At 42.2% G+C, this 461373-nt stretch carries 362 protein-coding genes, 5 tRNA genes, 2 pseudogenes and 2 riboswitches (1 of these 371 only partly in view); of the genes and pseudogenes, 141 read left to right on the top strand and 228 right to left on the bottom strand.

What is annotated here, in order from left to right:
* The 7 genes from I5907_RS13890 to I5907_RS13860 all read right to left on the bottom strand — a co-directional run.
* Nucleotides 1–882: the 5' portion of a pyridoxal phosphate-dependent aminotransferase gene (locus I5907_RS13890; RefSeq protein WP_196991414.1), read on the bottom strand. Its footprint begins 309 nt before the window's first position; only the first 882 of its 1191 coding nucleotides appear in the window; it begins with the start codon at nucleotides 880–882; the stop codon falls past the left edge of the window.
* 133 nt (nucleotides 883–1015) lie between these two features.
* Nucleotides 1016–1708 (bottom strand): DUF4397 domain-containing protein, encoded by a 693-nt coding sequence (locus I5907_RS13885; protein WP_196991413.1) that lies wholly within the window; start codon nucleotides 1706–1708, stop codon nucleotides 1016–1018.
* Between the two features lie 258 nt (nucleotides 1709–1966).
* Nucleotides 1967–2392 carry a single-stranded DNA-binding protein gene (locus I5907_RS13880; RefSeq protein ID WP_196991412.1) on the bottom strand — a complete coding sequence of 142 codons (426 nt, stop codon included), beginning with the start codon at nucleotides 2390–2392 and terminating at the stop codon, nucleotides 1967–1969.
* 117 nt (nucleotides 2393–2509) lie between these two features.
* The gene (locus I5907_RS13875) at nucleotides 2510–3340 is read right to left on the bottom strand and encodes a DUF2911 domain-containing protein (RefSeq protein WP_196991411.1); all 831 of its coding nucleotides are present in this window, start codon (nucleotides 3338–3340) and stop codon (nucleotides 2510–2512) included.
* Nucleotides 3341–3476: 136 nt separating this feature from the next.
* Complete coding sequence (locus I5907_RS13870; RefSeq protein ID WP_196991410.1) at nucleotides 3477–4616, bottom strand: efflux RND transporter periplasmic adaptor subunit; 1140 nt, start codon at nucleotides 4614–4616, stop codon at nucleotides 3477–3479.
* Between the two features lies 1 nt (nucleotide 4617).
* Nucleotides 4618–8976: a CusA/CzcA family heavy metal efflux RND transporter gene (locus tag I5907_RS13865; RefSeq protein ID WP_196991409.1), complete on the bottom strand. Its 4359-nt coding sequence runs from the start codon at nucleotides 8974–8976 to the stop codon at nucleotides 4618–4620.
* A 480-nt stretch (nucleotides 8977–9456) separates the two neighbouring features.
* Nucleotides 9457–9846, bottom strand: coding sequence for a hypothetical protein (locus I5907_RS13860; protein WP_196991408.1), 390 nt, complete (start codon nucleotides 9844–9846; stop codon nucleotides 9457–9459).
* A gap of 78 nt (nucleotides 9847–9924) precedes the next feature.
* Between I5907_RS13860 and I5907_RS13855 the strand changes: the two genes are divergently transcribed.
* Nucleotides 9925–10254, top strand: a complete 330-nt coding sequence (locus I5907_RS13855; protein WP_196991407.1) for a tRNA-binding protein — start codon at nucleotides 9925–9927, stop codon at nucleotides 10252–10254.
* 33 nt (nucleotides 10255–10287) lie between these two features.
* Here the strand turns inward: I5907_RS13855 and hisB are convergent, their stop codons facing one another.
* From hisB to I5907_RS13820, 7 genes are all read right to left on the bottom strand, one after another.
* A complete protein-coding gene (hisB, locus tag I5907_RS13850) occupies nucleotides 10288–11460 on the bottom strand; it encodes a bifunctional histidinol-phosphatase/imidazoleglycerol-phosphate dehydratase HisB (RefSeq protein ID WP_196991406.1) in 1173 nt (390 codons plus the stop codon).
* 153 nt (nucleotides 11461–11613) lie between these two features.
* Entirely contained in the window at nucleotides 11614–12024 is a 411-nt protein-coding gene (locus I5907_RS13845; protein ID WP_196991405.1) for a c-type cytochrome, read from the bottom strand.
* Between the two features lie 2 nt (nucleotides 12025–12026).
* A complete protein-coding gene (locus tag I5907_RS13840; RefSeq protein WP_196991404.1) occupies nucleotides 12027–13295 on the bottom strand; it encodes a PQQ-dependent sugar dehydrogenase in 1269 nt (422 codons plus the stop codon).
* Between the two features lie 9 nt (nucleotides 13296–13304).
* Nucleotides 13305–14366, bottom strand: coding sequence for a histidinol-phosphate transaminase (hisC, locus tag I5907_RS13835; RefSeq protein WP_196991403.1), 1062 nt, complete (start codon nucleotides 14364–14366; stop codon nucleotides 13305–13307).
* A gap of 272 nt (nucleotides 14367–14638) precedes the next feature.
* Nucleotides 14639–15925 (bottom strand): histidinol dehydrogenase, encoded by a 1287-nt coding sequence (hisD, locus tag I5907_RS13830; RefSeq protein ID WP_196991402.1) that lies wholly within the window; start codon nucleotides 15923–15925, stop codon nucleotides 14639–14641.
* Between the two features lie 10 nt (nucleotides 15926–15935).
* On the bottom strand, nucleotides 15936–16826 hold the full coding sequence (hisG, locus tag I5907_RS13825; RefSeq protein WP_196991401.1) for an ATP phosphoribosyltransferase: 891 nt from the start codon (nucleotides 16824–16826) through the stop codon (nucleotides 15936–15938).
* Nucleotides 16827–17113: 287 nt separating this feature from the next.
* On the bottom strand, nucleotides 17114–17872 hold the full coding sequence (locus tag I5907_RS13820) for a menaquinone biosynthetic enzyme MqnA/MqnD family protein (protein ID WP_231402110.1): 759 nt from the start codon (nucleotides 17870–17872) through the stop codon (nucleotides 17114–17116).
* Nucleotides 17873–18204: 332 nt separating this feature from the next.
* Between I5907_RS13820 and purB the strand changes: the two genes are divergently transcribed.
* Nucleotides 18205–19551, top strand: a complete 1347-nt coding sequence (gene purB, locus I5907_RS13815) for an adenylosuccinate lyase (RefSeq protein ID WP_196991400.1) — start codon at nucleotides 18205–18207, stop codon at nucleotides 19549–19551.
* 98 nt (nucleotides 19552–19649) lie between these two features.
* On the opposite strand, the gene I5907_RS13810 is transcribed toward purB, so the two are convergent.
* Nucleotides 19650–21236: a peptide chain release factor 3 gene (locus tag I5907_RS13810; protein ID WP_196991399.1), complete on the bottom strand. Its 1587-nt coding sequence runs from the start codon at nucleotides 21234–21236 to the stop codon at nucleotides 19650–19652.
* A 492-nt stretch (nucleotides 21237–21728) separates the two neighbouring features.
* Between I5907_RS13810 and I5907_RS13805 the strand changes: the two genes are divergently transcribed.
* Nucleotides 21729–22784 (top strand): hypothetical protein, encoded by a 1056-nt coding sequence (locus I5907_RS13805; RefSeq protein ID WP_196991398.1) that lies wholly within the window; start codon nucleotides 21729–21731, stop codon nucleotides 22782–22784.
* A 154-nt stretch (nucleotides 22785–22938) separates the two neighbouring features.
* Nucleotides 22939–23790 (top strand): HAD-IIA family hydrolase, encoded by an 852-nt coding sequence (locus I5907_RS13800; RefSeq protein ID WP_231402109.1) that lies wholly within the window; start codon nucleotides 22939–22941, stop codon nucleotides 23788–23790.
* Between the two features lie 4 nt (nucleotides 23791–23794).
* On the opposite strand, the gene I5907_RS13795 is transcribed toward I5907_RS13800, so the two are convergent.
* Nucleotides 23795–26374 carry a phosphoenolpyruvate carboxylase gene (locus tag I5907_RS13795; RefSeq protein WP_196991397.1) on the bottom strand — a complete coding sequence of 860 codons (2580 nt, stop codon included), beginning with the start codon at nucleotides 26372–26374 and terminating at the stop codon, nucleotides 23795–23797.
* A gap of 318 nt (nucleotides 26375–26692) precedes the next feature.
* Between I5907_RS13795 and I5907_RS13790 the strand changes: the two genes are divergently transcribed.
* Together I5907_RS13790 and trmD are read left to right on the top strand one after the other, a co-directional pair.
* Complete coding sequence (locus tag I5907_RS13790) at nucleotides 26693–27085, top strand: RNA-binding S4 domain-containing protein (protein ID WP_196991396.1); 393 nt, start codon at nucleotides 26693–26695, stop codon at nucleotides 27083–27085.
* A gap of 6 nt (nucleotides 27086–27091) precedes the next feature.
* The gene (trmD, locus tag I5907_RS13785) at nucleotides 27092–27766 is read left to right on the top strand and encodes a tRNA (guanosine(37)-N1)-methyltransferase TrmD (RefSeq protein ID WP_196991395.1); all 675 of its coding nucleotides are present in this window, start codon (nucleotides 27092–27094) and stop codon (nucleotides 27764–27766) included.
* A 299-nt stretch (nucleotides 27767–28065) separates the two neighbouring features.
* Here trmD and I5907_RS13780 read toward each other — a convergent pair whose 3' ends face one another.
* Nucleotides 28066–29106 (bottom strand): PorP/SprF family type IX secretion system membrane protein, encoded by a 1041-nt coding sequence (locus I5907_RS13780; protein ID WP_196991394.1) that lies wholly within the window; start codon nucleotides 29104–29106, stop codon nucleotides 28066–28068.
* A gap of 223 nt (nucleotides 29107–29329) precedes the next feature.
* The gene (locus tag I5907_RS13775; protein WP_196991393.1) at nucleotides 29330–29938 is read right to left on the bottom strand and encodes a WbqC family protein; all 609 of its coding nucleotides are present in this window, start codon (nucleotides 29936–29938) and stop codon (nucleotides 29330–29332) included.
* A gap of 284 nt (nucleotides 29939–30222) precedes the next feature.
* Between I5907_RS13775 and I5907_RS13770 the strand changes: the two genes are divergently transcribed.
* Both I5907_RS13770 and I5907_RS13765 read left to right on the top strand, forming a co-directional pair.
* Nucleotides 30223–30669 carry an LEA/WHy family protein gene (locus I5907_RS13770; protein WP_196991392.1) on the top strand — a complete coding sequence of 149 codons (447 nt, stop codon included), beginning with the start codon at nucleotides 30223–30225 and terminating at the stop codon, nucleotides 30667–30669.
* A gap of 255 nt (nucleotides 30670–30924) precedes the next feature.
* Nucleotides 30925–33786 (top strand): S8 family peptidase, encoded by a 2862-nt coding sequence (locus I5907_RS13765; RefSeq protein ID WP_196991391.1) that lies wholly within the window; start codon nucleotides 30925–30927, stop codon nucleotides 33784–33786.
* On the opposite strand, the gene I5907_RS13760 is transcribed toward I5907_RS13765, so the two are convergent.
* Nucleotides 33783–34073: a YciI family protein gene (locus tag I5907_RS13760; protein WP_196991390.1), complete on the bottom strand. Its 291-nt coding sequence runs from the start codon at nucleotides 34071–34073 to the stop codon at nucleotides 33783–33785. The genes I5907_RS13765 and I5907_RS13760 overlap by 4 nt on opposite strands.
* A 71-nt stretch (nucleotides 34074–34144) precedes the next feature.
* Nucleotides 34145–34366, bottom strand: a complete 222-nt coding sequence (locus I5907_RS13755; RefSeq protein ID WP_196991389.1) for a hypothetical protein — start codon at nucleotides 34364–34366, stop codon at nucleotides 34145–34147.
* Between the two features lie 251 nt (nucleotides 34367–34617).
* Between I5907_RS13755 and I5907_RS13750 the strand changes: the two genes are divergently transcribed.
* From I5907_RS13750 to I5907_RS13740, 3 genes are all read left to right on the top strand, one after another.
* Entirely contained in the window at nucleotides 34618–35886 is a 1269-nt protein-coding gene (locus I5907_RS13750; RefSeq protein ID WP_196991388.1) for a cation:proton antiporter, read from the top strand.
* Between the two features lie 189 nt (nucleotides 35887–36075).
* On the top strand, nucleotides 36076–37176 hold the full coding sequence (locus I5907_RS13745; protein WP_196991387.1) for a Gfo/Idh/MocA family protein: 1101 nt from the start codon (nucleotides 36076–36078) through the stop codon (nucleotides 37174–37176).
* A 78-nt stretch (nucleotides 37177–37254) separates the two neighbouring features.
* Entirely contained in the window at nucleotides 37255–38232 is a 978-nt protein-coding gene (locus I5907_RS13740; protein ID WP_196991386.1) for a glycoside hydrolase family 43 protein, read from the top strand.
* Nucleotides 38233–38236: 4 nt separating this feature from the next.
* On the opposite strand, the gene I5907_RS13735 is transcribed toward I5907_RS13740, so the two are convergent.
* The gene (locus tag I5907_RS13735; RefSeq protein ID WP_196991385.1) at nucleotides 38237–38668 is read right to left on the bottom strand and encodes a thioredoxin fold domain-containing protein; all 432 of its coding nucleotides are present in this window, start codon (nucleotides 38666–38668) and stop codon (nucleotides 38237–38239) included.
* Between the two features lie 94 nt (nucleotides 38669–38762).
* Here I5907_RS13735 and I5907_RS13730 point away from each other — a divergent pair, with 94 nt between their 5' ends.
* Nucleotides 38763–39992 carry a carboxypeptidase-like regulatory domain-containing protein gene (locus tag I5907_RS13730; protein WP_196991384.1) on the top strand — a complete coding sequence of 410 codons (1230 nt, stop codon included), beginning with the start codon at nucleotides 38763–38765 and terminating at the stop codon, nucleotides 39990–39992.
* A 130-nt stretch (nucleotides 39993–40122) separates the two neighbouring features.
* Here I5907_RS13730 and I5907_RS13725 read toward each other — a convergent pair whose 3' ends face one another.
* The 3 genes from I5907_RS13725 to I5907_RS13715 all read right to left on the bottom strand — a co-directional run bounded on the left by I5907_RS13725 (nucleotide 40123) and on the right by I5907_RS13715 (nucleotide 41732).
* Nucleotides 40123–40506 (bottom strand): DUF3037 domain-containing protein, encoded by a 384-nt coding sequence (locus I5907_RS13725; protein WP_196991383.1) that lies wholly within the window; start codon nucleotides 40504–40506, stop codon nucleotides 40123–40125.
* Nucleotides 40484–41275, bottom strand: a complete 792-nt coding sequence (locus tag I5907_RS13720) for a HipA family kinase (protein ID WP_196991382.1) — start codon at nucleotides 41273–41275, stop codon at nucleotides 40484–40486. The genes I5907_RS13725 and I5907_RS13720 overlap by 23 nt, the downstream gene beginning before the upstream one ends.
* Nucleotides 41276–41531: 256 nt before the next feature.
* On the bottom strand, nucleotides 41532–41732 hold the full coding sequence (locus I5907_RS13715) for a hypothetical protein (protein ID WP_196991381.1): 201 nt from the start codon (nucleotides 41730–41732) through the stop codon (nucleotides 41532–41534).
* A 93-nt stretch (nucleotides 41733–41825) separates the two neighbouring features.
* Here I5907_RS13715 and I5907_RS13710 point away from each other — a divergent pair, with 93 nt between their 5' ends.
* The 3 genes from I5907_RS13710 to I5907_RS13700 all read left to right on the top strand — a co-directional run bounded on the left by I5907_RS13710 (nucleotide 41826) and on the right by I5907_RS13700 (nucleotide 44788).
* The gene (locus I5907_RS13710; RefSeq protein ID WP_196991380.1) at nucleotides 41826–42509 is read left to right on the top strand and encodes a class I SAM-dependent methyltransferase; all 684 of its coding nucleotides are present in this window, start codon (nucleotides 41826–41828) and stop codon (nucleotides 42507–42509) included.
* A gap of 229 nt (nucleotides 42510–42738) precedes the next feature.
* A complete protein-coding gene (locus I5907_RS13705) occupies nucleotides 42739–43188 on the top strand; it encodes a hypothetical protein (protein ID WP_196991379.1) in 450 nt (149 codons plus the stop codon).
* A gap of 112 nt (nucleotides 43189–43300) precedes the next feature.
* Entirely contained in the window at nucleotides 43301–44788 is a 1488-nt protein-coding gene (locus tag I5907_RS13700) for a malate:quinone oxidoreductase (protein ID WP_196991378.1), read from the top strand.
* A gap of 59 nt (nucleotides 44789–44847) precedes the next feature.
* Here I5907_RS13700 and I5907_RS13695 read toward each other — a convergent pair whose 3' ends face one another.
* The 4 genes from I5907_RS13695 to I5907_RS13680 form a co-directional block, all read right to left on the bottom strand.
* Nucleotides 44848–45381, bottom strand: coding sequence for a DinB family protein (locus I5907_RS13695; protein WP_196991377.1), 534 nt, complete (start codon nucleotides 45379–45381; stop codon nucleotides 44848–44850).
* Nucleotides 45382–45572: 191 nt separating this feature from the next.
* On the bottom strand, nucleotides 45573–46463 hold the full coding sequence (locus I5907_RS13690) for a hypothetical protein (RefSeq protein ID WP_196991376.1): 891 nt from the start codon (nucleotides 46461–46463) through the stop codon (nucleotides 45573–45575).
* Nucleotides 46464–46721: 258 nt separating this feature from the next.
* Entirely contained in the window at nucleotides 46722–47888 is a 1167-nt protein-coding gene (locus I5907_RS13685) for a BON domain-containing protein (protein WP_196991375.1), read from the bottom strand.
* Nucleotides 47889–48320: 432 nt separating this feature from the next.
* The gene (locus I5907_RS13680; protein ID WP_196991374.1) at nucleotides 48321–48635 is read right to left on the bottom strand and encodes a hypothetical protein; all 315 of its coding nucleotides are present in this window, start codon (nucleotides 48633–48635) and stop codon (nucleotides 48321–48323) included.
* A 192-nt stretch (nucleotides 48636–48827) separates the two neighbouring features.
* On the opposite strand from I5907_RS13680, the gene I5907_RS13675 reads away from it, so the two are divergent.
* The gene (locus I5907_RS13675) at nucleotides 48828–49175 is read left to right on the top strand and encodes a DUF1801 domain-containing protein (protein WP_196991373.1); all 348 of its coding nucleotides are present in this window, start codon (nucleotides 48828–48830) and stop codon (nucleotides 49173–49175) included.
* A gap of 11 nt (nucleotides 49176–49186) precedes the next feature.
* Here I5907_RS13675 and I5907_RS13670 read toward each other — a convergent pair whose 3' ends face one another.
* Complete coding sequence (locus I5907_RS13670) at nucleotides 49187–49855, bottom strand: ferredoxin reductase domain-containing protein (protein ID WP_196991372.1); 669 nt, start codon at nucleotides 49853–49855, stop codon at nucleotides 49187–49189.
* A gap of 101 nt (nucleotides 49856–49956) precedes the next feature.
* On the opposite strand from I5907_RS13670, the gene I5907_RS13665 reads away from it, so the two are divergent.
* Nucleotides 49957–50406 (top strand): PepSY-like domain-containing protein, encoded by a 450-nt coding sequence (locus tag I5907_RS13665; RefSeq protein ID WP_196991371.1) that lies wholly within the window; start codon nucleotides 49957–49959, stop codon nucleotides 50404–50406.
* A 225-nt stretch (nucleotides 50407–50631) separates the two neighbouring features.
* On the opposite strand, the gene I5907_RS13660 is transcribed toward I5907_RS13665, so the two are convergent.
* Entirely contained in the window at nucleotides 50632–53046 is a 2415-nt protein-coding gene (locus tag I5907_RS13660) for a TonB-dependent siderophore receptor (protein ID WP_196991370.1), read from the bottom strand.
* A 433-nt stretch (nucleotides 53047–53479) separates the two neighbouring features.
* Between I5907_RS13660 and I5907_RS13655 the strand changes: the two genes are divergently transcribed.
* The 4 genes from I5907_RS13655 (at nucleotide 53480) to I5907_RS13640 (ending at nucleotide 56904) form a co-directional block, all read left to right on the top strand.
* The gene (locus I5907_RS13655; protein ID WP_196991369.1) at nucleotides 53480–53992 is read left to right on the top strand and encodes a PH domain-containing protein; all 513 of its coding nucleotides are present in this window, start codon (nucleotides 53480–53482) and stop codon (nucleotides 53990–53992) included.
* 331 nt (nucleotides 53993–54323) lie between these two features.
* The gene (locus tag I5907_RS13650) at nucleotides 54324–54767 is read left to right on the top strand and encodes a DUF3592 domain-containing protein (RefSeq protein WP_196991368.1); all 444 of its coding nucleotides are present in this window, start codon (nucleotides 54324–54326) and stop codon (nucleotides 54765–54767) included.
* Between the two features lie 221 nt (nucleotides 54768–54988).
* Nucleotides 54989–55714 (top strand): DUF6000 family protein, encoded by a 726-nt coding sequence (locus I5907_RS13645; RefSeq protein ID WP_196991367.1) that lies wholly within the window; start codon nucleotides 54989–54991, stop codon nucleotides 55712–55714.
* 308 nt (nucleotides 55715–56022) lie between these two features.
* Entirely contained in the window at nucleotides 56023–56904 is an 882-nt protein-coding gene (locus tag I5907_RS13640) for an acyl-CoA thioester hydrolase/BAAT C-terminal domain-containing protein (protein ID WP_196991366.1), read from the top strand.
* 75 nt (nucleotides 56905–56979) lie between these two features.
* On the opposite strand, the gene I5907_RS21805 is transcribed toward I5907_RS13640, so the two are convergent.
* The 3 genes from I5907_RS21805 to I5907_RS13625 form a co-directional block, all read right to left on the bottom strand.
* The gene (locus I5907_RS21805; RefSeq protein ID WP_283016295.1) at nucleotides 56980–57369 is read right to left on the bottom strand and encodes a transposase; all 390 of its coding nucleotides are present in this window, start codon (nucleotides 57367–57369) and stop codon (nucleotides 56980–56982) included.
* Nucleotides 57370–57404: 35 nt separating this feature from the next.
* Nucleotides 57405–57824 (bottom strand): hypothetical protein, encoded by a 420-nt coding sequence (locus tag I5907_RS13630; RefSeq protein WP_196991365.1) that lies wholly within the window; start codon nucleotides 57822–57824, stop codon nucleotides 57405–57407.
* Between the two features lie 95 nt (nucleotides 57825–57919).
* The gene (locus I5907_RS13625) at nucleotides 57920–58960 is read right to left on the bottom strand and encodes an endonuclease/exonuclease/phosphatase family protein (RefSeq protein ID WP_196991364.1); all 1041 of its coding nucleotides are present in this window, start codon (nucleotides 58958–58960) and stop codon (nucleotides 57920–57922) included.
* Between the two features lie 128 nt (nucleotides 58961–59088).
* Here I5907_RS13625 and I5907_RS13620 point away from each other — a divergent pair, with 128 nt between their 5' ends.
* The 17 genes from I5907_RS13620 to I5907_RS13540 all read left to right on the top strand — a co-directional run bounded on the left by I5907_RS13620 (nucleotide 59089) and on the right by I5907_RS13540 (nucleotide 81874).
* Nucleotides 59089–61659, top strand: coding sequence for a TonB-dependent receptor (locus I5907_RS13620; protein WP_196991363.1), 2571 nt, complete (start codon nucleotides 59089–59091; stop codon nucleotides 61657–61659).
* Between the two features lie 23 nt (nucleotides 61660–61682).
* On the top strand, nucleotides 61683–63647 hold the full coding sequence (locus tag I5907_RS13615; protein WP_196991362.1) for a DUF5689 domain-containing protein: 1965 nt from the start codon (nucleotides 61683–61685) through the stop codon (nucleotides 63645–63647).
* Between the two features lie 369 nt (nucleotides 63648–64016).
* Nucleotides 64017–65357 (top strand): sigma-54-dependent transcriptional regulator, encoded by a 1341-nt coding sequence (locus I5907_RS13610; protein WP_196991361.1) that lies wholly within the window; start codon nucleotides 64017–64019, stop codon nucleotides 65355–65357.
* Between the two features lie 400 nt (nucleotides 65358–65757).
* On the top strand, nucleotides 65758–65838 hold the full coding sequence (kdpF, locus tag I5907_RS22005) for a K(+)-transporting ATPase subunit F (protein ID WP_196992443.1): 81 nt from the start codon (nucleotides 65758–65760) through the stop codon (nucleotides 65836–65838).
* Between the two features lie 58 nt (nucleotides 65839–65896).
* Nucleotides 65897–67612, top strand: a complete 1716-nt coding sequence (gene kdpA, locus I5907_RS13600; RefSeq protein ID WP_196991360.1) for a potassium-transporting ATPase subunit KdpA — start codon at nucleotides 65897–65899, stop codon at nucleotides 67610–67612.
* Nucleotides 67613–67795: 183 nt separating this feature from the next.
* On the top strand, nucleotides 67796–69850 hold the full coding sequence (kdpB, locus tag I5907_RS13595; RefSeq protein WP_196991359.1) for a potassium-transporting ATPase subunit KdpB: 2055 nt from the start codon (nucleotides 67796–67798) through the stop codon (nucleotides 69848–69850).
* Between the two features lie 168 nt (nucleotides 69851–70018).
* Nucleotides 70019–70582, top strand: a complete 564-nt coding sequence (locus I5907_RS13590) for a K(+)-transporting ATPase subunit C (protein ID WP_196991358.1) — start codon at nucleotides 70019–70021, stop codon at nucleotides 70580–70582.
* A 77-nt stretch (nucleotides 70583–70659) separates the two neighbouring features.
* On the top strand, nucleotides 70660–71742 hold the full coding sequence (locus I5907_RS13585) for a porin (RefSeq protein ID WP_196991357.1): 1083 nt from the start codon (nucleotides 70660–70662) through the stop codon (nucleotides 71740–71742).
* A gap of 197 nt (nucleotides 71743–71939) precedes the next feature.
* Nucleotides 71940–73067: a sensor protein KdpD gene (locus tag I5907_RS13580; RefSeq protein WP_196991356.1), complete on the top strand. Its 1128-nt coding sequence runs from the start codon at nucleotides 71940–71942 to the stop codon at nucleotides 73065–73067.
* 31 nt (nucleotides 73068–73098) lie between these two features.
* A complete protein-coding gene (locus tag I5907_RS13575) occupies nucleotides 73099–74829 on the top strand; it encodes a HAMP domain-containing sensor histidine kinase (protein ID WP_196991355.1) in 1731 nt (576 codons plus the stop codon).
* A 383-nt stretch (nucleotides 74830–75212) separates the two neighbouring features.
* A complete protein-coding gene (locus I5907_RS13570; RefSeq protein WP_231402107.1) occupies nucleotides 75213–77099 on the top strand; it encodes a BamA/TamA family outer membrane protein in 1887 nt (628 codons plus the stop codon).
* Nucleotides 77100–77162: 63 nt separating this feature from the next.
* Nucleotides 77163–77789, top strand: coding sequence for a class I SAM-dependent methyltransferase (locus I5907_RS13565; RefSeq protein ID WP_196991354.1), 627 nt, complete (start codon nucleotides 77163–77165; stop codon nucleotides 77787–77789).
* Nucleotides 77790–77809: 20 nt separating this feature from the next.
* Nucleotides 77810–78304, top strand: coding sequence for a DinB family protein (locus I5907_RS13560; protein WP_196991353.1), 495 nt, complete (start codon nucleotides 77810–77812; stop codon nucleotides 78302–78304).
* Between the two features lie 12 nt (nucleotides 78305–78316).
* The gene (locus tag I5907_RS13555; RefSeq protein ID WP_196991352.1) at nucleotides 78317–78883 is read left to right on the top strand and encodes a pentapeptide repeat-containing protein; all 567 of its coding nucleotides are present in this window, start codon (nucleotides 78317–78319) and stop codon (nucleotides 78881–78883) included.
* 481 nt (nucleotides 78884–79364) lie between these two features.
* A complete protein-coding gene (locus I5907_RS13550) occupies nucleotides 79365–79763 on the top strand; it encodes a hypothetical protein (protein WP_196991351.1) in 399 nt (132 codons plus the stop codon).
* Nucleotides 79764–80201: 438 nt separating this feature from the next.
* A complete protein-coding gene (locus I5907_RS13545) occupies nucleotides 80202–80618 on the top strand; it encodes a pyridoxamine 5'-phosphate oxidase family protein (protein WP_196991350.1) in 417 nt (138 codons plus the stop codon).
* 101 nt (nucleotides 80619–80719) lie between these two features.
* The gene (locus I5907_RS13540; protein ID WP_196991349.1) at nucleotides 80720–81874 is read left to right on the top strand and encodes an FG-GAP repeat domain-containing protein; all 1155 of its coding nucleotides are present in this window, start codon (nucleotides 80720–80722) and stop codon (nucleotides 81872–81874) included.
* Between the two features lie 43 nt (nucleotides 81875–81917).
* On the opposite strand, the gene I5907_RS13535 is transcribed toward I5907_RS13540, so the two are convergent.
* The 6 genes from I5907_RS13535 to I5907_RS13510 form a co-directional block, all read right to left on the bottom strand.
* On the bottom strand, nucleotides 81918–82478 hold the full coding sequence (locus I5907_RS13535) for an NUDIX hydrolase (protein ID WP_196991348.1): 561 nt from the start codon (nucleotides 82476–82478) through the stop codon (nucleotides 81918–81920).
* A 105-nt stretch (nucleotides 82479–82583) separates the two neighbouring features.
* Nucleotides 82584–83117, bottom strand: a complete 534-nt coding sequence (locus tag I5907_RS13530) for a YfiT family bacillithiol transferase (protein ID WP_231402106.1) — start codon at nucleotides 83115–83117, stop codon at nucleotides 82584–82586.
* A 147-nt stretch (nucleotides 83118–83264) separates the two neighbouring features.
* Entirely contained in the window at nucleotides 83265–84026 is a 762-nt protein-coding gene (locus tag I5907_RS13525) for an ABC transporter ATP-binding protein (protein WP_196991347.1), read from the bottom strand.
* Between the two features lie 14 nt (nucleotides 84027–84040).
* A complete protein-coding gene (locus I5907_RS13520; RefSeq protein ID WP_196991346.1) occupies nucleotides 84041–84496 on the bottom strand; it encodes a GNAT family N-acetyltransferase in 456 nt (151 codons plus the stop codon).
* Between the two features lie 53 nt (nucleotides 84497–84549).
* Complete coding sequence (locus I5907_RS13515; RefSeq protein WP_196991345.1) at nucleotides 84550–85062, bottom strand: CAP domain-containing protein; 513 nt, start codon at nucleotides 85060–85062, stop codon at nucleotides 84550–84552.
* A gap of 201 nt (nucleotides 85063–85263) precedes the next feature.
* Nucleotides 85264–86313 carry a 3-oxoacyl-ACP synthase III family protein gene (locus tag I5907_RS13510; RefSeq protein WP_196991344.1) on the bottom strand — a complete coding sequence of 350 codons (1050 nt, stop codon included), beginning with the start codon at nucleotides 86311–86313 and terminating at the stop codon, nucleotides 85264–85266.
* A gap of 57 nt (nucleotides 86314–86370) precedes the next feature.
* On the opposite strand from I5907_RS13510, the gene I5907_RS13505 reads away from it, so the two are divergent.
* Nucleotides 86371–86835 carry a nuclear transport factor 2 family protein gene (locus I5907_RS13505; RefSeq protein WP_196991343.1) on the top strand — a complete coding sequence of 155 codons (465 nt, stop codon included), beginning with the start codon at nucleotides 86371–86373 and terminating at the stop codon, nucleotides 86833–86835.
* A 135-nt stretch (nucleotides 86836–86970) separates the two neighbouring features.
* Complete coding sequence (locus I5907_RS13500; RefSeq protein ID WP_196991342.1) at nucleotides 86971–88584, top strand: acyl-CoA carboxylase subunit beta; 1614 nt, start codon at nucleotides 86971–86973, stop codon at nucleotides 88582–88584.
* A 63-nt stretch (nucleotides 88585–88647) separates the two neighbouring features.
* Here I5907_RS13500 and I5907_RS13495 read toward each other — a convergent pair whose 3' ends face one another.
* From I5907_RS13495 to I5907_RS13465, 7 genes are all read right to left on the bottom strand, one after another.
* Nucleotides 88648–89670: a hypothetical protein gene (locus I5907_RS13495; RefSeq protein ID WP_196991341.1), complete on the bottom strand. Its 1023-nt coding sequence runs from the start codon at nucleotides 89668–89670 to the stop codon at nucleotides 88648–88650.
* Between the two features lie 262 nt (nucleotides 89671–89932).
* On the bottom strand, nucleotides 89933–90961 hold the full coding sequence (locus I5907_RS13490; RefSeq protein ID WP_196991340.1) for a hypothetical protein: 1029 nt from the start codon (nucleotides 90959–90961) through the stop codon (nucleotides 89933–89935).
* A gap of 431 nt (nucleotides 90962–91392) precedes the next feature.
* Nucleotides 91393–92433, bottom strand: a complete 1041-nt coding sequence (locus tag I5907_RS13485) for a response regulator (RefSeq protein ID WP_196991339.1) — start codon at nucleotides 92431–92433, stop codon at nucleotides 91393–91395.
* Entirely contained in the window at nucleotides 92433–92807 is a 375-nt protein-coding gene (locus I5907_RS13480) for a response regulator (RefSeq protein ID WP_196991338.1), read from the bottom strand. Before I5907_RS13480 ends, I5907_RS13485 begins: the two co-directional genes overlap by 1 nt.
* Before the next feature lie 96 nt (nucleotides 92808–92903).
* A complete protein-coding gene (locus tag I5907_RS13475) occupies nucleotides 92904–94295 on the bottom strand; it encodes a sensor histidine kinase (RefSeq protein ID WP_231402105.1) in 1392 nt (463 codons plus the stop codon).
* A gap of 55 nt (nucleotides 94296–94350) precedes the next feature.
* A complete protein-coding gene (locus tag I5907_RS13470; protein ID WP_196991337.1) occupies nucleotides 94351–96414 on the bottom strand; it encodes a tetratricopeptide repeat protein in 2064 nt (687 codons plus the stop codon).
* 396 nt (nucleotides 96415–96810) lie between these two features.
* Nucleotides 96811–97413: a hypothetical protein gene (locus tag I5907_RS13465; RefSeq protein ID WP_196991336.1), complete on the bottom strand. Its 603-nt coding sequence runs from the start codon at nucleotides 97411–97413 to the stop codon at nucleotides 96811–96813.
* A gap of 289 nt (nucleotides 97414–97702) precedes the next feature.
* Between I5907_RS13465 and I5907_RS13460 the strand changes: the two genes are divergently transcribed.
* Complete coding sequence (locus tag I5907_RS13460; protein ID WP_231402104.1) at nucleotides 97703–98203, top strand: BON domain-containing protein; 501 nt, start codon at nucleotides 97703–97705, stop codon at nucleotides 98201–98203.
* Between the two features lie 11 nt (nucleotides 98204–98214).
* A complete protein-coding gene (locus I5907_RS13455) occupies nucleotides 98215–98637 on the top strand; it encodes an SH3 domain-containing protein (protein WP_196991335.1) in 423 nt (140 codons plus the stop codon).
* 76 nt (nucleotides 98638–98713) lie between these two features.
* Here the strand turns inward: I5907_RS13455 and I5907_RS13450 are convergent, their stop codons facing one another.
* The 9 genes from I5907_RS13450 to I5907_RS13410 all read right to left on the bottom strand — a co-directional run bounded on the left by I5907_RS13450 (nucleotide 98714) and on the right by I5907_RS13410 (nucleotide 112920).
* Nucleotides 98714–99361, bottom strand: coding sequence for a M15 family metallopeptidase (locus tag I5907_RS13450; protein ID WP_196991334.1), 648 nt, complete (start codon nucleotides 99359–99361; stop codon nucleotides 98714–98716).
* Nucleotides 99362–99671: 310 nt separating this feature from the next.
* Nucleotides 99672–102251 (bottom strand): T9SS type A sorting domain-containing protein, encoded by a 2580-nt coding sequence (locus I5907_RS13445; protein ID WP_196991333.1) that lies wholly within the window; start codon nucleotides 102249–102251, stop codon nucleotides 99672–99674.
* Between the two features lie 145 nt (nucleotides 102252–102396).
* Complete coding sequence (locus I5907_RS13440; RefSeq protein WP_196991332.1) at nucleotides 102397–105309, bottom strand: hypothetical protein; 2913 nt, start codon at nucleotides 105307–105309, stop codon at nucleotides 102397–102399.
* Nucleotides 105310–105675: 366 nt separating this feature from the next.
* Nucleotides 105676–108657, bottom strand: coding sequence for a T9SS type A sorting domain-containing protein (locus I5907_RS13435; RefSeq protein ID WP_196991331.1), 2982 nt, complete (start codon nucleotides 108655–108657; stop codon nucleotides 105676–105678).
* A 189-nt stretch (nucleotides 108658–108846) separates the two neighbouring features.
* Nucleotides 108847–109371, bottom strand: a complete 525-nt coding sequence (locus tag I5907_RS13430) for a hypothetical protein (protein ID WP_196991330.1) — start codon at nucleotides 109369–109371, stop codon at nucleotides 108847–108849.
* A gap of 156 nt (nucleotides 109372–109527) precedes the next feature.
* On the bottom strand, nucleotides 109528–109905 hold the full coding sequence (locus I5907_RS13425; protein WP_196991329.1) for a hypothetical protein: 378 nt from the start codon (nucleotides 109903–109905) through the stop codon (nucleotides 109528–109530).
* Between the two features lie 271 nt (nucleotides 109906–110176).
* The gene (locus I5907_RS13420) at nucleotides 110177–111115 is read right to left on the bottom strand and encodes a magnesium transporter CorA family protein (protein WP_196991328.1); all 939 of its coding nucleotides are present in this window, start codon (nucleotides 111113–111115) and stop codon (nucleotides 110177–110179) included.
* Nucleotides 111116–111201: 86 nt separating this feature from the next.
* On the bottom strand, nucleotides 111202–111981 hold the full coding sequence (gene dapF, locus I5907_RS13415; protein WP_196991327.1) for a diaminopimelate epimerase: 780 nt from the start codon (nucleotides 111979–111981) through the stop codon (nucleotides 111202–111204).
* Nucleotides 111982–112044: 63 nt separating this feature from the next.
* The gene (locus I5907_RS13410) at nucleotides 112045–112920 is read right to left on the bottom strand and encodes a nucleoside phosphorylase (RefSeq protein WP_196991326.1); all 876 of its coding nucleotides are present in this window, start codon (nucleotides 112918–112920) and stop codon (nucleotides 112045–112047) included.
* A 236-nt stretch (nucleotides 112921–113156) separates the two neighbouring features.
* On the opposite strand from I5907_RS13410, the gene I5907_RS13405 reads away from it, so the two are divergent.
* Nucleotides 113157–113227 (top strand) — tRNA-Cys (locus I5907_RS13405).
* Nucleotides 113228–113269: 42 nt separating this feature from the next.
* Nucleotides 113270–113665 carry a hypothetical protein gene (locus tag I5907_RS13400; protein WP_196991325.1) on the top strand — a complete coding sequence of 132 codons (396 nt, stop codon included), beginning with the start codon at nucleotides 113270–113272 and terminating at the stop codon, nucleotides 113663–113665.
* Nucleotides 113666–113699: 34 nt separating this feature from the next.
* On the opposite strand, the gene smpB is transcribed toward I5907_RS13400, so the two are convergent.
* The 3 genes from smpB to accD form a co-directional block, all read right to left on the bottom strand.
* Nucleotides 113700–114140 (bottom strand): SsrA-binding protein SmpB, encoded by a 441-nt coding sequence (smpB, locus tag I5907_RS13395; protein ID WP_196991324.1) that lies wholly within the window; start codon nucleotides 114138–114140, stop codon nucleotides 113700–113702.
* A gap of 162 nt (nucleotides 114141–114302) precedes the next feature.
* Nucleotides 114303–115019 (bottom strand): hypothetical protein, encoded by a 717-nt coding sequence (locus I5907_RS13390; RefSeq protein ID WP_196991323.1) that lies wholly within the window; start codon nucleotides 115017–115019, stop codon nucleotides 114303–114305.
* A 429-nt stretch (nucleotides 115020–115448) separates the two neighbouring features.
* The gene (gene accD, locus I5907_RS13385) at nucleotides 115449–116381 is read right to left on the bottom strand and encodes an acetyl-CoA carboxylase, carboxyltransferase subunit beta (RefSeq protein WP_196991322.1); all 933 of its coding nucleotides are present in this window, start codon (nucleotides 116379–116381) and stop codon (nucleotides 115449–115451) included.
* A 528-nt stretch (nucleotides 116382–116909) separates the two neighbouring features.
* Here accD and secDF point away from each other — a divergent pair.
* A complete protein-coding gene (gene secDF / locus I5907_RS13380; protein ID WP_196991321.1) occupies nucleotides 116910–120059 on the top strand; it encodes a protein translocase subunit SecDF in 3150 nt (1049 codons plus the stop codon).
* A 183-nt stretch (nucleotides 120060–120242) separates the two neighbouring features.
* Here the strand turns inward: secDF and I5907_RS13375 are convergent, their stop codons facing one another.
* From I5907_RS13375 to I5907_RS13345, 7 genes are all read right to left on the bottom strand, one after another.
* A complete protein-coding gene (locus I5907_RS13375; RefSeq protein ID WP_231402103.1) occupies nucleotides 120243–121439 on the bottom strand; it encodes a formylglycine-generating enzyme family protein in 1197 nt (398 codons plus the stop codon).
* Nucleotides 121440–121728: 289 nt separating this feature from the next.
* On the bottom strand, nucleotides 121729–122796 hold the full coding sequence (locus tag I5907_RS13370) for a fatty acid desaturase family protein (RefSeq protein WP_196991320.1): 1068 nt from the start codon (nucleotides 122794–122796) through the stop codon (nucleotides 121729–121731).
* A gap of 108 nt (nucleotides 122797–122904) precedes the next feature.
* Nucleotides 122905–123633 carry a bacillithiol biosynthesis deacetylase BshB1 gene (gene bshB1 / locus I5907_RS13365; RefSeq protein WP_196991319.1) on the bottom strand — a complete coding sequence of 243 codons (729 nt, stop codon included), beginning with the start codon at nucleotides 123631–123633 and terminating at the stop codon, nucleotides 122905–122907.
* Between the two features lie 102 nt (nucleotides 123634–123735).
* Nucleotides 123736–124362, bottom strand: a complete 627-nt coding sequence (locus I5907_RS13360; protein WP_196991318.1) for a DUF4294 domain-containing protein — start codon at nucleotides 124360–124362, stop codon at nucleotides 123736–123738.
* 270 nt (nucleotides 124363–124632) lie between these two features.
* On the bottom strand, nucleotides 124633–125010 hold the full coding sequence (locus I5907_RS13355) for an iron chaperone (protein WP_196991317.1): 378 nt from the start codon (nucleotides 125008–125010) through the stop codon (nucleotides 124633–124635).
* A 173-nt stretch (nucleotides 125011–125183) separates the two neighbouring features.
* Nucleotides 125184–126512 (bottom strand): ABC transporter permease, encoded by a 1329-nt coding sequence (locus I5907_RS13350; protein ID WP_196991316.1) that lies wholly within the window; start codon nucleotides 126510–126512, stop codon nucleotides 125184–125186.
* A gap of 37 nt (nucleotides 126513–126549) precedes the next feature.
* Nucleotides 126550–127485 carry an ABC transporter ATP-binding protein gene (locus I5907_RS13345; protein ID WP_196991315.1) on the bottom strand — a complete coding sequence of 312 codons (936 nt, stop codon included), beginning with the start codon at nucleotides 127483–127485 and terminating at the stop codon, nucleotides 126550–126552.
* Nucleotides 127486–127789: 304 nt separating this feature from the next.
* Between I5907_RS13345 and I5907_RS13340 the strand changes: the two genes are divergently transcribed.
* Nucleotides 127790–128791, top strand: a complete 1002-nt coding sequence (locus I5907_RS13340; protein WP_196991314.1) for a zinc dependent phospholipase C family protein — start codon at nucleotides 127790–127792, stop codon at nucleotides 128789–128791.
* Between the two features lie 26 nt (nucleotides 128792–128817).
* On the opposite strand, the gene I5907_RS13335 is transcribed toward I5907_RS13340, so the two are convergent.
* The 3 genes from I5907_RS13335 to I5907_RS13325 form a co-directional block, all read right to left on the bottom strand.
* The gene (locus tag I5907_RS13335) at nucleotides 128818–130413 is read right to left on the bottom strand and encodes an NAD(P)/FAD-dependent oxidoreductase (protein ID WP_196991313.1); all 1596 of its coding nucleotides are present in this window, start codon (nucleotides 130411–130413) and stop codon (nucleotides 128818–128820) included.
* 97 nt (nucleotides 130414–130510) lie between these two features.
* The gene (locus I5907_RS13330) at nucleotides 130511–131080 is read right to left on the bottom strand and encodes an outer membrane beta-barrel protein (RefSeq protein WP_196991312.1); all 570 of its coding nucleotides are present in this window, start codon (nucleotides 131078–131080) and stop codon (nucleotides 130511–130513) included.
* Between the two features lie 77 nt (nucleotides 131081–131157).
* Entirely contained in the window at nucleotides 131158–131535 is a 378-nt protein-coding gene (locus I5907_RS13325; protein WP_196991311.1) for a DUF3127 domain-containing protein, read from the bottom strand.
* Nucleotides 131536–132225: 690 nt separating this feature from the next.
* Between I5907_RS13325 and dnaA the strand changes: the two genes are divergently transcribed.
* The 4 genes from dnaA to I5907_RS13305 all read left to right on the top strand — a co-directional run bounded on the left by dnaA (nucleotide 132226) and on the right by I5907_RS13305 (nucleotide 135160).
* Nucleotides 132226–133656, top strand: coding sequence for a chromosomal replication initiator protein DnaA (gene dnaA, locus I5907_RS13320; protein ID WP_196991310.1), 1431 nt, complete (start codon nucleotides 132226–132228; stop codon nucleotides 133654–133656).
* A 291-nt stretch (nucleotides 133657–133947) separates the two neighbouring features.
* Nucleotides 133948–134036: transfer RNA gene (locus I5907_RS13315), tRNA-Ser, on the top strand.
* 37 nt (nucleotides 134037–134073) lie between these two features.
* A tRNA-Pro gene (locus I5907_RS13310) sits at nucleotides 134074–134147 on the top strand.
* Nucleotides 134148–134413: 266 nt separating this feature from the next.
* Nucleotides 134414–135160, top strand: coding sequence for a fatty acid desaturase family protein (locus tag I5907_RS13305; protein ID WP_196991309.1), 747 nt, complete (start codon nucleotides 134414–134416; stop codon nucleotides 135158–135160).
* Nucleotides 135161–135209: 49 nt separating this feature from the next.
* On the opposite strand, the gene I5907_RS13300 is transcribed toward I5907_RS13305, so the two are convergent.
* The 13 genes from I5907_RS13300 to I5907_RS13240 form a co-directional block, all read right to left on the bottom strand.
* A complete protein-coding gene (locus I5907_RS13300) occupies nucleotides 135210–135635 on the bottom strand; it encodes a cupin domain-containing protein (protein WP_196991308.1) in 426 nt (141 codons plus the stop codon).
* Nucleotides 135636–135717: 82 nt separating this feature from the next.
* Nucleotides 135718–136209 carry a helix-turn-helix domain-containing protein gene (locus tag I5907_RS13295; protein WP_231402102.1) on the bottom strand — a complete coding sequence of 164 codons (492 nt, stop codon included), beginning with the start codon at nucleotides 136207–136209 and terminating at the stop codon, nucleotides 135718–135720.
* Between the two features lie 360 nt (nucleotides 136210–136569).
* On the bottom strand, nucleotides 136570–137757 hold the full coding sequence (locus tag I5907_RS13290) for an amine oxidase (protein WP_196991307.1): 1188 nt from the start codon (nucleotides 137755–137757) through the stop codon (nucleotides 136570–136572).
* A gap of 38 nt (nucleotides 137758–137795) precedes the next feature.
* Complete coding sequence (gene glf, locus I5907_RS13285; RefSeq protein WP_196991306.1) at nucleotides 137796–138947, bottom strand: UDP-galactopyranose mutase; 1152 nt, start codon at nucleotides 138945–138947, stop codon at nucleotides 137796–137798.
* Nucleotides 138940–140076, bottom strand: a complete 1137-nt coding sequence (locus tag I5907_RS13280; protein ID WP_196991305.1) for a glycosyltransferase — start codon at nucleotides 140074–140076, stop codon at nucleotides 138940–138942. The genes glf and I5907_RS13280 overlap by 8 nt, the downstream gene beginning before the upstream one ends.
* A gap of 998 nt (nucleotides 140077–141074) precedes the next feature.
* Nucleotides 141075–143000, bottom strand: a complete 1926-nt coding sequence (locus I5907_RS13275; RefSeq protein ID WP_196991304.1) for a sialate O-acetylesterase — start codon at nucleotides 142998–143000, stop codon at nucleotides 141075–141077.
* Nucleotides 143001–143056: 56 nt separating this feature from the next.
* Nucleotides 143057–144109, bottom strand: a complete 1053-nt coding sequence (locus I5907_RS13270; protein ID WP_196991303.1) for a glycoside hydrolase family 43 protein — start codon at nucleotides 144107–144109, stop codon at nucleotides 143057–143059.
* Nucleotides 144110–144251: 142 nt separating this feature from the next.
* Complete coding sequence (locus I5907_RS13265) at nucleotides 144252–145709, bottom strand: MFS transporter (RefSeq protein ID WP_196991302.1); 1458 nt, start codon at nucleotides 145707–145709, stop codon at nucleotides 144252–144254.
* 20 nt (nucleotides 145710–145729) lie between these two features.
* Nucleotides 145730–146833: an endo-1,4-beta-xylanase gene (locus I5907_RS13260; RefSeq protein ID WP_196991301.1), complete on the bottom strand. Its 1104-nt coding sequence runs from the start codon at nucleotides 146831–146833 to the stop codon at nucleotides 145730–145732.
* A 45-nt stretch (nucleotides 146834–146878) separates the two neighbouring features.
* Nucleotides 146879–147622 carry an SDR family NAD(P)-dependent oxidoreductase gene (locus tag I5907_RS13255; protein WP_196991300.1) on the bottom strand — a complete coding sequence of 248 codons (744 nt, stop codon included), beginning with the start codon at nucleotides 147620–147622 and terminating at the stop codon, nucleotides 146879–146881.
* Between the two features lie 152 nt (nucleotides 147623–147774).
* Complete coding sequence (locus tag I5907_RS13250; protein ID WP_231402101.1) at nucleotides 147775–150075, bottom strand: FG-GAP-like repeat-containing protein; 2301 nt, start codon at nucleotides 150073–150075, stop codon at nucleotides 147775–147777.
* A gap of 273 nt (nucleotides 150076–150348) precedes the next feature.
* Nucleotides 150349–151866 carry a RagB/SusD family nutrient uptake outer membrane protein gene (locus tag I5907_RS13245; protein WP_196991299.1) on the bottom strand — a complete coding sequence of 506 codons (1518 nt, stop codon included), beginning with the start codon at nucleotides 151864–151866 and terminating at the stop codon, nucleotides 150349–150351.
* A 36-nt stretch (nucleotides 151867–151902) separates the two neighbouring features.
* Nucleotides 151903–155049, bottom strand: coding sequence for a SusC/RagA family TonB-linked outer membrane protein (locus I5907_RS13240; RefSeq protein ID WP_196991298.1), 3147 nt, complete (start codon nucleotides 155047–155049; stop codon nucleotides 151903–151905).
* 364 nt (nucleotides 155050–155413) lie between these two features.
* Here I5907_RS13240 and I5907_RS13235 point away from each other — a divergent pair, with 364 nt between their 5' ends.
* Nucleotides 155414–156448: a substrate-binding domain-containing protein gene (locus tag I5907_RS13235; protein ID WP_196991297.1), complete on the top strand. Its 1035-nt coding sequence runs from the start codon at nucleotides 155414–155416 to the stop codon at nucleotides 156446–156448.
* 292 nt (nucleotides 156449–156740) lie between these two features.
* Here I5907_RS13235 and I5907_RS13230 read toward each other — a convergent pair whose 3' ends face one another.
* The 10 genes from I5907_RS13230 to I5907_RS13185 form a co-directional block, all read right to left on the bottom strand.
* The gene (locus I5907_RS13230; protein WP_196991296.1) at nucleotides 156741–160088 is read right to left on the bottom strand and encodes a VCBS repeat-containing protein; all 3348 of its coding nucleotides are present in this window, start codon (nucleotides 160086–160088) and stop codon (nucleotides 156741–156743) included.
* 307 nt (nucleotides 160089–160395) lie between these two features.
* A complete protein-coding gene (locus I5907_RS13225; RefSeq protein WP_196991295.1) occupies nucleotides 160396–160800 on the bottom strand; it encodes a hypothetical protein in 405 nt (134 codons plus the stop codon).
* Nucleotides 160801–160986: a DUF3606 domain-containing protein gene (locus I5907_RS13220; protein ID WP_196991294.1), complete on the bottom strand. Its 186-nt coding sequence runs from the start codon at nucleotides 160984–160986 to the stop codon at nucleotides 160801–160803.
* Nucleotides 160987–161039: 53 nt separating this feature from the next.
* Nucleotides 161040–162329 (bottom strand): MFS transporter, encoded by a 1290-nt coding sequence (locus I5907_RS13215; protein WP_196991293.1) that lies wholly within the window; start codon nucleotides 162327–162329, stop codon nucleotides 161040–161042.
* A gap of 175 nt (nucleotides 162330–162504) precedes the next feature.
* Nucleotides 162505–163596, bottom strand: a complete 1092-nt coding sequence (locus I5907_RS13210; protein WP_196991292.1) for a hypothetical protein — start codon at nucleotides 163594–163596, stop codon at nucleotides 162505–162507.
* A gap of 70 nt (nucleotides 163597–163666) precedes the next feature.
* Nucleotides 163667–165109, bottom strand: coding sequence for a restriction endonuclease FokI C-terminal domain-containing protein (locus I5907_RS21930; protein WP_346266786.1), 1443 nt, complete (start codon nucleotides 165107–165109; stop codon nucleotides 163667–163669).
* 165 nt (nucleotides 165110–165274) lie between these two features.
* Nucleotides 165275–168382 (bottom strand): HsdR family type I site-specific deoxyribonuclease, encoded by a 3108-nt coding sequence (locus tag I5907_RS13200; protein WP_196991290.1) that lies wholly within the window; start codon nucleotides 168380–168382, stop codon nucleotides 165275–165277.
* A gap of 16 nt (nucleotides 168383–168398) precedes the next feature.
* Nucleotides 168399–169580, bottom strand: a complete 1182-nt coding sequence (locus I5907_RS13195) for a hypothetical protein (protein ID WP_196991289.1) — start codon at nucleotides 169578–169580, stop codon at nucleotides 168399–168401.
* Between the two features lies 1 nt (nucleotide 169581).
* The gene (locus tag I5907_RS13190; RefSeq protein WP_196991288.1) at nucleotides 169582–170838 is read right to left on the bottom strand and encodes a restriction endonuclease subunit S; all 1257 of its coding nucleotides are present in this window, start codon (nucleotides 170836–170838) and stop codon (nucleotides 169582–169584) included.
* Nucleotides 170835–172394, bottom strand: a complete 1560-nt coding sequence (locus tag I5907_RS13185) for a type I restriction-modification system subunit M (RefSeq protein WP_196991287.1) — start codon at nucleotides 172392–172394, stop codon at nucleotides 170835–170837. The genes I5907_RS13190 and I5907_RS13185 overlap by 4 nt, the downstream gene beginning before the upstream one ends.
* Before the next feature lie 740 nt (nucleotides 172395–173134).
* Here I5907_RS13185 and I5907_RS13180 point away from each other — a divergent pair.
* Genes I5907_RS13180 through I5907_RS13165 form a run of 4 tightly spaced genes read left to right on the top strand, consistent with a single transcriptional unit; the run spans nucleotide 173135 to nucleotide 175605 of the window.
* Nucleotides 173135–173785 (top strand): hypothetical protein, encoded by a 651-nt coding sequence (locus I5907_RS13180; RefSeq protein ID WP_196991286.1) that lies wholly within the window; start codon nucleotides 173135–173137, stop codon nucleotides 173783–173785.
* Nucleotides 173766–174314 (top strand): hypothetical protein, encoded by a 549-nt coding sequence (locus I5907_RS13175; protein WP_196991285.1) that lies wholly within the window; start codon nucleotides 173766–173768, stop codon nucleotides 174312–174314. The genes I5907_RS13180 and I5907_RS13175 overlap by 20 nt, the downstream gene beginning before the upstream one ends.
* Before the next feature lie 54 nt (nucleotides 174315–174368).
* On the top strand, nucleotides 174369–174833 hold the full coding sequence (locus tag I5907_RS13170) for an HNH endonuclease (RefSeq protein WP_196991284.1): 465 nt from the start codon (nucleotides 174369–174371) through the stop codon (nucleotides 174831–174833).
* 52 nt (nucleotides 174834–174885) lie between these two features.
* The gene (locus I5907_RS13165; protein ID WP_196991283.1) at nucleotides 174886–175605 is read left to right on the top strand and encodes a hypothetical protein; all 720 of its coding nucleotides are present in this window, start codon (nucleotides 174886–174888) and stop codon (nucleotides 175603–175605) included.
* 117 nt (nucleotides 175606–175722) lie between these two features.
* Here the strand turns inward: I5907_RS13165 and I5907_RS13160 are convergent, their stop codons facing one another.
* The 3 genes from I5907_RS13160 to I5907_RS13150 all read right to left on the bottom strand — a co-directional run bounded on the left by I5907_RS13160 (nucleotide 175723) and on the right by I5907_RS13150 (nucleotide 179803).
* The gene (locus I5907_RS13160) at nucleotides 175723–176286 is read right to left on the bottom strand and encodes a hypothetical protein (protein ID WP_196991282.1); all 564 of its coding nucleotides are present in this window, start codon (nucleotides 176284–176286) and stop codon (nucleotides 175723–175725) included.
* A 3-nt stretch (nucleotides 176287–176289) separates the two neighbouring features.
* Nucleotides 176290–177936 carry a patatin-like phospholipase family protein gene (locus tag I5907_RS13155; protein WP_196991281.1) on the bottom strand — a complete coding sequence of 549 codons (1647 nt, stop codon included), beginning with the start codon at nucleotides 177934–177936 and terminating at the stop codon, nucleotides 176290–176292.
* 331 nt (nucleotides 177937–178267) lie between these two features.
* A complete protein-coding gene (locus I5907_RS13150) occupies nucleotides 178268–179803 on the bottom strand; it encodes a hypothetical protein (protein WP_196991280.1) in 1536 nt (511 codons plus the stop codon).
* A gap of 214 nt (nucleotides 179804–180017) precedes the next feature.
* On the opposite strand from I5907_RS13150, the gene I5907_RS13145 reads away from it, so the two are divergent.
* The 3 genes from I5907_RS13145 (at nucleotide 180018) to I5907_RS13135 (ending at nucleotide 182939) form a co-directional block, all read left to right on the top strand.
* On the top strand, nucleotides 180018–180854 hold the full coding sequence (locus I5907_RS13145; RefSeq protein ID WP_196991279.1) for a hypothetical protein: 837 nt from the start codon (nucleotides 180018–180020) through the stop codon (nucleotides 180852–180854).
* 764 nt (nucleotides 180855–181618) lie between these two features.
* The gene (locus tag I5907_RS13140) at nucleotides 181619–182311 is read left to right on the top strand and encodes a sensor histidine kinase (protein WP_196991278.1); all 693 of its coding nucleotides are present in this window, start codon (nucleotides 181619–181621) and stop codon (nucleotides 182309–182311) included.
* Nucleotides 182268–182939, top strand: coding sequence for a response regulator (locus tag I5907_RS13135; protein ID WP_196991277.1), 672 nt, complete (start codon nucleotides 182268–182270; stop codon nucleotides 182937–182939). Before I5907_RS13140 ends, I5907_RS13135 begins: the two co-directional genes overlap by 44 nt.
* A 231-nt stretch (nucleotides 182940–183170) precedes the next feature.
* On the opposite strand, the gene I5907_RS13130 is transcribed toward I5907_RS13135, so the two are convergent.
* The 10 genes from I5907_RS13130 to I5907_RS13085 form a co-directional block, all read right to left on the bottom strand.
* Complete coding sequence (locus I5907_RS13130; protein ID WP_196991276.1) at nucleotides 183171–184307, bottom strand: SusF/SusE family carbohydrate-binding protein; 1137 nt, start codon at nucleotides 184305–184307, stop codon at nucleotides 183171–183173.
* Between the two features lie 18 nt (nucleotides 184308–184325).
* Entirely contained in the window at nucleotides 184326–186032 is a 1707-nt protein-coding gene (locus tag I5907_RS13125) for a RagB/SusD family nutrient uptake outer membrane protein (RefSeq protein WP_196991275.1), read from the bottom strand.
* A 20-nt stretch (nucleotides 186033–186052) separates the two neighbouring features.
* Entirely contained in the window at nucleotides 186053–189037 is a 2985-nt protein-coding gene (locus tag I5907_RS13120; RefSeq protein ID WP_196991274.1) for a SusC/RagA family TonB-linked outer membrane protein, read from the bottom strand.
* A 621-nt stretch (nucleotides 189038–189658) separates the two neighbouring features.
* Nucleotides 189659–193639 carry a hybrid sensor histidine kinase/response regulator transcription factor gene (locus tag I5907_RS13115; protein WP_196991273.1) on the bottom strand — a complete coding sequence of 1327 codons (3981 nt, stop codon included), beginning with the start codon at nucleotides 193637–193639 and terminating at the stop codon, nucleotides 189659–189661.
* Nucleotides 193640–194166: 527 nt separating this feature from the next.
* Complete coding sequence (locus I5907_RS13110; protein WP_196991272.1) at nucleotides 194167–195474, bottom strand: MFS transporter; 1308 nt, start codon at nucleotides 195472–195474, stop codon at nucleotides 194167–194169.
* Nucleotides 195475–195661: 187 nt separating this feature from the next.
* Entirely contained in the window at nucleotides 195662–196321 is a 660-nt protein-coding gene (locus tag I5907_RS13105) for a beta/alpha barrel domain-containing protein (RefSeq protein ID WP_196991271.1), read from the bottom strand.
* Nucleotides 196314–197327, bottom strand: a complete 1014-nt coding sequence (locus tag I5907_RS13100) for a PfkB family carbohydrate kinase (RefSeq protein ID WP_196991270.1) — start codon at nucleotides 197325–197327, stop codon at nucleotides 196314–196316. The genes I5907_RS13105 and I5907_RS13100 overlap by 8 nt, the downstream gene beginning before the upstream one ends.
* Nucleotides 197328–197548: 221 nt before the next feature.
* On the bottom strand, nucleotides 197549–198544 hold the full coding sequence (locus tag I5907_RS13095) for a GRP family sugar transporter (RefSeq protein ID WP_196991269.1): 996 nt from the start codon (nucleotides 198542–198544) through the stop codon (nucleotides 197549–197551).
* Nucleotides 198545–198619: 75 nt separating this feature from the next.
* Complete coding sequence (locus I5907_RS13090) at nucleotides 198620–199612, bottom strand: type I glyceraldehyde-3-phosphate dehydrogenase (protein WP_196991268.1); 993 nt, start codon at nucleotides 199610–199612, stop codon at nucleotides 198620–198622.
* Nucleotides 199613–199880: 268 nt separating this feature from the next.
* Complete coding sequence (locus I5907_RS13085; RefSeq protein ID WP_196991267.1) at nucleotides 199881–200516, bottom strand: nucleotidyltransferase family protein; 636 nt, start codon at nucleotides 200514–200516, stop codon at nucleotides 199881–199883.
* Between the two features lie 42 nt (nucleotides 200517–200558).
* Here I5907_RS13085 and moaD point away from each other — a divergent pair, with 42 nt between their 5' ends.
* Together moaD and I5907_RS13075 are read left to right on the top strand one after the other, a co-directional pair.
* Nucleotides 200559–200798: a molybdopterin converting factor subunit 1 gene (moaD, locus tag I5907_RS13080; RefSeq protein ID WP_196991266.1), complete on the top strand. Its 240-nt coding sequence runs from the start codon at nucleotides 200559–200561 to the stop codon at nucleotides 200796–200798.
* Between the two features lie 15 nt (nucleotides 200799–200813).
* Nucleotides 200814–201233, top strand: a complete 420-nt coding sequence (locus I5907_RS13075) for a molybdenum cofactor biosynthesis protein MoaE (RefSeq protein ID WP_196991265.1) — start codon at nucleotides 200814–200816, stop codon at nucleotides 201231–201233.
* Nucleotides 201234–201235: 2 nt separating this feature from the next.
* On the opposite strand, the gene I5907_RS13070 is transcribed toward I5907_RS13075, so the two are convergent.
* Nucleotides 201236–201670, bottom strand: coding sequence for a type I restriction enzyme HsdR N-terminal domain-containing protein (locus tag I5907_RS13070; protein ID WP_196991264.1), 435 nt, complete (start codon nucleotides 201668–201670; stop codon nucleotides 201236–201238).
* 214 nt (nucleotides 201671–201884) lie between these two features.
* Here I5907_RS13070 and I5907_RS13065 point away from each other — a divergent pair, with 214 nt between their 5' ends.
* Nucleotides 201885–202655 carry an AMP nucleosidase gene (locus I5907_RS13065; protein ID WP_196991263.1) on the top strand — a complete coding sequence of 257 codons (771 nt, stop codon included), beginning with the start codon at nucleotides 201885–201887 and terminating at the stop codon, nucleotides 202653–202655.
* 8 nt (nucleotides 202656–202663) lie between these two features.
* Nucleotides 202664–204364: an ABC transporter ATP-binding protein gene (locus I5907_RS13060; RefSeq protein ID WP_196991262.1), complete on the top strand. Its 1701-nt coding sequence runs from the start codon at nucleotides 202664–202666 to the stop codon at nucleotides 204362–204364.
* A gap of 154 nt (nucleotides 204365–204518) precedes the next feature.
* On the opposite strand, the gene I5907_RS13055 is transcribed toward I5907_RS13060, so the two are convergent.
* From I5907_RS13055 to I5907_RS13020, 8 genes are all read right to left on the bottom strand, one after another.
* Complete coding sequence (locus tag I5907_RS13055; protein WP_196991261.1) at nucleotides 204519–205265, bottom strand: tyrosine-protein phosphatase; 747 nt, start codon at nucleotides 205263–205265, stop codon at nucleotides 204519–204521.
* Nucleotides 205266–205286: 21 nt separating this feature from the next.
* Entirely contained in the window at nucleotides 205287–207257 is a 1971-nt protein-coding gene (locus I5907_RS13050) for a polysaccharide biosynthesis protein (protein ID WP_196991260.1), read from the bottom strand.
* A 63-nt stretch (nucleotides 207258–207320) separates the two neighbouring features.
* Nucleotides 207321–207911, bottom strand: a complete 591-nt coding sequence (locus I5907_RS13045; RefSeq protein WP_196991259.1) for a sugar transferase — start codon at nucleotides 207909–207911, stop codon at nucleotides 207321–207323.
* 177 nt (nucleotides 207912–208088) lie between these two features.
* Nucleotides 208089–209303: a DegT/DnrJ/EryC1/StrS family aminotransferase gene (locus I5907_RS13040; RefSeq protein ID WP_196991258.1), complete on the bottom strand. Its 1215-nt coding sequence runs from the start codon at nucleotides 209301–209303 to the stop codon at nucleotides 208089–208091.
* Between the two features lie 172 nt (nucleotides 209304–209475).
* Nucleotides 209476–210522, bottom strand: a complete 1047-nt coding sequence (locus I5907_RS13035; RefSeq protein ID WP_196991257.1) for a glycosyltransferase family 4 protein — start codon at nucleotides 210520–210522, stop codon at nucleotides 209476–209478.
* A complete protein-coding gene (locus I5907_RS13030; RefSeq protein WP_196991256.1) occupies nucleotides 210515–211159 on the bottom strand; it encodes a GNAT family N-acetyltransferase in 645 nt (214 codons plus the stop codon). The genes I5907_RS13035 and I5907_RS13030 overlap by 8 nt, the downstream gene beginning before the upstream one ends.
* Nucleotides 211119–212444, bottom strand: coding sequence for an O-antigen ligase family protein (locus I5907_RS21925; protein ID WP_196991255.1), 1326 nt, complete (start codon nucleotides 212442–212444; stop codon nucleotides 211119–211121). The genes I5907_RS13030 and I5907_RS21925 overlap by 41 nt, the downstream gene beginning before the upstream one ends.
* Nucleotides 212445–212450: 6 nt before the next feature.
* A complete protein-coding gene (locus I5907_RS13020; protein ID WP_196991254.1) occupies nucleotides 212451–213614 on the bottom strand; it encodes a glycosyltransferase in 1164 nt (387 codons plus the stop codon).
* A gap of 15 nt (nucleotides 213615–213629) precedes the next feature.
* Between I5907_RS13020 and I5907_RS13015 the strand changes: the two genes are divergently transcribed.
* Nucleotides 213630–213791, top strand: coding sequence for a hypothetical protein (locus tag I5907_RS13015; RefSeq protein ID WP_196991253.1), 162 nt, complete (start codon nucleotides 213630–213632; stop codon nucleotides 213789–213791).
* 69 nt (nucleotides 213792–213860) lie between these two features.
* Here I5907_RS13015 and I5907_RS13010 read toward each other — a convergent pair whose 3' ends face one another.
* The 30 genes from I5907_RS13010 to metK all read right to left on the bottom strand — a co-directional run bounded on the left by I5907_RS13010 (nucleotide 213861) and on the right by metK (nucleotide 249365).
* Nucleotides 213861–215198: a glycosyltransferase family 2 protein gene (locus I5907_RS13010; protein WP_196991252.1), complete on the bottom strand. Its 1338-nt coding sequence runs from the start codon at nucleotides 215196–215198 to the stop codon at nucleotides 213861–213863.
* A 9-nt stretch (nucleotides 215199–215207) separates the two neighbouring features.
* Nucleotides 215208–217634 carry a glycosyltransferase family 4 protein gene (locus tag I5907_RS13005; RefSeq protein WP_196991251.1) on the bottom strand — a complete coding sequence of 809 codons (2427 nt, stop codon included), beginning with the start codon at nucleotides 217632–217634 and terminating at the stop codon, nucleotides 215208–215210.
* A gap of 155 nt (nucleotides 217635–217789) precedes the next feature.
* The gene (asnB, locus tag I5907_RS13000; protein WP_196991250.1) at nucleotides 217790–219628 is read right to left on the bottom strand and encodes an asparagine synthase (glutamine-hydrolyzing); all 1839 of its coding nucleotides are present in this window, start codon (nucleotides 219626–219628) and stop codon (nucleotides 217790–217792) included.
* A 6-nt stretch (nucleotides 219629–219634) separates the two neighbouring features.
* A complete protein-coding gene (locus I5907_RS12995) occupies nucleotides 219635–220843 on the bottom strand; it encodes a glycosyltransferase family 4 protein (RefSeq protein WP_346266796.1) in 1209 nt (402 codons plus the stop codon).
* A 159-nt stretch (nucleotides 220844–221002) separates the two neighbouring features.
* A complete protein-coding gene (locus I5907_RS12990; RefSeq protein ID WP_196991248.1) occupies nucleotides 221003–222397 on the bottom strand; it encodes a hypothetical protein in 1395 nt (464 codons plus the stop codon).
* A complete protein-coding gene (locus I5907_RS12985; RefSeq protein WP_196991247.1) occupies nucleotides 222390–223328 on the bottom strand; it encodes a glycosyltransferase family 2 protein in 939 nt (312 codons plus the stop codon). Before I5907_RS12985 ends, I5907_RS12990 begins: the two co-directional genes overlap by 8 nt.
* A gap of 213 nt (nucleotides 223329–223541) precedes the next feature.
* The gene (locus I5907_RS12980; protein WP_196991246.1) at nucleotides 223542–224510 is read right to left on the bottom strand and encodes an alpha-1,2-fucosyltransferase; all 969 of its coding nucleotides are present in this window, start codon (nucleotides 224508–224510) and stop codon (nucleotides 223542–223544) included.
* Nucleotides 224444–225259, bottom strand: coding sequence for a glycosyltransferase family 2 protein (locus I5907_RS12975; RefSeq protein ID WP_196991245.1), 816 nt, complete (start codon nucleotides 225257–225259; stop codon nucleotides 224444–224446). Before I5907_RS12975 ends, I5907_RS12980 begins: the two co-directional genes overlap by 67 nt.
* Nucleotides 225260–225261: 2 nt before the next feature.
* A complete protein-coding gene (locus I5907_RS12970; RefSeq protein WP_196991244.1) occupies nucleotides 225262–226200 on the bottom strand; it encodes a glycosyltransferase family 2 protein in 939 nt (312 codons plus the stop codon).
* A 119-nt stretch (nucleotides 226201–226319) separates the two neighbouring features.
* Nucleotides 226320–227432: a glycosyltransferase WbsX family protein gene (locus tag I5907_RS12965; protein WP_196991243.1), complete on the bottom strand. Its 1113-nt coding sequence runs from the start codon at nucleotides 227430–227432 to the stop codon at nucleotides 226320–226322.
* A 42-nt stretch (nucleotides 227433–227474) separates the two neighbouring features.
* Nucleotides 227475–228674: a glycosyltransferase WbsX family protein gene (locus tag I5907_RS12960; RefSeq protein WP_196991242.1), complete on the bottom strand. Its 1200-nt coding sequence runs from the start codon at nucleotides 228672–228674 to the stop codon at nucleotides 227475–227477.
* Between the two features lie 6 nt (nucleotides 228675–228680).
* A complete protein-coding gene (locus I5907_RS12955; protein WP_196991241.1) occupies nucleotides 228681–229520 on the bottom strand; it encodes a sulfotransferase in 840 nt (279 codons plus the stop codon).
* A complete protein-coding gene (locus tag I5907_RS12950) occupies nucleotides 229517–230797 on the bottom strand; it encodes an ABC transporter ATP-binding protein (RefSeq protein WP_196991240.1) in 1281 nt (426 codons plus the stop codon). The genes I5907_RS12955 and I5907_RS12950 overlap by 4 nt, the downstream gene beginning before the upstream one ends.
* 170 nt (nucleotides 230798–230967) lie before the next feature.
* Nucleotides 230968–231831 carry an ABC transporter permease gene (locus tag I5907_RS12945; protein ID WP_196991239.1) on the bottom strand — a complete coding sequence of 288 codons (864 nt, stop codon included), beginning with the start codon at nucleotides 231829–231831 and terminating at the stop codon, nucleotides 230968–230970.
* Nucleotides 231832–231837: 6 nt separating this feature from the next.
* Nucleotides 231838–232734: an FkbM family methyltransferase gene (locus I5907_RS12940; RefSeq protein WP_196991238.1), complete on the bottom strand. Its 897-nt coding sequence runs from the start codon at nucleotides 232732–232734 to the stop codon at nucleotides 231838–231840.
* 28 nt (nucleotides 232735–232762) lie between these two features.
* Complete coding sequence (locus I5907_RS12935) at nucleotides 232763–233833, bottom strand: glycosyltransferase family 4 protein (protein WP_196991237.1); 1071 nt, start codon at nucleotides 233831–233833, stop codon at nucleotides 232763–232765.
* Nucleotides 233834–233840: 7 nt separating this feature from the next.
* Nucleotides 233841–235037 carry a glycosyltransferase family 4 protein gene (locus I5907_RS12930; RefSeq protein ID WP_196991236.1) on the bottom strand — a complete coding sequence of 399 codons (1197 nt, stop codon included), beginning with the start codon at nucleotides 235035–235037 and terminating at the stop codon, nucleotides 233841–233843.
* Nucleotides 235038–235859, bottom strand: coding sequence for a glycosyltransferase family 2 protein (locus tag I5907_RS12925; RefSeq protein ID WP_196991235.1), 822 nt, complete (start codon nucleotides 235857–235859; stop codon nucleotides 235038–235040).
* Between the two features lie 208 nt (nucleotides 235860–236067).
* Nucleotides 236068–237186, bottom strand: a complete 1119-nt coding sequence (neuC, locus tag I5907_RS12920) for a UDP-N-acetylglucosamine 2-epimerase (protein WP_196991234.1) — start codon at nucleotides 237184–237186, stop codon at nucleotides 236068–236070.
* 4 nt (nucleotides 237187–237190) lie between these two features.
* Nucleotides 237191–238087 (bottom strand): FkbM family methyltransferase, encoded by an 897-nt coding sequence (locus I5907_RS12915; protein WP_196991233.1) that lies wholly within the window; start codon nucleotides 238085–238087, stop codon nucleotides 237191–237193.
* 24 nt (nucleotides 238088–238111) lie between these two features.
* Nucleotides 238112–239155: an N-acetylneuraminate synthase family protein gene (locus I5907_RS12910; RefSeq protein ID WP_196991232.1), complete on the bottom strand. Its 1044-nt coding sequence runs from the start codon at nucleotides 239153–239155 to the stop codon at nucleotides 238112–238114.
* The gene (locus I5907_RS12905; protein WP_196991231.1) at nucleotides 239136–240158 is read right to left on the bottom strand and encodes a glycosyltransferase family 17 protein; all 1023 of its coding nucleotides are present in this window, start codon (nucleotides 240156–240158) and stop codon (nucleotides 239136–239138) included. The genes I5907_RS12910 and I5907_RS12905 overlap by 20 nt, the downstream gene beginning before the upstream one ends.
* Nucleotides 240159–240163: 5 nt before the next feature.
* The gene (locus tag I5907_RS21690) at nucleotides 240164–240808 is read right to left on the bottom strand and encodes an acyltransferase (RefSeq protein WP_231402099.1); all 645 of its coding nucleotides are present in this window, start codon (nucleotides 240806–240808) and stop codon (nucleotides 240164–240166) included.
* Nucleotides 240809–240949: 141 nt separating this feature from the next.
* Complete coding sequence (locus I5907_RS12895) at nucleotides 240950–241747, bottom strand: SDR family oxidoreductase (protein WP_196991230.1); 798 nt, start codon at nucleotides 241745–241747, stop codon at nucleotides 240950–240952.
* A complete protein-coding gene (locus tag I5907_RS12890; protein ID WP_196991229.1) occupies nucleotides 241740–242444 on the bottom strand; it encodes an acylneuraminate cytidylyltransferase family protein in 705 nt (234 codons plus the stop codon). The genes I5907_RS12895 and I5907_RS12890 overlap by 8 nt, the downstream gene beginning before the upstream one ends.
* A 34-nt stretch (nucleotides 242445–242478) precedes the next feature.
* Complete coding sequence (locus I5907_RS12885) at nucleotides 242479–243486, bottom strand: Gfo/Idh/MocA family protein (RefSeq protein ID WP_196991228.1); 1008 nt, start codon at nucleotides 243484–243486, stop codon at nucleotides 242479–242481.
* A gap of 97 nt (nucleotides 243487–243583) precedes the next feature.
* The gene (locus I5907_RS12880) at nucleotides 243584–244102 is read right to left on the bottom strand and encodes a UpxY family transcription antiterminator (RefSeq protein ID WP_196991227.1); all 519 of its coding nucleotides are present in this window, start codon (nucleotides 244100–244102) and stop codon (nucleotides 243584–243586) included.
* Nucleotides 244103–244172: 70 nt separating this feature from the next.
* Complete coding sequence (locus tag I5907_RS12875) at nucleotides 244173–246590, bottom strand: GumC family protein (protein ID WP_196991226.1); 2418 nt, start codon at nucleotides 246588–246590, stop codon at nucleotides 244173–244175.
* A 1-nt stretch (nucleotide 246591) separates the two neighbouring features.
* The gene (locus I5907_RS12870) at nucleotides 246592–247218 is read right to left on the bottom strand and encodes a polysaccharide biosynthesis/export family protein (RefSeq protein ID WP_196991225.1); all 627 of its coding nucleotides are present in this window, start codon (nucleotides 247216–247218) and stop codon (nucleotides 246592–246594) included.
* Nucleotides 247219–248111: 893 nt separating this feature from the next.
* Nucleotides 248112–249365, bottom strand: a complete 1254-nt coding sequence (gene metK, locus I5907_RS12865; RefSeq protein WP_196991224.1) for a methionine adenosyltransferase — start codon at nucleotides 249363–249365, stop codon at nucleotides 248112–248114.
* 262 nt (nucleotides 249366–249627) lie between these two features.
* Between metK and I5907_RS12860 the strand changes: the two genes are divergently transcribed.
* The 4 genes from I5907_RS12860 to I5907_RS12845 all read left to right on the top strand — a co-directional run bounded on the left by I5907_RS12860 (nucleotide 249628) and on the right by I5907_RS12845 (nucleotide 253640).
* Nucleotides 249628–251883, top strand: coding sequence for an FUSC family protein (locus tag I5907_RS12860; protein WP_196991223.1), 2256 nt, complete (start codon nucleotides 249628–249630; stop codon nucleotides 251881–251883).
* 169 nt (nucleotides 251884–252052) lie between these two features.
* The gene (locus I5907_RS12855; RefSeq protein WP_196991222.1) at nucleotides 252053–252901 is read left to right on the top strand and encodes a methylated-DNA--[protein]-cysteine S-methyltransferase; all 849 of its coding nucleotides are present in this window, start codon (nucleotides 252053–252055) and stop codon (nucleotides 252899–252901) included.
* Nucleotides 252901–253149: an Ada metal-binding domain-containing protein gene (locus tag I5907_RS21800; protein WP_196991221.1), complete on the top strand. Its 249-nt coding sequence runs from the start codon at nucleotides 252901–252903 to the stop codon at nucleotides 253147–253149. Before I5907_RS12855 ends, I5907_RS21800 begins: the two co-directional genes overlap by 1 nt.
* A gap of 11 nt (nucleotides 253150–253160) precedes the next feature.
* Nucleotides 253161–253640 (top strand): OsmC family protein, encoded by a 480-nt coding sequence (locus I5907_RS12845; RefSeq protein ID WP_196991220.1) that lies wholly within the window; start codon nucleotides 253161–253163, stop codon nucleotides 253638–253640.
* A 136-nt stretch (nucleotides 253641–253776) separates the two neighbouring features.
* Here the strand turns inward: I5907_RS12845 and I5907_RS12840 are convergent, their stop codons facing one another.
* Nucleotides 253777–254301, bottom strand: a complete 525-nt coding sequence (locus tag I5907_RS12840) for a hypothetical protein (RefSeq protein WP_196991219.1) — start codon at nucleotides 254299–254301, stop codon at nucleotides 253777–253779.
* A 256-nt stretch (nucleotides 254302–254557) separates the two neighbouring features.
* Between I5907_RS12840 and I5907_RS12835 the strand changes: the two genes are divergently transcribed.
* From I5907_RS12835 to I5907_RS12820, 4 genes are all read left to right on the top strand, one after another.
* Complete coding sequence (locus I5907_RS12835; RefSeq protein WP_196991218.1) at nucleotides 254558–256216, top strand: ArnT family glycosyltransferase; 1659 nt, start codon at nucleotides 254558–254560, stop codon at nucleotides 256214–256216.
* Between the two features lie 44 nt (nucleotides 256217–256260).
* A complete protein-coding gene (locus I5907_RS12830) occupies nucleotides 256261–256650 on the top strand; it encodes a GtrA family protein (RefSeq protein ID WP_196991217.1) in 390 nt (129 codons plus the stop codon).
* A 187-nt stretch (nucleotides 256651–256837) separates the two neighbouring features.
* Nucleotides 256838–256975: a hypothetical protein gene (locus I5907_RS12825; RefSeq protein WP_196991216.1), complete on the top strand. Its 138-nt coding sequence runs from the start codon at nucleotides 256838–256840 to the stop codon at nucleotides 256973–256975.
* A gap of 532 nt (nucleotides 256976–257507) precedes the next feature.
* On the top strand, nucleotides 257508–262829 hold the full coding sequence (locus I5907_RS12820; protein ID WP_196991215.1) for a CHAT domain-containing protein: 5322 nt from the start codon (nucleotides 257508–257510) through the stop codon (nucleotides 262827–262829).
* A 2-nt stretch (nucleotides 262830–262831) separates the two neighbouring features.
* On the opposite strand, the gene I5907_RS12815 is transcribed toward I5907_RS12820, so the two are convergent.
* Together I5907_RS12815 and I5907_RS12810 are read right to left on the bottom strand one after the other, a co-directional pair.
* Nucleotides 262832–263668, bottom strand: a complete 837-nt coding sequence (locus I5907_RS12815) for an MBL fold metallo-hydrolase (protein WP_196991214.1) — start codon at nucleotides 263666–263668, stop codon at nucleotides 262832–262834.
* A 210-nt stretch (nucleotides 263669–263878) separates the two neighbouring features.
* Entirely contained in the window at nucleotides 263879–264847 is a 969-nt protein-coding gene (locus I5907_RS12810; RefSeq protein WP_196991213.1) for a hypothetical protein, read from the bottom strand.
* Nucleotides 264848–264926: 79 nt separating this feature from the next.
* Here I5907_RS12810 and I5907_RS21920 point away from each other — a divergent pair, with 79 nt between their 5' ends.
* The 4 genes from I5907_RS21920 to I5907_RS12790 all read left to right on the top strand — a co-directional run bounded on the left by I5907_RS21920 (nucleotide 264927) and on the right by I5907_RS12790 (nucleotide 268349).
* Nucleotides 264927–265595, top strand: a complete 669-nt coding sequence (locus I5907_RS21920; protein WP_196991212.1) for an iron dependent repressor, metal binding and dimerization domain protein — start codon at nucleotides 264927–264929, stop codon at nucleotides 265593–265595.
* A 38-nt stretch (nucleotides 265596–265633) separates the two neighbouring features.
* Complete coding sequence (locus tag I5907_RS12800; RefSeq protein ID WP_196991211.1) at nucleotides 265634–267523, top strand: Nramp family divalent metal transporter; 1890 nt, start codon at nucleotides 265634–265636, stop codon at nucleotides 267521–267523.
* A gap of 11 nt (nucleotides 267524–267534) precedes the next feature.
* Nucleotides 267535–268017: a GNAT family N-acetyltransferase gene (locus I5907_RS12795; protein ID WP_196991210.1), complete on the top strand. Its 483-nt coding sequence runs from the start codon at nucleotides 267535–267537 to the stop codon at nucleotides 268015–268017.
* A gap of 155 nt (nucleotides 268018–268172) precedes the next feature.
* Nucleotides 268173–268349, top strand: a complete 177-nt coding sequence (locus I5907_RS12790; protein ID WP_196991209.1) for a hypothetical protein — start codon at nucleotides 268173–268175, stop codon at nucleotides 268347–268349.
* A gap of 123 nt (nucleotides 268350–268472) precedes the next feature.
* On the opposite strand, the gene I5907_RS12785 is transcribed toward I5907_RS12790, so the two are convergent.
* The gene (locus I5907_RS12785; RefSeq protein WP_196991208.1) at nucleotides 268473–270032 is read right to left on the bottom strand and encodes a hypothetical protein; all 1560 of its coding nucleotides are present in this window, start codon (nucleotides 270030–270032) and stop codon (nucleotides 268473–268475) included.
* A 198-nt stretch (nucleotides 270033–270230) separates the two neighbouring features.
* Here I5907_RS12785 and I5907_RS12780 point away from each other — a divergent pair, with 198 nt between their 5' ends.
* From I5907_RS12780 to I5907_RS12725, 13 genes are all read left to right on the top strand, one after another.
* The gene (locus I5907_RS12780) at nucleotides 270231–271400 is read left to right on the top strand and encodes a 2-isopropylmalate synthase (protein ID WP_196991207.1); all 1170 of its coding nucleotides are present in this window, start codon (nucleotides 270231–270233) and stop codon (nucleotides 271398–271400) included.
* A gap of 137 nt (nucleotides 271401–271537) precedes the next feature.
* Nucleotides 271538–272221, top strand: coding sequence for a class I SAM-dependent methyltransferase (locus I5907_RS12775; protein WP_196991206.1), 684 nt, complete (start codon nucleotides 271538–271540; stop codon nucleotides 272219–272221).
* Nucleotides 272221–273678: an ATP-binding cassette domain-containing protein gene (locus I5907_RS12770; protein ID WP_196991205.1), complete on the top strand. Its 1458-nt coding sequence runs from the start codon at nucleotides 272221–272223 to the stop codon at nucleotides 273676–273678. The genes I5907_RS12775 and I5907_RS12770 overlap by 1 nt, the downstream gene beginning before the upstream one ends.
* A 40-nt stretch (nucleotides 273679–273718) precedes the next feature.
* Nucleotides 273719–274834: a 3-isopropylmalate dehydrogenase gene (gene leuB / locus I5907_RS12765; protein WP_196991204.1), complete on the top strand. Its 1116-nt coding sequence runs from the start codon at nucleotides 273719–273721 to the stop codon at nucleotides 274832–274834.
* A gap of 353 nt (nucleotides 274835–275187) precedes the next feature.
* Nucleotides 275188–276081 carry a branched-chain amino acid transaminase gene (locus I5907_RS12760; RefSeq protein WP_196991203.1) on the top strand — a complete coding sequence of 298 codons (894 nt, stop codon included), beginning with the start codon at nucleotides 275188–275190 and terminating at the stop codon, nucleotides 276079–276081.
* A gap of 88 nt (nucleotides 276082–276169) precedes the next feature.
* The gene (gene ilvD, locus I5907_RS12755; protein WP_196991202.1) at nucleotides 276170–277858 is read left to right on the top strand and encodes a dihydroxy-acid dehydratase; all 1689 of its coding nucleotides are present in this window, start codon (nucleotides 276170–276172) and stop codon (nucleotides 277856–277858) included.
* 204 nt (nucleotides 277859–278062) lie between these two features.
* Nucleotides 278063–278236 (top strand): ORF6N domain-containing protein, encoded by a 174-nt coding sequence (locus I5907_RS21915; RefSeq protein WP_346266785.1) that lies wholly within the window; start codon nucleotides 278063–278065, stop codon nucleotides 278234–278236.
* 13 nt (nucleotides 278237–278249) lie between these two features.
* Nucleotides 278250–278462, top strand: a complete 213-nt coding sequence (locus I5907_RS21675; protein WP_231402096.1) for a hypothetical protein — start codon at nucleotides 278250–278252, stop codon at nucleotides 278460–278462.
* A gap of 3 nt (nucleotides 278463–278465) precedes the next feature.
* On the top strand, nucleotides 278466–278951 hold the full coding sequence (locus tag I5907_RS12745) for a DinB family protein (protein ID WP_196991201.1): 486 nt from the start codon (nucleotides 278466–278468) through the stop codon (nucleotides 278949–278951).
* 75 nt (nucleotides 278952–279026) lie between these two features.
* Nucleotides 279027–280763: a biosynthetic-type acetolactate synthase large subunit gene (gene ilvB, locus I5907_RS12740; RefSeq protein WP_196991200.1), complete on the top strand. Its 1737-nt coding sequence runs from the start codon at nucleotides 279027–279029 to the stop codon at nucleotides 280761–280763.
* A 165-nt stretch (nucleotides 280764–280928) separates the two neighbouring features.
* Nucleotides 280929–281516 (top strand): acetolactate synthase small subunit, encoded by a 588-nt coding sequence (ilvN, locus tag I5907_RS12735; RefSeq protein WP_196991199.1) that lies wholly within the window; start codon nucleotides 280929–280931, stop codon nucleotides 281514–281516.
* A gap of 160 nt (nucleotides 281517–281676) precedes the next feature.
* Nucleotides 281677–282726, top strand: coding sequence for a ketol-acid reductoisomerase (ilvC, locus tag I5907_RS12730; protein WP_196991198.1), 1050 nt, complete (start codon nucleotides 281677–281679; stop codon nucleotides 282724–282726).
* Between the two features lie 194 nt (nucleotides 282727–282920).
* Nucleotides 282921–283511 carry an O-methyltransferase gene (locus tag I5907_RS12725; protein ID WP_196991197.1) on the top strand — a complete coding sequence of 197 codons (591 nt, stop codon included), beginning with the start codon at nucleotides 282921–282923 and terminating at the stop codon, nucleotides 283509–283511.
* Here the strand turns inward: I5907_RS12725 and I5907_RS12720 are convergent.
* From I5907_RS12720 to proS, 5 genes are all read right to left on the bottom strand, one after another.
* Nucleotides 283506–284219 carry a LytR/AlgR family response regulator transcription factor gene (locus tag I5907_RS12720; protein WP_196991196.1) on the bottom strand — a complete coding sequence of 238 codons (714 nt, stop codon included), beginning with the start codon at nucleotides 284217–284219 and terminating at the stop codon, nucleotides 283506–283508. The two genes, I5907_RS12725 and I5907_RS12720, sit on opposite strands and share 6 nt — an antisense overlap.
* Nucleotides 284219–285253, bottom strand: coding sequence for a sensor histidine kinase (locus I5907_RS12715; protein ID WP_196991195.1), 1035 nt, complete (start codon nucleotides 285251–285253; stop codon nucleotides 284219–284221). Before I5907_RS12715 ends, I5907_RS12720 begins: the two co-directional genes overlap by 1 nt.
* A gap of 263 nt (nucleotides 285254–285516) precedes the next feature.
* Complete coding sequence (locus I5907_RS22000) at nucleotides 285517–285810, bottom strand: DUF2752 domain-containing protein (protein WP_428842563.1); 294 nt, start codon at nucleotides 285808–285810, stop codon at nucleotides 285517–285519.
* 116 nt (nucleotides 285811–285926) lie between these two features.
* On the bottom strand, nucleotides 285927–286235 hold the full coding sequence (locus I5907_RS12705) for a CD225/dispanin family protein (RefSeq protein WP_196991193.1): 309 nt from the start codon (nucleotides 286233–286235) through the stop codon (nucleotides 285927–285929).
* 96 nt (nucleotides 286236–286331) lie between these two features.
* Entirely contained in the window at nucleotides 286332–287960 is a 1629-nt protein-coding gene (gene proS / locus I5907_RS12700) for a proline--tRNA ligase (RefSeq protein WP_428842560.1), read from the bottom strand.
* Between the two features lie 219 nt (nucleotides 287961–288179).
* Between proS and I5907_RS12695 the strand changes: the two genes are divergently transcribed.
* Both I5907_RS12695 and I5907_RS12690 read left to right on the top strand, forming a co-directional pair.
* The gene (locus tag I5907_RS12695) at nucleotides 288180–288836 is read left to right on the top strand and encodes a hypothetical protein (RefSeq protein ID WP_196991192.1); all 657 of its coding nucleotides are present in this window, start codon (nucleotides 288180–288182) and stop codon (nucleotides 288834–288836) included.
* A 78-nt stretch (nucleotides 288837–288914) separates the two neighbouring features.
* A complete protein-coding gene (locus I5907_RS12690; protein ID WP_196991191.1) occupies nucleotides 288915–290456 on the top strand; it encodes an OmpP1/FadL family transporter in 1542 nt (513 codons plus the stop codon).
* Between the two features lie 172 nt (nucleotides 290457–290628).
* Here the strand turns inward: I5907_RS12690 and I5907_RS12685 are convergent, their stop codons facing one another.
* From I5907_RS12685 to I5907_RS12675, 3 genes are all read right to left on the bottom strand, one after another.
* Nucleotides 290629–291588 (bottom strand): electron transfer flavoprotein subunit alpha/FixB family protein, encoded by a 960-nt coding sequence (locus I5907_RS12685; RefSeq protein ID WP_196991190.1) that lies wholly within the window; start codon nucleotides 291586–291588, stop codon nucleotides 290629–290631.
* A gap of 100 nt (nucleotides 291589–291688) precedes the next feature.
* Nucleotides 291689–292432: an electron transfer flavoprotein subunit beta/FixA family protein gene (locus tag I5907_RS12680; protein ID WP_196991189.1), complete on the bottom strand. Its 744-nt coding sequence runs from the start codon at nucleotides 292430–292432 to the stop codon at nucleotides 291689–291691.
* A gap of 190 nt (nucleotides 292433–292622) precedes the next feature.
* Nucleotides 292623–294623: a choice-of-anchor X domain-containing protein gene (locus tag I5907_RS12675; RefSeq protein WP_196991188.1), complete on the bottom strand. Its 2001-nt coding sequence runs from the start codon at nucleotides 294621–294623 to the stop codon at nucleotides 292623–292625.
* Nucleotides 294624–295055: 432 nt separating this feature from the next.
* Between I5907_RS12675 and I5907_RS12670 the strand changes: the two genes are divergently transcribed.
* Nucleotides 295056–295751 carry an alpha/beta hydrolase gene (locus I5907_RS12670; protein WP_196991187.1) on the top strand — a complete coding sequence of 232 codons (696 nt, stop codon included), beginning with the start codon at nucleotides 295056–295058 and terminating at the stop codon, nucleotides 295749–295751.
* Here the strand turns inward: I5907_RS12670 and I5907_RS12665 are convergent.
* Both I5907_RS12665 and I5907_RS12660 read right to left on the bottom strand, forming a co-directional pair.
* Nucleotides 295687–296250, bottom strand: a complete 564-nt coding sequence (locus tag I5907_RS12665) for a GNAT family N-acetyltransferase (protein ID WP_196991186.1) — start codon at nucleotides 296248–296250, stop codon at nucleotides 295687–295689. The genes I5907_RS12670 and I5907_RS12665 overlap by 65 nt on opposite strands.
* Nucleotides 296223–296636 carry a hypothetical protein gene (locus I5907_RS12660; RefSeq protein ID WP_196991185.1) on the bottom strand — a complete coding sequence of 138 codons (414 nt, stop codon included), beginning with the start codon at nucleotides 296634–296636 and terminating at the stop codon, nucleotides 296223–296225. The genes I5907_RS12665 and I5907_RS12660 overlap by 28 nt, the downstream gene beginning before the upstream one ends.
* Nucleotides 296637–296857: 221 nt before the next feature.
* Here I5907_RS12660 and I5907_RS12655 point away from each other — a divergent pair, with 221 nt between their 5' ends.
* The gene (locus I5907_RS12655; RefSeq protein WP_196991184.1) at nucleotides 296858–297073 is read left to right on the top strand and encodes a hypothetical protein; all 216 of its coding nucleotides are present in this window, start codon (nucleotides 296858–296860) and stop codon (nucleotides 297071–297073) included.
* 90 nt (nucleotides 297074–297163) lie between these two features.
* On the opposite strand, the gene I5907_RS12650 is transcribed toward I5907_RS12655, so the two are convergent.
* Nucleotides 297164–297469 carry a YtxH domain-containing protein gene (locus tag I5907_RS12650; RefSeq protein ID WP_196991183.1) on the bottom strand — a complete coding sequence of 102 codons (306 nt, stop codon included), beginning with the start codon at nucleotides 297467–297469 and terminating at the stop codon, nucleotides 297164–297166.
* A 224-nt stretch (nucleotides 297470–297693) separates the two neighbouring features.
* Between I5907_RS12650 and I5907_RS12645 the strand changes: the two genes are divergently transcribed.
* Nucleotides 297694–297981 carry a YXWGXW repeat-containing protein gene (locus I5907_RS12645; RefSeq protein ID WP_196991182.1) on the top strand — a complete coding sequence of 96 codons (288 nt, stop codon included), beginning with the start codon at nucleotides 297694–297696 and terminating at the stop codon, nucleotides 297979–297981.
* A 29-nt stretch (nucleotides 297982–298010) separates the two neighbouring features.
* Here I5907_RS12645 and I5907_RS12640 read toward each other — a convergent pair whose 3' ends face one another.
* The 6 genes from I5907_RS12640 to I5907_RS12615 form a co-directional block, all read right to left on the bottom strand.
* Nucleotides 298011–298430, bottom strand: a complete 420-nt coding sequence (locus I5907_RS12640) for a ribosomal maturation YjgA family protein (RefSeq protein ID WP_196991181.1) — start codon at nucleotides 298428–298430, stop codon at nucleotides 298011–298013.
* A gap of 196 nt (nucleotides 298431–298626) precedes the next feature.
* Nucleotides 298627–299964: an acetyl-CoA carboxylase biotin carboxylase subunit gene (gene accC, locus I5907_RS12635; protein WP_196991180.1), complete on the bottom strand. Its 1338-nt coding sequence runs from the start codon at nucleotides 299962–299964 to the stop codon at nucleotides 298627–298629.
* A gap of 115 nt (nucleotides 299965–300079) precedes the next feature.
* Complete coding sequence (gene accB, locus I5907_RS12630; RefSeq protein WP_196991179.1) at nucleotides 300080–300565, bottom strand: acetyl-CoA carboxylase biotin carboxyl carrier protein; 486 nt, start codon at nucleotides 300563–300565, stop codon at nucleotides 300080–300082.
* Nucleotides 300566–300748: 183 nt separating this feature from the next.
* Nucleotides 300749–301315, bottom strand: coding sequence for an elongation factor P (gene efp / locus I5907_RS12625; RefSeq protein WP_196991178.1), 567 nt, complete (start codon nucleotides 301313–301315; stop codon nucleotides 300749–300751).
* A 464-nt stretch (nucleotides 301316–301779) separates the two neighbouring features.
* Entirely contained in the window at nucleotides 301780–307140 is a 5361-nt protein-coding gene (locus I5907_RS12620; RefSeq protein ID WP_196991177.1) for a fibronectin type III domain-containing protein, read from the bottom strand.
* 411 nt (nucleotides 307141–307551) lie between these two features.
* Nucleotides 307552–309372, bottom strand: a complete 1821-nt coding sequence (locus I5907_RS12615; protein WP_196991176.1) for an ABC transporter ATP-binding protein — start codon at nucleotides 309370–309372, stop codon at nucleotides 307552–307554.
* A 231-nt stretch (nucleotides 309373–309603) separates the two neighbouring features.
* Here I5907_RS12615 and I5907_RS12610 point away from each other — a divergent pair.
* From I5907_RS12610 to I5907_RS12540, 15 genes are all read left to right on the top strand, one after another.
* A tRNA-Ser gene (locus tag I5907_RS12610) sits at nucleotides 309604–309691 on the top strand.
* A 731-nt stretch (nucleotides 309692–310422) separates the two neighbouring features.
* Nucleotides 310423–311214, top strand: a complete 792-nt coding sequence (locus tag I5907_RS12605; protein ID WP_196991175.1) for a polysaccharide biosynthesis/export family protein — start codon at nucleotides 310423–310425, stop codon at nucleotides 311212–311214.
* A gap of 19 nt (nucleotides 311215–311233) precedes the next feature.
* A complete protein-coding gene (locus I5907_RS12600) occupies nucleotides 311234–313687 on the top strand; it encodes a GumC family protein (RefSeq protein ID WP_196991174.1) in 2454 nt (817 codons plus the stop codon).
* 183 nt (nucleotides 313688–313870) lie between these two features.
* A complete protein-coding gene (locus I5907_RS12595; RefSeq protein WP_196991173.1) occupies nucleotides 313871–315169 on the top strand; it encodes a lipopolysaccharide biosynthesis protein in 1299 nt (432 codons plus the stop codon).
* Nucleotides 315153–316214, top strand: a complete 1062-nt coding sequence (locus tag I5907_RS12590; RefSeq protein WP_196991172.1) for a polysaccharide pyruvyl transferase family protein — start codon at nucleotides 315153–315155, stop codon at nucleotides 316212–316214. The genes I5907_RS12595 and I5907_RS12590 overlap by 17 nt, the downstream gene beginning before the upstream one ends.
* Before the next feature lie 107 nt (nucleotides 316215–316321).
* A complete protein-coding gene (locus tag I5907_RS12585) occupies nucleotides 316322–317446 on the top strand; it encodes a glycosyltransferase family protein (RefSeq protein ID WP_196991171.1) in 1125 nt (374 codons plus the stop codon).
* 1 nt (nucleotide 317447) lies between these two features.
* Entirely contained in the window at nucleotides 317448–318041 is a 594-nt protein-coding gene (locus tag I5907_RS12580; RefSeq protein WP_196991170.1) for an acyltransferase, read from the top strand.
* A gap of 161 nt (nucleotides 318042–318202) precedes the next feature.
* Entirely contained in the window at nucleotides 318203–319483 is a 1281-nt protein-coding gene (locus I5907_RS12575; RefSeq protein WP_196991169.1) for a glycosyltransferase family 4 protein, read from the top strand.
* Entirely contained in the window at nucleotides 319470–320822 is a 1353-nt protein-coding gene (locus I5907_RS12570) for an O-antigen ligase family protein (protein ID WP_196991168.1), read from the top strand. Before I5907_RS12575 ends, I5907_RS12570 begins: the two co-directional genes overlap by 14 nt.
* A gap of 202 nt (nucleotides 320823–321024) precedes the next feature.
* On the top strand, nucleotides 321025–322254 hold the full coding sequence (locus tag I5907_RS12565) for a glycosyltransferase family 4 protein (protein ID WP_196991167.1): 1230 nt from the start codon (nucleotides 321025–321027) through the stop codon (nucleotides 322252–322254).
* A gap of 47 nt (nucleotides 322255–322301) precedes the next feature.
* Entirely contained in the window at nucleotides 322302–323498 is a 1197-nt protein-coding gene (locus I5907_RS12560) for a glycosyltransferase (RefSeq protein WP_196991166.1), read from the top strand.
* 19 nt (nucleotides 323499–323517) lie between these two features.
* Nucleotides 323518–324129 (top strand): WcaF family extracellular polysaccharide biosynthesis acetyltransferase, encoded by a 612-nt coding sequence (locus I5907_RS12555; RefSeq protein WP_196991165.1) that lies wholly within the window; start codon nucleotides 323518–323520, stop codon nucleotides 324127–324129.
* Nucleotides 324130–324216: 87 nt separating this feature from the next.
* On the top strand, nucleotides 324217–327606 hold the full coding sequence (locus I5907_RS12550) for a PA14 domain-containing protein (RefSeq protein ID WP_196991164.1): 3390 nt from the start codon (nucleotides 324217–324219) through the stop codon (nucleotides 327604–327606).
* A 260-nt stretch (nucleotides 327607–327866) separates the two neighbouring features.
* Entirely contained in the window at nucleotides 327867–328739 is an 873-nt protein-coding gene (locus I5907_RS12545) for a glycosyltransferase family 2 protein (protein WP_196991163.1), read from the top strand.
* 60 nt (nucleotides 328740–328799) lie between these two features.
* Nucleotides 328800–330137, top strand: coding sequence for an exopolysaccharide biosynthesis polyprenyl glycosylphosphotransferase (locus I5907_RS12540; protein WP_196991162.1), 1338 nt, complete (start codon nucleotides 328800–328802; stop codon nucleotides 330135–330137).
* Between the two features lie 244 nt (nucleotides 330138–330381).
* Here the strand turns inward: I5907_RS12540 and I5907_RS12535 are convergent, their stop codons facing one another.
* From I5907_RS12535 to I5907_RS12515, 5 genes are read right to left on the bottom strand one after another with little or no spacing between them, the layout of a single operon-like run.
* Nucleotides 330382–331563, bottom strand: a complete 1182-nt coding sequence (locus tag I5907_RS12535; RefSeq protein ID WP_196991161.1) for a sensor histidine kinase — start codon at nucleotides 331561–331563, stop codon at nucleotides 330382–330384.
* A gap of 1 nt (nucleotide 331564) precedes the next feature.
* Entirely contained in the window at nucleotides 331565–332581 is a 1017-nt protein-coding gene (locus tag I5907_RS12530; protein WP_196991160.1) for an ATP-binding protein, read from the bottom strand.
* A complete protein-coding gene (locus I5907_RS12525) occupies nucleotides 332574–333005 on the bottom strand; it encodes an anti-sigma regulatory factor (protein WP_196991159.1) in 432 nt (143 codons plus the stop codon). Before I5907_RS12525 ends, I5907_RS12530 begins: the two co-directional genes overlap by 8 nt.
* Complete coding sequence (locus I5907_RS12520; RefSeq protein ID WP_196991158.1) at nucleotides 332968–333384, bottom strand: STAS domain-containing protein; 417 nt, start codon at nucleotides 333382–333384, stop codon at nucleotides 332968–332970. Before I5907_RS12520 ends, I5907_RS12525 begins: the two co-directional genes overlap by 38 nt.
* 10 nt (nucleotides 333385–333394) lie before the next feature.
* Nucleotides 333395–334255 carry an STAS domain-containing protein gene (locus I5907_RS12515; protein ID WP_196991157.1) on the bottom strand — a complete coding sequence of 287 codons (861 nt, stop codon included), beginning with the start codon at nucleotides 334253–334255 and terminating at the stop codon, nucleotides 333395–333397.
* Nucleotides 334256–334792: 537 nt separating this feature from the next.
* Here I5907_RS12515 and I5907_RS12510 point away from each other — a divergent pair.
* From I5907_RS12510 to I5907_RS12495, 4 genes are all read left to right on the top strand, one after another.
* Nucleotides 334793–335827, top strand: a complete 1035-nt coding sequence (locus I5907_RS12510) for an RHS repeat-associated core domain-containing protein (protein ID WP_196991156.1) — start codon at nucleotides 334793–334795, stop codon at nucleotides 335825–335827.
* Nucleotides 335811–336197 carry a hypothetical protein gene (locus I5907_RS12505; RefSeq protein WP_196991155.1) on the top strand — a complete coding sequence of 129 codons (387 nt, stop codon included), beginning with the start codon at nucleotides 335811–335813 and terminating at the stop codon, nucleotides 336195–336197. Before I5907_RS12510 ends, I5907_RS12505 begins: the two co-directional genes overlap by 17 nt.
* 62 nt (nucleotides 336198–336259) lie before the next feature.
* Nucleotides 336260–337345, top strand: coding sequence for an RHS repeat domain-containing protein (locus tag I5907_RS12500; protein WP_196991154.1), 1086 nt, complete (start codon nucleotides 336260–336262; stop codon nucleotides 337343–337345).
* A 7-nt stretch (nucleotides 337346–337352) separates the two neighbouring features.
* Nucleotides 337353–337889 carry a hypothetical protein gene (locus I5907_RS12495; RefSeq protein WP_196991153.1) on the top strand — a complete coding sequence of 179 codons (537 nt, stop codon included), beginning with the start codon at nucleotides 337353–337355 and terminating at the stop codon, nucleotides 337887–337889.
* Between the two features lie 266 nt (nucleotides 337890–338155).
* Here I5907_RS12495 and I5907_RS12490 read toward each other — a convergent pair.
* The 3 genes and pseudogenes from I5907_RS12490 to I5907_RS12480 all read right to left on the bottom strand — a co-directional run.
* A pseudogene (locus I5907_RS12490) lies at nucleotides 338156–339216 on the bottom strand (IS3 family transposase); the annotation flags it as partial.
* Nucleotides 339217–339254: 38 nt separating this feature from the next.
* Nucleotides 339255–339620, bottom strand: coding sequence for a hypothetical protein (locus I5907_RS12485; protein ID WP_196991152.1), 366 nt, complete (start codon nucleotides 339618–339620; stop codon nucleotides 339255–339257).
* 9 nt (nucleotides 339621–339629) lie between these two features.
* Nucleotides 339630–339818 (bottom strand): hypothetical protein, encoded by a 189-nt coding sequence (locus I5907_RS12480; protein ID WP_196991151.1) that lies wholly within the window; start codon nucleotides 339816–339818, stop codon nucleotides 339630–339632.
* Nucleotides 339819–339841: 23 nt separating this feature from the next.
* On the opposite strand from I5907_RS12480, the gene I5907_RS12475 reads away from it, so the two are divergent.
* Both I5907_RS12475 and I5907_RS12470 read left to right on the top strand, forming a co-directional pair.
* Complete coding sequence (locus tag I5907_RS12475) at nucleotides 339842–340063, top strand: hypothetical protein (RefSeq protein WP_196991150.1); 222 nt, start codon at nucleotides 339842–339844, stop codon at nucleotides 340061–340063.
* Nucleotides 340056–340214 carry a hypothetical protein gene (locus I5907_RS12470; RefSeq protein ID WP_196991149.1) on the top strand — a complete coding sequence of 53 codons (159 nt, stop codon included), beginning with the start codon at nucleotides 340056–340058 and terminating at the stop codon, nucleotides 340212–340214. Before I5907_RS12475 ends, I5907_RS12470 begins: the two co-directional genes overlap by 8 nt.
* A gap of 295 nt (nucleotides 340215–340509) precedes the next feature.
* Here I5907_RS12470 and I5907_RS12465 read toward each other — a convergent pair whose 3' ends face one another.
* From I5907_RS12465 to I5907_RS12430, 8 genes are all read right to left on the bottom strand, one after another.
* Nucleotides 340510–342360: an RHS repeat domain-containing protein gene (locus I5907_RS12465; protein WP_196991148.1), complete on the bottom strand. Its 1851-nt coding sequence runs from the start codon at nucleotides 342358–342360 to the stop codon at nucleotides 340510–340512.
* Between the two features lie 363 nt (nucleotides 342361–342723).
* Nucleotides 342724–343956, bottom strand: a complete 1233-nt coding sequence (ltrA, locus tag I5907_RS12460) for a group II intron reverse transcriptase/maturase (protein WP_231402095.1) — start codon at nucleotides 343954–343956, stop codon at nucleotides 342724–342726.
* 822 nt (nucleotides 343957–344778) lie between these two features.
* The gene (locus tag I5907_RS12455) at nucleotides 344779–345339 is read right to left on the bottom strand and encodes a hypothetical protein (RefSeq protein ID WP_196991147.1); all 561 of its coding nucleotides are present in this window, start codon (nucleotides 345337–345339) and stop codon (nucleotides 344779–344781) included.
* A 1-nt stretch (nucleotide 345340) separates the two neighbouring features.
* Complete coding sequence (locus tag I5907_RS12450) at nucleotides 345341–353839, bottom strand: RHS repeat-associated core domain-containing protein (RefSeq protein WP_196991146.1); 8499 nt, start codon at nucleotides 353837–353839, stop codon at nucleotides 345341–345343.
* Between the two features lie 9 nt (nucleotides 353840–353848).
* The gene (locus I5907_RS12445; RefSeq protein WP_196991145.1) at nucleotides 353849–354598 is read right to left on the bottom strand and encodes a LolA3 family protein; all 750 of its coding nucleotides are present in this window, start codon (nucleotides 354596–354598) and stop codon (nucleotides 353849–353851) included.
* A 43-nt stretch (nucleotides 354599–354641) separates the two neighbouring features.
* Nucleotides 354642–362300 carry a hypothetical protein gene (locus I5907_RS12440; protein WP_196991144.1) on the bottom strand — a complete coding sequence of 2553 codons (7659 nt, stop codon included), beginning with the start codon at nucleotides 362298–362300 and terminating at the stop codon, nucleotides 354642–354644.
* A 45-nt stretch (nucleotides 362301–362345) separates the two neighbouring features.
* A complete protein-coding gene (locus I5907_RS12435) occupies nucleotides 362346–363452 on the bottom strand; it encodes a hypothetical protein (RefSeq protein WP_196991143.1) in 1107 nt (368 codons plus the stop codon).
* Between the two features lie 9 nt (nucleotides 363453–363461).
* On the bottom strand, nucleotides 363462–365828 hold the full coding sequence (locus I5907_RS12430; protein WP_196991142.1) for a coiled-coil domain-containing protein: 2367 nt from the start codon (nucleotides 365826–365828) through the stop codon (nucleotides 363462–363464).
* Nucleotides 365829–366596: 768 nt separating this feature from the next.
* Between I5907_RS12430 and I5907_RS12425 the strand changes: the two genes are divergently transcribed.
* Nucleotides 366597–366887, top strand: coding sequence for a hypothetical protein (locus I5907_RS12425; RefSeq protein WP_196991141.1), 291 nt, complete (start codon nucleotides 366597–366599; stop codon nucleotides 366885–366887).
* A gap of 374 nt (nucleotides 366888–367261) precedes the next feature.
* On the opposite strand, the gene I5907_RS12420 is transcribed toward I5907_RS12425, so the two are convergent.
* From I5907_RS12420 to I5907_RS12355, 14 genes are all read right to left on the bottom strand, one after another.
* The gene (locus tag I5907_RS12420; RefSeq protein ID WP_196991140.1) at nucleotides 367262–368827 is read right to left on the bottom strand and encodes a glycoside hydrolase family 43 protein; all 1566 of its coding nucleotides are present in this window, start codon (nucleotides 368825–368827) and stop codon (nucleotides 367262–367264) included.
* 10 nt (nucleotides 368828–368837) lie between these two features.
* The gene (locus I5907_RS12415; RefSeq protein ID WP_196991139.1) at nucleotides 368838–370820 is read right to left on the bottom strand and encodes an alpha-L-arabinofuranosidase C-terminal domain-containing protein; all 1983 of its coding nucleotides are present in this window, start codon (nucleotides 370818–370820) and stop codon (nucleotides 368838–368840) included.
* A gap of 22 nt (nucleotides 370821–370842) precedes the next feature.
* On the bottom strand, nucleotides 370843–372477 hold the full coding sequence (locus I5907_RS12410; protein WP_196991138.1) for an alpha-L-fucosidase: 1635 nt from the start codon (nucleotides 372475–372477) through the stop codon (nucleotides 370843–370845).
* A gap of 290 nt (nucleotides 372478–372767) precedes the next feature.
* Nucleotides 372768–374855 (bottom strand): alpha-L-fucosidase, encoded by a 2088-nt coding sequence (locus tag I5907_RS12405; protein WP_196991137.1) that lies wholly within the window; start codon nucleotides 374853–374855, stop codon nucleotides 372768–372770.
* Nucleotides 374856–374894: 39 nt separating this feature from the next.
* A complete protein-coding gene (locus I5907_RS12400; protein WP_196991136.1) occupies nucleotides 374895–376823 on the bottom strand; it encodes an alpha/beta hydrolase-fold protein in 1929 nt (642 codons plus the stop codon).
* A 140-nt stretch (nucleotides 376824–376963) separates the two neighbouring features.
* Nucleotides 376964–379426 carry a glycoside hydrolase family 95 protein gene (locus I5907_RS12395; RefSeq protein ID WP_231402094.1) on the bottom strand — a complete coding sequence of 821 codons (2463 nt, stop codon included), beginning with the start codon at nucleotides 379424–379426 and terminating at the stop codon, nucleotides 376964–376966.
* A 521-nt stretch (nucleotides 379427–379947) separates the two neighbouring features.
* Nucleotides 379948–381009, bottom strand: a complete 1062-nt coding sequence (locus tag I5907_RS12390; RefSeq protein ID WP_196991134.1) for an ATP-grasp domain-containing protein — start codon at nucleotides 381007–381009, stop codon at nucleotides 379948–379950.
* The gene (locus tag I5907_RS12385; protein ID WP_196991133.1) at nucleotides 381006–381737 is read right to left on the bottom strand and encodes an NRDE family protein; all 732 of its coding nucleotides are present in this window, start codon (nucleotides 381735–381737) and stop codon (nucleotides 381006–381008) included. Before I5907_RS12385 ends, I5907_RS12390 begins: the two co-directional genes overlap by 4 nt.
* Nucleotides 381725–382225, bottom strand: a complete 501-nt coding sequence (locus tag I5907_RS12380; protein WP_196991132.1) for a hypothetical protein — start codon at nucleotides 382223–382225, stop codon at nucleotides 381725–381727. Before I5907_RS12380 ends, I5907_RS12385 begins: the two co-directional genes overlap by 13 nt.
* 175 nt (nucleotides 382226–382400) lie before the next feature.
* Nucleotides 382401–382835 carry a DM13 domain-containing protein gene (locus I5907_RS12375; protein WP_196991131.1) on the bottom strand — a complete coding sequence of 145 codons (435 nt, stop codon included), beginning with the start codon at nucleotides 382833–382835 and terminating at the stop codon, nucleotides 382401–382403.
* A 38-nt stretch (nucleotides 382836–382873) separates the two neighbouring features.
* Nucleotides 382874–383602: a hypothetical protein gene (locus tag I5907_RS12370; RefSeq protein WP_196991130.1), complete on the bottom strand. Its 729-nt coding sequence runs from the start codon at nucleotides 383600–383602 to the stop codon at nucleotides 382874–382876.
* A gap of 10 nt (nucleotides 383603–383612) precedes the next feature.
* Entirely contained in the window at nucleotides 383613–384011 is a 399-nt protein-coding gene (locus I5907_RS12365) for a DoxX family protein (RefSeq protein WP_196991129.1), read from the bottom strand.
* Nucleotides 384012–384037: 26 nt separating this feature from the next.
* Nucleotides 384038–384505 (bottom strand): YHS domain-containing (seleno)protein, encoded by a 468-nt coding sequence (locus I5907_RS12360; protein ID WP_196991128.1) that lies wholly within the window; start codon nucleotides 384503–384505, stop codon nucleotides 384038–384040.
* Between the two features lie 205 nt (nucleotides 384506–384710).
* Nucleotides 384711–385799: an anhydro-N-acetylmuramic acid kinase gene (locus I5907_RS12355; RefSeq protein WP_196991127.1), complete on the bottom strand. Its 1089-nt coding sequence runs from the start codon at nucleotides 385797–385799 to the stop codon at nucleotides 384711–384713.
* Between the two features lie 95 nt (nucleotides 385800–385894).
* Here I5907_RS12355 and upp point away from each other — a divergent pair, with 95 nt between their 5' ends.
* The gene (upp, locus tag I5907_RS12350; RefSeq protein WP_196991126.1) at nucleotides 385895–386548 is read left to right on the top strand and encodes a uracil phosphoribosyltransferase; all 654 of its coding nucleotides are present in this window, start codon (nucleotides 385895–385897) and stop codon (nucleotides 386546–386548) included.
* Nucleotides 386549–386619: 71 nt separating this feature from the next.
* A complete protein-coding gene (locus I5907_RS12345) occupies nucleotides 386620–387645 on the top strand; it encodes a PorP/SprF family type IX secretion system membrane protein (RefSeq protein WP_196991125.1) in 1026 nt (341 codons plus the stop codon).
* Nucleotides 387646–388201: 556 nt separating this feature from the next.
* Here the strand turns inward: I5907_RS12345 and I5907_RS12340 are convergent.
* Together I5907_RS12340 and smc are read right to left on the bottom strand one after the other, a co-directional pair.
* A complete protein-coding gene (locus tag I5907_RS12340; protein ID WP_196991124.1) occupies nucleotides 388202–388639 on the bottom strand; it encodes a DUF3592 domain-containing protein in 438 nt (145 codons plus the stop codon).
* 57 nt (nucleotides 388640–388696) lie between these two features.
* The gene (gene smc, locus I5907_RS12335) at nucleotides 388697–392218 is read right to left on the bottom strand and encodes a chromosome segregation protein SMC (protein ID WP_196991123.1); all 3522 of its coding nucleotides are present in this window, start codon (nucleotides 392216–392218) and stop codon (nucleotides 388697–388699) included.
* 645 nt (nucleotides 392219–392863) lie between these two features.
* Between smc and I5907_RS21785 the strand changes: the two genes are divergently transcribed.
* Nucleotides 392864–393508, top strand: coding sequence for a DnaJ domain-containing protein (locus tag I5907_RS21785; RefSeq protein WP_196991122.1), 645 nt, complete (start codon nucleotides 392864–392866; stop codon nucleotides 393506–393508).
* On the opposite strand, the gene I5907_RS12325 is transcribed toward I5907_RS21785, so the two are convergent.
* Nucleotides 393503–394429 (bottom strand): alpha/beta hydrolase, encoded by a 927-nt coding sequence (locus I5907_RS12325; RefSeq protein ID WP_196991121.1) that lies wholly within the window; start codon nucleotides 394427–394429, stop codon nucleotides 393503–393505. The genes I5907_RS21785 and I5907_RS12325 overlap by 6 nt on opposite strands.
* Nucleotides 394430–394525: 96 nt before the next feature.
* Here I5907_RS12325 and I5907_RS12320 point away from each other — a divergent pair, with 96 nt between their 5' ends.
* On the top strand, nucleotides 394526–395191 hold the full coding sequence (locus I5907_RS12320) for a DUF3291 domain-containing protein (protein WP_196991120.1): 666 nt from the start codon (nucleotides 394526–394528) through the stop codon (nucleotides 395189–395191).
* A 146-nt stretch (nucleotides 395192–395337) separates the two neighbouring features.
* Here I5907_RS12320 and I5907_RS12315 read toward each other — a convergent pair whose 3' ends face one another.
* The 6 genes from I5907_RS12315 to I5907_RS12290 all read right to left on the bottom strand — a co-directional run bounded on the left by I5907_RS12315 (nucleotide 395338) and on the right by I5907_RS12290 (nucleotide 405521).
* Nucleotides 395338–398466 carry a T9SS type A sorting domain-containing protein gene (locus I5907_RS12315; RefSeq protein WP_196991119.1) on the bottom strand — a complete coding sequence of 1043 codons (3129 nt, stop codon included), beginning with the start codon at nucleotides 398464–398466 and terminating at the stop codon, nucleotides 395338–395340.
* A 423-nt stretch (nucleotides 398467–398889) separates the two neighbouring features.
* The gene (gene uxaC / locus I5907_RS12310) at nucleotides 398890–400287 is read right to left on the bottom strand and encodes a glucuronate isomerase (protein ID WP_196991118.1); all 1398 of its coding nucleotides are present in this window, start codon (nucleotides 400285–400287) and stop codon (nucleotides 398890–398892) included.
* A 115-nt stretch (nucleotides 400288–400402) separates the two neighbouring features.
* A complete protein-coding gene (locus I5907_RS12305) occupies nucleotides 400403–400786 on the bottom strand; it encodes a response regulator (RefSeq protein ID WP_196991117.1) in 384 nt (127 codons plus the stop codon).
* A gap of 487 nt (nucleotides 400787–401273) precedes the next feature.
* Nucleotides 401274–401642 (bottom strand): response regulator transcription factor, encoded by a 369-nt coding sequence (locus I5907_RS12300; RefSeq protein WP_196991116.1) that lies wholly within the window; start codon nucleotides 401640–401642, stop codon nucleotides 401274–401276.
* 237 nt (nucleotides 401643–401879) lie between these two features.
* Complete coding sequence (locus I5907_RS12295; RefSeq protein WP_231402093.1) at nucleotides 401880–402509, bottom strand: response regulator; 630 nt, start codon at nucleotides 402507–402509, stop codon at nucleotides 401880–401882.
* Between the two features lie 6 nt (nucleotides 402510–402515).
* On the bottom strand, nucleotides 402516–405521 hold the full coding sequence (locus tag I5907_RS12290) for a sensor histidine kinase (protein ID WP_196991115.1): 3006 nt from the start codon (nucleotides 405519–405521) through the stop codon (nucleotides 402516–402518).
* Between the two features lie 225 nt (nucleotides 405522–405746).
* Here I5907_RS12290 and I5907_RS12285 point away from each other — a divergent pair, with 225 nt between their 5' ends.
* Nucleotides 405747–406667, top strand: a complete 921-nt coding sequence (locus tag I5907_RS12285) for a 1-phosphofructokinase family hexose kinase (protein ID WP_196991114.1) — start codon at nucleotides 405747–405749, stop codon at nucleotides 406665–406667.
* 131 nt (nucleotides 406668–406798) lie between these two features.
* Nucleotides 406799–407251: a NanQ anomerase/TabA/YiaL family protein gene (locus I5907_RS12280; protein ID WP_196991113.1), complete on the top strand. Its 453-nt coding sequence runs from the start codon at nucleotides 406799–406801 to the stop codon at nucleotides 407249–407251.
* 83 nt (nucleotides 407252–407334) lie between these two features.
* On the opposite strand, the gene I5907_RS12275 is transcribed toward I5907_RS12280, so the two are convergent.
* Together I5907_RS12275 and I5907_RS12270 are read right to left on the bottom strand one after the other, a co-directional pair.
* Nucleotides 407335–408513: an acetyl-CoA C-acyltransferase gene (locus I5907_RS12275; RefSeq protein ID WP_196991112.1), complete on the bottom strand. Its 1179-nt coding sequence runs from the start codon at nucleotides 408511–408513 to the stop codon at nucleotides 407335–407337.
* Nucleotides 408514–408802: 289 nt separating this feature from the next.
* Nucleotides 408803–409198, bottom strand: coding sequence for a T9SS type A sorting domain-containing protein (locus tag I5907_RS12270; protein ID WP_196991111.1), 396 nt, complete (start codon nucleotides 409196–409198; stop codon nucleotides 408803–408805).
* Nucleotides 409199–409387: 189 nt separating this feature from the next.
* Nucleotides 409388–409501, top strand: a riboswitch (SAM riboswitch).
* Between the two features lie 181 nt (nucleotides 409502–409682).
* Between I5907_RS12270 and I5907_RS12265 the strand changes: the two genes are divergently transcribed.
* From I5907_RS12265 to I5907_RS12255, 3 genes are all read left to right on the top strand, one after another.
* Nucleotides 409683–411008 (top strand): O-acetylhomoserine aminocarboxypropyltransferase/cysteine synthase family protein, encoded by a 1326-nt coding sequence (locus I5907_RS12265; RefSeq protein ID WP_196991110.1) that lies wholly within the window; start codon nucleotides 409683–409685, stop codon nucleotides 411006–411008.
* A gap of 290 nt (nucleotides 411009–411298) precedes the next feature.
* Nucleotides 411299–412363 (top strand): homoserine O-acetyltransferase family protein, encoded by a 1065-nt coding sequence (locus tag I5907_RS12260; RefSeq protein ID WP_231402092.1) that lies wholly within the window; start codon nucleotides 411299–411301, stop codon nucleotides 412361–412363.
* An 11-nt stretch (nucleotides 412364–412374) separates the two neighbouring features.
* On the top strand, nucleotides 412375–413631 hold the full coding sequence (locus tag I5907_RS12255) for a homoserine dehydrogenase (RefSeq protein ID WP_196991109.1): 1257 nt from the start codon (nucleotides 412375–412377) through the stop codon (nucleotides 413629–413631).
* A gap of 72 nt (nucleotides 413632–413703) precedes the next feature.
* Here I5907_RS12255 and I5907_RS12250 read toward each other — a convergent pair whose 3' ends face one another.
* Nucleotides 413704–414693 carry a DUF2167 domain-containing protein gene (locus I5907_RS12250; protein ID WP_196991108.1) on the bottom strand — a complete coding sequence of 330 codons (990 nt, stop codon included), beginning with the start codon at nucleotides 414691–414693 and terminating at the stop codon, nucleotides 413704–413706.
* A gap of 257 nt (nucleotides 414694–414950) precedes the next feature.
* Nucleotides 414951–417476 carry an outer membrane beta-barrel protein gene (locus I5907_RS12245; protein WP_196991107.1) on the bottom strand — a complete coding sequence of 842 codons (2526 nt, stop codon included), beginning with the start codon at nucleotides 417474–417476 and terminating at the stop codon, nucleotides 414951–414953.
* Between the two features lie 496 nt (nucleotides 417477–417972).
* Between I5907_RS12245 and I5907_RS12240 the strand changes: the two genes are divergently transcribed.
* Entirely contained in the window at nucleotides 417973–418917 is a 945-nt protein-coding gene (locus I5907_RS12240; protein WP_196991106.1) for a glycosyltransferase family 2 protein, read from the top strand.
* Between the two features lie 15 nt (nucleotides 418918–418932).
* Nucleotides 418933–419808 carry a lysylphosphatidylglycerol synthase transmembrane domain-containing protein gene (locus I5907_RS12235; RefSeq protein WP_196991105.1) on the top strand — a complete coding sequence of 292 codons (876 nt, stop codon included), beginning with the start codon at nucleotides 418933–418935 and terminating at the stop codon, nucleotides 419806–419808.
* 272 nt (nucleotides 419809–420080) lie between these two features.
* Here the strand turns inward: I5907_RS12235 and I5907_RS12230 are convergent, their stop codons facing one another.
* The 3 genes from I5907_RS12230 to I5907_RS12220 form a co-directional block, all read right to left on the bottom strand.
* Nucleotides 420081–421163, bottom strand: a complete 1083-nt coding sequence (locus I5907_RS12230) for a WD40/YVTN/BNR-like repeat-containing protein (protein ID WP_196991104.1) — start codon at nucleotides 421161–421163, stop codon at nucleotides 420081–420083.
* A gap of 25 nt (nucleotides 421164–421188) precedes the next feature.
* Nucleotides 421189–421461 carry a MoaD/ThiS family protein gene (locus I5907_RS12225; protein ID WP_196991103.1) on the bottom strand — a complete coding sequence of 91 codons (273 nt, stop codon included), beginning with the start codon at nucleotides 421459–421461 and terminating at the stop codon, nucleotides 421189–421191.
* A gap of 461 nt (nucleotides 421462–421922) precedes the next feature.
* A complete protein-coding gene (locus I5907_RS12220; RefSeq protein ID WP_196991102.1) occupies nucleotides 421923–423773 on the bottom strand; it encodes a hypothetical protein in 1851 nt (616 codons plus the stop codon).
* Between the two features lie 127 nt (nucleotides 423774–423900).
* Here I5907_RS12220 and I5907_RS12215 point away from each other — a divergent pair, with 127 nt between their 5' ends.
* Together I5907_RS12215 and I5907_RS12210 are read left to right on the top strand one after the other, a co-directional pair.
* On the top strand, nucleotides 423901–425469 hold the full coding sequence (locus tag I5907_RS12215; protein WP_196991101.1) for an ArnT family glycosyltransferase: 1569 nt from the start codon (nucleotides 423901–423903) through the stop codon (nucleotides 425467–425469).
* On the top strand, nucleotides 425453–426094 hold the full coding sequence (locus I5907_RS12210; protein WP_196991100.1) for a phosphatase PAP2 family protein: 642 nt from the start codon (nucleotides 425453–425455) through the stop codon (nucleotides 426092–426094). The genes I5907_RS12215 and I5907_RS12210 overlap by 17 nt, the downstream gene beginning before the upstream one ends.
* A gap of 142 nt (nucleotides 426095–426236) precedes the next feature.
* Here the strand turns inward: I5907_RS12210 and I5907_RS12205 are convergent, their stop codons facing one another.
* Nucleotides 426237–427049 carry a TerC family protein gene (locus tag I5907_RS12205; protein WP_196991099.1) on the bottom strand — a complete coding sequence of 271 codons (813 nt, stop codon included), beginning with the start codon at nucleotides 427047–427049 and terminating at the stop codon, nucleotides 426237–426239.
* Between the two features lie 30 nt (nucleotides 427050–427079).
* Entirely contained in the window at nucleotides 427080–428126 is a 1047-nt protein-coding gene (locus I5907_RS12200; RefSeq protein ID WP_196991098.1) for a quinone-dependent dihydroorotate dehydrogenase, read from the bottom strand.
* Between the two features lie 329 nt (nucleotides 428127–428455).
* Here I5907_RS12200 and rpsU point away from each other — a divergent pair, with 329 nt between their 5' ends.
* The 4 genes from rpsU to I5907_RS12180 all read left to right on the top strand — a co-directional run bounded on the left by rpsU (nucleotide 428456) and on the right by I5907_RS12180 (nucleotide 430429).
* Nucleotides 428456–428653, top strand: coding sequence for a 30S ribosomal protein S21 (gene rpsU / locus I5907_RS12195; RefSeq protein ID WP_196991097.1), 198 nt, complete (start codon nucleotides 428456–428458; stop codon nucleotides 428651–428653).
* Between the two features lie 62 nt (nucleotides 428654–428715).
* Entirely contained in the window at nucleotides 428716–429621 is a 906-nt protein-coding gene (locus tag I5907_RS12190; protein ID WP_196991096.1) for a tyrosine-type recombinase/integrase, read from the top strand.
* A gap of 173 nt (nucleotides 429622–429794) precedes the next feature.
* On the top strand, nucleotides 429795–430094 hold the full coding sequence (locus tag I5907_RS12185; protein ID WP_196991095.1) for an HPF/RaiA family ribosome-associated protein: 300 nt from the start codon (nucleotides 429795–429797) through the stop codon (nucleotides 430092–430094).
* Between the two features lie 56 nt (nucleotides 430095–430150).
* Nucleotides 430151–430429: a hypothetical protein gene (locus I5907_RS12180; protein ID WP_196991094.1), complete on the top strand. Its 279-nt coding sequence runs from the start codon at nucleotides 430151–430153 to the stop codon at nucleotides 430427–430429.
* A gap of 33 nt (nucleotides 430430–430462) precedes the next feature.
* On the opposite strand, the gene I5907_RS12175 is transcribed toward I5907_RS12180, so the two are convergent.
* From I5907_RS12175 to I5907_RS12145, 7 genes are all read right to left on the bottom strand, one after another.
* Entirely contained in the window at nucleotides 430463–431980 is a 1518-nt protein-coding gene (locus I5907_RS12175; protein ID WP_196991093.1) for a T9SS type A sorting domain-containing protein, read from the bottom strand.
* A gap of 384 nt (nucleotides 431981–432364) precedes the next feature.
* A complete protein-coding gene (locus tag I5907_RS12170) occupies nucleotides 432365–432742 on the bottom strand; it encodes an RDD family protein (RefSeq protein WP_196991092.1) in 378 nt (125 codons plus the stop codon).
* 10 nt (nucleotides 432743–432752) lie between these two features.
* Nucleotides 432753–437897 carry a putative type IX secretion system sortase PorU2 gene (porU2, locus tag I5907_RS12165; RefSeq protein WP_196991091.1) on the bottom strand — a complete coding sequence of 1715 codons (5145 nt, stop codon included), beginning with the start codon at nucleotides 437895–437897 and terminating at the stop codon, nucleotides 432753–432755.
* Nucleotides 437898–438099: 202 nt separating this feature from the next.
* Nucleotides 438100–439290 (bottom strand): putative type IX sorting system protein PorV2, encoded by a 1191-nt coding sequence (locus I5907_RS12160; protein ID WP_196991090.1) that lies wholly within the window; start codon nucleotides 439288–439290, stop codon nucleotides 438100–438102.
* 291 nt (nucleotides 439291–439581) lie between these two features.
* Nucleotides 439582–439908 (bottom strand): peptidase associated/transthyretin-like domain-containing protein, encoded by a 327-nt coding sequence (locus I5907_RS12155; RefSeq protein WP_196991089.1) that lies wholly within the window; start codon nucleotides 439906–439908, stop codon nucleotides 439582–439584.
* A 211-nt stretch (nucleotides 439909–440119) separates the two neighbouring features.
* Entirely contained in the window at nucleotides 440120–443569 is a 3450-nt protein-coding gene (locus I5907_RS21665) for a glycosyltransferase family 117 protein (protein WP_231402091.1), read from the bottom strand.
* A 191-nt stretch (nucleotides 443570–443760) separates the two neighbouring features.
* On the bottom strand, nucleotides 443761–444180 hold the full coding sequence (locus I5907_RS12145; RefSeq protein ID WP_196991088.1) for a DUF4258 domain-containing protein: 420 nt from the start codon (nucleotides 444178–444180) through the stop codon (nucleotides 443761–443763).
* Nucleotides 444181–444386: 206 nt separating this feature from the next.
* Between I5907_RS12145 and mtaB the strand changes: the two genes are divergently transcribed.
* The 3 genes from mtaB to I5907_RS12130 all read left to right on the top strand — a co-directional run bounded on the left by mtaB (nucleotide 444387) and on the right by I5907_RS12130 (nucleotide 446782).
* Nucleotides 444387–445676 (top strand): tRNA (N(6)-L-threonylcarbamoyladenosine(37)-C(2))-methylthiotransferase MtaB, encoded by a 1290-nt coding sequence (gene mtaB / locus I5907_RS12140; protein WP_196991087.1) that lies wholly within the window; start codon nucleotides 444387–444389, stop codon nucleotides 445674–445676.
* A 36-nt stretch (nucleotides 445677–445712) separates the two neighbouring features.
* Nucleotides 445713–446003, top strand: coding sequence for a hypothetical protein (locus I5907_RS12135; protein ID WP_196991086.1), 291 nt, complete (start codon nucleotides 445713–445715; stop codon nucleotides 446001–446003).
* A gap of 263 nt (nucleotides 446004–446266) precedes the next feature.
* Nucleotides 446267–446782, top strand: a complete 516-nt coding sequence (locus I5907_RS12130) for a hypothetical protein (protein ID WP_196991085.1) — start codon at nucleotides 446267–446269, stop codon at nucleotides 446780–446782.
* A gap of 56 nt (nucleotides 446783–446838) precedes the next feature.
* Here I5907_RS12130 and I5907_RS12125 read toward each other — a convergent pair whose 3' ends face one another.
* Entirely contained in the window at nucleotides 446839–449220 is a 2382-nt protein-coding gene (locus I5907_RS12125; protein ID WP_196991084.1) for a TonB-dependent receptor, read from the bottom strand.
* A gap of 60 nt (nucleotides 449221–449280) precedes the next feature.
* Nucleotides 449281–449379: riboswitch (TPP riboswitch) on the bottom strand.
* A 241-nt stretch (nucleotides 449380–449620) separates the two neighbouring features.
* Between I5907_RS12125 and I5907_RS12120 the strand changes: the two genes are divergently transcribed.
* The 4 genes from I5907_RS12120 (at nucleotide 449621) to I5907_RS12105 (ending at nucleotide 451830) form a co-directional block, all read left to right on the top strand.
* Nucleotides 449621–450331: a head GIN domain-containing protein gene (locus I5907_RS12120; protein ID WP_196991083.1), complete on the top strand. Its 711-nt coding sequence runs from the start codon at nucleotides 449621–449623 to the stop codon at nucleotides 450329–450331.
* 80 nt (nucleotides 450332–450411) lie between these two features.
* A tRNA-Met gene (locus tag I5907_RS12115) sits at nucleotides 450412–450483 on the top strand.
* An 88-nt stretch (nucleotides 450484–450571) separates the two neighbouring features.
* Nucleotides 450572–451174 (top strand): hypothetical protein, encoded by a 603-nt coding sequence (locus I5907_RS12110; protein ID WP_196991082.1) that lies wholly within the window; start codon nucleotides 450572–450574, stop codon nucleotides 451172–451174.
* Between the two features lie 14 nt (nucleotides 451175–451188).
* Nucleotides 451189–451830 carry a tyrosine-type recombinase/integrase gene (locus I5907_RS12105; protein WP_196991081.1) on the top strand — a complete coding sequence of 214 codons (642 nt, stop codon included), beginning with the start codon at nucleotides 451189–451191 and terminating at the stop codon, nucleotides 451828–451830.
* 990 nt (nucleotides 451831–452820) lie between these two features.
* On the opposite strand, the gene I5907_RS12100 is transcribed toward I5907_RS12105, so the two are convergent.
* From I5907_RS12100 to I5907_RS12090, 3 genes are all read right to left on the bottom strand, one after another.
* Complete coding sequence (locus I5907_RS12100; protein WP_196991080.1) at nucleotides 452821–453126, bottom strand: hypothetical protein; 306 nt, start codon at nucleotides 453124–453126, stop codon at nucleotides 452821–452823.
* 18 nt (nucleotides 453127–453144) lie between these two features.
* On the bottom strand, nucleotides 453145–453468 hold the full coding sequence (locus tag I5907_RS12095; protein ID WP_346266795.1) for a DUF932 domain-containing protein: 324 nt from the start codon (nucleotides 453466–453468) through the stop codon (nucleotides 453145–453147).
* Between the two features lie 108 nt (nucleotides 453469–453576).
* A complete protein-coding gene (locus I5907_RS12090; protein ID WP_196991078.1) occupies nucleotides 453577–454251 on the bottom strand; it encodes a hypothetical protein in 675 nt (224 codons plus the stop codon).
* 90 nt (nucleotides 454252–454341) lie between these two features.
* On the opposite strand from I5907_RS12090, the gene I5907_RS12085 reads away from it, so the two are divergent.
* Entirely contained in the window at nucleotides 454342–454764 is a 423-nt protein-coding gene (locus I5907_RS12085) for a TIGR03067 domain-containing protein (RefSeq protein WP_196991077.1), read from the top strand.
* A 239-nt stretch (nucleotides 454765–455003) separates the two neighbouring features.
* Here I5907_RS12085 and I5907_RS12080 read toward each other — a convergent pair whose 3' ends face one another.
* Together I5907_RS12080 and I5907_RS12075 are read right to left on the bottom strand one after the other, a co-directional pair.
* Entirely contained in the window at nucleotides 455004–455294 is a 291-nt protein-coding gene (locus I5907_RS12080; RefSeq protein WP_196991076.1) for an RNA polymerase alpha subunit C-terminal domain-containing protein, read from the bottom strand.
* Nucleotides 455295–455500: 206 nt separating this feature from the next.
* Complete coding sequence (locus I5907_RS12075; RefSeq protein ID WP_196991075.1) at nucleotides 455501–456928, bottom strand: amidohydrolase family protein; 1428 nt, start codon at nucleotides 456926–456928, stop codon at nucleotides 455501–455503.
* A gap of 482 nt (nucleotides 456929–457410) precedes the next feature.
* Here I5907_RS12075 and I5907_RS12070 point away from each other — a divergent pair.
* A pseudogene (locus I5907_RS12070) lies at nucleotides 457411–458313 on the top strand (IS110 family RNA-guided transposase); the annotation flags it as partial.
* A 95-nt stretch (nucleotides 458314–458408) separates the two neighbouring features.
* Here I5907_RS12070 and I5907_RS12065 read toward each other — a convergent pair.
* The 3 genes from I5907_RS12065 to I5907_RS12055 form a co-directional block, all read right to left on the bottom strand.
* Nucleotides 458409–459185 (bottom strand): PIG-L family deacetylase, encoded by a 777-nt coding sequence (locus tag I5907_RS12065; protein WP_196991073.1) that lies wholly within the window; start codon nucleotides 459183–459185, stop codon nucleotides 458409–458411.
* A gap of 242 nt (nucleotides 459186–459427) precedes the next feature.
* The gene (locus I5907_RS12060) at nucleotides 459428–459961 is read right to left on the bottom strand and encodes a hypothetical protein (RefSeq protein WP_196991072.1); all 534 of its coding nucleotides are present in this window, start codon (nucleotides 459959–459961) and stop codon (nucleotides 459428–459430) included.
* Between the two features lie 217 nt (nucleotides 459962–460178).
* Nucleotides 460179–461108 (bottom strand): ATP-grasp domain-containing protein, encoded by a 930-nt coding sequence (locus I5907_RS12055; protein ID WP_196991071.1) that lies wholly within the window; start codon nucleotides 461106–461108, stop codon nucleotides 460179–460181.
* Between the last annotated feature and the right edge of the window lie 265 nt (nucleotides 461109–461373).

Below are 461373 nucleotides of genomic sequence, written 5' to 3'. Positions count from 1 at the left end.
CTCTTCAGCCATTTCCATAGACGGCTTTAAATCGGCTGTGAGTGCTACAACTGCAGCCTTTTGTGTAATGGAGCATGTACCGCTGGTAAACTGCCCCTGCAATTTTTCCATTGCTTTGGCAACAGGCACGCTGGATGCAGTATAGCCAAGACGCCAGCCTGTCATTGCGAAACCTTTACTTAAGCCATTGATAAGAATGATACGATCTTTCAGGTCTTCAAACTGTGCAATGCTTTCGTGTTTACCAACAAAGTTGATGTACTCGTAAATCTCATCTGAGATAATGTATACATCAGGATATTTCCTGAACACATCTGCGAGTGCAGACAATTCTTCTTTACTGTAAACAGCACCGGAAGGATTACAGGGCGATGAAAACATTACAAGTTTTGTTTTACCTGTAATAAAAGACTCGAGTTGTGCCGGCGTTACTTTAAAACCGCTTTCCAGCGTAGTATGCGCCTCTACTACTTTACCACGGGCAATCTTTACCAGTTCTGAATAGGTAACCCAGTACGGTGTTGGAATAATCACCTCGTCACCATCATCTACCAACGCCAGTATTGCATTGGCAAGGCTTTGCTTGGCACCCGTTGATGTTACGATCTGCTCCGGTTTGTAATCAAGATTGTTGTCGCGTTTTAGTTTATCGCATACAGCCTGGCGCAGATCCGGAAAACCTGCTACCGGTGTGTAGTGGCTCCAGTTATCAGCTATTGCCTTTACTGCAGCATCTTTAATATGTTGTGGTGTGTCGAAATCGGGCTCACCAAGACTCAGATCAATTACATCAATGCCTTTGGCACGTAACTCACGGCCGAGCTTAGCCATTTTGAGCGTTTCAGGTTCTGCAAACCTGTCGAGTAGAGAAGATAGTTTCATTGTCAGTTGCTTCGTTTTTTGGATGGCAAAGGTAAGGGTAATACAAAAATGGCACGGATGCTTTTTAAGCAGGCATGTGCATAAAAGTGGCTTGTAAAGGCCTGCTTATTTTATTGAGCGTTTACAGCACATATCAGTTGTGTTCGATAACTCCTTTGTCTAAAGGTGTGGCAGTGTTTTGATAAAAGCCTTTGAGGTAAACGGTGTAAAACTTTCCTGCTGCAAAAGACATGCTGCCAAGTTTTTGTATGGGTAATGTATCCCTGGTGTACAAATCGAGGTTGTAACTACCAGCGGGCACCGAACTGAAACGCCTGAATGTAACAGAAGCCGCCTGGTCGTTGAATTTCCTGTTCTTGTACTTGAGTGAGTCAGTCGTGGCGGTGTTATAAAATATTACATAAACAGAGTCCGGACTATTGGGTGACAGGTTAAAAAAACGAACGCCGGCTTTTTGAACGGAATCAATCGACAAATCATCTTCGAAAAAAAGCAATTGCCTTTGAGCAAAAGAATCTACCAGGAAAAGACTGTAATACTTACCGGCGCCAAAACTTACAAAGTTATCGACAAACACTGTAGCGGTGTTACTTTGCGAAACTTTAAGCGGGTAAGTACCCGGGTAAGTTAAAAAGTAACCGCTGTCTTTTCCATAACCAAAGGTGTTTGCGATTACGTTGTTATTGAGCGATACATCTATTGCAGGTGCATCGGGCGATGCATTAACCACATAGATACCGGCAGCAGGAGCCGTTGTTTCGCCACCTGTTAAACCGCAGACACTTAAAAGTACACATATGAGCAAAAAGCCGGTAAGTCTGATCATTTGATTTTGTTAGGCAGTGCAAAATAAGCGAATAGCCATAAAAATATTGTTATAGCTGGGAAAGGTTGGAAAAGCCGTGCAGAAAACTGCATAATACGAAGATTGTAACTGGCTTTTGAAAACTGTGACCCTTGCTGCATAACGGGATGCAGTACAAGTGAGTGACACAACCAAAGCTTAATAGTAGCAATGCCGACGGTAACAATAAAAAAAGAGCAGTATTAAACTGCTCTTTCGGAAAAATTTGCGGCCTGATCGTTAGAAAGGAAGATCATCTGCTATTTCAGCCATATCGTTTGCCGGCGCCGGCTGATTGCTGTAACCTGCGGCAGGCGCGTTGTAATTGTTGGCTGATTGCCCATCTGCATTGCGTGAACCGAGCAATTGTACGGTTGAAATACGGAGGCTTAATGCTGCGCCCTGGCGGCCATCATTGGTCTGGTAAGTGCGAACATCGGGCGTACCTTCTACATAAACCTGGTTGCCCTTTTTAAGATAAGGTGCCACGGCTGTTTTGTCTGTCCAGTAAGCACATTCTACCCAGGTAGTTCTTTCTTTCTGGTTGCCCTGTGCGTCACGATATTTTTCTGTGTGGGCAACATTGAAATTAATAACGTTCTTACCGTTTACGTTGTTGACAATTGCATCTTTACCGAGATTACCAATCACTTGTAGTTTAATCATAACACTGAATTTAGTTTAACAATGCGGCCAAGTTACAAAAATTTTATATATGTGCTAATTTTTTTATCAAAAAAAAATGCCGCCCTGGTGGGCGGCAGGCATTGATTATTGAACAACTTATTTGAGTTCTTTTTGCAACTTTTCGTTGAGCGCAACATAATCATCATTCTTTGCTTTTTTTGCCAGCTCCACAGATTTATTGGAGGCGGCCAGCGCGTCAGCCTTTTTACCCAGTTTTGCCAGGGCACGTGCTTTTTGATATTGCATCCAGAAAGCATCAGGGTTTGCCGCGATAGCTTTGTCGAGCCAGGTTACAGCCTGCTCAAGATTCTTCCCGCTTTCAATGTAGTAATACGCTGCCTGGAAATAGGGTTTATTATCACCTTCCATGATCTGCCTGATCTGTGCATTGATCTTTGTATCTATATCAGTTGTTACAGGGAGCGTAACATACACATTATCCCATAACAATTCCAGGTTTACGCTGGATGGTTTTACATCGCTGAACATAATGGTGAAAGACTCGATGGAAAAGGGCATTGTTTCAGGTTTTACTTTTACTCTTACCACATCCTGATCCTGCTTGTATGCTGCGGGACTTGTAACATCTGTTTGTTTTGTGATGATGATGGTCCATTCATTTGCTTCAGGAATGGTGAGCAAGCCATATTTGCCGGCAGGTATTTTGGTACCGCCGATGGTAACTTCATCGCCAAAAGTGAGCGTGGTGGCGCCATTGGCACCGGTGCGCCATACTTTGCCATAGGGTACCAGGTCTCCAAATACTTTGCGCCCTTTCATGGAAGGGCGTGAGTATGACAATTCGATGTTTGACAACCCGAACTCCTGTTTGACCTGCTGGGTTGGTGATGGTTGTGGAACCACGAGGTTCTGGGCATTAACCGAGGCAGCGAAAAGCAACGCTGCAGCAAAAAAAATTCTTTTCATAAAAAAACAGTTTAATTGGTGTATCAGCTTATATGGACAGCTTTCAAAATGGCGGTAAAGATATAGTTAAGCAACCTGTAAAGCAATAAAGGTTTTGCATTTCTCGCCACGTAATCTTTTTACTTAACGAATGACACTATTCATCTTCCATTTTGTTTTTCAATACACCCAGGAGTGTATAGGCACCTTTGTTTACGATGTTTGTTCTGATCCAATCTGTTTGCGGTGATTGCAGCAATTCTACAAAACCATTTTCTGTAACGCCGGTTTGAACTTCGGTTAATAAAAACCTGTTGAAATCTTCAGCGATAAAGACATATTGTTTACCCATATAGCGCACCACTGCTTCTTCAGGAACAACGGTTGCGGCTTTGCCATCTATTTCAAAAACACCGGTTAAAAACATGCCGGGCAACAAATCGTGCCGTGGATTTTCAAAATGGCAATGCACCAGGCCGGCACGTGATTCATCTATGTTTTTAGTAACGAGGATGACCTCTACATCGAACCATTCACCCGGTTTATCGGTAAGGGCAACTTTGCCCTGCATGCCTTTGCGGAATACGGTAATATCCTTTTCAAAAACAGTGATGGCCGCATGTATATCGTCAGGATTTACCAGCTCAAACATTACATCTGAAGGATTGACATACTTGCCAATGTTTACATTCACTTGTGTGACATAGCCATTGATGGGTGAATACACTGGTACCATTCTCGACATACTGTTAACAGTAAGTGTTTGCGGGTTGATATTGATGATGCGCAACTTCTCTTCCAATGACCTGATAATAGCCTGCTGCGTTTTAAAATCGCTTGCTACAAGCTGGTAATTCTTCCTGCTGGTAGCGTCTGCATCGCTTAACTCTTTTTGTCTCTCCACATCTGCAGACAGGTACTCCATCCTGGCTTTGGCTGTAAGATAATCCTGTTGTAATTGTACATAAGACTGGTCTTCCATAGTAGCTATAACCTGGCCTTTATGCACCGGGTAACCGGGAAGTAAGGATGTAGCTTTCAGGTAGCCGCCCAATGGAAAACTTACAGATACAAGGCTTTGGGGTGGTACATCTACTGTACCATTTACCCTGATGGTATTGTGTATATCCTGCACCTGTGGCTGACCAGTGACAATGCCGGCATTTTTAAGCTGAATGCTGTCCAGTACAACAAGGTTGTCATTTATTGTATCTGCCTTGTTTTCCTTTACATCAGGCGTGGCGGTGCACGAAGCAAACCATGCAACTATAGCTGCGTATAATAGAAGCTTATTCATTTTATTCATTTGGTTGTAATAAATATTCAAGTTCTGTGCGGGCAATATTTAGCGATTGCAGTGCATCGAGGTACTGCGTTTGCACATTGATTGCGTTGCTGATGAGTGTTCCCCATTCGATATAGTTGATCTCACCATTTTTGTAGTTGAGGTTTGCTGTTTTAATAATTACCTGTGCCTGCGATAATGCGCTGGTTTTGTAATACAGGATAACCTGCTGGTATTTTACATATTCGTTCCATTGCCTTTGCAGGTTCAGCTCAAGCTGCTGCCTGGCCAGTTCTGTGGATGCCTGTGAAACGATTTCATTTTGCTGTGCTGCTTTTATCCTTGCCCTTTGCGCTTTGGAAAAAATAGGAATACCTAACCCCAGTTGTACGGTTGAAAATCTTTTACCACCATCGTAATAAGTTTCCGTTCTGTCTTTGTTCATCTGGTAACCGATGATGGATTGATTGGTATACCCAAGCAACCATTCCGGCTGTAATTTTGCTTTTTCCAACTGTGTTTGGGCGCCGGCAATCTTCTGTTGTTGCTCGTAATAATAAAGAAAAGGATGTTTGGCAATGAGGGAGCTGTCAAACAATACAAATGTTTCGTTTAAAACATCTGCCGGTTCAATCACTATTGATGAATCAAGCAGTACAGCCATTTCTGCCTGTGCAGTTTTTTTGTCGGCCTGTATCATCTGCATTTGCATGTGCAGTTGTTGCACGTGGTTATCGAGCGTTGTTTTCTCCAGCAGATTGGTCTCTCCTTTTTCAAAACGTAGTTTGGCAATTTGCTGGTAGCGGGATAGAATACTGTCGGTTTGTTGCAGCAGCTTTGCTCTTTCATCTGCCAGTTGTAACTGCAGGTACACCTGCTTTACCATTTTAATGATTTCTGTCTGACGTATCATCGTCTGCAACTGAGCCCCGCGGAACTGCTGTTCCAGTACACCATGCTGCCGGTTGTACAATGCAGGCATCGCAAAACCCTGCAACAGGGTAAACCTGTTGTCAAGGTTTTTACTGTTCACCTGGCCGACTTCTGCGTTGAATTGCGTTTTTGGTACATCTATACCAGCAGATGTAAGCGCCGCGTAATATTGCTCAGTGAGTTTACTTACTTCTATTTGCCGGTTTTGTACTTTGGCTATCTTAATGACTTCCCCAAGACCAAGTACTTTGGTTTGTGTACGGCCTGTAAATGGTATTAAAAAAACGATGACAAACACTGTACTGTTGAGTATTGCTTTTTTGTTGAAACCTTTTTCAAATAACTTGTATAACGATGGCAACACGAAAAGCGTAAGCAATGTCGCTGTTACCAGGCCACCGATTACAACGGTTGCCAAAGGTCTTTGCACTTCTGCACCTGCCCCGTTACTTAATGCCATTGGCAGGAAGCCCAGCGATGCTACAGCCGCAGTCATCAGTACAGGTCTCAACCTGTTTTTAGTTGCTTGCATGATAATGTTGTTTATATCGGTTAAACCTTCTTCTTTAATCCGATTCATTTCGCTGATTAGTACAATGCCATTCAATACTGCTACACCAAAGAGTGCTATAAAACCAATGCCTGCAGAAATACTGAAGGGCATATCCCTTATCCACAAAGCAAACACGCCACCTATTGCAGAAAGTGGTATGGCAGAAAATATCAGCAGGCAGTATTTAAGCCTGTGGAAGGCAAAAAAGAGCATCAGGAATATTAGTAACAATGCTACAGGCGTAGCAATGCTTAACCGTTGAGTGGCGTGTTGCAGGTTCTCATACTGCCCTCCATAGGTAATGTAGTAACCAACAGGAAAATTAATTTTTGCGGTAACTTTTTCCTGCAGCTCTGTAACAATACTTTGAACATCTCTGCCGCGTACATTAAAGCCAACCGTGATTCTCCTTCTTGCATCTTCTCTCTGAATCTGGTAGGGGCCGTCTTTCATGGTAACATCCGCGAGCAGGTTCAGTGGCACCTGTGTTCCATTGGGCAAACCAACCAGCAGGTTACCTATTTCACCTGCATTCTTTTTTTGTTCTTCATTCATCCGTATCACCAGGTCGTATCTTTTATCTGCCTCGAATACAAGACCTGCAACAGCACCGGCGTAGGCAGATTGTATTGTATTGTTGATATCTGCTATACCGGCGCCATACCTTGCTATAGCTTCCCTGTCGTAAGAAATAACCATTTGCGGAATACCTGTTACGGTTTCTTTATAAAGGTCTTTTGCTCCTTCTACAGAGTTGATCACTTTTGCCAGTTGCTCAGCATAATGGGCCAGCGTATCAAGATCGTCACCAAAAATTTTACAGACAACATCCTGCCTCGCGCCTGTCATCAGTTCATTAAACCGCATCTGCACAGGAAACTGAAAGCCGGTTGCAACGCCGGGCACTTCCTGTAATGCCTCACTCATTTTATTGGCCAGTTCAGGAAAACTTTCGGCACTTGTCCAATCCTTTTTGTCTTTGAGAATGACCATCATGTCGGCGGCTTCCAATGGCATGGGATCAGTTGGTATTTCTCCGGAACCGATCTTGCTTACAATCTTTTCCACTTCCGGAAACTTGTCCAGCAGCACTTTTGCGGTTTGTTGTGTGGTGTTGATGGTATGGGAAAGCGAGGAGCCGGTCAACAGCCTGGTATCAACTGCAAAATCACCTTCTTCCAGTTGCGGTATAAATTCACCCCCTAATGTAGTTACTACAAAAACGGCCGCTGCAAACATAGTGAAGGCAATGGCAACAACAATTGCCGGTATACGCAATGCACGTTGTAGAACAGGCTGATACCAACTCTGAATTTTGTTGATCATTTTGTCAGCAAACGTGTCTTTATGGTTAAGCTTTTTACTGATAAACACCGTGCTGATCATGGGTACGTAAGTAAGAGACAGGATAAACGCGCCGATGATAGCAAAAGACACTGTTTCTGCCATTGGTTTAAACATCTTCCCCTCAATGCCCTGCAGTGTAAGTATGGGCAGGTACACGATCAAAATAATGATCTGCCCAAAAACGGCACTGTTCATCATGGTGCCTGCAGAAGTTTCCACTTCGCCGTCCATTTTCTCCTGCGTTATCCTTACTGTTTGCGCATACATTTTACTGTGGCTCAACCTGTGCATTACAGCTTCCACGATAATTACAGCGCCGTCTACAAGCAACCCAAAGTCAATAGCACCAAGGCTCATCAGGTTACCGCTTACACCAAAGAGATTCATCATTATTATGGCAAACAGCATAGACAGCGGAATAACAGAGGCAACAATTAAACCTGCCCGAAGATTTCCCAGGAACATTACCAATACAAAGATCACGATCAATGCGCCTTCCAGCAGGTTTTGCTCTACGGTAGAGATAGCGTTATTTACCATTTTTGTCCGGTCAAGAAAAGGTTCTATTGCCACTCCTTCCGGAAGCGTCTTTTCAATATCGGCAATCTTCGTTTTAATGCTTTTTATCACTTCATTGCTGTTGGCTCCTTTAAGCATCATTACCACGGCGCCTGCAACTTCTCCTTCATCGTTAAACACTGTGGCACCGTACCTGATAGCACTCCCGATTTTTACTTCTGCAACATCCCTCACCAGTACGGGTACGCTGCTGCGCACCTGCTTTACCACTATGCTTCCAATATCTTCCAGGTTGGTAACCAAACCCTCGCTGCGTATGTATAAAACATTCGGGCCTTTTTCTATATATGCACCACCCGTATTCTGGTTATTAGCCTGCAGCGACTCAAATACATCACTAATTGTTAATGCAAAATTCTTCAGCTTATCCGGGTTAATGGCCACTTCATATTGCTTTACCTGGCCACCAAAACTGCTTACATCTGCCACGCCGGGCGTACCAAGCAGTTGCCTTCTTACAATCCAGTCCTGTATGTCTCTCAGCGCGGTAAGGTCATATTTTCCTTCATAGCCAGGCCTGGTCTTTACCACGTATTGAAATATTTCCCCCAGCCCCGTGGTTACCGGCCCCAGTTCGGGTTCGCCCATGCCTGCCGGTATCTGTTGCCGCACCTGTGTAAGCCTTTCACTTACCTGTTGCCTTGCCCAGTAAACATCTACATCATCTTCAAATACAATGGTTACCAGGCTAAGGCCAAACCGGGAAAAACTTCGTTGCTCAATAATGCCGGGTACATTGCGGGTGGCCTGCTCCACAGGAACGGTAATAAACCTTTCCACATCCGGTGCACCAAGGCTTGGTGCCGATGTTATGACCAGTACCTGGTTGTTGGTTATATCGGGCACTGCATCAATCGGGAGTTTTGTAACCGAGTAAATACCCCAGCCGATTAAACCCAATACCAGCAAACCAATAATGAGTTTGTTCTTTATTGAAAAGCGGATAATCGCGTGTAGCATTGTTGTAAATTAAATACGCTGATGAATGAGCAATGAAAGACATGATGTACCGGGCTATTGTACTTGTGGCATCGCCTGTTGCGTCGCACTCTTGTACTGTATAGCATGACTGAGCAGGGAAGCGATGCAGGTGATGGAGGACGGTCAATGGTGAATGGCCAATGGTGAAAGGTAGATCGTGAAAAGTGAGACGGTAGACGTGAGACGGTAAACGTGAGAAGGGGGAGTTCTAACTATTACCAGCTACTTTCCACTTACCACCGATAACTTATCACTTACTACTTACCACTTACCATAAAACTTATCACTTACAACTTACTACTCACCACTTACTACTCACCACTTACTACTTACCACTTACTACTTACCAATTACCACTTATTCACTCATCGCCATGCCCAATAAAGTTCCGGACGTACAAGTGAGTGACACAACAAAAGCATCATAGCAGTACATAAGCCCGTAAAAAAAGGAAAAATTTTAAGCCACTTTGGGAGGTTGAAAAACAGAAGGTGCGGCGTGCAACAAAGGCACATCATCGTTGAATAAGATGTGCACTACAGTTACCTGCTCAGGTGCGTTGATCTTAACTTCTATAGGTGCCGGAACAATGGTTGCAATAGACATGGCCACACAGCAATCGCTGTTGTGCGTTTTAAAAGGCAGTTGCATGTCTTGCTGAAAATCTGCATCTATGACAAGTTGATCCTGGTAGTGGATCTGTATAAAATCTGCCAGGCTTAGATTGGGGTTTTCGTGCCTGTGCTCTACATAATGTTGTACAAACTTTGGCAGCTTCAGCAGTTGGTAAGCATCGGTAGCACCGAAGACATACAAACAAAGCAGGAGTATGGCCGCCATTTTTTTCATTGGTGCAAAGATAACACTGCCCTGAAAATATTTGCGATTGATTTTTGAAACAACATGACATATGTTTGAAACAAAAAGATGATCACCTGGGAGGACTTTGAAAAAGTAGAAATGCGTACGGGAACCATTATTGCAGTAAATGACTTTCCAAAAGCAAGGAAACCTGCATACCAGTTAACGATCGATTTTGGAACCCTTGGCACAAAGCGGTCATCTGCACAAATAACCCATCATTATACTAAAGAAGCTTTACTCAACAGGCAGGTGATTGCAGTGGTAAATTTTCCACCAAAACAGATTGCCAATTTTATAAGCGAATGTCTTGTGCTGGGTGTATATGATGAAGACAATAACGTGGTACTGCTACAACCGACAAAAAGCACCGGTAACGGACTGAAGATAGGATAACATGCAAAAGCCACGCGGGGCGTGGCTTTTGCTTTATAGAACACCTTTTGTACTTGGCAGATAATTAGACAGTGGATCCCGCTTTACCGCCATTTTTATAGCCTTTGCGAAGGCTTTGAATATTGCTTCGATCTTATGATGTTCATTGTCTCCATTGCACGCTATATTGAGGTTACACTTTGCTGCGTCGCTGAAGGACTTGAAGAAATGAAAGAACATTTCTGTAGGCATCTCCCCTATTTTTTCTCTTTTGAATTCAGCATTCCAAACAATCCAGTTTCTGCCCCCGAAATCGATCAGCACTTTTGCTTCGGCCTCATCCATTGGTAAGGCAAAACCATAGCGCTCCATTCCTTTTTTGTCAACCAAAGCTTTTGCAAATGCTTCACCCAATGCAATACCGGTATCTTCTATGGTATGATGTTCATCTATATGCAGATCACCTTTGGTAATAACGGTGAGATCCATTTTACCATGCCGCGCAATCTGGTCGAGCATATGATCGAAGAAACCCAGGCCGGTATCAACAGTTGCTTTTCCACTACCGTCCAGGTTGAGTTCAATATGGATTTTTGTTTCGTTCGTGTTTCTTTCGTGTGTTACTTTTCTGAGGCCCAGTTTAAGGAACTCGTAGATATCTTTCCAGTGTATGCTTTCCAGCGCAATAACTTCTGCCAGTGATTTTACAGAATCACTTATTTCTGCACCGCCAAGATGGGGATCGTTGTTTAACCAGATTGCTTTGCATCCCAGATTTTTGGCCAGTTGTACATCGGTAATTCGATCACCTATTACAAAAGAACCGGCAATATCATACGCCGGGTTATCGATGTAAGCAGTAAGCATACCCGTGTTGGGTTTGCGTGTTGGTGCATTTTCTGCTGCAAATGTTTTATCGAAAAAGAACGCAGCAAAATGTACGCCTTCGTTTTCGAAAGTCTTTTGTACAAAGTCCTGCAAAGGCCAGAAAGTATTTTCAGGAAAGCTTTCTGTACCAAGACCATCCTGGTTGCTGACCATTACCAACTCATACTCCAGTTCCGCAGCAATACGGCTCATGTATTTAAAAGCATCAGGATAAAACTCCAGCTTATCCCAGCTATCTATCTGGTACGTGGGTGGTGCTTCTTTGATCAGTGTTCCGTCCCTGTCGATAAATAATACACGCTTACCGCTGCCCTGTGTTGAATCAGCAATCTGGCTCATTACAATGGTTGTTTATTAATGTTTGATCGTTTAAAAAAGTTGTGGCTGAAAAACAATACGGCAACAGACCCGGAACTGTTGCATAAAGAGATGCCGTACAAGTGTGCGACGCAACGGACGCCCAATGCTTATGCAACAGCCCGGCCCATAAATTTACTTTATTGTTGCACGCACTGCTTTTACTTCTGCAGGTGTAACCGCGGATGACTTGTTTCCAAAACTGCTTCGAACGTATGTAAGTACATCTGCTATTTCTTCGTCTTTCAGGTAATCCTGCGGAGGCATGTTGTTATCGTACGTTACACCATCAATCGGCACTTTATCTGTACTGCCGCTTAACACCCATTTGATCAGTTTTTTCTTGTCGCCGTTTACCCATGTGGTTTTTGATAATGGCGGGTTAAGTTTTGGTACGCCGCTGCCATCGTCCTGGTGACAGGTAAGGCAGTAAGTTTCGTACAATGCTTTACCGCGTGTTTTGGAATCCTGTGGTGGCGCGGGTTTCGTGAAACTGAACAATGTTATTGCTGTTAGAACAAAAATGGTCGTTGTTACTTTTTTCATGCTTATTGCTTATACGTGATCTTGTAAATTACACCTCCTTTATCATCTGATACATACAAGGCTCCATCAGGACCCTGTGCCAAACCTGTAGGACGGTGTTTTGCTTTACCGGGCGATACAAATTCGGGGCCGCCGGCAAAATTGTCTGCAAAGATTTCCCAATCGCCATTTGGCTTTCCATCTTTAAATGGCACAAAGGCAACAAAATATCCTTTCTGAGGTTCGGGTGCCCGGTTCCACGATCCGTGAAAAGCGATGAAGGCTCCATTCTTATATTTTTCAGGAAACATATTGCCCGTGTAAAACAGTAAACCGTTAGGTGCCATGTGCCCCGGAAATGCTACAACAGGATTGATGATAGTCGCATCGCCTTCTTTCTTACCATCGCCGCCATACTCGGGTGCAAGTATTTTTTTATGCTGCAACTGATCATAGTAAATATAAGGCCAGCCTGCATTATCGCCTTTGTTCAACTGGTACATGCATTCTGCAGGTAATTCTGCACTTTGTTTGGTGTCGTACATATCAGGAAAGAGGTCGTGCAAACCATCCCTGCCATGCTGCATTACAAAAAGGCCGTTGGTACTGTTGTTCCAGTCGAGCCCCACTACATTGCGCAAACCGGTGGCGTAACGTACACCATCTTTATACGTCTGGTTTGTTTTTGCTGCATTAAACTGCCATATACCGCCTGCGGAATCGAGTATGGGGCAAGGTTGCATACCCTTTGCACCTCTTGCGCGGTCTTTTTCCTGGCAGGAATTGGAGTAGGCGCCAATGTTTACGTAAATGTTACCGGCATTATCCAGCACAATCGATTTGGATGAGTGCTGGCGCCTGTCTATAAGGCCGGTAATAATCGTCTCCGGCCTTACATCGTTTGCTATGTTTCCTTTATCATCCAGCTTGTAACGAAACACCTCTGTGTCTGATGATGCATAGAGAAAGCCATCTTTTATAAACATACCTGTACCGGTATACGCACCAAAACCAGTCTGTTTATCGTATTTGCCATCTTTGTTTTCATCCTGCAACAACAGGTTTCCTTTACCGTCCATAAGGTTGCCGAGTTTAACGAACATACTGCCGTTTGCATTTACTGCAATATGCCTTGGTTCTTTTAAACCGGTAGCCACTTCGCTTATTATAAATCCCTGAGGCAGTTTGATGGCTGTTTCATCTGCTGCTTGTTTCGTGGTGTCTTTCTCATTGCTGGCAAAAGCAACAATACCTGCTGCAATACCAATAATGCATAACAATGTTCTTTTCATATGTATAATTTATTTATCCTGTTTCAAAAGCCAGTCCTGTATTGCATCAACGAGTGCGGTGTTTTCCTCTTCCGTTCCAATGGTAATGCGTAAACAATCATCGCATAGTTTTACATTGCTCCTGTCTCTTACCACAATGCCTTTCGTAAGCAGAAACGCGTACACTTTTCGTGCGTTTTGTATTTTCACCAGGATAAAGTTTGCATCTGAAGGGTACACCTTTTCTACGGTGGGCATTTGCTCAAACACTTCGCTAAGTGCATTGCGCATGTCTACCAGCAGGTGAATCATATCGTTTACCTGGCCCACTTCTTCCAGCGCTTTTAATGCGAGTTCCTGGGTAGCCTGGTTGATATTGTAAGGTGGTTTTACTTTATTTAAAATGTTGATGATCTCAGTTGACGCAAAAGCCATGCCCAGCCTTAATGCGGCAAGGCCCCAGGCTTTGCTGAAAGTCTGCATCACCACAAGATTCGGGTATTCTGCCAGCTCCTGTATAAACGATTTTTGTTTGGAAAAGTTAATGTATGCCTCGTCTACTACAACCAGTCCGTCGAAATTGTTGAGCAGCATCTCAATATCGTTCCTGTTGAGCGAGTTGCCGGTAGGGTTGTTAGGTGAGCATATCCATACCAGTTTTGTTTTTTCGTCAATCAGGTTTTCGAGATGAACAAGATCCAGTTGAAAGTCTTCGGTGAGTAAAGCTTTTCTCACTTCTATGTCGTTGATGTTGGCACTTACCTCGTACATGCCGTAAGTAGGTGGACAAATAACGACATTGTCTGTACTGGGATTACAAAAACAACGGTACAATAAATCAATGCATTCATCACTGCCATTGCCCAGGAAAATGTGCTCAGGCGCTATGCCCTTTACTGTTGAAATGGCATCTTTTACTTTATGCTGGTGTGGATCGGGGTAGCGGTTGTACCATTTGGATAACGGTGAACCAAGACTGTTTTCGTTTGCATCTAAAAAAACTTTTGCTTCGCCGCTAAATTCGTCGCGTGCAGAGGAATAAGGAACCAGCTTCTGAATGTTTGCTCTTACCAGGTTATTTAAATCGAACATGTTATTATAATTGTGTTATCAGCTTTAGTATTACTATGAGGCTTCTGTTGTGTCACTCACTTGTACGTTCAGCACTTTATTGAGCACGGGATCAGCGGTTAAGTAGTAAGTGGTGAGTAGTACGTTGTAAGTGATAAGTTTTAAGTGATAAGTTTTAAGTAATAAGTTTTAAGAGATAAGTAATCGTTGGTTAGTGGAAAGTAGCTGGTAATGGTTATAACTCCCCCTTCTCACGTCTACCGTCTCACGTTTCACGATCTACCCTTCACCATTCACCCCTCACCTTTCCCCAGCCTCACTTTCACCGCATTGGCATGTGCATCCAGGCCCTCTGCTTCGGCCATAGCAATCACCGTTGGCGCGATATGCTGCAAGCCCTGCCAGCTAAGTTTTTGAAAAGTGATCTTTTTTACAAAACTGTCAACGCTTACACCACTGTAAGCACGGGCAAAACCGTTTGTTGGCAACGTATGATTGGTACCGCTGGCATAATCGCCCACACTCTCCGGTGAATAGTTACCCAAAAACACCGAACCTGCGTTGGTAATGTTTTCTGCAAGCTGTGTGTCGTTGGCGCAGGAAATGATCAGGTGTTCCGGCGCATAACGGTTAATGAGCTCTATTGCATCTCCCGTATTGTCAAGTACAATGATCTTGCTGTTTGCAAGAGCTTTCACGGCAAACTGCTGCCTGGGAAGTATTTTTAGCTGCTCCTCCATTGCCGCAATAACATTATTCGCAATGGCAGCTTTGTTGCAAACAAGCAATACCTGGCTGTCTGCACCGTGCTCTGCCTGCGACAAAAGATCTGCGGCAACAAATGCGGCATCGGCAGTATCATCAGCCCACACACACACTTCGCTGGGGCCTGCAGGCATATCAATGGCAATGCCTTCTTGCTGCACCAGTTGTTTGGCACAGGTTACATACTGGTTGCCCGGGCCAAAAATCTTGTATACCTGCGGCACTGTTTCCGTGCCGTAAGCCATCGCAGCAATAGCCTGCACCCCGCCAATTTTAAAAACTTTGGTAACGCCGGTAATGTGCGCTGCATAAAGAATAGCTGCAGGCAGCCTGCCATCTTTTGCAGGCGGCGTGCACAACACAATTTCCTTACAACCTGCAATGTGAGCAGGTATCGCCAGCATTAATATTGTAGAGAACAGCGGGGCCGTGCCACCGGGTATATACAGCCCCACTTTTTCTATACCTGTGCTTTTGCGCCAGCAATGAATACCCGGCATCGTTTCAATCATTTCAGGTTCGGTTACCTGCCTGCTATGAAAAGCCTGTATATTGGCGGCAGCCTGTCTCATGGCTTCTTTGAGTGCAGGTGTTAAATTATCTGCAGCTTCTTCAATTTCTTCTGTAGTAACCGCAAAGTGGTTCAGCATTACCTTATCGAAATCGATGGTGTATTTTTTTACCGCACGGTTACCATTTGCTTTTACATCTTCCAAAACAGCCTGTACTTTTTCCATCAGTTCGCTGTTGTCTATCGCCGGTCTTTGTAAAATGTCTGCCCATGTTTCCCGGTGAGGATTGATAATTACCTGCATAAATGTGTAATTAGATGATCATTTTTTCTATTGGCACCACAAGAATACCCTGTGCGCCTGCATCGCGCAGTTTTTCAATAATATCCCAAAACTCATTTTCACTTATTACACTGTGTACACTACTCCAGCCTTCTTCAGCCAATGGCAATACCGTTGGGCTTTTCATACCTGGTAAAAGTGAAATGATCTGCTGTAAATTGTCGTTCGGTGCATTCAACAAAACATATTTATTGTTCCGGGCCTTTTTTACAGATTGTATCCTGAACAAAAGCTTGTTCAGCAGTAACTGCTTTGCAGGCGCAAGCGTCTTGCTTTTTATCAATACAGCCTGCGACTGCAGAATGGTCTCACTTTCCTTTAAACCATTCATAAACAAAGTAGAGCCACTGCTTACAAGATCGCATATAGCATCTGCCAAACCTATACCCGGCGCTATTTCTACGCTGCCGCTTATCTCATGAATTTCTGCGGTGATGTTGTTGCTGTCAAGAAATTTTTTTACCAGTACCGGGTAGCTGGTGGCAATACGTTTTCCATTGAGCGAGGCAACTTTATCATAAGCTTCCTCCCTCCTTACTGCAATAGATAACCTACATTTTCCAAAGCCAAGTTTTTCCACCACATCCACAGCTTTCTCTTTTTCATACACAACATTCTCCCCCACAAAACCAATGTCGGCCACCGCATCTTCCACGTATTGCGGAATGTCATCATCGCGGAGAAAATATACTTCCAGCGGAAAATTACTTGCCTCGCTTTTTAGTTTGTTTACGCCATTGCTTACATCTATGCCACACTCTTTCAGCAGCCTCATAGAATCATCGTGCAGCCTGCCTGATTTTTGAATTGCTATCTTAAGCCTGTCGCCGGTTTCCAAAGAAAAGTTGCTAGTTGATTTCATATAAACCTGTTGTAAATCGTACCTGTTTTGTTTAGTTACCACCTGAGCAAAGAGCATAAAAAAAGGCTTACCGTTTAGTAAGCCCTTCCTGTTTTATCATGTGTACACACAAACAACACCGGCTTACCGCGCTGGCAAGGTATGATGATGATGTATGTGCAGATATAATCTCATTGTTTCAAATGTTGCGCAAAAATAAGCCTGTATTTTAATTGAACAAATTTTATTAAATATTAAATAATTGTTGACAAAATCTAAGCATAACCAACAATGACTAAACAATATCATTACACAAGCGCGGCACTGGCTGTACGCAGGTAATCGAGAAACCTGTTCATACCTTCTATTTTTTGCGCAGTAAGTGTGTAGCTGATGTTAGCAGTATAATAAGTGTGCAGATCGTAGGCTGTATAAGGGTTTTCAGCAATCACTTCATCCAGGTGCTGTAAACCCAGCGCATTGGCTTCATTAAAGAGCGTAATAAAATCCTGCGGCAATTGGCTGTTAGCAATCCATGCTGCAAATACAAAAGGCAGGCCGGTCATATTTTTCCAGGCACCCGCAAGATCGTAGATATATGCAGAATTTGCACGTTGTTTCAACGCCCTGTCTCCTATTACAACGCCGGCAGTGGTGCCCTTTATGGCATTAATGTAATGCTCCTTCGCTTCCTCCTGTACAGGGTTTATATGCCAGTAATGTTTGAGCAATATTTTGCAGAGGTTGACAGATGTTCTGCTCTGGTAATCGAGTAATACTTTTTCTATTTTATCAACCGCTACATCACTAAAAAGACAAACACTGGCAACGTCATTTTCTGCGCTGATACAATAATCGCTTACAATATGCCATTCGTTCAGTTTAGGAATAACGGCCACCGGCGCTAACCCTATATCTATTGTTCCTGCTGCCAGCCTTGCCGCAATGTTTGCCGGGTAATCTTCAATAAGGTCTATCATCTGCATTAACGCAGGGCTGCGTTTTATGCCATATAATAAAGGTTTTGTATTCAAATAACTTACCGCACCTACTTTAATCTTCTTCAATTCAATTATTTTTGCCGCAAAATAAAGGGATTTTTATGAACCCGGCTTTTGTGTGGAATGGCATCGTCCCTTGCGTCGCACTCTTGTACTGTTGAATATAAATGAACAATAAACAGCCAGCAATGCATAGTAATGCCTGTACCCTTTGCGTGCTGCTTTGTTGATTCTTCTTCCGAATGTACAAGTGAGTGACACAACAGGCGATGACCAAAGAACAGAAAGCCTGCAACATAATTAAATCAGCATTACAAAAATGTAACCACACCGGTTACCAGTTACCAGTTACTGCAAACGGGCAAGCGAAACCCCGCAACTGGAAACAACAAACTTCAATGGAGCTTACAAACCTTACTGCCATTTCTCCTGTCGATGGTCGCTACCGCAAACAGGTTGCACACCTCGGCGAATATTTTTCAGAATACGCTTTAATGAAATACCGTGTAATTGTAGAAATTGAATACTTTCTTTTTCTTGCCGATAAGAAATTTTTCAGGCTCAATGTAAAAGCACGCCAGCATTTGCGTAAAGTGGCAGCAGAATTTTCCATTGATGATGCTCAGCAGATAAAAGACATTGAACGTGTAACCAACCACGATGTAAAAGCCGTTGAATACTTTCTGAAAGAACAGCTTGATAAAGCGCAGGCTGCAGAGGCCAAAGAGTGGATACATTTCGGCCTTACATCTCAGGACATCAACAATACTTCTATACCTCTCAGCTGGAAAAACTGCATGGAGCATGATTACCTGCCCATGCTAATAAACCTGCAATCGAATTTACTTACGCTTGCAAAGCAATGGAAAGACGTTTCTATGCTTGCCAGAACACACGGCCAGCCTGCATCGCCAACCAAACTGGGCAAAGAGTTGATGGTTTTTGTAGAGCGGCTGGAAAACCAGGTACAGCTTTTTTCTTATATACCATATGCCGCAAAATTTGGCGGTGCCACCGGCAACTTTAATGCCCATAAAATTGCATACCCTAAGAAAGACTGGGTAGCACTCGGTAATGAATTTGTAGAAAATGTATTGGGGTTGCAACGCATGCAGTTTACCACGCAGATTGAGCACTACGATAACCTGGCTGCACATTTCGATGCACTTAAACGCATCAACAATATACTGGTTGATCTTTGCCGCGATATATGGACATACATCAGCATGGACTATTTCAAGCAAAAAGTAAAAAAAGGAGAAGTTGGCTCAAGCGCTATGCCGCACAAGGTTAACCCGATAGATTTCGAAAATGCGGAAGGCAACCTGGGTATGGCAAATGCACTGCTGGAGCATCTTTCGGCCAAACTACCTGTCTCAAGGCTGCAGCGGGATCTTACCGATTCAACTGTACTTAGAAATCTTGGCGTACCTGTGGCACATACGGTAATTGCAATAAAATCTCTTGAAAAAGGTCTAAGCAAACTGGTATTACATGAAGCAAAACTGAAAGATGACCTTGAAAATAACTGGGCGGTTGTTGCAGAAGCCATACAAACCATTCTTCGCAGGGAGCAATACCCGAACCCTTACGAGGCGCTGAAAGAACTTACAAGAGGGAAGTCCGCCATCACCAAACAGGATATTCATAGTTTCATTTCTTCACTTAAAGTAAGTACAGCAATAAAGCAGGAACTGAAAGCTATTACACCACACAATTATACCGGTGTGAACCCGGGGTATTAAAATAAAAAGGCGAAGGTTGCTAGTCCGCTGCGAATAAGCCCAACTTATAATCCCTGGCACTAAACTGTAAGGTTCGGAAGGGTTGTCACAGGTTCTGGTTACTTATGTATCTCACTGGTAAAGTGAAACTGAATATCAGGATTATTCTGTATTTCCGTATTCAAAAACCATTCACTTTGCGCCAGGTAAACCGGGTGACCATCTTTGTCCTCACCGGAATTTGTTTGTTTGAAACGCAGAAAATCATCCAGCTTTTTTTGATCATTGCTGGTAAGCCAGCAGGCTTTATAAAAAGGTAATGCCCTGAATTCGCAGGCTGCACTATACTCATGTAATAAACGGTATTGTATTACTTCAAACTGTAACTCTCCTACACAACCAATTATTTTCTTCGTTCCGCCAAACTGCGTAAACAACTGCGCAACGCCTTCATCTGTCAGCTGGCGTATTCCTTTCTCCAGTTGTTTGGTCTTCATCGGGTCTTTGTTCACCAGTTCTTTAAATATTTCCGGTGAGAAAGATGGAATACCCGTAAAATAAAAATCTTCGCCTTCCGTAAGTGTGTCACCAATTTTAAAGTTGCCCGTATCAAATAAACCTACCACATCTCCGGGAAAGGCATCTTCAATCACATCCTTACTGCGTGCCATAAACGTATATGGATTACTGAAACGAAAATCTTTATCCAGCCGTACATGGTGGTAATACCTGTTGCGTTCAAATTTGCCGCTGCACACACGCAGAAAAGCAATCCTATCGCGGTGCTTGGGGTCTAAGTTGGCGTGTATTTTAAAAACAAAGCCGCTGAATTTGTCTTCACCCGCAGCAATTTCACGCCTGGTTGTTTCCCTGTCGCGTGGCGTTGGTGCAATACGAATAAATGTATCAAGCATTTCTTTTACGCCAAAGTTGTTAACAGCACTGCCAAAAAATACGGGTGCTATTTTACCATCCAGGTAATCGGCTGAGTTCAGTTGGCCGTAAACGCCATCAATCAGTTCAACATCTTCGCGCAGTTGTGCTGCATCGCGGTCGCCTATTCTGGCATCCAGTGTAGCATCAGCAAGATCGCTGATGGCAATTACATCTTCGTCATCTGCCTTTGTATTGGCCGTGAAAAGTCGCAGGCTTTTATCGTCAAGATTATATACGCCTTTAAAATCTTTACCGCTGTTGATGGGCCATGTCATCGGGTGCAGCGATATCTTCAGTTCTTTTTCAATTTCCTCCAACAGGTCAAAACGGTTCTTACCATCACGGTCCATCTTATTAATAAAGACAATTACCGGCGTATCTCTCATACGGCAAACTTCCATCAGCCGGCGTGTCTGGGCCTCTACCCCGTTTACACTGTCTACCACCAGCACTACACTGTCAACTGCGGTCAACGTTCTGTAGGTATCTTCCGCAAAGTCTTTGTGGCCGGGCGTATCAAGCAAATTGATCAGGAAATCTTTGTATTCAAAGGTCATAACACTCGTAGCAACAGAGATGCCGCGCTGCCTTTCAATATCCATAAAGTCGCTGGTTGCATGCTTCTTTATTTTATTGCTCTTTACTGCACCCGCAGTTTGAATAGCGCCCCCAAACAAGAGGAACTTTTCTGTAAGCGTGGTTTTACCGGCATCCGGGTGAGAAATAATTGCAAAAGTTTTGCGGCGGCTGATCTCTTTTTCGTACTTCATAATCGGGCGCAAAAGTAAGGATTTGGAACTTATAAGGGTGGCAACAGGTACAGATGCCCTGAAAGCTTAATCTGTTATCTATTTTGTATAAGGCAGTCTTTAGCTGCATTAACGTTTCGTGGTTGTTTGTTTCAAGGCCGCATTTCTGCGCTACACCTGGCATGAATGATTATTCGGGCACCGGTTTTTTATGGCATCGCCGGTTGTGTCACTCACTTGTGCGTTCCGTTTTTTATGGCAGCTGTGGCGTTGTGTTTCTGCAACCGGCCTCCAACCATCGTTGCACAAAATCAAAAAGGCCGCTGCACATATGCATTCGTTTTTTGCGCATGTACAAATAAAAGTTGCCGGTTTTACGTTTACCTGCCTTACAAACGTAAACGGTTACCAGCAGTTGTGTTAACCAGTCATTAACATCGTTACCATGACACAAATCATAGATGTTTAATGATTACATTTGCACCCGCTTAAGCCATACATGAATTAAATCATATGATAGACCACTCAAGGATAATAAAAAAAGCCTGGGAAGGCTACGATCCTACCAAAAAGATCAGCAAGATTGAAGATATAAGTGCAAGGGTTTCTACCAATCACGTATTTCGTATAACATTTGAAGATGAAGATATCATTATAGCCAAATTTTCCTACTTCGGCAAATACGAGCATTTTAAAGAAGATCACCGCATCATTCATGCACTCTCTAATAACCTGCTTTATCCGTTTGAAAATTTACTGGCCAAGTCATTATTGAAAAATAACCGTGTGTACACCTACCATTACAAACATGGTAAGAATGACGCCTGGGTGATCTTTTATAACCCTGTGCGGGTAATGCAACGGTTGCCAAGAAGGCTGGAAGAATCGCACATCAGGAAGTTTGGTCAGCAGATCGGCAAATTTCATAAAGCCTGCTCCAAAGTAAAAAATGTGCTGCCAAAATCTTCCAAAACATTGCGTACAGATATTTACACCCTGCTGGAACGCGTGGAAGAAGATGAAAGCAGGTTTGGTACAAGGGCACAGGCAGATATGATCAAATACCATTGCAACCTTTTTTTGAAAAACAGGTTGAAGACAAATGCCGCCGCATTTGAAACAATACCTGTATTTATAGACTGGAACATAGGTAACTTCTCTGTAAGCAACAAGCAGGAACTTTATTCCCGCTGGGATTATGACTGGTTTCGCATGAGCAGCCGCATGATGGATTTTTATTTTTTCAGCCGTGTTGTTTCAAATGTTGGTGACAAGACTGTTTTCAGTTATATCATAAACCCTATGATGGAAGACAGGTTCATCATGTTCCTGGAAGCATACCATGAAGTAAATCCACTGACTGCAGATGAACTGAGATTTTTGAAAGAAGGTTATCGCTTCTTTATATTAAATTACGTGATCAAGGACGGATCTTATTTCTTCAGCGATCAGTATGCGAAAAAATTAAGGGCAGAAGCGTATGATATTTATCTTCCTTCTGTTGACAGAGATTTTGATGCTGAAAAACTGATCAGTGCGCTTAAAATAAAAGAAACAAAAAAGAAATAGTTGTGCAATGTGTTTTGTCGATCAGTATTTTCCTTTATTTATGCTGCGTTGCAAGCTATGCAGTATCATGTTGCCCAATGTGATGTAGTACAAGAGTGCGACGCAACAAAAGCTTAATCATTGTTATAAAGCCGGGTTCATAAAAAATAACAACATGTTGCAGGTACAGGATTTTAAATCTGTTGTAGATAAATACAGGATCGTTTTTTTTGACGCCTTTGGTGTACTCAAAAGTTACAATGGTCTTTTGCCGGGTATTGAAAAAACTTTTGCATACCTGGCAGACCAGGGCAAAGAATATTATATTGTAACCAACGATGCCTCGCGCAGCCCTAAGCAACTGGCAGAATCTTACCACAAAATGGGTTTATATGCCATAGACCAGGATCGTATTGTTTCGTCTGGTATGCTGGCGAAAGAATACCTTGACCTGAAGGTTAATGAAGGTATTGTTGCTTACCTCGGCACGCAAAATTCAGCGCATTACATTGATAGTTCAGGATTGCATACGCTGCCGGTTAGCGCCATTAACCAGCAAAATATGCATAACGTAAGCGCACTTGTGCTGCTTGATGATGAAGGCTATAACTGGTTTGATGACCTGAACAAAACAGTAAACATTCTGCGCAAAAAAACCATTCCTGCAATTGTGGCAAATACAGATAACATCTATCCGCTGAGCGGCAGCAATGAAGTGTCTATTGCCATTGGTGGTATTGCCACAATGATTGAAAGCATTGTGGGTAAGCGTTTCCTGCGTTTTGGCAAACCAGATTCGCAGATCTTTATGTTTGCTTACGACCTTATACGTGAACGTATGAGCGTAAGCAAGCGTGAAATATTAATGGTGGGCGATACACTGCATACAGATATTATCGGTGGTAATAAATTTGGACTCGACACCGTGCTTGTATTATCGGGCAACACATTGCCTGACGATGCTGAAACCAGGATACGATCTACTGGTATATTGCCAACTTATGTATGTGAAAGCGCAGTGGTGTAACTGACTAGGCTGAGTTACGGCCTGCATTGATTATACCGAACGAGCAACGCATTGCCAGCTTTCCATAAGTATCTTTTACAGGTGTTTGAATTAACTGTTCTTCCATATTGCGTACTTTAGACAGCGCATATTGCTGAATGGTAACAAGCGGCAGTACAATTCTCTCCCGCATACTGATAGACATTTGATCAACCGGGTAATCGGCCATGAGCTCGCTGTTGCCGGATAATTTAAGTACATAGCGTACAGTTAGTTCATATTCTTCATATGTTTTCCGCCATATCTCACCATATTTGGGATGCGACGAAAGATATTCTGTGAGCGGGAAATAAGATTTTTTCATTGCCATCTCACAGTTATCGATCAGGGTTTTAAAGAACAACGATTCTTTGTAAAGCTTTTGCACCTGCTTCCATTTGCCGGCTTCTTCTATTTTTTTCAATGCAGTGCCTACGCCATAATAACCTGTAACGTTTTGTTTTAGCTGGCTCCACGAACCTACATAAGGAATAGCCCTTAAATCTTTCAGGGAGAGTTTTGCTGAACCGCCGCGTTTTGCAGGCCGGCTGCCAATATTTGTTTCTGCATAGAAGCGCAGCGGGCTTACCTGCGCCAGGTATTCTACAAAATATGGATGTTCTTTCAGCTCGATATAAGCTTTGTAGCTGTCATCTGCCAGCGTTTGTATCAACGCTTCTTCTTCCTGTTTAAGCGTTATTTGTTTTGTGGAGAAAATTTCGTTTGAGATGCCGGCATGTATTAATTGCTCTATGTTAAACTGTGCTGCTTCTACCGTTCCAAAGTTTGAGCTGACAGTCTGGCCCTGCACCGTTAGTTGTATTTCTTTATTGGCAATGTCTTTACCCATAGAAGCATAAAACTTATGAGTTTTACCGCCACCTCTTGCCGGAGGGCCGCCGCGGCCATCGAAGAATACAACATCTATATCATACTCTTTTGAAATGCGGGTTAGTTCCTGCTTGGCTTTGTAAATGCCCCAGTTTGCCATCAGGTATCCGCCATCTTTTGTACCATCTGAAAAACCGAGCATGATGGTTTGGGTATTGTGCCTCCTGTTAAGGTGCTGTTTGTATACACTGTTTTCATAAAGCGAACGCATTACGCCTGGCGCATTTTCGAGATCGCCGATGGTCTCAAAAAGCGGCACAATATCCATACATAGCTTTTCTGCTTCCCAGCCGGACAGCATGAAAAGGCCGTAAACTTCCATTACGTTTAATGCACTGTTGCACTGGCTTATGATATAGCGGTTGCAACCTTCTTCTCCATTCGTTTTCTGGATAGACTTTGCTGCCTGCATACTCAACAATGTGTCTTTGTACAATTCATCTTCCAGGCCTTCTATTGGAAATGCAAGGTGAACATCCTGCAAAACGCCGATCTTCTCATCGTTGGTCATCTCGCTATAGCCGGGTGGTAAAATGTTGCTCACTGTTGCAATAGCATCAAGGGCTTTGCCGTGTACGGTGCTATCCTGCCTTAAATCCAGCGAGGCAAAGAACAACCCGAATATTTCTACTTTACAAATAACGTTATCAAGCAGGTGAAGGAACAACCCATTGTGTTGCTCTATCAAAATCCTTCTGGCTTCATTGAGGGTTTGCAGTATTTCTTTTTGTGTGATGTTGGCCTTGTGACCGGGTACAAAAAGATTATCGTACAGTTTCTTTTCCAGTTCAATGCACCGTTCCTCAACGCCTTTAAAAGTAAGCCTGCGCTTGAGCCTTCTTACAGAGAAATAATAAGACCGCAGAATGCCGTTGCGTAATGCGTCTGCAACTTTTAGAGTAGTGTCGGCTTTTACAAAGGGGTTACCATCCCTGTCTCCGCCGGGCCAGAAGCCCATTCTTATGATTGGATTTTTCGATTGTATAAAATCTCCATACTGATCTTTTAATTTCATCAGTATACCCCCTGCTGCCTGGTAAAATACGTTTTCCAAAAACCAGAGCAGGCTTACTGCCTCATCATAAGGTGTGGGCTTTTGCTTTTTCAGAAATGGCGTTTTACCGAGCTGCTGCAGGTACATGTTGATCATGGCCGCATTTTCTTCTGCCAGCGCCGCAGAAAGATCGTTGATGATACCCAATACCTCGCCGGGATAAAACTGTGTGGGATGTGCCGTAAGCACCAGCCTTACCGAGAAGTCCTTCAGCTTTTCGGCAAGTTCGGGCCTTGACTGGTTTTGGATAACTTCAGACTCCAGGTGTTTGAGCGTACCTGTTCCGTTTAGATCATTTACGTTTTTAAACGCGGCATCTTCGAGTGCATCAAAAAGTACTACCTGCCTTTCTGAATATTGTATAAAACGAAACAAAAGGTCTATAAACTCCTGTTCTTTTTTATAAGATGTATACTGGGAGAGAAAACTGTCCACTATCTCTACCGGGCTCTGCTTTTTGAGAAAGCCTTCTTCACAATGAAGCAGGAACAATGACAACAATACACCGGTTTTCTCAATACGGTGAAAGGGCAACGAAGTAAATAAGCTATTGTAAAGCTGGAAACGGATACCTACAAGGTTCCTGAATTGCTGCAATGCGCTATTTGAATACACGTCCATATTCTAAACATTTTCATACTTTATACAGGCAATCGTAGCAAGGTTGTGAAGATAATATAAAATCGTAATAACAATTGTAAGCATCAATAACAGATGTTTTTTATTGCTGGTGAATGATCAATGGTGAATGGTGAATTTACCGCGCTATATCAATATCGATCTCTTATCACTTATTACATAGCACTTACAACTTATCACTTTTACTTACTACTAACCACTTACCACCCACTACTTACTACTTACCACTTACTACTTACCACTTATTACTTATTACTTATTACTCTTTACGCTGTAACCGGTTATTTATAATTTTGGTGTATGACAGAACAGAAAGAAAAGCTGCGGATTGATAAATACCTGTGGTCTATACGACTGTTTAAAACACGCAGCCAGGCGGCAGATGCATGCGACAAAGGCAAAGTAAAGTGGCTGGGCAATACTGCGAAAGCTTCCAAAACGGTGAATGTTGGCGAAGAATACGAAGTAAAAACAGAAGCGCGTAAATGGGTTATTCGTGTTACTGCTTTGTTACATAACCGGGTTGCTTATACAGAAGCCATCAAATTTTATGTTGATATTACACCGGCAGAAGAACTGGAACGACTAAACTTCCAGGCTGCAACTTTTCATACAGGTAAGAGGCTTAGTAAAATTGGTCGTCCTACGAAAAAACAGCGCAGGGACCTGGGCGATTTCCTCGAAAACGAATAACACAATATGAGAATAGATATAATAACTGTATTGCCGGAATTACTGGAAAGCCCGCTAGACCACAGCATCATGAAAAGGGCAAAGGAGAAAGGTTTACTGGAGGTCTGCCTGCATAATTTACGCCAATGGGCTGTCAATGCTTACGGGCAGGTTGACGACTACCAGTATGGTGGCGGCGCCGGTATGGTAATGATGTGTGAGCCACTTGCAAAAGCGATTGAACAACTGAAAAGTGAGCGCTCTTACGATGAGATCATTTATGTAACGCCGGACGGCACTACGCTAAACCAGGGCATCGCCAACCAGCTATCGCTCAAAGACAATCTCATTATTATATGCGGGCATTATAAAGGAATCGACCAGCGTATCAGGGATCATTATGTTACAAAGGAATTGTCCATTGGTGATTACGTGCTCAGTGGCGGAGAACTTGCAGCAGCCGTAATCGTTGACAGCATAGGACGGCTGCTTCCCGGTGTGTTGAATGATGAAACCTCTGCTTTGTTTGATTCTTTCCAGGATAATATGCTTGCGCCGCCCGTTTACACAAGACCGGAAGACTTCCGGGGCTGGAAAGTGCCGCCTGTATTACTTTCGGGTAATCCTAAACTCATCGATGACTGGCGCTACGAAGAGGCATACAGGTTAACCAGCACCAAACGTCCGGATCTGCTTAAATAGATTAAAAAATCACCTATCTATTAAAAATGTCCAAAAAAGGCATGCCGTGTCCATTAAGGATATCAGTTAGTCTTTTCTTGTTATGTGTGAAAAATACATTTATCTACATTTACATTGTGATTTGATTAACATTATTTGTTTTCAAAATCCACCGTTTTAATATCCAATTTATCCAAAAGAACCACAGTTTTTCTCCCTCGTAAAAATTTTTTAGATTGTTAACCTAATCTAAAAATCCTGCCCTGCAGGATTTTTTGTTTTATACACTCACCTGGACTTTCAGTTTTCGGAAATTGTTATTACCAGACATTTCTAGGGCACCAGTCACCATATTTATTGCCCAGCAGGAAGCCTACTACAATTTCATGTGTTCCTTTGCTAACCGTATTAAGCAGCGTTGTTGTATAATCGTAAGAATAACCAATATTAATGCTGCTGTTTAAGTTTACACCCAACATGCCTGCGAAGCCATCATCCGGCCTTGCTGAAACGCCAGCCCAGATAAGATCGCGGTATTGCAGTTTTATATTGATGTCAAAACTTAGTGGTACAGGATTTACATATTTGGCTGTTATGGAAGGCAATAAGCTAAAATCTTCGCCCAGCAGTATACGGTAGCCTGCCTGTAAAAATAGGTGCGGTACAAGCTTGTTATTCAGCAATGTTACACTGTCACCAGTAAGTTTACCATCATTGAAACTAATTCTCGATGGTACCACCTGCTGCACACCAAGCCCTGCAAACCATTTTGCGCTATAGGCCATAATACCGAGGCTGATATCCGGTCTGATGTTGTTGATATATGCACTGCCGGCAACAACAGGATCTACCGTGTAAGCTTCGCCAAAATCCAATTCGTTGGTTCTTAGCGTAACATTCTGTATACCGAGCGATAAACCTCCACCGAGGCTTATACGATCATTCAACGGTATATGATATGCGTAAGTGCCTTGTAAAGAAAAACGGTTGATGGGCCCGGTCCTGTCATTAAGCACGGTCAGCCCAACGCCATGATGCGGGTCTGTCGACTGGTACTCTTCCATAAAAACATGGCCACGGGGGTTTTCCCCGGGTGTGCGCACGGTTGTGGCTGTTTGCCGGCCCGAACTATTGCGCGAAAGCGGCCCCTGCAGGGTAAAATATGTTGTAACAGGTGCGCCGTTTATACCCACCCACTGGTGACGGTGGCTGGCTTTTATATCCCAGTAATTTTCAATACCTGCAACGGCGGGGTTAAGTATATAATTATTAAGTACGTATTGGGTGTAATACGGGCGCTGCTGCGCACCGGCAAAACAACACGTGGCAATCAGCAATACAGTTAAAGCGGTTCGGACCATGGTACGCTAAAATTACAATTTCATGTTATTCAAAAACATAGATATATTTTTTGGGGAAAGATATTTTGAACCCGGCTGCAACAATGCTATTAAGCTGCTGTTGCGTCGCACTCTTCAACTGCAACAAACCGATTGAGCAAATGCGAAGACCTTAGCGTAGCTTTTAAAAATACCAGCTTCGCGCATAGTTTGCCCGCTGTATGCAGACGAACATTTTAAACCGTTACCGCAATAATTTTCCTGCTGCCGGACCGGTATTAAACAGCAAATCCATGATACTAACGTTTGTTTGAAAACCGATCCGGTCTTCAAAAACCTGGGTATATGTTACCAATGGACCCAGGGCCTGGAAGTTTTTAGGCAACCAATTATTTGTCATATTGTCAGCATCCGGGTTTTCAACAAAGTTTTCCTCCACCTGAATTTGTGCGGGCAACTGAAGCATTTTATTGAGCCAACCTATAATCTCGAGGTTCATGTCAAAAAGAAATGCATAACGCCTGGAAAAAAGCTTCTCCATGTCGCTGCGGTAAAATTCGAAAAACGGGGATTTGCCATAGCAGGACACAATTCCCCTCCAATGATTCATTTGCCAGTTATCCCGGTAACTGATCCTCACTTCCCCAAAAGGCAACTTCTGATCCCGTCCTTGCTCTACAGGCACAGAGAGGTTGATCAATCCATTCGCGCCACAAATCACCGTTCTGTTGCGAAAAGTCATTTTTTGAAAGCGTTCGCATCTGGAAAGAATTATATATTGCCTGGAAAACGAAGCTTTATACCAATTAACCGTTGGAAAATATTGATTTTCAATAATTAAAAACTTTTTCAAATTCGAAATTTTATGCATGTTTAAAACTTTTACTACAAGCCAAATTCTTCCTCAACAACAAAATTTAAATCCGTTTAAATATGTAATAAACCACTATAATAAATTGAAAATAAATGTTTTAGATTAATATTTTATATACTAAAAAAATTAGGCTATGTTTTTTGACCGGCATTTTTTGCTTTCCTAAATTTTGTAGCAAAAAAAACGCGCATAAAACTAAGTTAATAACCATTTGTTTTTCACCGCTTTTAATCTTTCTGATTATTTTGCACGTAAATCGTTGCATGAAAATTTTTGCCCCCATCCTATTGTTGCTCCTGGCATTTGCCAGTTGTAAAAAGCCACAAAGCTTTGAATACCGCGACCTGCGAAATTTTAAGATTGACAGCCTGGGTTTTCAGAACTCCTCCATTAGTATGGACCTGGTTTACTTCAACCCCAACAACTTTGGCGTTGACCTGAAGCATATAGATTGCGATGTATACGTGGAGCACAATTACCTGGGCAAGTACATTCTCGACACCACCATGCACATTGCCAAAAAGTCAGAGTTTGTGGTGCCTTCTAAAATGAATGTGAACATGAAAAACCTTTTCAAAAACACGCTTACCTCACTTTTTACCAAGGAGTTACTACTGGAAGTAAAAGGCACTACAAAAGTTGGTAAAGGAGGTATTTACATAACAGTACCCTTCTCATATTCAGGCAGGCACGAGTTTAGTATTTTTTAGCCCAGCCCCATTTTTATTGCACCTTTCCACAAAAACAAAAAGTAAGCATACTGCACATTCTGCCAAGCTCATAAATTTTGCGCGGGTAAAAAACGGAACGCTGCAGCCGCCATGAAAATGGAACCCTGAAGTGAGTGACACAACAGGTGATGCCACAAAGCCCAAAAGCCGGCCACATAAAAAATAAACCCTTGTAAAGCAAAGAATTGATACTTTTAATCTACCCAACCAGGTTACAATAATCAAATAAACCAGATGAAACGCCTGCTTTTTTTTCTTTTGATCTGCTGCACATTTAAAGGATTTTCACAGGAAACGACAGATTCCACAGATAATGCCATCCGGTTGAGTTTTTCCGGCAAAATGGCTTCAAACGGCAAACAACCGGAAGCATTTAAGTACTTGCTGGTAAAAATAAAAGCCGGCTACGCAGGAGCTTTTAAAAAACGCTATGCCGCTGTTTTTAAAAGACAACTTTCGAAACAATGGTTTATAATTGACCACCAGACGGCTTCCCTGCTTACCCGCAACAGCCCATTGATGGTGGAACATGTAGAAGCAGCAAACAACGACTGGAAACTTTCGCCGGCATTGCTGCAAAAGAAAAAGGCGTTGCAGAAGGGCAGCTACAATTTTCTTATCAGCGCATCTGACCCGGGATCTTTTGAGTCGCTGATAGCAGCAAACAACAGCCGGGCAACCATTATTCGTACCATAGAAAAATACCATCTCTTCCTGGTAAAGACCAGCATTGATTTCATAGAGCAAACCTTGCTTGAAAATGAATATGTGCAATCTGTAGATATGCGGCTGAATAGCGCAAAAGAAGAAACCGTTATCAATGATTACGATAACAGCGCCAATAGCACCAACCTCCTCTTTGCGGCTTACCCGGGTATAAATGGTACAAATCTTACCGCATCGGTAAAAGAGAACCGGTTTGATTACAGCGATATAGACTTTAAAAACCGAATAAAAACAAGTGGGCTGGAAAGTGCAACCACTTCTTCCCACGCAACAACAATGGCAACATTGATCGGCGGCGCCGGTAACTCCTTTTTTACCGGCCGTGGTGTAACCAATGCATGTACACTTACTTCATCTGATTTTGCCATTTTATTGCCAGACGGGCAGAACTACGCCACAAATAATATAAGTGTGCAAAACCACTCTTATGGCGTGGGCATTGAAAACTTTTATGCGGCAGATGCAGCTGCCTATGACCAGAGTATGGTTGATAACCCTGCATTGCTGCACGTGTTTTCTGCGGGTAACATTGGCACCAGTAAAGACAGCCTTGCAGGCAGCCCATATGAAAATATTACAGGGTTTGCCAACATCAGCGGTAGTTTTAAAATGGCCAAAAATATACTTACTGTTGGCTCAATAGACTCATTCTTTACAATATCTGACCTTAGTTCAAAAGGGCCTGCATACGACGGGCGCATAAAGCCGGATCTTGCAGCCTATGGCAATGATGGCAGCTCTGGCGCTGCAGCCATAACATCTGGCGTAGTGCTGGCCGTGCAATCGGCATATGCTCAGCAACACCAGGATTCCCTGCCGGAGAATGCGCTTACAAAAGCTTTCATCATTAACAGTGCGGATGATATTAACAGAAGGGGCCCTGATTATTTTTCCGGCTACGGTAACGTAAATGCTTACCGCGCCGTAGAAGACACCAGGTCTGGCAAGTACTTTACAGGCGCGGTGGCAGATGGGCAAACACAAACTTTTACGATAACAGTGCCCGCCAATGCCCGCAACCTGAAGGTAACACTTACGTGGACAGACCCGGCTGCTCAGGCAAATGCATTTACGGCGCTGGTAAATGACCTCGATCTGCAACTACAGTCCAAACAAAACGTCATTCTTCCGTGGGTGCTGAACAGTGCTGCTTCGGCAGACTCGCTGCGCAAAGCAGCCACAAAAGGACGGGACAGCCTGAATGTAGTAGAACAGGTTACGGTAGATAACCCGGCAAACGGCACTTTGACGATCCGCGTCAATGGCTACAATATACCCCGTGGCCCGCAGAAATTTTATGTTGTTTACCGGTGGGATGAGCAAAACGATTTTTACTTTATCTCTCCGGCTGCCAATGACCATTTTACGAGTGGTGAAAACAGTATTTTCAGGTGGCAAAGCAGTTATGCCAGCAGTACTACCGGCGTGCTTGACTACAGTACCGATAAAGGCAACACCTGGAAAAATATTGCGTCTGCCGTAAACCTCAGCGACCGTTATTTAAAATGGACCACACCTGCGCAGTTTACCACAGCCATTGCACGCATGACGATTGGCAGCGACCAATACTATTCCGATACATTCAATTTTTCGAAGCAGCTTACAACAGATGTAGGCTTTAATTGCGCAGATTCTGTGCTGATAACCTGGAATAAAGCGCCAAACGTAAATGGTTATAAGGTCTACCTGCTCGGTGATAAGTATCTCGAACCATTTACAACTACTACAGACACCAGTATTGTGCTGCATGCTACACAATCACCATATATAGCCATCACAACATTGTTACAGGATGGCTACGAAGGTGTAAGAAGTTACGCTTTTGATTACACCACCCAGGGTACCGGCTGCTACATCAATAACTTCCTGGCAGATCTTACTACCAACAATACCGCGCAGTTGCAGCTTTCGCTGGGCACTACCTATAATGTAAGCAGTATTGCTTTTCAGCAGTTCAGCACTACCGGATGGCAAACCATAGAAACCATTTCACCGGTTCGGGTTGTTGCAAACACTTACGAGGCAAACACGCTCCATACCGGAACAAACATTTTCCGCGCTGTAGTTACGCTTACAAATGGGCAGACGATTACCACTACTGAGGCGACGATCTATTTTGCCGGTGGCAACAACAAATTTGTGTTTTACCCGAACCCGGTGCCCAGAAATGGCTCATTTACCATTGTAACGGATAATTTCTACACCAATACGCTGATGCTTTTTGATGCAACGGGAAGGAAGGTTTTACAACAAAACTTTAATACTACCAGGACAGATATACCGGTAAGCAGGCTTGCACGGGGCGTGTACATGGCCATTATTTATACAGAGGGTGTAAAGACCTATAGTGGTAAGATCCTGGTTAATTAAACAGCGGCAGTTTTAAATGGAAGTATTTCCACAGACTCCCAAACTTTTCCCTTAATGTAAGGGTCCTCTTCAATCCATTGTTCAACTGTGGAGATATCTGGCAACGCTATAACAAGCATAGAACCGCACATATTACCCGATGCGTTCAACCTTGCGCCGCCAAAGATAAAAACAGCCTTTTCTTTTTCCGTCCGCATACGGGCCAGGTGTACTTCTCTTACCTGTAACCTTCTTGTTAAGGCTTGTTCATCTTTATAGTCGGTAGCAAGTATCAGGAACTGCGGCATATCAAGTCTTTGGCATAAAAATAAAAAAGCGCATCGTAAGATGCGCTCTTTTTAAAAATTAAATGATGTGCTTAATATGCAGGCTCTTTAGAAAGTTCTCTTTCAACAATCTCTGCAATTTCTTCCGGAGTTTCACTAACACCAAAACGTTCTCCACCTACCATCATAACCATTGTTTGTAAAACATCATTGTATGTTATTCTTTTGATAGTAGAGATGTTACCAGCATTTACTGTTACGGTGTTATCCAGTGTGTCTTCCAGGCAATTTAACTTAATAAAACATGCTTTCATAGCTAACATCTTTGGTGAGCTTATATTAGTTACAAAACCATGCCAAAAAACTTGCCGATACAGGCGCGACTGTTAAAAAAGCATGGAAAGAAAATGTTGTTTGCCAGCCAGGAATAAGCAGCATCTCCGGTTGTGTCACTCACTTGTACTGCAACAAGTTTTGCAGCTTCAGCCTGCGGGTATAAGCACCGCACATATTATCAAAACAGGTATATATAACAGGCAACATATTTGAGTATATTTAGAGCCGTATGAATCTGTTTAATGTCATCGCTGTATTTATTGTTATTGCTACTGTATTTGCTTACATCAACCGCCGCTTCTTAAAGCTTCCCAATAATATTGGTGTAATGATCATCGCCATTGTTGTATCTATATTATTGTTGCTCACAAGCCGTTTATTCCCTACAATCTCTGCCGATTCAGTAAAGCTGATCAGCTCAGTGGATTTTACGGATGTAATCATTGGTGTGGTACTGAATTTCCTGTTGTTTGCCGGCACAATCCAGATAAAGATTAAAGACCTGCGTGCACAGCAACTGCCCGTGGTTTTGTTTTCAACAATAGGGGTCGTTATATCAACTTTTATTGTTGGCGGTATGCTGTTTGGCGTAATGCAGTTGCTCAAAAGCCCGGTAAGCATTGAGCAATGCCTGTTGTTTGGTGCCTTGATCTCTCCTACTGATCCCGTCTCTGTCCTTGGTGTAATAAAAGATACCGGTGTACCAAAATCGCTGGAAACGAAGATTGCCGGCGAATCTATCTTTAATGATGGGGTTGCGCTCGTAATATTTGTTACCATCCTTCATGCAATACATAACCCCGGCGAAGGCGTATCACTAAAAGAAGTATCACACATTTTTCTGCGGGAAGCAGTAGGTGCACTTGTGCTGGGCGTTGCTTTGGGCTTTGTAAGTTCCGGCGCTTTAAGAACAATTGATGACTACAAAGTAGAGGTGATGATAACGATTGCAGTGGTGATGGGCGGTTATATACTGGCTAAATCGCTCTCGGTATCTGCGCCGCTGACCATGGTCTCGGCAGGCATTTTTATTGGCAACTATGGGAAGAAATATGCAATGAGTGATGTGTCGAAAGAATACATAGACAAGTTCTGGGAACTGATAGATGAAATACTTAATATCATTCTTTTCGTGTTGATAGGCCTGGAACTGCTGCTGATCAAAAATTTTGATAACTACTGGCTTATTGGCATTATAACAATACCGGTTGTGTTGTTTGCAAGATTTATTTCTATCCTGCTGCCCTCGCTGATTGTAAGGCTGCAGCAAAAAATGACCATGAAGACAATCGTATTTCTTACATGGGGTGGTTTACGTGGCGGCGTATCTGTAGCACTTGCTTTAAGCCTTGGTGCAGGCATGCACAAAAATCTTTTTATATTTATTACCTATTGCGTGGTTGTATTTTCTATTATTGTTCAGGGGTTGACGATTGAAAAAATTGTCAATAAGAAATTTAAAAGACAAGCTATTGAAAATGCAGACAAAAGTTTATAAAGATCATAACGGGTTTTATCGCAGACTGCCTTGTAAAAAACATATGACGATATAGCCGGAGTGTTGAAAAAAGTACTGCAGTACAAGTGTGCGACGCAACAGGCGCTTAATGCATGATATGCAGCCCGGCCCATCATAAAAAACTTTCGGACAGTAACGACGCTCAACAATCATACAAATAACATTATTATGAAATCACGCAGGATATTTATCAAACATTCATTGGGCAGTATAGCTGCAGCAGCAGTAGCCAACAGTGCTTTCGCATCTGTATTGCTGCCACGCAAAAAAGAAAAGCTTGGAGTGGCGCTGGTTGGGCTGGGTTACTACAGCACAGATCTGCTTGCGCCTGCATTGCAGCTTACAAAACATTGCGAGTTAAAAGGCATTGTAACCGGCACACCGGAGAAAGCAAAGAAATGGCAGGCGCAATACAGGATTGCCGATAAGAACATTTATGATTACAAAAGCTTTGACCAGCTGGCCAATAACCCCGACATTGATGTGGTATACATTGTACTGCCACCATCTATGCATGCAGCATACGCCATACGGGCCGCCAGGGCTGGCAAACATGTGTGGTGCGAAAAACCGATGGCCATGACCGTGGCAGAATGTAAATCTATGATTGATGCGTGCAACAGTAACAAAGTAAAACTCAGTATTGGTTACCGGTTGCATCATGAACCGGTGACACAGCAGATCATACAGTTTGGTAAGGAGAAAAGATATGGTGCTATACGGAAAGTAACTGCTTTTGCGGGCTATGTTGATAACCGGACCAACCACTGGAAACAAACCAAAAGCCTTGGCGGAGGTTGTATGTACGACATGGGCGTATACCCGCTGAATGCAGCACGGTATATTACCGGTGAAGAGCCTGTAGCAGTAACGGCAAAGCAGTCAACGACCAGGCCGGAGATTTACAAAGATGTGGACGAGACCATTCATTTTAACCTGGAGTTTCCATCGGGTGCACTGGCAGAATGCGAAGCCAGTTTTGGCAAAGACATGAACCATATGAAAACCGAATGCACGAAAGGCTGGTACAAACTGGAGCCGTTCTCTGCCTACAACGGCGTGCAGGGCACTGCCAGCGATGGACTGGTGATTAAACCCGCTATTACTGAAATACCCTATGAGCAGGTAAAACAGATGGATGAGGACGCACTGGCCATTATGCAAAACAAAACGGTACTGGTACCGGGCGAAGAAGGCTTAAGAGACATAAGAGTAGTAGAAGCTATTTATAGCGCTGTGCGGCAAAACACCCGTATAGCAATTGCGTAAGGTTTATAAATCTCTTGTGCAGGTTTTGCAAAAAAGATTTGCCATTTTAAAATGTATGAAAGCGTTATTTTCGGGTTTATGAAAATACTCAGAACCGGCTTTATAAGTGTGCTAACCACCATTGCTCTTGGAACTTTTGCCCAACAAAACGAGGCCTCCAAAAACCCCATTATTGAAGGGTGGTATGCAGACCCTGAAGGTGTTATCCTTGGCAACAAATATTGGATCTACCCTACTTATTCTGACAAATACGAAAAACAGGTTTTTTTTGATGCTTTCTCCTCCCCGGATCTTGTACACTGGACCAAACATAACAAAGTACTCGATACCGCCAATGTAAAGTGGGCCAAAAGAGCTGTATGGGCGCCGGCTATTGTTGAAAAAGATAAAAAGTACTACCTGTTCTTTGGCGCCAATGATATACAAAACAATGATGAATATGGAGGCATAGGTGTAGCCGTTTCAGATAAACCAGAAGGCCCTTTTAAAGACCTGCCGGGCAAACCGCTGATCGATAAGTTTTATAACGGTGCACAACCAATAGACCAGTTTGTGTTTCATGATAAAGATGGCCAATATTACATCATCTACGGTGGCTGGCGCCACTGCAATATTGCCAGGCTCAACAAAGATTTTACCGGGCTTATATCTTTTGAAGATGGTACCACGTTCAAAGAAATTACACCAGACAATTACGTGGAAGGCCCGATGATGTTTATCAAAGACAACAAATATTATTTTATGTGGAGTGAAGGGGGCTGGACTGGTCCTGATTACTCTGTAGCATATGCCATTGCAGATTCTCCTTTTGGCCCTTTTAAAAGAGTGGGTAAAATACTGCAGCAGGATTCAACGATTGCTACCGGTGCGGGGCATCATTCAGTAATACACAATACACAAAAAGACAAATGGTATATTGTCTACCACAGGAGACCTTTGGGCGAAACAGCAGCCAACCACCGCGTTACCTGTATACAGGAAATGTATTTTGATGAAAAAGGTTTTATAAAGCCGGTTAAGCTAAGCAACACTGCAGTAGCCGCACAACCTCTGTAATAATTTATTTAACTACCTTTTTGGCTTCTTCGAGCAAGGCTGCAGCTGTTAACCTTGCTTCTGTAAGCGTGACCTGGTAAATTATTTTCACATCAGCATTATAAAATAATAGCGTAGGCGTAGTACTTACATATACCTTTTGCTTTTGCAAAAATGCCTGCGTCTCCACTTTATACATATCCATTTTATAGCTGGTAAAGTGCTCATTATAAAACTTTGCCACCTTTGCATCTTTAAAAGCAGCTTCCAGTTGCAGGCAGTGACTGCAGTCCGGCGCATACACTTCGAGGAAAACCAATTTCTTTTCAGCTTTGGCATTTTCAAATACCGTACGCAGGTTTCCGTTGGCAAGAAAAGTTACACCCGACTGCGCATTTGCTATGATCGATGCCAGGATCATCAACACAAATAACGAGGTAGCCTTTAACTGTTGCATAAAAATTTATTGTTTCAAATATAGCTTTTCCACCAGTAATTTCTTTCCGGTATTCTTTGACTAATTTTTTAGTTATAAGTTTCTATATTGCAGCATGGCTAAAACATTATTGATTGTTTGCCTGGCAATATTGCTACCATGCTGTATCTATAGCCAGGTATACACAATTAAAGGCAAGGTTGTAAATGCAGACAACGGTGCACCCGTGGCAGGTGCCAGTGTTTTTTTGAGCAACACCTCTTATGGTACTGTAAGTAACAACAACGGGTATTTTGAACTTGGTAACATCAGGCAGGGCAAGTACGATCTTATCGTTTCTTTCATTGGTTTTGAAACATATAACAACAGCCTGACGCTAAATGCTTCTATTGACAACCTCGATATAAAAATAACAGAAAAAGCAAAGGAACTGGAAGGCGTTACGGTGCGGCAATACATGAAAAACGGCTGGGAGCAATGGGGCACATTCTTTATACAAAGCTTTATAGGCACGTCTGCGCTGGGTTTGCAATGCAAACTGCAAAACCCGGATGCAGTAAAATTCAGCTATATGAAAAAAGACGGCCTGCTATATGTTGATGCCATGGAGCCACTGGTAATAGAAAACAAGGCGCTCGGTTATACCATCAGGTACCAGATGGAAAGTTTTGTCTACAACTTCAACACGAAAGCGTTATTCTATGCCGGTTACCCGCTGTTTACAGAAATGGAAGGCAGTAAGAGTAAACAAAACAAATGGGAAAAAGCCAGGGCCAATGCTTACGGATTTTCGTCGCTTCGTTTTTTACGCGCCGTTTACAGGAACCACCTGGTACAGGATGGATACGAGATTTTCAGGATGGACAGGCTTCCTAATACAGAAAAACGCCTTTGGCTTGCGCGTGAAAAAAACTATTACGATACTGTTTCGAAAACCCGTACTATCAAAAACTTTGCCGCTACATTGGCTGCAGACAGCGTTCCTTACTACGAAAAAATCATTCGCCAGAAAGACCCGATTGAAGTGGTACACCCCGGCAAGGTTACCGGCGATGATATTGCATACGGAGCAGACAGTTTTACTGCGGCGCTGGATTTTCAGCAATGCCTCATTGTGCGTATACCGGCGCTCATGAACCCACAGGAATATGTAGAATCATTCCGAGATGCATCCAGCAGTCAGCCGGTAACTTCCGTTGTTACACTGCCCAATCAAAAACCCATTCTTATCACATCAAACGGTTATTTCTACGAGCCCGAAGACCTTATGCTGGAAGGTTTCTGGGGCTGGTGGGAAAAAATGTCGGCTATGCTCCCGTTCGATTACCGGCCAAAAGAAGAATAGTTTTATAATGAAGCCGGCAGCAGTAATACTATGCAGCTTCGTTGCGTCGCACTACGTTCATCGTTCTGTTATTAATTGGGCTGTAGTCCGCGGCTTCGTCACCCCGCTAAACGCCACCGGCGTACAATGCTTACAGCACCAGTTGTGCGTATAGTTTCTGCAGCGTTTCTTCAGCATTTATGCAAAGACCCGGATGTACAGCCGATGTTTGTACAATTGTGCTGCGCACAGCCGTAAGCCACCGGAACCTTGATGCAATTGGTAATGTGGCAATCGGTCCGCCGTGCTTTAAACCTGCTGCTATATCCCGGAAGGCATGGAGTCGCTTTTCAATTTCTGTAATGTCAATATCAGTACACAGGGCATGAACACGTGCATGATTGAGCGCAATAACTGCTTTCAAAAAATGCTGCGAAGCACAATACAGCACCACACCGGCGTTGATAAATTCCTCACGCTCTACGCAAGGCACCACGCGTATAACTGCGTACTCAAATAATTGCTTCTCTTGCATGCTTTGCTTCATTAATAAACTGATCAGATACAGATAACCTTGATAATAAAAACTGCACATAGCCCTCACGTTTTTCTGCAGCGGTCATCGTTTCATCGGGCAGCCATTCATCGGGCACCAGTGAAACGACAGACCTGAGTAAAGCGGGCGTTATAATCCTGTGTGCCGCTTCATTGGCTTCATCAAGTTTAGCAGCAAAAGGTAAGAGTACATGATCCCTGATGGGCAGAAAAGGTTTCCTGGCCTGCGCTGCAGGATCGCTCCATGCATGATGAAAATACAATGATGCACCGTGATCTATAAGCCAGAGTTCATTGTGCCAGGTAAGCATATTTGTGTTACGTGCAGTTCTGTCAACATTCATCACAAACGCATCGAGCCAGACAATAGCAGATGCAAGTGTTTCATTGATTGTGGTAACTACAGGATCGAAAGTATATGAGCCGGACAGGTAGTGCAGCGCAAGGTTTAAGCCAACGCTTGCTTTTAAAAGGTCCTGTATCTCTTCATCCGGTTCTGTACGGCCAAAGGCTTCATCAAGATTGGCAAAAACAATCTCAGGCACTTTAAAACCCAGCGCACGCGCTATCTCCCCTGAAATAAGTTCTGCTATCAATGCATTAGCCCCCTGCCCTGCACCGCGGAATTTAAGCACGTACATAAAACCATCATCTGCCTCTGCTATCGCGGGCAATGACCCCCCTTCACGCAAGGGCGTAACATAGCGGGTTACGTTTACAGATCTTAATGTGGGTTTGGAAGTACTCATACGAAGAATGCCAGTTTATGGCCGTAAAAATAACGTTTGCATTTAACATGAAGCGGGTTTGTGCTGCATAGTGATATGCAGTACAAGAGTGCGACGCAACGAAAGCCTCATTGGTAAACCAAAGCCGGGTACATCATTTTTGCTTTGCATTTTGCAGCAGTACTCCAGGTAACATTGGGTAAAGCGCTCATGCCGTGGTTGTAAACAACAAAAAAGCCAGGCATAATGCCTGGCTTTAAAAAGATTTATCGGCCGGTTAATACACTGCAACATTTGTTGCTGGTTGCTCCTGCTGCGTATGGGTGTTAATGTGTTGTTCTGTACCCGCTTTACCCACAACTATTACACGCTTTGGTTTAGGCCGCGGATGCCTTGCACGATACTCCACGGAGCAGGATGAGGTGGTAAACAATGCGCCCAGCACAATCATGATAAGGGCAGACTTCTTTGTTTTCATGTTATTGATTTTACGGTCAATATTGCAAAAGCAGTGCCTTTGAGGAATATGCATCTTTTACAATTATGATACTTAAACAAAACTGTTTTGGGTGTGGAAATAAAACCACAACCGGCCAATATATTTGTGCTTATTACTTTTGCGCAAATGAACTACCCGTTACAGCGCACCAGCTTCAGCTATAAACGTACAGGCATCAAGATATTTGTTCCGGAAGAAAGTTTTGTAAAGCAACAATATAAAGCGAATGCAGGCATGTTTCCATACTGGTCGAAGATATGGCCGGCAGCCTATGCTATGGCGGAGTTTATCATTGATAACCCGGTGTACATTCAGCATAAACGTGTGCTGGAAATAGCTGCAGGACTTGCACTACCATCACTGGTTGCTGCAACACTTGCCGATACCGTTTGTTTTAGCGACAAGGCCGCGGAGGCAGTACAGATTGCAGCGCTAAGCGCCAAAGAAAATGCCTTGCAAAACACCGCCGGTATAATACTGGACTGGAACGCATTGCAGTCTATACCTGCCGCGGATGTAATACTGCTGAGTGATGTAAACTATGAGCCTGGGCAGTTTGACAGGCTGTACTCGATGTGCTCCACGCTGCTTGATAAAGATGTCACCATTTTGCTTACAACACCACAACGGCTGATGGCCAGGCCATTTATAGAAAGGTTGTTACCCTTTACTGTAATACACGCGGTAAAGCTCATAGAAACAGGAAACATAACCACGCAGGTTTCAACGATGGTACTGCAGAAAAAAAAGCTGTAACAAGCTGCATGGCAGGTGATTCAAAGAAAACCGGGTTACCTTTTCTCTTTCATGGTATTAATAGCAAACAATGAAAACTGAGCTTTCTGTTACAAATTAATGAAAGCGACCATTCAACCCGGTTAAGTATTATAATCTTAGTGTTGCAACTCCACTGATTATCGTTACCGTTTATTGATCGATTGGTTTCCCATAGGATAGGTATGTATTTGAAACAAAGGAGGAAAAGATGAAAAAAAGATCCATTGGGCTGGCAGTCGTTTTATTGATCGGCGCATCAGCCTTTTATGAACCATTGAAACAAACGATACAGGAAAAGCCTGTAGAGCAAAACATTTCGCTCAGCATCTATAAGGGTGCGAATTATAACGCAAAAGTGTACGATTGTACCTATGCGCAGGTGCAGGTTTTTATTCAGAAAGTGAATGGAAACAACCGCACCATTGTATGGCAGAAAACATTCGATGAGCAATTGCTGAAGCAATACCCATCGGTTGAAAATGCGATAAGAGAAGAAGTAAGGATATCCGGCATTAAAGAAAGAAAAGAACACCTTGAAGTTGTGTACGTATTGGTATATAATTCCAAAGGTGCCGAGTTGCAAATGCAGGGTGGCAGCGTAATTGAGAAAAACATTACAGCAACTGCATCACCAGATACTTTATCACTCGTATTGTAATACGCACAAACAAGTTTGTTTAAAGAGCAGTAATACTGCTCTTTTTTATTTTGGTTTATCCAATCTTTTTACCTGCAGTGCACAACAATAAATGGCTGCCTATCTTTGCTGCATGTTTACCAGAAAAGAAGAAAAACACGCCGACGTAATTCTTATTGGGGCAGGAATAATGAGTGCCACACTTGGTTTACTGCTTAAAGAACTAGAACCATCCATCACCATCGAAATTTTTGAAAGGCTGGATATTGCAGCAGCCGAAAGTTCTGATGCCTGGAACAATGCAGGTACAGGCCACTCTGCATTTTGCGAACTGAACTATACGCCTGAACATGAAGATGGAACCATTGATATAAGCAAAGCCGTAAAGATTGCCGCATCGTTTGAAGTAAGCAAGCAGTTCTGGGCATACCTGACGGAAAGAAATATTCTTACCAATCCAAATGCTTTCATAGAATCTATTCCACACATGAGTTTTGTATGGGATGATAACGTGGATTACCTCAAAAAACGCTACGATGCATTGCAGACCTGTCATTTGTTCAGGGGTATGCAATACAGTGAAGACCCGGCACAGTTGCAGGAATGGATGCCGCTCGTGATGGAAGGGCGTGATGCCGCACAACGTGTAGCCGCTACAAAAATGAATCTTGGTACCGATGTAAATTTTGGTACACTTACAAGGAACATGTTCACCCACCTCGAAAAGTTTCCTGGAGTTGCCATTCACTTTAACCACGAAGTGGAAGACATTGACAGGGATGATCATGGACCATGGCGCCTGAAAGTGCGTGACGATGTATTTGGTGAAACACGCAAACTAAACGCAAAGTTTGTATTCATTGGAGCAGGTGGTGGCTCTTTGCCTTTACTGCTGCGTTCGGGTATTCCGGAAAGCAAGGGTTACGGAGGTTTTCCCGTAAGTGGTCAGTGGCTTAAGTGCGTTAATGAAACGGTTATCGCAAAACATCATGCAAAAGTGTACGGTAAGGCAGCAGTGGGTTCGCCACCTATGTCTGTACCACACCTGGATACACGCATGATCCGCGGCAAACAGGAATTGTTGTTTGGACCTTATGCAGGCTTTAGTACAAGATTTTTAAAGCAGGGTTCTCTGATGGACCTCCCGAAATCTCTACGCTTCAGCAACATTGCACCAATGGTAATGGCGGGTATTCACAACATACCACTTACTAAATACCTGATCGAACAGGTAAGGCAAACACCTGAAGAAAGGCTTGCTGCGCTAAAAGAATACATGCCAAATGCGGTAATGGAAGACTGGGAACTGGAAACAGCAGGCCAGCGTGTACAGGTAATAAAGAAAGATGATGAAGAAGGCGGGGTACTGGAGTTTGGTACCGAAGTGGTAAGCGCTGCGGATGGTAGTATTGCTGCATTGCTTGGCGCATCGCCCGGCGCATCTACAGCCGTAAGTATTATGCTGGATCTTTTACAACGATGTTTTCCTGAGAAATTTGCCGGCACTGTATGGCAAAACAAATTAAAAGAAATGATTCCGTCTTTCGGCAGGCACATTGATAAAGATGAAACATTGTGTAACGAGACGAGGGCATGGACACATAGGGTATTACAGTTGTAAATGCGGGTCGGATTAAGCATCCGGTTTTTATACTTTGCTATCTTTAACATCAACCTTAACTATACACCCATTCCTTTTATATCACCAGCCCTGAAAGACCATTCCAGGTGTTGATTTTTATCCTGCCTCCATAAAAGGTTAAGCTGTGCAACATGGTGCTGGGTATGCCTCATGTTATACAGGATTATTTCGTGCAAAGAATAATCCATATCATGCGCTTCATTCCCTTCGGTAAAGCGCAGGTTTGCAGTTTCACCTGCCAGCAATGCCACAAGCGTACGGCATTTGTTCCGCGTATTTTTTAAATAAGCAACTATTTCATGGCTACTGTAAAACTTATCCGGTATAAGGTCATCAATTGCTTCCGCAGGTCTTACAGATGTTTCCGCCGGTGTGAAAGAAAGTTGTGGTACAAAATCCCGGGGAGGTATGGTAGCATAGTAATCCAGGAAGATTGCACTATGAAAAAGTATATAATAGAAACGCCTGTTTGCTGAAAAGTAGTCGTCGTTACAGTTCATGGCAATATTAATCAGCATATCAATGCTTGCACCAAATTGATTCCAGATAATGTCTGCAGAAGCCTTATCCATGATAGTAATTGTTGAGGTGGTTTTGACTGTTGCCGGTGTTAATATAAGGAGTAATTTTCATGTAGTGCACTGTATTGCTACTATTGAGCTTTGGTTGTGTCACTCACTTGTACGGTTTGTTCTTTATTGGGCAGGTGTATAGTCTGCATTTGTTTTTACAGGCCGTTATTAAAACGAAATATTCATTCTTACTAATCCTGGTCGTTTTTTTGCTTTTTCCTATTTCTTTTTTCCTGATCGCTGTTTATCTTTTTCATTACATCCATTGTAATCACCGTCAGTTGGTCAGATTTGCAATTCCAGATGTTCAGGTATTTCTCGGATACAACATTGTATGTTTCCCATTTTGCAAATTTTTCGTACAGCATTAAAGTGCAGATGTCCGTTGCTGTAATGAAATAACCTGTTTGCGGCAGGTGACTATGCATTGCACCAACTGCTTGCCTGCCGGCTTCTTTAGCTTCATCGCCGTAGTAAACAGGAATGATGTTTTGGTGAAGTTGCTTTTTGTCGACCAACTTATTACCTGCATCAAACGTTAGCAGGTAATCATTGCCGAAAATAACAACGCCACTATTTTTTGGACCAGTAAGTACGTAAACCTTTTTTGTTGCTCCCTGTACAAGCGGTATAAGGTTTAAACTGGTATTGTCATAGGTTTTAAAAAGCGTATCTGAATTGATTATTTCTAATGCTGCCTTTCTTATTTCATACAAATCAATCTCCCTGCCTGTAAAATCCCTTTCCACTAAGTTTACGTTCGCTGCAGCCGCCTTGTATGTGCTGTCAAATGAAATGGTGCCAATAATCTTTGGTACTTCATCTTTTGAAAAGAAAATACATTTCGCGGTATCATTTTCTGTATATGAAAAGTAACCACCGATATTCGCCCTGTCTTTGTAGTTCTCTAAAAAAAGGTCTGTTCCATACCACGAAGCCATTTCAGATTTGTACAATAATTTGCCTTCTTTTACTATTGGTTGAGCTGCATCTGTAAGATCATTTTGCGCAAAGAGGTTAAACCTAAGCAATACGAATAGAAACAAAAATGCGTTTCTCGTTGTAAGGGTCTTGTGTAACATGTTTAAATATGGGTTTAATGTATTTGATTCATGTTGGGTTCCGTACTTACTTGCAAGATAGATCATTCATATTACAGATACGCCTGGTTTTTCTACTGGCAAATACTTCGCGCTGCTGCGCAAAGGTCCCCAGTACAAGTGAGTGACACAACAGGCGATGCCACATGTACTGCAGCTAAGTACATCATTGTTTTAATAACATAAAAAACCGCAGCGTGTGTGCTGCGGTTTTCATTGTTGCAAGCATTCGTTAAATACCTAATTATGGTGCACTTTTTCGCGCTCGCCTTTTACTGCCGAGCTTGTGGTAGCAGACTGTTTGCCTGCAGCATCATTGCTTTGACCATTGCTTTGTTTAGATGAATCTTTTGTGCGGCCACTCTCCTGCTGAGAAGATTGCACACGCAGGTTATTTTGTACATTTTTTACGCCCGACATAGATTCTATCATGTCTTCAATGCGGCGTTTTGTTTGTTTGTCACTAACGGTGCCTGTAAGTGTTACTTCGCCGGCCTTTACGGTAATGTCAATCTCTGACGCGTCTATATCATCATCATCCATTAAACGATCGCTGATGTCTTCTTTGATACGCTGTTCTGACCTTTCATAACCTTTTGGGCCTTTACCGCGGTGACCACCATACATACCGCCTGTGCCTTGCTGGCTGTTGTTACCATAGCTGTTTCCATATGGCGAACCCTGGTTAAAGCGGCTACCCTGCGATGGTTGCCCGGCATTTCCATAACGATTATTGTACCCGTCACCGCTTGTGCCATAGTTGCTGCCATAATAATCGGGCACATTGCTACCATAGCGTGAACCCTGTTCCCAATCTCCACGGTCTTGACTACCGCTGCCGTAGTTGCTTTCTGAATTATAGCCACCATTGTAACGGTCTGAGCCTCCTGCATTGCTTCTGCCGGATTGGTTACCCCGGTTTGGCGAATTGCTCATATTGCCTGCATTACCCCAGTTTGATGAGCGATCAAAATTACTGCGGCCCAGGCCATAATTTTGGCGGCTCATGTTGTTACCAGAGCGCTGGTCGTTATAATCATTATAGCTTTCGTCTTCATTCCAGCGGTTCGTGTTGCCATAGGCACTTTCATTATCGCTCCTGCCCCCACGGCCCTGCTGCCAGTTGCGGCTATAATCATCCTGTTGCGCACTGCGCTGGCCACCCTGTTGGTTCCAGTCATTACCCTGCCTGCCGTAATCCTGGCCACCACGCCCGCCGTATTCTGAGCTTCTGCGGTTCCACTCATTATCGTTCCACTGGTCGTTGTCATAACTACCACGGTTGAATTGCCTTCCGGTATCGCCTTCATAGTCATGTACCTGGTTGGCATCTGAAGTACGGCGGCGATCACGATCCTGGTTCCAGTTATTTTCATCCTGGTTTCTTCTGTTACGATCCTGTTCCATAAAAAGGTGTTTTTAGATTAACAATACTGAAATGAATAAAAAGATTATGCCTGAATATGCGTCTATCATTGCGCTAAGGCAAAATGATTTTTTGATAGCCCGGAAGGCCTTTTTATTTATATCAAACATTTTGTGCATGACCTCGCCATACCATCTTTTATGATTGATGGCTTATCACAAATGTTATAGGGTTATATATAATTCCGATTTCAAAATTATCTGGGTGCAGTAACGCGAAAACGTTATATAATAAAAAATACAATATTATCTAAGATTGGCAAATGACCCCGATAATCAGGAGAGGGCATGCACGGTATTTATTTTGTAAGTGAGGCGCGAATGCCCCAAATGCAGGAAAGGAATTTCAACATAAAAAACCGGCGTTGTGCGCCGGTTTTTAAACCATGAATGACTAATTCGAAAACTGCCAGCTTATTTATTCGGTACTACTTTTTTATCTTTTTGATCAACGTCCTTAACGGCCTGCTTGTCTTTATGTACTGCCACTTTATCTTTTACCACATTTTTTCCATCGTGTTTCATTGTTGTGGCCGATGCGCCACTTTTTTGATCTCTATGAAACTGTGATTGATCATCCTTCAGCTGTTTAGTGTCTTTGTGTTTTTGCCTGCGATCTGCCACCTGCACTTTTGCCTGTTTCTTTATATGTTGACTGCTGTATGGTGCGGCATATGTGGATGCGCCAAGTATAAGGCTGCATGCGGCGATTAAAATTGATTTTTTCATTGTTGTAAATTTTATAAATATACAGAACCGGTTTCATTGTGTTGGTTTAACACAATGAATCGCTTTAACAAAGTGTTGAGGTTATGTTTGCAAAAAAAACACCGGTTAAAGTTGTGTTGCACTGTAATTGTGTAAGTTTATTACAGGTTTACATAGTCCATTATAACTCCCGTTGTTCTAATACCTTTATATATGCTACGCACTATAGACCAATATTTTTTACAGCAGGCTGAACCAAATAAAAGCTGCCTGCTCTTTTTAAGAGCACATATACAAGCGCTGGATGTGCATATAAAAGAAGTGTGGAAATATGGAATGCCATGCTACTGTTATAACAACAAAATGTGTTGCTACCTATGGGTACATAAAAAACTTATGCAACCATATATAGGCATTGTGGAAGGAAACAAAATAAATCATCCATTGCTTATCAGCGAAAAACGGGCACGCATGAAAATACTACTGGTTGACCCGGAAAAGGATATCCCGCTGAAACTGATCAACGGGATATTAAATGATGCATTTGCACTATGCCAGTAAATAGGATTGTATTATTTCTCAAACACCAGGCTTTCTGCATTTGCGCCAAGTGACTTTAATGTCCCCAGAATGTGTGCAGTAAAAGCATCCGGGCCACATACATAAAAAGGCTGATCGAAATTGGCAATATTCTGTTCCAAAAATGTTTTGTCGATCTTGCCGTGATGATATGCTTCTGTAAACTCCTGCGTTATAATGTTGATGAAGTTTGTGCCCAGTATGTGTTCAAACTCTTCTCTGAGTAGAATATCCTGTAAAGTTTTGTTGGAAAATATCAGTTGATTATTGCCGATCTTTTGCTGCGCATGCAGTGAACGCAGGATGGCAATAAAAGGCGTTACACCGGCGCCGCCGGCTATAAAAATACCTTCTCCTTTGTACGTTATAGTGCCCCACGCATCACCAATTTCAAGTACATCTCCAGATACAGCTTTTGCGAGCTGGTTGGTAACTCCATCGTGATCTGTATAGCATTTGATGGTAAACTCAAGATGATCGGCACCCGGTAATGATGTAAAGGTGAAAGGTCTTTTCTCCGTTTCCCAGCCGGGTTTTAATATTGACAATTCAGTTGCCTGTCCTGGCGTGTATACATAGCCATCCGGCTTTTCGAGTTTGAATGATCTTACGTTGTGCGTTACCTGATCAACCGCCAATATTTTCACTTTTATATTTTCCATAACCTGGTTTTTAGCGTTAAACAAATGTAGCCCGTATTTGTTTTTTAAAGTCTGCATGATGTTTGCATAACCTGATCATTATTCACAAATAGCTAATCAAAATGAAAAAGATCGCATTATTGTTTTTAAGTGTGGCAATTTTTACCTCGGTACAGCTTTCTGCACAAATAAGAAAGGTACCCGCAGAAGTTACGGAGGCGTTTAAACAAAAATTTCCTAACGCAGATAAAGTAGAATGGAAAGACAAACTGACCAACTTCCAGGCTAGTTTTAACAGCGGCGGCGCAGCGTACACGGCCGAGTTTACGACCAAAGGCGAATGGAAAGAAACGATGAAAAAAATAGACAGTTATGATGCTTTACCAAAAGCGGTAAAGGACGGTTTTGAAAAGAGTAAATACACAGACTGGACAAAAGGTTCCGTGTACTGGATAGAAAACGACGACAACAAAAATGTTTACCGTATTTATATAGAAAAAAGTGCGGTGCAAAAACTGTTTCTGTTCTTTACGAAAGATGGTCAACTGGAAAAAGAAACACCGGGTGTTTAAACCTGATAAAAAAATCCTGCTTTTATTCAGCAGGATTTTTTTTGTGTATTACATACAGCACACAAGAGGGATGTATATGCTGAAAGAAAGTTGCACCATGCCGAATAAAGATCCATTCGTACAAGTGTGCGACGCAACAGAAGCTTAATAGTAGTAATGCCGCCGGGTACATAAAAAAAGCCAATGCTGTAAACGCATTGGCTTTTATATAAAGTGATGCCGGTCTTAGAACCTGTAAGTAATACCCAATCTCCAGTTGCGGCCGGGTTCTGCCTGCCAGTAGTAATAGTCGGCATAAGCTGCACCTGAGTACAGGTAAGTATCTGCAAGGTTATACACATTCAATGCTACACGAAACTTATCTTTTTCCCAGAAAATTCCTGCATCAAATTTTGTGTAGTCAGGCAATTGTGCGCTCTTAACAGCACCTGCCCACGACCATGTACTGCGCTCGCCAAGAAAGGTAAAACCACCTGAAATACCAAGGCCTTTTAACGCGCCATTATTGATCCTGTAGTTCAGCCACGCATTGGCAGTATGTTTTGCATAGCCCGGCACTTTATTGCCAATATTTAATTGCGATGCGGCGGCGGTATCTGCCTTGGTAATTTGATTGTCTGTTAATGCATAATTGGCTGTTGCCGTTAAGCCGGGAAAGAGCTCTCCACGTATATCAAACTCAACACCCTGTGCCCTTGTTTGACCAAGCTGCACCACAAACCTGCCCGAAGGATCGGCGGGGTCTGTTGAATTTTCATTGTTTTTAAGAATGCGGTATACGGCAAGACTGGTACTAACCTTTCCACCCAGCCAGTCTCTTTTTATACCCACTTCCATATTGTTGCCGGTAAGCGGTTTTATGGTGCTGCCATCTCTCTTAACGCCCGACTGTGGCACAAAAGCCTGGTCGTACAACGCATACACTGCGGTCTGGCGATCTATAGAAACACTTGCACCAACACGTGGGGTAATTTTTTCTGCACTGGAAACAGTACCATAGTTGGTATTTTTCACATTGCTGTAGCGGCCGGCAAGCGTTACACGAAGCACATTATTGAAAAAGCCCAGTTCGTCCTGCACATATAAGCCGGTATAAGACTGTGCCACGTGGCCGTAAACACCTGCGCGTTGGGTAAGACTTTTAGACCTGTCCCAAACAGGATAACCGTTGGAAGGAAAACCATATACAGGATTATTGAAGCTAAACTTGGAATCGTCTGTATCCAGCGCGTGGTATTGGTTCCAGTCGGCAAAATATTCTTTGTCGTTTGCGTCGAGGCCAACAAGAATGCGGTGTTTCACGGCCCCTGTTTCTACCGAACCATTTACAAATAACTGCCCTATTTTAGCCGTGGCTGCTGCATCCCATATGCTGATGCCGCGTATCATGCTGTCTGCACCCACATAGCCCGGCCATGAGCTTGAGCCCTGTGCCGCATAATCAAAGTAAGCTGCCTGCGCTGTTACTTTCCAGTTATCGCTAAAGCGGTGCTGCAGGTTTACGGTAATGCTCTGGTCTGTAATGTAGGTGGGTTCCAAACCCGGATCGAGCGTGGTAAAGTTGCGTGGCAGTACTGCATAACCTTTCGTTGAAAAAACATAGTAGCTGCCTACATTGGATGTCTTTACCTTTTGCAGGTTATACTCTGCGGTAAGTGTTGTTTTATCATCAAGCTTATATGTAATGACCGGCGCAATAGCATAGCGGTTGTTGTACTCGTAAGGGCGGAAAGAATTTTGTGTTTGTCCGGCCATATTAAAGCGGTACAACAGTTTGCCCTCTTTATCAAATTTGCCATCCAAATCCAGCGATGCGCGGTAAAGATCGTAGCTGCCCATTGTAACGTTCACCTCTCCTTTGTTAACGCCGGTAGGCTTCTTGGTAACCACGTTAAAAATGCCGGACGGTTCACCCACAGACATCATAAAACCTGCAGGGCCTTTTACAAACTCTATGTGATCTACAAAACTCATATCCTGTGTAAGCGGGCTCCAGTAAGAAGTAATAATGTTCATACCGTTCCTGAATTCAGAAGCCCTGGAGCCGCGCATGTTAATGTTGGTGTACATATCGCCCCAGTGTTCCAGTCGCATGGCGCCGCTTACATTGCGTATTACGCCATCGCTCATGCTGAGTATCTGCTGATCTTTCAGTACCCTGTTGGTAATAACCTGTATATTTTGTGGTACTTCAATAAGCGGTGTTTGCAGGCGCAGTGTAGAAGAGGCTACATTTGACTTGTAACCAACAGCACCGCTGCTTACAATTACTTCCTGCAACTGCTTCTCAGACACCTTTAGTTGTATGGCAACCGCGCTGGTCTTGTTTGCTTCAATGGTTATGCCCGCGGTTACAGTCTCATAGCCAACCAGCGATAGTTCCAGCTCATAATTACCAGGCTGTACATTGCGTATTATGAAGGCGCCATCATCGCCGGTAAGCGTACTTTTTTTAGTGCCGTTAATACTTACCGTTACCATTGCTGCGGGTTTGTTATCGGTAGTGGTCACCTTTCCCTTTACGCCGCCAAGACCATCTTCATTCTCATTATCACCGGCCACAACCTGGAGAAATGATAATACAAACAATAAAACAAAAAAGAAATATTTACATCTAAACTGTGGGTACATACTGCTCATCTTATTTAAAATATTTCCGCGAAATTGCTTTTGTCTCAACACATTACGTGTAGCAATCGGGAAATCGTCTTACGCAATCGGGAAACTTACATTTTCATGACAGTTACTGATAAAAAAAATAAGGCATCAGGTAGCCGGCAGCAGTTTTGCATGGCATCACCTGTTGTGTCACTCACTTGTACGTTCCGTTTTTATGGCGGCTGTGGCGTTGCGGGTTAGCTTGCTTGCCACTGATCACGCACATGTGCTTGTTATTGGCTGCTTGCTTAAAAAGATAATGACAACTTAAACAGTGGGTTAAAGCAACTCTGTAATACCAAAACGGCGGATCGACAGTGATAGCATTTAATGATATATGATTTTTTAAAATGCTGACATATTGCTATTATATTTGTGTTGGTAGCAATTGCAAAATCAAACACCCTAAAAATTTATGGCTTCAACAAACGACAAAGATTTACTACCAGAATTTGAAAGCATTAAAGATGACAAAGAAGAAATTCTTTGGACAGGGAAACCTAAATTTATTCCATTCATTTTTACAGGGGTCTTAGGCGGAATAATTACAATTGGATTTGCAATAGCTTGGCTTTTGACAGCGAGAAATTTCGGTTCAAACGGCGACAATAACTCACTATCCTTTTTTTGGCTATTTGGACTTATTCCTTTGGTTGCAGGGCTGTTCACTTTCTTGAAAAAGCTATTTTCTTTTTCAAACATGGCTTACTCATATACTGACAAAAGAATTATGATGCGTTCTGGTTTTATTGGAACTGACTTCAAAACAATAGACTATGATAAAATTTCTGACATGGAAATTACTGTAAGTGTTGTAGAGAAAATGTACAATGTTGGGACTATACGATTTTTTAGCGGCAGGACACAAACAGACGAAGGAAACACCACAAAATTATATGACAGTTGGAGTGCAATTGAAAACCCCTAGGAAGTTTTCAAAATGGTTAAGCAGACATCTTTAAATATAAAGACAGATTTTAATTATCCAAACGCCTTGCGACCGGACATAAACCCAGGCTATAAAACGAAGTATGAGCCCAAAGAATGACTGCTATCAACATAAGGTTTAGTTGGGCATGACCAGCAAACATCAGCCAATTACAAATCCGGGCTGTGGTTCGGGCTGGACAAACAACTTTCAACTTTAGTTCTTAAATTCAGCTTTATATTTTCAATCGGCAGCGGTTGTGGGCGGACGAATAACAATTCCCAACCTGCATAAAGCCCTGCTCGTTGCCTGCAAGCCTAGATAAATCTATATGCAAGATTTCGATTTTAAACAATTTGAACCGTTTCTTTTCCTAATCATAGGACTTGTCGCTGTAATAATATCGACAATTAAAAGGAATCGGTCAATAAGTCTCAAAGACACAGGCGAACGAGTCGAGGGAATTATCTATAAGTTAGAGCAGAGTGGAAACCGCAATTCAGATTTAGAAAGCTCTTCATCAACCATGGATAAAATCACCGTAAGATTCGTGACAAAAAAACAAGAATGGATTACGTCGGAAATTAAACAGCCATTTGCTTTATTTTTTACAGGACAATACAAGCCGGGTGACAAAGTTGAGGTTTACTATGATCCGACGGATCCGGCAAATTTTTATGTTGATACCAAACAATCTGAGCTAGTTGCAAGAATTGTAATTACCGTTGTAGGTTTAATTTTTTGCTTGATAGGCCTCTACAAATTATGTTCCTAATAAAATTTGACCGGCCAGCAGGCAACAAGGGGTTTGGCGTCATGGCGGCTTTACGAATAAGTCCTGATCGATATAACATTGCTCAGCGACATATCAATCTGACGAATAAATCCCAGCTTTAGAATATATTTTCGTCTTCATATCTTTGATCAGCACCAGTCCAAGCTGACGTAACACGGAATATCGCCACGTCGCCAAGCCTGGCCGCTAGCGGCTATATTATGGACGACCTAAACGAAATGCCAGGACTTCATTCAGCAGGTGCAACTGTTAGGCACCTTTCCCCGTTTGACAGTTCGCCGACACATAAAAATGACAAAGACTTATCAGCTGACTTTATAAAAAAGTGGGTTGTTCCTTATTATATGGAAATTGGCTGTTATGACAACTTAAACTGGATTGAACATGTTAAAGAAATAAAGCCTGAAATTACACAAGACGTTTGCCTTAATTTACTGGGAGACTTCAATTGGCGAACACGTTTGGTAGGTTCTTATTTTGCAGCAGTAAAAAATTACAAAGAACTCATCAACATTATTGGGACACATCTTTTGAAAAGTGAAGTCTGCTGTGTAGGACACATTTACGCTTTGACACTTGCTTTCTTTAATGACGAAAAGTGTATCGGCTATTTAAATAAATATTTAGAGTATTACTTAGCAAAATCTTCGTTGTATTTTGACCAGAAGATTGTCATAGAAGCAGTATTGTATTTAGATAGGAAAAATCAAACAGATTATTTTAACCAGCATCTTGACAACTGGAAAAAGCTAACGGTGGACAGGAAAAAGCAAGAAGAATATCAAAGACAGGAGTTAGCAAAATTATATCCAGAACTAAACAAAGAAACTAATTCAGCCAGTGAAAAACACTTAGAAAAGTTCTCGACAGATTTTTTTGAAGAACAAATATATATTCTCACTGACTTGAACCAATACAGCCGCTAACGGGACATTGGCAATATGGCGGGCGACGAATATATTCTCACTTTTTGTTCGCTATTGGGCTTCGGCAGACGAATAACGCCGGGCAATAGAATAAACAATGAACTGTTATTTATAAATTTAACAGCGGTTACGGGCTGACGATTTTCAGATACCACCACATCGCCAAGCCGTAGCCGTTGGCTGCAATTTACTCAACGTTCAGAATAGACTTGAAACTTAAGTTCCTAAAAAAAAGTTTCAAAACTTGTAACATTTTTGAACTACGATCGTCTCCGTCTAAATGCTATTAAACAAGTATTACGAAAATCATGCGTATAATTTTTATTACTTCTGTAGCCGCTATTTTTTGCTTTATTAAAGCCATTGCTCAAAACGACACAATTCCAGACTCAAAATATTATCCCGCGAAAGGAAACATTCAAAATGTAGCGTTGATACTTTTAGGTGGTTCAGAAGGAGGACTTCCCAACTATTATGATATAGAAAAGCTTACTAGTTTAGGCTATTCCTGTTTGACCTTAGGATACTTTCAAACAAAAAATACTCCGGACAGATTAGAAATGATTCCAGTCGAGTATTTTGAAAAGGCAATAGTGGATCTGAAATCCAAGCCTGAACTCAAAAACAAAAAAATAGTGGTTTGGGGAGGTTCAAAAGGAGGTGAACTTGCTCTTCTTCTTGCCTCAAAGTATAAACAAATCAATGGAGTTATAGCAGCGGTTCCCAGTTCTGTTGTCTTTCAGGGTTTAGGTGGTAACCCTGTTTCAAGCTGGTCCGAAAATGGTAAATCAATTCCTTTCGTACCCTTTGCCCCTTTCGATTACAGTAAAATTGTCAATAATCAATATGTTGAAGTATATAAACTTTCATTGGAGCAAACTGAATATGTGAGCAAAGCCGAAATAGAAGTTGAAAACATTAATGGACCTGTTTTACTATTGGCAGGCAAAGCTGATAGTATGTGGACTTCTGATCAGATGTCCCAAATGGTAATGAAAAGATTGGATAGCAACAAATTTCCTCATTGGCATAAGCTATTTTCTTATGATAATGCAGGACACACACTTAATGACTCATATATGATTGGAGGTACTAAAGAAGGAAATAAAAATGCCCGAATTGACTCGGAAAAAAGAACTCTTGATTTCCTTAGAATGCTATCCGAAATCAATGCATCCCAAAAAAATTAAACTGCAGCCAACATTGGTATTGCTAATAGTTTTCTATGATTTATTTGAGCCATTTTATTATTAATTTTTTCGTGGTTATGCACAGGGGCGTACATAGTTATCCTCATAACGCCTATTGTCTCTAATTACTGCAAACACACGATGAATGAGTTTGTTCCTGATGGCATTGATGATGCTCATTTTGTTTTTTCCTTCTAACAATTTTCTTTCAAAATAGGCTTTCATTTCCGAGTCATTTTGCAGGGCCGACATGGCACAGAGGTGTAACAGTTTTTTTAATTTCATATTTGCAAAAGGACTTACTGATGGCTTGTATTTTACGCTGCTGCCAGAGGTTTTATTAAAAGGCACTACACCACAATAACAGGCTAGCTCCTTGGCATTGTTAAAAGCCGTAAAGCCTTTGGTGTACACCAGCAGAGCTGTGGCTGTTACTTTACCAATGCCATTTACTGACTGTAACAGTTCTACAGTATGATTTAGTTGTTCATCCTGCTTTATTATTTTTTGTTGATAACAGATTCAATTTGCAGTTTTGTTTTTTGCAATGTTTTAATAACGGGTTGCTGCAGTTTGAGTACCATATTACCTTCTTCAATGCAACCGCAATCAATTAGTTCCTGTGCAGGAACAGTAAGAAGCTTAAGCGTATTAACGACCCTTTCCCGCTGGACAATAAGATGCTTTATCTTCTCAATGCTTGTGTCTGCTGGCTTCCAGAGCTTTGCCTGGTCATGATAACGCAGCGCATACCACGCAATTTTGCAGGAAGCAGATCTGTCATCCCTGCCTCTTTCCAATCCACCAGCCTTTTTTATGCGAAGTGGCATTTCTATCCAGATGGCAGCAGAGTGATGAACTAAAAAGTTAACCAGGCCCGTGTTGTAAATGCCGGTATCTGGAGATTCCCTGTTGCTCATATGATCCGCAGCCTGCAGCTGCCCATTGATATACAGATGAACGGAATGCGACGCAACGATGCTGCCACAAAGAACTGCTGCTGGTACCCACACTTTTATTGTGCTTTTTTAACCATTACGAGATAGGTAGGAAAATGATCGCTGTAGCCGCCGCGATAGGTGTTGCCATCCCACGTGCGCATGGGGTAGCCACGGTATTTCCCGGCATTTTCGATGAGGAATTGTTTGTTGAAAATGTGCTGGTGCAAATAAAAGAACCCAGGTTGATTTTTACTGAGCCAAGCCGCGCTTATAATGATCTGGTCAAATAAACCCCATGCATCCTGGTAGGCCAGTGTGCCATATCCTTTTTTATACATTTCCACCCATGGATTGAATAAACCGTTCTCTTTCACTTCTTCCTTTCTTCCCTTTGCGTTGAGTACCTTGGTAAGGCTTGCATTGACGGGATCATCGTTCAGGTCTCCCATAATGATGATCTTTGCGTTTGGCGCTGCTTTCTGCAGTGAATCAGCAAAATGTTTACAGACCATGGCAGCGGCTGCACGGCCGGGTGCACTGCGCTCCTCTCCGCCCAGGCGGCTTGGCCAGTGATTTACAAAAACGTGGATGGTTTCTCCATCGAGCCTGCCTTTTACCCACAATACATCGCGTGTAAAAATGTTTTCTTTTGCACCTGCCGGCAGGCGAACAAACAACTTCCTGCTGTCTTCTACGGTGAAGTATTTTGGATTGTACAGAAATGCAACATCAACCCCGCGCAGATCCCTGGAATCGTAATGAACGATGTTGTATTTGCGGCTGCTGATCAGCGGATCTTTTACCAGGTCATTCAATACTGTATCGTTTTCAATCTCTGCCACACCAAGTATTGCTGGCCCGTCGGGGTTCATTTCTGTGCCGATCTGCGCTATAACGGTTGCGAGATGGTGGACTTTGCTTTGATAGATAGCAGTATTGTAATTTTTATCTCCGCCGGGCGTAAAATCATTATCGTTAACGGCGGGATTATCGGTGGTATCGTAAAAATTTTCGAGGTTGTAAAAGGCTACAATCGCTGTTTTATAATCCTGCTTTTGAGCGAAGGCTGTTGTACAGCCAAACAATGCTACAAGCAGGTTAACTAAGTGTTTCATTTTAAGCGTAATTAAGTTTAAGGCTTACAGGAATGGACAGAGCAAACACATTAAGAAAATATTATAAATGTAATTATGATCAAATATAATATTTTACATGTATAGATTTGTTGTTATACCAATACAACATGAGAGAAAGAATCCTTATCCTTTTGTGCTGCTTTAGTATAAATGCGGCCGCGCAGCATGATGGGCCTGCTGAAAGGAAAGACACTACTTCTGTAACAGATAGTGCGTTGTATGAACTAAAAGACAATGCACTGGACAACCTGCCTGTGGTGTCTTTAGACGATAATGATTTCTCTGACTCAGGCCCGCAAAACGTATCCTCTGTTTTAAATGCCGGTCGCAACCCCTTTTTCTCTGCGGCTGCTTATAGCTTCAGCCCGCTTCGTTTTAAGATCAGGGGCTATGATGCAGACCTCAATGAGACATACCTTAATGGCATTCCTGTGACCAATCTGGATAACGGCTTTACGCCTTACAATCTCTGGGGCGGACTGAACGATGTAACAAGAAACCGTGACCTTGCCATTGGCCTGAGGCCAAGCACATTTGCGTATGGGGATATTGCAACTACAACCAGCATAGATGCAAGGGCGGGTAAACAACGTAAACAAACAAGTTTCAGTTATGCAATCTCCAACCGCACATACAATCACCGCTGGATGCTTACACATGGTACTGGCATGAGTAAAAAAGGCTGGGCATTTGTATTTTCTGCCAGCAGGCGATGGGCCGGTGAAGGCTATGTACCCGGCACCTATTACAACGGCTGGAGTTGGTTTACAGGCATTGATAAAAGAATTGACCAGCGGCACCTGCTATCTTTTGTTGCATTTGCAGCACCAACAGAAAATGGCCGGCAGACGGCATCAGTGCTGGAAATGCAGGAACTGGCAGGCACACATTACTACAATCCCTACTGGGGCTACCAGGATGGCAAAAAGCGAAATGCCAGCGTTGGCCGCACTAACCAGCCTGTATTTATTCTTACACATGAATTCCGGGTAAACGATCATACATCACTTACCACTGCGGCAGGTTTTTCGTTTGGCAAAAGAAGTATTAGTGGTATTGACTGGTACAATGCGCCCGACCCAAGACCTGATTATTACCGGTACCTGCCCGGTTACCAAACCGATCCCGCCATAAAAGAACTGGTAACAAACGAGTTGAAAAACAATGAGGCAGCGAGGCAGATTAACTGGCAGCATTTATACGATGTGAACCGTGACAATGTGCAAACTGTATATAACGCAAATGGCATAACGGGCAATCACATTACAGGCCACCGGGCACTCTATATACTTGCCAAGAGGGTTACCGATACAAAGAAATTCAACTTCAATACGGTACTCAATACAAGCACGGGTAGTCATATTGATCTTACATCAGGGCTTACCGTACAGGCGCAAAAAAATCACTACTACCAGGAGATAGCAGATATGCTGGGTGGCGAATTTTATGTTGACCTTAACCAGTTTGCAGAAAGGGCCTTCCCCGGTAATAGCCTGGCTGCACAAAATGATATTGACCGGCCCAACAGGCTGGTGAAAACAGGTGAGCAATATGGTTATGACTATGATATTGATGTAGTGCGCACAGCGGTATGGGCACAACTGGTATTGAAATATAACAGGCTTGATTTTTTTATTGCTGGGGAAGCCTCTCAAAATGTATTCTGGCGAAAAGGCAATGTAAGAAACGGACTTTTTCCTGCTAACTCATACGGAAATTCTAACAACAACTATTTTGTGAATTATGCTTTTAAGGGCGGGGTGACTTACAAAATGAACGGCAGGAATTACTTTTTTATGAACGCTGCTTATTCAACAAGGGCACCGTTTTTTGAAAACGCATACATCGCTCCGCGAACAAGGAATATTACACAGGACAACCTTATTTCAGAAAATATTCAGGCTGCTGAAGCAGGCTATACCTTAAACGCGCCAAAAATAAAAATAAGACTAAACGGTTATTATACTTCTTTCAGGCATGGTTTCAATGTGCTTACATTTTACCACGAGACCTATCAAAACTTTGTGAACTATGCATTGAGTAATATCGGTAAAATACACTTTGGCGGAGAGTTTGGCTTAGAGGCAACCATAGCAAAAAATGTTTCCATCAATGCAGCTGCCGCTGTAGGCCGGTATTATTATAACAGCCGGCAGCATGCCATTGTAACACTCGACAATACGGCGGAAATACTTTCAGACGAAACGGTGTATTCACAAAACTACCGGGTTGCCGGCACACCACAGGAGGCATATAGCCTTGGCATCTCTTACCGGTCACCAAAATTCTGGTTTATCAGCCTTACGGGAAATTTCTTCGACCAGATGTGGCTTGACTTTAACCCTATACGCCGCACCGATGCAGCAGTAGAGAACGTAGATCCCAAAAGTGATGCATGGCACAGCATCATCGGCCAGACCAGATTGAGCCCTGCCTTTACAGCCGATTTCTTTGGTGGTTATTCTTACAGGATAAACCGAACCAGCCGTGGCAAGAAACCGATGTTCCTTGTCTTCAATGCCGGCATCAACAACCTGTTGAACAATAAACATATTATCTCCGGCGGTTACGAGCAACTGCGGTTTGATTTTGACACCAAAGATCCAAACCAGTTTCCACCCAAATATTATTATGCATTTGGCCTTAATTACTTTACCAGTGTTGCACTAAGATTGTAGCAAACGCTTTCTAAACCTTTTATATGAAATATTACAGATCATCTTTTTCACTTGCAACTTCACTGCTTGCAGCAATCTGTATCATCACTTTTGCGTGTAATAAAAAGTTTGATGAACCACCTGTTTATAAAGCACCAGACATTACACCCGATCTTACGATAAGCGAGCTAAAAGCAATGCATTCCTATGGCCGTTTTGAACAGATAACCGAAGACAAAACAATTGGCGGTATCGTAATAGCTGATGACAGGAGCGGCCAGTTCTACAAAACAATCGTGATACAGGATGAAACAGCCGGCATCAGCATTAAACTGGATGCATACGACCTTTATACAAGCTACCCGGTTGGCAGAAAGGTGTATATAAAAGTGAAAGGTCTTTTCCTGGGCGACAATAATAAACTCATTGAATTGGGCGGTGGAATAGACAACTCCGGCTTTTCGCCAAGGCTCGATGATATTCCCTCCGCATTAATTGATGAGCATCTTATAAAAGGCACCGTAGACAACGTAGTTACGCCAAAGCTTATACAGGTGGAAGAGCTGGATAATTACGCAGACCAGAACACATTGATACAGTTAGACAACTATGAATTTGCAGGTACAGATACCGCAAAAACATTTGCTAAACCAGACCTCAGTTCAAGCGCTGTTAATTTCACTTTACAAAGCTGCTCCGGCAAACCTATTGTCTTACGCAACAGCAGCTACGCAGATTTTGCAGGGTACAACGTGCCCAACGGAAACGGCACCATTACCGCGGTATTTACTGTTTTTGGCTCTACACAACAACTGTATGTACGTGATTCTGCTGACGTTAAATTTTATAACAACCGTTGCGGCGCCGGCGGCACGGGAGAAGTAATCGACCTCAAAACTTTGAAAAGTTTTTACAACGGTACCAGCCTTACCCTGGGCGCCTATAAAATCAGCGGCGTGGTAATTTCTGATCCAACTTCGAAAAATATAGCAGCCGGCAATATTGTGGTACAGGATAAAGATGCCGGCATCAAACTATACTTTGGCAGCAGTGCCACCACGTCAAAATTTAATACCGGGGACTCACTTGTAATTGATGTTGCCGGCGGCGTACTACAGGAATACAATGGCGCCATGGAAATTTCATTGTCAGCGTCAGACTTACCTGCTGCTGCACTGGCCACAGGCAAAACCGTGCTGCCAAAAGAACTTACAGTTCAACAGGTAAAAGAGCAATTGCCCGGCATAGAATATACACTCGTTACCGTGAAAGATGCAACGTCAGAGCCCGGTACTTTCAGCGGTAATAAAAAGTTGACAGATGCAACAGGCTCACTCACCTTATACACCCTCACAGGCGCATCTTTTGCAGGCAATGCCACGCCTGCTGAAGCAAAAACATATACCGGCTATTGCCTCATGTTTAACAGTACTGCGGAAATGATCATCAGGAACATAAACGATGTTACGGATGGCAGTGTAGTTACACCATCTGACGATAACATCATCATTTCAGAATATGTGGAAGGTTCATCGGGCAACAAATATCTTGAGCTGTACAATGCCGGTACAAACGCCGCAGACCTGTCAAAATACACACTGAAACTTTATACAAACGGCAGCAGTTCAGCGTCTTCCACTGCAGTGCTCAATGTAGTTACCGGCTTGCCTGCATTGCCTGCCAAAAGCATTGTTGTATTAAAATACTCGGGTGCATCGTTAACACTGCCCGCCGGCATAAACGCATACAATTCGGCTGTTTGCAACTTTAATGGCAACGATGCTGTTACACTCGAAAAAAATGGTATTATTACAGATGTATTTGGATCTGCAGGAACTGATCCGGGAACCAGCTGGACAATCTCAGGCGATATAAGCGCAGCAAAAGATAAAACGGTAAGACGAAAATCAACTTATAATGTGGGTAACCCTGACTGGTCATCATCGGCTGTTTCAGAGTGGGATGTTGTGCTGGCAACTGATGACGTAACCAATCTCGGTACACGCTAAAGAGCGTTAATTCGACCAGCAAACCTCGGGCTTCATTACGGAAGTAATGGGGCCTTTTTTATGCATGTACTTAGCTGCATTACTACTATTAAGCTTTTGTTGTGTCACTCACTTGTACGGCATATCATGATGCGTCAAGGGTGCAACGTTGTATTGTTTTACAGTAAATGACTGTATGGTAAGTTAACCGCAGCGTTGCGAAAAAATACCGGCTTTTATGCGCGGCAGCCGCCGCCATAACAACCGAACGCACAAGTGAGTGACACAACAGGCGATGCCATATAAAACCACAGCTGGCTAGCTGATTTACAAAAACTGCATTATCAACGACGTACAAATGCTGTAGTTTTGTCTTACTAAAAGAACGTCATGAGCCTGGTATTGATCATAGATGATGAAGAAAAAATAAGAACGCTGCTGGCAAGAATTATAAGCCTGGAAGGTTTTGAAGTATTACAGGCAGCAGACGCCAGGACAGGTTTAAAAAAACTGGAACAAAGTGCGGCAGATGTAGTGTTGTGCGATGTAAAACTGCCCGATGAAAACGGTGTGGAGCTGGTAAAAAAAATAAAAGACAAAAGCCCTTTCTCAGAAGTAATTCTGCTTACTGCTTATGGTAATATTGCAGATGGCGTGCAGGCTATAAAAAACGGTGCATTTGATTACATTACCAAAGGAGACGATAACAATAAAATTATTCCGCTGCTGCACAACGCCATGCAGAAAGCAGCACTTACCAAACGCGTGGCGCAACTGGAAGCGCAACTGGGCAGGAAATATTCATTTGGCAATATACTTGGAAAATCAAAGCTGGTAAAAGCGGCTATTGATGCCGCAGAAAAAGTAGCGGCCACAGATGCAGCCGTTTTGCTTACGGGTGAAACGGGTACAGGCAAAGAGGTTTTTGCGCAGGCCATTCATAATGCTGGTAACAGGAGCAAACAAAACTTTATTGCCATTAACTGCGCAGCATTTACAAAAGACCTGCTCGAAAACGAATTGTTTGGCCATAAGGCCGGCGCTTTTACCGGCGCACTCAAAGATGCAAAAGGCATTTTTGAAGAAGCCAACAAGGGTACTGTTTTCCTTGATGAAATTGGTGAGATGCCACTGGAATTACAGGCAAAATTATTACGCGTACTGGAAAGCGGCGAATACCTGAAAATTGGCGACAGCAAACCGGTGAAAACAGATGTGCGGATTATTGCTGCCACCAACCGCGACCTGCTGAGAGAAATAGAATCGGGCAATTTCAGGCAGGATCTCTACTACAGGATTGCGGTGTTTACCATCGCGCTGCCGGCACTGAGAGAACGTGTAACAGATATAGAAGAACTGGCAAATTATTTCCTGAAGCTTTTTACTGCCAAAGCCAATAAAAAAGCATTGACTTTTTCAAAAGCTTACATTGATGCATTAAAACAACACCACTGGAACGGTAACATACGCGAATTGAAAAACGTAGTGGAAAGAAGCGTTATACTGGCCACATCTGCCGAAATAGAAAGTAACACGCTGCCGCCGGAGTTTAAGCAGTTCAACACCACAACGGGCAAAACATTGTCTGCCTTTGATCTTGCAAGTGCCGAAAAACTGCACATACAAAAAGTACTCAATTATACCAATGGCAATAAAACAGAAACAGCCCGGTTGCTGAACATTGCACTTACCACCCTGTACCGCAAGCTGGACGAATACAAGATCAGTTAGGCTTTCAAAACGATAGTATTGACCCTTTCAAAATGAAAGGGTTTTCTTTTTTGCAAAATTTAACTACGCATGTAAAAAAGACACATAACCCTTACTGTACATGCATTTCAACACCGTGCACTCCCCTGCTATCTCTGCGCGGCACTGGTTTTGGCATTAAGCTGCAAATACATTTTATGACAAAGTTTGCAACAATCATCCGCAGGAAACTGAAACCTCCGCAACTGGTACATGGTCTTTTTATGCTAATGGCGTTGGCCGGTATTTTATTCAGGTTAATCAACTAATCAAACACCATGTTAACAATTATCCTTCTTGCAGCGCTTATCGTCTGCTTTATCATTTTTTTCAGATCTATTGATTTTTTTGAGAAGATATAAGCATTTTAAACTTACACATTATGATCTCTGTGCTTTTTATTTTATCCATTGCTGTGTTTATATACCTTCTGTATGTGCTGATAAAACCAGAAAAATTCTAACCACCGTCACTGCATACATGGTACAATCCTATATAACACATCTTACATTTTTATATTTATGAATACTGAATTAACAGGAGTCATTGTCACCTTTCTCATTACCGTGTTGCTGGCTTTTCCGCTGGGGAAATACATGGCCAAAATGTTCAGCGGAGAAAAAACGCTCCTGGACTTTATATCGCCCGCCGAACGTTTTATTTTTCGCTTTTGTGGTATAAACCCCAACGAAAGCATGGACTGGAAACAGTTTCTGAAAGCCATGCTTACCATCAATATGCTCTGGGTTGTTTATGCATTTTTCATGTTATTGTTTCAATCACATTTGCCGTTAAATCCCGATGGCAATCCTGATCAGACACCTGACCTCGCATTCAATACGGCCATCAGTTTTATGGTTAACTGTAACCTGCAACACTATTCCGGTGAGAGTGGCCTTACCTATTTTACGCAATTGTTTGTAATAACATTCCTGCAGTTTGTGAGTGCCGCAACAGGCATAGCGTGTGCAGTGGCCGTATTTAACGGCATAAGGGAGAAAACGACCAATAACCTTGGCAACTTCTGGAGCATCTTTACAAAGTCTATTACGCGGCTTTTATTACCGCTGTCGTTTGTGGTGGCAATACTACTGGCCTTCAACGGCACGCCTGCAAGCTATGACGGCAAAGACACCATCACCACACTTCAGGGCGATACAGTAAACGTATCACGTGGCCCTGCAGCAGGCATGATTGCCATCAAACACCTTGGTACAAATGGTGGCGGCTGGTTTGGTGCAAACGCTGCGCACCCGCTGGAAAACCCCAATTACTTTACCAACATGCTGGAGATGGTTGTACAGGTGTTAATCCCCATGGCCATGATCTTCGCGCTGGGCTTTTACATCAAACGAAAAAAGCTGGCATATGTAATTTTTGGAGTAATGACTGTTGGTATGCTTATACTCGTGGTGCCAACTATCAACTGGGAAATACAGGGCAGCCCGGCAATTGCACACCTTGGTGTTGCACAGCCAACCGGCGCAATGGAAGGTAAGGAAGTAAGGTTTGGCCCTGCAGCTTCGGGCTACTGGAGTATTGTTACCACCATCATTTCAACAGGCTCGGTTAACTCTATGCACGACAGCGCTATGCCGCTCTCCGGTATGATGCAGATGCTCGGTATGCTCATCAATGCATTTTATGGTGGTTGTGGTGTAGGTATTCTCAACTATTATATCTACATCATTATAGCGGTATTTATTGCCGGGCTTATGGTAGGCCGCACACCCGAATTTATGGGTCATAAAGTTGAAGCAAGGGAAGTAAAGATTGCGGCACTGGTAACGCTACTGTCTGCTTTTCTTATCAAAGGCGGAACGGCATTGGCAGCCTACATTTTTACACAGCATGGCAGTGCTGATTGGGCCGTACAACCTGCTAACTGGCTGAATAACCCGGGCTATCACGGCTTTTCAGAAATGCTCTACGAGTACACTTCTTCAAATGCCAATAACGGCAGCGGTTTTGAAGGTCTTGGAGACAACAATATATGGTGGAATGTAAGCACCGGCATCGTAATGATTCTGGGTCGCTTTCTGCCAATTATTGGCCCCATCGCTATTGCAGGCCTGCTGGCCAGGAAGAAATACATACCGGAGTCTTCGGGCACATTGAAAGTTGATTCGCTCACATTCGGTTTAATGACGTTTGCGGTAGTGATCATCCTGACAGCGTTGTCTTATTTCCCGCCGCTGGTATTAGGCCCAATAGCAGAATATTTTAGTATGCAATAAAAGCATTATGAACCCGGCAACAGCACTGCTATGAGGCTTCCGTTGCGTCGCACTCTTCAGCGCCTGAAGCTTTATTGAACTGGTGCGATGACCGCCCCTTGCTGAATAAAGTTCTGAACGTACAAGTGAGTGACACAACAGCAGCCGATAGTAGTAATACAGTTGAACAATAAAAAAATTATCATGTCTTCTCATAACAAAACAATGAAATTGTTTGAAGCATCTCTTGTAAAAGATGCGTTGAAAGAATCTTTTATCAAACTAAAACCGGGCACCATGGTCAAAAACCCGGTGATGTTTACCGTATACGTGGGCACTATTGTAATGCTGGCGGTGTGTGTATGGATTATTACCGGTGAGCAATCGCAGGGTAGCCTTGCGTACAACCTGGTGGTGTTTGCCATTCTGTTCTTAACAGTGCTCTTTGCCAATTTTGCGGAAGCAATTGCCGAAGCAAGGGGTAAAGCGCAGGCAGACAGCCTGCGTAAGACAAGGGAAGATACACCCGCAAAAAAAGTATTCGTGGTGGGGGAAATGTTTACCAACGAGATCAAAGAAGTGCCCTCTTCGCAATTAAAGAAAGGAGATTATTTTGTGTGCGATGCCGGCGATACAATACCGATGGATGGTGAAATCGTGGAAGGACTTGCTACCATTGATGAAAGTGCCATCACCGGAGAAAGTGCACCCGTGATAAGAGAAGCAGGTGGCGACAAAAGCTCTGTGACCGGTGGCACCAAAGTATTGAGCGATCATATTAAAGTGCGTGTTACAACAGAACCCGGCGAAAGTTTTCTCGATAAAATGATCGCGCTGGTAGAAGGTGCATCCAGGCAGAAAACGCCTAATGAAATTGCGCTCACTATACTGCTGGCAAGCTTTACATTGATCTTCCTGATCGTGTGTGTTACCCTTAAACCATTTGCCGACTATGCCAATACACCTATTACCATCGCGGCCTTTGTGTCTTTGTATGTGTGCCTGATTCCTACGACCATTGGCGGTTTGCTGAGTGCAATAGGTATTGCGGGTATGGACAGGGCATTGCGGGCAAACGTTATTACCAAAAGTGGTAAAGCAGTAGAAACTGCCGGTGACATAGACACCCTGCTGCTTGATAAAACCGGCACCATAACCATCGGCAACAGGAAGGCTACCAACTTCTGGCCGGCATCCGGCACAAACACTAAAGCGTTTATAGAAGCCTGCGTACTTTCATCGCTGGCAGATGAAACACCCGAAGGCAAATCAATTATTGAACTGGCAGAACAACAGGGTTTTAAAAAACCTGCCCTGCAGGAGCATAAAGTACACTTTATACCCTTTACTGCCGAAACAAGAAGCAGCGGTGTAGACATTGCGGGCGTACAGGTACGTAAAGGCGCATACGATGCTATCAGGAACAAAGTAGAAAAAGCAGGCAACAACTTTCCTGCAGAAATACTCAGTAAGACAAATGACATTGCAGAGAACGGCGGCACCCCGCTGGTGGTAAGCAGCAATAACCACGCTCTTGGTGTTATTGAATTGCAGGATATCATCAAACCCGGCATACAGGAGCGTTTTGAACGCTTGCGCAAGATGGGTGTAAAAACCGTCATGGTTACCGGAGACAATCCATTGACCGCAAAATTTATTGCCGGCAAAGCCGGTGTGGATGACTTTATTGCAGAAGCCAGGCCTGAAGATAAAATGAACTATATTAAACAGGAGCAGCATAGCGGCAAACTGGTGGCTATGATGGGTGATGGCACCAACGATGCACCTGCACTGGCACAGGCTGATGTTGGCGTAGCCATGAATAGCGGCACACAGGCTGCCAAAGAAGCGGGCAACATGGTAGACCTTGATAACGATCCCACAAAACTGATCGAAGTGGTTGAGATCGGTAAGCAGTTATTAATGACACGCGGTACGCTCACCACATTCTCCATCGCCAATGATGTGGCAAAATATTTTGCTATCGTTCCGGCATTGTTCATTACATCCATACCGGCGTTGCAGGCGCTCAACATCATGCATCTGAAAAGCCCTGAAAGCGCCATCTTATCTGCGGTCATCTTTAACGCCATCATCATCCCGATACTGATTCCGCTGGCATTGAAAGGTGTGCGCTATAAACCAATCGGCGCAAGCGCTTTACTCAGAAGAAATTTATTGATCTACGGTGTTGGCGGCGTTATCGTTCCGTTTATCGGCATAAAACTGATAGATATGCTGCTCGCACTGGTAATGTAATTTTATAGGTGTGGCCAAGGCGCCAGTGGTACTATTGGGCTGTGGTTGTGTCACTCACTTGTACGCCTGTCTCCTTATTCAACAACGATACTGCATATGCGGCAAAACGCTTAAACACGGTCTTCATCACCTTGCTGCAATGCATTCAACATTTAAAAAAATAGAACCATGAAAAAATATATAATGCAATCACTCAAGCTTACTTTAGTAATGATTGTGTTGTGTGCTGCTGTTTACCCGCTGGTCATTGCAGGCATTGCAAAATTCGCACCCGGTGGTGGCAAAGGTGAAACCGTTACAGTGAACGGGAAGATAGTTGGCTACGCTAATATTGGCCAGCGCTTTACCGCGGACAAATATTTCCGGAGCAGGCCTTCTGCTGTAGATTACAATGCTGCAGGTTCAGCAGGTTCCAACAAAGGGCCGGGCAACCCCGATTACCTTCAAACTGTACACGAAAGAATAGATACATTCCTGGCACATAATCCCGGTGTACAAAAAGAACAGATACCCGCAGAGCTTGTTACTGCTTCGGGCAGCGGGCTCGATCCTGACCTTTCGCCTGCTGCGGCCAGAATACAGGCAAAACGAATCGCGGCAACAAGAAAGATAGATGAACAGAAAATCATCCGGCTCATCGATCAGCAAACCCAAGAACCATTGTTAGGATTATTCGGCCCATCTAAAGTAAATGTGCTTAAACTAAACGCGGCATTGGATCAGTTACAATAAAACTACATGTAAACATTATGATGCTTACTGCGCACCAGATCATGTTGTATAGCTAACACAAAGAATCGATCAAAATCATGAAATCACTACTCATTACCGCAGTCACCACTGCCATCTCAGCATCAGTATTTGCACAGGACAGCACAAAAACAAACCCGCTTACCATAAGCGGTTATACAGAAGTTTACTACAGTTATGACTTTAATAAACCGGTCAACAATACCGGGGCAGGCTTTCTATACAGTTACAACAGGAACAATGAAATAAACCTGAATATAGGTTTCATAAAAGCCGCGTATAATACCGAAAGCGTGCGTGCAAATCTTGCCCTGGCTGCCGGAACATATGTAAATGCCAATTATGCAGCAGAACAGGGTGTACTCAAAAACATTTATGAAGCCAATGCAGGTATTAAGTTGTCAAAGAAAAGCGAGCTCTGGTTAGATGCAGGCATCTTCAGTTCCCATATTGGCTTTGAGAGCGCCGTTGGCAAAGACTGCCCAACACTAACCCGGAGCCTGCTGGCAGAAAACTCTCCATATTTTGAAACGGGTGCAAAGCTTGGCTATACATCACCAGACAGTAAATGGTTTCTGAGTGCTTTGTTGCTGAACGGCTGGCAACGCATTCAGCGCGTAGATGGTAATACAACGCCGGCTTTTGGCACACAGGTTACTTACAAGCCTTCTGAAAAAGTAACACTCAATTACAGCACATTTGCCGGCAACGACAAGCCGGATAGTGTAAAACAAATGCGCTATTTCCAGAACTTTTATGGCATCTTCCGGCTATCAGGTAAAATAGGCATAACAGCAGGTTTCGATTATGGCATGGAGCAACAAGCAAAAGGCACTTCAGAAATGAACCATTGGTATTCGCCTGTAATTATTGTGAGCATTGTACCAAATGAAAAAAATGCCATCGCACTAAGAGGAGAATATTACCGCGATGTAAACGGCGTAATCGTGCCAAGCAATACGCCCAACGGCTTCCGGACTTTCGGGTGGAGCATTAACTACGACCGAAAGCTATTGGAAAATGCATTATGGCGTATTGAATTGCGCAGCCTGCATGGCAAAGACAACTATTTCATTAAACAAAACAACGAGGTTACAAACAACAGCTTGTTCTTAACAACAAGCCTTTGCGTTGGTTTTTAACTGCGTAAAAATTTTGGTTTGAAACTACTACTGCGTATTCATTTCCATGAAAGGGCAGTTTTATTATATGATGCAAATTCGGAGAAGATTACCGGTCAATCTTCACTTCGGTTTTCGCATTTGTTGAGTATGGTTCCTGCAGTTGAAGAGTGCGACGCAACAACCGCTTAACAGTACCACTAAAGCCTGGTAACAAAATGACAAACGACAAAGAAAACAACGTGCAGCATTTTCTTGAGCTGATAAAAAAATCAAGAAAAGGCAAATTTAAAATCTACATAGGCATGAGTGCAGGTGTAGGTAAAACCTACCGCATGCTGCAGGAAGCACATGCATTGCTGCGCAATGGCATAGATGTAAAGATCGGGTACATAGAAACACACAACAGGAAAGAAACACATTCATTGCTCGATGGGCTGCCCCTGATACCCCGCAGGAAATTATTTTACAAAGGCAAAGAACTGGAGGAACTGGATGTACAGGCCGTAATTAGTTTACGGCCTGAAGTGGTTATTGTAGATGAACTGGCACATACCAATATTGAAGGCAGTAAAAATGAAAAGCGCTGGCAGGATGTGCTGGACATTCTTGAAGCAGGCATCAATGTAATCAGTGCCGTAAATATACAACACATCGAAAGCCTGAATGATGAAGTAAAAGACATCACCGGCATAGAAGTAAAAGAACGCATACCAGACAGTGTGGTGGCCCAGGCAGACGAAGTGGTGAACATTGATCTTACCGCCGATGAACTGATCACCCGGCTGAAGGAAGGAAAGATCTACGAAGCCGGCAAGATTGCCGCTGCACTCAGCAACTTTTTTAAAAGTGAACACATACTCCAATTAAGAGAACTGGCACTTAAAGAAGTGGCGGGCCATGTGGAGCGAAAGGTTGAAACTGAGATTACAAAAAATTATGCTGTAAAACACGAGCGTTTCCTGGCCTGCATCAGCAGCAATGAAACGACTGCAAAAACAGTCATCCGTAAAACAGCGCGACTGGCTAATTACTATAACAGCAAATGGTACGTGCTGTATGTACAAACGCCTGCTGAAAGTGTAAACAGGATTGCACTGGATAAACAGCGGTACCTCATCAATAATTTTAAACTGGCCACAGAACTTGGCGCAGAAATTATTAAAGTAGAAAACCCCAATGTGGCAAGGGCCATTATTGAACAGGCAGAAGAGCGAAACATCACCACCATTTCTATTGGCAAACCGCACCTGAACCTGCTGAAAGTGATCTTAGCCACCAATGTATTCAATGAACTATTGAGAAAGCTTTCTTTGACAGATATTGACCTTGTAATACTTAGTTAACAGAACTTTGTTGCAGCCACAACGCAGAAATATGAAGATCAAAATAAAACTTTTCCTCGGCCTGGGCATATTGTTTACCATGATAACGTTGCTTACCATACTAAGTACCATTTTCGTAAACAGGTTGTCTGCTGATACCAAAAATATTCTTGTTGCCAATTACAACACCATAGACTACTCCCGCAAAATGCTGATTGCGCTCAACAACGATCTTACCGATCCGGCAAATGCAGCCACCTTCTATGAAAACCTTGCAAAACAACAGGCCAACGTAACAGAACCGGGCGAGCAGGAACTAACCATGCAGCTAACGCAACACTACAAACAACTGCTGCAAAACTTTGCTGATGGCGGCCTGCAAAAAGCATTGCACAAAGATGTTACAGATATTATGTTGCTGAACATGGAAGCCATTCAGCGTAAAAGTAACGTGGCAGAAAAAACAGTTGACAATGCCTTTGTATGGATCGGCATTACGGGCGGCATTTGTTTTTTAATAGCGTTTACACTGCTCATTAACCTGCCTGGTAATGTTGCAGACCCCATTAAAGAACTGACTGAAAGCATACAGGAAATAGCTGCGCAGAATTATTCCCGCCGGGTGCATTTCGATAAGCAAAACGAGTTTGGAGATCTTGCCCGTGCCTTCAACACCATGGCCAAAAAACTGGAAGAATACAAAGCCAGCAACCTGGAAAAGCTGATGATCGAAAAGAAACGGATTGAAACACTGATCAACAATATGACGGACCCCGTAATTGGGCTCGATGAACAAAAGAATATTCTTTTTATGAACAATGTTGCCCTGCAGATTACCGGTTTACAAAATACCGACACCCTGGGCAAACCTGCGCAGGACATAGCCGTGCGCAACGACCTGGTGAGATCACTGATCCAGGACCTTTTTAGCAGTGAGCAACTGCCACACACTGCGCCGGTAAAGATTTTCGCCGATAATAAAGAAAGTTATTTTGAAAAAGAGATTATTCCCATCAACATTGTACCTACCGGCGAAACGGCAGAAAAACTGATCGGCAATGTAATAATGCTCCGCAATGTAACGCCTTATAAAGAACTGGATTTTGCCAAAACAAATTTTATTGCAACCGTATCGCACGAATTAAAAACACCAATCTCTGCTATAAAAATGAGTGTGCAGTTGCTCGAAAATAAACAGGTTGGTTTGCTAAACGAAGAACAGCAAAGCCTGCTGGAAAGCATAAAAGATGATGCCAGCCGTTTGCTAAAAATAACAGGTGAACTGCTAAACATGACACAGGTAGAAAGCGGCAGCATACAATTGTCTGTGATGCCGGGCGAACCTGCCGAGATCATCGGCTATGCAGTAAATGCCAACAAAACAGCCGCCGATGCAAAGCATATAAAGCTCGATGTATCCGTACCGGCTGACGCAAAAAAGGTATTGGCCGATACAGAAAAAACCGCGTGGGTGCTGAATAACCTTATCTCCAATGCCATTCGCTACTCGTACGAATATGCCACGATTTTTATAAATGTAACACAGGAAGGCAGCACCACAAAGTTTGTTGTAAAAGACAGCGGCCAGGGCATTCCGCCTCAGTATGTACACAAAATCTTTGACCGCTACTTTAAAGTGCCGGGAAGCAAAAAAGAAGGCACCGGCCTTGGCCTCAGTATCAGCAAAGAATTTATAGAAGCACAGGGCGGGCACCTGGCGGTAGAAAGCGATCTTGGTTCAGGCAGCACCTTTACGATCGTTTTGCAAAATGTAACGGCGTAGCAAGGCCGGTAAATGCATTTGTTTGCCGGCAATTATTCATTGGGCATCGCCTGTTGTGTCACTCACTTCAGGGTTCCGTTTTTATGGCAACTGCAGGGCTGCACTTTTACAATCGTCTTATAAATGCGTGTCTCACGCTTGTTGCAATCTTCCCTGTACATTGCACAGTGGCTGTAGCAATATTTACACATCCAGTAAAAAAAAGCGGCACGAATAACCAGCCCGGGTACCATGCAGCCGGGCAGCACCCTTGCTGCATAAAGATTCTGCCGTACAAGAGTGCGACGCAACAGGTGTATAATAGTAGTAATACAGCCGGGTACATCATTGCCTTTGTAATTTGGCTTTTCTATTGCATATAGTTTTCATGAACTTTACACCACATGAAGACAGCAGGTTGCTACGGTAGCTTTGGTTTAAGACAAATGTTGCACACATGGTTTGTGTTGTTTGCTGTTTTATTGTGTTGTGAAAGCGGTTTTGCGCAGGACAAAGACAATGATGACGATGATAGTACCCAACCGAGGAGCTCGAACATTTTAAGGCTTGCATTGAATGCCGTAAAAAAATCATCGCCGGATTCTGCAAAAGAAAGCAATGTATTAAATGCCCGTAGTGAGTTGCAGTTTTTACCGTACCAGGGCAAGATCATCAGGAACATTTACATCAATACATACGGGTTTGAAAGAAATTTCGCCGACACCTCGAAGCCGGTTGACTACTACGGCACCCGCCTGCTCAACCGCCTGCACCACGATACAAGAGACTGGGTAATACGCAACAATCTTTTTATAAAAGAATCTACCGCAATAGACCCCTACCGCATGGCAGACAATGAACGCCACCTGCGTTCGCTGGAATTTATACAGGACGTGCGCATTTTTGTGCGGCGTATACCACACCAAAAAGATTCTGTGGATGTTTACGTGATCACCAAAGATTTTTTTAGTCTTACCGGCGAGCTGAATGACCTGAGCACCGGTAAAGTTAAAGCTCGTATTGCAGACGCAAATGTTGCGGGTATGGGCCAGCGTGTGCAGTTTACGGCCCTATGGTCTAAAGACCGCCGGCCGGGCTTTGGTTATGAAGTACTGTACAGGAAAAATAATATTGCCAATACGTTTATCAATGCCACGGCCATACTGAGTAAGATAAAACCAGATCTCAGCCAGGGGCTTGAATCGGAAAATGCGTGGCTGTTTAATATCGAAAGACCATTGGTATCGCAGTATTCGCACATGGCAGGCGCCGTAACGGTGGGGCATAACCAGAGCGAAAACGCTTACCAGCGCCCGGACAGCTCTTTTTATGGCTATACCTATAACGTATACGATGCATGGCTTGGTTACAACCTTGGCATAAAAACATACCCAAAAAACAAAGCCTATACAAACCGGTTCTTTTTAAGTGGCAGGTATTTCAATTACAACTTCGACCAGAGGCCACTGCCCGTGTGGCAGAAATATAATTTCAGGTACGATAACAGGCAGGCAATGCTGGCCCAGTTTACATTCTTCAGGCAGAACTTTTACAAGGCGAACTACATATTTGGCTTTGGTACCACAGAAGACATACCTTATGGTTACAACATTGCTTTTACTGCGGGCTGGTATAAACAAAATGATCTTACAAGGCCATATGTTGGTATAGATGCCAACCGGTATATAGCAAGTGACCGCGGATTTTTTACGCAGTACTTCCTGCGTACGGGTGGCTTTTTAAATGGCGGCCGTATGCAGGATGCAAGCGTTCTTGCCGGTGGCAGTATGTTCAGCCCGCTTTTCAACTTCAGGCACATGAAGATAAGGCAGTATGTAAGGCTAAGCTATACCAAACAAATCAACCGCGTGGGGCTTGACCCGCTTACGATCAATAACCCTTTTGGCCTGCGTTATTTTGGCTCCGATTCTGCAAGGGGTGACCAGCGCATCAGCTTTCACTCAGAAACCTTTTTCTTTCTTAACACAAAGATCTTCGGCTTTAAGCTTTCCCCTTTTGCATTTGCAGATGCTGCAGCCCTTACACCCGAAAAACAAAATTTTGCAAAAACAGACCTGTATTACGGCCTGGGATCGGGCATGCGCATACGTAACGAGAACCTCGTGTTTAACACTGTGGAGTTCAGGCTGGCCTATTTTCCCAGAAAGATTAATGAAGAAGCATTCAGGATAACGATTGCGGCAAACATCAGGTTTCGTTATAACAACAGCTATGTAAAAGCGCCCGATATTATACAGCTGAACAATGATGACATCAACAATATTTTCTGATCTCCGTTTTCATGATTCTTTGTGTAGATTACTTCAATAAATTGCGCTGGTAAAAACAATGTTATGAATGTTCAGGATGCTTATGATCATTGGGCTTCGCAATACGACAGCAATGACAATAAAACCCGGGACCTCGAAGCTGTTTCCCTGCGCGAAACACTTGGCGGCATTGCATTTGAGCGCTGCCTGGAAATTGGCTGCGGTACGGGAAAAAATACAGCATGGCTGGTTACAAAAGCTTCTGAAATAGTTGCCGCAGACCTTTCAGCAGCCATGTTGCTGAAGGCAAAGGAAAAGATCAGCAGCAGCAACGTAACTTTTATACAGGCTGATATTACCAAACCGTGGACCTTTACCAATAAACAGTTTGACCTTATTGGGTTTAGCCTTATACTCGAGCATATTGAAGAGCTGGGCCATATTTTTAAAGAAGTACGGAGGCATTTGAAACACGGCGGGCATCTTTACATCAGCGAGTTGCACCCGTTTAAACAATATACAGGCAGCAAGGCAAGGTTTGAAACAGCCGATGGTGTGCAGGTAGTAAACTGTTATAACCACAACATATCAGATTTTACCAGCCTTGCAGTACAAAACAATCTGGCTATTGTTACCATAAATGAGTATTTCGACAACAACGACCGCACTACCCTGCCGCGCCTCTTTACCATGCTTTGTAAAGCAGTATAAAACATACCAAAAAGACCTTTATGAAATACACAATAAACGATGGCTTTCCTTACTATATAGAACTGGTGGAAGGCAAAGACTATAAAAAATTATTTGCACAAAAAACGGGCATACACTGGTTTAGAACGATCAATGAACAGCAGTCTCAATACACGTACGAGCCTGGCAAATGGACTGTAAAACAAATCATTGGTCATATAGCAGATCATGAACGCATCATGATGTACCGCGCCCTGCGTTTTAGCCGTAAAGACCAGACCCTGCTGGCCGGCTACAACCAGGAACTTTTTGTAGCAAACAGCTCTTACAATGCGCTGGCTTTTGAACATATTGTAGATGACCTGGAGAATGTACGCAATGCAACCAACAGCTTTATCCATTCGCTTACAACCGAGCAATTGCAGCTTACCGGCACAGCCTGGAAATACGAGCTTACAGTAGAAGATTTTCTCAAAGCAACCATTGGCCACGAGCTGCACCACATCAACGTTTTGCGGGAAAAATACCGGCTTTAACACAGGATTTTTATGGAATACCAGGACAAAACTTTTGACAAGATCTTTTTTAAAGAAACCGGTTTTACCAGGGCGGAGTATGATAATTGTGTGTTTAATAACTGCGACCTTTCTGAAACAAATCTTAGCGGAAGCCTTTTTATAGATTGTATTTTTGACGGGTGCAACCTAAGCCTTGCCAAACTGGGTGATACCATTTTCAGGGATGTGGTATTTAAGGCATGCAAGATGTTTGGTCTGCGGTTCGACGATTGTAACGCTTTTGGATTGCAGTTCTCGTTTGATCACTGCCTGCTTAACCACTCTTCTTTTTACAAAACCAGGATTAAACAAACAAATTTCTCACACACGCAACTGCACGGGGTAGACTTTACAGCCACAGATCTTACAGCATGTATTTTCAACGAATGCGATTTTAGAGATGCAAATTTTGACGAGACGATTCTTGAAAGAGCTGATCTCACCACCGCTTACAATTATGCTTTTGACCCCGAAAAGAATAAAATAAAAAAAGCAAGCTTTTCTGCGCCTGCTGTGCTGGCCTTACTGGGCAAATACGATATCAGGATAAAAGGATAGTACGTTACCGGCTTTGGTACATGTGGCATCGCCTGTTGTGTCACTCACTTGTGCGTACCGTTTTTATGGCAGCTTGTGCGATCTGTTGTTATAAACCTGTGCCGGTAAAAAATGAACTGTCTTGTACACATACGGCTGGCATTACCACGCCGTTAAACAGCCGGAACGCCGCAGCCGCCATAAAAGAGGAACCCTGAACCGAGCGTGGCAACAGGCGATGCCATGAAATGCTATACATGACACCATCATTAATTTCATTTTCAACATAGGCACAGGCTACCGCCAAAAGAAGAATTTTACCAGCACTCAGTGTAATGAATAATGGCAGACGCAACCATTTGTACGGTTTTTACAACCCTTCAATTTTACTGTGCGTTTAAGAGCAACTGAGTTTACGCGGAAAGTAAAGCCGGGCCCGGCATTGGAAAAATAAAAACAAAAAATGGGCACACTATTTTCATTACAATCAAAAACATTTACTATGAAAAATGACAAAAACCTTCAATTCATCACCCGGTCAATATCAGATACAGGCCAGTTAATCATCTATCGTAATTTCGGCAACGACCGCAAACAGGCTATCGGTATTAAAAACGAATTTCAGGTAGACGAAGATGGCCTTTTACATATTCCGCTTAGTTCCCAATATGAGGAAAATATTACTACATCTGTTTTTCCTGTGGAGTTGTTTTTCTATAAAAAGGGCAAACCTTTTTATTTAACAGCCAATGGTTTTGCCATGAAGGAAAAAAGTGAAGAAAATTCTCAGTTATCCGTTAAAATGGAAAATGTTGAATTTGTTGATACAGCAGATTACAGCAATAACAGCTTTGGCGGTTTTTTACGTAAGAGCGTAAAAATGATGGCGTCTTTTATGTAAACCAATATTGCGTCCGCTTACAGTATTGCTCCATAGTACAATTGAAATGTATTGATCATTTTTACACCTCAAAGAAAATAAATACCACTAAACCGCTTGCAGCAACAGGCTTACAGGCTGTGCCACTATACTGCATTTTATACCGCATACGTGATGATGTATATATTTTTTCTCTAAAAAATATAGCAATTGCATATGCCGGATGTTTTCCGACCTACATGTTCATGTAGTTGATGGGGGAAATGTTTGTAAGTATGTTTGCACAGCAAATTAATCACGTACCTGTGAAAATATCTTCCCTTAATCTTTCTATTATATACATATTATTTAGCCCGTACTCTTGTATGTAAACCTGTGCTAACCGTGCAGGTTTTTTTCATCTTGTATACTTTATAAAAAACTGGTCTGCGCTTTGTTTTTATAGGCTGTAAAAAAGATATGGAACAGAAAACATTAAGGTATATCAGTGCCAAGATGAAAAACATTGACATCTGTATGTTTACCACCAAAAGCGGCAGAGGCAGGTTATTATCCAGACCAATGAGTAATAACGGTGACGTAAAATACGATGGCAATTCGTTCTTCTTCACTTTCCAGGAATCGCAAAAGGTTAAAGACATACAGGAAGACAATGCTGTAAATCTTGGCTTTACCACCAAAGACAATATGTACATCGCAGTCTCCGGCAAAGCAAAACTCATTAAATCTAAAACAGTAATGCAGGAGCATTGGGTTGATTCTTTGAACGAATGGTTTAAAGACGGCGTAGATACACCGGGCATCGTGTTGATACAGGTAAAAGCCAATAAGATTACATACTGGCAAAAGATGAAACAGGGAGAGATTAAACTATAAACATTCTGCTAAAAGATGGGCTATCAAAGCCCATCTTTTTATTTGTACCAATACCTCGGGCACATCAGATATATTTGAATAATCAATCGATCTGCTTTGTTATGAAAAGAAACCACGTTATAACGCTTTTACTTGCATCAGTTATTACGGTTACCTGTACCAGTCAGCCCGCCATCACTTTTAAGAAACACATCATTAGTGCAACATTTGTATCCGAAGGTGTGGCAACGGGTGATGTAAACAATGATGGTAACACAGATATACTGGCCGGCAATTATTGGTACGAGGCTCCTTCCTTTAAACCACACATGTTACATGCAGATACCGTAAACCCTGTACCTTCTTACAGTACTACTTTTTTAAATTATACACTGGATGTAAATAATGACGGCTGGATAGATCTTATCCGTTTTGATCAGCCGGGAGCCGAATGCGCCTGGTACGAAAACCCGCAACACAAACAGGGGCTTTGGCAAAAACACCTGATCCTTGCCGGTGCCGGCAATGAAAACCCTGCCTTTGCAGATGTGGATGGTGATGGCCGGAATGATATTATTTGCAATGATACCCTCGCAAAAGAAGTGATCTGGCTCAGGGCACCTGTTGCTCCACGAGATACGGCCTGGCAGCGCACTGCCATAAGCCGTAACAAAAACCTGGGCACCCACCGTTACACGCATGGCCTCGGCTTTGGAGATCTTGACCAGGATGGCAAAAAAGATGTATTGCTGAAAAGTGGGTGGTGGCAATCACCTGTTAATCCTTTAACACCGGATTGGACTTTTACCGCCGCCGATTTTGGAGATGACTGCGCCAACATGTTTGTGCTCGATGCCGATAAAGATGGCGATATGGATGTGATCACTTCATCTACGCACAATTATGGTATATGGTGGCATGAACAAAAAAGATCTGACAGTAAAACGGTATGGGAAACGCACCTCATCAGCAAACAGTTTTCGCAGTCGCATGCATTGGCAATGGAAGATATAAACGGAGACGGCAACCCCGATCTTATTACCGGCAAGCGCTACAAAGCACACAACGGCGGAGACCCTGGTACAGATGAACCGGCCGTGTTGTACTGGTTTGAATACATACCCGGCCGGCAACCAAGGTGGCTACCACATGAGATAGACAATAACTCCGGTATTGGCAACAGCTTTGCAGTTACAGATCTGAATAAGGACGGGCTGCCGGATATCATTGTCTCCAATAAAAAAGGCGTGTATTATTTTGAGCAGTCAGGCAAATAAAAAAAGGCTGCCGGTGCAGCCTTTCAACATTGTTAGTGTTATGTTATGTGTATTTCAATTTATCCAGGTACCTGAGCGCATAAAAAATTGTTGAGAGGTGCATTGATTGTACAATGCGTCTTTCTTCCACCAGTTGCAAAAGTTCTTCCATCGTCACTTCAAATACTTCTATTTCTTCATTATGGTCAAGCACCTGTTCCTGTATTTTTCTGCCACCAAGTGCAATAAACATATGCATTAAATTGCTGTTGGTAGAGGGGTTGGCAGAAATACGCCCGAGGTAATGCACGGTTTCAAAAGCATAGCCTGTTTCCTCCAGCAGTTCCCTGCGTATACCGTCTTCCGGCGTTGCGTCTGTATCATCTACGCAGCCACCGGGTATCTCTATACAAACCTCTCCCAGTGCCTGCCTGTATTGTTTTACAAGAATTACTTTGCCCTCTGTTGTTACCGGCACTGCCGTTGCCCATTCAGGAAATTCAAACACATAGTAATTGTCTACAATCTTACCATCCGATTTCTCACAGGTATCTTTTCTAACGGTAAACCATTGCTCCCTGAACAAATATTCCGATGATAATGTCTTCCATGTTAAATCACCCATCTGTTGTTACCTCCGTTCCCAAAAAGGATTTTATTGTTGATCAATGTTTATAGCTGTCTCCGTTCACTGCCTCTTGCCTCTTGCCACTTCTCACCTTGCCTCTTTCTACCACCCCATTCTTTCCCGCAGTGCAGTTATGTGCCGCAGGTGATGTTTACCATGCCATGCATACATACCCAGCAGGTGCCACAGGCTCATCTTCCTGCCGTGTTCAGGATGCACAACGGTACGCTCCCATTCATCTTCGCTTAGCTCTTTTATGGTATTGTACCATCGTTGATGCAACGCATGCAGCAGCGTCAGCGAAATGTTGATGGGCAAAGTCTTTACATCATTCAGTTGCGCCCATTTATTTTCATCATAAGGCTTTATAGTAGGGTTATCTTCAGTAAGCCCCAGCCTGAAACGGATGTAAGCATTCATATGACTGTCTGCTACATGGTGTACAAGCTGGTGCACCGTCCATCCACCATCCCGGTAAGGCGTTTGCAACTGGTCCTCATCCAGGTTTTGTACGGCTATCTCCATTTCGCCGGGCAGAAATTTTATGTCCAGCAGCCAGGCCTCTTTTTGCCTGTGCGAAAAAGGCTGCGGCGTATAACTGCCAATCGGGTAGCGCAGATCATCTTGCATAAACATGTTGTTTTATTTGGTTACCGGCTGTAGTACGTTGTGGCATCACCTGTTGTGTCACTCACTTGTGCGTTCGGTTTATATGGCGACTACAGCGATCTGGTGGTTGTCATCAACAGTGCTGCCATCCGCGCCTGCCCGCTCTTCGCACTATTATCCTTCTCTCCACTCCTTACCTGTAAGCTGTATAAACACATCTTCCAGGTTGGCTTTCTTTACCTGCTTTGGTCTTTCAAATCCTGTGTCAACAAGATCATCGATCAGTTTATCAGGCGAGGCCAGGGAAATAATTCTGCCCGTATCAATAATGGCCACACGATCGCACAATATCTCGGCTTCGTCCATGTAATGCGTGGTAATGATCACCGTTGTGCCGCGGTCGCGTATACTGCGGATGAGATCCCACAGGTTTCTGCGTGCCTGCGGGTCAAGGCCGGTAGTGGGCTCATCCAGAAAAATGATTTTTGGGTTATTGATAAGCGTGGTAGCTATTGAAAAACGTTGCTTCTGTCCGCCACTCAGCTCTTTGAATTTATTGCCCGCTTTGTCCCGCAGGTTTACGGTATCCAGTAACTCATTTACATTCACCGGGCGGTTATATAAACCTGCAAAAAGATGTATGAGTTCTGTGAGTTTTAACCCCGGGTAATAACCTGCGGTTTGCAATTGCACACCAATGATCTTTTTTATATCGTTTGGTTGTGTATCAAGGTTAAATCCATCCACGATCACCTCGCCGCTGGTCTTTTCACGCAAGGTTTCTATGATCTCCAGCGTGGTAGATTTACCGGCACCGTTGGGGCCAAGCAAACCAAATATTTCACCTTCCTCCACATCGAAACTAATGCCGTTGACTGCTGTAAAATCGCCGTATTTTTTTACCAGGTTTTTTACCGAAATAATCGTGTTGCCCATAACTGCGTAATGAGCTATAAAGATAGCTCCATTTTTATATCTGCCGTAAGGAAAGGCGCATCGGTAACAGATACATGCGTAAAGCCATATTTCCTATACAATGCTATTGCGGTTGTTAGCTGACTGTTGGAAAACAGGATGAGTTTGGTAGCATGCAGCAGCCTGGCTGTCTCAATACATTTTTCCAATAACATTTTACTGATGCCTTTGCCCTGGAATGGTGCAGTCACCGTCATTTTAGCCAGTTCGAATACACCTTCGCCTTCGTTGATAATGGCAGCACTGCCAACGATTTCATCTCCGGCTTTTGCCAGGAAAATGGCACCGCCACTTTCGAGAATTGTTTTACGTGGATTGTTCAGAATAAGCAGGTCATGAGACTCGGTAAGATTATAATGATCGAGCCATGCAAGGTTCATCACTTTGAATACTGCCGCATATTCATCTGAGTAAGGTATAATTTCTATCATACTTAATCATTTGTACAGACAAAGTACAGAGAATACGATAAAGCAACGCTAATTTATTTAAGCATGAATATCTGTGTAAAATATAAATAGCCATCCCTGCTTTGGGCAATGCCAATACCCATCATGGAAAAGTTGCCTTCTATATTTTTACGGTGGCCGCTGCTTTCCAGCCACATGTCCATTACTTCTGCTGCGCCTATTTTTCCATAAGCCACATTTTCTGCTGTGGCGCGTAAACCGCCAAGTTGTTTATTCAGCGACTGCATACGCTGGCTAAAGCCCCCATGACCAAAACCCACTTTTCCTTTAGCCATATCTGCACTATGCCTGGTAGCTTCCGCACTGGCAACTTCATTCATCTGCAGGGCTTTTAAACCAAGTGATGCACGGTGTTTATTGACAAGCGCAAGAATATCGTGTTGCAGCGCTTTTATATCAACAGTTGAAGTTTGGCTGGTAACAGATGATGCCACGCGTCTTTGCGCACATGCAGGAAAAGTTGCTGTAACAGCAAATAAAACCAATAATGCTGTGCCGGAAATTTTTGAAAATAAGCTGGTATTCATTAGTGCAAATAAAAGCATTTGCAATGCCGCTTTTTGTCAATAAAGCTTTAAAAAAATCCCGCTGACCGTAGATGCATCAGCCGCACCAGCGGTAATGGCCTTCGCTTATGTCTACGCACAAGCCTCAACACAGATCCTGCAGTACAAGAGTGCGACGCAACGGAAGCTTAATGCGTGTTCAACAGCCGGGCCCATAAAAAACTACCACCTTATTAACCCGCTGGCCCATGTGTAGCCACTTCCAAAAGCTGCAAAACAGATGAGATTGCCTTCGGTAATACGGCCGGCCTGGTATGCCTCGTATAAGGCAATAGGAATGGATGCTGCGGTGGTGTTTCCGTACTGCTGAATATTATTGAATACCTGGTTGCCCCGAAGCTGTAGTTTTTTTTGTACAAACTGGCTGATGCGCAGGTTTGCCTGGTGTGGTATGAGCAAATCGAGATCATTGACGGTGTAGCCATTTGCGGTAAGTGCTTCGTTTACTACCTCGGGGAATTTTTCAATGGCTTTTTTGAACACTGCCTGTCCATCCATGGTGGGATAGAAATCGTGGTTTGCCACCTGGTCGGGCGTTACAAACATGCCGCCATATGGTTTACCCGGCACGGGCGGCCTTCGGTTATTGTTGTACAGCCCGCTGTGAAAACCGGGATTGATCATGGCGAGCATTTCTGCATCTGCCCCATTGCTGTGCAAATGCGTGCTGAGAATTCCCTGCCCGGGATTGGTTGCAGGCCGCAGTACAACCGCACCTGCACCATCTCCAAAAATCACAGATACATTTCTGCCTTCATCACTAAAATTCAAGCCGAGTGAATGCGCTTCTGCACCAACGAGCAGGATATTTTTATACATACCCGTTTTAATAAACTGGTCGGCAATACTAAGGCCATAAACAAAACCGCTGCATTGGTTGCGTACATCCAGTGCGCCTATCTCCCTCATTTGTAAAGCGCGCTGCAGCAATACACCGCAGCCCGGGAAATAATAGTCGGGGCTAAGCGTGGCAAAAATGACGAAATCAATATCCTGTGGCGTAAGTCCGGCATTTTCTATTGCCTGAGCCGCGGCCTTTGTACCCATGGTGGCGCTCGACTCTTTGTAACGTGTTACGTATCTGCGTTCATTGATGCCGGTGCGTTCTTTGATCCATTCATCGCTAGTATCTATTATGGCAGCAAGATCGTCGTTCGTTACAATATTCTCCGGTACATACATGCCTATACCGGCAATCTTTGTTCGGGTCATATAACAGGGTTTAAATTTTTATGTGATCACTTCAACTTTAAATAATACATTTATTGTATGTCTTCAAACACAGCACTGATCAAAGCATTTTACGAGGCTTTTCGAACTAAAGACTACAAAACCATGCAGGCTTGTTATGCAGATAATGCCACCTTCAGGGATCCGGTTTTTAAAGACTTAAATTCAGAACAAGTTAAAGCAATGTGGCAGATGTTGCTAACAAAAGCTACGGATTTACATATCGAATATGCAAACATTTCTGCAAACGAGCATAACGGAAGTGCCGAATGGACAGCTAAATACACGTTTTCAGGTACCGGAAATAAAGTAATCAATCATATTAAAGCATCATTTGTTTTTGGTGATGGAAAAATCCTTCAACATACAGATACATTTAATTTTCGTACCTGGGCAGGCCAGGCTTTGGGAACAAAAGGAAAGCTGCTTGGCTGGACATCTTTTTTGCACAACAAAGTTTCTGCGCAGGCCCGGAAAAACCTCGAGCGTTTTATGCGGCATTAGCACAACCGGGCAGGCAGGTAATACCTGTTGCCGTTAATTTGCATAGCTAAACCACAACTTCAGTTTACACAACACACGTTTTCCTTTCGCCTACCGCCTTATCATTACCCTATCTTTGTTTTATAACGATTTGCTATGAATATAGAATTCAACAGGAATGAAGACTGGATGAAAATTTTGTGGAGTGATGCACGCCAGAAGCTGGATGCGATAAAACTTGGCGGCGGAAAAAAATCCATAGAAAAACAACACGAAAAAAATAAGCTTACTGCCCGGGAAAGGGTTACCTACCTCTGCGATAAGAACAGACCTGTTATTGAAATTGGTGCATTTGCAGGCTATGAAATGTATGAAGAGCAAGGCGGTTGCCCATCGGGTGGAACGGTTGCCGTTGTTGCATATGTAAGCGGCAAACAATGCGTAGTAGTGGCCAATGACCAGACTGTAAAGGCAGGCGCGTGGTTTCCCATTGCATGCAAAAAGAACCTGCGTATGCAGGAAATTGCCATGGAGAATCATTTACCTGTAATTTACCTTGTAGACAGTGCCGGTGTCTTTTTGCCTATGCAGGATGAAATATTCCCTGATAAAGAACATTTTGGCCGCATCTTTCGCAACAATGCACGCATGAGTGCTATGGGCATTACACAGATTGCCGCTGTAATGGGTGCGTGTGTTGCAGGTGGTGCGTACCTGCCCATTATGAGTGATGAAACGCTGATGGTGCAGGGTAATGGCAGCATCTTTCTTGCCGGTCCTTACCTGGTAAAAGCTGCCATTGGTGAAGACATTGACGCAGAAACCCTTGGCGGTGCGGTAACACATACAGAGATCAGCGGGATTGCAGATTATAAATTTGATACTGAAGAGGAGTGCCTGGACGAAATCAAAAAAATAATGGCCAAAACAGGTGAGCCGCAAAATGCGGGTTTTAACCGCGTGGCAGCCAGCCTGCCACTGAAAAATACCGAAGAACTATATGGTATTATGCATGTAAACAATGGCAAGCCCTACGATATCACAGACATTATAGAACGTATTGTAGACAATTCTGATTTTGACCAGTTTAAAAAAGATTATGGCAAAACCATTGTCTGCGGCTACGCACGCATAGACGGGTGGGCCGTAGGTATAGTGGCCAACCAGCGCCTGATAGTAAAAAGTAAAAAAGGTGAAATGCAGATGGGTGGCGTTATCTACAATGATAGTGCTGATAAAGCAGCACGATTTATTTTGAATTGCAACCAGAAAAAAATTCCACTGGTCTTTTTACAGGATGTAACCGGCTTTATGGTAGGCAGCCGTAGTGAGCATGCAGGAATTATAAAAGATGGCGCGAAGCTGGTAAATGCGGTAGCCAACAGCGTTGTGCCAAAAATTACAATCATAATTGGCAACAGTTTTGGCGCCGGCAATTATGCAATGTGCGGTAAGGCGTATGACCCAAGGTTTATTTACGCATGGCCGTCGGCAAAGATTGCCGTAATGGGTGGCGAACAGGCCGCGAAAACATTGATGCAAATACAACTTGCCGGTAAAACCGTGAGTGAAAGTGAACAGACAACTTTATTGCAGCACATTAAAACGAAATACGAAAAACAAACGGCCGTATACTACGCTGCGGCAAGGCTATGGGTAGATAATATTATTGACCCTGCCTCTACACGTACACATATTGCTGAAGCCATCAGCGCTGCTAACCATAACCCTTCTATGAGTGATTTTAAGACCGGCGTTTTCCAGGTATAATTACGACCCGCTATTATAAAAAAAGGGTTACATACTTTGTAACCCTTTTGTATTGACTTTATGCTAACGTATAGCATTTTTGTATGCCTGGCCCAAAGGTGTAAGTTTTGTTCCCTGCTCATTTGCCAGCGGATAAGAGTCGCTGCTGTTGTTATCTGAACGCGGTATGAAATAACGGTAGCCACCTGCTTTAAAAGCATTTACAGCACTCGTCATCAAACTTGCAGATGTATTGTGGCTGTTATATTCATTACACATTACCTGTTTGCCGGTTGTGCGTCTTAAAAAATCCGCCACTTCTTCTGCAGCGCCTGGCTGAAACTGGTTAGCATTTCTCTGGTTAGAAAATGGCGCCTTGGTATGCAGGTTGATAAAATCCAGGTCGATTGTTTTAAAAGCCTCGATTAGTTTTTTTGTTTCTTCATAATTGGTGCCTCTGCCTGTGCCGTACATCACCTGTCTTGTCAATTCGAGGTTGAGACCGCCGTCTGCTACTTTTATACCTCTTTGTTTGCATACCTCCACTGCCACTTTAAGCTGGTTTATGTAGTCTTCAATCGGGCCACTATGAAACACGTCTGTCGTTGGTTCATTTTCTATGACCGCCACTTCAGGATGATACTTGTCTAACACTGCAGATAGTTCTTTCCTGTATTCTTTCATATCTGTAGGAAAAGGCACCGGCTTTCTTTTACCGGCAGGCCCTGAAACGTGGCCCCAGTTGAGGTTGAGCAGAATCTTATAGCCAGCATCCCGCCACTTTTCATACGCTTTATCTGTTTGAAAATGGCTTTCGAGAATGATTGCATAACGCACAACATTTACATTGAGCAACTGCATTGTTTTCATTTTCTGATCTATAGTACCTCCTGAAATGAGTGCACCAAACTCTGTTGGGGCAGATGCAGCTAACGCACTTACACTTTGCGCACTCAACGCACTGGCTTCATTTAATTCACTTTCAGAAGAGGTGACTTCTTTTTTACACGAGGAGAAAAAAATACCTAAACACATTACACCTGATAACACGGATTTGCTTAACGGCATAGCAATGCCGATACCTTGGGGGTTCAATCTTAACTTCATTACTTGGGGTTTTTGAAATTAGCTGGAATAGATTCCTTTTGGTTTTGCCTGTTACGTAAAGACGCGGTGAGCCGACAAAAAATAAACCAAAGCGGCATTTTATGGGTGCTATTTTTATAAAAAATAAAATCTTAAGGTGTTATTAGAAACATATGAGAAAAATACATGGCCGAAAGTATACAGCGCATGGGAACGCTATAAAAAAATAATATCCGCAGTGCATCTTCACTGCGGATATTATTATAAACAAATAAAAATGTAACTACTTAATAGCCTCTTTATAAGAAACACCGAGACTGGTCAGTTTGGTGCCGGTTGTGTTAGCAAGCGGGTAAGAGCCGTTGCCTGAATTATCTGAACGCGGTACAAAATATTTGTATCCGCCATTTTCAAAGGCCTGTGTGGCAGATGAAATGAGTGATGTAGATGTATTCTCGTTGTTATACTCATTACACATTACCTGTTTGCCTGTTTCCTGGCGCAGGAAGTCTGCCACAGATTCTGCAGCACCTGGTTGAAATATATTGCCATTACGCTGGTTAGAAAAAGGTGCTTTGGTGTGAATGTTTACAAAGTCGAGGTCTATGGTTTTGAACGCTTCTATCAGCTTCTTTGTTTCTTCGTAGTTTGTACCACGACCAGTTCCATTCATTACCTGCTGGCAAAGTTCCAGGTTAAGACCACCATCTGCTACTTTTATGCCTCTGGCTTTACAAACCTCTACGGCAACTTTAAGTTCTTCTATGTAATCTTCTATAGGGCCGCTGTGAAATACATCTGTTGTTTCTTCATTTTCAATTACCGCAACTTCGGGGTGATACTTGTCTAAAATGGCTGTAAGCTCTATGCGGTATTCTTTAAGATCTGTTGGAAAGGGAACGGGCTTTTTATTGCCTTTGTTGTTGGTAACGTGGCCCCAATTCAGGTTGCAAAGTATTTTGTAACCGGCATCGCGCCATCTTTCATAACCTTTGTCTTCAGATATATGGCTTTCAAGCACAATAGCATAACGCACTGTACCAACACCTAACATATCCATTACATTCATCTTATCTGGTATTTCGCCATCTGCAATAAGTGCACCCCAGTCTGTACCGGCCGCAACTGCATTGCTTGCAGACATGGCAGACAAGGCTGAAGCTGATTCTTCAGTAGCAGCAAGCGCTTCTTCTGAGGGAGCAATTTCCTTTTTACAACTTGTAATTAACGCAAATAATGCAATGATGAGAAAAGATGATTTTACAGTAGGCATAAGTATGCCTTTACAATCATGGGATGATTGAACTTTCATTACGATGGGGGTTTTAAATTAGAATAGATTCTTTTGACAACTGTTACTTGGGGGCTGCAGTCCTCTTGTAAAACTTGTTTTGCGAAAAGCAAAAACCAATCCAAATGCGGCTTTCAGAGAAATTTTTTTTGAAAAAAAATCAGAATAAGCGAAAAAAATTATTAACAGATGTGATTTAATTACAATCTGTGGAAAGTTTTTTACAGAACTAACGATCGGTAGATAAACAACGGGCAGCAATAAAATAAGGGTGCAGTAATTACAACGCTATAGTGTATGTGTAAACGAGGCGTGCAGGTATTCAATGCAGAGATAATATAAGAGCTTTTGCTTCGGTCTTCGCGTTGCCCGGCCGGGTTGATGCAGTTGAAGAGTGCGACGCAACAGAAGCCCAATGCTTCTGCTGCAGCCGGGTACATCATTAAAAAAAACTAATCCATTACTTCGTATATGGCAACTGGTACGTTCTTATTTTTTAAACTTACCTCCCCCAAAGGCTTGCAGTTGAATGACTCTTTTACCTTCTCGTAAGAAGATTGGGCAATCAGCAACTGGCCTGCTTTTGCAACGCTCTGCAGGCGTTCTGCTGTATTTACCACATCGCCGATTACGGTATAATCGAGGCGGCGCAGTGTTGCCGAACCAATATTGCCGGAGATGAGTTCGCCGCTGTGTATACCAATGGCTACGTCTGGCCTGAAGCTGATGCCGTCTGTTTCTGCCGGTAATTTCTCTATAGATGACCTTACTGTAAGGCATGCTTCAATAGCACGATCGAGATGAAAATCTCCACGGAAAACAGCCATGATCGCATCGCCAATAAACTTATCGATATGGCCGCCCTGCGCAATGATCTCTTTTACCATTACGTCAAAATATTTATTGAGCAGTTTAACCACTGCATCAGCGGGTTCTGTTTCTGTAATGGCGGTAAAGCTGCAGATATCCAGGAATGCAACCGTTGCTTCTATGGTATCATTTACCATGAGGGATGACTCGAACTCCTGCTTGTTCATAAACTTGAGTACCGTTTCATCTACATACATACGCAGGATGTTATTTTCCTTGATAGCCTGCATGGTTTTGTGCAACTGGTTTACATAATCAATGGTTTTATTCATGGTTATCTCGAGGTCTTCGAAATTAACCGGCTTGGTTACAAAATCGAATGCACCGCGGTTCATGGCAGTACGAATGTTGTCCATGTCTCCATAAGCTGATACGATGACTGCTTTTATAAGCGGGCTTACTTCATGCAGTTTAGATAACAAGGTAAGGCCGTCCATAATGGGCATGTTAATATCACTGAGCACCACATCTATGTCTTTATGCTCGGCCAGTTTATCCAGTGCATCGCCACCATTTACTGCAAACAGGAACTGGTAGCGGTTTTCCCTGATCTGCTTCCTGAATTTTTGCTTGATCAGCGCTTCCAGGTCTGTCTCGTCATCTACCACCAATATTTTCGCCATTAGTTGATATGTTTAAGTTTTTCTTTTAACAGATTAAAATCGAGCGGTTTGGTCAAAAAATCATCGGCGCCATACTCCATGGCATGGTTGTAATTTTCTTCATCGCCATACGCGGTAACCATCATTACTTTGGGCGGCGGGTTTTCATAATCTTTCTTTATAACCCTCAGCAATTCCAGCCCGCTCATGCCGGGCATATTAATATCAGATAATATCAACACAGCTTCATGCATGTGGTGGTTGAGATAATTCAATGCCTCTTCGCCGGAGAAAGCAAAGGCAAACTCCATCTCATGATTTTTTATTTCTTTCCTGAATTTTAGCTGGAAGAGCGTTTGTATATCTGTTTCGTCGTCAACAACCAGAATTTTCATAGCGTATGTTATATATTAATAATTATGAGCCGGTCCCCTGTACTTCGTGGCATCGCCTGTTGCGTCGCACTCCTGTACTGATGGTATTTCATGGCATCAGCTTCCGGGTATAACAGGCGCTGTTGTTACCGGCAAAGTAATGATAAAAGCAGTGCCCTCATTTTCTGTTGTTTCAACCTTTAACTCGCCACCATGCCCCTTTGTAATAATATCATAGCTCAAAGAAAGGCCAAGCCCCGTGCCCTGCCCGGTAGGTTTGGTAGTAAAGAAAGGTTGGAATATTTTATCAATGATCTTTTGCGGTATACCGTTGCCATTATCTTTTATTACTACTTCAATTTTATCGCCCAGGTTTTTTGTAATCACCTGTACTGTAGGTTCAAAATGAACCGGACTGCCCTCTCCTGCCACCGGCTTAAGGTGTTTCTTTTTTTCAGAAACAGCGTAAAATGCATTGTTGATAAGGTTAAGTATGACCCGGCCAATATCTTGCGGTACCACATTTATTTTACTTACCGATGTGTCAAAATTAGTTTCGAAGCGGGCATTGAAGGTTTTATCTTTTGCACGAAGGCCGTGATAAGAAAGGCGCAGGTATTCGTCTGCCAGGGCGTTTATGTCGGTAAGTTCTTTTTGCCCGCTGCTGGTACGGCTGTGCTGCAACATTCCTTTTACAATGCCGTCTGCACGCTTGCCATGGTGGTTAATCTTTTCAAGGTTTTGTATTACATTATCGGCCAGTTCTTTGGCTTCACCTGTATTGCCATTGTCCAGCTCAGTTTTCATTTCATCGAGCAACTCTTTGCTCACCTCTGAAAAATTGTTTACAAAATTCAGCGGGTTTTGTATCTCATGAGCTATGCCTGCTGTAAGCTCTCCAAGGCTGGCCATTTTCTCGCTTTGTATCAGTTGTGCCTGTGTCGCTTTTAATTCATTCAATGCCACCTCAAGCTCTTCTTTCTGCCTGGTTAAGGCGGCGGTACGTTCGGCCACCTGTATTTCCAGTTCAGCCTTCATGGAAGACATTATTTTATTGTTTCTTTCTTCCTCGGCAACCTTGGCCTTTGCCTTATCCAGTTCTTTTTTCTGCCTCACCGTAACAATCCATACCCCTACCCCCCAAATGATCGTAAATACCTGGATCATTTCCAGGAAATCGTCCCACTCTTTATAAAAGGACGGCATTACCGCCTTTATGATGTTGATAATGATAGAAACAATAATATAAGGTGCAATAGCCAGGTAAATAGACTTAACCTTTTTAAATACCGGCTGTGTGTACAGCAGGTAAATAAGCCCGATAATTGCCAGTTGCCCCAGTATAACAAACACAATGGTGTACTTATAAGATACAATGGATGCCACGAAAAGGCCCATGGTAATATAGGATGCAAGCTTTAACCGCTTTTCCCACTGCGGTTCAATATTTTCGCTGCGCAGGCTTTTGTACACAAAACGGCAAACAAAATATATGAGTAAGAATTCCATACAGCCTGCAAAATACAATACTAATCAATACATCGATGTGGGTTTAAAACAAGCCTTATACAGGAAGTTCTATTGTAAACGTGGTTCCCTCATTTACGGCTGAAGCGACAGTTATGTCGCCGTTGTGTGCCTTTATGATGTCGTAACTCAGGCTTAGACCCAGCCCGGTACCCTGCCCCGTTGGCTTTGTGGTAAAGAATGGCTGGAAAATCTTTTCTTTAATGGCATCCGCAATACCACTGCCATTGTCCTGTACAGTTACCAGTATTTTATCTTTTAGCCTTTGGGTGCCTACAGTCACAACGGGCTCATAGGTGTCACCGGCATTCTTCTTCTTTTCACCGGTTGCATGCAGCGCATTGGTGACCAGATTAAGTATTACCCTTCCCACATCCTGGGGAATGATATCAACCTTTCCTACACCGGCATCAAAATTTGTATTGAGTGTGGCGTTGAATGATTTTTCTTTTGCCCTTACACCATGGTAGCTCAGCCGCATATACTCTTCCACCAATGTATTAATATCAGTAGCTTCTTTGGTACCGGTACTTGTTCGGGAATGTTGCAACATGTTCTTCACAATTGCATCTGCACGTTTTCCATGGTGAGCGATCTTATCAAGGTTTTCCCTGATGTCTTTTGCCAGCAGTTGTACTTCTTCATAGTCATTCCGGGTAATAGCTTCCTGTATCTCATCGGCCATTTCTGCACTAACCTCAGAAAAATTGTTGACAAAGTTTAAGGGGTTTTGTATTTCATGCGCAATACCGGCGGTAAGTTCTCCAAGGCTGGCCATTTTTTCTGCATGTACCAGTTGCGCCTGCGTTTGACGCAGTTTGGTAAATGCTATATTTAGCTCCTCTTTTTGCCTGCGCAGCATAGCATAGGCTTTTAGTTTATTCCTGTAGCCCACAAAAATGCCTATGATCAATAAGAGTGCGCAACCAAGACCAATCATCAATGCCAGTTGCCGTGCGCTGGCAACAGCATCCTTTTGCTCCTGCGCTGCTGCAGCGGCCTGCTGCTTCTTCTCAAATTCAAAGTTCATAGAGGTTTCCGTGGCCTTTCGCACATTCTCTTTACTTATCACTGAATCTTTAATGAGCGAGTATAATTTAAATGCTTCAAGAGACTTTTTATATTCACCGGTATTTTCGTAGCATTGAGAAAGCTCCTTGTAAGATTCCCCGATCTGTTCATCATAGATATCTGTGGAAGACATTACCGCAAACCCTTTTTCATAATACCTGATTGCTTCTTTATAGCGGCCCTGCGCTTTGTTGATAGATCCGAAGGTGTTGTTCGTCTGGTAAATATTCAATGGTTGGCGGGACGAGTCTGCTACTGCAACGGCCTGCTCAATAAGTTTCTCAGCTTCTGCATACCTGTGTTGTTCTGCAAGTGCAGCGGCAGCTTTTGACAAACCTGTTGACCGTATCCCCTGGTCTCCCATCTCCAGGCCCAGTTCTGCAGACTTCATGGCATATGCGTACGCTTTTTCATGCTGCCTGCGGGTTTGATAAACCGTAGAAAGGTTTGAATAGGCATAAAGCTCTACAACTTTTATATTGTTCTTTTTTGCCAGTTGTTCTGCCTTAAGCAGTGATTGCTCTGCACGGGTGAGGTCTCCTATTGTTTTATAAGTGATGCCGATATTTACCAGTGTTCTTGCCTGGGTAGATTCATCCTTTCTTTCTTCGGCAAGTTGAAGCGACTTTTGCTGGTATTGCAGGGCACGGGTAAAATTTGACTGCATTTGAAAGGAAATTGCAATATTGCTGTATGAACGCGATAGTTCTTCTTTAAAGTTATTGCGCTCATCGATGGCAATTGATTTCTGGTAAAAGTATATGGCAGAATCGTAACGGGTTTGCATTCCATTCATCATACCATAGGCCGCAAAAACACGGCTGATATTGGCCGAATCATTAAGGGTATTGAAGATGGCTGAAGCGGCTGCGAGGTCTGTGGCTGCAGCCGCATAATCTCCTTTGAAACAATAATTATTGGCCAGTCTTATCCTTGTTATTCCTTCTCCAAGTTTGTAATTAGCCTTTACCGCGTCTTGCAGGATCATCTTTCCAAGGCTGATGGCAGAGTCCAGATTTTGATTTGCCAAATAAACCATTTTCCGGTTGAGCAAATTTATTCTTGCTGTATCTGAAGGGGCTTGTTTAATTAGTTTGTCCAGGCTGTCTAATATGTTGGATTGTGCAACGGTGATCATTGCTATACAGCAGGCAAAAACGGTCAGTAAAGTTTTCATGGAAACAGTAGTGTGGTATCAGGCAATTTAACGCAATTAGCGGTATTGAATTAAATTATTTTGCCGTTGAAGCTGCCTGTAAAAATGGGTAAAGGCCGCACCCTTGCTGAATAGCCTGACGAACGATGCAGTGAGTGACACAACAGGTGATGATAGTAGTAATACTGCTGAAACAACATTGCTGTATTGAAAATAAAAACGGGCAGTAACCTGCGGTTACTGCCCGTTGAAAAAATTATTAACGAGTATCTATTTCTTTTGCAGTGTTATTTCTGCTGTTCCATCTGCGCTGGAAGTAATAACAATGCCCGCCTGGTTTTGCGTTGTTGTTTGCTTCACAATTTGCGTAATGTAAAGCCTGTTACCTTCAACCCTGTATTTTGCACCGGAGGGCTGCGATGCCTGTGTTACGCCATTGGTAAAAACGGTTCCGCCTTCAAAATACAATGAGTCGGCACTTACTACACGATAAGCCGCGCTGCCGTTGGATGTTATGGCAGGTACATTGAAGGGCTGTTCGAATTCTTCAATCAACTGGCCATCTTCGTAAATGGCTGCGTTTACAGTGGAATTTACGGTGTAGGAAAGGTTGGCAGATGTCATGTTGGAAGCATCTATGGTTATAACGCCTGTATTATTTTCTGTGGTGTAATTGCCGGAAGCTACAGACTCTGTTTTAACACCGGAAATGGTGTAAGCATTGGAGGTTGTGAAATCCAGGCTCATCGACACAAAATCCCACGTGCCCTGGATAGCTGATGCATTCACATTTGGTTCACTGGCATCTTTCTGGCAGGAAATAACTGATACAGCCAGCAGGGCTGCACAAACAACTTTGGTAAAATTTTTCATAATGAATCTTTGTTTTTTTAATGAGTTTAGAGAAGAGTGGTAGCATAAACCGGTAGAAATGATAATGTTTAAGGGCTTAATACTGATTGTTTTCTCTAAAAATTAAGCCGCAAAAAAAGGGGAAATACAGATATCCTGCAATTAGTATAGCATTAATTTTTTCGACAACGTTCCTGCTTATCCGTTAAAATCGTTATACAGTTTTATTGCAATAACCAATAAGTAAATTTTTGTTCATTCGTCAACAGGCCAAATTACCTATCTTTCAATCATATAAAAAAGTTCTATTATGTTTAAGAAAATCATTAGCCTGCCATTGTGCTTTGCAATTTTGGGTATGAGCATTTTATTTGCATCGTGTGGTGTAAAGGATGCTGACATTGAGAAAGCCGTTAGTGAAAAGATAAGCTCCACAGCTGAAATGAGTGGCATTGCGGCCACGGTAAAAGACGGAGTAGTTACACTGAGCGGTGAATGTAAAGACGATGCCTGTAAAACTTCGTGCGAAAAAACAGTGAAAGACATCAAAGGTGTAAAATCTGTGGTTAACAACATCACCGTTGCACCGCCCCCGCCACCGCCGGCTGCACCGGTAGAGATAACGGCAGACGACCCGTTAACAAAAGCAGTAGCTGACGCTACCAAGGATTTTACCGGCGTTACAGCAACAGTAAATGATGGCGTTGTTACGCTTACCGGCGAAATAAAAAAAGCCAGTCTGCCCAAACTGATGCAGGCCATCATGGCATCTAAACCAAAAAAAGTTGAAAACAAACTCGTTATTAAATAAAAACAAGCAATATGTCTTTACACGATAAATACAAACAGCTTACAGATGCTGCAACTGCGGCCGGTGTTACAGACCTGCAGGTACGCGAACAGGATAATGTGCTGTATATAGATGGCACCGCACCTGCCGGTGCGGTAAAAGATCAGCTTTGGGACGTATACAATACCATAGACCCCGACTTTCGCAGCGGAGATCTTGTACTGAATGTGAATGTTGGCGGAACCGTGGATGGTGGCAAACTTAAAGTGATCACAGAAAGATCTAACCTTAACATCAGGAAAGGGCCGGGAACAGACCAGCCGATCGTTGGCAAAGCGGCGCACCATGAAGTGGTTACACTCATCAGCAAATCGAGCGACCTGTGGTGGCTGATAAAAACTGATAATGGTGAAGAGGGATATGCCTATGCACAATATCTTTCACCCGAATTATAAATAAGCAACTACGCCTGAAACAACAATGGATAACGTGTCGTTATCCATTGTTGTTTATAACAGACCACTAATGGTATTACCTGATCTCTGAGAACTGAATATTACTGATGCGGTATTGTTGCCAGCCATTGAAATCGTAGTGCCACCACTCATAAGGGTAAACTGTAAACCCGTTCAACTCCATTTTCTCCCTTAGCAGGTCACGCAATTTACGCTGCTGCGCGGTGCCACCTTTATAGTCAGGGAAAGATCTTTCGCTCATTTCATCGTATATGCCTGTCATTGTTACTTCTTTACCTGTAGACAATTCATACAGGCTGAGATCTACTGCACAGCCACGGTTATGTCTTGATCCTTTTTTTGGGTCTGCCACAAATTTTTTGTTTTCTTCCGTGGTTATATCCCAGAAAAGTTTCGTTACACTCCATGGCCTGTAGCCATCGAAAACCAGCAAACCGTAACCAAGCGGCCTCAGCGATGCGTTTATCTTAACCAGCGCTTCTGCTGCAGGTCTTTGTAAAAAAGCACGGGCCTCCTGGTACACGGGCCTGCCAACAAAGTTGTTGCTGGTTGCATAGCGTATATCAAGTTTTATAGTAGAATCAAGGGTTATTATTTCAACAAGGTCGGTTGGTTTAAAGTTACCTGTTTCCCGGGGCGGTTTTGCAGCGCAACTAATAAAGAGCAATGCAAAAAAGTAATATGCTTTTACCGTATGCAACATGTGGTTTCTTTTAATAAAGATAAGTTATGAGCCCGGCTTTTGTAACACGGATGATGCTTCGTTGCGTCGCACGCTTGTACGCTTAGCCCTTCATGCAACTGTAGCGATCAGTGCAATATTTCGCAGGGTTGACCAATTACCTGCAGCAGTAAAAACAGGTATAAAGAAGACTGTGCCCGAAACTGCTGCATATAGTGTTGCTGCACAAGTGTGCGACGCAAGCAAAGCCCGATAGTAGTACTGCTGCCTGGTTCAATAAAATAAAAACACCAGCCATTTGCGGCTGGTGTTTTACATGAAAGCATGTGCATTATTCTACTATAACTTTTTGTATATACTGCTGAGACTGGTTACTTACTTTTAAATGATACACGCCTCTGGCTGTATTTGCCGGCAGTGAAATAGTGTGCGTTGCAAAACCACCGTTATGGTTGATACTGGCGGCATACAGCGCCTGCCCGCCATTATTATATAATGCCATGTTATAACGCCCCGCAGGCAGGTTATACAATTGAATATTTACCTGCATTTGCTGTACAGGATTGGGAATAACGGCAATAGCAGTTTTCGCGTTGTTTACAGTGATCGATATAATTGATGAATAGTGGAGGGAGCCATCTTTATCAATCATTTTTATGCGGTAAAAGCTTTTGCCATTGACCGGTTGCAAATGATAAGCAGCATAATCGTTTTGCAGTTTTCCATTGTTAAGCGCCTGCTGCTTTGCAACCGGCAGAAAATTTATACCGTCTGTTGCATGTTCCACTTCATAAGCATTAACCCCGGATTCATTCAGCGAAGTCCATTGAATTTTTATCTTACTGTTTTCCTGTAACGCTTTCACATTTACGATATCAGCCGCCAGCACAATAGCGCCAAAATTACCGGCGGTAAAGCGGTAGTAGCCCGGCACGGAAGAACCTGTGCTTAGTGTGTATTCTGCGTAGCCTTCTGTTCCATCGAGCGTACCGGAAATTCTCGGAAGAGAGCGGTGCGTATAAAAATTACCGGCTGAGTAGTCACGCCTTGCTACCATTACATTACCCGGGGCGAACCCTGTTTCTATTTCATCCTGGTTTATACCAAAAAGCTGGCTCAACCAGTCGTACTTTTTAAAGTAAAGTCTTACACCTGTGGCGGCTACCGTTGCAGTGTTGGAAGCCCTTACATACCAAACCCTGTTTACTCTTGGCGACGGTGTATTTAAGAGATCACCTTTCCCTACTACAACGGTAAGGTCTGTTGTGGGTCCCGTGGTAATACCCGGGTTTATGGCAAACCTGTTGGGGCTTACAAAATCAGGCCCAACCGGCAGGGTGATGTAAGTATTACCAAGAACATTTTTTATAGCAAAACCAACTGTGCCTGCAAAAGGCGTGGTTGCAGATGGCGTTAAACCTGCTGCTGTAAGTGCATTACCGGAGGCATCGCACGTTGCTATATAACTGTTTGCCGGCGTTGGGTTAGACAAGGTACCGCCGCTGTTATTCCACGTAAGCAGGTTATTACCTGTGGCTAGCCTGCCATTGGTAAGGGTGAGGTTCCTGGAAACTGTAGCATTATTGCTTAAGACCATACGGTTGTTGGCCGCAGATTTATTCATGGTAAGGTTGTAAAAGGTGGTAGCAGCAGTACCGCCGATCGTTCCGTTGGAGGTGCCGTTAAAGGTTACTGTTCCGTTTTGCTGGGTAAATGTGCCGTTGTTGGTCCAGCTATTGCCTACAAGCAGCGGATAATCGTAGGTACCGAAAAATGCCGTATTGCGAATGTTCAGGTTAGTATTGGCACCAATGGTAAGACTACCGATAATGTTTATTTGCCCTGTAGTGGGCGCAAAAAAGTTGCTGCTGTTTCCCGGATATTTTATGGCGGTACCTGTACCACTGCCACGCGATAATACCAGGTTGCCATAAACTGCTCCCTCATACACATACTGTGTAAGAGAAGAACTGCCGTTGTACTCTACCGTACTAAGCGGCTGCAGCGATAAGCTGGAAAAGCCATCGGGAAAATTATTTCCAAAGATGTCTATGCCTCCCACGTCATCTCCCAATTTTAGGGTACTGTTGTTTTCAAGTAATAATGTCCCAACGTCGGGAGAGTTGATTTGATTCAAGGTCCATGTCTCAGGTATATTCAATGTTGCATTTGCCTTCACGGTCAGATTGCCGCCCGTTATATCTGTGCTGTAAGTTGCAGTGCCGGCCATGTTAAGATTTGTAGTGCTGGTGCCGTTACCCACCTGCATGTTTGCAAAATCAACATATTGCGAAAGACCAGAAGTGCAGTTATTTGTGAAAACCTGGCTGCCATTTTTTGAAAATATAAAAGTAGCATTAGAGCGTGTGCCGGAACGGGCATTGAAAGTAACATCATTACCAAAGTTGATATTGGGCAGGTACCCGGATGCACCACCCAGGTAGCAGTATTTGGTATTGGTTGTCCCTCCTATTGTGGTTGTGCCCCCAATGCTGATTGTTACGTTTCTGCCAACTAATTCAACATACTGGGAAGAAGAAAAATCGTTGCCCCCGGTTGAGCTCATTGTAAGGCCACCGCTCGTTGTGAGATTATTGATCGCTTCTACCCGGAGTGTTTTAGTACCGGTACTACCCAAAACACCTGTACTTCCCCAATTTCCATTGATGGTTAGGCTTTTAATACTAACAGGCACATCAATATTAACGGTTGCAGCTGCATTGCCGCTTGCAGTTCTGTTGAAATTAATAATCACGTCATCCGTAAGGCCGGGTATTCCTGCAGGCGACCACCCTGCGGTTGACCAGTTTACAGTGGCTGTTGCAGTAGTTATAGTAAGTGTTTTTTGAGTAAAAGCTGTTAGATTAAACAACAGCATCAGGCATAAAAAAGTGTAAAGCTTTAATTTCATAAGCAAGGTTTGGCATGAAACAATATGGCTTTACAAGGGATACCAGTTGGCTGCGGCGCTTTACATCGGATTGGACTTATAAAAATCTAAATTAATAATAAAAAAAAATATATGACATTATAAAATCCGTAAAAGAGTCGCGCATTTATTCAACCAGTACTTTGTAGCTCGAGAACCTGTTTTCGTAACCGATCCGAAGAATATAAAGACCATGCAAGGCAGAAGGTAGTACAACTGATTCCGGCCCTGAGGCAGGAAGCTGGTAAATGATATGCCGGAAAACAGGATTACCATTCAGATCATTCAGCGAAAGATGAATCTTTCCGGCAGGAATGGTTGAAAACCTGATATTTAATAAGTGATTTTTGACAGGATTTTGAAGCATTACAACCCGAGAACTACCCGTATTGATATCCAGCACCACAACGGCGCTATAACTTATTTTTCCATCCCGTGTTATGATTTTTATACGATAGTAATTTTTTCCCTGCAGCGGAAAATGGTCAGTAGTCGCATAAGTTCCTGCAGGTGCAACAACAGCATTTGCGGCAAGCTGGGCAATACCCGAAAAATTATGGCCGTTTGCAGAACGTTCCACAACATATTTCTGTACGTTCGTTTCATCTGTCATTAACCATTCTATCACTGCAGTTCCGTTTTCCACGGAAGCTTTTATCCTGCTTACCTGAAGCGGCAGCACTATTGTCTCAAAGTTTCCGGCGCTGAACTTATAATACGCAGGCACAGATGAACCCGCGTTAACTGCATACTCTGCATAGTCCTCCGCTCCATTTAGTACGCCAATATCTTTAGCAAAAGAGCGGTGCGTAAGATGTTCCAGGTCTGTATAATCCTTACGGCCAACAAAAACCGCAGAAGGAATAAATCCATCTTCTATCTCATCCTGCGCAGAACCGAAATGAAAGCTGTTCCAGTCGTACTTGGTAAAATAAAGCCTCACACCGCTACTCATTACGGTTGCAGTATTGGATGCATGCACATACCAGATCCTGCTCACTTTAGGCTGGGCCGTATTCAGTATGTCACCCTTTCCTACCACTACCGTTATAGCTGTACCAGCAGCGTTTTGCGGATTGATCGCCATCCTGTTTGGCCTGGCAAGGTCTGGCCCAACAGGGAACACCGTATAGGCAAATCCTTTCACATCCATCATTCTAAAACCAACATTTCCGGCAAATGTTGTATTTGTAGTAGCACTAAGACCTGCTGCCGTAAGGGGGTTTCCTCCGGCGTCACATGTTGCCACAAAACTGTCGTATGGAGATGACGGATAAGTTATTGTGGCACCACTGTTAACAGTCAAAAGATTTGCACCCGTAATAACTACACCTTTCATAAGATTGAAAGTACCATTGATATTCATCGATCCTCCAAGGGCAATATTTCCACCTGCTCCCAATGCATTCATCGTCAGATTTTTGATAGTATTAGCGGTGGGCGACAATGTTAATGTACCTGCAGTGCCTGCTGCAGTCCTGGCTATTGTAATATCCGTGTTGCTGCTGCTGCAGGTAAAATTACCGGTACCGCCTATTTTACCGGCTACTGTAAGGCTACCGTAATTTAATGCAATGCTTACCGATCCTTTATGGTCAAGGATGCCTGCAACGTTGAGGATTGCACCCGTAGCAACCGCGGTTCCAACATTTATGGTGGGTGATCCGCTTATGGTAACCGACGCTGCAGAAGAGATAGTGAAGTCGTTTGCTGAAACACCTTTATTCAGGTTTAAAGTTATGCTCCCGTCAATAACCGCAGTATTACCGGTAATCGTAAAAGTACCACAGGATGAAGCCCTTGTAATTGTTCCGTTGCCTCCCATCCCATCCCTGAAAGTCTTGGTACCTGCATTGGTAAAATTGACGGATACCCCGGCGCCCTGTACTTCAAACTTACCATTAAAGGTTGTGGCCGCAGCAGCTCCAATGTTTCCGGTTGTTTTGGTAACCCTGAAGATGGCTGCTGTTCCCGCCGCTGCATTCGGGAAATATATTGCATTACCGGAAGTAAAAATGTTGGTTGAGTTCCATTGAAACACTGAACCACCGGCAAAATCAACATTGGTATTTCTTGCAAAATCATCGCTCTGCCCGGTAGTGTTATCGTCTGCCCGTACAAGACTATTCACAAGGCCGCGTGCTCCTGTATTAAATAAGGTTTGCGTTCCATTTAAAACATAGGTTCCGTTCACAACAAAATCGTAAGCATTGGAGCCATTATAAATCGTCAGTGTTTTGTTCAACTGGTGATTTAAAACACCGCCATTATTAATGACCAGGTTCGAAGATTTAGCAGCCGTGTTGATAGTAATGGTATGGCCATTTTCGATAAAGACACCGGCTGCATTCTCATCTGGTACCCTTTTACTGGTTGAATAAATAATGTTATTCGCAGAAGCCTCCCACGATGCAGCATCACTCCAGTTGCCGGAGCTCTTCGATCTGAAATAATATGTATTGAGTGTTATTGTTCCAACAGGTACCACATACCCATTAAACTCAAAATCATTTATACTGCAACCACCTGTTGTGCCAGATGCATTCCAGCCGTAAAGCCTGAAGCTAACCGGTGCGGTCAAATCCTGGAAAAGTGTAGCGGTAAGATCTATGCTAAAATTCGTGGTGGAGCCGCCGGCATTGGTAAAGGTTCCAATATCGGTAGTATAACCATCTAAACTGCTACGCAGCGAGAAAGATAACGGTCCTGTACTGGATGTCTGCAGGTTAATGATCAGGTCATTAAGTCCCATCTCGTAACCGGCAGATGGTGTAAGGGTAAATGAAAAATATTTAGTGAGATCTATACTTGTCCCCGTACCCCAGTTGTTGGCGTTGTAGCGGTTATTAGCATTGGCACCGGCTATTCCCGCACTTCTTCCAATGCCCGACACTGATAAGTTGGCTACTACATTGTCGCCGGCTGTGTATGGATTTACAGTATTGGGGTTACTACCTGTTATCGGGTTGCTCCAGATTTGACTATACAACGTTTGAAAATTAACAACAAACAATGCAAGCAAAACACAACGAGTTTTCATAATATTAGGGTTATTTTGCAGTTAAAAGATACTGCCAGTCAGACTAAATTATATAAAACTGTTATATGTATTAATTAAAAATGGCCCTTTTGTTTTTCATACCTGGAGGGTATTTGATACCGGCAATTGTATTTCATGGCATCCCGGTTGCATCGCAATCACTTCAACTGTATAACGTATGGCATCTTTGGCGATCCGGTTTCGGTTTCCGGGTGTTATTACCAAGAATTTATCGATAAGAATAAATTAGGAAGTGTTTGATGGCACATGACAGTAACAACCGCCTGCAGGCGGGTTAGTCATCATCTTTACAAAGTATAGTTCAAAACTTAAAATTGCGAAACAAAATAGGCAGTAATGCGCTGTTTAACGGATCAAAATTACCTGCCTGAATTGCTGCTCCCGTGTTCTAATGGAAAGTGTATAAGTCCCGGTTATAAATCTTGCCGGTACGTGCACACTATAATTTCCTGAGCCTCCTGCGTGGGCTATAAAAGCAGTATAAATCAGGTTGCCATTCATGTCATAAAATACAACACTGTATGTTCCGGCTGCAATATCATTTAGCTGAATATTCAGTTGCCTGTTCTCAACAGGATTAGGATAAACACGGATTGCTTTGCCGCCAGGTTCAATATCAACAGTTGCAATCCCGGAATATTTTGCGGTGCCGTCGTTGTCTACAAACTTTAACCGGTAATAATGCCTGCCACTTTGCGGTTGCTGATGTGCACAGGTATAATCATTTTGATTTTTTCCGTTGTTCAATGCATTTACCTGTTGTAGCGGCAAAAAGTTAATACCATCTGCCGAATGCTCCACCTCGTAATAATCAACATTTGTTTCATTTACTGCCGTCCATCCTAACACTACATTGTTATTTTTCTGGTAAGCATGGAAGTTGGTTATGGTCACTGGCAATATGATTGTTGCAAAATTACCAGCGCTGAATTTATAGTAGGCTGGCACGGAAGATCCAATTCCTGTATTGAGAATATACTCAGCATACCCTTCTAAACCATCTAAAGCGCCAATATTTCTTGGCGTAACTGACCTGTTGTTCAAAAAATTGGTTGCCAAATAATCTTTTCTTCCCACATATACCTGCGTCGGTATAAAACCGTCTTCAACTTCATCCTGGATGCCAAAAGCAAGGCTGTTCCAGTCATGCTTTGTAAAGTACAATCTGATACCACTCTGCGCCACATTTGCCTGGTTAGAGGCATGCACATACCATATTCTGTTTACCCTTGGCTGCGGCGTGGAAAGGATGTCTCCTTTGCCCACTACTACTGTTATATCAGTGGGTGTGTTATTACCGGGATTAATTTCTATCTTATTAGGTCGTGAAAAATCCGCAGCCACGGGAAACCTGGAATAGAAGAAACCTTTTACATTTTTAATACGAAATCCTGAGTTACCTGTAAAAGCAGTAGTTGTAGTTGCATTTACACCAGCAATACCAAGTGCCTGGCCTGTTTGATTACAGGTGGCAATAAAACTGTTTGTATATGTTGCAGGCATATCAATTATGCCGCCGCTATTATTCCATGTCAGTAGTTTATCATCGGTAACAATAATGCCCTGGTACAGGTTGATGTTGTTTTCAACATTCACGTCATGCCCAAACACAAGTCTTGCACTTGTACTGGTGGGTGCACTTTTATCACCCATCGTTATTGAGTTGACGGTATTAAAACCACTGGCAAATTTCAGTACGCCGACAGCAGCATTGGACAGTGTACTAAGTACTTTAATGCCTGTTACAGTTCCACCGGGTTTAAAGGTGTTTGTACTTGCGGTAATTAATTTCCCGTTACCACTAAATGTAAGGCTGCCATTTGTAAGATCAACAGGAATACTCCCATTGTTCAACAGGTTACCGGAGATAGTAAAATTGGCGTTGTCAGGAAATCCGAAAAACGTTTGACCTACAGTGATGGTGGGCGAACCGGAAATAGTTACATTACCCGCCATATCTATATCATTGTTGGTTGTTTGCTGAACAATAATATTTACGGTTCCATCTATAACCGCGGGGCTTCCTGAAACACCCACTTTTATTGGACCGCAGTTTGAAATCGCTCCGCCGTTCAAACTTTGGTGTATAATGGTTCCGGCACCTCCCAAACCATCCCTGAATATTTTATCACCATTCCTGATCAGTTTAACCGTTATGCCATTATCCACTTCCATTTTGGCATTAAACTGGGTAATGCCCGGGCCTGTAACGCCTAACCCGTCTAGATTGGCAGATATGCGAAATTTTAATCCCGTAGCATTTGGAAAATAGGTCATCAATCCTGTTTGTGCGGTTTCAGGTATTTCTGGTGTATTCCATTGAAACACAGATCCCGAATTGAAGGTTACCCTGGGATTATTATTTGCTAACCCTTCGCTGCCAACAGCATCCACTCTCACTACGCCGTTTACTTCCATACGGTTTAACGCGGCATTGGTACCCCTCACATCCGGAACCGCACCATTTAAAATAAGGGTTCCGCTAACGACAAAAGAAGGGAGGGTGACGTTATTCTGTATGATAAATAAGGGCGAATTCTGATTGAGTGTTGCGCCGTTCTCTACTGTAAGCACTTTTGCCGAAGCCACGATATCTGTTGTAACTATATGACCGGACCTGATAGTAATGGATGCTGCTCCAGAGCTGGGGATTGTTGTTGCCGGACTAAAATTCGTGGGGTTGCTTGTAGGTGCCGATTCCCAGGTGGTAAGATCTTTCCAGCTACCACTGGCTACTGTTCTGAAAATGCGGTTCTGGGTACCTGCGGTAATGTTTGTAACAATGCCATAAAGCGTAAAATCATCCAGTGAAAAGGCCGGTGAACTTACTCCTGCTGCGCCAGAAAGCGACAACGTTACTGTAACGGTACCCGTAAGATTCAGGAAGGGGTCTCCAACAATTGCCTTATTACCTATATAAGATCCCGGCGCCTGCGGTATAGTACCTGTGCCTGCGGAAGTTCCATTAACGCTCATCGTCCACTGCGTAGCGCCGGAATTGCCGCGTTCTCTCCAAAAATTAAAGGAAGTAATGGATACAGCATAACCTAAAGCGACGTTGAATGTAAGCGTAACAGTTGGCGTACCCGTAGAGTTTGACATTACTATAGATCTGCCCGTTGCGCCGGTACCTGAAGTCCAGGTGCCGATGCTGTTGCTCCATGAGGAAGTATTTAGATTAGGATTTAATATAGATGGTGCTACTGTATAGGGGTGAGTAGTAATGTTTACATTTCCAAAATCATGTTTGTATATTATGGCCTGGGCATAAACCTGCCGGACATTGCACAGGCATAACAGAAGGAGGAAAACGTTGATTGTTTTCATAGTCGATGCAGTTGTTTTCAAGTTCGGATTACGTCTTTGAGAGGATATGACGGATTATTAAAAACAAATATATAAAATCCTTGTTGTTTAACCGGAAGCTTAAGGAATTTTAATTGCATGAAAACCGCTCAAAAACAAACACTTGCTTGTTTTAATGTACCTGTGAAAGTGCCAGGGAATGAACCGGGTTTACTTGCCCCAGTCTGGTACAGGTGTGGAAGCATTAAACAACTCGTCTAGATAATAGTTACGCTTATAATATTGGTTGCATGAATCATTTACGGGATACGCGCATGGTGCATACAGAGCTATATTACCCGTGCACATGATGCTTTTGGGATTTCCGTTTGGAAGGCGTGATTCATCATGTTCCCTGCCGAGAATACAATGCCCCATTTCGTGAAATATAAGTGTTTCCAGCTGCCGGCTGTTTAGCCAACATTTTATGTTTGCGTTTAAAGCAATGATCTTTTGTACATCGTTGGATGAAGCAGTAATGTTTGCATTGGCGCAATAACTGTTTTCGAGCGTGGAGTCGTATTGTATAATGAGATTGTTTACAGTGATGTTATAACCACGCTGCATTGCGGCCGCTTCAAAACTATCTATAACAGGCACAAACTCTGCCGGTACATTAAAAACAGGTGTAAAGTCTTTTTTGTTGCTGCAAGCAAAAAGCAGCATTACAACAAATATTATCCACGCTTTTTGCATAGCAGTTATTTTTAATGCAGTTGCATAAATGTAAATACTTTACGCTATGAAATATGCTTTCTGCAGGCAGCTTTTATTGCAGCAGGTTTTCCAATACTTTCCGAAAACAGAAAAGCCGGTAAAGAATTACCGGCTTTAGTCAAAACATCAAGTTACTCAATGATATAAAAAATAGACAACACTATAAAGTATGATAGCAACGTCTGCCACTAGCGCAAAGAATAAAGCAGGTAAGGTAATCTTCGTGCTTTGTGCTGCCAGGTTTAATGCCAATACAGGCACATTAATGACTGCCGCAACAACAATGAGCGTGAAATTATTGCCGCCAAGGAAGATGATTGCAAACAGCGTACAAGGCAATGCCATTCCTATAAGGCCCATATATGCAAGACCAAGCCATAGCATGCGGCTTTTGTCCTGTGTTGCACACCAGTTTATAAAACGTGCAAGGACATTGCGTGAACCGGTTGTTGCATTATTGATAAGCGGAATACCATTGTGATCTCTTTCAAATGCCTGTATTGTATGCTGCATAAAAGTTGATTTTTGTTGCACAAATTTCAAAAGACAGGCACTGAAAAAAACTAATTACCGCAACATCTGAAACTGATATTGATCATGTAGTAAAAGGAAAAAAAGATTAAATACAATTTATATCAGCTGAGTGAAAGATGGCATTAAACACGCGGATAAAAAACAGTAAGAGGGTTGTACACTGCTGCCATGAAAAAGGGACGATAAAGTGAGTGACACAACAGGCGATGCCACCTGTACTATTGCCCGGACAATGATAAAAAAAACGGCATCAGAACCACTTCTTCTTCATAAAGTACCAGGCTATAATTACAGACACACAAAGTGATAGAATAACAGGAATGTAAAACGCATGCTGCGTATGCTGGTAAGGTATGTCTACGTTCATACCATAGATACTGGTGATGAGTGTTGGAAGCATAAGCACAATGGTAATGGATGTAAGCCGCTTCATTACATTATTCAGGTTGTTGCTGATGATGCTGGCAAATGCATCCATGGTGCTGCTGAGGATATTGGTATAAACGTTGGCCATTTCGAGCGCCTGGCTGGTGTCTACTATAAGGTCGGTTAAGAATTCTCTTTCTTCTTCATTAAGACCGAGAAAATTTGTGCGCTCCATTTTTAGCATCATAAGTTCATTACTGCGCAGGGCGGTAACAAAGTATACAAGGCTTTTTTGAATGCGCATGAGGTTGAGCAATTCTTCATTGCGGTTACTATCGTACAGCTTTTGTTCGTATAGGTTGCGGTTATGGTTGATCTCTTTTAAAAACTCCATGAAATTCTGTACCACTTTCTCAAAGATCTTTAAGACCATCATGCTGCGTTTATCCGGATGGCGTTTTTCGAAAGTATTCAGGAATTTTTTTATGGCTCCGTTGTCGAATGAGTTAACGGTAACAATATGGTTATGCGTTAAGATTATGCAGATAGGTATGGTGATATAATAAGCATCACTATCGTTAAAAGAGTTATTCTCTGCAGGGGTTTTAATGACAACGAATTTTACATTGTCTTCAATTTCGTAGCGCGGTCTCTCATCTATATCCAGCGAGTCTCTCAAAAATCCGATTGGTATTTCCAGTACTTCACTTAACTCATCAAACTCTTCATCTTTTAATGGTGGCACAAGATTAACCCATATACCGTTTTCAGGTTTATTTATGGCTACCGTCTGGTTGTTGATATTTTTGAAGTACTGTATCAAAGCGCGGCAAAGATAGGGGCTTGAAAGAAAGACTTTAGATTATAAGAAAGTTAAGCACAATTTATTATTACAACTACGATGCAGTACTAAGCAACCTCTATATCTCCTTTAAAAACAAAATCTGCCGGGCCGCAAAGCCATACATTTTCAAAGGTATCATCGCTTCTTTTATCAAACTCTACAGCCAGGTTGCCGCCAAGTGTTTTTATTTCTACGCGGTTAAATCCATTGTCATTGTGTGCATATACAAGTGCAGCTGCCGTAACCCCTGTACCACAGCTCAGCGTTTCATCTTCTACACCCCGTTCAAAAGTTCTTACAAAAATGGAACGGTCCTGCTGCTCTACAAAGTTTACATTGATGCCATTCTTTTTAAAGCTTTCGCTGTTCCTTATTTCTTTTCCATAACGCACCACATCATAGGTTGCCAGGTTATCTATGTTTTTTACATAATGCGGTGAGCCGGTATCCAAGATAGCATCTGCAAAATGCTTTTCAATGCCTTTTACATTTTTCATTTTAAGATATACCCATCCATTGTCTTCAACAGTGGCTTCATGTGCGCCGTCTACCGCTATAAAAAGATATTTACTTTTTTTAATGCCGCTATGGTGTGCAAATTTTACAAGACAACGACCTCCATTACCACACATGGTGCTCTCCTTGCCGTCGGCGTTATAATACACCATTTTGAAATCATAGCCCGGCGCTGCATCGAGCAGCATAAGGCCATCGGCACCTATTCCAAAACGGCGGTCGCACATTTTTTTTACCTGTGCGGTGGTAAGTGAAAGACTGTTATTCCTGTTGTCTATAATGATAAAGTCATTGCCTGTGCCCTGGTATTTATAAAAAACAATTTTCATATTAACTTTTCTGTTGATTGCGCAAGTTACAACTGCATGAATGAATAACGCAGATCAATGTATTTATATGTGCTCAATTATGCCAAGGGCTTTAGTGATTAAACCTTCTACTGCAGCGGCCCCATCTTTGGTAAATGTCTTGCTTACACGGTTTGCCACAATTACATTAGCGCTCAGGCAGTGGTGACCGAGCAATTTACCCAGGCCATAAATAGCGCTTGTTTCCATTTCAAAATTGGTGATACGATGGTTGCCATAATAAAACTGCGTCAGCCGGTCCACCAGTTGAGGATTGGTAAGCCCAAGACGCAAAACCCTGCCTTGCGGGCCATAAAACCCCGGGCACGTAACGGTAATGCCATGATGAAACCCTTCAACAAAATGTTTGATTACTGCAGCAGACGCCGTAGCAATATATGGGTGAGAAAAATTGTTGTCCAGTTGTGTGTGTGCTGCAAATTGCTGAAGCAGTATTTTCTCTTCTTCATTGTTACTGTGCTTGTAATAATTCAGAAGGTTATCTATTCCCAGGCCATGCGTACCCGCCACATAGCTGTCAACAGGTATATCTGCCTGCAAAGCGCCACTGGTACCAAGTCTTATAACGGTAAGAGTGCTCAGTTCCCTTTTTACAGTTCTTTCATCGAAATCAATATTTACCAGCGCATCCAGTTCATTCATAACAATATCAATATTATCAGGACCTATACCTGTTGATACAACAGATATCCGCTTCCTGCCAAGGTAGCCTGTATGTGTTATAAATTCCCTGTGCTGTAGCCTGTGTTCCACCTTATCAAAATGTTTACTTACCTGTTCCACACGCCCCGGGTCTCCCACAGTAATGACCGTTTCAGCCAGCTCTTCGGGCCTTACATCCAGGTGATAAATAGCGCCCCGGTTATTAATGATCAGCTCAGACGATTCAATTTTGTGCATGGTCAGACATTTTATTTTTATGAAGCCGGCGGCAGTGCAATTATTAAGCTGCTGTTGCGTCGCACTCTTGTACACCATAGCTGTTGGCAACAACGATACTGCATGCCTTAAGTTGCAAAAATATCGGTCGCTAAAGCGTTAGAAAATAATGTGTTTTAGCATTTTCAAAAATATTCAGCCACTTATTTCTGCACTTGGTTTTCAAAAATACCCTATTTTCGCAGCCTGAAAAAAATGGTTCCGTGGCCGAGTGGCTAGGCAGAGCTCTGCAAAAGCTTCTACAGCAGTTCGAATCTGCTCGGGACCTCTAAAAACAAAAAGGATCACGCTGATGATCCTTTTATTTTGTATGAAACACTCTCAACTGATAGGCATCCTCGCAGTACTGGCATTAATAGGTATTTGTTTTATGCCATTTACATTTATTGCGAGCAAACAGATAACAGTAACCGGCTTTAGCGCAGAAGGTACAAACTTCGGTAAACCGGGATACCTGAATGTGATATTGTCTGTAATATGCCTTATCTTCTTTGCGGTGCCGAAAATCTGGGCTAAACGGACCAACGTTTTTATTGCTGCAATCAATCTTGCATGGGCGCTTAGAAATTACCTTTTATTAGGCAGTTGTATACTGGGAGAATGCCCGGAAAAAAAGGCCGGACTTTACCTTCTAATGCTTGCAGCCATTGTTATACAGGCCATGACATTACTACCAAAGATGGATGTGATGAATGAAAAATCATAGCAAGGTCACCCTTCTTATCAACCATCTTCGCTGATTATTTCAGGTATCTTTTAATTTCTTTTTGTGTATCGCGCTCTTTAATGGTTTCGCGCTTATCATGTAGTTTTTTTCCGCGGCCAAGACCAATTTCCAGCTTTACAAGGCTTTTATCGTTGAAGAATACTTTAAGCGGAATGATTGTAAAGCCCTTCTCTTTGATTTTAGTCTGTAGTTTTTTAAGTTCTCTTTTGGTCAAAAGCAGCTTCCGGTCATGTACTGCAATATGATTATTTACCGTACCATGAGAATATTCCGCAATGTAAAGACCCCGTACCCATAACTCATTATCATCAAACATACAATAAGCATCATTAAAACTCACTTTACCATCTCTTATTGATTTTACTTCTGTACCGAGCAAAACCATACCTGCCACATATTTATCATCGATGTAGTAATTGTAGTAAGCTTGCCTGTTGTTCATTTCCTTTGCCATAGCGTCTGTGTGAGCCTGCAAAAATAGTCTGAATTAATCAATCAAATTCTGCAACAGCAAGCTTATTGCCGGCTGTTGACCAAAAAAGATAATATAGCTTATTACTCATGCTGAATATGCTTATAGCGGTCGCTACACTAATAGCATTGTTGTCAAAATTTTTTAGTTTATCGGATTTTGGGTCATAACATCCTGAAATAAAATAATGGGCGATTCCGGAGTCTTCATTATGGTCTTGAAAAAAGTCTCAGATTGTGCATGAAAAGAATATGATGGCAACACATAAACCCTGCCGCTGAAACCACCGCCTCCGCTAAACCCGCCAGGCGCATAACATCCACTTTTGCTAACAGAATTTTCATGAGATTCTCCTATCTTCAAAACAACTTTATCTCCCACCCTTTCCGCTGTTAGTGATAGTTCATGTGCATTGATGGCCCTGAAAAAATCTTTTGCACGTAAATCTTTCTTGTTTGAGGTATTACTATTATACTTTAAGCTCCATATAATATTTGGCGGCCTGGATGATACTTCATTTTTACTTATTTCTGTACTTGCAAACGCAATAATTGAATCTTTTGATGCATGAAAAGACACTAGCGCAGAATCGGTTGCAACGTTTTTAATTTCAATAAGCATATCATTTGGACAAAAAGTCAATTGGAAAAGTTTTCCCTCAAAAAGATAGGAGTTGTGCTGTAAGCTATTTACATTGACCACCTGGTTACAATAAAAATTTTGTTTATACAAAACTTTGGTTGTGGCTGACCCACCCTCATAATTGATAGACAGCAATACAGTGTATTTAAGTGCATCATCGAGTGTAATATAAAACTCGTTACCGGTGCCAGGGTATAATTTGGCTTTCGATCTGGCCATTTCCAGGTCAGTATTTTTGTCTTTTGAAATAACTTTGAAAGATTTGAAAGTGCGCTCCCAATCATATACACAGTATTAGAACCTGGTTTTCTCAAATAATTGTAGAAAGTATCGTTATTACTTTTTTGAGCAATTACGTCGTAGCCTCTGTCATAAGATGTTATTAGAGAAATGTATCTACGCAGTACTTTAAAGTTGCTATCGGTAAGAAAGTGGTAACAGTTATCGCGTTCAGCAAAGCTTAGAGATATTCTTTTTGTAATGTTGTTTGCATTACCCCGGGAAACATAATTATCCGATTTGCCATGTGTGATGACCTTAGTTTCACTATCTGTTATCTCATATGTTTCCAGCGTATTTGCAACAAAAAAAATTACACATTATGTAAGTGTAAGTAAATAACGGGTTGGGTTCATGATGAATATAGAGTTAATTCCTTAGCAGCACAATCAACTGAGAAAGCCTGTCTTTCAATTTTTTTCTGTCGATGATAAAATCAAGAAATCCGTGCTCCAGTAAAAACTCGCTTCTTTGAAAACCCGGTGGCAGATCTTTCTTTATTGTTTCTTTAATTACACGCGGGCCAGCAAAACCTATCAACGCGCCAGGCTCTGCAATATTCATATCTCCCAGCATACCAAAACTTGCAGAAATTCCGCCAAAAGTAGGGTCTGTAAGTAATGAAATATACGGCAGGCGGGCTTCACTTAGTTGTGCCAGTTTTCCGCTTGTCTTTGCAAGTTGCATCAGGCTAAAAGCACTTTCCATCATACGTGCGCCGCCGCTTTTGCTAATCACGAGATAAGGCAGTTTGTGCTCAAGACAATAGTCCACAGCACGGCTAAACTTCTCTCCCATAACGCTGCCGAGTGATCCGCCAATAAATTCAAAATCCATACAGGCAACCACCAGTTCCTGGCCGTTTACTTTACCAACAGCCACGCGCATACTATCTTTTAAATCTGTTTTAGCATGTATTTCGTCCAGTCTTTTTTGATATGGCTTTAGGTCAGTAAAACCTAAAAAGTCTTTACTTACGATATTATCATACATAATATCATATTCCCTGTTGTCGAAAAGAATGTCGAAATAATCTTCGCTGCTGATGCGGTGGTGGTAATTGCATTTTGGACAAACAAAAAGGTTTTCCTGCAATTCTGTTGTTGTGGTTATATAGTTACACTCGGGGCATTTGTTCCAAAGACCTTCCGGTGTTTCTTTTTTGTCTGCAGTAGATGTTGTAATTCCTTTTCGTAAGCGCTTATACCACTTTTGTCTGGGCTCGCCATGCTGAACGTTCGATGCTGCTGCCTCATTTCCTGAAAGATTGTTCTCAAAATCCTCTTCCTTTTTTGTTGTCATAAAGGCTTTTTGAAGGAGACAAAAATAAGGAGTTTAACCAATTACGAGTTTTTTCATAAAAATAATTTAGGATCAGGCTTTTGGGGAAAGCGTCAAAGCCGGTTATAGCCTGACTGCCAGCCAGGTATATATGATGCCGGAAGAGCAATCTTGTATAACAGCTTATATAAACGTTGCAGCAAAATCTAATGCCAACAATCACGTGAGCATTTGTATAATGATTGTCGTTTTGGTTTACGAAGACTGCAGCGAAGCTGCTGCCTGATGATATGCTGCACAAGAGTGCGACGCAACAGGTGATGCCATAATGACGAATGCCGGGCCAACAATAAAAAAGGTTTTTGCACTGCCAGTTTAAACAAATAAGACGGGTAACGCAGGCAATGCATCTGATTACCTTAAAAATCAATTATAAACCGGCTTATTCTTTAGTAAAATGGCGTCTGAGAGGGCTTTTTTTTGCTGTGCTATTTACATATCAAACCATTATCTTTGCCGCTCACAAAAATTTTGTAAACCCAGTACTATATGCAACTTAAAGGTTTGGTGCGGTTCTTTACCATCTTGCTTGTCATTATCTGCCTCTATCAATTATCATTTACATGGATGGTACGCAACCATGAGAAAGCCCAGGAAGAAAAAGCGGCTGCCTGGGTTAAATCTTACTACCCTCCAGCTTCTGCCAAATACCCCGGTGATGCAGAGCGTGCCGCAGCATATGCAGACTCTTTGGACAACCTGGAAAAAGAGCGCCTGCAACGTTTGCTTGACAGCACAGAAGAAAGTAAGATTGGACTGTTTGGACTTACCACTTACAAATATGCAAAAGACCAGGAACTAAAACTGGGTCTCGACCTGCAGGGTGGTATGAGTGTAACGATGGAAGTGGGCCTGGATGGTTTGATCCGCTCGCTGGCCAACTATTCTAAAAATCCTGCCTTTAATACGGCGATCAATAATGCGGTTGCAAGAAAAGCAAACACAGGCAGTGACCTGATTTCCCTGTTTGCAGATGAATACAAAAAAACATCTAACGGTGCGAAGCTTGGACCCTTGTTTGTGCAGAGCATGCGCAAAGACAACTCAAAAGCCAAGCTGGACCCCAGCGATGAAGAAGTAATTACGTACCTGCGCCTGCAGGCCGGTAATGCATTCAACAATACTTTCCGCATTCTCAGCAACAGGATCGACAGGTTTGGTCTTGCATCACCAACCATTAATCCTGATCCGGAAAAAGGTATCATTAATGTAGAACTTGCAGGTATTAAAGATCCTGAAAGAGTACGTAAGTATTTGCAGTCTACTGCTAACCTCCAGTTCTTCGAGGTGTTTAATATTAACGAGGTTGCCGAATCTTTACAAAGTGCAGACAAAGCAATGTCTGATTATTTAAAAGGCAATACTACTGTTGACACGGCTACAGCCGTTGCAACGGTACCGGATACTACTGCAACTGTGCAGAATAATACCGACACAACAAAAACTGCCACGCTCTCCGGTAATACTGCTGACACAAATAACAACACCGCTACAACTGGTAAAGCAACTGATTCTGCAAAGATCAGGGCACTTGAGAACCCCATTTTCTCTTTGTTTGCGGGCATAGCACAGGGTCAACAGGATGAAAAAGGTGCCGTTCGTTTTCCGCCATACGTTGGCTATGTGTTGAAAAGAGATACTGCGCAACTTGGTGAGTATTTAAGATCTGCAGTGGTTACCGGCAAATTGCCTGCAAACCTCGTTTTCATGTACGGCAACGTAGAAAGCGAAACAGGTGTAGTGCAGGACAGGCTGGCGCTTTACGCTATCAAAACACTGGACAATGGCCAGGCCAAACTGGAAGGTAACAACATCAGCACCTCCAAACAGGATTTTGACGATAAAGGCAAGCCATCTATCAGCATGAACATGGATGGTGTGGGTACAAGAATATGGGCTAAAATGACTGCCGATAACGTTGGCAAACCAATCGCTATCGTTCTGGATAATTTTGTATACAGTGCTCCAAACGTGATTAATGCCATTCCAAATGGTAACTCCCAGATATCCGGGCGCTTTACTGTGCAGGAAGCAAAAGACCTTGCAGACATTCTTCAATCGGGCAAGTTGCCTGCACCTGCAAAAATAGTTGCAGAACAGGTTGTAGGTCCAACCCTGGGTGACGCTGCTGTAACCGGTGGCGCCATGGCGTTCCTGATTTCTTTCGTGGTTATTTTTATCCTGATGCTTGTGTACTATAATACAGGTGGCTGGGTTGCAAACATTGCACTTATCCTCAACCTCCTCTTTACAATAGGCATCCTGGCTATGTTTGGATTTACCTTAACCGCACCGGGTATTGCCGGTTTGGTTCTTACCATTGGTATGGCCGTAGACACCAACGTTATAATATTCGAGAGAATCAAGGAAGAACTTATAAAAGGCAAAGGTTACCAGACTGCGGTGGCAGACGGTTATAAACGTTCTTACGCACCGGTGCTCGATGCACACGTGACAACATTTTTAACTGCCTTCATACTCTTTGTATTTGGTCTTGGCCCTGTACTTGGGTTTGCCACTACTCAGATGCTTGGTATCGTGCTTTCTTTATTCTGCGGTATCCTTGTTTCAAGAATGATCACCGAGTTGTTTACCAACAAGAAAAGACACCTTGAATATTTTACCGGTATTTCAAAGAAAATATTTAAACACACGCAGTTTAAGTTTATTGAATACAGGAAGATTGCTTATGGTATTTCTTTTGTTGTACTTATACTGGGCGTAGCAGCGCTCTTCAATGGTTTTGATGAAGGTGTTGAATTTTCAGGCGGCCGTAGCTATACGGTAAAATTTGCAACCGCTCCTAACGTAGAAGAAGTTAGAACGGAACTTGAAAAAGCATTTGAAGAATCACCTATCATTAAAACAGTTAACACCAGCGACCAGTTAAATATAACCACGTCTTACAAGATAAAAGAAACCGGCAGCAATGTGGATTCTGTAGTGGTAGAAAAGCTGTACACCGGCCTGCAAAAGTTCTTGCCAAATACTTCGTTGAACCAGTTTAAAGATTCGAAGACGTTGGTTAGTTCTCAAAAAGTCTTGCCTTCAATTTCCGAAGACCTGAAACGTGGCGCTACAAAGGCCACTGTTATCGCGATCATCGTAATCTGTTTATATATCTTCATCCGTTTCCGCGACTGGAGATATTCAATGGGTACCATTGTAGCCTTGCTGCACGACGTATTTGTAACACTTGCTGTTTTCAGTTTTGCGCGCAACCTTGTACCATTCCCGCTGGAAATAGACCAGCACTTCATTGCAGCGGTACTAACCGTTATCGGTTTCTCTATGAACGATACCGTAATCGTATATGACAGAATTCGGGAAGATTCACGACTGATGAAGGGTACAGATAAAGCAACAATCATCAACACGGCCATCAATCAAACGCTTAGCCGCACAATCATGACGTCACTTACCGTATTTCTTACCATCCTTATATTGTTTATTTTTGGAGGTGAGGTTACCAAAGGTTTTGCATTTGCTATGTTGATTGGTGTTATCACCGGTACTTATTCTTCCATTTTTGTTGCAGCGCCTATCCTGGTTGACTTTGGTAAAGACAAGCCACTTGGTGTACAGGAAGAAGATGCAAAGGCCAAAGCTGAAAAACCTGTTGTCATCAAAACAAAATAAAACAATTCGTCTTTCATAAAAGAAAGCCTCATCTTGCGATGAGGCTTTCTTATTTTTGAACCCGGCTTTTACTATACTATTGAGCTTTGCTTGCGTCGCACTCTTGTACTGCCCCACATTACTCAGCACAGGCTAACCTGTTTTGTACGCACAAACACCATCAACTGCAGGAACGCTGTTTTTCTATTTCTTTATATAATCCTTTACACAACGAAAACCGACATGGTTAGATGCTGACCTTGATTCTCCTTTACCCCGTGTACCCACCATATACCTTGTACAATATTGGTCTGTGCACAAAAACGATCCTCCCCTTTGCACGCGCTTTTTCAAACCAGGCTCCTGTGGATCGTATGAGTCAGCCGGCCCCTGCGGATTTTTTGCTGTACCACTTGTAAACTGTGCATAATAATCAGGCCTGTACCAGTCGTAACACCATTCCCACACATTACCACCAATGTCATACAATCCATACCCGTTGGGGGCATATTGTTTAACCGGCGCTATGCCTTGAAAACCGTCTGCCGCCTCATCCTTGTCAGGAAAAGAACCTTCAAAGATATTGGCTGGCCATTTGCCGTCTGGCTTTAATTCATTACCCCATGCATACAGGTTACCGGCTTTACCACCGCGTGCCGCAAACTCCCATTCTGCTTCTGTTGGCAGCCGCTTACCGGCCCATTTAGCATACGCTGCAGCATCCTCGTAGCAGATATGCACAACAGGGTAGTTATCTTTCCCCTTTATATCGCTTCCTTTACCAAAAGGATGTTTCCAGTCTGCACCTTCTTTATATTGCCACCATTGAAACATATCGTTGAGGGAAACTTTTTGAGGTGGTGGTGTAAAAACTGCCGAACCGGCAATAAGCATTTCGTCAGGCGCGCCGGGAAATTCTTCTTTTGTTGGCTTTTTTTCTGCAACAGTAACGTAACCGGTGGCTTTTACAAAAGCTGCAAATTGTGCATTGGTCACTTCGGTTTCATCCATGTAATAGCCGTCTACATATACGCGGTGCACGGGTCGTGCATCCTGCATTTGTTCATGCCCGCCATCATTCATACCAACCGGGTTTACGCCGCCCATGCTAAACTCGCCGCCAGGTATCCATCTCATGCCCTGCGGCGCCTGTTGATCAGGCGTTGTTGTGTTTTCTATCGTTTCTTTAAAATCGGCGCCTCCGCCCTTCATAAATGTTATACTGTCGTTTGGCGAAAGACCATATGCACAGGAGATAGCACCTGAAACCTTTGATGCCGCTACCGCAGATACGGCTGGTAGCCGGGTTGGTTCATCTGCAGTGTCGGTTTTGCTTTTGCATGCAGGCAGCAAAAAGACCACTGTGCAGGCATACAGCCAATGATTTGCATTTTTTTTCATAATTGTGTGATTGCCGTTTTAGACAACTAAGGTAGATAACGATGGTGAAAGATGCTATTCTGTAGCCGTTAAAATATTGGCCGGCCACGATTGCGGCAAACTGTTTTCGTAGGCTTATGATGATGACACAGTATTTAGTTGCTGTCGTGTTTTCGCCTGTTGCAAAAAGATTCAACCGTACAAGAGTGCGACGCAACAGCCGATGCCATGAAATACAACAGCCGGTTACACACAAAAAAAGCCGCTTTGAAAAAGCGGCCTATAAATAACAATACGGTAATTATATAAACTATGCCCTGCCCATTTGCTTAAGAAAAGATACGTGCGAAGCAACAGCATTATGCAATTTTGGATATTCTACGTAAACAACACCATACTCCTGGCATGCCTGTTTTACGATCTTGCTGATCTGAGGATAATGTATATGAGAAATCTTTGGAAAGAGATGGTGCTCAATCTGGAAATTCAACCCACCCACAAACCATGAGATAAACCTGCTTCTTGTAGCAAAATTCGCGGTCGTTTTTAGCTGGTGTATAGCCCACTCATCTTCGAGCCTGTTGCTTGCCACATCAGGAACAGGAAATTCTGTGTCTTCTACCGTATGCGCCAACTGGAACACAATGCTTAATACGAAGCCCGCCACAACCGTAAAACATAAGTAACCGACAATCCATTTGGAAAAACCTAATTTGATAATTGGTATAATGATGAATAAGGTATAATGCAACAGTTTAAAGAACCAGAATGTAAAATGGTCTTTGAAGGTCATTTTCTTTAATGGAATCTCTCCCACCTTACCGGTAAAGTATTTTTTATAATCGCTCAGTAAAATCCAGTAAAGGTGCAGGAAGCAATAAAATACCCAGAAATACAGGTGCTGAAAACGATGCATTTTATAGCGCTTTTGTGTAGATGCCATACGCAGTACCGGTTTGGCATCAATGTCATCGTCTACACCATCTACATTTGTATACGCGTGGTGGATTACATTGTGCTTCATGTTCCAGATAAAATGACTTGCACCTAACACCTCTGCAGTAACAGCAGCTATTTTATTTACCCAGGGATATTTACTGAAACTTCCGTGACCGCCATCGTGCATGATATTAAAGCCAATTGCCGCCGTACATGCCCCAAGCAGAACGCAAAAAGTTAATGCCAGCGGCGTAGACGGGGTAAAAAATATGAGGTGAACATATAAATAGATAAAACTTAAAACAAGAAACAAGGCTTTGCTTAATAGCCTGAAACCACCGTTTGTTTGTTTTCCTGTTTTTTCGAAGTATTCGTTGATGCGGTTCTTTAATACTACGTGAAAGGACTGTGCTGTGTGTGCGAATTTCGGAGCTTGCATGATAAGAGAAGAATAACTAAAATGAAAATATTAGTAGCAAAGGTGCACTTATTTAGGCAGTTAACCGAATTATGTTTAGTTAATGTATACAAATAACCCCGGGAAATGCTACGTAACCTGCTGAATAAATGCATCAAAACTGTTGATACCAGGTGTTTTGGCAGATAGATATCCTTCTGCATATTTAACACCAATGCGCTTGCCAAGCATGAGAGCGCGTCCTTTTATTGTTTCAAGAAAATCCGGGTTAGAAATGTATGTAGCCGGTTCACTTGCATCTAATGTATTGAACTGTGTTTTATAACACAGCACCGATTTGATCTTCTCTTCAAAATGATCTGAAATGTCAAAGACAAAATCTGGTTTCAGGTAACGGTCTTGTATATAATGAAAAACATATGCCGGCCTCCACTGCTGCTGTGGCTGGTTATTGTACACTGTTTCAATCTTGCGTAACCCTGAGAGAAATGCGGCATCAGCTACCAGCTTCGAACTTCTGCCATGATCCGGGTGCCGGTCTTCAGGCGCATTACAAAGCACAATCTCCGGCTGGTATTTACGTATAACTGTTATCACCTTCCTTACATTGGCTTCATCATGCTGAAAAAAACCATCTGCCATCTCAAGATTTTCGCGTGCAGCAAGCAACATGACGCCGGCAGCATCTGCCGCTTCTGTTTTTCTTGTATCAACCGTTCCCCTGGTGCCAAGTTCTCCGCCTGTAAGATCTACCACTGCTACTTTTTTGCCTGCTTTAGCAGATGCTATGAGCGTTCCGGAACAACCCAATTCAACATCGTCGGGGTGAACACCAAAAGCTAAAATATCTACTTTCATTTTTGTAATTTTCGTTTGGCAAGATAAGAGGAATAGTTGAGAGCTATATAAAACAAAAGCCGCAATATGCGGCTGCTTAAACATCTTTTTTATGCGTTATTATTAACTTCTTACTCCATACATTTTTTCCACGTCTTTCACAATCATTTCCATCACTTCATCTTTGCCACGGGGTTCATAATTCTGGCGCAGGTTGCTTCCAAATACTAGGGCTATTGCCTGCCAGAAACCCGCACTGAAACTGCCTTTGTATTCTTCTATTATCTCAAAACAATTATTGCCGGTTTGCCTGTAAATAAGTTTCATTAAAACTTTACCCTGGTACACCGATAACTGAGTTAGCTTATCAGCAAACTTGGTCTTCAATTCTTTCTCTCTCGATTTAATGATCTCTTTTCTTTTCTTTTTGTCTGTTACCCCGGCAAGTTGTGCATTTATTTCATTCATTACCTTCGAAGCCTGTATAGCGTACGGGTAGGTTACATACACTGCATTGCGCAAACGAGTCCAGTCTGCATATTTCTTTTTCCATTTGCCGGTAAGCTTAGCCCTTACGTATGTGGGTTCCAGCCAGGAACATGGAATGGTGTCTCCATTGGCTTCTATGCAGGCGCCTACTTTAATGGTATCATAAATACCGGTACCATTTTGAGCATGCGTTTTTTGTGGTGCACAAAATATAATCAGAAATATAACCGCTGAAATTAATATGGGTAGTTTGCCGGGCATGCAGGTATAAATATAATGATTGTCTTTGTTCGTTAATATTTTATAAACGACATTGTAACCTTTGCAGATGCTGCTTTTATGAATATTTAACAATCATTCCATAAAATTAATTTCATACAACCATTAAATACAAATCTTCTGTTATATGAAAACTACGGATGCAGGCATCAGCACTTTGTGCATCGCCTGTTGTGTCACTCACTTGTACGTTCTGTTTTCATGGCAACTGCAGCGACCCTTTTTACAACAGCTTTAGCGTTATAGACCACCTTACTTTTTCTTTTTTGTAATGGCTTTTTCTTCGTTTTCAGCCACACGAAACTGTACAATTTGTTTTACCAGCGCTACCGGTATTCCTTTCTGCAACGGAAACTGGATGGCGCCTTTGGAGGTTACATAATCTTGCAGTTCTGCTTTAAAAGCTTCTACACCGGATGGTGTAGGGTAAAAACCGATATGTGTTTTTGCCGCACCAAAATACACCAGCGGTCCATGTAGTTTGTAAGCCGGCATATTGTAACCAATGCCTTCCTCTGCCTTTGGCGCAGCCTGCCTGATCACTTTCCTGATTTTTGTAAGCAGTGCCTGTGTTTCCTGCGGGAAAGATGCAATGTATGCGTCTACAGATTCGTAGGTTGTTTTGTTCATGTTGGCAAGATTGATTGAAACACTAAAATAAAAAACTGCCGGCAAAATATGATTTGCTGACAGTTTTCTTTACATGGTTAGAAATGAAGTATCGTTGTTGCCTGGTGCTTTGCAGTACAAGAGTGCGACGCAACGATGCCTCATAGTACTACAACAGCCCGGCCCATAAAATGCTAATATTTTTTAAAGGCCCATTTCCACATTTCTTTTGGTGTTACTTTTTTGCCATAGAGCAAAATGCCGGTTCTGTAAATTTTGCCGGCTACCCATGTGGTGGCAACAAAGCCCCCGATAAGCAGCAGCATACTTAAAATTAGCTGCCAGTAAGGAACGGTGTCGGGCACGCCATGTGCTATACGCGCCATCATTACAATGGGCGATGTTAACGGAAACAAACTGCCAAAAACAGCCAGCCCGCCGGATGGATCGTTTACAGCTTTCATCATAATAACGATGGCAAATATGATAGGCATTACAATAGGCAATGTAAGACTTTGTGCATCCTGCGGATCTTCATTTACCGCGCTGCCAACCGCTGCAAACAAAGATGAATACAACAGGTAACCGCCAAGGAAATAAAACAGGAAACAACCAATGATCAGCGGCAGGTTTATTTGTGCCAGTGCATTGCTGAACTCTGAAAAGCCATTGGTTTGCTGTGCAGCCTGCATGGCAGCCATACCTCCCGGTTGTACAGGCATTTGCTGCATTTGCCCAAACGCATCCGGAAAGATAATGGGTAATAAAACATTGATGCCGCCAATGAGCACCAGCCATATAATAAACTGTATGAGACCCACAGCACCAATACCAATGATCTTACCCATCATAAGCTGGAAAGGCTTAACGCTGCTGACAATTACTTCTGCAATACGGCTCACTTTTTCTTCCATTACCCCACGCATAACCATGGTACCATAAATAAAAAGTATAATGTAAATAAGAAACCCGGAAAACATACCCACCGCGTAGCTGATGCCTGCTTTGGAGCCCGAATCTTCGGCGCCTTCTACAGTGGCAAATTTGATATTCGTTTGTTTATGCACACTGTCCAGCTGCGCTTTGGAAACATTTAAAGAAAGCAGCTTTTTTTCTTCAAGTTTGTCATTGATCACATTCTCAATTTTGCCGCGTGACATGAGACCGACAGACTTCATGGTCTTCAGCTGTATTTCTCCTGTTTGCAGTACGTTTGAACCCTGTGGTATAAAAATGTAGCCGTTATACTTTCCATCGAGCACATCTTTTTTCAGTGATTCTTCTGTTGCGGCCTTTACAAAATCAAAACTCACTTCGTCAGATTTGTCAATACCGCCGTCAAAAAAACCGGCATTATCCGCCACAGCAATGGTCATATCGCTGCCGCCTTTCACGGAGAAATAAATGATCAGCGCATACAGTCCGAAAATGATTACCGGCAATAAGATCGTGGTTAAAAGAAACGTTTTCTTCTGCACCCTGGTAAGAAATTCCCTGCGGGCTACAAGCATTATTTTGTTCATAAAAATTCGTTTGGTTAAGATCGGGAGTAATAATTTTTTATGCAGATACTTTTTGGAAAGACCTTGTTACTGCATGTGTATCTGCTACCAGTTTAATAAATATTTCATTGAGTGATGGTAACACTTCATTAAAAGATTCAACATTTATTTGCTGGTCTATAAAATACTTCAGCACGTCATTGCTTTTAAATCCTTCTTTGATCTTTACGGTGTAGTTGCCTGCTGCCTCGTTCAATACCTCAAATGCACCGCTGCTAACAGTTGCCGCTACCTCCTGCAGTTTTATGTTGAACTTATTTTCCTTGAAGTCCTGCTTAATCTGTTGCACGGTATTATCGAGTATTTTCTTACCAAGGTTCACCAATACAATATGATCGCAGATTTCCTCAACCTCTCCCATACGGTGCGTACTGAAGATAACTGTACTGCCGCGCTTAGCCAGTCCATATATCTCGTCTTTTATAAGGCTGGCATTAAGGGGGTCCAAACCACTGAAAGGTTCATCCAGTATAATCAACCGCGGTTCGTGCATCACAGTTGTTACAAACTGCAGTTTCTGGCTCATTCCTTTACTCAGGTCTTCCACTTTTTTATTCCACCAGCTTTCCATTTCAAGTTTCTTAAACCATGACTTTATCTTTTCCATGGCGTCTGCTCTGCTCAAACCCTTTAACTGCGCCAGGTACAATGCCTGCTCTCCTATCTTCATTTTTTTGTATAACCCGCGCTCTTCAGGCATGTAGCCAATCTTTTGCACATCTTCAATCGGGTTAAACTTACCACCGTCAAAGATGATGTTGCCTTCATCAGGATAAAAAATTCCCGTTATCATGCGCAGCAAGGTTGTTTTTCCTGCGCCATTAGGACCAAGCAAACCGAAAATAGAGCCCTCTTCAATTTTAAAGCTGATATCATCTACAGCCTTTTGCGTAGCATAATACTTCTTCAGGTTTTGTAATTCGAGTAATGCCATAATTGGACTGTTTAATTATTTAAAATTCTGAGCATGTATAACCCGTTAATTTATGTATGAACCCGGCAGCAGTTTTTCAATGAAGCACCGGTTGCGTCGCACTCTTCCACTGCAGGAACACTGGTGATCAAACGCGAAGATGAAAGCAACAACGGCACTTTTCAACACTTCAGGGGTTATAAAAACGCAGCCCGTTGCAGCATCATAAGCAATTACAGTGTTATTAGTTGCAAGTAACGCTAAATTATTACACAGATAGTTCCGGTTATTATAACTTCACGGCTCTAAAAAAGTGAATAAGATCATGAGCGGTTTACAAAAACGCATCACCCCTTTCATTTTATTGTTGCTAATTGTTACAAACGGTAGCTGGGGCTTTCTCGTACATAAAACTACCCACCAGCTTGCAACTTATGAATTACCTAAACCACTTTGCAGTTTTTTTTATAAACACATTGACTACCTCCAGTACAATGCTGTAAGACCCGACGTAAGGCGCAATACAGACAAATCAGAAGAAGCAAAGCACTACATAGATTTTGAAGCTTACGGAGACAGTGCGGCATACAAAATGCCCTTGCACTGGAATGATGCAGTGAAAAAATATTCTGCCGATACGTTGCTGGCATACGGATATGTTCCTTACCAGGTAATAACTATACAGCAAAAGCTTACTGCTGCCTTCAGGCAAATGAACACTGACAGTATTCTCTTCTATGCCGCAGACCTGGGGCACTACATTGAAGATGCAAATGTTCCTTTACACACATCTTTAAACTACGATGGTCAGTTAACCAACCAGAAAGGATTACATGCCTTATGGGAGTCAGTAGTGCCGGAAATTGAAATCAACAACTACAATCTTGCGACAAAACATCGGGCAAAATATATAAAGCACAAAGAACAGGCAGTATGGAATGCATTAAGAAGATCGCATGCCCTGACAAAAGATGTTTTTGCAAAGGAACTCGAGGTATCCAGGCGTTTTACAGATGCAACAAAATACCGCATCCAAAACCGAAATGGTAAAGAAGTAAAATATTATACCACTGATTTTGCAAAAGCCTATGCCGCAGCGCTTGGCAACAGTATTAATGAGCAGCTCATCTATTCGGCCAATATGGTGGCTGATTTCTGGTATACTGCGTGGGTGGATGCAGGCAGGCCGGATGTAAGTAACCTACCCAATGCCGCACTTACCAATACAGAACAAGAACAACTGAAGAAAGAACTACACTCATTTAAGCACAACAAACTAATAAAAGATGGCTTCTTAAGAGCAAAGGAAAAAGCCGGCAAAGAATAAATGTTCCCACAAACCAGCCTGCAAATTTAATTGTGTGCTACCTGAAGCGCAACAGCAGTTGCAACACGTTCACCATCCATTGCAGCGCTAACAATGCCGCCGGCGTAGCCAGCACCTTCTCCGCAGGGATAGAGTTGCTGTATTTCCGGGTGTTGTAAGGTGTCATTATTTCTGGGTATACGCACCGGTGATGAAGTCCTGCTCTCCGTAGCTACCACTACAGCATCATTGGTAAAATAACCACGCATTTTCTTACCAAAAGCTTTAAAGCCGCGCTGTAACGTTTCAAAAACAAAAGGCGGTAATACTTCATTGAGATTAACACTCTGCAAACCGGGCAGGTAACTACAGGCTGGCAGCGTTGCAGAAAATTTACTGCCGGCAAAATCGGCCATTCGTTGTGCAGGCGCCACAAATTTTCCACCGCCTGCTGCATATGCCGCAGTTTCAATTGCATGCTGAAAATGCATCAGCACCAGCGGGTCATATTCGTTCATTTTTTGTGGTTTGGCAGTACCTGCAAAATAATACAGCGCATCTTTTATGTCTACCTGCACCACCATACCGCTGTTTGCATAGGGGTTGTTTCTTTTGCTGGGGCTCCAGCCATTAACTACCAGTTCATTTTCATTGGTAGAAGCAGGCGCGATAATACCCCCCGGGCACATGCAAAAACTAAAAACGCCCCTGCCATTTACCTGCTCAATCAGGCTGTAAGAGGCTGGTGGCAGATTTTGATCCCGTATGGCACCATGATATTGAGCACTGTCGATCAATGACTGTGGATGTTCAACGCGTACACCCAATGCAAACGGCTTTGCTTCTATAAGGATCTGGTGTTTATGCAAGCCTTCGAATATATCCCGAGCTGAATGACCTGTTGCGAGAATAACGGCATCAGCATATAACGAATCTCCACCTGCAGTCTGTACGCCTTTCAAAACACTGTCAGTAACAATAAAACCGGAAACTTTCTGGCCGAACAGTATTTCGCCACCACATGCTGTTATCCTGTTGCGCATGGCGGTGATAATATGCGGCAGTTTGTTGGTGCCTATATGTGGGTGTGCTTCGTACAGTATTTTTTCATCTGCACCAAACTCCACAAAAATGTTGAGGATGCGGTTAATATCTCCACGCTTACTGCTGCGCGTATATAATTTACCATCACTGTATGTGCCTGCACCGCCTTCTCCAAAACAATAATTGCTTTCAGGATTAATAATACCTTCTTTATTTAAAACAGCAAGGTCTCTTCTTCTTGCACGTACGTCTTTACCACGCTCCAGCACCACCGGCTTTATTCCCTGTTCAATCAGTTTTAACGCTGCAAAAAGACCTGCGGGCCCGGCACCAATAACCAATACTTTTTTCTTTGCTGTGTGTACATCAGGTAATCGTAATAATTCTTTTTCTCTTTCAATAAATGGTTCATTGATAAATGCACGAACGGTAAGATTGACCCATGCGGTTTTGCTACGTGCATCCAGCGATTGCTTTAGAATATAAAAACCGGTTACTGATGCACCCTGCAGACTTAATGATTGCCTGATGTACTCTTTAATTGTTGTGTGGTTGCCGGCTTCTGAAGGTAATAAGCGGAGTGTAATCTGTTGCTGCATAGTAAATGCCGGGTATTTAACCCGGAAATTTCCTGCAAAGAAATAAAAAAACCGGCAATGCCGGTTTGGTATTTGACTTAAGGTTGAAATAACGCTATTAATATATTTCCTGTCGTCTGAAGGTAAAATGATAGGCTATTCTCAACCCTGCCATAGCGGCATCGCCGTTCAGATATTTAACGGACTCGTACCTGGCACTGATATCTAAACCTGGTAATGTTTGAAAACCAAGATTAAATGCATATGTTAATCCAAATGAATTCTTTGATTGTCCCATGTCTGTTTCAGACATGCTCATGGTTGCGCCAACCTGTGGCTCGCCATATATGCCGCCTGCAAAGGTATAACGCAACCCTACTTTCACCGGCACCATAAAAACAGGTGTGTAGGTTTCTTTCAGGAGATTGGTTTGATCCTGCGGAATGGCTTTGCCTGAAAAAGATATAAAGCCTGCCTGGAATGTTGGTGCGAGATAATACGTATTTGGCAATGTGTAGCCAAATTTTATTGAACCGCCAAGACCTGTCTTCTGCGTTTCATTTAAACCTTTCAACGGAACGGCAGTTTCTAAACCGAACCCCAGTTCTGCATCTGATAAAGTAGTGATTTGTGAAAAAACGGGGATTGATCCCATTACGAGAGAAGCGAGTAAAATTATTTTTCTCATTGTTGGCTTTTTTAGATAGGATATATTGAATGATTACCCTAAAACGAAAAGCCTGACATATTATTATATTACCGCAACTAAAAAGGAAGATCGTCTACCACATCACCGGGAGGGAAATCTACTGATGCCGGCTGAGATGAATTGTTTCCTGCATCCTGCCCAAGTTTTACGTGCTCCATTCTCCAGGCATCGAGATTGGTAATGTAATTTTCTCTGCCATCTTTTACCCACTTTGTTCCTTTGATGTTGAACGACACTTTTACTTCATCTCCAACATTGAAACGATCAGGCATTGATGTTCTGTCCTGTACACTCTGAAACTTTACATAATTGCTGATGGTTCTGCCACCTATATCTTCTGTTTTTTCAATAACGAATTCTCTTGTCTTGAATGTTTCGGTACGCTGCACGGTATCATACTTTGCTACAAGTTTGCCTGTTATTTCGAATGACATGAAATTTTATTTTAGGCAAATGTAGCAGATAAATTCCTCGACGTGCTTTTGTATGTATAACACGTTGATAACTTTTAACACGATCATGTATTCGGTAATGCGAAAAATGCCTGCATGTAAAAGGAAAATTTTTACATGCAAATAAAAACGAAAGCAAGAAACAGCACAGATGGTAATATAAATTTACGCAGATTGTACTCAGAGTGCTGAAAAGCGAACCATACGTTGAAGAGTGCGACGCAACGAATGCTCAAAAAAGATTTTTTTGCCGGGCCCAAAAAATAATTGCATAACTGCATCAGCAGCGAAATGGAGCATAACAAATAAATTGGTTTTAATTTATTTTTTTTAAAAGAAATATTAGTTAGATTAGTTTCTTATCGGTTGAGGATTTATTTAAGACGACAACAGAAAAAAGGATTGATTTTTGCCAGCAGAGTAACCCTATAAATGTAGTATTGAACAATCATCTTTAATCGACATTTAATTGCACAGTAAATAATTTTTTTCACAATCATTTTTTACCTAATGGGACAAAAAAGGCGAGATGAAAAAATTTTTTTTTCAACATAAAATTTTGATATTCGTCCCCCTCCTAAAATTTTTGTTCACATATGTTGAATAGTTTTTTTGGAGCTAAGCGCTGAATTGAAATTCTTTAAACCGATAGAAAAATTTGTAACGAGAATCATGACTAAAACCGCTGAATCTATATGGAGTAACTGTTTAAAGATTATAAAAGATATTGTTGACTGGCAACCCTATAAAACATGGTTCGAACCTATTAAAGCGGTGGAATTAAAAGGCAATGTGTTGTTAATACAGGTACCTAGCCAATTCTTCTTTGAATATCTTGAAGAACATTATGTAACCCTGCTCGCGAAAACATTGAAACGGGAACTTGGCAAAGAAGCCAGGCTCGAATACCGCATAATGGTTGACAGTGGCAGCAATGGCCACAACGGCACAATGGATGTGCCTGCAGGCAACATGAAAATGTACAACAACAACGAAATGGATTTTCCACTCATCATAAACAGTCCTGTTAAGAACCCGTTTGTAATACCGGGTCTTAAAAAGATGCAGATAGATCCGCAGCTTAATGCAACCTATACATTCGATTCTTTTATTGAAGGTGATTGCAACAGGGTGGCACGCCGTGCAGGTAAAACCGTGGCAGAAAAACCCGGTGCAAATTCTTTTAACCCGCTCGTAATATATGGTGGTGTGGGCTTGGGTAAAACACACCTTGCACAGGCCATAGGCAATGAAGTAAAAAGACTGCACCCAAACAAAGTTGTGTTATATGTAAGCAGCGAAAAATTTATTAACCAGTTCCAGGACCACAGCCGTAATAATGCTATCAACGATTTTATTCACTTCTACCAGTTGATAGATGTGCTGATCATAGATGATGTACAGTTTTTTTCCAGGGCAGAAAGAAGCCAGGATGCATTCTTCGCCATATTCAATCACCTGCACCAAAGTGGTAAACAATTAGTACTTACATCAGATAAGCCACCAAAAGACCTGGATGGTATGCAGGAAAGATTGCTCAGCCGTTTTCGCTGGGGCCTTAGCGCAGACCTGCAGATTCCTGACTATGAAACACGCATAGAGATACTGGAAAGAAAAATGAAGAACGATGGTCTCGACATGCCAAAAGAAGTTGTTAAATATGTGGCATACAATATCAGCACCAATGTAAGAGAGCTGGAAGGCGCATTGATCTCGTTGCTTGCACAATCATCGCTCAACAAAAGAGAAATCGATCTCGAACTTGCAAAAAAAGTACTGCGCAATTTTGTAAAAACAAGCAGTAAAGAAATTACCATAGATGCCATACAAAAAATGGTGTGCGAATACTTTGATGTGCCTTACGACAAGCTCTTACAAAAAACACGTAAGAGAGAAATTGTACAGGCAAGACAAATAACCATGTACCTCGCAAAAGCATTTACCAAGAACTCGCTCAAAACAATTGGTGAGCATTTTGGCGGCCGCGATCATACCACCGTTATACACAGTTGCCAAACGGTAAAAGATCTTATGGATACCGACAGTCTCTTTCGCGAAAACGTAATGGAGCTTACGCAAAAAGTACAACTTGCTGCTATGTAATACAACATGCAATGCCGGAAAATCCCAAAGCCAACGCTTTGGGATTTTTTTTATTTGTTACCGGCTGCATTGCTACTATTTAACTTTGGTTGTGTCACTCACTTGTACGGCAGTAACATTATTCGGCAAGGTGCACCCCGTTTATCATACACAGGCAGGTATCTCAGCCATGGGCGAAATACATTATGCGCAGGCCTGTAAAAAATATTTCCGGCAATTGTAATTTTCTTTTTGGAGTTTCCGATCAGCTACCTATTTTTGCAGCCCCTTAAGGGAACCAATTCAGCTAAAGGTGAGGTGGATGAGTGGCTGAAATCAGTAGTTTGCTAAACTGCCGTACGGGTTAAACTGTACCGAGGGTTCGAATCCCTCCCTCACCGCGGATTTGAAAAGTCCTTCAAAGTTTAGCACAAGGCACGGGAGGTAGTTCAGCCCGGTAGAATACCTGGTTTGGGACCAGGGGGTCGCAGGTTCGAATCCTGTCCTCCCGACACCAAAAGGTTGATTAACGAAAGTTTTTCAACCTTTTTTGTTGCGGTACACCCTTCCATCCAACAGTATTGGTGTACAGGTTTCGAAACTTTTCCCATAATCTTTCCCGATACATAAGTCTGTATTTATACATAATGCGTATATGTGAATGTTACAAGCAATACCAATAATTGTGTAAACTATTACATCGTTAAACAGTGAATTTTGTATGTGGCTATTGTTACTCCATTTGTAATAAAACCCGCAGTAAATACTTTTCGCATTTATGAATTTAATCTTATTCTTTTTTATCGGTCATTGGTTTTTATCGTTGTTTTTTCACTCGTTCTTTTTACACCGTTATGCATCTCACCAATTGTATACCACCAGTAAGAACTGGGAAAGAGTGATCTACCTTTCTACATGGATTGTGCAAGGCTCCTCTTTTCTCGTACCGAGAGCATACGGTGTTATGCACCGCATGCATCATGAATACAGTGATACCGTAAAGGACCCGCATTCCCCGCATTTCTTTAAAGATATATGGGGCATGATGTGGAATACTATTGTAATATTCAAAAGTTTCAAAACCAGGAAAAACCTTCCTGAACCACAGTTTACCAGGGAATACCTGCCGGTTTGGAACAAGCTCGATCATTTGGGCGACCATGTTATTACAAGAATATCATTCGCGTTGTTGTACGTTGGTATTTACATCGCTTTTGCGCCATCTTTATGGTGGTTCTTGTTATTACCCATTCATTTTTTGATGGGGCCGATACAGGGAGCAATTGTAAACTGGTGCGGCCATAAATATGGCTATATAAATTATCATAACGGAGACCATTCTAAAAACTCCTCTCCTTTTGGTATTGTAATGATGGGTGAATTGTTTCAAAACAATCATCACCACCAGAAATACAATGCAAATTTTGCCCGCAAATGGTTTGAGTTTGATCTTACCTACATTATTATGCTCGGGTTGAATAAAATGAAAATCATCCGGTTGAAACCGTTGGTACAGGAAGCATAAAAAAAGGCTCACAAAATTGTGAGCCTTTTTTTATGTAAGATGAAAAGCGTTACATATCATAACCGCTTTTTATGACTGTGCAAACCATTTTAAACTGTTGTTTGGCACTTAGCCGATGTACCGAATTTGCAGGTATTACAAAACCGGTACCCAGCGTGAGATCAAATTTTTTGTTGTTTACCATAACTTCTGCAGTGCCGTCTATTACCTGCACATATATGTCAAAAGGAGAAATCTTTTCTTCCAGTTCTTCACCTGTTGCGAACGACATGGCGGTGATATTGCCGGATGCTTTCTTTATAATTGTTTTGCTTACAACAGCATTCGGAATGTACTCCACAATTTCCACAACAATGTAGGGTTTGCCTTTTTCCAGTTCATTATAACTGTTGTCAAATTTTTTATTACCGTGGTGCTGCCGGTCCTCATTTGTATGTTTATGTTTCGGGTCGCCGGTATTGTCATTGTTGTTCATATATACTATTCGTTGAGAAGGTATAAAGATGGCTTTTATAAGCTGCAATTATTTGCACAATAGTACAAATTACATACAGTGTTCACAGGTCTTCCAAAGGCATGCTTCTTTTCTGTTTTAACTTCTTAAAAAAAGATGGTGTAAGGCCTGTAATTTTTTTGAATTGATTGCTAAGATGTGCGGGACTGCTGTAATCGAGCTTGTAGGCTATCTCGCTTAACGAAAGTTCATCATACAGCATCAGCTCTTTGATCTTCTCGATCTTATGTAAGATTATATAATGCTCGAGTGTAATGCCTTTTACTTCGGAAAAAAGATTTGCCAGGTAAGTATAATTTTTGCCCAGCTTTTCACTGATGTAAACTGAATACTTCACGTCTGGCAGTTCATCCAGGTAGTGTACCATTTCTATCACTACTGCTTTTATCTGCTCTACCAGCATTGACCGGCGGTCATCCATTAAACGAAGGCCATATTTCGATAAGCATGCTTTAAGTTCTTCCAGTTGCTGCGGGGACAATGCTTCGAGAAATTCCACTTCGCCTAAATCTATTTGCTTACACGACAATTTCAACTGATCACAACAAGTCTGTACAACCATTTTGCAACGTAAGCTCACCATATTTTTGATAACAATCTTCACGCTTGTTGTTTCCGTCTCTAAATGTACCGAATACATTCCGCATCGGTTCAGTTAATTGCCGGTTAATAGATTTCGTTGTTAAAAAGTGTTTTAAAATTGCGTACAAGCTGAGCGTATACGCATCGCCGGCTGAATAAAGATTCAGCAGTACAAGAGTGCGACGCAACAGGCGATGCCACCTGGTTTGCAGCCGGGTTCATAGAAAAAAAAACCGCGATACTGAACGGTTTAATAACATATAATTCCGGTAAACAACTACAGGCTACACTTGCTGATGCAGTGATGTTTACATCAATACGTAACCGTTGGCTCTACTGCTATGAATTCCCGGATATACTCCTGTGATTTTTGTAATGCTTCTGCATAGGGCTGGTTAAGGATGCGGCTATGTTTTTGTCCCTGCCATGGATTATCCCACAAACCGGACCGATGCCATACATGGGTATGATCCCAATCTGGGCGGTCGATTACCGGGTAGAGGCATATGCCCCATAACGGAATATCGTTTTGTAATGCCAGCGCGCATTCATTTGTAATATTCCTGATCCATAACGGGCGGTTTTCTTCCGGGTGACTGGTTTCGGACAGGAGCATTGGCCGGTTATACCTTGCGTGCACCTGTGTAAACAAACTGCTTAATGAAGCCCAGCGTGGATCGGTGCTGGCTGCCGTCCAGGATAGCATTTCATTTGTGCCATGTACCCATTGATTATTAAAATAATAATTGAGCCCTATGATATCCAGATATTCGGGTTTTCCGCGCAATTCCGGGCACATCTGCCCTGAAAGCATTTCCAATACCTGGAACTGTTCTTCGTGCTGTGTTGCAGCGTTCATGGCTGTTTCAGGCGATGCATTCAACGGTGGAACAATGTTAACAAGCGGTTCAGTGGTCAGTATTCTTACATTCGGTTCTATTTCTTTTAGTGCTTCGATACCTTCAATATATGCCTTCATTAATTTGTATTTCACCTGCCAGCCAATTCCTTTGCCATATGGCGAAGTGCCGCAGACTTCCCCACCCAGCCACGATAGGAAGCTTACTTCATTAATGGGTGTAACAATCAATACACTTTCAGCATCAACAGATCGGTAAAAAACAGCAAAGGCTTTGCAGAGCGCAGCAAAGCGTCTTTCAAACATTGGGTGCAGCGGTGTTAAATCGTCGGGAAATCCAAAGTGGCAGATATCCCAAACCAATTGAATGTTATTTGCCTTTGCGTGTATAATCATTTTTTCAACAGCACTCCAGTCGTAGTTATACGGCTTTTTCTCGACCTGGCTCCACCGTATGCCTTCTCTTACCGTAGCAATGTTGAACTGTTCGAGCATACGGTAATCTTCTCCAAGCAGGTTTAGATGGCCTGTGAGGTTTAGAAAATCAACACGGTTACCAAAAGCGTTTAATTTATCTGTGCACTCGAAACCTGCCATCCAGAAAGATCTGAATGGATTTTCGTGATCAGGATATGAAGTCATTATTTATGATTGCATAAAGGAAATATATCTGTTGCAGCTTATCCTATTCCGTTTGTGTGTGCAAAAGGAACAACATGCCCATTCAGGTGATTCACATTCTTTTCACTCATGATTTTTTTGAATAGCGTGAGTGATTGCGCAATGACCTGGTCCATGTTATAATACTTGTATGTACCCAGGCGACCCGTGAAATACGTATTTGGAATAGTAGATGCAAGTAATTTGTATTTCTTGTATACATCTGCGTTTTCCGGTTGCGGAATAGGATAATAAGGATCTCCTTCTGCTTTTGGATATTCGTATACCAATGTTGTTTTCGGGTGTATTTGTCCTGTGAGGTATTTAAACTCTGTAATACGTGTATAAGGCTGACTATTGGGATAATTAATTGTGCCAGATGATTGGAACTTCTCTGTATCTATCGTTTCAAATTTAAAGTCGATAGAGCGATACGGAAGCTTCCCGTAGCAATAATCAAAATAGCTGTCGATGGGGCCAGTGTAGATCAGTGATTTATACGGGATAACGCCGGCAATATCTGCGTAGTCTGTATTGAGCATAATCTTGATATTAGGATGCTCGAGCATTCTCGTAAACAACTGGGTATAACCATGCAAAGGCATAGCCTGGTAAGTATCGGTAAAATACCGGTCGTCTTTGTTGGTGCGGGTAGGTACTCTTGCAGTAACCGATGCATCAAGTTCTGAAGGATCAAGATCCCACTGCTTATTTGTGTACCCCTTAAAAAATTTTTCATACAATTCGCGACCTACTGCATTTACCACAACGTCTTCAGAGGTTTTGATCACGTCAGTTTTTTCAGCACGCTTTTTATAAAAATCGACCATCTGTTCTCCTGTTAGATTGAGCCCATATAATTTGTTTATGGTATTCTGGTTAATAGGAACAGGAACCAGTTGGCCATCTACACTGGCCAGTACATGGTGCTCATAGGGGCGCCATTTGGTAAACTGACCAACGTAATCATATACATCCCTTGAGTTTGTATGAAAGATATGAGGACCGTATTTATGTACAAGGATACCGTCTGTGTTGTAATAATCAAATGTATTACCGGCTATATGATTGCGTTTATCAATTATCAACACTTTCTTTTTGCCGACTGTAGCGAGTCGCTCTGCCAATACACTGCCGGCGAAGCCGGCGCCAATGATCAAAAAATCAAACATATTGTTTTGTTTTGTCTGTGAGGTTAGCTTTTGCTGCGAAAAGTTCTTCGTCGATGATCTCGTTCATCTCCTGCCAGGTGTTATTCCACGAGTTGTTTTTCAGGAAGACATCGACCTTGCTTAGCCATTCTGCTCTTGAAGGTTCGTGCAACACTGCTGTTGCTTTGTCAACGAATTCTTTTGCTGAGCGTATAATGTTTACTGTTTTGTTGAGGCCATATGGGTCAACCACATCCTGAATAGCAGTAGATATAACGGGTACGCCCGCCGCTAAATATTCCGGTGTTTTTGTGGGACTGATAAATTTTGTTGATGCATTGATAGCAAACGGAATCATTGCCACATCCCAACCGCTAATGTACAGGGGCAATTCTTCATAGTTTTTGCTGCCGAGGTAATGAATGTTTTCTTTGATCGGCAAAGTAGCGGGATCGATCTTTACCACCGGTCCGAGAATTATGAAATGCCAATCGGGCTTTATTGCGGATACGTCTCTGATCAGATCAATATCGAAGCGCTCGTCAATAACACCGAAAAAGCCAAATCTCGGATGTGGTATAGACATTTGATCATCAGGCTGGTTATGGTTATTACGCGCTTTTGAAAAATGCTCCTTATCAATACTGCTGGGGAAACAAAACACTTTTGGATGCTTAGCTTTTTTGGCGTTGTATAAACTTACACCACCCGTAAAAACGACGTCTGCCTTTAGGAACAGTTCCTGCTCTGCGTCTTTTAAACTTGCCGGAGCGAAGCTGAAGGCAGAGAGTTCATCCATACAGTCATATACAATTAAGGAAGGATTAAACCGGCGTGAATACAGTACTGCCATAGGCGTATAATACCAAAACAAATAATCCTCAATCTGTTCAGCTTTAAACAGCTGACAAATTATATTGGCAATCCGTTCATTGATATCAACATTTTCAATGTCCCCACTTTTTAAATGCGGGATTATGACATTTACATTATCGCTGTTAACAGATAACGAGTAGCCATCTTCCCCATCGCTGTAAATATATTCCTCTACATAAAATACACGATAGTAGTTGGCAAAACGGGTTAATAAATGTTGAGGACGCTGGTAAACGAAATTCCATCTTAAATGGGAAAAACAAACTAAATCCATTCATTGTAATTTAAAAGATAAAAAATGCCGGACTACACTTCATATACAGGCTAACGGATATCAAAAAAAAGACAAGGAAGAAGCTGAATTATGATATTACTGCTAACAAAATAGAAAGTAAATATGGAAACGTATCGCTATGTTTTAGATACAGGCTTATGTATTTTACGTGTATACCGATCTAAACATGCTTTAAATTCATGCCAACAAAAGATAAACTGCCGTGGATAATGGAAAATTTTGCAATTATATGGACGTTACCAGCTTTTAAAAGCCGGAGAGGAACAAAAAAACAATACCGACAGGTTGACTATGAAACACGAAAGTGTTTTTAAAACGGGTAATTAATTTTACTATGCGCAGCAAATATTTGCTGAAAGAAAGTGTAGTTGTAGAGATTAATAAGCATTTCACTGATGGCATCTTAAACATTCATAATATTATGTGCTAATGAAAATCTTTATTGAATAAAGAATCTATACACTACGCTCCTTTGGTTATCCCAGGTGTTTGAGAACTTTTGTTTATCATAAGTTCTTTCATATTTTGCTCTGACAATGTATTTAATTTGTTTATGTTACGACTGATTATTTCCAAACAAAGAAAGATATGGTCGTTCTCTTTTGAAGATTTCAAGAGCTCAAGACACAAATTTATATTGGTGACTGGTGTCTTTAACTCGTCAATAAAATTGCTTATATCATTATACATAGTAAAAAGTTAGGTTGGCTCATAAAATAATAACCCTGCTGGTTTTGACACGCGCATGCATAAAGACCGCAGTTTACTACAATGGTGTTATCCTACTTATATGAAGGAGTTGTCCGAAAAAAGTACAATGGTAAATTTCAGTGTTATATCAGCCTGTTCATTACAACTAACCTTTAATTAGTTGTATAATTCACGGGTAATCTTTATAAAAAGCTTATTGTGTTTTATGAAAGCCCATAACATTTGATTGGAGAGAGACCAGCTAATTGTTCGTGGTCTGCAAATATTTACTGATCTGTTCTAAAAGGTGCGGCAGGAAGACCTTCCTTGTTGATGAGGTTGGGGTTGGGCGGATTATCGGCCCAGGCATAACGCACGTATTTCGGATGCTGGATTATTTCAATTGATACAATAACATGGTTTCCTTCAATCACAGCATTTGCCGAAACAAACTTTTTATCATCGCCTGCAATGGCGAATTCGCTTAACGCCTCTCCATTACTTGTTGCAAGGCCGCTGCCCGTATTGTTGAATGATACAATGATTTTATTGCCGCTAATTGTTTGAGCAGCGAAGGTGGGCCCGGTAAAAACGATAGCTTCATCGTATGCTATTTTTTGTGCTGCCAGTGCAAGCCTGTCTCCAACTTCTTTTTTCCTGTCGGGGTGAATATCGTTCCATTCGCCCAAATCAATGGTAACTGCCATTGCCGTGTTTGGGAGTGTTAAGGATCCTGCCTGCGCTTCCCTGAACAAAGCCCATCCACTTTCCACAGGAGAATATGTATAATCCATAAAGCCAGGCAACTGCACAAAGAGGAACGGCAGTGAATTATCGCCCCATTTACTACGCCAGTCTCTAATCATCGCCGCTTGCAGGGAGGCATACTCAGCAGACCTGCCTGTATTGCTTTCGCCCTGGTACCAGGCAAATCCTTTAACGTTATAACCAGTTAAAGGAGCAATCATTGCATTAAACAAGGCGGTGGGTTGATTCTGCATTGCGATGGTGAAGGGTGCAGGCAAAGTATTGGCTGGTTTTACATAACCAACCTTGTATTGCCAATACCCGGTAAGGTCAACTGTGTCTTTACCTACAATCAGCTGGTAAGGTTTGTCTGGCACGAAGCCGCCTTTGCCATAATTATTGGTGATGCGTACAACGAAAAGATTTTTACCTTTTTTCAATATGCCCGCCGGAACAGGGTAACGGCGCTGGGGATACATATAGCCGGTAGCGCCTATTTTAACGCCGTTGATATAGAGTTCATCCGCGTCGACAATTCTACCGAGGAATACTTTGGCCGGAGCAAAATCAGGATGATCAAGATCGACTTCCTTCCTGAACCATAGCGCTCCGTCAAGATCCCTGATACCCTGATCTTCCCAGTAGCCGGGAACAGCTATCTGACGCCAGTTTTTTGGTATATAAGACGGCTCATACCACTTTTCCGTAATGCCTCTGTCTACCGGCTTTGGCGTTGACTGTATTATTTCAAAAGCTTTACGGTTTGTATTGTTAACATAGATGGTGTCTTTGTTTTTTTCCACTGTCCCCAAAATACCCGGGAACTCTTCCAATGACTTTTCACTCATCATTGCTTCGATGGGAATACCACCCCAGCTTGCATTGATGATGCCAACTGGCACCTTGTATTTTTCATACAAGGCTTTGGCAAAAAAATATGCAACCGCTGAAAAATCTTTTACATTGGAGGAATCTGCCCATTTCCAATAGCCATCATTCAAATCCTGCTGCGCCGCAAGAAGGTTAGCGGTATTGGGCACTTTAAACTGGCGTATATATTTATTGTCTGCAGTTGCAATTTCCGCGGCATAACGAACTGCATGAAGTTTCATCTGGTGCTCCATGTTTGACTGACCGGCGCATAACCATACATCCCCGATCAAAATATCGCGTAGTATGATTTTGTTGCTACCGGCAATTTGCATCGTGTAAGGGCCGCCTGCTTGTGCAGGTGCCAGTTGCAACATCCATTTTCCATTATTGCCCGTTGTTGTTTTATAAACCCTGCCGTTGAATTTTACCGATATCTTTTCACCGTTTGACGCCCAACCCCATATGTTAATTTTGGCATCGCGCTGTAGTATCATGCTATCCCTGAAAATACGTGGCAGTTTTACCCGGGCACATGCCCTGGTATGGCATAAGGATAAGGCCAGGCATATAAAAAGAGTGGCAACAATCTTCATAAAAAATTTTTTCTTTTGATCAACCTGGCAGTATTAAAAACACCGCCAGCATGTGATTAAACAGGGGCACTTAAACCGTTATAGGGTTCCAGCGTTTGAATCATACCATGCCCGTCATATTCCATTTTAGCTACTTTGATACTGCGTAAATGTGTTACACCTTCGCTAAGACTGCTGTCATGGTAAAACAGGTACCATTCCCCGTTGAACATTATGATCGAATGATGAGAGGTCCACCCGAGCACGGGATTCAGCACCCTGCCTGCATACGTGAAAGGCCCGTAGGGATTATCGCCGATGGCATAACAAATGAAATGTGTATCGCCCGTAGAATAGGAAAAATAATACTTTCCGTTGTATTTATGCATCCAGGATGCCTCGAAGAAGCGCCGTTCGGTATCGCCCTGTAACAATGGTTTTCCGTGCTCATCGATGATGAGCACATCAGTTGGCTCTTCTGCAAAACTGAAAAGATCATTGGTTAGTTTCGCGACTTTTGCGCACAATGCGGGTTCGTCGTTTGCGGGCAGGTGTGCAAAAGGGCTTTGAGGTTCGGCAGCGTTGAAAGAACCACTGCGCCAGCGTTGGAGCTGGCCGCCCCAAATACCACCAAAGTACATATAATAACTTCCATCATCATCTTTAAACACAGCCGGATCGATAGAAAAACTATTTTCTATAGGTTGTGGTTGTGGTATGAAAGGACCGGTTGGCTGATCACTAACAGCTACACCAATCCTGAAAATACCATCGTGATCTTTTGCCGGAAAAAAGAGATAGTAACGGCCATCTTTTTCCTGCGCATCTGGTGCCCACATCTGTTTTGCGGCCCATGGCACATCGTTTACATGTAATGCCCTTCCATGATCTGTTGCCTGGCTTCCGGGTGTATCCATAGAAATAACGTGATAGTCTTCCATGGCGAAGTGGCTGCCAAGATCGTCAAAAGCATTGCCCGCATCGATATCATGCGAAAGATAAATATATATTCTACCATCGAAAACATGCGCTGAAGGATCTGCGGTATACATATGTTTGATCAACGGCTGCGAGATAGCGCTGTCGTTAAACGCTTTGAAGTTGATTTCCTGTTTACCTGCTGCACTCATATTTTTTGCTTGTAGTATTTAAAGTTGTTCCTGATTAATTGGGGTGACAGCATCGCGAACTGAAGCTGCGCAGCGATATACCGCTGAACGGATTGCGACGCAAGGGACGATGCCACCTGTTGTTTGCCGGTATCTGCATTTTTTATACCTGCTGTTTACTTCTTTTTTGTTTTAGATCATGCTCTATTTGTACTTCTACTTTTTTATTGATCTTATAGAAGAAGAGCAAAGCCGCACCGATTAAAAACGGAATGGACGGATAAACGCTTACGAGCATTTTAGTGCCCTGTATTGCCGTATCGTTTTGCGTAGTGCTGTTTGGTACATAATTGTACAGGCCAAGGATCCATGTAAGCAAAGAGCTACCAAGGGTAAGACCGGCTTTTAAACCCACCATCATTGCAGAAAAAATAATAGCGGTTGCACGGCGGTTATTTTTCCACTCGCTGTAGTCGGCAACATCTGCAATCATTGCCCATAATAAAGGAATGGTAAGGCCGTAGAAAAAGCCGTGGAGTATTTGTGAGGCGAACATTAAACCTACACTTTGCGGCGGATAAAGAATAAATGCCAATATGAAAATGGTTGAGAGAAAAAGGCAAACGCCAAACACATCCCGCTTACCAAATTTATCTGCAAATCTTTTTGAGCATGTAATGCCGATGATCATGCATATAATGCCACCTGCGTTGAACAAACCAAAACCTGCTGAGACAGGATCTTCTCCAAAAAAGTTTAAACCTATACTATTAAGGAAATTTACCACCGGGCTTACAAACTGTGTAAGGCTAGCTTTGTCTACATAGTTGTTGAAGTAGTAGACATAAGAACCACCCTTCATGGCCAGCGTAATAAACACGAGCGTGGTAAGCACCAGCATAATGATCCAGGGTTTATTTTTTGACAGATCGCAGAGGTCTTCTTTGAGACTTGATTTTTGTTCGGGCCGCGGCACGATGCGCTCTTTGGTGGTAAAAAAAGTGATGAGCAACATTACAGTACCTATTACGGCAAGCCACGTCATTACTTTTTCTATGCCCTGCGATTTATCGCCATGCCCTGCAGACTCTATAATAGACAGCATGAAGGCCTGCACAAAAAACTGCGCAAACATTACGGCCACAAAACGGTAAGCCGATAAGCTGTTGCGTTCACCCATATCGCCGGTGATAACACCACTAAGTGCTGCATACGGTAAATTGTTGGCGGCATACAACAACAACAGGAGGCTATAAGTTATTACTGCGTAAATAACTTTACCACTGTATGCAAAAGCAGGTGTGGTAAACGCCAGCATGGAGACAACACCAAGCGGAACAGCGGTAAACAAAATCCAGGGACGAAACTTGCCCCAGCGGGAGGCAGTTCTGTCTGCCAGTGCGCCAATTACAGGATTAAAACCGAATGCGGCCACCAGGCCTACAACAAGTATAAGCAATGAAGCGTGCCCGGTTTGTAGCCCGTATATGTCTGTGTAGAAATAAGCCAGGTAGGTAACCAGTGTCTGAAAAACCAGGTTGGCAGCAAGGTCTCCGAGACTATACCCTACTTTTTCTACTACTGACAGTTTTTGGGAAGGAACAATCGTATTTGAATGCATGGCGGCGTTGACTTTAAAAATTAATTGGATGAGGCAGCTTTAATGACGCTGTAAAATGCCGGTTTTGGTTTAAAGTTCCTGTCGAACAGCAACGGGTAATTGGTACGGCCACGTATGGGCCAGCCGTTGAGCCAGGACTGGCCATCATTCACACCCCAGAAAGTGATTCTTGTAACGTTCTTTTTATACCGGAGAAAAAGATTGAATAGTGCAGCGTAGTCGTTGGCAAGGGATTGCTGCACACTATCGGGCAGGCCACCGGGATAAGGGTTCATTTTTTCGCCGGCCTGCGCAGTGGCTCCAACATCTGCTGTAGCATTATCCCACGGATTAGGGAGCACCGTAAGATCCAGTTCAGTAAACATTACCTCTATACCAAGTGCGCTGAATGCCCGGATGCTTGCTTCAATATCGCTGAAAGGCACAGTACCTGTTTTCCAATGCCCCTGGATGCCCACTCCATCTATACGCACACCGGCAGCCTGTATTTTTTTGATAATGGCTATGGCACCGGCACGCTTGGCAGGCTGCTCAATATTGTAATCGTTGTAGTACAGCTTCGTATGTGGCGCGGCCTTTTGTGCAAGCCGGAACGCATCTACGATATAATCTTCACCGAGCTTTTCGAGAAAGATGGATTTGCGTAGCGTACCATCTTCGTTGAGGGCTTCATTTACAACATCCCACGAATACACTTTGTTATCGTACCGGCCGGCAATGGTGGTGATATGCTGCTGAAAAAACTGTTTTACGGAATCTGCATCCTGCATGTGCTGCATAAATGCAGGCAACTGGCTGTGCCAGATTAACGTATGCGCATTTACTCTGATATTGTTTTTGGCCGCGTATGCAACAAGCTTGTCTGCAAGATCAAAATCATACCTGTCCCACCCTGGATGTATGATTTCTGCTTTCATGATATTCTCCGGTGTTACGACATTGAACTGTTCTTTGATGAGTGCATCTGAAGCCGGATCTTTTTCTTCGATCTGCCTCGTATTCATTGCTGTACCAATTGCGAAATCATTTGCAAAAACTTTCTTTAGTGAAGGCACCTGTGCTGATGCGTTGTTAAACCCAATCGTCATTGCTGACATTGTTGTTAACCATAATATTTTTTTCATTGTCTGTTGTTGTAGTGTATACTTTTTTGATGATACCTGCTGTTATCAAAAACCAATGGAGTTGCCGCCATCGACCGGCAATACCACACCTGTTACATATTTTGACGTGCTCAATGCGAGGAACAAAGCTGCTTCACCAATATCGTCGGGCTGGCCCATATAACCCAGCGGTGTTCTGTTAACAGCTTTTTGCATGCGTTCCGGGTCGTCACTGAACGCTTTTGCTGTCATAGGTGTAACGATGAACCCCGGTGCTATACAGTTTACCCGTATGCCCCTGGGGGAAAGTTCAGAAGCCATGGCCCTTGTCATGCCTTCAATAGCTGCTTTTGAGGCGCTGTAAGCAATAACTTTTGGCAAGCCATATTGCGATGCCATTGAACTGATATTGATGATACTGCCTTTAACATCATTTGCCAGCATTGTTTTTACTACTTCCCGGGATAAAGCAAACACACTGGTGACGTTTGTAAGCAGTATGCGCTGGAAATCTTCGTCCGTAACCTCTGTGAATACTTTTTTCATATTGATACCGGCATTGTTTACCAGCACGTCTACAGCGCCATGTGTACTGGTTATTGTTTCTACCAGTTTTGGTATGCCGGCAATATCGGTAAGATCGTATGCTATGGTATGGCATTGCAAGCCGAGTGCTTCTTTTGCTGCGGCAAGCTTTGCAACGTCCCGGCCGATAATGATGGTGCGTATATCCCGGCGCACAAAGGTCTGCGCTATTGCCAGGCCAATACCTGATGCGCCGCCTGTAACAATGGCTGTCTTTTGTGTCATGATGCTGCTTTTAAACATTTGTTTTACCGCCTACCTGCCTCGACGATTAACCAGGGTGTTTGTACCGCGTGCTGCAGCCGCTATTTTTTCTACAGATGAAAGGATTGCGACGCAACAGGCGATGCCATGAAAACTGATGTTGGTACCTGCTATCATTTTATTGGTACCGGGCAGGACAAAACCTGTTGTTTTACCGGTCTGCTGTTTACTGCCACAGTATGATGTGAAAAATTAAACCGTTTCAACTGGTAGGTAACAAGGTTATTGCTACCTTCTGTAATCTTCATGTGCGTATTCGCCGGTATTTGCGTGAACGTTTGCGACTTGCCTGTAACAGGCCAGGTAATCTCAATTTTCTCTGCAACGGCCGCACGGCCAATACCGATATGTTGTGTTAAAGGATTGGCGCCAAAACTGCCGCCGGTGTTTACATCTCTGTACACGGCACGCAGTGTATCACCCTCTTTAAAAACGACCTTTATTTTTGCGCCGATGGCGGCTTTGTTAGACACCGTGCCTTCGAGGTTTAGTGTAACCCAGTTGTTACTGCCCTGGCCGGGGTTTAAGTACAATGCATTCTCATATGCATCGCCGGTGTATGCACCGCCCATTTTTATATAGATATCCTGGTTACCATCATTATCAAGATCTGCAAAAGAAACACCATGACCTTTCTGCAGATTGCCTACACGTGCCGTGGTGGTAACATCGAGAAAATGTGTACCCTGTATGTTTTTAAACAATTTATTGGGTATAGCGGATTTGAGTTGCGGGTTGCCCGTGCCCAGATAGCAGTCGAGGTAACCATCATTATCAATATCGCCAAAATTAGAGCCCATGGCAAATGCAATTTTATTCAGGCCTGTTTTGGCAGATACATCTTCGAAAGTGCCATCGTGTTTGTTCCTGAATAAAAATACTTTGCCTGCATTGTTAATAGGGGTTTGCGTGGCCTCTGCGGCAGCGTAATAAGAAAGTGATTCTGTAAACTCGTAGCCACATACGAGTATGTCGGGCCAGCCATCATTATCATAATCCCAGAACCACGTGGGGAATGTGCGTGCCCTGTTATTGCTGATACCGGCTTTTTTACTTACATCAGTAAAACGTACCGGGCCATTTTTGACTGCGTCATTTTTTAGTAAGATTTTGTTGCCGGTGAGCGTAGAAATAAAGATATCTGTAAAACCATCGTTATCATAATCGCTGCAGGTAACACCTTTTACAAAATCATTGATGGCGCAGCCTGCCGTAGCAGCCATTTCTGTAAAAGTGCCATTCTTATTGTTCAGGTAAAATTCGCAGGTATGCAGTTCGCCACCCGGCAGTGTTTCATTGCCTATAAAAACGTCAAGCCATCCATCGTTGTTATAGTCTGCCCATGCGGCGGTTTGCGTGGGGTGAAAGGAGAGCAAACCGCTTTCTTTGGTCACATCTGTAAATGTGCCGTTGCCATTGTTCCTGAGCAGGGAGTTGGGCGCTTTTCCAAATTCGCCTTTCCAGCCGCCTCTCAAAACAAAAATGTCTTTTAAGCCATCGTTATTGTAATCGGTTTGCATCATGTGCAGGCCACCTGTTAAATGGCCCAGCCACGATGAATCAGAACGGTCCGTAAAAGTACCATTGCCATTGTTGCGGTAATAGTGCATGGTCTCTGATGGCGACCAGCTGCTGATGACTACATCTGGATAGTTATCGTTGTCAAAATCTTCTACTATGCTGCCCCCTGCCATGCATTTAAAATTGAGCCCCACCTGTGCAGCAATATCTGTAAAGGGTTTTACTGTATGCTGGGAGTCATCGTTAACCAGTTTCAGCAAAAATTGCGGCGGCACCTGTTGCGGGTACCGGCCCACGGTCATGTAAGCAATGTTCAGTAACCATTTTGATTCAAGATCGCCTGGGTTACTGCTTAGCAGTTGCTCGTATATGGCAATAGCTTTTTCAGAGCCGGTTTTATCGTGGTGCATACCGCTGCCGGATATGGGGAAAATGCATGATTCTGCACCATGCATGTGTATGCAGTTTGTTCTTTCACCAAAGCGCAGGTAAGCAACTGCAAGGTCTCTCATTACTGCCTGCCGCTGGTCTATACTGCTCTGTGGTATTTTTTTCAGGATGTCTTCAAAAATATCAATGGCCTGTTGCTCCCGGCCAAGTTGCAGTAAAGCATTGGCTTTTTTATTCAATGCCAGTTGTACCATGTCTGCATCATCGGAATGGTCTATTACCGAATCGCACGATCTTAAAGTAGCTGTAGCAGAAAAAATGTTTCCCGGGTTATCATAATTTCTCTCCCATACTTTCAGCAGATCGATCATGGGCTGGTTGGGCAAATCAGGTTGCCTGCAAGATGCACATGCAATTATCAGCAGCATCAACACACTGCAGTGATGCGCCGTTAGACGAAAAAAATGTTTAAAGAAAAACTGTTTTATGATGAGGGGTTTCATTGCACATCTTTTTACAAAAAAATACACCGAATGCAATACAGTTAAAAGACAACACCATCAGTGCCTGACAAACATGCATATTGAATGTATGTTTTTTTTATGAAGGCAACTGCATTGCTACTATGAAGCTTCGGTTGTGTCACTCACTTGTACTGCAGCAACTTTATGCAGCAAGACCACTGTCTCCAAACAATTATCCGGCATTGTTGCTAAAAGGGGTGTTAATAAAAATAGAGGCTATAAGAAGCCTCTATTTGCAACACCTGAAAACTGCTATTGTATGAGAGGGTTTGTGGACGTTTCACTTGCAGGTATCGGGAAAAGGCTTACCTGTCCTGGTTTTGGATCAGGCCTGATAGAAGGATAATAGCCTCTTGCTCTCCACCTGAGTATATCAATGTTGTTCACTTCTTCACCGGCCAGTTCTACAATTCTTTCATGCATTACTGCTTCTATAGCCTGTTCTTTTGAACCTGTGGTAATGGCAGGCATATTTACACCCGGCCTTGCACGTACTTCGTTGATGTACCTGGCTGCACCGGCAGGGTTACCTGTTTCAGCTTCACACTCGGCCAGCATCAGCAAAACGTCTGCATAGCGTATCATGCGCTGGTTAATACCATCCGGGTGAAAACCATCGTCGGTCCAGTCTAGTATAGAATATTTGCGGTACACTCTTTTTTTCAATACACCATCACGGTTACTCTGTGCCACGTTCATACCATCTTCGGTAAGAGCCACGCCGGGTTCGGTGCCAGCCATAGTTTTGATTTTATCACCAGATTCGAAGATGGTGAATTTGTAGCGTGGGTCGTTGGGTTCAAATTCATTCAACACCAGGTCTGATGGTACCACGTTACCCCATACTATACCATATTCCTGGCTACGCATGGTGGTCGAATTTGCAGTAGCGCCTTCGCCGGTATAACCCCAGTTAAAGTTGTTGTCGCCCCTGTCTACAAAAGCAACTTCGAAAATTGATTCAGCGTTAAATTCATGACCCGCAGTAAGCTCTGTGGCACCCAGTCTTACGTCTCCGTCGAAGTTGTGTAAAAACGGTACCAGGCTGTATTTGCCGTATACTTTCAACAGCGCTTCTTTTGCGGCGGCGTAATCACCATTTTGCATCTGCACCCTGCCCAGCAATGCATTGGCAGCACCACTGGTGGCCCTGCCACCCTGCGATGCAACTGCCGGTAGCTTTGCTGCAGCGTCAGTCAGGTCGCTTATAATGAGGTTATAGATATCAGCAGCCGGTGATTTTGCTTTAAAATCAGAAGCAGAAGCAACGGGCTCTGTGTATAATGGTACATCACCCCACATGCTTACGAGTTCGAAGTAAGCCCAGGCACGCAGGAATTCCGCTTCTCCCACAGATATATCCCTTGATGCGGGATTGTCTGTAACATCAGGCGCTTTTGAAATCACCAGGTTGGCCCTGTTGATCATCTGGTAAGTGCCCGTCCAGATACTTGTCATTACAGCATTGGAAGAAGAAGGCGCAGGCTGCTTTAACAACTCTGCTCTTGGTGCCTCCAGTTGCGCACCGCCGGGTGCAGTCTCGCTGCCCCGCATGTCATGCGTAAAGAACCATTCGCGCCCCACAAGGTTTCCGGAACGAAGCGTGGAATAAATGGCATTTACGCCATTCTGCAGTTCGGCAGCGGTTTTAAAATAGCTCTCTGTTGTTGGATTATTCTGATCAGTTACATCCAGTTTTTTATTACATGCAACAATGGCGGCAATGCCCAAACCTGTTGCAGTAACCCATATTTTAATATTCCTGTTCATAATTATTTTATTTATACAATTCTTGCAGATCTGGTTTTAAAAGTTTGTACTGATACCTACCTGGTAACCTTTAGGCTGCGGGTATACGGCATAATCAATTCCGTTAGTCAGTGAAGATGCATTCGGTGCCCTGTTACCTACTTCAGGATCATAACCAGTGTATTTTGTAAACGTAAGTATGTTCTGCGCAGAAACATAAATATTGAAGTTCCTGATCGCTCCTTTTGTTACAGACCTGAGGAACTTGTCGCTTACGTTGTAACTAAGCATGATGTTTTTCAAACGCAGGTACGAGCCATCTTCCAGGAAACGGGTAGAAGGGCGTGCATTCTGGTTTGGATCTGCTGAGATGGCGCGTGGTACACTTGTATTGGTATTGGTTGGCGTCCATGCATCCAACACTGCCGTACCGGCATTAAAGAAGCGCACCATACCTTCGGTTGTTGTTCTTAATGCATTGTAAATTTTATTGCCCTGCACACCCTGGAAAAATACAGAAAGACCAAATCCTTTATAGTTAGCGCCTAAATTAAGTGCATAGGTAAACTTCGGAATAAAGCTGCCAAGAAAAGTGCGGTCATTGTTATCGATCACACCATCGCCGTTGAGGTCTTTGAATTTGATATCACCGGCAGCAGTACCTGCAGTCTGGAAGGCATGTTTACTCACTTCATCTTCGCTCTGGAAGATGCCTTCTGTTTCCCAGCCGTAAAATGACTGCACGGGCTGGCCGATAGCGGTATTCGTTACGTTATAACCCAGCGTTAAATCTACATCAGCACCGGCCTCAATGTTTGGAACACCTTCGGCAAGCCTGTAAATATTATTTTTGATGAAGCTTACATTGGCTGTGGCGTTCCACTGGAAATCGCCTTTTCTTTTGTTGTAACCCAGCTGTAATTCAACACCATTATTTTGCATGCCCGCCACGTTGGTAATAACAGTGCTGGACAAATAACCCATACTTGGAGAAAGCGGCACGGCCAGGATCAGGTTGTCTGTTTTACGCTGGTAATATTCTGCAGATAGCGTAAGGGCATTGCTGAATAAACCAAGGTCGAGGCCCACGTTGATCTGTTTGGTTGTTTCCCACTCCAGATCTTTATTTCCGAGGCGCTGGATGGAAGAAGCAGGTCCGCTGGTAGCAGCGTTGCCAAACGGGTAATAAGCGCTGTTGGAATTAACAAACACCTGCCATGGTGAGCTGCCCAGTACGGCACCATTTAAACCGGTAATACCATAACCCGCCCTGAGTTTAAGTTCTGATATTTTATTCTGGTTTTGCATGAATGGTTCCTGGTCAATTCTCCAGCCAACAGAAGCAGATGGAAATGTCTGCCATTTGTTACCCGGTGCCCAGTAAGAACCACCATCACGGCGCAGTGCTGCACTAAAGAGGTATTTGCCTTTATAGTCGTAGCTTAAGCGACCGATCAGGGAGATGATATTATAATCTGCTACCAGCGTTTGTACGGATACATTGCTGGCATTGTTCAAGGTTTTGAGATCATTGGAAAGCTGGTTACCGCTGGCATTTTCATTTTTTATCCGCTGGCCCTGGTATTCGTATACCGCAATGGCGTTTACGTGATGGTTGCCAAAGGTTTTATCAAACGTAAGCTGTTCTGTATACAACTGTACTGAAGATACAGCCCTGTTATTGGTAATTGTAGCCTGTATGGCACTGGAGCCTGCAACTGTTCCGCTGTCGTTGAAGATGGGTGAAAAACGGTAGTCGAGACCATTGGCGTAATCTATACCAAAAGTGGAACGGAATTTCAGCCAGCTTGTAAAGTTTACTTCGGCGTAGATTGTTCCCAGTATTTTTAAAGTGCTCCTTGTACCCGGGTTTTTCAATACAGCGTCTTCGATCGGGTTGGTCGGGTCACCACCATCCAATACGGAATTCACACCCCTGAAGCCACCATTCGTAGTAGGATCATACACCGGCATATAGGGCATCATCTTGATCACATTTACCAGGTTAGACCTTGTGCCGGTCTCATTGTTGTCGTAATCCTGGTCTGCATAGGCTGCATACAGGTTTTCGCCAAAGCTGAATGTTTTGCTGATCTTATGATCTGAGTTGATGCGGAAATTATACCTGCGGTACGCTACCGTTGGCGCCGTACCTGTCTGGTCTAAAAAGCTGCCGGAAGCATAAAAGCGGGACACTTCATTCCCACCGCTCAGTCCAATGTTGGTCTGGGTCATAGCTCCCTGTTTAAAGTAAGCATCCTGCCAGTCGGTAACATTGTTGCCGTAGGTAGCAGTTGCACCCTGATAAATAGGTTTGTTTACCCATGCAGGGTCAGAACGTCTTTGCACCGCACTACCCCGGTATGCAATGGCATACTGGTCAAACTGTTCGGGATTGAGTAAACTCAATCTTTCTGTTACATTCTGTATACCATAATAAGAATTAAGGTTTACATGCATCTGACCGTCTCTCCTGCCCTTTTTCGTGGTGATAATAATTACACCATTGGTTGCTCTTGAACCATAAATGGCCGCTGCAGATGCATCCTTTAATACATCCACAGATTCTATATCGCGGGTATCGATGGTCGATAGATCGCCCGTAGGAAAACCATCTACCACGTACAATGGATTAGAAGCATAAGAAATAGAACTGATACCTCTTATCGTTACAATCGGTTGTGTACCCGGGCTACCGTTGCTTACAACGTTTACGCCGGGCACCCTGCCCTGCAATGCCTGCTGCACGCTTACGACAGGTATTTCATTAATGGTCTTGCTGTTTACGGTAGAAATGGCGCCCGTAACCGCGGTACGTTTCTGTGTACCGTAACCTACTACGATCACATCGTCCAGCCGCTGGTTGCCGGCAGTAAGTGCAATACTGAGCGTGGTTTGTGCATCCAGCACAACTTCTTTATTGTCATAGCCAACAGAGCTGAGTACAAGTGTTGAACCCGCTGTGGCTGATATGGTGAATACACCCTGTTCATTGGTCACCGTTCCTTTGGATGAACCTTTCAGCACAACAGACACACCGGCAAGCGGCTTTCCTGTTTCGTCTTTAACGGTTCCGGTGAAGGTTTGGTTTTGAGCACTTGCAAGCATCGGTGCAAAAACGATCATGAGCAGGTACAACAACCTGTGTTTTTGAAAAATGCGGGTGAGTTTCCTGGTTAAACATTGAGGAAGCGAAATGGACATAAGCGTTGGTTTAAATTTTTAATGTGTTTTTGTGGCACGTATTCATGTTAATGGCTGTGGAATTCAGCTCAGAGGCGGGTTTCCGCGGCAATGATGGAAAAAAGGCATAGCAATTTGTTTTTGAATTAGTTCAATGGCAGCAGCTTAATTACGGCAATTATGGTTGTGAAACCGATTTCGGAAAAAAGACATCAACAAACACTTTTACGCTGCACAGGTTTCGTTTTCACTCAAAAAAATTTTCCTCTTAAGCCCTGTTAATGACGGTTATGAGGCCTAAAGTAAAGCTTTTTTTATTTTTAGCAACCGATTGCATAAAATTTTTTTACAGTTGCTTATTAATTATGAGCAATTTTGCCACTGCGTGAAAACAGAAAAGGAAATAACCATTTACGATATTGCAAGCAAAATCGGTATAGCGCCCTCTACCGTAAGCCGTGCGCTGAATAACAACCCCACCATCAGCGCGGCTACCCGTAAAAAGATTACCGAACTTGCCGAAAAGCTGGGCTACCAGCACAATCCGTTTGCCCGCAACCTGCGCATGCAAAAAACACATACCATTGGTGTAATACTGCATGAACTGAACAGCCAGTTTATAACATCGGTACTTGCCGGCATTGAAAAAGTAGCCACAGAAAGCAAATACAATCTCATCATCGGGCACTCAGGCGAAAACGCGAAGATCGAAGTAGTGAACGCCAACAACTTTTTTCACAAGCGTGTAGATGGCATCATTGCATCGCTCTCTTTTGATACGGACGACCTCAACCATTTTAAACAGTTCCAGAATAAAAACATACCGGTGGTTTTTTTCGACCGTGTGTTTGAGAAAAGTGACGCTGCCAAAGTGATCATCAACAACTACCAGGCGGGTTACGATGCCACGGCGCACCTGATAGCGCAGGGCTGCAAACGCATAGCACATATTACGTCAAGCCTTAAGCGTAATGTATATTCTGAAAGAAAGAACGGTTATAAAAAAGCACTCGAAGACCACAAAATAAAATACGACGAAAAGCTGGTGATCATCGATGGGTTTAAAGAAGAAGACGCCATCAGGTCTGCAAAACGCATTCTCGCCATGAAACATTTGCCCGATGGTATATTTATCACCAACGATTTTTGCGCGGCCGTGGTAATACAAAACCTGAAAGATGCAGGCATTCGTGTGCCGCAGGATATTGCTGTTGTGGGCTTTAACAACGATAGTATTGGTAAAGTCATCAGCCCCAAACTTACCACCATCAACTACCCCGGCTTTGAAATGGGACAGGTGGTGGCAAGAACACTGGTCAACCACCTGAAAGGTATATGGGACATGAATCTTACCAATACCGTTATCATCAAATCTGAACTGATCGTTAGAGAATCTTCGCTGAAAAAAGGCAAAGACTAACCCGACTGTGTATCACTTTTATTACCCGTTATTAATACTAGCGATTTTACTATGGAGCCGGCATTTGTACCATTGCTCATCGCCTGTTGCGTCGCACTCTTGTACGGCAGGAAGCTGATGCAGCAAACGCGGAGATGAAAGCGAAGCAGTATAACTGTTAGCTGCTGACAGGATTGATAAGAAGACAGCAGCAGTGCTTCGCTGATGACACAAGATATGCGGCACAAGTGAGTGACACAAGGGACGATGCCATAAAAAACTACAGCCGGTAACAAATTTATCTTTTGCCAGCTTACTGCATTTTTATGCCAAATACTTCGAGGTAATCATCGTTAACCGCAGCAATGACCAACCTTCCTTTCGCGGTAGTTACCAACTTAAGATCTTTTACATCGCCACTTGTTTTAAAACCGCTTGCCACGGGCGGCACAGCTTTAAATTGCCCGCCTGGTGCGCCTTTCAGGAAACAGCCATAAGAAGCATCGTAGCGGCCCGTCATCACATCGGCCTGGTATTCGTTGCCTGCGAGTAAGATGTCTTTTATACCATCATTGTCTATATCGGCACACAGCAACGCATTTACGGGTGCAAACTGTGCTTCTTTGGGTAATACATGCTTTATGAACTTTCCGTTACCGGTATTTTCTATCCAGCATGTTTGTGTTTCATCGCAGGTTAGCACAAGCGTTTTATTGTCATTGCCATAAATTTTTGCTGCAGTGGCTTTGGCAAAATCTTTATTCAGCAGGAACTGCTTTTTAATTGCCGGCACCTGGCCGGCTAGCTGGTCTTTGCTAACCGATGGATACAAGGTTCGTTTACCACCATCTTTGATATAATAAAACATGACAGGGTCTATGCTGCCGTTGTTATCGATATCTTTTGCATACAACATCATGGGGTATGTAGCGGAAGTATGGTAATTACAATTGAGACCAAGGTTTCCGGCAATAAAATCTGTATCGCCGTCATTGTCCAGGTCGGTGGCAAGCAGGCTGCGCCACAACCCGTTCATCTGCTGCAAACCCGTTGTGGCAGTGATCTCGGTCAATTGCTTACCATTGTTTTTGAAAAACCTTACAGGCATGTACTCGCCGGCTATCACGAGATCGGGATGCTGATCATTGTCAATATCTGCCCATTGTGCGCCGGTAACCATACCTGCTTTTGACAAACCACTGCAAACCGTGCCGGTAACATCTGTAAACACGCCATGGTTGTTTTGCAGCAGGTAACTGTCGGGCGATGACGGAAACTGTTTTGATACACGGCCACCAATAAACACATCAATATCGCCATCTGCATCGTAGTCGGCAACGGCAACACAACCGGCTATCGTTTTTACGGCAGGCGCTATGGCATTGGCGCTTAACGAAAAGTTGCCTTTACCATCGTTGAGGTATAATTGCGGGTGGTAAAACATGGAAGTATCAGCGTAGCGCATATCCCCATACGTTATCAGCAAATCCTGGTCGCCATCCTTATCAGCATCGAAGAATGCTGCAGCAGCATCTTCTGTAAATTTTGAAGCAGGCACAAAATCTTTGCCCGTAAAACTGCCGTTGCGTTGCTGTATAAAAAGCTTTGCCTGCGTATTGAAGGCCGCCCCTGTATAAAAGTCTGTAAGACCGTCGTTGTTCACATCGCCTTCAGCCATCAATGGGCCGAGCTGAGAATATTTTTGCGGCAATAAACGCTGCTCAGCATAATCGTTGTATTCCACATCTGCATGCCGGTACCCGGCATTTACTGCAGCCGTCATATCTGTAAACAATGTAGCCTGCTGACGAAGTGAAGCCGGTTGCCATTGCGCAACAGCATCCTGCTGCCTGAGCGTGTACAAGGTATCTGCCACGCAATTCCGGAGCACCTGTGTATGGTTATTGGCCCACACTACCACCACGGAATCAAGAGTAGTATTTGTTCCTGTTCCAAAAAGCATCCTGGTATCTACGGTGGAAAGGTAACCACGCACGGGATATTGCTCCTGCACCTGTGCCGTGCCATTGGCATATACAAAAACTTTGGCGCCGAAACCACGGGTATTAAGGCTGTCACCTTTTAGCTCAAAAGCAATGCTGTGGCCAGCTTTCGGCGCTTTGCTGCTGTTTGCATTGTTGATGAGCACAAATGCCGGCTTGTTGATATTGTTGACCACCAGGTCGAGGTCATTGTCATTATCAAGGTCTGCATATACCGCGCCGTTTGACATAGCATTTTCGCTGAGCCCCGATGAATCTGTACGGTCGTTAAATGTATAATCGCCATTGTTGATGTACAGGTAATTGGATAACTCCACATGTTTTAGCGCAACCAGTTTATCGCGTAATACTTTTCTTCTTTCTGCATCGGAGTTACCAACAGCAGTCTGGCTGAATGAAATGAAATCTGCATTGATAAAATCCCTGCCAATACCATTGGTGATGTGTGCATCTTTGAAACCATCATTGTTGAAATCGGCAAACAGAATGCTCCAGCTCCAGTCTGTTTCACTGATGCCGGCCAGTTGACCAATCTCGCTGAAGAAAGGCAATGCGGTATCACCACGGAAAGTATTGCCATTGTTGAGTTGCAGCATATTGCGCATAAACTCCGGCGCATAGCCAAGCCTTCTCTCCTGCTGGTAGCGCTCATAATTCATGAAAGAAAAAGTTTGTTTTTTTCGTTCATTGTCTTCGGGCATCATATCTACCGAAGCAAAATCGAAGAGGCCGTCATTATTGATGTCTGCTGCATCGCAGCCCATGCTGCTGTAACTCTGGTGCCTGGTGGCAACATTCAGCACGTCTGTAAACGTGCCGTTCCTGTTATTGAGCCACAGGTTGTCGTTGGAAATAAAATCACCGCAAACCAGCACATCCGGGTAGCCGTCCATGTTAAAATCGCATACTGATACACCCAGCCCGTAACCATCGTCTTTTATGCCTGCCTGCAAAGTAACGTCTTCAAAATAAGGGTGACCATTTTGAACACCAGTGTTCTTATACAGCCGGTCATTGGCCTTTGACCTGCCGCTGAGGTCTTTCGGGTAAAGGTTATTGGCGGAGTAGGATGCATTGAGCAGGTAATTGGAAAGATACATGTCCAGGTCGCCATCTTTGTCGTAATCGAAAAAGACAGCCTGTGTGGAATAGCTGGTATCAGCCAGGCCATAGGTGGCGGCCTCCTGCGTGAAGGTATTATTATGCCGGTTGATGAATAACAGGTTTGCCGATCTTGTACCCAGGGTTTTGCCATAAGTGCAGAGGTATACATCATCGTAGCCGTCTGCATTGATATCGGCCACGCTTACACCGGTGATCCAGTCTGTGGTGGCCACACCGGCGGCTTGCGTTATATCTTCAAAATGATTGTTGCCCTTGTTGAGGTAGAGTTTGCTGCTTACCTGGTTGCCGCCAAAGAAAAGATCTTTCAGCCCATCGTTGTTTACATCGAGCACACCAACACCGCCACCCATATACGCAAACTCATTGAGTGCATCGCCGGGTAAGGTTGTTTCATCAATGGTATTGGTGAAGGTGATACCGCTTTCTGTGGAAGGTAAACTGGTAAAAAGCCCGGGATTGCCGGCATTGTTACAGCTAATAAAAATAAGAGACATTATAATACAGGCAGCAGGAAAAGCTGGTTTGCATTTCATACAGTAGCATCATTTTTTATGCGCGAATAAGGACAAATTAAAGTAAAAATGATGTTGATGATAAAAATGTAAAGATAGTTTAGGTTTTCAATAGGCTTTTGTAAACAAAAGCATGATACGCATTGAAGATAGCCGAAGAGCCGGAAGTTTTAGATTACAGCAGCGTAACCGCACTGTGCCGACATACCTGCTGCCGTACAAGTGAGTGACACAACAGGAGGTGATAGTAGCAATGCAGCCGGTACAACATAACCCTACCAGGGCATGAATTGATGCGCTGTACATTTTACCCGCAGGCGTTACAACATTATTTGGCTTTCTTCATTCTTTTCAGCACCAGCGCTTTTCGCTTTTTCCAGCGCTCCACCACGGAAGGTTCAAAAACAAAACGGCCTTTTTGATCTTTCATGCCCAGCGATTTGAGCAGCGCATTGCTGATGCGTTTTACCGTGGCGTTGTTACCAAACTGTTGCTGGCCCTGGCTGTGGTATGCAGCAGACACAGACTTTATACCTTCATTAATTACCTGCAGCTCTTTGCGTGGCTGCTTTAATTTGCGGAAGATCATCATAAGCCTGCTGTAATTGTGTTCATCAGAAGGCCTGCGCTTCATTAGCGCAGTGTAGATATCAACTGCTGCTTTAAAATTTTGTGCGTGAATAGCCTGCTCTGCTTTTTGCACGCTTTCAGTATAAGAAACGGAATAAGGCATCTATTGCTGTTTATCAAGGTAGGCCACAATATCTTTACGCAAAGGCCCTGCTGCCCTGATGGCATCGAGCACCTGCCGGTGCGTTAAAGACGGGTATTGCTGGTGAAGATATTCCACTTCTGAGGAATCATTTGCATCTACGCGGATCCTGTCCTGCTGGTTTGTCTGCTCTTTATTGTCTGACATAATCGTGCTTTAATTCTGTTCGTACACATACTGTGCCTGTTATTGTTTGCAGTTTATACCTGCTTTACCGGTAGATGATTAACGGTACGCAACCTGCGAAAACCTGTAATGAGTAATAACATGACCACACCACAGGTAAAACCAATTGCCGGTGCAGGAAAAATGGTGAGTGCCCAGCCTGTAACATAAGAGCCCGCCACATCGCAAAAATTGATGATGGCCATATAAGCCGTAAACTGCGAGCCCTCCACTTCATGGTCGCACATAGACATGAGCACGGGGAATGATGCCACACTGAACAACGGGTCGGCAAAATTCCACAACACCAGCCCGGCACTGGTAAGCGCATGTGTGCCCCACCACGCGGATAGGCCGTTGAGCAACAAGAGGAACACTGCCACGCCCCACATTACCCTTTGCTGTAACTTCTTTGCGCCGATACGGTCAGACACAGCACCGCCGCCAATGATTACCACGAACGTCAGCAGGCTGCCCCAGCTACCCTGCAGCACAGACACTGACTGATCTGCCCAGCCCAGCACATGGATGATATGATAAGTATAAGACCGTATGAAAATGCTGAAACAAACATACACGCCTGCTATTACGCCAAACTGCTGCAGGCTTTCTTTGCGTAGTATACCCCTGAACAGTTTCCTGAATAAATATTTCGCCGGCGGATTCTTACCTGCGGGTTTGGGTGGTGCTTGATTGCGGTGGAAGAAAGCCGGCATCAGCCGGTCGTCTTCATCCAGTTTGGTAAAAAAGGTGCACACGGTAAACACCAGCAGTGTAGCGGTTTGCAATAATACCGCCGTATGAAAACCGTACGTATGCAGCACAGCAGATAAGCCCGCTGCTCCCAGTGAAATACCTACCAGGTAACCACCGCGCATAAAAGCATTTACACGCCCACGCTCTGCCACCGGTACCACCGATATGGCGATGGCATCAACGCTTGCATCCTGCACAGACGCGAAAAGGCTATGCACAAAAAAAGCGGCTGTCATAAGCCCGATCTGCTGCTCGGGCACCGACACATACAGCAGCCCCAGCGATGCCACCGTGGCCATACATTGCGTAAGCACCACCCATTGTTTGCGGTGACCAATGACGGAATATTGATAGCGGTCGATGAGCGGACCCCAGATAAACTGTATGATCCATGGAATACCAACAATGGCAATAAAAGTACCCACGGTTTGCGGCGCTACATGTTTGCCCACGAGGTAATTGGCAATCGCCGTAAGCGCAAACCCCGATGGAATGCCCTGCATAAGGTACAGGTAAAAAAAGGTAACGTATCTTAAACGGGAATGCGTATTCAGCGCCATTGCTTTCATAAGGCAGTTGTGTTGCCCTATCTTAATCCAAATTACCTGCCGGAAAAAAATTGCGCCGTGCCAATGTGGTGTGGTTAATGAAGTATATGTAACCGGCAGTCGTTTTTTATGGCATCGCCTGTTGTGTCACTCACTTGTGCGGTTGGTTGTTTGGGGAGCTGGGGGGTGTGGTTACTCATGACAACATCTTACTTTCAGCATTAAAGTAAAAGGTGCCTTTACTTTTTTTGAAGTAACTGCTCAATTCATTTTTCGTAAGCACATTGGTGTCTAATTCCTCAACCGGAATAATAAAAATTGAAGAAGGATCAGCAGGTTGACCGCCTACACCTAAGATTATAAAAACCGGTAGGCTGTTTTTTAATGCATACTCTTTATAATTTTTGAGTTGATATTCTTTGGCCAGTTCAATAGTGTTCTGAAAATAGGCAGAACGCCATTTACATTCAACAGCAAAAGCTGTAACTACGCCATTACTTTTCAGTTCTAATACCAAATCAGGCATCATGTTAGACGCTGCATACAAGCCTGCATGATATTTATCGCTGCGCCATTCTTTGATTTTGAAATATTTGCTATTAAACCTTTCTATTACCCATTTTTCAAAAGCATCGCCTTTCTCTTTATGATCTGTAACCGCTGTATTTAAAGGTTTTGTTTCTGCATTGTTCCTGTTTGCATATGGTACAAATGAATTCGTAACACGTTTGTAGTTACGTTTTCTTTTTACATACATCAGCACGAAAAAAGTAGCTGAAGAAATAACTATCACGTAAACGAAAGCGTGAGACTGGGCTAAGTCATCTTTCTCCTGTATCTCCGTTCCAAGTTCCATCCCTGCATGTAAATTCTGGTCGGTTAATAAATCACTTTCACCAATTATTAAGTATTTATTGCCTCTCCGTTCTAGAACGATATAGGCAGGATATTCTTTGGTAGTTTGTTTATACGTTACCGATTTTGTAAAACTGCATTTGATTGCACCCGAAGAAAATTTCGTAATGCTGACAGGAGTAACAATTTGCTGGGAATATGAATTTCGAAGAAACTTTTGTTTGCTTTTTAAACACTGTTTTACATCTGCATATTTACCATAGAAATACAATGTTGGCGCATACTGTAATTTAAATGCTTCAATGTTTTTTGTGTTGTGGTTGTTATTCCATGCACTTACCAACTGCTCTATTTCAGTGATATCCTTATTATCATTTGCACGTGCACCTGAAAAGAAACACAATAAAACAATAAACGTAAAAACTCTACTCATTCAATAAGGATTACATTAAGGGGAAACTTAGTTCAATTTTATTACCTGTCAACAAGAGTCATTAGCCAGACTAATAATCGCCAAACTCTTCTATGATCATCTCTTTTGTAATAATCTTATCAAATGAAATTAGCTTTTCCACAATCTGTGTAACTGGAATTTTATCTTTTGTTTTATATGCTACGAGGTGAAGCAATGCTTCTGATGTTAACAATAAAAAACGCTTTACATCGGTTGTCCATGTTATTTCATTCACAAACTCTTTCATGTCAGATCTGAAAGCGTTGGAAACAATGATAAACCCTATCCTGGTATAACCCGCAGCCTTTAGCCGTGGACAATAGTAATTGATATACTCCCTTATTGCCCTGTCGTCTGTTCCCAACGCATAACCATTTGTATAAGCTTTCGCATCCACAATGAAGGCTATATGCTCTGCCGGATATTTAAGTATAGCGTCTGGCTCTCTGCCCATTCCCTGCCCCAATGTTTCCACGTCAAAATCTAGCTGCGCAAATGTTTCGCCAACCATTCTTTCGAACTCATGACCTTTTGCTGAACCAGATTTATCGGCAGACGCTCCCAACTCCACAAGTCTTGCAATTCTTGGAATAAGATAATCACTTAACGCAAACCCGGCTTCCAATGCCGGTGCTTCCACCAAAACAGGCTCTTCGATAACAGTCTGTTCTGCCTGCGCAGTACGCATTCGTTTGGGCTTAAGCTGTTTCGAATTTACCGTCACCGTACCTGCAAAATACCACAATGCATGCTCAATGTCCCAGTTGGTAACAGGCTGGCCGGCATGTTGGGATATAATCCTTTTAATTTCTTCATTTAACCCATAGAAAAAACGATAGTTATCGTAAGAAGTGGCATGTGACTGCCATATACCTAGCTTTTCAAAAGAAATGATGATAGAACTATACATTACCGGCCACTTTTCCGGGTTATGTATCTGCCAGAAATAAGAAAGAAAGTATGCTGACGACATTGGGTTTGCCACCAGCCTTTTGTCTGTTGCAGTTTGTTTGTATGCGCCTGCATAGTTAAAGATCAATGTCATTTTTTGCAGTGCATCTTCCAGCGAATCGGGTTCAGCCAACACTTTCTTTAACAGGTTTACCAGGTTAGGCATATCTCCTGCACTTGATCTCGTTAAAAGATTAAAGAACATCTGACCTTTGGCAGCAGTAAACCCCCAATAGTTGTGTTGCTTATTATAGCTGTCTAGATTGGTTTTAAAATCGCGTAGCTCCAATCTTCCCTGCAAAAAAGCATCAATCATCTGCCTGATCTCAATAATTGCTTTCTTACGGCTCTTGTCAATATCATCGTATGGTCTACCTTTTGTATCTACTACGCGGTTTTCCGTTTTTAAATAATCATTCCAGATATTCTTTAACTGCTGTTGCGTGTTATTGTCAATCATAAGCTGGTTCGTTTTATAAAGGGTGTGTTTGATAACTATTTCTTCAGTTGCCCAATATGGTCTTGAAATTTTCCAATGCACTTTCTATGTTTTCTACAATCTCTTCGGCCAGTTAGTATGCTTAAAGCAATTTTAATCCTATTTTATTTCACTATTTATATCAATCAGTTTGTTAACCTTATTATTAATTTTTGCCTGCATAACTATCATCAATAAACATTTGATTAATTACGTTTTACGCCCTTGCTATAACTGTCCACCAACACCCTTAAACTTCTCAACAAACGACACAAGTTTTTGGAAGACAGTCTTCTTTTTTGTCAAATACTTAGGGTTCAAAGGACTCATTTTCGGCAAAAGTGCATTGAGTTCTGTTCCGTTTTCACTGGCATATTCACGTTTTAAAGAGGTTGCTATATATCGCTTGGCAGCTTCTTCATTTAAGTTTTCTTCATTAATTAATTCTGTTGCCTCCGCTTTCTGTTTGGTTTGAGCATATGTAAAGAATGAGTCAATAACATTTGCTTTGTCTTGCAGTTTATCAAGGTCTGTCTCATTAATAAAATCGACAACCAAAGTCTCTTTTGCCCTATTGCCCACACTTGCACGTATAACCCGTCGTATTTCTTCAATCAGGGTAGCTTTATCTTTTTTCTTTTTGTTATGCTCAAAAATCAATTCAAGTATGTAATCCAGGTTTATTTCTTGCGACTTTAATAAGTCCACTTCAAACACTACATCATCCCAATCAATTGTTGATTCTTCTGATTGCTTTCCAAATTTCTCACGTCTTAGCCAGTCACGTATATCATTATAAGTAGAACGGTAATCCTGTACAGTTCTTTCTTTCAGCAATTCAATATTTTGCATTGCTGCAATGTCTTCATCTGTTACAAAGTATGTCTCTTTAAATGCTTCAACAGCTTCGGCATCGTTTATATCTATTTCTTTTAACGCCTTTAGATGGTTGAACTCATCGTAATTCTGCAGTATGTTTTCTATACGCAAGTATTCGCCAAATAGCTTGGCAAACTCTTTCTTATCTTTTTCTGTAACAATTTCATCAGGCTTCGGGAACCTCTCATTTAATTCTTTAACCACTTCAATGTAACCCCTTCTTGCTTCACCAGTAACAATATCTGTAAAGCCCTCTAAATATTCTTTGTAGCTTTTTTCAAGAACCACATTCTTGGTATTACTATCTCCAAACAGAGTAATGGCATCAATGGTTGCTTGTTCTAAATCTCTGAATGTAACAACATTGCCAAACGTTTTTGTGGCATCATAAATTCGGTTTGTTCTTGAAAAAGCTTGTATTAAACCATGATAACGCAAATTCTTGTCAACAAACAATGTATTGAGTGTTGGAGCATCAAAGCCAGTTAAGAACATTCCGACTACAATAATTAAGTCAATCTCTTTGTTCTTTACACGTTTGGCAAGGTCACGATAATAATTCTGAAACTCATTACTGTCAACACCATAACTGGTTCTGAACATTGCGTTATAGTCATTGATAGCTTTGGTTAAAAACTCTTTGGCTGTAACATCCATTGCAGAAGGCTCAAAAGTCTCGTCAACAATTTCACCAATTGCACTTTGTTCTTCGTTTGCGGCAAAAGAGAAGATTGTAGCAATCTTTAAAGGCTTGTCGCTGTTTTTTTGAAGGGTGTTTAATTCTTCATAATAACATTTGGCGGCATCAACACTGCTTACGGCAAACATGGCATTAAAGCCCTTGTTGCTTCCTTGATTTCTGTGGGTTTTTATCCTGAAATTCTGTAAAATGTATTGAGATATTTCTTTGATACGTTCTGGATGAAGTAAAGCTTTTTTGTTTTCTGCTGCACTTAATTTTTTCTCATCTATTTCAGTTTCAATACTCTTAAACTGAGGTCTAACATCATTATAATCAACTTTGAATTTCAGTACTTTTTCATCTCTAATTGCATCGGTAATTACATATGAATGCAATTCACGACCGAAAACACTTGCCGTAGTTTCAGCACCTAAAGCATTTTGAACGAATATTGGTGTTCCTGTAAATCCAAACTGATAGAACTTTTTAAACTTCTTATTTAGGTTCTTTTGTGCTTCACCAAACTGAGAACGGTGGCATTCGTCAAAGATGAAAACAACTTGCTTTTGATAAATAGCTAAATCACCCTCAGTCTTCATGAGGTTGTTTAGTTTTTGTATTGTAGTTACAATTATCTTGTTGTCGTCCTTTTCAATATTTCGTTTTAAACCCGCTGTACTTTCTGAACCATTCACACTATCAGGAGAGAATCGCTGATATTCCTTCATAGTTTGATAGTCTAAATCTTTACGGTCAACTACAAAAAATACTTTATCAATAAACTCCAATTGCGTAGCTAACCGTGCTGCTTTGAAACTTGTAAGTGTTTTACCCGAACCTGTTGTATGCCAAATATATCCGCCACTCTCAGGTTTCGACCAATTTTTAGTTTGAAAAGAACTTTCAATTTTCCACAACATTCTTTCGGTCGCTGCAATTTGATATGGTCGCATAATTAAAAGAGTATCACTTGTGTCAAAAACCGAATAGGTGAGCAACACATTTAACAATACTCTTTTTTCAAAAAATGTTGTCGTAAAATCTTTCAGGTCTTTAATGAGCGTATTGTCTGCCTTTGCCCAATTCATGGTAAAGTCAAAACTGTTTTTGTTTCGCTCAACCGTGTTGGCAAAATATCGGCTGTCTGTACCGTTTGAAATGACAAAAATCTGAATGTATTTAAATAATGAATTTTTACTGTTAAAACTTTCTTTTGAGTATCTATGAACTTGATTAAATGCTTCACGAATAGCAACTCCTCGTTTTTTTAATTCAACCTGAACTAATGGCAAACCGTTTACTAAAATGGTTACATCATAACGATTGGCATGAGTGCCTTTCTGCTCAAATTGAGAAATTACTTGTATTTTATTTCGTGTGATATTCTTTTTGTCAACCAAGTAAATGTTTTGGATATGCCCATCATCAAAAACAAAATCGTAAATATAGTTGTCATGTATTTTTCTGGTTTTCTCAACAAGGTTATCGCTTGGCTTATCCAAATATTCTTCCACAAAACGAGACCATTCTGCATCAGAAAATTCCATGTAATTAAGCGATTGCAATTGCATTCTTACATTCGCTAACATCGCTTCAAGCGTATTTAGGTTTTTTGGATATTCATAACCTTGGTTGACTAGGTCTTGAATAAATTCCTTTTCCAGTGCTGCCTCTGTTTGATAAACAGCAGGTGCTTCGTTTAAAACAGCATATTTAGTGTACTTATCTAGTACTATAAAATTGTTTGATTCTGCTATGGTTTTATACTCTGTCATTCTCTTGTAGTGTTGATTATACTTCAGTTACTACTGGTTCTTCTACTTTTGCTTTTTCTTCTTTCCAATAGTTATAGTTTGTTGTAAGGTGGTCTAATAAAAACTTAACCGTTGCTTTTTCAGGGTCTGTTGGTTCAGCTACGGTTTCATTTGATATTAAAGAATGGCTTGTAAACTGAATTACACGATTATAATATGTCTGCTTATCATCTGGCAACAACTCCGCCCATCTTGGATAACCTAAGAAACTGGCAGTTTTTTCATACAGATTTCTAAGAAGGGTAAAATGGTACTTTTTTACAGCACTATTATCAATAGCCTTTTGAATAGTTTGTTTTAGAAAAAGGTGATAAGAAAAACTCAAGTTTGAATCTCCCTTTTTAGGAATTAGGTCAAATGTATTGTCATCATTTTTACTCAAAATATTACCTTCTTTAACTCCTAATTCACTATAAAGCACGTTGTAAAATAAAGGACTGTGGGTAGTGATTATGAACTTTAAGGTAGGTGATTGACTTGATTTTATTAATTCAGCTATATTTATTGCAAGTTCTATTAGATGGTTATCATCTAATGAACTAACAGGGTCGTCTATAAAGACGTATTGCAAATCATTGAATTGGTCAGTTTCTCGTTTTCCTACCTCCGCTTCATTTAACACAATAATTGTTTGAGCTAATAAACTGTAAAAAATACTCCAGATAAAACTACTTTCTTCACCTTTAGAGATTTTAACTAACTCAGGATTCTCATCGTTTCCACGTTGAAATGAGAAACGAACTTCACTATAAGCAGGAATTATAACATCATTATCATATTTATCCTTGATTGTATATTGTTCATTAAACTTAGGTGTTAATTTCTCGTTTGTGTAACGTTGAAAATGTCTTGTGATATTAGATTCTTGCCCCTGTTCAACCAGTACCCAATTTGTATAATTGTTTGGTTGAATAATCAATTTTCTATTAGTATCGTAATCTAAGTCGTTATCCCAATAAAATAAATCTTCTGTAAATGCATTATAGTACATTATCTTGATTTTGCTTTCTTCTTCTTCATCGGCATTTTTAGGAGCAACCAACTCTTTAAAATCTCTGGATAACCGTGTTTTACCCGAGCCGTTAAAGGCATAGATTAACTGAACCTTTTTATTGTTCGCCTTAAGGGTTTGAGCTATTTGTGTTAATGTTTGTGCCATATTATAACTCTATATTATGTTTTGGAAATGTTAGCAATAAATCACGGTAATATTCGTACTGCTTTTTCCTTAACTCAATTTCTTTCGGCAAGCCTTCGCTAATAGAAGAAGTCAAAATATCGAATTTGTCAAGAATGGTAACAATACGGTCTTGTTCCTCTGGTGAAGGAACAGGTATTAAAACCTTTTCTAACCCTCTTGCATTGATGGCAGATATTTTACCCGATGAAATATGTTTTTTTATTTGGTCGTGGAATTGTTTAGTACGTGTAAAGTATGCTACGAATTTCGGGTTTAGAGAAGGGCTTCTGAAAGAAAAACAAGCATCGTGAATTACAACGCCTTCTTCACCTAACCAAGCCGTTCCTAATCCAATGTCCTCAATGGTTTCTCCTGCAGCTACAATCACAACATCGCCATTTACAGCGATTCGTAGATTTTTTCTTTCTACTAATTCTTTACTCAAAAAAGATTTGCTTTTGTTTGCCCAAGTTCCATAGTAAGTGTACATCTCCCCATAATGTATGCAGGGTACACCATCTTGTATCATATCATCCTTTACAAACCGTTTGCCTCTCTGAAACTCACCAACACTTGGATTCCCCATAGGTAAGTATTGTATTTCGTTTTCATTAAAACTGAACAATTTCTCCCGATAAAAATTATGCTGTGCTTTACGCCCTTTAAGCTCCCTTGTTAACTCTATTGCTAGTTCTTTTGTGTGCTCTTTAAACTTATCGAGAATAGCAACAATTCTCTTTTGAATTTCCAGGGATTTATTTTGGTTGTTAGGACAGGGGACAGGGACACGAATCTTTAATATCCAATCCTTCTTTAAGTGAGTCTGATCTAAGCCATTATCATATGCTAAAAGCTGCTGATTGCGATTGACAACAAAGTGTAGAAATTTTGGAAAGTACTCCTTTGGGTCTTTTACTCGGAGCAAACAAACTCGTTGATTTGCTGCAAAACGGTTATTTTCTTCAACAAAAAAAGTTTTCGCCAATGCCTTACCATTCGGTAAGTCACTCATTACCATTGCCACATCATTTTTTAAAGCAGGAGACAATACATTTTCGCTTTTTACATATCGTGCTAACTTTCCTTCCGTGGAAATAAATCTGGATGTCATTAGCGCTACATCACCATTCGGATCTACTAGCTTTTCATGAGGTTTGGCATTAATAAAATGAACCACCTCACCCAGCTCCTTCCATTCAACTTCAACACCTCCTAATATTTTATCTAAATAATTCATGCTTCAATTTCCTTTATTATTAAATCAATCTCAGTACGGAGTTTATTAATCTTTTCTACCGTTTTTAGAACCTCAGCGTTTAACACCGCAATGTCAAATTGCTCCCTGTGGTCTTTCGTTTCCACATAGGAGCTTACGGATAGGTTATAATCGTTTTCGGCAATTTTAGAATTGTCAATAGTCTTAGCCACATATTCAATATCTTCTTTGCTATCGAATATTTCCATAATTCTTTCAATGTGTTTATCAGTAAGCACATTGTTATTGGTTACTTTCTTAAAGAATTCTTCACCACTGGCATCTATAAACTGCGTTTTGTTTTCAGTTTTATGTTTTGAAAGAACAAGAATTGTAACAGCAATTGGAGTTCCATAGAATAAGTTTGGAGCAAGAGAGATAATGGTTTCAACAAAATTATTTTCTACTAAATACTTTCTGATTTTCTGTTCAGCACCGCCGCGGTAAAAGATACCAGGGAAACAAACAATGGCTGCTCTGCCTTTACTGGATAGATAACTCAAAGCGTGAAGCACAAAAGCAAAATCTGCTTTTGATTTAGGAGCTAATACACCAGCAGGTGCAAAACGGTCATCATTAATTAGCGTTGGGTCATCGTCACCAATCCATTTTATGGAGTAAGGAGGATTAGAAACAATGGCATCAAAAGGTTTCTCATCTCCATAATGTGGGTCAATGAGTGTATTGCCAAGGGCAATATTAAACTTGTCGTAATTGATGTTGTGTAAAAACATGTTCATACGAGCAAGGTTGTAAGTAGTATGATTTACTTCTTGCCCATAAAAACCTTCTTCAATAATATGGTTGTCGAAATGCTTTTTGGCTTGCAACAGCAAAGAGCCTGAACCAGCCGCAGGGTCGTAAATCTTGTTTACTTTGTCTTGCTTGTGCATTGCCAATTGTGCAATGAGTTTTGAAACATGTTGCGGTGTAAAAAACTCACCTCCCGATTTTCCTGCATTTGCTGCATAATTGGATATCAAAAACTCATAAGCATCTCCAAAAAGGTCAATTTGATTGTCTTCTATCCCGCTCCAAGCGGGACCAAAGTCAAGCTCTTCAATTCCTTTTAAGACTTTAGCCAACGTACTGTTCTTGCTTTCCACTGTATTTCCTAATCGAGTGCTTGTGGTGTCAAAGTCGGCAAACAAACCTTTAATGTCTGGTTCAGATGGATAACCATTTGCAGAACTTTCAATAGCGTCAAAAATCGCTTTTAAGTCCGTGTTTAGATTCGGGTTTGTGTTGGCTGTTTTGGCAACATTTACAAAAAGCTGACTTGGGTAAATGAAGTAGCCTTTGGTTTTGATGGCATCGTCTTTTATTTCTGGTGTTATTACATCATCTGTTAATTGCGCGTAGTTTACGCTTTCATCACCACCTTCAATATAATTGGTAAAGTTTTCGCTAATAAAGCGATAGAACAGTGTTCCCAACACAAACTGTTTAAAATCCCATCCATCTACTGAGCCACGTACATCGTTGGCTATTCTCCATATTTTTGCTTGCAATTCCTGCCTTTGTACTGTGCTTGTCATTTGTTTTCTTTTATTAAGTCTTGTGGTTTAACGAATAATACTATTTGCTCTTATGCACTTATATTTTTTTTAAATGTCTTTACGTTTTGCCTTAAAAATAAGTTTGATACTAATAATATAAATGCGCTTTGCGCAAAGCAATATAATATATGTTGCTTAATTTTAAATGATATCTAATTTTCGTAACCAAAATGGTTGAAGTCGCTGGTATAGTTGTTATACAATTAGCAGGTTCGCTAAAAAACTGAATTTTAGCATTACAGATAAGCTTATAAATATTCATAAACGTGATAATCTTTTACTAATATTCAGTAAAACACTTTAGGGGTGTATTTTATACATAAAAATTTCCAGTAAAGCTAATTCCTTCTTCAGAACAGTTGGACTGGCACTCCCGAACAGCCACACCGGTTACTGCACTCAAATTAATTGCTGATTTGTGTTGAATAGCCCACCCGCAGGCAATAAGTTGCTTGTCTATCTGGTCTGTGGCAAGTTGCTCCGGGTTTTGGTTCATTGGTTAATCTGGGAAGTCGTAACCTTAGGAGGATTACTAATTTATGCCTTTGCGCAAGTAAATAAAAAAACGTTTGCTTTCCAAGTGTGAAAAATCACATTTTTTATATCATTTAAATTTTGTATTTGCGCTAATCTAGTGTTGTTTCGAAATAAATAGATTGCAATTTTTTTGCAAGTGGAAGTAGATATACTATTTTCATATCACCTTGAACTAATTATTTATGCAACCCCAACAAATTCTAGAAAAAACAAAGAAGATTTTTGAAGCCATAAATGCTGCTCAGTCTATACAACAACTTGATAATATTTACGCACAAAACGATTTGCCGAGATTCTATCCAGCCAATAAATACCCGCGTTTACATTTCTCACTAAATGAAGATGATATTTCCGGTATTGATGAGCGTATCCTGAATGACGATGGGTCTATTGCTGAAGAAGCGAGTAAACATATACAAGACCCGTTAGCCAAAATCCTTTATGCTGTACTTTGGAAAAATGGCGACCTGCAAAAAATAAAACATGTTGCGCAGGGCATAAAAGGCAGTAATACACTGGAAGCAGTTGATGAAGCAGTGGTATTTAAACAATTTGGGAAACACCTTGCAAATAAACAGGAAGAGCCAATCATAGATCAGCATGTTCTAAGAGCCTTTTCAATATACCAGGCAACAGATGTAACGCGGGTCAACAAAATATTGAGGCAAACAAATTTTAACGACTGGAAGCTTGTGCAGGAATACAAAGAGTGTTTTAAAACGCTTAATTCTAAAAAAGAGCATATTGAAGGGTGGAGAAGCAAAGTTGACCAGTTACTGTTTTCACTAGGCAAATCAATTAAAGCTAACAGAAATGGACAACCAGCATTTTGAAATACTCGTACATCAGCAACCTACGGAAAACCATGAGCAATGGTTTGAAGCAATGGCTGATACTTTGTTGAGGAACTATGTCATTGATACAGGAATGGCTATCTACAGGTTCATGGAAATAGAATTCTATTACTATAGTAAAGAACATCCTGACGAGATTACCTATGGGTTTTCCAAAAACCACGAAAAATTACTTCCACGGCGGAAGAGATTGAAAAGAGCTCAGCACCAACCTCTAACATGGTTCTTTCACTATTCGGGCATTGATCTTGTAATTGGCAATGAACAAAACCCGGGTGGTATTTTGATTCGTTCGCTGCAGAGAATAGACGACGGAGAATTGCTAAATGGCCCGTTGATTGTGCTACTTGAAATATTAAATCAACACGTTGATATCAAGGGTGAAAAGCCCCTTCAGCTTTTATTAAAACGTCAGGATGTTTCTTTTGATGTATCAGTGAAAAGTAAAAAAAGAATTGGCGTAAATACTGGCGGTTTCCATGATATGCTTTACAATTTCAACGTTTAATAAAAATCGCAAACAGAGAAAATAAAGTGATCATTCAACCTTAGCACGTATTGCATGAAAGAAATAAAACCGCTTCAATTCTTACGCACAATAAAAACTGGCAAAGGCTTAATCAAATTGATCATTAGTTTAAGAAGCATTCGCCGTGTTAATAAGGTAAAAGATGTTAAACGTTCAGCGCTAACAAAAAAGCAAAGACAATTAATTCTTGAAAAAACGGATTGCCGTTGCCATATATGTGGGATAGAGTTGGAGTTAAAAAACTTTCATGCAGACCATGTTAAGCCTCAAATAACAGGTGGTATTCATGCAGAAAATAATTATTTACCAAGTTGTGCGTCATGCAATAACCTGAGGTGGCATTACAGCTCTGAAGAAATACAATTGATCCTAAAAATGGGCAGATGGATGAAAACAAAATTGCTGGATGAATCTGAAGAAAGTTTATTCATTGCAAATGCATTCATGAAGCATGATATGCAACTACGGAAAAAGCGAAAAACCAATAAAACTGAATAAGACTTACATATAGAACGACGCAAACTCATCACTAAAAACAAAAGCCTTTTACATGCAAAACCTGGAAACCTTTAATACAAAAGTCAATGAGTTAAATGACGAGATAAAAAGTCATTATCAAATCTACTCCACTGACAATAAAAAACCGATATACGACGGATTACGCGATATTGAAAAATACTATAATAGCAAGCTCCGAATTCTTTGGATTTTAAAAGAGGCGTATGATATAGAGAATGAAGGTGTTGGTGACTGGAGTATTGTTGGCGAACAGCCGGAAGCTTTTCTGAAAAAAGCAGGCGGTGCAAGATCTACCTGGCACCCTATTATTTATACAAGTTATTGCATGCTAAATAATTTTGAGCTTTATGATAATGTAAGTTTTATAGACGATGATCCGAGCATGGTAAATGTTTTAAATGAAATAGCATTTATAAATGTTCAAAAATTTGCAGGTAATACCACTTCAAAACATGGAGAGATTAGAGATGCTTATAATTTACACAAAGGCATTTTATTAAAGCAGATAGAAACATATGATCCGCATGTTGTTATTTGTGGTGGCACGTTGTATCATTTTGCAAGCGATCTAGGTCTTGATCAATCCTGTCATCACTACGATGAATTTGATTATTACATTACCAATCGTCTTTATATAGCAGCACACCATCCGGCTGCACCAAAAAGTCATGATGCTAAAGAAGAATACATCGACGATATTGTGAGAATAGCAAAAAAATATTTCGCTAACAACGGGCACTTACGGCTGTAACCGCCTGACGGGTGTTGCTTTTAGACGATGTGCGTGAAACAGATCGCTGCAGTCGCCATAAGAACAGAACGCACAAGTGAGTGACACAACAGGCGATGCCATGAAAATATTTGCCAGTTACATAAACGCTATAACGTGATACACGTTTTGCCGGTGTATAAACAGTTTTCGGAGACAGGTGAAAATGGCTGTTAATGCGCCGCCCAATGCTATGACAAACTTTATATACACCATTGTTTTAAAGGTCTGCAGGTTAATGCTTAGCTGATGTATGGGATCATTGATTGCCTTGATGAGTGTGGTATTTTCTATGATATCAAATACCCAGGGAACGATCTGCAGTGCAGCCAGCATAATAAAAAAGACATTTATTTTTCTACTGTTGCGGCCAACGATCAACAGCCAGAAAGCAGTACCGATGTACACTGCAGGCATAAATGCAAAATCTATATAGAGGTGTTGCTTTACAAGCGCAGTGGCATTTTGTTGTGCAACATTACTGAGTATTGTGCGCAGGCTGTCTTCATTACGCGGCAATTCCAGTTGCATAATGCTAAAGCAGGTTACACCTTTTTGCTTTACCTGCTGCTGCAGCGCATTCATCCACACACCGGTCACACATGCAATGGTAAGCAGTGCACAAAAGAGCTCAATATACCAGCTTGCTATAAACTTTTTCATGGGTTACTCTGTTTTTGCGCTTTGTAATTCGGGCATTTTGTGCTGTACGGTTTGTCGCACGCTGGTATTCTTAATGGTGGTAAGCTCGTGCTGCAGGTTGGCATTTCTTGTAAGCGGGTCTTCCAGGTTGTTGGGATCTACGGTGTAATCAATTTTAGAGATATCGCCGGCACGATCGGTCTTGTATTTTTCCCAGTCAAACGTTTTTAAAAATGCAGCGGCGGCCATGGCACCTTTCAAAAAAAGCTGCTTCTTTTCCGTATCGCCTTTTTCATCCATAAAAAAGTTTACCGAACTGTGGCCTTTTAGATTTACGCAGCAGATGCCCTGCTGAAAAGATGGGTTGCGCAATATAAAATCTTTATCATAGTATCCTCTTATTGAGGAGAGCATGGCACCCGCATATTCGGCAATGGTATCTGCTTCTGCAATGGTATCTGTGCCATCATCACTATCGAGCCTGGCACCAAATGTGGGCATGCGCGGCACAGGATAATTGGGGTTGAAAAATACATTGAGCGGGAAGTTGGAGATAGCGCCACCGTCAACAAAATTTACTGCATCGGGTATGGCATTACCATCCCAGCCGAGGTGTCTTTTCCATGCATCTTTTTTTGCTTCACTTTTTGGTTCGTGCACCTTTACATGAAACATTTTGAAGAAGCCGGGTATAGACATGCTGGCCCTCACCATATCGCCGGGATGTACACTGGCCTTGTCTTTCCAGTACAGATCCCACATGCGCGGAAACATGATCTTGTTCTTCGAGGTAATATCGCAGGTAATAATACATATCATTCTTTTATTGGCTGCAGGTGGCGTGGCATCATCTTCCCTGCCTGGCCTTACCCGCAGGTTTACAGGTCTTGAAAAATGCCGGTGAAAATGTTCCAGGTTTATAATAGGTTGTCCATTGGCATCATTATCAACTGTATGACCCGCAATAACATTGTTCAGCCAGTTGTGAAAGAACTTTCCTTCATTGAGGCCAATACCTTTGTCGAGAAAGTCTTTGAACTTCGACATGCTATATGCCAACAGTAAAAAGATAAGCACCAGCAAAAGCAAAGGCGTTAGTCCCAACCATTTCGAGGTGGAATAATCGATCAAAAAATTACCGATAAAAGAACCAACCGACAGCGTAATGAAAAGCACCATTAACCAGCGCAACAGTTTTATCAGCTTCTTTATAAAATTGCTTTTGATGATGAGGTTTTTTACCAGCCAGCGTATAAAGCGCGTATACTTTGTAACCACCACTTTACCATCTTTTATTTCATTCTGTCCGTCTACCAGCTGATCGAGTGGCAGTTTCAGCATGTGATCAAGTATCGTAATGTATTTCTTATCTGCAGCATTGCCCGCCACCGCAAGCATCATGGTATTAATAGCTCCAGCGCTGGTGCCGGCCAGGCTAAAAAAACGGATACCCATTTCTTCCATAATGTATGTATAGCCCACGAGTGCAACGCCCCATACGCCGCCGCCTTCCTGCACCAGGTCTACATACTGGTTGCCTTCATCGTCGAGCACATCACTCACGATGAGTCCGTTTGGTTTATTGTCAGCAAAGTATTGTTTCAGCTCTTCCAGCACTGTTGCTGCTCCCGAATCGTTGATGAATTGTTGTATTGGTTGTGTTGGTTGCATTATGGTGTTTGCGTGGTTCTTGTAAAGGTTATGATTCATTGCCAAAAATACAAGGTGTTTTTACGGTATTTTCCCGCTGTTTTACACTGCGTGATGGTGATGGTTACGGGCTGTAGTTTTTCATGGCATCGGTTGTTGTGTCACTCACTTGTACGGTGGGTTGTAGTGGGGACTGGAGGGAGAAGGTTTATCAGGTTTTTTAGCGGAAATTGGCAGGAGGCTTGGGGGTGTCGATTCGAAAAAGACATTTACATATATATGGGATTAATCAGTGATAAGGTAGTGTTAGTACCAAAAAAGAGCAGCCATTATTATTACACTTAATAGTTTACTACAATCGTCCCAGCCTTTTGACTATTCCCAATTGAATACTTGGAATAACAAGATCATTAGAATGTGTAACCCTTTTAACATCGCCACCATTAATGATGAAGTTGATGTCTGAGTAAATGTAAAGCCCCAAATCAACTTTAGCCTGAGGTGCAGGATCAAGAAAGAACCTGGCTCCACAATCCAAGTAACCAAAGAATTTAGAATTTATACCAGTAGCAGTTTTAAAATCATCTATCTTATCCAATAAACTCACTGTATTTACATTAGCGTAAATACTGAATCGTTTTGGCAGAACACCTAATTCCAATCCACCTTTTGCATACAACATAGTGCTGTTTATTGAATTGACTTTCTTAGTTGTATCGAAGACAAGGTTTTTTCCCGCAAAACTGAAACCTAATTTAATTGCTAATCTTTTTGCAGAGTCTTTATCATTTGAAGTACTTTGATTCGTTGACCAGAAACTATAATTGAAATTTGTGTAAATGAGAAACTTACTTGCAGTTGGTATAAATATGTCGTGAATGTTTCCTGAATCAGCATTACTGGATGCGGCAAATGATAAACCAATATTTGCTTCAACAGAAGTGGTTTTGTTTTCATAATTGTAACTGCCATAAAGTTGAAGCTGAGGTATAACTTCTCTTTTTCCGAGAACGGATGTGAGTTGAGGAAATGCACCAAAGTCAGAGGTTTTTTGAAGCTCCGATTTTAGCTTTGGTGTTATATAGGATTTAAGTTTATTATCATAAGTTTTGCTAATGTTGTTATAGTTAGTTGTATCATTTTTGAATTTTGTTGTAATTGCTTCAGTGTCTTTTGCTATTTTACCCCAAGCTTTCGATAGCGTCAATTGTAATTCCGGAAGATTGTCTTTTTCAAAATTGATAGTATCTAAATTGTTTATAGCATTCATTCTTTCAACGCCGCTTTCGATTTCGTTTAATCTTTTGTTATTTAAGTCTTTTAATTGTTCCAAGTCAGCATAAATCTCCGACATGTCTGTGGTAAACCTTGAAAAATCTGTAATAACCTGTAATGAATCTATAGGATAATGTCTTGTAAGGAAATTAGATTTTAGTATTGCTTTTTGGAGTTCCATATTTTGATTTTTAAGAGAGGAAAATTTATCATTAAAGACATTTCTCAATGCTTGATTGTTATTCTTTATTATGACAGAAAGCGCAGAGTCAGTCTGCCTTTTCACTAGCCTTATTCGTCTTAATGAATCTACGTATATCGCTAACAAGCTATCTTTTTGATCGTTATTCCTAAGAAGGCTGTCCATTTTTCTTTTCTGTTCCATGTTTTCAAAATAGTAATCATCCTCTCCTGAAATAATTGTGCTTTCGTAAGGATTGTCAAAATACCACAAATTATTATCAGCAAAAGTTAAAGCAGGAAACTTGTAAGTAGTATCAGATAGAAGTTGACTTCTAATGTAATTTTTGTTATTGCTACTTAGTAGACCAACTTGTGCATACACACTATAACTGGCCGCAATAAAAATCGAAAACAATATAATCTTTTTCATAACGTAAAAGTTTGTGCCTACTCTATATACCTTTTCGGCTAACGGATTGTGCAAAATTTAGGATATGAAGTTGATTATTAGAAAAAGCTTTTAAAAGAGGGATATAAAGGAAGTTGGATAGGGTTTTTCCTGTATTTAGATAAAGAAAAGGATAATTAGTAATTTTCCAATTGCAAATATTAAAAACCGATAGTAGCTTGGTAAAAAATAAAAAATGAGCACGAATAAAGTTTTTATCCTAATTGGATTATGCACAGCGATTACGCATTCAGTATTTTCCCAAGGTTTATGGGCACATATAGATGACTGGAAAGCACAAACTAGAGTAGCTATTTTCAGAGATATAAAGTCTAGATATTTAACATCAGCGAACGTTGACCACTATGAGTCTATTAAATTAAAGTCGAGTGACATATTACCAGTTTTAGACACCTTCGCAAAAATACCTGATGCTGATGGTCTACGCATCTATTTTTTATTTACAGATGAAAGTCATAATCTTCAGGTTGATTATCGAAATAAATTAACTCTTCTTCTGATACCAACAAAATTGATCGAAAACAAATCCATAGATATTAACGACAAGGCATTTGTGTGGTATAATGGCAAATTCAATTCCGTCAACAAACAAATAAATACTGACATAAGAAGTTGGTTGAATCGTTATAAATTAGTTATGTTGGGCTTCGAAAAAGGGTTAAAATCGGATTTTCCAATACATAGTGATTACAGAGAAGATTCATGTCTTTGGTATTCACAATATGCATTCTTTAGAAAATTTTCTAATTCAAAAAAAGATTTGGCAACCTATTTACAAGAAAGTGAAAAGGAGTTTGAAATAAATTTTGCTGCTTGGTCCTTGGAACTCGGGGAAAAAAAGTATGCTTTTAAAACTGATTTGATATTTAAAATCGACAACGGATACTCTTATACATTCGCCTATAACGAAGTTTTAGAAGATTCTTTAAATATTAGCGATTCGGAAAAAGAAAAACTTTTAGCTGCATTTGCAAACACAGGTTCACCTTGTCCGCCAGATAAATGCCCATAATAAGTTATGCCGTCGCAACTTTATTTAGTTTTTATTGCTTGCGCTTTTATATCTAGCCTTATCAGTTTTAAGATAGATAATAAGGGTCATTTAAAGTTGTTTTCAATCCTTTTGTTTTTAGATCTGGTTACTGAGTTGTTAGCAACAGATGGAAGATATAAATATATCAACCTTAAAACAAGCACACCGCTTTATAACGTTTTTATGCTTTTCGAATTTTGGATGTATGCATTGTTTTTTAATAAAATTTCCGTTAACAGAAAAATACAAATTATAATAAGACTTTTTCTTTTCGTCTTCCCTTTTATTTGGTATTACTTAGTATTTGAAGTTTATGGTGTAAGAAGTTGGAACGCTTATCTTATCGTAATTGGAAGTTTATTTACTGTTACATTTGGAGTATTTTATTGCTACGAAGTAGTATTATCTGAGAAGGAAGTCAATTTCTCGAAACAAACCGAGTTCTGGATTTCAGTTGCATTAATCGTCTTTTATGCATGTTATATGCCTTATATGGGCATGTTAAATTACCTAAACGTCTATCACAAAGAATTGGCAGTACGGTTATTGTTATTACTTAAAATTCTAAACATAATAATGTATTCAATAATTATTTACGCTTTTTTATGCCTTCTGAAGACAGCGAAGCATTAGCAGTGCTTTTTTCATCTACAGTTATATTAATTATACTCACTTCGGTAGTGGTACTCAGTCTTTTATACTCGCAGAAAAAGAAGTTTCAATTCTTGACAAAATCTGCGGAAATGCAAAAATTATATGCCGAACAACTCCTCCAATCCCAACTCGAAATACAGGAACAAACACTACAACACATCTCCAAAGAACTGCATGATAACTTAGGGCAGGTAGCAAGCCTGATTAAGATAAACCTTTACACCATTGGGTTGGATGAAAAGGACAAGGCCGCGCAAAAACTGGATGATACAAGAGAGCTTACCAAACAACTGATCACAGATTTAAAAGCCTTGTCTGTAAGCCTGGGTGCAGATCGCATTGCGCAGACTGGTTTGGCAAAAGCGCTGGAAACAGAGATTGACAGGCTAAACAAAACAGGGCAATTCAAAGCAACTTTTGAGCAGCAGGGAATACTACCAAACGTTCATAATGACACTGCAATCATTCTTTATCGTATGGCGCAGGAAGTATTGAACAATATGGTGAAGCATAGCAATGCACAGCATATCACATTTAAACTTTCTTTTATAGATAATTTGATTATATTAGCTATCAGCGATGATGGTAACGGATTTGATATTGATGAACAGATGAAGAACGGCAACGGCGCAGGTTTACATAACCTGCAAAAACGCGCAACACTCATCAATGCAACGCTTACCATGCAAAGCATCATTGGACAAGGAACGCAAGTAACCATCGAACTGCCCTATAGCTATGACCCCAATTACAACACCAAAACCGAAACTGGCCCTGGTTGATGATCATACCCTTTTCCGTAAAGGACTGATCAGCCTGATAGAAATTGTAAGCAGTGAATATTCCATTGCATTTGAAGCCGACAACGGAAAAGACCTGCAGCAAAAAATCAATACAGAAAACCAACCTGACCTGCTGCTGCTCGATATACACATGCCGGATATGGATGGCTTTGAGGTAGTGCAGTGGTTAAATACCCACTACCCGCTTGTTAAAGTGCTGATCGTTAGCATGGTGCAAAAGGAGGAAACCATTGTAAAAATGCTGCGTATGGGTGTAAAAGGCTACCTCTGCAAAGATGTAGAACCAAAAGAACTGAAAGAAGCTTTGCATTCTATTCTAAACAAGGGCTACTATTACACCGATTTTATTACGGGTAAACTTGTTCATTCACTTCAAACAAACGGCGATGATACTGCACCGAAAAACGGCGCAGTTATGAACGACCGCGAAAAGGAATTTCTGAAACTTGCCTGCAGCGAGATGACCTACAATGAAATTGCTTCCAAAATGTTTTTAAGCCCCAAAACAATTGATGGCTACAGGAATGCCTTGTTTGAAAAGCTGAACGTTAAATCGAGGGTTGGGCTTGCGTTGTACGCTGTGAGGCATGGTTATGTGGAGTTGTAGTTTTTCTGCAAAGAGTTTAAACGATGTAATATTTACAGATCGCTGCAGTTGCCATAAAAGACGGAACGCTGAAGTGAGTGACACAACAGGCGATGCCACCTGCACTGCTGCCGGCCTCATCATTATTTTACGGGCCGTCACCACCAACCAGCCGGTAAAAGAAAAGCCACTGTAATTGCTACAGCGGCTTACTCCTGAACTAACTGCTATGAAAAGATGAATGATAACGGATTACTGCTTTTCGATTTTGATGGTTTCGTACAACTGGTTGATCGTTACCTTGTATATACCTGCCTCTGTGATCTTCCATTTATTGTCAGGATTACCACCGGGAATAAATACGGCATCGGTACTGTTTATACCTTCGCCATTGGTAGCAGGCATAAAATAATCTGTACCCCAGTTACCTGTTGTAGTTGGTATTTTAAATTCTCCCGCATTGAGTGTACCTGTATACGTAAACTCGTAAACGTTACCCGGCGTGGGAACCATTGCTACCGGTGCGTCTATGTTCCAGCCTGCAGGTGTTGCATCGCCAACCATCCACAATTGCGCATACGGTGTAAATGGCACAATATGTATAAAAGGTGAGCTGCTGATGTTGAGCAGGATTTTGTAAGCACCTGCATTATCTATCTGCCATTTATTGTCAGGATTGCCACCGGGTATCAGTTGTACCTCTGTACTGGTGATGGGTGGATGATTGGTTGGGGGCATAAAGTAATCTGTACCCCAGTTGCCCGTTGTGGTAGGTATTTTGAATTCACCCGCATTCAATACTTCGTTGTATTTAAACTGGAAGGCATTGGTAGGATCTTTGCGCATCTGGTTGGGGTTATCAATATTCCAGCCGTTTGGTGTTGCATTGCCAACGATCCACAATGCAGCATAGGCGGCGCCGGTAGGTGCAGGCGTTATTTTTACCGTAATGGTATTAGACATGGCGGTGTCACCTTTGGTAGTAATGGTTGCGAGCAAGGTGAACTGCACATCGCCTTCTATGTCTACGGCCATACCCAAATTATCTACGAGTATATTATTTAATTCCCCATTCGTGAACTTCTTATTCGTTGCACCTGATGCAACACTTACGGTATCGGTTGCCTCACCATATGTAATGATGACTTTATTGCCAATAAGCGAATTGGCAAAAGCATCCCACGTAAGTGTCATTGCCTCATTGCCGGGGTTTGCTGCATCAATAACTACCGTGTCTTTTGAAGTAACAAGATTACCTGCTTCGAAAGGAAATGGTGTGGGTGCATCGAGTTCTTTTTTACAGGCTGTGAAACCTGTAACGAGCAGCAGCAGTAACAGGCAAAATTTTGAAAAGCGTGTTACCGGGATATATGTTTGTAGCTTGTACATATAAATGTTTTTACCTTTTTAATAACCGGGGTTTTGTACCAGTTGCGGTGATGTATTGAGAATGTCTCTGCCGATGGGATAAATCTTTGTGTGATCATCTGCATCGGGCTGTTTATCCCACCATGTGCCGGTATTGAATACACCCCACCTGATAAGATCTGTTCTTCTTCTGCCTTCTACAAGAAACTCCCTGCCCCATTCGTCGATCATTTCCTGGTCAGAAAGTTCACTGCCATCTGTAGTGTAAAGACTGGCAGAACCTGCCGGATAATTGCGCTGGCGTACAGCATTGAGCAATATTGAAGCACCTGCTTTATCACCTGCCCTGTATTTGCATTCCGCGAGTGAATAATAAACTTCTGCAAGTCTGATCTCAGCATAAGCAGAAGCAATCGTGTTAGGATCACCGGAAGGATAGATCGGGTATTTTGCAGGCCAGATACCAGAGTTATCATCTGCGTGGTTCATGTTGGATTCTTTGTCCTGCAGTACTTCGCCAGGTGGCAGGTCTCTGAACAAACCTACCTGGTCACGTGCGAAGATGGTATAACCGCGATTGCTTTTTACCAGTTGCGAAGGATTTTCATAATAAGGCAGGTACCCGTACAGGAACATGCCCTCACGCATACTATTGCCAAGATTCTTGTATTTCTTCAAACGATAATCATCAGCATAGCGCTGGAACTTTATAAAAGGTTTGCCGAGTGCGAAGGCGTATTCCACGCTGTCTACATCCCTGCCGGGCTGTAATGCAAAACGGGTATTCATGCCTCCAAAATCTGTGAAGCCAAAAAAGTTCTGAGCCTGGTGTGGTGCCATCCAGAAATACATATCGCCTGTGTACTGCCAGTGCGTTTGCGCCAGTGTACCGGGGAAGCCAAAGATCACTTCTGCGGAGCGGGCATTGTCGTAATCAAAAGGTTTATACCACGTGCTTTCCAGTGCATATTGGCCGTACTTGCCATCAATAATATCCTGGCAAACGGCGGCACATTCTGTGTACTTATCCTGGCCGATATAAACAGATGCATTTAGATACAAACGCATGAGTAATGCAGCTGCGCCGGCTTTTGTCCAGCGGCCAATACCGGTTTCACCAAGATCCTGCCTGGTAGGTAACCCGGGAATAGCTTCGAGCAGTTCTTTTTCTATAAAGTCAAATACTTCCTGCGGTGTAGACTGCGGAGGAGTTAACGTTTGCCCCTTTACTTCGGTAACAATCGGGATATTCCTATACAGGTCAAACGCCCGCAGGTTAAACCATGCACGATGTGTTTTTAGTTCTGCAACAAAATCGGCCTTTTCTGCATCTGTAATGCCCACTCTTGCAGGGTCAACCGCTTCAATATCCTGCAGGGAGTTTGTTGCGAGGCTTATACCCTGGTAAAGTGCCGTCCACATGCCGCTGGTGTAGCCATCCTGTGTAGTCCAGGTATGGTAATGCAGGCGCTGGTACACGCCACCATCAAACCAGTCACCTTCGCGGTTGGGTGTCATCAGTTCATCGGTTGGCAGTTCCTGCGCATAGAAGAGGCCATTGCCTTGTATGGACCAATAGCCATGTTCAAAAGAGCGCAGGAAATCGCGTATCACATCATCTTTTGTTTGTAAAAAGTTTTCTGATGTAATACGGTCGTATAAATTTTCATCCAGCTTTGTACAGGCTGAACAGAGCATGAGACCACCTATGCAGGCGGCTATACTTTTTATATTATATCTGATCATTTTCATCGTTGTTTTTGATATTAAAATCTGAATTGCACGCCCACGAGTAATTGCAACGTTGACGGATAATAATCACGTGTGCCGGTAATACCAGGCGTTAAACCGTTTACATTGATCGATTCAGGATCGCCGGTTGTAAAGTTTGTGAACGTGTAAAGATTCCTGCCGGTAAAATATAACCTGCCTGAAGTAATGTACTTAACAGGTGATTTAAAATTATAAGCCAGCGTAACGTTGTCGATCTTTACAAAATCGCCTTTCTCCAAAAAGTAATCTGACAGGCTGGAGTACGTCTCAGGATTGGTAAGTGCTGCATACTTTCCGTTGCCATAAGCACTGGATAATACGTTGGCACCACTCTGCGTAACCGGTGTACCGGTATAGAATGCGAGCGTGTTGAAAACATCATATCCAAAAGCACCGCGCAGGAAGATGGACAGATCAAAATTCTTGTAAGAGAATGTATTGCCAAGGCTTGCCGTAAACTTAGGCAACCCATTACCCACAAATTGTTTATCGTCTGCTGTTGCCAGGTTGCCCGGTATTACTTTACCATCCTGGTCGTACACCAATAACCTGCCTGTTGCATCTACACCCGCAGAACGCAGCATGTAAAAACTACCGATCCTTTGTCCTTCCTGCAGGCGTTGTGCTGTACCCGGTGAACCCGGTGCAGGCATACCCACCACATCTACATAATTCTGACCCTGGTAAACGTTGTTGGAAAACGACACAAATTCGTTGCTGTTTGTTGCGCCTGCAAAAGAGATGTCGTACCTGAAATCGCGTTTGCTGATCACAGTTCCATTTAACTGTATCTCGAAACCGGAGTTCTTCATGGTACCTACGTTTGCATACGTGGTAGGTTGTACGTTTGGCGGCACCGGTACATTGTAAGAACCCAGCAGGTCTTTGTTTCTGCGCACATAATAGTTAAGGCTACCGGTAAGTTTATTATCCAGCAACTGGAAATCCAAACCCACATTAAAGTTCTGTGCTTTCTCCCACCTTAAGTCATAATTGGTATTCTGGCTCGGTCCCCATACCTGGTAAGATGTTCCGTTGTATGTGTAATAACCAAACCCGGAATATGTATCCAGGGAAAGATAACTACCAAAATCCTGGTTACCTGTTTCACCATAATCTGCACGCAGTTTCAGTTCATTTAACCAGCTAAGTTTTGGAAAAAATTCTTCGTTGGTTATACGCCAACCGACTGATGCGGCCGGGAAATAACCCCATTTATTCTGGTAACCGAACTTGGAAGAACCTTCGCGGCGTAAACTTGCAGAGAAGTAATATTTTTTATCGTAATCATAATTCAAACGGCCATAAAAGGCTATCAGCTTCGAATCGTTTTTATACGAGCCTACGCCCCTGAAAGTAAAATCGCCGGATGAACCGTTGGTTGGCAATGGCAGGTTATAAACACCTGTACCCAAAGCATTATAGGTTAACACATCTGACGGAAAATTCTGGTTGCTGCCAGATAAACCCGAGTTGGTAAAATAATAGTAAGAATAACCGCCCAGTAGAATGAATGAATGTTTCTGCAGGCTCAAAGAGTAATTACCGATCCACTCAAAAGATTTCTGGTCGCTTTTATTGTTTGCCCTTGATGCAGAATTCCTGCCCGCATTACCATTAATAGCGCCGGTATTATAAGATGGTGTAAAACCAAAATCAAAAAAGTCCTGGTTCTGCTGACCGAGCAATACCTGCGTATAAAGGTTCTTCATCAGGTTCAAACGGAAAGATGCGCTCCAGTCTATATACTTACCTTCTGTACCACTCAGCACCGTATTCAGTTCTTCCACCGGGTTGTAAGAGCCGGAGAAACCGGTATTAATAAAGTAGTAACGCATAGGGTTTGCCGTATCCATGATCGGTAAAGTCGGGTTTAATGTAAGCGTCTGGTTAAATGCACCATAGCTGGCATTGTTCGACTTTAAAAAACGTGGTGCCGCTGTAAAAGACACCGTATATAAATTGTTGGCTGATGTATGGTTTAAGTTCAGCCTTGCACCATATTCATTTTTTGTTGAGCGCAGATCCAGTCCGTGTGAGGTGCGGTAGTCAAACGAAACAATATAGTTTGTTTTACCGTTGCCACCCGAGAACTGTACCGTATTCTTCTGGTTAAATGCATAATCTTTTGTTACTGCATCAAACCAGTCTGTATTGCCTCCATAATCAACACCGCGGCCTTTTGCTACAAATTCATCACGGGAAAGCACTTCCACGCGGTTGGTTGGCAAATCGAAACTGGCATAAGAATCGAAAAAGGCCGAAGACTGAGACGATCCTTTCTTTGTGGTAATTAAGATAACACCGTTGCTGCCGCGTGTGCCATAAATGGCAGAAGCCGCACCGCCCTTCAGTACGTCGATCGATTCAATGTCATTCTGGTTAAGGTTATCAATGTTGCCACCGGGCACGCCATTGATCACGTACAACGGGCCTAAGCCTGCATTGCGCGATGATACACCACGCAACTGGATACTGGGGCTTGAGTTCGGATCACCCGGCGCGGTGTTGGTAACACTTAAGCCGGCAACCTTTCCCTGTATAGAATTCAGTGCATTGTTTCCACCAAAGATGTTGAGGTCTTTATTGGAAAGGTGTGTAATGGCACTTGTTACTTCTTTTTTATCCAGCGTACCATAACCTACCGCAACCACGGTTACATTGGTAAGGTTAGCCGAAGAAGAAGTAAGTGTAATGGTAAGTGGCTGATCAGTGATGGCCACTTCCTTAGCATCGTAATTAAGGGCAGTAACCACCAGTGTTTTAGCAGTTACCGGCACGTTGAGCGAGAATGAACCATCCGCGCCGGATACCGTACCCAGCCTGGTGTTCTTAACCGTAACAGAAGCAGCTTCGAGCGGCGCTCCTGAAGAGTCTGTTACTTTACCTGAAACCTGCTTTGTCTGCGCCATAGTATTGGCAGCCGCAAACACAAAGCACATACATGCAATGATGCGAATAACCCGTTTTAAGATCATAGTCTGATTTTAAACTTTTAAGCATTATTTTGGTTTGAACCGTCACTTATGCGAAGTGTTGCAAGCTTTGTATTACGTGACTATCAGGGCGTCGTCATTTGGTAGAAAGCAATCTTTGTTTGGCTTCTGGTCAGCAATGGCAGTTCAAATCATAAGAAACAAAGGAAATTTATGCAGGAGAGAAAACACAGTCTCAGCGTGTCAAGATGTTATCAAATCGTATCAATTTAAAATCAACACGTTACAAATTGTATGTGAAGGTGCTCCCATAAGTTTGCATATAAAAAATCATTTGCATATATGCCGGCCGGTTTATGAATGAATATCACTTGTTGGTATGATGAGAAAGCATAATGTACCGGGCATTGGAACCCTGATGATGCTCCTGTTGCGTCGCACTCTTCAGCGGCAACAACATAACCGGGCTGCAGCGTTCCGGTGCCAACACCAAACCGTTGAAAACACACGCTGACCGGACCATTGCTGCATCATGTGCTACAGTACAAGAGTGCGACGCAACAAAAGCCACATGCTTATTCAATAGCCTGGCCCAACATTATATCTCATGGCACCCAACGTGTGATGCATCGTGCACAAGCCACGGCAATAATGTGAAAACAGTTAATGCGCTACTTCGCCACCGCGTTTTAAATGTTGAATATACTCCGATGGAGAAATGCCAAACTGCCTGTGAAAGTCGCGTGAAAAATTGCTGTTTAAACTATAGCCCACCATGTTTGCCACTTCATTGATCTTATACTTTCCTTCGGCCAGTAACTCGGCAGCTTTCTTGAGACGCGAAAGGTTGATGAGCTCATTCGGCGAAAGGTTTGACACGCCTTTGATCTTGCGGTAAAAAGTACCGCGGCTCATGTTCATCATTTTAGAAATGGTATCTACATCGAGGTCTTTTTCTGTAATATGATCGTTGATGAGTTGCTGCAAGGTTTCGAGAAAATCGGTATCAGGCTTACTCAGTGCAATGCCATTGATGTGCGCCAGCGGCGAATGCGCATAAAACTCTTTGATGTTATTGCGGTTGCTGAGCAGGTTTGCGATCTGCGCGGTTACGTACTCCATTACAAAAGGCTTTTCTATATAAGCATCCGCACCGGTTTCAAGCCCCTGTATCTTAGATGTAATGGTGTTCTTTGCTGTTAACAGTATTACCGGTATATGGCTATAGCGTACATCTGTTTTAATACGCCTGCACAGTTCTATGCCGTCCATTACCGGCATCATAATATCTGTTACAACAAGATGGATATGTTCTTTTGATAATATATCGAGCGCCTCCACCCCTTCTTTTGCAGTAAATACATTGTACGTTACTGCAAATTCTTTCTTTAAAAAGCGGATGATATCGAGGTTATCTTCTACCAGCAAAATGGTAGTGGCATGTTTTTGTGCTGCAGGCTGGTCTGCCTCTGTATAAATAATATCGCTTTCAATGGTTTCAAACTCGTCGAGGTTTATTTCTTTGTCCTGGTGTACAGGTATGGATAGCAGGAACAGATTGATATCGTTGACGGGCTGCTTCAATTCCAGTTTTCCCTTGTGCAACTCTGTGAGTGATCTTGCCAAAGCCAGTCCTATGCCCGTACCTGCAAATTTCTCTGTTTGCTTAAGGCGGAAGAATGGTTCGAATATTTTTTCGCGCATGTCGTAAGGTATTACTGCGCCGTCATTCCTGAACTCCATATGGAACAGGTTGTCTTCACTGTTGAATGGGAGTAATTTGATGGAGACATGTTTTGCTGCATATTTGATGGCATTGCTGAGCAGGTTGCTGATAATTTTACGCAATGCCTCGGCATCTACATAAGCCATTAATGTAATACGTGGTATCTCCAGCCTGCAGGCAACCTGCTTCTCTTCAGCAATAGGTTTATATATCAAAAAAACCTCACGTAATAATTCATTGATATCGGTCTTTACAAAACTTAACGTGTAATTATTCGCTTCCGCCCTGCGAAAATCTAATAGCTGGCTCGTCAGGTTTATTAACCTGTCAGTGTTTTTCTCTATCATGGTCAGATGTTCCTTTAAATAACTGTCTTCAGCAAAGGATCGCAGCAATTTTTCCACGGGCAATTTAATCAATGTAAGTGGTGTTCTGATTTCATGTGTAACATTTGTAAAAAAATCGATCTTGGCATTGTACACTTCCCGCTCTTTGGCCATCTCGAGTGTTTTTATTCTGCGCTGGTTTTTTTCCCTTGTTGCCACAGCATAATTATTGATGATCACAAATAGTGTTCCTGACACAAGCGCCACATATAAGATATAGGCCCACCAGCTCGACCACCATGGCGGCAGGATATTTATTGTTAATGCCGTAATATTTTCATTCCACACATGATCGCTGTTGCTGCCCTTTACCTGGAACGTGTATGTGCCGGGCGGTAGTTTGGTATAATAAATTTTGCGGTTGCTTTCAATCATTGTCCACTCCTTCTCAAGCCCCTCCATCCTGTACATATAACTGTTTAAAGCGGGCATAATGTAGCTTAATGCAGATACAGAAAGCGTAATGTTTGATGCATCATAAGGCAATGTAATTTCTTTGGTAAACTGCGTAGCCTGTGTAAGTGGGGATTGGGTTGTATCAATCGCAAGATCCTGGTTATTGACCTGTAAACCGGTGATGTAAACAGGAGGCACAAAGCGGTTGCTTTTAAACAACACCGGGTTAAAACTGACCATGCCCTTTACTGTACCAAAATATAAATTACCATTATTGCTTTTAAAGCCTGAGTTATAATTGAACTGGTCGCTGGGTAAGCCATCTGCCATGGTATAGACCTGCTGCCTGTTGTCGGTCGTATTAAAGCCAATCAGTCCGCGGGAAGTAGATACCCACAGGGTGTTGCTGGCATCCTGGAGCATTTTAAATGTTTGGCGGCCGTTGAATACGGGATGGGTATAGCGTTTTATTTTGCCTGCTGTCGCATCATAATAACACAAACCATTCTCTGTACAAAACCACAGGCGATGACTATTGTCTTCAAACACGTTGTTGACGTAATTACTGCTCAGCGTATTAGTATCTGTTGCATCAGTCTTAAAGCTGCCCTGCCTGCCTGTTTTTTCATTGCGGTAATAGACACCGTCTCCATAAGAACAAACCCACAGTGTACCATTGTAGTCTTCGTGTATGGCCTGTGCCTGGTGATTAAAAAAAGACAGCGCAGTAAAGTCGTCCGTCGTCCTGTTGTAGCGGAACACGCCGTTCCAAGTGCCGACCAGCACTTCCTTGTTTCTTGTTTTATACAGCGATACAATAAAATTGCCGTTTAGCTGGTTGGCCGTAAACCCCTGCCTGTAATGCCGCACCACTTTTTCTGTACGCAGGTCCATCACATCAAGCCCATGTTCGTAGGTGCCGATCCATAACTCATCATCCACTGCTACAAGACCATGAATGTTATGATAGCTGATACTGCCTTTTGTTTTACCCGGCATAAATTGTTTGAACATGCCGGTTCCTGCATCCAGTTTATTCAAGCCTGCATCTTCTGTTCCAACCCATACATTGTTATACCTGTCTGCACATATTTCATGCACAAGATTGCCACTTAAACTGTTGATGCCGGGCAAAGCAAAATACTTCTGAAACTGGCTCAGTTGTTTTGAATAATAGTTTACGCCGCCAAATAAAGTACCCACCCAGGTACTGCCCTCACTGTCTTTGCAAAAGCTGGTAACTATGTTGTCGTTGATGGTATATGGATTGGCTACCTGCTTCGTTATATGCGTTGTTTTGCCGTGCGCAATGTCTGCAATGTATATACCGGTCTCCGTGCCACACCAATAGATACCGGGCGCCTGCTGCGTTATGGTATGAGTTTGTATATTGCCCTGTACTCCCGTGTTTTTGAAGATGTCTGTAAGTTCCCCTGTTGCTGGTTTAAATAAAAAAAGCTGTTTGATCGTAGCTACAAAAACAGCACTGTCGCCAACCGGGCAAATCGTTTGCAACACCAGCGGGAAAGGGGTCTTCAGCAAGTTTGCAAGATCGTAACTGATAAAGCTGTCAGTTGCCGCATCGAAACGTTTTATAACACCATTATTGTAGCAGCTCCAAACTACATCGTTTGCTGCAACGCTTACAGCTATACAGCCTGATGCATCATCATACCTGTATATACTACCTGTACCATCTTTGAACCTGTATAATGTTTGTTCATTTACCAGCCATATATTTCCGCGTTTGTCGTGGCAGATACTTTTCACTTCACCCTGCGGCAATTGCTGATAAAGCTGAAAGTTCTCGTGCAGTGCATTATACCTGTACAAACCACGGTAAGTGCCTGCCCATAGCTGTTTGCGGCTATCTTCATGCAAACCGGATATGGCATTGCTGCCAATACTATGCGGGTCTTCCGGCACATTCCGGAATACTTTAAAACGCGTGCCGTCAAAACGATTTAGACCATTGCGTGTACCAACCCACATGAAACCACGGGCATCCTGCTGCAGGCATGTAACGGTATTGCTAGACAAGCCATCACCGGCCTGGTAGCTACGGAAATAATATTGCTGCGCCTGCAATGCAAACACGGGCACGGTGAGTAATATAATAAGCAGCAATCTTCTCATACAGTTATAGTCCTAGCAACAGATTGCTGCAGGTTGTATAATGTAGCAGCAATCATAACTTGTAAAGTAAATGAAGGAACGATTCATCCGCATGGCGATGCCTTAAAATGAGACGATTTGACAACAATTTGGCACATTACGAACAGTTCATATGTATAGAGCATTTTGAGCCCGGCCGCACTGCAGGTGGCATCGCCTGTTGCGTCGCACACTTGTACTGTTGATTATAAAGCAACAGCGGTGCAGTCTTGTTGTGGTTGCAAATACCTGTGGCAGGGTACATCATAACCGGAAGAAGTACCATGTACATGATCGCTGAAGTTCATCCATGCACCAGCGTACAAGTGTGCGACGCAAGGGACGATGAGCCATGTGCCGGTGCCGGGTACAAAATCATCGTAACGGGGTGCATAGTGAATGATGAATGGTAAAAAATGAATAAGCGTGTAGCAGAAGCTTGCTCAACGGTTTATACCGTTGCTGCCGTGTTGTAATAAAAAGGCATTCATTACCCACTTTCCACATCACTACATTTTTCTAACGCCTGCGGATTGCTGTTTTGGCAAAAGAAAATGCATGATGATCCATGCAGTAATGTAAGCAACACCACATATAATAAACATTATATAATAACCGGTTTCAATATTACCCGCGGCCTTAAAGTGATCAAACAATATTCCGGCTAGTTTTGCAATCAGCAAACCGCCTAGCGCACCTGCCATACCACCCATGCCAATTACAGAGCCCACATATTTTTTAGGGAACACGTCAGACACCGTGGTGTAGATATTTGCACTCCACGCCTGGTGGCCCGCAGCGGCAATACCAATAATGATGATGGCATACCACATATTAAACGCACCAAGGTATTGTGCAAAAGCTACCGGCAAAGAGAACAATGCATATATGAACATCGACGACTTCCTGGCCCGGAAAACAGTCCATTGCTGCCTGATCAAACGCATCGGCAGCCAGCCGCCGAATATGCTGCCTGCAGATGACATTGTATAAACCAATGCAACAGGTAATGAAACAGCGGTGCCTTCCATGCCATACTGTGCTTTCAGAAAAGCCGGCAGCCAGAAAAGATAAAACCACCATACCGGGTCTGTAAGAAATTTACCCAGTATAAAAGCCCATGTCTGCCTGTACTGAAACAACTCCATCCACGAAATATTATTCTGCTCAGTTTGTGTTGTACCCGGCGCAACATCATCGCTGTGTATATGGTCAAACTCTGCTTTTGAAAGGCGCTTGTGTTTTGCCGGGATTTCGTAAAAAGCAAACCAGGCCACCAGCCATAAAAAGCCGATTGCACCGGTTAGTATAAACGCCCACCACCAACCCATAGACGCTGCAATGGCCGGCACAACCAGTGGTGCAGCAATGGCACCTACGTTAGCGCCAGAATTGAATATGCCGGTGGCAAACGCTCTTTCTTTTTTAGGGAACCACTCTGCTGTCACTTTCACCGCGGCAGGAAAATTGCCCGCCTCAGTAATGCCCAGGAAAGATCTTGCCACGCCAAAACCAAATGTGCTGTTCACAAAACCATGACAAATAGCCGCCACGCTCCATGCTGCTGTAGCAATAGCATAACCCAGTTTTGTACCCACCTTATCAATAAATCGTCCTGCGAAAAGTAAACCCAGCGCATAAGACAACTGGAAGGCTATCACAATGTTCGAATAGTCCGTTTCTGTCCAGTCAAACTGTTTTTCGAGATCACTTTTTAAAAGGCTTATTACGGCACGGTCCAGGTAATTGATGGTTGTTGCAAAAAACACCAGTGCACAGATCGTCCACCTGTATCGTCCTATGGCTTGTTGCTGCATTCGTTGTTGTTTGGTGAAAATTACAGGTTATGTTTTACTAATCTTCGCTGTTATTCGATCATTGAATTATGTACCCGGCTTTCGTTTATCTATAAAGCTTATGTTGCGTCGCACTCTTCAGCGCCGTGGTTCTCTGTTGGGCATATGCGGCCATGCATTCTGTAATCTAACAACTTCAATGCAGGCTTTACCGCAGCTTTTGAACAATTGCCAAAGCCTTTGCAGCGAGTGTAGATACCGTATCATAATCTTTGTTGGCCAACACATCTTTGCTGATCACTTTACTGCCCAGGCCCACAGCTACCACTCCTGCCTTAAACCAGGCGCCCATATTCTGCTCATCCACTTCCACACCGCCGGTTGGCATAAACATCAATGCAGGAAACAATTCTTTAACAGCACTTACAAATGAAGGCCCGAGCAAATTACCGGGAAAAAGCTTTACCAGTTTTCCGCCATATTGTTCTGCCATCATTATTTCTGTTGGTGTCATACAACCGGGTACCCAAACTACATTTGCGGCGGCTGCTGTTTCGGCCACAGCAGGTATTACCCCAGGGCAAATTATAAAGTCAGTATGCGCATCTATAAACATCTTTGCCTGCTGCGCATTTTTTATAGTGCCTACGCTTAGTAATAAGCCGGGCCAGCGCTCTTCTCTTAATTGCACAAGCTTGCTAAAATTCTCCGGCGCTTTCTCTCCCCTGTTTGTAAATTCCACTATTCGTATACCCACTTTATACAAAGCATCAATCACACCGGTACATACTGCTATATCATCATGATAGAACAGCGGAACAACCCCCTGTTCTTTTACGGTATTTAAAATTTTTTCCAGGTTAATCATATTGTATCCTGTTAATGACTGCGTCAATAGTTTGTTTGGTAGCGTCTCCCTTTTCCAGCATTTTACCGGTAGCAGCAGCGGCTGCAAAGTTTATCGTTTCCTGCGGGTTGCTGCCGGTACAATTGCCATAAATAAGGCCTGCCATAAAGCAGTCTCCGCTGCCAACTTTATCCACCACGTGAGCGATGTTATAAGCAGCCGACTTGTATTGGTTATACTGATCGTTTAACGTTGCATAATAATGAATGCCCGCTCCTGCATCGAAGCGGAACGTGTTGGCAACAGCTGCACAACCCGGAAACAACCGCATAATGGCAGCTGAAGTGATGGTTGCATGTTCTAAATAAGCCTCTTTACTTTTATCGCTGATCAACGCTTCATCGAGCTTTGTGCCCAGCAAACTGTTTGCACTCCAGATATTACCCATAACAAGGTTGCAATACTGCACGAGCTGCGGCATTACCTCTGTTGGCTGTATACCATATTGCCAAAGCTTTGCACGGTAATTAAGATCTACCGAAACAGTAATATTCATTCCTGCTGCCACTTCCAGCGCTTCTTTGCATACAGCAGCAACATCAGCATTAAGCGCAGGACTTATTGCGCTAAAATGAAACCATGAAACATCCTTCAGTAATTCATGCCAGTTAATGGTGCCTGGCTGTAACTCGCTGAAGGAAGAATTTGCACGATCGTAAATAACACCTGCATTTTTAAGATCTGTACCCTGTGGCAGCAAATAAACGCCAACGCGCCTGCCACTATAGATAAATGGCGATGTGTCTATACCCTGCTGTTGCAGGTGCTGTATCATTTCTTCTGTAAGATAATTGCGGGGCGCAGCGCTGCAATACTGCACAGGAATGTTCCACCTGGCCAGTGCATTGGCTACATTGAGTTCTGCACCACCCATATAAACGGGCATAGCTGCATCATTGATCCATACACCCTGCAGTGCAGGCGACATACGCAGTAATATTTCACCAAAACAAAAAACCTTTTTCATATATAATAACTGTAGCCATATTTGCAGACTGCCATACAAGCTGCTGCATATGTATATACTGACACACCCGGAACTGCTGCATAATGTTTTGCAGTACAAGAGTGCGACGCAACAGAAGCTTCATGCTTATTCCATTGCCTGGCCCAATATACTTTCAGCACCGATTAAAGGTAACGGCTTATGAAATATGAAACGACTAAAAAATTGACTTAACGCAGGCGTTATCTTGCATAAATGATGAGTGCAAGTCCGGCGATATAGAGTAGCAACATCATATTGAGCAGCATAGCCGTGCCTTTTGGTGCATGCCTGAATTCTTTCCATATGTAAATGCCCCATATGGCTGCAACTACGGTTGCGCCCTGGCCAAGGCCATAAGATATAGCTGCACCTGCTTTGCCTGCAGCAATGATGCTAAACGACATTCCTATACACCATACAATACCGCCAAGCACGCCGGTAAAATGATTCCTGGAACTGCCTTTGAAGTAATCTTTATATGAAACAGGTGTGCCTGTAAATGGCCTGTACATAATGTAAGTATTGAATATAAAATTGCTGGCCAGTATACCAATGGCAAACAAAACCATTGCGGTATAAGGACTCAGCTTTCCCGGCTCGGGCACCGCAAAATCAGGGAACATTGCTTTGGCAACAAAGCGGTAGAAGAAACCCATTAGCAAACCGGCAATAACAGAAAGGGCAAGCCCTTTTATAGAAGTGGCTTTATTACCTGCAGACATTTTACGGTATGCAGCGGCATTTAAAACAATGGCTGCCGCTACCAGCGCTACACCGCTAAAAAGCAATACCGGATTGCCTTGTGGCTGATCTATATAGTTAATAACCACGCCCAGCACCAGCGCAATGCCAATACCAACAGGAAATGCAACAGACATACCGGCGATGGCTATTGCAGCCACCAACAGTATATTGGCAGCGTTGAATACGACACCACCGATAAAGGCAGAGAACAGGTTTGCATTATCGGCCTGTTGCAGGTCTGCTATAAAACTTCGGCCGGCAGTGCCTGTACTGCCTATGGTAAACGCAAACAATAAAGTGAGTAGTAAGATGCCAATCACATAGTCCCAGTAGAACAATTCAAAACGCCATGTGCCTGCCGCAAGTTTTTGTGTGTTGGCCCATGAGCCCCAGCAAAGCATGGTGATAACGCAGAACAATACTGCCGCAGCATAGTGTTGGAGTATAAACATGAAGCAATCGTTTAGTTGTATTATTAAGCTTTATAAAGTAAAGCATTTGCGCAACAATAAACGAAGGCTTTGTTATCAATCTATAAATTTTTTCCAGCACTGCAGCCAGTCTATCATTCTGCTGGTATAACCGTACTCATTGTCGAACCAGGCTATAAGCTTTACCTGTTTTTGTATTACGGAAGTTAGTGTATTATCGATAACGCAGGAGTGTGTATCGCCTTTAATATCTGCAGAAACCAACTGGTCTGTGCTGTAGGCAAGAATGCCTTTATACTCGGTATTGGCGGCTGTTTCAAACAAGAGGTTGATCTCGTGCCTGGTGGCCGGCGCTTTTAATTGTACAGTAAAATCGGCCATTGCGCCGTTGGTTACAGGCACCCTTGTAGATACGGCAGCAATGCGGTTTGCCAGTGGCGGCAACAATCTTTCGAGCGATTGTGACAGATCTATTTCAACCGGTATAATGGATTCTGCTGCTGCACGGCCTCTTCTGAATTGCTTGTGCCATGTATCTACCAGTTGCTGCCGCGATGTATATGAATGCAGGATGTTGATCTGCGCAGACTCAATACCGATGGAGTTGAGGATATACAAAATATGTGTGGCGCAGTTGGTCATACAACCACCGGGCGATAATACATCCACTGCTTCATTCAACTGGTGATGATTAAAGCCGTAGATCATTAGTGGTATGTCAGCAGAGCCGGTAGTTGAAAGCAATACTTTTTTTGCGCCTGCTTCCAGGTGCGCCGCGGCACCGGCTTTGGTGGTAAACTTGCCCGAACACTCCAGTACAATATCTATATCCAATTGCTTCCAGGATATTTTTGACGGATGATCCTGCTGCAAAACACTGATCGTTTTATTGCCCGTACAAATACTGCCATGCTCAAGTGTAATATCTGCGTGGAACTTACCAAACAAAGAGTCGTACTTCAGCAGGTACACGAGGTTGTCGGTATCCATCACATCATTCACTGCCACCAATGTAAAAGAAGGATCATTCACCAGCCTGCGAAACAATAGTCTCCCGATTCGCCCCATTCCGTTTATTGCGATGCGCATAGTAAGAATTTGTGGTACAACCACCAAAAAGGTAGCTTTAAAATAGGCCGCAAATATCCGAAAGAATACATTAATAAATAACAGCACGGTTTGTTAAGTAGTGGCGTATTGCATGCCATCCGCTAAAGGTTGTAGCAGAAATGATGTACCCGGCTGTACTGCAGGTGGCATCGCCTGTTGCGTCGCACACTTGTACATTATATCATGATGCAGCACGGTGCAGCAGCGTGCTATATATTATACATCTTGCCCGGCGGGCTTTACCTGGTTATTTTGCCGGCGCAATTTTTTCGTAATCTTCGGGGTAATCTACATCCTTTAATATGGCAGGCGTTTGCATGGGAATTGCATAAACATGTTGCCGGTTAACCTGTACAATTGCTTTGCATCCTTCCATTTCATCATGTTGCAGTATCGCCTTTTTATAATATGCAGAAAAAATAACCGGGTTTCCTTTTGCCCCGTTGTAGACAGGTATACAAATACACTGTTTATCTTTTTGATAGATTTCTTCAAAACGTTGCAGCATAAAAACGTATTCGCCGGTGCTTACAGCATACATATCACTTAAGCAGATCATGTAAGCTTTGCCACCTGCATGCATTACTCCTTTCTGAATACTGGTTGTCATCCCCTTTTCGAAATCACCATTGTACACGGTTGTAACGGGCAGGTGCTTTATAACGGCCGTTACTGCTGCGGCTTCATAACCTGTAACAACAATCGTTTCTCCTGCTGCCGCATGTATGATATTGTTGATAGTTGTTTCTATGATTGTACTGCCATCAAAGGGCAGCAACAATTTATTTTGCCTGCCCATTCTTGTAGATAAACCTGCAGCCAGCACGATAATACTGATCATACCAAAAGATTGTTTGCTAAATTTAAACGAAAAGCTTTCCATGCCTGATAACATTTGCAGGAAATATCTTTTATACATTTGCTTATGACCGTTGAAGTATTGGCGTTTGGCATTGTAAAAGAGATTTTTGGAAAATCAGTTATCAGCATTGAGATGCCCGGTACTACTGTAGCAGCGCTAAAACAAGCGCTGGAAGCCAGCTTTCCAAAAATGAAACAAATAGCTTCTTACATGGTCGCGGTGAATAATGAATACGCGAAAGATGAAGTTATACTCGCCGGCAAAGATGAAATTGCTGTTATTCCACCTGTAAGTGGCGGGTAAAAAAACCACGCATCAATGATTGCAGAAATAACTATACAGGCTACGCCTTTAGATATACAGTATTGCATAAACGCCGTGATGCTGCCTGAATGCGGCGGTATTGATGTGTTTATTGGCACCGTACGCAATGCCACCAAAGGCAAAAAAGTGGTACGTCTTGAATTTGAGGCATACGAAAAAATGGCACTGAGCGAAATGCAAAAGATAGCCGATGAAGCCATTGGCAAATGGCCCATACAAAAGCTTGTTATTCAGCATCGTACGGGCGTTTTGCAGATTGGCGAAGTACCTGTTGTAATAGCGGTGGCAGCCGCACACAGGGCCGCTGCTTTTGATGCCTGCCGTTTTATTATCGATACCCTTAAACAAACGGTACCAATCTGGAAAAAAGAAGTTTTTGAAGATGGGGAAGTTTGGGTAGCGGCACATCCGTAGTTTTAACTCCACGATGGTAGTTCCGTCAATGCCTGTGCATGCCCGTTTTTCAGTTGAAAGCCGAATGAGACTGTCCCGTTGGTAATGACGATGATTTCTGCCTGTAATGTAATGTTATACCTCAATGATTGCTGCAGTACTGTTTCAGACAGCAGCACATCCTGTTCTTTACATTCAATAATGATCCATGGTACATGTTTGTTGTAAATAACAATATCGCACCGTTTTCTCAACTCTCCCAGTCTGATTTCTTTTTCTACTGCAATAATGCTGGCAGGATATTTTTTTACCTGCAGCAGGAACTGGATGAAGTTCTGGCGCACCCATTCCTCAGGTGTAAATCGCACCCATTTCTTGCGCACTTCATCAAAGATGACCTGCTTACCTTTCTCTTCCTTTACCCGGAAATTAAAAAAAGGATAACTTACCTGCAGCATGCGCAAATGTAACGGACGAAAGGCATTTTGTATATTTACAGAATTTTTATTTGCGTATTTGCAGATCAAATAATAACAATGACGCCTTACAAAATGATGTTACCGGTGCTGTATAAAGTGCAAAGCAGCTAATGAACGCACCTGCATACATTGCGCATTTTTACACCTTAGCTAAAATAGCCACGCTACTGTTTACAGCATAAAAAGAAAAGGTATGAAGACAAAAGAAGAAATAATCACCAACTGGCTGCCCAGGTATACCGGCGAATCGCTGAAGAATTTTGGAGAGTACATATTGCTGACCAATTTCAGCAATTATGTTGACATGTTTGCGCAATGGCACAATGTAAAAGTTGTAGGGAAAGACAGGCCATTTCAATGCGCCACAGCCGACGGTATAACGATCATTAATTTCGGAATGGGCAGCCCTGGTGCAGCAACAGTAATGGATCTGTTACAGGCGATAGAACCACAGGCTGTGTTGTTCCTGGGTAAATGCGGCGGACTAAAAAAAAGAAATAAAATCGGCGATCTCATTTTACCGATCGCGGCCATAAGAGGCGAAGGAACATCCAATGATTACTTCCCGCCCGAAGTGCCCGCCATGCCTGCATTTGCTTTGCAGAAAGCAATTTCCACAACCATCAGGGATTATGGCGTAGACTACTGGACAGGCACCGTTTATACAACCAACAGGCGGGTTTGGGAACACGATGAAGTGTTTAAAACCTATCTTCAGAAAATAAGAGCTTATGCCATTGATATGGAAACCGCCACCATTTTTACGGTGGGCTTTTACAACAAAATTCCGACAGGTGCGCTGTTGCTTGTCAGCGACCAGCCAATGATTCCGGAAGGGGTAAAAACGGAAAAAAGCGACAAGAATGTAACGTCTCAGTTTGTAGAAAAACACCTGAAAATCGGGATTGACTCTTTAAAACAACTTATCAATAACGGGCTTACTGTAAGACACCTGAGATTTTAACTACGAGAATGAGTAACCTGCTAACCATAGAAAACCTGTCGGTAGATTTTATTACAGGCGAAACAGTAACACATGCATTGCAACATGTTTCACTTTCTGTTGACAAGGGAGAGATCGTAGCAGTAGTGGGAGAATCGGGTTCCGGCAAATCCGTTACGGCCCTCAGCATCTTGCAATTACTGCCGTCACCCGCAGTGTATACTTCAGGGAAGATTATTTTTGGTGAAGGGAAGAATAACCTGCTTACTGCAAACCAACATGAGTTAACGCAGGTAAGAGGCAATAAGATAGCCATGATTTTCCAGGAGCCAATGACATCGCTAAATCCTGTAAAAACCTGCGGGGAACAGGTGGCAGAGGTGTTGAGACATCATAAAAAAATGAACTATAACGCAGCCCATGCAAAAGTGCTGCAGTTATTTACAGATGTTAAACTGCCTGAACCTGCCATAATTTTTAATAAGTATCCGCATGAAATAAGTGGTGGGCAGAAACAGCGTGTAATGATTGCCATGGCAATCAGTTGTGACCCGGAGTTACTCATTTGTGATGAGCCCACTACAGCGCTTGATGTAAGGGTGCAGCAGAATATCCTGGTGCTGATAAAAGAGTTGCAACGCCAGAGAAACATGGGCGTAGTTTTTATCAGTCACGACCTTGGCGTGGTACACGAGATTGCAGACCGTATTATAGTTATGTACAAAGGTGCAGTGGTGGAAGGTGGCTATACCAAAAATATATTGCAACATCCTGCACATCCTTACACGAAGGCTCTCCTTGCCTGCAGACCCATCTTGCACACAAAGGGCGAAAAATTACCAACGGTGGATGATTTTTTAAATCCACTATCATCACCGCAGGGCGTGGTAAAAGAACATGTTATTTTACCTGTGCCAGATGTAACTGTTGCGGTGCCGCAACGGTTGGTCAGCATACAAAACGTTTCAGTACTTTACCCGGCACAAAAAAACTTTTTTGGGAGGGTTACAGCATATAACAAGGCGGTTAATAATGTGCGTTTTGATATTTACAAAGGTGAAACGCTGGGCCTGGTGGGCGAATCAGGCTGTGGGAAAACAACACTTGGCAGGGCTTTATTGGGCTTAATACCTGTTGACGGGGGGAACATATTTTTTGAAGAAAAAGACATCACCGCTTATAACGCAACCGAATTAAAAGCATGGCGAAAACAGGTACAGATCATTTTCCAGGACCCTTATTCATCTTTGAACCCAAGGAAAAAAATCGGGGAGGCCATTGCAGAACCTTTGCTGGTACATAACATTGAAAAGGATGCCCGAAAAAGAAAAGAACGCGTAATAGAGCTGCTGGAGAAAGTGAATTTAAGTGCGGCCCATTATAACAGGTACCCGCATGAATTTAGCGGTGGTCAGCGGCAGCGTATCGTTATTGCAAGGGCGCTGGCCCTGGAGCCTTCTTTTTTGGTATGCGATGAAAGTGTTGCAGCACTGGATGTAAGTGTTCAGGCACAGGTGCTAAACCTGCTAAATGAATTAAAAGCGACGTTTGGCTTTACAGCATTATTCATATCTCATGATCTTTCAGTCGTGCAATATATCAGCGACAGGATAATGGTAATGCGTAAAGGGATTATCGAAGAAACGGGTGAGGCCGAATCTCTTTTTAAACATCCGCAAACGCTTTATACCAGGCAATTGATAGAAGCTATACCGGGAAAAGAACTATAAAAACAAAGTCCGCTCTATGGCGGACATTTATATAGTTATATTGAACCTGTTGGCTTTTACGGGTAATAAGCTTCGCACAGTTGCTTTATGTACCGAACGTACAAGTGAGTGACACAACAGGCGATGCCCAATGATATGCTGCCGGCTTCATAAATTACATCAGCAATTGCTTATTTTTAATTTCTACCCCCTCAAAAAACCGGTAAAATTCCTTTTTGGATGCAAGGTCTTTTAAAGCCATCAGGTGTTTATCGTGATGCATGTCTGTACCCAATAATTCTACCATATTTTGCTTTACCAGCTTTTCGGCAATAGCTTTTACGGGCTTGCCATAATAGCCGAGCAGTGAGAGCAGGTTTACCTGCAATATGCAGCCAAGATCAAGGTAATGCGCGTATTTTTCAAAGTCTTTGTGATAATATGAATAACGCTCAGGGTGCGCCAGTACTGGCTGTAAACCTTTGAGCCGTAGCTGGAAAATTACCTGCTCAATATTTGCGGATGGTGCCACGAAAGACATTTCGATAAGAATAAGGTTTTGCCCGAAAGTGAGCAACTGCTTATTATCTGTGATAAGCTTTTCCATGTCTATATCAACCATGTATTCAGCAGCGGCTTCGAGTTGTATGTCGATGTTGCGCTTGCTTAGTTCGGCCCGTACAAGCTCTAGTTTAGGTAGAATTGTTTCGGGAGAATTGGGGTAAATATCTGAAATGATATGTGGCGTGCAAATGAGTTTGCGATAGCCGAGATTGTATAGCTCCGAGATAAATAAAACCGATTCTTCGAGCGTTTGCAGGCCATCATCTATGCCCGGCAGTAAATGAGAATGCATGTCGGCGCCGATAAACGAAAGATCAGCTGTGGCCGATGCCGAAGATTTTTTAAAGAAAGAAAACATAGTGCAAATATAAACAGATGTTTATACTGATTTGGCAACAGTTACCTGCGGCAGGGCTTTAGTATCGTACAACTGGTATACAGAATTGTTGCTGATGTATTCGGGAACGATGAATTTCATTTGCTTTACCACCTCTTCATCCCGGCATTCGTTTGCAAGATCGATGAGCTTTGTTATTTCATCCATCACGCTGTCGTTGTTCTTTTGCACTTTCGCTTTCAGGATCTTTTTGTGATGTGTTGGAATGACTTCTTCCTGGTCGTTCAGCAATTCTTCATATAATTTTTCACCGGGTCTCAGGCCTGTAAATTCTATTTTGATCTGCTTATCAGGCTCGTAACCTGCCAGTTTTATCATCTTTTGTGCAAGGCTGAGTATTTTAACCGGTTCACCCATATCAAACAGGAATATTTCGCCGCCGTTGCCCATTGTCATTGCCTCTAATACAAGCGAGCAGGCCTCGGGTATCGTCATAAAATAACGGATGATGTCCGGGTGTGTAACAGTTACCGGGCCACCTTTGGTAATCTGGTCTTTGAACCTTGGTATTACAGAGCCATTAGATGCCAGCACGTTTCCAAACCTGGTGGTAATAAACTTGGTTTTACCCAGCATAGAATCTATCCTGTAAACCAGCGGATCTATGAGCTGGAAATCTTTACCGGTATGGTGCAGCGAGTGGCAATACATTTCTGCAATGCGTTTTGATGCGCCCATTATGTTTGTTGGGTTGATCGCTTTATCGGTAGAAATGAACAGGAATTTTTCTACCCCATAAAATTCAGAAAGGTCTGCGAGCACTTTTGTACCGAGTACATTATTACGTATAGCCTCAGAAGGATGGCTTTCCATTACAGGTACATGCTTATAGGCAGCCGCATGAAATACGATTTCCGGCCGGTGTGTACTGAAAAGCTGGTCCATAGCCGGCGAATCTTTTACATCTCCGAGAAAACACACCAGTGAAGAACCGAGATTGTATTTTTCCTGCAGTTCGTAATCCAGGTCGTGCAAGCCGGTTTCTACCTGGTCGCACAAAATGAGTGATGCTGGTCTCATTGCTGCAACCTGCCTGGCAAGTTCACTGCCGATAGAACCTGCGGCACCAGTGATAAGCACCGTTTTATCTGACATAAAACGGAATACATTATCATTTGACAATTCAATAGCTGGTCTGCCCAGCAGTTCTTCTATCTGCACATCACTTATCTGGTTAAAACTTAAGTGACCGTCTACCCAACGATCTACAGCAGGAATATTCATCAGCTTTACGTTTGCGGCCAGGCAAACTTCTGCAATACTGTTTTTGGTTTGTGCAGTAATATCTGGCTTAGAGAAAAAAAGATATTTTACGCGCAGTGGCTTCAACAGTTCGGGTAGCTGTTCCGGTGTGTAGATGCGGATGCCATCGATCGTTTTACCGGTTAGCATTTCATTTTCGTCAATAAAGGCAACAACCCTGAACTGGCGGTCTGAAATACCAACGATAGTCTTTTGCATCAGCGAACCTTTTGGCTCTGCCCCGTAGATAATTACGTTGGCAGCGTTTACATTCAGGTCATCATCCTGGTATAACGTTTTTACCATAATGCGGTAACCACATATAACAAAAGATGCACAGAAAAAATAGCCAAACAACACTGAATTGGGAATATACAAATCAGCAGCGGCAATAGTAAGTATACCGTTTGCCAGCAGCAGTAGCAGAAAAGACAGGAAAACCGCGCTTAATGCCCTTACTGTTTCCTGCATTTCAGAATACCTGATAATGCCTTCGTATGTTTTAAAAACAAAAAAACTGACAGATGCAGAAATAATTACCGTAGATGCACCTTCCAGCACATTTGCGTAATCAAAAGACAGGATCTTGAAATCTGTTAAAAGGTAATTTGCGTAGATATAAGACGTAATACAGATCGTGAGATCAAGAAGAAAAATAACCCATTTGGGTGTGATTCGGTTTTTCAGAAGAAATTTTCTAAATTCTTTCAAGGCACATTTTTTTAATTGTGACCCGAACTCGTGGCTTTTTTAGGATAACGTTTCGGCTATATGTTATTTAAACACTGATATTAACGTGTTAAAGATAATAATAAAATATGCCCGCAAATTCCTTTTAGAAGCATATAAGCCGTTTAATTGTATTTTAACCGGCATGATCTCTTCAATATAGTAACGCTCCGGGTCGCTTTGCCCGGCAAGCAATTCGTTCTCATGCCTGAATTTTATAGATGCATAATCAGTAATCCCCGGCTTCACAGCAAGTACCTTTCGCTGCTCAGGCGTGTACATGTCAACATATTTTCTAAGCTCTGGTCTCGGCCCCACAATACTCATGTCATTCAGCAATACATTGAACAACTGCGGCAGCTCATCCAGCTTGTATTTACGCAGGTAATAACCTGCCGGTGTAATCCTGCTGTCCCGGTTACCAATGGTTATAGCACTGCGGTTCTGCGTGTTGATGTACATTGTTCGAAACTTGTACAATGTAAAATCTGAGTTGTTTTTACCAACCCTTTTTTGTTTGAAAATGACCGGGCCTTTTGAGGAGATTTTAATTACGAGAAAGATGCAAAATAAGACGGGAGAGAGTAAAACGAGGAGAATGAAGGAGATAAGTACATCAAAAAAACGTATGAGCATAGCATGGTAAAGTTATGATGTTGCCGGCTGCAGTAAAGGTGGCATCGCCTGTTGTGTCACTCACTTGTACTGTATATCTTTTTGCAACAACGATACTGCATATGCAAAATCGGTTGTACACAGTATTTATTAATGCAATAAGTTTTTGCCGGAAACACGAAGGTATTCAAACAACGTCTAAACAGGAAGAACTGCTGTTACACTTTCTGCTACAGCTTTAACTACTGTTTCACAAAGTTCATCGGTTAGTTGTGGGTATACAGGTAAAGATATTTCGTTACAGTAAAGCTCATAGGCCACAGGAAAATCTTCGATGTTGTAGCCGCGTTCTTTAAAAACCGAAAGCATGGGTAATGGCTTAAAATGTACGTTTACCGCAACTTCATGTGCTGCTATTTTTTCTATGATAGCGTTGCGTTCTTTCTCTCCTGCTCCCTTTATGCGTAAAGGGTACAGGTGCCAGGAACCGCTGCAGCCTGCTTTCTCAAATGGCGGGCATATGGCCCATGCAAAATTTTTAAACGCCCGGGTATAATAATCAAATACCCGTTTTCTTTCTGCCAGAAGCGCAGACTTATATTTTCTGAACTGTGCCAGTCCGATGGCAGCAAGCACATCAGGCATATTCATTTTAAAACCGGGATATACAATATCGTATTCCCAGCCGCCAGCAGACGATTTGGTAAACGCATCTTTTGTTTGCCCGTTCAGGCTCCACAGCCTTAGTGTTTTATACACAGCTTCATTGTTAAACGGGGCTGGCATATTGAGCACTATTACACCGCCTTCTGCAGACGTAACATTCTTTACTGCATGCAGCGAAAAAACAGTTATATCGGCACACCTGCCCAAGGGCCGGCCGTTATATACGGTGCCTATTGCATGCGCCGCATCAGACATCACCAGTATGCGGCCAAGTTTTTCCTGCTGCTCTCCTGCCGGTTTAAAAATTGCTCTTATACCTGCATCATTTACAATAGCATTGATGGCATCATAATCGCACGGCCAGCCGCCAAAATCAACGGCCACGATCGCTTTTGTTTTTGCGGTAATGGCTGCCTTTATTTTTTGTGTATTGATGTTGAAATCGCTGCCTGCATCTACCATTACAGGTTTTGCGCCAATATGCATGGCCGCCAGTGCGGTGGCGCAATAAGTGTAAGCTGGTACAATAACTTCATCTCCCCTTGTTACGCCATACCAATGCAGCACGAGCATCATGGCAGAGGTTGCAGAGTTTACCGCAAGCGCTTTTTGCACATTACAAAATGCCGCAATTTCATCTTCCAGCATTTTTGTTTTAGGGCCGGTGGTAATCCAGCCACTTTGTAGGGTGTGTGTTACTTCGCTGATAATATCTTCATCTATATATGGCGGAGAAAAAGGGATCATTGGTATTCGGTTATTAATCTGTTGTTTTAAATATCATACTTAATTGATCGCATTACATCATGCTTTCATCTTTGCTTCGGTCTTCGCGTTTGCTTCATAGCATTGTTGCAGTACAAGAGTGCGACGCAACAGGTGTTCAATAGCAGTACAATTGCCGGGCTCAACATAGAATTTATGCTTCGCTAACCTGCTGCAAGAGCTTGCGCCATTTTTGCAAAACGGGTGCTTCATCAAAACGATCTGTAAAGCTGTAAGCATTGCGGATGATGCTTTGCGCAAGCGGGCCATCACTGATCAGCAGGTGGATCTTTTTAAACATGGCATCATCATCATCATCATTTACCAACAAACCGTTTACACCATCCTGTATCAAACGCGGAATGCCGCCAACATTTACGGAAACAACGGGCAGGCCAAAACGCATAAACTCAGTTAAGGACACCGGTGTATTGTCAATTTTATTGGTACAGATATAAATATCGCACTCATCAGCAAGCTGTTGCTTTTGCTGCATACTAATGTAACCCGGGAAGTGGATATGATTTTGCAGTTGATAAGAAGCTGCGAGTTGTTTTGCTGCATTGGTAAGCGGGCCATCTTTACCGGCCATCACCATTTTAAATTCAGGATATTTTTCAGCCATTCTCCTGGCCACACGTATAGCCATTAAGGGATTGTAGATATCTGAAAAAGCCCGCATCCATAAAAGCCTTGGCCTTATTTCCTGCTTGTGGCGAAAGCTGTATTCGTGATAGTCTACCGGGTTCTCTACCACTGCAATCTTATACCCCTTGCCCATAAACAAATCAGCCATGTATGATGATGGTGCGTACGCGACATCGGCACGCTTTACTGCTTTAAAAAATCTCTGCGCACCGGCTTCTACCCTTGCCGGGATAGAACCACCATGCACACCCAATACCAGTTTTTTGCCGAGGCGCTTTAGCAGCCTTGCCGCAATTTCCTGCCATATAAATGCCGGCCATGTACCAAACAAAGGCACCACCGCAATATCGTATTCAGTTCTTTTGCCCACGATCAGTTTAACTGTGTCTGTAAAGCGTTTGAGCCTGCCACTGCCCGATGAACCCCTGATGACCGCCATGCCATTTTTTTCAAACATTTCGGCCAGCCTGTCTTCGGCAGTACGTATGTTGCTTTTGGCTGCGCTATGGTCTACAAACATCCCCAGTATGAGTATGGCTTTTTCTTTACGCATCCTGCAATGTTTTGCACATCTCGAGCACTTTTTCTGTTTGTAATGATGTAAGCCAGCCCATTTTTTTGTAGGCCGCAATAGCCCTTGCATTATCTGCCCTTACACTAAGGATCATCTGTGAAACGCCGCGCTTTGAACTTTCGCATTCGAATGACTGCATAAGTAACTCGAAATAGCCTTTACCACGGTATGCGGGGTGAACACCTATAACCACCAACCCCGTTGCTGCCGGCCTGGTATTTACGGGTTTGATGACAGCAGCATTTTTTTTGCGAGGACTTAGTTTCCTGGCGATGTTTTTAAAAATGAGCGGGTAGAATTTTATTACATCTTTATGGAAGAATAACCAGGGCTTTTTCAACATCCCTATGGCAGCTTCTTTCATTGCGTGTTGCATCATACCGCTTGTTGAGCCGTCTCCCGTTCCCCTGGACTGGTAGCCGCCGCAATAAGCCATTACTTTCCCATCTTCCTGTATACAGAACAAAAACCTGTTATCTCCCGCAAGAAACCATTCCAGCGATTTAATATTATATGCCAGGCCAAGCCTTGTAGAGAAAGAAGCCGGGAAACTTGCCATATGGCACCTGGCTATATCAGGAAGCAGGGAGTGTGTTGCGTATTGGGAAAGCGGCATGTTTTTTCCGTGTGCTTTTTACAAGTGTGGGTGTGGCTAATGCTATAGCAAGTATAAATGGCTGAAGACCGATCTTTAACCCGTTGTGCACGATAATAAGACAGAACAATAGCAGGATATACAGTGAAAAATCCCTTTCCCGTTTTCGTCGCATAATGAACTCTATGCCAATTATAATATAAAAACCCCAATAACAGAATATACCAAGTATACCGTGTTCTGCCGCGGCTCGTACAAACTCGTTATGCGCACCGGATTCTGAACCATATAAATCTCTGTCAACGATCTCTTTCCCATAGTTACCCGTACCAACGCCAACGAGCGGCTCATCTGCCAGCAACTGAAACCCGGCTTCCACCAGTTCCGTTCTGCCCGAATTACCTTTTTCTACATAGCGTGCTTCAATCTTGCCATCCGTAGCGCTCATTGCATAATAATAGATCATGTAACCAATAGGCACGAATAACAGGAAAACGGCCATTTTACCGATCTGCTTAAAGTTGAATAAAATGTACAATGCTATAACGCTGCTTAGAAAATACAGGCCACCCCTGGAGAAAGTAAGTACCATCAGACCCAGGATGATCGTAAATACAATCACATTGAGCGTAAATTGTTTTTTGTTCTCATCATTCATGATATACAGGAAAAGCATACTGCACGAAACACCCAGGTAAGCACTGATCTGTACAGGTGCCATCCTGTTGGTAGCTTCGCTGCTCGACACAAGCGAATATGTAATGTTATGCGTAAAATGCGCCACCAGTATATTCCCGGCTATATACACACCCGCCAGCAAAACATGTTTGATTACCTGCTCCCTTACCCTGGCATTGAAAATGGTTGCAGAAGCCCATAATGAACATACCAGCAGCAGGTAAGTAAAGGTTAACATGTTTCTTGCGTAGGTTACGTCTTCCGTTCGTATCATATCGAGCGTTTCGATAATCGCATACAGGAAAAGCGGGAATGCACACCGGGAATGCAACTTCATTTCCCCTCCTTTACGCAGCAGCATAATTACAAACAATGCCATTAAGAAATACTCCATGAACAGGTATGGCACATAAGAAACGCCGGCTGCGCCATGGATAAAAACTTCTGTATAAACAACATAAGGAAGTACCGTAAAGAGCCTGTATAAATCGTCTTTAAACGCAAAGTACATACATACGCCGGCGGCGGCAAGGTACACAAATCCAAAGCCGGGGCCAAGCAGCCTTAGCCCGACCAAAAAGCCTGCAGCACCCGCAATAATAAACTCTTTCGCACTTATCGGTTTCACTGATTGTTATGCATTTATTTGTTTAATAAAAGTATCGGCCCAATGTTCCAGCGTATGTTCCTTAACGAAATTACGGCCGTTGTTTATTATACCGGCAAATGTTTCCTGCTGGCTGAGCAGGTTTTTGATAAGTAAATAAAGTGCATCTTTATCCTGCACATCGAAAATAAACCCGTGCTTTCCATTGCCCGTCATTTCACCGCTTAGCGCTGTTTTGCTCAATACAGGAATAACCCCATGAAACATGGCTTCAATCGGCACTTTACCAAAACCCTCCACCAGTGTGGGCTGCACAAGAAAATCGGCCTTACGGTACAAAGTTCTTAATTGTTCATACGTTTTCTTACCTGCAAGAAAAACATAGTTACCAAGATTGTGTTGTTGTATAAAAGCTTCGTACCGGCTTTTCAGGTACCCATCACCAACAATATACCACTCAAACGAAAAGTCTTCTTCGGCCAGGCGCCTGCTGGTATCCAGGATGTACTGCTGGTTTTTATTGGGCACAAGTGCACCTACCGTAATAAAAACAGGCTTCGATATACCGGCCTTTGTGTAACGTTCCATCCTTTCTTTTACCTGCACAGTTTCCTCCATCCATTCTGCTTCGTTGTAAGATGGGCTAATGCCTTTATGTAAATGGTTTACCGCTGGTTTTTCATTTACATATATAGAAACGGGGGCATGAAAGAAATTTTTGAGCAACCATTTTTGAAAGCGGTATGTAGGCGGTTCACCTTTATAATTGGCCCAGGTACCCGTATATGTTGCAAACCATTTTTTCTTTTTTGCTTTAAAATAAAAGAAAGCCGGTATGCTTAAGTTATTGGGCATACGCAGGTATACAATGTCACTTTGCTCATACGCTTTTTTAAAAGCCTTAAGCCATGCAGGAATAATTTTTACGATACCAAGCTTGGCCTTTATGGAGCTGCCACCAACATTTGCCAGTGGTACAAAACGAATGGTTGGTAAAGTATAGCGTGATATTACAAAGCTCTCTTTCAATGGCACAAAAGGACAAACAATTACTGTTCTTTCAAACCTTGATGCAAGCTCCTGTATCTGCCTGCAAAAAATATGGTTTTCTGTAGATGGTGTACCGTCTTTGTCAAACACATGTATGCAATCTGAAATAATTGCAAGTGATCTGTATTTATTACCTGTCAAAATAAAAAAGATAAGATGATGTTACCGGCAACAGAACATGTGGCATCGCCTGTTGCCACGCTCGGTTCGGGGTCCAGTTTTTATGGCGGCTGCAGCGTTCCGGTTATACAATCGCACTATAAGTGGCGCATTAGTGCTGTTGTAAAGAACAAGGCAAGGTTGCACCTTGCTGAATAATGCGTTGCAGTACAAGTGTGCGACGCAACGGCAGTTCTATAGTAGCAACAATGCCCGGCCAATAAAAAACTACTGCAAAATTTCCGGCGAGTAACCCGCTGTAAGCATTTGCCCTGCAATGGAACGGGCCCGCAGATACTGGATGTATAATACCGGCGATTTTAACACCGACAGCAGCACACTTAATAACAACATTTTGCTGCTGCCTTTTTGTTTATACGACACATTTGATAAAATGATGCCAAGCAACGCAGCCTGTGTGTAATATGGCCGGGGCAAATACATTTTAAAGAAATACAATACGCTTGGTACAGGCTTTGGCGCAAACCATTTTTTTGGACGAAAACCGTCCCAACTGCCCATTTCACGCAAACCGCCTTCGCTTACTTTTAAGTGTATTCTTGCAGCTTTATGGTTCGATATGCTTTTGATACCATGCATGTACACACGAAATCCAAACTCTCCATCGCCCATGCGCTGACCATTGAACTGCTCATTGAACAAACCCGCTTTTTTAAACACCGATCTTTTTACAAGTGCATTTCCGGAATCGAACTGTGTGGCCCAGCGAAAGTAATTGTAACTATCAGAAATTTTTTGACCAACCACCGCCAGTGAAACACCGGCACTTACATCTGCTTTAAAAAAATCTACACATTTCATGTGTTCTGTTATCCAGTCTTGTTCAACCCTCGAGTCATCGTCAAAAAACAACAACCATTCGGCTCTTGTACTTTTAACAGCATTGTTTCTTGCTGTCCACAGTGCCCGTTCCTCCTGCCTTAATAACTTTATATTTAAGCTGAATTGTTTGTAAAAAGATTCGTTGTAGGGAGATGACTGGTCTACAATGATCACCTCGAAATTTTTGTAATCCTGCTTTTCCAGATCGTGCAAAACATCTTCCAGGTAAGTGTACCTGTTTAATGTTGGAATAATTACAGCGACAAGCGGCTGTGCTTTTACAAGCGTTGAACAGAATGTTTCATATGCCGGGTAGGTTATGGCGCTGCCATAAATACTGGCTTTTTTGGTATTGCGCGTTGCATAAAATGCCTGTAACTCTTTAAAAGGGTTTTTGAAAGAAACCAGCCTGCACAAGAGTGCATATGTTGCCCAAACATTGCCCCAGTATTTACGAAGAAAAGTATATTCGTCTGCCAGGCTTATTGGTGGCATCTGTTTAACAGCGGCAGCATTTTCTTTTGTAGATATCATCAGCAAGCCCTGGTTGCAGCTGCTAAAGCCAGCATCTGTAAGCTGTGCCTGCGCTGTTGCAAATTGCTTGTCAACATTGAGCGTTGCGGAATCAGACAGCAGCGGATAGCACGATGGAAATTCATTTGCCTTTGCAGGAATTAAGTGGAAAGGCCATGTTGGTTGCGTGTACCGTATAAATTGAAACATAAAGCCAGTCTATTTCATTAAGCCATAATAGGCTTCTTCAAAAACATCAATGTATCGTTTTGTATCAAATCTTTCCACGGCGGTTTTACGTGCATTTGCTGAAAGATTGTTTCTCAGCTCGTTGTTTGTGCACAACTTGTACAATGCTTCGCTCATTGCAGCAGTATCGTAGTTTTTGCAAAGCAGGCCATCGTAGTTATTGGTCACCGCCTCCTGCATGCCGCCTGTGTCAGACGATACCACTGCTACTTCCATAGCCATCGCTTCGAGCACGGCGTTGGCTAGTCCTTCGCTTACACTGGGCAAAAAATAAATATCGCATGCTTCGTAACAGCGCTTTATTTCTTCCCTGGTACGTTTGCCAAGCATCTCTATGTTATCTGAAAGTCCCAATGCGTGAATATGAAGTGTGAGCTCTTCCATTTCAGGTCCATCGCCAATGATTTTCCATACAAAGGAGCCAAACCTTTCCTTTAGCGATGCAACTGCCAGCATGCCGACCAGGAAACCTTTTTGAAAGACCAGCCTGCCAACGGAAAGTATGGTTATTATATCATCGTTCTTTTTTACACTGCTGCGTGTAAAGAATTGTGTATCGATTGCAGGACGGTTGACGAAAATTTTTTGTTGCGGTGCACCATAACCCTGCATCACATGTTTCATTGCATTGGACACACAGTGAATCTTATCAGTTTCGGCAAAAAGAAATGCAAGATTTTTCAGGCGTTGTTTTTCCGAAACAAGTTTTACATTTTCTGCGGTGCCACGGCAACTGATCACTTTTCTACCTTTCAACAACCTGATGATGGGCAGGTACCCCAGGGCGATACTTGAATAACCAAAATGATAGATATCGCAATTACTGTTGTTGAGTTTGGCAACACAAAGGTTCTCGAACAGGCGCCTGCGAATGATTTTTGGTACAAAGTGTATACTGCGGATGGCAGTAACAGGCTGGGACAGGCATGTGATCAACAGCTTTAAAAAACTGCTGTTGAAATCGAGTGATGTAATAGTAAGATTCGAAAACTGGTCCAGGTGGTAAGAAGAAAGGTTATTTACCTCGGTAGAATCTCTTGAACTAAATACAATTACTTCGTGGCCACGCTGACAAAGACCGCTCACTTTTGTAAGAAAAAATGTTTCACTTAAAACAGGAAAGGACGGCAAAATGATGCCGATGCGCAACACATCTTTTGCTTGCTTATGCACTGTTTTTGCAGGTTGATGTTGATCATCAACCGTAATTGTACCCTGATCAACCGGCGGCCTGTTTAACAGCCTTGCATATTGCTGCAGGAAAACCCCGGTTTGAATATCAAGTGTAAACCTGCTCAAAATTGTTTGCCTTGCTGCTGCAGCCATTTGCGCAGCAGCAAGGCTGTCGGTCAACAGCAATTGAAGTGCCGCAGCCATTTGGTGATAATCGTACACATCTGCCAGCAGGCCGTTAAAACCATGCTGAATAACTTCTTCCATACCACCGCTACGCGTGGAAAGCACGGGCAGTTCCATGCTCATTGCTTCGAGCGCCACATTGGCCACACCTTCGTAAACGCTGGGTAAAAAATATACATCTGCTTCAGACATCAACTGCTTTACTTCGGCTGCGCTTTTGGAGCCTACAAGCTGTACAACATTTGAGATACCCAACTGGTGAATAGTATAAACCAGTTGTTCATAATCCGGGCCGGTGCCAATCAGTACCCATTTAAAATTCAATTGCGGTGCATTCTGCTGTAGCTGTGCTATAGCCTGTAAGCCTGTTAAAAATCCTTTTTGAAAAGTGAAGCGGCCTACGCTTAGTATAATTCGCTGTGCGTCCGGTTGCCTGTCTTTTGCAAATGCAGCATGAAAAAAATCAGGGTCTATGCTGGGGTAATTAATGAACAGTTTTGATTCATCATTACAGTAAGACAATACCGTACGGCGCATATCTTCCGAAACACAATGAACAGCATCTACCCTGTTTACAAGCTTACGGAAAAGTCCTTTTCGTTCTTCCTGGACGAGTAGTTTTACTTTTTCGGCTGAACCGCGACAACTAACGACCTTTTTACAAGCAAGATTTTCTATCTCGTACAGGTAATCAACACCAATACCCGAGAATTCAAAATGAATGATATCAGGCTCCAGCTTTTTGATAGTGTGCAAACGGTATTGCCTGAAAATATGCTGCTTGTAATTTTTTACGTTGAGAACGGCCTTTATAAAAAGTAACGGTTTGAAAATAATAAAAGGCAGGGCTTTCAGTTTGGAGATTTTTACCACTTCTACCCTGTTGTTGTCTTTGAACAACTGGGCAAAAAGTTTTTCATTGTGCTTTACACATAGAACCGCAATACTAACGCCCTTGGCTGTCAGGCGTTTTACCTTGTTCGAAATAAAGGTTTCGGTTAAAGACGGGAATGTATCAACAACGATTATTAACCTCATGTATTAACAGGTGTAATGCTGAATATGCTTTATAAGAAACGCTTATACTTTCCAATCACCGCTAAGGTCTTCGCGTTTGCTCCCTAACGATCTGACGGCTGAAGTGTGCGACGCAACAGGCGATGCCACATGCACCATAGCCGGGCTCATAATTATCACTTTTTGTACCATGTGGAATACCAGTTAACCAATGCGTAAACTGTCCATAACATCCACCCGGCATTTGCTTTACGACCCTGGTGCTGCCTGACGAGCTTTTCCATGGCGTTCATATCGAAATATACGGACAGTGCCGCCGGCATTTGCAATATGGCATCGGTAATTGCTTTGCCTTCGTTGCTGCGCAAAATTTCGTCCATGGGAATAGTAAAACCTTTTTTTGGCAAAAACGCATAGTCACCTGCCTTTTGAGCGAGTAAACTTTTCAGGTTGAACTTACCCTGCTCCTGCTTTATGCAATCAGTATACTTAAGCGTTTCACTAAAATCGAGCATGGAATTAGCCAACATAGGCACACGAACTTCCAGGCTGTGATACATACTTGCACGATCTACTTTTAATAAAATACGTTGCAGGTGCAGGTCAATCTCGAGCCGGCGAACAAGGTTCATTGCAGAGGTATTGCTATAAAACTGATCTTTTTCTTCTTCAACAATTTTATCGAAGAAAAAAGCAGGAGCGGCTGTGCCTTTGTATATTTCAGGTATCCACTTTATTGCGCCGCTTACAAAAAGTGAGGAATAATAATAACCTGCCAGTGAGCGATATGACCAATGCCTGTTAACGTCTGTTTTGGCAGGCTTCAGCATTTTTGCAAAAAGCAAATGTGCTTTTTTCTGCATACCGCTTTTATTATACAGATCAATGTAATCAAGCGTTTTGCGGTTGCGCGGATAACCCCAGAATAATTCATCGCCACCATCTCCGCTTAAGGCTACGGTAACTTTTTCCTTTGCAAATGATGACAGTAACAATGTAGGTAATGATGAGTAATCGGCAAACGGTTCTGTAAAGGCTTTAAAGTGATCTTTGATCAGTGTAACGAAAACATTGTTGTCAAAAAACTTTACCGCATGTTTTGTTTTAAAGGTATTGGCAAAAAACTGTGCGGTTGCCGTTTCGTCTTCTTTTGCGTCTTTTATACCAATGGTAAATGACTGCACTTCATGTAACCGGTTTGCGTAAGAAGTAACCAGTGTACTGTCTACACCACCAGACATAAATGTACCTACGGGAACATCGGCAACCATCTGGCTTTGTACTGCTTTGCTTAATACCTGCTCCGTATCTGTATCTGTCTTTACACGGTTGAAGCCATAGCGGTAATAACACTGCATTGTGCTTCCTGATTGCGTAATAGTATAATAATACCCGTGAGGCAACATCAACGTGTGTTGCAGGATGCCTGTGTTTTCCGGAACATAGCCAAGATTGAGATACGCACCAAGGGCATCTTCATTAATACTGTTGCCGGCAAACAATGGGTGACTTATGATGTGATCATACTGGGAACTATAAATCACCGCATCATGGTGCGTGGCGACATAAAGCGGCTTTATACCCAGCCTGTCCCTGGCCAATACAAGTTTATGCTCTGCTACGTCAAAAAAAGCAAATGCAAAAATGCCATCCGCCACTTTGAGCGTGGTTTCTATACCCAAATGGCACAAGGCATACAGCAACACTTCAGTGTCTGTTGTTGATTTGTATTGCACACCAAAAGGTGCCAGTAACTGTCTTATATAGTCAGTATTGTAGATCTCGCCATTGAAACTTATGCAAAACTGCTGATCTGAGGTAAGCATCGGCTGATTACCATTTGCACTCAGGTCTCTTATGGCAAGCCTTGCAAAACCGGCATGATAGTTCATGTTATTGGTCCAGTATCCATTTGCATCAGGACCACGGTGGTGCATTGACTGCAAACAGGTATGGATGAATTCTTTTTGCCCTTCAGCCCTTGTAAAATAATACGCGCCGACTATTCCACACATAAATTTTTAATCCTTATTTCGTTTACTGCCAAGACAATCTTCATACAACGACAGCAATACCTGTTGCTGCTGCGCTGGATCAAAATCCTCCTGCAACCTTTGTGTATTGATAACTGGTTTATGACCATTCACCAGTACATCTGTTAATGCTTTTGCAAGATGGTCTGCATCAGTTACCGGCAGTGCGATACCGCCGTACTTTTTCACAAGCTCTCCTGAACCGCCGGTGGCCGAAGCTATAACAGGTTTGTTACTTAGCAGTGCTTCCAGTATAACAAGGCCCTGCGGCTCAGGCTTTACAGAACAATGCACCACAACGTCTGATGCCTGGATAATGGCCGGTACATCATTTCGGTTGCCGGTGAAAATTACGGTACCTGATAACTTATATTTTTCTATCTCTGCCTGCAACTGCTGCTGGTAATTAAGCGACCCTATACCTTCTTCCGCTGAGCCTACCATGAGCACTTTAAAACTGCCGAGGGTATGTTTGATTTTATTGACTGACGCTATTAAAACATGCTGGCCTTTCCAGGGAATGATTCTGCCAATACAGGTAACCAGTTTTTCTTTTTCTGCAATATTGTATGCAGCCCGTATATTGCTCGTATTGTAGCGCTGCTTGTATTTGGCTTTATCTACAAAGTCGTGCAGTACAATGTTACGGCTGTCAGCACCATAAAATTTGTTGAAGTGCTGTGCAACAGCGTTTGTAATATCAATTCTTGCATATACTTTTTTCATCAACCGTTTGTCTGCAAAAAGATGTACGCGATCATTGCCATAATTGCTGAGTGATCGCTCATGCACCAACTGTTTTGCACCTGCTTTAACTGCAGCCCTTATAGCGTCGCGGTTGAGAAATATCTCATTGTTATGGTGAACGATTGCAGGCTTCTCGGTTTTTAATATGTGCATTATTTTAGTACGCACCTTTCTATTGCTTTTGAAATAATCTTTGGCGGTATAAAACTGCTGCAACATAAAATTGATGGCAGCATACTTTGTAAAGCGATGTACCGGTTGCTGCAATGATTCATCGAGATAAATGACCCGGCAACAACTTTCCAGTAAAAGGTTGTAGGTATTGCGGTGATAACACAGTACCACAGGCTCTATTGTTTGTGGTAACTGCCTTAGCAACTCGTACAATGCCACCAGCGAGCCACCACCGGCGGGAACCTGTATATATAAAATCCTGATGCGCTGCTGCACACTCAATCAAAAAAAATTATTCATGAATCTACATTATAAGATGCCTTGAAGCTTCTACGCTGATTGTGCCTGCAGTGCTGCATATTTATACTACCGTACAAGAGTGCGACGCAACAGGTGATGAGCAATGTTTCCACTGCCCGGCCCATTACAAAAAAACTATGCCACCAAAGCCTGTTTGATGATGGATGCAACACGTGCTGTACTGCGGCCATCGGTATAGGTTATGATGCTTTGCAGTATTGCTGCATTTTTGTGTGTATAGGCAGCGGGGTTTTGCAGCGCTGCAATGATGTGTGCAATAAGTTCACCGGCAGACCTTGCAAGCATTAAGCCGCCTGTTTGCATAACGGGTACAAAATGTTCCTGCCAGTACATTTGTTCGAGCAGGTTGCTGGCCTTCCTGGTGTGCTGGTATGCGGGCCCGATCTGTGGCTTATTATAAGCACTGCCATCGACCGTCATCGTGGAACAAAGGTTGATATGCACATGCGTATATGCCAGCGTTGAACAAAGTTTTTTTATATCTGCCTCTGTGATGTTTGCATAACCCAGGTTTTTACTGCCCGTCCATGATGCATCAAAAACAACATGTGGTGAGTTGCCCAGTGCAGACTTCCATCTTTCAATATTATCGATGGGGTGACACCGGAAAAGAATAACCGTATTTTGTATGCGGCCATCTGCTATTGCTGTGGCAATTGTTTTTAAATATTCCGGCTCCTGCGGAAACAATGCCTGCGGGCCGCCTGCATACAGGATGATATTTTTGTTTGTGTTGCCAAGACCTGTCATTATTTTCCAGTCTTCCTCAGGCATAAGATGCCGCTCGTTGAAATAAAAATCAAACTGTGGTGCGCCTGCCACATGCACCTGCCTGTCTTTAACCTGCGGGTATATGCCAAGCAATTGTGCCTTGTTTTCCTGGTTCCAAACAATATAGGTATGATAGTTTACCGGTATCCATCCACGCTTGGTAATATTATCAAAAGAAAGAATGGCGGTGATCATTTTGAGGCCGGCGGCTTCGCAGGCCCGCAGCAATACATCTTCCTGCCGGTGAAAAGGCGTAACGGTAAACACCGCATCTGCATGCAGTTCCAATACCTGTTGCTTTATTCGAAGATAGTTTTCATCTTCCTGCAGCAAACGTTGTTCTTTAGTAAAAACACCGGCGGTATACAACGGGTTATAAAACTTAGCAATGTTGTACCATTTACGGCTGTTGCGCAGCAACTTTGATTTGAAGGAAAGGTATTGATCGAGATAGTTTTGCTGGTTTTTTTTATACTTTCCACGAAGGCGGAAATGATCGAACCAGAAGTCTATTCTGCGGCGTATATCGATGTAGGCCGCACTTCTGGCGGGTTCTTCTATTACATGTACCTCAAAATTATCGGCCTGTAATTCTGCCATAAGATCTGCCTGCTGCCAGGTGAGTATAATTACCGGCTCACAAAAATCTCTTAACATATACAACAAACCGGTACGATATAAATAACGGATAGAAAAGCTATATGAGATCGTAACAATGACCCTTTGTTTGCTATCCATTGTTCACCATCCTGTTAAGTGTTTTCATATAAATCCTAGGCGGTATTTTATAATAGCCGCGTTTTAACAGGTATGGCACCAGTTCATGTAAATAAGCTGATTTTCCTGCATCGAGTGCTTTGAGATACTGGCTTATTTTTTTTCGTAAAAAAGTTTTTACACTATTATGCCCTTTTATGTAGTGCAGTGCCTGCAGGTTAGACAGTATTCTGTCGCGGTAATAACGTTCACTGTTATTTTTTCTCCATTGATCATATACTGCAGACTGCTTTTTAACCCTGTATAAAATGCACGGATAATCGCAATAGCAGGCCTTAAAACAGGCAAACATGCGCAGCCAGAAATTGTAGTCTTCATACAACACACGTTCGTCATACAAACCCGTTACTGCATAAGCAGACATACGTATGAGCGATGTTGGTGTTGCAAAACCTACACGCTGATGCACGTAGTCTTCGAGTATATCACCTTCGCAAACCTGGTGCTGGCTATTGTAATTGCCATGCATTGTACCTTCTTCATCAATCATGTTGGCAAATGCATAACAAACGCCATAGTCATCTCCTTTTGCTTCCATTAATGCAACCTGCCGCTCGATTTTTTCCGGCAGCATAATGTCGTCTGTTGCAAACAAGGAAATGTATTTCCCTTTTGCAAGCTGCACAAATTCATTCGATGTTTTGGTAATGCCCTTATTATACTCATGTTGTATGTAAGTACAACGCACATTATGCTTCTTTATCCACGCTTCAATAATTTGCGGACACGCATCTGCGGAGCAATCATCTATAATGACTAGTTCGATATGCGGGTATGTTTGCTGCAAAACAGAATCCAGGGCAGCTTCTATGTACATTGAATAGTTGTACGATGAAACTGCTACTGTAACCAGCGGCAAGGCTGAATGTATTTTACCCGTTCTGAAATCCATTGTAATAATCAGGTTGCCGGCTATTGTTTTTCATGGCATCGGCTGTTGTGTCACTCACTTGTGCTGAAGCAACTATAAGCAGCTTTTCGAAGCTGCTGTTAACTACTGCTGCTGCTTTCGGGTTGCCAAATTTTTCGAGCAACGCGGTCATTGGCTTCTCATCATTGCTATTCTTATCCCGATATAATGAAAAACTTTTTATATAAATGTTTTTTAAAAAAAGCTTTCAACACCCTCTGCAACTTTGAAATCACTTAAGCCAGGTATCTTTTCTTTGTCTCTTATTACATACAAAGGCGTATTACCATAAAAACTGGCCCACATAGTAAAAGTACTGGGCGGCCCTAAAATGTAATCGCACGCAGCCAGTAAATAGAGATCAACAACTGGCGGTCTTTCTGCTGTTAGCAATGCTATTCCTCTATAGGCTTCCTTATTTACCTGCTCATTCGAGCATACGATAAAACCGCATGTTTTGTTTTTGGCCGCAAAAATTTTCCGTGTCTCTTCAAGCTTTGCTGCAAAAACAGCGTCTTCGTAATACCACCTTCCATCAAAAAAATCTTTATAATCACCTCTTCTCAGGTGCACGCCTACTACTACATCAAATTGCTGTTTTGCTTCTTCAATGCACTTCCCTACCTCTTGCAGGTATACTTCTTTGGGTTTGAAAATAGTCCTTAAGGCAGCAGCATGTTTACGTAATAATCCTGTATTCCGGTAGTTCCAGCCTTTTGCAAAAACTACCTGGCGTTTTACGAGCTTTACAAACTCCGGATCGTTCATATCAAATTCCGTATATTTCTTGTCATGCGTATCACGGATAGAATGAAAGTTAAAAATGCTGATCTTTCCATTGCCCTTTTTCGACCTGCGGCGGAGCACATTAACGCCGCGCTGAAAAAATGAAGCCGCTGTTTTGTGGCCATTATACACTGTACTAATTCTTCCTGATGGAAAGCTATTTTTATCTGTAGCCTCAAAAAGATGTAGATACTCTTCAAAACAAGGGTTGATGAGTCTGTAATGATGTTCATTAGCATGTGCAATAAAATAGGCAAACTGGAATATCCTGTTTGCCAATTGTCCTGCTTTATAATCTACTATCAGCAAAGCTATGTTGATGTAATTTTTTTCCTGAATCTCGAAACAAAAAAACGAAAGGGGTTTTGCTGCGCCCATTTCCAGTTTTTATGTACACTTCTATAACCATTGTATAAGGCGATAGGATCTGTAAAAAAGCGTTCGTAAAGTGTTGCGTGTTTATTGTATATATAACGCTGTAGCCGTACACTTTTTTCAGTAGTTATTTTCGTTGTTCTGGATTCTTCTTTTCTGCGCCAGTAAAACACGGCGTCATTTGCTCTTACTGCTTTACCGCCATCTTTCAATAAGTTGATCCAGAATTCCCAGTCTTCAATGCCATCCAGCATTTGCTCATCGTAACCGCCTATGCTTTCCCAGTCTGCTTTTTTAAACATACCACAGGGATGTATACAGTTTGAAAGCAATAACTCGTCAAAACTATATTCAGGCAGTATCCAGGGGCCGTTAACGGCCCCAAATTTTTCTGCAGCGCCATAAACCACTTTTATACCTGCAGCAGAACCAAGTTTTGTAAAACATGCTGCAATATAACCGGCAGAAATTTTATCATCAGCATCGAGTGGTAATATGTATGCAGCCCTTGCTTTACTTATCCCGAAATTACGTGCCGCAGATACACCTGCGTTGGTTGTATCAAAAAAGGTAATACGCTTGTCTTTTTGTGTATACAGATTCGCGACAGATGCAACATTGTCCGGAGAACCATCACTGATAATAAGACACTCCCAGTCTTCAAAAGTTTGAGCCAGCAAAGCATCCAGTGCTTCAGGCAGCCAGGTGGCCTGGTTATACGCCGGCATTATAACAGAAACCTGTGGAAGCATTGCTATTGCTGGTATACCGCTTTACGTGTGTACAATAATAGTAGTTTAGCCAAAACATTACCGGGTAAAACATTGCTCAACAAACTGAATAACTTCCTGTCTTTACCTGATGGAAAAAGCCTGATGATTTTTTTTATATCCTTTGTTTCAATCACAGGCCTGCACCGCTGTACACACTTTCTCATCCACATAATAAGGGCGTTATTCCTGGACGCCTTGAGTGATTCATCTTTTACATCTACATCTTTTACTATTTCCACTACGTTTATAATAGATTTCTTCCTTGAGACCTGCGGGTTGATCGTTTGCCTGTAAGTTGCCAGCTTGCCTGATGATGCAGCAAGTACAAAGCCTGCCTGCAACATACGCAGCCACAGGTCATAATCTTCTACATACTGTACCGCAACAGATTCATTAAAACCTTTTATCTTTTCCAGTGCCGTTTTTTTAACCATTACCGTAAGCACAGGCGCAAGATTATCTTTTAAGAATGCCAGCAACCCTTCATCATTTTTGTACTGCCCATCCTGTACGTGCCAGGTATCTCTTATCTTGTTTCCATGCTCGTCTATTACATCTACATCTGCAAACACAAGGTCTGCACCGGAATGATTTATAAATGAGAGTTGTGTTTCAAGTTTAACTGGCTTCCATAAATCGTCTGCATCGAGAAATGCCACCAATGTTCCTTTCGCTTTTGCAATACCCTGATTACGTGCTTTTGCCTGTTTACCATTTTCCTGGTAGATGTAGTTTACCCTTTCATCCTGTGCCGCAAATTTTTTGGCGATTGATGCTGTATTGTCTGAAGAGCCATCATCCACGATAATCAATTCCCAATTGCCATATGTTTGCTGCAATACGCTTTCTATTGCCTGGCTGATATATTTTTCCGCGTTGTATGCAGGCATAATAACAGATATTAACGGGGTAGCTGACATTGTTTGTGTATGTTAACAACGGTGTTAGTACGGATCGCTGCAGTTGCATATAGCTTACAAAGTACAAGTGTGCGACGCAACAGGCGATGCCATAGAAAACCATCGCCGGGCTCATAACGCTACAAACTGTCCAGCACACGTTTCACACTCTCGAGGTACGCATAACCATGCGTACGGTCAGGTTCCAGGTAATTACCTTCTGCCCATTCGTTCCACGATTTTACAAACACAAGCTGCCGCTGTGGAGGCAGGTGTTGCACTTTTTCAATGCCTTTGAGCAGGTGTTTTTCGAAAAGTGCCGGCGTACTGTTCTGAAAAACAAGTCCGCCATTGCCTGCCCTTGGTGTATTATCCCAGTTGGGAATTACGCAGGGATAATAGTCAAAATCGAAGGTCTGTGTTGTGATCAACTGGTCGATTATTGCAGCGTATTCAACAACTGCAGGCCTGTTGAATGGTGAAAAAATTTCTTTGCCGGTGATCTTTTCGATGATCTGTTGCGTGCGTTTGATTGCATAACGCGGCCGCTTGAATTTGGATTGGTTGCGGTATCTGATCTGTGCCATCTCTGAACCAATAACAGCATCAAAGCCATACTCATGCGGGTTCCAGTCGAATGGCACACGGCTGCCAACGAGGTACAAACCGGGTAGCCCTTCTTTTATGGCCAGCGCATTGAACTGCGCGGCAAATGCTTTTGCATCGGGCAGGTTCAATGGCATATATACATTGAACAAAGGTTTACCGTCAACCTTTATATAACGGTCATCTTTAAATGCCTCGAGCAGGTAATAAAAATGTGCTTCAATATCTTTTGTGCCGGGGTAAGTTTGTTCGATGAGCATCTGACCGGTAAACTCGCCAAACCAAACGCCTTTCCAGCTTTCATTGGCCCAGCATAAACAAAAAGGCAGATCCGGGCTTTTAGCATGCAACATATCCTGGTATGGTCTTTCGAGGAGTTTTTTTCCATCGCCAAACCAGTAATGGTAATACATAAAACCTTCAATGCCATAACGCTTAGCCATTTGCGCCTGTGCTTCTCTTACTTCGGGAACGCGTAAATCGTAATAGCCCAGGTCTGCGGGGTAATGTGGCTGATGATGACCACGATAAAGCGGTTTTGCTTTTGTAACGTTTGTCCACTCAGTAAAACCTTTGCCCCACCATTTATCATTCTCCGGTATTGGATGATACTGCGGAAGGTAGTATGCTATAAGTCTTGGATGCATTTATAAAAAATGAAAAGTATTTGTATGTGGGCTGTAGTGCTACTATTGAGCTGTGGTTGTGTCACTCACTTGTGCGGCTGGTTCTTTATTCGGCAAGTGTGCGGCCTCGTCGAGTGCCTCTTTGGTTGCCTGCAGGTATTGGTGCCCCCATTTCAGGCAAGGTTCCAGGTGGTTACCCTCGGCCCATTCGTTCCATGCATTGATAAAAACAAAATTTTCTTCCCTGCTGTATGGTTTAAATTTTTTTATTGTACTCAATAACCAGGCTTTATATGCAGCCGGTGTTGAATTATAAAAAATGATCGGATCTTTCTTTCTCCTGGCGCTATTGTCCCAGCCGGGGCTTACGCAGGGATAAAACCTGTATGAAGGCAATGCTGAACGTTTCAGGTAAGCAACATAGCGTTCATAATTGATAAGGTTTGGTTTCAATACACGGTTCCTGTATCCTTCATATGCTGAAACAGAAATTTTTTTGACTACCCTTTTGTAAAAATGATCCCGGTATTTAAACAGGGTATTCTTTCTCTTTTCATCTGCGAGCCATCCTTTAAACAAGCGAAGCTGGTTGCCCAGCGGCTGAAAGTCAACTGCAGCATCAAAGCCGGCTTCCAGCATTGCTTCGCCATGGTAGTCGTAGCTTTCGAACCTGCATATGTACAATTGCAAGCCCTCTTTTGCAGCTTCCTCTCTCCAGATACTGATCGTTCGTTTCATATCTGGCAGCAGTGCAGACCGATAGATAGCGAATACCGGTTTGTTGTCAACTTTTATATACCGCGTGTCTTTAAAGTAAGGCAACAAAGCTTTTATATGGGTTCTGTCATCTTCATCTGAATAGTGTTGTGGCATAAGCACTTCTTTCTCGCTGCCATCCCAGGTACGTGTCCAGTTTTCATTGGCCCAGCAAAGCATAAACGGAAAATCCGGTTTACCAGAAGCTAATATTTCTTCTACAGGTCTTTGCAACAGCCGCCTGCCATTGAACCAGTAATGATAGTAGCAAAAGCCGTAAATACCATACTGCTGCGCAAGTTGCGCCTGCGCTTCCCTTACCTCTGCAAGCCTGAGGTCATAAAACCCAAGGTCTGCCGGAAGATGTGGCTGGTAATGATCTTTGAACAGCGGCTTTGCTTTCGCAACATTTGTCCATTCAGTAAATCCTTTACCCCACCATTGATCATTTTCAGGAATGGGATGAAACTGCGGCAGGAAAATCGCTATGGGTCTTATATTGTGCAAAGATTATTACTGATTTTTTTCACGCTCAAAGCTGTAGGTTTCCAACTCCTTCATCAATGCATTCGCTTTTTGAATCAGCGATTTATCGCTGATATATGGCTCTAGTTCTATTAATTTACTTATGAGACCCGGCTTGTAAACTTTACCGTAATCATAATATTCGAGATCGAAACCCCAATCGTTTTTCAATACTCCAACTACGTCTTCTGCATTTTTTAATAACATCTTATAGTTGATGAGTACATAATTATCCGGTGGTTCTTTTTTGATAAAATCAAGAATCGCTTCATTGTAGCCAATCCAAACCCTGAGGTATTTTTCTGATAATAACTCGTAATATTTATAGAACATTTTTTCTTTCCGAAAACGCCACAAAAACTGCATCACTTTATTTACACGACGCACATAATGATAATCCATTTGCAAGAAATCTCTTTTAACAAGAGAACTTACCACCGGTGCAAAATCTCTCAGGATAACAATGTACCGGGCGTTTGGAAGTGCTTCCTGGTAGTAAGGAATAAACAGGCAGGTTCTGGGGTCTTTAAAGCCCCATTGTTCATATACTCTGCTTTTGAAAACCGTGGTCATCTTCAGTTTCTCCAGATGGTAACGGCTTGTAATTTTTACGGGCTTTTCTATAAGACCTGTAGAAGGTTCGTTGTGTGCTTTCAATATGTCCTCATGCAGCTTTACAAAATCCCAGTCCTCATAATGGCCTTCTGTATTGCTGATACCTTCTTCCACTAAAGAATCGCCCACATTAAGACCGCATTTATTCAGCCAGTTCGTTACCAGCGAAGTTCCTGAACGATGCATACCCAGTATAATCAACACCTTACTCATTGTATGTTCCAGTTGTGCATTACAAACATTCCTTTTCTGATAGCCGGTATTTTCCCGGTGCCGAAAAAGTCACCGTCTACAACATTTAGTTCCTGTACAGCTTCCATTTCATCGAGCAGGCCACTCTCCTGTGATTGGACAGTGAGATTAAAATTATATGTACCACCAAATAAGGGCAGCCTGGGAATACTGCATACCAGTCTGCCGGACTTATTGATCTCTGCAATAAGATCTGAAGAATGCGCATTATTTAAAATGAACAAAATTTCTTCTTCTGCGTCTGTAACCTGTATGCGAAACCAAACTGACTTTGCCGGCTGATTGCCTGTAAATATATAATCGATGGCAATATTCATTTCATCGCCGCTTTTAAAATTACCTGTTTCCTGCATTTTACTGTTCAGCAGTGTAAAACCAACGCATTTAACCATACCGTTGCCGTTTCTATCTGTGCGCTCCGCCACGGAGGTCGTTTGCTGCAATTGCTTATTGTGCAGGTAATGATTTACTGCATCGTCTGTATTACCCATATAAATATTCCGGCCAAATTGCATAACCATTGCCTGCGTACACAACCTTTGTACCGCCGGCATATTGTGACTTACAAACAAAACAGTTCTGCCGTCTTTCTCACTTACATCTTTCATTTTGCCAAGACATTTCTTCTGAAATTCGGCGTCACCCACAGCGAGTACTTCGTCTACAATAAGTATCTCGGGCTCGAGGTGTGCGGCAACGGCGAAGGCAAGCCGTACATACATACCGCTGCTGTAGCGCTTTACGGGCGTATCAATATATCTCTCCACCCCGGCGAAGTCAACGATCTCGTCGAATTTGGCATGTATTTCTTTTCTCGTCATGCCAAGTATGGCGCCATTGAGAAAGATATTGTCGCGGCCGGTAAGATCGGGATGAAAACCGGTGCCTACTTCGAGCAAAGAAGCTATGCGACCTTTTACTTTGATAGCACCCGTGGTTGGTGCTGTAACTTTTGAAAGTATTTTCAACAATGTTGATTTGCCTGCACCATTGCGGCCAATGATGCCCAATACTTCTCCCTGCTTTACAGAAAAATTAATATCCTGTAAAGCCCATACAAATTCACTGGCTCCTTTTCTGCTGCGGTCGTTCGTTTCACCTATTTTAAGATAGGGATCTTCTTTACCACGAATGGCATACCACCAGCGGTTTACATCCTGTGTTAAACTTTTTCTTCCTACCTGCCCAAGCCTGTATTGCTTTGAAACGGCTGAAACTTCTATAACTGTTGAGGACATGTTTGTTTGTTCTTCGTGACTAACTGTAAGCCTGGCTGATGTTCCGGACGTTTCTGATTACATGCGCTGATGCACCCGGAGCAGTTGCCTGTTGTGATGCTGTACAAGAGTGCGACGCAACAGTTGATGCCATAAAACACAAATGCCCGGCTCATCATATTCATGTATTCTTACACTGTATCCATAAAGGTTTTTTCCACCTTGCTGAATATAACCATACCTGCAAATAATGTAACGACCGTAAAAATGCAACTATAGCTAAAAAGCGTTTCATCAAAAGAACCTTTGCCTAATACTGCATACCGGAACGTCTCCACCAATGGTGACAATGGATTGGCAAGTATGAGCTTCTTATAAGATGAATTTTCTACGAATGACATGGGATATGCAACGGGTGTAACATACATTAGCAGACTTACCCCAAATGATACAAGCACTGTTAAATCTCTGTACTTGGTTGTTAACGATGATATGATGATGCCCAGGCCCAGGCCCAGCGCTGCCATTACAATTAATACGACGGGCAATAATAACGTGTGCATGCCAATACTAATCTTATAATTATCAGTAACGGCAAACCAAAGCATTACAACTATTAAAATACCCAGCTGTATACCAAATTTGATAAGATTGGAAAGAACTATTGAAATGGGCGTAACAAGCCTTGGAAAATATACTTTACCGAAGATGGCTGCATTGGCAACAAACGTGTTTGATGTGGCGGTAAGGCAGGAGGAAAAGTATGTCCATATTGCAATACCGCATAAATAGAATATCGCAGGTGGTGTATCGCCTGTTTTTATACCTGCTATTTTATTGAATACAATGAAGAACATAAAAGCCGTGAGCACCGGCTGTATTACGTGCCATACGGGTCCCAGTATTGTTTGCCTGTATTGAGCAGCCATATCGCGCTTTACAAACAACACGATTAAATCGCGGTAACGCCATACTTCATGCAGCCGAAGGTCGAACAGTTTACTGCCCGGTGTTATTATCTCTGTCCAGTTACTGTCAGTTACAACTTTACTCATTGCATATTACTTTTTATAGGCGTAAACCATACCTATATGTTTTTCATATTCATCTACTGAATGCACGTGATAACCGCAGGACACCAGCAGCCCAACAATTTCTTCGGGCCCGTTTAAATGCCACTCGATCATATAAACATCGAATGCAGTGATGCTGCCTGTTTGGTGCAGGCGCCGGAGAATTTCGTACTCTGCGCCTTCGCAGTCGATCTTGATTACTTTTTTGATCGTATTGTTATCGATCACCGGTTTTAAGGCTTCATACGCATCAGCAATCTGTAAGGTAGCCGTTTCTGTGGCACCAGCATTGCTTACATACTCTGCAACGCCGTGTATACCTGTACTTCCTTTTTCCTGCGCGGCATACTTTACTTCCAATGTACGTGCAGGAAAACCAAGCCCAACACCGTGTATTGTTATTTTTGAAGCTACCTCAGCATTCAGATGGTAATTGCGTTTAGCCGCAAGAATGGTTTTCTCAAAAGGTTCAAAAGCAACCACCTCTTTACAACGCTCCATACGGCTGAAGTAAAGACAGGTTGTACCAACGTTCATTCCAATATCTACAAGCATGAAATCTTCACTGCTGCTATAGTTGTAAGTACCTTTTACAAATACCTCGTAAATGATAAATATTTCGTCTGCAGCAGTAATGCTAAACCGCATGCCGAGAAAAGACAGCATGAGTGTACCATCTTTGTCGAATGCAATGGTAGCAGCAAGTTTATCCTGCAATGCCAGCAGCAGCTTATAATTTTTATAACAGAATGCATACTTTACCGGGTCAATTTGCAAACCATACGCGGCAAATATTTTTTGCTGCGCTTCCCCGGTATTTTCTGTACGCGGAACAAGTTTGTAACCCATTTTCCTGGCTACCTTCTGTAAAATACTATTGACCATTGTAGCGGGTTTTGATGCCGGCCGGCATTTATAAAAAACTTTTGTATAGTGCGATATGCTGTTTCGCAATTAGTGGCGCTGCAAACTGCTGCTCCATGAAAACTCTTGCTTCGCGGGACATAAAAGAAAGTCTTGCTTCATCATCGATTGTTTGAATGATATATTCCACGCAATCCTTCATGCCATTGTAGTAATATGCGTAATGACTGTTTGTGTATTCTTTCAGCGATGGCAGGTTTGTGGTAACAACAGGTACGCCGCATGCTGCCGCTTCCAGTATGGCATTGTTGGCTGTGGCGTCAGTTAACGGTAAGAAGAGCAATCGTGCATCGTTATACAAATCGCGCAGTGCTTCATTACTGATATGCTGATGCATGGTAACCTGCTGATACTTACACAGCCTGAAAACCGGATCTGTATTTACATCTGCTGAAGAACGATAAACAATATCCACTGCAATGGAAGCATCAATCTTTAACAGGGTTTCTATTGCTTCTGCAAAAAATGCAGTATCACGTAACCAGTTGCCTACAAAAAGGATTCTTTTTTTTCGCTGTGTAACAGGCTTCGAAAGAGTAAAAAAATCTGTACTTACACCATGACGTACCACATGCACGCGGCCGGGCAATGCAGTTTCGAAACAGGCGGCCTCTGCGTTGGACAATACAAACAATGCATCTAGCTGATCTAAAACAGTGGTTGGCTTATGCGTATACTTCCACCAGCTATATGGCTGATGCGCGGTTGCTACGAGCTTAAAACCGCCTGCTGTTTTACGATTGCCAAGAAAACCGTGGTTATCTTCAAGAAAAGTATTGTGAATAAGCTTTACGTTTTGCGCGTTGGCTATTTTAAATGCTTCCATCTCGGCCATATAGCTGAATGCATTGTAATACAAACCAGGTTTGTTTACCAGTTTTTTATCGGCGCGGCGTAGAAAAAACCTTCGTTTTATATCTGTTCTTCTTACTGCTCTTGTACGATGATGATCGGTAAAATGTAGGGTATCATCCTGCAGGTGATCTACAAAATTTTCATACCCGCTGTATTTACCAATGTGGCTGAGCGGATGACGTAATAATAGAATATTGGCCGGCAAAATCTTTTTAATGCTTTATTGTTTGTTGCAGGCTTACAACTTTTTGATAATAGTCTTCCACTGTATTCAGCACAGCGGATGCATAATAATCCTGCACCCGTTTACGGTTGTGCTGAGCCATTCTCGCTCTTTCGCCTGCATTATTCAGCAGACCAATAATAGCATGCGCAAGAGCCTTATGATCTTTTGCATCAACAATCTTTCCGCCATTTTCGCCTTCGAGCATTTCTTTCATTCCGCCTGCATCTGAAGCTACGACTGCCTTTGCTGCGCTCATAGCCTCGAGGCATACGTATGGAAAGTTTTCCCACACACTTGGAAAAACAAATAAGGTTACATCTTTCACTGCTTCGGGCATATCTTCCCGGTGTACAAAACCCGTAAACTGCAGTTGCGACAAAAAACCAGGCAATTGCTGCCGAATGTATGCTTCCATTGAACCATTGCCGCCCGGTGCATCTCCGCTGCTGCCTATAAATCTGAAAACAATACCGGGCTTTGCTTTCAACACCAGGGGTATAGCTCTTAAAAGAGAAAGTATGCCTTTGCGTACTTCAAGCCTGCCGGTAAACGCCACGATGTTGTTCCGCGCATCAGCTGCAGTTATGTTGTAAAAACCCGGCAAAGGCTGATAATAATTGGGCACTACATCTATATGCTTTATGCCCCATTCTTTGGATATAATGTCAGCCAAAGATCTTGAGGGGGAACAAACGGCGTCTGCTGCCGCAGCAAGCTGGTAATCTGCATCGCCGTTTTTATTATAACTGCTTCTCCCGATCAGTTGCTTTACTTTCTTTTTGAATGATACAGGCTTGTGTACATTGTTTAGCCTGTTAACAAGGTATAAAGGTGTATGAAGTTTTACAACCATTGGAATAGCTGGAAATGCCTTTCTTACCTGCAACCCTTCCGCACAATACTCGGGGCTCTCAATGATATCAAACCCGGTTATGGCATGTCGTTGTGCAAAAACTGCAACAATCCTTTCTGCAAAAATACTGCGCTTATCTGCTTTTACCCTATGTACGGTAACAAGCGCTTCGACAACAATATTCAGTTTGTCTTCTTCCCTGCTGCAACTAAACACTTCTACCGTATGGCCCCTTCCTGCCAGTGCTATTGATAACTGGTAAGTATATGTTCCGATACCGCCAAAACCGGTATCGGGTGGAAATTCGTAACTGATGAATGCTATCTTCATCTACCGGTTAAAGTGTTTTTTTCTCAGCTCGTTGATGGATTTATACACCGCGCTGTTTACCTGCAGTTGTGCATAAGACCGTCTAAACTCTTTGCCAATTCTTCGCAGCGTTACTGCTACCAGGCTTCCATTGAACTGCTGTTCTTTTTTGCCGGTAAGCAATTCTTTTGCTGCTGTTTCAATTGCCTGTCTTTTTATTTTCTGTTGCCGGCTGAGTGTGCGGTTATATGTATAGAAACAAGGCACATTATACAAGAGCTTATAACCCGCATTCAGTACATCAAGCGCCCACTTTTTATCTTCGCCCGCAAAAATTGTGGCATCAAAATGCACCTTTTCCCAGGCACTTTTTCTAACGGCTGCACAATGATTGATTGTAAGGTGCTGCCAATGTTCATTCAGCACATTTTTACCTGCTGCTATTTCCTGCGGGCCAAACTCAATCGCTGCTTCGGCACCGGCATTATCAGCCGCATTTATAAAACGCAAACCGGCTACCTGCACTTGTTCAAAATAAGCAGGCAGCGACTTAAGAAAATATTCATTCAGCAACAGAATGTGTGCACTTAATATTAACACATAAGCGCCCTGTGCATGCTGTATGCCGTAGTTTAATGCGTGGCCAAACGTAAACTCACTGCGCTTTAGTGAAATAACTTTACAATTGAAATCATTTGCTATCTCAACCGAATCATCATCAGACTCATTATCTACAACAATTACCTCGTATGCAAAATCTACCTGCTGCCGCTTAACGGAAAGCAATGTTCTTTTAAGTGCTGCTGCTTCGTTGAGGTTTCTTATAACGATTGATAGTAACAAAAAGAAAGATTATGTACCGGGCTGTTGAATATGTATGAAGCTTTTGTTGCGTCGCACACTTGTACGGCAGTAAATATTTCGGCAACACGATACTGCATACCGCGCCGGTTGCATATGCAGTATCGTGTTGCTGCACAGCGAACCAAACCCTGAAGAGTGCGACGCAACGATGTTACATGCATGTACTGCAGCCGGGCTCATAACAAAATTATCTGTCATAAAAACTTTTCTGCCTGGAGGTATGCCAGAACATTTCGCTGTTTAGTGTAACAAGAAATTTTTCTGCACTTTTTCCATCGCCAAACAAATGTTTCTTGCGTACTGTGTGGGTAAGTGCTTTGGTGATTGCCTGCTCAATATCCTGCCTGTTGTAAGAAGTGTTGATAAGATCAGGATCATTGCTTCGCCCGTTTTGTCTTGTACCAATGTTTATTGTGGGAATACCGTAGCATGGTGCCTCTCGTATGCCTGCACTGGAATTACCAACAATAAATCTTGCTTTCTTCAGCATACTCAGGAAATACTCGAACCTTGCAGATGGAAAAAGTTTGAAATGACTGTTGCCCTGCAAACGCATTAAGCGTGATAAAATAATATCTGAACCTTTGTCATTGTTGGGATAGATAGCAATATAGTTTAGCCCTGAAGCTTCCAATGCGCTTACATAATCTTCTGCATACTGATCAAGAATATCGATCTCTGTGGTAACAGGGTGGAACATGGCCACACCAAAATCGTCGAAGTGTATGTCGTAATAAGATTTTACTGCTTGCCAGGATGGAAGATGGCCTGAAAACATGACATCCATATCGGGAGAACCGATGGTGAAGATGCTGTCTTCTTTTTCACCCATCTGCATTAAACGTTTTCTTGCTTCCTCATTGGCAACAAAATGTGTATGGCTTAGCTTGGATACTGCATGGCGAATGAGCTCATCTACCGTTCCTGATAACTCGCCGCCCTCAATATGTGCGACGAGGATATTATTGAGCGCACCAACGGTTGCGCCGGCAAGTGCTTCAACCCTGTCTCCGTGTATAACAATGAGATCGGGTTTTATCAACCGTGTATAACCAGCAAAACCTTCGATGGTTCTCGATAGAGTGATGTCCATCATCGATTCACTGTCGTGGTTGATGAACTTATAAATATTGGCGTAACCACATTTTTCAATTTCATGAACGGTATAGCCATATTTGGCATCCATATGCATACCGGTGGCAAAAATATGTACCTCGTATAACCCTGACTGGATAAGGATTTCGATCAGCGATTTCAGTTTGCCAAAGTCTGCCCGTGTACCTGTAAGAAACACAATTTTTTTCATGTAGCTATGAGTGCGTAAGCGCCGCATTAACTTTGTCAATATTTTTTACGGCAAACAGGTTATTGTAAGGGTAAGAGTTTCTTTTGGGGTCGTGCAAAAGTTTGTTCTGCGCTTCATCAAATACATACCATTTGAAGCCCTGTTGTTCAATAATATCGTACAGGTCGCCAATGTTGTAGCCTGCAGCTTTGGAATTAGATTCTGTAAACTCCATCATCAAAATAATATCGTCGTGCGCATTGATTGTTTTAAGTGCACCTCTCACCACAGGAATTTCCCAACCTTCCACATCAATCTTTATAAAGCGGATTTTAGCCGTGTCAACATTATTACTTTCAACATAATGATCGAGCGTATTAACAGGTACTTCGATTGATTGCTGGCCTTCCTTTTCTTTTGCAAAACTGTTCCAGCCGTCTTTTCCGGCTTCGGCAATAAAAAGTTTTAAAAAGCCTTTGGCATCAGACAAACCTATATTTTCTGCCTGCACATTGCTGAAATTGTTTTCGGAAATGTTTTCTGTAAGTCTTTTATAAATGACAGGTGTAGGTTCAAAAGCGTAAACTTTTCCGTTTGCACCGGTGATCTGTGCCGCATACAAAGCGAAGAAACCCATGTTTGAGCCGATATCAAAAAAAGTATCGCCAGGCTTTAAAACCTTTTGCACAAAAGTGAGTTCGGCTTGTTCAAATCCGTTGTAAATGTATTTGGATAAGATGCTGTCTTTGTACAAACGCATTGCAGGACCACCGGCTGGCTGGTGAAGAAAATAATCTTTGCCTGCAAACAAATGATTCCATTTTGCAATGGCAATGGCATTGTTTCTTTTGTCTTTGTACAGCTTTAGCCTTCGCAAAAGAAAGTCTGCAACGCGAAGATCGAACGGTCTTTTGTTTGACATGATGGAGGTTGTTTAAAGCGGATGTTACAGGATATCTTCTTCGGTTAACTGCACATCTGTGGCAATATCTTTTGCAGCGGTTTTACCAATCACCTCATTGTATTTTTCAGCAGGAATACCGCCCTTGCCCGGTCTTTTTACCCATATGTTTTCTTTTGTAAGGGTTTCACCTTTTGCAATGGGCCTGATAGAACAGATGGTTGCGAAGGCAAAATCGATGGTCACCTGTTCTTCCCTGGCCGGGCCTTTATGACCGCCTCTTTGCAAGGCGATGATTTTACTGCCTTCGATCAGTTCTTTGCAGGCCTTTACATCCATGGAACAGATGATATCAGGGCCGGGGCGATCCATGGTATCGGTAAAATGTCTTTCCAGTATGGAAGCGCCCAAAGCCACTGCGCCAAAACACGCATGGTTTGTTGAGGTATGATCGCTGAGGCCCACTACAGCACCAGGGAAGTTTTGCGCAAGTTCCGTCATTGCACCAAGCCTTACCAGGTGATCGGGTGTGGGATACAAATTGGTGGTATGCAACAAAGCGTACGGAACATTCTTTTTACTAAAGATGTCTACCGCTTTGCTTACGCTTTCAATCGTATTCATGCCTGTACTGAGAATAACCGGCTTACCAAAACCTGCGATATGCTCAAGCAACGGGTAATTGTTACATTCCCCGCTGCCAATTTTATAAGCAGGCACATTGAAGCTGTGCAGCCGGTCTGCTGCCGCACGGCTAAAAGGTGTACTGATGAAGATCATTCCTTTGCTTTCTACGTAATTTTTTAACGCGAGTTCGTCTGCTTCATTCAATGCACAACGGCGCATTACTTCGTATATGCTTACTTTGGAATTGCCGGGTATGGTATTTTTTGCCGCGCTGCTCATCTCGTCTTCTACAATATGCGTCTGGTGTTTAACCATTTCCGCGCCGGCAGCATGTGCGGCATCAACCATTTCTTTGGCTACCTGTAAAGATCCTTCATGATTGATACCAATCTCGGCTATTACCAGTGGTTCAAAATCGTACCCTATTTTTCTGCCTGCTATCTCAATGTGCGGATGAGCCATACAATAATTTTTCAAGTTTTAGTTTGCGCAGTAAAAAAACCTGCTTTTTACGAAACCAGGTTTTTAGATTTTTCCTTTTTTTATCCAGCGTGTGTTTTAAGCTAAATAACTCCGGGTAATCTGTTCTGCGATTCTTTTTATACTGTGGATCAATAATATTGGTCTTAAGTTTTTGCAGGTTGGTTCTTACGTATAACGGAGCATTGCTTTCGGTAAGCTTTACCTGCTCAAAAAAATATTTGTCATCGTTTTCCGGTTTAAGGCTGGCCACCTCGTGTACTGGTCTGTGGTTGCAACGTAAGGATTGCAACATGTCGTTGGCTGTAAAGCCGGTATGTGTACTGGTATAAAACTTCCTTAGTACAAATGCTTTATCATAGCAACTGGAATATTCGAAACCGATAACATTATTCCATGGCCTGCCACGGTATCTGAAACTATCTACACGGACTTCATGCAATTTTTTCCCGGAAACAGCAAGATGACTTTTGCTGCATAAAGGGCGCCACAGTAACACCTTGTATTCATTGTCGAAATCGTACCAGAAGCGCTTCACCGGAATGAACAATACCTGTTCTTTGCTGGCCGTGATTTTTTGAGATAGTTCCTTTTTGCGTTGCGGATCTGTGAAGTCGATCATTTCATCCACATCAGAAATAAAAATCCAGTCTTCATCATTATATTTTTCAACAAAATAATCATGTGCAAGATCGCGCTGCCAGAATTCCACTTTATAACTGTCTTCATCATTGATCTTGTGTTTCTCAAGTGGTTTGGTTGCTACTTCTTTTTCTATAAAAGTAATGCGGGAACGGAACGGTGCAAACCGTTCATCACCATCAATAATTTTACGGGCACTCAGGCCAATATAACTGCCCTGGAAGCTATATGAGTTTTCCAGAATGATCCATTCATCCACACCGCTGTCTTCCAATATAAACTTGAGCAACAACAACTCTTTCTCATAGGGCTCACTGAACAAAAAGGAATCTACAATTTTCATATTGGCTAATGCCAGTTTATATGTTGTTCAATAATTTTCGCAGGTACACCGCCCGCCAGTGCATTGGCCGGGATATTTTTTGTAACAACAGAGCCTGCTGCAATTACCACATTGTTGCCTATTGTAACACCTTTGAGAATGATAGAATTGGCTCCAATCCAAACTTTATTTCCAATTACAACCGGTGCTGTCATTGGCTGGTCGTGACCGTTTTTTTGAAGTGTATGAAAATCGCAATCCATTATCTGGCAGTTCCAGGCAATAGCGCAGTCGTTACCAATTTTTACTGATTGGGAAGCAAAAATCAAACTATTAGAATTAATGTAAGTGTTGTCACCAATTTGCAGTTGACCATCTGCATAAACTTTACATCCGCTGGCTATTCTTACATTTTTACCACAGGTCATTGAACCATTTTTATTGATGCGCAACACGCCATGATCTTTTACAGATGAAGCAATGTTATTGGTAAGTACACCAAAGTAAAAAGCTTCATCACTATTAAATGTTCCTTTGTTTGTAAATGACACTGTTGAAGCGATAAACTTTTTAGCCGGCCTAAAAAGATAACAGAACACCAATTGCCTGAAGTTATACCATTGATTGGGAGATGCTTTCCATTTGCGGTATTGTTTGCCCAACAAACTCATAGTAAAAATTGCAATTGTTTTGCGGCCACCAGAGTTTGATAAACATAACAAACGAAGTATCGTTGTTGCATAGAGAGCAGAACGTACAAGTGAGTGACACAAGGGACGATGCCCAAAGAACATAAAGCCCGTAACATTATTTTACCATGCAGTCCAGCCGCCATCTACAATCATGTTATGGCCCACCACATGGCTGCTTGCATCACTGGCAAGGTAAACAATGGCACCCTGTAACTCAGACTTATCGCTCATGCGGCCTATTGGGTTTAATTGCCCAAAACGCTCAAGGAACAAGCCTTTATGATCATTGAAAATACCGCCGGGTGTAAGTGCGTTTACACGTACACCTTTAGATGCCCAAAGTGTTGCCACATATTTTGTAAGACCAACAACGCCATGCTTGCTTACCGAATAGGCTACAGGCTGTGTAATGCCGGTGCCGGGATAAATATTGTGATTAGGGCTTACCACGCCATATAACGACGCCATGTTTATAATGCTGCCTTTACCCTGCTGCAACATTTGTTTACCGATTACCTGGCAGCCCAAAAAAGTTCCGTTAAGGTTTACGTTCATAATGGCATTCCAGTCTTCCAGCGGGAAGTTTTCGAAGGTGGCATCATAGTTTGCGCTGCGGCTCTGGTTGGTAAAGCCAGCATTGTTTACAAGTATGTCAACAGTACGGAATGCCTGTAACACATCAGCGAGTAACTGCTTCCAGCTTTCGGGTGATGTTACATCGCAGCGCATAGCGGTAATGTTTGCGTGCTCCGGTTTTAATGTCTCTGCTGCCTGCCGGCATTTTTCCAGGTTAATATCGGCCAATACCACATTGGCACCATAGTTTGCCAATGCTTTTGCATGTTCTGCAGCAAGCAGGCCTGCTCCGCCTGTTACAATTGCGGTTCTGCCTGTAAGGTCAAATAACGCTTTAGCCATTGTGTTGTTGTTGCATGATAAATTCTACCAGTGAAAAATCAAATGCCGTATCAATATCTATTGCGCGGTTGCGTGGCATGATAAATAGTTTGCAGGTTGCCTTGCTCCAGTGCTCATATTGATAGAGTGCTGCTTTCTTTACCACGTATGCTGCGGGGCAAAGGCTGTAAACTTCCGGTGCATCCTGCCTTCGCACGATTGGCTTGGCCGACTTTTTTACAATTTGTGCGTAGCCTTGCTCATCAAGTTCCATCATGTTGAAATATGGGTTGCGTTCGGGCTCATAAGCAGTAATCACCACATCGGTTGTATCATCCTGCAATGCAAGCTGGATAGCACCATCAATATCGGCAGCCGTTTTTAGCGGCACCGTTACGTCCATATCTACAAGGTAATCTACGGTACAGTTATTTTTTGCTTCGTATGTTTCAAGCGCGTGAATAAAAACGGGCCACTTCGAGGCCGTGTCTGATGCCAGCGCCGCGGGTCTTTCTATGACAGTTTTAATACCATTTGCTGTGGCCACATTACCTATATCAATACTATCTGTTGATACAATGGTATCGTTGAGCAATACACTACGTTGTGCAGCTTCAATGGTGTAAGTAACCAGGGGCTTACCATTTAGCAGTTTAATATTTTTGCCAGGCACTCCTTTGCTACCGCCCCTGCAACATATTGTACCAAGTATAAACATTCAGAAGGTTTTTATTGAGTAAGCTGCATTGCTACTATTGAGCAGCTGTTGTGTCACTCACTTGTACGTTCTTATCGCTTTTCGCCACAGTGTAACCGGCTGCGGCTTTTGCGCGCAGCACAATATCCAGGCTTGCAATGCCATCATCCAACGTAGCAAAACGTTCATCGTGCTTATTGCTGAGAAAAGAACGCATGGCATCTACAAAACGATCATTACGGTCAAAATCTTTATAAGAAAATATTACCGGTGCTGCCCCATTGGAAACAACGTCTACTGTTTTGTCTGCAAGGTTCCACGTAATGGTTCCTTTTGTTCCGGTTATAATGCAATATCTTTTTAAAACAGGCTGCAGGTAATCGAGATGTACAACGGCGCTTACACCGCTCTCGAATGAAAGCAATACATCTGCTGATTCTTCTGTTTCTATCTGCAGTGTGCCGGTATTGGTAATATTGGCTGCTATACGTGTTACTCTTCCAAACAAACGGTACAGGTATTCAAACTCATGAATAAGATCGAGCAGTACACCTCCACCTGTTGCAACCTTCGCACTCATACCGTTTCTGTAATCTTCATACGGCCGCCATTGTGCCAGGTGCTGACCAACAAATGCATTTACCGAAACAACTTTACCGATAACGTGGGCAGCCAATTGTTCCTTTAAATAAATCATGCCGGGATCGAAATGCAAATCGAAGCCAACCACCAGTTTGTTGTTATAGCTGTTGGCCAGTCTCCTGATCTCGCCTGTATTTTCCAATGAATGACTTAACGGCTTTTCAACATAAATAAGTGGCACTTTTCGTTGCAGTAAACTGATTAAAGCAGTATCATGATTTGTTGTAGGTGTGCAAATGAGTGCAGCATCGTATTGCTGAGCAAGCAATGCCTGCCCAGGCGATTGAAAATGCACGACTTCTCCGAATGCTTCAGGCATTTTATCTTTTGAGCTTACGATATATATAGTATGCCCAAGCTGCTGAATGTTTGCAGCATGCCTTTTACCGATAGAACCCAAACCTATAACCAGTACATGCATGTAATGTTGTTGTACCCGTGCTGAATAGTATTGTTGCAGTTGAAGAGTGCGACGCAACAGGTGATGCTATGAAAAGATGGAGCCGGGCTCATAAATGTTAACCATGTGGAAAATAGTGGCCGGCATAGTTTACAGGAAACTCCACAACCATTAACTGATCGAGACTCTCCAGCCGCACATACAATTTTTTGGAACTTGCTTTTACAACGGTACCCACATTGTCCATGAAAATACCATGTTTTATTACCACCTTATCGTCTTCTTTAAAACCGGCCATATTCTGGATTTGAATTTTGGCATCTTTCTCGAGCAGGAAAGATTTTATCAGCTCGATTTCTTCGTTTCTTATAATGGCAGGTTTGCCGATGTGGTGTACAAAATTTAATACGCCTGATGTTTGAAGCACAGCCAGTTTTTCATCGGGTTTTATACACACAAACACATAAGATTTAAAGAGTGGTTCTTCGATGATCTTTTTCCTGTCGCTCCATTGTCTTTCTATTTTTTGTACCGGGCACCAGCTATGTATTCCTTTTAGTAATAGCGTGGCATTCACTTTTTTTTCGCTGCGTGGTTTGGTGTAGATAGCAAACCACTTTTCTGTGTTTTCGTCCATATTTGCAAAGCTTCGCCAGGTGACTCACAGCGGTGAATCGCTCATCTTTATTGAAAAATAGTGTAAAAGGTTACTTTTTATTTCCTGAGGAAAACAACCTTTTGAAAAAACCTTTTGGCTTCTCATCATCTGCATAATAACCTGATCCGTACTTATAGCCGTAGCCATATCCGTAGCCGTAGCCATATCCATAACCATAGCCGTAGCCGTAGGTATATCCAACACCTTTTTGTTCCTTAATACCATTTACGACTATATTTAGATTATTGAGCTTTCGTTCTGCAAACAACCTGTCGACATACGTTAAGGTTGTTTTATGTGAGTACCTGTGCCGTAAGATAAAGAGGGTTACGTCAGCATGTTTTCCACTAAGGAAAGCATCGGCCACAAGGCCTACCGGCGAAGAATCGATAATAATGTACTGGTAATGCTGGCGTGCGTATTCAAACAACTGATCAAGTTTAGGCATCATCAGCATTTCACTGGGGTTTGGCGGCACAGGGCCGCTGGTAATGATATCCACGTTGCTAAACTCGTCTACTTTCGAGATCACCTGTTGCAAACCCTGCGAGCCAACAAGGTAATCTGTGATACCATATTTTGGCTGAATGCCCAGATATTTGGAAAGCTTTGGTTTACGGAGGTCAAGCTCTATAAGCAGCACTTTGTTGTTGCCACTTGAGAGACTTCCTGCAAGATTTGTTGAGACAAAGCTTTTGCCCTCGCCACTCATAAATGAGGTTACAAGAATGGTTTTTGATTCTTTATTGGCAGCAATGTAACGAAGATTTGTGCCTATAAGCCTGAATTGCTCGGCCATACTCGAGCGGCTTTTTGTATGAATCACTTTGTTCTTGATACTGCTGTTGAAAGACAGCTCACCGATTATAGGCACTTTTGTTTTGTCTTCAATTTCTTTACGGTCTGCCAGTTTATTGTCAAAGAAATCGAGCAGTAACATAATAACAATCGGCACAATTACTCCAACCAGCAAAGAGAACATTACAATCTGTTCGCTCTTGGGAGAAATAATGCCCTGGTCGAAGGCAGCATCTACAATTCTTGTGTTATTGATTGTAGAGTTGAGCGACAACTCTATCTCTTCCTTTCTTTGCAGCAGGTAGAGGTACAGTTGTTCTTTTACCCCAATCTGTCTTTTTAACTTCAGGTATTCACGCTCCTTTGCCGGAAGACCGTAAAGCAACGCATCAAAATTATTTTTGCGGGCGTTGATCTGGCTGTAGTTTACATCGAAACCCTGTTTAATACTTTCCAGGTTTTTAAGCAGGTTCTGCTTATCATCGCTTATTTTGTTTTTGAGGCGATCCATCAAAGGATCTTTGGTAGTGCTGATTTTACTTTGCTGCTGATAGGTAAGGATATCTGCATTATGTGTTTGGATCAAACTTGCCAGCGTAGCATCGGAAATACCATAGTCGGAAGGAATTATGTCAGTATAACTTTTGGAGCTTTTGATAAATTGTTCGAGTGACTCCAGCAGCTTCATTTTTGCCATTTGCTCAGCCAGTTCTCCATCGTATTTCATCGCTTCACCCAGGTATTCGTTACCGATGGTACTTACATCATTGATCTGGTTACTTTTCTTAAACGTTTCCGCATATTTTTCCAGTTGGTCGAGCTCTGAGGCAACGGTGTCTACGCGATCTGCAAGAAATTTACGCGTTTTTATACCAACCTGGTTTTTATCGTTTACACCGGCAGTGTTGAAGGTCTCAATCAGTTTGTTGACAATATCTTTTGCACGCAGCGCTGACTGATCCTGTAATGCAATTTCAACGATACCGCCCGGGTCATGGGCTTTGGTTATGGAAATGCCACCGCGCAGTGCAACTGTTACGGCATGCCGGTCTTCAATTACGAGATTGTAACCATTGTCGTCAGCTTTCATTGCTGTATTCCTGGTGAACCATGTATTCTTACCGGAAAAAGTAACAGTATCCCCATAATGATAAGCCTTACGCTCTGCGCCGGCGATCAGAACAACACTGTCAGGCTCCAGGAAAACCTGGTAAGTGGAAGGCTTGAAATGCACGGAGTCCTCTCGTTTGTTGTTGATCCATAAAGGGCTGTTTTTACCATACAATGGCAGGGATGCGATACGACCAACAGTGTACAGCTTAACCTGCAGGTTTAACGAGTCTACCACATTTTCAGACAATTCATATGACTGCAGGATGTCGATCTGGTTTTGGATTTCCTTACTGCTGGTAATAACCCCCAGTTCCCGCAGTACATTATAATCCGGTGATGATTCTTCATTGTCTTTGATAAGCAAAAAGGCCGCTACCCTGTGCATCTGGGGTGTATAACGCAGGTAAAGTTTTGCTACAGTATAAGCAATAAGCACGGATATAATGATCCATGGCAGGAAACCAATCAATTTGTAAACAAACTTTTTGATGTCGAATTGAACACTCGACTGCGCAACCATTCCACCATTTTCATTATCTATATCGGGGTAGCTCATTTTATCTGGTCAATAATACGGTTATTGCAATAAGACTGGATACAATACTTAAGTAAGGCGTGATGCGCTGGATATTATCATTTATCTGCTTTATTTCTTTCGGCGTTACATAAATAATATCGTAGCGATGTATGTAATAGTCAGGTGAATTGAGGATGGCCTTATCTGTCATGTTGATGGTTAAGACTTCCCGCTCACCATTTACTTCACGTATAATTTTTATCTTCTCTCTTTCTGAATAAGGCGTCATATCTCCTGCCCTTCCCAGTGCTTCAAGCAACGTAATTTTATCTGCTTCAATATCGAAAACGCCGGGTGTTTTAACCTCACCAAGCACAGCAAAATGAAAACCCGCAAGTTTAACCTGCACAATCGGATTTAATAAAAATTCCTTATAGGCATTTGCAACTGTATCTTTTAGCTGCTCAACAGATAAATTGGCCACATGCAATTTGCCAACTTTTGGCAGTTCGATATTTCCGTTAATGTCTACCAGGACCTTTAAGGAAGGTTGACCCGTAAAATAAGACTGAATGTATCGCGCAGTCTCTTCGTTTTCGCCGCCAACGGTTATTTCCACAACATCATTTACCTGCACCGTTTTTAGTGGAAATTGTAGCTTTTCCAATTGTATCCGCGTAGTATCCGGGAGGTTGTTGAAATAGATAACATTCTTGTTACTTATACAGGAGGTTGCAAAAAAGCAAATACATAAGTATAGTACATAACAAGGTGCTGTTATGCTGATTCGGTCTTTTCTCATAATTCATTACCCTTAAACAAAATGGAACACACGTCTAAGATTGTCCGTTTTAAATGCGTGTACCGGAATGCCTCGTTTGTCAAACTTATAAAATAATTTGTAATAACAAGCTTTTAACTAAGCTGATAATCAATTTTTCTTGTGAATCTCAAGAACGTACAAAATGCTGAAATTATTAGAGATTAAATGTTCCTGCACAATAAAAAGACTATTGCACGTTATATATCGTGATATTTTAATTAACAATTAAGCGATAAGAACTTATGCTGGCATAGATGTTGGCATTTTCTTCACAAAATGAGTACCTGGCAAGGGATGCACAGTGAAACTGTAGCAAACGAATTTTAGCATTTTGTATATCATCAGCCAACCCCTTTATTGATAATTTTACACTAAGAAAAAAGAAAATGGAAAGAGAGTTGTTATTAGCGGTTAAAGACAAACATTATTCTAAAGAGAGAGTGGACAACGAGATCGAAGTAGTGAAAAAAATTCTTCCGTATATCGAATCCTGCAACACTTTTTGTGCAAATAATGAAGTTTTTGATAATCGAAGTCATAAGCTTATTAAGAATTCAAACAGGCTTAAGGAGTTGTTTACAGCAGGTACGGACAATAGCACCCGCTACTATGTAATCTGTAAAAACTGATTTATTACTGCGTTTTAAAAATTTATTGCAACCCGCCTTTGCGGTTTGTTTAAAAAAAAGATCACTGTTTTAAGCAGTGATCTTTTTTAATTTTATCCAATCGAGCTACTATTTAATAGCAAAAGCTTTTTTTACTTTTCCTACGTAGTCAAGTTTTTCCCAGGTAAACAATTCAACTTTCTTTTTTACAACTTTTCCTTCCGGAGAACGAAACTCTTTTTCAACGATTTCAGGTTTGCGACCCATGTGGCCGTATGCAGCAGTTTCGCTGTAGATGGGATTACGTAATTTCAGGCGCTGCTCTATAAAATAAGGCCGCATGTCAAAAATGGCAGAAACTATCTTTGCTATCTCCCCATCAGTCATATCTATTTTCGCTGTTCCATAGGTATTCACATACAGACCCATTGGCTCAGCAACTCCAATTGCGTAAGAAACCTGTACCAGTGCTTCTTCGCAAACACCGGCTGCAACAAGATTTTTAGCAATGTGCCTTGTAGCGTATGCAGCACTGCGGTCAACCTTAGACGGATCTTTACCGCTGAATGCACCACCGCCATGTGCTCCTTTGCCGCCATAAGTATCCACGATAATCTTACGCCCTGTTAACCCGGTATCGCCATGGGGACCGCCGATGACAAACTTGCCGGTGGGGTTAATGTGATACTTAATCTTTGACCCAAAAAGGTGCGCATATTTTGTATATTTTGCCTGTACCCTTGGAATAAGAATATTTACGATATCTTTTTTAATTTTCTTCAGCATCTTTTCCTCACTGTCAAAATCGTCGTGCTGTGTTGAAACAACAATTGCATCTATCCTGAGTGGTTTATTGTTGTCGTCATACTCCAGCGTTACCTGGCTTTTAGCATCAGGACGCAGGTATTTGATCTCGTTATTTTCCCGGCGAAGCGCTGCCAGTTCCTGTAATATTTTATGGGCCAGGTCCAGTGCCAGCGGCATGTAATCTTCTGTTTCGTTGGTAGCATAGCCAAACATCATACCCTGGTCGCCGGCACCCTGCTCTTCTTTAGTCTTACGATCTACACCCTGGTTGATATCTGCAGACTGCTCATGAATAGCAGATAAGATACCGCAACTGTTGGCTTCGAACATATACTCGCTTTTGGTGTAGCCGATTTTGCGAATTACACCACGTGCTATTTCCTGCACATCGAGATAGGCTTTACTTTTTACTTCGCCTGCCAATACAACCTGGCCGGTTGTTACCAATGTTTCACACGCTACTTTACTGTTGGCATCAAATGCTAAAAAATTATCTATTAAAGCGTCTGATATTTGGTCGGCCACTTTATCAGGGTGGCCTTCTGACACGCTTTCTGAGGTAAATAAATAAGGCATAATCTTTTTTTCAGGTTGCAAAGATAGGGGTATGAATTATTCTTTTATCTCATTTAACAGCCTGTGGATTTTTTTTGAAAAATGCCGGTCAAAGACTGCTTGTAACCGCGGCGGGCAGCCGATTTGAAAATATAAAGCTGAAGAGTGCGACGCAACAGGCGATGCCATGAAACCCGCAGCCGGTAACACACAAATATGCTGCTTTATACTTTGCGTGTAAAGACATACCTGCATCTTTTATAACATAATACCACCGCTGTTTATGCAGGCAATATCTTTGCCTGCAGACGTCATAACGATGGATTACATTAAGGAGTACAAAAGTTTTATCAACAGCCATTACCTGAGTGAAGGTGTGCGCATAACTGCAGGGATCGTTTTGCCGGCGCTGTTGCTGAGCTATTTTGAGCTGCTGTCTGTGGGTGTAGTTGTTTCGCTGGGTGCATTGAGCGTAAGTATTGCTGACACGCCCGGGCCGATACACCACCGGAGGAATGGCATGTTTGCATGCCTGATCATTAATACCATTATTTCATTTCTTACCGCCTTTGCCTCCGCGGATCACTTTATGCTTGGTGCTCTGCTGCTTCTCTCCTGTTTTGTATTCTCGATGATTGGTGTATATGGCAGCCGGGCAAACGCTGTAGGTGTATCGGCCTTGCTGGTAATGGTACTAAGCATCAACAGGCAGCACCAGGGATGGGATGTATTGCTTAATACACTATATATACTTTCCGGTGCTATATGGTATATGTTGCTTAGCCTGCTGCTTTACAGTTTCAGGCCGTATAAACTGGTACAGCAGGCACTGGGAGATTGTATAATGGCCACAGCCGATTACCTGCGCGCAAGGGCTTCGTTCTATGAGAAAGAAGTGGACTATGACAAAACATACCAGCAAATGCTGGAGCAACAGGTTGCGGTGCATGAAAAACAAAACCTTGTAAGGGAACTGCTTTTTAAGAGCCGGAACGTTACGAGAGAATCAACTACTACCAGCAGAACGCTGCTGATGCTGTTTACAGATATCGTGGATCTTTTTGAGAGAGCCATGACTTCTTACCAGGATTATAAAGCGTTGCACGATGCATTTAATAACAGTGAAATACTGGAACACTACCGTCAGTTGATCATCTCACTGACCGATGAACTGGATGAGATTGGTATTGCTGTAAAAAGCGGCAACGCTTCTGCAGAAACAGGCGAACTATCGAAGCAGTTAAACAATACCAGGCGCTATTTTAATGACTTTCGTGATGCAAACAGGACCGCTGATAACGTAGATGGTTTTATAAGCCTGCGGCACATATTTAACAGCATTGAAGATATTGCTGCAAGAATTCATACACTGCACCTCTACACAACTTACGATAAAGAGTTTGTAAGCAAGAGCAAAACAAGCGGGGATTATGACAAATTCATCTCTCACCAGCCCATTGATGTAAAGATCTTAAAAGACAACCTTACATTAACATCCAATACATTCAGGCATGCCATACGAATAAGCATTGCTACACTTGCGGGGTATATTGTATCATTGCTTTTTCCACTTGGCCACAGTTACTGGATACTGCTTACCATCATAGTTATTTTAAAACCGGCTTACAGCCTTACACGTAAAAGAAACTACGAAAGGCTTATTGGTACTGTACTTGGCGCAATTGCTGGTATGCTGATGTTGTATTTTATCAAGGACAACAATGTGCTTTTTGTGATCATGCTGCTGCTGATGATCGGCACATATAGTCTCTTGAGAACCCACTATATGATCAGCGTGATTTTTATGACGCCATACATACTATTGCTGTTTCACATACTCAACAAAGCAAATTTTGAAACGGTAATAGCGGACCGCATAATAGATACCGTAATCGGTTCTGCTATCGCTTTTATCGCAAACCTTTTATTGCTGCCTGCCTGGGAGCAGGAACAAATTGGCAGCTATATGAGCCAGGTTATCGAAAGCAACAGGAATTATTTTAAAGACATAGCAGTGGCGTTCATCGGCGAGCCTGTAACCGTTACCAGTTATAAAGTAAGCCGCAAGAATGCCTTTGTTGCATTGGCTAATCTTTCAGATGCGTTTACCCGCATGCTTTCTGAACCAAAAAGCAAAAGAAAAAACATCAAACTGGTACACCAGTTTGTTGTGCAGAATCATATGCTCACCTCGCATATTGCCACACTTTCCTACTATGTAAAACCGCTCGCAGAAAAGTATGTCTCAGCAGATTTTGTACCTATCATCAATACCACGGTATCAACGCTCGATAATGCCGCGCAAACCATACAGCAGCATCAACCGCTGCCGGCTACAACAACACTTACAGAAAACAAAGTGCAGCAAAGGCTTGATGAGTTATTGAAAACAAGAAAACAGGAGCTGCAAAATGGTATACTCGAAAGCAGTACCAAAAAAGCATTGTCAGAATATAAATCAATAGCAGACCAGTTCAATTTTATCATCAACATTACGGCAGATATAAAAAAGACCGCGGCACAGCTGGTAAAGGAATAATGATGATGGGCCAGGCAGCAGTATATGTGGCATCGCCTGTTGCGTCGCACTCTTGTACTGTATAACCTTTTTCGGCAACTGCGCGTGTAACATACAGCAGAAAAAAACCGCAAGTTTCGGGTTTATCTTCGTTAAGCAGGCTGTTACTTTCGTGTAATAAACTTTTACTATGCAACCGCATAATATCAATTACAGCAGGATAGCCGAAGCCATTGCATACATCAGGCAACATTTTAAAGAACAGCCCGAACTGGAAGATGTTGCCGCCCATATTCATTTAAGTCCGCATCATTTTCAACGAATGTTCACAGCATGGGCCGGCGTAAGCCCGAAAAAATTTCTGCAGTATCTGAGTATTGAATACGCCAAAGACATCCTTCGACAGCAACAGGCAACCTTATCTGATGCAGCTTTTGAAACTGGCCTGTCTGGTACCGGAAGGTTGCACGACCTATTCATCAATATTGAAGGCATGACGCCGGGCGAATTCAAAAACGGCGGCGAAAACCTTGGAATAAATTACAGTTATGCGGAAACGCTTTTTGGCAATATACTCATAGCATCAACAGCCAGGGGCATTTGTTATACTGCATTTATACATGATGAACGCGAAGCATTGAGTTTGTTGCGGGCACAATTCCCAAATGCAGTATTCAAACAGATGACAGACCTCTTTCAGCAAAACGCCCTGTACATTTTTACACAAGACTGGAGCCGGCTGCATGAAATAAAGCTACACCTGAAAGGCACACCTTTTCAACTAAAGGTTTGGGAAGCTTTGCTGAAAATTCCAATGGGTCAACTTTCCACTTATGGCGCAATTGCACAGCAGGTTGAAAAGCCTGCCGCAGCAAGAGCCGTAGGCACTGCAATAGGCAGTAACCCTGTAGCTTATCTTATTCCTTGTCACCGTGTAATACAATCCGGCGGCAGTATTGGCGGCTACATGTGGGGGCCCACAAGAAAAGCAGCAATCATAGGTTGGGAGGCAGCAAGAACAAACACAAACAACAACTAATGCTGCACCACACCGGCATTAGTCCACTACAATTGCGAAGCCTGATTAAAAACAGGGATATCGCCTGCGCGGGGAATAAACAATTATATATTTACGGAAAACTTTCATGCAGGTCCGGCAAAAAAATGAACAAAGAAAACCGTGTATTTTTTAAGTCGGCAGAAGAAGCGCTGCAAAACGGTTACCGGCCTTGCGCACATTGCATGAGAAAAGAATATAAGGAATGGAAATTTTCGTGTAAATTATAAACATACAACCAATGACAACACGCACACATAATTATAATATCACCACTCAATGGACAGGTAACAAAGGCACCGGTACTTCGCAATATGCAGCTTACGAAAGAAGCCATACCATAATAGCTGAGAACAGAACAGCTATATACTGCACCGCTGATCCCGCATTCAGGGGAGATAAAACGAAATACAACCCCGAACTGTTATTGGTGGCATCTGTTTCATCGTGCCATATGCTGTGGTATTTACACCTGTGTGCAGAAGCCGGCATTGTGGTAACGGCATACGTTGATAATGCAGCCGGAACAATGGTTGAAACCGCGGATGGCGGCGGGCATTTTACGGAAATCACTTTAGCACCTGTTATTACATTAGCTGATATTACGCTTGCAGAAAAAGCTACGGCACTACATAAAAAAGCGAATGAACTTTGTTTTATTGCAAACTCTGTCAACTTCCCGGTTTACCATAAACCTGTCTTTAACGCTGCAACAGGTTAGCACACTTGCTGCATAGCGGCAGAGGCGTACAAGTGAGTGACACAACAACAGCCAAATAGTAGCAATGCAGCCTGTACCATTATAAAAAAAGCGGCAACATTTATTTGCCGCTTTTTTTATGTGATCGTTGTACACGTTATACACGCACCGCGCCTGATTTGTTTGAATAAATATTTGTGTTGAGCACTTCTTCTTTTGCAGGTAACTCTACAAACCAGCAAAGGCTGGCCAGTAAAAAATGATAGTAATCGTCTGGCAAACCATTAATGCCCGCACTGTAACTATCAAGCTTTACGGTAAGCAGTGGCGGAGCATCCGGCAAACGCGAAAGCGTTAAAGTTTTTTCCTTTATAAAATCGAGGTTATAATAAAATGCATTGCCATACAGCTGAACGCATCCGTAATTATTATAGGCGGCCTGCGGGTCGATCATACCAACATCGAACCCATACTCATTTTTAAAAACATGCTTAGGAAAGCGCTTACCTTCTTTGTACACCATAAACATCCTGCGGGAAACGCCGCTTTCCAGCCGTGCCGTATGTAATGGCACATCGTATAACATATTCAAAACAACTTCGCCACCTGCCAGTAACGCTACATTTAATTGCTTTCTATCCTTTAGGGGATACGATTCATGGTTCTGTAATAATAAATTCATGGCATATTGTTTTAGTAAAACTACAATTGCATGTTTGAAGTCGTCAGCCTGACCAGAATGATAATAATAAGATAATATTGATGACACAATCTTTAGCAACAATAAAGATACCAATTCATTACCTTGTTGCATACCGCGTTTGTCCACAAAAAAATGTGCATATGTGCATTAACAGGAAACACACAATAGTTAGGTTTTAAACTGTTGCAGCATACGTTTAATTTGCAGTCTATTTAAGCACAGCAAAATACCTGCAATGCAAATTACATTACGTCGTTATTTTCCTTTACTTGTTATTATTGGAGTACTGTTAAATGCAACAGGTTTATTCAATGCGGTACTTGAACCTGATGGTACATTGTATGCTGCTATATCCAAACACATGGCGCTTAGCAATGACTGGATCAATCTTATTGGCGATGATCATGACTGGCTTGACAAGCCGCATTTTCCATTTTGGATTACGGCTTTAAGTTTTAAGATTTTTGGCATCAACTCTTTTGCTTATAAATTTCCTGCTTTTATCTTCTGGCTTGTTGGTTTAAGGTTTACATACCTGCTGGCAAAGCAACTATACAATGAGGCGGTTGCAATGGTTTCTGTGCTTATTTATGTCATTGCCCTGCACGCTGTACTGGCAAACTTTGATGTAAGAGCCGAACCTTACCTTACAACACTAACTATTGGCAGCATCTATTACATGTACAGGGTATACCGGAACAAAAAACCGGCGCATCTGCTACTGGCGGCCTTACTGGCGGCCTGTGCCGTAATGACTAAAGGCATATTTGCGCTACTCACCATATCAGGCGGTTTTGTTGTGTACTGGATCATAAACAGGGAATGGAAAGAGTTTATCAATTACAGGTGGTATCTTATGGTTATTCTTGTGCTGGTATTCATTACGCCTGAATTGTACTGCCTCTACGCACAGTTTGACGCACATCCTGAAAAACTGGTTTTTGGTACCACCAATGTGTCTGGTATAAAATTTTTCTTTTGGGACAGCCAGTTTGGAAGATTTTTTAATACCGGACCCATACAAGGCAGCGGCGACATCAGCTTTTTCCTGCACACTACGCTATGGGCTTTTTTGCCATGGTCTGTAATATTATACACAGGCATTGTAAGACTCTTTACAAAACATAACCGGCTTGCAAAAAAAGCGCAATGGATTATTTTTGGAAGTGCAGCATTAACTTTTTTATTGTTCTCTTTATCAAAATTTCAACTGCCGCACTACATTATCATCTTATTTCCGCATTTCTCCATTATAGCTGCTGATTACCTGGTAAAAGTTTTTGAGAACAACGCACCCCGCGCACAAAAAGCTATCAGTATAACACAGACCGTTTTGCTGATTATCGCTGCAGCATTGATCAGCTTTCTGGCCATTTTTCTGCAGATGCCATATAAATGGCTCATCATTCTATTGGTGTTAATTGCAATAGCAGCCACACTCATACTGTTTGGCAAATCAATATTTATCAATACAATATTCAGAAGCTTTGCTTTTGGTATAATCTTATACCCGTTTTTAAACTTTTGCCTGTACCCCTACCTTTTCAAGTACCAGTCCGGCCTTGCTGCAGCAAACTGGTTAAAAGAAAATAATTACAAAGCGCCATACGCCATGTACATGGATTTTATGCATTCCTTCGAATTTTATGCAAATGGCGAACCTGACTGGCTCTACAATGCATCCGATGTAAAGGCTTTTGCAGTAGCAAATAAATCAGCCGTTATATATACCGGTGTAGAAAGACTGGAAAGTTTAAACAACGCAGGTATCAAGTTTAACATACTGCACGAGTTTGATTATTTTAGAATAAGTATGCTCACCGGTGAGTTTTTAAATCCTGCAACAAGAAGCAACACAACAAAAAAAATGGTACTGTTGCAATTGCTCCAATAATACAAAGGATATGAGCGAATATTATCTGGCTCAAAAAAATTCTGATGAACGAATTTAACTTAGAAACATTCTATAAACTGCTGCGTTTTGGCATTACCGGTATTATTGGAATGGTAATTGACTTTAGCATAACCTGGCTGGTTAGAGAAAAAATTAAATGGAACCAGTACATTGCGAATTCATGTGGTTTCACGCTGGCGGTAATCAATAATTATCTTATTAACCGGTACTGGACCTTCCACAGCAATCAAAACTGGCTGCCGGAGTTCGGTAAGTTCGTTTTATTTAGCCTGGTCGGTTTACTGCTCAACAACGGCCTGCTATATTTTTTTCACGAAAAACTTAAAATTCGTTTTTATATTGCCAAAGCATTGGCAATTGGCTGCGTATTCATCTGGAATTTCTTTTCGAACTGGCTATACAATTTTCGCTAGTACTCCACTTATCCACATTTTATAAAGAAAAACACAATGATTGTGTAAAATCACCGCTTCGTGCGTGAAAAATCACATTCATTAACAACCTTACTTATTGTAATATCGTATCTTATAACAGATATTAAAAATGTATTTTATGCGATCTATAACCGAAAAACACACCGAAAAAAACACGATTTCAGTCATGTCAAACAATCATGCAAAAGCAGAAAAGGCTGCAAAAAAGCACTACAACAGTGCAATAAACCTGCCTAAAGACGATTTATCCCCCGAGTTACTCGAAGCCCATATTGTTGCGTTACTGCGCAACGCATTAAGCTAAAAGTATTACTAGGGTTTATGCATCTGCAACCAATGTTCCGTCAAAAGGAAATGGGGTAACTTTTATTGCCCTATAAATTCTTCCGGTAACCGTCAACCGTTTTTTACACGTTTTTTTACGTGTAAAAAACGGTTTTTGCTTTTTTAGATAAATCGTAATCTCGTGCTATCAAAATACAGACAAGCTTTACGCATATTATTGCCTTTTTTTCAACCTTAATCCGTTCTATATAAACGGAGGTTTACACCAGACTGAAAGAGTCGCTACATAAACGGCTCTTTCTTTTTTTGAATACCAGCTCCGGTTTTTCATGGCATCGCCTGTTGCGTCGCAAGCACTTCATCTGCAGAAAATATGGCAACAATCTCCGGCTACACAAATCCCCACATAAAACAACCAACTAAGAAACAATTTTATTACATTAGATTTCGCATCACGTTTTACCGGCGGCATAATATGCTTACCATGAAACCAAACCTCTCGGCAATTATGTAGTCCTTACACCGCATGACATCTTTAAAGCAACCTGTTTATGAGCATCAATAAAATAATCATCAGGGGTAAGGTCGCTACAACAGAAAGCGCCTTACGTGGAGAAACAAGGATAGCAGAATCACCGGTAACACTTATTCCTGAGGCAGTATACGAGTTAAGTCCCCACGACCGCGATTTTCAGCAGGAACTGGCGCTTGACATCTCAGACAAAGTTATCGAACTAACTTTTGAAGATGGCACTACATGGATGTGCGATAGCGCAACGCTGCATGACCTGTACCCCGCTGCAGAAAGTTTACAAAGAAGTACAGATGGCTTCGTAATACCGCCAACCCTCAAATCTGCAGACGGCGAAAGAAGCATTGTAGGCGAAATAGCCGCAAGACTGTTAAAGGTGTTTGCTAAAAAAGCCATCTGTAACAGCGTAAAAGCTCTTGCTGAAAAATTAGAAAAAACGCATCTCGGCGATCGGGAGGGGCTTAGTTATCTGACTAAAACATTTGCGTTTGAAAAATTTACAGGAAGCGGTCAGGTCAAACCAATGCTGTTGTTTATACATGGAACAAATTCCGATACAAAAGGCGCCTTTGAAGATCTTTCAACCGCCGAAGTATGGAACGAGATATTTAACACCTATGGAAAAAATGTGCTTGCATTTGAACACCGCACACTTACCAAAAGCCCGCTTGAAAACACTGTTGCCCTCGCAAAACAACTTCCCGACGGAGCAGAACTACATGTTATTACGCATTCCAGGGGTGGGCTTATTGCAGACATACTTGCAAAATACAGCAGGGACAATAAAAAAAACTTTCCCGGTTTTTCGGTAGAAAATATCCAGCTGCTCAAAAAAGAAAACCGGGTAAACGATATTGAATGTATCAGGCAGTTGAACGACATCTTCAGCCGAAAAAAGATTACACTCAAAAAGTTGATCCGGGTAGCAGCGCCTGCTGCAGGTACAAAGCTTGCTTCAAAAAGACTGGACCAGGTGTTCAATATCCTGTACAATTTACTTGGCCGCAATGCAAACGATGTGGCGGTAATATTAAAAGAGCTCATTGCAACCACGATCAAAACAAAAGAAGATACCAGCGTCTTACCCGGTATAGAAGCAATGGGGCCTGAATCGCCATTTATAAAAATACTGAATGACAGAACCGAAGAAAATGCCGTAGAAGGAAATACACTGGCTGTAATTGCCGGCAACGGAAAACTAAGCCTCTCTTTCAGGGCTTTGCTGGTAATTATGGGTAAACTGTTTTACCAGCAAAGAAACGACCTGGTGGTAAATACAGATTCCATGTACCTGGGTGCAAGGCGCGCTGGCAGTATTCAGTATTTTTTTGACGAAGGAAAAGCAGTCGATCATATCAGCTACTTTAAAAACTACCGCACCAGGGAAGCCATTTCTTTTGCCTTGAAAACAGAGGATGGCAAAAACATACCAGGTTTTACATGTGTCGAGCAATACAATGTTCCTGCAAGCGACAGAAGCTTACTCAATATCGAATATGGAGAACTGGAGCCCTACCCAGATCTGCCAACAGGAAAAAAGCCAATTGTAGTTTTATTACCGGGCATTATGGGTTCTAACCTGTCAAAAAAGAACAATAAAATATGGCTGGCCTATGTTAAAGCAATTTTTGGTGGTCTGACAGATCTTGAGTTTACTTCAGACACTTCCATCACTGCAACTTCACTGATCAAAACATCTTACAAAAAACTGGCCGACCGTCTACTTACGAATTATGATGTTGTTATTTACCCTTTTGATTGGAGACGCCAGCTCAATGACGCAGCAAAAGATTTCAACGACAAGATAACGGAACTATTAAAGCTGGGTCAACCCATTAAGATCATCGGTCATTCCATGGGTGGCGTTCTCGTGCGTGATTTCATCATCAATCATCCCGAAACCTGGCTGCAGTTAAATACGTCACCCGGATTTAGGCTACTGTTTCTTGGTTCTCCGCTGGGCGGCTCTCACAGAATTCCGGCAGTACTTTTTGGTAATGATGCCATCATCAATTCTTTAAACATGCTCGACAGGATTCATACAAAAAAAGAATTGATCAGCATGTTTGTAAATTTCCCCGGGATTCTCAGTTTGCTGCCGCTTACCACAGATGAGCAAAATGATTTTGCCAGCATTAAAACATGGGAAAAAATGCGGGAGAGCCTTGGTGACTGTGATTGGCCCCTGCCTTCCCCTGCACAGCTTGAAATATTCAAAGCATACAGGAACAACATCAATGCATTAAAAGGCACCATTGATTATTCGAATATGGTGTATATAGCCGGTAAAGATAAATTCACGGCATGCGGGTATTTTAACGATGTTATTCCGCCAAGAACCGAACTGGTCTTTTTATACACTGCCGAAGGAGACCAAAGTGTTACGTGGGAAAGCGGTATCCCTCAGAAAATGATTGACGACGGGAATGTCTACTATGCAAATGTTACGCACGGAGCGCTGGCCAATGATGCAGCATTATTCGAAGGAATTGAAGAAATACTGTTAAATGGCAGTACCAATCTCATTAGTAAAAGCAGGCCACTCATTCGAGGAGATGAAAAGCTTTTTCGCTTGCCGGATATTTACAATTTTGACCTTTCTGAAAAAGGACTGGAAGCAGCAATACTGGGCATTACAGAAAACAAAGAACAACCAGTCAATAATGTTCCGCTTTCCATTTCAGTTAGTCATGGCGATCTTGCTTATGCATCATTCCCCCTGCTTGCTGGTCACTTTATGAACGATGGTATCTTATATGCAGAAAAATCTGTTGATATACAAATGACAGGCACACTCTCTGCGAGACATTCACTTGGCATTTATCCCGGAGAGATCGGCACAAGCGCCGCACTCACCGCGAACAACTTGGAAACAGATTTTCCGGGTGCCATTATCGTAGGGCTGGGAGAACCCGGAACGCTGACACCATTCCTGCTCACCCAAACAATTGAACAGGCAATCAGCAAATACCTGCTCGATATGAATAATCAGCCCGCAGACGGTAAAGATCTCGGTGTATCTACCCTCATCATTGGCTGTGGGTATGGCGGCCTGAGTGTGGAAAACGCCGTAAAGTCTATCATCGAAGGCATCAATAAAGCAAACACCAAAGTATCAGGCTTATACAAAAATAATATCCGTCTTATCCAATACATTGAGTTTATAGAATTGTACGAAGACCGCGCATTAAACTGTATGTATACCCTTAAAAAGATTGAGACAAAAGAAAACAGGCTCTATAATATCAGGATTGGCAATAAAAAAATCAAGACACTTTTCGGGCAAAAGAAGCGGTTGCCCGTAGATTTTTCTGAAGAGTGGTGGCGCCGTATCACGGTTAAAACCAAAACTATTAAGGAAGATTCAACAGAAGTTCCGGCCTTGATATTTAGTTCTTCTACCGGCGATGCGCGGGAAGAAGAAAAAGAATTGTTTACCGGTACACGGCTGATTGATCTTTTTATAGAACAAATTTCTACCCAAAACAACTGGTCACCTGCATCTGCCCGAACCCTGTTCGAATTAATGATTCCAAACGAGTTCAAAGAACGGCTTAAAAGAAAAGGCAGCATTAACTGGATCGTAGAACAAGAAACCGCTGCATATCCGTGGGAGCTGTTACAGGATAAAGCTGCAAATGCCAAACCTTTATGTGTCAATGCCGGAATGATCAGGCAGCTGTCTATAAAAGATTTCCGCCTCAATATCAAAAGGGTTTCCGGCGATAACGCCCTGATTGTCGCAGATCCCCAGCTTGATGGCTTTGTTTCACAACTGGATGGCGCTAAAAAGGAAGGAGAAATCGTAGACAAACTACTGGATAATTATGGCTACGCCAGAACAACGCTCATCAATAAGCAGGCCGCAGAAATTGTTCAGGCAATGTTTGCCGGCGAATATCGCATACTTCACATCGCAGGTCATGGTCTTTATAATCCACAGCAACCACAACGCTCCGGCGTGGTCATCGGTAACGGACTTTTTCTGACAGCATTCGATATAGAACAAATGAATGCAGTGCCTGAACTTGTCTTCATTAACTGTTGCCACCTGGGCAAAGTAGATGCAGCAAATGAAAATATGTACCGCAGCAAATACAAACTGGCTGCAAACATTGGCACACAACTGATCCAAATGGGTGTTAAAGCTGTAGTAGCAGCAGGCTGGGCAGTTGCCGATCAGGCAGCGCATGATTTTGCAGAAGAGTTTTATGCAAGAATGTTTGCAGGCTACAATTTTGGCGATGCTGTGAAAGAAGCACGTGAGCTCATTTACGATAAACACCATACATTCAGTAACACATGGGGTGCATACCAATGCTATGGCGATCCCTTCTATAAGCTCATCAACAGAACCGTAAACAAAACGGCAGGCACAAGGCAATACATTATGGCCGAAGAAGTAATCATCGATCTTATCAACCTGAAAAACGATCTTGATACAAAAAATTATTCAACTCAGCAGGCGCTTGATATGCTCGAAAAAATAAAAGCTGCAAAATCTATCGCTGAAATCAACGATGCTGATAGTGATGAGATTGAAGCCATGATTTATTACGAGTTGGGTGAATACGATAAAGCGGTGAAAGCGTTTGATGAGTTGCGCGCAACAGAAAAGGCAAGTTTTTCTGTTGCAGCCCTCGAAAAATATTGCAACGTTCGTTGTAAGAAATATGTGGAAGATTACAAGCTCAACGGAGATCACAACGCTTCTATAAAAAAGATAAAAACTGTAATTGGAGAACTGGAGCAATTGTCGAAGATAAAATCTACTTCTGATCGTAATATTCTTACCGGCAGTGCTTACAAACGTATTGCTTTCCTCGCCACCGACCAGGCAACCAAACTGAAAGCCTATACCGATGCAGAAAAATATTACACGAAATCCTGTGCAGAAACCTACAATGCTTACGGTTTTAAAAGCCAGGTAATGATGCAATACCTGTGCGATTTATTGAATAAACAACCGGGCCGCAAACCAAGTCTTGGTGGCAAAGCAGTGCACGACGTTATAGAACGCATCAACAAACAGAAGCGCACATTAAAACCTGCCTACAGGAATATGGATTACTGGGAACTGATGGACGACGTTTCCCTGGACTTCCTGCTCCTGCTGCTGCAAAAAGAAGAGGCGCTCCGGGAAAAAAACTGGTCAATGCTCGAAACGAAATTCAAACGCATCTGGAAGAAAGCAGGATCAATGGGTAAAAAAAAGGCCGAGATCGAAAACTTCGAAATCTTTGCTGATGGTCTTCAGGCCACAAAGAACAGGCACGCCCTTTTACTTAAAAACAGGATAGATGAACTGCGGCAAACCCTGGAACGTGTGCTTGGAGAATAACATTAAAACATAGCAAGCTGCTGCACACTACCGGTTACCTTTCGCACAGGTGCCGTTGTGTAAGAAGATGGTACATGAGAAACTTCATAAAGCGAAGAAGCTTCAAACCTGCTTGCCACAACAATGTTTAGCTGTTGCGCGTATGGCCTGAACAATGCTTCCACAAGCGCAGGGTCATTATTATTTTTTGAAAGGTGAGACAATATCAGGTGTGTCATGTAAGACGGTCTGTGGTTTACAAAAAGCTCAAATGCCTGCCTGTTGGATAAGTGCCCGTTGCCACCCGTAATGCGCCTTTTCAGGTAATAAGGATAGCGGCCGCTGGCCAGCATTGCTTCATCATAGTTGGCTTCCAGGAAGGCTGCATGGCATTGCTTAAAATGATGCACTACATTGTCGCAGGCTATCCCAATATCTGTAAATACGCCAATCCTTATACCATTGCATTCTACTATAAAACTGTGCGGGTCATTGGCGTCATGACATTTTTTGAAAGCATGAATACTTAGCCCTCCCACCGAAACCCGATCAGCCGCGCTAAAAGGAATAAATGTACTGTTAGAAAAACCAAGCTTGCTATATTGCAAAGTACCGTTGGTTATATAAACCGGCAGGCGGTGCCTGTTACAAATTGTTTTAAGGCCGCTGATATGGTCCACATGTTCGTGAGATATAAAGATAGCTTTTACATGCTGCATCTGTAAACCAAGTGCTTCCATTCGCCGCTCCGTTTCCCTGCACGAAATTCCTGCATCTATCAGCACAGCTTCTTGATTGTTACCTACATAGTAGCAATTTCCATTACTCCCCGAATTCAACGATGCAATAAATAAAGACATACTTCAGTTTCAATTGCAATAATACACCTTTAAAAAAGTACTGTTTCTAATTTTCTGCTAAAGAATTGAGTAATATTTTTTGTGGCCACCGGTATTTTTCCATGGCATCGCCTGTTGCCACGCTCGGTTCAGGGTTCCACTTTTATGGCAACTGTAGCGTTCAGTAAATCGAGGTTCGCAAAATTCCCTCATCTACACAAAAGTAAATGGCTATTTATTTGCTTTTTTCCTGCTGTCTGCAGTCCTGGGCTCTTTCTTTTTGCGGTATGTGTCGTTAAAAAAACATTTTATGCCACGGTGGTTACCGCAGTTGCCACGCTCTTTAACAGTAATGTTATTGTTTCCAAAGCTGAAGTCAATTACGCACGGGTCACCACTTTCCTGGAAGTAGCCATGTGTGGCATCCTGCATGGTCATTGTTCCTTTAAGTTCCCCTGCACAGTCGCCGCCACTCTTTTCAAAATGAATAAAAAAAAGATATTTGCCGGTGCTGCTGCCATCTCTTACAGAAATATAGTTTTTCTTATCCTGCACATAATCACCGCTCAGCTTGTTATCCCTGGCAAAAGTATCAATAGGGTTAATGATCTCGTTCATCCGTTTAATATCCTCGTTACTGTCGTTCATTACAGCTATAAAATCCGCAGACCCGCTGTTATATGCATAACCGTTTCTTGTGTACAACAACTCATTGCCCGCAATTTTTTCTTTGCTGATGATAAATGTTGGCTCAGATGTTATGTTTACCGCATGATTATAACCATCTTTCGAGCCCTGTTTCAAAAGCACAAGTCCTCCTTTATAAACAGCTTTCTTATCCAGCAGGAATGTCGCTAAAGTGGCTTTTTTATTTTGCGTAAAGTTTACCAGCAGGTAGGTTTCCTCTCCTTTCTCAATCTTCCCAACAGCTTTAATAGCGCTTTTGCTTACATTTTTGCCCATTAGAACAACAAGGGCGGAGTCTGGTACAAATGATGAAAAAACGGCATAACTAATGCTTGTCGTATCAGTTATACGCGCAATGCCGGTATCAGCTATCGAACGCGGCACTTTCATTGCTGGAAATGCTGCAAGAAAATCTTTAATATCTACCGGATCATTGCCCGACAATGATGCTTTTTCGTCTTTACACGAAAAGCATAAAAAAAGAAGGCATATAAAGGCAAAGCTCCTTGGCATGTAAAATATTTTGATAAAAATAAATTTTTAATAAGACAAAACCACGACCATTTTTTAGATTTGTCTAAATTATTTTTCAGTGCCGCCTAATTTTACTGTTACAGAAGAGAATTATATTAAGCATATTTATCATTTGCAGCAACCGACCGGCTATACCACCACCAACGAGCTGGCCGCTGCTTTAAAAGCAAAACCTGCATCTATTACTGATATGCTTAAAAAGCTAAGCACTAAAAAAATTGTCAATTACGAACCCTACAAAGAATTCCAGCTTAATAACAGCGGGAAAAAAGTAGCACTGGGCATCATCAGAAAACACAGGCTCTGGGAATATTTTCTCGTTGAAAAATTACAGTTCGGCTGGGATGAGGTGCACGACATAGCAGAAGAACTGGAACATGTAAGCAGTAAAGAACTGATTGAAAAACTTGATGCCTTTTTAAATCATCCACGGTTCGATCCTCATGGAGATCCTATACCAGACAGCAACGGCAGAATGAGCCAGTTACCACAGGTCAACCTTATGGAAGTAACGTTCAATACTGCAGCACAGGTAACCTCGGTTGGCAACCAGTCTTCAGAATTGCTCGAACTGTTAAAACATAAGAACATACGGATCGGAACGGTACTCGAAGTAAAAAAGAAATTCAGCTTTGACAATTCGATCGAGATAAAGGTCCGGAATCATCAGGCCATGGCCATCAGCGAACAGTTGGCAAGATCACTTTTTGTAAAATATGTTGACTAGAACAATTGAGCCGGCAATAAAAAAAGCATAATAAACCAATGGAAAGACTCCACAATGATACTTCTTTAAGTGAGGTGCACGAATCGATTGATACAACAAAACCACGCAAAGGCATCCGGAGATTTTTGCCTTATCTTGGTCCCGCTTACCTGGTAAGTGTTGGTTATATGGACCCTGGTAACTGGGCCACCGACCTGCAGGGCGGTGCAAAATTTGGCTACCAGCTTATCTGGGTACTTGTAATGAGCAACCTGATGGCCCTGCTGTTACAGAGCCTTAGTGCAAGACTTGGCATTGTAAGGAGAAGAGATCTTGCACAGGCCAACCGCGAAGAGTACCCCCGCATCATTAATTTTTGTTTATACGCACTGGCAGAACTGGCAATCGCAGCGTGCGATCTTGCAGAGGTATTGGGTATGGCCATCGGTATACACCTGCTTACAGGCCTGCCTATGCTGGCCGGGGTTTGTATTACCGTGCTGGACACTTTTCTCCTGCTCGTGCTGCAGAAATATGGCATGCGTAAAATGGAAGCTTTCATAGTGGCACTCGTTGCCGTCATTGGCATTTCATTCCTCATAGAACTCATTTTCGCAAGACCTCACCTGGGCGAAGTGGTGAAAGGCTTCGTTCCGTCTTACCTCACGGGTGATGCATTGTATATTGCTGTCGGTATAATAGGCGCAACGGTAATGCCACATAATCTATACCTGCATTCGGCGCTGGTACAAACCAGGAAGATAAAACCAGACGACAGCAGTATAAAACGGGCATTGCGTTTCAATTTGTTTGATACAACCATTGCTCTCAATGCAGCATTCTTCGTAAATGCTGCGATACTTATCCTGGCTGCATCGGTGTTTTATACTTCCGGCAATACAGAAGTAGCAAAAATTGAAGACGCACACGCATTGCTGCAACCAATGCTGGGCACCACGCTTGCTCCCATACTGTTTGCCGTAGCCTTGATTGCTGCGGGCCAAAGCTCTACTGTTACGGGCACCTTGGCCGGGCAGATAGTAATGGAAGGTTACCTTCACCTGCGCATCAATCCATGGATCAGGAGATTGCTTACAAGACTTATTGCAATCATTCCTGCCGTGTTGGTCATCGTTATTTATGGTGATGAAGAGTTGGATGCTTTACTGGTACTTAGCCAGGTTATATTAAGCCTTCAACTGGGTTTTGCCATTATACCACTTATTCATTTTGTGAGTGACAAATCAAAAATGGGCAGCTTTGCTATTAAGACACCAGTAAAGATCTTATCGTGGATGGTTGCTTTTATTCTCGTATTCCTCAATGTAAAACTCGTTGCAGAAGGCTCGTGGGAAATATTCAACGGAGAAGGTGCAGTTATTACCAAAATACTGATTGGCATAGGCTGGATACTTTTCACGTGGCTCTTTGTAGCAATGACCCTTTTGCCGTTCATTAAAAAACACCGGCAAAAACAAAACCAGTATGCAGCAATCGATATACATGGCCAGGAAAGAATGCTGCATATTGCAGACATACAGGAACCCGGCAAAATTGCAGTAGCGCTCGATTTTAGCAGCAATGATGAAAAACTGATAGCCAATGCTGTGGCGCAACAAAAAAAGAATGCTGTGTATATCCTTTTACATATCGTGGAAACAGCTTCAGCAAAGTATGCAGGAGAATCTTCTGACGATTACGAAACGCGAAAAGACATGGAACGCTTAAAGCAATACGCGGCAGAATTAAAAGACCTGGGTTATAAAACAGAAATTTATCTTGGTTACAATAACAGGGTGCAGGAAATTGTGCGCATTGTGCAGGAGGCAAAGGCAGACATGCTGGTCATGGGTGCACATAAACACAGTGGCTTAAAGGATATCCTTTATGGAGAAACAGTTGACCATGTAAGGCATAAAATTTCTATCCCGGTTTTAATCATCAGTTAGCATATTGCAACATGAATTTTTCAATCAGAAAACTTAAGCAGGCAGACAATGCAATCATTGCTTCCATTATAAGGGCAGTGCTTACAGAGTTTAAAGCCAACAAGCCCGGCACTGTATATTACGACCCTACCACTGATGATCTTTATACACTTTTTCAAACTACCGGTGCAGTGTATTTTATTGCAACATTAAATGGCAAGGTGGCAGGTGGCAGCGGCATCTTCCCAACCGCAGGTTTACCTGCCGGCTGCTGCGAGCTGGTAAAGATCTATTTGTCTGCCAAAGCACGTGGCAAAGGCATTGGTAAAGCGTTAATGCAACATTGCTTTGCAGCAGCTAAAGAAATGGGTTATGCAAGTATGTATCTTGAAACGATGCCCGAGTTAAGCACAGCAGTAGGTATGTATGAGCAACTTGGTTTTAAATACCTGGATGGCCCGCTCGGTAATTCAGGGCACTTTGGTTGCGACATATGGATGAAAAAAATATTATGAGCCAGGCAAAAGAATAAGTATGTAGCACCTGTTGCGTCGCACTCTTCAACTGCAACAACAATATTCGGCTGTGCGAAGAATAAATCCGCCAAAATTTTTTCTGCAATTTTTTGACAATTATATTCGTACCTCAATTTCAAACCTAAACCTTCAAGATGCGTAATAAAGAAACCCGCATTGCTGCTGCTATTTTATTTTTTGCCTACAGCCTGTTCCTCTTTTTTTCGCACCGTAAAAGTTACATTCCACATATCGTGATGATCATTTGCGTACCGGCATTGTTTTTTATTGATTGGGTGCTTTCCAACAAAGGAAAAGATCAGCAGCATTGAATAATTTTTACGGTAAGGTTTAAACAGTACAAGACTGTGCCCGGCGTGTTGCAAAAAGAACAGAACGCACAAGTGAGTGACACAACAGGCGATGCCACCTGTACAAAAGCCGGCAACCAAAACTTACGCCGATAGCGCCTTAGCCTTTCTGCCAACTTTATAACGCTCTCTCCTTACCTGTTGTACCGGTACGTTTTTAATTTTACTTTCCAGCCATGCAATAATATCGAGGTACATAAACGACCGTGTTTCCAGCGGGTTGCCTTCGTAGCGCTGCAGTTTTTCTTTTAAAGATTTAAATGCAGGAATCATTTTATTTGGTGCCAGCGAAAACGACTTTCTTAAAAACCTGAATATCTCTTCTTCTACCACGCTCAGGTTTTTCATATTGGCCATAAAGCGATAAACAGATTTTATGAGGTACTCGAGCAACTGGTAATTACCCAGTTCATAATGCGCTATCAGATGCAGCAGGCGGGCATAGCATTGCAGATCGGTACGCAGGTCAACCTTCCAGTTGATGATGCGGTTTAGGTAATCGATAGCCTTTTCATTGTCTCCGCTGCCAAAATACAGGCAGGCAATTTTATAATAGAATACCAGTATCCTGTGGCGGTCGAGTTGTAAATGATATTCTTTCAGTTTCTCCTCTATTTCAGGAACCAGTTCCAGGCCTTTTGAGAAAGTACCTTCCAGGAAATGTTTGTTGATGCGGGCTATATTGAGGTATACAAAAGTTTGTATCTGCACATTGGCATTGAGATTCGCGTCTTCTGAATGAGAGAAGTTTTCAAAAAGGTTCAATGCTTCGTTGAACTTTGTATAGTTGTTAGTATCGAAATGCGCACTCAGCAAATTGTGTATAGCTTTTATATATTGCACAGCTTCCACCTTTTTCATAAAAGGCTCCTGCTCAAAAATGTCTACCCATTTCTGTGCATACCGGTAATACATCAGCAGATCCTGCAGGATAAACCCATACCAGCAATAGCTTTGGTACAGATACATTTTTTCGTAAAACTGCATGCCTTTTACATTGCATGGTGGCAGGTTGGCCTCGAAAAACATTTTTACTGCGGCCACATCTTTCTCATCTCTTGCATGCCCGAGTTTAATGTACCAGCTATATAGTTGCAAAGAAAGATTAGAGAGCCTGCTCATTAACGATAGGTGAGCATTTACCTCATCTACCTCATGGCTCAACTGCTCTGCCCTGTTTTCTATACTTCTTGTAATGTGCAGTGCTTCGATTTTCTTTTCAAAAAACAATACCTGTAGCTGGAATGTAACCTGGTTGTTTGCCTTTGCGGTTAGTTTTATTTTATCGAGCAGCTTAAGCGCCTGGTGGTACAGACCTTTATTGTACAGGATGCGGGCATACCCCATTTGCTCATTGAGTTGTATATCTATATTATGTTCATCCCTTACCTGCCTCAGGCTCGCTAACAATTGTTTGTACAAGCTCGCTTTCATATTAGAAAGCTGTTGCTTCATAATACTTTTATTCCTGCTAAGGAGCAGTTTTTCATCATAATCTTCCATTTTATCCAGGGCATCAAAAAGCTGGATAATTTTCAGGTCTTCCCCACCCGATCGCTTCATATACAGCTTAAAAGAGCGTTTTTCACCCTTATCCAGTGATTTTATCAGTTGAAAAAGTTGGTCTGTACTCCTGTTAGGCATCGTAATTCTCTTTTTTAAAAACCCTTGCTACAACAGCATTTTAGCATATTTACAACGTGTTATATACCGTATAATCACCGTTAATTTGACTTTTTAAGCACTAAGACCAATATTACATTTGATCTTGCAGGCTGCTTAAATATAATGGCAGGCAATCCAAAATTAAGCAGTCTGCATTTTTTATTTTAAAATATCCATATGCCGGGAAAAAAGATAGATATTTTCGACACTACTTTAAGAGACGGCGAGCAGGTGCCGGGTTGCAAATTAAACACCAAAGAAAAGATCGAATTAGCCATTGCCCTCGAAGATCTTGGTGTAGACATTATTGAAGCCGGTTTTCCCATTTCCAGCCCCGGCGATTTTAATTCCGTTCGTGAGATAACCAAAGTAATTAAACGCGCCACCGTAGCAGGCCTTAGCCGTGCGGTGCAAAAAGATATAGAAGTAGCGGCAGATGCACTTAAATATGCAGCACGCCCACGCATACACACCGGTATAGGCACATCAGATTTTCACATTAAATCTAAATTCAACTCCAACCGCGAAGACATTTTACAACGCGCCATTCAATGCGTAAAATGGGCAAAGAATTTTGTAGATGATGTAGAGTTTTATGCAGAAGATGCAGGCCGTACAGACAATGATTATCTTGCAAGAGTTGTTGAAGCAGTGATTGCCGCAGGCGCCACTGTAGTAAACATTCCTGATACAACAGGCTACTGCTTACCACACCAGTACGGTGAGAAAATAGCATACCTTGTTAACAATGTTCCCAACATTGATAAAGCTACGATTTCATGCCATTGCCACAATGATCTTGGCTTAGCCACAGCCAACTCGATCGCAGGAGTAATTGCCGGTGCAGGACAAATAGAATGCACCATTAACGGGCTTGGAGAGCGTGCCGGTAATACATCTCTTGAAGAAGTTGTAATGGTAATCAAACAGCACCATTCACTCGGTTTATACACCAATGTGCAATCACAAAAGCTCAACCCGATGAGCCGCCTTGTTAGTGAAACAATGCGCATGCCCGTGCAGCCCAACAAAGCAATTGTTGGCAGCAATGCATTCGCACACAGCAGCGGTATACACCAGGATGGATTTTTGAAAGATTCCCAAACCTACGAGATCATCACACCGGAAGAGGTAGGCGCAGGCGGTTCAAAGATTGTGTTAACTGCACGCAGCGGGCGCAGTGCTCTGGCACATCGTTTTCAGAAATTAGGTTACCAGTACACACGCAATGATGTAGATGTATTATACCAGGAATTTTTGCAGGTAGCAGACAGGAAGAAGGAAGTAGAAGATGATGACCTGCATGAAATGGCAAAACAATACAAACAGCAAACAGTAGAAGTGTAAGATAATAATGAGCCCAACTGCAAAATAAGCGTTGGGCTTTTCTTGCGTCGCACACTTGTACTGCAGTGCATGTATCAGCAGTAACCGGCCGGCGCACTGCAGCACGATTCACGCTTAACGTCTCACGTTCAAAACACATGGCCTCAAAATTCAACATACAAAAAGAATTTAAAGCTGTATCTGAAAAATACGATGCCCAGCGCAGGCATCTTATTCCATGCTTCAATGACTTTTATACTATACCGCTGGAGCTGTCAGAAGAAATCAAAGATGTAAAAAAAGTGCTCGATGTAGGCGCAGGCACAGGTTTAATGAGCGCATTCTTCTACGAAAAATATCCCGCCGCATCTTTTACATTGGTAGATCTTTCAGAAGATATGCTCACTAAAGCAAAAGAACGGTTTCAGCAACAGGAAAATTTTGAATATATCATTGCCGATTTTTCCACTGCAGATCTGGGTAAAAGCACATACGATCTTATCGTTTCCGGGCTTGCCATTCACCATCTTGAGCATGCGCTGAAAAAAGAACTCTTCAGCAAAATTTATAAAGCACTGAAACCCGGTGGATGGTTCATCAATGCAGACCAGGTAGAAGGCGGTACAAAAGAAGCTGATGATATCTATCGCGGTAACTGGAAGAAAAAAGTAGAAAACTCACCACTTACAACAGAGGCCAAACAAAGTGCTTACAAAAGAATACAACTCGATATCATGGCGCCGTTGAACGACCAGTTAAGCTGGCTAAGACAGGCTGGCTTCAGGCAGGCCAACTGTTATTATCAATATTTCAATTTTGTAGTTTTTGCCGGAAAAAAATAATGCAGCAATCATCTGTCATAGTAAACAATCTCAGTATACAACTACAAGGTCAAACCCTGCTGAATGATATTTCATTTACGTTATACAAGCAGCAACACCTTGCCATCACCGGCGCATCAGGCAGCGGTAAAACAATGTTGGCCAAAGCACTGGCGGGTAAAATATTTCATCATGGCAGTATTGTATTTTGTGCCGGTACCACGTTGCATTTTGTAGAACAGCATTACCATTTCAAAACAAAGTCAAACACACAGGATTTTTATTACCAGCAGCGTTATAACAGTTTCGACAATGACGACGCACTTTCTGTTTGGGAAGAACTGGTGAAGGTTACAGCAGAGGAGCAAAAAATCAATGGATTATTAGATGAGTTACAGCTGTCACACAGGAAGCATGCCCCCTTATTGCAGTTATCAAGTGGCGAGCATAAACGTTTTCAACTGGTAAAAGCATTGCTTGCACCAGCATCTGTATTAATACTGGACGAGCCTTTTGTAGGTCTGGATAGCAAAAGCAGGCAGAAACTAAACAACATTTTATGGTCTGCAGCAAAAGGCGGCACACAAATTATCTGCATCACAGAAGGGCATGAAATACCGTGTTGCATTACACACATTGCTAACCTTGAAGCGGGAAAACTGGTTTACTTTGGCCCCGCAGAAGAAATGAATCATTCATTTGCCGGAAAGCAACATACATTTACACCTATATATCACTTTCCAAAATTACCACAACAGGAAGAAAAATATTTCACCAATGCTATCTGCATGGAGAATGTTTGTGTAACATATGGCGATAAACAAATACTGAGCAATATAACCTGGACTGTAAAAAAAGGAGAACATTGGTTATTGAAAGGTCACAATGGTGCCGGTAAATCAACTTTGCTAAGCCTTGTATACGGAGATAATCCGCAGGCCTATGCAAACAACATTTACCTGTTCGATAAAAAAAGAGGTTCGGGAGAAAGCATCTGGGATGTAAAAAAAAATATCGGCTTTGTATCGCCGGAACTGCAATGGTACTTTAACAGCACCATTACTGTTCACGATGCAATCGGGTCAGGTTTTTTTGACACGATTGGCCTCTTCAGAAAACTTAGTACAATTCAACATAACATCATTGAACAATGGTTGGATCTTTTACGACTTTCTCATGTGACCCAAAAGCCTCTCTCAACAATTTCAGCGAGTGAGCAACGATTGACTTTGCTGTTAAGGGCTTTAGTAAAAGATCCGCCATTGCTTCTTTTAGATGAACCATGCCAGGGCCTTGATGAAAATCAGACACAACATTTCGTTCATTTAATTGATACCTTATGTGTGCAGTTGAATAAAACACTGATCTACATAAGCCATTACGAGAACGAAATTCCGGCATGTATCAACAAAGTGATCGCGTTAAAAGAAGGAAGGCAAACTATCTATTCATTAAACAGGCAAACCGCTATAGCATAACGGCTGCATAATACCCCTGTATGGGTTATTGGAGCGCACAATGAAAAAAAACATTACAGTTATAAACGGAGACGGTATAGGTCCGGAAGTTACTGCACAGTCTGTAAAAGTGCTTAACGCAATTGCAGACCGTTACGACCATGAATTCAATTACCACTATTGCTTAATGGGAGCAGATGCAATTGACAAAACAGGAGAACCACTGCCTGATGCGACCATTGCTGCCTGCCTGAACAGTGACGCTGTTTTATTTGGAGCAATCGGTCATCCGAAATATGACAATGACCCCTCCGCCCGGGTACGGCCCGAGCAGGGCTTACTGAAGCTGCGCAAAGTATTGCAGCTTTATGCCAATATCAGGCCGATAACGACCTACAGTTCTTTACAACATCTTTCCCCTTTAAAACCGAAACATCTCGAAAACATAGATTTCATCATATTCAGGGAACTGACAGGCGGCATTTACTTTGGCAAAAAAGAATTGAGTGCAGATGAAAATATAGCGCTCGACGAGTGCATTTACTCAACAGATGAAATTGTACGCATTGCAAAGCTGGCCTTTGAATTTGCAGGCAACCGCAAACATAAAGTTACACTGGTTGATAAAGCAAATGTTCTTGAAACATCCAGGCTATGGAGAAAGGTTGTTAAACAGGTTGCGTTACAATACCCGAATGTATCAGTTGACTACATGTTCGTTGATAATGCTGCCATGCAAATCATTCTCAATCCCCAACAGTTTGATGTGATTTTGACGGAAAATATGTTTGGGGATATTTTAAGCGATGAGGCCAGCGTTTTAACAGGATCTCTTGGCCTTTCTCCTTCCGCATCTGTTGGTGCGGGTACAGCAATGTTTGAGCCTATTCATGGTTCTTACCCGCAGGCCGCAGGGAAAGATATTGCGAACCCGCTAGGTTCAATACTCTCAACAGCAATGATGTTGGAATATATGCAAATGCACGAAGAAGCTGCTGTGGTAAGGCAAGCCGTACAATGGACATTGCAAAACCGTTTCGTAACAAAAGACATTGATCCGATCAATTTCTATTTTACTTCTACAATCGGCGACCTTGTTGCAGATTTTATAACCAACAAAATAACCGGCGAAGTAAACCTTAACAATATTGAGTTGAGAAAGTCAACGATCATATAAACTGTAACATAAAAGTTTACAGTTTGAAATAGTTCTTTGTTTGTAATAATGGTGGGTGTATATTCGCATCAATCACTTTTTTTTTGATGTTCAAAAGCAATAATTATATCAGCAACATTGTGGCACTGCTTCTGGTAGTCGTTGTCGTTATTCCTGCTTTCAACAGAGGTGGTTCCTGCATGTAAAACAATAACAGCTTTTCATAGACCCGCCTCCGAGAGGCGGGTTTTTTGTTATAATGTTGGGTTGGAACTAAACGATGCGGGCAACGCATCTCATGGAGTAAGGCTGTTGAACAACACAAAATCCAGTGACGATTTTTTACACATTATCAACAAAGAAAAAATAAAATTATGGCAGCATACTACAACAATGAAACCATACTCTGGTTAAACGGGGAGTTTGTAAAGGCATCTGAAGCCAAAATGGATTTTTACAGCCAGTCTTTGCATTATGGCTACGCCGTTTTTGAAGGTATACGCTCCTATAAAACGACAGGTGGTGAAACCAAAATATTCAAGGCTGAAGAACATTTCGACCGACTGAGAAACTCAGCCCGGGCTATAAACATGCCTTACACCTGGAGCAATGAAACACTTATCAATGCAACTTATGAAGTGTTACAACGTAATAATCTTGACAATGCCTATATAAGACCTGTTGTATACGCACCGGTAAATATGAGCTTCGTAAAAAATGATGTCTCTTATATTGTAATAGAAGTTTGGGAAATGGCACCTTTCTTCGGTGAAAAGCTGTTGCGCATTATGACCTCTTCTTTTCAAAGGCCCAATCCAAAAGCTTTTAAAATTACTGCCAAAGCAAGCGGTCATTATGTAAACTCTATACTGGCAAGCCAGGAAGCAAAAGCAAACGGTTACGATGAAGCGCTGCTGACAGATATGAATGGCTATGTTGCCGAAGGTGTTGGTGCAAACATGTTTTATGAAAAAGATGGCAAGCTGTTTACACCTGCTACGGGCAATATACTTCCGGGCATTACCAGGGCTACCGTTTTAGAATTATGCCATGAACTTGGCATTGAAGCCGAAGAAAAACAAATAACACTGGCAGAGGTAAAAGATGCAGATGCCGCATTCTTTTGCGGCACAGCTGCCGAAGTTATTGGCTGGGAAAGTTTTGATGATATCCCATTCAAAAAAAACTGGAAAGAAACAGTGAGCCGAAAAATTCAGCAGGCTTATTCGGCCAGAGTTACTGAAGCAGACATTGTAGTAGAGGCATAGCTGAAAAAAGCACTGCAGTACAAGTGAGTGACACAACAAAAGCTGCATAAAGTTATACAGTAGATTACCAAAAATATATATCATACAAATGGCTGAACTGAATAAATATTCGAAGACATTAACACAGGACCCTACACAGCCTGGCGCCCAGGCCATGTACTACGCTATTGGTTTTACAGAAGAAGATTTTGCAAAAGCACAGGTAGGTATTGCAAGTATGGGCTGGGATGGCAACCCCTGTAATATGCACCTGAACGATCTTGCAACGGCGGTTCGGGCAAGTGTAAATAATGTAAATGGTTTGCTTGGTCTGCGCTTTCATACCATTGGTGTAAGTGATGGCATCAGCATGGGTACAGATGGCATGCGTTACAGCCTTGTAAGCCGCGATGTAATTGCTGACAGCATTGAAACAAATGCCGGCGCACAATATTATGATGCTATTATCGGTATACCCGGCTGCGATAAAAACATGCCCGGTACTATTATGGCAATGGGCAGGCTTAACCGCCCGTCTATCATGCTTTACGGCGGTACTATTGCGCCAGGCCACTATAAAGGCCAGGATGATCTCAATATCGTTTCTGCATTTGAAGCATTAGGTCAAAAAATTGCCGGTAACCTTACAGAGGCAGACTTCAAAGGCATTGTGCAACATGCGTGTCCCGGTGCCGGTGCATGCGGTGGCATGTACACGGCCAACACAATGGCCAGTGCTATAGAAGCAATGGGTATGAGTTTACCATACTCTTCTTCCAACCCCGCCCTCAGCGATGAAAAACAAAAAGAATGTGCAGCAATTGGTGATGCAATTAAAGTGTTGCTCGAAAAAGATATCAAGCCAAAAGATATTATGACACGCAAAGCATTTGAAAATGCTATTACTGTCATTATGGTACTGGGTGGTAGCACCAACGCGGTGTTACATATGATTGCCATTGCAAAAAGTGTTGGCGTACCTTTAACGCAGGATGACTTCCAGGTGATCAGTGATAAGACGCCGGTACTGGCAGATTTCAAGCCCAGCGGTAAATACATGATGCAGGACCTTCATAAATATGGCGGCGTTCCCGCAGTGATGAAATATTTGCTGGGTAAGGGCTTACTGCATGGAGATTGCTTAACGGTAACCGGCAAAACAGTGGCAGAAAATCTTGCCGGTGCGCCAGACCTGGATTTTGAAAAGCAGGATATTATTATGCCGCTCGAAAAACCAATCAAAGCCACAGGACATCTGCAGATTTTATATGGCAATCTTGCAGAAGGTGGCAGTGTTGCAAAGATCAGCGGTAAGGAAGGCGAACGTTTCGAAGGCACGGCCCGTGTGTTCGATGGCGAGCATGATCTCATCAAAGGCCTTGCTTCCGGCCGTGTGCATGCGGGCGATGTGGTGGTAATAAAAAATATTGGCCCCAAGGGAGCGCCAGGCATGCCTGAAATGTTGAAACCAACAGGCGCCATCATTGGCGCAGGCCTGGGCAAGTCCGTGGCATTGATTACAGATGGCAGGTTCAGCGGCGGCACACACGGTTTTGTGGTGGGCCATATAACGCCTGAGGCGGTAGAAGGTGGTCTTATAGGTCTTGTGCAGGACGAAGATATTATAGAGATCGATGCAACAAAAAACACCCTTACGCTAAAGGTAGCCGATGATGTGATTGCACAACGTAAAGCCGAATGGGTTAAACCTGCGCCAAAAGCAACAAACGGAATTTTGTATAAATATGCAAAGTGTGTAAAAAGTGCTGCTGAAGGTTGTGTTACAGATGAAGATTAACACGAAAATTTTTTGGTGCCCGGCAGCAGTATAAGTATTAAGCATCGTTGCGTCGCACTCTTGTACGGTTGAAGCAATATTGGGCAAACGCGAAGATCGGAGCAAAGATATCAATGTATCATAAACCCTAAACCCGATGCAGGTAATACAAAGCATACAAACAGGATATATGAAATACGTGGAGAAAGAGTAATGCTGGATTGAATGGCAAAACCTGCAGTCACAATTTGTTACCGCAGTAGAAAAAAAACTGGTAACAATCACGTAATGCAGTCACAAATTGTGACCGCATTACAGAGCAGAAGCAATACAAGCGCAGCGCCTTATGCATTTACAGAACAGGGCGTTGCCATGCTGAGCGGCATATTTAAACAGTGACAAAGCCATAAGCATGAACATAGCCATCATGCGTGCTTTTGCAGAGATCAGGAAGATATTGCTCAGGCAGAATAATATAAAAGAGCAATTACAGCAAAAAAAAGAAAGACTGGGTAAGCATGATGTTCAGCTCAACCAGATCTATGATGCGATGGAAAACCTGCTTGATGAAAAAGCAGCAGCACGCAGGGGAGAAGAAAGAGACCGAATAGGATTTAAAAAATAATGTATGACCAAGCAGTATTTTAAAGAACTGGCAGCATTTAACCTGTGGGCAAACAATATTGCCTGCGGCTGGCTCGGGCAGATTAGCGATGAACAGTGGAACCGGCATGTTACCAGCAGCTTTAACAGCATACAGGAAACTGTTTTGCATATCCTCAGCGCTGAAAAAGCATGGCTGCAGCGTTTCAGGAACGAAACGGTTGAGTGGCTGCAGGCAACTTACAAAGGCAGCAGGGAAGAACACATCACCCTTTGGAAAGAAACATCAGCGCAATTGAAATCTTTTATCGATGATTTTGATGAGCAGGCACTCAACACAAACCTTGATTTTAAAAGATTAAATGGCGTTCCTTATTCTATGCCTTATTACCAGCTATTTGCACACGTCGTCAACCACGCAACATATCACCGCGGGCAATTGGTGACAATGTTGCGGCAGGTAGGTTTTAACGAAATCAGCTCAACTGATCTGTTGGGCTACTACCGGTAAGAAGCAGGTTACACAATGCTGATAAAAAATAAAAGCGCTGCATTTGCGGGCTTTATAAAAAATAAAAAATGTGTTATGGAAACACTTGAATTAACAAAAGAAAAAATTACTACCAGTACAACAGAAAATATAAGTGGCAGCGAGGCTGTGTTGAAAGCATTGATAGCCGAAGGCGTAACCACCATATTCGGTTATCCCGGTGGCGCTATCATGCCCATATATGACGCCCTGTTTGATTACGAAGACAAACTTAAACACATCCTGGTGCGCCATGAACAAGGCGGTATACATGCAGCACAGGGCTATGCCAGGACAAGCGGCGATGTGGGTGTGGTGTTTGCTACAAGTGGCCCGGGCGCAACCAACCTTGTTACCGGTCTTGCAGATGCACAAATAGACAGCACACCGGTTGTGTGCATAACAGGCCAGGTATTTGCCCATTTGCTGGGTACAGACGCGTTCCAGGAAACAGATGTAATCAACATTACAACACCGGTAACAAAATGGAACTACCAGGTTACAGATGCCACTGAAATACCTGCAGCTTTGGCCAAAGCATTTTATATAGCAAGAAGTGGCAGACCAGGCCCGGTACTGATTGATATTACAAAAAATGCACAAATACAAAAGTTTGATTACAAGGGCTACGAAAAGTGCGATCATATTCGCAGTTACCGGCCTGCACCAATCATCCGCAAAGAATACGTGGAAGAAGCTGCAAAACTTATTAACGAAGCAGCAAAGCCGTTCGTAATATTCGGCCAGGGTGTTATTCTTGGCCGTGCCGAAAAAGAATTTAAAGCTTTCATTGAAAAAGGTGGTTTACCTGCAGCATGGACCATACTCGGCCTGAGCGCATTGGAAACTGATCACCCGCTAAATGTTGGTATGTTAGGTATGCACGGTAATTACGGGCCAAATGTATTAACCAATGATTGCGATGTACTGATTGCTGTAGGTATGCGCTTCGATGATCGTGTTACCGGCCGTTTAGATAAATACGCCAAACAGGCAAAGATCATTCACCTGGATATTGACCCTGCGGAAATTGATAAGAATGTAAAAACCGCTGTGCCGGTATGGGGCGATTGTAAGGAAACCCTGCCCATGCTTACAGCATTAATAGAAAAGAAATCGCATACGCAATGGGTACAGCGTTTTAATGATATGATGCAGGAAGAGCACGATCTTGTGATTACGCAGGAAATGCACCCTGCATCTGATGATATGAGCATGGCAGAAGTGCTCGATGCGCTAAACGAACTAACAAAAGGAGACGCAGTTATTGTAACAGATGTTGGTCAGCACCAGATGATCGCGTGCCGCTATGCAAAGTTTGTACAAAGCAAAAGTAATGTTACATCGGGTGGTCTTGGCACCATGGGTTTTGCATTGCCCGCAGCTATAGGGGCAAAATACGGTGCGCCCCACAGAACAGTTGTGGCTATCATCGGAGACGGCGGATTCCAGATGACGCTGCAGGAAATGGGTACCATTATGCAGTTTGGCGCCGCTGTAAAAATTCTTATACTCAACAATAATTTCCTGGGCATGGTGCGCCAGTGGCAGGAGTTGTTTCACTCAAGAAGGTATTCATTTGTAGATATTCAAAGCCCTGATTTTGTAACCATTGCTAAAGGCTACGGTATAGCCGGAAGATCTGTGAATGACAGGGCCAATCTAAAAACAGCGCTCAAAGAAATGCTCGACCATGATGGGTCTTACCTGCTTGAAGTAATGGTAGGTAAAGAAAACAATGTATTTCCAATGGTGCCACAGGGCTGTAGTGTGGCAGAGATTAGATTGAAATAGCAACAATACATCTTCCAGAAAAAAGAAAGGCAATTTTGGGCCGGGCAAAAGAATAAGTATGAAACATCGTTGCGTCGCACTCTTGTACTGCAATGCAGGGATGAGCAAAACGAAATCAAAATTTTTTCACAACACAAAAGTCCTTTTACGGCGGACAAGGGTTTTATGAAACAAGAATATACCATAACAGTTTATACTGAAAACCAGGTTGGTTTGTTAAACCGTATAGCCATCATTTTTACACGCAGGAAAATAAATATAGACAGCTTAAACACCTCACCCTCTGAAGTAGAAAGCGTACATCGTTTTACAATCGTCATCAACGAAACGGAAGATGTGGTACGCAAGCTTTGCAGGCAGATAGAAAAACAGGTGGAGGTGTTAAAAGCATACTACAATACCAACGAAGAAATAGTATGGCAGGAGCTTGCAATGTATAAAGTGCCTACAGATGTTATTGCAGAAAAAGTAAAAGTAGAAAGACTATTGCGTGAATACGGTGCAAAAGCAGTGGTTATACGCCACGACTACACCGTGTTTGAAACATCGGGCCACCGCGAAGAAATAGATAGCCTGATGAAGGCGCTGGAACCTTATGGCCTTATTGAGTTTGTAAGAAGTGCAAGAGTAGCCATCATCAAGAGCAGTGCAGGTTTTCACGAAAAACTAAAAGAGTTTGAACGCAAACAACCAGGCGAAGACGTGATAGAAAATGAATACCTGAATAAACAGGAAGAAGTGTTTACCATGTAGTAAACGGGTGAAGACTGTGCAAGTGCTGAGTAAAGAACAGAACGTATAAGTGAGTGACACAACAAAAGCTTAATAGTAGCAATATTGTTTAGTACATAAAAAGAAAAAAAGCAACCAACATTTTCAAATTTTCAAATCATCAAATTTTCAAATTAAAAAGATGGCAAAGTTAAATTTCGGCGGAGTGGAAGAAAACGTTGTAACACGTGAAGAATTTCCACTTTCCAAAGCACAGGAAATTTTAAAAAATGAAACAGTAGCTGTAATTGGTTATGGCGTGCAGGGCCCGGGCCAGGCGCTTAACCAACGTGATAATGGCATCAACGTAATTGTTGGTCAGCGTAAAAATTCCAAAACATGGGACAAAGCTGTGGCAGATGGTTTTGTACCAGGCGAAACATTGTTTGAAATTGAAGAAGCATTACAACGCGGTACCATTATTTGCTACCTGCTGAGCGATGCTGCACAAATAGAATTATGGCCCACTGTAAAGAAAAATCTTACTGCAGGTAAAGCTTTATATTTCTCTCACGGTTTCGGCATTACGTTCAACGAGCAAACAGGCATTATACCTCCGCCGGATGTTGATGTGTTCCTGGTTGCACCAAAAGGTTCAGGTACATCTTTGCGCAGAATGTTCCTGCAGGGCCGTGGTTTAAACAGCTCTTATGCCATCTTCCAGGATGCAACAGGTAAAGCAAAAGATCGCGTTGTTGCACTGGGCATTGCAGTAGGCAGCGGTTATCTTTTCGAAACAGATTTCAAAAAAGAAGTTTACAGTGATCTTACCGGAGAGCGTGGTACACTCATGGGTTGCATACAAGGTGTGTTTGCTGCACAGTACCAGGTACTGCGCGAAAGAGGACACTCTCCTTCTGAAGCATTCAACGAAACAGTTGAAGAACTTACCCAATCACTTATGCCGCTGGTTGCGGAAAATGGTATGGACTGGATGTATGCAAACTGCTCTACCACTGCACAGCGTGGTGCGCTGGACTGGTGGAAAAAGTTTCGCGATGCAACATTGCCCGTATTCAACGAACTATATACAAGCGTGGCTACAGGTAAAGAATCTCAGCGTTCCATTGACTCAAACTCGCAGCCTGATTACCGCGAAAAATTAAACGAGGAATTAAAAGAACTGCGCGAAAGTGAAATGTGGCAGGCTGGTAAAACAGTACGCTCACTGCGCCCGGAAAATCAGCAGTAATTTTTGGAGCCGGGCTGTTATACATACATGAAGCTTTCGTTGCGTCGCACTCTTGTACTGTATAACATTGGGCAACAGCGATGCCTCAACGCCAGGTACATTAGCCCATGAACAGCAGTATAAAACATGCTCACATACAAAAGCGCAAAGTGAAATGCTTTGCGCTTTTTCTTTCTAAGAATAAACCGAACAATATGCTAAACGACCAGCAAGTAAACTTACCTGCACATTATCTTTCCATTAAAGAAGCATCAGCAAAGATCAGTTTCTCCATGCCTTCTGATCTGCAAACAGGATGCCTGTTGAGAACGCTGGTTGCTGCCAAACCAAACGGAACTTATCTTGAACTGGGTACAGGTACGGGTCTTTCACTTGCCTGGATGGTGGAGGGAATGACAGCACAATCTACACTCATCACTATAGACACCAGTGAAACATACCAGGCGGTAGCAAAAGTGTATTTCGGTAAAGACAAACGTGTGCAGTTTGTTTCTGAAGACGCAGCAAACTGGATAACCGCCAACAGGCATAAAAAATTTGACCTTGTATTTGCTGATGCATGGCCGGGAAAATATGAATTGCTCAACGAAACATTGAATATGCTTAATACCGGCGGCTTGTATATTATAGATGACATGCTGCCACAACCTAACTGGCCGGCCGGCCATGAAAAACATGTAGAACGGCTGATAAAGCAAATAGAAGCAAACGCTTCTTTACAAATTACCAAACTAAACTGGTCTACAGGCATTGTGATTGTTACAAAAAACGGCATTCTTTTATAAGCTGTTCTTACCGGTAAGCTGGTTGATCACTTCTTTGTAGGTATCGCCGACAGGCAGTTCAATATCACCAATAAACACACTGCTTTTACGTATGGATGTAATACTGTCTACAGCTACCACAAACGAGCGATGAATGCGTATAAAATTTGCCGGAGGCAATTCATCTTCTACCGCTTTCAAAGTCATGCGTATCATTAACGGTTTTGAAGAAGATTTTAAATGGAGCTTTACATAATCCCTGAGTCCTTCTATCCATATAATATCGTTGAACATGACTTTTAAGAGACTGTAATCAACGTTTACAAAAAAATAACCGGCTGCAGGTGTTGTATTATTTTTCTGCTGATTTTTTAACTCGTATAGCTCATTGGCTTTATTGCATGCCTGCATAAAACGGCTTAACTCTACGGGTTTCAAAACATAGTCTACAACGTTAAGATTAAACCCTTCCAGCGCAAACTTTTCGTATGCCGTTACCAGTATAACCATGGGCCGGCTCGTGAGGCTTTGTATAAACTGCAGGCCTGTAAGGCCCGGCATTTGTATGTCGATAAATATAAGGTCAACATCGTGCTGTTGTAAGGCTTTCTGCGCTTCAAAGGCGTCGCTGCATTTGGCAACAAGTTGCAAAAAAGAAATCTTGCTTATATAGTCTTCCAGTAAGCTTAGCGCCAGCGGCTCATCATCTACAGCTATGCATTTTATCATTATACCAGGTTTAATTGAAGTGATACTGTAAAACAATCGTGCTTAGCGGCTATCAGTAAATTATGATTGCTGCCATACAAAAGGTCTAACCGGCGCTTTACATTTACCAGCCCGATACCAGAGGTCTTATCTTTCTCTTCCGGCACATCGCTGTTGCGCTTATTGCGTACCATAAAATGCAGGATATCGTCTTTTGTATAAAGATCTATATCTATTTGCGGGTGCTCTATATTTCCCACACCGTGTTTAAAAGCATTTTCTATAAAAGGGATCAACAACATTGGCGCAATCTCATAATGGTCTGCTGATTGAGACATCATTACCTGCACTTTGACTTTACTGCCCAGTCGTTGTTGCTGCAGGTCTATATAACTCTGCAGGTAAGCAATCTCTTTTTTCAGCAATACTTTTTCTTCGGCTGCTTCGTACAGCATGTAGCGCATGAGCGAAGAAAGTTTGAATATGGTTGGTTCCAGCTCATCACTTTTAAGCCTTGCAAGGGCCAGCATATTATTGAGTACATTGAACAGAAAGTGTGGGCTAATCTGCGAGCGGAGAAAAGATAACTCCGTTTTCATATTTTCTTCATGCTTCTCCACTAAAAGCTTGTCGGTTTTATTCCGGTCCTGTATCATACCTATAACAGTACTTACTGCCAGGGCCAGTATAAAAGGCACAAGATTGAAGCCAATAGAATTACCAAGTATAAAATTTCTTTGCGTAAGACTCCTGAAGAGTGATGCATGAATGAGCATTACAACAGCAAAAATACCAACCTGAAAAGCTGTGTAGGCGGCGTACCTTTTCAGGAAAAGAAACCGGGGCGTGAATATGTAAAGGTTAAAATAGAACACCACGATCCAACAAAGATTGGTGAGTGTGCTAAGTATAAAAAAAGCATTGCGCTCTGCCTGCGGCCTGGGATCATTACCGGGTGTAACGCGCAGCAGGTAAGGCAATGACAAAACAATTAACCATGCCGCAACATGCAATGATATTTTTCCCCACTTCCTGTTATACCAACTGATTTTCATACCGTCGATTTAATTCCTTTCATACTGCGCAATGTGCCAATACTACATGTATTGTGGCAATAAAATTTTTTTGTGAAAAGGAACAGGAGTGCACCTTGCCGAACATTGCTGCAACCGTACAAGTGAGTGACACAACCGCAGCTTAATAGTAGCAATGCTGCCTGCTACCAAAAAAATCTATTGCTTACATCAAATGTACAAACGCCTGTAGCGGCAACAGGCCTAAATGAGACGAATAGTATAAAGTTTGCTGCGAAGCACAGCTACAACGGAGCGAGCAAGGTAAAAGGATAAAGCGGAATATTTCGTACGACCGTAAAAACTATCACTGCGAGTATAATGATGCGCGCAAATTTTACGCTGTAAAACAGATGCTTTTGCGTGCGTTTTTGAGCAGTTTGTAGCTCTAGCAATAAACTATAAAGCAATACAGGCGCTAACAGTACCGCAAGCAGGTTATTATGCATTGCATTTGGAATGTCTCCGTGTAATAATGCAACAAACGCACGCTGGGTGCCGCAGCCGGGGCAATGCAAGCCTGTAACAGTATGGAACATACATTTGGGAAAATAGACCTGGTATAGCGGATACACATATAAGTATAGCAGCACTGTTGCCAACGCTGCTACACTTATTATAAAAAGACCGAGTATTTTAGATTGTAGCGACATGGCTAATATCCATACCTGTTACTCATCATGGCAAGGCCGCCCCAGAAAAAGATCCACAGCAAACAAAGTGCTACCCATGCAATGCCTACAAAAAAGGCAATCTTCGTCCACTTACCTGCGTCTTTAGAGGCGCTTTGTGCACCGGCATAATCGCCTGCTGCAAATTTTGAGTTTACCTGTGCTGCAAATACAATGGCAACAATACCGATGATCTGGCAGCAAAATATGGTGACGAGAATTGCTTCAACAAGCCAGTTTTTTGGCGGTGAAACCGGTTGTTGCTGATAAGGTTGGTTAGAATAATTTTCCATGTTGGTGATTTGGTTGTTAAGTGCAACAAGATACCCAATTTGCATAAATAAAAAAATGCCCCGTACAGGGCACTTCCTTTTGAAATAATATTAGTATCAGTAAGCTCTTGCAAACAACACCCGTTGCGTAGAGGGATTGCCTGTCAGTATACATTTGCCTGCTTCCTGCTCATTATCCAGGGGAATACAACGAATTGTTGCCTTGGTAAGTTCCTTGATCTTCTCTTCGGTGGCGGCTGTTCCATCCCAATGTGCAGCAATAAAGCCGGCTTTCTCATCAAGCAGTTTTACAAAGTCGTCCCAGCTGTCTGATTTTGTTATATGCTCCTGCTGGTAAGCTTTTGCTTTGTTGTAAATGTTCTGCTGAATTTCTTCCAGCAATTCGTGTACGTGTTGGGCAATGCTATCGAGCGAAATACTTTCTTTTGTTTTTTCGTCTCTTCTCGCTACTTCGGCTACATTGTTCTCAAGGTCTCTTGCGCCAATGGCTATGCGTACGGGAATGCCTTTTTTCTCGTATTCTGCAAACTTCCAGCCTGGTCTTGCATTATCTGAGTTATCGTACTTTACAGAAATACCAAGCGCCTTCAGTTCTTTCACAATCACGTTTACCTTTTCAGATATCTGCACAAGCTGTTCTTCGCCTTTAAAGATGGGTACAATTACTACCTGCAGCGGTGCAATGCGTGGTGGCAGAATAAGACCGTCATCATCGCTGTGTGCCATAACCAGTGCGCCAATTAAACGTGTGCTTACACCCCAGCTGGTGGCCCATACATAATCAAGTTTATTTTCCCTGTCGCTGAATTTTACATCAAACGCTTTGGCAAAATTTTGTCCTAAAAAGTGCGATGTACCAGCTTGTAAAGCCTTACCATCCTGCATCAACGCTTCTATGCAATAGGTATCTTCTGCACCGGCAAAACGTTCACTTTCTGTTTTTATACCTTTTACAACCGGCAGTGCCATATATTCTTCCACGAATGTTGCGTAAACATTCAACATCTGTACGGTTTCGTCAATTGCTTCCTGCCTGGTGGCATGTGCAGTATGGCCTTCCTGCCACAAAAATTCTGCGGTGCGCAAAAACAGGCGTGTACGCATTTCCCAGCGCACAACGTTTGCCCATTGGTTGATCAGCAATGGAAGATCTCTGTAAGACTGAATCCACCCTTTGTAGGTATTCCAGATAATTGCTTCGCTGGTCGGGCGCACCACCAGTTCTTCTTCCAGCTTTGCGTCGGGGTCTACAATCAGTTTGCCTTTGTTGTCAGGGTCTGTCTTTAAACGATAGTGTGTAACCACTGCACATTCTTTGGCAAAGCCTTCTGCATTTTTTTCTTCTGCTTCAAACAAACTTTTCGGTACAAATAGTGGAAAATATGCGTTTACATGCCCGGTCTCTTTAAACATTTTGTCAAGCTGATCCCTCATATTTTCCCACAAGGCAAAACCATGGGGCTTAATAACCATACAGCCCCGCACGGCACTGTAATCTGCCAGGTCAGACTTTAGGATGATATCATTATACCATTGCGAGTAATCCTGCGCTCTCGATGTAATTTCTTTTGCCATTATTTGTGTATGATGTTTTATTTCTTTTGTTACCCGGCTGCAGCCTTTCATGGCATCACCTGTTGTGTCACTCACTTCATCGTCCGGAACTTTTATGAACAGCTCCGGTACCGCCGCTCCGCAAATGTGCCGGCCATACATTTTAAACATAGTTGCCGGTTACTGCTATGCAAACAGACCGCAGCTACTTAAAAATCCGCCTCCAAATTATCGCTATTTCTCTACAAACACGTGTTTGTTTTTAGTGTAACCTTAACAAAGCACGGTGTGGCTTGTACCCAAAGCAGTGTAATTTTATAACCGGAACTAAGACTAAAAAAGCGCGGCAAAAGTAATAACTTCACTTAATTAATTGCTAAAACCCATTATATGAAAAATTTTCTACTGTACGGTGTAACTGCTGCTGTGGTGGTATTGAGTAGTTGTTCAGCTTACAAAGCAAGCCGCACACCAGATGACGTGTACTATTCGCCGGCAAAACCGGCGGTAGCAAGAGAGGAGGAAGACAGGTACGAAAGTTATTCTGCCAATGACGATAATTACCTGCGCATGAAAGTGCGTAACCGTTACCAGTGGAATGGTATAGATGATTATAGCTACTGGAATGACAGCCGTTACGATTTTGGCTACAGTTGTTTTCCATCAAGATCTGTAATGCTTAATCCTTATTATGGTGTGGGTATGTGGAATCCGTATTACTCAAGGCCGTGGGGTTATTGGTACAACCCTGTGTACACTGTTGTATACTACAAAACACCTAAAGCATATTTTGGTAACACATCAAAAGCAAATCTTTCAGCCTATCGTAATGGCAATTATTATAATGCCGGTAACAGGCAAAGCTTTGGAAGCCTTTTGAAAAATGCCTTTGGTAACAATAATAATAACTACAATAACAACAACAACAGCTATAATCCATCAAGATCGTTCAATTCCAACGTTACCCCAAGCAGCAGTGCAGGCGGTCGCAGTGGTGGATTCAACAGTTCAGGAAGCAGTGCGCCTGCCGCAAGACCACCAAGATAATAATAACAACATCTATAAAGCAATAGTAAAACATCAATTGTTTGGTGTATGTATATTGCTGTACTATAACCAAAGAAAATGAAGAGACTTTTTTTGCTTGTTTTTACTGCCTTCTTCTTTACGCTGTCGCTGCATGCACAACAACCGGATGATGCATTGAAACTTGGTTGGTTTACCCCAAATGGCTCCGCAAGAAATCTTGCACTGGGTGGTGCCAATGCATCTTTAGGTGGAGATATTACCAGCAACCATATCAATCCCGCGGGCATTGGGCTATATAAAACAAATGAGTTTGTGCTATCGCCGGGTTTCAATCTTAATAATAACAATATCAATTACCTCAATACCAAAAGCAGTTTGTCCAAAAACGCTTTTGCTTACGGTACTTCGGGTGTCGTATTTGGTTTCCCAAACCGGTACCAGGGTGGCTTGGCAAGCACGGCATTTTCCATTTCACTTACACAACTGGCCAGTTACAACAATCACACGTATTACAAAGGCTCCAACAACTACAGTTCGTATTCTGAGAAATATGTGGAAGAACTGGTAAGAGACGGAGCTAATGAAACCGCAGCACTACAGAATTACGTTTTTGGCTCCTCACTCGCCTTCTATACTTATCTTATCGATACCACTCTAAATGCAGCTGGCCAGCTAAGCGGATACAAGTCGTTGGTTCCTGTGGGTACAGGCATAGAGCAGGAAAGAGATGAAGATACAAAAGGCGGACTGCATGAATTATCTTTTGCTTTTGCTGCAAACGCTGCAGACAGGCTTTACCTTGGATTAGGATTAAATATACCGATACTCGGTTACAACAGAGATCTTACATATACAGAAAGAGACCTAACCAACAATGCCGATAACAACTTCGGCTACTTTACCTATAAAGAAAATTATAGAACAAACGGTTTTGGCGTCAACGCCAAACTTGGTCTTATTTATAAACTAAACAGCACCGTACGCCTGGGTTTTGCTTTTCATACGCCCAGTTTTATGCAGCTAACAGACAAACAACGCACCGAAATTACTACCAACACAGAAAACTATGCAGGTATTGTAAAAGCATCAAGCGATGAATTTAACTCCGGCAATGCCGGCGAAGTTACCTATCGCGTTACCACACCTTACCGGGCTATCGGAAGCATCAGTTTTGTGTTTAACCCTGTGGAAGAAACACGCAAACAACGAGGGTTCATCACTGCAGATATTGAGTACGTTAATTATCGTGGTATCCGCTACAATGTGTTACCCGAAAACAGTGGAGATTTTGAAGGAGTAGATTATTATAAAGCCCTGAACGATGTTATAAAAGATTACTACAAAGGAAATATAAATGTGAAAGTGGGTGGAGAAATAAAGTTTGATCCCTGGGCTATAAGGTTAGGTGGTGCATACTATGGAAGTCCCTATGCAGATGCAGCGTTAAGTGCAAACCGTATTATGGCAAGTGGCGGTATTGGTTACAGAAACAAAGGCTTTTTTATAGACCTTACACTGGCACAAACATTTAATACCGACGTAAATTTTCCATACCGGCTAAATGATAAAGCCAATGTGTTTGCAGAGGCAAAAAACAATCGTTCCAATATTGTAGCTACTGTTGGCTTCAAGTTTTAATATTATGAGCCGCGCTGCAGTATAAATGGCATCGCCTGTTGCGTCGCACTCTTGTACTGCATATCGTTATGCATCACTTCAGAGATTACTACGCAAAAAATAAATACTCACTGATATTTTAAATGCAAATGCCACTCTTTTCAGAGTGGCATTTGTTATACTCAGGTTACTGTTAAGCTTTAAGCTTTTTTATTTCTTCGGTAAGTTTAGGTACAATTTCAAAGACATCACCCACAATGCCATAGTCCGCAGCTTTGAAGAAAGGCGCTTCGGCGTCTTTATTAATTACCACGATAGTCTTACTCCTGTTTACGCCGGCAAGGTGCTGTATGGCGCCGGATATTCCTAAAGCAATGTATAAGTTTGGTGCTACCTGCACACCAGTCTGCCCAACATGCTCATGATGTGGTCTCCAGTGACTATCAGCTACTGGTCTGCTACAGGCTGTTGCCGCATGTAATGCATGTGCAAGATCCTCAACAATACCCCAGTTTTCAGGCCCTTTTAAACCACGCCCGCCACTTACCACTATTTCAGCTTCTGTCAAAGGCACTTCTCCACTCACTTTATTTACAGCAGTAACTTTTACCCTCGCTGCCGGCACCGCAATATTTAGCTGGTTAACGGACGATGTGCCCTCTCCTGCTATTGTTTTATAACTGTTTGGATTAAGGGAAATCACCTTTATATCAGATGCGATATTCACATTCGCAAACGCCTTTCCGCTAAAAACAGATTTCTTCACCACAAATCCGTTTGCTGTATCAGGCAGTGCTACTGCACCCGCTACAAGCCCGGCTTTCAATCCCGCCGCAACCCTTGATGCAATTGCTTTACCGGTCTGGTTATGCGAGAATACTACAACATTTGCACCGGTAGATTTCACAGCTTCTTCAAGCACTTTTGCATACACCTGTGCATCAAGTGTATTTAATGCTTCATTATTCACCTGGTTAACTTTCGTCACACCATATTTTCCAAGTGTCGTAAGGTCGTCGTTTACAGTACCTAAAATTATTGCCTCAGCAGCAACATTTAGTTGCCTGGCAAGATCTGCACCATAAGTAAGCGTTTCAAAAGAGGCCTTTTTTATCTGACCATCTGCGTGGTCTATAAATATCAAAACTGACATATGATCAATTTAATCTTGTTATGTATTTTTTCACGCGAAACCAAATACAACCCTCATGCTGGCAATATGCGCGTATAACTGCCATTACAATCTTTTATTCTTAGATAACCTTTGCTTCCTCATGTAGCAGCCTTACAAGCTCTTCCACATTATCTGCTGCCACCAGTTTTACGCCGGCTTTTGCAGGAGGTAATTCAAAACCAGCTATACTGGTAAGTGCATCCACCGAAACAGGTTCTGTCACTTTCAAAGGCTTGGTTCTTGCAGCCATTATACCACGCATATTGGGTATGCGTTGTTCGGCCACACCTTTCTGGCAGCTGACAACAGCGGGTAACGCAACCTCATTTACTTCTTCCCCACCCTCAATCTCACGATTTAATGTTGCAGTTGTACCTTGCAGTTCAAACTTCGTGGCTAGAGAAATATATGGCATATCCAACAGTTCTGCAACCATGCCACCAATTGAAGAACCGTTATAATCGATCGTTTCTTTACCTGTAAATATTAAATCATAATTGCCTTCTCCCGCTACAGCGGCAATCTGAGAAGCAATAAAGAAGCTATCACTACTATCTGCATTTACACGTATAGCTTCGTCGCCGCCAAGAGCGAGTGCTTTTCTTATTACAGGATCGCAATCTGCACCGCCAACGGTAATAATGTGCAAGATTGTGCCGGGGTCTTTTTCTTTTAATTCAATGGCTCTTACAAACGCATACCATTCATCATATGGATTGATGATCCATTGCACCCCGCTTTCATCAAACTTTGTGTTGCCGTCTTTAAATGCAATTTTGGAAGTAGTGTCTGGTGTTTTGCTTATGCAGACTAGTATCTTCATGGCAAGATGGTTAAATGTTTAGAAATGGTTGTTTATGCAACTATTTGCAAATATAAAAGTATTACTGTACTAACAAGAGTTTGTATAAAAATTTATTTGTGAAATTTAGCCGAATCCTTAACTGTTAAAAAAGAAAAAGCTATGACGGTTTCCCGCATAGCCCTTTAATGTGGATTATGTATGAAGATATTTAGTGAACTGAATTAAGCGGACTAAACATAAGCCGGTTCCTGATAGCGAAAACGTTTTGTCCATCTTTTGAAGACAAGGTACATGGCGGTGTGAAAACGAAATCTTTCAGGTCTTTAGCCCTGCGCAGTATATCGTTGAACATACGCAGCGAGTTTCTTACACCGCCCCTGCCCGCTGCATCGCGAACCATCATACTGTCATTATCTGGTATATTATCGAAATCTATGGCGCCACCTCTGCCGGCTGTTCCTGTAAGAAACCCGGATAATGTGGCCTGAGACCCGAAGAAAACCGGATCTACGTGTGTGAAAAATGTCTGGATTTCGCCTGCATGACACCCGGTACATGTATTGCGTGAAAACACGTGTCTTACAGTTGTGTTTGAAATACGCGCAGGACTTCTTTTAGTTGCAACACCATCCCAGTGATAAATGCCGGTCGGCAGTCCAACGGGCTCACCCAATATTTGGGAGTGACCACCAAGAAAAGACTCGGGCAATACATAAGCATCATTTTTCACAGCCCTGCCGTTATTATTTACCCATGTAACCATTGCAATTACATCCGGATTTTCTACCTGCGCATTGTACTTATCCTGTGGTATCTGTTCTACCAGTCTTTGAACAATCGCCTTGGTTGGTGATGTGGCGAGATTAAACTGCCTGAATTCGTATCTTTTGATGCTACCATCTTCCGGGGCAAAAGCGATTTCATTGGTCCGGATGGCGTCAAGAATTAGATTTGCCTCCCTGCCAGGTGCAGTGCCCCATAATGTAAAACGGTCAGTAATATCCTGCAATGCTGCGTTATATTCAGGACTGCCAAGCGTTAAATCTTTCAGGTTGTACCACCTTAACGCCCAGTTTTGCAGGCTGTCGCAAATTGATTTTGAATTTATGCCATATTCTACAACAACGGTACCCTGCATAGCGTCTGTACATGTTGGATCTATAAGGCAAAAGGTGTATCGCCCTTCTCCGGCCGGTATACCTGCTGCTCTCTCTCTTAAATCAAAACGATTGATAATTGCAGTAAGTTTGAAAGGCGCATATTGCATATCAAGTTGCCCTTCAGGCGCGCCTGCAAGTGCGCTTTTCTCAAGCCATGGCTGAATCAGATGCTCATTAATCCCTGTACGCGCCAACACAGTATCACCATTCATTTCTTTATCTACCTGCCAGTTGTGAAGCCAGTCCATTACAAAAGCTGAAAGTTCTGCATCAGTCGGGTCTGTTTCGGAAGTTTTAGCAAGGTTTTTCATGATGGTTTTAAAAGTCCATGGACCATCAATATTTCCTGTTTGTGTGCAAGGGTTCCAGGTACGTGTAGGATCTTCGACCACACCTACGTCAGTGATAAAAATGCAATTATTTCTTACAGAATCCAGCAAAGGTGTAGAAGCACTTGAGAGTGCGGCTATAGACACGGCCTGGTTCTTTTCAAACTGTTCGGGATTAAAGGTACCTGTAAGACAGTTTTCGGGCGACAGTATTTCGCGGTTATAGAATTGAGCCTGTTTATCTTTAAGGTTACTTTTGTACATCATAACCGCCGCTTTCGCAAACTCTTTAACATCCGCATAAATTTTGCCGGTGAAGATACCATCACCCGCAACTTTATCGAATGCCTGCCCATCATCACGCAACGTGAGCTGTTCGCCACCATTATCTACGGTTACAGTTGTCTCTGCATAATTTTCGTACGAGTACACCGCCATCAGGAGCAGATGATAATTATCACCCGGGATCTTTTGAACAAGTACATCTTCTGCCGCGGGTATTCTTTGCAGTTTACCGGGCATGCCGCCGTTTAAATCTGCCAGGTACGCGTCCATTGCAGGCGCATCGGCCCATGGCAGATCTGCATTGCTTACCGCAAAAATACTGTCGTAAACAGTCTTACTTTTTTTGGTAGTTTTCTCATTCTTATTCCATGAAACGCAAAGGAAAGTGGCAAACGCCAATCCCGTAAGAACGATCAGTTGTCTCGAAGTTTTCATAGTTGTAGTGTTGGGTGTAAAACTTAAATCAATAGTTTGGGTTGAATATTCAACACACAAAGATTTGTCAGTAAGAGATTGGATTTAAGCAGCTTTGGTTTGTATTTTTAGCTGTTGCCAGTGCCGAAGAAAGGCGGTATAACGAAATTGAGTAATAAAAAGTAATTGCCTGACCAAAACAGCTTAAAAAATTCGTGCATATGATTTAAAATCGATGAAAATTTGAGCTTGTTCACTTTGCACCGGCTGTAAAGCCACTGTTTAGGCTTTTTGTATGATAAAGCCTGAACGCTAAAGCTCAATTAACTTCATAAAGTACAAGAGTGCGACGCAACAGGTGATGCCATGAAAATATTTGCCGGGCTCCAAAAAATAACATCACCGTTCTGGCTGCAGGCTAAACCAAAGCATGCTAAGTTTGTAGTATAACTTATGAAAGTATACTTCATTTCAGGCCTTGGTGCAGATAAAACAGTATTTCAGCTTTTGAAACTGCATAATGCTGAACCGGTATTTATTGACTGGATAACGCCGTTAAAAAATGAAAGCCTTCCCGATTATGCCCTGCGTTTAAAAAGTTTTTATAAAATACCGGATAATGCTTTTATAGCAGGACTTTCTTTTGGAGGTATGCTTACAACCGAAATAGCGAAAGCCTTCCCGTCAGTTAAGGGAATTTTGTTATCCAGTGCCAAAACGAGTAAAGAAATCCCGTTTTATTACCGCACCGGTAAATATTTTAGCTTGTACAAATGGACCTCGCCTAAAATGCAGCGTTGGTTTATGCTGCGTATAAAAAGCTGGTTCGATCTTAAAACACCGGCATTTATAAAAGTGTATGAAGAGCTGATTGCAAACTCTGACACTGCTTTTAATAACTGGGCGGTCTCAGCATTGCTAAACTGGAGTAACAAAATTGTGCCCGGTAATGTTGTTCATGTACACGGAACAATAGATAAAATACTGCCTTATAAATACGTAACCAGCAATTATACAATTCGTAAAGGCGGGCATTTAATGGTGCTTGAACAGGCAGCAGAAGTTTCTGCCATTATGAATGATATTATTGAGGGATATTTAAGTGCTTCTTCATCAGCCAGTCAACCTGGGCATCTTTGCCAAGCATAAAAGTATGCTTGCCAAAAATTTCAAAACCCCATTTTTTATAAAAAGCCATTGCTTTTTCGTTTTTCGTCCACACTCCCAGCCACAGTACTTCGTAATGTTGTTGCAATGCAAAAGCAAGGCAATGCTGCATGATGACACTACCCAAACCTTTACCGTGATAAGCTTTTGAAACATAAATACGTTCCAGTTCAATATGTTTCAGGGTTGCGAGTTCAGCAGGCTTTTCTGAAGTACGCAATTTTACGTAGCCCACCATTTGCCCGTCGTTGCTGAAAGCACCAAAGAAAAAATTACAGGCTTCTTTTATCTCCGTAAGCAACTGCTCTGCCGAAAAATGCTTGTTGATGTACAAGAACATATCCTCCTGCGTATTATAACGCGCATATGTATCTGTAAAAGTGTCTACACTTAACTGCCTGAGTGCATCAACATTTGCAGCACCGAGTGACTGTATGGAAATTCCGCCCATCGTTATTGCAGGTCTGGTGGCAGGTTGCACGGTTTGCCTTTCTGCGGGCCGCCGCCATCTGCCGCTCTTTTGCACAGTGGCGGCAATGCTTTGTATGCCTGTGGCTCTGCAGTGGTAGAGTCCGCATCAAAACCCGCATTATTTATAGCAACTTTTATGTAATCTAACGTTATACGATCTGGCACATACTGAATTTTCAATATGCCGGTGTTCATCGCAATAGTCCATTTCACTATTCCGGCATCGCCATTGGGGCCCTTTTCTGTAAGCAGAAATTTTTCCAGCTTGTCTTTACAGGTCCAGCATTTAAGCTGCGGCACACTAATGGTTGCCCATTGCGCTTTTTGCTGCATAACCTGAGCCTGTGCTTGCAGCGCAAACATTAGAATAACTACACTACCGGCAAACTTTTTCATACACGTATTTTTTATGTTGAACCAGGCATTTGTACAGGTGGCATCGCCTGTTGCGTCGCACTCTTGTGCATGATAACTTTACGCAGCTACGATGCCTCTTCTGTACCACGCTGGATAAACTACTTTTTATATCCGTTTCAAAACTAACAACCAATTACAATTCTCAAATACATTTTAGGATTTTATTTTCGCAGAAACTATTTTACAATTATTTTTGAGCCATGACAATCGAGACATTTAAACAACTAAGCATGCACGAAAAGCTTGCTGAATTAAGGCACAACGGAGAATTACTTGGACCGTACGAAAGGAATGATGCAAACGGAGGCCCTAAAACGCCGGGCGATATTTATTCACTATTCGATTTCTTTGTGTACCTGAGTGAAGATGAAACCATTGTTGTACCATCGAGAAGAAACCCGCTACCCGCAGAATAACCGCATTAAAAGGTATAATTAACCTAGCTATATTTACTAAAAAAGAGGCGCAAACGCCTCTTTTCCATTTATTCCAATCAACAACTAAACTTAGAAGGATTTTGCTTCATCTTTTACGTGATTGTATGTTTTCTTACTGCTTTCAATAAGTTTCAACACTTTTTCTCTCACATCAGATTTTAAACCATCTACTTCGCTTTCGAAAACAGATTTCAATTCATCCAGTTCATCAGCGGCCTGGCCACGCAAACGACGTAATTTTTTCTTAACATCATCAGCAGAATCGGCAATTTTCTGTCTTGTTTCACTCCCACTTGCAGGGGCTGTGAGCATACCAATAGCAACGCCTGCAACAAGACCTGATAATACACCAATGAGAAGTTTTTGAGCACCCATAATAATTCAGTTTTAAGGTTAACAAATATTATTGATCAGTTGATGTGATTGTGTTTCTAAAACCTTGCCAACTACACACAATCAAAAAAACATAACAAAATTACTATTATCCACTAATGTGGTGAATATTTTCCACAACCAATGCCATAAACACATTTGTACAGCTGCAATTTTACATGGCATATTTATTGAATTTGTACAATGTAAATTAAATGCCGGATTTTATGAAAAAGCTGATTATTATCGGAGCCCTGATATTCTCGCTGGTTAGCATGGAGAGCTGCAAAACTACCGTAGTTGCACAAAAACCAAACCCACCTGCTGTAGTAGCCAGGCCACCACAACCGCGCCCTGACTATGTTTGGATAGATGGTGAATGGTATGTGGTTGGCGGTAAGTATCAATTTCGCCAGGGTTACTGGGCACCACCACGTGGCGGAAGAGGATGGGTACCCGGTCATTGGGAAAAGAAAAGAGGTGGATGGACATGGGAGAAAGGGCACTGGAGATAAATAAATTTGTGGGGTTACAAACAAGAGGGTTACTCAGGCTGGGTAACCTTTTCTTTTATGATATCTTTTTCAATTAACAAAATAAGCAAGAAAGCAAGTAATGTGCCTGCCACATAACACAAAAGATCAGACCATAAAAACCCAACGCCAAACATAAGCCTGCCCAACGTGGTGCTTCTTATTTCATTGGCCCATGGTGTATTAATCAACTGAGACAATTCATCTATAACACCCAAAAGATAGCAGCATAAGGCGAGCTTTAACAGCGATGCATTTATAAAAACAGCACGCAATAAAAAAAGAAAAGCACCTGCCCATAAAACATCACCACCATACTTAACGATGAGCAGCGTAAACCACGTTTTATGATGCCTTGTGGCGAGTGCAAGCCAGATGAAAAAAGCAAATGTGAGCAGATATATCAATCGCCGGAGTAAAAGCTTTGTCATGATAGCCTGAAAATAGTGATGCCCGAAGATATTATTAAAAAAATGCAGAAAAGCCTTTACTAAAGTTTAGCTTCCATCTTCGCTTTTGTTCAGTATAGATTTAACAGTACAAGAGTGCGACGCAACAGCAGCCTAATAGCAGTAATGCTGCATGGTACATAAAAAAAATCCCGCTGTTTGAGCGGGACATTTATTATTAAACCATTTTGAAAGTATCAAGAAACTTAGTGGTAAAATTACCTTTTCTGAAATTCTCATTTTGCATAAGCTGCAGGTGAAAAGGAATCGTGGTTTTTACACCTTCAATTACATATTCACTTAGTGCCCGGTACATGGTATCGATGGCCTCATCTCTTGTACGCGCAACGGCGATCAGCTTACCAATCATAGAATCGTAATAAGGCGGAATTGTGTAGCCGGTATAAACGTGGCTATCTACACGTACGCCATGACCACCAGGTGTATTTAGCGTGGTGATTTTACCGGGTGATGGACGAAAGTCGTTATAAGGGTCTTCTGCATTGATGCGGCACTCAATTGCGTGCATTTGCGGGGTGTAATTCTGGCCCGAAATCTTTTCGCCCATTGCAATCTTAATCTGTTCTTTGATAAGATCGAAATTGATTACTTCTTCGGTAACGCAATGTTCTACCTGTATACGGGTATTCATTTCCATAAAGTAGAAATTGCGGTGTTTATCTACCAGGAACTCAATGGTGCCAACACTTTCATAATTAATGGCCGATGCAGCTTTGATAGCGGCAGCTCCCATTTTATCACGCAACTCCGGCGTCATAAAAGGAGACGGCGATTCCTCTACCAGTTTTTGGTGGCGGCGCTGTATGGAACAATCCCTTTCACTCAGGTGGCACACTGTACCATACCTGTCTCCTGCAACCTGTATCTCTATATGGCGTGGTTCTTCCACAAACTTTTCCATATATACGCCGTCATTCTTAAATGCGGCGGCAGCTTCGGTTTTAGCCATTGTATAGTTGCGCTCGAGCTCACTTTCTTCAAATACCACACGCATACCTTTACCACCACCACCGGCGGTTGCTTTTAAGATTACCGGGTAACCGATTTCTTTTGCCAGCCCTTTAGCCTGCTCAACACTTTCGAGTAAACCCTCGCCGCCCGGCACCACCGGAACGCCTGCTTTGATCATTGTATCTTTAGCCGTGATTTTATCACCCATAGAATTGATCATGTCTGGTGTTGGCCCAATGAATTTAATACCATGATCGGCACATATTTTAGAGAACTTGGCATTCTCTGCAAGAAACCCGTAACCCGGGTGTATAGCATCTGCATTGGTTATTTCTGCAGCGGCCATAATGTGCGGAATATTTAAATAAGATTCGCTGCTTTGAGGCTTGCCAATGCACACCGCCTCATCAGCAAATTTTACATGCAGGCTGTCTTTATCTGCGGTTGAATACACCGCTACGGTTTTAATACCCATTTCGCGACAGGTTCTTATAACACGCAGGGCTATCTCGCCACGATTGGCTATCAGTACTTTTTTAAACATTTTTTCGAGTTGAGAATGTGACTGGAATATTGAATATGCTTTAAAACAAAAGGCAAGTTGAAAAGTTGACGCGGTTAGCGGCATGCAACAATTTCAAATTGCCTTCATAAACATATTATGCGGGTTCAACCAGGAACAATGGTTGATCGTATTCTACAGGGCTGGCATCATCAACCAACACTTTAACTACCTTACCACTTACTTCACTTTCAATTTCATTGAACAGTTTCATGGCTTCGATGATACAAACTGTTTTGCCCGGTGCTACCTCATCACCCACTTCTACAAATGACGGCTTATCTGGTGATGATTTGCGGTAAAAAGTACCGATCATCGGGCTCTTTATGGTTATAAGATTATCTGCTTTTGGCGCTGCAGGAGTGGTTGCGGCTGATGCAGCAGGCGCAGAAGAGGCTGGCTGTGCTGCTGACATCGCTACAGGTGCCTGGGCATATACCGGTGCCGGTGCTGCTACAACTGTTTGCACAGCATCTTCTTTTTGTTTGATCGTAATTTTGAAATCCTTTTCTTCTATACTTAATTCCCCAATGTTACTCTTGTTAATGATCTTGATAAGTTCCTGGATCTGCTTGAAGTCCATAAATAGAATTTTTGGGATTTTGAATGTTTTTAAGCGATTTTACCCCGAAAGGAGGGGCAAAGTAGGTAATTTTTGATAAAAAATTGCCGAATTTCTTATTTCTCTTTTCAGGCTTGTTTTTCGTGTATGTATAAGAAAAGGACGGTGTTTGGCCGCCCTTTCATTTATAAGCTGTACAAGGTTTTATTCCTTTACTCTTTCTACGTACTCACCTGTTTTTGTATTTACGCGAATGAACTCTCCCTCGTTCACAAAAAGAGGTACGTTAACAATGGCACCTGTCTCTACGGTAGCCTGTTTCAGGGCACGGGTAGCGGTATCGCCACGAACGCCCGGCTCGCAATAAGTGATCTGCATAACGATCTTTTCAGGAAGTTCAGCACCAATTGGCTGCTCTGTTTCTGTATTGATAAATACAAAAACTTCGCTCCCATCTTTTAAAAATTGAGGCGCATCAATCATTTCCTCGCCCAAAGCGATCTGCTCAAACGTCTCATTGTTCATGAGGTTGTAGCCAGACTCGTCCTTGTATAAATACTGGAACGCTTTTTTCTCTACACGCACAGGAAAAATTGTTTCACCACTGTTCCATGTTTTTTCTATTGTACGATTATTGTCAACGCCTTTCAATTTGGCCCACACTTTTGCTGCAGCACGTGCAGTTTTGTTTTCGCCAAATTCCACTACTGAATATAGGCTTCCGTCTAATTTCAGAATCTGGCCGCGGCTTATATCTGATGTTGTTGCCATAAGAAGTATTTTATGAATAGGGCGCAAATGTATGAATTGAGTTTTACATTTTGAAGATGGAATTTTCTTCTTTCCGGCGCTGTACCGGTTTTGAACAACCAGTGATGCAAGTGCCTGTAGCATTGTGTTTATTGTATGATACCGGCACAGGTTTTCATGGCATCTGCTGTTGTGTCACTCACTTGTACTTCCGTTTTTTATGGCGGCTGCAGCGTTCCTTTTTCCCGGCCTGCAACAGGAAAACAAGTACCGGTTACAGTTTTGTAAAACACCCCGCCAAAAGCCTGGCAGTAAGGCAGCAACAAGATTGCATATGCTGAGTTTACTTCCAAACAGTACAAGAGTGCGACGCAACGGCAGCTATATAGTAGTAACGCAGCCCGGTACACTATGCCTATCTTTTACTCACAAAAAAAGGCCATCGTGAAGAATCACGACGGCCTGCTCTAAAGTTAAACTTAAAGTTAGTACTTCACAAACTTTGTATTATGCATTACTGTGCCTTCTTTCGTAAGAACAGTAACAAAATAACTACCGGGTTTCAACTTACTCACATCCAGTTGCGTGCTTGATATGCCTGCATTTGCCTGCATAACTGCCCTGCCATACACATCTGTTATTTTTATTACAGCATGCTCCGGCACTTTGCCTGTATTGATGTTGATGAGTGAGTGTGCAGGGTTAGGGTACAATTTCATGCTTCCTTTATTCTCTGCGATAAGTGATGACGACAAATTACCTTTTGCTGCTGAGCCTTGTATTATCCTCAATGTATAACACGCCGGGCTTGACAAACCATTTGATGCACCGATTATTTTAATGTAATGATTACCTTTTGCCAAAGTGGTGCTAATAACTTCGTCAGCTATACCAGTATTGGCAGAACTACCTGTAATCTTTTGATTATTGTTATACGAATAGAGGTTATAATCCTGAGGCAAATTATCGAGTGTTATCGTTACCAGTCCGCTTTGTGGAATTGTTACTTTGTAATAATCAACATTACCTGATGGATTTATTGTGCCGAATACATCCGTCGATAATGGAACGGAGATAGCTGAGGCGAAACTGTTGTGCAAAATTGTGTCATATTTTCCGGGACACAAAGGCAGCGTTGTAAAAGAAGTACTATTGTAAGCGCTGCTGCCGGAACCACATACTGCCTTCACACGCCATTCATAGTTACTTTCACTTGCAAGACCTGTGACATTAATTGACAGTGCCGTTGTTCCTGTTGCAAGATTAGTCCAGTTAAGCGCGCTTGTCGATCTGTAACCAACTGTGTAACCGATTGCTCCATTGACAGCCGACCAGTTCAAAGTTGCAGATGAACTTGTTATATTGGTAGTTGTTACCGTGACTGGTATACCACAACCTATAGCCAGCAGTGTATTAAACTGTGCAGATACATAATTGCTTGTATTGCCATATATGCAATTTACACGCACACGCCAATCGTAGGTAGTACTTGAATTTAAGCCACTGAGATTTACAGTAGTTGATGTTGTAGCTACAGCAGCACTTGTCCAGGTAGATGACGTAGCAATCTTATAATCCACATCGTAGCTTGCAGCACCCGTTACGGCGCTCCAGCTGATGGTTGCAGATGATGCAGTTACTGAACCTGAAGTAAGGCCTGCAGGGTCATTACAAACCGGTGTTTGTGTTGTAAACTGTGCGCTTGTATATGAACTGCTGCCCACAGCACAATTTGTCCTGATCCTCCAGTCATATAAACTACTGTAGTCAAGCCCTGAAATGCTTACTGATGTAGCGGTTGTAGCTGTGGCCGCATTTAACCACGTACCACTTGTTGCTAATTTATAATCAACATCATAACTAGCTGCACCGGTGGCTGCAGTCCAATTCAATGTTGCAGATGAAGTTGTTACAGCAGATGCATTTAAACCGGAAGGTGCTGTTGAACAGGTAGTGGTAAATAATGCTGATGTATAAACTGTACTGCCGGATGCACAATTGGTTCTTACACGGTAATCATATTGTACACCGGTTGATAATCCAGACAAGTTAACAAAAGTAGATGTGGTTGCTGTAGCTGCGTTGGTCCATATGCCTTCAGCAGAAAGTTTATAATCTACATCGTAACTAACAGCGCCACTCACTGCGGTCCAGGTTACTGTGGCAGATACGTCTGATACTGCTGATGTTGACAGACCTGTTGGTGCCACGGTACATAATGTAGTAAACTGTGCACTGGTATAAACAGTACTTCCTGAAGCACAATTTGTTCTTACACGATAATCATATACCGCACCCTGCGTTAATCCGCTAAGGTTTACAGAAACAGTTGTTGTACCTGTTGCCGCATTTGTCCATGAACCGGAAGATGTCAATTTATAATCAACATCATAACTTGCTGCACCACTTACCGCTGACCAGCTTATTGTAGCTGAATTATTGGTTATTGCAGATGCTGATAAGCCTGATGGTGCCGTAGTACACAAGGTTGAGAACTGTGCTGTTGTATAAGTTGTACTTCCTGAAGCACAATTTGTTCTTACACGATAATCATATACGGCACCCTGCGTTAATCCGCTAAGGTTTGTAGAAACAGTTGTTGTACCTGTTGCCGCATTTGTCCATGAACCGGAAGATATCAATTTATAATCAACATCATAACCAGTTGCCCCATTTACAGCCGACCAGCTTATGGTAGCTGAATTATTGGTTATTGCAGATGCAGACAAGCCTGATGGCGCTATAGTACATAAAGTGGTAAACTGGGCGGTTGCATAACTGCTACTTCCGGATGAACAGTTTGTTCTTACACGATAATCATAAGCAGTGCCCTGTGTTAACCCGCTGATATTAAAGGACACGGTTGTTGTTGCAGTAGCAATGTTTGTCCATACTCCTGAAGAAGCCGCTTTATAATCCACATCATAGCTTACAGCCCCGGCTGCAGCAGTAAAGCTTACTGTAGCTGATGAATTTGTTATTGCGGTGGCAGATAACCCTGAAGGAGCAACTGAACAAAGTGTGGTGAATTGAGCAGCGGTATAAGCTGTGTTACCAGATGAGCAGTTGCCTCTTACACGGTAATCATATACAGAACCCTGTGTCAGGCTGCTGAGGCTTACACTTGTAGATGTAGTGTTTGTTGCAGCGTTAACCCATGTACCGGAAGAAGCCAGTTTATAATCTACGGTATAAGATGTAGCCCCTGCAGAAGCTGACCAACTAATCGTTGCAGAGGCATTAGAAACACCTGATGCAGTTAACCCGGATGGTGCTGCAGCACATGCGGTATTAAATGTACTTGTAACATAAGACGAATATGCCAGGGATGAAGCACAGTTACTTCTTACCCTTATATTGTAAGTTTTTCCTGCTATAAGATTTGCTATATCCGTTGATGTTGCGGTTGTTTCATTTTCAGCTCTTACCCAAATGGTTTCTGTTGAGAGCTTATAGTCTACCTTGTAAGAGGCAGCGCCGGCGGCTGCAGGCCATGACAATGTTGCTGTGTTGCTTGTGATATTTGAGGCGCTGATGCTTGCAGGTGCTACAGAACATAACGTTGAGAACGTTTCAGTAGCATATGCTCCGTTATTGAAAGAACAATTTGTCTTAACCCTGAATTCGTAATCCGTACCCTGCACGAGGCCGGTAAGATTAACGCTGGTGCCTGTTGTGGCAGTTGCAGCATTTGTCCATGAAGTAGCGCCTGCTTTACGGTAATCTACATCATAAGATGTAGCGCCGGTTACAGCTGTCCATGAAATTGTGGCACTGCTGGCTGTTACGGAAGCAGCCTTTAAACCAACTGCAGTTCCGCATGCACCAATAGCAAAGTTTACATTTGAAACGTCGAAAAATATGTTTCCAACTGCTTCCACTTTTATACGACATGCGCCGCTCTGAATATTGGGCAATGTTACACTTTCAGTACCGTCATTGGCTGTTGAAGCCGACAAAGTATATGGAAAGGTTTGACCCCCATCTGTCGAAAGCGTAATTTTTACATTTGTTGCATATGGTGCAACGTTGGTGCTGTTAACACTCCAGGTAATGGTTTGTGCGCTACCAGAAGCATAGCTTACACCTGTATTGGGTGAAGTAACAAGAAATGGCCCTGCTGTTCCAACTGTTACGATCATATCATCACTTTTGTTTGCACTTATAGGGCTGTGGTTATCTCTAACCATAAACCTGAAGTTTAATGTTCTGGCCACAGAAGGTAAAACCTCCCATTTGCCGGTATTCTGGCTATCAAGTATAACTTCCATTCTCGGGAAACTCCTTGTAAGATCTGTAACCGGTGGGAAATACCTGAACATGGGACCCTTTGTGGAAGTGGCGGTAGGATATGTATTAGCGCCTGTAGCATAGTTATCTATTTGCTCCCAGCTATAAGTACGTACATCAGCACCATCTGCATCTGTGGATGCACCGGTTAATAAAAATGGAGTTGATTTTGGAACAGTATAGTCTGTGCCCGCATTAGCTGTAGGAATATTATTCGTGAGCGTGATGGTAGATCCGCAGGTATTGCCTGTTCCGGTTTGTATATAGTCTGTTATTTGTTCAATTGATTTCGAATGGAAGAAAGGATCGCTGTGCGTAGCCACATCCGTTGCACCGGTGATTCCGGCGTAAGCCATAATGGTTGTACCACTGCCCGGCTCCACCTGCACTAATGAGCCTTCTATATTGTGTGTGAAGGTGTGGTTACCGCCAAACTGGTGACCAAGTTCGTGTGTCCAGTAATCTACTACAAGGTAATAGCCCTGGTATTCACCGTACATATTCCAGCCTCTGCCTTTACCTACAGACCCGGACGGCGTTTTGCAAATACAACCGATACAACCGGCATTACCGTTGTTTTTCTCTGTATTGTATGTAAGCATGTGACCGACATCATAATTAGCATTGCCAATTACATTTGTACAGTTGTTTTGTGTTTCTGTATTCCATGTTGTGGTAGTAAATGTCGTTGTCCATGTACTGAAAGGATCTGTTGCAGGATTTAAATAAATAATGTCAGTTTCATTATTGATCAAAACCAGGCGTAAATGCATTTCATTCTCGAAATATGAGTTTGCTTCGGTCGTAATTTCATTGGCCAGTGCCAACACTATTGCTTTCTTCAGTGCGTCTGTACTAGTATCTGTACCTGGGGCAACATCTGCCAGCACGGCCCGTGAGAACTCGCCTGTTAAGTTTAATGCCGTTCTATAAACCCTGAGTGTATTGGTGTTTGCATCTTTACCGGTTACACCGCCTTTACCTGAATTACTACCCTGTACATTACTGCTGATGGTTTCATCAAGTAAACAATCGAAGTCGTATTTTTTGTCATTCAACACTTCCCGGTCGTAAATAATATAAGACTTTCCAGCCTTGTCAACACAGCTAACATAAAATGCTTTCCTGTCAGGAGAAATGACCTTCGCATGAAAACCAAGCTGCGACATACTGAAACGTATGCTTGAGCCAGGATGATCCATGCTTACACCAGAATAAGATTTGATACCAGGATGCTTGGCAGCCAGCCCGTCCTGCATGGAAGGCGACTCAACGATTCTGAAGCGCTCAATGCGACCTTTTGAATCAGGCACTGAAATAATAGCTGAAGACCTGGAAAATGAAACATTTCTTTCTGAAGGTGCCTTTTTTAGCTGCTGCCACATTACGGCTTCATCTAGCTGAAACGAGACATAAGCACTGGGCTTGAAATGCTTTTGGAAGACATCTTTGCCTTTACTGGCTGTCGTTAGATTTACCTGTTTCCAGGGATTGACCTGTGCATAGGCACTGAAGATACTCGTGACAAGTACAATGATGAGTAATACTCTCTTCATAGTGGGTTTTTGTTTAAGAATTGGATTTTACAGCTTAATTAAGTGCAGGAATAAATTACCTTGATTGGGGAGAATTGGTTTTTTATCTTGTTTAATTAAAGCAGTTGTCCGGTTTTACTTTAAATAGAACGTTTGGTTTTACGCCGTCAAAGTAAACGTAATATGTTGCGATATTATTGATGCATTAAATATTTTAATACGCTTTTAAAAAGAATATGAAGTAGTGCATGCATTATTAAAAACAACTTAGCAATACAGATACGAAAATGCGATCCTGAAAAATACAGAAGGATGAATCAATTTTAGGATGACACACCCGGAGATGCTGAATAATGTGTTGCAGTACAAGAGTGCGACGCAACCAAAGCTTAACAGATATTCATAAGCCGGGCCAATAAGCAAAAAAGTTGTTTATACAGCGGTTTCCTGGCTAGTCTGCAGCTGGTATAATTCTGCATAATAACCGTTCAGCGCCAGCAGCTCTTCGTGTGTACCCTTTTCTACAATACTACCATCTTCGATAACGATTACCTGGTCAAAATTCAATACTGTAAAAATGCGGTGTGTAATGAGTATAGCGGTTTTATTGCCAAGCAACGTGTATAGATTATTGATGATCTGGTTTTCTGTTTTGGCATCTACTGCGCTCAAGCAATCATCAAATACCAGTATATCTGGGTTCTTGATAAGGCCACGTGCTATAGATATACGTTGCTTCTGACCACCACTGAGTGTAACACCTCTCTCCCCTACCAATGCGCTGTAACCGTTTTGCAGGCCTTCAATCTCATTGTGGATGGCTGCATTTTTTGCCGCGGTGTGTATAGTGTCCTGCGTTGGTTCATTTACCAGCCCAAATGCAATGTTTCGAGAAACAGTATCGCTAAAAAGAAACACATCCTGCGGTACATAACTAATATTGTTCCTTAAATAAAACAGTGGCAGATCTCTGATGTCTTTGCCACCAATTGTTATAGTACCTGACTCAGGATCGTAAAAGCGCAACAGCAGTTGTGCAACCGTAGATTTACCACTACCGGTTTTTCCAAGTATCAAAACTTTTTCGCCTTCCCTGATTGTAAGTGTGAAGTGTTGTAATGCTTTTATGCCGGTATTGGTGTATGTAAAAGACACGTCATTGAATACGATATCACCGGAAAGATCACTTTCGTTGCCGGTAACAGCGGGTGATTTGATGGTAGCTTCTGTTTGCAGAAATTCATTCAGCCGCTTTTGCGAGGCCGCAGCTCTCTGTATAATGCTTGCTACGGAACCAATTGCCGTAACAGGCCATGTAAGCATATTGATATAAATAACAAACTCTACGATGATGCCTACTTTCGAGGGATCATCAATAGCCATTTTGCCACCAATAAATATGGTAAGTAATGTACTTAAGCCAACAAGCAAAGTCATACTCGGAAAAAAGATTGCCTCTGTTTTGGCCAATGCCACAGCGTTTTTCCGGTAATCTTCGCTGTTATTTTTAAAGAACCGAAGCATTGCCGTTTCTTGTATGAAGGATTTTATCACTCTTATGCCGGAATACGATTCCTGCGCATTTGTAGTGAGATCAGACAACAAAGACTGTACCCTTTCGCTCTTTCTGTGTATTGTAATGTTTACAAAATAAATTGTAACAGCCAGCACCGGTAAAGGAGAAAGCACAATAAGACTTAGCTGAAGATCTTTGCTAAACATATTAACCATACACATACCAATCAATGACACAAGATTAACGAAGTACATAACAGCAGGACCAAGATACATACGTACACGGCTTACATCTTCTGCAATCCTGTTCATCATGTCACCGGTACGGTGCGTTTTAAAAAAGCCTGCATCCAGTTGCTGGTAATGCGCATACACCTCATTTTTCATATCGTACTCTACATGACGGCTCATTACAATCAATGTCTGCCGCATGATAAACATAAACAGGCCACGCAACAGCGCAAGCACCAAAATAGTAAGGCTGCACACCAGTACAAGCGTAGCAAAACTCATTTGCTGAACCCAACCAATAAAAAACATGACAATGCCATTGTAAGATTCTTTTACTGACACTGGTTTACCACCCGGCAAATGCTCCTGCACTTTGTTTACCACGTACCCCGTAATTTCAGGCGCAAGCACCGCAAAATAGTTAGACAGGACAACGAAGACGATACCGGTAATAAAGCGGTAACGATATTTCCAGAAATATTTATTTACTGCTGCTAGTTGTTTCAATCAAAGAATTTTAATCAAAATTACCGCAAAGCAATTTACTAAAGATGGGCCCGGCTGAAGTACATGAATGAAACATCGTTGCGTCGCACTCTTGTACGGCTATATCTTTATTGGGCAACAGGTGCTGCAACCTGCGGTGGCAAAGCCTTGCAGCCTGCTGCGCCTGGCTATATTATATAATTTGAATTTATTTTTTTGGAAGATAAAAATCTGCACCCTTATTTTGCACCCGGAGAGATGGCAGAGCGGTCGAATGCGGCGGTCTTGAAAACCGTTGACTGTAACAGGTCCGGGGGTTCGAATCCCTCTCTCTCCGCCAGACTGCTCAACTAAATGATACTGAAACCTGTAAAGTTAGCTTTACAGGTTTTTTATTTTCTATACTTTATGCATAAGATCTAAGGTGTTATACAGGCAAACTCTATTTATTAATATACACTCCCAATTTTTTAAATATCAAATTCCTAACTTCCCAAATGAATGTTAACAATACTTATTTAGTTTTTGTATTTGTGCTGAATTAATTACCCATCCACATTTCTTTCTAACATCGGGTAAAATTCATGTAACCTTTTGTACCCCACTGTATATGAAATAACTTAACATATCCTTTTCTTTCCGCAAGTAATTGGTTTACATCACATCATCTAAAGCGTTACGCAAGTAACAGAGATGGCCAGGCCAGCCTGAACAGAAAACCCGGCTCAAAATTTGGCAAGCAGGTAATTATGTCTTTATTTTGGCGGAAGTTTGTTGCTAACTATGTTGCATCATGATTTTACTAAGTGAAAATATCAACCGAATACCGAAAAAAATTATTGCGAAATCGTGTGTAACTCCAATAGGTTAATAATCCTCCTGACAAAATCCGATGGTAGCTCAACTACGTGCATTTATCGGAAGTTTATCCAAAAGATTGTAACGATACGGTGCCATTGAAAGATTAAAAAAAGACTGCAGGAAGTTGAACAAATGTTCACATTACTGCTGATTTTAAATACTTCTTCCCAGTCCGTGTGACTGAGAGAGGCGGAGCCATAAACTTTTCCAATGCAAATTAAATTTTTTCCCGTTTTGATGTTCTCTGTTGCTATTGTGCATTTTGGAACATCCTGCTCATCTACCAACAAGTATGCGTCGATGACTTACCTTGCAGACAGTGTAAAAGCATCTCAAAAAATTGTCGCAAAAAAGCCAGATTATTTTCTACAACCAGGTGACAGAGTAAACATCATTGTTACAGCCCTAAATCCCCAGGCAGCACAGGAATTTAATCAAATGCCCGTGACACCTTCTACAGGTGCACAAGCAACCACTCCTTCCGGTGGCTACCTTGTCGATGACGATGGCAACATCGTATTTCCTCAAATAGGAATAATACATGCTGCAGGTATTACTACAAAAAAACTGGCAGACACGCTTAAAACGAACCTGCTAAATTATTTAAAGGAGCCAGCAGTTACGGTAAACGTCATAAACTTCAAAGTAAATATTCTCGGAGAAGTGAACCGCCCCGGGCCGGTCATTGTTCCCGATGGAAAAATGTCAGTACTCGAAGCAATCAGCCAGAGCGGTGATCTTACGATTTATGGTAAGAGAGAAAATGTTATGATTATAAGAGAAATGAACGGTAAAAGAGAGTTTGCAAAACTTGATCTTACCAGCAACGATATTTTTGACTCACCTTATTTCTATCTGCAACAGGGCGATGTTGTTTACGTTGAAATGAACAAAAACAAAATGGTGCTTAGTGATGCTTCAGAAACAAGAAAATTCAGGATAACAAGTATAATTTTAGCTGCTGTAACTGCAGGTGCTATTTTATTCAACTCTTTAAAATAGCAAATAAACTCTACCACTGATGCTTAATAACCACAACGGCTATCAACATAAGGAAAACGGAACGGCTCATGCAGCGCAGGCAGTTCCGCAAACAAAAAATCCAAAAGAATTACTCTTTAAATACCGGCACTACCTGCCGCTATTTATTATTTGTCTTGCAGTGTTCACAGGTATTACCTATATATACTTACGTTATAAAATACCGGTATACAACAGTACTGTAAAAATTCTCGTAAAAGACGACAATAAAAGCGGCAGTGAGAGCGCAGATGAATTATCAGCAGAAATCTTATCGAAGCTGGTATCCAGCGGAAAGACAAATATTTCTAATGAACTGGAAATTATCAAATCCAGCACATTAATGGAGAAAGTAGTTCGTAAACTTGGACTAAATGTTATTTACACATCTATTGGCAATTTGAGGGAAACAGAGGTTTATGATAAAGGCAAGTCAAAACTGATCGAATTTAAAAGCATCAGTGATTCATCCAAACAGTACGAAGTAAATCTGCAGGTGCTGGATGGCAAACTTCACTACATTACAGACTCCGCAAATATTGAGATAACCAATAACACTATCGTACGTACCAAAGACTTTTCTTTCATTGCTCATGTAGATGACTTTAAAGAATTCAAGCCTGACTACACTTATAATATCAAATGGTATCCACCTGCCGTAATGGCTTCAAAGCTCGCATCTGAACTTACCGTAGGGTCTTTAAGCAAAGATGCAAGCATTATGCTCATCGCATTTTCATCGGGCGTGCCCGCAAAAGGAAGAGACATATTGAACGGACTCGCACAGGAGTACAGCCAGGCAGGGATAGATGAAAAGAACAAAACCATAGACAATACCATTCAATTTGTAAACGATCGCCTCGTATTAATTTCCGGCGAACTTGGCAATGTAGAATCCAGTCTCCAGACTTTCCGCGAAACCAACAATGTCATCAATATTGCAGGCCAGCAACAGTTAGATATAGACAGGCTGAAAGAAATAAAAGAGAAAATGGATGAAGCGCAGGTCAAACTGCAGGTTACAGATATGATCCGGGATTATGTAAATGATCCTTCAAAAAAATACAACCTTGTGCCCACTTCACTGGGCATTGAAGACGCAACAATGCTTGCGCTGATAGAAGAATACAATAAAGCGGCACTCCAGCGCGAAGACCTCTTAAAAACAATTGCGCCCGGCAATATTGCGGTTAAAACTATTGACAGTAAGTTGGAACAACTACAGCAAAAAATACTTGAAACAACAGGCAATATAAAAGCATCATTTCAATCAGTTTATAATGCAACGAGGGCGGACTACAACCAGGTTGTAGGCAATATGAGCAGCATGCCCGGTAAAGAGAAAAAATTACTCGAGATTGCCCGTCAGCAGGGTATCAAAGAAAAACTGTACCTGTTCCTGCTGCAGAAAAGAGAAGAAGCCGCCATTACAAGAGCATCTGCAATCAGTAACAGCAGGGCAATCGATCCTGCGGTAACCAACAGCATCCCCGTTGAACCCAGGACAACTTTATTGTATTTACTGGCAATCATTGCGGGTATTGGTGTTCCTTTTGCCATTATTTATATCAGGGATCTTTTTAACGATAAGGTTACAACGGCCGAAGATATTCAGCAGGCTACACAGGCTCCCATAGTAGGAGAAATCAATCATAACCCCGGAACTTCAGACCGCAAAATTGTGGTGGCGCAAACACGTGGTGTTGTATCTGAACAATTCCGCATTATCAGAACCAACCTCCAATATTTCCTCAACAGCGGTAAACCTATCTCCGGCATCCTGGTTACATCAACAATGGCTGGCGAGGGTAAAACTTTCATCTCCATGAATCTGGGTGCTGTTCTTGCCGTTTCAGGAAAAAAAGTTTTATTAATGGAGTTTGACCTGCGCAAACCCAAAATAACGGCTGCCTTAAACATTGAAAACGCATCGCAGGGTATTACCACTTATCTCAGCGGAAAGCAGGATGTGTCTTCCATCCTCAGGCAAATAAAATCAGTGGAGAATTATTGGCTGCTGCCTTGCGGGCCCATACCACCAAACCCCGCAGAGCTGTTATTAAGCCCCAAACTCGATCAGATGTTTGCTGAGCTCAAAGAAATGTTCGATTACATCATTATCGACTGTCCGCCACTCGGCATTGTAAGTGATGCTAAGATACTGTCAAAATACAGCGACATTAACTTATACGTGGTGCGCCAGCGTTATACACTTAAAAAGCAACTCGGCTTTGTAAATAATCTTTACACAGAGCAAAAGCTTAACAATCTGGCACTCGTAGTAAACGATGTAATACTCAACGGTGCTAACGGGTATTACGGCTATGCCAATACATACGGCTACGGTTATACACGCTATAATTACGATTACAGTTATGGTTCAGGTTACAACTCAAACGCCAAAGAAGAAAAATCACTGCTCAAAAAAATGCTTGGTAAAAAAGAATCGGACTAATTATTACACGTTTCTATGCAGGCTTTTTTTTGTGAACCCGGCAGTGTAACACCCATGAAGCTTCGTTGCGTCGCACTCTTGTACTGCATAACCATGATCATCTTTTCGATCCGGTTTACCAATGTCACTAAATTTTATAAAGGCGTATAATTATACATACACTTTTCTAATTGCATAACCTGCATGAAAGCTTTAGCAAAAAGAATCTATACTAATCAACACTACAGTAAGGTTGCCGAATGGGGTAAACTTATCAGCATTGCAGGCAGTGCGCAGATATTAATCCAGGCAATAGGTTTTGGCTGCGGCATCCTCATCATCAGGATGCTGTCATTTGAAGAATATGCGATCTATACACTTGCCAATACAATGCTTGGAACTATGACCGTACTGGCAGACGGAGGCATTTCAACCGGCGCCTTATCAATAGCGGGAAAAGTTTGGCAGGATCCTAAAAAGCTAGGGGCGGTAATGGCCACCGGCATAGCATTGAGAAGAAAGTTTGCCGTCATCAGCCTGCTTATCGCAACCCCGATATTATTGTTTTTACTTTGGCGCCACGATGCGGGCTGGTTAACAACAGCACTTGTTACATTATCATTAGTGCCCGCATTTTATGCAGCACTGTCCGATAATATTCTCGAGATTGCCCCGCGTATAAAGCAGGATATCGTTCCGTTACAAAAAAACCAGGTTGCTGCAAACCTCATGCGCCTGGCGTTATTGCTGTCCAGCATCTTCTTTCTTCCGTACGCTTTTATCGCAATCCTTGGCAGTGGCATTTCAAGAACCTGGGCAAACTTCAGGTTAAGAAAGATTTCTTCCGGCTATGCCGATGCCTCACAGGAGCGGGATAAAGAAATGGAATCAAAAATTATTGCTACAGTAAAAAGAATTTTCCCCGTATCTCTTTATTATTGTTTTTCCAGCCAGGCAACTATCTGGATCATTTCCCTTGCCGGTACCACCGCCACACTTGGAAAGGTTGGTGCGCTTAGTGGCTTAACAACTGCACTCAATCTTTTCACCGTATTATTTTCTGTATTAATTGTGCCGAGGTTTGCAAGGTTGCAGGAAGACAAGCAGGTAATACGCAAACGTTTTTGGCAGCTTCAGCTTGGACTGTTCCTTTTAAGCGCCGCAATCATTACAGTGGTGTCACTGTTTTCATCAAATATTTTATGGCTGCTGGGCGACAGGTTTTCTGCGCTTAATTCAGAGCTTGTGCTGGTAGCAGCTTCCAGCTGCGCCGCATTAATCAGCGCCAGCACAAACCAGTTATTGTCATCCCGGGGTATTATAGTGCCGCCATTTATATTTATAGCCACTTCAATAGCGGCACAGGTAGCACTGGCTTTTGTACTGCGCTTAAACGAAACTTCCGGTGCTATTCTATACGGGCTTTATTCATCACTTATCATTTATTCAATAAGATTAATTTATCTCTTTATAAGACTACGCAGGTATGAGACTAACCAATAAGATCATCAACTATTACAATATTGCCTATCGCACAGATCATTTTCCTTCCTGGAGCGAATTATTCCTGACACGCAAAAAAGTCTTTGCGTATTATGGCTTCCTCGGCGATAAAAATTTTGGCGATGAACTGGTATTCGAGTCTGCAAAAGAATTATTTCACCCACATATACTTTTACCGGTACGTAAGCAAATGCCTTTGTTCGTGAAACTGTACAAAAGGTTTTACAGGCGCAAAATAGCAGGCCTGGTTATCGGCGGTGGCACACTTATCGGCCCGCTTTGGGAAAGGGAATTTTTTGAAAGCCTTGTTGCCAATTCAATTCCTGTGTATATGCATGGCACGGGCGTGCATGAAAAGATTGCCTGTGCAGACGGATGGAAAAACATACTCAAAGGAAAAGTGTATGGCGGCGTAAGAGGTCCTTTGTCTATAAACAATATACAGCCGGTATTCAACAAAGCAAAAATTGCAGGTGATGCAGCTTTTGGCATATTCGATACCGGTGCTGTAACGAACAAACAACCGGGATCGAAGAAAATACTGATCAACATTGGTACACACCAGGTATACAATGGCCAGGATAAAAGCAGGATATACTTTGAGCAGTTTATCGGGCATCTGCTAAACAATGGCTACGAGATACATTTCCTTCCTTTACACAGCATAGACGTAAAAGCAGGAAACGAACTGATACAAAAGTTCCCGGCCATACAAATGCTTCATATACCCGCTAAGTTTGCAGAAGCAGTAAACATTTTCAGGGATTATACTTTTGCCACAGGTGAAAGACTGCATTTTATTGTAATGGCTATGCTTACAGGCACACCATTCATTTCTGTTAACTATGCAAAAAAGCATGAAGATCTGTTGGAAAGTGTACTGCTTTCTAAAGCAGGTTTACATCCGCAACATGTTTCGCTGGAAAAAATGGTGGAAGCTTTTGACAACAGGGAGCAGTTTAACTGGAAAGAAACAACTTCCCAAATAAGCCGTTTAAAGGAAATGCAACATTCCGAACAGCAAAATTTTATGGCGGCTGTGTAATACGTGTTGCAAAATGTGCTGCAGTACAAGAGTGCGACGCAACAAAAGCATCATAGCAGCAATGCAGCCTGGCTCATAATCTTCTTCCATATCCTTTACAAATCTACATGACTAAAATTCTCTTTATCTGTGGTGCGCTTGAATACGGCTGCAACGGTGTAGGTGACTACACCAGACGGCTTGCGGCTGAATTGATTAAACAAGGGCTTTCAACGGCCATCGTTGCATGGCACGACAATCATGTTACTGCTTTTATTGATGGGGTACAGGAAGAAGATAAAACAACGGTGCCCGTGCTGCGCATACCGGCCTCTTACACAACAGCACAAAAAATAAAACGCGCATCAAAATGGATCAATGATTTTGACCCTGACTGGTGCAGTGTACAGTTTGTACCTTTTGCCTATCATAAAAAAGGGCTTCCGTTTAATCTTGCAGCCGAGTTTATAAGCGCTGCCGGAAAAAGAAAATGGCAAATCATGTTTCATGAATTATGGGTTGGCATGAGTACACAATCAACCCTGAAAGAACATTACTGGGGCGTGTTGCAAAAAAAACTGATCAAACGATTTATTGCACAGCTTCAACCATCGGTTATTCATACACAAACAGGTTTATACAAATTTCAGCTTGACAAACTGGGCTACCAGGCAGGCATTCTTCCATTGTTTCCTAATATTTCGGTAACAGATGAAGATGTAACACCACTTTACCACCCTGCAAATAATATTGATATTACCGTTGTTGTTTTTGGCAATATTCATCATGGCGCACCGGCAGCAACACTTGCGCAGGAAGCGGCAGATTTCGCAGCAGATAACAATAAAAAACTACAACTGTATCTTATAGGTCATAGTGGTGCAGAAAAAGAAAAATGGATAGCGGCATGGCAACAACACAATATACCCGTTAAAAGTTTTGGTGAGCAATCGCCGCACTATATATCTTTTCTGTTTAAACATGCTTCTGTAGGTATTTCTACTACTCCCCTTTTACTCATAGAAAAAAGCGGATCTGTGGCAGCAATGCGAGAACATGGTTTGCCGGTTATATGTGCAGCAAGACCATGGCAAATAAAACAGCCAATCAATTTTCAGCCACCGCCGGGTATTATGGAATACAAAAAAGGTAATCTTGGTGCATTGTTGCAAAAAGATATACCCACAGTACAGCAAAAAAATCTTGCAGACATCAGCAAAGAGTTTATGCAAACAATTTTATCTGCAAATTAATATGGCAAGCATCGGTTATTTGTGGCGGAACAGGGCAAGATTTTCACCGGCTTCAGCCAGGTTTTACAAAGCATGGGCCAAACGTGTACATGCACTTCCATCATTGCTGCAACGAAATTACCGGCGCAGCAAGCTTACCGGTAAAGGAGCTACAATACATGAAACAGCAGAGATTGGAGAAGTAACAGTGCAGGGTCATAAAAAACACTTGCACATTGGCCGTTTATCCTTTTTAGGACGCGTGATGATAGCCCTGCATGATGATGTGATCATTGGCGAAAAAGTATGCATCAACGATGGTGTTGAAATATTAACCGCATCGCACGACATAGCAGATCCTGAATGGAAACACGTTAAAGCAAAGATTGTTATCGAAGATTATGCATGGATAGGAACCGGCGCCCTTCTCTTGCCCGGTGTTACAATTGGCAAAGGTGCTGTTGTTGGCGCAAGGGCTGTTGTAACCAAATCTGTTCCACCCGGTGTGGTAGTAGCGGGCAATCCTGCAAAACCCTTGCAGCGTAAGCGTTCTGAAGAACTGGTATATGACCCCTGCGAATTTCTTGCAGCCAACCGTGCATGGTTAAAGGGATAAAGCAATAACAAAGAAAATGTTGATACCAACAATTGTTTTTCATGGCATCGCCTGTTGCGTCGCAAGCACTTCATCTGCAACAAATATGGCAGCAATACGATGCCCTTTCAAAAAAATACTTCAGCAAAAGCGCAGCATTTCTTAGCGCTTCGTTCTTATTTATGAAATTAATTGTATCTCATCTTAATGGTAACGCAAATGTAAAAGCTGCGCTGGATGGATTTATACAAGCCGGTTTACTCGCAGAGTTTTATGTATCGCTTGCGGTTTTTCCCGGCACCTTACTCGATCGTTTAGGTGGCATCAACCAACTCGCTGAAATAAGGAGGCGCAGCTTCGACAGATCGTTGAAAAAATATACCCGCTCTTTACCCTTATTCGAAGCAGGCCGGTTGCTGGCGATCAAAGCCGGTGCAGTATCACTCATAGCACATGAAAAGGGTATGTTTTCAGTCGACAGCGTGGCACAAAGAATTGATCATAAAGTTGCACGCAGAATAAAAACATTACCGCGTAAAGACAAGTATGCCATCTACGCGTACGAAGATTCTGCACTCAACGCGTTCCGCGCAGCAAAAAACGCAGGCATGCCTTGCCTGTATGATCTGCCAATTGGCTACTGGAAATCCGCTCACAAAATATTTGAAACAGAAAAAGAAAAGTTGCCGGATTGGGCCGCAACGCTTACAGGTCTCAATGACTCTCCTGCCAAGCTGCAACGAAAAGATGAAGAGTTAAAACTGGCAGACGCCATCTTTGTTGCCAGCAGCTTCACGGCAAAAACGTTAAAAGATTACAGTGGCACCCTTGCACCCGTGAGTGTTATACCTTACGGCTTTCCGCCGGTGGCAGGTCCACACGAAAAAGTGTACAACTCTTTTACACATAACCGTCCACTGAAACTGTTATTCGTAGGCAGCTTATCACAACGCAAAGGAATTGCTTACCTCTTTGAGGCTGTTGAAAAATTTGGAACGAAAGTTCAGCTTACTGTTGTAGGCAGGAAAAAAGATGTACCATGCGCAATCCTCGATAAAAATCTGTCCCGCCATACATGGTTTGAAAGTCTCTCCAACAACGAAATATTGCAGTTAATGCGGGAGCATGATGTTTTTGTGTTCCCTTCTTTGTTTGAAGGTTTTGGCCTGGTTATTACAGAAGCCATGTCTCAGGGTACACCGGTAATAACAACGGAAAACACAATAGGCCCCGATTTTATCACGCATGATGAAAACGGCTGGTTGATCGACGCCGGCTCTGCACAGGCACTCGAAGCAGTATTGGACAAAATTATAAGTAACCCCTCCGTAATTGAAAAAGCTGGCAAGGCAGCAATGAAAACCGCTGCTGAACGTCCGTGGCAGGTATATAGCAATGAACTTGCCCGGGCAGTACAAACGCATTTTCATAATCACAACAAGACTACACATGAGCCAGTATGATCTTGTTATGGACAGGGAAATGACGTTGCGGTCATTTGAAACAACACAGCAACAACAGGCCAGGGAGAATTACGGTTTGTTGAAAAAAGGCATCTGGTTGTATGTGCTGCTGCTGTTATTCGAAGGCGCACTAAGAAAATGGTTGTTACCTGGTTTTTCACCGCTGCTGCTTATCCGCGATCCGCTGGCTATTTTCTTAATCTTTAAGTCACGTTCGCAGGGCCTGTTAAAAATGAATGCCTATATCGTATGCATGTTCATAATAGCAGTTGCAGGTATATACACAGCTATATTGTTCGGGCATGGCAATATCTGGGTAGCACTATACGGGGCGAGAATATTGCTGATACACTTCCCGCTGATCTTTGTGATCGGTAATATATTCAATCGCAATGATGTAATTGCTGTAGGGCGGATGCTGTTGCTGGTATCCATACCCATGGTTATACTTACAGTCATGCAATTTTACAGCCCGCAGTCTGCATGGGTTAACCGCAGTGTAACAGGTGATGAAGCCGGTGCCGGTTTTGCAGGCGCATTAGGTTTCTTCAGGCCGCCGGGAACTTTTTCTTTTACCAATGGCAACGCACTTTTCTTTAGCCTTGTCGCATCATTTGTATTCTATTTCTGGTTCAATCAAAAAGAGATCAAAAAGTTAGTTTTGTGGGCTGCCACTGCTGCTGTACTGGTCTCCGTACCATTCTCTATAAGCCGTACACTATTTTTCGAGGTTGCACTAAGTGCTGTTTTTGCTGGGGTTTATATTTTACACAAACCACAACATATCGGCAAAATGCTGTTGGCACTTACAGGCATCGTCGTACTGTTTATTTTGCTCAGCAATTATCCTTCGTTTCAACTGGCGGTAGATGCTTTTACAACACGTTTCGATTCCGCCAATGAAAATGAAGGCGGCATCAATGGCGTGCTGGGAGACCGCTACCTGGGAACAATGATTGGCGCCATAACCGGTGCAGCAGACCTTCCGTTTTTTGGCTACGGTATGGGCATGGGTACCAGTGTGGGCGCGGTGTTAATAGCAGGAAAATCAGGACTGATACTGGCAGAAGACGAATGGGCAAGAAACATTAGCGAGCTGGGTTTATTAATGGGCTTCTCGCTCATTCTTGTAAGGCTGGTATTTTTTATAAAGCTTGCCTTCGCGGCTTATAAAAAATTATCTGTTGATGATCTTCTTCCCTGGATGCTTGTTTCGTTTGGTATCGTAAATATTCCCCAGGGACAATGGGCGCAGCCAACAGCACTTGGCTTTGGTATAGTGATCGCAGGTCTGTTGCTGGCTTCACTGCGAAATACAACAGCAAATGAAAGGGTATAAATACAAATACAATTATCCGGTAGCCGGCATTAGTAATGCTATGATGCTTTGGTTGTGTCACTCACTTGTACTGCAGAGCCTTGAGCAACAACGATGAGTTTTACACAATCGTTTTCAGTAATGGTTAAACAACAAAAAATAAGAAACCAGGCAAACCTGTTGCTAATGCTTAGCCAGTTGTTCGTTAAAAAATCCAGGCATCATGAATAAACTGAACCTTGTCTTTTTTGTGCATCCATCTTTCTTTGGTTCGCAAAGCATGCCAAGGTATGCGCAGATGCTTACCGAAGGAATGCAAGGTCGTGGACACAAAGTCACAACACTTTTGCCGCAACCTGTATTCTCTAAAATCACACTTTTCAATAGCCTCAGGAAATGGTTTGGTTATATTGATCAGTATTTACTGTTTCCACGACAGGTAAAAAAGTTTGTAAAAGGTTGCGATGACAATACACTGTTTATTTTCACTGATCATGCCCTGGGCATGTGGATGCCACTGGTAAAAAACAGGTTGATGGTTGTGCATTGCCACGACTTTCTTGCGCAACGCTCCGCGCTGGGAGAAATTCCTGAAAACCCGGTAAGCAGTAGCGGTAAAAAGTACCAGGCGCTTATCAGAAAAGGTTTTTCAAGTGCAAAACATTTCATTACTGTTTCAGAAAATACAAAGCGTGATCTGTATAAATTTCCTGTTAAGCCTTATACTGTTGAAGTTATTTACAATGCGCTGAACAGAAGATTTACACCTGCGAAAGATTTATCCTCATTAAACGATAAGGTCGGCAAAGATCTGTCGGGTGGTTACATTTTACATGTAGGCGGTAATCAATGGTATAAAAACAGGAAAGGCGCAATTGAAATCTACACACAATGGCGTGCCCAAAGCAGGCATAATTTGCCATTATTGCTCATCGGTGCCAGGCCTGATGAAAGCTTGCTGAAAGTTTACGAAGCATCCTCATTCAAACAGGATATTTATTTGCTTACTGGTATTGACGATACCTTATTAAATACAGCATATTCCGGCGCAACGCTATTATTATACCCTTCTATCGCAGAAGGTTTCGGATGGCCCATAGCAGAAGCTATGGCTTGTGGCTGCCCGGTAGTAACAACGGCAAGTGCGCCAATGTCAGAAGTGGGCGGAGAAGCGGCATTTTATATTCCAAAAAAAGCATCCGGAGCGGAAAAGGAAACAATAGCCTGGAGTATGGAATGTGCAGAAGCTGTTGAGCAGGTAGTTGGTTTGACCCTTGAACAACGCCGAAAAGCTATCAATGCAGGTTTTGAAAATGTAAAGCGTTTTGATCAGCAGAAAATGCTTGATCTTACTGAGGCATTTTACTACAAAGCCTTAAGAGCTTATAAGAACGGCAATACAGAAACAGTCGCAGGTGAGGGCAAACGCAGTCTTCATGCTGTATCTCTTTAATATCGAATATTTCGCAATCCTAAACAACCTTAAATCTTACTATCATTATGCGTTTACTACGTGTTATTCCAAGTATGAACCCGTCTACAGGCGGGCCATGCCAGGGCATCCGTAATGCCATACCCGAATTGCAAAAACTTGGCATTTATAATGAAGTGGCATGTCTTGACGATCCACGGTCTTCTTTTTCGAGAAACGACCTTTTTCCGGTTCACCTGCTTGGGCCTGCCAAAGGCCCATGGCAATACAGCAACAAACTGGTACCATGGCTGGAGAAAAATGTTCATCGTTTTGATGCGGTAATTGTGCATGGTCTGTGGCTTTACCACGATTACGCAGTAGTTAAATTCTTCCGCCAACTCAGAGCACGGACGAATAACAAAAAATCGCCGAAATTATTTGTTATGCCGCATGGCATGCTCGATCCCTATTTTCAAAAAGCACCCGGAAGAAAATTAAAAGCCATCAGGAACAAAATCTACTGGAAGCTGGTTGAATCTAAAGTGATTGAAAACGCAGATGCAATGCTGTTTACTACCGAGTCTGAGCTCCTGCTTGCACGTGAAGCTTTTCAACCTTACCTGCCCAAACAGGAAATCAACATCGGTTATGGCATAGCCGCTCCGCCGCCTTTTACACACGAAATGCATAACGCTTTCATAAATGAATGTAGCGGGCTCAATGATCGACCTTTTATACTTTTTCTCAGCCGCATTCATGAAAAAAAATCGGTTGATTTGTTAATACAGTCGTATGTAGATATTGTTAAAGGCTCAAACACGGCAAATCAAACAAACATCCCAAAACTTGTAATTGTGGGGCCGGGCATGAATACGCCGTTTGGCAAGAACCTTCTCACGATGGCCGCAGATTTGAAAGATGAATATATTTTTTTCCCGGGTATGCTTACAGGGGATGCTAAATGGGGGGCCTTTTATAATTGTGACGCATTTATACTGCCGAGCCACCAGGAAAATTTTGGTATTGCAGTTGCAGAAGCAATGGCATGCAGCAAACCTGTACTTATTTCAAACCAGGTAAATATTTTCAGGGAGATAGAGACTTCGCACTCGGGCATCGTGGCTGATGATACTGTTGAAGGCGTATCATACTTACTCAACAGTTTTTTTAGTCTCACAGATGTAGAAAAAAAGCAAATGGGCGTTAATGCAAAAACAACGTATGAAAAATATTTTGCAGCAGCACCGGCAGCGCAAAAAATGTTGAGCATCTTATCAAATTAACAACATAACTTAAAAATATATGCACAACGTTGATACACACACCGGCCCGTCTTTTTCCCTGCGAAACAGGGTGGGCAGGTTAGCATGGAATATTGTTGAAGCAATATTCTTCCGGTGGTCGCCAAAACCATTGCATGCATGGCGTTCTTTTTTACTCAGAAGCTTTGGTGCACAAGTAGGCAAACGAGTACATGTGTACCCCGGTGTAAAAATATGGGCGCCCTGGAATCTTGAGTTACATGATGAATGTGGTATCGCTAATGGAGTGACTCTCTATTCACAAGGCAAGATAACGGTTGGTTACCGTGCTGTAGTGTCTCAGAGTGCACACCTCTGTGCAGGTACACATGATTATCAAAAACCAGGTTTTCCGCTTGTAACAAAACCCATTACTGTACATGCTCATGCCTGGGTTGCAACAGAAGCATTTATTCACCCGGGTATTACCATTGGCGAAGGTTGTGTTATAGGTGCAAGATCTGTTGTTACTAAAAATATGCCTGCCTGGTCTGTTTGTGCAGGACATCCTTGTAAATTCATCAAAGAAAGAAAACAGTTTCCTGAAAGTATTACAGTTATACAACTTGAAAAGCTTTTGCATGATGATGGCACGGGCAGCATTGTTTTATAACATCATCTCTTATCCAGGTGAGCGGGAAATGCAGGGCAAATTTTCATCCATCAATCAATTGTGACAAGCTATTTTAGAAAGTTATCAATGCTTTTGACACTTTATGCTGTGTTCATATGTTGCTCGTCATTTAACCGGCAAACATCGAAACAGGCAATTACTGCCCCGCAAACCAATGGTGTAACAACATTTTCATTTGTACTCAACGAAAATCGTCTTACAAGTGCCGGCGTTTTTAATACTGAAGGAAAACTGATCAGGACCTTATGGAGTGGTGTAATGTATAACGCAGGAAAACAATCTGCATCCTGGGATGGGACAGATGACCAGGGCAGGCTTGTTAAACAAAACAGCTATGTGGTAAAAGTGCTTTCAGGCAACATGCAATACAAATGGCAAGGTGTGATCGGGAACACGTCTGATTCATTCACGGGATCAACCGTTCACCATGCAATGCGTAGAATGTATGGAATGAGCATTGTAAAAAACACCGCTTTTTATACCACTTACTACAACGAGAAAGCGAGCAGCACATTTAAGTTCAACACAAGTGAGCCGCAAAAAAAAAGTGCCATATACAATGAAGGAATATCGGTTCAATTTGTTGCTGCAGACGAAGAACGCGTATACTGGGCAGGTACTGACACTGCACAAAACTTTATCTATGCTACAAACGTAGCTGATGATAATCCTGTTCTCTTTTCAACCGGTAAGAATAAGCTATTAAAAGCAAAAGAGGCCATTAACATTATCGATGCAACCAGTAAGTCTGCTGCAACAATTTCAGGCATTGCAGTTCAGCATAAAGCAAACTATCTTTTTGTTGCATATGACAAGCTGAACGAGTTGCACGTGCTTGATAAACGAACAGGCAGGCTGGTAAAAAAAATTCCTGTAAACAAGCCCCGTGCTGTTACTGTAGACCGGCAAGACAATGTGTGGATAATCTATGATAAACAGGAAAACACCATTGTTGGAAAATTTGATATAGAGAATGGATTGTCCAGGCCAATAATACGCCTCACAAACCTGCAACAACCTTTAGCAATCGCCGTATCCCCTGACAACAAAATGGTTTTGGTGGCAGATGGTGGCAACAGCCAGCAGCTAAAGGCATACGATAACTCAGGCGGTGAATTTTTATGGAGCTATGGTAAAGCAGGCGGTTACGCCACAGACCCAACGGTAAGTGACGATAAGTTTTTTTTCAGGGAAGATAGAACGGGGCCTGCAACGTTTATTGCATTTGAAAAGGATGGTTCTTTTTGGGTTGAAGATAGCGGTAACGACAGGGTGCAGCATTTTAGCGCTTCTAGGAAATGGATTGACAGGATCATGTACCGCAGTATTTCATACAGCATGTTTGTAGATCACAACCAACCATCAAGAGTGTTTTCTGATTATTTAGAATTTAGTATTGATTATACAAAGCCATTATCGGCCAATAATGGTTCGTGGACACTGGTAAGAAACTGGGGATACAACGTTCCTGCTGAATGGGATGACAAATACAACAGGCTTCGCTGTGTTAATACCTTGAAAAATGGCCGCACTTATGCACTGCAACATCGTATTGCGAACAACAATTCGAAAGGTAAATGGGTACTTGTTGAACTTCCGGGAAAAGGGCAATTGCGATTTACCAATATTGAAATACCTGATAACACGCAGCTATATCCTGACGGGTCTTTAAGACGGGTAAGCAAACTTGTGCCGGGAAGGCCAACAACCTGGACACAAAGAACGCTTAAAGATTTTGATGATTCAGACAATCCCGTATGGAATGAAGAGACAGTGCTGGCCTCCTCGCCTGCTGCTACAAAATATGACCCGCTTTTTTGGGGAAATATCAACAAACTGAAAGCAGGAGAAATTACATCATCGAATTTGGTTATTTCGTTTGATGGTGGCCTTACACCGAATGGAAGTGATGGTTACCATCTTGGTGCGATAAAGGTAAACGGTAATGAATGGTTGTGGCGAACTGCCAACAGCACAACAAAAGCGTACAAAGGTGTATACCCCGGTGACGGCAGTTACGACAATGGCAACAATGTAAAATATGCAGGCAGTGTAGCACTTGTAAACGACAGGAATATTTTTTGGGGTTACCATGGTGAATTCTGGAAAAACAGCCAGGTAAACAAGTGGACGCATGTATATGATGACGGATTGTTTGTTGGCCAGTTTGGTGTGACGGGCAAGGAAGTCGAAAATCTTGAAGCACCGGCAGGAATGGCAGGCAATGCTTTTGCAGCAGCGTTAGTAGAAGATAAAGAAGGCAATCTGTATTTGTACCATAATGACGAAAGTTATCACAGCGGCATTCATCGCTGGCACATAAGCGGATTTAATACCATAACCGAACAAACTATACCGATACAATTACCTGCAGTACAAAACGGTCTGACTGCAGTATATTTTAGCGGCCGCGATCTGAACAATACAAAAATGATTTCTTCAGGTATTGATGCAAATGTTGCTTCTGATCTCAGCAGCTATACCGGAAAGGAAAAACAAGGACACAAAAATTTTTCTGTGCGGTGGCAGGGATTTATTGAACCACTTTACACAGACGATTATTTTGTTTCTGCAAAAAGCACTGGGAGTACCCGCATCTGGATCGACGATTCTTTGCTACAACATAACAAACCCCTTCACCTGGAGGCGGGTGTGCGTTATCCATTTAAACTGGAATACGCCGATGCATATTCAGATAATGCCCAACTGAGATTGTTATGGCGCACGGCAAAACAGCAGGAAAGTGCGATACCTGCAGCAAGGTTTTTTACAACAGTCAATACAGCAAAACCTGTTGTCTATGATCTGCTCGAAGGGCTTCCACACAACAGCAGCCTGGAAGCTAACCGTTATGGCTGGAAAAAATACCCGGAGCAGGATGACCTTACAGACAAGTACAGCAAGTGGTGGAGCGTGAGCACAAACATTAAGAAGTATACAAAAGATGAATCGCCAGACCTGTACATACGCTTTAGAAAACAATCTGATACCGCCGTTGTGGTAAGGGATATTGGATCATTTAAAACAGACAACTGGAAAATTTACGGCACGATAGATTTTGAGGGCAATTACCTGAACACTGCATCGCCCGGCAAACGCAACAGTGGCGGAAGCTTTATAGAAGTGCTGGATGATGAGCAGAAAGTGATTGCCCGTTTCTTTGCAGAAGAAGCCTTAACTACACGACAGGCATTTATACAGGCAAACGATAAAAAGATATTGCAAATACCCGGCAACGTTATGAAGTCTGTAACCGGCAAACAACAACCTTTTGCCATAAGCGCCAACCAGGGCACAGTTACGATTAGTTACGGTGATGATGTTGTGACTACAATACCTTTTGACAGTGAAGCAAACTGGCAAAGACCGTCTGCTATCAGGATTTACTTTTGGTCTGGCGGCAGTAATTACGACCGCGTTACAGACATCTACCGGTTATTTTATCAACCTCGTTGACAGATTTGAAAAGAGAAATTAAAGCAAACGCACCGGCTGTTCACTTGCTGCAATACATACTGAACGCACAAGTGAGTGACACAACAGGCGATGCCACATGCACTACAGCTCACCTCCCATTTACCATACAACTGCTACACATAACGTGTTACAATTTGCTAAGCCAATAGGAATTATCAAATTATCCCTCAAAATAATCCAAACCAGAAAATCCAAATGTTCAACAACATTTCTAAAATCTTTTTAAAACACCGATCACAATGATTCTGGATTTAACAATCGCTATTCCCGTGCGCAATGAAGAAAAAAATTTACCCAAATGCCTTAGCGCAATTGGTAAAGACCTGGCCAAACATGTTGTAGTAATTGACTCGGGCAGCACAGATGGTACAAAGGAAATAGCAAGACAATTTGAAGTAGGAGTAATTGACTTTAAGTGGGATGGAAAATTTCCCAAGAAAAGAAACTGGTATTTACGCAACCACACCCCGCAAACAAAATGGATTTTGTTTCTTGATGCAGATGAGTATTTAACAGAAGACTTTAAAAGTGAATTACGTGAGGCGCTTGCAGACGACAGCAAAGCCGGATACTGGCTTAGTTACAGCATTTATTTTATGAACAAGCAGTTGCAGGGTGGCTACCCGCTGAAGAAGCTTGCGTTGTTTAAAGTAGGTGCAGGCGAGTATGAAAAAATTGATGAGGAAAAGTGGAGCCATTTTGATATGGAAGTACACGAGCACCCGGTGCTCGACGGCGAGGTGGGCGTGATCAAAAGTAAAATTGACCACCAGGATTTTAAAGGCGTTAGTTATTATGTAGACAAGCACAATGAATACGCAAACTGGGAGCATGCAAGATTTTTAAAGTCGCTGGAAGACAAAGATGCATCTTCTAACTGGACGTTGAAACAAAGGCTAAAATACCGGCTGATGAAGAAGATGCTGATTGGGCCTGCGTATTTTTTTGGCAGTTATATTTTGCTGGGTGGCTTCAGAGACGGTACCAGAGGCCTGGCATTTGCCATTTTAAAAATGGCTTACTTTACACAGATCTCGTGTAAAATACGTGAGAGCAGGACTGAACAAAAAATACTGGAAGAATCTTTGCGTGATACATCTTACAGCGTTTAACTGCGCAGGATAAAAACAACCCGATTGCTGCCGTATGTTATTTAAAAGCAATCTACACTTATGAAGAAACACATCAACCTGCAGCATTTTGTATTACTGAACATTATACTTTGCGTTATCTATTTTTTGTTCCCGGGTACATTTACAGCAGCGCTGCTGGCGTATTGTATGGCGGTGGCAGGGTTAACGGGTATATGGTTTATTTTGTATACCCGCTACATAAAAGAACAAGCTAACAGGCCGGGGTTGCTGATGCTTGGAAGGCGAAAAACATTACTTTTTGCATACAGTGGTTTCAATCTTATAATGGCCGTGTTGTTTGTATTTGGAGAAACAACAATGCCCGTATGCCTTGGCTTCACGGTTGCATCAGGCATTCTTTTGATCTGCCTGCTACGGTTCGATCAAACGCTTACGGCTTTCCTGTACAGAACACTCAATGTATCTAACCGGGTAGCGATCGTTGGTTCGGGAGATCTTTCTAAAGAACTGGGCAATTATATAGCACAGCAACACAAGTTTTCTTTCCAGGGCTACCTGGAGCGGGATGAGCGCCAGGCCATTGAGACATCAGAACAATACATTGCATTTGCAGCGGCCAACAACATCCGTGAGTTATATATACCATCTGGTCATTTTGCATATGCAGATATTGCCATGTTAAATGAAGCGGCCAATAAACATTGCATTCGCCTGAAACTGATAGCAGACACACCACTTGCCAACATTGAATCTTTCAGGTATACAGAACATTTTAATAAGGTTCTGTTATTAAAAGCATACAATGAGCCGCTGAGCAGTTTAAAAAACAGGATAGCCAAGCGCCTGTTTGATTGTATCATCAGCAGCGTAGTAATGATAACAATACTGTGGTGGTTAATACCACTGATTGGCATATTGATAAAAGCAGAATCCAAAGGTCCTGTCTTCTTTAAACAACTTCGTTCCGGCAGAAACAATCAATCTTTCTGGTGTTACAAATTCAGAACCATGGTTAACAATGCCGATAGCGACCAAAAACAGGCAACTCGCGATGATGCACGTGTAACAAAGATCGGTGCATTCCTGCGCAGAACGAGCCTCGATGAATTGCCGCAGTTTATCAATGTACTAAAGAACGAAATGAGTATTATAGGGCCGAGACCACATATGCTGCGGCACACAGAAGAATATAGTAACCTCATTAAAGCTTACATGGTTAGGCTTTACCTGAAACCAGGGCTTACAGGGTGGGCGCAGGTAAATGGTTTTCGTGGCGAAACACCCGATCTGGAATCTATGCAGAAAAGAATTGAACATGATATCTGGTACATGCAAAACTGGTCGCCGCGTTTAGATACCAGAATCTTTTTCAAAACGGCTATCAACATGCTGCGCAAAGAAGAAAATGCGTTTTGATCAGGCGCACTCACCAGTGCGGTAAAAACCAAGCACAGCGCAAACAGGTTTACAGGATTTAAATGATCATACTCAATACAAAGCCCGTGAAGTTTCTTTACGGGCTTTTTTATGCCTGTTGCCGCAACAAAGCAATAAGTATGTGGAGCCAGGCTGTATTACTACTATAATGCACCTGTTGCGTCGCACTCTTGTACGTTCGGATAGATAACGGGGCACGATGCACCGGCCATGCACTTATGCGTCAAACTGTAGGAAGACTAAATACAAAGCTGGAGCCTTTGCCTTTAATACTTTTTACCCATATGGTACCGCTATGGGCTTCAATAATACTTTTGGTAATATATAAACCCATACCAAAACCGCTATAACTTTTTGTGGCATCATCCTCCCTGAAAAATTTATCGAACACGCTATGGATATTCTCCGGCGTAATACCTATACCCTGGTCTGTAACATACACTATTACAGATCCGCTCTTGCTGATACACTCAATTGAGATGGGTGTTTGATGCGGTGAATACTTGGCAGCATTGCCCATCAGGTTAGACATGACCTGTTCTATTCTAAGTCTATCTATATACACTTCGCTTTCCTCGCCGCTGCATTGCAGGCGCACATCATGCGCACTGTACAAATTTTTCAACGAGGCAACTGTATCATTGATGTAAGCTTTGAAGTTTACTTTCTCTTTGTTGTACTCCAGCCTTCCTGTTTCCATCTTTGAAATATCCAGCAACTGCTCAATCAGTGTATTTACTTTATCAGCCTGCGTATTGATCTTGGTTAAAAAAATTTTCACCATGGAAAAATCATCTGTCGCTAACGCCAGCTGGGAATAAGCTTTAATTGTCGTAACAGGTGTTTTCAGTTCGTGGCTGGCAATCGAGATAAATTCGTTCTTCTGCTGCTCTATATATTTTGACTGTTCAAGCTCTGCCTGTTGCTTGTCTTTTACACGCTGTAAAACATCGTTCTTCGATTTTAGTTCTTCGTACGGCGTTCTGTTGCCGGGTGTATGAAAGTGGCTGATAATATCTGTAATAAGATTCTTTGTAACAGGTATATACCGCGGAATACCCAGGCGCATTGTAGCAACAAACTTTTCACCTTTTTCTGTGCAATCAAAATCTGACACAAGTTTTTTTGCAAACACCAGCCCGTCATCACTCTCTCTTAAGCCTGCATCCACCGCACATTCAATATCTGCCCGCAGGTAGTTTCTTTCGGCCTGCTGCACAGAGATGATAACGACACCTGTGTTGGTTTTGTCGATCACTTCTCTTCCCACTTCAAGAATAGCCGTTGCAAATGCAGTCTGTGCGTGAACCGAGAATTTCAGCATGTCAGCAACAGCAATACTCTTCTTTTGCGCAACGATCAAATCCATTTCGTTTTCAAGCGTTACAAGAACAATCTCAGTCATCTTACAAAATTTTACAGGATACTACAGACATATCATCATTCTGGCGGGCAAATTCCTTGTACACAGCGGCAGTAATGATCATCGGGTCTCTTTTTAATAACTCCGGAAATTTGAGTAAATCCCAGCGCGACCTTATCCCGTCTGAGCAGGCCACAAATTGGTTATAGTCTTCTTTTTTCAGCATTACATCATTCAATGTATTCGGAATGTTGTGGCCTATAATACCGTTGTATGGGATGTAATTTTTTTGCAATACACCGCCCAGGAACTTCGTTGAAATATTGCCTACCCCACAAATATTCCATTCCTTTTTTACTGTGTTGAATAAGTACACATTCGCAACAACACCCCTTGTTTTCCTGATGTTTTGATGAATGACTTTAACAACATCATTAGCCTGTTCCTCCTTGCAATTTATGAAAGTATCGATTGCTGCTTTAACAGCTGTTTGTGCATCGGGTCCATGACCGAGCCCGTCTGCGACCAACACCCTAAACCCGTTCCTGTTGCGCACCAGGCAATAACCATCGCCACAGGAAATTTCTCCAAACTTAGGAACCAAAAGCGCTCCAAACCGAAGCTGCGGACTTTCCTTTTGTGGTTTTTGCGGATCTTTGAAAATCCTGATTACTATAATTGTACCCCAACCCGGCTGTGAGTAAATATCAAATTCATCAGAAAGCCTGCGAATGCTGCCAAGGCCATGCCCCAATGTATTGGAAGAAGAAAAATGATCATTGAGTACTTTGGTAAGATTTGCAATACCCGGCCCGTTATCCATGCATACAACCTCGAGAAATTCGTGAGCATTGTCTTTACAAAGCCGCACCAGGAACTCGGCGCCACCCGTACTGTATTTCTGCAGGTTAGAGGTTAATTCAGCTATGATAATATCCAGGTTATTGATGCTTGTTTTAGGAAAATTACCGTTGCTGATTATCCGGTGAATGTCTTTTTTGATAAGGGCAAAATAACTGCGGTCATCTGCAACAAAACGTTCGAATACGATATTAACCATTTGCCCATTTTAGAATTGTTACGCTCGTGCCTTTACCAACTTCACTGGTTATCGAAAAATCATTTACAAGTCTTTTTGTTCCCGGCAATCCCAGGCCAAGGCTCTTTCCGGTAGAATAACCGTCTTTCATGGCCAGCCCTATGTCTTTTATGCCAGGGCCATTATCAGTAAACGTTACCCTTATACCCGTCTTCATTCCGCCGGATATTACTTCTATCACTGCGGTTCCGCCATTGGCATACTTTAGCATGTTACGCACCAGTTCGCTTACTGCAGTCAATAGCTTTGTCTGGTTAACGATACCCATTTTTATTTTTACGGCATACTCTTTTACCCTGTTTCGCAACAGGATCACTTCATTCTCCTTATATACGCTGATGGTATCCTTATTCAGTGTGACTATCGTCACTTTCGGTGTCAGCATAGGTATCATTGTCTGTTTGGAAATGCTCTATCTGTTTTTCCAGTAACTGCATACCTTTCTCCACATTAAGAGCGGTAAGTACGCCCTCCAGTGGCAAACCCAGCTCGACAAGAGTAATTGCAACGGCAGGCTGCATGCCAACAACAACAGTTGATGCATCAAGAATCCTGCCCATACTTGCAATGTTATTAATGATACGCCCCATAAAAGAGTCAACAATAGACACAGCAGATATGTCTATCAACACTCCTTTTGCATTGGTTTTACTTATTGCTTGTAAAAGGTCTTCTTCCAAAGTGAGAGCCAGCCTGTCATACAAATCAACTTGTATCGTTACCAAAAGAAAGTGTCCCATTCTTAAAATAGGAATTCTGTCCATAACTATACCCTTAGGATTTTTTGTTTTCCGAACTAATTTTTTTCACTGTCAGATTTGTATTTGCGAAAGCATAACTCAATGCGCTTGCCATTGTTGCTTTTGTTACCACACCGCTCAGGTTTATACCCAGGTGTACAATGGTTTGTGCTATTTCAGGCCGTATGCCACTAATGATACATTCAGCACCCATTAACCGTGTTGCGCTGATTGTTTTAATCAGGTGCTGCGCTACCAGCGAGTCAACAGCAGGCACGCCCGATATATCCAGAATAGCAATGCTGCTTCCTGATTCTACAATCTGTTGCAACAAATTTTCCATTACAATTTGCGTGCGTTGGCTATCCAGGGTTCCAATAATCGGCAATGCAAGAATGCCTTCCCACACCTGTATAACGGGTGTAGATATTTCTGCAATCTCATCCGTTTGCCTCAATATAACTTCTTCTCTCCCCTTAATAAAAGTTTCAAAACTGATGATGGATAAATTGTCCATCAACCGGTTTATTTTGCGGCTTTCTTCAAAGAGTTTGCCGTTGTCCTTTATATCGGTAGCAAGCACATCCAATATTGCCTCTTTCAGCCCAAGCACAAAAGCGCCGGTCTCACGTGGGCTAAAGCCCTGCCTGGCCCTTGTTATTGCAATACCCGAGAGTATTTCAATTACAGGATCCAGCGACATGGCTGCTGTATCAGACATATTGTCTTCGGTAAGATTTGCAAGGAGAATATCGATCAATTCTTCTGACTGGTAACGCAGATCTTCGTTGGACATAAGATCATCACGTAAAATTTCACTCTGTAACTGGTTGTTCATCCAACGTTCGAATATGACGGATTTTTTCTTTTTGAGAATAGCTGAAGTGGTGGCCATTATTAATTTTTAAAATATGTCGAACTTAAAGAAGCTGATTCGGGAGAAAACTAAAACTTTATCAAAGAAAGGTGTTTTTGATTGATTTGAAAGTATAATGAACAGAAAGATTATTGCCCGTATATTTTTCACCAACAAATACATTAATGTAAATATTAATATATAGTTCCTCACCGGAATGGCTGCCTTCCAAAGACGCAGGCATGTTGAATAAGTTGCCTCAGAACAAGACGTTGCGTTCGCATTCAACCGGTGAAGAAAGCAGGAATTTTATGGAGCCCGGCAGTATCACTTTAATGAGGCTTCCGTTGCGTCGCACACTTGTACTGTTAGATCAGGAGGCATCTGCAGGCTGCGGTTACCAGCAGTGTTGCAGATCATAATACCTATGTGCCATCAAGACCAACATTACCTGGCATTTTAATGTGATAAACATACATTTTCAGGCAATAAATTACATAATTTCATCATTCAAAGTTCTTTGATAAAGCAAGCCCTATATTGTTATAGCAAGGATTAAATTACTATCCCGGCGGTATGCAGCTACCCGGAAGACAATATAATAGCTCTCAACTCATTTATGGATTTAATGGTAAACGTTACGATAACGAGGTTTATGGAGTCGGAAACTTCCAGGATTATGGTGAAAGGATGTATGATCCGAGGATTGTACGTTTTCCAAGTGTTGACCCGATAACAAAAGATTATCCTGAACTAACACCTTACCAATTTGCAAGTAATAGACCAATAGACGGAGTAGACCAAGACGGGTTGGAATGGGAATTGAGTACGATAAAGCATAATTTGGGTACGGAGCTTAAATTAAAGCAACAGGTTGCAAAACATACACAGAATCTTACTAATCAGAGAGCTCTTCAAGCTTTAGCAAGACAACCTGTATTAAAGCAAGGTGATAATAGTTATTATGCACAGCAACGATCAAAAGCATTTAGTAGGCAAGCAGCATTTAATAAAGAAATGGCTGCACGAGCAGCTCACGACCCGATTTCTTACGGAGGGCCCGGAATGGGTTTAGGTTTAGCAAGAGACCCATTTGTACAAACATCAGCAGAAACATTGCTAACAATGGGTGCAGCAAGGTTTATTACTACAAATATTTTTCAAACAAGTACGACAAGTCTAAGCTTCTCTCAACAGTTTTTGCTAAAGTCCAGTATTGATTTGGGTGGACAGGCGTTGATAAGTGGGCCTAGTAAAATAGACTTTTTTGATGCAACCATTGCTGGTTTACCTTTTAAGCCTGCTTATTCAGCTTTAGCCGGAGGAATGTTTGATATAAGGCCATTCAGTCAAGGGGATAAATTTAGTTTGGTTGGGTTTAATAAATCAGTTAGTGATTTTACAATAGAGACATCAGCTAAATATATATTTGGAAGTGGTGGAATACCGGGTTCGTTTAAAAATGCTTATAAAGGTAGTTTTGATTTAAAAAATATTGGTCAGTTAAAATCGTACGACTTATCAAACTATATGATACAAATTCCTTTTAGTCTGACTGGGAAAGGAGTTAGTACTGCTGCAAAAACTATAGTCAATGGACCAACGCAATAAAAAAGGTAATAAAAAAGTTTTTGATGTTTTAGCTGGGTTAGCAATTATGTTAATCATATGGATTATTATACGTTCAGTATATATCAATCCTAAAAAATTAGAAGAAGGAGATGTGAGTTATACTGTTGCAATAATTACAAGTTTTACGAACCCAACTGATGGAGGGAAGGATGCAAATTTTATATATACAGTTAATGGTAAGAAGTATAAAGGCTTTTTTAACGCCTCAAAAATAGATACAAGAATAGGTGATAGGTATTTTTTGAAATTTTTGAAATCAGATCCTGACATCAGTCAATTTTTATTTGATATGTCAGTGCCAGATAGTATAATTAACATACCAAAAGAAGGTTGGGAACAGCTACCATAAAATAAATATAAAGAGCCGCTGGTCAAAGCTAGCGGCTTTTTTTATTGCGCTAACCTTTCGGTATGCAAATGCCGGGGAGGACGTACTCATCATCAACTTATCGTTATGGGTTTAATGGGAAGGAGAATGATAATGAAGTGAAAGGCACAGGCAATCAGCAGGACTATGGGATGAGGATTTATGACCCGAGGGTATCCAGGTTCTTAAGTGTTGATCCACTGCAAACAAAATATCCTGATGCAAGTCCATACCTTTTTTCAGCAAATAATCCTATTGCAAACATTGACGTGGAAGGTAAATATGCCTTATTTATTCACTTTATGCTAACAAGGTATATGTTACTTCAAGCAGGTGCTTCAGAGGTTCAAGCAAATCTTATCGCACATTATGCTTCTGTGTATGCTGATAACCCAGGCGGTGTTAACAACTTTTCTAAATATAAATCTTACAGTACAGCGGACATTATTATTATAAAGAATATTAAAGATTCTCAAAAAGATAATCCAATTTTTGATAAAATAGGTGGAAAGCTTCCAGAAGATAAAGTATTAAAAGGAGTCACTCATAATACAGATATTGATTACTCAAGAACAGCAAAGTCGCAAAGTGAAGATGCTGAAGCTCAGAAATGGCATTCTACAAGAACGTATGCTGAGAAAAATATTGTTACATCGCAAGAGGCTGTAAATAGAAGTTTAAGTAATGCTTGGGATATGTTGTTTAAATCTGCAAGTGAGAGCGGTATTGACAATATGCAGAAAAATACTGATGCATTACAGAATTTTGGCTTGGCTCTCCATTCGTTCGAAGATATAGAAGCTCATAGGGGTGCTGTATTCAGGGGAATTTGGAGCAATGGTGGAGGCTTATTTAATTGGTGGGGGAATGAGCATAACATGAAAAATGATGTTAACCCTGATGCTGCCAGATTCGGAATACCGCAGTTCTTTGTTGGAAATGCAATCTTGGTACATCAGGTAATGTCGGGTAATTTTAAAAGATTGGTTGATGGAACTCAGATATCAACACAGGGTATGAGTGCGGATCAAATTGGTCAATTAAAGACTAAAATTAATGGAGCGGGTTTTGAATTCAATAGCAATGGTAATAATACATACATGTATTCAGTAACAAAAAAGAAATCTTAGATTTTATATGCGTAATTGGATTACTATACTTGCAGCGGTATTAATTTTTACATCATGTTCCTCTATAGGAGAATATTATACAGATGAGAAAGATAATGATGTGGAAAATATTCAAATAAATTCTGACACCCAAATAAAGAACATTGGATTTGCTGCAAATACTATCGATTCTAATTTTAATGGAATAATCTTTTTTAAATTAATTGATACGCTTAATTATAAGAATTATCAACTGAAACAGATTTATTTCAGTCTTAATAATTTATCAAGCTCAGTAGCAGATAAGAAGCTATTATGCATAGATGTTCCACAGGAAATTAAATACAATGAAATAGCAGACATATCAGAGTTAAAGAAAAAAATACAATCAGGGTTGCCATTAGAATTTGTTTATAGGTTCAATAAAAACCAAATAAATGAAAAAGACAAAATAAAGGTGTCTATTAAACTTTTAGTAAATGAAAATGGGATAGATACTACAATCGAAAAGAGTTTTGAAATTATTAAACATACAAGGCATAAATCTTGGTTCGTGGGTTCATAAATAAAAAACCGTTGATTGCTCAACGGTTTTTTTGCACTCCCTGCAAGACGTTACTAAGATTATCCTTTCGTTTCCACAGATGCTTCAAGTGTAGGCTCCCCATATTTCAGTGCCAGTTGTAGTTAGAGTTTTCTAAGTTAATAATCTTTTGTTTTTTCTACTACTTTATCCACCAAACGGCTCGCTTCAATTTTCAAATGATTTCCGTTCGCCGTTTGTGGATAAAGCGATGGTGCATTCAATGAGCTTTGATGATACTGGTCAGCATATCTCACTGGAGATTGATAACCCAGTGATTTATGCGGCCTTTCCTCATTGTAATCAATGCGCCATACTTCGCTTAGGTACCGCACTTCAGCAAGACTGTTGAACAGGTAAGCATCCAGTAATTCCCTTCGCATGCTGCCATTTTTTCTTTCGATGTAAGCATTTTGCATTGGCTTCCCGGGCTGAATAAACTGTATTGTTATTTCTTTGCTATTACACCATTGTTCCAGCTTATGGCTGATAAATTCAGGTCCATTATCACACCTGATATTTGCAGGCTTGCCTCTTTTTGATACCAGGCGTTCCAGAACTCTTATTACCCTTAATGATGGCAGGGAAGTATCTACTTCAACAGCTAAAGATTCACGGTTAAAATCATCTATGATATTCAATAAGCGGAACTTTCTCCCATCTGTAAGCCGATCTGTCATAAAATCAATGCTCCATATCTGGTTGGGAGCTGTAGGCACCATCAATGCCTGTTTAATTCTTTCGGGTAAACGCTTTTTAGCCCTGCGACGGATGTTGAGGTTCATGGCTGTGTACACTCTGTAAATACGTTTATGATTCCATTGATAACCTTTATTCCAAAGACGGTAACAGCATTGCCAATAACCTATTGCAACATGCTTAGTAGTCAAAGCCGTTAATGCATCCTGTAGTTCGGTATCATCTTTCGGTTTGAATTTATACTGACAGGTAGTTCGGGATATCCCCATCAGTTTACACGCCTTGCGGTTACTGAGTTGTTCTTCTTTAATAAGATGTTCAACAGATTCCCGTTTCTCCTGGGGCGTTAAAGCTTTTTTTCGATTAGGTTTTTAAGGGCCCTATTTTCCATACTGGCTTCCGCATACATACTTTTGAGCTGAGCATTTTCGGCCTCCAGTTCTTTCATACGTTTTATATCGCTGGCTTCCATGCCGCTATACTTTGCTTTCCAATTGTAAAAGGTGGCATCACTGATACCAATTTCACGGCATACATCTTTAACAGACAGGCCCGCTTCCTGTTTCTTAATGGCAGCTACGATTTGACTTTCTGTAAACCTCTTTTTCATGAGTGTAAAATTTAAAGTTAATAAAAGCGCTTTTAACTCTAAACTATCATGGCCGAATCATGGGGAAGCTTACAATCGCTATTTAATAAAAACTCTAAATTGTTATTAGCCCATTCTATGCATAAAATTCTTCCTGCTTTGATTGATATTCTAAACCAAAAATATTTGTTACCGCCTTCCTCATAAATTGTGTTTTTAATTTGAATCGACGCAGGTTCTTTCTTTAAGCAATCTAACAACACATCTTCATCAAAAGACACATCCTCCAACATTTCATTGAGATTAAAATAAATGCTCATCAACTTTGGGAAGAAACCTAAAGCTTTTAAACCGCTAACAAAAAAAGGTTGCAGATTTTCTTTGTTATACTCAAAATGCAAAATGCACAAATATTTTTTTTCCATGTTTCTATTTTACTTTACTTTTTCTACATTGACATCAACACTTAAATTATTATCTTTAATATAGTCAGCTGCTTTTTGCTTGAAGATATTAATTTGTTCTTCAGAATATTTTCCATCTTTAATGTATACGTCAAGTGTAGACTTATACCCCATTTCTCCCCCTAAAGCATTTAGTCTGTCCAATTTTCTTTGAATCAACCGACCCTGCTTTTTCTTCGGTGGTGAAGATTGCTAAAGCTCTCGGCGTACCGCTTTATGATTTATTTAAAGCGGATGAAGTTTTTGCCGATGTAAATTCTTTTGATAAATCTTTGATGGAAAAAATTGCTTTGATTGAGCATTTGGATAAAAAAGAAAAAACCGCCTTCTATGCGGTTTTGGATGTCTTCCTCGGTAAAAAGAAAATGAAAGATGCACTTAGTAATGTGCTGACTAATGTATAAAGCAAAAGCCGCTGAACTTTCAGCGGCTTTTAAAGAATTAATTTTTATTCTTGAACAATATTATAAATCTGTAAAAGAAAAAAGAAAAAGTCAACAAAAAAATTATTGTACTCACGTAAAAAGACAACCATTGCCCATCATGATTTCCTAAATACCAAAAAACAAATGAAACTATAGTTGGCAACAAAAAAAATGATAGAATGCAAAGAATTGGATTTTTTCTAACTGCATCTATATTATTAAAATAAACCGGAAGCGCACAAATAGTTAATACAAGTATCCAAAATATTCCTGCCATAGATTCAATAAAATTTCCTTGCTTTTGCTCCAAAGTGTTATTGTATTTAGAATTTAATATCTGATACGCTATCATGGTAAGCACAATGCTTATTATAAATGTTTTGAATAAACTAACTGATAAGAATTTACTAATACTACTCATACCCTTACTGATTAATTGTTATGTTATAATGGTTTGTTGTCGTGGTAATAGGAACATTACCACTTGCACTTGATGTTGTTGTAGAAGTAGTTGTTGTAGAAGTCGAATACTTAATTCCCATTTGCTTTAAGTAGCCTTCAAATTTTTCATTATAACTTTTATTTTCTGTTGCAAAAGATTTAGTCCCTGTTTGCAGGTCTATATAATTTTGAAGAAGGTAGATATTGGCTTCTTTAGAGCCTCCATTTTTTTGGACGTAGTCGAATATGTCTGTCCTTGCGTTGTCTTTTATTTTATCATGAAACTTGGAATTAAAGATTCCCAACAGGCTTGTAACATATTGTTTGTATTCTTCAGGGCGGTCAGCGATATTATCTGCATATTTTCCATGTTCAGGCCCTGCTTTAGCATGTTCAAAAGTAATATCCCCTAAAACTGCCCTTGCAATGCCTGCATACCAAGGTTCATTTCTGCCATGCTGTCCATACATAACTCTATTACCCTTATCATCAATATAACTGTGAGCCCATGAATCCCCCAGTGTATGTAATTGATACAAATCCCCTCCAATTATTTTTGCAATCACACTGGATAATAATTCACTTTGTGAACCTCCTGTTAATCCATGCATTGTTTTTTGCCATTCAGGGTCAGCCCAAGTTCCAACTCCCCCATCTTTACCCCATGCCATCCATTCTTTACCTGGGATTTTTTGGATAGACATGCTATTATCTTTATGCACTACATGGTCGTACCATTCGGCTTTTACGGCTAATTCCCTTGCATCTGTTTTACTCATGCCAAGAGCAACTCCCATTGCATAGACAGTCCAAAAATGTCCATCCTCTTCCCATTGACCATTAGGGTCTTTAAAATTTATTGGATTGTCAAAACCAAATCTATATGGTGTCCACCCAGGAGCAGATTTTGCTGCCATATCAACCGCAAGCCATCTCCCTAATCTTGGGTCGTATATTCTATCGCCAAAATCATAAGCATTTCCTTCACCGTGTATTTCGTTATCCTTACGTTTTCCATCGAAGCCATAAGCATAATTTCCAGCATTGTAAGTTCTGCGCGGCATTTGCATACCAAAGGGATAATAATCTGTCTCACTGATTATTTGAGCTTTATAACTGGTTATATTATTACCCGCTACAGTATTGGCCAAACGCTTATCAGAAACCGAAACTAAAACATTCCCTAAATGATTGCTTAATTCAAAGATCTTATTGCCACGCTTAAAATTAATAAATATTCCACTTCCAATACCAGTCAATGTTACAGCTGTTTGAGCCGGCGGCGATTGCACATTCAATAATGGTTTATAAAGCCCCAGCCTGCTACTGCCATAAAGGTCAACTTCTACTTGTGTAAGCGCTCCCCCATTAACCGATGCATCCCCTTTCGTGTATACACTCATTACATTTCCTGATGCATCCCGCACATACCACGTTGTCGTATCAACAGTACCTTTCGAAACGCTTTTACTAATCCTGTTTCCCGAAGCATCATAAGTAAAAGTCAATGTTACACCGTTAGATTTTTGAATGCTTTTGATCTTTCCATAAACATTCCACGATATAACATTTACACCTTCCTTAATATCCTTTGTCAGGTTCCCAATCTCATCGTACGAATAATTATTCACTGTTTGATTTTCGAGATCACTATCGTAAACTGATGTTGTGGTTACAGCATCACTTACATAATTAAGCCTGTTATTATTTGGCTCATAATGATAAATAAGGTTATCCATTACTGCATCAGATGTTCCACCCCTTCTTCTGTAATAAGTCAGGATATTCCCATTACCATCGTAGTCTGCTATTTCATGATAGGCATTCAATTCCAATGCACCATTCCACGAATTATTTGCCAGGTTTAAACCTTAGATATTTAATACATTGTAATAACAGTAGTTCAAGACTTATGTAGTCTGCAATTATTTTCATGGCATCGTCCCTTGTGTCACTCACTTGTACGGTAGTTTTTTATGGCATCTTTTCGTTGCGGTTTCATTAAGGTTATTCATTAGCGAGGGGTAAAAAGCACACTTTGAAGCATTTAATTTCTTTGCAAGAACTAATATAGCATCACTGGTATAAATACACGCAGAGTCCCTGTCAGGAGAGTCGAGTAAACAAGAACATTGCAGCTCAAGCTTCTCACAGAACCGTACGTGAGTTTCTCAACTCATACGGCTCTTGTTATCCAGTCATGATTTTATTCCAAGTCTCCAGTGATAAAACAGTTCTTCTTTTTCTGCCTGTACCGTTTTGTATTTTACATAAACTGATCTATAGCTTCGAAGCTTGTATTTGTTCTTCAACCATTTTCTTATCAGTTCATTTAAATAACTAAATACACCCAGTGCCTCATGCTTGTTAAACCTCGTGTAGTAATTGATCCATCCCCTCATTTTTGGATTGAGCTTCTTTGCAAACCATTCCAGTGTTTGTTGGCTCCATCCTGGAATCATTACTCTTCTGATCGCTTCTCTTATTGATGTTTTGGCAGCATTGCTGATTGCACCGCTAAACACAAAGAATGTTTTCTTACGACCAAACTTGTCTTGTCTTGCCCGTGGTTGAAAACTATAGCTCAGGAAGGTAAAACTTTCATTATCGCTTTTGTCAGTTCGCTGATAGTTCTTGCAATACACAATCTTAGTTTTATCAGGATGTAGTGTTAATTCATATTCCTCCATCCTTGCTTTCAACTTCTCCAGCATTTGTTCTGCTTCTTCCTTACTACTGCAATGCACCACTATATCATCGGCATAGCGTTCAAAAGGACATCGCGGATTTTCTTTATCCATCCACTTATCGAAGCAATGATGCAGATAAATATTCGCTAACAACGGACTGATAACGCCACCCTGCGGTGTGCCTTTTGTTCTTGCCATTATGCTTCCATCTTTCTGCTCAACACCTGCTTTCAACCATCTCTCTACATACATCAACACCCATTTTTCCTGCGTATACTGCTGCAATACATGGAGCATAATGTTGTGGCTGATGTTGTCAAAGAATCCTTTAATGTCAACGTCCAATACCCATGCTTTGCTGACACAGTTTTCATGACATTGCACTAATGCATCGTGGGCACTTCTACCTGGTCTGTAACCAAATGAACTCTTGTGAAAAACCACTTCCATTGCAGGTTCTAAATCATCTTTTACCACACCCTGTGCTATACGGTCGCTTACCGTTGGAATCCCCAATGGTCTTTCGCCGCCTTGTTTCTTTGGAATAAACACCGTTCGCACAGGTGGTGGGAAATAACTTCCTGATGTCATGCGATTCCAAATCTTATACAGGTTGCCCGATAAGTTTGCATTGAACATCTCAATGCTTTCTTTATCTATGCCCGCACTGCCATTTTTATCGCATACTTTCAGGTAACCGTTGTACACCATCCTCTTACTAACCGGCAATGATTTTGTCATTTTTTTCATCATCATCCTCCACCTTGCGGCAGAGTTGTTTTAAAATACTTTAACCAGATAACCTGAACCCTTCGCTACTGCCGGCTTTCACCAGCTCTCAATACTACTATGGTTCAGTCCGACGCTTTTTGTTGCTTCTCCTGCCTTGAGCAGAATTGAGTTGCAGTATGAACACTCGTCTTTTGACGAACAGTCGCTTTCTAAACAAAAAAAAACTTCCTGCAAAGCACATTGGCACATCAACAATTAAGCCTCTCACGTTTCGTATAAAAGCCTGTGTAAAGCTCCTGCCATCTTAATGCCGGTTGGTCTGTAACCAGTAAACAGTTGCCCGTTACAGTTTGTCCTGCCAGTACAGAGATTCCAACAGTTTTACCAACAAGTTGTCCTTTCGACATGTCTTCAACGGTTCATTTGCATTCAGCTTCTTTACACTTACCTGATAATGTCCTTACATTACCTTTTGCCTGAACGTTCAGCATCATGCTTTTTAAACACAGCACCTTCAGGTGGTTTGCATACTCCAACTGTATGGCGTATGCGGCAGACCTTCTGCCATCTCTTATACAACATTGAAAAGAACTATCAACCCTTTTCATTCGTGACACACCTCTGTGGAGACGGAAACTTATACAATGCTTATCCACATTTAGTTACAGCCAATGTGGCAGTGTGAAAAACTTTTTTGAAAGCAATATTTTGGGGATAAAAAAATATTTTCTTGCTGCAAACCGCCGAGCTGACCGAAGGGAGGCGAAGGCATAAAAAAGTCGCTTACATTTTTGCAAACTTTTTTTAAAAAAAACAATTAAATGCACTTCGCTATCTCAATAATTCAATGGAATAATAAAAAGTCGGCGAATAGGAAGAACTATCCATTTTTACATTTATCTCATAATCTTTATACTTTTTCACTACGCCATCTTTACTGCTAATTGCTTCAGGAAAAAAATCAATAATCTTATCAAACTTTCTGACAAGTTCCTTTTTAAGATTTGGGATTATTTTATCTCTATAATAGTTGTCAAAAACAACACTGGCACTAAAATATGTCAATACTGAATCTTTTTTGCTAAACTTAAAATACAAATCTAAGTCTCCTTTTAACTTTTCAAAATGAATGACCTGTGATGGTGCATAATAGCCAACCTCACTTACATCAGCATCATTGTCTTTATCCCATTTGAGATTGATTATTCTGCCAACTTCACTCTTTTGACTTCCTAAAAAAATAGGCAAGGAATCGTAGCCTATCAATATTGAAGGTTTTAACATAGAGGTATCTTGATTTGCAATATTTTTTCTTCTACTTGTATTAGATGAACATCTAATATTCAGTGATAATACAATAAGCGTGAGTAGTCCTAAACAAAAATTTTTCATTTTAATTCGTTGTAGTCGTTGTTGTAGTAGAAACCTCCTTTGTCTTTTCATAATTATTTCGCTTTTGTATTTCAATGAACATCTGTCCTCCGTATTTTTGTCTTAACTCGTTTATCTGTTCTAACAGCTTGTTATAATCACCATTAGATGTTTGTAAATTGAGTAGAGTATTAAAATAGCCTTCAGCTTGTCCCGAAGAAGAAAAGGTGCTACTTCCTGGAGTGAACATAAAGCATCCATACGAACCTGCAAGACGATTCATATTCATTCCACTGTTATAATAAAAGCCTCCGATGTGAAAGTTAATACCACCTGCTTTACTTAAATTACTTCTTGCATCATCTATAGGCTGACCATCTAAATAGGTATTCATGTCTTTAGTGAATGGTACAGCGGCAATAGAATTGGAACCATTTTGACGTAATTCAAACCCTTTTAAATTAGTATTATGCGGCATCGTGTGATATACTCCTGTATAAAGATTTTTACCGCCGTCAGCAGGCTCAAAAGCCCTGTTTGTTAGATAGTATGTTGTCTTTGTATGTGTTTCTTCTACTTGTTTAGATTCAGGAAACCAATGGAATATATCTAATGGGCTATATTCTTTAACAGTCTTTGTCGTCTTGTACGTTTCAGTTTTCGAACCTCTGGAATACCATGAGTCTCTCGTAACATTGAAGGTTGCTAATGTTTTGCTCGGATTACTAATGTCAATAAGCTTAGCTTGATATGTGGGTACGGCAATGCGTTCATTAGGATAAATTCCTCTGCCGGGAGAGCCGTACACTTTTATCATTGTATATCCAGTGGGAGCACTACTTATAATAATCTTTGGTTCTTCGCCATCAAGGTCTATTGCTTGTATTGGTGTATTCCCTGCAAATTGATACGGTGTGTACCAGGGGTAGTTACGTGTTAGAGGGTCTATTGACAGGAAACGTCCTAAACGTGGGTCATGTACCCTCATGCCGTAATCAATTTGATTACCTGTTTCTTTAACTTCGTTATCCTGTTCTTTCCCGTTAAATCCATAACGATAAGTTGATGATGAGTACGCCCTACCCGGCATTTGCATACCGCCGGGATAGTAATCATTTGCACTTATAATATGCGGCAAGTAATACGAAACCTGGTTCTGGTTGGGACTCGCTTTTGCAATGCTAACCTTCTTATCACTTACTGTAGCCAGCACGTTCCCTAAATGATTGGTCAACTCAAAGAACTTTTTCCCTCTTGTAAATGTAAGAAAATATTTACCGCCGTTCGCAGGTGGAATATAGTTTTGAGTAACGTCAATATTAGCTTTAATTAAGCCAAATCTGCTGCTGCCGTATAAATGCACTTCGTCTAATGTTAGGTGCCCATTGTTTATGCCTGCATCTTTTGTGTAAACTCCCATTACATTACCGCTGCCGTCACGTACATACCAGGTCTCTTTGTTTCCAACGATCTTGCTGATCCTGTTTCCTGCCGCATCATAGGTGTAGTCGATTTGAGAAATCACCGTACCACCCTGTTTTTTAATAATGCGCTTGATCTTGCCATAGACTGTCCATTGAATCTCATCTATGTTTTCAGCATTATCCTTTATCAGGTTACCGATCTCATCATAGACGTAGTTGCCGGAAGCTTGCGCATCAATGTCATCCGTATAGCTGCTGGATATATCATCAATGTATGCAAGTTGATTAGTGTATGTCTTTACCGTATTTGCTGCAGGAGGTGATGCCGGGTTATAAGACTGTCTATTTCCGCTTTGGTCAATGTAATAGTACTTGTATTTCAAAGCATCCATAGCGATGCCGTTTATGTTTGCAGCACCATTCCTGTCATAGGTGATTATATTACCATTCGCATCATAGGTGACAGCTTCTTTATAATCATTGGTTTTTACAGGCGTCCATGTGTTTGTAGTTGTATCCAAACCAGTTTCTGCCTGCATACCAACTAACCTGTTCAGTTGATCATAAGTATATTGGTAAAGCAAAGGTTTGGTAGGAACATTATTCCCAAAACGAAGACTGTTGCTTATAGCCGCGATATTTCCGTTGAATAATGGTTTAAAATCTGCACCACTGCCGTTGTTTCCGGAAGCAAAAACGGTTTTAGTACTGGAGACAGGTTTGTAGTCGTCAGGGCCAAAATAATGCAGAGCAAATCCAAAAGCATCCCTGGCTACAGTTTTTCCTGCGTCACCATCTGAACCCATATCGCCTGCAGGTGTCAAAGCAGTACTATTAATGCCCTTAAGCCACCCTTGAAGGGTATAAGCGTAGTCTACCCCCTGAACTTGTTGCTGCCCAAGCACCATCCTGCCCAATGGCCCGTGACGATAATACTCATAATAGGCATCATGCTCCCAATGTATTTTGTTTGCACTGGTGTAAACATCAGTCAGTCTGTTTTCAGCATCGTAGCTATATTTATGATAAAACGCATCAATTTTATCAGGTTGGTAGGACACCATATTCACTTTTCCACTGATGAGGTCATAATCATAAACAATCTTCTTGAACCTGTTTCCGGATTGCTGCATTGACCCGATCGCATAATCCTGCAGCAAAGTATCAACATTACCATGTATGTCATAACTATAAAAAGTAGCAGTTGTCTGATCTACAATATTTTGCCGTGCCGTTGCAGTTGCGTATACAGCGGTCCATGATACCCTGTTTCGAAGATGCCGCTGTGTTAGGTACGGCGCAAGTGAAACAGGGTAAACTGTATCATAAGTCGTTAAAGTAATCTCTTTTCGACTTGCCGCTGTAGTTGGATCTGTCATCCAATTGTTCAATGCAGTGATATCTTTACTAACAGTAAAATTCATTGCTGCAGAGCTTGTCAGTTCACCAACTTCCGTAATTCTTCCTAATTCATCGTATTTGGTATAACTGTACTTGTTACTTACAGCCTGTTTCCTGTTTTTTGAAACGACCAGTCTTCCAAGCCTGTCATAAAAAAATTCACTTAATCCTGCATCAGGTGTTGTCTGCTTTACCACCTGATTCAGCGAATTGTAACGATAGTCTGTTGCTTGCTTACGTACAGGCACAAGCTGAATCTTCTGGGCCCGGCTCGTCTTTACATCGGCCAGCCAACCCGTTGTTCTGTTTGGATGTACATCTGCCGGAGGCACTGTTTTGACAAGATTTCCAGCCTGATCATAGTAATAAAGGGTGTAGTGGTATTCACTGACAGAATGCGTTACCGTGAATGACTCATACTTGTAAGCCTGTAGGCACTTCGCCATATAAGCACTGTCAAACTCACCCTCCAGTGAATCACTATATTTACTGAAACGGTTTGTTCCATCGCTTATGGCAAAGAAGGCACTGTCACTGCAGATGTCAGGGGTTTTAATTTCAACCTGAGGATATGATACATTACTGCATAACAACAAACTGTCTTTAGCGATGTATTCACAGAGAGCGTTGTCCAGATGAATCGCACATGTTGAGGCGGATACAAGTCCTTTAGTTCCGGTCCAGGCACGTTTATTTATTACAATTGTGTCAAATCCAGGTGACGCTTCATTTAAATACCGGGCTGGGGTATTGTAACTAGTGTAATCTTTTGCCCGTCCTTTCCCTTCGTTAAATTTAGCCCACAGCCTGATTGAATCCTGGCTATACGGAAGCCCATCGCATTGGAAATAATTGTAACTGATTTCTGCAGAATCAAGCGCCCTGTTATATAGACGCAGATTTCGCATAAAGGGTACAGGATCATTGCTTCCTCCTGAAATGTTTCCTGCAAAAATGAACAATCCTCTGCACGAATCAGGAGCCATATTTCCATTGGCTACTGTATCACAACCTAACACAACTTCAGTATTCATTCGTTGATTGTCGACAAAGATGTGCAGATCTGAGACATTTTTTCCCGATCCCGTTCTCGTAAGTACTATGTGATGCCACTGATCCTTACTTATCGTATCAATCGTCCTTATTCTTAAACTTAAACACCTATTGACAGGGGTCGATATGGGTGCGCCGCCTACTCCGAAATATAATTGGCCATCCTGTAAGACGCTTAAATATCCGCGAAAAGTTCCAGTGTTAAAAGGCTTTGCAAAATCATAACTTCCATCTGTATTTCCTCCAAGTGATAAAAACGTTTGCGTATTGACTAATTTATTTGGCTTAGCCCAAAATTCAATTGAACAATTCGCTCCATCCTTACCTATACCCAAATTTTTGGGCTTGGGATAAGGAGACACCCCCGGTGTAACCCAATCCTCACCACGAAATACCAAGATATCCTTGGAGTTAAAAGCCACATTTTTTTGCCAGCTATTATTGCAATTGTTCAACGCATTTTTGATCGTCAATGTATCAGTAACCAGACCTTTTTTGTTCAAGGTGTCCCTGATGAAAATAAGCATCTGGGATTCACTACCTGCATTTGCGTTAAGGGTATCGAAGTACAGATTCACCAATTTTTGTAAGCTGTCACAACTTACGCAGTTGCTCGTTCCAGCATTATAAGTTAAATTAGAAAATGACCCAATAGCAGAACAGGTATCCCTGAAATCCAGATACTCTAAAGTTGACTTATTCAATCCAAGCCGGCTATTCATAAAATTCTCAAACAACTTGTTTCTACGCTGATGAACTTCATCAACTTCTTCCCTGGTTGGTTCAAAATCATATGTGGTGTCAAATTGCGCATATACGGCACCCACTTCACTACAAGTCTTGCAACCTGCATCACTGCCGCATTGTAATGCCGGAGGTAAAACAACAGGTGCAGCAATATACCTGCATACGGAGGTGCCATTACACAGTTCTAATAATGTTGTAAGATCAGCATCACTTATTTCGGCATTGTGCTTTTCTTTCATGAAGTTTGAAAACGAACTGTAGCTACCTGGTGCATATAAAAGATATTCATTGTGTCTTGCTGAAATCGTAGAACATGTGCAACTATCCGGCTTGGTATATACCTGTTGGTTGGTCAACGGCGGTTTTATCGAAAAGCCACCCGGAGCCGAAAGCACATCCGCGTTACAAAACTCATCTTTTTCTATCGAGTGTGAGGCATTGTATGCATTGATCACATTGTCAAAACTATAGCCATCAGGCCTTTCTCGGGAACCGAACGGGTGATTTGCATCAGAGCCGCTTTTGCAAACCTCCACAAGTGCCGGTATTATTTCATCTACAATATCAGCAGAATCATACTCAACGCATTTCCTTAAATCATCGAACCACATTTTTGCATATGCCTGACAATTTTTTGAGTAGGCGCTATCCATCCTGACAGCAATTGAATCATTCATAATTGTCTTATTGGAAGAACTGCTTAATTCGTTCCAATATTTAAGCCCATCCTGGTTCGTTTGTGTAAGGTCCTGTGATGAAACGAACCGCGGCATTTTTTGTATAGCAAAGAGAGACGCAGGTGTAATTGAACAGGTGCTTGAAGTATTGATACTGTTATATATTAATTCACGTTTGGTTGACAGGTATAACGATTTGAACAATTTCCAGGCCATCTCCTGTTCTCCGGCGCACAAATCACTGAAATGTTTTTTATTGGTATCAAAATCATTAAGACATTCAAAATCACCTTGATCACAGCTCACGCCTTTAACCGCCATTTCTTCCATTGACAAAAATGCGGTAACCCCTTCTGAAGTACCAGACACGTATGAGTTCAATTTCGACTGAAGAGAGTTTTTTACAGCCAGCAGATTTCCGGTAGTTGCGGCAGCAAGCGGGTCCTGGTCTACCCCGACTGTAAATGGGGTTAAATAACCATTGGCAAGTGCCTGTGCATAAGTTGGTGTATTTTCAAACCTGACATTCCACTCCAAGGAAGCTTTAAATGACTCCAACAATTCGAGTTTACAAAACTCAGGATGCTCAATCAAAAGTGCTTCTGCCCAACTATCTTTAAATTTCCGAGCAAATTGTTCAGGATCAAGATCTTTTGGATACACCATTTGCCCGTTGTCGTTCAGTATTTTTGTTTCATTACCAAATTCATCGAGATATTGCTTCCCCTTGTAAGGTGTCATTCCTCTGAAAGGTTGAAAAATCGAATAATTGTTTGTCGTGGTAACAACATCAAAGTCCTCTGGATTATTGGCGTATTGTCCACTGGAAGCAGTCATATCAGCAAGCATCAGATTTTTGATTTCGTCGTATTCGCTGGGTACAATACCGCAAAGGGCGTCGCATGTAGCTTTAGCATCCTGATAAATGACCCAAACCTCTTTCCAAAGTCCTGCCGTATCGGTATTTGATATGTCAATGCCAGTTGAATCAATATAGTTTTGGTAAAAGCCTTCAAAAGATCCTCCTAATGCCTCGTTACAAGAGCTGCATGTAGGAGCACATTCCGCCTGCAATGCCAGTTGACGGGATTGCTCAATGAACTGTTCTTCGGTTGTACAGGTGTTATTTGGAACAAATACGTTTTCCCTATAGAAATCAGCGGCATATTTGCTCACAGAAAGCTTTTTAGTGATTTCATAATTTCCGGGTAAAAGAAATAAACTATCAACAAGATGGATTCCCACTGAAGCTTTGCCGCAAGTGTCGTTGATCATTGCGAGCGAGCCATGCTTTATGGTTTTCATAAAGGTCGTTTTACCAGGCATGTTCTGATTGTTACAGTCGCCCGTAATAATAATCTCAAGATCATATAAACAATTGTAACAAATACTATCTTCCTGGCAGTTTTCTTTTTTGAACGTCTGCGGGTCAAGATCATAGTGGAATAGGTACTTTCCTTCGTTAGTCACCAACATGCTGCGATGACTTTCCATCACTAAATCTTTAATAACGTTATCGGATGGTTCTGTTACGTGTTCAGTAATTGTTTCGGGAGCATTATAAGACGCCAGCTTAACCAAATTATTATTTGCATCTCCTGTTCCTGCCAGTGCTGTTGCGATTGTCCGCCCGTGCATGTCAACATAGCTGATGCTGAATTGTCCGTTTGCATCCCGAACGGCATTTTTAAAATAATGGCTATGATCCCCCACTTCGGTTCCAAACAATGCGTCCAGTTCATCCTGCCCTGCGGTGGCATAGAAATATTTTGTTTCATGATCGCTGCCCAGTTTGAAGCTTTTACCTACTCCTCCCTGTCTGCTGATCCTTCCGGTATTATCCTGTGTGTACTCAGTTTCCGTAAAAGCATATCCTTCTGCATCTGCCAAAAACCTTTCAAGGTTTCCGGACCCTGCCGATGCCGATGAATAGTATCTTGCTGCACCGCTTGCCTGAACGCCCATTTCCGGTGCTGACTGGCCGCAATAAGCAGCAGGATTTAAAAGAAGATCGTATGTGGACTTATTGTATTCTTTATTGTCTGTTGTATGATTAAAACCTGCACTGTATTCGATAAGCCGACTGAGGGTTGGAGCCGGAAGTACCTGTATAACAGGGCGTCCCTGATAGTCGTAGAAAGTTTCTGCTACAACTGTTCTGTTTACGGTGTTATCTTTTGTGACCGTCTGCCTGCTTCTCAACGTTCCGTCGTAATAACTCACCACGACTTTACGTTTTCCTTCTTCAGCAAAAGATACTGAAGACTGCCAGTTTAAATTTGGCTGATGTCCTGTAAAATAATATGATCCCAAGCCCCCCGGTAGTGTTGAGGAACTCCATTCCGAAGTATACCTCGCACCAGCCACTCCTTTCTGCACCGCACGGACTCTTACATACAATGTTCCCTGACCAGGAAAGATCAGCGGTATTTTGTAATTCAAGTCAGAAGTAGTGATCCTTGTGGCGTTATTGAGAAAAACCTTTGCAGCAAAACCTGCATCAGGACTTGTTGCATTTCCATACTCCCCGGACTCTAAAGCTCCCTGATCTATAAACGCCCACTCAAGATCGTATTCATCCGCTCCTATACTTAACGGCCAGAGAATGTTGAGTTCACCTGTGGTACTTATCTTGGAAGGATCTGTATCAATTGTTATTGCCGTGAGCGCATTGGCGGTACAAGAGAACAGAAAGTTAGGGGACGGCTGAACCTGGTTCTCCACCAGCATTGATTTTACAATATCTGCTGTTGACCCTGTTCCTGTAATGGTTACTTTGGTAACCGTTATTTTCACATTCTGCATACTGTCGAAAACAACACTATGCTGGCTATTATATTTAGCCGTATCTGCCGCATTATAATTTATAGTCAACGTATCCAGTCTGTTACCTGTAACAGAATCTGTCGCAGAACGATATTTAACAAAATCAGTACGTATTACGGTTGTCACCGAAAAAGGTCCTGACAAAATAAATCCAGCCGACTCATTGAACTTTAGCGTTACAATGTTTTTTTCATAGTATGGTTTGACTAATTTGGAGTGCAGCACGGTCGAATAAAATAATTCGTCCCTGACAATCCTGAAGGAGTCTTTCTTCACGGGTATGGAGTCGATAAACGGTGCCGAAAGACCCTGCTGACCCAATCCATCAACGCAAAAAGACATGAGCACCAACACGCTGAACAAACGCAAAAATTTTTTTAACGAATGCTGCATATAAATTTTTTAAAGGTTTGATGACCCAATAACTATTTTAAAATCTTTGTATTTTTCTTCGGTGGAAATGACATTATTCCTCCGTATGATGAAACGGCTTTCATCAAAACAGGAGGAATCCGTATCCTGATGGTAAGCTGAATAATTAACTCTCACCCGTGCATATTCACTAAAACCAGATTTGGTTTCATCTGCTTCATCATCTGCCTGGTCCGTTAACAACTGCGTTCGGATAATATATTCTGATTCTACCAGGTAACCCGTCACCCTGTCCGTTTTGATATTAACACTTTTATAGTCTAGCCCCTCCGGAAAGGTGATAGAAAGCTGATCGACACTTTTGCCCTTCGTCAGTTTTGCCCGCACTGTTTTCGCCTTCTTTAAAAAAGCTTGCATTTGTTCAACGGGATCAAATCCTGGCAGCGTAGATGCTTTTCGGACGTACATCATTTTATCTTCATGGAATATCATGATGACGAGGCTATCGTTTTTCATGGTTTCTGTCTGCGCAAGACTGAACCAGTATTTTGAACCATTGATTTTGTAAGTGCCGGAAAGTGTATCGATTATTTTTTCGGGATATTTTTCATCGCTGTAAACGTAGTTGACATTGAATCCAATATTACCAGAATGTGCATATGCGTTCCTAACACCATTAAAAAACGTCATGATTGTTTTCGCTGCAACAGAGTCTTGCGCATAAACAGATATCTGTAGAAAACATGTGAAAACGAGTATAAATCTTATAGCTTTTCCCATAAATTTTACTGGATCATTTAAAAGTAAAAGTGTATAAATCTTTTTATTGCTCTACCAGATAGCTACGTGTTTCCTTTATTGTTTGAATGCCTTTTAGCGTTTCTTTTTTCACGCGGATCAATGTTCCGTCATCATCATATTCATAAAAGGAAGCGTAATTATTTTCATCCAGTTGGGCCATTAGCCTCAGAGTTACGGGGTCATATACAAATGACTGCATATTGGCACTGTATGGATGCATCCTTAAGTCATCAAAATAAACAGCACCGGTACTTTTATTCTTAAGTTTAATTTTTGAATTGACAGCATTTGCGGGAACAGTCAGATCAGCATCATAGCGCTGCCAGCCCTCAATGATGTTTCCTGAAGGCTTTAATACATCAGTTTTAATTACACTGTTGGCTGCATCATAAAAACTTATCTGAACTTCATTATTTATATACGTTCCTGTCAAGCATTGTTCTGATTCTTTCACCCATGTACTAAACCAATATTTACTATTCTGTGTGAGTGAGAAACCTGTAATCAATGAACTGCTATCAGAGATAATCCCGTTATAAGTATTGCAGTTTCCTTCTACGATTGATGCTGTCCCTATCGTATCTTGCTCAGCATGATATATATTTCTGTAGGTTAAAGGGGGCACTGTCGGGTCACAGGTAGTCCAACTTAAAGAGCCGGAATATAAATAGTTATACGCATCAGCTTGTATGATTACATGATATACCTGCCCTACTTTAAGGAGTAAAGAACTAGTTGTAATTAATGCGCCAGTAGAAGAGCTGCCTCCATTCCATACCAATCCATCATCATCATACACCAAAAATTGTACGTTATATGGAACCTCGGGGCAATCATTATAACCCATTGAATAAGCGGATAGCTTGTAATAGGCAGTTTTAACGGGTTGCAAATAACCAGCATAGGCAGTGATGTATCCTTGTCCGGTAGGCGTAGTACATCCGCCGGGTTCGATGACTTTGGAGACACTAACCCCTCCGCCATTGAGTGGTATTGGCCTCAGTCCAAAACCTTTTGGCGTAATGATCGTGTCATTCATAGGAACCAGGTTAATATCCATTGCCAGTTTTTGGCTGATTGTATCTTTTGTCCTTGGAAATACCCGCGTAGTCACAGATGCAGAATCTCCTGAATTTATCTTCAGACTATATCTTCCTGAATGTACATTCGACATATCTCTGCTGCCTCCATCTGTTGTAAAGTCAACTGCCCTGGGTATGGGGCAAGGATCAACGCAAGTGTTGTTGTCATAGCTATAATCTTCAAAGCCATCGAAGTATTGTTCTCTATACCTGCTGTTTTGAGTAACGCTGATGGGAAGCGTTTCCTTGTATCCATAAAGGCCAGAGTTATACCTGCCCAAAGGATCTTTGTTCTCCAATTCGTATCCCTTTTTATTAAACAGGGTAATCTGAGAATTCCACACCCATTTTATTGTATCAGTTGTCTGTTGAAGATATGATGCGTTGGAGAAAGACCAGAAAGGCACATAATCTTTGATAGCACCATCAACACGAATATCGGTCAGCACACCAGGATCTGTTTGCTTACGCTCTTCGTAAAAAACATAAGATTTATCTGAGCGCCAGTTCCCGAAAATGCCATAAACATATGGATTCAGAATGTTCTGCGTTATCGCAGAACGACATACCGTCCAACTATTTGTTGAAGTAATCGTGTATGTCATGTTAACTATGGGTGTACAACCCGACCCGGCGCAAAATGTGAGATAATTCAGTCTATCATTTTTCTCATCATCAAAATTTGTTTCACTGTTCAAACCAAACATTAATCCGTTTGCCCTTCCATTACTGGCAATCAAGTCCTGCATCAAGGCTTTACAATTAATACCAGTATACCGTGTTTGGGAAATATCAATTTTGTTAAGATCTGTTGTTATAAAATTTGAATAGTTTGTCGAGGATGACCAAGGTGCTGTAATACGTTTAAGTGTTGCGGTGGAGATACCTGAATAAAACTGCGTGGCACTACTCCAGTTATACGAATTACAATCGCTGTTGTTAGCTCCTGTAAGATAAATTGAAGTGAATCCATTGTTTGGAATTTTACCGGCTAATGAAAGCGTTGCCGAATTCACTACTGCAGATTGAGGTATTCCAGTCAGGTTAAATTGTAAAATGCTTTTGTTCTTTATTGTTTTGGTATGACAACTGCCGAACAAACCGCTTTTATCACCGCCGCCAAAATTATAGCTCGCACCAATATACGCAGCCGCTGAATGCGTCCCAGCAGCTCCATCCACAAAAGTTGGATTATCTGATGATTCATTACTGAAAACATATTCCTTTCTTGTCACTGTGGGCATCAGAGTAACATTGTGCTGCTCCGCTACGACATTGGATGTATCTTTTAAGAAGTTTATGTCACTTGTTCTCCAGATATCCCGATAAACAACTGCGCCCGTGGCTACAACATCTTTATCGTTGCTAAGCACCAGTTTCAGTTTATTGTTTACAACAGCAAGCGGGTTTTTCAAACAGGTAACAGTTGCAATTGAAGACATGCTCATATTCCTCCTGCCAGAGCGAATAATTTTCATGTTGACGTTTGTGCCACTATAGGGTCTGCCGTGACGATCTATGAATACTTTTCCTGCAGTACTGTTTGGATTTAGCTTTTTGCTATCTACAACCCAGATTCTTTCGATGTTTTTATCCGGCGCATATTGGTTCAACGGACATCCATTAACTATTCCGTCGCAATCCGTTTGATCAAGTTCTCCTGTCTTAACCCTACCCGTCACCATAATTTCATCGCCACTTTCAAAATAATTTATGAGGTTAGGGTATTTAGCTGTGTTCTGGAGAAAACCGTTATTAATTATAATATTGTTGTTTTCGTCAGAATTGAAGACATCATGAATATTTTTATAAGCAGGCCCCATTCCGCTATAGGCCCAATGTGCAGGATAAGTAAAGTTATAAATTGGATCATCGAATTCATTCTGAGTGCGCGTTAGCAAAGGCTGCCCTGTCTCACTATCATAAATCATGTTTTTTGTGGAAACTTTACTGCCTTTATCAACAACAAGTGTACTATCTAAAATACCATACCTGTTAATTACTTTTGTTACTGCTACAGATCTAAAAATATCTTCTTCTCTTTGGGGAAAATACCAGAACGATGGTATAGGGAAAGGTATTCCAAATAATGCAGGGATCACGTCCGTATTAACGTTGAAATTATTTCCGCTTATAACGCTTTGCTGTTGGCGCATGTCCACCATTAACTCAACATCTTTACCAATCATGGCAGTCGTGTCGATTGTTCCATCCATATCGATCGTCGTGACTGTATTCGATAGCTTTTTAAATGTAGCATTACGATTTTCCATCCGATAATAATACTCGCTATAACTTATCGCAGAAGTTGAATCTACTGCAGGATAGCTTGCTTCGGATTTAATCTTACCGTTCATGTCATTTAGTTCCACCTTAAACCCTTGCGAAATAGAAATGTAGTTTCTGGCATTGATTTTTAAAAGTTTAGCTAACCCCGGAGAAAATCTTTTTTTATTATCCAACATAGTTGTGTTCTCTGTGAAGGTTGGAAAATCATAAGTCGTAAAAAACTTTGTTTCTTCATAGCCAGTCATAGACTTAACGGTATCAGCATGAATAGACTTTACACGCACCTCGCTATATCCAACCATGGGTGAAGGGAAAAAGCCTTCTCCGAATGGTTTTTCAGAATAGGAAAGAGCGATAGGTGCCATTGCAGCTACTTGTTCTGTGTATTCTACCGGTTGCTTCCAGGGGTTTTCTTCACTGCCTATAGATGGCTCATAACTTGCTACACCACTACTGATCAGTTTTTTTACACCATTTATTTCTTTCAGCGTTGTGTAATAATAGTTCTGACCATAGGTAGACTTACGTTGCTGGGTCATCTCATCCCATGCATCATATATTTTCACTGACTTTACACGAAGTCCACCGCCATATTTCTTATAATTTGGGTTATCAAGTCTTACAAAACTTTTCGCCGTGTCTATGTATTTAGCCCAACCTTTGCCCATCGCTTTGTAGTCAAACATCTGGAAGACTTCTGCAATATTGCCAATCATGGTGCCAACCATTTGTACCGCTTCCTGTATCCCGATGTCATCACCTACTTCAGAGTTCGGGTAGGCTTGTGCAGGTAAATTAATCCTGAGAAACTGTATCGCAGCTTTAGCTAAAGGACTAAAGCTGCCGCCCAGGGTTCCCTTTTTGATATCGATGCCTTTAACTTTGAACCAGATAATATTAGGATTTGCCGTCACACCGTATGCATTTCCTGCTCCTCCCGTTAAGTCGATTTCCGCGTAACAGGGAACGAACTCACTCCCTTTTGTGTAATTTACTTTGAGCCTGAAGAAAAGTTTCTGTATCTCCTCAAGATATTTATTGTAAACTTCCTGCGATGACGTTGCCGGTTCATTTACCTGTGCAAATACATATAAATTACTTTGATCATTCTGATATAAACTATTTAATGGAACTGTTGAACTGATTGGCTTTGTGGGGGAAAAGCCCGCTATCTTAAAGATTTGTCCCGCACGTTTGTTTTGAACATAAGCATAATCATCGCTTTCATACGTCACTTTTATTTTTGCCTTGGATGGCAGTATGATAGAGTCCAGGGACCATGCTGCTGCATTGTCAGCGGCAATTGCGCTATCCTGAATGGCGTATGGAAATTCTGAATTTAACGGTTTGTTTCCTGTGGCCCCCGGATTTTGTTGTTGATCTTTATAACTTCCCCACCGATCAAAAGCACTTAAATCATACCGTGGATTTTTTGTTGTGTAGTGGAAAAGGTACATGCCCTGCTTTTTCTTGCTTCCATTGTAAGTAAAGTATATTGTATCCAATGTTAATTTACCGCTGTCATAGCCCTGGTTTTCCGGGGTCTTGTACAGACCGCGACACAGCCTGTACGAATACCCGAAGTGGACCGTTTTTATCGGTTTCGCATTCGCGCCGTTTTTCAGGAAGTCCGCTTTTGTATATAAATTAATCTCCTTTAATTTTTTTGCGGGATTTTGAAGCAGGTTTTTCACACCGTTTTCATTGATAGTCAATGCATCCGACCTGTCCTCCAGTTTAAATGTGACAATCATATTTTTTGACTCGATAGAATGCATGTACCACAGTTCCTTTTCTCCATAGGTATAACTTGCCCTGTCATCTTTTATTTCTGTCTTCAATCCTTCATTGTATGTCGCCTGACCCGTCATGTAAGGTGCCCTCCACTGATAAGGTGTTTCAGCAGAAACAGTGTTTCCTGCGACACGGGAATAATTAAACTTTATCGCATCACCCAGATCATCGTCAGTAATACCATCTCCTGTTAAATCGGAATAATCCGGGGAAACAATTGCAGTCAGAAGGAAAGAATGTGCGTATGCTGGCATTTCTTCTTTACTGTAATAATCGTCACGTCCCAAACTACCATGCGTGTCAGGTTTGATAATCGGATTGTCTTTTGCATCATTATATTTGACCAGCCCTTGCACAATATCTGCGCTGTCTTTGTCAACAGCTGCTGTAATATCCTTTTGCGTGATGTTATAGACAGGAATGCCGTAGACATACCTTTTGCCATCAGGATTCAGCACATCGATCTCAGAGATGTGGTTCGACTTGCGCATGGGGGTTATCCTACGCTCTATAGTAAGTGAGTTGTTGTAGAGTTTTTTATATTCCTGTTCATCGTTATCGAAAAACTTACCGCAGGAATCCAGTTTCCAGGTATTCATTGCGTAATTCTCAATAAATCTTGATAACCCTACTTCGGAAGCCTCTTCAGCACTTAGATATGTAATGGTCTCCTGGCGTTTATCTCTTACACTCCTAGATGTGGCCGAAGTGAGCGTCACAGAACCTGTCTGAAGGCCGTTTCTGTATCGTTTAAGCTTATTTGTTGCAACGATATACGGACTCGAAGTAGATGGTTGATAAATTTCAGGAGTAACAAGATCTTCTCCACCAAGGCTTTCATAATAACTTTTAGAAACAATAGCCTTTTCGCCGGGATTGCGGAAGTATACAGCCTCAAAAGCTGCATTGGATTTTTTAAATCCTATACTATTACGTAATGCGTTCTGCTCAATCCATGGGCCTGTCTGAGTGATGGAATTATTTTCGTTAAAGTCAATGCCGCCGTGGAAGTAACCACCCGCTCCTACATCCACACTCAAGGCGTCTGACTCACTTTTTGTAGTCATCTGATGATCATATACATACCCGATATCACCACGATAAGCCCTGAAAGTTCCGCCGGTTCCTTCTCCTTTTATTGAGAAGATATCAAATGTGTAAGACGGAATGCCAATATTTGGTATAGCTGGTTTCTCTCTGTAAGGAATGTCTTTTTCGCGGTTATAATCAAGAAGCGCAGAAGGATTCTCATTAGCATTCTGATAATTTAGATAACCATATGCCGGTAAAACCTGGGTAACATCTTCGGGCTTTACTTTGCTGCTTGTCACGTAACCGCTGATATAAATGTTTCCGTCAACACCAAATATTTCGCCGCCGACTTTACCGGTAAAGGAAGCCTGCCTGCTTGTATAAGGCATAGAAATAGTAGGTGTATAAGATTTTGATGCAAAAGAAATCGAAGTAGAAAATAAATTTGCGCTCACCGAATTTTTACTGGAAATATCCGTGCGGACAGGCACATAGTAATTTCCTACTTTAGTTAAACCAACATTGTATTTTGTATCTGTCGATGTAACTCCACCGGATATTTGCAAACTTTTTAATCCCGACCTCGTATTTGCTCCAACTGACGCGGATAATGTTCCGGTTCCCATGATGCTTTCCTGCATACTTTTCTCATTGTTCATGAAATTGAAGCTAATGGATGCACCTGGTGTTATCGTCACTCCTTCCTGAGTATTACTGTTCAACGATAAAGACATGCCCGCTGTCATAGCACCCCCAGCAAAAGATCCGGCATTGATGCTGGCATTGAGCCCCCCTTCTAATCCCCACCCCCTGTAATTATTATGAAACACCCCAAGGTTTGCTGTTATAGGAAGCGGCAATCCAAATACCTCTACATCACTTCCAATCGTGACACCTACTGACTTATTCTCTTTTATGCTTGAGGTTTTAGTGATTTTATCTGCTTCTCCATCAAAATCATCTGGCAGGCCTCTTAAATTGCGAGTAATTGTTCCCGGATTAATATTCCAACCAAGGCCAACCCAGCTGGCCTCCTGATCCATTGTAACACCACTGTTATAAAAAATATTGATGGGATAGCCGCCTGCATCGAGCAATGGAATGTTGTAAGAGAAATCGCCCGTAAATAAGTCGACCATCTTATCGGCACCTACAGGCGAAAATGATTGCATTTCAGGTTGCGATGGACCACCATAATCATCCGCCTTTTCTATGGATGATAATACCACCATATCTTCCTGTGAGCCATATTGTACATCTGTGGAATCCGTCATCCATTCTATTTGCTGTGAAAGAGCTTTATCCTCCATGCTTGCACCACCAGCATAATTTAAATGCCCGTTATTCCCCCTTTGATAATGAGCGGTTTTATCCGATAAATTCAGTACGGGAGTATAAGCTGCTAATAAAAACTCAGCATAAAACAACGTAAGCATAAAAAAACCGATTTTTTTTGTATGCCTGCTTGCTAATGAATAAATCATCGACTACTGTTTTAAGTATAATTATTTATTGGTTGTTTGTTTTTTTTACTGCTCTTCCTGATACACAAACTTCAACATCCATATTTCGTTTCGAGTATTGAGAATTGAAAACAGGTATATCTTGTCCTTCACCAATCTGTCATCTCCACTTAACGGCAACTGGATATAATTTTCTCCCTTCTTAATTGATAATGATTCCGTCCTGATTTCTGCTCCTATGTTTGCATTATCCAGGCTTGAAATAGTATAGCTGACAGTTGTGTCTGCTGCTTCATTGTTGTAGTAAAATCTGATCATATGACTAACTATTCCTACTGAAGCATCAAGATTTTTGCTGAGCTTGACAAAAGATAGTTTTGGGATATTTGTCGTGATTATAGAATCTGGCCTCACCTTAAAAGTCCATACTTCACTTTGCCCCACATGATCATTGTTATTATTAGCTATGACTTGCCAGGCATACATTTTACCTGTATCCAGCGGCGTCCCCGATGATGGATAGTTAATAAAGATATCCGGGTGATTGCTAACTGTATAAACAGGCATATTTTGTTGTATTGCTTCCTGTGGTGTTTGTCCCTGACCTACTTCTACCAGTAAAAAGTCATAACTCAGGTTGTTGAACATGTTGAGCGGTGCTGGTGGTATCCAGGAAAACTGTGGCATGTTTATCTCTTCTTCACTGCCGTCAAAAGGGAGACTAAGTAAAGGCGGGCTTAACGGCTCCACGTACACATTAATACACTCTTCCGATACTTCATCAAAACCGATATGCCCGGAAGCATACAGTTTATAGCAAACAGTAAAATTGCCGATAGGAAGAAACCCATTTGGATCAATGTCTGTAACCCTCGGGGACAGGTAATCATATTGTATAGGCGCCAGTTCCATTGCCGTTAATACCGTAGCACCTGTACTCACATACACACTTCCGGAAGTCCCGGTCATGATTGGATCATTGGTCACTGCATCCTTCATTGTCATGGTGACCTTTACCTGTGTCTGGGAACTTAGCCCATTGGCTACTACAAAATTCCACAACTGGGGCTTTTGTATAAGCCCCTCCGGTGGCACCTGCAGTGTCATGCTGATCTGTGCACCGGCTGACGCTGTTATAAACAACAATAAAATCCATGATAGCTTTTTATACATAGCATGTTTTTAAAAATTTCGTATAAATGTTAACCGGCCTACTTTGTTCTCAATCAACTGTCTGTTGAGGCCTGGTATAAATCCTTTCTCCACAAATAATTGTAGGCTCCCCATATGAGGAACCCTTACTGTTGTGTTGGCGCTATAACCAACCTGCTGCTGGTTAATGATCGTCTGGTTATTGTATTTAACTCCTCCACCTATCAGTAGCCATTCCCTTAATTTTAACTGCACATTGGTGCCGGTTGTGTACAGCGTATAATCTGTGCTTTTTGTTTGTGAAGCAGTTAGCTGCCAGGTAACCCTTTTGAAATAAAATGCCTGGTTGAGCATGATATTCCTTGTATTGAAATACACAAAACTGCTATCCGGCTGTTTGTTGTAAAAGCGTATATAGGTCAACAGTGTATTGATCTGTGTTCCCTTATAGCGATAGCTGTGACTGGCTGTTCCTGTAAGTGTATAGTAATAGTTCTCAAAATAGAGATCGTCATTCGCCTTGATTAACTGGGCAGTCGGGAAATATCCCAGTGATACTATTGGCAGCTTCTTGATGCGAATAGTCGCCTGTATACTTTTAAAAAGTGTATTGCTCTGAAAATTATTGCTGGCATAAGGACTGCTGAAATCATTTTTCCGCAGTGATCCTGTAAACGTCAACCTGCGCTTGAGAAAAGGTTGCTCTACTTTGAGCTGCCATGCATTTTGCGTTGAACTGGTCGTAAAGTAGCTGAAGGATTGGTAATCGGCTCCCGTATGCTTATACATACCATTTATCCTTGTCTGTGTGGAAGGAATAAAAGACGAAACCTTTACCGCATAAGCTTCATTCGTTCGGTCTTTAAAAGTAAGCGCGCTGCTTACCAGGTTACTTTTTTCTCCTGTTCTTCTAAAATAAGGAAGCGATGATTTGCCAAACTCGGCAGTGATAAAATTGTTCTGATCCAGTCGATATCGTTTCTCAACAGTAAAACCCACTATATTATAATCTGGCTGGGGACTGTTTACTGCTCCACCGCTATTGGAACTGTAATAACTGTACACCTGCTTTTTGCCCTGGAATAAAGTCAGTATGGTGTTGTTTCCGTCTTTCATCCCATAACCTGCACGGATGATATTCAAATATTGTTTGTACCTGGTGGTATTAACAATGTAATCACGGAACCTGTAATCAATAAAGCCTGTGGCTACCGCTACATAGTAAGAGGGATTGTATTCCACCTGTAGTCCGTTGATTGTAATGTTCTTGGCTGACAGTTCGGAGTAATCCACGATGGATCTGCCGATGCCTACTGATCGTAAAGCCATCAGTTTTTTATATCCTTTCGGCAAAACAGTATCTGGTATACCTAATGATTGTAATTCCGACTGTAGTGCTTCCGGATTTTTAGCCAGGGCTATATTGTTGATTGCTTTTGCTTTTAATTTTTCGTATACAGCAAGTACTTTTTGGTAGCGCTGTTGTAACGTATCGACTTCCTGTTTTAATGAGTCGTATTGCTGCTTGTGTTTTGCAACAGATGTCTCCAATCTTTGCAGTGCACTATCTGCTTTATTTTCCAGTTGTGATTTTTTATTAGCCATTTTTTCATATAAATCACTGGTTTGATTTTTTCCAGAACCCTCACTATCGTTATTGGTTAGAACGGTAACCACAGAATTCTTAAGGGAATTTATATTAGATGAAATAGCAGAATCCTTTGAAGCATGTAGTTTGGCAACATATGCTCTTTCCCGCGCTTCAATCATTTGTTGCAAAAGGTCAGGGCGCTCAACCTGGTACCGCAGTTGTTGAAGTGCCGCAACCTTCTTATCCAGTTCCCGTTTAAGGCTGTCTATTAGCTTATTACCTGAAAGTTGACGCAACACATACGCCTGCACTTTGTCCGTGAGGGTATTTTTAAATTGCTGGGGATTAAAATTGAAGCCAATACCTGTAATATCCCTGATCATTCCTGAATTACTAAAGCGTGTTGAAAAGTTTAGTCGTACCGGATATTTTCCTTTGTAGGTAATATCAAGCGATGTTCTTATCGTATGCTGATAAATATCCCGTTCATAAAAAGGTGTATCAATATTGGACTGGTAATAAACATCATAATAAACATTACCGTGCACAGTGAAAAGCGGTTGTTTTTTAATAATAACAGGCGTGACTTCCGTTTTATAAATACCACCGGATCTGTTGATATTTTTATCCGCATACACAAATACTTTTTCATTATCCTGGTTAATATAAAAGTCAATCAGCAGATAATCTGGATGTAAAAGATGCACGTGCAGCGTATCATGTAAACGATGTAACGGGTAAGACTTTGAGCTGTCCAGCGTTGTAAAATCCAAAGGAGATAGCATCGTTGGCTTAGCTGGCTTCATACAGAGCAGTGCACTATAACTTTGCGCCTTTGAACCGTAGCAGCACAACATAAGACATAGTATCATTACAGAACACCGCATTTAAATCAGGCTCCTTTCAAATTAGTTTTGGTTAAAAAAATTGCTACTGACAATAAAACACTCATTGTTTTATTGCTTTATACTATCCTCGCACTTAGCTTAATACCAGCACACCATCACATTCGCTACACCTCCAGCGCTTTGCACTTTTAAAGCATAACAAACAGGTACACCCAACAGGTGGTCTAACCGTTACGCTTTAAAGCAAGAATTGATTGATAAACTTCTTCAGACAGTTTAGAGTCCGGGTTTAGGTTTATCCGTTTTTGTTGATTTTGTATTTTACTTTGAGAGGGAGTGGAACTGGTAATGCGAAATACAGATTATTTTATATATCAAGCAAAAAAAAGCCATTAATTTTTACGAGTCTTCAGGTTTAAAAATATCATTTGAACAAAAGTCGTCTGTACGTCAAAGTCAGCTTTATTGCAACTAACTGCTGCATAGCGCTTTACACAACTCGTTCAATAAGCTAAAAAGTAATGCGATATGATTTCAAAAACAGTTATTCACCAATCCGATACAGTTATGCCGAAAAATCATTGCAGTTATTACATTTAATCGCTTGAACGCTCAATATTGCGGGTAAAACTTTTCCAAATCTTTACCAATGTTTCCACACTTGCAAAAACGTCAAGCAACAAAATAGCATGGTATTTTTTTTGCACGTCCACGTAAAAAAACCTGATGAACGCCAGCTACCAACACCCCATTACCGTAAACCTTGCTGTATGTAATACCAAAATAAATTCCAACGTTTCTATTATCAGTTCCACACATCATTGCACCTTGCTCAGTATCGAATCTTCGTTCGTGTTTGCACAAATGCCGCATCTGAAAGGCTTTGAAGGCACTGTTGTAAAAAACGCTGCCACCATAATGCTTGGGAGTAACAGGAAATTCAGGCACGAATTCAAAGCGGTGCTTATCTCCGCAATCCGAATGATGGGTATACAAACAGATCCTGCACTTAATTAATGATTTCTGTTTATGCGCAATGCATACCGGCAATATTTTTTAATGATGCAGCCGGCAGCAGTACAGGTGGCATCGCCTGTTGTGTCACTCACTTGTACGTTCTGTTGTTATGGCGACTGTAGCGTTGTGTTTTCTTCAAGTCTGTGTAGGTATGCGGTATTTTTTATGAATAGTGAATACGCATTAAGGGATTCAGCCAATAGTAAATTCGCACTTACCTGTTTCAATCTTCGCACTTGCTGAAAAAACATTCAGCCGTACAAGAGTGCGACGCAACGATGCCACATAGTAGCACAACAGCTGGTTACACCACAACTATAACGGGTATCAGCCCAACGATTTTTATAACGCTTATGCAGTTATGTTATATAGGCTTACTCCTGCCCTATCCTGAACCAGTCAACATCAACATGCCCGCCCGCTTGCCTGGTTGCATAATTGAAAATACCATACCTGTAGCCCATAAAGTGTGGCAGTGTGTAAGTCATTTTTAATGGCGTGCCTATAACTTTCCAGTTTTGATTATCCAGGCTGTAAGCAAAGCTGGCGGTATCTTTCATATTGGTAAAATCGCAGGATGCTTTTAGGTAAACAACAGATTGGTTTAACGGTATTGCTGCAACTTCTGTTGCTACACCGCTGCCTGCGTTTACCATAATGAGCGATTTACCACTTTCCGTTGCTTTTACAGCAACATAGCCGTACTGCTTTTGCAACAGGCAAAGACCGGCAATATCGCCGTCTTTCATTGCAGCCACATCGATCGCCACACCAGCCGAACAAACAGGGCCAATGGTGCGTTGTGTAAGCATGTTGCGTACATCAAACAAAGTAGTATCAATACGCCCTGTGGTTAACCTGAGGTAACCCGGGCGGGTGGTGAGAGACCATAAAGTACGATCGGGGTTATGGTTCCACTGCCAAACCAGTGGCAAGGTTGCATCATTCTTTTTACGATCAAACTCATCTGAAGCAACAATGCCGGGTATTAAACTTTTATTGGCAGGCAGTTTAAGTTGATCAGGTACTTTTCCATCAACACCCAATACGGGCCAGCCGTTTTGCCACTGCACGGGTACGAGATAAGGTATGCGCCCCACGGCACCATAATCGCGAAAAAGATAAGCGAACCACCTGCCATCCGGCATATCTATAAGACCGCCCTGCGCCACACCGAGATCCTGCAATGCAAGCCTGCCTTCATAAGGTCCTGTTATCTTATCTGCACGATGCACAACAACCGTACGCATGCCACCTTTTGGCCAAACAATATTAAACAGGTAATATTTCCCATTCACTTTAAATAACTGCGACCCCTCGGCACCAAGCATAATATCATTTCCTGCAGGCTTACTGGCATTTTCAATGATTACCTGCTGCACACCTTTTTCTTTTACACCAGACAGGTCTTCTCTCAACTCAACAATATTGATCTTACCATTACCATACACCAGGTAGACCTTGTTATCATCATCAAAAAACAACGAATGATCATGATAGGACGGAGAAAAGCTAATGCGTTTCCATGTGCCTTTCCCGATATTCTTTGTAGTATAGATATATGTTTTATTGGTAGTCTGCGCAAAGGTGGTAACATAATAAACACCTTTGTGATAACGCAGGCTGCTGGCCCAGGAGCCCCGGCCATAGGCGTTTTTACCGGCAGTCAGGTTCAACGCATCTACATCTGCCAGCGTATCGTAGGCATAATCCACCAATTTCCAGTTTACCAGGTCATCAGACTTCATAATAGGTATACCCGGGCTCATGTGCATGGTAGTGCTGCTCATATAATAATCATTGCCTACACGTATCATAGCCATATCCGGTACATCGGCAAATACGATAGGGCTATGCGCCTGCGCTGTTTGTGCCGCTGCAAAAAAGCAGGGTAAAAAGCATCCAATCAAAACAATTAACTGTTTTAAATTCCTGTTCATACCTATAACATTATTTTCGGGTACTTACCCTTATAACCACAACTGTAGCAGGCGTAAGCGTATAATCGAATTTTTTAGCAACGTTCACGATACCTGTTTCGGGCCTCACATTTCCGGGACTTTCAAAAGAATTGACTGCTGATGTATCTGCCTGCAAACTGGTAAGCGATGCGCCGGGAAATATGGTGTGGAACCTGCTAATATCTATTTTTACTTTTTTAGCTGCCTGGCCCGCATTAGCAAGCTTGATAATTACATCGCCGCTTTTACTGTTGTACACACAGGAGCCTGCCAGCAAACTGTCTTTATCATCTTTCACAATAACACCATCAAAGTAATGATCTCCCTGGTTGGCAGTAAACATTTGCTGTACATAATAATTGGGTGTGAGATAGTAGGTTTTATTGTTAAAGAAGATCATGTCTGGTTTCCACTGGGTAAAACCCTGTTTTGCAAGCAGTGGCGCATAAGATGCCATTTTTACTACATCGCCATTCCTTTCAAGCGCTGTCATGTACACAGCTTCAGCAAGTGCATTCTGCATTGTATTACCCCACGATGCATACTCGCCCAGATAAACGGCGCCGCTATCGCGGTTATAACCATCATACCTGTATTGATTGCTGATAAACCACTCCGGCTCTTTGTAATAATGTTCATCCATTACAGGCACACCCAACTGGTTAGCGAGCCGCCAGCCTTTGGTAAAATCTTCTCCATCCGGGAAAGGGCCCGCTGTGCCCACCACCGTTATTTCAGGATGTTTTGCCTTCACAGCCTGGTAGATCATTGTAAAACGTTCTGTAAATTCAGGGGTTATTTTATCTTCATTACCTATGCCTATGTACTGTAGGTTGAAAGGTGCAGGATGACCGGCCGCCGCACGCTTTGCACCCCATTGGGAAGTTGCAGGCCCGTTTGCCCATTCAACCAGGTCGAGCACTTCCTGTATGTAATCATCCATCTCATTTTTTGGTAATGCTCTTTGGCCGGTGCCACCAATACGCCATGTGCCGCCCGAGTTCTGGCAACTTACTGCGGCAGGCAGTACCGGTAAAGGTCTTGCACCGATATCTTCACAAAACTGGAAGTATTCAAAATAACCGAGACCTGCAGTTTGATGATAACCCCATATATTTCGTTGCTCTACTCTTTGTTCTATAGGGCCGATGGTATTTTTCCAGCGGTACATGTTGCCAAGTCCGTCACCATGCGCCAGGCACCCGCCGGGAAAGCGGATAAACCCCGGGTGCATATCGGCAAGCAGTTGTGCAAGATCTGGCCGCAAACCATTTGTACGGTTTTTAAAAGTTTTTTGTGGAAAAAGGGATACGACATCCAGCGCAAGTTTTCCTTCAGATACTGCAAGTACAGAAAGTACAGCACTGTCTGCTTCTGCACTTGCAGTTAATATGGTTTCGTACCGTTTCCACCCTGCTGCGTTAATTTCAAGAGTGCCTGTGGCAATTGTATCGCCTTTACTGTTTTGCAATTGTAATTTTACCTGCACCGGTTCTTTGCTCAGCAATGACCCAAACACGGAAAAATTGTAGCTGTCCCCCTTTTTAATAACCATGCCATCAAAGCCTGTATTTTTAAGACCCACTGCGCCGGCGCTGTTATAAATATGCTCCACCTCCAGCACAACATAATGCGGGTTATTTGCATGTACCGGCTTATCCGTTGCTACGCTGATACGGCCATAAGAAAAACCTGTAGCTATGTACTCCCAATATGACAGCGGGTGCCATTCCCTTCGCTCTGCAGGATTGTATTCAAAAGACCGGTTTTGCACCATTTCTGCATACAGACCACCATCTGCTGCGTAATTGATATCCTCAAAGAACAAACCGAATAAATGGTCACTTATCTTTTTTCCTCCTTTTGGCAATTTGGCCTGGCTGCTTTGTGCTGTAGCGTGATGATACGAAAACAACACAAGCAGCATTACAATCGTACAATGTTTTGCACCATTCCAGCATCTTACACCCATATGCATAAGTTTTAATGATTCGTTATTTCATTTCAATCTTAAAAACAGCGGCAATATTGTTGGGCACGGCAGCTGGCTTTTTTATCGTGAGATGTTCTGCAGATTGTTGCCAGTTTATTTGCCCGGTACTGCCAAGCAATGTCACGCTTTTGATAGCGGGTACAGAAGTTGTACCAAGGTTTTTTATAATAACATCTCCGGCCGGCACTCCCATAGCCGTAACGTACAATGCCTTGCCGTTTTGATTAAAGCGTATATCTTTAGCCGTATATGTTATCTTACCTTCATTAAAACCCTGCGCATTAATGGGGTTAGCACTATCAGCCGATGGACCTTCGCCAAATATTTTCCAGGGCCGTGTATCAAAAATGCTTTCTTTGTTTATATCCATCCACGCGGCAATGTCTTCGAGTATGCTTATTTCTTTGTCATCAATTGTACCATCTCCACGCACCGGGATATTTAATAACAGGTTACCGTTTTTACTTACAACATCTATCAACTGGTGAATGACACTCCTGGCAGATTTGTAATTGCCTTTCTCGTAAATGTTATTGTTGTAGTGCCAGTCTCCAATGCATGAGCAGGTCTGCCATGGCTGTTGCTGAATTTTATCGGGTGCACCACGTTCAACATCCCACACCATACAGTCTTTTTGCTGCTCTGTGAGTATTTTACCAAACAGCACAGCCTGCAGCTGTCCGTCATGTTGCTGCATGTTACTGTTGTAAAAGTGTGCAGCAATTTTTAAACCCGCATCACTTACAGGGTATAAGGGTAAACCGGTATCATCAAAATACAACAGGTCAGGGTGAAACTGGTTGATCATATCAATGGTTCTGTTGTAAAACTTTTCGCAGTAAGCTTTGGATGGAACAGATGCGCCATTGCTCCAGTCCCACTGCCGGTGTATGGCATAAATATTTTTTGTATCGGCAGAGGGTTGATGATCCTGCGCATACAGAGCCTGTATATCCAGGCCATTCCACCACGCATCTTTACCGGCTGCGTTTGTTAACTTACCATCGTACGGCACACCTTTATATACCCCGGATGTATCGGCGTGTTGCGACACCTCATACCACGACCACGCATGTGCAGCATGCACACTGAGGCCAAAAGGAAGCTGGTTATTTTTGGCCGCTTTGGCCCAGCCTGCAAGTATATCTTTATGTGGCCCTACGTTTACGGTGTTCCATTGCTGGTATTTGCTGTTCCACATATCTACGTTATCGTGGTGGTTGGCCATAGCAAAAAAGTATTGTGCGCCGGCACGTTTGTATAGGGCTACCAGTTTCTCAGGGTTCCAGTTCTCTGCCTTCCAGCTATGTACTACTTCTTTAAAGCCTGCTTTTGACGGGTGACCATAATTTGCCACGTGCCAGTTATACTGGTTACTGCCCTGTTCATACATCCAGCGTGCATACCAGTCTCCCTGGCCCGGCTGGCATTGTGGCCCCCAGTGTGCCCATATACCAAACTTTGCATTGCGAAACCATTCCGGTACAACGTACTGAGATAATGATTGCCAGTTCGCTTCAAACCTGCCTGTCTGCATGGGCTCATTGCCCGGCCCGATATTGGAAATACTCGTTTCCTGTGCATCAACGCTTACATGGAACAGGATAAACAAACCTGCAAAAACAATTTTATTCATACTATAACTTTTACTGGTACATGCCTGTGCAAACAAAACGTGGTACCCTATGCAGAAATATTTGTTGCAGCACAAGTGAGTGACACAACAGGTGTTGATAGTAGCAATGCAGCCCAAACACAACTATGCCTGCAAATAATAGTAACGGCTGATGCAAATATTTTTTATGGTGGCACCAGCTGTATTGCTGCTATGTAGCTTTGGTTGTGTCACTCTCTTGTACGTCTGTACCGCTATGGGGCAACTGCGCAGCACCTCCGGGTACAAAACCCGGCTGATGACTGGTCAACTTATTCTGTAAGTACATCCACTTCTGCATAGCCTGCTGCATCATCGTTTTGGGTATTGCGCAATGCACGCAGCCGGATAAATCTTGCAGGCACCGTTTTAAACGTTTTTGTTTGCCACAAAGGATTGTTTTTTATGTTGGAAAACTCACCGCTATCCACGAGTTGCCAGTCGTTGCTGTTCATGGAAACAAAGAATTCGTAATGCGAGATAATTCCATTGGCCCACCAGTTCTGGTCTGGCAGGTAGCGAAAACCATTGAGGTTTTCTGTTTTACCAAGATCAATTACAATATCAGCGGGCATGGTTACATTGCCCGGCTGGTGCCAGGCAGTACTCTCCTGCCCGTCCAGCATATTGTACACATTGCTGTCTGCAATGGAAGGAAATGTCCACGACTGTTTTGCTATATCAAATTTTTCCGCAGTTATGGCACTGCTCTTTTTTGTAAGCTGGTTGTATGCTATCGCCTTTACTTCCGTTTTGCCACTACCTGTCATCACAGGTGTTGTATACTTTGCTGATTGAACTGATGGTGTACTTCCATCGAGCGTATAAAATATTTCAGACTCCGGATCAGCGGGTGTAATGATAACCTTACCCGATTGTGCCCTGGTTATTATTGGCGGAGTTAATATTTGTGGTGCGTTGTACACTTCAATATTACTGATAAGCGGGCTGGCTTTGGCACCGGTTATGGTAAACCGCAGCTTATTGCTCTGCACTGTGGGAAAGCGAAGAATACGCTTATACCCAATGGTTGTTTGTGTATCGATCAACATCCATTTTCCTTGTACAAAAGCTTCTATTGTAAAGTTCTTTACACGCTGCCCAAGTGCTATGTATTCCTGCACCAGAAAGCGGTTGAAAGAAACAGGCTTTTTGAAATCAATCGTAAGTGATGCGGTATTTACATTGTCATCTGTTGACCAGTAAGTTTCTTTATTATCATCCAACACATTTGCTGCGCTGTATATTTTGCTGCCCGCCCTGGTGGCGGAGGCTTCTGCCGCGGCGCCTTTGGCAAGGTTTACGGCAAAGGCTTCTTTAACAGCCTTTGCAAAGCCAAGTGCGGCCTGCTCATCTTTGTCGTTGATAAGCCCGTTGGGCATAATAGGAAAATTGAGGAGCAATGTAGCATTGCGGCCAATGGACTGGTAATAGGTGTTCATCAGCTGTGGCAATGTTTTTACTTTGGTATCTTCTTTAGGATGGTAAAACCATTCCGGTCTTATAGAAGTATTTACTTCGCCGGGCACCCATGCGTCGCCGTTTTCCACACCATGCCTCAGCATGTCTTCCGGTACATCGCCCGTTTTGTTTAGCAGGCTCCAGTTGGTTTCGCCCACGTAGCCTGCTTCCGTACCCACCCACCGCAGGTCTGCACGATCTCCGCCATCGTTCCATATCACAATATTGGGTTGCAATTCTCTTACAAGCTTATAAGTGTTAGGCCAGTCGTAGTAAGTTTTTGCATCTATCTTTCTTGTTTCATTGGCGCCACCGTAATAGCCGGAGCCGCCGTTGGCTCCATCAAACCATATTTCGAAAATCTCGCCGTAGTTGGTAAGCAATTCCCTCAACTGGTTGCGGAAGTAAGTAATATAGGCAGGCTTGCCATAATCGGGATGGTTACGGTCCCAGGGTGAAAGATAAATACCGAGTTTTAAGCCGTAAGCTTTACAGGCATCAGACATTTCACGCACAATATCTCCCTTACCATTTTTCCACGGGCAGTTTTTTACCGAATACTCGGTGTATACAGAAGGCCACAAACAAAAACCGCTGTGGTGTTTGGCTGTAAGTATAACGCCCTTCATTCCTGCTTCTTTACAAATACGTGCCCATTGCATACAATCCAGCTTGTCCGGGTTAAATATTTTGGGGTCTTCACTTCCCAGCCCCCAGGACATGTCTGTGTAAGTATTGACAGAAAAATGTATAAAACCGTAATACTCCATTTGCTGCCAGCGAAGCTGGTTGGCAGAAGGCAAAGGTTCAACCGCTGCAGGTTTGGAAACCTGCGCAAACATTATACAAGGCAGCATTGCAAAACAGAAACAAACAAAGGAAGATTTAAAAAACTGCATATTTTTCTGGCTTTGGTAAGATTGATCAAACGTTTTTATTTACCTGAATAACATGGGCGCAAACACGTAAAGATTATTACGCCATACGGGCCATGTATGTCCGCCGGGGTATTCGTAATAGGTATGTTTAATACCCAGCTCTTCAAATTTATGCATCATAAGCTGGCAGTTGTTATAAGCAATATCTTCTTTACCACCCATAGCAATCCAGAATGTCTTTAGATCATTATTGATTTTTGCCGCGTTCGTTTTCATGAAGTCATATTGCGCATCTGCGGTTTTGTCCAGCATTGGTTTTATCCAGCCGGAACTGAATACGCCAAGGTAGGCAAACATGTTGGTGTTGTTGACACCTGTGTACAGTGTTTGTAAACCACCCATTGATAACCCTGCAAGCGCACGGCTGTTTGCATCTTTCAAAGCGCGGTAATTTTTTTCTATAAAAGGTACAATTACCTGCTTCATTTCAGCTTCGAACATTTTCAGAGAAGTCTCTACGCCGGCACTGCTAAAGCCGCCCATACCAATGTTTGCATCGGGCATAACAATGATCATTGGTTTTGCTTTTTGTGCAGCAATAAGATTATCCATAATGAGGTCTGTTCTGCCCTGCGTGGCCCAGCCTCTTTCATCTTCTCCGCCGCCATGTATTATGTATAACACAGGATACTGCTGCTGAATGGCGGAATCATACCCTGGTGGTGTATAGATATACAACTGTCGCCAGGAGCGGGTTACGGCAGAATAATAACGCTTTACTCGGATATCTCCATGCGGTACTTCTTGTACGGCATAATAATCATCTCCCCGGAATGGTATCTCAATACCCGCCGCCATTCTACCCATACCATAGAATGTCTCACTGGCAGGGTCTGCAACTGCCACGCCATCTATAATTAATGAGTAATAATGAAAGCCCTCACCTATAGAATCTGTAACTGCAGTCCAGTTACCACCGGTATCTTTCACCATGTCATATTTCTTTCCAAGGTCTGCCTGTACCTTTTGCGCATCGGGTGCTTTTACACGAAACACAACACGGTTATCGGGCATTATCTGCGGGTATTTTGCAGAGCGCACGTTTGTTGCCGCAGGAGTACCCAATAAAGTATAAGATGCAAAAGTTGAAACATCTAACGGTTTAAATAAAAACTGTGAGAACATGTACAAACCGTTCTTCCATACTTTAAAGTCATGCACACCGGGCTCTATGTAATAAATATGCGGAACATCATGCCTGTACAAATAATCGTGTGTGCGCTTGCTGAAACTGATCAAACCATCGGCATCACCGCAGGAAATAAACAGCAACTTCAAGTGTTCTCTTGCTTTAGCCGCATCAGGCACGAGCAGCCCCGGCATTTTCGTATTAGGTGCAGAGGAAAAGCCGCCGACCCATGCAAACCTGTCAAGGTTACCCAGCCCAAAATTCAAAGACTGCCCGCCACCCATCGATAAGCCGGCGATGGCACGATGTTCACGATCAGTGTAAACGTTGTATTTCTTCTCAATAAAAGGGATAAGATCATTCAGCAGGTCTTTTTCAAAAGTAGCAAAGGCCTGTACTTTGGCACTGTCAAAGATATTCCCGACCGCACGGTCATCTTTCATGGCCCTTCCGTTTGGCATAACGATGATCATGGGCGCAGCTTTGCCTAGCGCATAAAGATTATCCATTATCACCTGGGGTTTGCCACCGTTAAGCCACTCTTTCTCATCGCCGCCTATACCATGCAAAAGATAAAGGACCGGGTATTTTATTTTCTTTGAATAGCCCGGTGGCAGGTACACCACTGCTTTCCGGTTGTTACCCACAGTTTTCGATTCGTAGATAATTGAATCTATAACACCATGCGCAATATTTGCCTGCAAAGAGTCAAAACCTGGTGGCGCCTGCTTTTCAGCGGGCTGCGCGTTACCGGCGTAAATGCTTAACATACATGTAAGCAGAATGAGTATTTTCTTCATAGCGTGTGAGTGTTTTTTTATGATGTACCAGGCTGCACTGCTACTATGTAACATTGTTGCGTCGCACTCTTGTACTTTCAGTTCAATGTGCAGCAACAGCCACCAGGTATTTATTATCAAACATGTTTACATTCCGGGATTTACTGCGCGCCTACCAAAACATACGATTCACCGGCCTGCGTAGCAATATCATATTCAAATGTTGCGTTCAAACGGGGCATATTAATAGTTGCCGCCGCGGCAACAACCGGTGTTGCCACTTCTGCTGTCGTGTAAAAAATATTGCTATTTACACCTTTTGCCACCTGTAACGCTTTACCGGTTATGCTCTTTAATGGTGTTGGTGATCTTAAGCGAAGGTTACCGCCGAGGGTAGATTTTATTACTGCTTTTATAACCTGGTGATCTTTCCATTCAATGCTGGTAACTTCAAAACCACCATATGCCCGTAAACCCTGAATGCTGCCGGATGCCCATACAGCAGGCAAGGCCGGTAAAAGGTTTAGTGCGCCGTCTTCGCTTTGCATCAGCATTTCGGTAATGCCACTGGTGCAGCCAAAGTTTCCGTCGATCTGGAACGGCGGATGCGCGTCAAACAAATTATTGTAAGTGCCGCCGCCACCTTCTACAGTGCCTACAGGTGTAAGCTGGTTTTGTATTAGTTGATATGCATGATTACCATCAAGCATTCTTGCCCACCAGTTAACTTTCCAGCCCATACTCCACCCTGTTGAAACATCGCCGCGCTGCAGCAAAGTGTTCTTTGCGGCACTGTATAATTGCGGCGTGCGGTAAGGTGATATCTGGGCGGAAGGAAACAGCCCGTACAAATGCGAGATATGGCGGTGATGATCGTTTGGATCATCAATATCATCGAGCCACTCCTGCAACTGCCCGTGTTTACCCACATGCATCGGCGGTAGCTTACTTCGCAATTGTGCCAGTGTATCTGCCAGCTTTGCATCCTGCTGTAATATTTGTGCGGCCCTGATGACGTTGGAAAAAACGTCGAACACAATCTGGTTACTCATGGTTACACCTGCGTCCAGCGATGAGCCATCATGCGCGGCGGGTGCATTTTCAGGCGACATATCAGGGCACAAAACAAGCCAGTGATATGTTGGGTGCTCTACCAGGAAATCTGCATAGAACAAAGCTGCAGCTTTTAATACCGGGTATACTGATGCGAGGTATTTCTTATCGCCGTTATACAAATAATGCTCCCATAAATGCTGTGTGGCCCAGCCGCCGCCATTGATCCACGCACCCCAGAACGCACCATCTACTGCGCCTGTAGCGCGCCATATATCTGTATTATGATGCGCCATAAAACCGCGGGCACCGTACATATCTTTTGCGGTCTTGCTGCCTGTTATGGACAGTTCTTTCACCATGTTTAGAAACGGCTCATGCAGTTCCTGCAGGTTTGTTTTTTCTGCAGGCCAATAGTTCATCTCGGCATTAATATTTATGGTGTATTTGCTATCCCATGGCGGATACAGTTTATTGTTCCATATACCTTGTAATGTGGCAGGCTGGCCACCCGGCCGGGAAGAAGATATAAGCAGGTAGCGGCCGTACTGATAATACAGCGAAACCAATGATGGATCATTACCTGTGGCAAAATTTTTAAGACGCTCATCTGTAGGTAATGTAGCTGCGGCTGTTGAGCCAAGATCGAGTTTAACGCGATCAAAAAATTTCCTGTAAGCCGCAATATGCGCTTGCTCGGTTTCTTTATAAGATTTTGACATGGCCGCAGATAAAAAATTACCGGCTCTTTCTGCCGCATTGCCGCCAACATCATTGTAACTATTAAAGTTTGTTGCAATGGAAACATAGATGGTAACAGTACTTGCATTGGTAATTGTTACCGATGTATCTGTATAACTTGTTGTGCCATCCACCACTTTGAACTGTGTTATACCTTTAAACTGCACGATGCCTTTCACACCCTCATGATCTATTGTTGTACCACTGATAACAAGCTGTTGCTGCCTGTTGGTACTGATTGAAATATTTGGCTGGGGTGTGGTATAAAAAGCAGTGAATGATATGCTGTTTCGTTTAGTGGCTGTAAGCTGCATTACAACCACCCTGCCGGCTAACGATGCCAGTATTTTGCGCGTGTAACCAATATCATTATTCGTGTAGCGTGTGGTTGCAACGGCTTTTGAAATATCCAGTTCGCGGTAGTAGTCTGTGTAGTTTGTATGACCGGGGAAGCTGAGCCTGAGATCAGCAACAGGCTGGTACATTTGGCCATGTGATGTTTTACTGATGATGATACGGTTTGCAAGTTGCTCTGCCTCTTTTTGTTTTCCTTCAAAAATCAGTTTGCGTAAGACTGGCAGTGAATCAAGGCAGGCGCGGTTATCATTCCTGTTGGGCCCACCGCTCCAGACAGTACTTTCATTTAACTGAATAATGTCTGTATCTGCATTGCCGTATACCATAGCACCCAGGTGACCATTGCCAATGGGCAAGGCATTTTCCCATACAGTTCCTGCAGGCGCTTTGTACCATAATTTAAGTGAACTATCCTGCTGTGCACTGCAATAAAGCGTGACCAGGCAACAGGCTGCAATAAAGGAATTTTTCATATGAACAAACTGAGGCATGAATATAAGTGTTTTTTTGACATTTATTATTATGTCTACACTTTTGCTTATAAACCCGGGAACAATTGCCCGAAGATTACAGCGCTGGAAGTGAATCTCCGCATTGCGTAAATGCTTTTCCCGAATCTGATAACAACCAAGAAAGGGCAGCGCTACTTTTGGTCAACAAAGCTGTAAAACATAGGGGAAAATTTGTGTGACGGCAGGTTCCGGCACCCCACGATAATTTTTTTGCAGCACAAATAAAGAGCGGTAAAGCCGCTGCAACAATTTCTCATCGCTGTTTTTATGTTATAAAGCAATCAATATATCCCGGTTTCTACCGGGATTGTTTTTGTTTAGCTTCGGAAGCAGTCAACAGATGCGGGAGAACCCATGCCCGGACATTCGCGTTTGTTCAATATTGCTTCTGCAGTTGAAGAGTGCGACGCAACGATGCTTAATAGCAATACTACTGCCGGTGACATGATTACAATAACGGGTAACATACTTTACGAGGAAGATTATTCAGGCGAGATAAGTTTTACATAGGCACTGTTTTCTCTGAACATTTGTATGCCTGAAGAGAAGTTCATGTATGGAATTTTTTTGCGTTTGTGGTTGAGGCGGCTGATCTTCCAGAGAATGCGCCAGTGCCTGATGATCTCTTTCCAGGCGAATAAAATAGAATGTTGCGGATCGTACATATGCGTGGGTTCACTGCCGGCACCATTAAGTTCGATGATACTAAAATTTTCTCCACGTTTCAGCTCTTCCCAGGTATTGTAGCGCACGTCCATTCTGCCGTAATAAAAGCCGGGTATGTTTTTACAAACAGCATCGATAATGCCTGACAGTTGCTGATCTGCAAGTGGTGTAAGATCAATAAACTTTGCCCCGCGTGCATGATTGCCGTAGGGCACGAGTACAAAATTTTCGTTTAAAGGTAATATTTGCTTCAACGTTTTTCCGTATGTCTTCTGCAGTACAGGCAACTGGAGTATATAACGTTTATCCAGTTGCAGTAACTCCTCTATGGTGGCGATACCATTGCCAGTTACCGTTAAAAATTCTTTGCCAACGATACCTGAAATATGACCTTCACTTTCTCCGGGATACCGGTAATAAAAGATACCTACTTCATTTTCGAAAGGAACAAACTCCTGTAATAAAAAATCGACCTTGCTGGTTTGAAGGTATGCCTGAACATCCCGTTCGGTATCGAGCTTTTTTACACTGAGTCCGCGCATGCCAATATCGGGCTTACCAATTAAGGGAAATATAAACGCATGCTGCTGCATTGTTTGCTGTACAACGCTAAATGCACTGCCTGCTTTTACAAGTACAGTTTTAGGGTAATATTGTGGTGGGATGATGTCGTATATTTCTTTTTTACTTTCCATTAAAAATCCGCCGTTTTTTATAGCAGGATTTGCGGTATTGAAAAAGAAAAAAGACCTTGCCCTTATGCAAAGCCAGACCCAGTAAATATAGATGGGTGTGTAGACTGTATGAAAAGACCAATACTCCCAGTTAAAGAGCTTGATAAAAAATGGTCTATTTAGTATTTCTTTCAGGAAACTCATTCGTTTGTTGTAAGCGCGCCTGTAAGTGAAAGTATTTGTTGATATTCGGTTTCAGTAGTAAGGTCTTTGTATACCATGCGGGCACCTGTACCGGATATTTCAATGCCTGTAATGCTTACGGTGAGCATGTGACCTTCGCGATTCATCCTGAGGTCATTGAACAGGTCGCCATCTCCCCCGGCCGCATGAAAATGCATGATATCATTTAACGAAGGCGTGCTATTTTCCTGAAGCCAGTTAGCAAACCATTTTTCTCTTTTTGCTACAATTGCCGGCTCGTACAAAGTAGCCGAAGACCACATGTGGGGCAAAGTTTTATCCAGTAGTCTGATATGCCTGCGCCGGCCATCCCAGCGGCACTCATACAGTTCATCAAAACAAAACAGCACCATGGTAAATGGTTCGATATTTTGAAAAGGGACCTGGTTGAATGCATTTAATGGTGACCGTTCAGCAATAATCTCCAGCAATATGATGCCCCTGCTTTTACGGTATGGAGGGTTATGACTGTGCCTGATGAAAGCTCCGTTTAACAACACCACTGCATTCCCGTTTTCGTGTACGGCAATCCATGTGCCCCCGGCATTTGCATCCTTCGGGAAAAGAATATTGCCCTGGGCAATTCGGTGTATAGCAGGTGGTAATGCCGTTTTGCGAAGCCTGCTTTCATCCCTGTTTGATGTAATAAGATATTTATTGGCTACACGCAAAAACGTTACTGTGCACATGCCTTCCGGTATTTGATGGTAGAAGATGCCACACCGAAACTCTCCGGCAAGTCAAAAGATGAAAGTTCCAAAAGGCCAACCCTTATAAGTGCCATGTGATGCACGGTATGCTCCAGGTTATACACGAGTTCCCTTAAATAATTTGTTTTTATATGCAACACATCCTGCGATAATTCATCGTATCCTGCTTCGAGCACCAAATCTTTATCGGGCCTGGCCAGACCGGCATTTATGGAGTGCATCAGTTGCAATGCAAAAGCCTTATTTGTTTCAATGGTACGATCACGTTTACGTTTTTCATAATTAACAAGGCCATCATTATAACCATTTTCAAGGCACACGAACAGTTCGAGTATGTGTCTTACATGCTGACCAATGGTGGCATTGGATAAGCTTGAGATTGGTTGTATGTATTGCCCATCCGTAAGCCGCTCAACCGAATCTTGTAATTGAACGAATACATTGGAAATAGCTTGCTGCAGGTTCATAGTTTGAGTTTTTACGTTTCGTTTTGTATGTACGAAAAAAAAATGTATATAGCTTGTAAAAATAAGCCTGGTGTTGGCTTCAATTACAACAAATATTACAAGTATTACATTCCATCTGTTTTCACTTATTATTTTATGCTTTAAGTACAGGCAAAACCATTGCCCGGATACATTACTATGGCATTTCCAGTAATGCACTGCCAAATAAATGATTGTATTGCTGGCAATGTATTAAAGCATAGCGAAACTTAGCAAAATCTGTACCTACAGGAACGACATATGACTGATTTCCGTTTGTCGATTTCAGTTTTCCCAAATCAATAAAATGTACCGGAATTTCTTCTTCCGACAAATAAACATGTAAATCCGGCCCATTCGAGCTTTTAATGTCATCAAAGTACAATATATATTTTCCATTATCAAGATAAAGACCTGCATCTCCGGAAACGCTTCCGTAAGGACCGTTTGAGAACATGCCTGAATAGACCAGCATGCCAGCAGTTGTATCGATTTGTTCATTCAACACATCTGAAGGTGTGGCATTTTGCTTTGCGCATGACGTGATCATAAAAACGAGCAATAAAACGATAGTTATTTTTCCCACTTTCATAGATATAATTTTATGTAGTATAAACGGTATAGGTGTAACTATTTGTTAAGTTGCCAGGTAATACCAAGACCAAAATTGTTCGCTTTGTTGCGGAACCTGTCATTTTTTGAACCATCGGCAAATGTTTGTTCCACAGAGTTTGCCTGGTATTCTACAAACACAAACTGGTACACGCCTTTGATACCCCACCGGCTATTAAGATTGTAACGCAAAAAGAACTCTGAATTGAGGGAACCTTTATCGTGATCGCCGGTTAGCAGAAGATTGAATGCAGAGGGCTTTGCAGAAGGTTCGGTAATTGTTTGACCGTTGCTTTTAAAAACTCCGTTTGTCTTTGTGCCAAAGCTGAAACCCACGAGGTCTATATTGAAGCCGGCGGAAATTTTTTCGTTAAAATGATACCCCAGATTCAAAGCGATGTTCACCGCGTTTACAAATGATCTCTGCACTACCAGGGTATCAAAGTTTGATTCCTGCTGACCGGCAAAAAAGATGGCAAACGGCGTTGTAAATGTTCTTGTAAGCCTGGCGGGACCAGCGGTAATAAAATCTTTTTTTGTGCCAAAGTAGGCCGTGTTTCTTACACCCAACCCAATATCGAATTTGTGCGACTTGCCAAATCTTGTGTTATAGGAGTACGCGGCAGCAAGCGTGCCTTGTTTACTACCTGCGGTGGCCGAAAAATCTACCTGCTGGTATTGATTGCTTTTTTGTGCATGAATACTCGAGGCAACGAATATGCATACAATGGCGAGTGTTTTTCTCAAGATTAAGTTTTTAGAAGTTTAAACCCAACCGCCTGAATATTTGTGCGCGGTATATGATAAGAAGTATGAGAGAAGCCAGGAAAACCAGTAACGCGTAAATAAATAACAAACCGCCATCGCCCTGAATTTCTATACCCAGTTTGGTAAGGTGAAAAAACAAAGCGCCACTCATTAGCCCGATAGCTAAAAGTGCTCCGAATGCTGTGGTGGAAGGAATGAGAATAAGTATTGACGCAACAAGTTCCATTGCACCCGTTCCGATACGGCCCCATGGTTCCATACCAAGCGTTGAAAATATATATACAGATTCTTCCGCACCGGTAAATTTGAAAAAGAGGGTTTGTAGCATGATTACGGCTGCCAGCAGCTTTAACAGCCAGATGCCGATTGTTTTGATATTAAGAGACATGTTTGTGTGTTTTGGTTGGTGTACAATTAATGGTAAATCTTATTCCAGTTTGCATCTGCATGGCTCTTCAGGTTTGATTCATCCTTGTTCCATGACTTTAGGGTATTGTTGAAGTACTTATTGTAGAAAAGGTATAGTTTGTCGTTGATGATCTTAAACGTTTCGGGATCTACTTCCACTTTTGTACCATCGTGCCCCATGGCATATGCACACCACCCGCCATATTGAGGTTCGAAACGGGAGGGATTTTTTGTAAATAATTCTTTGTTTGCTGCAGAAGAAAAATAATACGTTACACCGTCGTACACTGCGGAAAATTTTTTTGAACCTTCTACTGCTTTGTGTTCGGTAAAATAGGCAACAGGATCATAACCCTGTATGGCGAGCCCTTTTTCGAGATTGAAGTTTTTGGTCTTAAGCGCTGCGGCATTTTGAGCGTGCAGGTAATGTGGTGCAACAAACCACAGCAAAGCGACCAGGTAAATATGTTTCATATTGTTGGTTTGCACTTAATACGTGCATACCAGCAATTCCTTTCCATACAAAATAAAAATAATTTGTTAATGCCTGCAGTAGTCTTTGACGACTGTTGAGTTAACAGATAATTGTCGCAGCATCGCTGCTGCATCATGCTATAGCGTACAAGAGTGCGACGCAACGGAAGCCCGATGCCTGTACTACAGCTGGCTACCAAAAAAATTATGCCTCCTGCCCGATCCACACCGCGCCGCCAATACTGTTGCGTGTTGCACCAGTAACAGTCTTTAATACGGTATCTTCTTCTCTCCACCTGAGTACACCCAGTAATGCCATGATCAAAGCCTCTTTGTATTGTACAATATCTTCAGCAGGAACAGTGACAGTTATATTAAGTGGCGTGAGCATTTGTTGAATGAGTGTTATAAGAAAGCTGTTAAACGCACCGCCGCCTGTAACAAGCATTTGTGCGCCGTTATTGGAAGGCAGCCGTTGGGCGGCAGCGGCAACCTGTATGGCAATATGCTCTGCATAAGTACGCATTGCATCTTCCAGGGGTATGGCGGCAGCTTCTATCAACGGAAAAATAATATCTGTACCAAAACTATTGGCCAGCGATTTGGGAAATGGCAACCGGTAATATTCCTGCTCATTTAGCAGGTGCAATAAAGCAATATTGACATGACCGCTTTTAGCTATTGTGCCATTTTCATCGAAAGCCTTCCCGGTTTTTTCTGCGAGCATATTTAAAACGCGGTTGGCAGGGCACACATCAAATGCTACATAATTGCCGGAGTGGCCTGATGAAATGTTTGCGATACCGCCTATGTTCAGGCAGTAATCATACTGCCCAAAGAGTAGTTTTTCTCCTGTGGGTACAATTGGCGCCCCTTGCCCGCCCAATGCCACATCCATATTGCGAAGGTCACTGACTACATTTATACCGGTTGCCGCTGCAATAGCGGCACCATCGCCAACCTGCGCAGTTATATGATGCTGAGGCGCATGAAAGACTGTATGGCCGTGGCTGCCAATGATCTGTACCTGGTGGAACAGATGGTGCTTTTCTATAAATGCGTTGACAGACTCACCAATATATCGCCCATAAGCAGCATGCAGTAACATGTAATCGTACGCGCTTAATGTTGGTGCATTTTGTAACCTGCTCTTCCACTCAGCAGTATAAACGGTACATTCAGCAGCCCTTATTTCAAAGGCCCATTTGCCCGCACGTTCTTCGAGTTCTGTGAACACCATATCCAACCCGTCAAGCGATGAACCACTCATTATTCCAATGCTGCGATATACCATAAAGACTATTTTAAATTTATGCTTGCCGATTAAAGATTTGGTCTTATTTTTCGGGCTGCAATCTACAACCGGTAATTCTAAATTGTTCAACAACCATGGTTAGAAATTTAAGCGACCAGCACAGCCTGCTCACCAATTGGTTAAGTGAATTAAGAAATACAGATATTCAGGATGACCGTATGCGTTTCCGCAGAAACCTGGAGCGTATTGGTGAGGCAATGGCGCTGGAAATAAGTAAAGAATTACCATGGGAAGTAAAAGATATACAAACGCCGCTTGGTATTCATCCATCTAAAATACTACAACAGCAACCGGTGCTGGCTACTATTCTTCGTGCCGGTCTTCCATTACACAACGGTTTATTGAACTACTTTGACAAAGCAGACAATGCTTTCGTTTCAGCATACAGGAAACATGACCCCGATGGAAACTTTATTATAGAGCTCGAATACCTGAGCTGCCCGCCCCTGGATGACAGGATTTTAATTATCAGCGACCCAATGCTTGCTACCGGCGCATCGTTGGTAAAAACAATCGAAGCCATGAAAGATGAAGGTACGCCTTCGGAAATTCATGTGGTGTGTGCCATTGCATGCACGGTAGGTATAGAGTACGTAATACGCGAAGCCGGCGATGCCGTAAAAATCTGGTGTGGAGACATTGATGATGAACTAACTGCGAAAGGTTACATTGTGCCCGGGCTTGGCGATGCCGGCGACCTTGCATTTGGCTTAAAGTCTCAGTCGTAGCGTGTTAAAGATTGATTATAAGCATTAAAACTGTAGTATAATTCCCTAAATTTGAAACCTTAATAACTGTAATGAGAACCATTCTTCTAACGCTGTTTTTGGCTTGTGCAGTTGGAATTGTGAAGGCGCAGGATCCGCATTTTTCACAGTTCTATGCTTCGCCTCTAACCCTTAACCCCGCATTCACCGGTAAATTTGATGGCAATGTAAGAGTTGCAGGTAACTATCGCAACCAGTGGCCTACTATAAACCGTGCTTTCCAAACCGCTACCGTTTCTGTTGATTTTCCTATCTTAAAAAATGTGGTGGACGAATTTGACCGCTTTGGTGTAGGCATTATGGGCTACACAGATAAAGGTGCAGACGGCGCTATCAACTTCAATTATCTTTCTTTGTCTACCGCTTACCATAAGGCGCTTGATGAAGATGGTTACAAACAACTCGGCTTAGGCTTCCAGGGAACTTATTCCAACATGCTCATCAACACCTCAAAACTTACTTTCGAAAATCAGCTAGATTTGAATGGACAGTGGACGAGACCATCAGGCGAAACATTCGATAACGTGTCCTTGAATAAAGGCTACTTTGATCTGAATGCAGGCTTGCTATACACGCAAAGTACAACCGACAGAAATAATTTTTATGCAGGCGTAAGTTTATACCACATCAACAGGCCAGATCAAACCTTTAATGCCGGGCCGGCCTACCTTGCTTATAACCTGGCCATGCGTTCTACCTTTCATGCGGGTGGCTATTTTCCGACAAGCGAAACAACAACCCTGCACGTGAGTGCTTTGTACAGCACACAAGCCGGCGCAAGTGAAACCGTTTTGGGTGGCGCCATGCAAATTGCAACGCAGGACCTTAATACCACAGACAACCCGGTAAGTTTTTATGCAGGTGCATGGCTGCGCCTTGGAGATGCATTGATACCATATCTCGGTCTTGAATGGAACAACCTGCGTTTTGGTGCTACTTACGATATTAACACATCAGATCTTAAGACAGCTTCTCAAAGCCGCGGCGGCGTTGAACTTTCACTTATTTATATAGCCAGAACACCGGGCAGCAAAGGTCTTCCTTGTCCTAAATTTTAATGATTTGTTTACGGGCTTTTGTACAGGTGGCATCGCCTGTTGTGTCACTCACTTGTGCGGCTGGACCGTTATGCAGCACGGAGGAGGTGAGTGGTGAATGGTGAATGGTCAATAAGGATAAAGGAAACATAATCATCTTCGTGTTGCCCAATCATCATTCATCAGTACAAGAGTGCGACGCAACGGAAGCTTAATGCTTATGCTGCTGCCGGGTACATCGTATTCAACTATGTTTTTATAACGTGTGAAAATACCGGAGTAGCCCCTTTTTACCGCAGCAAAAAAAATTTACTGATTTTTTTTATTTCTTTTTAAACCTTCCAAAACGATGCAGGTCTGTTATACTATGCAATGCTTTAATGGTTTATGAAGCATCACAAATTTTACAAAGCGATTTAGTACACTTTACTATAAACTTGCAGCAGGGTTAAAACAGGGCGTCATTGCGAGAGCTTGATGCCCTTTGTTTTTTATTTCAATTCGTATATATCAATAGCAGTAACACTACCATGAAATGGTGCCTGAATAAATCAACGGCAGTTTATCTTCCGGCTTTTCAGGTTTCGTATTTTCTCTTTTTTACAGGCTTATAGTTCAGTTGTTCCATAACGGCTTCGGGTGTGGGGTTATTTGTTACGGAAACAGCGATATAGTACATGACAACCAATAACCCGATTGAAAACAGCACCTCACCGGTAGTGATCCAGTAACCCCACCAGCTATACACGGCAGCCTGTTTTGGCTGGGCGCCTTCGAAGATAAGGTCTACCTGCTGGCCTTCTTTTAAGCTGCGGAAATGATAACCTGCCTTTACTGCGTAAGACTTTCTATCTGTTTTGTAAAACGCAAACGGCTCGGGCTTTCCGGTTGTGGAATCTTTTATATAATGAATGGTGGCTTTGGTAATTTCTCCGTCGATAAAATCCGGGGTTCTTGAAAAAAGCAGGTACAAACCAAAGCATGTAAGGTATAATATGATGGTAATTTTGATCATAAAACAGAGTCGGCAAATTAGCCAACTCCTTTTATATTAACCCAATTTGTTTATTGCTTAATTACTGAGGCTTCTAAAATCAACCGGCACCAGTTTACTTACACCAGGCTCCTGCATGGTTACCCCATAAATAACGTCTACAGCACCCATTGTTTGTTTATTGTGTGTTACGATGATGAACTGCGAGTTCTCGCTAAACTTCTTGATCATCTGCGTAAACTTGCCAACGTTGGCATCATCCAGTGGTGCATCTACCTCATCGAGAATACAAAATGGTGCAGGCTTGATAAGGTAAATGGAAAACAGTAATGCTGTAGCTGTAAGTGTTTTCTCTCCCCCGCTCAACTGTGTGATTGACGATGGTCGTTTACCTTTTGGCTTGGCGATAATATCTATACCTGTTTCTGCAAGATTTTCCGGGTTTTCCAAGATAAGGTCCGCAGTATCTTCTTCTGTAAACAATGCTTTAAACACTTTCTGAAAATTATCCCGTACACGGTTGAACGTATCAAGGAACTGCTGGTTGGCAGTGGCTTCTACTTCCTGTATGGTTTGCAACAGGCTCTCTTTTGCTTCAACAAGATCATTCTTTTGCTCAAGAATAAACTCATAACGCTTTTTCATTTCCTGGAAGGCTTCTATAGCTGTGGGGTTTACTTCACCAATATTTTCAAGGCGTTTACGCATTCTGTCAGCTGTTGACTGTAATTCTTCCAGTGGCGTATCCGTTTTTCTGGGCTGATCAAGTATTTCGTCGAGGTCTATTTTAAACTCCACGTTTAACCGCTCTTTCATACCTGCCAGTTGCAGTTTGAGTTCGTTCAATTTGTCTTTTATCTCTGCCAGCAGGTGCTCCACCATTTCGCGGCTTTTTGTTTTGTGCCGCAGTTCACTCTCTTTTGCCTGCAAAGCATTACGAAGGTTGTAATATGTTTGATCAGCCTCGTTCAGTTTTTTCTCTTCTTCCTCTTTTCTCCGTAACAGTTCTACCAGCAATGCTTCACTTTGTGCAAGCGCTTCCTGGCTTTCAGTAATATTACCGGCAGCTTCTGCAAGTTGTTGTGTGTTGCTGGTAACCTGGTTTTGCAGGTCGTTTAACTGGTTTCTTTTAAACACAAGCTCCTGCCTGATAGCAGCAATTTTGCTTTGCTGCCTTGTAAGCAAAAGATTGTTTTCATTGTATTGGGCAGTGGCTTTATTATAATCCTGTTCTGCAAGCTGGTAATCCTGCTCTACCAGTTTAAGTTCCTGTGCTGTAGCCTGTAGTTGCTGGTTTAATTCTCCCAACTGTTCCCGGGTAGAGGAAATGGCATCCTGCTCGTCCTGTAACCTATATTCAATGTCTTCCAGTCTTTGTTGTGCATTTTGCTGTGCAGACTGTAAGTTTTCAATTTTGTTCCTTGTAGCAAAAACCTGGTTGGTAAGCTGGTTGATCTCGTTTTCCGTTTGCTTAATGGCATTTTCTTTTAATTGCTCGCTATAGCCAATAACCTCATTGTGCTTCTGCTTTATTTCTGCTCTTAACGCATTTACCACAGCTTCCTGCAGTACAATCTCGTCGTGCAGCTTTTCAAGGTTTTTGGCGCGACCAATCTTTTTACCTTCAAATAAACCTACACTTCCGCCGGTGAGCGTATATTTTCCTCTTACATATTTACCTGTCTTTTCAAGTATTACCGCGCCGTCAGCATTTTCAATGGCATCTTCATTTTCAGCGATGTATACGTTGCCGAGAAGATGTTCTGCCAGTTTACGATACTGGTCATCCACTTCAATCACGCTTAGTGCAGGTATAGTATTGGCAGGCTGGTTTGTTTCGCCGGTGCTTTCGCTTAACTTATCAAGTATAAAAAAGTTGGCTTTACCTTTCTTATGTGCGTCAAGCAGGTGAACCGCAGTAAGGCCTTCGTGCAGGGTATTAACCACGTAGTAGTTAAGATAAGGTTCCAGCACATTTTCCACTGCGGCCCGGTAGGCTTCGTTCACATAGATAATATCAGACAATATAGGCGCAGCATTGTTCCACTCCGGATTCTTGTGCAGGAATTTTACACTCTCAGGATAACCTTCCATTGAGTCGATCAGGCTTTTTAATAATGCATGCTCATTCTTTCTTGCATCAAGTTTGCGGTTTTCCTCTGCCAGTTCGTTCCTCAAACCTTCAAGTTGTGCCTGTGTTTCAAGAATCTGCTCTTTTGTCCTTTCATGCTGCTCCTGCAACTGCTGCAGGTCGATGCGTTTATTTTCCAGTAAAGATTCCTTTTCCTGCAATTCATTTTCCAGTTGTGCTACCTGGGCAGCGCGGTTTTGCTTTTCATCGGTAAGTTGGGTTTGTGCCCGCTGCAGGTTTTGGATAGAGGTATCGGCAACCGCCACTTTCTTTTCTGCATCAAACTGGCCACGTTGTGTTTGCTGGTACTGCGCTCTGAGACTATCTACAGAACCGCGCTTTTCATCGAAAAGGTTACGCTTTTCCTCAACTGCTTCTTTTGCGCTGATAAGCCTTTCTTCCAGTTCCTTTAGCTTACCTTCTTCTTCTGTTACCTGCAACTGGCTGAATTCGATAGACTCTGTAATGCCATTTAATTGTCCTTCTGCCTTAGCGAGAAAATCTTTTAAATTATTCTCTTTTTCTTTGAGGTAATGCAGTTTTTGTGTGGCAAGGTTCTTTTCGTTTTCTTGTGTCCGAACATCCTGCTGCAATACATTGAATTCATACTGCATACTCTGAAGCGTTCTTTCTTTTTCAACAAAGCCAACTTTCTCCTGTTCAATCGCGGCTTCTTCAGTGGCAATTTCGGCTTCTAACTGCACCCTTTTGTTGGTTTCAGTTTCCTGCTGCTCATTTAGTTCCCTGTAAGTAATATTGAAGCCTTCCAAAGCCGCTTTTGCCAGCTCTACCGAAATCTCTTTGTAGTCCTTCTTTATTTCAAAATACTTCTCCGCTTTTTTCGCCTGGTTTTCAAGAGATTTGAGCTGGTTATTTATTTCGAAGAGTAAATCTTCTATACGATTAAGATCCTGCTCAGTTGCATCTAATTTACTTTTGGCTTCTTTTTTCCTTGTCTTGTATATGGTAATGCCGGCTGCCTGCTCCAACATACGGCGGCGGCTGTTTTCTTTGTCTTTGATAATATCATCCACCATACCTAATTCTATGATGGCGTAACTATCTGTAGAAACACCGGTATCCATAAACAGGTTATGGATATCTTTTAAGCGGCAGGCCACATCATTTAAACGATACTCACTGTCACCATTTTTAAAGAACCGGCGGGTTACGGTTACTGTGCTGAATTCTGTTGGCAGGAGATTACGGGTGTTTTCGAATGTAAGGCTTACTTCGGCAAGGCCGCTTGCGCTACGGGTACGACTGCCGTTAAAAACCAACGCTTCGAGGTTTTCGCTTCGAAGGGCCGAAATTTTTTGTTCGCCAATTACCCACCGAATTGAGTCTATAATATTGCTTTTACCGCATCCGTTGGGACCGATAATGCCAGTAATACCTTCATCGAAGTTCACAGTAGTTTTATCTGCAAAGCTTTTGAAGCCTTTTATTTCCAAAGATTTTAGTCTCACTTTTTAGCCCATTTTGTCAAATGCGAACATAACTTAATTAAGTAAACTTTTTGCCTGTTCATTTTTAGCTGTGGAGAAGCTGTGCAGAAAATACCAAAAAACAGCTCCCTAACGTTTCAAAACAATTCTATATATCATTCATTTACAAGTATATCAATTTATTTTACTAAACTTAAAAAGCAATAATCCGATATTGCTAAGACTTTACTTATTACTGTATTTTACCACACCAGCCTTATACAATGATTTTACGAAGAAACTAAATGCCTCAATAAATTAATAATCAATAAATTATGAGTTTCTATTCAACTCTGATTGTGATGTGTGGTTTTCTTAATATATGCTTGTATAATTATCGCACGAATACTAAGATATGCCTTATAAATTCATTTTAAGATATTGATAATTAAAGGCTTAATTGGTCTGTTTATTAATAAATTTGATTATTGCTGGCGGTCAGATCGCCGTTGTGGCCGTGTATTGCGAATTTAGTTTGAGTTCCCGCTCATGCTCCATTGCAGTGATTGTACCGAAGCAGTTGCATTAACTTCCTTCAGTACAAGAGTGCGACGCAACAGAAGCCCAATTGTTGTACTGCTGCCGGGCTCATAAACAACCCGTTACGCCTAACTTCGCGTTCGTTATATGTCAGCCAAAGATTATTATAAAGTGCTGGGTGTAAAACCGGACGCCTCCGGCGATGAGATCAAACGTTCTTACAGGCGGCTGGCACTAAAATACCACCCTGATAAAAACCCCGGTGATGTAGTGGCAGAAGCCACGTTTAAAGAAGTGGCAGAAGCTTATGAAATCTTATCAGACAATGTAAAACGGGAAGATTATCATTATAAACGATTCTACACTTATAACTACAAGTACAAAGAAAAAGAACGGGTAACGCCACAAACGATTGTTAAGGCAGCTCAAAAAATACAGGATCTTACGGCGGGTGCCGACCCATTCAGGATGAACCAGGACGCATTGTTTTTCCAGGTAGAAGACGTTTTAAGTGAAAACAACCTTGAATTGCTTGTGCGAGAAAATGCAACAGCAGAGAAACAGGTAATATTGCTGGCCCTGCTCAACGCCTGCAGGCTGATGGAGTTTTCATTTTACCAACAACTGCACGACAAGATGCTGCTGCTGGCCAGCGACGCCACAGCAAAAACAGTAACGCAATTTTACCGGAGAAAAAAACGGGAGGCAGACTGGGGGAAATACAAAACCGCAGGCGCCGTTGTGCTGGCCATTCTTATGTGCCTGGCAATTTTCCTGGCAGGAAAACTATAACCATTTATTGGCGGTCATCCAGTTAAGGCAACGATCAAACCATTTATCGCTGGTAGTGGGGTTATTCATACCAAAGCCATGTCCGCCTTTCTGATAAATATGCATTTCAGCCGGAACCTCGCTGGCAATAAGGGCATCGTAAAACCGGATGCTGTTGGCCACTTTAACCGCATCATCATCTGAAGCATGTACGAGAAAGGTGGGTGGTGTATTGGCATTAACCTGTAACTCGTTGGAGAAGTAACGAACCATTTCTGGCTTTGGCATCTTACCAATCAGGTTATCTCTCGAACCCATATGCGTAATATCATCTGCAAAACTGATGACAGGGTAGCCAAGTATTAAAAAATCAGGACGCAGGTTGGCCGATGCAAGTGCTTTGCTAACCGCATTATTAAAATGTGTGCCTACAGATGCAGCCAGGTGGCCACCGGCGCTGAAACCCATTACCCCCACCCTATCTATACTAATATTGTACTGCGTTGCATGCTGCCTGATAAAATAGAGCGCCTGCTGTGCATCCATTAATGGTACATAAGCTTTATTGTCCATACAGGCATCGTCGGGTAACCGATATCGCAAAACAAAAGCGGTTATACCTTTATCGTTGAACGCTTTGGCAAAATCATTGCCCTCATGACCGGCGGCAATTACACCATACCCCCCGCCGGGAATGATCAATACAGCCGTTCCGTTTCGTTTTTCTTTGGGCGCTTCAAAAACTGTAATGGTAGGTACAGTTACCCCGCTAACAATCAGGATGCCGTCTTTATTCCAGGTGGTGTCAATTATTTCTTTCTGCTGAACCTCGCATTTTTTTGCATAAGGAACCGCGCCTTCGTATAATGGAATAGTTTTTTGGGCACGCATAGACATTGTTGATAAACAGAATACGGTAATGATTGTAAGAACCTTTTTCATATTGCAAGTTGTAATATTGCCAAACAACTAAGATAACAAATCAAACACAATCTATTGTTAACCTGCACACTTACTATAGTCAGATATCCGCGGTTCATGGGCTGGGCCGGCTTCCTGTCAATGGCCTTATTCAGGCTGCCGCTGTTGATGAAAAGCAGGATTCGCTTTTGTAAATTATTGGGCTGTGGTAAAAACGGCACATTCGATATACACCCCGACTGGCGACAATGGGGAATTATAACAATGCAGCCGGTTGCCACCGGCGCAACAGTAACCAACAGGGTGCTGTATGGCGGTTTTATAAGTGGGTGGTGGCATTTTTTTAAATGCGAAGTATATACCATGCTGCTCGAACCGTTAGAAGGTCATGGTAAATGGAATGGTGAAGAGGTCTTTGGCCAATTACCCAGGCAATCAGGCTACGAGGGAAAGATTGCAGTACTTACAAGAGCAACCATCAGGCTAAGCCGCTTAAAAAATTTCTGGAAAAATGTAGATGGTGTGGCGGCAAAAATGCACCGTGCAGACGGCTTCATTACTTCTGTAGGCATTGGCGAAATGCCCTGGATAAGACAGGCCACATTTAGTATATGGCAAAGCAAAACACAAATGAAAAACTTTGCTTATAAAATGCATGAACATGCAGACGTAATAAAAAAAACACACAAAGAAAAATGGTATAGCGAAGATATGTTTGTGCGTTTCAGGCCATTGGCATCTTTTGGTACACTCCATGGCGCAGATCCCTTACACGCCGGATGAATTTTTTGTGTGGGCTGCATTACTACTATCAGACTTTTGTTGTGTCACTCACTTGTACGGCATATCAACACTCAACATAGTGCAACACGCTAAGTGAGTGACACAACAGGCGATGCTAACCTGTACAAAAGCCCGATCCTAAAAAACTATCTTTGAATAACCAGTTTCGTACGGCTGGTTTTACCTGAGTCTGTTACGGTTACTGTATAAATACCTGCGGCAAGATTATTTAAGTTGTTGAATGTATAGTTATTCAATCCTTCTACAGATACATATGTTTCTTTACGCACCACCTGCCCCTGTGCATTCACAAGGCTTATTGCTACTTTAGATGAAGATGCAGAGGTAAAAGAAAGTTTAGCTGTTACCGATGCAGGATTTGGCGAAACAGACGTATTAAAATCATTGCCATTGCGCGAAAGTTGCAGCACTTTGCTCATATACACTTCCCCGTTCATACCTGTTACTTTAACCCTGTAATAGAACGTGTTTTCGCGAACAGCAGAAAGTACATCTTTAAAACCGTAGCCGTTTTTATTTACATAATCGTTCACCTGTTCTGTTCTTATTGTAGTGTAGTCAATGCCATTGAAGCTCCTCTCAATTTCGTAAAACCTGATTTGCTTATCTGCAACAACGGAGATAACAAGATTAGAGAACTGGCCATTTAATGAACCCTTCAGCAGTACTGATTCGTTTGCGAGAATGCAAAGCTGTGGCATGGTAATAAAACTGCACTCGGTTACATTACAATCCCCGGCAGCACGTACATAATAACTGGCAGTTGCCAGCGGGTAGATAACAATGCTAGATCCTTTACCCAGCAATGTACCGGCACAATTGGCCTGGCGCCATTCCCAGGCTGCATTGGTACCCAATGAGCCGCCATTTACCGTAAGTGTTACAGGTTCGCCAGGGCATGCAAACGCTTTATTACTTGTTACAGATAATGGTTTTACAGAAATATCTTTCGGCGTAATCTGTATAGCGTTGGAAGTGTACTGGCACGCTTCATTACCCAGATTTCCATCGGCGGCAACAATAATCCTGTAAGAAGGTTGAACAGCCAAACCTGTGCTGATGATAGCATTGTATGTATTGGTCACAGCACCGGCTATGTTTGTCCAGCCGGTTACCGCGCTCAGGTATGTTTGCCATTGGTACTGTAAGTAACTGCTCATGCCCGTTGTATCAGAAACACTGGCTATAAGTGTTCCGCTTTGGCCAGGGCAGCCTACGCTTGCAAGCGCCGCAGCAACTACAGGAGAAGGATCACAAATGCCAAATTGAATATCGTCCACCGCCAATGCATTACCGCAACCGCCTTCGGCAGTATTGTACACCTGTAGTTTTATTTTTGTAACGCCGGCCGGCATTACCCATTTCATGCCGTACGCATTCCACCAACGGTCAGTAATTTCAGTGGTGGTGGTGGTAGCAATAATATTGTTATTGTCTGCATTACGAACGATGAGCGTAATCTTTGGCTGTTTTGTACCACCAAAAGCGTCGCAGAAAGTGTTGTAGGTATCGTTCATAATGTTTGCGGCATACAGTAAAAATGAATATTTCACATTCGCACAGGTTATATCCACTTCTTTCTCGAACATTTTGTAATTGTTAACGTCAGCGTTTATCAATAACATCCGTCCGTTTCCAACACCGGTGTGATCTGTAAGACTTACAAATTTGGTTGTGTTGGCATTATAGGCATTGCTCGCAACAATATATGTTTCATCATCAAGTGGGTTTGTGCCTGCTGCATACTCTGTTGTTACCCCGCTTGGTAACGTGGTGGTTAAGGCTGCGCCGTTACCAAAATCCTGGCTGTATAAAATGGAATTGATCACACTGCAGGGCGGTGTTTCTGCAGACACAGAAACTGAGAATGGTGTTGGCTGATTCTCGCCTGCATCGTCGGGTTTATAATTCGAGTTAAGATCAGCTTGTGAACCATTGGTTGTTGAATCCTGCAATACAACATTGTTATAGCCCCTTCCTGTAACAGATGCATTATTATAATAAACAACACCAGCTTCTACAGAGGCCATCCTGAATTTTACACGGATGATAGCATAGTTATTTGCTTTGGGATAATTAGGCAATACCTGTCCACTGCTTATTAAATTCTTATCGGTAATGCCGTTGTAAGTTGTACTTTTTACAATACCAGAGGGGTTTTGTACCCATTCTGTACTTACGTTGGAAATGGCTGCAGCACCAAGCGGGTGAATCGTTGTAAGATCTTCCTGTACCTGCAGGTTTGATATCTGGAAATCACCAAAATTTTCTACACGTATATCATATGTAAGATCATACACGCCTGCACTTACCGGCGTAGCTGATACAAGTCTTTTTGCTGAACCTATGCCAGATGTAATATTGGTCATATCGGCAGAGTATTGCAGCATGGGGCCTTCAACAAGATTGGTGAGTTTACCATTAATGATATTAAAATCGTAATAACCACACACGCCACTACCATCCCTGGATGCGCTGCCCACAAGCTTGCCCTGCGCATAGGCAAGGCCTACCAGTTTGGAAGAACCTGTAAGTGTAACTGTATCTATATAAGTTGCAGCGAGCGGGGTTGATGTGCTGTATGCACTGTAGTTTAAACTAAAATATTTGTTATCCCACACCATTAAGAACTGGTTGCCGGGCGTTATAACAAGATCGCCATTCTGCGTATAAACTTTCTTTCCTTTAAGATCAATATTTTTTATTGGACCAAAGGTTCCGGTAGTAAAATCGATTTGTTGTAAAGCGAGGCCATATGGGGCTGATGCACCTGTAAAGATGATCTGGTAACCCATACCGTTGGCATCGAAATCCAAACCGGCAATAGCCTGGTTGGTGTATGTCTGGTATACAGGCAAAGCACCCGCCGGGCATGAGTTAGGCGCCCATCTCCATACATAAGAAGTAGGTACACCGTTTACAGTTCTGTAGCGAACCATATATAAATACTGGTCAGCAGAGTTGAAACTTACGCTGGTTGCACTGCTGGCCAGGCCCGGAGATGCGAGATCAGGTTTGCAGGCTGATAACCTGTTGATGGTGGAAAGGTTTTTATTGTACACAAAGTACATAACAGAATCTGCAGTGCCTGAAGTTGTACCGCATTGTCTTCCGATACTTACCGGTATAGTACTCGTTGCTTGTTGTGCGTTTACAGACTGAAGAAGTGTAAAAAATAGTGCAGATAGTAAGAGAACAGTCAATGAAGGCATGGAAATAAAAGCACGCCCTTTACAGACATAGCTTTGGTTCATAGTTACGTTTTTTAGGATGACAGATCTTGTATTACTTCGTCGGTTTATGCTGGATAAAACCGGGAAACAACACGATATAAAATCACAACTTACTATGGGCGGTAACTTAGCATCATTAACCGCTGATAAGCTGATCTTTTGTTTTTAATTAGTATGTATCGGGAAAAATTGCGTGAAGCTAAAAAGGACGTTGAAGGGCTTTGCTGCATTTTTTCATGATACGGATTCTGTGTGTAAAATTATGCCGCCCTAAACATATACAAAATTAATATTCGCCTAAAAAAATATATGAACGTTTAAAATGTTTAAAGCTGCAGACGACCGCACCTTGCTCATTATTAACGGAACGTACAAGTGAGTGACACAACAGTTGATGCCACCTGCACTGCTGCCGGCTACATTATTTTTTACAACGATGAAACATTACCAGTTGAAGTATTGCTTTGCGTTGTGGTAACAAATATCCTGTATCATTTTCCCGATCCACGGTATATCGCCAGGCAACTCTCCTTTTTGAATTTCAGTACCAAAAAGGTTGCATAGTATGCGCCTGAAATACTCGTGGCGCGGGTAAGAAAGAAAACTTCGTGAGTCTGTAAGCATACCCACAAACCGGCTGAGCAAGCCCATATTTGACAAAGTGTTTAGCTGCTTTGTCATGCCATCTTTCTGGTCTAAAAACCACCATGCGGAACCCCACTGTACCTTGCCTGCTACAGAGCCATCATTGAAGTTACCGATCATAGTAGCGAACACTTCGTTATCTGCAGGATTGAGGTTGTAAAGGATTGTTTTGGTAAGCTTTTGATTGCTTTCCAGCCTGTTTAAGAAAGTGGACAAGGTTTTTGCCTGCGGAAAATCGCCGATGGAATCGCCCCCGCAATCGGCACCAATCTGCTTGAGCAGCCTGGTATTGTTGTTGCGCAAAGCGCCCAGGTGAAACTGTTGCACCCACTGCTTTTCATGATTCCACTCTGCAAAAAGCAACAGCATATAAGACTTGAATTTACGTTGTTCTGCATAGCCTGTTGCAATATTGCTTCTGCGCTTCGAAAAAATGCTGCTGATCTCTGCCCGGGTAAAGTCTTCAGCATAAATTTCTTCCAGGCCATGGTCTGCAATGGTGCAGCCTTGTGTGGCAAAAAAATCATGTCTTTCTTTAAGAGCGTCTACATATTGATCAAGTGTTGCTATTTCTTTGTTTGTTGTTGCTGCAATTTTATCTACGTATGCATTAAAGTTTGCGTGATCAATATTCATTGCTGCATCTGGCCTGAAAGCAGGTAAAACCTTTGTGCCAAAAGGCTGTGCTTTTATTTGACTGTGATACTGCAGATCATCAGCAGGATCATCTGTTGTACAAACAACTTCCACATTCATGCTGCGCAGCAGGTTTTGAACACTGTATGCTTTGGACTGCAGCAGTGCATTACAATCATGGTAAACTTTTACAGCCGACTCCTTATTTAGCAGGTCATGAATGTTAAAATACCGCTGCAGTTCCAGGTGTGTCCAGTGGTAAAGCGGATTGCGCATTGTATATGGAACGGTGGCGGCCCACTGCATAAACTTTTCTTCGTCAGTTCTTGTACCGGTAATAAAACTTTCATCAACACCGTTTGCACGCATAGCCCTCCATTTATAATGATCGCCGGCAAGCCATACCTGCGTAAGATTATCAAACTGCATGTCGCTGGCTATTTCTTTCGGCGGCAGGTGGCAGTGGTAATCGATTACAGGCATTTGCTTCGCATAATTGTGGTATAACTCCTGCGAAATCGTATTGTCCAGTAAAAAATCTTCGTTAAGAAAAGGTTTCATCTGCCTCGCTTTATTAGGTGCATGTAATTATATGTACAATGTAAAAATAAAAAAACAGCAACTCGTTTCAGTTGCTGTTTTGTGTTTTAGTTCCGTACCCTTAAAAATAGTAAACTCAATTATAGACAATATCACGTTGAAGGAGTATGTTTTTAAAAGACTCGGCCATTACAGAAACACGTTGCCTGTCTTTTACAATATGTGTTGCCGCACCAAATTGTAAGGCCTGTGCAGCTTCAGGATCTCCAAAAGCTTCTGTAAGTACTACCAGTGGCGCCTTTGAGCCGGATGCATAAAGCCGTGTAAAATTTTCGGCCATACCTTTTTCAGAAAACGCAAGATCATACAGGATCATATCAAATTTTACAGATTTTAAAAGAGACATGGCCTCTCTTATTGAATGTGCATAAATTACATTGATTGATAAACCTGTTGCCTGCAGTGGAGATTTGATCCATTCGAGGTGCTGATCGTTATCGGCAATAATTAGTACGTGCATAAAAGTAGTTTTGGTTATATCCACAGATATTGTAAAAAACGTCTTCACTCCGGTCATGATTAAAATTTTAGTCCTCAGGAATTGTATTGGTGAGGGCCACCATGTTACAGGTGGCCATTTTCACCTTTACGTTACATGCATCACTAATCTCTCTCACAATTCAAACACACATCGCTTCAACACATCTCATGTACATTAACTATCGGGGGTTTGCTATTATCGGTTCTTCAGGAGTAATATCTTCGGCGGTAACCCTGTACTTAAAGCGCTTATTTATATTTCCTAAATGCAATACAAAGTAACTGTGTAATACTGCCCAAAAAAATAGAGCAATCTGTGTATTTGAGGTACTAATTTTTATTCATGCGTTGTAGTGTATTTACTACACATTCTTATGGTTACAGGCTGCAGTAACCCTGTGGCATCGTCCCTTGCGTCGCATTCCGTTCATCAGTATATCATTGTGGCAGCTGTGGGAAGAACAGCCTCAGAGGCTTACAAAAATCTCGGGCAGCAGATCAAAGTCTTTAGACTTATCAATGAAATGATCGGCACCTATTTTAAGACACAGCTGCCGGTAATAATCCCCGCCCTGGTTGGTAAGCATAATAACTATTATGGCTGGGTATTTACTTTTTACCAATCTAAGTAGTTCTATACCATTGGTATCAGGCAGATTTATATCAAGAATTAAAACATCAGGAGTTTTTTTTGCCAACATTTCCACACCATCTATATAGGTATGTGCATGCAACATATGCTCAGTACTTACTATTTCACTAAGCATATCTTTTACTCGTTCAATGATGAGATAAGAATCATCTACAATCAGTACCATTTTACCTGAGTATTGCATGTTAACTACGGATTATTGCAAACATATCTTTATATATTATACAAAAAAATAGTGCTAATAGCAGGTTTATTGTAGTACGATTACTACACAGTTTAATCAGGAAAATCCTACATCGGTCATGCAGTTTAAAATGCGGAAGGTTAAGTATAAGAGTGCCTATGCTGACAAAAAAATCAGCCTGGGAATTATTTATATAATAGCCGTTTGTTTGGCAAACAATCACCGGCCCGTGTTGCATCAGATAAGATTATGCTGTACCGCATACAAAGTCAGGTCAGCATTGGTTTTAAGATTCATCTTGGCCATTATCCTGGCCCTGTATGTACTTACGGTAGTAACACTTAAACTCATCTGTGTGGCAATATCTGAAACGGATTTGCCGGCGGCCAGTAATTTTAAAACTTCAAACTCCCTGTCAGACAGGTATTCGTGTAAAGGTTTTTCATTATCCTTATCAAGCGTTGAAGCAAGTTGTTCTGCTATGGTTGCAGTTATGTATTTTTTTCCTAACAGCAACCTGTGCACAGCTTTTATCAATTCTTCCGGTGCAGATTCTTTGTTTACATATCCTGAAGCCCCGGCTTTAAGCACCCGTACCGCATAGTGTTCTTCTGCGTGCACACTCAGTATCAAAACAGGCAACCTGGGGTGTGTTAATTTTATTTGTTGCAACGCTTCGATACCCGATCTTCCAGGCATGGAAAGATCTGAAATAACCACGTCCCATTCTTCTTTGGCTATTTTACTCAAAAGCGTTTCTGCATCGGCTGCTTCATCAATGAATGCGCTGGAAAATTCCTCCAGCAAAATCTGCTTAAGTCCGCGCCTTACCACCGTATGATCATCTGCAATTAATATCCTCAGCATGGTGTGTTATTTTTCTAAAGGTTTTTCTGTTAAGAGTGGTACAGATACTGTAACTGTAGTACCTGCGCCCAATCTGCTGCTTATTTCGTAAATGCCTCCCATCATCAATGTTCTTTCCTTCATGCCTAACAAGCCAAGCGTTTTTTTGTTCCTTGTAATTTCTGCATCAAAACCCTTACCATTGTCTTTGATCGTTAGAATAATTTCACCGTCCTGTATCCTTATATCGGCATGCACAAATGAGGCCTGGGCATGTCTAGCAACGTTTGTAAGAGATTCCTGGTAAATCCTGAATAGCCCTATTGACGTGTGCTTACTTACTTTTATATCTTCCACCATTGTGCGAAAACTTACCGTTATGGCAAATCTTTTCTCAAATTCCAGGCTATACCACTGCAGTGCATCAATCAGGCCAAGGTCGTCGAGTATGCTTGGCCTTAATTCTGTAGCAATTTTGCGCACTGTTTTCACCGTCTCATCAAGTAAGTTCAGCACGCTTTTAATCTTTTGTTGTATGGTGTTGTCTTCTGTTTGCAATCTTTTTGCAATCCATGAAACATCCATTTTCAAACCTGTAATTTGCTGACCGAGTTCGTCATGTATTTCCCTGGCTATTACCGCACGTTCCTCTTCCCTGATGTCCTGCAAATGAGATGCAAGATCCCTCAATTCATTATGAGAATCCTTTAGTTTGTCTGCTGTTAAAAGCTTTTCAGTAATATCGTTGGCAAGCACCAGCCTTACCTGCTTGCCTTTATAAACAATATCATCTTTAAATATTTCCACGCTTATTATTGTACCATCTTTTCTCTTATGCTTCCATACACCTGCTGTGCGTACTTCCGGTGATAGCTGCTTTACATCTTCCAAAAATCTTTGCACCTCTTCCTTCGGCCGCATATCAAGCACACTAAGATTGAGAAACTCTTCCCGTGTATAACCGTAGTGCTCACATGCTGCTTTATTCACCTCTATTATACTTCGCTCCGGCAGCGTAAACATCCACATGGGCAAAGGATTATTATCAAAAAGCATCTTATACTTCTGGGCCGCGTCCTGCAACTCTTTTTCCCATAGTTTCCTTTGCGTATTGTCTCTTATAAAAGCACAGAAAAATTCATGCTTGCCCTGCTTAATTGGAATGATGGCAAACTCTACCGGGAATTCTTTTCCTGTACTGTTTAAAAGATTTACTTCAAGTACTTTATTAAAGACCTCCGACGTGCCTGTGTTTATATACGTATCCAGTATATGCCTGTCACGCATTCTGTGTCTTTCCGGAATAATCAGTGCTTCAAAATCTTTGCCCAGCGCATCGGCCTGCGACCAGCCAAAAATTTTCTCGGCCTGTATATTCCACATAATAATCTTTCCTTCCGCAGACACACCAATGATCGCATCAAAAGCAGATCTGAAAATAAGGCTGCGCATTTCTTCGCTGTGCCTGTATGCTTCTTCGGCCTTTTTCTTTTCTGTTATATCCACACCAATTTTCAAATATTGGTATGGCTTGTTCGATTCATTTAAAAAAGGTACAATGGTAGCTTCTTCCCAAAAAAACGAATCGTCTTTTGCTTTATTCTTTACTTCACCTTTCCATATGCCGCCGGATGAAATCGTTTCCCATATTCTCCCTTTTTCAGCCTTATGAAAAAGCATTGCATCCATCATATGATAGTTGCCTGTTGTTAATTCAGGCGCTTCATATAATGAACGGGTACAAAAATTATTGTTGGCGTATTTTATATATCCCTGTGCATCTGTAATTACCACTAAGCAGGAAGCATCCAGTGCATACCGGTAATCTTTTATTTCGCGCAGGCTTTTATCCAATTTTTCCTGTGTCAGCCTGGTAATGGCTTCCTGCATTTTTCCAAGTGCTTCCTGGCTTTGCTTCACTTCAGTAATATCTGTACATACGCAAAGAAATTCACTTATTTCCCCATCATTTTCATGCACCACGTTTACAGATATGAGCACAGGAATAAGGTTGCCGTCTTTTTTCTTGTGCACTACCTCCCCCTTCCAGCGGCCCGTCTTTTGTATAATACCCCTTATCAGCGACAACATATCTGACTGTATCTGTGGCTGCAGCACTTCGTCCAGCCTTTTACCAATTACCTCAGCAGCCTTGTAGCCATACATCCGCTCTGCTGCATGGTTCCAGCTTGTAATCAGGTTATCTTTCGTAGCCGTATACATGCCATCAGTCGTGTTCTCTAGCAGCTTTAAAAGCTTTAGCTTTTCATGCTCACTTTTCTTAATGGCAGTTATATCGCGGCATACCCACACAAAGCCGTCTACATTTCCACTACCATCTTTTGTAAATGAAATTGATTCTTCAACATCGATCGGCACACTTTCTTTTGAAAGGTGCGCGGCTTCCCCAAGCCAGAAGCCTTTTTCTTTCATACTATTATCAATCTCTTTAAAAGCTTCTTCATCCATTTGTGGTCTTAAGATAGCCTTGAGTTGTTTTCCGATTGCCTCGCTTTTTTTATAACCATAGATCTTTTCAGCCGCACTATTCCAGCTGGTAATATTGAAATCAATATCCGTAGAGAAAATTGGATCGGTTGTTCTTTCTACAAGTCCCGCAAGGTGTAGCGCATTGGTAATTTGGTTGGAGCGTTGCGGCATAACCGTTAACACAAGCGAGTAATGTTGGGGTTCGCCTTGCAGGTCGGGAAGGGACAAAAGATGCGTTACCAGGTGATACTTTTCTCCCTGCTTCATACAGGTATCTTCTTTAATAAAGTTGCCTGTTTCCGCAGCAATGCGCATTGCGTTCAGATAATCATCCCGCTTAACACCCGCAATATCATATAATACAAAAAAAGTCAGCCCATACAAATCCTGCATGGCACAGCCCATAAGATGCTCAGCATCCTTATTAGCACTAAGAATGTTACCACTTTGGTCAAGAAGAAATACCGCTCTTTTTTTTAAATGCTCCAACAACTCACTGAAACGTCCTTTGTCTAAGGCATTAATTTGTTCCTGTAAACCCATTGGTCAGCCGGTCTTTTTGTAGCCTGGTTAATAATTACGTACCGTTGGAGGCTTATACGCTGTTATGCTTATCACTTAAAGATCATTATAAAAATACAGAAAAAGTAAAGGCTATATAAAATTTTATTCTTCTAAAATCACTTACAAATACATCATCGCAAAAAAGAAAAAAACGTATAGCTGGTCAAACTATATTTCCTATCATTGAAGCTGAAAAAAATAACCATGGCATCTATAGTTACTATTACCATTAATCCCTGCATCGACAAAAGCAGCAGTATAGACAGGCTGGTACCGGAAAAAAAACTACGCTGTGCCACACCAAAGTTTGAACCCGGTGGCGGTGGTATTAATATCAGTCGTGCAATACAAAAACTTGGCGGTTTATCAACGCCGGTTTATCTCGGCGGTGGTCCTGCTTCTATAATGTTGCATGACCTGCTGCGGGCAGAAAAAATTGAGCCGGTTATCATACCTATAAAAGATTTTACAAGAGAAAATTTTATTGTGTACGAAACATCTTCAGGCAATCAGTTTCGCTTTGGAATGCCAGGCCCGCATATAGCTCAGCACGAACTCGACGAATGCATTAAAGCAGTAGCCGGCATCAATGCAGATTTTGTCATTGCAAGCGGCAGCCTGCCTCCGGGTGTAAGTGCAGACTTCTATGCCAGGCTCGGCAAAACGGTAAAGAATACAAACACAAAATATATTGTTGACACATCAGGCGAGGCTATTAAGCATGCACTGGATGAAGGCATGTACTTGTGGAAACCAAACCTTGGCGAACTTAGTGCATTTGCCGGCTATGAAGAATTGAATGCCGATACCGCTGTTGAAGCCGCAAAAAAAGTTATCGCTACAGGAAAAGTTGAGATAATCGTTATCTCTATGGGTGCAGCAGGTGCTATGCTTGTTACCAAAGACATTACAGAAAGAATAGCTGCACCCGTAGTTAAAAGAAAAAGTACTGTTGGCGCAGGCGATAGTATGGTTGCAGGTATTGTCTACAGCATTGCAGCGGGCAGGTCATTACAAGAGGCCGTAAAGTATGGTGTAATGTGTGGCTCCGCAGCAACAATGAATCATGGTACAGAATTGTGCCGTAAAGAGGATGTTGAATACCTCTATAATTTACATTACTAAATTTTATTTACCCGGCATTTGTACATGTATGAAGCGCCTGTTGCGTCGCACTCTTGTACTGTATTGCATGTCTCAGCAGCCCCGGGTGTAACAGCGCATGTTAGCAACAGCCATCTTCTAAAAGCATAAAAATGATAAGTGAAAATCTTCAGCACGCCCATAAATTCAGTATACTGCATCCGTTGTTTTCAAAAGCATTTGATTGGTTGAACGCCGCAAAAAACACAAACATTGAACCAGGTAAATACGAAATCGAAGGAGATAAACTTTTCGCCATTGTGCAGCAATACGAAACTTCAGATGCTACTGCATTGCACATGGAAGCACACAGGAAGTACATTGACATACAATACATGATCGAGGGCGAAGAATTGGTTGGCCTGGCATTCTTTGACAACCAAAAAATTGCATTACCATACGATGCAACAAAAGACTTCCTCGAAGTAAGCGATCCACCGGTATGCTTCGCGCCTTTGTCTGCAGGTAATTTTATGATCTTTTATCCTACTGACCTGCACATGCCCTGCGTGAAAGTAGCCACGCCGGCAACAGTCAAAAAAGTAGTTATAAAAGTGATGGTATAAAAAAGAGCAAAACGTTTTGTTTTGCTCTTCGTGAATACTACCGGGTAACAACGCAATCGTATTGCAGGTTATACTGCAAATGATTATATATTTTCAATTACCATAGCACTGGCGCCACCACCACCATTACAAATACCGGCCGCGCCATATTTAGCATTGTTTGCTTTCAGCACGTTAATAAGCGTTACAATAATTCTTGCGCCACTGCAACCCAATGGGTGGCCTAAAGCAACTGCCCCGCCATGCACATTAACTTTTGCCGGGTCTAGTTGCATGCGGCGTGTATTTTCTATACCAACCACGCTAAACGCTTCATTTAGTTCCCAGAAATCAATATCACTCATTTGCAAACCAGCTTTTTCTACTGCTTTAGGAACCGCCAATGACGGTGTTGTGGTAAACCACTCCGGTGCCTGCTCCGCATCAGCGTAAGCTTTGATTTTTGCAATAGGCTTTAACCCCAGTTCTGCTGCTTTTTCTTTGCTCATCAGCACCAGTGCAGCCGCACCATCATTCATGGTGCTTGCATTTGCCGCGGTAACAGTTCCATCTTTTTGAAACGCCGGGTTAAGCGTCGGTATCTTGTCAAACTTTACATTAAACGGTTCTTCATCTCTTGCAAAGATAACAGGGTTCCCTTTGCGTTGTGGTATTTCTACAGGCACCACTTCATTATCAAACTTACCACTCTCCCAAGCAGCCTGGCTGCGTTTATAACTTTCTACTGCAAAACCATCCTGGTCTTCGCGGGTTATGCCACATTCTTTTGCACAAAGCTCTGCAGCATTACCCATGGCTTTTCCATCGTATACATCTGTAAGGCCGTCTTTTGCAAGTCCGTCGATCATAGCAGCGTTACCATATTTATTACCCCACCGCATATTTTCTACATAAAAGGGCACGCTGCTCATATTCTCCATTCCGCCTGCAACTACTATATCTGCATCACCCAAAGCAATACTTTGCGCTGCCTGTGCAATTGCTTTCATACCGCTGGCACAAACTTTATTGATCGTGGTGCAATTCACTTCATTGGGTAAGCCTGCAAATTTTGCAGCCTGCCTGGCAGGTGCCTGCCCAAGGTTTGCCTGTATTACACAACCCATTAAAACATCCTGTACCTGGCCTGGTTGTATTCCTGCTTTTTCTACTGCTGCTTTAATGGCCACAGCACCAAGCTTTGTTGCTGATATATCTTTCAAACTGCCGCCGAAACTGCCCATGGGAGTGCGTACAGCGGAAACAATTACAACTTCTTTCATATAGCTTTTATAATTTGAAGCAGCGAAGATAACATTTGTTAGTGTAATACATAGGCGCATAGCAATGAATATGCAGTGCGGCAATTGATGTGAGGAACTTTTCGCAAGTATGTGCCTGTGACAGTTGAATAAAGATGCAACCGGCAAAGCCCGCAGCCTGCAGATGCACATTGTTATACAGTACAAGTGAGTGACACAACCAAAGCTGAGAAGTGTTACTATTGCCGGCTACACAACATAAAAAAAGCACAACATTGGGTTGTGCTTTCAGATAAAAATGCTATAAAATTTATTGCTTGAGGAACTTTAGCATTACCGTTTTCTTTTTCTCTTTTATGGTTACATAGTATGCGCCAGGCAATATCCTGCTTACGTTGGCCGTGTAGGCTTCTTCGCCGGAAGAGCGGCTTTCGAATATCACTTTGCCGTATACCGCCGTAACGGTGATATGCGTTTTAACAGCGGGATCTAACCCAAAAATTTTTAGCTCGTCTTTTACTACATATGGATAAATACTAAAACCTTCTGTAATAGAAAACTCGTTGGATGTAGGATTTACAAGCGGCCTGTCATCGTACAGCCTGTTGGTAATGTTTAGTGAATCTTTTTCGGAAGACTGGGCATGCAGTTGGTTAACGAATGAACATGCAAACAGCAATGCCATTAAAAGCCAATTCTTTTTCATAAGGTACATCTTTAAAAGGTTTATGATTCCTGGTACGAATTACTGGCACAAAAGTATCATGCAAATATTTACTCATATATTAAAATCCTGTACCAAAAAGACATTCGGATTAAAAGCCACTTAATTCATTTAAGAAAAAAATTTGGCAGTTTAAGAACAGGGCATTTACCTTTGCGACAGTTCTTTAAATACTTATCAAGAAAGGCAGAGGGATTAGGCCCGATGAAGCCTTGGCAACCCTTACAAGCTACTCACTTGTAAGAAGGTGCCAACTCCGGCCCGCGTTGCGGGCAGAGATAAGTCAGAGTAAAGTTTGATTGATTGCGTACAAACGCTAAACATATTAAGCTCATCTGACTCTCGGATGGGCTTTTTTATTTGCTGCAAACAAAGCCCGCCGATTGTTCTGATCTCTGGTAAGTTTTGATTAAGGAATTACAAAAACATTTTTTAAACGCCGTACAGCGGCACAAAACAAATTATCATGAGCAAGCAACATTTCGAAACATTGCAACTGCACGCAGGTCAGCAGATTGATCCTACCACAAAATCCCGTGCAGTACCTATTTATCAAACTACATCTTATGGTTTTGATAATGCAGAACATGCTGCCAATCTTTTTGGACTGAAACAATTTGGCAACATTTACACACGTATTATGAACCCTACCACTGATGTTTTTGAGCAGCGCATTGCTGCTTTGGAAGGTGGTGTGGCTGCGCTGGCAACAGGCAGCGGGCAGGCAGCACAATTTCTTGCCCTCAACAACATACTGCAGGCGGGCGACAACTTTGTTTCAACCTCTTATTTATATGGCGGCACTTATAACCAGTTTAAAGTCTCCTTTAAAAGACTGGGCATTGAAGCACGTTTTGCAGATGGAGATCATGTAGAAAGCTTCGTACCGCACATTGATAAAAATACAAAAGCTATTTACCTGGAAACGATCGGTAATCCACGGCTCAACATTCCGGATTTTGAAAAGTTTGCAGCGCTTGCCAAAGAATACGACCTGCCGCTTATTGTAGACAATACTTTTGGCGCCGGTGGCTATTATTTCAAACCCATTGAATGGGGTGCTGATATTGTTGTGGAATCTGCCACAAAATGGATTGGCGGCCATGGTACCAGCATTGGCGGGGTGATTGTAGATGCGGGTACCTACAAATGGAACAATGGCAAGTTTCCACAGTTTACCGAACCATCAGAAGGATATCATGGTTTGAAATTCTGGGATGTGTTTGGTGAAGGCAACCCGTTAGGGCTACCAAACATTGCATTTGCTATTCGTGCACGTGTAGAAGGGCTGCGCGACTTTGGTGCAGCACTTTCACCATTCAACTCCTTCCTGCTGCTGCAGGGCGTGGAAACGTTATCGCTGCGTGCAGAACGCCACGCACAAAATGCACTGGCTTTGGCTCAGTGGCTGGAACAACATCCTGCTGTTGAATATGTTTGGTACCCGGGCCTGGAAAGCAGCCCTTACTATACAGAGGCCAAAAAATACCTTACCAACGGCTTTGGCGGTGTACTGCAGTTTGGTATAAAAGGCGGCAAAGAAAAAGCAGCAAGGCTGATTGATGAACTTAAACTTGCCAGCCACCTGGCAAATGTGGGCGATGCAAAAACATTGGTCATTCACCCCGCGTCTACCACACACGAACAACTGAGCGAAGAAGAACAGAAAGCAAGCGGCGTATTACCAAACCAGGTACGTGTAAGTGTGGGTATAGAACACATTGAAGATATAAAAGCAGACTTTGAACAGGCTTTTCAAAAAGTGAGTACACCACAGTTTGCGCTGAATTAAGTATGTTTTATGAGCCAGGCTAAAGTGCAGGCATATAGCTTTCGTTGCGTCGCACTCTTGTACGCCTGGCACTTTATGCAGCAACAGCGGTTCGAACTTTGTTCAAAGTAATTGAATGAACTAAATATTATCAGTTTCGGGCCTTAGCCCGGAACTGATACATCCATTACAAGGTGGCTGCCGGTAAACAAGGTTGTGCCCCTTGCAGCATAATGACCAGAACGTTGAAGTGAGTGACACAACAGGAGCCCAATAGTAGTAATACAGTTAAGTACCAAACAAAAAAATCTTTGCAACCGGAAATATTTTATTACAACAATTCATTTACACTTGAGAGCGGCAGAACAATCCCCGGCTTTCACCTGGCCTATACTACGCTGGGAGCACTTAATGCGTCTAAGAGCAATGTGGTATGGATATTCCACGCGCTTACAGCCAACAGCAACCCTGCAGAATGGTGGTCTGGCCTGGTGGGCGAAACAAAATTGTTTGACCCGTCCAAACATTTTATTGTTTGTGTAAATATGCCCGGCAGTTGCTACGGCAGCATTGCCCCGCTTGATACCGACCCGCTTACAGACAAAACGTATTATCATGATTTTCCTTTTTTTACAACGAGGGACATGATAAGGTCTTATGAACATTTGAGAACTTATCTAGGCATTGATAAAATCTGGATTGGCATCGGTGGTTCTATGGGCGGCCAGCAATTACTGGAATGGAACATAGAAAACCCTGATCTGTTTGAATTTATTTTTCCGATAGCCACCAATGCAGAGCACTCGCCCTGGGGTGTGGCCTTCAATGCATCTCAGCGCATGTGCATAGAAAACGATCCTACATGGAAAGAAGAACAGGTAGATGCGGGGCTTGAAGGAATGAAGATTGCACGCAGTATTGCACTGATCTCTTACAGGCATTATGAAGCGTACTCTAAAAGCCAGCAGGGCTTTACTACAGCAACAGAAGGAAAAAGCATAGACCACAAAATTTTTAAAGCAGAAAGCTACCAACGCTACCAGGGAGAAAAACTGGCCAAGCGCTTTAATGCATTCAGCTATTATTTTCTCAGCCATGCAATGGATAAACACAACGTAGGCAGAGGGCGGGATAGCGTAAGGGCTGCATTACAGAGCATTAAAGCAAAAACGCTGGTTATCAGTATTTCATCAGATGTATTGTTCCCCACCAGCGAGCAGGAATTACTTGCCGCATATATTCCAAACGCTAAACTGGCGGTTATAGATTCTTACTATGGACATGATGGTTTTCTGCTGGAATTTGAAACAATAGAAAGTTTAGTAAAAGATTTTATTAACACAAGTTACCGGCAACCTGTTACCGGTAACCAGTAACAATAAGTAAAATGAGCACAGACAAGCAACTGGTAATTGGTTTATTTGGTTTTGGCGTAGTTGGTGAAGGTTTATATCGTGTATTAAAGCAAACCCCGTCATTAAAAGCCACCATTAAAAAAGTTTGTATTAAACATGCCGGCAAAAAAAGAAATGCGCCGGATGAATTGTTTACAACCAATAAAGATGAATTGCTTTACGATAGCAATATTAATGTAATAGTAGAGGTAATTGACGATGCTGATGCAGCGTTTGATATTGTTACTACAGCGTTTAAAAACGGCAAGGCCGTGGTAAGTGCCAGCAAAAAAATGATCGCTGAACATTTACCCGAAATACTGGCCCTGCAGAAAGAAACAGGCCTGCCTTTTCTTTGCGAAGCCGCCGCATGCGCATCAATACCCGTTATAAGAAACCTGGAAGAATATTACGACAATGACCTGCTGCATGGTATAAAAGCTATTGTAAACGGCTCTACCAATTTTATACTTACCAAAATGTTTGAAGACAAGCTGGATTACACCGAAGCGTTATTGCTGGCGCAGCAGCTTGGCTTTGCAGAAAGTAACCCCACCCTGGATGTGGAAGGATACGATGCATTGAATAAATGGACTTTATTACTTACGCACGCTTACGGTATTGTAACCAAATCAGAAAACATTGTTTTTACCGGCATACAAAACATACAGGGTGCCGATGCTGCCGTAGCTAAAGAAAAAAGCTATGATATTAAACTCGTGGCGCAGGCGCAGAAATTAAAGAGTGGCAAAGTGGCAGCTTTTGTGTTGCCGCAATTTGTTCCGCACGACGATCATTTAAGCTTTGTAAAGAATGAATACAATGGCGTGGTAATCGAAAGCGGTTTTGCAGACAAGCAATTCTTTTACGGCAAAGGCGCCGGCAGTTTTCCGACTGCGTCTGCTGTGCTGAGTGATATATCTGCATTGCGTTACGATTACCATTACGAGTATAAGAAACTATATTACCATACACCCGGCGAACTCACCAATGACTTTTATGTAAGAGCTTATGTAAGTTTTAATAAGCTGACAGATATACCCAAAGAAGATTTTGAATGGATAGAAGAATGGCACGGCGGGCAGGACAGAAGTTACCTGATCGGTGTGATCAACTTCAACAAACTGGTTAATGACAAGTGGTGGAAACAACATGGCGTATCATTTATCCTTACACCGGAACCCATCATTGAAGACATTGAAATAAGAGGGCTGAAAAAAAGAAGCCTCGAGCTTGCGGGAATCGTGTAATCTTTATTGAGTGTGTTTTATATTGAAAAGTCCCGCATTGCTGCGGGACTTTCATTTGCCTGTTATACCACTTTAAGCAACTTCGTTTGTATGGTTGTTGGGCACTTCATCTTCTTCATTGCTAACCGGCTCTGGCACCAGCTCTTCTTCAGGTCGTTTTCTGCCGGTAAGCCATTTTCTTATGCCGTAGTATGCAGCAACGGCGCCACCTGCAATCAGTTTCCAGAATTTAAGTATCAGGGCCCAAAAGCCCACTTTAGCCAGCACTTTGCCCGCTACCAGACCGCCAACAGTATAAGCAGCTATCTTATCTGTATTATCATCAAAATCTGCATAAGCATTGCCTTCTGTAAAAGAAGCCATATTTAGTATGTTGTCAATATTTTCTTTTACCAGGGGCAGTTCATTCATAGAAGCAACCGCGTTAAGCGATAACACGCCCTTGCGGCCAAGCACACGCACATCATAGTTTAGCGTATGTACACCCCCGTTATCGCTAAAAACAAGGTCTTTTGCCCAATGCAATACTTTTCTCTTATCGTCATAAAAAGGCTTTTGCGCCCAGCCTGCCATATGTATTGCAGGGTAGCCTTCTGCCATACGTTGTTTATTATCTTCAGTTTCACTGTCCTGCAATTCTTTCAACATCTCGTCATAGTCCACATCTTTTGCATCGTCGTCTTTTACATATCCCAGGTCCTGGAATGTAACAACAAAAGCAAAACTGCTGTCAGTAAAGGGCGAAGATGTTTCCGGAAAAATCATACCCAGCACACTTGCGTCTTTAGGGTTACCCCACAGTTCTTCCAGTACGTAATGGCTTTGTGCTGCATCCAAAAATTTAAACCCTGCCGGAACATTTAGTGTTGCAAAACCACCATTCAGCGTTATTACTCCATGCTCATACTTCATCGCACGATTTACAGAATCGGCAGTCTTCAGGTATGCTACAATACTTTCTTCAGTTGAATCACCGATTGCTGCAGCAGCAGTATCCGGTTGAGCAGTAAGTTGACTAATACAAAAAAACAGGGAGGCCAGGTAAAGGGTTATTTGTTTCATGAAAAGCGTTTAAGGTTGTTGCAAAAATGCTGATTTACAGCCAAAATTGAATAACCTTAAGAAAAATTAAGGACAGAAATATGGAGCCGGGCAGCAGAATATGCATTAAGCTTTTGTTGCGTCGCACTCTTGTACTGCAGTAAGTAAACGGGGCAACGCGTCGAAGTCCGGTATCATTACATCATAACCAGGCGTAAAACAAGTGTACAAGCCGTGAATTGGTGTCCTGGATTATTTATTGGTGTAAGGAATTTTACTTAACCCTCCTGACCTCCACCAGCGTCATTACTTTCCCTGCGTTTAAAAAGATCAAAATCAGAAGAACCAAATTTATAGCTGAAGGTTAAACGGAACGTCCGCACATTCCAGCGGTTGTAAGAATCCTGGTAGAAATCGTCTGTATCGTATATAGTTCCGTAACGGCGTGTGTTGAAAACATCGTTGATGCTAAATGATAATGCCGCGGCTTTGTTCTTCAGCATCTCTTTGCGTAATGCAAAGTCGGTGACAAACTGGCTTTTTCTCCTGCCCTGCGGAATTACTTCGGGAGATTCAAACTCTGACAAAAGCTGGAAACTCAGGTTGTTGAAAAGCTTGCTGCGATCAGAAACGATTTTATAATTGGCAATAAATTTTGTGTCGTAGTTAAAACCTGCATTACTAAGGTTGATTCCTTTTACATCTGCACTGGTCTTCCTGTACATAAGATTGATGCTGTAAGTGAGATCCAGGTTTTTAAAGAACTTTTGTTGTAGTGTAAATTCTGTACCCAGTCTGTTGGTATAACCTGCATTGATGAACGTACTGAGTATTGCGTTTGGTGACACTGCGGCATTGTTAAGTTTATCGTATAACTCGGCCGATATTGTGTCGCTGTATTCTGTAACATCACCGATATTATTACGGAAATATACCACACCTAAAAAACTCCCGTTTTTCATCTTATTAAAATAATTTACCTCGAACGAGTGGGTAAACTCAGGCATAAGGCCAGGATTGCCCTGCGAAATATTTAACGGATCATCAATATCTACAAATGGATTTACTTCCCAGAATCTTGGCCTGCGTATTCTTCTTGAATAATTGAACTGGAGCTCCTGGTTTGCATCAAGCTCTTTGGTAAGGAATAAACTGGGGAACAAACCATCCAGCAGGTTTTTAAAACTGGCGGGATATGCATAACCAAAATGTGTATTGCTATCCAGCAACTGGCCATCAAGTTTTGAAAGCTCCGTTCTTAAACCCAACTGGTATTTGAATGTTTTCCATTTGTTGGCATAGTTGAAATAACCGGCATTCACTGTCTCCCTGTATTTATAATTATTGCTTAAGGGCAGCTTTGTTTCACTGTTGCCATTCTGCGCATAAGTAGCAAACGTTGTGGTTGAATTACTGGTAAAACTTCTTAATCCAAACTCTATCTTTTTATTTTCATTTACCTGGTTGCTATAATCCAGTTGAATGGTAAGCTGATCATCATCACCAGAACCTTCATTACGAACACGGGTATCCGGTGCATATGGACTGCCATCTGTATCCAGTAAAATTGTATTGATTTGTGTACCGGAAGTACGGCTGCCTTTATTATAGGTTATATCAGCCGTAAGTTTATGATCAGGCCGGTTAAAAGTCCTGTCAAATGCCAGCACGCTGCTGCTGCGTTGAAATTTTGTACTGCCTTCAGATAGCCGCGTACCGGTATAATCAAGTATAAATTGCTGGTCAAAATATTGCTGGTCCTGTAATTCAGTGTTGTTGAATCTTCCGTTGGTTATACCTTGTGTGAAAGAAATGGTTGATTTATCGTCTATAAAATAATCTGCACCGAAACGAACAGAATTGAATTTTCGTTTGCGTTCATTCTCGGATACCTGTGTAAAATAGTCAGTGATTACATTATTAGATTTATTCTCCCTGTAAGCTTCTCCCCTTGCTATACCGCCGGATTGATTGTAATTGCCACTTGCAAAAAAGTTGAAGCTTTTCTGGCGCAGGTTTAAACTCAGGTTGCCATTCAATACCTGAGGTGTACCGCCACCAACAGACGCCAGTCCGTTGAAACCTTTACGCTTATTTTTCTTGAGTACCACATTTACGATACCGCCTGCACTGGAAGCATCAAACTTGGAAGACGGATTGGTAAGTAACTCCACTCTTTCTATGTCGTCTGCCGGAATCTGGTCGAGCGTAAGAATGGTTGGCCTTCCATCTACCAATATCTGTGGACTGCTGTTGCGCATTTGCACATTCCCGTTCACATCTACAGTAATTGACGGAATGTTGCGCATTACATCTACCGCGGTTCCACCCTGCGCCGTAATGCTTTTTTCTACGTTAAAAATTTTCCTGTCTATACCAAATTGCATAGCCGGCTTAGCCGTTGCAGTAACCACCACATTTGCCAGGGTATTCGCTTCCGGCGCCATTGCAATGGCCTCAACATTTTTAACAATCATTGATCTGCCGGTTTCGTCGTTAAACACAAGTGCCTTACTTTCTGAACCATAACCTACCGCCGAAATGATCATGATATATTTTTTTGCATAAGGCATACTATCAACAACGAACCTGCCTTCATTGTCTGCCACGGCATATGCCGTAAAATTGTTGGAACTGCTAGTGTCTGAAACGATCTGTATCAATGCACCGGAGATGGCACTGTTGTTACTTTTGTCAAGTATTTTACCTGTTACTTTTATCACTTTATCATCGTCGCCTGCAGGAGCCGCGAACAGATGATTGCAAAAACAACATAAGAGGAGAACAGGTAAAACAAGTTTCATGGTGCATTAGAGTTATAATGAAAAAATTATCCGTTATGGCCGGGCCCGTATGAGAACCGCGCAATGTGCATTGAAATTGATAACGCCTTTCTAAGTAATTGATTAAAAGACAAGAATGCTGCCACAAACGAGGTTGCAAGGTCTGTCAAAACAATTGGATACCGTCACCGTAAGACATCAATTAACATTCTCCTTACAAACAACTGTTCTTATTGTTGTACTGTGTAGAAACTATTTTACGGCCGCCCGGGTACGAGAAAAAACAGACACACAAATGCCCCATCTTCTGTTTACGCAGCAAGATACTGATCGCTTCAGCCGCCACAACGGTGGAACGTACAAGTGAGTGACACAACAGGCGATGCCATAACATACAAAAGCCTGCAAACAAATATACTTTTCTGTTCATAAGCACAAGTAATGATACGGTAAGCCTGCGTATTACGAATACTTACCATAACGGCTATTGCTTACCTTTGCGGCGCAAACAAATTATATGAGGGAACTCTCTGTTGTTATTCCTGTGATGAACGAGGAAGACAATATAAAGCCAATGATAGAAGCTGTTGATGCGGCACTGACACACTACGATTATGAAATGATCTTTGTGGATGATGGCTCTACTGATGCAACACGCCAACGCATTAAAGAAAATCTTACTGAGAGAATACAACTGATTGAGCTTAGAAAAAATTATGGCCAGAGTACTGCAATGGCGGCCGGTATTGATTTTTCAACCGGTACATATGTAACCATGCTGGATGGCGATCTTCAAAACGATCCATCTGACATACCCATGATGCTGGAGAAACTGAAAGCGGAAGATTGGGATGTTGTGGCCGGTAACCGGAAAAACAGGAAAGACGGGGCTGTACTACGCAAAATACCCAGTAAAATTGCGAATGCCATTATTCGCAGCATGACTAAAGTGTACATACAGGACTACGGTTGTACACTTAAAGTTTTCAGAAGAGAGATTGCGGAAGACCTTGGCCTGTATGGCGAGCTACATCGCTTTATACCTGTACTGGCAAGCATGCAGGGCGCACGTATTGTGCAGGTAGATGTGAAGCACCACGCAAGAAGATTCGGGCAATCGAAATATGGATTGGGCCGAACATTCAGGGTAATGAGCGACCTGGTAACGATGGTCTTTTTTAGAAAATACAGCCAGAAGCCGATGCACCTCTTTGGCACCATGGGTTTCATCAGTTTGTTCCTGGGTATTATCATCAACATATACATGCTGGTGCTTAAAATAATGGGTGAGGATATATGGGGCAAGCCTATGCTCCTGCTTGGTATGATTTTATTGCTGGGCGGCATACAACTGATAACCATTGGCATTCTTGCCGAAGTAAGTATGCGTACGTACTATGAAAGCGGCAACAAAAAAACCTACCAGGTAAGAAAGGTGTGGACACAACAACCAAATGCTTAGTTAAGCCTGTATTGCATGGCGGCAAATAATTCCGTAAAATCGTTTCTGAAACTCCTGCTGAAGATTGCTGTTACAGTGGTTTGCTTGTGGTATGTAAGCAGCAAGGTCGACTGGGCCAAGAGTTTTTCACTGATACAACAAAGCAACTGGTGGTGGCTGATCTTTGCCACCATTTTGTTTACTGCATCAAAAGTTGTTTCTGCATTCAGATTGAATATTTACTTCAGGAATATTGGCGTACAGCTTTCCGAACAAAAGAACATGCAGCTTTATTGGCTGGGCATGTTTTACAATCTCTTTTTACCGGGCGGTATAGGTGGTGATGCGTACAAGGTGATACTACTCAACCGAACTTTTCAATACCCTGCAAAGCAACTGACAGCGGCAATTTTGCTCGACAGGATTAGTGGCGTTGTTGGCCTGGGCATACTTGCGGTTATTTATTACTTTGCTGTTTTTGAAGGTGGCAATTATGCAACCGTTTTATTAATAGCCGCAGTACCGGGTTTGGTGCTATACTATTTTATTGTAAAGAAATTTTTTCCCTCTTTTGTAAAAGGTTTCTGGTCTACGCTATGGCTTGGTTTAGCGGTACAGGCATTACAGGTATTTTGTGCTTATGCTATAATGCAGGCACTGCATATTAATGAACACCAAACGGTTTACATACTCCTTTTTTTATTGTCTTCGATTGTTGCAATATTGCCGCTGACCATTGGTGGTTTGGGAGCCAGGGAAGTAGTTTTCTTATGGGGCAGTAATACCATTCTTCACCTTACCAATGATGCTACACCTGTAAGTATAAGTATTACGTTTTATCTTATTACACTTGCTATTTCATTTGCCGGCGTGTATGGGGTTTACAAAGCACCCCTGAAAAAAACAGCGTGAAAAATCACACTGCCTGTAGTGAATTATCACCTTTTCCTGCGCTATAACCTTTAATACATTTGTTTTACAAACAACAGTAAATACGATCAACAATTGTTTTGCTTTTTACTGTTCACCGGGCTACTTTAATAAACAATTGCCGGCTTTTTCACATAATTTTATAAGTTATCTATCATATTCATTACGGACGAATCAACTGACATTTAAACTAACCTGTTGTTAACCACTATGGAGATCAACACCGGGGCTGCCCGCAAGGGCGGCCCGCTTTTTTAGTCGGCAAACTGCACAGAATAAACCATCGGCAAATAGTTATTAATTACCTGCCAGCTATCTCCTTTATCGTGTGAAACAAAGAGATTACCGGTTGTTGTACCAAACGCCACGGCATTGCCCGATGTGGCAAGCGCATGACGATAAACAATATCATAGCAATTCTCCTGTGGCAGGCCGTTGCGTTGTTGTAGCCAGGTTTTGCCGCCATCATCTGTTCGGCAAATACACAAAGCACCTTTAATAGATACGCGGATAGCATCGCTGTCTGCCGGTGCTACCCAGGCCTGGTCTGGGCTATCGTCTGCCACGGCTATAGCAAAACCAAATTTTGCAGGCCCCTGCTGTTCGCTGATGTCCTGCCATTGCATGCCGCCATTTGTAGTGCGAAAGATACCGCAGTGGTTCTGCTGCCAGATCGCATCCGGGTTTGCGGGTGCTGCCACCACAATATGTGGGTCGTGACCAATCTCTGCAAAAGGGTCAGGCAAAAAATCGGCGCGCAAACCAGTATTTTTTGTTTGCCATGTTTTACCCGCATCCACCGTTTCAAAAACACCGGCACAACTGATACCGATGTACACATGATCTTCATTCCGCGGGTCTACCACGATCGAATGAATACCCGGCAAATCCCTGCCGCCACCCATCCATTGGGTTTTACGTGTGGGGTGGCTCCACAACGATTCAACCAATTCAAAACTGTCGCCACCGTTTTCACTTACAAATAAACCGCCCGGGTCTGTGCCCAGCCATATTCTTGATGTATGATTGTTGCCGCCATGACTGATGGACCAGATATATCTTGTGGCTGCGGGTACGCCATCTTTTACTTCGGCACCTTCGGGGTAGGCTGGTGCGGCCACTTCTTCCCATGTTTTGCCGCGGTCGTTGGAACGATGCAGTTTTACACCCCAATGCCCGTGATCTAACGCAGCCCACCACCTGCCATTGCGCGGGTCGGCATAAGCAATGGATACGGGTACACCTTCAAACGACAGGTTTTCGGCCTGCCAGTTACCGTTTTCAAAACGATAGGCCATCAAACCTTTACGGGTGCCCAGCAGCAACGTTTTTTTCATAGCAGTTATAAATTTAAAAAAAGCACTAACCACCGGAAAGTGCCTGTATAATGTATATCTCGCTGTTGTTATTAAAGGTATCAGAAAGTGTACCCCGGTCATTAATCATGTTGCCATCTATGAAGATGTTTACATGTTTGCGCAATTGCCCCTGTTCATCCAGTAAATAACTTTTTAAGCCAGGATATTTCGCTTCCACATCATTCAGTACATCCTGCAAAGAATGACCACTTACGGGCATTTCCTGCAATGCGGGAAAAAATCGTTTTAATGCATTGGTGAATTTTACTACAGGCATCTTGTCAAACAATCATTTACTTAAAGATATCCGATTACGCACAAAATTTACAGTGCAGTTTTTGGAGCCCGGCATTTGTATTTCAATGTAGCATCGTTGCGTCGCACTCTTGTACGGCAAAGCACACTTCAACTGCTCCGGGTGTATCTTCGCCATTGCTGCCGGCATGCTGCTGTCCCACCACACTATTACCAAAATTAATTGTACCGGTTTGTATATAAAAGGGGCAATAAAGACAAATATGCAGGCAGATTGCGACAATAAGAGCAATCAACATTTTTGATAAGCGTATGTAACCTTAGAATATAGTTGTTACAACGTTGTTTTGTATCTATAACATGCCGGTATAAACTGCACGCTGCAGCCGCCATAAAAACGGAACGCACAAGTGAGTGACACAACAGGAGATGCCATGAAAACTACTGCTGAAACATTTATCATACACACATGCCTGCTACCGGTTATTTGAAATGAATGCGCACTATATGCCGGCCGGATATCGCATACAACTGGTTATTTGCCTCAAGATAACTGGCAACCGGCAAAGCAGTAAAATTGGTGAGTGCAGCAGGCAGCGTTGCACTGGTGCAAACCACGAAACGGCCATTGTGCAAGAGCTTTGCACCACTTATATTGCCCGCTATCTCATAATTCCAGAGAAGTTTTTTAGTGGTAAGATCTACGCTGTAAATGTGGTTATCGGCTATACCGGTGAGTACGTTCTTTTGTATAAAGATGAGCCCGTAATTCCTGAAACCAAGATCTATACTGTCGGTCATTTTATTGAGGCCGGGATGATAAAAATACAGCTTTGGCAATCTCTTGAATTTTGTTTTCATGCTGTAAACGACCAGCTCTTTCCACGTAGCAATACCGGCAAAATTAAAACCGGTGAAAGGTGTATAATCTATGCCATAAATTTTGCCGGCAGCAGCATTGTACACACCGATGGATGCGGCATTTCCAATACGTATTACATCGCCGGCGCCTACAAGGTTGCCATTGTTGTCTTTCACCATTTGAAACGTATGATGAAAGCCTGCAGCCGGTGTACCCTCACTTTTCCAAAAATGCAGGATGCGGGGATTAGCATTTGCATCCTGTGCATTTACGTGTTTACCATTGATGGTGGTTTGTGTAGTCCAGGGCCTGTTTTTATTCCAAAGCATTATAAAGCCACTGGGGTAACCAGACAAATAAATCATGCTGTCATTAAGCGCTGCAGAAGAATAAATATTATAGCCCGTGGAACCCAACAGGTAAGCACGTTTTTCTTTTAGGTTATAGCGGTAATAATTGCCATAATAATCGCCGGCATAGTAAATATTATCCGCATCATTGGGGAAAGCAAAAAGCTTTTTGATACCTGTTTGTATAGCGGCATTTTTTACAGTGACGTAATCGTATTTTTTGTTATCAAAGGAAAAGTAAACGCGTGAAGACGAAGGATCGTAATACCGTGAAAAGTTTGGATTGATCTGTGGTGCAAACAGCGTGGCAATACTTTTACCACCCTTGTTTTCTTTTACGGCAAATGGCTGCCCCTTTTCCAATTTAAACAATCCTTTGAGTGTATCAGTATTGATACCGACATACACGCCATTTTCAAAGGCATTAAGGTCGAACCGGGTATTGTTGGGAATTGAAAACAGGAGTTTCTTTTCTTCTGTCTGCTTATTAATAGCCCACAGGTTTACAGACCTGCGCTGGCCGGTTTGTGCATATGCATAGTCTTTATCGCCGGTTATACTTAGTACGTAGTCGTTATTACTGTCAATCAAATGATGCTTAATGAATTGCTTTTGCTGCAAGTCATATTCACTCCAGTATGTACCGCCGCTGCTGCTGCCAAAATATAGCCGCTGGTTGTTGCCGGCAGACAATGCATAAGTCAATGCATTATTATTAATAAAGGGGCTGCCAAGATCTTCATAATAAATAGAATCTCGAAGGTTGAGTTTGAGCATTTTCCTGCGGGGATAGAGCATGGAGAGGTATATGTTTCCTTCTTTATCGTACGTATGATTCCAGTAATAGCCCTTACCACCACTAAAACCACGAATAGTTTTGTACTCAGCTTTTTTAGTTTGCGTTTCAATTCTTACCAGTTCAAGGTCTGCTGCATTTCCATGCTGGTCTGTATGTTCTATAAAACCGGTTATATAAGTATTGCCATTTGAAGCTACGCCGGTAAATGGTGCCAACGCAAAAGAGCTGATAAACGCCGATGCGCCGGGTAAAGTATCAATAGTATATGGTTGTGCAGATGCGGTAACACCAGCAATGAGTAAGAGTGCTAAAATTTGCTTCATGATGAGGGTTTGCCTGGCAGAGAACATAAAGAATGCCTGTTATATAACATAATTAGTTAAAACTAATATAGCGATTACCATAGTTTTGCACCATTCAAAAGATTTTCATTGTAAAACGAAATTTATTTTGATCAATCAATCAGCATACAGACCGGCATATACGTATTTGCTTTTCTTTATACTCCTTTTCGTTTTGTTGTTCAGGTTAGGTGCAACACCTATTTACATCCTGGATGAAGCGAAAAATGCACAGTGCGCCCGGGAAATGATGCTATCGAAAAACTGGATAGTACCGACATTTAATGGTGAGCTGAGAACAGATAAACCTCCGCTGCATTATTTCTTTATGATTGCTGCTTACAACATTTTTGGTGTAAGTGAGTTTGCTGCCAGGTTCTTTTCGGTAATCATGGGTGTGCTTACCGTTTTTGTTACGTTCTATTATACCAAACGCTTATACAACCGCCACGTGGCATTTTGTACTACGCTTGTATTGGTAGCCAGCACACATTTCCTGTTCGAATTCAGGCTTAGTGTGCCCGACCCCTACCTGATCTGCTTTATAACGCTTGGGCTTTTTAGTGCGTTTACGTGGCTACAGGAAGGGAATGCACGGCAATTGTATGTAGCTGCCGCTGCACTCGGGTTAGCTATACTCGCAAAAGGACCTGTAGCACTTGCATTGCCAGGCCTCTGTATTTTATTATGGGTGCTATTGTCAAAGAAGTGGGGCACCATTTTTACCTGGCATCTTATACCGGCCGGTATGCTTTTACTGGCAATTGCAGTGCCGTGGTATTATGCTGTTGACAAAGCCACTGATGGCGCATGGACCAAAGGCTTTTTTATTGACAACAACCTAAACCGTTTTTCTGATCCGCAGGAAGGGCATGGCGGCTTTTTCCTGGTTACATTATTATTCGTGCTTATTGGCTTGCTGCCATTTATGTCTTTTATTGGCGAAGCCATTAAACAAAGACGAAAAGTATTTCAACACCCTGTAACAAGATTTGGTGCTCTTGTAACGATAATATTTGTTGTTTTCTTCAGTATCTCCAGCACCAGGCTGCCCAATTACCCCATGCCCTGTTATCCTTTTGCGGCGGTTGTGTTAGGCAGCTTTTTATCAAGGCTGCTAAACAGGGATATTATTTCCAAAAAGTACCCCGTATACATACTGTTGGTTTTTACGCTTGCGCTGCCTGTTGCGGCCTATTTTGCCATTAAGGCCGAAGGCGAAGCTGCACAGCTTGCTACGAGTCTTCCGTTCTTTATTTTGCCGGCGGGCCTGCTGATGATACCCGCCGTAATAGCGGCGAGGTGGCAACAAAAAACGGCATTCATACTCTTATCGTTTACCGTACTGAATATCGGGGGTTTGTGTTTTGCATACCCGGCATTATACAATCAGAACCCGGTGAGTAAAACAATCCATCTTGTGAAAGATGCGCCGAACGTGTACGCCTATGATATTTTTAACCCCGGCTACCGTTTTTATTTGGATAAAAATATTCCACGGGCGTTTGACAGGGGTACTATTTTGCACTGGCTGGACAGCACCTCTAATGCCATCATTATTACCAGGACAGATTACCTTGATTCACTGAAAGGTTTACCGCTAAAAGAGATTGCCAGACACCATGATATTTTTGAATTGCCTACAACAGTTATTCTAAAACATGAAACAACACCTTAACCGGCAAAATTTTTTTACAGCAGCTGTTTTTTCACTCGTACTTGCACTGGTACTTTTTTTCTTTTCCTACAACGTGGGAAAGGATGAGTTGTTTCTTGTGCTTAACGGCGATGAAGGACCATTAGCTGATACGATATTTAGTATGCTTACATTTGGTGGTGACGGCATTATATGGCTGCCTGCGTTATTGCTCACGCTGTTTATCATTAAAAGAAAAGACGCTTTTATATTGCTGTTATCTGCATTTGCTTTATCTACCATATTTATACAGGGCATCAAAAACTTTATTCTTCCCGGTGAGCCAAGACCTACCAAGGCTATTGCAGACATCTCTCTTATACATACTGTAACAGGTGTTGATGTACATAGCATTGGCAGCTTTCCTTCCGGCCACACAGGTACTGCGTTTTGTATTTATTTTTTGCTTTGTTTACTCATTCCTAAAAAATGGTGGATTGCTGTGGGGTTTCTATATGCAGCAGGTGTTGGTTACTCACGCATTTATCTTGCCCAACATTTCCCGGTAGATGTTGCCGCCGGCATTGTGATCGCCATTATTTCAGTCTGGTGTAGTATGCTGATACAGGAACAAGTATGGCGCAGTAAAGCAGCCCGGACTCTTTAGGTGCATTATAACCCTGCTGCTGAAAAAAGCGTGGTGACGTAACCCTGATCGCTATCGCTCAACAGCAGCACAGCCGTACAAGTGAGTGACACAACGAAAGCCCGATGCGTGTACATCTGCCTGCTAAAAAAAATTTCCTGCGCTACCGGGCCATGTCAGAATAATTGTTGTCATTCGCATGTTCGTCCAGCCTTGGTTCATTCAATGTAACAACGCGTTTTCTTTCTATTCTTTTTCTCATGGTCATATTCAGCAATTCCACGGCAAATGAAAAGGCCATACCAAAATAGATGTAGTTCTTGAGGTGTAGTTCATGCGCTTTTTCAGAATCCCACCCTTCTATGATAAGACTTAGACCAATCATTACGAGAAATGACAGCGCCAGCATTTTGAGTGTGGGGTGTTTATGGATAAAACCTGCAATTTTAGGACTGAACAAAAACATTACGACCATGGCAAGTACCACGGCCGCAATCATTATTTCCACGTGCTGCGCCGTGCCGCCGGCTGTAATGATACTGTCAAAAGAAAACACTGCATCTATAATCATGATCTGCACCACTGCCTGCCCAAAAGACAAGCCCGGCTTGTTCTTTACATCCATATTCGGATCTTCTCCTTCCAGCTTTCCGTGAATTTCTTTTACAGATTTATAGATCAGGAACAAGCCACCAATAAGCATTACAATACTTGCCAGGTCGAAACCTTTGCCATAAATTGTAAACACCGCTTTACCTTTTTGGCTCAACAACCAACCCAGCGCAAGCAAAAGTAAACTGCGGGAAATTATGCCGGTTATCATCCATGTGCGTCGTGCTTTTTTTTGCTGCTTCGCATCTTTAAGGCGGTTCATGATAATGCTTACAAAAATTACATTATCAATACCCAGCACAACTTCGAGAATGACCAATACAAAAAAACTGATTAAACTTTCGCTTGTAAATAAATGTTCCATTCAAAAGATTTTATAATAAGTTGACAAGTGCTATCTATTCTTACGCAAATAAGTGCAGATATTTTTTACGATGGCAGGGCCCTCGTAAACAAAACCCGTCCATACCTGTACCAGAGATGCGCCGGAAGCAAACTTTTGCGCCGCATCTGCCCCTGAAAAAATTCCCCCGCTTGCAATTACCGGAATCTCGTTATTCAGCTGATCAGAGAGATAATGCAACACTTCTGTAGCATGTTTCAATAATGGCTGACCACTTAAGCCGCCTGCACCAATTTTTTCGACCTCGCTACCAGGCGTTAACAGGCCTTCGCGGCTAATGGTGGTGTTGGTTGCCACAAGACCATCCAGCTTAACCTGAAGGGCGAGCGAAACAATATCATCCAGTTGTTCCTTCGTAAGGTCTGGTGCAATTTTCAACAGCAACGGTTTTCTTTTGTTCATGCCGTTATTGATGTGCTGCAGGTTGCCAAGTATTTTAAGCAGCGCATCTTTCTCCTGCAAAGCACGCAGGCCAGGTGTGTTGGGACTGCTGACATTTACAACAAAATAATCTACATGATCAAACAACTGCCTGAAACATATTTCGTAGTCTTTCCATGCATCTTTGTTTGCAGTCAGTTTGTTTTTACCAATATTGCCGCCTATGACCATTGCTGAATGGCTATTTTCCCCCCGCCATGTTGCCAGCCTTTCTGCAATAATCTCCACGCCGTCGTTGTTGAAACCCATCCTGTTTATAAGAGCCTTATCCTGCGGCAACCGAAAAAGACGTGGTTTGTCGTTGCCTGCCTGTGGCTTCGGCGTTATCGTTCCAATTTCAACAAAACCAAAGCCCAGGGTCTCAAGTTCTGTCAGGTACAACGCATTCTTATCAAAACCAGCGCCAAGACCAACTGGGTTTTTGAAATGCAGGCCAAAAAGGTCTTTTGCTAATGCAGCATCGTTAAATGAAAAATTGCTTTGGATGATGCTTTTGACCGGCGGTATTTTACAGGCTGTGCGCAACGCATTCATGGAGAAATAATGTACATCCTCGGTCGGAAAATTGAATAAGATGCTGCGTATAAGCGGATACATGGCGCAAAGAACAGTGATTTGCTGCAATTTAAAAAGTAGTAGAAAGAAGATTTTTGGGGCCCGGCATGGAGCTTCGTGGCATCACCTGTTGCGTCGCACATGTGAGCGTTCCCTTTTTATAGCGGCTGCAGCGTTCTGTTTTACCGGGCAACGTATGATGACGGTTTGTGTTGAAATTTTTTCCGGGCAGGTATCCATTTCATACCCGTTAGCCCCGCCGGAAAAAAAGCCAGTCTTTTCTCCATCAATATCTCTCTGCTAAATTTGGATAATTTATTTTTATCGTTATCTTTGCGCTCCAAAAAACTACCTAAGGAGGTATATAAGTTATGCTAATTATCGATTCAAAAGATTGCGAAAACATTGACAAGGCACTCAAAAAGTACAAGAAGAAATTTGAGAAAAGTAAAGTTCTGTTGCAGTTAAGAGAGCGCCAGAGTTTCACCAAGCCATCTGTTAAACGTCGCGGCGAGGTTTTGAAAGCTATATACAAGCAGAAGATAGCGAGCGGCAAGATCGAAGCTTAATCATTAGTTTTAATACCTAAGATAGTAACAGCCATAAGGTTTATCTTTATGGCTGTTTTTTTATGCCATTGTCTCAACCACATATACAACCGTTTTTAGATTACCTGCAATTTGAAAAGCGGTATTCGCAGCATACACTTATATCTTACCAGACAGACCTGGAACAATTTTTCGGCTTTCTTGAAACAGAATTCAGCGAAACAGATCCTGCAACTGTAAAGGCCACGTATATACGTTCCTGGCTGGCAACGTTAAAAAGTGAAGAACTGGTATCAAGAAGTATCAACCGTAAAATTTCTACACTTAAATCGTATTTTAAATACCTGCTTAAACGGGGCATCATATTGCAGAGTCCGATGACTACAATAAGTTCTCCGAAAGCAAATAAACGTCTTCCATCTTTTATAGAAGAAAAGGGAACCGAGCAATTGTTTAACAGGACTGCAACACCTCCAAATGAAAAAGAGACATGGAAACAAAGAACCGATAAGTTGATTCTTGCTTTGTTTTACCAAACCGGGATGCGCCTGAGTGAACTGATTCAACTGAAAGAGAAACATGTAGACTTTTCCTATGGCCAGCTAAAAGTTCTTGGTAAAGGAAACAAAGAGAGAATTATACCTGTTTCAAAAGAACTGTTGCAGGAGCTGACAGCGTATATAGCAAGCAAACCGTGCAGGCTCACTGATGTTGATGTTGTACTGGTGAACGAAAAAGGGAAAGCGCTTTATGCCAGGTATGTTTACAATACCGTAAAAGCAGGTTTAAATGGTGTAACAACCCTGGAAAAGAAAAGCCCGCACGTATTGCGACATACATTTGCCACACACCTTATGAATAATGGTGCAGAATTAAATGCAGTGAAAGAATTACTCGGCCACTCAAGCCTTGCGGCCACCCAGGTTTACACGCACAACACTATTGAAAAGCTAAAAGATGTATTTAAAAAAGCTCATCCAAAGGCTTAAAATACTTAACTGCTTTAAGCAAAATTTACTGTTAAGATGACTCCAAAAAAGCGCCGCAAAATTTGATTTTATAAAGCCGTTTCGGTAACTTGAAGTTGATTTAAAAGATATCCTATGGCATTAAATCAGCCAGAAGTTCTTTACTTATTGTTCATCTTTAAAAGTGATTTTCTATGAATGTAAACATCCAATCTGTTCATTTTGATGCAGATGTTAAGCTCGTTGAGTACGTAACCAAAAAACTGGAAAAGCTTAGCACATTTCATGACCGAATAGTTAAAGTGGACGTTTTCCTGAAACTTGATAATGTAGTTCACACGATCAAAGACAAGATTGCAGAAATCAGGGTGCATGTACCGCGTCATGATTTCTTCGTAAAGGCTTCTTCCAAGTCTTTTGAGGAATCTTTCGATTCTGCACTGGAGTCTTTGGTAAACCAGATAAAGCGTAAAAAGCAAAAGCAGGCTGCCTAAAAAATTTTCAAGGGTCATGTTGTAAAACATGGCCCTTTTTTTGTGCACGGAAAAACATGCTCAAAAGAAAACTAACCGTACTTATTGCTTCACTCACTCTTCTGCTGCCAGCCTGCAATACCGGCTATGTTGAAACAAAAGCTTACATATTTGAGCGAAAACTTACCGGCCAGGGCAAGCTGATGGTTTGCTATGCCTTTAATGCCGGAAAAGCTGTTATGAAGGACTCTTCGATACTTGAAAACTTTGTGGTGCCACAAGATTCTGTCCTGATAAGTTACAAAAAAAATAACCCGGCAAACAGTAATATACTGGTGCCGGGCATTGAGAATTGATTGTTGGGCAATTATATCTTATAGGCCATGTCCCTAAAGTTTATTCAACTTCATTGCATGCTGAACTTTGTTTTCACTAATGATATTTATAACATAGGTTCCTGCTGAAAGTTTACTTACATCTAATCTTACCTGGTTAATTCCTGGGATCGTATTATAGTTTATACGAATAAGAGCCTTACCGGAGATGTCGATAACCTGTATGGTTGCTGTTTCCTGCTTTGCAGCAGAAAATTTAACCGTGGTAAAATCTGCTGCCGGGTTAGGAAACACCGATGATCTGCCTTTGTAGCCTTCTGTTGCATGTTCTACAGACACAGGTGCTGCAATAGCTACACTCATGCCTATTTCAACTTCGGCACTTGTATCTACAAGACCATTAGAGCAAACAGCGATAACACGATATTTACCCGGTGCTGATGCGGTAAACTTATTTCTGATGAAGTTAAGGGCCTCGTATTTCTGAACACGGTTATTACCTTCGTCAGCAACATACATATCCCCGGAGGTTGAAATAGACAAACCTGCAGGATGATTTAAGCGACCTGGCTGGCTACCGACACCACGGCCACCTGCAACGGTAACACCGAAATTCATTCCGGTAACCCATTTCTGTATACGGTTATTAAAGTAATCACATACATACACCCTACCCATATTGTCAACAAATAACCCTCTTGGATCATTTAATTGCGTGCTGTCTTCCCCGCTGCCATTACCTCCCGCAACCGTTTCACCGGCGGAAGCTCCGGGAGCCCATTTTTGTACACGATTATTAGATCTGTCTGACACATAAATATTTCCTGCAGCATCTACAAAAATGCCAAAAGGATTTCTAAACTGGTTGGCATTTGAACCGTAACCATTGCCACCCGCAACAGTAACACCCATTGTAGCTCCCGGTGCCCATCTTTGTACGCGGTTATTGTCAGCATCGGTTACATAAACATTGCCGGAGCCATCTACAAAAACATCTTTGGGGCTTGCAAGTTGGTTAGCGCCTGCCCCATAACCGTTTCCTCCTGCTACGATAACCCCTGAGGTAGCGCCGGGCACCCACTTTTCAACACGATTATTAAAAAGGTCTGCTATATAAACATTGCCGATACCATCTACATAAAAACCCTGTGGAAGGAATAATTGGTTAGATGCGGAACCTAATCCATTACCACCGGCTACCGTTACTCCTTCTGTTGCACCAGGCGCCCATTTTTGCACCCGGTTATTGTTTCCATCAAGCACATACACATTACCTGCAGCATCAACATGAACATCACCAGGGGATGCAAGCTGGGTTGACGTTGCACCATAATCGTTGCCACCGGCAACAACAGCACCTTTTCTTTTATACTGTGTTTGATAGGACGTATAAACATCCTGGCCATTGACCTGCCACTGTAAAACTTCTACATGGCAATCACCGGTTTTTGCGGCCAATTGCCCCCCCAATGTTGTGGAGCCCGCAATGGTAACCGAACATTGGGCATTAGCTGAAAACCTGGCGAATAATAAAAAAATGGATGCAACAAACAGTGTAGATTTTGTTTTCATAGTACTTCTTTACGGATTAAATATGATTCCAGTTCATTAAATCGTGAAATGGGTTGTATGTTTTCTTTTTTTGTTTCCAACTTTTATAATTCTTCCGGGGATTTAAACCTAGCACGAAGCCTGTTTTGCTGTGCAGGAGTAAAACCTTGAATAATTAAAATTTTGTTCAGGACAGGGGGTATACTGTCTAAAACATTTTAATTACAGAACTAAATTCATTGGATATTGGGTACGTTCTGTGTTTTACTGGACTCTAAAGGAGAGATGTTAAGCGTTTTGGTTTCCTGGATACTGGCCGGGTTAGAACTGCTGAGTTATGTACTACAGTACAAGTGAGTGACACAACCAAAGCTACATTCCTGTTTTGTAGCCGGTACAGAAAAACTATATTTCAACTACTTCTGTGCTACTAACGTAATCATGTAGTGTTTTATTTAAAAACGGAATAAAAAAACAATCTACAATAATCAACCTTGCAATACTACGTAGAAAAATTATATGAAAGCGTGGTTTAAGGCCTTTTTTATTGACAACTTTTGAGTAAGATGCCCACTTACCGGGGGTTCTGGCCCAAATGGATTCAAAAAAAGTATAATAAACCAATGTTACACCACCATAGATATAAATCGTATTTATATATGGATAGCTCCAATACACAACGTAAAAATTCCACACCTTACTTAGAATAAAAGTAATGATACCGGCTATGAGTGAGTCTAGAAAAAAGTTTATAACCCTGGTGCCTACGCCAACACGATTCATATTGCAAAGATTACCTCATTAAATACATTTTACCATATCCTTTGTTGAAATATTTATCAGTATCTACTTCGTTTCCGTATTGATCGAATGAAGGGAATTTATCAAGTTTATTGCCATTAAGATTTGTAATGACCCTATACAGATACACACCATTTGCCAGCTTTTGCCCATATTGATCTGTTCCATCCCATTTATAATCTGTAATATTTCTGCCCACATGTAAATTACCCAACTCCTGTTTTGTAATCTCCTTTACTATTTTGCCGGTGATGGTTAGTACCTGGATGCGCAGGTTTTGAGGTACCTGGCTGCCGGTAATGGTAAACACAAACGCGGTACTTGTTGTAAAGGGATTGGGGTAATTGAACATGTTTGAAATCATCGGTTTGTTATAAACCATGAAAGAGACGGTAAAGTCTGTACCGCCGGCCGCGTTGCCGGTTTTATCTTCTGCGTGAACAATTAACTGGTAAGTTCCGTCTGAAGTAAGATATGGAGTAAAATCGATTGTCGCTGTATTATCTGCCGAAGTAGGCGTTGCTCCGGTAAACCTCAAAGTATCTGTATTGAAATAAAAGCGCCTGATACTGCCGTCAGGATATTGGAGCTGCACTTTGCAGAGTGTAGTATCGTCAAGTAAGAGAAACTTCGATTCATCTTTTACCTTGATAAGTACATGCGGTTGCGACGAAACAATATCATTGTTTAAGATATGTACACCATCGAAAGTGACATCCATCACCGGCTTAAAGTTATCTGTAGTGACTTTGAATTTTTTGTAAAGAAAATTATTAAAGTGGTACTGCTCAGGCTGATCATTCTCAGGGTTAACATCAAGAAAAAGATTATTGTCTCCATTGAAATTTTTGGAATCGAATGTGTATTTCACAGTATCAACTTCGCCCGGTGCAAGTTTTTTTAGCTTACTTACAGCAAGCTGATTCGCAACGTTTGAAGCGTTATAAACGGTCAGATCTACTTTTATGCTATCAGTAAAAGGAACATCGCCAACATTTTTAAATGCCATCTGAAAATTGGTCTGCTCTCCTATACTAAGTGTGTCTTTAAAATTGTACAAAATATTTGGCGCCAGTGCTCCTTCCGGTACAGGATCGTATAACAAACGCCAATACCTTAACTGGTAAGCTGTGAGATTAACGCTATCGGCATTGCGCATGCGCAGTTTTATGTAGGGATAAGAAGATACATTGACAGATGATATATCAAAATCCTGTTGTGAGGGGCTTAGGTTATACAGTACTGTTTCAACACCACTGTTATTCACGCCAATCACATCTATTGTAGCAAGATCTCCTGCTTTGCTGTCTAATGAGCTGCCGCGCCATTTAACCTGTTTCCATGCAGCAGCAGGGCCGAAAGGTGGTGAGGTAATATACCCGAGTGTATCAGGGGTGGGAACATTTACCTGCAAAGCAATTTTGTCGGAAAGCCCATCGGTGAGTTTCCAGGCAGGAGCAAGAGATGCATCGTTCTTTTTGTACACAAACACCCAGGTACGTGGATAGGTGTACTGATCAAAACCCGCAAAACCGGCTGATTTAAAACGGGCATATGCAGTATTTCCCTGTCCGAAATAATTGGCATCATTTATCCAATGGTCAACCAGTGGCTGGGCATTAAATGGTTCATCAAATATCTGTCGTGCAGTAACAATAGCACCATCGGGAATCCAATCCATAAAGTCTCGTATCAACCTTCTGCCAAACGCTTTCCCGGGAACAGAATCGAGATACGAAAACTCGAAGTTGTACTCTGTGCCGGTTTTTCCTCCTGATGAATTACAGATAAGATTGTAACTGCCCATGAAACCTCCATACGTTCCTGAAGGAGATGTAGAAGGGTTTGCCTGGTTATAATATGGCTTAAGTGTAATAGGGTCAAATATGTTGAATATAACCGAATGGCCAAGACAAGCACTAGCCGTAATAGTCTGACCATTAATCTGAACCTGGTAGTCTCCCGGGCTTGCTGAACCACCACCACCCGCACCAAATATGGCATGCAAAATTGTTAAGAGGGAAGTGTCTTGTCTAAACGTCCATTTCCTGTTGTTGCTGTCTATGTAAATTCTGTCAGTCGCAGATTTCAGGTGCTGGTATAAATGTGATTGGTTATAACCATAACTACTATTTGCCAGGTAAACAAAACTACTTTTATTCCAGATGTAATTGCCATCGGCAGGCACCGGCGCCACACGCCAGTAATACACTGTACTGTCTGTGAAACTAATACCGGGATTAAATTCCAACACCCCTCCTGCAGATGTAATGTTTTCCCTGCGCTTTAATGTTGAATTGAACAGCTCAGTTGTATCAATTTCCATTGCATACTGCTTAACCGGGCTTAGCGGGTTTGCAGTTGAAGCGATCAACTTAATATTTTGCTTATTGACGATGCTATAATTGTATGGATAAACAGGTTTTAGTTCATCTTCGTAAATGAAGAATGTTTTTGTGACAAGGTTATTGGATTCACTCATTTCATCGGTGTATTTATTTGGGCCATCTATAGACACAATGAGTTTATTGGAACCAACATCTCTTGAAGCAATGATTGGAACAGTCATGGCAAAAGAATCCATGTATCTTACAGCAACGATGTCCTTATCAACGAGCGTTGTTATCGTATTATCGGGATGTTGCCACTTAATCGTTATCCTGACCATATCACCTTCTGCCTTACCAAGATTAAAGAAGTAAGATTTAATATTAAAACTGTTGTCTGCCACAGAAATAAAAGTTGGCTCCACGTATACCTTTGACTCTTCAACTGCGAAGTCTGGTTTTGCAAATGCATTGATCTTTAAAGCAGGGTCTCCGTGCAAAGTATTCTGTTCTGCATGCAGGTATTTGGTGGTTGAATCGAATCCAACATTCAAAAGATAGGTTGCTGCATCTTTCATGTTTTTGGAAACCGGCAGGTTATATCCTGCAACTGTTGAAAGTGATTCATAAAAACCCTGGTTATATACATGCAGGTAACTTTCAACACCAAAATGGGTACTAGCTATAAAAGCGATGCTGCCAAGGTCTTTTGCCAGCACAAATTTTTCTGACAATGAGGTAATGCGTGTAAGCCGCGAAGTGTCATATGAATAAATATTACCGGCATTACAACCGTTAACCAGGAAAACCGGGTATTTCCCCTGGTTTTTAAATGTTGTAGGTTCACCAAGGTTGTAGTCCAGTTGTGTTGCCGCGGAGTGACCGAAATAATTTAACAATGCAAGGCCGTTATTAAACTGGTTAGCCATCAGTGTTTGCGTGTAAGGCGTTTCCAAACCGGTGGCCACCCTGTTAAAGCTAAATACACTTCCTCCATATAAAGGCCCCTGTATGGTATCCCTGTATTCGTTCAAATGAGCAGTAAGCGCAGCATCGAGGCCGGCATCGCTGTTGGCACCGGTTACATGTACCATGTTTTTCATCCACTGCTTGTCTGCTACTGTCTGGTTACCTGTTTGCTGCCGGGTTTCATATTCCCGGATTTTGGAAAGATAAGTTTCCACCTCATCTGAACTAATAGCAGCAATGCGACCAATTGGCGTAGCAGGTACAGGATTAAGATCGCTGCTGGCGAGCAATACGTCTGAAGCAGGCCAGCCAAATGTTGGTACAAGATTCAACTGATCATCAAACACAGAACTTTCCCGTGCACGATACTCATTGTACGTAACAGCTTTCCCGATGAGCAATGCAAATTTTGGTGTAACAGTAAATCTTGACCGTGCGAAACCTAAAAAGTTTTTTACCGCAAGCGGATGCATTTTTATTCCATACGCAAACTGATCTACCAGCTCATCTATATAAAAGACCTTTGTATTGTAACCACCGCCCGGGGCAGAACCCCTGTAATTTTTGTAAGATTCTGCACCTGTTTGCAGTCTTTTGTTGGAAACAATAATATAGTCTGCCTGGTTAGCCGTATTGCTGAAATCGACAAACGTTTTTGATGTAAGTGCAGTTACACTTTGTATGTTACTAATGTCTTCACTAACCAGCACAAGTTTGCGGTCTGTGGCAGAAGGTGGTAAAGCAAATTTTAAAAAACCGCTGTTGGATATGGCGGTGTATCGCCTGGTATTGGTAAGGTCGTATAAAACGGGCACAGCAGTACCGCCGCTATTAAAACCATTTGCATCTATCTCCAGGTAATTTCCCTGGGTTGAAGCAGGTAATGTAAAAGTAAAACTGGCAGCACCACCAAAGTGAAACCTTCTTGCATAGGTAAGGCTTACAAAACCAACAGCCACACGGTCGTTTGTACTGGTGTTGTAGATAGAAATTGTAAAATTACTGGCTGTATTGTTGAGCAGTGACTGGCCGATGGGCGCTTCATTTGAAAACACCGCAGCGCTCATCTGCGTCAAACGTTTATCGATGACTTTGGTGTTATTCAGGTCAACCCTTACAAAGCGTACAAGATTGCTGTTTTGCTGGTTATAATCAAAAACAGAATTACCTGCAGCACTTACCTTTAGCGAAGGTGCCGGAACACCTGCCGCGGTAGAAGCATAAAGGTTTCCTGCATTCAATTGCAGTGCGTTAGCCTGCGTTACATCATTACTTGCCCAGAATTCGCCCACGTCATAGGTTGAAGAATATACATACTCACCAAAATAGGTTGCCCTGCCCCAGTTGAGTCTTTGCTGGTAATCCTGCCGGTACTCGTATAACAGGTACGGCTCCGGGGCCAGCGTATTTCCGGCAACATTGTTTACCGCATTTACTATTCTAAGATTGCTGCCAGTGGCTGCATTTACTGTAAGAAAATACACCGCTGTATCCGTTTCCAGGCTTAGCACATCACTAAGCTGGTTTGACGGGTTTTTATAAAGTGCTTTGTCAGGCTTGCCGTCATTCCGCTCGCCCCAGAATTCGATATACCCTGTTGCTGGTAAAACGCCTGTTAACACGCTTGTATAAATCGGCACCTGTTTACCATTTCTCCACAGTTGGAATTGCTCTGCAGGAACATTGCCTAACAAATTTGCTGAAAGGGTTTGCTGGCTGATCCTGTATAGACCTGTTTTGCCAACCTTGAACTTATAATAAGTTTTGCTGTAGTCTATCCACTCATTATTGTACTGCGCATTGCTTTGTTGTACAAACGCTATAACGCAACATGCAAACAAGGCAGACTTTAAAACAGCCGGTAACACTGAACCCCTGCGCATATGCCGCACAGCGAACAGAACGCACAAGAGTGCGACGCAACAAAAGCTTAATATTTGCAGTATAGCCTGGTACATAAATTTCACTTCCTTACTACACGCGATAGGCGGTTATGAACAAAGTTATTTATCATCTTAATAACGCATTGCAGCACGCTGCAGCTTAACCCGGGTAATAGAATTTTTGCTTTTTTTCTTTCTGCGGCCGCTGCAAAGCGGGTACACCATCATCCTTTTTCTCTTTAGGGCCACTTTTCTTTGGCAACAGATCAAGACGCAGAGAAAAGATATGTGAATACAACGGGTTGCCCTGGTTGGCCAGGTTGCTAAATGCATAATCGATGGTTACATTACCCAATTTAAAACCCGCGCCGATACTGGGCTGAAATATCCATACTTTTTTCTGGTTCAATGTATCACCATCGGCCAATGCCTGTTGAAAATTAGAGATGCCGCCGCGCAGAAAAAACACATCGCTAATGTTTGCTTCAAGACCAAATTTAGGATCTATACTTACCGGGTCTGCACTTAATACAGTGTTACGCTTACCATCGAAGGTCATATTGAAATTGGCTTCTGCCAGCAGGTGCAGCTTTTCGGCCAGCCTGAAGTTGTAGGCATAACCCAGGACCAATGTTGGCGATGTAAGTTCTGTGCTGCGCACCGGGATATCGTTATTGGTAAGGTAGAGTATTTCTTTTTCGCGCTCGTTAAAGCTGAAGCTCCAGGCGTTAAACGTACTGGTTACATCCCTCGCTGCAATGCCAATACGCCACTTCGGTGTTTTGTACATAAAACCGGCATCAAAACCAAAACCCCAAGCATTGGCGAAACTGCCTACTTTGCGATAAATGATTTTTGTGTTGGCACCCCAGCTCATTTGTACGCCGGTATTTTCATCATCTTTAAAAAGGTGCGAGTAAGACACGATAAAAGCATAATCTGCGGAGGAAAAACTCTGTATATTATTGTAATTGATGGAACCATCGGGCTCAACAAGGTAAAGCGTGTTCGGAATATCGTCCACGCCAAAACGCAGCAAAGAAATACCAAGCGTTTTGTATTTATCATTAAGTGGAAATGCACCGTTCAGGTAATCATACTTGCCAATACCGGCAAAATAATCTGCGTGCATAAAAGAAATGGCGGGATGCTCGTACACATATACCAGCCCGGCAGGGTTCCAATAGCCTGCACTGCCATCTTCTGTGCTGGCAACCTGTGCGCCACCCATGCCAAGGCCCCGGGCACCGGCACCAATATTTAAGAACTCATTGGAATATTTCCTGAACTGCGCAGAAGCACCCGCAACGGCAAACAACATCACAATAAGCAGGTTCTTTTTCAGGCACATAAGGTTATGTTACAGCGAAAATAAGCCACAAATGTTTTTAAAGTTTCATAAACGTAAAAAGGTACTGTTTGGTATCTGCAACAGTTGATCGTAAAAGTTAATATGTGGAAGAAAATGATGGGCCGGGTTGTAGTCTCAGAATTAAGCTTTTGTTGCGTCGCACTCTTGTACTGCAGGAACTTTACGCACCAGGTGCGAAGGTTCACCTGGTAGCAACCTGATCTCATGTAAAAATAAAAGACCCCGCCTCTGGCGGGGTCAACCTATACACTGTTCATAGTTGTTTTTAGATTACTTTGGTTGTAGCTTAATTTCACCTACATCAGTGGTAGCTTCTGTTTCAGCAACCACTACATCTTTCTTTCTTGTATTTGCGTACGGTTCCTGCGCTTCAATAATTACCGAGTATGTACCGGGTGTTACATCTTTAAATTCAAATGTCCCGGATTTAATATCTGCATGCAAGGTATCGCTTGACGAGATTGCCCAGGCCGTAGTAGCTTTTTCCGCAGGCGTTACAGAGCCCTTCAACGTGGCTTTTGTCTGAAACCCGTTAAAAGAAAAAAGCATTGCTGCTGAGCTTACCATTGCCAAGAGGGCCAGTTTTGTGTTTTTCATAATGCTATCATTTAATCATCGTTAAGTAATAGTGTTTCTAACTGCTAGCGGAGAGGATTATTTCAATGACTGTGCCACTACGGCAAGTGAAAAAACATTTTAACATATATAATATTTCAATAATTATTTTTTGTCTTGTGAGTAGTTTTCAAAAGAAAAATCCCCGTGATCATTGTTCACGGGGATGAATATGTTGAATAAACGAAACGGCTTATTGGGCAGTATCGGGTTGCAGCACCCCGTTTGAATCTGTACCTATTAAACCGCTTTCCGGAGTAGCTGATTTACCGGGGCCAAAGGTTTTTTCCAGCTGATCGAGTTGCTGCAGCAGCGCAGCAGCAGTGCGTTTCTCGTAATCCATATTTTCTGCCTTAAGATCTGTAAGAGCATCATAATAACGCACCTGTTGCTGCAGATCTTTCTTTACTGAGGCGGAAACCTTGGCTGCCAGTTTCTGATCACCCGCACGGTAACAAGCTTCGAGGAATGCGAGCGACAACCTGTTGTGTTCGTTGTTGCGCGACACTTCGCCGTACGCATAGTTTTCCTCAAGAATCATTTTATCAGACTTCTCCAATACTTTGCGGGCATCTTCTTCCCTGCCTTTCATGATAAGGTCGAACGAAAGTTCAATATCTGCTCTCCTGATGTCGTTCAGATGCCTGCGGTTTTCTTCATCGTAATAAACACCAGGCAGGTTTGCATTACCGTATTTCCATTTGTTTGGATCCATCAATAATTTATACATCCATTCTGTATTAATAGGCGACCCTTCTACCGGCACGAGCCTGTAAGCCATACCGTCTTTCCTGAGGAAGTTCTGGAATCCGAGCTCACCATATTGCATGGTGAAATAAATAGGACGTTTCCACTTGTTGGCTGCAATAATGTTCAGGATAGCAAGATCATTTTTCATCAATGCATTCCTGCCGGGAAGATCGAACCGGAGTTCCGGCACCACGCTGTCATTAGCGTTTACCGTGCCGTTTGCTTTTACGGTATTGAGGTCTACCGGCACAGAAACTTTACGTACAGGGAAGGTATTGTAGCTGTCGTCGCCGTTCACCAGCATCTTATTGGGGTCATCGCTGCCGACATAATTTTTCATCATGTCATACAGATCATAATAACGATTTTCAGGAAACTGTGGTTTTGGCTGGTAGAGAATGTAATCTCTTTTGCGGCCCTCTATCTGGGCTTTCGACCAGATCACATCAATAGAATCGCTGTTATTCACTTTGTAACGAAGCTGATTAATATACCAGTCGATACCCAGTAAGCTGGTATTAATCACACGCACATCAGTACGTATTCCTTCCACTTCCTGCGCATACCATAATGGATAAGTATCGTTGTCGCCAAATGAAAAGAGGATCGCATTCGGCGCGCAGCTTTCAAGATAATCTCTTGCCATATCTCTTGGCAATTGCTTTTTGCTGCGGTCATGATCATCCCATTCCTGTGCACCCATCAATACAGGTACCAGTAATGCAATAATGAACGACCCGTAGGTAATTACCTGCGGACTTTTCACCGCTTTCAGTATAAAAGGAATACCGGCGGCTATTGCTGCAAGTAAAACAAAGAAGCCTATACCAACCGTGATGCCCGCAGTGCCACCATAACCTGCCAGGCCAATGGAAAACATAAATATAAATGCTACTACAGAACCACCTACGAGAACATCCTGTAAAAGCTTTTTGTCCCACCGTGTGGCAAGGTCTATAAAATATGGTACTGCCAGGCCGATCCATACTGCAAATGCATAGAATGAACCCACGTAAGCATAATCACGTTCACGGGGTTGATAGCCGGGCTGGTTAAGGTAAATAATGATAGCAAAACCGGTTCCGATAAACAACATCATATTTACCAGTGCATCACTGCCTTTTCGCTTAAAATGGTAGAACATACCAATCAGGCCGAGGATAAACGGCAACATAAACATGGTGTTATGCGACTTATTATTTTTTAGGCTGTCTGGCAACACGCTTTGGTTCCCGTACAATGCATTATCGATAATGGAGATGCCGCTAATCCAGTTTCCATCTCTTACGTTGCCGGCAAATACGCCCTGCAGGTCATCCTGTTTACCGCTGAAATTCCACATGAAATAGCGGATATACATGAAGTATGTCTGGTAACTGATGAAATATTTAATATTTTCAAAGAATGTTGGCCCACGCTCATACTGGCCGTCCTGGCTTTTGCCTATCTGAAGAAAATAGGCATAATAATCTGCGTGCCCCTGGTCATTGCTGGCATCCCACATACGGGGGAAAATCATTTTATCTTCCTTACGGTACACGTATTTTACATCTTTACCTATTTCCAGGTACTTGCCATTGGATTTTGTGTATTTTGTAGAACCCTCTGCGTAGTTGGCCGGGCTTGCATTGAATGTTTGTCCATACAGGATCGGGAAGTCACCATACTGCTCACGACCGAGATAACCTACAAGGCTCATAGGGTTATCTACATTATACATATCTATTGAAGGATCTGCATTACTGCGGATCATTGTAATAATATAGGTACTGTAACCAATCAGTAAAAAAGTGAAACACCAAAGTGCCAGGCGCAGGTAAGACAGTCCTTTCTTGGAAGCAAATTTTAAACCGTACCATGTTGCCGCCGCAACGAGGATAAAAAAGAACGTGAAGCCTGAGAAAAATGGTAATCCGAAACTGTTCACAAAAAGGATATCGAACTGCCCGGCGGCTTTTATGGTATACTGTATTACGGCGATCTGCACAATGCCAACTACTACAAAACCAAGTACCAGGAATATATAGGCTCCGCCGTATAGCTCTTTCTTTTCTTTATTGATACGCTCAACAAGTGATAACAAACCGATAGCCGCTGCGGCACCCAATAACATTAGCATGCCAACAGTACCATCGAGTGTAACGCCTCTTTCTGCGTTTACTTCAGATTGTGCACCTATAAGCGCCAGAACAAAGGCAACGGCGCCGCCTGCAATAATTGTCCAGATAAAATATTTTCTTATGGCTGCATAGTTGAACAGGTGCCTTCTTCTAAAATAAAAGGCCAGTACAATAGCAGGTAAACAAAGTAAACACAAAAGGTGCACACCAATGGATAGACCGATCATGAAGAAAATGAATACAATCCATTTGTCTGAACCCGGCTCATCTGCCTGGCTATCCCACTTAAGTACACCCCAGAATACGATAGCAGTAAAGAACGAACTCATTGCATATACCTCGCCTTCCACAGCACTGTACCAGAATGAATCTGAAAAGGTATAAGCCAATGCACCTACAATACCGGCGCCCATAATACTTACAAGCTGTGTAGATGTTAGCTTCGCATCATCAGGCTGAACCATTTTTTTTGCAAAATGGGTAATGGACCAGAACAGGAATAAAATACTGAAGCCGCTGGCCAGCGCACTCATTACATTCACCGCTTTCGCAGCTGTATTTGGATCATCTCCAAAAAGCACAACGAATATTCTGCCGAGCATCGTAAATAACGGTGCACCCGGCGGGTGTGGAACCTGTAGTTTAAAACAACTGCTCACAAACTCACCGCAGTCCCAAAAGCTGCCGCCAGCCTCGCTGGTCAAAATATACACTGCACAGGCGAATAACCCTACAATCCAACCCGTAACAACATTGGTCTTCTTGAAATTCATACCGGTTTATGGTTTTTAAAAAGTGTCGCAAACCTATCGTAAAAATACTGAAATCGAAAATTGAAGATTTTTTTTAAGTATTCGCTGTGATTCAGGCTTGGCGCTGCTTACACCAACAAGGCGGATTTGCCATTGCACAAAGGATTTCAGCAACGACACACGTGCTTCATTACACTATTAGTAAAAGGCATTTATTCACAGTCGCACGCCCATTCTTTTCCTAAATCTATCACCGTAACTACTGTAACCTCATCGTTGCAGGGCGCAAATATGATTCTTACCTTTTGGTTATCTTTTGTATTGCCTTCTACCGCGTACCGCTTTTTACACTCCTCTCCCTTCAGGTCGCTTTTTGTGTAATTGACCTTACCTTTTTGCAAGACATCTTTTACTTCTGCTTCGCTGATATGCCTGCAATTCATCCGGCAGCGGGCATGTCTGGAATAATTAATAACGGCCGGGTTGCGGTTGAGGCCCCGCTTACCAGGCTGTTCCATTTGGGCAGGGTTGCTTTCTTTTACCGCTCCGCTATTGGTATTGTTGCACTGCTTCAATATTAATGCAATGATGGCGAGCACAACAAGCAGCATGAGCGGTAATGCTTTTTTCATACGTGGTAAAAATAGTAAATATATAAGCTCTTAATGACAACGGAAGAAAACTGTGCCGCTGCGAACCCTGTTGATTAACGTACCGAACGGTGCAGTGAGTGACACAACAGGCGATGCCACATGCACTGCTGCACACCTCCAGCTACAAAAACACCGCCCTGCAGAAAGGACTGATAAATGTGAAGTCTTCTTATCTTTGCGCCCTTATGGAAAAGCGGACGGTAGCATTTCATACATTAGGTTGCAAGCTCAATTTTTCGGAGACTTCTACACTCAGCCGCATGCTGGAAAACGATGGCTTTGAGAAAAAAGATTTTGATGAGCTGGCTGATGTGTATGTGATCAATACCTGCTCTGTAACAGATAATGCAGACAAGGAGTGCAGGCAGATTGTGCGGCGCATTCAGCGTAAGGCACCGCAAAGCCTGGTGGTTGTTACGGGTTGCTATGCGCAGTTGAAACCGAAAGAGATTGCTGAAATACCGGGCGTAAGCCTTGTATTGGGTGCTGCTGAGAAATTTAACATTGGTGCACATATAAGAGAACTTGCCAAGGGTGACTCTGCCAGAATTTCCAGTTGCGATATAGAGGAGGTAAGCGGTTTTACAGCCTCTTATTCTTTACACGACAGAACGAGAACATTTTTAAAGGTGCAGGATGGTTGCGATTACAATTGTGCTTTTTGCACCATTCCCATGGCCCGTGGCAAAAGCCGCAGTGATACTATTGAAAATGTGTTGCGCAATGCCAGGGAGCTGGCCGCAGGTGGTGTAAAAGAAATTGTATTGACCGGTGTGAACCTTGGGGATTTTGGGAAAGGGCCGGATGGCATTGGTGTAAGTATAGGTATAAACGACCGGGAAGAAAACTTTTACGAACTCATCAGGCAACTGGATGAGGTGGAAGGTATAGAGCGCTACCGTATTTCTTCGATAGAACCCAATTTGCTTACCAACCAGATCATTGAATTTGTAAGCAACAGTAAAAAGTTTATGCCGCATTTTCATATACCCCTGCAAAGTGGCTGCAATAAAACGCTTGCGGCAATGCGCAGGCGGTATAAACGGGAACTATATGCAGAACGTGTTGGGTTAATCAAAACCTTAATGCCGCATTGTTGTATAGGTGTAGATGTTATAGTTGGTTTTCCCGGGGAAACGGAAGAAGATTTTAAAGAGACATTTGATTTCCTGCATGCACTGGATGTTTCTTACCTCCATGTATTTACCTACTCAGAAAGAGACAACACAAAAGCATTGGAGATAAAGCCGGTGGTGCCGGTAAATGTTCGTCATGAGCGCAATAAGATTTTGCGTAACTTGAGCTATATGAAAATGCAGTTCTTTACACAACAACATGCCGGTCAAACAAGAAAGGTGTTGTTCGAAGGTCATGAAAAGAACGGCATGATGGAAGGTTATACCGACAATTATATCCGTATTACAGTACCTTATCAACCGGCCCTGGCAAACAATATTGTTGACCGGGCCATTTGATTAACGAAAGCCTGCCGCTTGTAAAATTTGTGAGTTATGAAAAAATTTCAGGCAATCATTCATTTTGATATGGACGAGCAGTTTATGAGCCTCGTGCCACCACACCGTACCTACATCAACTATCTCATTAACAAGAATATCATAGACAGTTACGTGGTTAGCATGGAAACACAAACTGTATGGATCACTTTTAATGCCGAAACCAAAGAAGAGGTAAGCACCCACCTCGATAAATCTCCGCTTAAGAAATACTGGGATTACAGCGTGGAAGAACTCTTCGTGTACGATGGACAATTATACAGGCTGCCTTCGGTGCAGTTGAATTAGTGTATATGTCTGCTGTAGCTTTTCATGGCATCGCCGGTTGTGTCACTCACTTGTGCCTATGGTTTTTCATGGCATCTACGGGTTCCGGCTATCCTGCTTTGTAAAAAACAATACCTGCATTATTAGTGTAAGATGCCACAAATAACCTGCCCTGCATAGGCTACGTTAATGCACAGTTAATAGCCATGTATCAAATAAACCAATCGATTTTCTTTTCATCTGTTACAACGGTTTACAATTTTAAATGATTAAAAACATACACAATGAAAAGAATAATGCTCTCCGCTGCCGCAATCATGATTATTTCTGCATCATTTGCAAACACAGTTAAAAGATCTGCTGATAATACTAAAGCAAACAACGATTACCAGGCATTATCAAAAAAATTTCCTGGTATCACTGCTACTGTTCCTTCAACCATCACGCTTAATAATAAGCTGGAGATAAAAAATGAAACAGACGACAATATTGAACCCACAGATTACATGGTTATGATGTCCGGGAAACACTTTGGTGAAACTGCCTTCTACACAAAAGATGGCCGGTTGCTGGGCTACCGGGAAATGGTAAAAGATGCAGGTATTCCTGATGCTGTGAAAGAGGCAATCGTTTCAAAACATGTAAACGCCGCTATCACATCAGATAAAGAATTCTTGCAGGACAAACACAACGTTATAACGAAAACATACGCAGTAAAATTTACAGATGGTAAAAAACATTACAAAGCACTTGTAAAAGAAGATGGCACCGTTAAGCGTATGCAGAGACATTTAATTTAAGCAACCAAAGCGGTCGCGGCTTTCGCCGCGACCGCTTTGGTTTTATATAAACCCCGTTACAATTTAATGTTTACAGAAAGCATGAAATTTGTACCGGCCATCGGATAATAATAGTTATCATTTATCAATGCTCCTTCATAATAGTATGCATAAGTGTACCCGTTCGGTTCATACTTTTTGTTGAATACATTATTAACCTGGAAGATAATGTTCCACTGCTTAAACAACATGTTATTGATGGTATAGATAGCTCTTACATCCTGCAGGTAGTAAGCATCAAGGCTCCGTGCCTTATTCTGTGTGTTATCCATATATTGCCGGCCAACATATTTGCTCAGCAGCGATAGTTCCGCATTCTTCACCGGTGTAAGCGTAATATTACCGCTTCCGGTTATTGCCGGTGAGAAAGAGATATCTGTATTGGAATGTTCAACAGCCTGCTGCTTTCCATCGTCCCAGTTATCGATATACTCGGTAAAAGACTTAATCTTATTGTTGCTCAGTGTTACATTCGCATTTGCATTCAGCCAGTTTGTTAGTACAACACCGCCCTGCAGTTCAACACCCATGCGGTAACTGGACGGCACGTTGATCCTCGTATAACTGCCCACATCATTAATTTTCCCGGTTAGTACCAACTGATTATTGTAGTACATGTAGTAAAAAGTGGCCCCCCAGCTATACTGCCGGTTCTTTTTTTCTACGCCGAGTTCTGCATCGTGCAGTGTTTCGTAAGTTGGTTGTTCTGTTGCACCGGCTTCAAAATCGTCGCGGTTGGGCTCCCTGTGTGCCAATGCGTAGCTGGCATAAATACGATACCCGTTGTTAAAATAACTGAAGCCGGCTTTTGGATTGAGGAAGTTGAACTTACGGTTGATCAACAATCCGGGATTGTCTTTAAACCCATTCATTGTATGTTGCACACGCCTGTACTGCACATCTGTAAAAATGTTCCAGTTAGGGTTGAACTGGTGCAACCATTTTGCATAAACATTCGCATCAGACTTATACGCCGTAAGGTTGTAGTAGCGGTAATCTTTTGGAATGCCCAGGTTTGCCCAGATCACATCACCATAATGTTTTCCATCATATTTGGTCCAGCTGCCGCCCACCGTTAATTCATCTTTTGCTTTTTTATATTGTACCGAAAATACCTGGCCATAAAAATAGTTATCGAGCCAGCGGTCCCGCACCAGGTCTGTATTGGTAATGGTGTCCCCGCCTATAACAGGGTTGGTTAATCCATAATTTTCAAAACCTTGTTCTGCTTTGTATTCTTCGTAGTAACCTTTACCACGTGTAAGAAACGAGGCAATGTTTAAACTCCAGTTATCACTCAATACCTGGTTAAAGAATAACTGGTAATGATCCTGCTGGTAATTGTCTGTCTGATTGTTATAAGGTTCTCCTGCTTTTTCAGTTCCTGCAGGGTTGTAGGTCCTGTTTGTTGACAGTAAAGCTTCCGGTACACCATACCATGCCTGGTAAGTGCGTTCTTTGCCGGAAAAGACGTTTAACCGCACAGAGGTTTTTTTACTGGTATAAGCCGGCGAAAAATAAAATGACTGAAGACTGCTGGCAGCTCTGTCAATATATCCGTCGCTGCTTACACGGCTTAGTCTTGCATCGAAAGTAAAGTGGTCATTAACCAAACCGGTACCCGCTTTTACAGTATTCTTCCAGGTATTGAATGATCCAAAACTGTTATTGGCTTCGGCATAGGCTTTTTCATTGAATTCGTTTGTACTCATATTGATTGTGGCCCCAAACGCTCCTGAACCATTGGTGGAAGTACCTACACCTCTTTGTACCTGTATGGAGTTTACAGAAGAAGCAAAATCTGGCAGGTCTACAAAAAATGAACCCTGGCTTTCTGCATCGTTGTAAGGAATACCGTTGAGTGTAACGTTTATTCGGGTGCCATCTGTTCCCCGTATGCGTATGCCTGTGTAACCTACGCCATTGCCTGCATCGGAGTTTACCACAACAGAAGGTGTCTGATTAAGCAGGAAAGGAATATCCTGCCCCTGGTTAAGCTTTACAATCTGGTCTTTACCAAGGTCTGTTTTTGTGAATGGTGAGCGCTCAGATGCACGCACAGCCTTTACTTCCAGCGGCTCCAGCAGGTAGGCCAGTTCCTGCATTACAATGCTAAACTGCCTGTTTGCCAATGCTGTGAAATTTTCTGTTACTGCCTGCAGGCCTACATACTGTGTTACCAGTTTACATGTACTGTTGGCTGCAACATTTGTAAACTCAAATGCGCCGCCGGTGTTGGTCAGTGATGTTCTTTCTTTTTTTCCGTTGATACTTAATGTAACCGTTACGCCCTGCAATGCTTTGTTGTTTTTGTCAGTTACAATGCCAGAGACAGTGATTTGTGCAAATGTTGTAACAGCCAGCACAAAAGCTGCAATTGTTCCCAAAAACTTCTTCATGATACTCATTTTTTCGTACAATAATTTGGGAACAGGGAAAATTGCTGATGGAGAGGAACATGCATGCGGTGTTCACCTTCCCTTCGCAGGCATTACCCTGTTCAGGTTCTACGGGTGTAATCTCAGCCTCTTGTTAAAGAAGCACCCCGGGAAACAACATATTGCCGGACGGATATTCGGTTGAGCGTGTTGCCACTTTTGCTAACCGTACACTGATCGCTGCAGTTGAATAAAGTTGCTGCAGTACAAGTGAGTGACACAACAGGTGCTGAAAAGCGGACTAAAGCCTGTGCCACCCTTATCCAACCGGCTCATTGTTATGCGTGCAAAGTAATGGCAGAAATTTTGATTTGATTGTAACATTTTTTGCTAAGTTCACGTTCCACACAAAAAACGATTTATGAAAAAAATTATAGGAAGCTTGCTGGTATTGATGATTGCGGGTACCATACATGCCCAAAATCTTGTGTACGATGCCAATGCTCAGGAGAGAAAAGTGGGCAGCTTTCACGGCGTTTCTGTAGGGAGTGGCATAACACTATATTTATCGCAGGGTAATGAAGATGCGGTTGCTGTAAGTGCTGCAGATGAGAAAGACCTTGAAAAAATGATCACAGAAGTGAAAGATGGTATTTTAAAAATACGGGTTGACAATAAACCATGGGGCAACTGGGGCTACAGGAAACTAAAGGCCTATGTAACCATTAAAACGCTCGATTACCTGAGTGCATCGGGCGGTGCGATTGCAAAAATTACCGATGGCATAAAAGTAGATGCTATTAATACGGATGCAAGCGGTGGCAGCATTATAGAGGGAGACCTGCGGGGTAACAACATCAATGCTGAGCTTAGTGGCGGCAGTATTTTTAAAATTCATGGTTCCTTTAATAACGCAAGTATTGATGCCAGCGGTGGCAGTATTTTCCAGGATTTTGATTTGGTAGTAAACAGTTGCAGTGTTGAGGCAAGTGGCGGAAGCATCATTTCATTGTCTATTACCAAAGAGATGAAAGCTGATGCCAGTGGCGGATCAATCATTAACTATAAAGGCAGCGGCGTGATAACAAGTGTTGATGCCAGTGGGGGATCGAGCATTAAGAAAAGAGATTAATGTAAAATTGTTTGGAATGTAAAGTTCTCGCTCTTATCTTTGCAGCCCCAAACGCGAATAAAGAGATTGAAAATATACATCGCGAGGTAGAGCAGCGGTAGCTCGTCGGGCTCATAACCCGAAGGTCGGAGGTTCGAACCCTTCCCTCGCAACACAATTCTTGAAAACCCTTGTCTGACATGGATTTCGCAGCATCACAGCCAAAAAGGTTAACAAAAAAGTTAACAAAATTGGTTGAACATGAATGACAAGATTAACTTCAAAAACCTTGAGACTTTTCCCAAGGGAGTAAAACAACTGACACTGACTTCACTGAAATATTACCAGCATCTCTGCTGGTATGTTCGTTTCCGGTATTACCATCCAAAAACCGCTACCTGGAAATTAATGATCCGGAAAATTGGCGTGAACAGTAAAGGTTTATCACTTTCTGAACGGAAAAAACAGCTGATCGCATTGCACGATGCCGTAGAATTCAAACTGATCTACCAGGGTTGGAATCCCATTGACAACACTTACTCTATTCAACAGCCGACGGAGGATTATGATCTGGACTCCCTAAAGGCTATGCCTTTGACAACCGCTTTGCAGTTTGCATACGACAAGAAGAAAGCCGACTGGTCACCCAAGACAAGGCAGGATTATGCATCCATGTTGAAGTATCTGAAAGAAGCTGCAGTGCTGCTCATGATCAATTTCAAGCCAATAGAGGAGATAAAACGCGTGCACTGCCGTTTGATGTTAGACAAGGTAAAAGAGCACCGTAATCTTTCTAATAAAGGGTACAACAAATACAGGGAAACGCTTTCAAGTTTTTTTCAGAGCTGGAAGAATTTGAAATAGTTGAGTATAATCCTGTGCACAAATTGAAGTCGAAAGAAGAAATAAAGGTTTTCGCACACAAGCCGCCTACAGACTTGCAGCGTAAGCTTATCGTCGACAAAATAAAAACTGACTATTACAATTATTACCGGTTCATATGTGTATTGTATGGTTGCACCCTGAGACCTAAAGAAATCACCAGGCTTAAAGTCAAACATCTCGTCAGGTCTGAACAAATATTCCGGATTATTCCCGACAAGGAAGAAGGAAATTCCAAAACGTCAGCTCAGCGTGACGTTGTGATCCCTGACTGGCTTATGCAAATGCTGAATGACTTGAACCTGCAGTCTTGTGATCCTGACTGGTACATTTTTTCCGGGAAAGAAGGTTCAAAGATGTTTATGCCTGGGAAAAGCCGGATGCATTCGAATTCTCCAACACGGTGGTGGCGAAATATTGTTAAGATCGAACTTGGCTTAGACGTTACACAGTATAGCCTTAAAAAGCTTGCAGGTAATGATATGGTGAAACTGCAGGTAGCCCATGGGGTGCAGGATTTGCTTGAATTACCCAAATTACAGATGGGTCATTCTTCAAAAAGCATAACCGAAGTTTATGTGGACGAACACAAAAAAGTTCTTAGCCAGATAGTCAAAACCAGGATGCCAACTTTATAGATGTAGGCGCGGAAAGAAAAAGCTTAAGTTATTTGGAAGATCAGTCCATCCAGGTATGCCGGAGTTGTCCGCAATTTTTCGATTATGACGATTTCAAGACGCTTATGTACTTCGGGCAAGCTATGGAAGGTATAGCCATCATCGGTGAAATTAACACTGAATTCTATAGTGTGATTTGCATAAATCAGACCAGTGAACCCGGATTTCACAGGACGAATTTCCATATCATAAAACTGATCATCTAATAGTTTAATAGAAAGTCGGTTTGAATTGGTCATTTCGATGTTGCTGGCAGTTTTTAAAGGTTAACACTAAAAATACAGGAAAAGCATTTTTAGTGAAAAATTAATCCCTTAAAAAAAACAGCCCGGGGAACCGGGCCGAGTTGAGTTATCAGCATATAAATAATTAAACGTCTTCACAGTTAATGTGTTAAACAACGGACAGTATAAAAGTGAAAAAAATCTTACAGTTTTGCAATGTGATTTTTCACAAATTTTGATGAGAATTTTCACAGCAATCAACCAGTTTTCTAAAAACCTTCTTTCTGTCTGATTGATATTGCGATAATATCCTGGAACTTATGATTTTGCCATGGGTCTGTTCGAATGATGAATCCCTCTTCGATGAAGAAAATTTTAAAGTTGATGTTGGCTTTAGCATGAATGACCCCGATATATGCCTTTCTATCATAGTAATATTCCATTAAACACGTGTTGGTGTCAGGCAAAGTAATTAAGATCACTCTGTTATTCATAGCGAATGGATGGTTGGAGTTCGATTTTGATAAGTTGAGTCTGTTAGCAGGGACAAGATAAGTTATTAATATCCAAATAAAAAATAGCCACTTCTCCAAAGCGAAGCGACTTTTTTCTTTGCTACTTTCTTTTTTGTGCGGAACGAAGCTGTGCGAAGTGGAGCATAAAAAAGAAAGTAGCCTGGGCAAAGCCCAGGCTACCGTGAAACATTCACTTTGTATGCAGTGAAAAGCTAATTCAAGTAATCATCCGCAGACATACAAAGTTCAAAAGCTTTTTTTGTGTGGTCAAGACCTGTAACATATAAAATTGAATTCAGCTTTGCGTCTTCGCTTTTATACTTTTTGACATTTTGATAATAACCTGGAATTGCGTTGTAAGCACCAAACAAAGTACCGGCGGTTGTTTCCATTTGTCGAATAGGTGAGGGCATCGCATAATCGAAAACATTTCCGCAAACATCATCAAACTGCCTTGAAAATTCATAAGCCTTATCATTGGTGGGAACAGCATTAAATACTTCTTTGTTGGGAGACATAGCAAGCTGAACCAGCTTTTATAATTCTGCATCGCTGATACAAACCTTTGCCCATTTATCAAAGAGTGTTTCCAGTAATTCACTGGTCTTATTTGATATCGCAATAATCCGCGCGGCCTCCTGCAACTTATCTTCTGCATTCGCTGTATACTTTATATACACGGCATTTGAGTGATTACGCAAAGCCATGTTCAACTTGTTATTGCAAACAATACGAACAGGTGTAAATGCCGCCATGATTGAGCCGCTGCCATCATGTGAGGGTGTAAAAAAAATATACTCCTCAATATCATCTTTACAGCCAACACGTATTACTTCCAGCATTTTTGCAGTAATAAAAATACGTTCACCATCTGCAGTTCAGTAGCCTTACAATACAACCGCGCCAGATCAGCAGGCACCACACCGTTCACAGATGAAATAGCAACTTCTGACTTGTACATTTCAAAATCAATCCTTCTCGACATATTCATTACCGGTTATCTGTTTGTACAAATCTTTGTAGCGGACATACAATTGCGCATACAGTGCTTTCGCACCTGGTTGTTGCATCTTCAGCCTGTTGCGCCTTATATTGCGGGGGATGCTTTGCAGCAACTTCGCAAGTTCTTTAGGATCGCTAGGGATTACAAACTCTTTCTCATCAAACTCAGGCAAAGTGCCATGCTTCAAATAATAATCACGCTTAACCCATATCTGTTCGCATTCATCTTCGAGAGAAAGAATCTCGAAAGCGATTGGTTCACGCAAAGTAATAGTTTCGGGATCATTTGATTCACCATACTCATCAATGCGTGCACGCAAATAGTTCATGCGAGTGTATAATGGCAACCATTCGTCGCGTAAAGCTTCCAATACTGTATCATCAGAAGCTGGCATTTCAGAGGCTGTAGAATCAACTATAATTGCCTCTTTTACGGGTTCCCGTAATAAATTCTCCAGTGAATTCCATAGCAATTGTTTAGTGGTGGCATTCTCACCCTTTAACAACTTTTGTTTGATATTATCATCATCCCCAAGCTGCTGATATAATGTACGACCAATGATAAAGTTTTGCGCTCCAGCTATCCAGGAGCGAATATTGTCTTTTAGCATAAAACAAAAATCCGCCGAATCAGGCGGCATATAAAGGACAGTAACAACTAATTTTAAGCACTGTTGTGTAGTGTGTTGTTGTAACTTTTTATATAGTTATACGTTTGGTAATAAAACATCATGAATATCTACCTTATTGTGCTGCAACTTGTTTGCGCTTTGTCCTGTGGGGAAGCCGGCGATGCGACAAACTCTACCAACCAATCAAGCTTACAAGGAACCTGGTTGGCGCAATCTGAAAGCCAAAACGGCAAGAAATGGAATGTATCTTTCGTATATGTCTTCAGAGGAGATAAAGTGTTTTTCACAGACGAGACCGGAAAGGAAGTTATGTATTCTTTCAAGTTGGACACTACTGACAGTCTCAACTTCCTTATTATTCAGCCAGATGCGGCGCTTAATATTTCGGCGCCTATCAGCATTGCTTATGAGTTAGAGGGAGATTCGTTGAAGATTGTGATCGCACCACCAGGTTTGCGCCCAACAGAAATATCAGACAAAAACGATCAAGAGTTGATTATCTGCAAGAGAAAAAGCTTATGAAAAGTCTAACCAATAAACCGGTTTTATGTCGTTTAGCACAGCGCACAACGGTTAACGGCCGGGCGATGGTGGGCATTTGAAAACCATCAGCCCAACCCTTGCACAAAAGCCAGATAGAATTACAAATGTTGAATTTACAACTGTCAGCCTCACTATCGCCAAACCGATGATAGCCGTTTGTTGTCCTCTATATTAAAATTAAATTGACATTTTTTAAGTCGTCGCAATGCAATCGATTTTTACGCTTTGAAAGAAAGTCCGTAGTCATTTAAAGCCTTTTTCAATTTGGGTAATGTGCTCGGTCCCATACCATGTAAATTGCCAATGTCTTTTTCAGTCCATTTTGCTAAGTCTTCCAAGGTTTTTATATTTTCTCTTTCTAATGCTCGTCTTGCAGGTGCAACAATAAGAGACAAAAAACTGTCTTTTGGCTTACGTTCTTGTTCACAAATTGGACAAGTTGGACAGTCGTTACTTTTTTTGAATTGGTGCCCATTTTTACAAGTCCTTGATGTTCCCTTTATCGCCATATTGATTTTATCGTTTGGTATCTCCGGTCAATGAAAAGATTTGTTTGAAACCATTCAAAAGCCCAATTTATATTTGTAGGTGTTTAATCATGGATTTAAATCGAGCTATCTAATAGTTGTTGATTCATCATTCTCGTGTCAAATTTTAAAACATGTCGCTTTAAAATGCCCGCTAAAAACCCATGTTAGGCACAGTTTTTCTTCTCTTATTTCTTCTTGTTCATAAATGTCTTCCAATCAAATTGATCTTTGTCTGCCGTGTTACGATTTGCCAAGTCTTCAAGCATTGAATTTAGTTTTGTTTTGTCTAACCAATTGCCATTTACAAATACACCTGCAATTTTACGAGTATTTCTTATGTCAGTAAGTGGGTCTTGGTCAAGCAAAATAAGGTCTGCAAATTTTCCTGTTTCTATACTTCCAAGTTGTTTGTCAATACCAAGCCATTGAGCAGATAATAATGTCGCTGAATTTAAAGCTTCTTTTGGTGTTAGTCCTGCTTGAACCAAAAGTTCTAACTCATCGTGTAGTGAAAAACCTGCTACAACTCCCGAAACCCCTGCATCTGTTCCAGCAACTATTGGAATCCCTGCATCATTAAAAGCTTTTACTAATTGAAAATGGAACTTCACCATATTGTCAAAGTAGGTGGCATTTTCAGACGAAGCATTTTTAACATAGTTATTGGCAGTTAGCCATTTGCTTTGTAAAAGTGGATGAACATATTTGAGTGAGGTTAAGTTTTTGATGCTGTTAATAGAGTGTGTCTGTTTTGCAATCCAAACCATTGTGGTTAAAGTAGGGGATAGCCAAGTACCATTGTCTTTTGAAAGTTTTGCAAATTTTATTGCATCTTGCACACAAAAACTATCAGAGTTTTTAGAAAATTCTTCTGCGTGGGCAACCATTCCAAAATGAGGTATAAATGCTTGTTCCAATTTTCCTTTGAAAGCATATGGAATATGTCCAATAGTTTTTACTCCTTGTTTGTATGCTTCATCAACAATAGCGTTGTAGGTTTCAATATTTAATTTGGAATAAACTTTTATAAAATCGTAGCCCTCAGTTTTTACATTTCTAACCATTATTCTTCCTTCTTCTGCGGTGTTGGCAATTCTGCCTTGTCCATTGCCACCATTTATGAGTGCAGCAAGTGCAATACGAGGTCCAACGATATAACCTTTTTCAATTAATTTTTTTTGTCCAAAGGTTTCCATTGTAGAATTGAGGTCTAACACAGTAGTAACACCATTGGCTATTATCGGTGTCATAATATCTTGGGTGTTGAAAGATAAGTCGGGTATTTGAGTAGGAAATTTTTGTCCAAGGTAACCATCAGTAGGTAAATGAACGTGAGCATCTATAAGCCCGGGAATAAGCCACTTTCCTTTGCCATTAATGATTGTAGCATTTTTAGGGATTGCTCCATTTATGGATTGAATGAGATTGTTAGAAATAACCACAGTTGCGTTTTCTAAAATTGTATTTGAGGATGTCATTGTTATGACATTCACATTTTTGATAGCAAAGATTGTTTGTTTTGCTGGCTGCTTTTGTGAATACCCTGTGAGAGATGTCAAAAGTGAAAATGTAAAAAGTCCTACTACTAATAAAAACTGATTTGTATATTTCATTCCATTTTAAAGTTACAGGGTGTTGTCATAAGATTGTCCCTAACGACCGAGTATTGGCGAAGGCTGGGAAATAGACTTCCGTCCTTTAGATTTGTTTTAATATAATTTATTTAAGATAACTACTATTATTACTTTTTCTTTTTTGCTTCTTTTTTCTTTTTAATATCCACAATAATTTGTGAATAAACTAACCAATGGCGGCAGCGCATTATGACTTCCGTAGGGATGCATACCCATGGGCGGATACAATCTGCCGCCACTTTTGATTGCCTGTAATATTCATATAGAAATTAGGGTTCAATACCCATTATCAAGGACTAGAATTTCAGACAATTTGGTTAGCCTTTTTTACAGTTAAAAGCTAAGCTATGACAAAAAATTATTTTATTGGAATTGATGTTTCCAAACAAACACTGGACGCTGCCTTTATTATTCGAACCAATGAATCTTTTTCCACTCCGGTATGAAAACAGTTTGATAATACATTGGCAGGCTTACAAAAAATGAAACGATGGTTACTACAGCTGAACGTGCCACTTAATCAGCAAACCATTGTCGTGGTAGAAAATACTGGCATCTATCATCGTTTATTATGGCAGTTCTTTTCAAAGCAGCAAATTGATCTTTGTATTGAAAATGCAGCCCAGGTAAAATGGAGCCTGGGTATTGCAAGAGGGAAGAATGATAAAGTGGACAGCCGTCGGTTGGCGCTCTATGCTGCCAGGCACTCAGACCGGTTGAAACCTTCTCCTGTTCTGCATCAGCATGTATTGGCTCTCAAAGATCTGATCACACTACGCAACAAATTGTTGGTGCAGTTAAAAAGTATCGAGACAGCCTTTAACGAATTGAAGGTAGTTAGTCCTGTATCCTTTATAAGAACATCCGAAAAGCTTTTGACACCCGCCATCAAAGGCCTTAAACAGTCATTGAAAAAAGTGGAAGATCAAATAACAACACTTATCAAAAAAGATGATCAACTATTACATGTTTATCAATTACTGATTTCAATACCTGGAGTTGGCCCTGTAACAGCTATCTATCTTATCTGCTGCTCCAATGTTTTTACGATGTGCACCTCCGGAAAGCAGCTGGCCTGTTATTGTGGTGTGGTGCCATTTGATCACCAAAGTGGGATCAGTATAAAGGGAAAGCACAGAGTTCATAAAATGGCTAACAAAGAACTTAAACAATTACTACACATGTGTGCATTATCAGCGATACAGCATTACGTCGAATTTAAAGATTATTATAACCGCAAAAAACAAGAAGGAAAACATCCGATGGCTATTCTGAATGCAATCAGAAACAAGATCGTATTACGGGCATTTGCTGTGGTGAAAAATGACAGGCCGTATGTGAATAACTACGAAAAGGCGGCGTAAATAAGATTGATTTTTTATTTGGTGAGATCATAGAAATCCGCCAAACTTTTGGTAATGCCAATGTTAGGCGCAGTGTTTTAGTACTATTTTGATGGTTATTCAAAGTTTACTTGCCGGCCTTCCTTTATTACAAACTTTCTGAAAAAGCTTTTATTGATTGTATCCTTTCTCTTTCTATCATAGTCTTCCTGCATTTCTGCAGGAGCGATCTGACTAACATAACATTTGTTCGCAGCCAGTCCGATTAATTCTTCTTCTTCGCTGTAAGTAATTTCAACATTTATATATTTTGAATCCATGAAGCCAACTGCTTCAAGTCCAGGAGAAGTACGATCATAAGCTACATAATAAAGAGGATATTTGTCTACCCAGCCATTCTGTAAAATTACTTCAGTAACTGCACCTCCAATCACAATATGTTCTGCATGATGCGTATCTCCATCGGGGCCAAACGTTATAATAATGTCAGGATTAATTATGGGAATATTTTGTATCAATGACTCTCGTAGTTGTTTATGCGAAAGAAAATAATTGCGAACACCATTCTTGGTGTCTAACCTGTCAATGGATAAGAAAATGGGCGGTTCTATTCCCATCTTTTCGCAAGCACAAGTACTTTCCTGTTTTCTGACGGTAGCCAACGAATCGCCCTCAGGAATTGATGTTACCCTTGTTCCATACTTCCCATCTGTAGCAATCATTACAAATACTTTGTACCCAAGCCTTCCGTATTTCACTAGAACTTCTGCAATTGACATTTCATCATCAGGATGGGCTACGACCGCTAAAATTGTTTTATTTGATTTTTTGGGGCTAGTGTTTAAAAAACTAATAGAGAAAAAAGTAAGTGCAAGAATCAAAAGCTTATTCATACAAAGAGGATTGATCGATCTAAAAATATATTGCGCCTAACGTTCGAGGCTTGCCGCAGGGCTGGAATTGTTGCTGTGTCAGCCCGGCAACTGAAGCCGATTGAAAAATGATGTTAAAGTTAACAACTAAAAGCTAAATAGAATTCGGTCAAGCCCGATATTAGCTGATAGTAGTACAACAGATGATTGTTATTACGTCCGCCAGCCTTGCGGCAAACCTTTTGTTGTGTGCTGGGCTTCTGTCAAACACGTTTCTTTTTCTTTTTTGTCGGCTTTCGATAAAGTTCTTTCACCCATTGGTTTCTTTTGTCACCATAAAAGTAGTTGACATAGTCGTTTTTAAAACGAAGTCTTTGAGCATTTATAAAATAAAGAAAACCGTCAGGCAAATCACCACATTCACCCCAAGTGCAATATTGTCCATCTGTCACAAGTGCGTATGGAACGGGTTCTATGTCGTTAATAAGAAAAAATGCTAAGTCAGCAATCTTGAATTTTGTCTGCAAGCATTCATTGTTTATTTCTGTTAATGTTGTGTCCCCCAAAAATGGGATTAAGTACCGTAAGGCGTTTGTGTCAAGTCTTGTTATGTGTAAATATGAACTGTCTTTAATTAGGTCTTGTCGTTTAACTTTTGCGTTATAGACAAACCCTTTTAAATAGTATGAGGGAACTGATTTTATGTTATAAATATTCGCCTCAACAATTTCTTTTGTCTGTCCACATACACTAAAGAAGACAGTCAGTGTCAATATTGATGTAATTAAGATTTTCATAAGTAGTACAATGTTGCATTAGCCTTGCACACAACGTACAGGGCTTGGCGATGTTGGGATTTTGAAAAACGTCTGCCCGGAACCGAAGCTAAATGTATAATTAAAAGTTGATGTTAAGAACTAAAGCCCAACAAAGAACGTCCAGCCGGTACAAAAGCCGATAGCGATAAAATGTTGAAGCTAACAATGTCCAGCCCCAATATTGCCAAACCCCATGTTAGCTGCCGTAATATTGTCTTGCAAGGTTGTAAAATTGAAGTCTATCCACTTTGTCTGGAAGCCCTGCAACTTGTCCATCACCCAATTCTATAATAATCCATTCTCCACTTTTTGTCTTTGCAATGTCCATAGAAAAGAAGTTGCTTTCAATATTTTTTGCAATGTTCTTGAAGATGTCAAGCGGCGGATGTTCGTCTGCTGAATATTCACCTTCTTCCCAATAGTCGTAACAGCCCAACAACTGTCCATTTAAAAAGAATAAGCGATACTCTTGTTTTAAAGGCATTCCACTTTTGGAATGAATTGTCAGGTCATTGAGTTCTATAAATTCTCTGACGACAAGTCCTTCATTAAGATCTGAATTTTGCAATCCTACAAATTTTTCAATAACGGATTTTACTTTGTCTTTGTCAGTCGCCAATGGAATAAAGCAAGCTGTGTCCCAATAATGCTTTTGTGATTTTACAAAATCTTTTACGATTAATGGCGAATTTCCGAATGTTGCAATGTCGTTAAATACCTTGTCATAGTCGACTTGCTGATTTTCAACTGTCAGCCAAATTGTTTTTGGTGTATGTCCAGTTATGAATTTGTAACTGTCGGGTAAGTAATGGCAATTTTGATATTCAGTGGGTGAGTTGATGAGTTTATAATTCTTTGTCAAAAGTGCATTGTAAAGTGAAGTATATTGATTTGGTTTCAACATCCAACCTCGGTAGACTATTTTTTGCAGAGTGTCACTGTGCTTTATCCGTCTGGTTGCAAATTCAGCGTCTTTGTCTTTTGTCAAACTCTCGTAACTAAAAAGCTGTGTCGCAAAACCGTTTTGTTTTGCAGATACAGATTCGTCTTCGTAGTCTATGTCTACTGATGCTTTATTCTCAAATGGATTGTCGCAAAAAAGTATGTTCATATTTGAGTCGTTCAAAGAAGTTGGGTGTTCGTTATTATGGCAGCTAACGAGCAGGGCTTTATGCAGGTTGGGAATTAGTATTCCGTCCGCTGACAACCGCTGCTGATTGAAAATATGTTGATGAATTTATGTACAAAACCTGATAGTTATTCGTCTGCTGGAACTGAAGCTGGGATTTGCAATTAGCTGATGTTACAATGTCAAGCCCAACTTGCATAAAACCCAATGTTGTGCGTTCGCTTTTCGTCACTCGTAAAGTGTCACTTTTATTTTTTCGTAG

The organism is Panacibacter microcysteis (assembly GCF_015831355.1).
Taxonomy (GTDB): Bacteria; Bacteroidota; Bacteroidia; order Chitinophagales; family Chitinophagaceae; genus Panacibacter; species Panacibacter microcysteis.
This window is presented reverse-complemented; position numbering and strand designations above follow the sequence as displayed.

Coding starts and splice junctions, on each gene's coding strand:
- I5907_RS13885 (WP_196991413.1), bottom strand. CDS start 1,708: ATGATCAGACTTACCGGCTTTTTGCTCATATGTGTACTTTTAAGTGTC.
- I5907_RS13880 (WP_196991412.1), bottom strand. CDS start 2,392: ATGATTAAACTACAAGTGATTGGTAATCTCGGTAAAGATGCAATTGTC.
- I5907_RS13875 (WP_196991411.1), bottom strand. CDS start 3,340: ATGAAAAGAATTTTTTTTGCTGCAGCGTTGCTTTTCGCTGCCTCGGTT.
- I5907_RS13870 (WP_196991410.1), bottom strand. CDS start 4,616: ATGAATAAGCTTCTATTATACGCAGCTATAGTTGCATGGTTTGCTTCG.
- I5907_RS13865 (WP_196991409.1), bottom strand. CDS start 8,976: ATGCTACACGCGATTATCCGCTTTTCAATAAAGAACAAACTCATTATT.
- I5907_RS13860 (WP_196991408.1), bottom strand. CDS start 9,846: ATGAAAAAAATGGCGGCCATACTCCTGCTTTGTTTGTATGTCTTCGGT.
- I5907_RS13855 (WP_196991407.1), top strand. CDS start 9,925: ATGATCACCTGGGAGGACTTTGAAAAAGTAGAAATGCGTACGGGAACC.
- hisB (WP_196991406.1), bottom strand. CDS start 11,460: ATGAGCCAGATTGCTGATTCAACACAGGGCAGCGGTAAGCGTGTATTA.
- I5907_RS13845 (WP_196991405.1), bottom strand. CDS start 12,024: ATGAAAAAAGTAACAACGACCATTTTTGTTCTAACAGCAATAACATTG.
- I5907_RS13840 (WP_196991404.1), bottom strand. CDS start 13,295: ATGAAAAGAACATTGTTATGCATTATTGGTATTGCAGCAGGTATTGTT.
- hisC (WP_196991403.1), bottom strand. CDS start 14,366: ATGTTCGATTTAAATAACCTGGTAAGAGCAAACATTCAGAAGCTGGTT.
- hisD (WP_196991402.1), bottom strand. CDS start 15,925: ATGCAGGTAATTATCAATCCTCACCGGGAAACATGGGCAGACATTTTA.
- hisG (WP_196991401.1), bottom strand. CDS start 16,826: ATGAAATCAACTAGCAACTTTTCTTTGGAAACCGGCGACAGGCTTAAG.
- purB (WP_196991400.1), top strand. CDS start 18,205: ATGGAGCTTACAAACCTTACTGCCATTTCTCCTGTCGATGGTCGCTAC.
- I5907_RS13810 (WP_196991399.1), bottom strand. CDS start 21,236: ATGAAGTACGAAAAAGAGATCAGCCGCCGCAAAACTTTTGCAATTATT.
- I5907_RS13805 (WP_196991398.1), top strand. CDS start 21,729: ATGATAGACCACTCAAGGATAATAAAAAAAGCCTGGGAAGGCTACGAT.
- I5907_RS13800 (WP_231402109.1), top strand. CDS start 22,939: ATGTTGCAGGTACAGGATTTTAAATCTGTTGTAGATAAATACAGGATC.
- I5907_RS13795 (WP_196991397.1), bottom strand. CDS start 26,374: ATGGACGTGTATTCAAATAGCGCATTGCAGCAATTCAGGAACCTTGTA.
- I5907_RS13790 (WP_196991396.1), top strand. CDS start 26,693: ATGACAGAACAGAAAGAAAAGCTGCGGATTGATAAATACCTGTGGTCT.
- trmD (WP_196991395.1), top strand. CDS start 27,092: ATGAGAATAGATATAATAACTGTATTGCCGGAATTACTGGAAAGCCCG.
- I5907_RS13780 (WP_196991394.1), bottom strand. CDS start 29,106: ATGGTCCGAACCGCTTTAACTGTATTGCTGATTGCCACGTGTTGTTTT.
- I5907_RS13770 (WP_196991392.1), top strand. CDS start 30,223: ATGAAAATTTTTGCCCCCATCCTATTGTTGCTCCTGGCATTTGCCAGT.
- I5907_RS13765 (WP_196991391.1), top strand. CDS start 30,925: ATGAAACGCCTGCTTTTTTTTCTTTTGATCTGCTGCACATTTAAAGGA.
- I5907_RS13760 (WP_196991390.1), bottom strand. CDS start 34,073: ATGCCGCAGTTCCTGATACTTGCTACCGACTATAAAGATGAACAAGCC.
- I5907_RS13755 (WP_196991389.1), bottom strand. CDS start 34,366: ATGAAAGCATGTTTTATTAAGTTAAATTGCCTGGAAGACACACTGGAT.
- I5907_RS13750 (WP_196991388.1), top strand. CDS start 34,618: ATGAATCTGTTTAATGTCATCGCTGTATTTATTGTTATTGCTACTGTA.
- I5907_RS13745 (WP_196991387.1), top strand. CDS start 36,076: ATGAAATCACGCAGGATATTTATCAAACATTCATTGGGCAGTATAGCT.
- I5907_RS13740 (WP_196991386.1), top strand. CDS start 37,255: ATGAAAATACTCAGAACCGGCTTTATAAGTGTGCTAACCACCATTGCT.
- I5907_RS13735 (WP_196991385.1), bottom strand. CDS start 38,668: ATGCAACAGTTAAAGGCTACCTCGTTATTTGTGTTGATGATCCTGGCA.
- I5907_RS13730 (WP_196991384.1), top strand. CDS start 38,763: ATGGCTAAAACATTATTGATTGTTTGCCTGGCAATATTGCTACCATGC.
- I5907_RS13725 (WP_196991383.1), bottom strand. CDS start 40,506: ATGCAAGAGAAGCAATTATTTGAGTACGCAGTTATACGCGTGGTGCCT.
- I5907_RS13720 (WP_196991382.1), bottom strand. CDS start 41,275: ATGAGTACTTCCAAACCCACATTAAGATCTGTAAACGTAACCCGCTAT.
- I5907_RS13715 (WP_196991381.1), bottom strand. CDS start 41,732: ATGAAAACAAAGAAGTCTGCCCTTATCATGATTGTGCTGGGCGCATTG.
- I5907_RS13705 (WP_196991379.1), top strand. CDS start 42,739: ATGAAAAAAAGATCCATTGGGCTGGCAGTCGTTTTATTGATCGGCGCA.
- I5907_RS13700 (WP_196991378.1), top strand. CDS start 43,301: ATGTTTACCAGAAAAGAAGAAAAACACGCCGACGTAATTCTTATTGGG.
- I5907_RS13695 (WP_196991377.1), bottom strand. CDS start 45,381: ATGGATAAGGCTTCTGCAGACATTATCTGGAATCAATTTGGTGCAAGC.
- I5907_RS13690 (WP_196991376.1), bottom strand. CDS start 46,463: ATGTTACACAAGACCCTTACAACGAGAAACGCATTTTTGTTTCTATTC.
- I5907_RS13685 (WP_196991375.1), bottom strand. CDS start 47,888: ATGGAACAGGATCGTAACAGAAGAAACCAGGATGAAAATAACTGGAAC.
- I5907_RS13680 (WP_196991374.1), bottom strand. CDS start 48,635: ATGAAAAAATCAATTTTAATCGCCGCATGCAGCCTTATACTTGGCGCA.
- I5907_RS13675 (WP_196991373.1), top strand. CDS start 48,828: ATGCTACGCACTATAGACCAATATTTTTTACAGCAGGCTGAACCAAAT.
- I5907_RS13670 (WP_196991372.1), bottom strand. CDS start 49,855: ATGGAAAATATAAAAGTGAAAATATTGGCGGTTGATCAGGTAACGCAC.
- I5907_RS13665 (WP_196991371.1), top strand. CDS start 49,957: ATGAAAAAGATCGCATTATTGTTTTTAAGTGTGGCAATTTTTACCTCG.
- I5907_RS13660 (WP_196991370.1), bottom strand. CDS start 53,046: ATGAGCAGTATGTACCCACAGTTTAGATGTAAATATTTCTTTTTTGTT.
- I5907_RS13655 (WP_196991369.1), top strand. CDS start 53,480: ATGGCTTCAACAAACGACAAAGATTTACTACCAGAATTTGAAAGCATT.
- I5907_RS13650 (WP_196991368.1), top strand. CDS start 54,324: ATGCAAGATTTCGATTTTAAACAATTTGAACCGTTTCTTTTCCTAATC.
- I5907_RS13645 (WP_196991367.1), top strand. CDS start 54,989: ATGGACGACCTAAACGAAATGCCAGGACTTCATTCAGCAGGTGCAACT.
- I5907_RS13640 (WP_196991366.1), top strand. CDS start 56,023: ATGCGTATAATTTTTATTACTTCTGTAGCCGCTATTTTTTGCTTTATT.
- I5907_RS13630 (WP_196991365.1), bottom strand. CDS start 57,824: ATGAGCAACAGGGAATCTCCAGATACCGGCATTTACAACACGGGCCTG.
- I5907_RS13625 (WP_196991364.1), bottom strand. CDS start 58,960: ATGAAACACTTAGTTAACCTGCTTGTAGCATTGTTTGGCTGTACAACA.
- I5907_RS13620 (WP_196991363.1), top strand. CDS start 59,089: ATGAGAGAAAGAATCCTTATCCTTTTGTGCTGCTTTAGTATAAATGCG.
- I5907_RS13615 (WP_196991362.1), top strand. CDS start 61,683: ATGAAATATTACAGATCATCTTTTTCACTTGCAACTTCACTGCTTGCA.
- I5907_RS13610 (WP_196991361.1), top strand. CDS start 64,017: ATGAGCCTGGTATTGATCATAGATGATGAAGAAAAAATAAGAACGCTG.
- kdpF (WP_196992443.1), top strand. CDS start 65,758: ATGATCTCTGTGCTTTTTATTTTATCCATTGCTGTGTTTATATACCTT.
- kdpA (WP_196991360.1), top strand. CDS start 65,897: ATGAATACTGAATTAACAGGAGTCATTGTCACCTTTCTCATTACCGTG.
- kdpB (WP_196991359.1), top strand. CDS start 67,796: ATGTCTTCTCATAACAAAACAATGAAATTGTTTGAAGCATCTCTTGTA.
- I5907_RS13590 (WP_196991358.1), top strand. CDS start 70,019: ATGAAAAAATATATAATGCAATCACTCAAGCTTACTTTAGTAATGATT.
- I5907_RS13585 (WP_196991357.1), top strand. CDS start 70,660: ATGAAATCACTACTCATTACCGCAGTCACCACTGCCATCTCAGCATCA.
- I5907_RS13580 (WP_196991356.1), top strand. CDS start 71,940: ATGACAAACGACAAAGAAAACAACGTGCAGCATTTTCTTGAGCTGATA.
- I5907_RS13575 (WP_196991355.1), top strand. CDS start 73,099: ATGAAGATCAAAATAAAACTTTTCCTCGGCCTGGGCATATTGTTTACC.
- I5907_RS13570 (WP_231402107.1), top strand. CDS start 75,213: ATGAAGACAGCAGGTTGCTACGGTAGCTTTGGTTTAAGACAAATGTTG.
- I5907_RS13565 (WP_196991354.1), top strand. CDS start 77,163: ATGAATGTTCAGGATGCTTATGATCATTGGGCTTCGCAATACGACAGC.
- I5907_RS13560 (WP_196991353.1), top strand. CDS start 77,810: ATGAAATACACAATAAACGATGGCTTTCCTTACTATATAGAACTGGTG.
- I5907_RS13555 (WP_196991352.1), top strand. CDS start 78,317: ATGGAATACCAGGACAAAACTTTTGACAAGATCTTTTTTAAAGAAACC.
- I5907_RS13550 (WP_196991351.1), top strand. CDS start 79,365: ATGAAAAATGACAAAAACCTTCAATTCATCACCCGGTCAATATCAGAT.
- I5907_RS13545 (WP_196991350.1), top strand. CDS start 80,202: ATGGAACAGAAAACATTAAGGTATATCAGTGCCAAGATGAAAAACATT.
- I5907_RS13540 (WP_196991349.1), top strand. CDS start 80,720: ATGAAAAGAAACCACGTTATAACGCTTTTACTTGCATCAGTTATTACG.
- I5907_RS13535 (WP_196991348.1), bottom strand. CDS start 82,478: ATGGGTGATTTAACATGGAAGACATTATCATCGGAATATTTGTTCAGG.
- I5907_RS13530 (WP_231402106.1), bottom strand. CDS start 83,117: ATGTTTATGCAAGATGATCTGCGCTACCCGATTGGCAGTTATACGCCG.
- I5907_RS13525 (WP_196991347.1), bottom strand. CDS start 84,026: ATGGGCAACACGATTATTTCGGTAAAAAACCTGGTAAAAAAATACGGC.
- I5907_RS13520 (WP_196991346.1), bottom strand. CDS start 84,496: ATGATAGAAATTATACCTTACTCAGATGAATATGCGGCAGTATTCAAA.
- I5907_RS13515 (WP_196991345.1), bottom strand. CDS start 85,062: ATGAATACCAGCTTATTTTCAAAAATTTCCGGCACAGCATTATTGGTT.
- I5907_RS13510 (WP_196991344.1), bottom strand. CDS start 86,313: ATGACCCGAACAAAGATTGCCGGTATAGGCATGTATGTACCGGAGAAT.
- I5907_RS13505 (WP_196991343.1), top strand. CDS start 86,371: ATGTCTTCAAACACAGCACTGATCAAAGCATTTTACGAGGCTTTTCGA.
- I5907_RS13500 (WP_196991342.1), top strand. CDS start 86,971: ATGAATATAGAATTCAACAGGAATGAAGACTGGATGAAAATTTTGTGG.
- I5907_RS13495 (WP_196991341.1), bottom strand. CDS start 89,670: ATGAAGTTAAGATTGAACCCCCAAGGTATCGGCATTGCTATGCCGTTA.
- I5907_RS13490 (WP_196991340.1), bottom strand. CDS start 90,961: ATGAAAGTTCAATCATCCCATGATTGTAAAGGCATACTTATGCCTACT.
- I5907_RS13485 (WP_196991339.1), bottom strand. CDS start 92,433: ATGGCGAAAATATTGGTGGTAGATGACGAGACAGACCTGGAAGCGCTG.
- I5907_RS13480 (WP_196991338.1), bottom strand. CDS start 92,807: ATGAAAATTCTGGTTGTTGACGACGAAACAGATATACAAACGCTCTTC.
- I5907_RS13475 (WP_231402105.1), bottom strand. CDS start 94,295: ATGGAATTCTTACTCATATATTTTGTTTGCCGTTTTGTGTACAAAAGC.
- I5907_RS13465 (WP_196991336.1), bottom strand. CDS start 97,413: ATGAAAAATTTTACCAAAGTTGTTTGTGCAGCCCTGCTGGCTGTATCA.
- I5907_RS13460 (WP_231402104.1), top strand. CDS start 97,703: ATGTTTAAGAAAATCATTAGCCTGCCATTGTGCTTTGCAATTTTGGGT.
- I5907_RS13455 (WP_196991335.1), top strand. CDS start 98,215: ATGTCTTTACACGATAAATACAAACAGCTTACAGATGCTGCAACTGCG.
- I5907_RS13450 (WP_196991334.1), bottom strand. CDS start 99,361: ATGTTGCATACGGTAAAAGCATATTACTTTTTTGCATTGCTCTTTATT.
- I5907_RS13445 (WP_196991333.1), bottom strand. CDS start 102,251: ATGAAATTAAAGCTTTACACTTTTTTATGCCTGATGCTGTTGTTTAAT.
- I5907_RS13440 (WP_196991332.1), bottom strand. CDS start 105,309: ATGAAAACTCGTTGTGTTTTGCTTGCATTGTTTGTTGTTAATTTTCAA.
- I5907_RS13435 (WP_196991331.1), bottom strand. CDS start 108,657: ATGAAAACAATCAACGTTTTCCTCCTTCTGTTATGCCTGTGCAATGTC.
- I5907_RS13430 (WP_196991330.1), bottom strand. CDS start 109,371: ATGCAAAAAGCGTGGATAATATTTGTTGTAATGCTGCTTTTTGCTTGC.
- I5907_RS13425 (WP_196991329.1), bottom strand. CDS start 109,905: ATGCAGCATACAATACAGGCATTTGAAAGAGATCACAATGGTATTCCG.
- dapF (WP_196991327.1), bottom strand. CDS start 111,981: ATGAAAATTGTTTTTTATAAATACCAGGGCACAGGCAATGACTTTATC.
- I5907_RS13410 (WP_196991326.1), bottom strand. CDS start 112,920: ATGCACAAAATTGAATCGTCTGAGCTGATCATTAATAACCGGGGCGCT.
- I5907_RS13400 (WP_196991325.1), top strand. CDS start 113,270: ATGAAACACTCTCAACTGATAGGCATCCTCGCAGTACTGGCATTAATA.
- smpB (WP_196991324.1), bottom strand. CDS start 114,140: ATGGCAAAGGAAATGAACAACAGGCAAGCTTACTACAATTACTACATC.
- I5907_RS13390 (WP_196991323.1), bottom strand. CDS start 115,019: ATGGCCAGATCGAAAGCCAAATTATACCCTGGCACCGGTAACGAGTTT.
- accD (WP_196991322.1), bottom strand. CDS start 116,381: ATGACAACAAAAAAGGAAGAGGATTTTGAGAACAATCTTTCAGGAAAT.
- secDF (WP_196991321.1), top strand. CDS start 116,910: ATGCAACTTAAAGGTTTGGTGCGGTTCTTTACCATCTTGCTTGTCATT.
- I5907_RS13375 (WP_231402103.1), bottom strand. CDS start 121,439: ATGAAAAAAAATGCAAATCATTGGCTGTATGCCTGCACAGTGGTCTTT.
- I5907_RS13370 (WP_196991320.1), bottom strand. CDS start 122,796: ATGCAAGCTCCGAAATTCGCACACACAGCACAGTCCTTTCACGTAGTA.
- bshB1 (WP_196991319.1), bottom strand. CDS start 123,633: ATGAAAGTAGATATTTTAGCTTTTGGTGTTCACCCCGACGATGTTGAA.
- I5907_RS13360 (WP_196991318.1), bottom strand. CDS start 124,362: ATGCCCGGCAAACTACCCATATTAATTTCAGCGGTTATATTTCTGATT.
- I5907_RS13355 (WP_196991317.1), bottom strand. CDS start 125,010: ATGAACAAAACAACCTACGAATCTGTAGACGCATACATTGCATCTTTC.
- I5907_RS13350 (WP_196991316.1), bottom strand. CDS start 126,512: ATGAACAAAATAATGCTTGTAGCCCGCAGGGAATTTCTTACCAGGGTG.
- I5907_RS13345 (WP_196991315.1), bottom strand. CDS start 127,485: ATGGCATTACTCGAATTACAAAACCTGAAGAAGTATTATGCTACGCAA.
- I5907_RS13340 (WP_196991314.1), top strand. CDS start 127,790: ATGAGCGGTTTACAAAAACGCATCACCCCTTTCATTTTATTGTTGCTA.
- I5907_RS13335 (WP_196991313.1), bottom strand. CDS start 130,413: ATGCAGCAACAGATTACACTCCGCTTATTACCTTCAGAAGCCGGCAAC.
- I5907_RS13330 (WP_196991312.1), bottom strand. CDS start 131,080: ATGAGAAAAATAATTTTACTCGCTTCTCTCGTAATGGGATCAATCCCC.
- I5907_RS13325 (WP_196991311.1), bottom strand. CDS start 131,535: ATGTCATTCGAAATAACAGGCAAACTTGTAGCAAAGTATGATACCGTG.
- dnaA (WP_196991310.1), top strand. CDS start 132,226: ATGACTAAAACCGCTGAATCTATATGGAGTAACTGTTTAAAGATTATA.
- I5907_RS13305 (WP_196991309.1), top strand. CDS start 134,414: ATGAATTTAATCTTATTCTTTTTTATCGGTCATTGGTTTTTATCGTTG.
- I5907_RS13300 (WP_196991308.1), bottom strand. CDS start 135,635: ATGAACAACAATGACAATACCGGCGACCCGAAACATAAACATACAAAT.
- I5907_RS13290 (WP_196991307.1), bottom strand. CDS start 137,757: ATGACTTCATATCCTGATCACGAAAATCCATTCAGATCTTTCTGGATG.
- glf (WP_196991306.1), bottom strand. CDS start 138,947: ATGTTTGATTTTTTGATCATTGGCGCCGGCTTCGCCGGCAGTGTATTG.
- I5907_RS13280 (WP_196991305.1), bottom strand. CDS start 140,076: ATGGATTTAGTTTGTTTTTCCCATTTAAGATGGAATTTCGTTTACCAG.
- I5907_RS13275 (WP_196991304.1), bottom strand. CDS start 143,000: ATGAAGATTGTTGCCACTCTTTTTATATGCCTGGCCTTATCCTTATGC.
- I5907_RS13270 (WP_196991303.1), bottom strand. CDS start 144,109: ATGAGTGCAGCAGGTAAACAGGAAATCAACTTCAAAGCGTTTAACGAC.
- I5907_RS13265 (WP_196991302.1), bottom strand. CDS start 145,709: ATGCATTCAAATACGATTGTTCCTTCCCAAAAACTGTCAGTAGTAGAA.
- I5907_RS13260 (WP_196991301.1), bottom strand. CDS start 146,833: ATGAAAAAAATATTATGGTTAACAACAATGTCAGCAATGACGATTGGG.
- I5907_RS13255 (WP_196991300.1), bottom strand. CDS start 147,622: ATGACACAAAAGACAGCCATTGTTACAGGCGGCGCATCAGGTATTGGC.
- I5907_RS13250 (WP_231402101.1), bottom strand. CDS start 150,075: ATGAAACCCCTCATCATAAAACAGTTTTTCTTTAAACATTTTTTTCGT.
- I5907_RS13245 (WP_196991299.1), bottom strand. CDS start 151,866: ATGAACAGGAATATTAAAATATGGGTTACTGCAACAGGTTTGGGCATT.
- I5907_RS13240 (WP_196991298.1), bottom strand. CDS start 155,049: ATGTCCATTTCGCTTCCTCAATGTTTAACCAGGAAACTCACCCGCATT.
- I5907_RS13230 (WP_196991296.1), bottom strand. CDS start 160,088: ATGAAATGCAAACCAGCTTTTCCTGCTGCCTGTATTATAATGTCTCTT.
- I5907_RS13225 (WP_196991295.1), bottom strand. CDS start 160,800: ATGCCTTATTCCGTTTCTTATACTGAAAGCGTGCAAAAAGCAGAGCAG.
- I5907_RS13220 (WP_196991294.1), bottom strand. CDS start 160,986: ATGTCAGACAATAAAGAGCAGACAAACCAGCAGGACAGGATCCGCGTA.
- I5907_RS13215 (WP_196991293.1), bottom strand. CDS start 162,329: ATGAAAGCAATGGCGCTGAATACGCATTCCCGTTTAAGATACGTTACC.
- I5907_RS13210 (WP_196991292.1), bottom strand. CDS start 163,596: ATGAGTAGAGTTTTTACGTTTATTGTTTTATTGTGTTTCTTTTCAGGT.
- I5907_RS13200 (WP_196991290.1), bottom strand. CDS start 168,382: ATGACAGAGTATAAAACCATAGCAGAATCAAACAATTTTATAGTACTA.
- I5907_RS13195 (WP_196991289.1), bottom strand. CDS start 169,580: ATGGCACAAACATTAACACAAATAGCTCAAACCCTTAAGGCGAACAAT.
- I5907_RS13190 (WP_196991288.1), bottom strand. CDS start 170,838: ATGAATTATTTAGATAAAATATTAGGAGGTGTTGAAGTTGAATGGAAG.
- I5907_RS13185 (WP_196991287.1), bottom strand. CDS start 172,394: ATGACAAGCACAGTACAAAGGCAGGAATTGCAAGCAAAAATATGGAGA.
- I5907_RS13180 (WP_196991286.1), top strand. CDS start 173,135: ATGCAACCCCAACAAATTCTAGAAAAAACAAAGAAGATTTTTGAAGCC.
- I5907_RS13175 (WP_196991285.1), top strand. CDS start 173,766: ATGGACAACCAGCATTTTGAAATACTCGTACATCAGCAACCTACGGAA.
- I5907_RS13170 (WP_196991284.1), top strand. CDS start 174,369: ATGAAAGAAATAAAACCGCTTCAATTCTTACGCACAATAAAAACTGGC.
- I5907_RS13165 (WP_196991283.1), top strand. CDS start 174,886: ATGCAAAACCTGGAAACCTTTAATACAAAAGTCAATGAGTTAAATGAC.
- I5907_RS13160 (WP_196991282.1), bottom strand. CDS start 176,286: ATGAAAAAGTTTATAGCAAGCTGGTATATTGAGCTCTTTTGTGCACTG.
- I5907_RS13155 (WP_196991281.1), bottom strand. CDS start 177,936: ATGCAACCAACACAACCAATACAACAATTCATCAACGATTCGGGAGCA.
- I5907_RS13150 (WP_196991280.1), bottom strand. CDS start 179,803: ATGAAAAAGATTATATTGTTTTCGATTTTTATTGCGGCCAGTTATAGT.
- I5907_RS13145 (WP_196991279.1), top strand. CDS start 180,018: ATGAGCACGAATAAAGTTTTTATCCTAATTGGATTATGCACAGCGATT.
- I5907_RS13140 (WP_196991278.1), top strand. CDS start 181,619: ATGCAAAAATTATATGCCGAACAACTCCTCCAATCCCAACTCGAAATA.
- I5907_RS13135 (WP_196991277.1), top strand. CDS start 182,268: ATGACCCCAATTACAACACCAAAACCGAAACTGGCCCTGGTTGATGAT.
- I5907_RS13130 (WP_196991276.1), bottom strand. CDS start 184,307: ATGTACAAGCTACAAACATATATCCCGGTAACACGCTTTTCAAAATTT.
- I5907_RS13125 (WP_196991275.1), bottom strand. CDS start 186,032: ATGATCAGATATAATATAAAAAGTATAGCCGCCTGCATAGGTGGTCTC.
- I5907_RS13120 (WP_196991274.1), bottom strand. CDS start 189,037: ATGATCTTAAAACGGGTTATTCGCATCATTGCATGTATGTGCTTTGTG.
- I5907_RS13115 (WP_196991273.1), bottom strand. CDS start 193,639: ATGAGAAGATTGCTGCTTATTATATTACTCACCGTGCCCGTGTTTGCA.
- I5907_RS13110 (WP_196991272.1), bottom strand. CDS start 195,474: ATGCAGCAACAAGCCATAGGACGATACAGGTGGACGATCTGTGCACTG.
- I5907_RS13105 (WP_196991271.1), bottom strand. CDS start 196,321: ATGATTAACCTGGAAAAAATTTTAAATACCGTAAAAGAACAGGGGGTT.
- I5907_RS13100 (WP_196991270.1), bottom strand. CDS start 197,327: ATGAAAAAGGTTTTTTGTTTTGGTGAAATATTACTGCGTATGTCGCCT.
- I5907_RS13095 (WP_196991269.1), bottom strand. CDS start 198,544: ATGTTTATACTCCAACACTATGCTGCGGCAGTATTGTTCTGCGTTATC.
- I5907_RS13090 (WP_196991268.1), bottom strand. CDS start 199,612: ATGCGCATCGCAATAAACGGAATGGGGCGAATCGGGAGACTATTGTTT.
- I5907_RS13085 (WP_196991267.1), bottom strand. CDS start 200,516: ATGGAAAGCTTTTCGTTTAAATTTAGCAAACAATCTTTTGGTATGATC.
- moaD (WP_196991266.1), top strand. CDS start 200,559: ATGACCGTTGAAGTATTGGCGTTTGGCATTGTAAAAGAGATTTTTGGA.
- I5907_RS13075 (WP_196991265.1), top strand. CDS start 200,814: ATGATTGCAGAAATAACTATACAGGCTACGCCTTTAGATATACAGTAT.
- I5907_RS13070 (WP_196991264.1), bottom strand. CDS start 201,670: ATGCTGCAGGTAAGTTATCCTTTTTTTAATTTCCGGGTAAAGGAAGAG.
- I5907_RS13065 (WP_196991263.1), top strand. CDS start 201,885: ATGAAGACAAAAGAAGAAATAATCACCAACTGGCTGCCCAGGTATACC.
- I5907_RS13060 (WP_196991262.1), top strand. CDS start 202,664: ATGAGTAACCTGCTAACCATAGAAAACCTGTCGGTAGATTTTATTACA.
- I5907_RS13055 (WP_196991261.1), bottom strand. CDS start 205,265: ATGTTTTCTTTCTTTAAAAAATCTTCGGCATCGGCCACAGCTGATCTT.
- I5907_RS13045 (WP_196991259.1), bottom strand. CDS start 207,911: ATGCTCATACGTTTTTTTGATGTACTTATCTCCTTCATTCTCCTCGTT.
- I5907_RS13040 (WP_196991258.1), bottom strand. CDS start 209,303: ATGATCCCTTTTTCTCCGCCATATATAGATGAAGATATTATCAGCGAA.
- I5907_RS13035 (WP_196991257.1), bottom strand. CDS start 210,522: ATGCGTAAAGAAAAAGCCATACTCATACTGGGGATGTTTGTAGACCAT.
- I5907_RS13030 (WP_196991256.1), bottom strand. CDS start 211,159: ATGCCGCTTTCCCAATACGCAACACACTCCCTGCTTCCTGATATAGCC.
- I5907_RS13015 (WP_196991253.1), top strand. CDS start 213,630: ATGATGTTACCGGCAACAGAACATGTGGCATCGCCTGTTGCCACGCTC.
- I5907_RS13010 (WP_196991252.1), bottom strand. CDS start 215,198: ATGTTTCAATTTATACGGTACACGCAACCAACATGGCCTTTCCACTTA.
- I5907_RS13005 (WP_196991251.1), bottom strand. CDS start 217,634: ATGAGGTTAATAATCGTTGTTGATACATTCCCGTCTTTAACCGAAACC.
- asnB (WP_196991250.1), bottom strand. CDS start 219,628: ATGTGTGGAATAGTCGGCGCGTATTATTTTACAAGGGCTGAAGGGCAA.
- I5907_RS12990 (WP_196991248.1), bottom strand. CDS start 222,397: ATGGATAGCAAACAAAGGGTCATTGTTACGATCTCATATAGCTTTTCT.
- I5907_RS12985 (WP_196991247.1), bottom strand. CDS start 223,328: ATGGATTTCAGAACGGGTAAAATACATTCAGCCTTGCCGCTGGTTACA.
- I5907_RS12980 (WP_196991246.1), bottom strand. CDS start 224,510: ATGGGCGCAGCAAAACCCCTTTCGTTTTTTTGTTTCGAGATTCAGGAA.
- I5907_RS12975 (WP_196991245.1), bottom strand. CDS start 225,259: ATGCTTCCACAGGTTTCTGTTATAATGCCGGCGTATAACCAGGCCACC.
- I5907_RS12970 (WP_196991244.1), bottom strand. CDS start 226,200: ATGTCAGCTACCCCGTTAATATCTGTTATTATGCCTGCATACAACGCG.
- I5907_RS12965 (WP_196991243.1), bottom strand. CDS start 227,432: ATGCATCCAAGACTTATAGCATACTACCTTCCGCAGTATCATCCAATA.
- I5907_RS12955 (WP_196991241.1), bottom strand. CDS start 229,520: ATGAGTAAGGTGTTGATTATACTGGGTATGCATCGTTCAGGAACTTCG.
- I5907_RS12950 (WP_196991240.1), bottom strand. CDS start 230,797: ATGTCCTCAACAGTTATAGAAGTTTCAGCCGTTTCAAAGCAATACAGG.
- I5907_RS12945 (WP_196991239.1), bottom strand. CDS start 231,831: ATGAGTAAAGTTGTAACTGACAGTAACTGGACAGAGATAATAACACCG.
- I5907_RS12940 (WP_196991238.1), bottom strand. CDS start 232,734: ATGGTCAATAGTATTTTACAGAAGGTAGCCAGGAAAATGGGTTACAAA.
- I5907_RS12930 (WP_196991236.1), bottom strand. CDS start 235,037: ATGAAGATAGCATTCATCAGTTACGAATTTCCACCCGATACCGGTTTT.
- neuC (WP_196991234.1), bottom strand. CDS start 237,186: ATGAAAAAAATTGTGTTTCTTACAGGTACACGGGCAGACTTTGGCAAA.
- I5907_RS12915 (WP_196991233.1), bottom strand. CDS start 238,087: ATGTCAAACAAAAGACCGTTCGATCTTCGCGTTGCAGACTTTCTTTTG.
- I5907_RS12910 (WP_196991232.1), bottom strand. CDS start 239,155: ATGGCTCATCCGCACATTGAGATAGCAGGCAGAAAAATAGGGTACGAT.
- I5907_RS12905 (WP_196991231.1), bottom strand. CDS start 240,158: ATGAAAATTGTAGATTCCTTTTTGTTCAGTGAGCCCTATGAGAAAGAG.
- I5907_RS21690 (WP_231402099.1), bottom strand. CDS start 240,808: ATGAGTTTGTTGGGCAAACAATACCGCAAATGGAAAGCATCTCCCAAT.
- I5907_RS12895 (WP_196991230.1), bottom strand. CDS start 241,747: ATGGCTAAAGCGTTATTTGACCTTACAGGCAGAACCGCAATTGTAACA.
- I5907_RS12890 (WP_196991229.1), bottom strand. CDS start 242,444: ATGTTTATACTTGGTACAATATGTTGCAGGGGCGGTAGCAAAGGAGTG.
- I5907_RS12885 (WP_196991228.1), bottom strand. CDS start 243,486: ATGCATGTACTGGTTATAGGTTTGGGTTCTATCGGTAAAAGGCATGCT.
- I5907_RS12880 (WP_196991227.1), bottom strand. CDS start 244,102: ATGGACGAAAACACAGAAAAGTGGTTTGCTATCTACACCAAACCACGC.
- I5907_RS12875 (WP_196991226.1), bottom strand. CDS start 246,590: ATGAGCTACCCCGATATAGATAATGAAAATGGTGGAATGGTTGCGCAG.
- metK (WP_196991224.1), bottom strand. CDS start 249,365: ATGCCTTATTTATTTACCTCAGAAAGCGTGTCAGAAGGCCACCCTGAT.
- I5907_RS12860 (WP_196991223.1), top strand. CDS start 249,628: ATGCAGGCAATATCTTTGCCTGCAGACGTCATAACGATGGATTACATT.
- I5907_RS12855 (WP_196991222.1), top strand. CDS start 252,053: ATGCAACCGCATAATATCAATTACAGCAGGATAGCCGAAGCCATTGCA.
- I5907_RS21800 (WP_196991221.1), top strand. CDS start 252,901: ATGCTGCACCACACCGGCATTAGTCCACTACAATTGCGAAGCCTGATT.
- I5907_RS12845 (WP_196991220.1), top strand. CDS start 253,161: ATGACAACACGCACACATAATTATAATATCACCACTCAATGGACAGGT.
- I5907_RS12840 (WP_196991219.1), bottom strand. CDS start 254,301: ATGAATTTATTATTACAGAACCATGAATCGTATCCCCTAAAGGATAGA.
- I5907_RS12835 (WP_196991218.1), top strand. CDS start 254,558: ATGCAAATTACATTACGTCGTTATTTTCCTTTACTTGTTATTATTGGA.
- I5907_RS12830 (WP_196991217.1), top strand. CDS start 256,261: ATGAACGAATTTAACTTAGAAACATTCTATAAACTGCTGCGTTTTGGC.
- I5907_RS12825 (WP_196991216.1), top strand. CDS start 256,838: ATGTCAAACAATCATGCAAAAGCAGAAAAGGCTGCAAAAAAGCACTAC.
- I5907_RS12820 (WP_196991215.1), top strand. CDS start 257,508: ATGAGCATCAATAAAATAATCATCAGGGGTAAGGTCGCTACAACAGAA.
- I5907_RS12815 (WP_196991214.1), bottom strand. CDS start 263,668: ATGTCTTTATTTATTGCATCGTTGAATTCGGGGAGTAATGGAAATTGC.
- I5907_RS12810 (WP_196991213.1), bottom strand. CDS start 264,847: ATGCCAAGGAGCTTTGCCTTTATATGCCTTCTTTTTTTATGCTTTTCG.
- I5907_RS12800 (WP_196991211.1), top strand. CDS start 265,634: ATGGAAAGACTCCACAATGATACTTCTTTAAGTGAGGTGCACGAATCG.
- I5907_RS12795 (WP_196991210.1), top strand. CDS start 267,535: ATGAATTTTTCAATCAGAAAACTTAAGCAGGCAGACAATGCAATCATT.
- I5907_RS12790 (WP_196991209.1), top strand. CDS start 268,173: ATGCGTAATAAAGAAACCCGCATTGCTGCTGCTATTTTATTTTTTGCC.
- I5907_RS12785 (WP_196991208.1), bottom strand. CDS start 270,032: ATGCCTAACAGGAGTACAGACCAACTTTTTCAACTGATAAAATCACTG.
- I5907_RS12780 (WP_196991207.1), top strand. CDS start 270,231: ATGCCGGGAAAAAAGATAGATATTTTCGACACTACTTTAAGAGACGGC.
- I5907_RS12775 (WP_196991206.1), top strand. CDS start 271,538: ATGGCCTCAAAATTCAACATACAAAAAGAATTTAAAGCTGTATCTGAA.
- I5907_RS12770 (WP_196991205.1), top strand. CDS start 272,221: ATGCAGCAATCATCTGTCATAGTAAACAATCTCAGTATACAACTACAA.
- leuB (WP_196991204.1), top strand. CDS start 273,719: ATGAAAAAAAACATTACAGTTATAAACGGAGACGGTATAGGTCCGGAA.
- I5907_RS12760 (WP_196991203.1), top strand. CDS start 275,188: ATGGCAGCATACTACAACAATGAAACCATACTCTGGTTAAACGGGGAG.
- ilvD (WP_196991202.1), top strand. CDS start 276,170: ATGGCTGAACTGAATAAATATTCGAAGACATTAACACAGGACCCTACA.
- I5907_RS21915 (WP_346266785.1), top strand. CDS start 278,063: ATGGCAAAACCTGCAGTCACAATTTGTTACCGCAGTAGAAAAAAAACT.
- I5907_RS21675 (WP_231402096.1), top strand. CDS start 278,250: ATGAACATAGCCATCATGCGTGCTTTTGCAGAGATCAGGAAGATATTG.
- I5907_RS12745 (WP_196991201.1), top strand. CDS start 278,466: ATGACCAAGCAGTATTTTAAAGAACTGGCAGCATTTAACCTGTGGGCA.
- ilvB (WP_196991200.1), top strand. CDS start 279,027: ATGGAAACACTTGAATTAACAAAAGAAAAAATTACTACCAGTACAACA.
- ilvN (WP_196991199.1), top strand. CDS start 280,929: ATGAAACAAGAATATACCATAACAGTTTATACTGAAAACCAGGTTGGT.
- ilvC (WP_196991198.1), top strand. CDS start 281,677: ATGGCAAAGTTAAATTTCGGCGGAGTGGAAGAAAACGTTGTAACACGT.
- I5907_RS12725 (WP_196991197.1), top strand. CDS start 282,921: ATGCTAAACGACCAGCAAGTAAACTTACCTGCACATTATCTTTCCATT.
- I5907_RS12720 (WP_196991196.1), bottom strand. CDS start 284,219: ATGATAAAATGCATAGCTGTAGATGATGAGCCGCTGGCGCTAAGCTTA.
- I5907_RS12715 (WP_196991195.1), bottom strand. CDS start 285,253: ATGAAAATCAGTTGGTATAACAGGAAGTGGGGAAAAATATCATTGCAT.
- I5907_RS22000 (WP_428842563.1), bottom strand. CDS start 285,810: ATGTTCCATACTGTTACAGGCTTGCATTGCCCCGGCTGCGGCACCCAG.
- I5907_RS12705 (WP_196991193.1), bottom strand. CDS start 286,235: ATGGAAAATTATTCTAACCAACCTTATCAGCAACAACCGGTTTCACCG.
- proS (WP_428842560.1), bottom strand. CDS start 287,960: ATGTTTAAAATGTATGGCCGGCACATTTGCGGAGCGGCGGTACCGGAG.
- I5907_RS12695 (WP_196991192.1), top strand. CDS start 288,180: ATGAAAAATTTTCTACTGTACGGTGTAACTGCTGCTGTGGTGGTATTG.
- I5907_RS12690 (WP_196991191.1), top strand. CDS start 288,915: ATGAAGAGACTTTTTTTGCTTGTTTTTACTGCCTTCTTCTTTACGCTG.
- I5907_RS12685 (WP_196991190.1), bottom strand. CDS start 291,588: ATGTCAGTTTTGATATTTATAGACCACGCAGATGGTCAGATAAAAAAG.
- I5907_RS12680 (WP_196991189.1), bottom strand. CDS start 292,432: ATGAAGATACTAGTCTGCATAAGCAAAACACCAGACACTACTTCCAAA.
- I5907_RS12675 (WP_196991188.1), bottom strand. CDS start 294,623: ATGAAAACTTCGAGACAACTGATCGTTCTTACGGGATTGGCGTTTGCC.
- I5907_RS12670 (WP_196991187.1), top strand. CDS start 295,056: ATGAAAGTATACTTCATTTCAGGCCTTGGTGCAGATAAAACAGTATTT.
- I5907_RS12660 (WP_196991185.1), bottom strand. CDS start 296,636: ATGAAAAAGTTTGCCGGTAGTGTAGTTATTCTAATGTTTGCGCTGCAA.
- I5907_RS12655 (WP_196991184.1), top strand. CDS start 296,858: ATGACAATCGAGACATTTAAACAACTAAGCATGCACGAAAAGCTTGCT.
- I5907_RS12650 (WP_196991183.1), bottom strand. CDS start 297,469: ATGGGTGCTCAAAAACTTCTCATTGGTGTATTATCAGGTCTTGTTGCA.
- I5907_RS12645 (WP_196991182.1), top strand. CDS start 297,694: ATGAAAAAGCTGATTATTATCGGAGCCCTGATATTCTCGCTGGTTAGC.
- I5907_RS12640 (WP_196991181.1), bottom strand. CDS start 298,430: ATGACAAAGCTTTTACTCCGGCGATTGATATATCTGCTCACATTTGCT.
- accC (WP_196991180.1), bottom strand. CDS start 299,964: ATGTTTAAAAAAGTACTGATAGCCAATCGTGGCGAGATAGCCCTGCGT.
- accB (WP_196991179.1), bottom strand. CDS start 300,565: ATGGACTTCAAGCAGATCCAGGAACTTATCAAGATCATTAACAAGAGT.
- efp (WP_196991178.1), bottom strand. CDS start 301,315: ATGGCAACAACATCAGATATAAGCCGCGGCCAGATTCTGAAATTAGAC.
- I5907_RS12620 (WP_196991177.1), bottom strand. CDS start 307,140: ATGAAGAGAGTATTACTCATCATTGTACTTGTCACGAGTATCTTCAGT.
- I5907_RS12605 (WP_196991175.1), top strand. CDS start 310,423: ATGCAAATTAAATTTTTTCCCGTTTTGATGTTCTCTGTTGCTATTGTG.
- I5907_RS12600 (WP_196991174.1), top strand. CDS start 311,234: ATGCTTAATAACCACAACGGCTATCAACATAAGGAAAACGGAACGGCT.
- I5907_RS12595 (WP_196991173.1), top strand. CDS start 313,871: ATGAAAGCTTTAGCAAAAAGAATCTATACTAATCAACACTACAGTAAG.
- I5907_RS12590 (WP_196991172.1), top strand. CDS start 315,153: ATGAGACTAACCAATAAGATCATCAACTATTACAATATTGCCTATCGC.
- I5907_RS12585 (WP_196991171.1), top strand. CDS start 316,322: ATGACTAAAATTCTCTTTATCTGTGGTGCGCTTGAATACGGCTGCAAC.
- I5907_RS12580 (WP_196991170.1), top strand. CDS start 317,448: ATGGCAAGCATCGGTTATTTGTGGCGGAACAGGGCAAGATTTTCACCG.
- I5907_RS12575 (WP_196991169.1), top strand. CDS start 318,203: ATGAAATTAATTGTATCTCATCTTAATGGTAACGCAAATGTAAAAGCT.
- I5907_RS12570 (WP_196991168.1), top strand. CDS start 319,470: ATGAGCCAGTATGATCTTGTTATGGACAGGGAAATGACGTTGCGGTCA.
- I5907_RS12565 (WP_196991167.1), top strand. CDS start 321,025: ATGAATAAACTGAACCTTGTCTTTTTTGTGCATCCATCTTTCTTTGGT.
- I5907_RS12560 (WP_196991166.1), top strand. CDS start 322,302: ATGCGTTTACTACGTGTTATTCCAAGTATGAACCCGTCTACAGGCGGG.
- I5907_RS12555 (WP_196991165.1), top strand. CDS start 323,518: ATGCACAACGTTGATACACACACCGGCCCGTCTTTTTCCCTGCGAAAC.
- I5907_RS12550 (WP_196991164.1), top strand. CDS start 324,217: ATGCTTTTGACACTTTATGCTGTGTTCATATGTTGCTCGTCATTTAAC.
- I5907_RS12545 (WP_196991163.1), top strand. CDS start 327,867: ATGATTCTGGATTTAACAATCGCTATTCCCGTGCGCAATGAAGAAAAA.
- I5907_RS12540 (WP_196991162.1), top strand. CDS start 328,800: ATGAAGAAACACATCAACCTGCAGCATTTTGTATTACTGAACATTATA.
- I5907_RS12535 (WP_196991161.1), bottom strand. CDS start 331,563: ATGACTGAGATTGTTCTTGTAACGCTTGAAAACGAAATGGATTTGATC.
- I5907_RS12530 (WP_196991160.1), bottom strand. CDS start 332,581: ATGGTTAATATCGTATTCGAACGTTTTGTTGCAGATGACCGCAGTTAT.
- I5907_RS12525 (WP_196991159.1), bottom strand. CDS start 333,005: ATGCTGACACCGAAAGTGACGATAGTCACACTGAATAAGGATACCATC.
- I5907_RS12520 (WP_196991158.1), bottom strand. CDS start 333,384: ATGGACAGAATTCCTATTTTAAGAATGGGACACTTTCTTTTGGTAACG.
- I5907_RS12515 (WP_196991157.1), bottom strand. CDS start 334,255: ATGGCCACCACTTCAGCTATTCTCAAAAAGAAAAAATCCGTCATATTC.
- I5907_RS12510 (WP_196991156.1), top strand. CDS start 334,793: ATGCAGCTACCCGGAAGACAATATAATAGCTCTCAACTCATTTATGGA.
- I5907_RS12505 (WP_196991155.1), top strand. CDS start 335,811: ATGGACCAACGCAATAAAAAAGGTAATAAAAAAGTTTTTGATGTTTTA.
- I5907_RS12500 (WP_196991154.1), top strand. CDS start 336,260: ATGCAAATGCCGGGGAGGACGTACTCATCATCAACTTATCGTTATGGG.
- I5907_RS12495 (WP_196991153.1), top strand. CDS start 337,353: ATGCGTAATTGGATTACTATACTTGCAGCGGTATTAATTTTTACATCA.
- I5907_RS12485 (WP_196991152.1), bottom strand. CDS start 339,620: ATGGAAAAAAAATATTTGTGCATTTTGCATTTTGAGTATAACAAAGAA.
- I5907_RS12470 (WP_196991149.1), top strand. CDS start 340,056: ATGTATAAAGCAAAAGCCGCTGAACTTTCAGCGGCTTTTAAAGAATTA.
- ltrA (WP_231402095.1), bottom strand. CDS start 343,956: ATGACAAAATCATTGCCGGTTAGTAAGAGGATGGTGTACAACGGTTAC.
- I5907_RS12455 (WP_196991147.1), bottom strand. CDS start 345,339: ATGAAAAATTTTTGTTTAGGACTACTCACGCTTATTGTATTATCACTG.
- I5907_RS12450 (WP_196991146.1), bottom strand. CDS start 353,839: ATGCAGCATTCGTTAAAAAAATTTTTGCGTTTGTTCAGCGTGTTGGTG.
- I5907_RS12445 (WP_196991145.1), bottom strand. CDS start 354,598: ATGGGAAAAGCTATAAGATTTATACTCGTTTTCACATGTTTTCTACAG.
- I5907_RS12440 (WP_196991144.1), bottom strand. CDS start 362,300: ATGATTTATTCATTAGCAAGCAGGCATACAAAAAAAATCGGTTTTTTT.
- I5907_RS12435 (WP_196991143.1), bottom strand. CDS start 363,452: ATGTATAAAAAGCTATCATGGATTTTATTGTTGTTTATAACAGCGTCA.
- I5907_RS12430 (WP_196991142.1), bottom strand. CDS start 365,828: ATGAAGCCAGCTAAGCCAACGATGCTATCTCCTTTGGATTTTACAACG.
- I5907_RS12425 (WP_196991141.1), top strand. CDS start 366,597: ATGAACGCCAGCTACCAACACCCCATTACCGTAAACCTTGCTGTATGT.
- I5907_RS12420 (WP_196991140.1), bottom strand. CDS start 368,827: ATGAACAGGAATTTAAAACAGTTAATTGTTTTGATTGGATGCTTTTTA.
- I5907_RS12415 (WP_196991139.1), bottom strand. CDS start 370,820: ATGGGTGTAAGATGCTGGAATGGTGCAAAACATTGTACGATTGTAATG.
- I5907_RS12410 (WP_196991138.1), bottom strand. CDS start 372,477: ATGAATAAAATTGTTTTTGCAGGTTTGTTTATCCTGTTCCATGTAAGC.
- I5907_RS12405 (WP_196991137.1), bottom strand. CDS start 374,855: ATGCAGTTTTTTAAATCTTCCTTTGTTTGTTTCTGTTTTGCAATGCTG.
- I5907_RS12400 (WP_196991136.1), bottom strand. CDS start 376,823: ATGAAGAAAATACTCATTCTGCTTACATGTATGTTAAGCATTTACGCC.
- I5907_RS12395 (WP_231402094.1), bottom strand. CDS start 379,426: ATGAAAAATTCCTTTATTGCAGCCTGTTGCCTGGTCACGCTTTATTGC.
- I5907_RS12390 (WP_196991134.1), bottom strand. CDS start 381,009: ATGAGTTTCCTGAAAGAAATACTAAATAGACCATTTTTTATCAAGCTC.
- I5907_RS12385 (WP_196991133.1), bottom strand. CDS start 381,737: ATGTGCACAGTAACGTTTTTGCGTGTAGCCAATAAATATCTTATTACA.
- I5907_RS12380 (WP_196991132.1), bottom strand. CDS start 382,225: ATGAACCTGCAGCAAGCTATTTCCAATGTATTCGTTCAATTACAAGAT.
- I5907_RS12375 (WP_196991131.1), bottom strand. CDS start 382,835: ATGAAAGTGGGAAAAATAACTATCGTTTTATTGCTCGTTTTTATGATC.
- I5907_RS12365 (WP_196991129.1), bottom strand. CDS start 384,011: ATGTCTCTTAATATCAAAACAATCGGCATCTGGCTGTTAAAGCTGCTG.
- I5907_RS12360 (WP_196991128.1), bottom strand. CDS start 384,505: ATGAAACATATTTACCTGGTCGCTTTGCTGTGGTTTGTTGCACCACAT.
- I5907_RS12355 (WP_196991127.1), bottom strand. CDS start 385,799: ATGGTATATCGCAGCATTGGAATAATGAGTGGTTCATCGCTTGACGGG.
- upp (WP_196991126.1), top strand. CDS start 385,895: ATGGTTAGAAATTTAAGCGACCAGCACAGCCTGCTCACCAATTGGTTA.
- I5907_RS12345 (WP_196991125.1), top strand. CDS start 386,620: ATGAGAACCATTCTTCTAACGCTGTTTTTGGCTTGTGCAGTTGGAATT.
- I5907_RS12340 (WP_196991124.1), bottom strand. CDS start 388,639: ATGATCAAAATTACCATCATATTATACCTTACATGCTTTGGTTTGTAC.
- I5907_RS21785 (WP_196991122.1), top strand. CDS start 392,864: ATGTCAGCCAAAGATTATTATAAAGTGCTGGGTGTAAAACCGGACGCC.
- I5907_RS12325 (WP_196991121.1), bottom strand. CDS start 394,429: ATGAAAAAGGTTCTTACAATCATTACCGTATTCTGTTTATCAACAATG.
- I5907_RS12320 (WP_196991120.1), top strand. CDS start 394,526: ATGGGCTGGGCCGGCTTCCTGTCAATGGCCTTATTCAGGCTGCCGCTG.
- I5907_RS12315 (WP_196991119.1), bottom strand. CDS start 398,466: ATGAACCAAAGCTATGTCTGTAAAGGGCGTGCTTTTATTTCCATGCCT.
- uxaC (WP_196991118.1), bottom strand. CDS start 400,287: ATGAAACCTTTTCTTAACGAAGATTTTTTACTGGACAATACGATTTCG.
- I5907_RS12305 (WP_196991117.1), bottom strand. CDS start 400,786: ATGCACGTACTAATTATTGCCGATAACGATCAGCACCTCGAATGGATC.
- I5907_RS12300 (WP_196991116.1), bottom strand. CDS start 401,642: ATGCAATACTCAGGTAAAATGGTACTGATTGTAGATGATTCTTATCTC.
- I5907_RS12295 (WP_231402093.1), bottom strand. CDS start 402,509: ATGCTGAGGATATTAATTGCAGATGATCATACGGTGGTAAGGCGCGGA.
- I5907_RS12290 (WP_196991115.1), bottom strand. CDS start 405,521: ATGGGTTTACAGGAACAAATTAATGCCTTAGACAAAGGACGTTTCAGT.
- I5907_RS12285 (WP_196991114.1), top strand. CDS start 405,747: ATGGCATCTATAGTTACTATTACCATTAATCCCTGCATCGACAAAAGC.
- I5907_RS12280 (WP_196991113.1), top strand. CDS start 406,799: ATGATAAGTGAAAATCTTCAGCACGCCCATAAATTCAGTATACTGCAT.
- I5907_RS12275 (WP_196991112.1), bottom strand. CDS start 408,513: ATGAAAGAAGTTGTAATTGTTTCCGCTGTACGCACTCCCATGGGCAGT.
- I5907_RS12270 (WP_196991111.1), bottom strand. CDS start 409,198: ATGAAAAAGAATTGGCTTTTAATGGCATTGCTGTTTGCATGTTCATTC.
- I5907_RS12265 (WP_196991110.1), top strand. CDS start 409,683: ATGAGCAAGCAACATTTCGAAACATTGCAACTGCACGCAGGTCAGCAG.
- I5907_RS12255 (WP_196991109.1), top strand. CDS start 412,375: ATGAGCACAGACAAGCAACTGGTAATTGGTTTATTTGGTTTTGGCGTA.
- I5907_RS12250 (WP_196991108.1), bottom strand. CDS start 414,693: ATGAAACAAATAACCCTTTACCTGGCCTCCCTGTTTTTTTGTATTAGT.
- I5907_RS12245 (WP_196991107.1), bottom strand. CDS start 417,476: ATGAAACTTGTTTTACCTGTTCTCCTCTTATGTTGTTTTTGCAATCAT.
- I5907_RS12240 (WP_196991106.1), top strand. CDS start 417,973: ATGAGGGAACTCTCTGTTGTTATTCCTGTGATGAACGAGGAAGACAAT.
- I5907_RS12235 (WP_196991105.1), top strand. CDS start 418,933: ATGGCGGCAAATAATTCCGTAAAATCGTTTCTGAAACTCCTGCTGAAG.
- I5907_RS12230 (WP_196991104.1), bottom strand. CDS start 421,163: ATGAAAAAAACGTTGCTGCTGGGCACCCGTAAAGGTTTGATGGCCTAT.
- I5907_RS12225 (WP_196991103.1), bottom strand. CDS start 421,461: ATGCCTGTAGTAAAATTCACCAATGCATTAAAACGATTTTTTCCCGCA.
- I5907_RS12220 (WP_196991102.1), bottom strand. CDS start 423,773: ATGAAGCAAATTTTAGCACTCTTACTCATTGCTGGTGTTACCGCATCT.
- I5907_RS12210 (WP_196991100.1), top strand. CDS start 425,453: ATGAAACAACACCTTAACCGGCAAAATTTTTTTACAGCAGCTGTTTTT.
- I5907_RS12205 (WP_196991099.1), bottom strand. CDS start 427,049: ATGGAACATTTATTTACAAGCGAAAGTTTAATCAGTTTTTTTGTATTG.
- I5907_RS12200 (WP_196991098.1), bottom strand. CDS start 428,126: ATGTATCCGCTTATACGCAGCATCTTATTCAATTTTCCGACCGAGGAT.
- rpsU (WP_196991097.1), top strand. CDS start 428,456: ATGCTAATTATCGATTCAAAAGATTGCGAAAACATTGACAAGGCACTC.
- I5907_RS12190 (WP_196991096.1), top strand. CDS start 428,716: ATGCCATTGTCTCAACCACATATACAACCGTTTTTAGATTACCTGCAA.
- I5907_RS12185 (WP_196991095.1), top strand. CDS start 429,795: ATGAATGTAAACATCCAATCTGTTCATTTTGATGCAGATGTTAAGCTC.
- I5907_RS12180 (WP_196991094.1), top strand. CDS start 430,151: ATGCTCAAAAGAAAACTAACCGTACTTATTGCTTCACTCACTCTTCTG.
- I5907_RS12175 (WP_196991093.1), bottom strand. CDS start 431,980: ATGAAAACAAAATCTACACTGTTTGTTGCATCCATTTTTTTATTATTC.
- I5907_RS12170 (WP_196991092.1), bottom strand. CDS start 432,742: ATGAATCGTGTTGGCGTAGGCACCAGGGTTATAAACTTTTTTCTAGAC.
- I5907_RS12160 (WP_196991090.1), bottom strand. CDS start 439,290: ATGTGCCTGAAAAAGAACCTGCTTATTGTGATGTTGTTTGCCGTTGCG.
- I5907_RS12155 (WP_196991089.1), bottom strand. CDS start 439,908: ATGAAAAACACAAAACTGGCCCTCTTGGCAATGGTAAGCTCAGCAGCA.
- I5907_RS21665 (WP_231402091.1), bottom strand. CDS start 443,569: ATGAATTTCAAGAAGACCAATGTTGTTACGGGTTGGATTGTAGGGTTA.
- I5907_RS12145 (WP_196991088.1), bottom strand. CDS start 444,180: ATGAAAAAAGCATTACCGCTCATGCTGCTTGTTGTGCTCGCCATCATT.
- mtaB (WP_196991087.1), top strand. CDS start 444,387: ATGGAAAAGCGGACGGTAGCATTTCATACATTAGGTTGCAAGCTCAAT.
- I5907_RS12135 (WP_196991086.1), top strand. CDS start 445,713: ATGAAAAAATTTCAGGCAATCATTCATTTTGATATGGACGAGCAGTTT.
- I5907_RS12130 (WP_196991085.1), top strand. CDS start 446,267: ATGAAAAGAATAATGCTCTCCGCTGCCGCAATCATGATTATTTCTGCA.
- I5907_RS12125 (WP_196991084.1), bottom strand. CDS start 449,220: ATGAAGAAGTTTTTGGGAACAATTGCAGCTTTTGTGCTGGCTGTTACA.
- I5907_RS12120 (WP_196991083.1), top strand. CDS start 449,621: ATGAAAAAAATTATAGGAAGCTTGCTGGTATTGATGATTGCGGGTACC.
- I5907_RS12110 (WP_196991082.1), top strand. CDS start 450,572: ATGAATGACAAGATTAACTTCAAAAACCTTGAGACTTTTCCCAAGGGA.
- I5907_RS12100 (WP_196991080.1), bottom strand. CDS start 453,126: ATGTCTCCCAACAAAGAAGTATTTAATGCTGTTCCCACCAATGATAAG.
- I5907_RS12090 (WP_196991078.1), bottom strand. CDS start 454,251: ATGCCGCCTGATTCGGCGGATTTTTGTTTTATGCTAAAAGACAATATT.
- I5907_RS12085 (WP_196991077.1), top strand. CDS start 454,342: ATGAATATCTACCTTATTGTGCTGCAACTTGTTTGCGCTTTGTCCTGT.
- I5907_RS12080 (WP_196991076.1), bottom strand. CDS start 455,294: ATGGCGATAAAGGGAACATCAAGGACTTGTAAAAATGGGCACCAATTC.
- I5907_RS12075 (WP_196991075.1), bottom strand. CDS start 456,928: ATGAAATATACAAATCAGTTTTTATTAGTAGTAGGACTTTTTACATTT.
- I5907_RS12065 (WP_196991073.1), bottom strand. CDS start 459,185: ATGAATAAGCTTTTGATTCTTGCACTTACTTTTTTCTCTATTAGTTTT.
- I5907_RS12060 (WP_196991072.1), bottom strand. CDS start 459,961: ATGAAAATCTTAATTACATCAATATTGACACTGACTGTCTTCTTTAGT.